General features: G+C 55.0%; 409 protein-coding genes, 4 tRNA genes, 1 other RNA gene, 6 pseudogenes and 1 riboswitch (2 of these 421 running past the window's edge). Of the genes and pseudogenes, 205 read left to right on the forward strand and 215 right to left on the reverse strand.

The window, feature by feature from the left end; translation table 11 throughout:
• The 5 genes from gspC to ACOCF6_RS09835 all read left to right on the forward strand — a co-directional run.
• A protein-coding gene (gene gspC, locus ACOCF6_RS09815) for a type II secretion system protein GspC (RefSeq protein ID WP_482460205.1) crosses the window boundary here: on the forward strand, positions 1-521 show its 3' portion. 355 nt of this gene lie to the left of the window's left edge; only the last 521 of its 876 coding nucleotides appear in the window; its start codon lies off the left edge, out of view; its stop codon occupies positions 519-521.
• Between the two features lie 13 nt (positions 522-534).
• Positions 535-2,430, forward strand: coding sequence for a type II secretion system secretin GspD (gspD, locus tag ACOCF6_RS09820; RefSeq protein WP_482460206.1), 1,896 nt, complete (start codon positions 535-537; stop codon positions 2,428-2,430).
• Positions 2,427-3,998 (forward strand): type II secretion system ATPase GspE, encoded by a 1,572-nt coding sequence (gene gspE / locus ACOCF6_RS09825; RefSeq protein ID WP_482460207.1) that lies wholly within the window; start codon positions 2,427-2,429, stop codon positions 3,996-3,998. Before gspD ends, gspE begins: the two co-directional genes overlap by 4 nt.
• Positions 3,979-5,190: a type II secretion system inner membrane protein GspF gene (gspF, locus tag ACOCF6_RS09830; RefSeq protein WP_482460208.1), complete on the forward strand. Its 1,212-nt coding sequence runs from the start codon at positions 3,979-3,981 to the stop codon at positions 5,188-5,190. Before gspE ends, gspF begins: the two co-directional genes overlap by 20 nt.
• Before the next feature lie 74 nt (positions 5,191-5,264).
• Positions 5,265-5,618, forward strand: a complete 354-nt coding sequence (locus ACOCF6_RS09835; protein ID WP_482460209.1) for a hypothetical protein — start codon at positions 5,265-5,267, stop codon at positions 5,616-5,618.
• Positions 5,619-5,818: 200 nt separating this feature from the next.
• Here ACOCF6_RS09835 and ACOCF6_RS09840 read toward each other — a convergent pair whose 3' ends face one another.
• Positions 5,819-6,907, reverse strand: a complete 1,089-nt coding sequence (locus ACOCF6_RS09840; protein ID WP_482459040.1) for an IS5 family transposase — start codon at positions 6,905-6,907, stop codon at positions 5,819-5,821.
• Positions 6,908-7,467: 560 nt separating this feature from the next.
• Between ACOCF6_RS09840 and ACOCF6_RS09845 the strand changes: the two genes are divergently transcribed.
• Positions 7,468-8,025, forward strand: a complete 558-nt coding sequence (locus ACOCF6_RS09845; protein WP_482460210.1) for a hypothetical protein — start codon at positions 7,468-7,470, stop codon at positions 8,023-8,025.
• A 271-nt stretch (positions 8,026-8,296) separates the two neighbouring features.
• A complete protein-coding gene (locus ACOCF6_RS09850; protein WP_482460211.1) occupies positions 8,297-8,491 on the forward strand; it encodes a hypothetical protein in 195 nt (64 codons plus the stop codon).
• A gap of 65 nt (positions 8,492-8,556) precedes the next feature.
• On the opposite strand, the gene ACOCF6_RS09855 is transcribed toward ACOCF6_RS09850, so the two are convergent.
• Positions 8,557-8,826, reverse strand: a complete 270-nt coding sequence (locus ACOCF6_RS09855; RefSeq protein ID WP_482460212.1) for a Txe/YoeB family addiction module toxin — start codon at positions 8,824-8,826, stop codon at positions 8,557-8,559.
• Positions 8,816-9,094 carry a type II toxin-antitoxin system Phd/YefM family antitoxin gene (locus ACOCF6_RS09860; protein ID WP_482460213.1) on the reverse strand — a complete coding sequence of 93 codons (279 nt, stop codon included), beginning with the start codon at positions 9,092-9,094 and terminating at the stop codon, positions 8,816-8,818. The genes ACOCF6_RS09855 and ACOCF6_RS09860 overlap by 11 nt, the downstream gene beginning before the upstream one ends.
• Before the next feature lie 148 nt (positions 9,095-9,242).
• On the opposite strand from ACOCF6_RS09860, the gene ACOCF6_RS09865 reads away from it, so the two are divergent.
• Positions 9,243-9,620: a VOC family protein gene (locus ACOCF6_RS09865; protein ID WP_482460214.1), complete on the forward strand. Its 378-nt coding sequence runs from the start codon at positions 9,243-9,245 to the stop codon at positions 9,618-9,620.
• Between the two features lie 170 nt (positions 9,621-9,790).
• Positions 9,791-10,567 (forward strand): bestrophin-like domain, encoded by a 777-nt coding sequence (locus tag ACOCF6_RS09870; protein WP_482460215.1) that lies wholly within the window; start codon positions 9,791-9,793, stop codon positions 10,565-10,567.
• A gap of 145 nt (positions 10,568-10,712) precedes the next feature.
• Here ACOCF6_RS09870 and ACOCF6_RS09875 read toward each other — a convergent pair.
• Positions 10,713-11,303, reverse strand: a pseudogene (locus ACOCF6_RS09875) (type II toxin-antitoxin system HicB family antitoxin).
• A 139-nt stretch (positions 11,304-11,442) separates the two neighbouring features.
• On the opposite strand from ACOCF6_RS09875, the gene ACOCF6_RS09880 reads away from it, so the two are divergent.
• The 3 genes from ACOCF6_RS09880 to ACOCF6_RS09890 all read left to right on the forward strand — a co-directional run bounded on the left by ACOCF6_RS09880 (position 11,443) and on the right by ACOCF6_RS09890 (position 16,238).
• Positions 11,443-12,840 (forward strand): hypothetical protein, encoded by a 1,398-nt coding sequence (locus ACOCF6_RS09880; protein ID WP_482460216.1) that lies wholly within the window; start codon positions 11,443-11,445, stop codon positions 12,838-12,840.
• Positions 12,841-12,933: 93 nt separating this feature from the next.
• The gene (gene tsaA, locus ACOCF6_RS09885) at positions 12,934-13,458 is read left to right on the forward strand and encodes a tRNA (N6-threonylcarbamoyladenosine(37)-N6)-methyltransferase TrmO (RefSeq protein WP_482460217.1); all 525 of its coding nucleotides are present in this window, start codon (positions 12,934-12,936) and stop codon (positions 13,456-13,458) included.
• A 215-nt stretch (positions 13,459-13,673) separates the two neighbouring features.
• Complete coding sequence (locus ACOCF6_RS09890; protein ID WP_482460218.1) at positions 13,674-16,238, forward strand: glycosyltransferase family 1 protein; 2,565 nt, start codon at positions 13,674-13,676, stop codon at positions 16,236-16,238.
• A gap of 161 nt (positions 16,239-16,399) precedes the next feature.
• Here ACOCF6_RS09890 and ACOCF6_RS09895 read toward each other — a convergent pair whose 3' ends face one another.
• A complete protein-coding gene (locus ACOCF6_RS09895; protein ID WP_482460219.1) occupies positions 16,400-17,746 on the reverse strand; it encodes an IS5 family transposase in 1,347 nt (448 codons plus the stop codon).
• A 161-nt stretch (positions 17,747-17,907) separates the two neighbouring features.
• Between ACOCF6_RS09895 and fliK the strand changes: the two genes are divergently transcribed.
• Positions 17,908-20,106: a flagellar hook-length control protein FliK gene (gene fliK / locus ACOCF6_RS09900; RefSeq protein WP_482460220.1), complete on the forward strand. Its 2,199-nt coding sequence runs from the start codon at positions 17,908-17,910 to the stop codon at positions 20,104-20,106.
• Complete coding sequence (locus ACOCF6_RS09905) at positions 20,093-20,365, forward strand: EscU/YscU/HrcU family type III secretion system export apparatus switch protein (RefSeq protein WP_482460221.1); 273 nt, start codon at positions 20,093-20,095, stop codon at positions 20,363-20,365. The genes fliK and ACOCF6_RS09905 overlap by 14 nt, the downstream gene beginning before the upstream one ends.
• Positions 20,366-20,539: 174 nt before the next feature.
• Here ACOCF6_RS09905 and ACOCF6_RS09910 read toward each other — a convergent pair whose 3' ends face one another.
• Together ACOCF6_RS09910 and ACOCF6_RS09915 are read right to left on the reverse strand one after the other, a co-directional pair.
• A complete protein-coding gene (locus ACOCF6_RS09910) occupies positions 20,540-21,808 on the reverse strand; it encodes an ABC-F family ATP-binding cassette domain-containing protein (RefSeq protein WP_482463320.1) in 1,269 nt (422 codons plus the stop codon).
• A gap of 102 nt (positions 21,809-21,910) precedes the next feature.
• Positions 21,911-22,438, reverse strand: a pseudogene (locus ACOCF6_RS09915) (ATP-binding cassette domain-containing protein); the annotation flags it as partial.
• Between the two features lie 252 nt (positions 22,439-22,690).
• On the opposite strand from ACOCF6_RS09915, the gene ACOCF6_RS09920 reads away from it, so the two are divergent.
• Positions 22,691-23,422 carry a carbonic anhydrase gene (locus tag ACOCF6_RS09920; RefSeq protein ID WP_482460222.1) on the forward strand — a complete coding sequence of 244 codons (732 nt, stop codon included), beginning with the start codon at positions 22,691-22,693 and terminating at the stop codon, positions 23,420-23,422.
• Between the two features lie 251 nt (positions 23,423-23,673).
• On the opposite strand, the gene ACOCF6_RS09925 is transcribed toward ACOCF6_RS09920, so the two are convergent.
• Together ACOCF6_RS09925 and ACOCF6_RS09930 are read right to left on the reverse strand one after the other, a co-directional pair.
• Positions 23,674-24,750, reverse strand: a complete 1,077-nt coding sequence (locus ACOCF6_RS09925; protein WP_482460223.1) for an IS110 family RNA-guided transposase — start codon at positions 24,748-24,750, stop codon at positions 23,674-23,676.
• A gap of 152 nt (positions 24,751-24,902) precedes the next feature.
• Complete coding sequence (locus tag ACOCF6_RS09930; RefSeq protein WP_482460224.1) at positions 24,903-25,418, reverse strand: O-acetyl-ADP-ribose deacetylase; 516 nt, start codon at positions 25,416-25,418, stop codon at positions 24,903-24,905.
• Positions 25,419-25,440: 22 nt separating this feature from the next.
• Between ACOCF6_RS09930 and ACOCF6_RS09935 the strand changes: the two genes are divergently transcribed.
• From ACOCF6_RS09935 to ACOCF6_RS09970, 8 genes are all read left to right on the forward strand, one after another.
• The gene (locus ACOCF6_RS09935) at positions 25,441-26,268 is read left to right on the forward strand and encodes an SCO family protein (protein ID WP_482460225.1); all 828 of its coding nucleotides are present in this window, start codon (positions 25,441-25,443) and stop codon (positions 26,266-26,268) included.
• The gene (gene ctaD / locus ACOCF6_RS09940; protein WP_482460226.1) at positions 26,265-27,881 is read left to right on the forward strand and encodes a cytochrome c oxidase subunit I; all 1,617 of its coding nucleotides are present in this window, start codon (positions 26,265-26,267) and stop codon (positions 27,879-27,881) included. Before ACOCF6_RS09935 ends, ctaD begins: the two co-directional genes overlap by 4 nt.
• On the forward strand, positions 27,878-28,480 hold the full coding sequence (locus ACOCF6_RS09945) for a cytochrome c oxidase subunit 3 family protein (protein ID WP_482460227.1): 603 nt from the start codon (positions 27,878-27,880) through the stop codon (positions 28,478-28,480). The genes ctaD and ACOCF6_RS09945 overlap by 4 nt, the downstream gene beginning before the upstream one ends.
• Before the next feature lie 10 nt (positions 28,481-28,490).
• The gene (locus ACOCF6_RS09950; RefSeq protein ID WP_482460228.1) at positions 28,491-28,775 is read left to right on the forward strand and encodes a cytochrome C oxidase subunit IV family protein; all 285 of its coding nucleotides are present in this window, start codon (positions 28,491-28,493) and stop codon (positions 28,773-28,775) included.
• A gap of 27 nt (positions 28,776-28,802) precedes the next feature.
• Complete coding sequence (gene coxB / locus ACOCF6_RS09955; protein ID WP_482460229.1) at positions 28,803-29,708, forward strand: cytochrome c oxidase subunit II; 906 nt, start codon at positions 28,803-28,805, stop codon at positions 29,706-29,708.
• On the forward strand, positions 29,705-30,523 hold the full coding sequence (locus ACOCF6_RS09960) for a UbiA family prenyltransferase (protein WP_482460230.1): 819 nt from the start codon (positions 29,705-29,707) through the stop codon (positions 30,521-30,523). The genes coxB and ACOCF6_RS09960 overlap by 4 nt, the downstream gene beginning before the upstream one ends.
• A gap of 408 nt (positions 30,524-30,931) precedes the next feature.
• Positions 30,932-32,578, forward strand: coding sequence for a methyl-accepting chemotaxis protein (locus ACOCF6_RS09965; RefSeq protein WP_482460231.1), 1,647 nt, complete (start codon positions 30,932-30,934; stop codon positions 32,576-32,578).
• 57 nt (positions 32,579-32,635) lie between these two features.
• Entirely contained in the window at positions 32,636-32,941 is a 306-nt protein-coding gene (locus ACOCF6_RS09970; protein ID WP_482460232.1) for a YkgJ family cysteine cluster protein, read from the forward strand.
• Positions 32,942-33,253: 312 nt separating this feature from the next.
• On the opposite strand, the gene ACOCF6_RS09975 is transcribed toward ACOCF6_RS09970, so the two are convergent.
• Together ACOCF6_RS09975 and ACOCF6_RS09980 are read right to left on the reverse strand one after the other, a co-directional pair.
• Positions 33,254-34,009 (reverse strand): ATP-binding protein, encoded by a 756-nt coding sequence (locus ACOCF6_RS09975; RefSeq protein WP_482460233.1) that lies wholly within the window; start codon positions 34,007-34,009, stop codon positions 33,254-33,256.
• Between the two features lie 62 nt (positions 34,010-34,071).
• On the reverse strand, positions 34,072-34,416 hold the full coding sequence (locus ACOCF6_RS09980) for a nitrous oxide-stimulated promoter family protein (protein ID WP_482460234.1): 345 nt from the start codon (positions 34,414-34,416) through the stop codon (positions 34,072-34,074).
• Between the two features lie 133 nt (positions 34,417-34,549).
• Here ACOCF6_RS09980 and mobB point away from each other — a divergent pair, with 133 nt between their 5' ends.
• From mobB to ACOCF6_RS09995, 3 genes are read left to right on the forward strand one after another with little or no spacing between them, the layout of a single operon-like run.
• A complete protein-coding gene (mobB, locus tag ACOCF6_RS09985; RefSeq protein ID WP_482460235.1) occupies positions 34,550-35,062 on the forward strand; it encodes a molybdopterin-guanine dinucleotide biosynthesis protein B in 513 nt (170 codons plus the stop codon).
• On the forward strand, positions 35,049-36,029 hold the full coding sequence (moaA, locus tag ACOCF6_RS09990) for a GTP 3',8-cyclase MoaA (protein ID WP_482460236.1): 981 nt from the start codon (positions 35,049-35,051) through the stop codon (positions 36,027-36,029). The genes mobB and moaA overlap by 14 nt, the downstream gene beginning before the upstream one ends.
• A gap of 4 nt (positions 36,030-36,033) precedes the next feature.
• Complete coding sequence (locus ACOCF6_RS09995; RefSeq protein ID WP_482460237.1) at positions 36,034-36,462, forward strand: MOSC domain-containing protein; 429 nt, start codon at positions 36,034-36,036, stop codon at positions 36,460-36,462.
• 15 nt (positions 36,463-36,477) lie between these two features.
• Here the strand turns inward: ACOCF6_RS09995 and ACOCF6_RS10000 are convergent, their stop codons facing one another.
• Positions 36,478-36,795: a hypothetical protein gene (locus ACOCF6_RS10000; RefSeq protein WP_482460238.1), complete on the reverse strand. Its 318-nt coding sequence runs from the start codon at positions 36,793-36,795 to the stop codon at positions 36,478-36,480.
• Positions 36,796-37,510: 715 nt separating this feature from the next.
• Between ACOCF6_RS10000 and ACOCF6_RS10005 the strand changes: the two genes are divergently transcribed.
• The 13 genes from ACOCF6_RS10005 to ACOCF6_RS10065 all read left to right on the forward strand — a co-directional run bounded on the left by ACOCF6_RS10005 (position 37,511) and on the right by ACOCF6_RS10065 (position 48,431).
• Complete coding sequence (locus ACOCF6_RS10005; RefSeq protein ID WP_482460239.1) at positions 37,511-37,954, forward strand: AlbA family DNA-binding domain-containing protein; 444 nt, start codon at positions 37,511-37,513, stop codon at positions 37,952-37,954.
• Positions 37,955-37,984: 30 nt separating this feature from the next.
• The gene (locus ACOCF6_RS10010; RefSeq protein WP_482460240.1) at positions 37,985-38,920 is read left to right on the forward strand and encodes an ATP-binding protein; all 936 of its coding nucleotides are present in this window, start codon (positions 37,985-37,987) and stop codon (positions 38,918-38,920) included.
• Positions 38,921-39,055: 135 nt separating this feature from the next.
• Complete coding sequence (locus tag ACOCF6_RS10015) at positions 39,056-39,172, forward strand: type I restriction enzyme endonuclease domain-containing protein (RefSeq protein WP_482463322.1); 117 nt, start codon at positions 39,056-39,058, stop codon at positions 39,170-39,172.
• A gap of 139 nt (positions 39,173-39,311) precedes the next feature.
• Positions 39,312-41,666 (forward strand): DNA translocase FtsK, encoded by a 2,355-nt coding sequence (locus ACOCF6_RS10020; RefSeq protein ID WP_482460241.1) that lies wholly within the window; start codon positions 39,312-39,314, stop codon positions 41,664-41,666.
• A 10-nt stretch (positions 41,667-41,676) separates the two neighbouring features.
• Entirely contained in the window at positions 41,677-42,453 is a 777-nt protein-coding gene (locus ACOCF6_RS10025) for a carbon-nitrogen family hydrolase (RefSeq protein ID WP_482460242.1), read from the forward strand.
• Positions 42,454-42,523: 70 nt separating this feature from the next.
• Positions 42,524-43,195: a protein TolQ gene (gene tolQ, locus ACOCF6_RS10030; protein ID WP_482460243.1), complete on the forward strand. Its 672-nt coding sequence runs from the start codon at positions 42,524-42,526 to the stop codon at positions 43,193-43,195.
• Between the two features lie 2 nt (positions 43,196-43,197).
• Positions 43,198-43,611: a protein TolR gene (gene tolR, locus ACOCF6_RS10035; RefSeq protein WP_482460244.1), complete on the forward strand. Its 414-nt coding sequence runs from the start codon at positions 43,198-43,200 to the stop codon at positions 43,609-43,611.
• Positions 43,611-44,387, forward strand: coding sequence for an energy transducer TonB (locus ACOCF6_RS10040; RefSeq protein WP_482460245.1), 777 nt, complete (start codon positions 43,611-43,613; stop codon positions 44,385-44,387). Before tolR ends, ACOCF6_RS10040 begins: the two co-directional genes overlap by 1 nt.
• Before the next feature lie 20 nt (positions 44,388-44,407).
• Positions 44,408-45,697: a Tol-Pal system beta propeller repeat protein TolB gene (gene tolB, locus ACOCF6_RS10045; RefSeq protein WP_482460246.1), complete on the forward strand. Its 1,290-nt coding sequence runs from the start codon at positions 44,408-44,410 to the stop codon at positions 45,695-45,697.
• A 143-nt stretch (positions 45,698-45,840) separates the two neighbouring features.
• Positions 45,841-46,425, forward strand: a complete 585-nt coding sequence (gene pal, locus ACOCF6_RS10050) for a peptidoglycan-associated lipoprotein Pal (protein ID WP_482460247.1) — start codon at positions 45,841-45,843, stop codon at positions 46,423-46,425.
• A 211-nt stretch (positions 46,426-46,636) separates the two neighbouring features.
• On the forward strand, positions 46,637-46,945 hold the full coding sequence (locus ACOCF6_RS10055; protein ID WP_482460248.1) for a DUF2845 domain-containing protein: 309 nt from the start codon (positions 46,637-46,639) through the stop codon (positions 46,943-46,945).
• Positions 46,946-47,042: 97 nt separating this feature from the next.
• The gene (locus tag ACOCF6_RS10060) at positions 47,043-47,468 is read left to right on the forward strand and encodes a C-GCAxxG-C-C family protein (protein WP_482460249.1); all 426 of its coding nucleotides are present in this window, start codon (positions 47,043-47,045) and stop codon (positions 47,466-47,468) included.
• 129 nt (positions 47,469-47,597) lie between these two features.
• Positions 47,598-48,431, forward strand: coding sequence for an MBL fold metallo-hydrolase (locus ACOCF6_RS10065; protein WP_482460250.1), 834 nt, complete (start codon positions 47,598-47,600; stop codon positions 48,429-48,431).
• A 33-nt stretch (positions 48,432-48,464) separates the two neighbouring features.
• Here ACOCF6_RS10065 and ACOCF6_RS10070 read toward each other — a convergent pair whose 3' ends face one another.
• Positions 48,465-49,361, reverse strand: a complete 897-nt coding sequence (locus tag ACOCF6_RS10070) for a DUF6268 family outer membrane beta-barrel protein (protein ID WP_482460251.1) — start codon at positions 49,359-49,361, stop codon at positions 48,465-48,467.
• A gap of 240 nt (positions 49,362-49,601) precedes the next feature.
• Here ACOCF6_RS10070 and ACOCF6_RS10075 point away from each other — a divergent pair, with 240 nt between their 5' ends.
• Positions 49,602-51,440, forward strand: coding sequence for a phosphoenolpyruvate carboxykinase (GTP) (locus ACOCF6_RS10075; protein ID WP_482460252.1), 1,839 nt, complete (start codon positions 49,602-49,604; stop codon positions 51,438-51,440).
• A gap of 59 nt (positions 51,441-51,499) precedes the next feature.
• Here the strand turns inward: ACOCF6_RS10075 and hypA are convergent, their stop codons facing one another.
• From hypA to ACOCF6_RS10095, 4 genes are all read right to left on the reverse strand, one after another.
• A complete protein-coding gene (hypA, locus tag ACOCF6_RS10080) occupies positions 51,500-51,835 on the reverse strand; it encodes a hydrogenase maturation nickel metallochaperone HypA (protein WP_482460253.1) in 336 nt (111 codons plus the stop codon).
• Positions 51,836-51,920: 85 nt separating this feature from the next.
• A complete protein-coding gene (locus ACOCF6_RS10085) occupies positions 51,921-52,133 on the reverse strand; it encodes a hypothetical protein (RefSeq protein ID WP_482460254.1) in 213 nt (70 codons plus the stop codon).
• Positions 52,134-52,276: 143 nt separating this feature from the next.
• Positions 52,277-52,609 carry a cytochrome C gene (locus ACOCF6_RS10090; protein ID WP_482460255.1) on the reverse strand — a complete coding sequence of 111 codons (333 nt, stop codon included), beginning with the start codon at positions 52,607-52,609 and terminating at the stop codon, positions 52,277-52,279.
• Positions 52,610-52,679: 70 nt separating this feature from the next.
• Positions 52,680-53,468, reverse strand: a complete 789-nt coding sequence (locus tag ACOCF6_RS10095; protein WP_482460256.1) for a TatD family hydrolase — start codon at positions 53,466-53,468, stop codon at positions 52,680-52,682.
• Positions 53,469-53,500: 32 nt separating this feature from the next.
• Between ACOCF6_RS10095 and ACOCF6_RS10100 the strand changes: the two genes are divergently transcribed.
• Positions 53,501-54,574, forward strand: a complete 1,074-nt coding sequence (locus ACOCF6_RS10100; RefSeq protein ID WP_482460257.1) for a TIGR04283 family arsenosugar biosynthesis glycosyltransferase — start codon at positions 53,501-53,503, stop codon at positions 54,572-54,574.
• A gap of 20 nt (positions 54,575-54,594) precedes the next feature.
• Here the strand turns inward: ACOCF6_RS10100 and cls are convergent, their stop codons facing one another.
• From cls to rpmH, 27 genes are all read right to left on the reverse strand, one after another.
• On the reverse strand, positions 54,595-55,791 hold the full coding sequence (cls, locus tag ACOCF6_RS10105) for a cardiolipin synthase (RefSeq protein ID WP_482460258.1): 1,197 nt from the start codon (positions 55,789-55,791) through the stop codon (positions 54,595-54,597).
• A gap of 14 nt (positions 55,792-55,805) precedes the next feature.
• Entirely contained in the window at positions 55,806-56,462 is a 657-nt protein-coding gene (locus tag ACOCF6_RS10110) for a fumarylacetoacetate hydrolase family protein (protein WP_482460259.1), read from the reverse strand.
• Between the two features lie 211 nt (positions 56,463-56,673).
• Positions 56,674-58,206 (reverse strand): 2,3-bisphosphoglycerate-independent phosphoglycerate mutase, encoded by a 1,533-nt coding sequence (gene gpmI, locus ACOCF6_RS10115; protein WP_482460260.1) that lies wholly within the window; start codon positions 58,204-58,206, stop codon positions 56,674-56,676.
• A gap of 17 nt (positions 58,207-58,223) precedes the next feature.
• Positions 58,224-58,682: a 23S rRNA (pseudouridine(1915)-N(3))-methyltransferase RlmH gene (locus tag ACOCF6_RS10120; RefSeq protein ID WP_482460261.1), complete on the reverse strand. Its 459-nt coding sequence runs from the start codon at positions 58,680-58,682 to the stop codon at positions 58,224-58,226.
• Complete coding sequence (rsfS, locus tag ACOCF6_RS10125) at positions 58,679-59,098, reverse strand: ribosome silencing factor (RefSeq protein ID WP_482460262.1); 420 nt, start codon at positions 59,096-59,098, stop codon at positions 58,679-58,681. Before rsfS ends, ACOCF6_RS10120 begins: the two co-directional genes overlap by 4 nt.
• Positions 59,089-59,739 (reverse strand): nicotinate-nucleotide adenylyltransferase, encoded by a 651-nt coding sequence (nadD, locus tag ACOCF6_RS10130; RefSeq protein ID WP_482460263.1) that lies wholly within the window; start codon positions 59,737-59,739, stop codon positions 59,089-59,091. The genes rsfS and nadD overlap by 10 nt, the downstream gene beginning before the upstream one ends.
• Positions 59,736-60,860 carry a GspE/PulE/PilB domain-containing protein gene (locus ACOCF6_RS10135; RefSeq protein ID WP_482460264.1) on the reverse strand — a complete coding sequence of 375 codons (1,125 nt, stop codon included), beginning with the start codon at positions 60,858-60,860 and terminating at the stop codon, positions 59,736-59,738. The genes nadD and ACOCF6_RS10135 overlap by 4 nt, the downstream gene beginning before the upstream one ends.
• Positions 60,861-61,100: 240 nt before the next feature.
• A complete protein-coding gene (gspN, locus tag ACOCF6_RS10140) occupies positions 61,101-61,901 on the reverse strand; it encodes a type II secretion system protein GspN (RefSeq protein WP_482460265.1) in 801 nt (266 codons plus the stop codon).
• Positions 61,902-61,930: 29 nt separating this feature from the next.
• Positions 61,931-62,479 (reverse strand): hypothetical protein, encoded by a 549-nt coding sequence (locus ACOCF6_RS10145; protein WP_482460266.1) that lies wholly within the window; start codon positions 62,477-62,479, stop codon positions 61,931-61,933.
• Positions 62,476-63,789 carry a type II secretion system protein GspL gene (gspL, locus tag ACOCF6_RS10150; RefSeq protein ID WP_482460267.1) on the reverse strand — a complete coding sequence of 438 codons (1,314 nt, stop codon included), beginning with the start codon at positions 63,787-63,789 and terminating at the stop codon, positions 62,476-62,478. Before gspL ends, ACOCF6_RS10145 begins: the two co-directional genes overlap by 4 nt.
• Positions 63,790-63,810: 21 nt before the next feature.
• Positions 63,811-64,743 carry a type II secretion system minor pseudopilin GspK gene (gspK, locus tag ACOCF6_RS10155; protein WP_482460268.1) on the reverse strand — a complete coding sequence of 311 codons (933 nt, stop codon included), beginning with the start codon at positions 64,741-64,743 and terminating at the stop codon, positions 63,811-63,813.
• Positions 64,740-65,357: a GspJ family type II secretion system protein gene (locus tag ACOCF6_RS10160; protein WP_482460269.1), complete on the reverse strand. Its 618-nt coding sequence runs from the start codon at positions 65,355-65,357 to the stop codon at positions 64,740-64,742. Before ACOCF6_RS10160 ends, gspK begins: the two co-directional genes overlap by 4 nt.
• Positions 65,335-65,676: a type II secretion system minor pseudopilin GspI gene (gspI, locus tag ACOCF6_RS10165; protein WP_482460270.1), complete on the reverse strand. Its 342-nt coding sequence runs from the start codon at positions 65,674-65,676 to the stop codon at positions 65,335-65,337. Before gspI ends, ACOCF6_RS10160 begins: the two co-directional genes overlap by 23 nt.
• Entirely contained in the window at positions 65,673-66,173 is a 501-nt protein-coding gene (locus ACOCF6_RS10170; RefSeq protein ID WP_482460271.1) for a pilus assembly FimT family protein, read from the reverse strand. The genes gspI and ACOCF6_RS10170 overlap by 4 nt, the downstream gene beginning before the upstream one ends.
• Positions 66,174-66,176: 3 nt before the next feature.
• On the reverse strand, positions 66,177-67,217 hold the full coding sequence (locus tag ACOCF6_RS10175) for a bifunctional UDP-4-keto-pentose/UDP-xylose synthase (protein ID WP_482460272.1): 1,041 nt from the start codon (positions 67,215-67,217) through the stop codon (positions 66,177-66,179).
• Positions 67,214-68,137, reverse strand: a complete 924-nt coding sequence (locus ACOCF6_RS10180; protein WP_482460273.1) for a formyltransferase — start codon at positions 68,135-68,137, stop codon at positions 67,214-67,216. Before ACOCF6_RS10180 ends, ACOCF6_RS10175 begins: the two co-directional genes overlap by 4 nt.
• The gene (locus tag ACOCF6_RS10185) at positions 68,127-69,062 is read right to left on the reverse strand and encodes a glycosyltransferase (RefSeq protein ID WP_482460274.1); all 936 of its coding nucleotides are present in this window, start codon (positions 69,060-69,062) and stop codon (positions 68,127-68,129) included. The genes ACOCF6_RS10180 and ACOCF6_RS10185 overlap by 11 nt, the downstream gene beginning before the upstream one ends.
• 15 nt (positions 69,063-69,077) lie before the next feature.
• Positions 69,078-70,220 carry a ribonuclease D gene (locus tag ACOCF6_RS10190; RefSeq protein ID WP_482460275.1) on the reverse strand — a complete coding sequence of 381 codons (1,143 nt, stop codon included), beginning with the start codon at positions 70,218-70,220 and terminating at the stop codon, positions 69,078-69,080.
• Positions 70,217-71,293: a cyclic dehypoxanthinyl futalosine synthase gene (mqnC, locus tag ACOCF6_RS10195; protein WP_482460276.1), complete on the reverse strand. Its 1,077-nt coding sequence runs from the start codon at positions 71,291-71,293 to the stop codon at positions 70,217-70,219. Before mqnC ends, ACOCF6_RS10190 begins: the two co-directional genes overlap by 4 nt.
• Positions 71,294-71,383: 90 nt before the next feature.
• Entirely contained in the window at positions 71,384-72,109 is a 726-nt protein-coding gene (locus ACOCF6_RS10200; protein ID WP_482460277.1) for a glycine zipper family protein, read from the reverse strand.
• A gap of 227 nt (positions 72,110-72,336) precedes the next feature.
• The gene (gene rsmG / locus ACOCF6_RS10205; RefSeq protein ID WP_482460278.1) at positions 72,337-72,993 is read right to left on the reverse strand and encodes a 16S rRNA (guanine(527)-N(7))-methyltransferase RsmG; all 657 of its coding nucleotides are present in this window, start codon (positions 72,991-72,993) and stop codon (positions 72,337-72,339) included.
• On the reverse strand, positions 72,990-74,885 hold the full coding sequence (gene mnmG, locus ACOCF6_RS10210; protein ID WP_482460279.1) for a tRNA uridine-5-carboxymethylaminomethyl(34) synthesis enzyme MnmG: 1,896 nt from the start codon (positions 74,883-74,885) through the stop codon (positions 72,990-72,992). Before mnmG ends, rsmG begins: the two co-directional genes overlap by 4 nt.
• 32 nt (positions 74,886-74,917) lie before the next feature.
• The gene (mnmE, locus tag ACOCF6_RS10215) at positions 74,918-76,288 is read right to left on the reverse strand and encodes a tRNA uridine-5-carboxymethylaminomethyl(34) synthesis GTPase MnmE (RefSeq protein ID WP_482460280.1); all 1,371 of its coding nucleotides are present in this window, start codon (positions 76,286-76,288) and stop codon (positions 74,918-74,920) included.
• Between the two features lies 1 nt (position 76,289).
• The gene (gene yidC / locus ACOCF6_RS10220) at positions 76,290-77,882 is read right to left on the reverse strand and encodes a membrane protein insertase YidC (RefSeq protein ID WP_482460281.1); all 1,593 of its coding nucleotides are present in this window, start codon (positions 77,880-77,882) and stop codon (positions 76,290-76,292) included.
• 24 nt (positions 77,883-77,906) lie between these two features.
• The gene (gene yidD / locus ACOCF6_RS10225; RefSeq protein ID WP_482460282.1) at positions 77,907-78,119 is read right to left on the reverse strand and encodes a membrane protein insertion efficiency factor YidD; all 213 of its coding nucleotides are present in this window, start codon (positions 78,117-78,119) and stop codon (positions 77,907-77,909) included.
• Positions 78,095-78,466, reverse strand: a complete 372-nt coding sequence (gene rnpA, locus ACOCF6_RS10230) for a ribonuclease P protein component (protein ID WP_482463324.1) — start codon at positions 78,464-78,466, stop codon at positions 78,095-78,097. Before rnpA ends, yidD begins: the two co-directional genes overlap by 25 nt.
• A gap of 18 nt (positions 78,467-78,484) precedes the next feature.
• Complete coding sequence (rpmH, locus tag ACOCF6_RS10235) at positions 78,485-78,634, reverse strand: 50S ribosomal protein L34 (protein ID WP_482460283.1); 150 nt, start codon at positions 78,632-78,634, stop codon at positions 78,485-78,487.
• Between the two features lie 351 nt (positions 78,635-78,985).
• Here rpmH and dnaA point away from each other — a divergent pair, with 351 nt between their 5' ends.
• From dnaA to istB (ACOCF6_RS10265), 6 genes are all read left to right on the forward strand, one after another.
• Positions 78,986-80,338 carry a chromosomal replication initiator protein DnaA gene (gene dnaA / locus ACOCF6_RS10240; protein WP_482460284.1) on the forward strand — a complete coding sequence of 451 codons (1,353 nt, stop codon included), beginning with the start codon at positions 78,986-78,988 and terminating at the stop codon, positions 80,336-80,338.
• Positions 80,339-80,546: 208 nt separating this feature from the next.
• The gene (gene dnaN / locus ACOCF6_RS10245; RefSeq protein ID WP_482460285.1) at positions 80,547-81,668 is read left to right on the forward strand and encodes a DNA polymerase III subunit beta; all 1,122 of its coding nucleotides are present in this window, start codon (positions 80,547-80,549) and stop codon (positions 81,666-81,668) included.
• Between the two features lie 9 nt (positions 81,669-81,677).
• Positions 81,678-82,790, forward strand: a complete 1,113-nt coding sequence (gene recF, locus ACOCF6_RS10250; protein ID WP_482460286.1) for a DNA replication/repair protein RecF — start codon at positions 81,678-81,680, stop codon at positions 82,788-82,790.
• On the forward strand, positions 82,783-85,185 hold the full coding sequence (gene gyrB, locus ACOCF6_RS10255) for a DNA topoisomerase (ATP-hydrolyzing) subunit B (RefSeq protein ID WP_482460287.1): 2,403 nt from the start codon (positions 82,783-82,785) through the stop codon (positions 85,183-85,185). Before recF ends, gyrB begins: the two co-directional genes overlap by 8 nt.
• Positions 85,186-86,065: 880 nt before the next feature.
• Positions 86,066-87,583, forward strand: coding sequence for an IS21 family transposase (istA, locus tag ACOCF6_RS10260; protein ID WP_482458892.1), 1,518 nt, complete (start codon positions 86,066-86,068; stop codon positions 87,581-87,583).
• Positions 87,570-88,307 carry an IS21-like element helper ATPase IstB gene (istB, locus tag ACOCF6_RS10265; protein WP_482458893.1) on the forward strand — a complete coding sequence of 246 codons (738 nt, stop codon included), beginning with the start codon at positions 87,570-87,572 and terminating at the stop codon, positions 88,305-88,307. The genes istA (ACOCF6_RS10260) and istB (ACOCF6_RS10265) overlap by 14 nt, the downstream gene beginning before the upstream one ends.
• 99 nt (positions 88,308-88,406) lie before the next feature.
• On the opposite strand, the gene ACOCF6_RS10270 is transcribed toward istB (ACOCF6_RS10265), so the two are convergent.
• The 3 genes from ACOCF6_RS10270 to ACOCF6_RS10280 all read right to left on the reverse strand — a co-directional run bounded on the left by ACOCF6_RS10270 (position 88,407) and on the right by ACOCF6_RS10280 (position 89,315).
• The gene (locus ACOCF6_RS10270) at positions 88,407-88,634 is read right to left on the reverse strand and encodes a hypothetical protein (RefSeq protein WP_482460288.1); all 228 of its coding nucleotides are present in this window, start codon (positions 88,632-88,634) and stop codon (positions 88,407-88,409) included.
• An 83-nt stretch (positions 88,635-88,717) separates the two neighbouring features.
• Positions 88,718-89,113 carry a type II toxin-antitoxin system VapC family toxin gene (gene vapC / locus ACOCF6_RS10275; RefSeq protein WP_482460289.1) on the reverse strand — a complete coding sequence of 132 codons (396 nt, stop codon included), beginning with the start codon at positions 89,111-89,113 and terminating at the stop codon, positions 88,718-88,720.
• Positions 89,106-89,315 carry a DUF2191 domain-containing protein gene (locus ACOCF6_RS10280; RefSeq protein ID WP_482460290.1) on the reverse strand — a complete coding sequence of 70 codons (210 nt, stop codon included), beginning with the start codon at positions 89,313-89,315 and terminating at the stop codon, positions 89,106-89,108. The genes vapC and ACOCF6_RS10280 overlap by 8 nt, the downstream gene beginning before the upstream one ends.
• A 359-nt stretch (positions 89,316-89,674) precedes the next feature.
• Here ACOCF6_RS10280 and ACOCF6_RS10285 point away from each other — a divergent pair, with 359 nt between their 5' ends.
• The 4 genes from ACOCF6_RS10285 to ACOCF6_RS10300 all read left to right on the forward strand — a co-directional run bounded on the left by ACOCF6_RS10285 (position 89,675) and on the right by ACOCF6_RS10300 (position 92,824).
• Complete coding sequence (locus ACOCF6_RS10285) at positions 89,675-90,379, forward strand: ABC transporter ATP-binding protein (protein WP_482460291.1); 705 nt, start codon at positions 89,675-89,677, stop codon at positions 90,377-90,379.
• Position 90,380: 1 nt separating this feature from the next.
• Positions 90,381-91,229 (forward strand): ABC transporter permease subunit, encoded by an 849-nt coding sequence (locus ACOCF6_RS10290; protein WP_482460292.1) that lies wholly within the window; start codon positions 90,381-90,383, stop codon positions 91,227-91,229.
• Between the two features lie 80 nt (positions 91,230-91,309).
• On the forward strand, positions 91,310-91,891 hold the full coding sequence (locus tag ACOCF6_RS10295) for a DJ-1/PfpI family protein (protein WP_482460293.1): 582 nt from the start codon (positions 91,310-91,312) through the stop codon (positions 91,889-91,891).
• A 432-nt stretch (positions 91,892-92,323) separates the two neighbouring features.
• Positions 92,324-92,824 carry an SET domain-containing protein-lysine N-methyltransferase gene (locus ACOCF6_RS10300; RefSeq protein WP_482460294.1) on the forward strand — a complete coding sequence of 167 codons (501 nt, stop codon included), beginning with the start codon at positions 92,324-92,326 and terminating at the stop codon, positions 92,822-92,824.
• Between the two features lie 68 nt (positions 92,825-92,892).
• Here ACOCF6_RS10300 and ACOCF6_RS10305 read toward each other — a convergent pair whose 3' ends face one another.
• Positions 92,893-93,720, reverse strand: a complete 828-nt coding sequence (locus tag ACOCF6_RS10305; protein ID WP_482460295.1) for a tetratricopeptide repeat protein — start codon at positions 93,718-93,720, stop codon at positions 92,893-92,895.
• A 218-nt stretch (positions 93,721-93,938) separates the two neighbouring features.
• On the opposite strand from ACOCF6_RS10305, the gene ACOCF6_RS10310 reads away from it, so the two are divergent.
• Positions 93,939-95,198 carry an MFS transporter gene (locus ACOCF6_RS10310; protein WP_482460296.1) on the forward strand — a complete coding sequence of 420 codons (1,260 nt, stop codon included), beginning with the start codon at positions 93,939-93,941 and terminating at the stop codon, positions 95,196-95,198.
• Between the two features lie 202 nt (positions 95,199-95,400).
• On the opposite strand, the gene ACOCF6_RS10315 is transcribed toward ACOCF6_RS10310, so the two are convergent.
• From ACOCF6_RS10315 to ACOCF6_RS10345, 7 genes are all read right to left on the reverse strand, one after another.
• Entirely contained in the window at positions 95,401-97,176 is a 1,776-nt protein-coding gene (locus ACOCF6_RS10315) for an MBG domain-containing protein (RefSeq protein ID WP_482460297.1), read from the reverse strand.
• Positions 97,163-98,095, reverse strand: a complete 933-nt coding sequence (locus ACOCF6_RS10320) for a dockerin type I domain-containing protein (protein ID WP_482460298.1) — start codon at positions 98,093-98,095, stop codon at positions 97,163-97,165. The genes ACOCF6_RS10315 and ACOCF6_RS10320 overlap by 14 nt, the downstream gene beginning before the upstream one ends.
• Positions 98,096-98,247: 152 nt before the next feature.
• Positions 98,248-99,777 (reverse strand): hypothetical protein, encoded by a 1,530-nt coding sequence (locus ACOCF6_RS10325; RefSeq protein WP_482460299.1) that lies wholly within the window; start codon positions 99,775-99,777, stop codon positions 98,248-98,250.
• A 52-nt stretch (positions 99,778-99,829) separates the two neighbouring features.
• Positions 99,830-104,134: a beta strand repeat-containing protein gene (locus tag ACOCF6_RS10330; protein ID WP_482460300.1), complete on the reverse strand. Its 4,305-nt coding sequence runs from the start codon at positions 104,132-104,134 to the stop codon at positions 99,830-99,832.
• Complete coding sequence (locus ACOCF6_RS10335; RefSeq protein ID WP_482460301.1) at positions 104,110-104,823, reverse strand: rhodanese-like domain-containing protein; 714 nt, start codon at positions 104,821-104,823, stop codon at positions 104,110-104,112. Before ACOCF6_RS10335 ends, ACOCF6_RS10330 begins: the two co-directional genes overlap by 25 nt.
• A 13-nt stretch (positions 104,824-104,836) precedes the next feature.
• A complete protein-coding gene (locus ACOCF6_RS10340; RefSeq protein WP_482460302.1) occupies positions 104,837-108,265 on the reverse strand; it encodes an OmpL47-type beta-barrel domain-containing protein in 3,429 nt (1,142 codons plus the stop codon).
• On the reverse strand, positions 108,262-114,891 hold the full coding sequence (locus tag ACOCF6_RS10345) for an Ig-like domain-containing protein (RefSeq protein ID WP_482460303.1): 6,630 nt from the start codon (positions 114,889-114,891) through the stop codon (positions 108,262-108,264). Before ACOCF6_RS10345 ends, ACOCF6_RS10340 begins: the two co-directional genes overlap by 4 nt.
• A 433-nt stretch (positions 114,892-115,324) precedes the next feature.
• On the opposite strand from ACOCF6_RS10345, the gene ACOCF6_RS10350 reads away from it, so the two are divergent.
• The 4 genes from ACOCF6_RS10350 to ACOCF6_RS10365 are packed head-to-tail and all read left to right on the forward strand — an operon-like array spanning position 115,325 to position 116,737.
• Positions 115,325-115,684, forward strand: coding sequence for a hypothetical protein (locus ACOCF6_RS10350; protein WP_482460304.1), 360 nt, complete (start codon positions 115,325-115,327; stop codon positions 115,682-115,684).
• A gap of 30 nt (positions 115,685-115,714) precedes the next feature.
• Positions 115,715-116,092: a fluoride efflux transporter CrcB gene (crcB, locus tag ACOCF6_RS10355; protein ID WP_482460305.1), complete on the forward strand. Its 378-nt coding sequence runs from the start codon at positions 115,715-115,717 to the stop codon at positions 116,090-116,092.
• An 11-nt stretch (positions 116,093-116,103) separates the two neighbouring features.
• Complete coding sequence (locus ACOCF6_RS10360) at positions 116,104-116,451, forward strand: DUF190 domain-containing protein (RefSeq protein WP_482460306.1); 348 nt, start codon at positions 116,104-116,106, stop codon at positions 116,449-116,451.
• A 25-nt stretch (positions 116,452-116,476) separates the two neighbouring features.
• On the forward strand, positions 116,477-116,737 hold the full coding sequence (locus tag ACOCF6_RS10365) for a hypothetical protein (protein WP_482460307.1): 261 nt from the start codon (positions 116,477-116,479) through the stop codon (positions 116,735-116,737).
• 8 nt (positions 116,738-116,745) lie between these two features.
• Here ACOCF6_RS10365 and ACOCF6_RS10370 read toward each other — a convergent pair whose 3' ends face one another.
• From ACOCF6_RS10370 to ACOCF6_RS10425, 12 genes are all read right to left on the reverse strand, one after another.
• Entirely contained in the window at positions 116,746-118,716 is a 1,971-nt protein-coding gene (locus ACOCF6_RS10370) for a (Fe-S)-binding protein (RefSeq protein WP_482460308.1), read from the reverse strand.
• Positions 118,717-118,726: 10 nt separating this feature from the next.
• Positions 118,727-120,052, reverse strand: a complete 1,326-nt coding sequence (locus ACOCF6_RS10375; RefSeq protein ID WP_482460309.1) for an FAD-binding protein — start codon at positions 120,050-120,052, stop codon at positions 118,727-118,729.
• The gene (locus ACOCF6_RS10380) at positions 120,049-120,864 is read right to left on the reverse strand and encodes an electron transfer flavoprotein subunit beta/FixA family protein (RefSeq protein ID WP_482460310.1); all 816 of its coding nucleotides are present in this window, start codon (positions 120,862-120,864) and stop codon (positions 120,049-120,051) included. Before ACOCF6_RS10380 ends, ACOCF6_RS10375 begins: the two co-directional genes overlap by 4 nt.
• 122 nt (positions 120,865-120,986) lie before the next feature.
• Complete coding sequence (locus tag ACOCF6_RS10385) at positions 120,987-121,163, reverse strand: ribbon-helix-helix domain-containing protein (protein ID WP_482460311.1); 177 nt, start codon at positions 121,161-121,163, stop codon at positions 120,987-120,989.
• Positions 121,164-121,348: 185 nt separating this feature from the next.
• Positions 121,349-123,310, reverse strand: a complete 1,962-nt coding sequence (locus ACOCF6_RS10390) for a solute symporter family protein (protein ID WP_482460312.1) — start codon at positions 123,308-123,310, stop codon at positions 121,349-121,351.
• Positions 123,311-123,323: 13 nt separating this feature from the next.
• Positions 123,324-123,629: a DUF485 domain-containing protein gene (locus ACOCF6_RS10395; protein WP_482460313.1), complete on the reverse strand. Its 306-nt coding sequence runs from the start codon at positions 123,627-123,629 to the stop codon at positions 123,324-123,326.
• Between the two features lie 43 nt (positions 123,630-123,672).
• On the reverse strand, positions 123,673-125,019 hold the full coding sequence (locus ACOCF6_RS10400) for an acetyl-CoA hydrolase/transferase family protein (RefSeq protein ID WP_482460314.1): 1,347 nt from the start codon (positions 125,017-125,019) through the stop codon (positions 123,673-123,675).
• Positions 125,020-125,072: 53 nt separating this feature from the next.
• Positions 125,073-125,981, reverse strand: coding sequence for an electron transfer flavoprotein subunit alpha/FixB family protein (locus tag ACOCF6_RS10405; RefSeq protein WP_482460315.1), 909 nt, complete (start codon positions 125,979-125,981; stop codon positions 125,073-125,075).
• A 9-nt stretch (positions 125,982-125,990) separates the two neighbouring features.
• On the reverse strand, positions 125,991-126,767 hold the full coding sequence (locus ACOCF6_RS10410) for an electron transfer flavoprotein subunit beta/FixA family protein (RefSeq protein ID WP_482460316.1): 777 nt from the start codon (positions 126,765-126,767) through the stop codon (positions 125,991-125,993).
• 10 nt (positions 126,768-126,777) lie between these two features.
• Complete coding sequence (locus ACOCF6_RS10415) at positions 126,778-127,917, reverse strand: acyl-CoA dehydrogenase (RefSeq protein WP_482460317.1); 1,140 nt, start codon at positions 127,915-127,917, stop codon at positions 126,778-126,780.
• 281 nt (positions 127,918-128,198) lie between these two features.
• Positions 128,199-130,190 carry a sigma 54-interacting transcriptional regulator gene (locus tag ACOCF6_RS10420; RefSeq protein ID WP_482460318.1) on the reverse strand — a complete coding sequence of 664 codons (1,992 nt, stop codon included), beginning with the start codon at positions 130,188-130,190 and terminating at the stop codon, positions 128,199-128,201.
• 53 nt (positions 130,191-130,243) lie between these two features.
• Positions 130,244-131,101 carry a class I SAM-dependent methyltransferase gene (locus tag ACOCF6_RS10425; RefSeq protein ID WP_482460319.1) on the reverse strand — a complete coding sequence of 286 codons (858 nt, stop codon included), beginning with the start codon at positions 131,099-131,101 and terminating at the stop codon, positions 130,244-130,246.
• A 565-nt stretch (positions 131,102-131,666) separates the two neighbouring features.
• Here ACOCF6_RS10425 and ACOCF6_RS10430 point away from each other — a divergent pair.
• The 3 genes from ACOCF6_RS10430 to ACOCF6_RS10440 all read left to right on the forward strand — a co-directional run bounded on the left by ACOCF6_RS10430 (position 131,667) and on the right by ACOCF6_RS10440 (position 134,107).
• Positions 131,667-133,433, forward strand: coding sequence for a diphosphate--fructose-6-phosphate 1-phosphotransferase (locus tag ACOCF6_RS10430; protein WP_482460320.1), 1,767 nt, complete (start codon positions 131,667-131,669; stop codon positions 133,431-133,433).
• Positions 133,434-133,492: 59 nt separating this feature from the next.
• Positions 133,493-133,651, forward strand: a complete 159-nt coding sequence (locus ACOCF6_RS10435) for a hypothetical protein (protein WP_482460321.1) — start codon at positions 133,493-133,495, stop codon at positions 133,649-133,651.
• A gap of 75 nt (positions 133,652-133,726) precedes the next feature.
• Complete coding sequence (locus tag ACOCF6_RS10440) at positions 133,727-134,107, forward strand: hypothetical protein (RefSeq protein ID WP_482460322.1); 381 nt, start codon at positions 133,727-133,729, stop codon at positions 134,105-134,107.
• A gap of 43 nt (positions 134,108-134,150) precedes the next feature.
• Here the strand turns inward: ACOCF6_RS10440 and ACOCF6_RS10445 are convergent, their stop codons facing one another.
• Positions 134,151-134,540, reverse strand: coding sequence for a GSU3473 family protein (locus ACOCF6_RS10445; protein ID WP_482460323.1), 390 nt, complete (start codon positions 134,538-134,540; stop codon positions 134,151-134,153).
• A gap of 142 nt (positions 134,541-134,682) precedes the next feature.
• Here ACOCF6_RS10445 and ACOCF6_RS10450 point away from each other — a divergent pair, with 142 nt between their 5' ends.
• The 3 genes from ACOCF6_RS10450 to ACOCF6_RS10460 all read left to right on the forward strand — a co-directional run bounded on the left by ACOCF6_RS10450 (position 134,683) and on the right by ACOCF6_RS10460 (position 135,740).
• Positions 134,683-135,120 (forward strand): FxLYD domain-containing protein, encoded by a 438-nt coding sequence (locus ACOCF6_RS10450; protein ID WP_482460324.1) that lies wholly within the window; start codon positions 134,683-134,685, stop codon positions 135,118-135,120.
• A 272-nt stretch (positions 135,121-135,392) separates the two neighbouring features.
• Positions 135,393-135,653 (forward strand): hypothetical protein, encoded by a 261-nt coding sequence (locus tag ACOCF6_RS10455; protein WP_482460325.1) that lies wholly within the window; start codon positions 135,393-135,395, stop codon positions 135,651-135,653.
• An 11-nt stretch (positions 135,654-135,664) separates the two neighbouring features.
• A tRNA-Ala gene (locus ACOCF6_RS10460) sits at positions 135,665-135,740 on the forward strand.
• Between the two features lie 137 nt (positions 135,741-135,877).
• Here the strand turns inward: ACOCF6_RS10460 and ahcY are convergent.
• Genes ahcY through ACOCF6_RS10475 form a run of 3 tightly spaced genes read right to left on the reverse strand, consistent with a single transcriptional unit; the run spans position 135,878 to position 139,655 of the window.
• Positions 135,878-137,272, reverse strand: a complete 1,395-nt coding sequence (ahcY, locus tag ACOCF6_RS10465) for an adenosylhomocysteinase (protein WP_482460326.1) — start codon at positions 137,270-137,272, stop codon at positions 135,878-135,880.
• A 31-nt stretch (positions 137,273-137,303) separates the two neighbouring features.
• Positions 137,304-138,719 (reverse strand): glycosyltransferase family 39 protein, encoded by a 1,416-nt coding sequence (locus ACOCF6_RS10470; RefSeq protein WP_482460327.1) that lies wholly within the window; start codon positions 138,717-138,719, stop codon positions 137,304-137,306.
• A 3-nt stretch (positions 138,720-138,722) separates the two neighbouring features.
• On the reverse strand, positions 138,723-139,655 hold the full coding sequence (locus ACOCF6_RS10475; RefSeq protein ID WP_482460328.1) for an ArsR/SmtB family transcription factor: 933 nt from the start codon (positions 139,653-139,655) through the stop codon (positions 138,723-138,725).
• Positions 139,656-139,914: 259 nt separating this feature from the next.
• Here ACOCF6_RS10475 and ACOCF6_RS10480 point away from each other — a divergent pair, with 259 nt between their 5' ends.
• Positions 139,915-142,977: an Ig-like domain repeat protein gene (locus ACOCF6_RS10480; RefSeq protein WP_482460329.1), complete on the forward strand. Its 3,063-nt coding sequence runs from the start codon at positions 139,915-139,917 to the stop codon at positions 142,975-142,977.
• A 53-nt stretch (positions 142,978-143,030) separates the two neighbouring features.
• On the opposite strand, the gene ACOCF6_RS10485 is transcribed toward ACOCF6_RS10480, so the two are convergent.
• The 5 genes from ACOCF6_RS10485 to ACOCF6_RS10505 all read right to left on the reverse strand — a co-directional run bounded on the left by ACOCF6_RS10485 (position 143,031) and on the right by ACOCF6_RS10505 (position 147,432).
• Positions 143,031-144,692 carry a fatty acid--CoA ligase gene (locus ACOCF6_RS10485; RefSeq protein WP_482460330.1) on the reverse strand — a complete coding sequence of 554 codons (1,662 nt, stop codon included), beginning with the start codon at positions 144,690-144,692 and terminating at the stop codon, positions 143,031-143,033.
• Positions 144,693-144,828: 136 nt separating this feature from the next.
• A complete protein-coding gene (locus ACOCF6_RS10490; RefSeq protein ID WP_482460331.1) occupies positions 144,829-145,461 on the reverse strand; it encodes a uracil-DNA glycosylase in 633 nt (210 codons plus the stop codon).
• Positions 145,462-145,528: 67 nt separating this feature from the next.
• Positions 145,529-145,936 carry a PIN domain-containing protein gene (locus ACOCF6_RS10495; protein WP_482460332.1) on the reverse strand — a complete coding sequence of 136 codons (408 nt, stop codon included), beginning with the start codon at positions 145,934-145,936 and terminating at the stop codon, positions 145,529-145,531.
• Complete coding sequence (locus ACOCF6_RS10500) at positions 145,927-146,208, reverse strand: type II toxin-antitoxin system Phd/YefM family antitoxin (protein WP_482460333.1); 282 nt, start codon at positions 146,206-146,208, stop codon at positions 145,927-145,929. Before ACOCF6_RS10500 ends, ACOCF6_RS10495 begins: the two co-directional genes overlap by 10 nt.
• 138 nt (positions 146,209-146,346) lie before the next feature.
• Positions 146,347-147,432, reverse strand: a complete 1,086-nt coding sequence (locus ACOCF6_RS10505) for an NAD(P)H-dependent flavin oxidoreductase (protein ID WP_482460334.1) — start codon at positions 147,430-147,432, stop codon at positions 146,347-146,349.
• Positions 147,433-147,793: 361 nt separating this feature from the next.
• On the opposite strand from ACOCF6_RS10505, the gene ACOCF6_RS10510 reads away from it, so the two are divergent.
• From ACOCF6_RS10510 to ACOCF6_RS10555, 10 genes are all read left to right on the forward strand, one after another.
• Entirely contained in the window at positions 147,794-148,783 is a 990-nt protein-coding gene (locus tag ACOCF6_RS10510) for a chromate resistance protein ChrB domain-containing protein (RefSeq protein ID WP_482460335.1), read from the forward strand.
• A gap of 130 nt (positions 148,784-148,913) precedes the next feature.
• Positions 148,914-150,056 (forward strand): hypothetical protein, encoded by a 1,143-nt coding sequence (locus tag ACOCF6_RS10515; protein WP_482460336.1) that lies wholly within the window; start codon positions 148,914-148,916, stop codon positions 150,054-150,056.
• A gap of 67 nt (positions 150,057-150,123) precedes the next feature.
• A complete protein-coding gene (locus tag ACOCF6_RS10520; protein ID WP_482460337.1) occupies positions 150,124-151,164 on the forward strand; it encodes a DMT family transporter in 1,041 nt (346 codons plus the stop codon).
• A 27-nt stretch (positions 151,165-151,191) separates the two neighbouring features.
• Positions 151,192-152,364 carry a chromate efflux transporter gene (gene chrA / locus ACOCF6_RS10525; protein WP_482460338.1) on the forward strand — a complete coding sequence of 391 codons (1,173 nt, stop codon included), beginning with the start codon at positions 151,192-151,194 and terminating at the stop codon, positions 152,362-152,364.
• A gap of 38 nt (positions 152,365-152,402) precedes the next feature.
• Entirely contained in the window at positions 152,403-153,050 is a 648-nt protein-coding gene (locus ACOCF6_RS10530; RefSeq protein WP_482460339.1) for a 3-keto-alpha-glucoside-1,2-lyase-like domain-containing protein, read from the forward strand.
• 462 nt (positions 153,051-153,512) lie between these two features.
• Entirely contained in the window at positions 153,513-155,582 is a 2,070-nt protein-coding gene (locus ACOCF6_RS10535) for a protease pro-enzyme activation domain-containing protein (RefSeq protein ID WP_482460340.1), read from the forward strand.
• A gap of 69 nt (positions 155,583-155,651) precedes the next feature.
• Complete coding sequence (locus tag ACOCF6_RS10540) at positions 155,652-156,671, forward strand: serine hydrolase (RefSeq protein ID WP_482460341.1); 1,020 nt, start codon at positions 155,652-155,654, stop codon at positions 156,669-156,671.
• 127 nt (positions 156,672-156,798) lie between these two features.
• Complete coding sequence (locus ACOCF6_RS10545) at positions 156,799-158,223, forward strand: hypothetical protein (RefSeq protein ID WP_482460342.1); 1,425 nt, start codon at positions 156,799-156,801, stop codon at positions 158,221-158,223.
• Between the two features lie 93 nt (positions 158,224-158,316).
• Positions 158,317-159,156 carry a BRO-N domain-containing protein gene (locus ACOCF6_RS10550; protein ID WP_482460343.1) on the forward strand — a complete coding sequence of 280 codons (840 nt, stop codon included), beginning with the start codon at positions 158,317-158,319 and terminating at the stop codon, positions 159,154-159,156.
• Positions 159,157-159,159: 3 nt separating this feature from the next.
• Entirely contained in the window at positions 159,160-159,936 is a 777-nt protein-coding gene (locus ACOCF6_RS10555; RefSeq protein ID WP_482460344.1) for an MlaE family ABC transporter permease, read from the forward strand.
• Between the two features lie 15 nt (positions 159,937-159,951).
• Here ACOCF6_RS10555 and ACOCF6_RS10560 read toward each other — a convergent pair whose 3' ends face one another.
• The 16 genes from ACOCF6_RS10560 to ACOCF6_RS10635 all read right to left on the reverse strand — a co-directional run bounded on the left by ACOCF6_RS10560 (position 159,952) and on the right by ACOCF6_RS10635 (position 171,245).
• Positions 159,952-160,554 (reverse strand): hypothetical protein, encoded by a 603-nt coding sequence (locus ACOCF6_RS10560; protein WP_482460345.1) that lies wholly within the window; start codon positions 160,552-160,554, stop codon positions 159,952-159,954.
• Entirely contained in the window at positions 160,526-161,341 is an 816-nt protein-coding gene (locus tag ACOCF6_RS10565; RefSeq protein WP_482460346.1) for a ParA family protein, read from the reverse strand. The genes ACOCF6_RS10560 and ACOCF6_RS10565 overlap by 29 nt, the downstream gene beginning before the upstream one ends.
• A 19-nt stretch (positions 161,342-161,360) precedes the next feature.
• On the reverse strand, positions 161,361-162,260 hold the full coding sequence (locus ACOCF6_RS10570) for a roadblock/LC7 domain-containing protein (RefSeq protein ID WP_482460347.1): 900 nt from the start codon (positions 162,258-162,260) through the stop codon (positions 161,361-161,363).
• A gap of 17 nt (positions 162,261-162,277) precedes the next feature.
• Positions 162,278-162,871, reverse strand: coding sequence for a hypothetical protein (locus ACOCF6_RS10575; protein WP_482460348.1), 594 nt, complete (start codon positions 162,869-162,871; stop codon positions 162,278-162,280).
• 18 nt (positions 162,872-162,889) lie between these two features.
• Positions 162,890-163,405, reverse strand: a complete 516-nt coding sequence (locus ACOCF6_RS10580) for a hypothetical protein (RefSeq protein WP_482460349.1) — start codon at positions 163,403-163,405, stop codon at positions 162,890-162,892.
• 213 nt (positions 163,406-163,618) lie between these two features.
• Positions 163,619-164,401 carry a DUF4388 domain-containing protein gene (locus ACOCF6_RS10585; protein WP_482460350.1) on the reverse strand — a complete coding sequence of 261 codons (783 nt, stop codon included), beginning with the start codon at positions 164,399-164,401 and terminating at the stop codon, positions 163,619-163,621.
• 42 nt (positions 164,402-164,443) lie between these two features.
• Positions 164,444-165,838 (reverse strand): FIST signal transduction protein, encoded by a 1,395-nt coding sequence (locus ACOCF6_RS10590; protein WP_482460351.1) that lies wholly within the window; start codon positions 165,836-165,838, stop codon positions 164,444-164,446.
• A gap of 313 nt (positions 165,839-166,151) precedes the next feature.
• Positions 166,152-167,225, reverse strand: coding sequence for an alpha/beta fold hydrolase (locus ACOCF6_RS10595; RefSeq protein WP_482460352.1), 1,074 nt, complete (start codon positions 167,223-167,225; stop codon positions 166,152-166,154).
• A 56-nt stretch (positions 167,226-167,281) separates the two neighbouring features.
• A complete protein-coding gene (locus ACOCF6_RS10600) occupies positions 167,282-167,674 on the reverse strand; it encodes a DUF1801 domain-containing protein (RefSeq protein ID WP_482460353.1) in 393 nt (130 codons plus the stop codon).
• 80 nt (positions 167,675-167,754) lie between these two features.
• Positions 167,755-168,240, reverse strand: a complete 486-nt coding sequence (locus ACOCF6_RS10605; RefSeq protein WP_482460354.1) for a VOC family protein — start codon at positions 168,238-168,240, stop codon at positions 167,755-167,757.
• Positions 168,241-168,369: 129 nt separating this feature from the next.
• Positions 168,370-168,711, reverse strand: a complete 342-nt coding sequence (locus tag ACOCF6_RS10610; RefSeq protein ID WP_482460355.1) for a YciI family protein — start codon at positions 168,709-168,711, stop codon at positions 168,370-168,372.
• 17 nt (positions 168,712-168,728) lie between these two features.
• Positions 168,729-169,307: a dihydrofolate reductase family protein gene (locus ACOCF6_RS10615; RefSeq protein WP_482460356.1), complete on the reverse strand. Its 579-nt coding sequence runs from the start codon at positions 169,305-169,307 to the stop codon at positions 168,729-168,731.
• Between the two features lie 23 nt (positions 169,308-169,330).
• A complete protein-coding gene (locus tag ACOCF6_RS10620) occupies positions 169,331-169,795 on the reverse strand; it encodes an SRPBCC family protein (RefSeq protein WP_482460357.1) in 465 nt (154 codons plus the stop codon).
• 33 nt (positions 169,796-169,828) lie between these two features.
• Positions 169,829-170,353 (reverse strand): SRPBCC family protein, encoded by a 525-nt coding sequence (locus ACOCF6_RS10625; protein WP_482460358.1) that lies wholly within the window; start codon positions 170,351-170,353, stop codon positions 169,829-169,831.
• Positions 170,354-170,369: 16 nt separating this feature from the next.
• A complete protein-coding gene (locus ACOCF6_RS10630) occupies positions 170,370-170,837 on the reverse strand; it encodes an SRPBCC family protein (RefSeq protein ID WP_482460359.1) in 468 nt (155 codons plus the stop codon).
• Positions 170,838-170,903: 66 nt separating this feature from the next.
• Positions 170,904-171,245, reverse strand: a complete 342-nt coding sequence (locus ACOCF6_RS10635) for an iron chaperone (protein ID WP_482460360.1) — start codon at positions 171,243-171,245, stop codon at positions 170,904-170,906.
• 152 nt (positions 171,246-171,397) lie between these two features.
• Here ACOCF6_RS10635 and ACOCF6_RS10640 point away from each other — a divergent pair, with 152 nt between their 5' ends.
• Positions 171,398-172,024: a TetR/AcrR family transcriptional regulator gene (locus ACOCF6_RS10640; RefSeq protein ID WP_482460361.1), complete on the forward strand. Its 627-nt coding sequence runs from the start codon at positions 171,398-171,400 to the stop codon at positions 172,022-172,024.
• Between the two features lie 193 nt (positions 172,025-172,217).
• Here ACOCF6_RS10640 and ACOCF6_RS10645 read toward each other — a convergent pair whose 3' ends face one another.
• From ACOCF6_RS10645 to ACOCF6_RS10670, 6 genes are all read right to left on the reverse strand, one after another.
• Entirely contained in the window at positions 172,218-173,348 is a 1,131-nt protein-coding gene (locus ACOCF6_RS10645) for an ABC transporter permease (protein ID WP_482460362.1), read from the reverse strand.
• A gap of 20 nt (positions 173,349-173,368) precedes the next feature.
• Positions 173,369-174,502, reverse strand: coding sequence for an ABC transporter permease (locus tag ACOCF6_RS10650; RefSeq protein ID WP_482460363.1), 1,134 nt, complete (start codon positions 174,500-174,502; stop codon positions 173,369-173,371).
• Complete coding sequence (locus tag ACOCF6_RS10655; RefSeq protein ID WP_482460364.1) at positions 174,499-176,037, reverse strand: ATP-binding cassette domain-containing protein; 1,539 nt, start codon at positions 176,035-176,037, stop codon at positions 174,499-174,501. Before ACOCF6_RS10655 ends, ACOCF6_RS10650 begins: the two co-directional genes overlap by 4 nt.
• Before the next feature lie 148 nt (positions 176,038-176,185).
• The gene (locus ACOCF6_RS10660; RefSeq protein WP_482460365.1) at positions 176,186-177,178 is read right to left on the reverse strand and encodes an HlyD family secretion protein; all 993 of its coding nucleotides are present in this window, start codon (positions 177,176-177,178) and stop codon (positions 176,186-176,188) included.
• A 241-nt stretch (positions 177,179-177,419) separates the two neighbouring features.
• A complete protein-coding gene (locus tag ACOCF6_RS10665; protein ID WP_482460366.1) occupies positions 177,420-177,797 on the reverse strand; it encodes a VOC family protein in 378 nt (125 codons plus the stop codon).
• 87 nt (positions 177,798-177,884) lie between these two features.
• Positions 177,885-178,202: a hypothetical protein gene (locus tag ACOCF6_RS10670; RefSeq protein ID WP_482460367.1), complete on the reverse strand. Its 318-nt coding sequence runs from the start codon at positions 178,200-178,202 to the stop codon at positions 177,885-177,887.
• Positions 178,203-178,354: 152 nt separating this feature from the next.
• On the opposite strand from ACOCF6_RS10670, the gene ACOCF6_RS10675 reads away from it, so the two are divergent.
• Positions 178,355-178,936: a TetR/AcrR family transcriptional regulator gene (locus ACOCF6_RS10675; RefSeq protein ID WP_482460368.1), complete on the forward strand. Its 582-nt coding sequence runs from the start codon at positions 178,355-178,357 to the stop codon at positions 178,934-178,936.
• 178 nt (positions 178,937-179,114) lie between these two features.
• Here the strand turns inward: ACOCF6_RS10675 and nifH are convergent, their stop codons facing one another.
• Positions 179,115-179,978, reverse strand: coding sequence for a nitrogenase iron protein (gene nifH, locus ACOCF6_RS10680; protein ID WP_482460369.1), 864 nt, complete (start codon positions 179,976-179,978; stop codon positions 179,115-179,117).
• Positions 179,979-180,654: 676 nt separating this feature from the next.
• Between nifH and ACOCF6_RS10685 the strand changes: the two genes are divergently transcribed.
• Complete coding sequence (locus ACOCF6_RS10685) at positions 180,655-180,921, forward strand: DUF3553 domain-containing protein (RefSeq protein WP_482460370.1); 267 nt, start codon at positions 180,655-180,657, stop codon at positions 180,919-180,921.
• Between the two features lie 129 nt (positions 180,922-181,050).
• Here ACOCF6_RS10685 and ACOCF6_RS10690 read toward each other — a convergent pair whose 3' ends face one another.
• The 3 genes from ACOCF6_RS10690 to ACOCF6_RS10700 all read right to left on the reverse strand — a co-directional run bounded on the left by ACOCF6_RS10690 (position 181,051) and on the right by ACOCF6_RS10700 (position 183,764).
• Positions 181,051-181,914, reverse strand: a complete 864-nt coding sequence (locus ACOCF6_RS10690; protein ID WP_482460371.1) for a class I SAM-dependent methyltransferase — start codon at positions 181,912-181,914, stop codon at positions 181,051-181,053.
• 171 nt (positions 181,915-182,085) lie between these two features.
• The gene (locus ACOCF6_RS10695) at positions 182,086-182,967 is read right to left on the reverse strand and encodes an NlpC/P60 family protein (protein ID WP_482460372.1); all 882 of its coding nucleotides are present in this window, start codon (positions 182,965-182,967) and stop codon (positions 182,086-182,088) included.
• Complete coding sequence (locus ACOCF6_RS10700; RefSeq protein WP_482460373.1) at positions 182,964-183,764, reverse strand: hypothetical protein; 801 nt, start codon at positions 183,762-183,764, stop codon at positions 182,964-182,966. Before ACOCF6_RS10700 ends, ACOCF6_RS10695 begins: the two co-directional genes overlap by 4 nt.
• A 191-nt stretch (positions 183,765-183,955) precedes the next feature.
• Between ACOCF6_RS10700 and ACOCF6_RS10705 the strand changes: the two genes are divergently transcribed.
• The 10 genes from ACOCF6_RS10705 (at position 183,956) to ACOCF6_RS10750 (ending at position 195,145) form a co-directional block, all read left to right on the forward strand.
• Entirely contained in the window at positions 183,956-184,882 is a 927-nt protein-coding gene (locus ACOCF6_RS10705) for a CheR family methyltransferase (protein ID WP_482460374.1), read from the forward strand.
• A 43-nt stretch (positions 184,883-184,925) separates the two neighbouring features.
• Positions 184,926-186,206, forward strand: a complete 1,281-nt coding sequence (locus tag ACOCF6_RS10710; protein ID WP_482460375.1) for a methyl-accepting chemotaxis protein — start codon at positions 184,926-184,928, stop codon at positions 186,204-186,206.
• Positions 186,203-186,628: a chemotaxis protein CheW gene (locus tag ACOCF6_RS10715; protein WP_482460376.1), complete on the forward strand. Its 426-nt coding sequence runs from the start codon at positions 186,203-186,205 to the stop codon at positions 186,626-186,628. The genes ACOCF6_RS10710 and ACOCF6_RS10715 overlap by 4 nt, the downstream gene beginning before the upstream one ends.
• Positions 186,629-186,741: 113 nt before the next feature.
• Entirely contained in the window at positions 186,742-187,122 is a 381-nt protein-coding gene (locus tag ACOCF6_RS10720; protein WP_482460377.1) for a hypothetical protein, read from the forward strand.
• Between the two features lie 97 nt (positions 187,123-187,219).
• On the forward strand, positions 187,220-188,506 hold the full coding sequence (locus ACOCF6_RS10725; RefSeq protein WP_482460378.1) for a TolC family protein: 1,287 nt from the start codon (positions 187,220-187,222) through the stop codon (positions 188,504-188,506).
• A complete protein-coding gene (locus tag ACOCF6_RS10730) occupies positions 188,503-189,771 on the forward strand; it encodes an efflux RND transporter periplasmic adaptor subunit (protein ID WP_482460379.1) in 1,269 nt (422 codons plus the stop codon). The genes ACOCF6_RS10725 and ACOCF6_RS10730 overlap by 4 nt, the downstream gene beginning before the upstream one ends.
• Positions 189,771-192,872 carry an efflux RND transporter permease subunit gene (locus ACOCF6_RS10735; RefSeq protein ID WP_482460380.1) on the forward strand — a complete coding sequence of 1,034 codons (3,102 nt, stop codon included), beginning with the start codon at positions 189,771-189,773 and terminating at the stop codon, positions 192,870-192,872. The genes ACOCF6_RS10730 and ACOCF6_RS10735 overlap by 1 nt, the downstream gene beginning before the upstream one ends.
• Positions 192,873-192,916: 44 nt before the next feature.
• Positions 192,917-193,258: a P-II family nitrogen regulator gene (locus ACOCF6_RS10740; protein WP_482460381.1), complete on the forward strand. Its 342-nt coding sequence runs from the start codon at positions 192,917-192,919 to the stop codon at positions 193,256-193,258.
• Positions 193,259-193,298: 40 nt separating this feature from the next.
• Positions 193,299-193,841, forward strand: a complete 543-nt coding sequence (locus ACOCF6_RS10745; RefSeq protein WP_482460382.1) for a hypothetical protein — start codon at positions 193,299-193,301, stop codon at positions 193,839-193,841.
• A 134-nt stretch (positions 193,842-193,975) separates the two neighbouring features.
• Entirely contained in the window at positions 193,976-195,145 is a 1,170-nt protein-coding gene (locus ACOCF6_RS10750; protein ID WP_482460383.1) for an ABC transporter substrate-binding protein, read from the forward strand.
• A gap of 116 nt (positions 195,146-195,261) precedes the next feature.
• Here ACOCF6_RS10750 and ACOCF6_RS10755 read toward each other — a convergent pair whose 3' ends face one another.
• Complete coding sequence (locus tag ACOCF6_RS10755; RefSeq protein ID WP_482460384.1) at positions 195,262-196,053, reverse strand: transporter; 792 nt, start codon at positions 196,051-196,053, stop codon at positions 195,262-195,264.
• 260 nt (positions 196,054-196,313) lie between these two features.
• Between ACOCF6_RS10755 and pruA the strand changes: the two genes are divergently transcribed.
• From pruA to ACOCF6_RS10780, 5 genes are all read left to right on the forward strand, one after another.
• A complete protein-coding gene (gene pruA, locus ACOCF6_RS10760) occupies positions 196,314-199,319 on the forward strand; it encodes an L-glutamate gamma-semialdehyde dehydrogenase (protein ID WP_482460385.1) in 3,006 nt (1,001 codons plus the stop codon).
• A 137-nt stretch (positions 199,320-199,456) separates the two neighbouring features.
• Complete coding sequence (locus tag ACOCF6_RS10765; RefSeq protein ID WP_482460386.1) at positions 199,457-200,332, forward strand: branched-chain amino acid ABC transporter permease; 876 nt, start codon at positions 199,457-199,459, stop codon at positions 200,330-200,332.
• 2 nt (positions 200,333-200,334) lie between these two features.
• Positions 200,335-201,249 (forward strand): branched-chain amino acid ABC transporter permease, encoded by a 915-nt coding sequence (locus ACOCF6_RS10770; RefSeq protein ID WP_482460387.1) that lies wholly within the window; start codon positions 200,335-200,337, stop codon positions 201,247-201,249.
• On the forward strand, positions 201,246-202,016 hold the full coding sequence (locus tag ACOCF6_RS10775) for an ABC transporter ATP-binding protein (protein ID WP_482460388.1): 771 nt from the start codon (positions 201,246-201,248) through the stop codon (positions 202,014-202,016). The genes ACOCF6_RS10770 and ACOCF6_RS10775 overlap by 4 nt, the downstream gene beginning before the upstream one ends.
• Positions 202,016-202,720 carry an ABC transporter ATP-binding protein gene (locus ACOCF6_RS10780; RefSeq protein ID WP_482460389.1) on the forward strand — a complete coding sequence of 235 codons (705 nt, stop codon included), beginning with the start codon at positions 202,016-202,018 and terminating at the stop codon, positions 202,718-202,720. The genes ACOCF6_RS10775 and ACOCF6_RS10780 overlap by 1 nt, the downstream gene beginning before the upstream one ends.
• Positions 202,721-202,797: 77 nt before the next feature.
• Here ACOCF6_RS10780 and ACOCF6_RS10785 read toward each other — a convergent pair whose 3' ends face one another.
• Complete coding sequence (locus tag ACOCF6_RS10785) at positions 202,798-203,037, reverse strand: hypothetical protein (RefSeq protein WP_482460390.1); 240 nt, start codon at positions 203,035-203,037, stop codon at positions 202,798-202,800.
• 287 nt (positions 203,038-203,324) lie between these two features.
• Here ACOCF6_RS10785 and ACOCF6_RS10790 point away from each other — a divergent pair, with 287 nt between their 5' ends.
• Positions 203,325-204,533, forward strand: coding sequence for a class I SAM-dependent rRNA methyltransferase (locus ACOCF6_RS10790; protein WP_482460391.1), 1,209 nt, complete (start codon positions 203,325-203,327; stop codon positions 204,531-204,533).
• An 86-nt stretch (positions 204,534-204,619) separates the two neighbouring features.
• Here the strand turns inward: ACOCF6_RS10790 and asd are convergent, their stop codons facing one another.
• The 3 genes from asd to metK form a co-directional block, all read right to left on the reverse strand.
• Entirely contained in the window at positions 204,620-205,717 is a 1,098-nt protein-coding gene (asd, locus tag ACOCF6_RS10795) for an aspartate-semialdehyde dehydrogenase (protein WP_482460392.1), read from the reverse strand.
• 161 nt (positions 205,718-205,878) lie between these two features.
• Entirely contained in the window at positions 205,879-206,967 is a 1,089-nt protein-coding gene (gene leuB, locus ACOCF6_RS10800) for a 3-isopropylmalate dehydrogenase (RefSeq protein WP_482460393.1), read from the reverse strand.
• Positions 206,968-207,134: 167 nt separating this feature from the next.
• Positions 207,135-208,304: a methionine adenosyltransferase gene (metK, locus tag ACOCF6_RS10805; RefSeq protein WP_482463326.1), complete on the reverse strand. Its 1,170-nt coding sequence runs from the start codon at positions 208,302-208,304 to the stop codon at positions 207,135-207,137.
• 275 nt (positions 208,305-208,579) lie between these two features.
• Here metK and mtnP point away from each other — a divergent pair, with 275 nt between their 5' ends.
• The 10 genes from mtnP (at position 208,580) to ACOCF6_RS10855 (ending at position 217,680) form a co-directional block, all read left to right on the forward strand.
• Entirely contained in the window at positions 208,580-209,443 is an 864-nt protein-coding gene (mtnP, locus tag ACOCF6_RS10810; RefSeq protein WP_482460394.1) for an S-methyl-5'-thioadenosine phosphorylase, read from the forward strand.
• A 22-nt stretch (positions 209,444-209,465) separates the two neighbouring features.
• Positions 209,466-210,383, forward strand: coding sequence for a carbohydrate kinase family protein (locus ACOCF6_RS10815; protein ID WP_482460395.1), 918 nt, complete (start codon positions 209,466-209,468; stop codon positions 210,381-210,383).
• Between the two features lie 94 nt (positions 210,384-210,477).
• The gene (locus ACOCF6_RS10820; protein ID WP_482460396.1) at positions 210,478-211,227 is read left to right on the forward strand and encodes a tetratricopeptide repeat protein; all 750 of its coding nucleotides are present in this window, start codon (positions 210,478-210,480) and stop codon (positions 211,225-211,227) included.
• A gap of 11 nt (positions 211,228-211,238) precedes the next feature.
• Entirely contained in the window at positions 211,239-212,102 is an 864-nt protein-coding gene (locus tag ACOCF6_RS10825; protein ID WP_482460397.1) for a helix-turn-helix domain-containing protein, read from the forward strand.
• 172 nt (positions 212,103-212,274) lie between these two features.
• On the forward strand, positions 212,275-212,637 hold the full coding sequence (locus tag ACOCF6_RS10830; RefSeq protein ID WP_482460398.1) for a response regulator: 363 nt from the start codon (positions 212,275-212,277) through the stop codon (positions 212,635-212,637).
• 28 nt (positions 212,638-212,665) lie between these two features.
• Positions 212,666-213,118 (forward strand): universal stress protein, encoded by a 453-nt coding sequence (locus tag ACOCF6_RS10835; RefSeq protein WP_482460399.1) that lies wholly within the window; start codon positions 212,666-212,668, stop codon positions 213,116-213,118.
• Positions 213,119-213,154: 36 nt separating this feature from the next.
• On the forward strand, positions 213,155-214,342 hold the full coding sequence (locus ACOCF6_RS10840; RefSeq protein WP_482460400.1) for a sensor histidine kinase: 1,188 nt from the start codon (positions 213,155-213,157) through the stop codon (positions 214,340-214,342).
• Positions 214,343-214,547: 205 nt separating this feature from the next.
• Positions 214,548-214,946: a response regulator gene (locus tag ACOCF6_RS10845; protein WP_482460401.1), complete on the forward strand. Its 399-nt coding sequence runs from the start codon at positions 214,548-214,550 to the stop codon at positions 214,944-214,946.
• A 7-nt stretch (positions 214,947-214,953) separates the two neighbouring features.
• Positions 214,954-216,549 (forward strand): NAD(P)/FAD-dependent oxidoreductase, encoded by a 1,596-nt coding sequence (locus tag ACOCF6_RS10850; protein WP_482460402.1) that lies wholly within the window; start codon positions 214,954-214,956, stop codon positions 216,547-216,549.
• 30 nt (positions 216,550-216,579) lie between these two features.
• Positions 216,580-217,680, forward strand: a complete 1,101-nt coding sequence (locus ACOCF6_RS10855; RefSeq protein WP_482460403.1) for a 3'-5' exoribonuclease YhaM family protein — start codon at positions 216,580-216,582, stop codon at positions 217,678-217,680.
• Positions 217,681-217,735: 55 nt separating this feature from the next.
• Here the strand turns inward: ACOCF6_RS10855 and ACOCF6_RS10860 are convergent, their stop codons facing one another.
• From ACOCF6_RS10860 to ACOCF6_RS10870, 3 genes are read right to left on the reverse strand one after another with little or no spacing between them, the layout of a single operon-like run.
• Positions 217,736-218,587 (reverse strand): deoxyribonuclease IV, encoded by an 852-nt coding sequence (locus tag ACOCF6_RS10860; protein WP_482460404.1) that lies wholly within the window; start codon positions 218,585-218,587, stop codon positions 217,736-217,738.
• Complete coding sequence (locus ACOCF6_RS10865; RefSeq protein WP_482460405.1) at positions 218,580-221,102, reverse strand: PAS domain-containing hybrid sensor histidine kinase/response regulator; 2,523 nt, start codon at positions 221,100-221,102, stop codon at positions 218,580-218,582. The genes ACOCF6_RS10860 and ACOCF6_RS10865 overlap by 8 nt, the downstream gene beginning before the upstream one ends.
• A gap of 18 nt (positions 221,103-221,120) precedes the next feature.
• The gene (locus tag ACOCF6_RS10870; protein WP_482460406.1) at positions 221,121-222,335 is read right to left on the reverse strand and encodes a molybdopterin molybdotransferase MoeA; all 1,215 of its coding nucleotides are present in this window, start codon (positions 222,333-222,335) and stop codon (positions 221,121-221,123) included.
• A gap of 126 nt (positions 222,336-222,461) precedes the next feature.
• On the opposite strand from ACOCF6_RS10870, the gene ACOCF6_RS10875 reads away from it, so the two are divergent.
• From ACOCF6_RS10875 to ACOCF6_RS10900, 6 genes are all read left to right on the forward strand, one after another.
• Positions 222,462-223,511, forward strand: coding sequence for an MlaD family protein (locus ACOCF6_RS10875; RefSeq protein ID WP_482460407.1), 1,050 nt, complete (start codon positions 222,462-222,464; stop codon positions 223,509-223,511).
• On the forward strand, positions 223,511-223,936 hold the full coding sequence (locus ACOCF6_RS10880; protein WP_482460408.1) for a (deoxy)nucleoside triphosphate pyrophosphohydrolase: 426 nt from the start codon (positions 223,511-223,513) through the stop codon (positions 223,934-223,936). Before ACOCF6_RS10875 ends, ACOCF6_RS10880 begins: the two co-directional genes overlap by 1 nt.
• On the forward strand, positions 223,937-224,713 hold the full coding sequence (locus ACOCF6_RS10885) for an amidohydrolase family protein (RefSeq protein ID WP_482460409.1): 777 nt from the start codon (positions 223,937-223,939) through the stop codon (positions 224,711-224,713). It begins immediately after the preceding gene.
• Between the two features lie 72 nt (positions 224,714-224,785).
• Entirely contained in the window at positions 224,786-225,076 is a 291-nt protein-coding gene (locus ACOCF6_RS10890; RefSeq protein ID WP_482460410.1) for a Fic family protein, read from the forward strand.
• Between the two features lie 616 nt (positions 225,077-225,692).
• The gene (locus tag ACOCF6_RS10895; protein WP_482460411.1) at positions 225,693-226,976 is read left to right on the forward strand and encodes an O-acetylhomoserine aminocarboxypropyltransferase/cysteine synthase family protein; all 1,284 of its coding nucleotides are present in this window, start codon (positions 225,693-225,695) and stop codon (positions 226,974-226,976) included.
• 152 nt (positions 226,977-227,128) lie between these two features.
• On the forward strand, positions 227,129-228,004 hold the full coding sequence (locus ACOCF6_RS10900) for a carotenoid biosynthesis protein (protein ID WP_482463328.1): 876 nt from the start codon (positions 227,129-227,131) through the stop codon (positions 228,002-228,004).
• Here ACOCF6_RS10900 and ACOCF6_RS10905 read toward each other — a convergent pair.
• Complete coding sequence (locus ACOCF6_RS10905; protein ID WP_482460412.1) at positions 227,969-228,715, reverse strand: phosphorylase family protein; 747 nt, start codon at positions 228,713-228,715, stop codon at positions 227,969-227,971. The genes ACOCF6_RS10900 and ACOCF6_RS10905 overlap by 36 nt on opposite strands.
• Positions 228,716-228,828: 113 nt before the next feature.
• Here ACOCF6_RS10905 and ACOCF6_RS10910 point away from each other — a divergent pair.
• The 24 genes from ACOCF6_RS10910 to ACOCF6_RS11025 all read left to right on the forward strand — a co-directional run bounded on the left by ACOCF6_RS10910 (position 228,829) and on the right by ACOCF6_RS11025 (position 256,834).
• Positions 228,829-228,919, forward strand: a tRNA-Ser gene (locus ACOCF6_RS10910).
• 176 nt (positions 228,920-229,095) lie between these two features.
• The gene (locus tag ACOCF6_RS10915) at positions 229,096-230,358 is read left to right on the forward strand and encodes a tyrosine-type recombinase/integrase (RefSeq protein WP_482460413.1); all 1,263 of its coding nucleotides are present in this window, start codon (positions 229,096-229,098) and stop codon (positions 230,356-230,358) included.
• A gap of 631 nt (positions 230,359-230,989) precedes the next feature.
• A complete protein-coding gene (locus ACOCF6_RS10920; RefSeq protein WP_482460414.1) occupies positions 230,990-233,356 on the forward strand; it encodes a DUF3631 domain-containing protein in 2,367 nt (788 codons plus the stop codon).
• The gene (locus ACOCF6_RS10925; protein ID WP_482460415.1) at positions 233,353-233,808 is read left to right on the forward strand and encodes a hypothetical protein; all 456 of its coding nucleotides are present in this window, start codon (positions 233,353-233,355) and stop codon (positions 233,806-233,808) included. The genes ACOCF6_RS10920 and ACOCF6_RS10925 overlap by 4 nt, the downstream gene beginning before the upstream one ends.
• A 160-nt stretch (positions 233,809-233,968) precedes the next feature.
• Positions 233,969-234,265, forward strand: coding sequence for a hypothetical protein (locus ACOCF6_RS10930; RefSeq protein WP_482460416.1), 297 nt, complete (start codon positions 233,969-233,971; stop codon positions 234,263-234,265).
• On the forward strand, positions 234,265-235,155 hold the full coding sequence (locus ACOCF6_RS10935) for a site-specific integrase (protein ID WP_482460417.1): 891 nt from the start codon (positions 234,265-234,267) through the stop codon (positions 235,153-235,155). The genes ACOCF6_RS10930 and ACOCF6_RS10935 overlap by 1 nt, the downstream gene beginning before the upstream one ends.
• The gene (locus ACOCF6_RS10940; RefSeq protein ID WP_482460418.1) at positions 235,152-235,808 is read left to right on the forward strand and encodes a hypothetical protein; all 657 of its coding nucleotides are present in this window, start codon (positions 235,152-235,154) and stop codon (positions 235,806-235,808) included. Before ACOCF6_RS10935 ends, ACOCF6_RS10940 begins: the two co-directional genes overlap by 4 nt.
• A 345-nt stretch (positions 235,809-236,153) precedes the next feature.
• Positions 236,154-236,489, forward strand: coding sequence for a hypothetical protein (locus ACOCF6_RS10945; RefSeq protein WP_482460419.1), 336 nt, complete (start codon positions 236,154-236,156; stop codon positions 236,487-236,489).
• Positions 236,490-236,524: 35 nt separating this feature from the next.
• Positions 236,525-237,739: a Fic family protein gene (locus ACOCF6_RS10950; protein WP_482460420.1), complete on the forward strand. Its 1,215-nt coding sequence runs from the start codon at positions 236,525-236,527 to the stop codon at positions 237,737-237,739.
• 139 nt (positions 237,740-237,878) lie between these two features.
• Entirely contained in the window at positions 237,879-238,148 is a 270-nt protein-coding gene (locus ACOCF6_RS10955; RefSeq protein WP_482463330.1) for a DUF234 domain-containing protein, read from the forward strand.
• A 112-nt stretch (positions 238,149-238,260) separates the two neighbouring features.
• Positions 238,261-239,133 carry a DNA damage-inducible protein D gene (gene dinD, locus ACOCF6_RS10960; protein WP_482460421.1) on the forward strand — a complete coding sequence of 291 codons (873 nt, stop codon included), beginning with the start codon at positions 238,261-238,263 and terminating at the stop codon, positions 239,131-239,133.
• A gap of 138 nt (positions 239,134-239,271) precedes the next feature.
• The gene (locus tag ACOCF6_RS10965) at positions 239,272-239,802 is read left to right on the forward strand and encodes a very short patch repair endonuclease (RefSeq protein ID WP_482460422.1); all 531 of its coding nucleotides are present in this window, start codon (positions 239,272-239,274) and stop codon (positions 239,800-239,802) included.
• Positions 239,786-241,381, forward strand: coding sequence for a DNA cytosine methyltransferase (locus ACOCF6_RS10970; protein ID WP_482460423.1), 1,596 nt, complete (start codon positions 239,786-239,788; stop codon positions 241,379-241,381). Before ACOCF6_RS10965 ends, ACOCF6_RS10970 begins: the two co-directional genes overlap by 17 nt.
• 52 nt (positions 241,382-241,433) lie before the next feature.
• Positions 241,434-243,290, forward strand: coding sequence for an McrB family protein (locus tag ACOCF6_RS10975; RefSeq protein WP_482460424.1), 1,857 nt, complete (start codon positions 241,434-241,436; stop codon positions 243,288-243,290).
• Between the two features lies 1 nt (position 243,291).
• Positions 243,292-245,787 carry a DUF2357 domain-containing protein gene (locus ACOCF6_RS10980; RefSeq protein ID WP_482460425.1) on the forward strand — a complete coding sequence of 832 codons (2,496 nt, stop codon included), beginning with the start codon at positions 243,292-243,294 and terminating at the stop codon, positions 245,785-245,787.
• Positions 245,788-245,916: 129 nt separating this feature from the next.
• The gene (locus ACOCF6_RS10985; protein ID WP_482460426.1) at positions 245,917-247,134 is read left to right on the forward strand and encodes a hypothetical protein; all 1,218 of its coding nucleotides are present in this window, start codon (positions 245,917-245,919) and stop codon (positions 247,132-247,134) included.
• Positions 247,131-247,676, forward strand: coding sequence for a condensin complex protein MksE (locus tag ACOCF6_RS10990; RefSeq protein ID WP_482460427.1), 546 nt, complete (start codon positions 247,131-247,133; stop codon positions 247,674-247,676). Before ACOCF6_RS10985 ends, ACOCF6_RS10990 begins: the two co-directional genes overlap by 4 nt.
• The gene (locus ACOCF6_RS10995) at positions 247,673-250,387 is read left to right on the forward strand and encodes a hypothetical protein (protein WP_482460428.1); all 2,715 of its coding nucleotides are present in this window, start codon (positions 247,673-247,675) and stop codon (positions 250,385-250,387) included. The genes ACOCF6_RS10990 and ACOCF6_RS10995 overlap by 4 nt, the downstream gene beginning before the upstream one ends.
• The gene (locus ACOCF6_RS11000) at positions 250,368-251,228 is read left to right on the forward strand and encodes a hypothetical protein (RefSeq protein WP_482460429.1); all 861 of its coding nucleotides are present in this window, start codon (positions 250,368-250,370) and stop codon (positions 251,226-251,228) included. The genes ACOCF6_RS10995 and ACOCF6_RS11000 overlap by 20 nt, the downstream gene beginning before the upstream one ends.
• A gap of 108 nt (positions 251,229-251,336) precedes the next feature.
• Positions 251,337-252,923, forward strand: coding sequence for a sigma-54-dependent transcriptional regulator (locus ACOCF6_RS11005; RefSeq protein ID WP_482460430.1), 1,587 nt, complete (start codon positions 251,337-251,339; stop codon positions 252,921-252,923).
• Positions 252,924-253,540: 617 nt separating this feature from the next.
• The gene (locus ACOCF6_RS11010) at positions 253,541-254,662 is read left to right on the forward strand and encodes an HAD family hydrolase (protein ID WP_482460431.1); all 1,122 of its coding nucleotides are present in this window, start codon (positions 253,541-253,543) and stop codon (positions 254,660-254,662) included.
• Between the two features lie 3 nt (positions 254,663-254,665).
• Positions 254,666-255,268 (forward strand): hypothetical protein, encoded by a 603-nt coding sequence (locus tag ACOCF6_RS11015; protein WP_482460432.1) that lies wholly within the window; start codon positions 254,666-254,668, stop codon positions 255,266-255,268.
• 58 nt (positions 255,269-255,326) lie between these two features.
• Complete coding sequence (locus ACOCF6_RS11020; protein WP_482460433.1) at positions 255,327-256,283, forward strand: IS1595 family transposase; 957 nt, start codon at positions 255,327-255,329, stop codon at positions 256,281-256,283.
• Positions 256,277-256,834 carry a hypothetical protein gene (locus ACOCF6_RS11025; protein WP_482460434.1) on the forward strand — a complete coding sequence of 186 codons (558 nt, stop codon included), beginning with the start codon at positions 256,277-256,279 and terminating at the stop codon, positions 256,832-256,834. The genes ACOCF6_RS11020 and ACOCF6_RS11025 overlap by 7 nt, the downstream gene beginning before the upstream one ends.
• A 211-nt stretch (positions 256,835-257,045) precedes the next feature.
• Here ACOCF6_RS11025 and rbr read toward each other — a convergent pair whose 3' ends face one another.
• The 5 genes and pseudogenes from rbr to istA (ACOCF6_RS11050) all read right to left on the reverse strand — a co-directional run.
• Positions 257,046-257,582: a rubrerythrin gene (gene rbr / locus ACOCF6_RS11030; RefSeq protein ID WP_482458390.1), complete on the reverse strand. Its 537-nt coding sequence runs from the start codon at positions 257,580-257,582 to the stop codon at positions 257,046-257,048.
• A gap of 97 nt (positions 257,583-257,679) precedes the next feature.
• A complete protein-coding gene (gene katG / locus ACOCF6_RS11035; RefSeq protein WP_482458389.1) occupies positions 257,680-259,875 on the reverse strand; it encodes a catalase/peroxidase HPI in 2,196 nt (731 codons plus the stop codon).
• A 41-nt stretch (positions 259,876-259,916) separates the two neighbouring features.
• Complete coding sequence (locus ACOCF6_RS11040; RefSeq protein WP_482458388.1) at positions 259,917-260,354, reverse strand: Fur family transcriptional regulator; 438 nt, start codon at positions 260,352-260,354, stop codon at positions 259,917-259,919.
• Positions 260,355-260,440: 86 nt separating this feature from the next.
• Complete coding sequence (istB, locus tag ACOCF6_RS11045; RefSeq protein ID WP_482458387.1) at positions 260,441-261,169, reverse strand: IS21-like element helper ATPase IstB; 729 nt, start codon at positions 261,167-261,169, stop codon at positions 260,441-260,443.
• 16 nt (positions 261,170-261,185) lie between these two features.
• Positions 261,186-262,703, reverse strand: a pseudogene (gene istA, locus ACOCF6_RS11050) (IS21 family transposase); the annotation flags it as partial.
• Positions 262,704-263,088: 385 nt separating this feature from the next.
• On the opposite strand from istA (ACOCF6_RS11050), the gene cdd reads away from it, so the two are divergent.
• Complete coding sequence (gene cdd, locus ACOCF6_RS11055; RefSeq protein WP_214173941.1) at positions 263,089-263,520, forward strand: cytidine deaminase; 432 nt, start codon at positions 263,089-263,091, stop codon at positions 263,518-263,520.
• A gap of 262 nt (positions 263,521-263,782) precedes the next feature.
• Here the strand turns inward: cdd and ACOCF6_RS11060 are convergent, their stop codons facing one another.
• The 5 genes from ACOCF6_RS11060 to ACOCF6_RS11080 form a co-directional block, all read right to left on the reverse strand.
• Complete coding sequence (locus tag ACOCF6_RS11060) at positions 263,783-264,676, reverse strand: plasmid partitioning protein RepB C-terminal domain-containing protein (RefSeq protein WP_482460435.1); 894 nt, start codon at positions 264,674-264,676, stop codon at positions 263,783-263,785.
• 5 nt (positions 264,677-264,681) lie between these two features.
• A complete protein-coding gene (locus tag ACOCF6_RS11065; protein WP_482463332.1) occupies positions 264,682-265,215 on the reverse strand; it encodes a plasmid partitioning protein RepB C-terminal domain-containing protein in 534 nt (177 codons plus the stop codon).
• A gap of 3 nt (positions 265,216-265,218) precedes the next feature.
• Entirely contained in the window at positions 265,219-265,548 is a 330-nt protein-coding gene (locus ACOCF6_RS11070) for a ParB N-terminal domain-containing protein (RefSeq protein ID WP_482460436.1), read from the reverse strand.
• Positions 265,514-267,118, reverse strand: coding sequence for a recombinase family protein (locus tag ACOCF6_RS11075; RefSeq protein WP_482460437.1), 1,605 nt, complete (start codon positions 267,116-267,118; stop codon positions 265,514-265,516). Before ACOCF6_RS11075 ends, ACOCF6_RS11070 begins: the two co-directional genes overlap by 35 nt.
• Before the next feature lie 345 nt (positions 267,119-267,463).
• Complete coding sequence (locus ACOCF6_RS11080) at positions 267,464-267,811, reverse strand: hypothetical protein (protein WP_482460438.1); 348 nt, start codon at positions 267,809-267,811, stop codon at positions 267,464-267,466.
• A 353-nt stretch (positions 267,812-268,164) separates the two neighbouring features.
• Here ACOCF6_RS11080 and ffs point away from each other — a divergent pair.
• From ffs to ACOCF6_RS11150, 14 genes are all read left to right on the forward strand, one after another.
• An RNA gene (gene ffs / locus ACOCF6_RS11085) (signal recognition particle sRNA small type) lies at positions 268,165-268,263 on the forward strand.
• Between the two features lie 118 nt (positions 268,264-268,381).
• Positions 268,382-270,088, forward strand: coding sequence for a DNA polymerase III subunit gamma/tau (gene dnaX, locus ACOCF6_RS11090; RefSeq protein ID WP_482460439.1), 1,707 nt, complete (start codon positions 268,382-268,384; stop codon positions 270,086-270,088).
• Positions 270,089-270,208: 120 nt separating this feature from the next.
• Positions 270,209-270,523: a YbaB/EbfC family nucleoid-associated protein gene (locus ACOCF6_RS11095; RefSeq protein WP_482460440.1), complete on the forward strand. Its 315-nt coding sequence runs from the start codon at positions 270,209-270,211 to the stop codon at positions 270,521-270,523.
• 251 nt (positions 270,524-270,774) lie between these two features.
• Entirely contained in the window at positions 270,775-271,368 is a 594-nt protein-coding gene (recR, locus tag ACOCF6_RS11100; RefSeq protein WP_482460441.1) for a recombination mediator RecR, read from the forward strand.
• Between the two features lie 59 nt (positions 271,369-271,427).
• Positions 271,428-274,997, forward strand: coding sequence for a pyruvate:ferredoxin (flavodoxin) oxidoreductase (nifJ, locus tag ACOCF6_RS11105; RefSeq protein WP_482460442.1), 3,570 nt, complete (start codon positions 271,428-271,430; stop codon positions 274,995-274,997).
• Positions 274,998-275,068: 71 nt separating this feature from the next.
• A complete protein-coding gene (locus tag ACOCF6_RS11110) occupies positions 275,069-275,950 on the forward strand; it encodes an SDR family oxidoreductase (protein ID WP_482460443.1) in 882 nt (293 codons plus the stop codon).
• A 20-nt stretch (positions 275,951-275,970) separates the two neighbouring features.
• Positions 275,971-276,615 carry an endonuclease III domain-containing protein gene (locus ACOCF6_RS11115; protein ID WP_482460444.1) on the forward strand — a complete coding sequence of 215 codons (645 nt, stop codon included), beginning with the start codon at positions 275,971-275,973 and terminating at the stop codon, positions 276,613-276,615.
• 156 nt (positions 276,616-276,771) lie between these two features.
• Positions 276,772-277,284 (forward strand): 2-amino-4-hydroxy-6-hydroxymethyldihydropteridine diphosphokinase, encoded by a 513-nt coding sequence (folK, locus tag ACOCF6_RS11120; protein WP_482460445.1) that lies wholly within the window; start codon positions 276,772-276,774, stop codon positions 277,282-277,284.
• A 10-nt stretch (positions 277,285-277,294) separates the two neighbouring features.
• Complete coding sequence (locus ACOCF6_RS11125) at positions 277,295-277,558, forward strand: YHS domain-containing protein (protein ID WP_482460446.1); 264 nt, start codon at positions 277,295-277,297, stop codon at positions 277,556-277,558.
• 32 nt (positions 277,559-277,590) lie between these two features.
• Positions 277,591-278,235 (forward strand): fructose-6-phosphate aldolase, encoded by a 645-nt coding sequence (gene fsa / locus ACOCF6_RS11130; RefSeq protein WP_482460447.1) that lies wholly within the window; start codon positions 277,591-277,593, stop codon positions 278,233-278,235.
• A gap of 138 nt (positions 278,236-278,373) precedes the next feature.
• Positions 278,374-279,888: a glycogen synthase gene (locus ACOCF6_RS11135; protein ID WP_482460448.1), complete on the forward strand. Its 1,515-nt coding sequence runs from the start codon at positions 278,374-278,376 to the stop codon at positions 279,886-279,888.
• Positions 279,889-279,899: 11 nt separating this feature from the next.
• Entirely contained in the window at positions 279,900-281,288 is a 1,389-nt protein-coding gene (locus ACOCF6_RS11140; RefSeq protein ID WP_482460449.1) for a UbiD family decarboxylase, read from the forward strand.
• 3 nt (positions 281,289-281,291) lie between these two features.
• On the forward strand, positions 281,292-282,173 hold the full coding sequence (locus ACOCF6_RS11145; RefSeq protein WP_482460450.1) for a UbiA-like polyprenyltransferase: 882 nt from the start codon (positions 281,292-281,294) through the stop codon (positions 282,171-282,173).
• A 2-nt stretch (positions 282,174-282,175) separates the two neighbouring features.
• The gene (locus tag ACOCF6_RS11150; RefSeq protein ID WP_482460451.1) at positions 282,176-282,778 is read left to right on the forward strand and encodes a UbiX family flavin prenyltransferase; all 603 of its coding nucleotides are present in this window, start codon (positions 282,176-282,178) and stop codon (positions 282,776-282,778) included.
• 58 nt (positions 282,779-282,836) lie between these two features.
• On the opposite strand, the gene ACOCF6_RS11155 is transcribed toward ACOCF6_RS11150, so the two are convergent.
• Positions 282,837-284,030 carry an FprA family A-type flavoprotein gene (locus tag ACOCF6_RS11155; protein WP_482460452.1) on the reverse strand — a complete coding sequence of 398 codons (1,194 nt, stop codon included), beginning with the start codon at positions 284,028-284,030 and terminating at the stop codon, positions 282,837-282,839.
• A 169-nt stretch (positions 284,031-284,199) separates the two neighbouring features.
• On the opposite strand from ACOCF6_RS11155, the gene ACOCF6_RS11160 reads away from it, so the two are divergent.
• Positions 284,200-284,778 (forward strand): HEAT repeat domain-containing protein, encoded by a 579-nt coding sequence (locus ACOCF6_RS11160; RefSeq protein WP_482460453.1) that lies wholly within the window; start codon positions 284,200-284,202, stop codon positions 284,776-284,778.
• Between the two features lie 98 nt (positions 284,779-284,876).
• Here the strand turns inward: ACOCF6_RS11160 and ACOCF6_RS11165 are convergent, their stop codons facing one another.
• Positions 284,877-286,274 (reverse strand): HD-GYP domain-containing protein, encoded by a 1,398-nt coding sequence (locus ACOCF6_RS11165; protein ID WP_482460454.1) that lies wholly within the window; start codon positions 286,272-286,274, stop codon positions 284,877-284,879.
• A complete protein-coding gene (locus ACOCF6_RS11170) occupies positions 286,261-287,871 on the reverse strand; it encodes a HEAT repeat domain-containing protein (RefSeq protein WP_482460455.1) in 1,611 nt (536 codons plus the stop codon). Before ACOCF6_RS11170 ends, ACOCF6_RS11165 begins: the two co-directional genes overlap by 14 nt.
• Before the next feature lie 148 nt (positions 287,872-288,019).
• Here ACOCF6_RS11170 and radA point away from each other — a divergent pair, with 148 nt between their 5' ends.
• The 5 genes from radA (at position 288,020) to ACOCF6_RS11195 (ending at position 292,294) form a co-directional block, all read left to right on the forward strand.
• Positions 288,020-289,372 (forward strand): DNA repair protein RadA, encoded by a 1,353-nt coding sequence (radA, locus tag ACOCF6_RS11175; RefSeq protein WP_482460456.1) that lies wholly within the window; start codon positions 288,020-288,022, stop codon positions 289,370-289,372.
• Between the two features lie 79 nt (positions 289,373-289,451).
• Positions 289,452-289,808 (forward strand): RNA polymerase-binding protein DksA, encoded by a 357-nt coding sequence (gene dksA, locus ACOCF6_RS11180; RefSeq protein WP_482460457.1) that lies wholly within the window; start codon positions 289,452-289,454, stop codon positions 289,806-289,808.
• 41 nt (positions 289,809-289,849) lie between these two features.
• Positions 289,850-291,229, forward strand: a complete 1,380-nt coding sequence (locus ACOCF6_RS11185; RefSeq protein ID WP_482460458.1) for an ATP-binding protein — start codon at positions 289,850-289,852, stop codon at positions 291,227-291,229.
• Positions 291,230-291,260: 31 nt separating this feature from the next.
• Positions 291,261-291,965 carry a zf-TFIIB domain-containing protein gene (locus ACOCF6_RS11190; RefSeq protein WP_482460459.1) on the forward strand — a complete coding sequence of 235 codons (705 nt, stop codon included), beginning with the start codon at positions 291,261-291,263 and terminating at the stop codon, positions 291,963-291,965.
• Between the two features lie 20 nt (positions 291,966-291,985).
• The gene (locus ACOCF6_RS11195) at positions 291,986-292,294 is read left to right on the forward strand and encodes an MTH1187 family thiamine-binding protein (protein WP_482460460.1); all 309 of its coding nucleotides are present in this window, start codon (positions 291,986-291,988) and stop codon (positions 292,292-292,294) included.
• A 78-nt stretch (positions 292,295-292,372) separates the two neighbouring features.
• Here ACOCF6_RS11195 and ACOCF6_RS11200 read toward each other — a convergent pair whose 3' ends face one another.
• Together ACOCF6_RS11200 and ACOCF6_RS11205 are read right to left on the reverse strand one after the other, a co-directional pair.
• Positions 292,373-292,753 carry a type II toxin-antitoxin system PemK/MazF family toxin gene (locus ACOCF6_RS11200; RefSeq protein ID WP_482460461.1) on the reverse strand — a complete coding sequence of 127 codons (381 nt, stop codon included), beginning with the start codon at positions 292,751-292,753 and terminating at the stop codon, positions 292,373-292,375.
• Entirely contained in the window at positions 292,746-292,982 is a 237-nt protein-coding gene (locus ACOCF6_RS11205; protein WP_482460462.1) for an antitoxin, read from the reverse strand. Before ACOCF6_RS11205 ends, ACOCF6_RS11200 begins: the two co-directional genes overlap by 8 nt.
• Positions 292,983-293,146: 164 nt before the next feature.
• On the opposite strand from ACOCF6_RS11205, the gene ACOCF6_RS11210 reads away from it, so the two are divergent.
• The 6 genes from ACOCF6_RS11210 (at position 293,147) to ACOCF6_RS11235 (ending at position 299,176) form a co-directional block, all read left to right on the forward strand.
• Entirely contained in the window at positions 293,147-293,734 is a 588-nt protein-coding gene (locus ACOCF6_RS11210) for an OmpA family protein (RefSeq protein ID WP_482460463.1), read from the forward strand.
• A 7-nt stretch (positions 293,735-293,741) separates the two neighbouring features.
• A complete protein-coding gene (locus tag ACOCF6_RS11215; RefSeq protein WP_482463334.1) occupies positions 293,742-294,623 on the forward strand; it encodes an ATP-binding protein in 882 nt (293 codons plus the stop codon).
• 74 nt (positions 294,624-294,697) lie between these two features.
• A complete protein-coding gene (locus ACOCF6_RS11220) occupies positions 294,698-296,143 on the forward strand; it encodes a glyceraldehyde-3-phosphate dehydrogenase (protein WP_482460464.1) in 1,446 nt (481 codons plus the stop codon).
• 9 nt (positions 296,144-296,152) lie between these two features.
• Positions 296,153-296,446: a hypothetical protein gene (locus tag ACOCF6_RS11225; protein ID WP_482460465.1), complete on the forward strand. Its 294-nt coding sequence runs from the start codon at positions 296,153-296,155 to the stop codon at positions 296,444-296,446.
• 82 nt (positions 296,447-296,528) lie between these two features.
• A complete protein-coding gene (locus tag ACOCF6_RS11230) occupies positions 296,529-296,801 on the forward strand; it encodes a cytochrome c7 (RefSeq protein ID WP_482460466.1) in 273 nt (90 codons plus the stop codon).
• Between the two features lie 239 nt (positions 296,802-297,040).
• Positions 297,041-299,176, forward strand: coding sequence for a putative bifunctional diguanylate cyclase/phosphodiesterase (locus tag ACOCF6_RS11235; RefSeq protein ID WP_482460467.1), 2,136 nt, complete (start codon positions 297,041-297,043; stop codon positions 299,174-299,176).
• 47 nt (positions 299,177-299,223) lie between these two features.
• Here the strand turns inward: ACOCF6_RS11235 and ACOCF6_RS11240 are convergent, their stop codons facing one another.
• Positions 299,224-299,466, reverse strand: coding sequence for a hypothetical protein (locus ACOCF6_RS11240; protein ID WP_482460468.1), 243 nt, complete (start codon positions 299,464-299,466; stop codon positions 299,224-299,226).
• A gap of 365 nt (positions 299,467-299,831) precedes the next feature.
• Between ACOCF6_RS11240 and ACOCF6_RS11245 the strand changes: the two genes are divergently transcribed.
• Positions 299,832-301,040 carry a fibronectin type III domain-containing protein gene (locus ACOCF6_RS11245; RefSeq protein ID WP_482460469.1) on the forward strand — a complete coding sequence of 403 codons (1,209 nt, stop codon included), beginning with the start codon at positions 299,832-299,834 and terminating at the stop codon, positions 301,038-301,040.
• 86 nt (positions 301,041-301,126) lie between these two features.
• On the opposite strand, the gene ACOCF6_RS11250 is transcribed toward ACOCF6_RS11245, so the two are convergent.
• The 15 genes from ACOCF6_RS11250 to ACOCF6_RS11320 form a co-directional block, all read right to left on the reverse strand.
• Positions 301,127-303,943: a GPMC system transcriptional regulator gene (locus ACOCF6_RS11250; RefSeq protein ID WP_482460470.1), complete on the reverse strand. Its 2,817-nt coding sequence runs from the start codon at positions 303,941-303,943 to the stop codon at positions 301,127-301,129.
• A 199-nt stretch (positions 303,944-304,142) separates the two neighbouring features.
• Positions 304,143-305,984 carry a TIGR04442 family protein gene (locus ACOCF6_RS11255; protein ID WP_482460471.1) on the reverse strand — a complete coding sequence of 614 codons (1,842 nt, stop codon included), beginning with the start codon at positions 305,982-305,984 and terminating at the stop codon, positions 304,143-304,145.
• On the reverse strand, positions 305,977-306,768 hold the full coding sequence (locus ACOCF6_RS11260) for a GPMC system MBL fold metallohydrolase (RefSeq protein ID WP_482460472.1): 792 nt from the start codon (positions 306,766-306,768) through the stop codon (positions 305,977-305,979). The genes ACOCF6_RS11255 and ACOCF6_RS11260 overlap by 8 nt, the downstream gene beginning before the upstream one ends.
• A gap of 120 nt (positions 306,769-306,888) precedes the next feature.
• On the reverse strand, positions 306,889-308,145 hold the full coding sequence (locus tag ACOCF6_RS11265; RefSeq protein ID WP_482460473.1) for an Nramp family divalent metal transporter: 1,257 nt from the start codon (positions 308,143-308,145) through the stop codon (positions 306,889-306,891).
• Between the two features lie 15 nt (positions 308,146-308,160).
• The gene (locus ACOCF6_RS11270) at positions 308,161-308,691 is read right to left on the reverse strand and encodes a gamma carbonic anhydrase family protein (RefSeq protein WP_482460474.1); all 531 of its coding nucleotides are present in this window, start codon (positions 308,689-308,691) and stop codon (positions 308,161-308,163) included.
• Positions 308,692-308,704: 13 nt separating this feature from the next.
• The gene (locus ACOCF6_RS11275; RefSeq protein ID WP_482460475.1) at positions 308,705-309,718 is read right to left on the reverse strand and encodes an NAD(P)H-dependent glycerol-3-phosphate dehydrogenase; all 1,014 of its coding nucleotides are present in this window, start codon (positions 309,716-309,718) and stop codon (positions 308,705-308,707) included.
• Complete coding sequence (locus ACOCF6_RS11280; protein ID WP_482460476.1) at positions 309,708-311,294, reverse strand: HEAT repeat domain-containing protein; 1,587 nt, start codon at positions 311,292-311,294, stop codon at positions 309,708-309,710. The genes ACOCF6_RS11275 and ACOCF6_RS11280 overlap by 11 nt, the downstream gene beginning before the upstream one ends.
• A gap of 29 nt (positions 311,295-311,323) precedes the next feature.
• A complete protein-coding gene (gene gyrA, locus ACOCF6_RS11285) occupies positions 311,324-313,897 on the reverse strand; it encodes a DNA gyrase subunit A (protein WP_482460477.1) in 2,574 nt (857 codons plus the stop codon).
• Positions 313,898-314,194: 297 nt separating this feature from the next.
• Positions 314,195-314,866 (reverse strand): phosphate signaling complex protein PhoU, encoded by a 672-nt coding sequence (gene phoU, locus ACOCF6_RS11290; RefSeq protein ID WP_482460478.1) that lies wholly within the window; start codon positions 314,864-314,866, stop codon positions 314,195-314,197.
• Between the two features lie 85 nt (positions 314,867-314,951).
• Positions 314,952-315,734 carry a phosphate ABC transporter ATP-binding protein PstB gene (gene pstB / locus ACOCF6_RS11295; protein WP_482460479.1) on the reverse strand — a complete coding sequence of 261 codons (783 nt, stop codon included), beginning with the start codon at positions 315,732-315,734 and terminating at the stop codon, positions 314,952-314,954.
• A 187-nt stretch (positions 315,735-315,921) separates the two neighbouring features.
• Complete coding sequence (pstA, locus tag ACOCF6_RS11300) at positions 315,922-317,517, reverse strand: phosphate ABC transporter permease PstA (protein ID WP_482460480.1); 1,596 nt, start codon at positions 317,515-317,517, stop codon at positions 315,922-315,924.
• 13 nt (positions 317,518-317,530) lie between these two features.
• A complete protein-coding gene (locus tag ACOCF6_RS11305; protein WP_482460481.1) occupies positions 317,531-319,759 on the reverse strand; it encodes an ABC transporter permease subunit in 2,229 nt (742 codons plus the stop codon).
• Between the two features lie 74 nt (positions 319,760-319,833).
• Positions 319,834-320,799: a PstS family phosphate ABC transporter substrate-binding protein gene (locus ACOCF6_RS11310; protein WP_482460482.1), complete on the reverse strand. Its 966-nt coding sequence runs from the start codon at positions 320,797-320,799 to the stop codon at positions 319,834-319,836.
• 93 nt (positions 320,800-320,892) lie between these two features.
• On the reverse strand, positions 320,893-322,668 hold the full coding sequence (locus tag ACOCF6_RS11315; protein WP_482460483.1) for an ATP-binding protein: 1,776 nt from the start codon (positions 322,666-322,668) through the stop codon (positions 320,893-320,895).
• Between the two features lie 2 nt (positions 322,669-322,670).
• Positions 322,671-323,354: a response regulator gene (locus tag ACOCF6_RS11320; protein WP_482460484.1), complete on the reverse strand. Its 684-nt coding sequence runs from the start codon at positions 323,352-323,354 to the stop codon at positions 322,671-322,673.
• Positions 323,355-323,582: 228 nt separating this feature from the next.
• On the opposite strand from ACOCF6_RS11320, the gene ACOCF6_RS11325 reads away from it, so the two are divergent.
• Complete coding sequence (locus tag ACOCF6_RS11325) at positions 323,583-323,765, forward strand: hypothetical protein (RefSeq protein ID WP_482460485.1); 183 nt, start codon at positions 323,583-323,585, stop codon at positions 323,763-323,765.
• A gap of 162 nt (positions 323,766-323,927) precedes the next feature.
• On the opposite strand, the gene ACOCF6_RS11330 is transcribed toward ACOCF6_RS11325, so the two are convergent.
• The 4 genes from ACOCF6_RS11330 to ACOCF6_RS11345 form a co-directional block, all read right to left on the reverse strand.
• The gene (locus ACOCF6_RS11330; protein WP_482460486.1) at positions 323,928-324,152 is read right to left on the reverse strand and encodes a hypothetical protein; all 225 of its coding nucleotides are present in this window, start codon (positions 324,150-324,152) and stop codon (positions 323,928-323,930) included.
• 61 nt (positions 324,153-324,213) lie between these two features.
• The gene (locus ACOCF6_RS11335; RefSeq protein ID WP_482460487.1) at positions 324,214-325,167 is read right to left on the reverse strand and encodes a TIGR04442 family protein; all 954 of its coding nucleotides are present in this window, start codon (positions 325,165-325,167) and stop codon (positions 324,214-324,216) included.
• Positions 325,168-325,169: 2 nt separating this feature from the next.
• Positions 325,170-327,386, reverse strand: coding sequence for a substrate-binding domain-containing protein (locus tag ACOCF6_RS11340; protein WP_482460488.1), 2,217 nt, complete (start codon positions 327,384-327,386; stop codon positions 325,170-325,172).
• A gap of 361 nt (positions 327,387-327,747) precedes the next feature.
• Positions 327,748-328,998, reverse strand: a complete 1,251-nt coding sequence (locus tag ACOCF6_RS11345) for a metallophosphoesterase (RefSeq protein ID WP_482460489.1) — start codon at positions 328,996-328,998, stop codon at positions 327,748-327,750.
• Between the two features lie 286 nt (positions 328,999-329,284).
• Between ACOCF6_RS11345 and ACOCF6_RS11350 the strand changes: the two genes are divergently transcribed.
• Positions 329,285-331,456: a hypothetical protein gene (locus tag ACOCF6_RS11350; RefSeq protein WP_482460490.1), complete on the forward strand. Its 2,172-nt coding sequence runs from the start codon at positions 329,285-329,287 to the stop codon at positions 331,454-331,456.
• Positions 331,457-331,779: 323 nt separating this feature from the next.
• Here the strand turns inward: ACOCF6_RS11350 and ACOCF6_RS11355 are convergent, their stop codons facing one another.
• Together ACOCF6_RS11355 and ACOCF6_RS11360 are read right to left on the reverse strand one after the other, a co-directional pair.
• Positions 331,780-332,478: a hypothetical protein gene (locus tag ACOCF6_RS11355; RefSeq protein ID WP_482460491.1), complete on the reverse strand. Its 699-nt coding sequence runs from the start codon at positions 332,476-332,478 to the stop codon at positions 331,780-331,782.
• Between the two features lie 35 nt (positions 332,479-332,513).
• Positions 332,514-332,951: a phosphate-starvation-inducible PsiE family protein gene (locus tag ACOCF6_RS11360; RefSeq protein WP_482460492.1), complete on the reverse strand. Its 438-nt coding sequence runs from the start codon at positions 332,949-332,951 to the stop codon at positions 332,514-332,516.
• A 338-nt stretch (positions 332,952-333,289) separates the two neighbouring features.
• Here ACOCF6_RS11360 and ACOCF6_RS11365 point away from each other — a divergent pair, with 338 nt between their 5' ends.
• Positions 333,290-333,442: a hypothetical protein gene (locus ACOCF6_RS11365; RefSeq protein WP_482460493.1), complete on the forward strand. Its 153-nt coding sequence runs from the start codon at positions 333,290-333,292 to the stop codon at positions 333,440-333,442.
• A 106-nt stretch (positions 333,443-333,548) separates the two neighbouring features.
• On the opposite strand, the gene ACOCF6_RS11370 is transcribed toward ACOCF6_RS11365, so the two are convergent.
• Positions 333,549-335,162 carry a methyl-accepting chemotaxis protein gene (locus tag ACOCF6_RS11370; protein WP_482460494.1) on the reverse strand — a complete coding sequence of 538 codons (1,614 nt, stop codon included), beginning with the start codon at positions 335,160-335,162 and terminating at the stop codon, positions 333,549-333,551.
• A gap of 208 nt (positions 335,163-335,370) precedes the next feature.
• On the opposite strand from ACOCF6_RS11370, the gene ACOCF6_RS11375 reads away from it, so the two are divergent.
• Positions 335,371-337,818, forward strand: coding sequence for a glycosyltransferase (locus ACOCF6_RS11375; RefSeq protein WP_482460495.1), 2,448 nt, complete (start codon positions 335,371-335,373; stop codon positions 337,816-337,818).
• 59 nt (positions 337,819-337,877) lie between these two features.
• On the opposite strand, the gene ACOCF6_RS11380 is transcribed toward ACOCF6_RS11375, so the two are convergent.
• From ACOCF6_RS11380 to ACOCF6_RS11405, 6 genes are all read right to left on the reverse strand, one after another.
• Positions 337,878-340,556 carry an EAL domain-containing protein gene (locus ACOCF6_RS11380; RefSeq protein ID WP_482460496.1) on the reverse strand — a complete coding sequence of 893 codons (2,679 nt, stop codon included), beginning with the start codon at positions 340,554-340,556 and terminating at the stop codon, positions 337,878-337,880.
• 157 nt (positions 340,557-340,713) lie between these two features.
• Positions 340,714-342,294 carry a GH3 family acyl-acid amido synthetase gene (locus ACOCF6_RS11385; RefSeq protein ID WP_482460497.1) on the reverse strand — a complete coding sequence of 527 codons (1,581 nt, stop codon included), beginning with the start codon at positions 342,292-342,294 and terminating at the stop codon, positions 340,714-340,716.
• On the reverse strand, positions 342,295-343,371 hold the full coding sequence (locus ACOCF6_RS11390; RefSeq protein ID WP_482460498.1) for an alpha/beta hydrolase: 1,077 nt from the start codon (positions 343,369-343,371) through the stop codon (positions 342,295-342,297).
• Between the two features lie 225 nt (positions 343,372-343,596).
• Entirely contained in the window at positions 343,597-346,293 is a 2,697-nt protein-coding gene (locus tag ACOCF6_RS11395; protein ID WP_482460499.1) for an alkaline phosphatase, read from the reverse strand.
• 133 nt (positions 346,294-346,426) lie between these two features.
• A complete protein-coding gene (gene sixA, locus ACOCF6_RS11400) occupies positions 346,427-346,939 on the reverse strand; it encodes a phosphohistidine phosphatase SixA (protein WP_482460500.1) in 513 nt (170 codons plus the stop codon).
• A gap of 95 nt (positions 346,940-347,034) precedes the next feature.
• The gene (locus ACOCF6_RS11405; protein WP_482460501.1) at positions 347,035-347,295 is read right to left on the reverse strand and encodes a cytochrome c3 family protein; all 261 of its coding nucleotides are present in this window, start codon (positions 347,293-347,295) and stop codon (positions 347,035-347,037) included.
• Positions 347,296-347,373: 78 nt separating this feature from the next.
• A riboswitch (cyclic di-GMP riboswitch) is annotated at positions 347,374-347,450 on the reverse strand.
• A 353-nt stretch (positions 347,451-347,803) separates the two neighbouring features.
• Here ACOCF6_RS11405 and ACOCF6_RS11410 point away from each other — a divergent pair.
• Positions 347,804-348,067 carry a PilZ domain-containing protein gene (locus ACOCF6_RS11410; protein ID WP_482460502.1) on the forward strand — a complete coding sequence of 88 codons (264 nt, stop codon included), beginning with the start codon at positions 347,804-347,806 and terminating at the stop codon, positions 348,065-348,067.
• Between the two features lie 499 nt (positions 348,068-348,566).
• Here ACOCF6_RS11410 and ACOCF6_RS11415 read toward each other — a convergent pair whose 3' ends face one another.
• Both ACOCF6_RS11415 and ACOCF6_RS11420 read right to left on the reverse strand, forming a co-directional pair.
• Positions 348,567-349,412: a DUF6538 domain-containing protein gene (locus tag ACOCF6_RS11415; protein ID WP_482460503.1), complete on the reverse strand. Its 846-nt coding sequence runs from the start codon at positions 349,410-349,412 to the stop codon at positions 348,567-348,569.
• 93 nt (positions 349,413-349,505) lie between these two features.
• Positions 349,506-349,633: transfer RNA gene (locus tag ACOCF6_RS11420), tRNA-Ser, on the reverse strand.
• 78 nt (positions 349,634-349,711) lie between these two features.
• Between ACOCF6_RS11420 and ACOCF6_RS11425 the strand changes: the two genes are divergently transcribed.
• Positions 349,712-351,010 carry a tyrosine-type recombinase/integrase gene (locus ACOCF6_RS11425; protein ID WP_482460504.1) on the forward strand — a complete coding sequence of 433 codons (1,299 nt, stop codon included), beginning with the start codon at positions 349,712-349,714 and terminating at the stop codon, positions 351,008-351,010.
• A 259-nt stretch (positions 351,011-351,269) separates the two neighbouring features.
• Here the strand turns inward: ACOCF6_RS11425 and ACOCF6_RS11430 are convergent, their stop codons facing one another.
• From ACOCF6_RS11430 to ACOCF6_RS11450, 5 genes are all read right to left on the reverse strand, one after another.
• Positions 351,270-352,967 carry an acyl-CoA dehydrogenase family protein gene (locus tag ACOCF6_RS11430; RefSeq protein WP_482460505.1) on the reverse strand — a complete coding sequence of 566 codons (1,698 nt, stop codon included), beginning with the start codon at positions 352,965-352,967 and terminating at the stop codon, positions 351,270-351,272.
• Between the two features lie 3 nt (positions 352,968-352,970).
• Positions 352,971-354,179 (reverse strand): hypothetical protein, encoded by a 1,209-nt coding sequence (locus tag ACOCF6_RS11435; protein WP_482460506.1) that lies wholly within the window; start codon positions 354,177-354,179, stop codon positions 352,971-352,973.
• A gap of 81 nt (positions 354,180-354,260) precedes the next feature.
• Positions 354,261-355,343 carry a phosphotransferase family protein gene (locus ACOCF6_RS11440; RefSeq protein WP_482460507.1) on the reverse strand — a complete coding sequence of 361 codons (1,083 nt, stop codon included), beginning with the start codon at positions 355,341-355,343 and terminating at the stop codon, positions 354,261-354,263.
• On the reverse strand, positions 355,340-356,044 hold the full coding sequence (locus tag ACOCF6_RS11445; RefSeq protein WP_482460508.1) for a TetR/AcrR family transcriptional regulator: 705 nt from the start codon (positions 356,042-356,044) through the stop codon (positions 355,340-355,342). The genes ACOCF6_RS11440 and ACOCF6_RS11445 overlap by 4 nt, the downstream gene beginning before the upstream one ends.
• Before the next feature lie 19 nt (positions 356,045-356,063).
• Positions 356,064-357,257, reverse strand: coding sequence for an acyl-CoA dehydrogenase family protein (locus tag ACOCF6_RS11450; RefSeq protein ID WP_482460509.1), 1,194 nt, complete (start codon positions 357,255-357,257; stop codon positions 356,064-356,066).
• A 160-nt stretch (positions 357,258-357,417) separates the two neighbouring features.
• Here ACOCF6_RS11450 and ACOCF6_RS11455 point away from each other — a divergent pair, with 160 nt between their 5' ends.
• From ACOCF6_RS11455 to ACOCF6_RS11490, 8 genes are read left to right on the forward strand one after another with little or no spacing between them, the layout of a single operon-like run.
• The gene (locus ACOCF6_RS11455; protein WP_482460510.1) at positions 357,418-358,191 is read left to right on the forward strand and encodes an electron transfer flavoprotein subunit beta/FixA family protein; all 774 of its coding nucleotides are present in this window, start codon (positions 357,418-357,420) and stop codon (positions 358,189-358,191) included.
• A 17-nt stretch (positions 358,192-358,208) separates the two neighbouring features.
• Positions 358,209-359,210 (forward strand): electron transfer flavoprotein subunit alpha/FixB family protein, encoded by a 1,002-nt coding sequence (locus ACOCF6_RS11460; RefSeq protein WP_482460511.1) that lies wholly within the window; start codon positions 358,209-358,211, stop codon positions 359,208-359,210.
• Positions 359,211-359,228: 18 nt separating this feature from the next.
• The gene (locus ACOCF6_RS11465; protein ID WP_482460512.1) at positions 359,229-359,930 is read left to right on the forward strand and encodes a histidine phosphatase family protein; all 702 of its coding nucleotides are present in this window, start codon (positions 359,229-359,231) and stop codon (positions 359,928-359,930) included.
• A 45-nt stretch (positions 359,931-359,975) separates the two neighbouring features.
• Positions 359,976-360,746, forward strand: coding sequence for an SDR family oxidoreductase (locus ACOCF6_RS11470; RefSeq protein WP_482460513.1), 771 nt, complete (start codon positions 359,976-359,978; stop codon positions 360,744-360,746).
• A 13-nt stretch (positions 360,747-360,759) separates the two neighbouring features.
• A complete protein-coding gene (locus ACOCF6_RS11475) occupies positions 360,760-361,602 on the forward strand; it encodes an SDR family NAD(P)-dependent oxidoreductase (protein WP_482460514.1) in 843 nt (280 codons plus the stop codon).
• Between the two features lie 19 nt (positions 361,603-361,621).
• A complete protein-coding gene (locus tag ACOCF6_RS11480) occupies positions 361,622-362,641 on the forward strand; it encodes an NADP-dependent oxidoreductase (RefSeq protein ID WP_482460515.1) in 1,020 nt (339 codons plus the stop codon).
• Between the two features lie 45 nt (positions 362,642-362,686).
• On the forward strand, positions 362,687-363,667 hold the full coding sequence (locus ACOCF6_RS11485) for an NADPH:quinone oxidoreductase family protein (RefSeq protein WP_482460516.1): 981 nt from the start codon (positions 362,687-362,689) through the stop codon (positions 363,665-363,667).
• 40 nt (positions 363,668-363,707) lie between these two features.
• Entirely contained in the window at positions 363,708-364,163 is a 456-nt protein-coding gene (locus ACOCF6_RS11490; protein ID WP_482460517.1) for a DUF4442 domain-containing protein, read from the forward strand.
• Between the two features lie 25 nt (positions 364,164-364,188).
• Here the strand turns inward: ACOCF6_RS11490 and ACOCF6_RS11495 are convergent, their stop codons facing one another.
• The 8 genes from ACOCF6_RS11495 to ACOCF6_RS11530 all read right to left on the reverse strand — a co-directional run bounded on the left by ACOCF6_RS11495 (position 364,189) and on the right by ACOCF6_RS11530 (position 376,184).
• Positions 364,189-364,974, reverse strand: coding sequence for an enoyl-CoA hydratase (locus tag ACOCF6_RS11495; protein WP_482460518.1), 786 nt, complete (start codon positions 364,972-364,974; stop codon positions 364,189-364,191).
• A 345-nt stretch (positions 364,975-365,319) separates the two neighbouring features.
• On the reverse strand, positions 365,320-365,874 hold the full coding sequence (locus tag ACOCF6_RS11500; protein WP_482460519.1) for a chalcone isomerase family protein: 555 nt from the start codon (positions 365,872-365,874) through the stop codon (positions 365,320-365,322).
• Between the two features lie 23 nt (positions 365,875-365,897).
• Entirely contained in the window at positions 365,898-367,901 is a 2,004-nt protein-coding gene (locus ACOCF6_RS11505; RefSeq protein WP_482460520.1) for an oxidoreductase, read from the reverse strand.
• Positions 367,898-368,848 (reverse strand): MBL fold metallo-hydrolase, encoded by a 951-nt coding sequence (locus ACOCF6_RS11510; RefSeq protein ID WP_482460521.1) that lies wholly within the window; start codon positions 368,846-368,848, stop codon positions 367,898-367,900. The genes ACOCF6_RS11505 and ACOCF6_RS11510 overlap by 4 nt, the downstream gene beginning before the upstream one ends.
• Positions 368,849-368,891: 43 nt before the next feature.
• A complete protein-coding gene (locus ACOCF6_RS11515) occupies positions 368,892-370,670 on the reverse strand; it encodes an acyl-CoA dehydrogenase family protein (RefSeq protein WP_482460522.1) in 1,779 nt (592 codons plus the stop codon).
• A gap of 74 nt (positions 370,671-370,744) precedes the next feature.
• Positions 370,745-371,917 (reverse strand): thiolase family protein, encoded by a 1,173-nt coding sequence (locus ACOCF6_RS11520; protein ID WP_482460523.1) that lies wholly within the window; start codon positions 371,915-371,917, stop codon positions 370,745-370,747.
• Positions 371,918-371,949: 32 nt separating this feature from the next.
• Entirely contained in the window at positions 371,950-374,337 is a 2,388-nt protein-coding gene (locus ACOCF6_RS11525) for a 3-hydroxyacyl-CoA dehydrogenase/enoyl-CoA hydratase family protein (RefSeq protein ID WP_482460524.1), read from the reverse strand.
• Positions 374,338-374,372: 35 nt separating this feature from the next.
• Positions 374,373-376,184, reverse strand: a complete 1,812-nt coding sequence (locus tag ACOCF6_RS11530; protein WP_482460525.1) for an AMP-dependent synthetase/ligase — start codon at positions 376,182-376,184, stop codon at positions 374,373-374,375.
• A 662-nt stretch (positions 376,185-376,846) separates the two neighbouring features.
• Between ACOCF6_RS11530 and ACOCF6_RS11535 the strand changes: the two genes are divergently transcribed.
• Together ACOCF6_RS11535 and ACOCF6_RS11540 are read left to right on the forward strand one after the other, a co-directional pair.
• The gene (locus ACOCF6_RS11535) at positions 376,847-378,142 is read left to right on the forward strand and encodes an OmpP1/FadL family transporter (protein ID WP_482460526.1); all 1,296 of its coding nucleotides are present in this window, start codon (positions 376,847-376,849) and stop codon (positions 378,140-378,142) included.
• A gap of 96 nt (positions 378,143-378,238) precedes the next feature.
• Positions 378,239-378,544 (forward strand): hypothetical protein, encoded by a 306-nt coding sequence (locus ACOCF6_RS11540; RefSeq protein ID WP_482460527.1) that lies wholly within the window; start codon positions 378,239-378,241, stop codon positions 378,542-378,544.
• A gap of 103 nt (positions 378,545-378,647) precedes the next feature.
• Here the strand turns inward: ACOCF6_RS11540 and ACOCF6_RS11545 are convergent, their stop codons facing one another.
• The 15 genes and pseudogenes from ACOCF6_RS11545 to ACOCF6_RS11615 form a co-directional block, all read right to left on the reverse strand.
• Positions 378,648-380,504 carry an AMP-dependent synthetase/ligase gene (locus tag ACOCF6_RS11545; protein WP_482460528.1) on the reverse strand — a complete coding sequence of 619 codons (1,857 nt, stop codon included), beginning with the start codon at positions 380,502-380,504 and terminating at the stop codon, positions 378,648-378,650.
• A 314-nt stretch (positions 380,505-380,818) separates the two neighbouring features.
• Positions 380,819-381,958 (reverse strand): acyl-CoA dehydrogenase, encoded by a 1,140-nt coding sequence (locus ACOCF6_RS11550; RefSeq protein WP_482460529.1) that lies wholly within the window; start codon positions 381,956-381,958, stop codon positions 380,819-380,821.
• 20 nt (positions 381,959-381,978) lie between these two features.
• Complete coding sequence (locus ACOCF6_RS11555; RefSeq protein WP_482460530.1) at positions 381,979-382,761, reverse strand: enoyl-CoA hydratase/isomerase family protein; 783 nt, start codon at positions 382,759-382,761, stop codon at positions 381,979-381,981.
• A gap of 11 nt (positions 382,762-382,772) precedes the next feature.
• A pseudogene (locus ACOCF6_RS11560) lies at positions 382,773-383,024 on the reverse strand (3-hydroxyacyl-CoA dehydrogenase family protein); the annotation flags it as partial.
• A 46-nt stretch (positions 383,025-383,070) separates the two neighbouring features.
• On the reverse strand, positions 383,071-384,249 hold the full coding sequence (locus ACOCF6_RS11565) for a thiolase family protein (protein WP_482460531.1): 1,179 nt from the start codon (positions 384,247-384,249) through the stop codon (positions 383,071-383,073).
• A 73-nt stretch (positions 384,250-384,322) separates the two neighbouring features.
• A complete protein-coding gene (locus tag ACOCF6_RS11570; protein WP_482460532.1) occupies positions 384,323-385,528 on the reverse strand; it encodes a bifunctional 3,4-dihydroxy-2-butanone-4-phosphate synthase/GTP cyclohydrolase II in 1,206 nt (401 codons plus the stop codon).
• A gap of 37 nt (positions 385,529-385,565) precedes the next feature.
• Entirely contained in the window at positions 385,566-387,548 is a 1,983-nt protein-coding gene (locus ACOCF6_RS11575; RefSeq protein WP_482460533.1) for a (Fe-S)-binding protein, read from the reverse strand.
• Positions 387,549-387,587: 39 nt separating this feature from the next.
• Complete coding sequence (locus ACOCF6_RS11580; RefSeq protein ID WP_482460534.1) at positions 387,588-388,937, reverse strand: FAD-binding protein; 1,350 nt, start codon at positions 388,935-388,937, stop codon at positions 387,588-387,590.
• 88 nt (positions 388,938-389,025) lie between these two features.
• Positions 389,026-389,838 carry an electron transfer flavoprotein subunit beta/FixA family protein gene (locus ACOCF6_RS11585; RefSeq protein ID WP_482460535.1) on the reverse strand — a complete coding sequence of 271 codons (813 nt, stop codon included), beginning with the start codon at positions 389,836-389,838 and terminating at the stop codon, positions 389,026-389,028.
• 172 nt (positions 389,839-390,010) lie between these two features.
• On the reverse strand, positions 390,011-390,187 hold the full coding sequence (locus ACOCF6_RS11590; protein WP_482460536.1) for a ribbon-helix-helix domain-containing protein: 177 nt from the start codon (positions 390,185-390,187) through the stop codon (positions 390,011-390,013).
• A 78-nt stretch (positions 390,188-390,265) separates the two neighbouring features.
• The gene (sucD, locus tag ACOCF6_RS11595; protein WP_482460537.1) at positions 390,266-391,138 is read right to left on the reverse strand and encodes a succinate--CoA ligase subunit alpha; all 873 of its coding nucleotides are present in this window, start codon (positions 391,136-391,138) and stop codon (positions 390,266-390,268) included.
• Positions 391,138-392,307 (reverse strand): ADP-forming succinate--CoA ligase subunit beta, encoded by a 1,170-nt coding sequence (gene sucC, locus ACOCF6_RS11600; RefSeq protein WP_482460538.1) that lies wholly within the window; start codon positions 392,305-392,307, stop codon positions 391,138-391,140. The genes sucD and sucC overlap by 1 nt, the downstream gene beginning before the upstream one ends.
• 173 nt (positions 392,308-392,480) lie before the next feature.
• Entirely contained in the window at positions 392,481-393,392 is a 912-nt protein-coding gene (locus ACOCF6_RS11605; protein ID WP_482460539.1) for an electron transfer flavoprotein subunit alpha/FixB family protein, read from the reverse strand.
• Positions 393,393-393,401: 9 nt separating this feature from the next.
• Entirely contained in the window at positions 393,402-394,178 is a 777-nt protein-coding gene (locus ACOCF6_RS11610) for an electron transfer flavoprotein subunit beta/FixA family protein (protein ID WP_482460540.1), read from the reverse strand.
• 35 nt (positions 394,179-394,213) lie between these two features.
• Entirely contained in the window at positions 394,214-396,199 is a 1,986-nt protein-coding gene (locus ACOCF6_RS11615) for a heterodisulfide reductase-related iron-sulfur binding cluster (protein WP_482460541.1), read from the reverse strand.
• Positions 396,200-396,335: 136 nt separating this feature from the next.
• Between ACOCF6_RS11615 and ACOCF6_RS11620 the strand changes: the two genes are divergently transcribed.
• The 5 genes from ACOCF6_RS11620 (at position 396,336) to ACOCF6_RS11640 (ending at position 400,900) form a co-directional block, all read left to right on the forward strand.
• Positions 396,336-396,734 (forward strand): MerR family transcriptional regulator, encoded by a 399-nt coding sequence (locus tag ACOCF6_RS11620; protein WP_482460542.1) that lies wholly within the window; start codon positions 396,336-396,338, stop codon positions 396,732-396,734.
• A 238-nt stretch (positions 396,735-396,972) separates the two neighbouring features.
• Positions 396,973-397,155 carry a hypothetical protein gene (locus ACOCF6_RS11625; protein WP_482460543.1) on the forward strand — a complete coding sequence of 61 codons (183 nt, stop codon included), beginning with the start codon at positions 396,973-396,975 and terminating at the stop codon, positions 397,153-397,155.
• 35 nt (positions 397,156-397,190) lie between these two features.
• Entirely contained in the window at positions 397,191-397,907 is a 717-nt protein-coding gene (locus tag ACOCF6_RS11630) for a DUF6577 family protein (RefSeq protein ID WP_482460544.1), read from the forward strand.
• 41 nt (positions 397,908-397,948) lie between these two features.
• Positions 397,949-399,031, forward strand: coding sequence for a nucleotidyl transferase AbiEii/AbiGii toxin family protein (locus ACOCF6_RS11635; RefSeq protein ID WP_482460545.1), 1,083 nt, complete (start codon positions 397,949-397,951; stop codon positions 399,029-399,031).
• Positions 399,032-399,727: 696 nt separating this feature from the next.
• Positions 399,728-400,900, forward strand: coding sequence for an IS4 family transposase (locus ACOCF6_RS11640; RefSeq protein ID WP_482460546.1), 1,173 nt, complete (start codon positions 399,728-399,730; stop codon positions 400,898-400,900).
• 124 nt (positions 400,901-401,024) lie between these two features.
• Here ACOCF6_RS11640 and ACOCF6_RS11645 read toward each other — a convergent pair whose 3' ends face one another.
• From ACOCF6_RS11645 to ACOCF6_RS11675, 7 genes are all read right to left on the reverse strand, one after another.
• The gene (locus ACOCF6_RS11645; protein WP_482460547.1) at positions 401,025-401,366 is read right to left on the reverse strand and encodes a hypothetical protein; all 342 of its coding nucleotides are present in this window, start codon (positions 401,364-401,366) and stop codon (positions 401,025-401,027) included.
• A gap of 28 nt (positions 401,367-401,394) precedes the next feature.
• A complete protein-coding gene (locus tag ACOCF6_RS11650; protein ID WP_482460548.1) occupies positions 401,395-402,054 on the reverse strand; it encodes a hypothetical protein in 660 nt (219 codons plus the stop codon).
• The gene (locus ACOCF6_RS11655; protein WP_482460549.1) at positions 402,051-402,521 is read right to left on the reverse strand and encodes a hypothetical protein; all 471 of its coding nucleotides are present in this window, start codon (positions 402,519-402,521) and stop codon (positions 402,051-402,053) included. The genes ACOCF6_RS11650 and ACOCF6_RS11655 overlap by 4 nt, the downstream gene beginning before the upstream one ends.
• A complete protein-coding gene (locus ACOCF6_RS11660) occupies positions 402,514-403,002 on the reverse strand; it encodes a hypothetical protein (RefSeq protein ID WP_482460550.1) in 489 nt (162 codons plus the stop codon). Before ACOCF6_RS11660 ends, ACOCF6_RS11655 begins: the two co-directional genes overlap by 8 nt.
• 1 nt (position 403,003) lies before the next feature.
• Positions 403,004-403,969: a hypothetical protein gene (locus ACOCF6_RS11665; protein WP_482460551.1), complete on the reverse strand. Its 966-nt coding sequence runs from the start codon at positions 403,967-403,969 to the stop codon at positions 403,004-403,006.
• 592 nt (positions 403,970-404,561) lie between these two features.
• Positions 404,562-405,680, reverse strand: a complete 1,119-nt coding sequence (locus ACOCF6_RS11670) for a hypothetical protein (RefSeq protein ID WP_482460552.1) — start codon at positions 405,678-405,680, stop codon at positions 404,562-404,564.
• A 9-nt stretch (positions 405,681-405,689) separates the two neighbouring features.
• Positions 405,690-405,950, reverse strand: a complete 261-nt coding sequence (locus ACOCF6_RS11675; RefSeq protein WP_482460553.1) for a helix-turn-helix transcriptional regulator — start codon at positions 405,948-405,950, stop codon at positions 405,690-405,692.
• Positions 405,951-406,058: 108 nt separating this feature from the next.
• Between ACOCF6_RS11675 and ACOCF6_RS11680 the strand changes: the two genes are divergently transcribed.
• Entirely contained in the window at positions 406,059-406,946 is an 888-nt protein-coding gene (locus ACOCF6_RS11680) for a helix-turn-helix domain-containing protein (protein ID WP_482460554.1), read from the forward strand.
• A gap of 89 nt (positions 406,947-407,035) precedes the next feature.
• On the opposite strand, the gene ACOCF6_RS11685 is transcribed toward ACOCF6_RS11680, so the two are convergent.
• A tRNA-Pro gene (locus tag ACOCF6_RS11685) sits at positions 407,036-407,112 on the reverse strand.
• 278 nt (positions 407,113-407,390) lie between these two features.
• Between ACOCF6_RS11685 and ACOCF6_RS11690 the strand changes: the two genes are divergently transcribed.
• From ACOCF6_RS11690 to ACOCF6_RS11720, 7 genes are all read left to right on the forward strand, one after another.
• Positions 407,391-407,681, forward strand: coding sequence for a hypothetical protein (locus ACOCF6_RS11690; protein ID WP_482460555.1), 291 nt, complete (start codon positions 407,391-407,393; stop codon positions 407,679-407,681).
• Positions 407,611-408,159: a hemerythrin domain-containing protein gene (locus tag ACOCF6_RS11695; protein WP_482460556.1), complete on the forward strand. Its 549-nt coding sequence runs from the start codon at positions 407,611-407,613 to the stop codon at positions 408,157-408,159. Before ACOCF6_RS11690 ends, ACOCF6_RS11695 begins: the two co-directional genes overlap by 71 nt.
• A gap of 22 nt (positions 408,160-408,181) precedes the next feature.
• Entirely contained in the window at positions 408,182-408,352 is a 171-nt protein-coding gene (locus tag ACOCF6_RS11700) for a hypothetical protein (RefSeq protein ID WP_482460557.1), read from the forward strand.
• A gap of 117 nt (positions 408,353-408,469) precedes the next feature.
• A complete protein-coding gene (locus tag ACOCF6_RS11705) occupies positions 408,470-409,909 on the forward strand; it encodes a TldD/PmbA family protein (RefSeq protein WP_482460558.1) in 1,440 nt (479 codons plus the stop codon).
• Entirely contained in the window at positions 409,906-411,261 is a 1,356-nt protein-coding gene (locus tag ACOCF6_RS11710) for a TldD/PmbA family protein (RefSeq protein ID WP_482460559.1), read from the forward strand. Before ACOCF6_RS11705 ends, ACOCF6_RS11710 begins: the two co-directional genes overlap by 4 nt.
• 121 nt (positions 411,262-411,382) lie before the next feature.
• Positions 411,383-412,840, forward strand: coding sequence for an RtcB family protein (locus tag ACOCF6_RS11715; protein WP_482460560.1), 1,458 nt, complete (start codon positions 411,383-411,385; stop codon positions 412,838-412,840).
• Positions 412,841-412,857: 17 nt separating this feature from the next.
• Entirely contained in the window at positions 412,858-413,289 is a 432-nt protein-coding gene (locus ACOCF6_RS11720) for an archease (RefSeq protein WP_482460561.1), read from the forward strand.
• Between the two features lie 11 nt (positions 413,290-413,300).
• On the opposite strand, the gene thpR is transcribed toward ACOCF6_RS11720, so the two are convergent.
• On the reverse strand, positions 413,301-413,858 hold the full coding sequence (gene thpR / locus ACOCF6_RS11725; protein WP_482460562.1) for an RNA 2',3'-cyclic phosphodiesterase: 558 nt from the start codon (positions 413,856-413,858) through the stop codon (positions 413,301-413,303).
• Positions 413,859-414,096: 238 nt separating this feature from the next.
• Between thpR and ACOCF6_RS11730 the strand changes: the two genes are divergently transcribed.
• The 5 genes from ACOCF6_RS11730 to nadA all read left to right on the forward strand — a co-directional run bounded on the left by ACOCF6_RS11730 (position 414,097) and on the right by nadA (position 417,993).
• On the forward strand, positions 414,097-414,447 hold the full coding sequence (locus ACOCF6_RS11730; protein ID WP_482460563.1) for a hypothetical protein: 351 nt from the start codon (positions 414,097-414,099) through the stop codon (positions 414,445-414,447).
• A 130-nt stretch (positions 414,448-414,577) separates the two neighbouring features.
• Positions 414,578-414,736, forward strand: a complete 159-nt coding sequence (locus ACOCF6_RS11735; protein WP_482460564.1) for a hypothetical protein — start codon at positions 414,578-414,580, stop codon at positions 414,734-414,736.
• 80 nt (positions 414,737-414,816) lie between these two features.
• Positions 414,817-415,497, forward strand: a complete 681-nt coding sequence (locus tag ACOCF6_RS11740) for a hypothetical protein (RefSeq protein WP_482460565.1) — start codon at positions 414,817-414,819, stop codon at positions 415,495-415,497.
• A 220-nt stretch (positions 415,498-415,717) separates the two neighbouring features.
• Positions 415,718-416,920, forward strand: coding sequence for an MFS transporter (locus tag ACOCF6_RS11745; protein WP_482460566.1), 1,203 nt, complete (start codon positions 415,718-415,720; stop codon positions 416,918-416,920).
• A gap of 158 nt (positions 416,921-417,078) precedes the next feature.
• Positions 417,079-417,993, forward strand: a complete 915-nt coding sequence (gene nadA, locus ACOCF6_RS11750; RefSeq protein ID WP_482460567.1) for a quinolinate synthase NadA — start codon at positions 417,079-417,081, stop codon at positions 417,991-417,993.
• A gap of 380 nt (positions 417,994-418,373) precedes the next feature.
• Here the strand turns inward: nadA and ACOCF6_RS11755 are convergent.
• From ACOCF6_RS11755 to ACOCF6_RS11765, 3 genes and pseudogenes are all read right to left on the reverse strand, one after another.
• A pseudogene (locus tag ACOCF6_RS11755) lies at positions 418,374-419,455 on the reverse strand (IS5 family transposase).
• A gap of 415 nt (positions 419,456-419,870) precedes the next feature.
• Positions 419,871-421,076: a hypothetical protein gene (locus tag ACOCF6_RS11760; protein ID WP_482460568.1), complete on the reverse strand. Its 1,206-nt coding sequence runs from the start codon at positions 421,074-421,076 to the stop codon at positions 419,871-419,873.
• Positions 421,077-421,814: 738 nt separating this feature from the next.
• Positions 421,815-422,600: a uracil-DNA glycosylase gene (locus ACOCF6_RS11765; protein WP_482460569.1), complete on the reverse strand. Its 786-nt coding sequence runs from the start codon at positions 422,598-422,600 to the stop codon at positions 421,815-421,817.
• Between the two features lie 99 nt (positions 422,601-422,699).
• Between ACOCF6_RS11765 and ACOCF6_RS11770 the strand changes: the two genes are divergently transcribed.
• A complete protein-coding gene (locus ACOCF6_RS11770; protein ID WP_482460570.1) occupies positions 422,700-423,608 on the forward strand; it encodes a zinc dependent phospholipase C family protein in 909 nt (302 codons plus the stop codon).
• 95 nt (positions 423,609-423,703) lie between these two features.
• Here ACOCF6_RS11770 and coaBC read toward each other — a convergent pair whose 3' ends face one another.
• Entirely contained in the window at positions 423,704-424,906 is a 1,203-nt protein-coding gene (gene coaBC / locus ACOCF6_RS11775; RefSeq protein WP_482460571.1) for a bifunctional phosphopantothenoylcysteine decarboxylase/phosphopantothenate--cysteine ligase CoaBC, read from the reverse strand.
• A gap of 36 nt (positions 424,907-424,942) precedes the next feature.
• Positions 424,943-425,566, reverse strand: coding sequence for an MBL fold metallo-hydrolase (locus ACOCF6_RS11780; RefSeq protein WP_482460572.1), 624 nt, complete (start codon positions 425,564-425,566; stop codon positions 424,943-424,945).
• 73 nt (positions 425,567-425,639) lie between these two features.
• On the opposite strand from ACOCF6_RS11780, the gene ACOCF6_RS11785 reads away from it, so the two are divergent.
• On the forward strand, positions 425,640-425,828 hold the full coding sequence (locus ACOCF6_RS11785) for a ferredoxin (RefSeq protein WP_482460573.1): 189 nt from the start codon (positions 425,640-425,642) through the stop codon (positions 425,826-425,828).
• A gap of 23 nt (positions 425,829-425,851) precedes the next feature.
• Positions 425,852-426,010, forward strand: coding sequence for a rubredoxin (gene rd / locus ACOCF6_RS11790; protein WP_482460574.1), 159 nt, complete (start codon positions 425,852-425,854; stop codon positions 426,008-426,010).
• Between the two features lie 32 nt (positions 426,011-426,042).
• On the opposite strand, the gene ACOCF6_RS11795 is transcribed toward rd, so the two are convergent.
• Together ACOCF6_RS11795 and ACOCF6_RS11800 are read right to left on the reverse strand one after the other, a co-directional pair.
• Positions 426,043-426,222: a hypothetical protein gene (locus ACOCF6_RS11795; protein WP_482460575.1), complete on the reverse strand. Its 180-nt coding sequence runs from the start codon at positions 426,220-426,222 to the stop codon at positions 426,043-426,045.
• A 55-nt stretch (positions 426,223-426,277) separates the two neighbouring features.
• On the reverse strand, positions 426,278-427,351 hold the full coding sequence (locus tag ACOCF6_RS11800) for a pyridoxal-phosphate-dependent aminotransferase family protein (protein ID WP_482460576.1): 1,074 nt from the start codon (positions 427,349-427,351) through the stop codon (positions 426,278-426,280).
• A gap of 360 nt (positions 427,352-427,711) precedes the next feature.
• Here ACOCF6_RS11800 and ACOCF6_RS11805 point away from each other — a divergent pair, with 360 nt between their 5' ends.
• Complete coding sequence (locus ACOCF6_RS11805; protein ID WP_482460577.1) at positions 427,712-429,601, forward strand: cytochrome c3 family protein; 1,890 nt, start codon at positions 427,712-427,714, stop codon at positions 429,599-429,601.
• A 252-nt stretch (positions 429,602-429,853) separates the two neighbouring features.
• Here the strand turns inward: ACOCF6_RS11805 and ACOCF6_RS11810 are convergent, their stop codons facing one another.
• The 5 genes from ACOCF6_RS11810 to ACOCF6_RS11830 form a co-directional block, all read right to left on the reverse strand.
• Positions 429,854-430,930 (reverse strand): IS110 family RNA-guided transposase, encoded by a 1,077-nt coding sequence (locus ACOCF6_RS11810; RefSeq protein ID WP_482460223.1) that lies wholly within the window; start codon positions 430,928-430,930, stop codon positions 429,854-429,856.
• A 368-nt stretch (positions 430,931-431,298) separates the two neighbouring features.
• Positions 431,299-433,131, reverse strand: coding sequence for a hypothetical protein (locus ACOCF6_RS11815; protein ID WP_482460578.1), 1,833 nt, complete (start codon positions 433,129-433,131; stop codon positions 431,299-431,301).
• Positions 433,132-433,213: 82 nt separating this feature from the next.
• Positions 433,214-434,473, reverse strand: coding sequence for an NrfD/PsrC family molybdoenzyme membrane anchor subunit (gene nrfD, locus ACOCF6_RS11820; protein WP_482460579.1), 1,260 nt, complete (start codon positions 434,471-434,473; stop codon positions 433,214-433,216).
• Between the two features lie 2 nt (positions 434,474-434,475).
• Positions 434,476-435,261: a 4Fe-4S dicluster domain-containing protein gene (locus ACOCF6_RS11825; protein ID WP_482460580.1), complete on the reverse strand. Its 786-nt coding sequence runs from the start codon at positions 435,259-435,261 to the stop codon at positions 434,476-434,478.
• A complete protein-coding gene (locus ACOCF6_RS11830; RefSeq protein ID WP_482460581.1) occupies positions 435,258-435,755 on the reverse strand; it encodes a cytochrome C in 498 nt (165 codons plus the stop codon). The genes ACOCF6_RS11825 and ACOCF6_RS11830 overlap by 4 nt, the downstream gene beginning before the upstream one ends.
• A 282-nt stretch (positions 435,756-436,037) precedes the next feature.
• Here ACOCF6_RS11830 and ACOCF6_RS11835 point away from each other — a divergent pair, with 282 nt between their 5' ends.
• Positions 436,038-437,600 (forward strand): NapC/NirT family cytochrome c, encoded by a 1,563-nt coding sequence (locus ACOCF6_RS11835; protein ID WP_482460582.1) that lies wholly within the window; start codon positions 436,038-436,040, stop codon positions 437,598-437,600.
• Between the two features lie 65 nt (positions 437,601-437,665).
• Here the strand turns inward: ACOCF6_RS11835 and ACOCF6_RS11840 are convergent, their stop codons facing one another.
• Positions 437,666-437,830 carry a hypothetical protein gene (locus ACOCF6_RS11840; protein WP_482460583.1) on the reverse strand — a complete coding sequence of 55 codons (165 nt, stop codon included), beginning with the start codon at positions 437,828-437,830 and terminating at the stop codon, positions 437,666-437,668.
• An 11-nt stretch (positions 437,831-437,841) separates the two neighbouring features.
• Positions 437,842-438,792 carry a thioredoxin-disulfide reductase gene (gene trxB / locus ACOCF6_RS11845; RefSeq protein WP_482460584.1) on the reverse strand — a complete coding sequence of 317 codons (951 nt, stop codon included), beginning with the start codon at positions 438,790-438,792 and terminating at the stop codon, positions 437,842-437,844.
• A 140-nt stretch (positions 438,793-438,932) separates the two neighbouring features.
• Here trxB and ilvA point away from each other — a divergent pair, with 140 nt between their 5' ends.
• Positions 438,933-440,138, forward strand: coding sequence for a threonine ammonia-lyase (gene ilvA / locus ACOCF6_RS11850; protein ID WP_482460585.1), 1,206 nt, complete (start codon positions 438,933-438,935; stop codon positions 440,136-440,138).
• Here the strand turns inward: ilvA and flaF are convergent, their stop codons facing one another.
• Together flaF and ACOCF6_RS11860 are read right to left on the reverse strand one after the other, a co-directional pair.
• Positions 440,139-440,525, reverse strand: coding sequence for a flagellar biosynthesis regulator FlaF (flaF, locus tag ACOCF6_RS11855; protein WP_482460586.1), 387 nt, complete (start codon positions 440,523-440,525; stop codon positions 440,139-440,141).
• A 131-nt stretch (positions 440,526-440,656) separates the two neighbouring features.
• Positions 440,657-441,838 carry a tetratricopeptide repeat protein gene (locus ACOCF6_RS11860; RefSeq protein WP_482460587.1) on the reverse strand — a complete coding sequence of 394 codons (1,182 nt, stop codon included), beginning with the start codon at positions 441,836-441,838 and terminating at the stop codon, positions 440,657-440,659.
• Positions 441,839-441,966: 128 nt separating this feature from the next.
• Here ACOCF6_RS11860 and ACOCF6_RS11865 point away from each other — a divergent pair.
• The 5 genes and pseudogenes from ACOCF6_RS11865 to ACOCF6_RS11885 form a co-directional block, all read left to right on the forward strand.
• Positions 441,967-442,299: pseudogene (locus ACOCF6_RS11865) on the forward strand (tetratricopeptide repeat protein); the annotation flags it as partial.
• Positions 442,300-443,025: 726 nt separating this feature from the next.
• Positions 443,026-447,450, forward strand: coding sequence for a tetratricopeptide repeat protein (locus tag ACOCF6_RS11870; RefSeq protein WP_482463336.1), 4,425 nt, complete (start codon positions 443,026-443,028; stop codon positions 447,448-447,450).
• A 122-nt stretch (positions 447,451-447,572) separates the two neighbouring features.
• Positions 447,573-448,385, forward strand: a complete 813-nt coding sequence (locus ACOCF6_RS11875; protein WP_482460588.1) for a flagellin N-terminal helical domain-containing protein — start codon at positions 447,573-447,575, stop codon at positions 448,383-448,385.
• 88 nt (positions 448,386-448,473) lie between these two features.
• Positions 448,474-449,106, forward strand: coding sequence for a hypothetical protein (locus ACOCF6_RS11880; protein ID WP_482460589.1), 633 nt, complete (start codon positions 448,474-448,476; stop codon positions 449,104-449,106).
• 2 nt (positions 449,107-449,108) lie between these two features.
• Positions 449,109-449,507 carry a flagellar biosynthesis repressor FlbT gene (locus ACOCF6_RS11885; protein WP_482460590.1) on the forward strand — a complete coding sequence of 133 codons (399 nt, stop codon included), beginning with the start codon at positions 449,109-449,111 and terminating at the stop codon, positions 449,505-449,507.
• A 39-nt stretch (positions 449,508-449,546) separates the two neighbouring features.
• Here the strand turns inward: ACOCF6_RS11885 and ACOCF6_RS11890 are convergent, their stop codons facing one another.
• The 5 genes from ACOCF6_RS11890 to ACOCF6_RS11910 form a co-directional block, all read right to left on the reverse strand.
• Positions 449,547-453,269, reverse strand: a complete 3,723-nt coding sequence (locus ACOCF6_RS11890) for a glycosyltransferase (RefSeq protein ID WP_482460591.1) — start codon at positions 453,267-453,269, stop codon at positions 449,547-449,549.
• The gene (locus ACOCF6_RS11895) at positions 453,266-454,345 is read right to left on the reverse strand and encodes a tetratricopeptide repeat protein (protein ID WP_482460592.1); all 1,080 of its coding nucleotides are present in this window, start codon (positions 454,343-454,345) and stop codon (positions 453,266-453,268) included. Before ACOCF6_RS11895 ends, ACOCF6_RS11890 begins: the two co-directional genes overlap by 4 nt.
• 45 nt (positions 454,346-454,390) lie before the next feature.
• Complete coding sequence (locus ACOCF6_RS11900) at positions 454,391-455,146, reverse strand: tetratricopeptide repeat protein (protein WP_482460593.1); 756 nt, start codon at positions 455,144-455,146, stop codon at positions 454,391-454,393.
• A gap of 28 nt (positions 455,147-455,174) precedes the next feature.
• Positions 455,175-460,091, reverse strand: a complete 4,917-nt coding sequence (locus ACOCF6_RS11905; protein ID WP_482463338.1) for a glycosyltransferase — start codon at positions 460,089-460,091, stop codon at positions 455,175-455,177.
• A gap of 165 nt (positions 460,092-460,256) precedes the next feature.
• Positions 460,257-461,373: the 3' end of a glycosyltransferase gene (locus tag ACOCF6_RS11910; RefSeq protein ID WP_482460594.1), read on the reverse strand. 1,829 nt of this gene lie beyond the right edge of the window; the window shows 1,117 of its 2,946 coding nt (coding positions 1,830-2,946); its start codon lies off the right edge, out of view; it ends in the stop codon at positions 460,257-460,259.

Consider the following 461,373-nt stretch of genomic DNA (forward strand, 5'->3'; position numbering starts at 1 on the left):
AGCAGGAGGAACGGGTCTTCCGCCTGGGTGATATGGTCTTTGACGCCGGAAGGCTGGTGCAGGTGACCCGTGAACAGGCCTACATCGTGGTGAACGGGAAAAAGGTTGAATTGCTGACCCCCATGATGCCATCGGCTGCGTCTTCCGGCCAGGCTCAACAACCCTCCACGAGGCCGGCGGGGGGTGTTGCAGCCACGGGAGCGGGAAGTTACGTCATCGATCAGCGCGCCCTGAACGCGGCCCTTGACAACATCGGCCAGGCCATGACCGATGCACGCCTGCTGCCCAGCCAGAAAGACGGCAAGGTGGAGGGTTTTAAAGCCTCGGAGGTCAAGCCCAATGGCGTGTTTGCCATGGTGGGCATAAAAAACGGCGATGTGCTGCAGCGCCTGAATGATTTCCCGATAGATTCCCCTGACAAGGCGCTGCAGTCGTTCATCGCCCTCAAGGGGCAGAGCCGGCTCAAACTGGACATGATCCGGGACGGCCGGCCGGTAACCTTTAATTACGACATTCGCTGAAGTGGAGGCGCACTTGACACGATACCTGCGACACATCTTTATAACACTGCTCCTGATGGGAACCATTTTCAGCTCCTCGGCCCTGGCCGCCGGCAAGGGGGTCGTGCTCAACTTCAATGAGGTGGATATTTCCACCATGGTGAAGTTCATCAGCGACCTGACCGGCAGGAATTTCGTACTGGACGACCGGGTCAAGGGCAAGATCTCGGTCTACTCCCCCTCCAAGCTCTCCACGGAAGAGGCCTACAATGTGTTCGTCTCGGTGCTGGAGCTGAAAGGCTTCAGGGTGGTGCAGAGCGGCAAGGTCGGCAAAATCGTCCCCTCGGCCAGCGCCAAGCAGGAGGGCTTTACCCTGCTCCCTGCCGGCCAGCAGGCACCCATCAACGAGAATTACGTCGCCCAGGTCAACAAGCTGGAAAACATAACCGCCCAGGAGGCACTGACGTTCCTGCAGCCGATGATCTCCAAGGACGGTCACATTTCGGCCTTCGGCCCCGGCAATCTGCTGCTGATGGTGGATTCGTCCCTCAATATCCGCAAGCTGCAGGGCATCCTGCAGTCCATCGACAGCGAGCGCACCCGTGAAGGGCTTGAGATCATCTACCTGAAATACGCCTCGGCCGAAAGTGCCGCTGCCACGGTCAAACAGTGGCTCTCCGGCAGCGACTCCAAGCAGGCCGCACAGCCGGCAGCTGCCGGGGGCAGCGCCACCGGAAGCGTGATTGCCGACGTGCGCCTGAACGCCCTGCTGGTCTTCGGCAATAACAATATCAAGACGGCGGTGCGGGAACTGGTGGCAAAACTGGATGTGCAGCCGCCCGAGGCCAGCAGCAAGGTCAATGTCTATTACCTGGAAAACACCGATGCCACCGAGATAGCCAAGGTGCTGGAGGGTGTCGTCAAGGGCATCACCGCCCAGGCAGCCGCGGGACAGCCGGGTGCCGCCGCAGCGCAGACATCGCCCTTTGAAAGCGGCAAGGTCACCGTCACTGCCGATAAAGGCTCCAATTCCCTCGTAATCATGGCCTCTCCCACCGACTATAACAACCTGATCCAGGTGATCAAAAAACTGGACCGCCGCAGCAAACAGGTCTTTGTGCAGGTGCTGATTGCAGAGGTTTCCCTGGACAAGTCACGGGAACTGGGCCTGCAGGGTGGTGTTATCGGCGCCGGGGTACTCAACAAGTATCTGACAGTGGCCGGCCTGTACGACCCGTTCGGAACCCTGACCACCATTGGACAGACAATTTCGGCGAACAGTAAACTGACTCCCGACATCAAGGCGAGTCCGGTCAATATTGCCGGGGTACTCAAGGCGCTGGACAAGAATGGCCTGGTGAACATCCTCTCGACCCCCAACATCCTGACCTCAGACAATAAAGAGGCCGAGATCAATGTCGGAGAGAATGTCCCCTTCCAGGGCTCAGCCACGCAGAGCACCTTCGGCACTACTCAATCCGTTGAGCGCAAGGATATCGGCATCAACCTCAAGATCAAGCCCCAGATCAGCGAGGGCAACTATATCCGTCTTGATATCAACCAGGAAATCTCGGCAGTGAAGAATGACAAAGGGCAGGCGGTCGACCTGGTCACCACCAAACGTTCGGCCAAGACCAGCATCGTTGTCAAGGACAAGGAAACGATCGTAATCGGCGGTCTGATCCAGGAATCCGACGATGTCAATGTTCAGAAGGTGCCTTTCCTGGGAGATATTCCCGGTCTGGGGTGGCTCTTCAAGACAACCACGAAGACACGCAAGAAAACCAATCTGATGATCCTGCTGACCCCGCATATCATCAAGGAGGCCTCCGACCTGACGAAGGTGACTGACGAACAGCGGGAGAAGTTCGGCGAATCGGCCAATAAGGTCGAAGCGGTTGACGTGCAGAAGGAGATTTCGGGGAAATGAGTGACGAGCTGATTCCGGAGGAACTTGAATCACTCGCGGGGCGGTTGGGGATTGCCTGCCTTTCCTCCATCAGCGCCGGGGATGTGAATGCCGAACTGCTGACCAGGGTGCCGCTCAGTTTTGCCCGCAGCAACACCATCCTGCCGCTGGCAGAGCAGGGGAGCACGGTCCGGGTAGCCATAGCCGGTCCGGCTGCCCTGCTGGCCCTGGATGAACTGCGGCTGACCTTCGGCAAACCGGTCGAGGCGGTACTGGTCCCGGCCTCCATCCTGGCCGATGCCATCAATCACGCCTACGCCGGCATGTCAGGAACGGCCCGCGAAGTGCTGCAGGAACTGGAAGGTGAAGACCTCTCCACCATCGCCACTGAATTCAATGACCCCAAAGACCTGCTGGACCTGGGTGATGAGGCCCCGGTTATCCGCCTGCTCAACTCGATCCTGTCCGAGGCGGTCAAGGAACGCTCCAGCGATATCCACATCGAGCCCTACGAACGCGATCTGCTGGTGCGCTTCCGCATCGACGGACTGCTCTACGAAAAGCTCTCACCCCCCAAGATCATCCAGGAGGCCCTGATCTCGCGGGTCAAGATCATGGCCGGCCTGAACATCGCCGAAAAGCGCCTGCCCCAGGATGGCCGCATCCGCGTCCGTGTCGCTGGTCGCGACGTGGATATCCGCGTCTCGATCATCCCGACCTTTTACGGCGAACGTGCCGTGCTGCGTCTTTTGGACAAAAAGAAGGGCATCCTCTCCCTGACGGACATCGGCCTGGGCGAGGGGGGCGTACAGGTCATGGAGCGCATGCTGGGCCGCACCAGCGGCATCATCCTGGTGACCGGCCCCACCGGCAGCGGCAAGTCCACCACGCTGTATGCCTCGCTCAACCGGGTCAACTCCAGCGAGAAGAACATCATCACCATCGAGGACCCGATCGAGTACCAGATCAAGGGCATCGGCCAGATCCAGGTCAATCCCAAGATCGAACTGACCTTTGCCGCCGGCCTGCGCTCGATCCTGCGCCAGGACCCGGACATCATCATGGTCGGTGAGATCCGCGATACCGAGACGGCCGAGATCGCCATCCAGGCCAGCCTGACCGGGCACCTGGTGCTCTCGACCCTGCACACCAACGATGCCGCCACCGCCGTCACCCGCCTGGTGGACATGGGCATCGAGCCCTTCATGATCGCCTCCTCCCTGTCGGCCGTACTGGCCCAGCGCCTGGTGCGGGTGATCTGCCCGCACTGCCGCGAAGAGTACAAGCCGGTCGAGAGCTACGCCGGCATCACCCTGCCGGCACTATTGTATCGCGGCCGCGGCTGCGACAAATGCTTCGGGCTGGGGACGCTCGGGCGGACCGCCATCTACGAAATCATGCCGATCGACCAGGAACTCTGCTCCATGATCATCAGGCGCTCCCATGCCGGCGAGATCAAGGAATATGCCGTTTCCCGGGGCATGAAAACCCTGCGGGATGACGGCCTGGCCCGGGCGGCTGCCGGCATTACCACCATTGAAGAGGTGCTGCGCGTGACCCAGGACGATTATGCCGACGTTCCACTATAAGGCCTATAATGCCAGCGGCGCATCGGTCATGGGCACCATCGAGGCCGATTCCGAACGCCAGGCCCTGGCCCAGCTGAAAGCCAAGGGGCTGCTGCCCCGCGAGGCACGTGAGGAAGGTGCGGCAGGTTCTGCCTCAACTTCCTTTTCGTTTCAGCGCGGCGTTTCCTCGGATGACCTGTCGCTTTTCACCCGCCAACTGGCCACGCTGGTCGCCTCATCCGTGCCGTTGTACGAGGCCATGGGATCGCTGCATGAGCAGCAGGAGGCCGGCGCGCTCAAGCAGGTTCTGGGACGGGTCAGCGCCCGCATCGCCGAGGGCGCCTCCCTGTCGCGGGCCTTCGCCGCCGAACCCAAGGTGTTCGGCGAAAGTTTCGTCAGCATGGTGGCCGCCGGCGAGGCCAGCGGCGCCCTGGATGCTGTGCTGGAACGACTAGCCGACTTTCTGGAGGAGCAGGACCAGGTCCGCAGCCGCGTCAGCTCGGCTCTGGCCTATCCGATCCTGATGGTGCTGGTGGGGGGCGGCGTGATGATGTTCCTGCTGACGATGGTCATCCCCAAGATCGTCGTGATTTTTGAGGACAGCAAGGCCGCCCTGCCGCTGATCACGATCGCCCTGATCAAGCTCTCCCATTTCCTACGCGGCTGGTGGTGGATGCCGGCCGGCCTAACCATCGCCGCGGTCCCGCTCTACCGCAAGGCCATGCTGCGCGACGACCTGCGCCTGAAGCGCGACGCCCTGCTGCTGCGGCTCCCTCTGGCGGGCGGCATGCTGCAGCGCCTGATCCTGTCGCGTTTTGCCCGCGTGCTGGGACTGCTGCTGGCCAGCGGCGTGCCGATCATCCGGGCCCTGGAGATTACCTCCGAGGTGCTGGTCAACCGGGTCTACCGCAGCTTCCTGCAGGAGGTCATGGAAGAGGTCGCCCAGGGGGGCAGCCTGTCCGGCAGTCTGCGCAAGAGCCCGCTCTTCCCGCCGCTGCTGGTGCATCTGGCCGGGGTGGGCGAAAAGGGAGGCGCCCTGGAAGAGATGCTGCTCAAGGCCGGGATCGCCTATGAACGGGAATTCAACACCCGCCTGACCCGACTGATGGGGCTGATGGAGCCGCTGCTGGTGCTGGCCATGGGGGTGGCGGTCGGAATTGTCGTCATGGCGGTCCTGCTGCCGATCTTCGAAATGAATCAGCTGGTCAAATAGCCCCATGCCCCTTCCGGAGCATGGGGTTTTTGCTGGTATAGGACAATATTCTACTCAGCAACTGAGGTGAGTCCATGCTGAAAGATATGAAAGCACATACCCATCTAAAACCGGGGCAAAAGGGGACCAGACGGCTGGTAGAGCAGTTCGGGGACAAGCTCCTTTGTGTCCGCTACCGTTACGATGAGATACGGCAGGTCAGGATGAAGACGGTCGAGATCGTTGTTGATGAAAGGCCGCTCAATCCAAACCTGCAGCATCGTGACAAGGATATGGTTGCGGTAATGGTTCCGTTCGCACTGGTTACCCTACGTGACAGGTTGAAAGCAGCTGGAGGACGATGGGACCCGGATGAGAAGATTTGGCGGGTGCGGTTCGGCGCCATCCGGAATGACACCGAGCTGGTTGAGAGAATCATGAAAGTGTAAATGACGACGAATTGGGTCCTGCGTTACCTATATCAGGTCTTTGAAAAACTCACCGATTCAAGTGATATATCCTGAACTTGAGTTTTCTCGGAGAGAATCAGCTTCATTTTTTCATTTATTCAACTATGTTATTGCTCTTTGAAGCCATTTTGGCCACTTAATCGGCCCGGATTTCGCCTTTTGGGCGGTTTCCTCCCGCTTTATGTGGCACAGATCCCCAAGTTTCGCATTCGGACCAGGTTGTAAGCCGTTACTGCCAGGGTAAAGTGCCAATCGATCTTCTTGATACCTCGATAGCGAGTCTTGCGGAACAGGCCAACAGTCTTCAGCCAGCCGAAGACCTCCTCAATGCGTTTGCGAAACTTCTGGCTCGCTGCATAGCTGATGTGGCGGGTGGTGCGGCCATCAATTGATGAACGACGTCCCTTCTTAGTGGTGTTTTGCGTAACATGAGGCGTTACGTTCAACTCTCGCATGGCTGCGACGAATCCACGAGTGTCGTAGTTCCTGTCGGCCGCTATGCTGATTCGTCGCTTTCGTGGAGCTACCTTGGCAACCATGGCCTTGGCGGTTTCACGCTCGGCAAAGCCATCAGCGATGGTAACAGCACTCGTCATGACCAGCCCATTCTGGTTCTCAGTCAAAAGATGGGCGGCAAACGACAACCTGGGTTCATGGTTGACACCTTTGCGGTAGAGCCTTGCTTCCGGGTCTGTGCTGGATGCGTGAGTATCGTTGGTCAGTTTCTCACCCTGGTAATCACGAGTCGGGTTCTTGCCGCTTGGGGGCTCATGCTCGTCGTTCTTTGGCTTGAAACTTTTGAGAGAAGCCCATGACTGGATCAGGGTGCCATCAACACTGAAATGATCCTTGGATAGCAGCTTGCCGCGCCTGGCCTGCTCAAGCACTTCCGCAAGGAACTTGGCGGCAATATCGGTCTGAATAAGACGATCCTGGTTCGTAGTGAAGCTGGAATTATCCCAGACCGGCTCATCGAGCCCCATCCCGAGGAACCAGCGGAACAGAAGACTGAAGTGGATCTGCTCAACAAGTTTGACGTTGCTGGGAATTGAGTACAAAACCTGAAGCAGCATGGCTTTAAGCAACCGCTCCGGCGGAATCGAAGGCCGACCGGTATGGGAATACATCTGGCAGAACACCGGTGAAAGATTCTCAAGTGCAGCATCTACCATCTGTCGGATAGGACGAAGTGGATGATCCTTGGGGACAAAGGACTCCGGTGAGAGATAAACGAACAATGCATCAGATGGTAGATCGAAACCGCGCATACTTATTCTCCTGAAATATCAGCAAGATATGCGCGAAATCTTAGCATAAATTGGTGCCAAAATCACCGTAAATACAACGAGTTTTTCAAAGACCTGATATAGGGAATAAGTTCCTTATATACGGAAACCCATGATGTACGAGTTCAACGTAAAAACACAATAAAAACAAACAAATAGAAGCAAAACCCAAAAAACACAAAAATGCACCGAATCCAATTTGTCGGAGGCTACACACAAAGATTAAAGGGCTTGAATAAAAACAAAATTCATGATACGAAGCGGCGAGCCGCGGCTCAACGCGGTTACGCGTTAGAGCAGACGGACACGCCGCTTCGCAGCAATTGTTTATTCCAGCCTTTACTGGCTGATGGTTTTTGGAGTATTTCAGATGCTAATGTTTGTCTTGCGCGGAGCGTGGGAGGCAGGACAATCCAACAAGCGCTCAGACCGTGAACGGGCATAAGGTCGACCGTCAGGTCAAGCGCGAAACCGTTACCGGAGAAAATTTGAACCTTCCATTAATTACATTTCTGTTGATATTAGTGCCAGGATTACTATCAATGTCAGCCTACTGGTTTTATCGTAAAACTTCTATTGGAGATGCACCAGAACTCGTCAAGTCCGAAAACATAGGCAGTTACGTAAAGCGGTTAGTCGGTACAATCATATTTGCAATACCTGCTGGCATCATTTTTATTGGAATTCTGCTATTTTCAAATGGTTATTTAAATCAAGGTGGTTTAGTTGCACCAAGCCAATCTCAACTGCAAGAAATAACCGGAACGATGAGCAAGATAACAATGGGTAAGAGTTGGGGAATAGCTGTAAACAATAAAATCAATGGGGAAAAATATACTAGTGAATTTTCGGTCTGTTATTATCCAACGATAGCAAATGATTTCGGTAAAGAGGTAAAAGCACTTATATTCAAAGAGAGTACATTCAATAAGATATACCAGCTCGAAATTGATGGAATAACGCGAGTGAATTACTACAATAGAGTTGCAAGGGACAAAGATCACCTCAGAAACGGAATAATATTTACTTCTATTGGATTACTTTTACTAATAATTATATCAGCAGGTTATTACAAGACAGGGTGGAGAAAGCAGAGCTGACCACTCAGCGGCAGGCGGTCGGCAAAAGACCGCCGCCACTGTGCCTCATTACCGTTAGCGAGATGAATAAGATGAACGATAAAATCTTTGAAGACTTCGGTATTGAGATTTTCAAACGCTATGATCGTTTTTTGTCCGATACGATGCTGAAGAGCTCGTTGCCAAAATGGTTGAGGTTGAAATCACAGTGAATGAATCTGATACACAAGGAAGATACACCTGACCAAAAGGCCGTCAGGTGATCTCCCACGACGTTGGATAAAGATAACTTATGAAGAAACGAGAACAAAAGTTCGCTAAAATTGATGAGTACTTGGAGCGTTTTCGGAAAACATCATCCGAGATCCTAGTGGACCGCTACAATAACGGCTATACCAAGATCAAGGAGGCTTCGATTGCAATACACAGAGTACTTGCGGAGCGCGGCGAGTTGGGCTTGCTGAATGGAGAAACAAAAAAAGAATGAGTCCGAATGCGAATAAAAATCTTTAGAATTTGTCCTTGAAAGTAAAATGGAACAAAGGGTAGTAATCAATAATGATACCTTGCCTGAAGAAAATCGATCCTGTCATCACGAACAAGATAGACCATTCTGTGTTCTTGTGTGAGGCGTCTAGACCAAGTGCCGGATGAAAGGTATTTGAGCGGCTCTGGCTTGCCGATACCAGTAAAGGGATCGCGCGTAATTGCTTCAATCAAATCAAAAGCCCGTAACGCGACTTTTCGGTCAGTCTCCACCCAGTGACGCAAGTCTTCACGGAATTCTGGTTGAAAAACAGTGTCCCGCTGTTTAGTCTTCAAGGCCAACCTCGGAACGAAGCGATTTTACTGAAGATGCTGTGCCAGCCCCCTTCAGTGCACGTTCCAGCGCGGAAAGCAATCTTTCGGCATTTTTGGGAGAACGCATGAGATGAGAACTTTCTACCAGACTCTGCAATTCTTCAGCAGCAATCATAGCGACATTGCCACCTTTACGACGACGGATGACAACGATTTCCCTGTTGTCGGCGACCTCGTCGCAAAGACCTGCAAAATGTGCCCTGGCATTGGTATAGGTTGTTTGTAGCATATCTGTGCCTCCTTTATACGTACAGCATTACTGTACAGTTTGATCTACTGTCAGTCAAGTCAAATACTAATGACGATTATCCAACCAGCGGCAAGACCCGCCGAGGGCGGGTCAGCCTCACTACCGTTATGCGAAAAAAGGAGACGATATGAACATCAATAGACTTGACCACTTGGTGCTAACGGTGAAAGACATCGAAATCACTGTCCAATTCTATGTTTCGGCTCTTGGAATGGAAAAAGTAGAATTTGGTGCCGGAAGATTGGCACTTAAATTCGGCAATCAGAAAATCAATCTTCATCAGGTAGGTAAAGAGTTTGAACCCAAAGCAGACAAACCAACCTCTGGTTCCGCTGATTTATGCTTCATTACTGAAGTCACACTGGATGAGGCGATGAATCATGTACGGAGCAAAGGGGTTGAAATTATAGAAGGCCCTGTTGCAAGAACTGGCGCTTCAGGACCAATTAATTCATTTTATTTCAGGGATCCAGATATGAATTTGATCGAAGTTTCAACCTATTGATATCGCATAACAAGGCCGTTAGATGAAAGTCACAATGAACAATACAGCATTGTTATTAATCGACTTGCAGCGAGATTTCCTTGAGACTAGTGGTCGGATGCCGATCAGTGCCAGAAATGCTGACATTGTGATTCGCTGCGCCTCGGCGTCGTTAAACTATAGGTAATTATATGGATTATGCGATCATAACAATAGTATCCGCTGTAGGTCTGTTTTTGGCCATGCTGCTCTGTATGGAGTTAGGTCGGCGACTCGGCCTTGCGAGTCTGAAACAGGATCCTGATGCTGCTCAAAAGGGAATTGGTGCGATTGAAGGCGCCGTTTTCGCGATCCTGGGGCTTTTAATCGCATTTACCTTTTCCGGTGCTGCGACGAGGTTCGAAGATCGCCGCCACCTTATCGGTCAGGAGGCCAACGCCATTGGAACGGCCTATCTCCGCATTGCAATATTACCGGAAGAAACACAGCAGGAATTGCGGGAACTATTCCGTCGATATGTCGACATGAGAGTGGATACGTACCGAAATGTTGAGGATAAACCGGAAACCAATGCGCGCCTGGCCAAACAGGCCGTAATACAGAACGAAATCTGGACCAGGTCGGTATCCGCCTGCCGCCACCCGGATGTTCCCGCCTCTGCTGCAATGTTGATGCTGCCGGCATTGAATGAAATGATCGACATAACTACGACGCGAGTTGTGGCAACGCAGAATCATCCTCCCGCCATCATTTTCATCATGCTGGGGGGATTGAGCCTCTTCAGTGGGCTTTTGGCTGGTTACGGGATGTCATGCCGAGGTCGGAGTTGGTTGCATGTGATAACGTATGCCGCTATTATTTCAATAACATTGTTCGTGATAATGGATCTTGAGTATCCGCGCCGCGGTCTGATTCGTATCGATACAGCAGACAGAATATTAATCGAACTCAAGCAAAGCATGAAGTAATCTTTCAACTCCCAACACGACACGCAGAAAGACCTGTGCCCTTTTCGCAGCCATGCACGCGCACCGCTTAAGCTTGGGGAGCAATAAGGGGACTGATTATTGAGGTTACCAAGTAGCAATGCAAGAAAAGTCGGTTCAGACTTGATTACGCTGCTTGTTTGCGGTGAATATATTGTCCTGCGGCTTGGGCCAATAGGCCGGAGCGAGTCATCTGGTGCTGCACGGCGTAACGGTCTATCTCATTCAGAAGATTTTCCGGCATGGTGATATTAACCCGCTTTGCTTTAACTTTAAGCTTGGCAAGATCAATATCTACCAAGAGCCATACCCCTCCTTGATATTCGGGGTTTACGGCCAATTTTTCTAGTGATGTTGGTGCTGGTACGGGTATATCTTCGCCTTCAAAATAGACTTATGCAGCCTCTTGGATCATGCGTGGTAAGTCTTCCCACTCGTCAGCGGCTGAGAAACAGCCGGGAAAGTCGGGAATAGTTACGCCATGGGCGTGTTGATCGTCACCAACATGAATATATGCGGGGTATAACATTTTATCTCCATTCCCAACCAACTTGCCGGTAAATGTTCCGCAAGGTTCCGGTTGCCATGTCTTTCCGTGATGTGGAACCACTACATGACCAGCTTTCGACGGGTGTTTGTACTTCTGGTGGTCACCTTTACCACCGACACAATGCAAACCCTCGTTTTCAAGTCGTTTGATGATCTCTTTACTGGTCATAAATTATTTATGCACACTGATACACACCATATCAAAGTAAAAGAATTAATGGGACAACTTCCACTCCCAGCTGCTAAAACCTGGAATATTGGGGCGCCTCGCACTAAAACCGGGGAGTGCTCCTGGTATAGGATTTTCAATGTCTCTACTTCATAATTCTACAAAAACACGTTTAACTTCCCGGAATACACCGACAGGCAACGGCGGGCCAACACGAAAACTGAGATGGCTCTTCATCATTGCCCTGACAGTCGTAATCCCCCTGGTTACCATCGTTCTGCTGGCCGGCCTTGCCCTGCAAAATGATCCTTTGGTCGTAAGGACATCGGTGCCGACGGTTGAATCTGCCCAACAGGTTAAATTTCTAGCGAAAACCATTCTGAGCGCTCTTGAAGACCAGCGGGAGATCACCGTGATTGCTGCGTCTGAAAGTGACCTGAATGCCGTTATGCTCCTGGGCGGACGCGGTGTCAGGCGTTTTTCAGGACAAGTCTTTGTGACACAGGGCGTTCTGCGTGTGAATATCAGCGTGCGGATGCCACGCAATCCACTGGGGCAATACCTGAACCTGCGCGGAGAGATTCTACCGGATGAACGGGGATTGAACCTGGATGGTGTTAGGATTGGCAAGCTGCCACTGCCCGGCTGGCTGGTCTGGTCTGTGTCGAAAAAGCTTCTCAACGTCGCCATGGGCAATCATGACGGATCTGTGCTGCTGGAGTCGATCAGATCTCTGGATATAACAAGAGGTACCGTTGTCGTGGAAATAGCCTCTCTGGCCAAGAACAAGGAGCGTCTCAAGCGTTTGCAGCAGCTTCTGACAAAGCTGGCACATATCGGCCAGAACGGGAAAAAACCGTGGGACACGGCAGTGATCACACAATACTATACCCGGCTGCTGGAAACTGAACGGCATTTTCAGCCATCTGCCAATCCATCCCTCGCCGATTACCTGGGGCCGCTGTTCCAACTGGCACGCGAGCGTTCGGCTGCGGGAGAACCGGTGACGGAAAACAATTCGGCACTGCTGGCGCTTGCAATCTACCTGGGTAATCCCCAGTTCGACAAACTTGCACATATCAATCTACCGGAAGAGCTGCTGAGCAGATCGGCACACCTTCAGAAAGTGCCGTTGGGAGGCAGGCAGGATCTGCGGCTCCATTTTATCGTTTCTGCCGGGCTCAAGCTGCTCTCCGATTATAGTATCAGCAGCGCGATTGGCGAGTTTAAAGAGTTGCTGGACGCCAACCGGGGAGGCAGCGGTTTCAGCTTTGTCGATCTTGCGGCCGATCGCGCCGGAATCCGTTTTGTCGAAGTTGCCACCGATCCATCCGGTGGGGCGCGGCGCCTTCAGGAACTCCTGGCCGTTCGCTCCGGGGAAGCCCTTTTTTTCCCGATTGTTGCCGATTTGCCGGAGGATATGCCACAAGGGGAGTTTGAGCAGCGTTACAAGGGGCTGGATAGTGCAGCATACCAGGGACTGGTACATGAGATTGATCGCCGCATCGATCAGTGTCCGGTGTATCTGGGGAGATAGCTAAGCAAATGAGTGTATCCGAGAGAATAAAAGGACAGGCACCTAATATGATTACAGAAGCGATGCTCAGAATCGGAACAAAAGTCACCTGACATGACCCAAGACTCCCCTTTTATCTATCGCCCCATTGGCATCCTGCGATCCCCCTATGCCCGACGCATTGATGCACCCCATCAAAGCACGGTGGTGGAAGGCACGGAAACCGGGGAATTTGCGATTGCCACCTTGGAACTCGCTGATTGGCTGGACGAGGAAGTTATTCAAGACCTGCACGGTTTCGATCGGCTGTGGCTGATCTTCGCCTTTCATCTGAGTGAAGGCTGGAAAAGCTGTGTCAAACCGCCTCGGGGTGGACCAAAGCGAGGCGTTTTGGCTACCCGCTCCCCTCATCGCCCCAATTCTATCGGCCTATCGGCTGTGGAATTAGTAAAGATTGAAGGCAGGACGCTACACCTTCGAGGTGTAGACCTCCTGGATGGCACACCGGTTCTGGATATCAAACCCTACGTGCCCTACGCGGATGCCTTTCCCGACGCCAAAGCCGGTTGGATTGACGAACTGGATGCAAAGCTGGGGCGTTATTATGCGCCAGGACCTCGAAAGCCTCGCGTAGGGTGAATCAATACATGCTCAGTCGGAGAGCCGGCCTTTTCCTATTCAGTCACATTTGGCTTATTCCACAAATGGGAGTACAATTTTTATCCGGCGGCTGGGATTATGAATCAGGATAAGGGGAGCGGCAGGCATAAAGCCGCGCCGCCGCTGAGCCACACTACCACAGAAGCAGGAAGATACTACGCCTTCCGCGCATAAAACCATACGAGGTGTTTGCCATGGACTTCACGAAAATGCTGCATAAATTCACCGTCGTTCCGTCGCTGACAAAAGAACTGGCCGCGTTGCAGCGCATCGCCTACAACCTGTGGTGGTGCTGGGAACCGGACGCCATCAACCTGTTCCGGCGCCTGGATACCGACCTGTGGCAATCCACCCGCCATAACCCGGTGGAGATGCTGGGCATCCTCCAGCAGACCACGCTGGAATCCCTCAAATCCGACGAGGGCTTCATGGCCCACCTCAAGATGGTCGATGAAAAGCTTTCCGAGTACCTGGGGGAAAAGACTTGGTTTCAGAAGAATGCCAACGGCAATTCCAAGATGCGGGTAGCCTACTTTTCCATGGAGTTCGGCCTGCACGAATCCCTGCCGATCTATTCCGGCGGCCTGGGCATCCTGGCCGGCGACCATCTCAAGTCGGCCAGCGATCTGGGTCTGCCTCTGGTGGGGGTGGGGCTGCTCTACCGCCAGGGCTATTTCCGCCAGTACCTCAACAACGAAGGGTGGCAGCAGGAGTACTATCCCGAGAACGACTTCTATAACCTGCCGCTGATCCTGGAGCGGGATGAGGCCGGTAATCCTTTGGAGATCGAACTGGAATTCGGCCTCCGGAAATTCCGCGTCCATATCTGGCGCGTCCAGGTCGGCAGGGTTCCGCTGTATCTGCTGGATACCAATCTGGAGTCCAACTCGCCCGAGGACCGCCTGATCACGGCCCAGCTCTATTTCGGCGACAAGGAAATGCGCATGATCCAGGAGATCCTGCTGGGCATCGGCGGGATTCGGGCCCTGCGCGCCCTGGGCATCATCCCCAATGTCTGCCACATGAACGAGGGACATGCCGCCTTCCTGGCACTGGAGCGCATCCGCCTGCTGATGGACAAGCGCGGCGTCAGTTTCTCCGAGGCCCGCGAGATCGTAAGTGCCGGCAACATCTTCACCACGCACACACCGGTGGAGGCGGGCATCGACCACTTTGCGGCCGAGCTGATCGAGAAGTATTTCAACCGCTACTACAAGCAACTGGGCCTGACACGGGACGAATTCATCGGACTGGGCCGGCAGGATGTCCGCAACCAGCTGGAGAACTTCTGCATGGCAGTACTGGCCATCAAGCTGGCCGGCCATGCCAATGGCGTCAGTCAGCTGCACGGCGAAGTCTCCCGTGAAATGTGGAAAAATGTCTGGCCGGAACTGCCGGTGGAACAGCTGCCGCTCAACTCCATCACCAACGGTGTCCACACCCGCACCTGGATGTCCAATCACATGGCCAGCCTGCTGGTGCGCTATCTGGGCACCCGCTGGATGGAGGATCCCACCGATCACAATGTCTGGCGGCGGATCTCCAAGATCCCCGATGCAGAACTGTGGCGCACCCAGCTGAGCTGCCGCGAAAAACTGGTCGATTTTGCCCGCAAGCGCCTGAAGGCCCAGCTGATCAAGGTCGGCGCCACCACCAAGGAGATCGCCACGGCCGAGGAGGTGCTCGACCCCGAGACACTGACGATCGGCTTTGCCCGGCGCTTTGCCACCTACAAGCGCGGCACCCTGCTGCTGCGCGACCTGGACCGGCTGTCCCGCATCCTCAACAACCCCGAAATGCCGGTGCAGATCATCTTTGCCGGCAAGGCCCATCCCCAGGACCAGGAAGGCAAGGAGCTAATCCGCCAGCTGGTGCAGGCCTCCCATCAGGAGCGTTTCCGCCACCGGATCGTCTTCATCGAGGATTATGACATGGAGGTGGCCCGCCACCTGGTCCAGGGTGTGGATGTCTGGCTCAACACCCCGCTGCGGCCGATGGAGGCCAGCGGCACCAGCGGCATGAAGGTGGCCTTCAACGGCGGCCTCAACATGAGCGTCCTGGATGGCTGGTGGTGCGAAGGCTACCAGGGCAACAACGGCTGGGCCATCGGCAAGGGGGAGGTCTACGAGGACGTGGAGTACCAGAACCAGGTCGAGAGCCGCGCCACCTATGACCTGCTGGAGAAGGAGGTTGTGCCGCACTTCTACGACCGGAGCGGCGACAACGTGCCCCGCGCCTGGGTAGCGACCATGAAGGCCTCCATGCAGAGCCTCTGCCCGGTATTCTCCACCGACCGCATGGTTCAGGAGTACGCCGAACTGTCCTACCTCCCCTCCTATCGCCAGTGGAGCCGTTTTGTGGCCGATGACCTGGAGCTGGCAAGAGACCTGGCCCGCTGGAAGTCACGGGTCTTCAAGGCCTGGCCACAGGTCAAAATTGAGCAGGCCGAGGCGCAGGTCTCCGACGCCGTGGCAGTCGGAAGCAGTGTCCCGGTCTTTTCCCGGGTGGCCCTGGGGGAAATCGCTCCCGATGAAGTCTCGGTAGAAGGCTATTTCGGTGTACTCGATTCCAAGGGCAACATCCAGGGAGGCGAGATCGTACAGCTCGAACACAGCGGGAACCTGGGCAACGGCATCCACCAGTTCAGCGGCCAGATGGAATGCCGCTTCTGCGGCCGGCACGGTTTCATGTTGCGGGTCATGCCGCGTCACAACACTCTGGGGAATATCTACGAATCCGGGTATCTCCTCTGGGGGTAATATTCCGGGAAAGACCACTGATCCCAACGACGGCCACAGAGGGCACAGAGTTCTCAGTGAAAAATCAATAACATATTGATATATTCTGACACCAACAACCTGACTCTGAAAAATAAATAATTGTACTAATTAGTCGTCCCTGAAAAAGTCTGAATTTGATTTCAGACGGGTTGTAATTGTTGCCCCAATAGCCGGTTCAGGGTTGTCCAGTCGGTTAGGATGCCCCTGAACCGCTCTTTGAAAAGCCACAAAAGGATAGCTCTGAGGAGCTTCTTGATGTTGAAACCGCATCCGGCCAGGATGGCGTTGATCATATCGCCCTCTTTGCCTTTGAGGAAGTTGCGGTCCAACCGGTTGTCGCTCTTTGTGTGGCCGATGATCGGTTCAATGGCGTTTCTTCGTTTGTACCAGCGCCATTCGCTTGGTTTCATGCTCTTCTTGCTCTTGTTGGCCAGGTGTACAACAAAATCGGTTACTTCTTTGTGTGCTCCCTTGTAGCCCTTGTCACAGTAGGCATGCTCCGGTGTCCAGCCAGTGATGCGGGTTGCCTGTTCCAGCGAACTCTTGAGGGTGTGGCCGTCATAGGGGTTGCCATGAACGGCCTGCATGCCGATGATCCAGTTGTCTCTTGATGAGCTGACAATTGAAACCTTGCAGCCGAACTCGTACTTCTTGTGGGTCTTTCCCTTGGCGATGCACTCGACCTCAGGAGCATGGATGCTGTAGACCTTGTTCGAGTCGTTCCGGGTCTGGCTGTAAATGCGCCTGGCAAGCTTGAGAAGATCAGCAAAACGGCTATCAGGTTCAGGATGTTTACGTTCGATATCACGGATGACCCGACCAAGGTAGTTGCGCAGCTTCTTCTGTTCACGCTTGGCACGCTTGATTTGACGGGCGTGGCCATAGCGACCGTTCATGACCAAGGCCTGCTTGCCGAGCCGCTCAAAGCTCTGGCGCAGTTCAATGCCGTGCTCCTTTGCCAGTCTCACCAGGGCTCTTCTGGCCTTGTGGTAAAGACGGGCATCGGTAGGGTAGGCAATGGCCTTCTCCTGGACGGTGGTATCGACGTTGACCCGCTCAATGTGTTTCTCGCTGACGTGGCCGTTACTCTTGGCTGTTTCGATGGTCCCTTGAAGAAGCTTCTCCATACCGGCAGGGCCAATGCGCTTACGCCAGCGCACCAAAGTGGTCGGGTCAATCGGCATCTGGTGTTGGAAGTACTCACAACCGCAAAAGTATTGCCAGTAAGGGTTTTCAAGGAATCGCTCAACAGCAGATTCGTCCGATTCGTTGTAGGCATGTTTCAGGTAGTGTAGCCCCACCAGCAAACGGATCGGAGCAGCAGGCCGTCCCATGCCGTCTGAGTACAATGGGCCGAACTCGGTTTCAAAGAAAGACCAGTCAATGGAATCAGCCAGACGATACAGTGGATGCGTCCGGTTGAGGATCTGGTCGAGTCGTGAGCGGTACAGGTCACCCTGATCACTCACTTGTGTTTTTGGTCTCATGAAATCACCAGAAAATTGATGTGTAACTCCAATTACTGGCGATTCTATCATACGGTAAACGCATAATAAACAAATAATATCAGTATGTTAAGCTTTTGCAGGGACGACTAATTACTCTGTGTTCTCTGTGGCTGACAGCCGTTTTAAAGGTGTATTTTTTAATGCCCATAAACTCCGACATCCAGCAGCAGGTCTTCGACCTGCTCTCCAAGGCATCCAACCTCTCCTTTGTCAGCAGCGACCAGGAGACCGGTGCACACACCGGCCTCAACCTTTCACCCGGTCAACGGGTAACAGCCGAAGTACTGTCGACGCTGCCCAACAACCGCGTGCAGGTCCAGATCGGCACGGAAAAGCTCAACATGGAGTTGCCGATGAAGGTCCGGCCGGGTCAGAACCTGGAGATGACCTTTGTCTCGGCCGCTCCGCGCTCGACCTTTGCCATTGCCCGCCAGGGGGTTGCCGCCCCGCCGGTCAGCCTGACCGACGCTTCACGATTGCTGGGATTGATGGTAGGGGACGAACAGAGCGTCGATCCCGATCTGCGGACATCACTGCAGAGTGTCAGCGACATGCTGCGACGCTCTTCCGGTGAAGCCGGAGTGCTGGCCAACCTGATGGACGAGGCGCTGACCTACAGCCCTTCAGGACAGTCCGCCAAGAGTGCCGCGGGTACACCACAACAGCAGCTTGCCCGGGCACTCACACCTGATCAGTCCCGCCTGGCCGCCTTCGAGTCAAATGCTTCCCAGATTCTCCAGCATATCGCCCGCTCCTCGCGCTTCATCCTGGCCGAAGCGGTCAACCAGCCGGTCGCACCCCTGCCGCTCATGCCCGGCCAGGAGGTGGAAGGGGCGGTCATCGGTACATTGCCGGGCAACCGGGCCTTTGTTTCTGTGGCCGGCACAACACTGGAGCTGATCATCCCCCGCAATGTCCAGGCCAGCGAAATCCTGCGCCTGACCTTCATTTCCTCGCAACCGAAACCCCTGTTCGCCATCGCCCGCAGCACGCCGGAGGTGGGACCCGGCACACTGAGCGAAGCCGGCCGCTGGCTGAGTGTACTGGAGCACAACCAGGGGGGTGTTTCGAATCAGCAGATGTTCGTGCTGGAACGCCTGAATACAGTGCTGAAGAGTCTGCCCCCCGATTCACCCGCATTCACCGTTATCAAGGATGAGGCTTTCACCTATCAGAATATCCTGCAGAACCGCCCAGCATCAGAGCTGTCAAACCAGGCGGGTGCCGCCGCGATTACAGCCGGGCACAACGTATTGCAGCAGGGTAACGGCATCATCCTCAACGACGATATGGCAAAGCTGCTTCAGGCGCTGATCAAGGGCAACCGCCTGGCGCTCCTGGAGGCCCTCAATCAACAATCCGCGCCGTCCGGCCTGTTGCCCGGACAGCAACTCAAGGGCGAGGTCATGGCGGCACTGGGCGGCGGCCGCTTCATGCTGCAGGTCGCCGGTCAGAACCTGGAATTCAGCATGCCGAAAGGGACATCGCGGGGGGATAAGGTCAACCTGTTCTTTATCTCGAATGATCCCCAACCGACCTTCCTGCTGGCACGTTTCGGCCGTGGAGGAGACGCCCGCGTGAGCGATACCGGCCGCTGGCTGAGCGGTTTCCTGGGGGCCACAAGCGAACAGCTGCCGGCCCAGGCCACCCTGGGCATCCTGCGCACGCTTCTGTCCGAACCACCAATTGACTCGACCCAGGTGGGACGGATGCTGCAGCAGGGCCTGCGGGAAAGCGGCCTGTTCTACGAGTCCCACCTGGCCCGCTGGTTCGGCGGCGAATTTCCGCTGGCAGATCTGCTGCGGGAACCGCAGGGAAAACTTTCCCGCCTCAATCAGCAGGCCACAGCTCCGCTTCCGACAGGGCCGCTGGCTGAGGACCTGGCCCGGGCCACGCTGAAAACCGGGTCGCTGGAGGTGATGGAGGCGATGCTGAAGAGGGCCGGCACCACCAATCCCCAGGACAGCCTTGTCGACCAGCGCTCCCTGTCGGTAGTGCAAGAACAGTTGACGGCCCTGCAGAACGGCCAGGTACTCTTTCGGGGTGATCTATTTCCGGGTCAGCGAATGGAATGGTCGGTGGGTGAGCGGGAGGCCCATCGCAATAAGGAAGGCGGCCAGGAGCGCAGCTGGGACACGTCACTGCAGATTACCCTGCCGAAACTGGGGGCCATCAGCGCCCGGCTGAAGGTTGACGGCAACCGGGTCAGCGTTGACATCCGCACGGGTGAGAATGCCTCGGCCATTGTGTTGGCCGCCGGACGGCCGAGGCTGGCAGAACAACTGGAGGCTGCCGGCTTGACGCCGGGAGAGATCGGAATACAGCATGACACGCCATAAGGATGACGAGCGCAAGGCCGCGGCGCTCTCCTACAAACAGGGCTACTATGCCCCGGTGGTCGTGGCCCGCGGCAAGGGTGTCATGGCCGAAGCGATCATCGCCTGTGCCCATGAAGCCGGGATCTACGTCCACGAATCACCCGAACTGGTCAACCTGTTGATGCAGGTGGATACGGACCAGCACATCCCGCCCGAACTGTACCGGGCCGTGGCAGAGATCCTGGTCTGGCTGTATGCCATGGAACATGATTATGTATAAAGTGTCAGACCCATTTAACCTAACAAAAGCATTTACCGCAGAGTACACGGAGGAACGCGGAGGACATTCAATAGCTTAAAATTCTAGTGCGTTACACCATTTTGAAGAAAGAGACTGTTATATAAACTATTTGTTTTCTCTGCGTCCTCTTCGGTTCAACGGCCGTTATCAGGTTTACCCCGACAACCCTTCCCACTCTCCATACAGCTCCTCCAGGCGGGCATTCAGGGCGGCATGACGCTCGCCACCGGCCTTGCCCCGCTCCAGATCGTCAAAGAACCCGGGCTGTCCCATCTCCTCTTCCAGACGGGCAACATCAGACTCCGTAGCAGCAATCTCCCTCTCGATCTCACCCAGCCGCTTCTTGAGCTTGTCGTCCTCGCGCTTGCGCTGTTTTTCTTCCTCACGGCTGCGCTTGCGCTCTTCCTTGGGCTGCTCAGGCAGCGCATCCGGAGCTGTTGTGCTGCGGGGCTCTTCGGTGTTTGGGCTGCCAGAAGCGCCTGCCAGACCCTCTTTTTTGGCGAGGAAATACTCGTAGTCGCCGTAATAGTTTTCCAGGCCGCCTCCCTCTACCTCGATGATGCGGGTGGCCAGGCCATTGACGAAATAGCGGTCATGGGAGACAAACACCACCGTACCCTCGAAGCTCTTCAGGGCATCCAGCAACACCTCTTTGCTGAACAGGTCCAGGTGGTTGGTCGGTTCATCCATCAGCAGCAGGTTGGATTGGCGCAGCAGCATCTTGGCCAGGGCCAGACGGTTACGTTCGCCTCCCGAGAGAACACCGACCTTTTTGTGGATGTCATCGCCGGCAAACAGGAAGGCCCCCAGGATGTCGCGCAGTTTGGGTACCATCTCGTAGGGAGCATCGGCGTAGAGCTCATCCCAGGCGCTGCGATCAAAATCCAGTACATTGGCCTGATCCTGGGCGAAATAGTCCATGGTCACATGGTGGCCGATGACCCGCTCGCCCCCCTGGAATTCAGTCCCCGCCAATACGGACATCAGGGTGGATTTACCGGCCCCGTTGTGTCCCACTAGGGCCACCCGCTCACCCTTTTCAATCGTCAGGTCGATATTGTTCAGCACCACGTGACTGCCGAATGCCTTGGTCAGACCCTTCAGTTCTATGACGATCTTGCCGCTTTTGGGGGCATCGGGGAATTGGAAACGGATGCGCTTGCGCTCCGGCGGGATGACGATGCGTTCAACCTTCTCCAGCTGCTTGATGCGCGACTGGACCAGGGAGGCCTTGTTGGCCTGGTAGCGGAAGCGGCGGATGAAATCCTCCGTCTTCTCCACCTCGTCATCCTGCAGGCGCTTGGCCTCGCGAAGGGCCGAGACCCGCTCCTCGCGCTGGACCAGATAGCGGGAATAGCTGCAGTGATAATCCGCAATGGTGTGGTTCCAGACCTCGGCGATGCGGCTGCAGACCTGGTCCATGAAGAAGCGGTCATGGGAGACCAGGATCACCGAGCCGGGGTAGGAGCAGAGGTACTCCTCCAGCCAGTTGCGCGCCTCGATATCCAGGTGGTTGGTCGGCTCATCCAGCAGCAGCACATCCGGCCGCTGCAGCAGCAGCCGCGCCAATGCGATGCGCATCTGCCAGCCGCCGGAAAACTCGCCGCAGTCCCGGTACCAGTCATCCTGCTGGAACCCCAGTCCCTTGAGCACCGTACCGATCTCGGCCTCCATGGTGTAGCCGCCGCCATGGCGGAACTGTTCCTGCAATTCGCCGTAGCGCTGCAGCATCTGCTCGTGGTCGGGAGAGTCGTGCGGCTGTTGCTCCAATTCCTGCCCCAGCGTGTGCAGCTCCTCCTCCATGGCCAGCAGATCGCCGAAAGCAGAGCGGGCCTCGTGGAACAGCAGGCAGCCGGTGGTAACGATGCCGTCCTGGGGCAGATAGGCAGCGCGGGCGCCGCGGGCAAACTGGATCTCGCCCGCGGTCGGTTCGGAAAGCCCGGCGATGATCTTCATCAGGGTGGATTTGCCGGCGCCGTTCTCGCCGACAAGGGCTACCCGTTCGCGCTTTTTCAGGTGCCAGGAAATATTCGTAAACAGCGGTTTTCCGGCGAAGTCTTTGGAGAGTTGTTTGAGATGGAGCATAAGGATGTTGTAGCACATCAGTCCTGTGGCAACAAGGGGTTGTAACATCGACTGATGTTTCGAAATTCAATTTAATTACATTTCAATAAGGAATGAAGCTTGACAAGCTGCACGCAAGTCTGATAAAACCGCTCGATTTTTATATACCGTAAACAAACAGAATTTAATCGGGCACCCGCCCTAATCCGCCGTCAGGCACCCCCAGGAGGAAGCATCGAAATGAAGAAAGTTTTGTTAACCGCAGCAGCATGTCTCATGTTCGCAGTACCCGCATTTGCCGCCGAACTCAATTGTACAACCGGTACCTACAATTTTGGTGGAGTTTGCGCCAAGCCGACCCCTGAGCAGGGTCTGGAGCTTCTGCTGAAAGGCAATGCCAAGTTTGTCAAAGGCGACCTGGAGCTACTGAAAAAATATGCTACACCGGCCGAGCGCGTTGAGGTTGCAGCTGGCCAGAAACCGTTTGCCGTCGTGCTGACCTGTTCTGACAGCCGTCTGCCTGCAGAAATTATTTTTGACAAAGGTCTGGGCGAAATCTTCGTTGTTCGCGTGGCCGGTAACATCGTCGCCCCCCACGAGTTGGGCTCCATTGAGTATGCCCTTGAGCACCTGGGCGCCAACCTGATCGTCGTTCTGGGCCATGAGCGTTGCGGTGCTGTCAGCGCAACCTACGGTGCATATCCGAACGCGGTTGAAGGCAACATCGGCAGCCTTGTTGAAGACATTACTCCGGCTGTCGCGGCTGTTCTGAATGGTCAGCCGAAAGCAGTTGGCACGACTGCTCAGGCAGCTCAGGTTGAAGAGTGCATCATTGAGAACATCAAGCTGGTTTCCGAGCATCTCGAAGCCAAGTCACCAATTATCAAAGAGTACGTTGAGTTGAAGAAGGCCAAGATCGTTCGCGCCAAGTACGACCTGGACAGCGGCTTGGTACAGGTTCTGGGCGAATAAGCGTTTCTTGAAATAGAGTCGTGTGAGGGCAGGGTTTTTATCCTGCCCTTTTCTTATGTGGCTATCTGTCAAGCTTATTTCAAAGAGCGTGTTTTGGTTTAGTCTTACCTTCTCCCTGGGCATCTACATATGTGGATGCCTTTTCTTATTCGCGCCGATTTCACGCCAAGTACCGATCCGGTACCAAGAGAAGGTTCGCCATTTTTTGTCCGCCACTGGTATGGCAAAAGGGCCGTCGCGACTTTACTGATTCAGGCCGTAGCCTGCCGATAACGGCGATGTTCGATACAAAGACGCCAGAGGATAATTGCCAGGCGTCGCGCTAAAGCTGCGATGGCTTTCTGGGCAATTCCGGTTTTGCCTAACAGACGCCGGTATATACTGTCGGCATAGTCATCTCTTGCCCTCCACATCCATGCGGCTTCAATCAACAAGCTGCGCAACCTGGTTTGGCCGACCGGAACCAACCGTCCGGAGGGTGTCTTGTTCCCGCTATGCCGTACGACAGGAGCTAGTCCGAGATAACTGGTTACTTCTTCAGGTCTCTTAAACCGATCAGGCCTGAACAACTCAAGTGCAAAAGTGGTTGCGACTGTCGGACCTACACCGGGAACTGACTGTAGGCATGCTATGCTGATGGCCACTTCTTGCGGTTTCGGCAGTGATTTCAGCTGGTGTTCGACCCTGCGCAGTTCTTCCTGGTTAAATATCAACTCGCGCAGGTAGCTTTCCAGTGTTTCCTGTGCAGATGGTTCGGTTGGCAGAGCACGCAGTGCAGTCTCTGCGCCCTGCTGCCAATGCTCCAATTCTTTCGGTTCGTTGATGCCAATGAAGAGAAGTAATCCTTTAATCCTCTGCTTGCAGCGTCTTACGGTATCGACTACCATATGGCGGCGGCGCAACAGTGTCCGACGGGCTTCTTCCTCAGGTGTTGGTATGGCGATCGACCTCAACATTCCCTTGGCAGCATATTCAGCCAGTTTCAGGCAATCGAGTCGATCACACTTGGCACTAGGAGTTACCGAACGGGGAATCTTGCTCGGTGCGGCAACGATCACCGGAATACTGGCATCATTGAGTGCTCTGGCGAGGGAAAAACCAGTAGGACCGGATTCATATGCAACAGCGCCGATCTGAATGCCCAAACCGGTAAGCAGGTCAACTACAGACTGGGGTGAGGCGGGAATCACCATAGATTGAGCGCGACCGTCAGACCGGCGAAGAGCAGCATGATAGCTGCGCTTGTGCACATCTATACCGACATAGAACAGGTCTTGTTCAAAACCGGTAACAAAACATTGCAAACCTGATAAACTGTTCCTTGCCATGTTGGCCTCCTTGTTTTTTGATTGGTGCTTTGACACTTCCAATCATACAAAACTTAGATAGCCAGCATGGTATTTTTTGTGTGCTTGCTGGATTGCCAGTCGAGAGGTGGATCAGTTCGTGTGATTCATTGAACAGAGGAAATACTGAATTATCAGATGCCGAGGCTGGCCGCCGCTTCGGTGTAGACCTGCTGGGTTGCGGCGTTGTACTGAACAAAGACAATCCGTTCGAAGCTGCCCGTTGCCTCAGCCTCTTTGGCCGTCGCAAGTGCGATGACCGCCCCTTGCCGCATGGGGTAGCCGTACACGCCACAGCTGATGGCCGGAAAGGCGATGCTTGTAACGCCATGCTCCCGTGCTACCTGGAAGCAGCGTTGGTAGGCGCTGCGTAAAAGTTCCGGTTCACCATGTGCACCATCCTTCCAGACCGGCCCGACAGTATGGATGACGTATCTGGCGGGCAGATTATAGCCCCCCGTGATCTTGGCATCTCCGGTCTCGCAGCCGCCCAGCCCGGCGCATTCCTGCAGCAGGCCCGGCCCGGCAGCGCGATGGATGGCGCCGTCAACCCCGCCACCGCCCAGTAGCGTGTTGTTGGCGGCATTGACAATGGCATCAACCGCCAGTGTGGTGATATCGGCCTGAATGATTTCAATGGTAGTTTTCATAGGTTTTTGATATCAGTTTTCCATGGATTTGCAAACTGTTTTACGAAAACTGTGGCGCCTGGGTTGCATTGTTCTGCTCATGTTCGGTATATTTTGCCCCGTACCGTCGCCTCTGCACGCCACCGCAGCCGTCCAGACAACGTCGACGGATGTTGTGGAACGCCTGGGTACCAAAATCCCTCTCGACATAACCTTTCGTGATGAGAGCGGCGCGACCGTTCACCTGGCTGACGTGGTGACCGGGCCGACCATCATCCTGCCGGTTTATTACAGTTGCCGTAACGTCTGCGCCTACCAGCAGGGAAGGATGGCTGGTACCCTGCAAACGCTTGAACGTCAGCCGATAAGGGATTATAAGGTTATTTCGATCAGCTTCGATGAGACTGAAACGCCGGAGATGGCCGCCCGGAGCAAACGCACCTACCTGACCGCCATCAGAACGCCTTTTCCTGCAGAGGGCTGGCGCTTTCTGACCGGGGACGCGGCCAGTATCGGCCGTTTTACCGAGGCCATCGGCTACCATTTTCAGCGCCAGGGGGATGACTTCATCCATCCGGTCGCCAGCGTGGTGGTCTCTGCTGACGGCACGATCATCCGCTATCTGTACGGCATCGCCGTCCTGCCCAAGGACCTGGCACTGGCAATTGCCGAAGCAAAAAGCGGCGTAGCCGGGGCATCGGTCCGCAAGCTGATGGACTACTGCTTTACCTTTGATCCGGAAGGCAAGACGTACGTGTTCAATCTGCTGCGGGTAAGCGCCACAGTTGTTATCCTGTGTGCAGGCGGCTTCCTGCTGTTTCTTCTGATGACCGGCAAGAAACGCAAACGCGCACAATCGGAGGATTCATGACATCGGCTGAACAGGTTGACGGAGGGTTCTGGAACGATACCGGCAGAACCGGCATCAGCTCCTGGATCTTCTCCATCGACCACAAACGGATCGGGCTGCTCTATTTCTATTCCACCTTCGGCTTCTTCCTGGTGGGGGTACTGCTGGGGCTGCTGATCCGGATCGAACTGATGGCACCCGGCCGCACGATCATGGGCGCCCAGTCCTATAACGCCCTCTTTACCGTGCATGGCGTGGTGATGATCTTCCTATTCATCATCCCCGGCTTTCAGGGATCCTTCGGCAACCTGGTCATGCCGATCCAGATCGGCGCCCGCGACGTCTCCTTTCCCCGCCTGAACCTGTTTTCCTGGTGGCTCTACATGATCGGCGCCACCATCATCCTGACCGCGCTCTTCACCGGTGGCGGTCCGCCCGACACCGGCTGGACCTTCTACGTCCCCTTCAGCGCCCGTACCGGCACCAACGTCTCCCTGGCTGTCTTCGGGGTCTTCATCGTCGGCTTTTCGTCAATCCTGACCGGCCTCAACTTCGTCACCACCATCCACCGCCTCAGGGCCCCCGGCATGACCTGGGGCCGGTTGCCGCTCTTCGCCTGGTCCCTGTATGCCACAGCCTGGGTGCAGATCCTGGCCACGCCGATCCTGGCCATCACCCTGGTGCTGGTCATGGCCGAGCGCATGCTGGGCACCGGCCTGTTTGACCCGGCCAAGGGTGGCGACCCGCTCATGTACCAGCACCTGTTCTGGATCTATTCCCACCCGGCGGTCTACATCATGATCCTGCCGGCCATGGGGGTGGTCTCGGACATCATCCCGGTCTTTTCGCGCAAGCCGATCTTCGGCTACAAGATGATCGCCTTCTCCAGCCTGGCCATTGCCGCCTTCGGCTCGCTGGTCTGGGGACACCACATGTTCACCAGCGGCATGAGCGACACCGCCGTGCTGGTCTTTTCGTTCCTGACCTTTATCGTGGCGATCCCCTCGGCCATCAAGGTCTTCAACTGGGTCTCGACCCTCTACAAGGGCTCCATCTCCCTGGAGGCCCCCATGCTGTTCGCCCTCTCCTTCATCCTGCTCTTCTCCATCGGCGGCCTGAGCGGACTGATCCTGGGGGCGGCCGCCACCGACATCCACGTGCACGACACCCATTTCGTGGTGGGACATTTCCATTACGTGATCTTTGGCGGCTCAGGTTTCGCCTTCTTTGCCGCCATGCACTACTGGCTGCCCAAGTTCTACGGCCGCCGCTATGCCGAGGGTCCGGCCATCGTAGCCTGGGCGCTGATGTTCACCGGCTTCAACATCCTCTACTTCACCATGCAGGTGCTCGGCATGCGGGGTATGCCGCGCCGCTACTACGACTATCTGCCCGAATTCGCCACCCTCAACCTGGTCGCCACGATCGGCAGCTGGATCCTGGCATTTGGTTTGATCATCATGCTGGTCAACCTGTTCCGCGGACTTTACCGGGGCGCACCCTTCGTGGGCAACCCCTGGGGCGGCGCCACCCTGGAGTGGAGTATCCCCACGCCGCCGCCCACGGAGAATTTTATTGAGGAACCGACCGTGACCCACGGGCCCTATGATTTTAACGGGATAGCAAAACCATGACGCACTCACAACACAAGGACTACGCCGGAGCCAAGCTGGGCATGTGGCTGTTCCTGTTCACCGAACTGCTGCTGTTCGGCGGCCTGTTCCTGCTGTATGCGGTCTATCTGAAACGCTACCCGCAGGAGTTCGCTGCCGGAGGCAAACAGCTGGACTGGGTCATGGGTACAGCCAACACAGTCATCCTGCTGACCAGCAGCCTGTCTGCCGCCATGGCGGTCAGTGCCGTGCAGCGCGCAGAGACCCGCCGGGCCGTGGGGCTGATCTGTGGTACCATGCTCTGCGCCGCCGGCTTCATGATTATCAAGTACATTGAATGGGGCACCAAGATCGGCCACGGCATCTACCCCGGATCCGCTCATCTCAAGGCCGGTGCGCCGGGGGAATCGGTATTCTTCAGCCTGTATTACATCACCACCGGCATCCACGGACTGCACGTGATCATCGGCGCGGCGCTGCTGGCCTGGATCGCCATCAAGGTCAAATCAGGCGCAGTCAATGGCAGTGACTTCATTCTGCTGGAAAACGGGGCACTGTACTGGCACCTGGTGGACCTGATCTGGATCTTCATCTTCCCGCTGTATTACCTGGTTCTGTAAAGGCTCTGCCATGAACGATCAATCGCACCACATCATAAGTTACCGAAAACTGACCGGCATCTGGCTGGCGCTCTTGGCACTGACCGCCCTGACCGTCGGCATCACCCGCCTGGACCTGGGCGGCTACAAGGTGCTGGGGGCATTGGCCATTGCCTGCCTCAAGGCCGGGCTGGTGATCGCGGTCTTCATGCACATGCAGTATGAGGAGCGGCTTCTGCGCTGGCTGCTGTTCCTGGCCCTGGCGACTCTGGCCATTTTTATCGGCCTCACCTTTTTTGATGTGCTCTACCGTTAATACTTTTTTCCGGGCTGAGGAACTACTGTGAATCCTGCACGTTTGATGTCTACAACCGAAGCGATCGACCCGGTCTTCATGTTTATCTTCGGGGCCTGCCTGCTGCTGCTGCTCGGCATCACTGCGGCCATGCTGTTTTTTGTCATACGCTACCACCGCTCACGATCACCGGAAGCGACCTCGCAAGCCGAGGGCAATCTCTGGCTGGAGATCGTCTGGATCGTGCTGCCGACCCTGCTGGTGCTGGCCATGTTTTACTACGGCTGGGCTGGCTACCTGTCCCTACGCAACGTCCCCCCGGGGGCACTGGAGGTGACCGCCACGGCCCGCCAGTGGTCGTGGAGCTTCAGCTATCCCAACGGCAGGACCAGTCCGAAATTGTATGTGCCGGTTGGCAAGCCGGTCAAGGTCAACCTGGTGTCGCAGGATGTCATCCACGGCTTCTTCCTGCCGGCCTTCCGTGTCAAGCGGGATGTGGTGCCGGGCATGAAGAACCATGCCTGGTTTGTAGCGTCAAAATCGGGCAGCTACGACCTGTTCTGTTCCCAATACTGCGGCACCGACCATTCAGCCATGATCACCACGGTCGAGGCGCTGCCCGAGGCAGCATTTACCGCCTGGCTGGAGAAGGGAGAGGGCGTTAATGAACACAGCGGACATGAGCTGCTGGAAAAGCATGGCTGCCTGGGGTGCCATTCGGAGGATGGTTCAACGAAGGTAGGCCCAAGCTTCAAGGGGATCTGGGGACGCAGCGTTACGGTTGTGACAGGCGGTGCGGTACGGGTTATCACGTCGGACGAAGCCTATCTGCGGCGCTCCATCCTTGAACCGGGTGCCGACATAGTCAAGGGCTTCCCGCCGATCATGCCCCCCTTCTCGCTCAAGGACGAGGAGCTCAAAGCAATTCTGGAATACCTGAAAGGGCTCAAATGATCCGCGACCTGGCCAGCCTGTTCCGCCTGCGCCTGGCATGCCTGAACGGTGTGGCGGCCCTGGGGGGTTATGGCCTCTTCCCGGCGCAGATCCGGGCGATGACACTGCTGGCCGCCTTCAGCGGAGTCACCCTGCTGGCCATGGGGGGCTCGGCCCTCAACCAGGTGCTGGAGCGTGACCTGGATGCCCTGATGACCCGCACCAGTCAGCGGCCGCTGCCTACGGGACGTCTGTCCGCAACTACCACTGTCCTGGCCGGATTCAGCTCCATTTTGGCTGGCCTTGCCCTGCTCGCCATGATCGGCGGGCTTCTGCCCCCCCTGCTCGGCATGACAGCCCTGGCGTGGTACCTGGCCGTCTATACCCCGCTCAAGTGTAAAACACCACTGACCCTGCTGCTGGGGGCACTGTGCGGGGCCTTCCCGCCTCTGATCGGCTGGTGCCTGGCCGGCGGCACACCGACCGATTTCCGCATCATCACCCTGGCCGGTCTGCTCTTCCTCTGGCAGATTCCGCACTTCTGGCTGCTGCAGGAACGCCATCAGGCCGATTATCGTCGGGCAGGAATTCCTGTTTTCGAAATAAACACCACGCCGGTCGGCCGAAACCTGCTCTTCTGGCTCTGGCTGATCGCCTTCATCGCGGGTGCCATGCTCCTGCCGGCCTTCGGCATGATCGGGCGGCCCATAGCCCTGTGGTATGTTGCCTTTCCCTTGCCGCTGATATTCCTTGCATCACTGCGTTCCAGGAGTTTTCTTTTCACCTACCTGAACCTCTTTCCCCTGCTGCTGACGCTGCTCCTTTTTTTTGCGTAACAAGACATGAATACTCACGGACAAAAGCCATATCTGATACCGCTCTTTCCAAGGCTGCCCCTGGCTCTGGTTCTGTTGGCAGTTGGTTGAATTTTTGTTTGCTCCATCTACCGGGAACATGGACATATTCGCAATTCTGCGCGTCAGATGCCGGCGCTGGTAGATACGGTGCGACTTTCAATCGCCCGGAGACATCGGACGACGTGTAACATCCGGCTACAGTGGAGAAAGGACGCTTCTGTCGCGAACTTAGCTGAAGGGATCAATTGCCTGTTGCAACGGGCATGAATTCAGTGTATCAATCCCCGACTATTGCAGGAATTCATACGTCATACCGAACGTACTAAAGTTTAATCATATTTATGGCACATATGATCACACGTCTACAAAACCTGGGAGATGCTTTGCATGAATTTCACCATTAAAACCAAAATCATGATCATACTGCTGGTGGGATGCATTTCGGTAACTGTCGCGGGGGTTCTCGGATTGGTCGGGATGAAGTCCAGCAACGATCAGATCGAAACGCTTTACAAGGAGAACCTGACGAGCGTCACTCAGCTCAGCCAGATCATGGGTCTGATGCGTGATAATCGTATCCAGCTGCTGCTTTCGCTCCAGCATGACCCCCGCAACCCGGATATCGTCAAGATGCACGATCACGGCCTGCCCTTCCATACCGATCAGGTCATGAAGAATATCGATGAGATTACGGCTATCTGGAAAGAGTACACCAGTGGTTCGATGAGCGCGGAAGAGAAACGATTGGCTGATGATTTTGCCGAAAAACGGGCTCTTTTCGTCAAAGAGGGTCTGCTGCCGACACGCGAAGCGATCCAGGCGGGAAAGTTCGAAGAGGCGGTAGCCCTGACCTTGAAGAAGATCAACCCGTACTTCAAGGCTGCCAACGATGCGGCCATCAAATTGTATGAAAACGAAAAATCCCTCGCAAAAAAATCACACGAGGAGGCTGTCAGCCACTATCATACAACCATGCTGCTCGTCACAGGAGCAATAGTTGTCTCCATAATTATCTCGCTAATTTTAGGCGTTTTTATCATCCGCTCCATCTCCTCTGCAGCCGCTTCCCTGATACGGGCCAGCGGTGCCATGGCCAAAGGAGACCTTTCACAACGGGTCCGACTGGCCAGCAGGGACGAATTTGGGACGATTGGCGACTCCTTTGACACCATGGCCGATTCGTTCTCTCAGGCGCTCCATAAGGTGGCGGAGAGTTCATCCCAGGTATCAGCGGCAGCATCCCAGGTGAACTCAACCGCCGAGCGCATCGCCACCGGCGCCGAGGAGGTTGCCTCCCAGGCTGCAACCGTGGCCACAGCCGGCGAAGAGATGTCGGCCACCTCCGGCGATATTGCCCAAAACTGCCAGTCAGCTGCCGAAGGGGCGCAGCGGGCCTCAAGAACGGCTCAGGCCGGGTTTGATGTGGTCAAGCACACCATCGACGGCATCAAGTTCAGAGGCGCCAAGACCCGCGAAAATGCCAGGATCGTCGAGTCGCTGGGCAAAAGATCCGACCAGATCGGGGACATCGTGGCCACCATCGAGGACATCGCCGACCAGACCAATCTTCTGGCCTTGAACGCAGCCATCGAGGCGGCCCGTGCCGGTGAACAGGGACGCGGCTTTGCGGTCGTTGCCGACGAGGTCCGGGCCCTGGCCGAACGCACCACCCGTGCCACCAAAGAGATCAGCGAGATGATCAAGGCAATCCAGTCGGAGACAAAACAGGCCATCACTTCGATGGAGGATGGGGTCAGAGGCACCGAGCAGGGAGCCGTTGAGGCCGCCCGGCTGGAAACATCGTTAAGCGACATCCTGCAGCAAATCAACGACGTGGCCATGCAGGTCAACCAGATCGCTACCGCCGCAGAGGAGCAGACCGCCACCACCAGTGAGATATCCAGCAACATGCATCAGATAACCGAAGTCGTGCAGCAGACCTCGCACGGAGCCCATGAATCCGCTACTGCGGCGGCGCAGCTAAGTGGCAATGCGGAAGAACTGCAAAGGCTGGTGCGACAGTTTAAACTGTGAAATAATATCAGGAGAAGCCGCAACTACCATGACACTTCCGGACAGGAGGTTACTGTCATGCCCCTCACCAACCGCTCCAGGACAAAACTCAGAGGCGTATTGCTTGACCAGCCGCACGACGGCAATGATCACTGCCAGGGGTGCGGCGGTGCCTGCTGCCGCTCCTTCTCGGATGTCGCCCTGACCTGGGATGAGTACAAGCGGCTCCAGGTGCTGGGCGCCACCCGTCTGCAGCTCAGCCTGATCGGCCCCCATCGCCTGGTGATCGACTATAACTGTGAATTTCTTGTCGCTGGCCGCTGTAGCATTTACGAAGACCGGCCGGAAATCTGCCGGCGCTTCAGCTGCGTCAATTTGACGTGAAACCTCAACCTATAAAAACATTTGAAACTGGGATGAATAGATAAACACAGATAATTAAATGCAAAAATTGTAAACCAAAGAGGTGATGGACTTATCGTTAGAATCTTTAGTAAGTTAGAAATTATTTTCTGCACTTTTTGGCAAGAAAATAATTTCGTTAACGCACTTATCCAGTTTATCTGGGCTAGGTTTTATCCGTGTTCATCCTATGTATCTGTGGTTACCTGCCGTTTTTAGGATCAAATAAAAAAGCTCCTGTCAGGGACTCGGAAGAGGCTGACAGGAGCTTTTTCATTTTCGAACAGCTCTGACCTACCCCTTGATATCGCCTTTGATACCGATCGTGATTTCCTTGTACGGGATCTGCTTGCCGCTGGCAGCAAGGGCCTGGCGGGCCGCAACAGCGATGCCGCCGCAGCAGGGCACTTCCATCTTCAGCACCGTAATGCTTTTGACATCCGACTTCGTAAACAGCTCGGTCAGCTTCTGCTGGTAAAAGTTGTTGTCATCCAGCTTGGGACATCCCATCACAACCGCTTTTCCCCGGAGGAAATCCTCGTGATAGCCGGCGTAGGCAACCGGCACGCAATCGGCCGTGATCAGCAGGTCGGTTCCCTGGAAATAGGGCGCAGTGGTGGACACCAGGCTGAGTTGGACCGGCCATTGACCAAGCTGGCTCTGGCGACTGCCGGCTGCAGCGGAAGTTGTTTCCTGGGATCCTGCATCTTTGCTCAGGTCAGGCCTGGCAAAACTCATGGCACGTGATCCGGGGCAACCGCCGCCATGGTGGGCAGCAGCTGGCGGGGTATGGGCCGGGGCAGGTTTACCTTGGGCTGTCAGGTGTTTTGCCACCGCGACCTCGTCAAACTCATCGGCCTCGCGCTCCTCAACGGTGATAGCGTCCATCGGGCACTCACCCAGGCAGGCGCCCAGTCCGTCGCACAGATTCTCGGCCGCCAGCACCGCCTTGCCGTTAACAATGGTGATGGCCCCTTCGGCGCAGGAAGGTACACAATCCCCGCAGCCGTTGCATTTGTCCGGATCAATTTTTACAATCTTTCGTAGCATGTGTAGCTCCTTTTTCTGTCCTTGTTTTGTTAGATATCGTTATTTCTCGGTATTGCGGAATTTCAAAAAAAATAATGCCAGACATAATCCAGCCGCCCCCGCAGCATCAATCTCCGCCCGGCATAGGACATGATCTCCCGCACCTTCTCGCGACGCGGTCCGTCATAACAGTGGATCCGGCAGTGCTTGCAGCTCGGCTTCTCTGCCTCCAGCGGGCATTTCAGGCGCTTGGTGAAAGCGTACTCCAGAAAGGCTGCACATTCCGGGCAGACCCGACGCTCACCCAGATCTGCCGGCAGCCGGAAGGCCGTACGTTCGGCCGCAGCATGTTTCCCGGCGCAGTACACCTCGACAAACTTTCCGATTAATCTGATATCGTTTTTCTGGTTTTTTGTCAGCGTGTTCATGGTTGTCATCCTGCCTCACATGGGTCCGATCTTACATGACACAGGTCAAGAAAATCAGCTTTTCCTTTGCAGCACCCATACCTTTGCGCTACATTCTAATCAGCATCTATATGAAACCAAGTGGAGACACCCCATGATCGCCAAAGCCGTCTCATTCGTCGCCAAGTCCAATACGGGCAAGACGACCCTGCTGGAGAAGGTCATCGCAGAACTCAAGGGTCGCGGCTACCGCGTAGGGGTCATCAAGCATGATGCCCACCGCTTTGACATCGACCATCCCGGCAAGGACAGCTACCGCCTGACCGCAGCCGGTGCCGACACCATGCTGATCTCGTCGCCGGAAAAACTGGCCATAGTGAAACGGCACACTGAATCGCCCCCCATCGAGAAACTGATCGCCACCTATTTCGGCGATGTGGACCTGATTCTGACCGAAGGCTTCAAGAAGAGCGGCCTGCCCAAGATCGAGGTGCACCGCGCCGAGCGGAGCCCGACTCTGCTCTGCCGCGGGGAACAGCACGACCCCAGCCTGATAGCGGTGGCCAGCGATGAGCCGCTGGAACTGGACGTGCCGCTGCTGGACCTCAACAACCCGGCCCAGGTGGCCGATTTTGTCGAAAAGCACATCATTCATGCAACTGACTGACTCCCACGGGAGAACCATCAACTACCTGCGCCTTTCGGTCACCGACCGCTGCAACATGCGCTGCTTCTACTGCATGCCCAAGGAAGGTATCGTCAATAAGGGGCACCATGCGGTTCTCAGCTACGAGGAACTGCTGCTGATAACCGAGACCGCCGTGGGGCTGGGGATCGAAAAGGTCCGCATTACCGGCGGCGAACCGCTGGTGCGGGCGGGCATCACCGGCTTTCTGGAAAAACTGGCGGCCATCCCCGGCCTGCAACACCTGGCCCTGACGACCAATGGTCTCCTGCTGGAAAAGCTGGCTGCCGACCTGTACCGGGCCGGGGTGCAGCGCCTGAACGTCAGCCTGGATTCGCTTGATCCCCGGACCTTCAGCGAGATTACCCGCGGCGGCAACCTGAAGACCGTTCTGGCCGGAGTGGATGCGGCCGAGCGGGTCGGGTTCCCGCCCCCCAAGATTAACTGCGTGATCATGCGAGGCGTCAATGACGCTGAAATCCTCGATTTTGTCGAAATGACCCGCACCAGGGGCAATTCGATCCGCTTCATCGAGTATATGCCGGCAATCAAGGAAGATGGCTGGCAGCGCTTCTGTATTTCCGGCGAGGAGATCCTGCAGCGCATTTCAGAGCACCACACCCTGGAAACAATCGACAAGGGCCCCTTTTCCGGCCCTTCCCGCGATTTCCGCATTCCCGGCGCACAGGGGAGCATCGGCATCATCACGGCCGTATCCGGCCATTTCTGCAGCGAATGCAACCGCATCCGGGTCACCTCCACCGGACAAGCCAAGGGGTGTCTCTTCAGCGATGAACGGACCGACCTGATGCCGTTTCTGCGGCCGCCGGACCGCGCAAGACTGGAGGAGGTGCTGAAGAAGATCGTCTCGGACAAACCTGAACGTCACGATATCTCTACGGATGGCTACACCCACAAAAATTTCACGATGTCACAGGTAGGAGGATAGTTAGATGGCTCACGTGCTGGCGGTCTGTATCAGCGAGAACAAGGGTGAACGCAAGAAGCCGGTGGCAGAGGCGGAGCTGCGCGAGAACCACGGCATTATCGGCGACGGCCATGCCGGTGACTGGCACCGCCAGGTCAGCCTGCTGGCGCAGGAAAGCATCGACAAGATGCGGGCCATGGGGCTGGATGTGAATGCGGGCGACTTTGCCGAAAACATCACCACAGTCGGCATCGATCTGGTCGTTCTGCCGATAGGCACACGGCTGCAGGTCGGGGGTACACTGCTGGAGGTGACCCAGATCGGCAAGGAATGCCACACCCGCTGCGCCATCTACTATCAGGCCGGCGACTGCGTCATGCCCAAGGAGGGGATCTTCGCCAGGGTCATCAGCGGCGGGGCCATCCGTCCGGGAGATGATATACGGGCGATGTGATCGCTGATCCCAGCGTTATTTTTTTCTGTCCGCGTTGATATGCAGCTGGCAGTGCAGGCATTTTCTCAGGTACAGCAGGGTCATACCATGCAGGTGAAAGTAATTGCCGCAGCGGGGGCAGCGGGTAATGGCCGACATGAGCGTGGCAACGAACAGAACAACAACCCAGGCCCCGATGGCGATGGCAATTGAAGAGTATTTCGGTGAGATTTTTTGAACTGCCCACATGGCGGGCATGTAAATGAGAATGGTGCCGAAGAAATACCGGCGCCGGCGCCGAATCAGGCTGAGCGCCGGTCCATAGTTTTCCTCCGGGGTCTGAACTTCATCCATACACAGTCTCCTGCATGCGAATTCCTGCGCTGAGGCATCCTTGATTCATCCTATAGCATAATTTATTGCTGCAGCAGCAAATAATCTAAAACAGATCCCAGATGTATCACCGGCCCTGCATGATTCCTCATTCAGGGCCGGTTTGCATTGGTAAGCTACAAATTATTTCTGAACATTTCTGGCACAAAAACCATTTGCTAACACACTTTTCTGTTTTTTGGGGTTTACCCCTCTTTTACTGGAGATAGCAGGGGTTTCATGCTATTTTCCGTGTCAGTACCAACTCTGGAGAAACTATCTAAGGCCATCAAGAGCGCGATGGAGTCAATTTAGCCTGAAAAAGCGAGAGTACCAACAGGGTCGCGTCTCAACCACGTACAAAATTTAAGTTGAGAATTAGAAATTAGTACCGTACTTGTGAAGGGCTACGGATTAATAACGGGACCATAAACGTCAAGGGGAGCGAGAGGTGAAAGATACTGCGTTGTGATTATAAAAACAAAAGGCCCCGGCGCATCCGCCGAAGCCTTAAGCCGACCGAGCATCCCCAGTCCCGACAATAGTAATAAATTTTTTGGTGGGTTTTGTCAACGTAAAGGGCCGTTTACTCTTCAGGAAAAATGGTATGTTTTCCTGAAAAAATATCTGAGTAAAACAATGCAATCTACTGTAAATAAAGTACGTTACAAAATATATGGTCACGGCAGGGTGTAGGATGAACGTCTCTCTAGTACAACTGGAACAATGGCTGCTTGCACCTTCCGAAGATGAGCATCTTGAGTTCAAGGAAGCAAAGAACGACTACGATTTTGAAAAGCTCGTAGGGTACTGCGTTGCCTTGGCCAACGAGGGTGGCGGCCATATGGTGCTTGGCGTTTCTGACAAACGGCCGCGCAAGGTTGTTGGTACCAAGGCTTTCGATATCCCGGCACGAACTGTGGCTGGAATCTACGAACGCCTGCACTTCAGGATAACTTCAACTGAGCTTGACCACCCGGATGGTCGGGTTCTGGTGTTTACCGTTCCATCCCGGCCAGCGGGCCAGCCCATAGAGTATAAAGGCCGTTATTTCATGCGGGCGGGTGAGGAACTGGTGCCGATGACGCCCGAGCAACTTAAGAAGATTTTTTCCGAGGGGCAACCCGGGTTTCTCGATTAAATTGCTGTAAGCCATCTTTCCGCTGATGAAGTGGTTGCCAAACTGGATGTTCAGACTTTTTTCGATTTGCTCAAACTCCCCCTGCCTTCAGACCGCGAAGGGATAATCTCCCGCCTACTCAGCGAAGATCTGGTCCGCCACAATGGTACTCAGCTTGCGATAACCAATCTCGGTGCGGTACTGCTGGCAAAGGACCTACGGCAGTTCGAGACGCTACGACGCAAGACGCCACGGGTGATTGTCTATAAGGGAAAGAACAAGCTTGATACAATTCGCGATCAAATGGGTGCGAAGGGGTATGCAGTTGGTTTTGAGGGCCTTATTTCGTACATAAGCAGTCAGTTGCCAGCTAACGAAGTGATTGGCAAGGCTCTGCGGGAAGAGACGCAAATGTATCCTGAGATTGCCATCCGTGAACTTGTGGCAAATGCGCTCATCCACCAGAATTTTGAAGAGACTGGCTCCTCTGTGCTGGTTGAAATCTACACTGATCGAATCGAAATTGCTAACCCCGGCAAACCGATGATCCCGACGGAACGATTCGTTGACGAGTACAAATCTCGCAACGAGAGATTGGCCGACTTGATGCGTCGCATGGGTATTTGCGAAGAAAAGAGCAGCGGCATCGATAAGGTTATTTTCAGTACCGAATATTATCAGCTGCCTGCCCCAGACTTTCGTGTCGGGACACACCATACGTCGATTGTGCTGTTTGCCCACAAGGATTTTACCGAGATGGACAGTAATGAACGGGTAAGAGCTTGCTATCTGCATTGCTGTCTCCGCTACGTCAACAATGAAAAAATGACAAATCAGAGCTTGCGCGAGCGGTTTCGTCTGCCCGATAACCGATCTGAAACTGTTTCACGCATAATTGCTGATGCACTTGACGCTGGAGTTGTGAAGCTTGATGATCCAGAAAATCGCTCCAAACGCTATACGCGGTACACCCCATTCTGGGCATAGCGGTTTTCATTTAGGCGTAACCCAATGTAAACACCGCTGCCAGGACAAAATTGCAATAAAAACAGAGTGTTGTTTATTTAGGCGTAAAACCGGCTGCTAACATCAAAGAACAGTACAGTCAAAATCACCGAAAAGCTGCGCAACTTGGTGCGGCGGACGCTACGCAAATGGAAGTATCCGCCGGATAAGCAGGAAGATGCGCTGGATCTGGTGCTGAAGCAAGCGGAAGTCTTGTGCGCGGGATGGTCTTGATCTGGTCAAGTCCCCCCGAGAAGTTCGTAGCGCGCTGCTGATGCGTATTCTGTCGCAACCACCGTTTTTTTCCTTTGCCTCCCCCCCTCGATTACAGGTAATATGACCACGTTTATCCACTTATAAGGAACCCCGCTACATGAGCACCAACGACCAGAAAAAAGAAAAACTCACCAAAGAACTGCAGGGCATGGCGCTGGGCACGGTCGGCAGTTTTATCCTGCTGGCGTTTTTGACCTTTAATACCGCCGATGTTTCCTGGAACAGCTATTCCAACGAGGGGGGCATCAACAACCTGGGAGGCCGCCTGGGCGCCCAGGTGGCCGACCTGTTTTTCAGCGGCTTCGGCCTGGCCTCCTACCTGATCCCGCTGGCGCTGCTCTACATGGCCTACACCCTGTTCCGCTTCAAGGAGATCCGCCTGCGCTCCTACAAGCTGCTGGCTTCGTTCGGCCTGATTTTCTCGCTCTCCACGCTGTTTGCCTTCTTCCGCGATACAACCACGCTGTTCGGCCAGCAGGTTGCCACCGGCGGGGCTGTGGGCAAACTGACCTGCACCCTCCTGAAAAACACCGTCGGCGCCACCGGCGCCATGCTGCTGCTGCTGCCGCTCCTGGCCGCCTCGATCATGATCCTGTCCAAGTTTTCCTTTGTGCTGTTTGCCGGCTGGTGGCTGGAGAACTTCAAGCAGAAGTGGGCGGCCTGGCAGGAGCGCCGGGCACTCAACCGCAAGGAACTCCAGCGCGAAAAGGCCAAGCAGGAAGGGATGCCGGCCGCGTCTCCAACAGGCCCGATTATCAAGCCGGCCGTACCTCCTCCGCCGATCCTCAACACCTTCCGGAAGGACAAGGAGAAGAAGAAGGAAGCCGTCAAGACCGCCGCGGTGCAGGAAACCTTTGCCTTCATCAAGGCCGAGGGTGATTTCAAGACGCCCCCCTTCTCGCTGCTGGACACCCCGCCGGCACAGGAGAAAAAGCTGGACCGTGACACCCTGACCATGAACGCCCGTTTGCTGGAGAAAAAGCTCAAGGACTACGGCATCGACGGCGAGGTGGTCGAGATCTGCCCCGGCCCGGTCATCACCATGTACGAGTTCTCACCGGCCCCCGGCATCAAGATCAGCCGCATCGCCGGCCTGTCCGATGACCTGACCATGGCGTTGCAGGCCATGTCGATCCGCATCGTGGCGCCGATCCCCGGCAAGGGTGTCGTCGGCATCGAGGTACCCAACCGCGACCGCGACATGGTATTCCTGAGCGAGATCTTCAACTGCGAGGAATTCCACCACAACAAGATGAAACTGCCGCTGGCCCTGGGCAAGGACATCGCCGGCATCCCGGTCGTCACCGACCTGGCCAAGGCACCGCACCTGCTGGTGGCCGGCTCCACCGGTTCGGGCAAGTCGGTCTCGATCAACACCATGATCCTGTCGCTGCTCTACATGTTCGAACCGCGCGATGTCCGCATGATCATGGTTGACCCCAAGATGCTGGAATTCTCCATGTACGAGGGCATCCCCCACCTGCTGCTGCCGGTGGTGACCGAACCCAAGAAAGCCTCCCTGGCCCTGAAATGGGCGGTCAACGAGATGGAGCGCCGCTACAAACTGCTCTCAGACAAGGGTGTCCGCAACATCGACTCCTACAACAAGAAACTGGCCGGCGAGGCCCTTGAGCTGGAAGAGATGAACAGCGCGCTCCCCGAGGACGAGCTCATCATGGAGCTGGAGGAGATCATCGAGGAGGAAGGGGGCGAGGTGCTGGATGACCCGATCCCCTTTGTGCTGGACGACACGGAGGTCCTGGAACACGCCCATCTGCCCTACATCGTGGTGATTGTAGACGAATTGGCCGACCTGATGATGGTGGCCGGTCGCGAGGTGGAGGAGCATATCGCCCGCCTGGCCCAGAAGGCCCGTGCCTCGGGCATCCACCTGATCCTGGCCACCCAGCGCCCCTCGGTGGATGTCATCACCGGCCTGATCAAGGCCAACCTGCCGTCGCGCATCTCCTTCCAGGTCACCTCCAAGGTCGATTCACGCACCATCCTGGACTGCAACGGTGCCGAAAGCCTGCTGGGTGCCGGCGACATGCTCTACATGCCCCCAGGTACCTCGCGTCTGCAGCGTATCCACGGCGCCTTTGTCTCGGATGCCGAGGTGCAGCGCGTAGTGGATTTCCTCAAGAAGCAGGGCAAACCGGTCTACGAAAAGTCGATCCTGGAGATGAAGGATACGGACGAGAAGGGCGGTTCCGGAGACGAGGAGGAGCAGGACGAACGTTGGGAGGATGCCCTGCGCATCGTGGCCGAGACCAAGCAGGCCAGTATCTCCATGGTCCAGCGCCGCCTGCGCATCGGCTACAACCGCGCCGCCCGGATCATCGAGATGATGGAGAGCGAAGGCATGGTAGCCCCCAGCGACGGCACCAGCAAGCCCCGCGAAATCCGCCTGGATATCATCAATGCCTATCTGAATTCCCAGCTGACAAAGTGAGGACATTGCAGTGAAAACTATACATGCCGCAGCAATCCAGTTTACCGTTACCCAGGGCGACGTGGACGCCAACCTGGCCTATGTCCGCGCAGCCCTCAAACGGGCTGCAGCTCAGGGCGCCAACCTGGCCGTTCTGCCGGAGATGTGGTCATCCGGCTTTGCCTACAGGAATCTGAATGAACTGGCCGGGCGCACCGCCGGAATTGTAGCGGAACTGCTGGAACTGTCGCGGGAACTGAAACTGGTGATAGTCGGCAGCATGCCCGAACCGCACGGAGACAAGGTCTTCAACACGGTCTATGTGGCCGATAACGGCACTCTGGCCGGGATCTACCGCAAACTGCACCTCTTCTCGCTGCTGGGCGAGGACAAGGCCTTCGACAGCGGTGACTCCTGGCTGCTGGCCGAGACCTCAATCGGCAAGGTCGGCGTGATCATCTGCTACGACCTGCGCTTCCCGGAGCTTTCCCGCCGTCTGGCCCTGGAAGGTGCCGCTGTGATCTGCGTGCCGGCCCAGTGGCCCAAGCCGCGCCAGGAACACTGGCGCACCCTGCTGCGGGCGCGGGCCATCGAGAACCAGCTCTTCGTGGTGGCCTGCAACGCCTGCGGACTGATCGGCAAACTGGACTTCTTCGGCATGAGCATGATCATCGACCCCAAGGGCGAGGTACTGGCCGAGGCGGGCGAAACAGAGTGTGAGATCACTGCACAGCTGGACCAGCAGACCATGGCCGACTGGAGAGCGCAGATACCCTGCTTCAACGACCGCCGGCCCGAGCTGTATTGATTTTAACTTGACTTGACCACCTGTTAGGACTACGTTTTTACTTTATTTTTATCCTTTGGAGGTGCTTTTCGTGGCCTTGTTACTTAGCGCCGGCATCATTGTCAAACTGGTCCTGTTCCTGCTGTTGTTCTTCTCGGTCGTCTCCTGGGCCATCATTCTCTTCAAACTCGTCCAAGTGCATCGCGCCAACGCTGAATCCGAGCGATTCATGGATTTCTTCTGGAAGTCAAAGCGCTTTGACACCATTGCCTCCCAGGTGGATCGCTTCGTCAATTCTCCCCTGACCGTACTGTTCAACGAAGGCTACGGTGAACTGAAAAAAGTTGTTGAAGCAGACAACAAAAGCGACAACAGTTCCATGAGTACCGACCTGGGCGGCATCGAAAACGTATCCCGTGCACTGCGACGCGCCACCAACTCGGAGATCACCCGCCTGGAGAAGTACCTGACCTTTCTGGCCACCACCGGTTCCACCTCGCCTTTTATCGGTCTGTTCGGCACGGTCTGGGGCATCATGACCGCTTTCGAAAGTATCGGCAAGACCGGTTCCGCCTCGCTGGCCGTGGTCGCCCCGGGCATTGCCGAGGCGCTGATTGCCACCGCCATCGGCCTGGTGGCCGCCATCCCGGCGGTTATGGCCTACAATCATTTCCAGCATAAAATACGCGTACTGATCAACGAAATGGACAGCTTTTCCACCGAGTTCCTCAATATCGTGCAGCGTAATATTTCGGGTAAATAGCCATGGCCATGGGCGGACGTAACGATAACCGGGGTATCATGGCAGAAATCAACGTCACGCCGCTGGTGGATGTCATGCTGGTGCTGCTGGTGATCTTCATGGTCACCGCGCCGATGATGCAGCAGGGTGTGCAGGTCAACCTGCCCAAGGCAGATACCAAGGCCATGACACCGCTGGAGGATACGGTTGTCGTGACCGTTGAAAAGAGTGGCAAGATTTTTATCAACAAGGAACAGGTCCCGGCTGTTGACCTGCGCGGCAAGCTCTCCACCATGTTCGCCACCCGTGAAAAGAAAGAGGTTTTCCTCAAGGCTGACGCCGGGGTTCCCTACGGCGAAGTGGTCAAGGCCATGGCTGATATCAAGGGCGCCGGCATCGAGCGCCTCGGTATGGTAACGGAACCAGCAGCTAAGTAATGAGCTCCCGTCCGCTAGCAAAAGACACCGGCATGGGTGTCAGTTTCATTGTTTCAGCCGTCATCCACCTGACGGTTTTTTTATTGGTGCTCTGGCGTGGCGGCCTTATGGCGCCCCTGAAGATCCAGGAAACCTATTACGTGGATATTGTCAACCTGCCGGTGGCCTCCCCGCAGGCCGGCAGCCCGAGCCAGAAGGGCAATGACACGCAGCCGGCACCGGTACCTCCCAAAGCCCCCGCAACTCCCATGGCCCTGCCGCAACCGCCCAAGACAGGTGCCAAAACTCCCGCCAAACCGCAGAAGGCACCCGCCAAGGGCAAGGATTCGGCGGTTGAATCTTCAGCCGAATTCGCCGAACGTATGGCCAAAATGGAGCGAGCGGCTGAAGCCAGGCAGGAAGAGGCTGCCTTGGCCCGCTTGCGGGAAAAGGTCAAAAACCAGGGCACCGGGCGCGCCGGCATGCCGAATGGTACCGGTAAGGAAGCCGGCAGCGACTACCTGGCCTACCTGCAATCACGCCTGAAGGACGCTTTTCGCGGCACCATCAGCTATACCAGTAAAAATCCCGAGATGACGGTCCGTCTCTTTATAGACACTGACGGCAAGCTGTCCCGCAAGAAGACCGAACGCAGCAGTGGTGACCGGGCCTTCGAGATTTCCGTATTGCGGGCCATCGATACGGCCAGTGAAAAATTCACCCCGCCACCTAATCGCAAGGTCTTCGAGGGTGTCTTTGTCTTCAAACCCGATGGAACTATTCAGAACAAAAAATGAATTCATTGAGAACAACTACTATGACTAAATTATTTATTGTCTTTCTCTTTCTCCTGTCACTCCCAAGCGGGTTATACGCCCAAAACGGGAGTCCCGAAGCCGTTGAAGTCACCGCACCCGGCAACAAGCAGCTGAAACTGGCCGTAGAATATCCACGCAACCTGAATCCGGCTACCGGCACGGTCGCTGCCACAGAGATGGGTGATGTGATCACCTTCGACATGAATATGTCCGGTGTCACCGTTGCTGAAACACGCCCGCAGACAACCCTGTCCGGCGGCAATCTGGCCGAGACCGCCTTCCTGCCGTGGATGACCGCCGGTTTTGACCTGCTCGTGCGTGGTGAATACAGCATCACGGGAGAGAATTTGACTGTCGAGTTTCGGCTGTTCGACCTGGTCAACCGCAAGCTGATGACCGCCAAACGCTACCTGGGCTCAACCAGGGATCTGCGTCGCTTTGCCCATGCCTTTTCCGATGAGATCATGCTGGTTGTGACCGGTGAAAAGGGGGCCTTTACCACTCACATTGCCTATGTTTCCAGTCAGACCGGGAACAAGGAGATCGTGATCATGGACTGGGACGGCCATAACCTGCTGCAGCTGACCAGAAACGGCTCCATCAACCTCAATCCCGACTTTTCACCCGATGGTCGCGAAATCATCTTCAGTTCCTACAAGCGCGGCAACCCCGATCTGTACCGGCGGGCACTCTCCAACACGGTCGAGGTTCCGCTCTCCAATCGCAAGGGACTGAATATAACCGGGGCATGGTCGCCCAACGGCACCAGAATCGCCCTGACGCTCAGCAAAGACGGGAATTCCGAGATCTACAGCATCGCCAGGGACGGCAGCAATCCGACCCGTCTGACGTCCAATCCCGCCATAGAAGTTTCACCGACCTGGTCACCTGACGGCAAACAACTGGCCTTTGTATCCGACCGACTGGGCAAACCGCAGATTTTTGTCATGAATGCCGATGGCAGCAATGTGCGCCGCCTGACCACCAGCGGCGGTTATAACGTCAACCCGCGCTGGTCGCCAAAAGGGGACAGAATTGCCTATGCCCGTATGCAGGGCGGCGCATTCCAGATCTATACCATCAATACCGACGGAACGGGAGACACCCAGCTGACAACAACCGGCAGCAGCGAGAACCCGACCTGGTCACCTGACGGTCGCCTGTTGGCTTTCAGCTCAAAACGGGGAGGGGTTGAGGCCATCTATGTCATGCGGGCCGACGGCAGCGGCCAGGTGCGGGTCAGCCAGGGCAAAGGCCGCAGCACCCAGCCGGCCTGGTCGCCGCGCTGATCATCTGTTTGTCAATGATTTCACGGAACTTTTTGAAATAATTCACGATTAGCAATTGCAAAACGACTTGCGTTATGTATAATTTCTTCATCTTTTTGACGACTCAGCGGTGAGCCGCATTTTCTTTTTAAAGGAGTTTTATCATGAAACGAGGGATGATCACACTGTTGGCGGGGATGTGCCTGGCAGCCATGGTGACTGGCGGCTGTGCAAACAAGGATGTAGTAAAAACCGAGGAACCGGCGGCCGTTACAGCCAAAACCGGAGCGGCCAAAGCAGAGACCGGGAAGGAAGCTGACAAGGCTGCGCAACAGCCTAGTGCCAAAACAGATGAAGTCAGGATTGCAGAAGCCAAACCTGCAGAGCCTGCTGCAGCGATAGCACCGGCCGCAGCCAGCCTGGAAACGGTCTACTTTGATTTCGACAAGTCCGACCTGCGACAGGATGCCCGAAATGTCCTCGCAAAGAACGCCGAGATCCTCTTGAAATCCAAGCAGGGTTCAAATCTCAAGATCGAGGGTCACTGCGATGAGCGCGGATCAGCAGAATACAACCTGGCTCTGGGAGAGCGCCGCGCCAAGTCGGCAATGCAGTACCTGCTTACTCTGGGAGTTCAACCGGAGCGTCTTTCAGTAATCAGCTTCGGCAAAGAAAAACCGGCCGTTCAGGGTAATGACGAAGAGGCCTGGGCCAAAAACAGAAGGGCTGAGTTCGTACTGGTCAAGTAGTTCTCTCCTTCACATTGTTCACACTCAAGCCGAAAAGTGCCCGTCACTTTTCGGCTTTTGTTTTTCAGATTCGATTATCAACGGATCCTGATCCGTTTGCCCGGGATACGTTGATGAGGCTTTTTGCTATAGTCACCTGGCAGGTTCCCCTTGACATTTTTCATGCCAGCACATATTGTTTTTCATATGTATTTCAAATCAGGAGTTGACTATGAAATTATTTTGGATCCTGGCGGCTATCCTGGTTTTCTCTGTACCTGAGTCCTTTGCCGACAACTTTCGCTGCCCCAACGGCAGCATCGTTTCCAGCGGCGATTCAATTTCAGAGGTCATGGTCAAATGTGATTCCCCCACCAACAAAATCAAGCGGACCGACAGCGAGGAAACCTATAAGGGCCGGGTTCGCTATATCGAGGTCGAGGAGTGGACCTACAATGAGGGTCCCCATACCCTGGTTCACTATCTCACGTTTAGAAACGGTGTACTGACAGAGGTAAAAACCGGGACCTTCGGGCGATAGTTTTCTGCGACGGGATCATACCGTCTGCCATCAACACGGTTCCCAAAGCCTCGCAGTCTACATACTAACGATATAACATTCACGCAGAGGAGTAGTAATGTTCTGGTCAAAAAAAGCAGAGCCATCATTGGAAGGCATGGAACTGGCCGAAATTTGTCGTCTGGAGGCTGAGACGCTCTACCGCGCCGGGACGCATCATTGCGCCGAGGCGGTCATGGAGGCCATCCGTAAACACTTTGCTCCGGGCGTGCCGGAGACCATTGTCGGCACCGTCTCCGGGTTTGGCGGCGGCTCCAGTGTTGGCTGCATCTGTGGTGCGGTGTCAGGAGGCACCGTTGCAATCGGTTTGGTGCTGCATGACAAAAAGGCGACCACCCACCTGACCAAGGAGCTGCATAGCTGGTTCAAGGAAAAGTACGGCGTGACCTGCTGCAAAACGATCCGTCAGACTCACAAGGGAGTCTGTCCGGTATTAACGGGTGAAGTTGCTGGCAAGATTGCAGAAATGCTGGATAGGAAATAACAACAAAGGGATTCTGATGAAAAAAGCATTCTGCATTGAGCAGATCGTGCGAATTGAAGCCGGGGGGGTTACGATGTTCAACATCCTGTTTCCAACGGGTGAGCAGCGTACCCCGAAGAGCGGCTGAATATGTCGTTTCGAATCACCATACTCTGTGAAAACTCCGTCGGTCCCATCTCCGGCACGCTGGGTGAGCACGGCTTTGCCGCTCTGATCGAGCCGTCCGTTGGCGAGCCGCTCCTGTTCGATACCGGCCAGGGAGCAACGCTCCTGCACAATGCCCGGCGCTTGAACAAGGATCTGTCACTCTGCAGCACGGTGGTTGTGTCACACGGCCACTACGACCATGCCGGGGGACTGCTGCCGCTGCTTACAGAGTGCGGCTCCAAAGATGTGTATGGTCATCCGGCCATATTCACTCCCCGCTTCCGGGTAAAGGACACCGGAGAGTGCCTGGCGATCGGCATGCCCCACAGCAGGAACGCGCTTGAAGAGGCCGGAGCCGGATTCAATCTGTCGGCAGTTTTTCGCGAGATCGCACCGGGCATGTTCCTGAGCGGAGAGGTACCACGTGTAACAGCATTCGAGATCGGTGACAGGGGGCTTTACTGCGACTGTAGCGGACAGAAAATCGACAGCACGCCTGACGACCAGACACTGATTCTGGATACGGACAGGGGCCTGGTACTGCTCATGGGCTGCTGCCATGCCGGTGTGGTCAACACGCTGGAGCATGTGGCACACTGCATGAACAGGCGCGATGTGTATGCAGTAATTGGCGGCACACATCTTGGGTTCTGCGGCAGGGAGCAACTTGAGACGACAATTTCCACCCTGAAAAACTGGCGTATAAGAAAAGTCGCACCCAGCCATTGTACCGGTTTTGCCGCTTCGGCATATCTGTCGATAAAAATGCCCAAGGAATTCCAGATTGCAAACGTTGGCTTTACCATGGAAGTCTGATCTCGTAGTCACTTCCACACCTGCACAGATATCCTACCAGCCCACCTCCAGTGATATCTTCAGAAACGGTGCATCGTCCACCCTCACATCAGGCCGGTTTCCGTCATAAAAAACAAATTTCCGTTCAAAGGCATAACCAACCGTCGTAGAAAGCTTGACGGCGGGAGCGGGCATATAATGGACCCCTGCCATGCCTTTGTAATCGCCGTATTTTATGGCCCGGGCCCCAATCGAGCGATCCTTCAGCTCATACTCGTCGCTGGCAAATTCTCCGGCCACAAATAGTTGAAGCCGGCGTGATGCGTTGTAGGTGACACTGGGGCGCGGGGCAATCAGGTCGATTTTCCAGTCCGGACCGGCCTGATAGCTGAATCCCAATGCAGGAATGAACTGGCTGGAGTGGTACCCGAATCGATAAATAAAACCACCAACCACAGAAAGCCCGTTTTCAAAGCTGTAGCCACCCAACGCCAAGCTCGGCATGCGCAGGGCATCACCGTCAACCTCCTTGAAATCACTATAGAGACCCGGATATAGCTTTAAACTGGCGAAAGACCTGTCATTGATGCGATACGTACCACCAACCTCCATGAAAATCGCGTGCAAATCCTCCGGCAATGCCGCCGAAGAAGTGCCATCAATGTGCTTTAGTCCATATCCGCCTCCCAGGGTCAGGGTTGTACGATCATCGGGCTTAATGTTGCGTGCTATTTTCAAGCGATAATCGCTGATAGCCAGATCGCCGGTAATACCCCGCAATTCGGATGAAGCATACTGTCCGATTGAAAGCTGGGCATTCCAATCCGAAGAAGATCCGCCGCTTCCCCAAACCGTTTTGGCAGACTCAGTTTCGGTTCCGGCTGCCAGGCAACTACCTGCAAAATTTCCAAGCAACAGCAGAAGCATTCCCAGCGAGTAACAGTTTTTCATGGCGCACCCCTTTACTTTGCCTAAAATTACATCTGATACTGTACCAGTAGCTGAACAGGCATCATAGTGAATAATCATGTCAATAGATACGACATCATTATCATTTTTTTTCCATCAAACGATAAAACGCTTTTGCATTTTGCCCCCCCCCGTGTTATTTAATGTCGGTAAACATTTCGGATTTGGATGCACCCGTTCTACGTTATTAAGAAGTTCACTATCGTGGGGAGGAAACAGCGTATGAGTTACGAAGTAAAGAACGTCCAACTGCTGAAGTGGGTTGGTGAAGTCGCAGCATTGTGTGAGCCTGAAAAGATCCATTGGTGTGATGGTTCACAGGAAGAGTATGATGAACTTTGCAATCAGCTGGTACAAAGCGGAACCTTCAAAAAACTGAACCCCGAAAAACGCCCCAACAGTTATCTGGCCTGTTCTGATCCGGGTGATGTGGCCCGCGTCGAAGATCGCACGTACATCTGCAGCATCTCCAAACAGGATGCCGGACCAACCAACAACTGGATGCATCCGAAAGAGATGAAGGAAACCCTGACAAAGCTCTTCAAGGGCTGCATGAAGGGCCGTACCATGTACGTGATCCCCTTCAGCATGGGCCCGCTCGGCTCTCCAATAGCAAAAATCGGCGTTGAGATTTCCGACTCCCCCTATGTTGCCGTCAATATGCGCATCATGACCCGCATGGGCAAGGCGGTTACCGATGTACTCGGCAATGGTGAATTCGTGCCCTGTCTGCATTCGGTAGGCGCCCCGCTTGCTGCCGGTCAAAAAGATGTGCCCTGGCCCTGCAACAAGGAAAAATACATCGTCCACTTCCCCGAGGAGCGTTCCATCTGGTCCTTCGGTAGCGGCTACGGCGGCAATGCCCTGCTCGGCAAAAAGTGCCTGGCCCTGCGCATCGCCTCAAAGATCGCCAAGGATGAAGGCTGGCTGGCAGAGCACATGCTGATCCTGGGCATTGAATCGCCCAAAGGCGAAAAAACCTATCTGGGCGCCGCATTCCCCAGCGCCTGCGGCAAGACCAATCTGGCCATGCTGGTACCACCCGAAAACTTCAACAAGAGCGGCTGGAAAATCACTACCGTCGGCGACGATATTGCCTGGATCAAACCCGGCCCGGATGGCCAGCTCTATGCCATCAACCCGGAGTATGGCTTCTTCGGCGTTGCCCCCGGCACATCCGCTAAAACAAATCCGAATGCCATGGCGTCCTGCGCTGCCAACTCGATTTTCACCAACGTTGCCCTGACCCCGGATGGAGATGTCTGGTGGGAAGGTATGACCGACGTGAAGCCACCGGTCCTGACCGACTGGCAGGGCAACAAATGGACACCGGACTGCGGCAGGAATGCTGCCCACCCCAATTCACGATTTACCTCTCCGGCCAGCCAATGCCCTTCCATCGATCCTGAATGGGAAAACCCCAAAGGCGTTCCGATGGCGGCCTTTATCTTTGGCGGTCGCCGCAACAGCGTCATTCCTTTGGTGTATCAGTCGTTCAACTGGAGCTTCGGCGTCTATCTGGCCGCCACCATGGGTTCCGAGACAACCGCTGCCGCCACCGGCGCAGTCGGCAATGTTCGCCGGGACCCGTTTGCCATGCTCCCATTCTGCGGCTATCATGTGGCCGATTATTTTGCCCACTGGCTGCAGGTCGGACGGACGACACCCAAGCCACCGCGCATCTTCAGCGTCAACTGGTTCCGCAAGGATGCCAACGGCAACTTCCTCTGGCCGGGTTATGGCGAAAACATGCGTATCCTGAAATGGATTGTAGAGCGTTGTAACGGCAACGCAGCCGCAGTTGAAAGCCCGCTGGGATGGATGCCGCGCTATGAAGACCTGGACTGGACCGGTCTGGACAATGTCACCCGCGAGCAGTTCTATGAACTGATGTCGGTTGACCGTGATGTCTGGAAGGAAGAGATCGTTTCCCACGAAGAGCTCTTCGTCAAGATGTATGACCGGCTGCCAAAGGAATTCCTGCACATCCGCCAACTGATCCTATCCGGGCTGTGGCGCTCACCGGAGCATTGGGAGCAGTTTAACCCGACCGTCGACTAATTCAGTACTTAGTGAAATAGTAGATCACAAGAAAGGGCGCCCGCAAGAGGCGCCCTTTCCTATTCGTCAACCTCTATCTCCCTGACCCGCATCTCCTCGCCGGTCACAATCCTGACCCGGTAGCTGCCGCAGCTCTGGCAGGCGCCGAACATGGCCGTAAGCGGCGTCTCAGCACCGCAATCCAAACAGAGGCCGCTCCCGGGGATGCGGATGATCGTAAGCCGTGCCCCCTGCAGCAGGGTATCCTGGCTGCAGGCTTCAAAACAGAAGGCAACCGCCTCGGGAACCACACTGCTCAGTTCGCCGATCTCAACATCCACCGACAACACCCGTCGACCCCCGGCGTGCCCTTCACAGATATCAATGATCCCCTGGGTAATCGACATCTCATGCATATCTCATGCTCCCCGGCCAATTGCTGGATAAAAAAAAGCCTGCGGATAAATCCGCAGGCTTTTCAGACCAACTCCGTTTCCGGTATTAGTGTTTTTCAGGAGCTTTAGGAGCTTCTGCAGGCTTGGCAGCATCAGCAGGAGCTGCGCCGGCTTTAGCAGACATAGGAGCCTGAACAGGCTTCGGTGCCTCAACAGCAGGAGCAGGTGCAGGAGCAGGAGCTTCTTCTTTTTTCTTGCAGCCGGCTGCAAAAACAGTAGCAAGTGCGAGTACCAGTGTCAGTGTGATCATCTTTTTCATTACGTCACCTCATGTTTTGAATTTACCATTTGAACGCTATGCGCATGGTTTTAAAAATCGATATCCAAATATACTCGGAACTTTTTTTCTGTCAAGTTTTTTTTCATTTAATTTTAATACGCGCTGGTATCTATAATTTGAAGTCAGTGATGAAATCGACCCTTTCGGTCGCGATGGGCCGGGGTCGGTTCCTTATGACATTCAAAGCACCGCAGTTCCTCAACCTTTTTCGTCTCAATCGGCGACTCCTGCTTCCCTTTAAGCGCAAGATTGTACTCCGGGGTCTGAAATGACTGACGGCCACGCTCATCTGCTACCGTTGCCGCCTGATAGGCAATCTGCCAGTTCGTGCTGATCGCAACGGTGTGGCACTGGTCGCATCCGCCGGGCGGGGGGATGCTCTTCCAGGCTCCAAACATGGCACACCCTTCAAGACCCATAAAAACCGTGAAAAGCACCAGAATGGCAAACTTCATGGCAAACTCCTGTGCACCTGAAATAAATTTAAAACGAATGCTAGCACAGCCCGCGGCAAAAATACAGCATTCAAGACTCCCGCATCCTCTCCAGAACCTTAAGGCTGACGGTACGACTGGATTGAGCGACTACAACCGGCTCAACCTTTTTGATCATGGCCACCTCACGAAGCGTTTCCAGGATGTAGGCCGGCTGGTTGAATAAACCCCGATAGCGCTGCGGCGTCAGGTCCGGGGCGTCGGTCTCCAAGACCATACTCTCCAACGGCAGTTCGCGGACGACCCTGAGCGGCCTGACAGCAGTAGCTCTGGTCAGCACGCCGGAAATGGAAATGACAAACCCGAGCCGGATGAACTCTCTGGCCATTTCAGGAGAGCCGGAAAAGGCGTGCATGATGCCCCCCACATGTTGAGCCCGTTCCTCCTGCAGAATCCGCAGCGTCCGCTGAAACACCCGGCGGCAGTGAACCAGCACCGGCAGCCCCAGTGATACTGCCATGCGTAATTGGGCTCGGAAGGCCTGCTCCTGTCGTTCCAGTGACACAGTATAAGCCGGATCAAGACCGATTTCACCGATGGCTACGCCGGCAGCTGCACGCTCCGCCAACTGCGACAGGATGTTGTCATCCACTATGGCAGCGTGCATGGGATGGATACCAAAGGCCGGAAAGATTTCATTATGCTGAGCTGACAAAGCAGCCATGCGCCCCCACCCGCCAGGATGAACTCCCGGGACCACAAACTGTTTCACTCCGGCTTGGCGTGCTTGGCAAAGCACATCCGGCAGGTTTGAACGCAGAGGTTCCAGGTCCAGATGGCAGTGGGTGTCGATCAGGCCGGGCCAATCTTCGGATTGCAATTCTACCTCATTGCGATACACTGTTGCCGCCCATGATCAATACTCCACCCGAAATGTCAATCATCGTGCCGCTCCTGAATGATGCCGCTGAACTGCGCGGTCTGCTTGAAAGCCTCGCCGAACAGGAAGGTGTCCGCTTCGAAGTGATCCTCTGCGACGGCGGCTCTACTGACAACATCCTGGATCTCGTCACAAAATGGCAATCTCGCCATTTTTTCACGTTACGACTGATCGAAACCCCTCGCGGCCGGGGAATCCAGATGAATACCGGTGCTGCCGTTGCTAGCGGAACCACCCTGCTGTTTTTGCATGCCGACTCCCGCTTTAGCCGCAACGATGCCCTTTTGACCGGAATTCAGGCTTATAAAAACCAGCAGAACAGCGTATCACCACCCTGTGCCGCCCGCTTCAGACTTCACTTCCGCCGTAGCGCAACCAGCCCTTCCCTGGCCTACTACTATCACGAGGCCAAAGCCCGCCTGAACCGGGGCGCCTGCATCCGCGGGGATCAGGGCTTTTTGATCAACCGCACAACCTTTGAACAGCTCGGCCGCTTCGACTGCTCGCTCCCGTTCCTGGAGGATGTACGACTGGCTGCACTGCTGGCCGACAAAGGCGAGTGGTTGCTGTTGCCGGCAAACATCTCCACCTCGGCCCGACGCTTCGAGCAGGAGGGCTTCTATGAGCGCCAGGTGGCCAACGTGATCATCGTCAATGCTGTCGAAACCGGCTGGAACGAGTTACTGACAGCTGTGCCGGGGCTCTACCGCTGCAGTGGCGTCAGCGGCCGGCTGTCCCTGTTTCCGCTCCTGGATGGTGTTCGCAGCATGATCGCCGGCCACGATCGGCGGTGGCGGATTGCCTTCTGGCAGGCCACCGGAGGTCATGTCGCCGCTAATGCCTGGCAGATCTTCTTCTGGCTGGATGTGCGCAAGGCTTTTCGCTCCGGGTGGTCTGTTGATGATGTTGTGCCTGGCTGGCTCAACGTTTTTGACCATCGCCTGAAACCCCTGTTCGAATCCCGTTTGGCGTCCGGTCTGGCAGAACTGCTCACCCGCCTCTGGCTCTGCTGGATGCTGCGCCGCACCAGAAAAATCACTTCATGAATGCTGCGGAGTTCCCCGCCTCACAGAAACCAGCTGAAAAGACGGACAACCCGCTCCATGAAGCGGATCAGCGGCCCGCGCCGCTCATGAGCATCCAGTTCAACTAAACGGGAGCCGTTTATCTCCTCCAGCAGCAGCTCCCGGATCTGCCCACCAAACTGAACGTTATCCACCAGGCAGTTGATCTCGAAATTGCGATGGAAGCTGCGCTGGTCAAGGTTGGCCGAACCGATGACCGTCCGCTCCCCGTCGATCAGCATGACCTTGGCGTGCAGGATCTCCCGCTCCATTTCAAATATTTCAACCCCACCCCTCAGCAGTGTCGCATATGAGCTTCTGCCGAGCAGCAGGACCAGCGGCACATCACTGCGCGCCGGCAGCAGCAGCCGCACCCGCACACCCCGGCGCACCGCCCGCAGCAGGGAGCGGATGATACGCGGGCCGGGTACAAAGTAGGGTGTCGCTATCAGGATTTCTTCAGCAGCAGAAGCAATATTGACCTGAAACGCTTCACGGATATAGGAGCGCCGCTGACGGGGACCGCCGCTGATGATATTGACCGCGGCATCCCCGATTTTCCGGCCGTGGTGTCTGGACCATTCTATCGCAACCCGTGCAGCAGTCTCGTCCCGTTCACTGTGCCAGGTATCGTTGAATATCGACACCAGTTCACCGACCGCCTCGCCCCGGACCGTGAAGCCCAGATCACGGAAGTTCTGTTTGTCTGCCACACAGCCGGCATACTCGTCACCGATATTGAAGCCCCCCAGAAAAGCCAGGGAACCGTCGACAATGGTCATCTTGCGGTGATCCCGCTTATCGAACCAGTATACGCCGCGCTTGAAGGAGGGCACATTGAAGGGGAGCAGTTCGATGCCCTGCTTGGAAAGGTTTTTGAAATAGGAGGCGGGCGTTTCAAGACAACCGATATAATCGTAGATCAGCTTGACCACGACACCGCGCCGGGCAGCAGCCGCCAGCTCATGGGCAAGTCCGCTGCCGATGTGATCATTGTGTATAAGATAGTATTCCAGCAGGATCGTATGCTCTGCGGAACGGATTGCGCTGAACAGCGCCTCAAAAAACTGTCTCCCGCCGTGAAAAAGCTCGACGCTGTTGTGGCGGTGGGTAACCGGCAGCTCCAATGGGCGCAGCCGTCGCAACAGGCGTACTATCCTGGAAAACCGCTTTTTATGTTTGAATTGATTTTTTCGCACGCGATTACAACACGCTACGCAACGGGAATCGTCAGGCGCCCGACTGTGCCGATCTCCGCCGTCATGACGTCGCCAGCCCGCACCTGACCGACTCCGGCCGGCGTTCCGGTCAAAATGACATCGCCCGGTTCCAGGGTGAAGATGGCCGAGATGTGGGCGATGATCTGGGGAATGCGGTTGATCATGTCGGAGGAGCAGCCATCCTGGCGGGCCTCGCCGTTGATCGCCAGTTTCAGGTTCAGGGTATGGGGATCGGGAACCGCAGCGGCCGGGACGAATGCAGACAGCGGGCAGGCGCTGTCAAAACCTTTGGCAATCTCCCAGGGCAGCCCCTTGGCTTTCAGCTGGTTCTGCACGTCGCGCAGGGTCATGTCGATGGCCACGCCGTAGCCGGCGACATGCTCCAGTGCCCTGTCAGCCGGCACCGCCCGGCACTGTTTCCCGATCAGGAGCGCCAGCTCGACTTCGTAATGACACTCCTGCGAATAGGGAGGGATCCGCACCTGATCGCCATCGCCAATGACCGACGAGGCCGGTTTCATGAACAGCACCGGCGCCGCCGGGGTTTCGTTGCCCAGCTCCCGGGCGTGTTCGGCATAGTTTCGTGCCAGGCAGACGATCTTGCCGATGGGAAATTCCTGGTTGGTAGCGGGGATTTTTGCGGTTTTCATGGCACCTCCATCTATTGATCATGTTCATTGCGCTAATTATGTAAGTTTATCGAACAGGTCCGTAATGAAGTCAACTGTTTTACAGCGGATACTGGCCCGGATCGCTCTTCCGTTGCCTCATCCATGGCATCTTTACAATCAAAAGCCGCCCAATCAGGATGGATCTGACCGGGCGGCTTGGATATTCACAATATATCGGGTTCTATCTACATCAAATCAGGCTCTCCCCGGTCATCTCCTGCGGTTGGGCAAGCCCCAGCATCCGCAGCATGGTCGGCGCAACATCGGCCAGACAGCCACCTTCCCGCAGCTTCGCACCCTTGCGGCTGTCATCCACCAGCACCAGCCAGACCGGGTTGATTGTATGGGCGGTGAACGGTTCTCCGTTTTCATCCTGCATCTGCTCGGCATTGCCATGATCGGCGGTGATCAGCAGCGCTCCCCCCTTTTCCCGCACCTTGGCTACAACCCTGCCAACACAGGTATCGACCGCCTCGACCGCTTTGACAGCCGCCGCTTCAATGCCAGTGTGCCCGACCATATCGCAGTTGGCGAAGTTGAGGATGATCACATCGTACTGATCCTGATCCAGCAGCTTGAGCAGCTTGTCCGTCACCTGGTAAGCACTCATCTCCGGCTTCTGGTCGTAGGTGGCGACCTCTTTCGGTGAAGGGATCAAGGCACGGTCCTCTCCCGGAAAAGGGGTTTCCACGCCGCCATTGAAGAAAAAGGTCACGTGGGCATATTTCTCGGTTTCGGCAATGCGCAGCTGTTTCAGCCCGGCATCGGCCAGCACACCACCCAGGATGTTGGTCAGCTCGGTGGAACCAAACGCAATCGGCAGGCTGAAGGTGGCGTCGTACTCGGTCAAACAGACATAATCGGCCAGTTTCGGCCAACCGGTGCGCTTGAAGCCGTCAAACCCATCCAGGGCAAGCGCCCGGGTAATCTCGCGGGCCCGGTCGGAACGGAAGTTGAAGAAGATGAAGCCATCGCCATCTTGCACCTGGCCGACAGGAGCGCCTTGCTCGCAGATTACGGCCGGAACGACAAATTCATCATAGATCTTGGAGGCGTAGCTCTGCATTATAGCCTCCTGCGAGGATACACACAGGTCACCCAGGCCGTGCACCATGGCGTTATAGGCCTTTTCCACCCGCTCCCAGCGGTTGTCACGGTCCATGGCATAATAGCGCCCCATCACGGTCGCTATTTTCCCGACGCCGATCCGCGTGATCTCCGCTTCCAGCTGAGCCAGATACTCGGCACCGCTTTGCGGAGGCGTGTCGCGGCCATCCAGCAGGCAGTGCACATAAACCTCCTGCAGACCTTCGCGCTTGGCCAGCTCCAGCAGGGCATACAGGTGGGTATTATGGGAATGCACCCCACCGTCCGACAGCAATCCGGACAGGTGCAGCCGACCGCCGGACGCCTTGATCTTGGCGATGCAGTCAAGAAGAACCGGATTGCTGAAGAAGTCCCCATCCAGAATGGATTTGGTCACGCGGGTCAGTTCCTGATACACCACCCGACCGGCCCCCAGATTCAGATGTCCGACCTCGGAGTTGCCCATCTGGCCATCCGGAAGGCCCACCGCCATGCCGGAGGTGCGAACCGGGACATGGGGGAATTCTCTCAGCAATCCGGTCAAATTGGGGGTTTTCGCCAGGGCAACGGCATTATGGGCCGGGTTGGGGTTGATCCCCCAGCCGTCAAGGATCATCAGGATCAGTGGTTTTTTCATGGGAATTACCTTTCGGTTCAATGATGATATGGTTCGCCATTCAAGATCGTAAACGCCCGGTACACCTGTTCCAGCAAAAACACACGCACCATCTGGTGGGTAAAGGTCATCTTTGACAACGCCAGCAGGCGCCCGCGGCGGCGGAACTCTTCTGAAAATCCATAGGCACCGCCGATGACGAAGACCATCTCGCCAGTGCCGCTGTCGCGCTGTTTGCCGATGAAAGCGGCCAGATCAGGTGATGTCATCTGGTCGCCGCGCTCATCCAGCAGGATCAGCACTGCACCGGCCGGAATCTGCTTCTCCAGCCGTTCGCACTCGCGTCGCCGCATCTCCTCAGCCTCGGCACCCTTTTCATCGCGCACTTCGCACACTTCCAGCGGTGCATAGTGCTTGAGACGGCCGGTGTATTCGGCAATGGCTTCTTTAACCCAGGCATCACGACTCTTGCCAACCAGCAGAATCCTGATTTTCAAAAATCGGATTCCTTGTGGGCCTCGCGGATCGCCTTGGGCAGTTCCAACTGCGGCGCCATGCTCCACAGACCATCCAGGTCATAGCGACGGCGCATTTCATCATGGAAAATATGGACCAGCACATCACCGTAATCCATGACGATCCACTTGCCTTCGTTGGCGCCCTCTATGTCGTTGACCTTGCCGTATTTCTTCAGGCCGATGCGGATACTGTCCGCAATAGCCTGATTTTGGCGATCAGAACTTCCGGAGATGATCACCAGAAAATCGGCGATTGACGAGACCTTGGAAATATCCAGGGCGCGGATGTCATAGGCCTTTTTGTCGAAGGCCAGTTCGGCACATTTCAGGGCGCGCTCCGGAGAACTCAGGGGTGCAAGTGCAGCTTCTGTTGTTTTTGTTTTCTTTACAGGCATTCGGTATAGATCCTTTGGGTGTTGATATATGCTTCCACGGTGGATGGGACAAGATAGGTAATCGAACGCTCGCTGGCCACCAGTTGGCGGATTTCCGTAGATGAAATATCCAGCGGGCAGCCCTTCAGAAAGTGCACAAACTGTCCGGATACATGCTGCAGCCGGTGCGTTTCAGGAATATAGTCAAACTCACCTCTGACAGCAAGCGGCAGCGCTGCCATTGGGTCCGTAACCGGACGGCCGGGACGTTCAATCACGATCAGATTGCATGCTCGAAAAATCTCCGCATAACGATGCCACATACCGATCTCAATAAACGAGTCGCTGCCGATGATAAAATACAGCTGGTCCCCGGGGAACTGCGCCTGGAAATAGCTGATCGTGTCAATGGAATACGACTTGCCTGGGCGCTGCCCTTCTATGTCGGACAGCTCAAAGGCCGGATTACCGGAAATGGCCAGCCTGACCATCTCGCAGCGTTGCGAGAAGGCGATCTCGCCAGCCAACGGCTTGTGGGGCGGATCTGCGGCCGGTATGAATACCACCCGCTGGAGTCCCAACAATTCCCGCGCCTCCTCCGCAATCCGCAGGTGGGCAAGATGTATTGGATTGAATGTACCGCCCATCAGGCCAATGTTCATGTCATCAGGATCTTGTTCTTGATGATCAGCATCTCAAAGGCCAGCGAAGCCTTGCGCACCAGCCTCTGCAACTCGGTCAGGCGACGACCGAGGGCTTCCATGTCGGCCGTTACCAGCACGACCGCCACGACCTTGTTAAGCATGATTACCGGCAGTACCAGCAGAGACGTTTCGGAGCGGAGCTGCAATTCCTTCAGAATCAGCCGGTTTTCAGGCGTATTGACAAGTGTCCCCATGGAAAACGTTCTGTTTTCAATCACATCATAAAGCACCGAAGGTTTGCTCAACAACAGGCTCACTTCGTCAAAACCGGGAACATTTTCACCATTACTGACCCCGCGCCAGCCTACTGCAGCGTTCGCACGAACAATAAACAGGGCTGCGGTGCTAAACTCCTGCCCCAGGTACTTGATAAAGACATTGGCCACATCATCGCGTGTACGGGCAGCCGCAAAATCCATTGAAACCCGGTCAACGGTATAGCGGCTCACATCTTCCGAAAGCATGTACACATTATCCGGCTCGTCGCCATGCATGCTGGCGAAACCCTCAAACTCGACCGGGATGGTGACATTCAGCAGCTCACCGGAATCGGTAAAGGCCGGCATGGTAATGGTCGCCGGCATGCCCACCTCACCGATTCCGCTTTTACGTCTCTGGTCCGCCAGCTGCTGGTAGCGGAATTCACAGCTTATGATCTGGTAATATTTGGCCAGAGCCCGTGAGATCTGGACATCCGGGGCAATGTACGGCTTAACCACGTTGCCGGTGACAAACCCGATTTCCTCAATGGCAGCAAAGTCAGTCGGGTCGATCATCGCCAGGCTCAGGCGATTGCCCTCCAATTTCAATGGCACCACATGGTACGCTTCGACCAGCTGGCGGGGGAATTTCATGAGCAGTTCCTTGGGGAGTGCCGCAAGTTCCTTGCGACCGACACAGGGAACCCCCAGTTTTTTGCTCAGCAGACCTGCCAGCACATCTTCGTCAATGTATCCCATCTCGACCAGACTGCTTCCCAGCCTGATGCCGTAAATCATCTGGATTTTGAGAGCTTCTTCCAGCTGATCCTTCGTAATCATTTTTTCGTTAAGCAGCAGCTCACCAAGTTTTAGCGCCATAGCTCTACCTCTCCACAATTGACAGGAACCAGCCCTGACAAACAGGATCGTGTACATTCCATTGTATATACTGCCAGAAAAAAGCAGAAAAGAATATGTAACTTACTACACCTAAATCGGGATAGTGCGTTCACGCACTAAGCCGTCGGAATAAAATAACTGTCACATATTCCATGGCAAAAACGGCATAAGGTGCCGTAACAAAACAACAAGAATGTAACGGTTATTTCGTAACGGCACCTAGATTATTTCAGGCTTCAACAACGTTCCCCTGATGGGTACCCGGTAAACCCCCGGCGACGACGAATACTTGGCCAGCACCAAAAAAACCAGTTTTTGCGAGTCCAAAAATTCCGGTTTGGGCATAATCTCAAGCACCAGGTTAAGCGGCGCATTGGCCGTCATGGGCAGATCGCCGGACAAGCGCATATAAATCCCGGCGCCCTGAAGGGTAAAGCTCTCCAAACGGGCCGTGCCGTCCGTAACCCGTACCATGCCCTGCGACGTCAGCTTTGAAACATCCGGCAGAGCAAAGGCGCCCAGTTTTACTCCAGACAACTCCAGTTGCTGTACTTCAAACTGAAATTCCCCATTCAAGCCTTTTGTATCCCGCATGACGCTGCCCGAACTCCGCAGAACGCCGCCGGCCCTGGCCTTCAGCACGGATTGAAAAAAGGGAATCTCTCCCAGCCCGATCCCATCCGCCTTGAGAATAAGCGCTTCACGTCCGGTCAGGCCGTAGTCCAGGTTGAGGTGGCCGGCGCCAATAGCAGCCTGGGAACGAAACACTGCCCGCCCCGTCAACAATCGCAGCAGCAACGGCCGTACATTCAGCCGGGTGAAACTGACCAGAGCACCCTGTTCGGAAGCCAGCGCAGCGTTGTCCCAGGCCAGTCCGGGCAGCATGGTTTTATGTGCCCCGGGGGCCAGACTCAGCCCCTGTGTCGAAAGAGCCCGGGCAACAGCTGTATTGATGCGGCTGGTAGGAAAGAATAGGTACACCAGAATCAGAAACAGGCCAAGCGCGGCCAAAAACAGCACTATCCCTCGCACCAATCGCGGGTAATTCCTCACCTGGCCGGGCTCGGCAACGGCTTGAGCAGGGCGATCGTCAATGCCAGATCAAAGCGCGACGGATCGTCAAAGCGCACCCGCATGTTGCTTTTCTTTATCGTTATGGGGCGACTCCCCTTTTCAAGTCGGTAGATCAGGTTGAGCATTTCGTTGGCCGTCACCCCCTCAATGCGCACATCGGCCGCATCCTCCACGAAACCTATGCGCTCCTCCCCCTTGAGCGGAGTAATTTTAACGCCTTTGCCCCTGATACCGATCTCTTCAATGATTTTGGCAGGGGTATCTTCCGGACGCAGCATGGCCATCCTTCCGGACAGCTGCTCAGCTGACATCCGGGCCGTGCGATACGCGAACTTGAGCGGCAGCAATTCCTTTAATACGTTTTCACGGGCCGCGCGCTTGCGTTCAAGTTCTGTTGTTTTCGCTGCCAGGAACGACCATCCCAGGATAACACCCAGCAGGGCGATCAGGGCATACCCCGACCACAGTCTGCTGCGCGCATCCAGGCTGCGCCACATATCAACAAGCGGGGCAAGACGTCTCATTTGCTGGTCTCCTTGAGCATGCCGGACAGAGAAAAGGTGACCGTGCCGTCAGGGCGGCTCTTGATCTCGCCCGATTCGACCGCTGACATCAGTCCCGCCAGGGCGGTCTTGAACTCGCTGACCGCCTGGGCAGAACGGGCATCGCCCTTTACCCGCAGCGTGCGCCCTTCCAACTCGGCTTCGTAGAGACCGTTAATGGTCGTCCCCTTGGCCTCGGCCAGCTTCTTGAAAACATCCAGCACAGCAGCGCTGCTTTCGCCGCCGGCCAGCTTCCTGAGCTCGCCCCGCACCTCGGCCAACTCATCCACCGCCTTGGTGCGGTTCGGGAATATCTCACGGTACAGAGTCGATATAGAGCTGTTCAAGGATGCGATATTTGCTTTGACAGCACGGTACTGCAAACCTTTGTAGACGAACAGGAGCACAACCGTAACAACCAGCAGCACAGCGGTCAGGACAAGTTTTTTGCGAAGTTTCTTGCTGCCGGCGGTCCAGGCCAGGTCACCCCGCCGAAAGTCCGGAAGGCCTCCGGCGTGGCAGGCACGCGCCACGGCATACAGCCCGGCCAGCTGTTGAAAAGCATCTTCAGTTCTGAACATGGACGCCAGGTCGTCCGGCAGTTCCAGCTGTTCAATCTCCAACGGGAGTCCGACCATGGCGGTCAACTGTTCGACCTGTTCGCCAAAAACCAGCAAACGGGTCGGCAGCCCACCGGCGGACAGCTCCAGAGCAGCCAGGGTTGCGGCAAGCTGTTTGCGGGGCTCGGCACCATCCAGCGCCCGCAGATATGCAAGCCGACCTTCCGCGATGACCGCCACGGCCGTACCGTCGCTCACCACGCAATCAGGCGGGATACCGGGCAGGTAGGCCCAGCCAAAGGCCTCTGCGCTGACAATCTGCGGTTCGCAGCCCGCTTCACGAAACAGATCGACAGCCAGGGCGATTTCGGTTCGCTTAGCCCATAATGCCAGGAACCTGCCATCGCTGGCCGGCAGCACATCAAAGACAGCCTCTTCAGCAGGCAGCGCAATCTCGCCCTGCAAATGGGCCGGCAGTATCTCACGCACCTTGCGCAGGTCAGTCAGCGGCAATTCCACGGTCCGCTGCGCGTACAGTGCCGGAGGGAGGCACACCACAACCCGGGGAGAACCGCTGATACCGGAGGCGATCTGCGCTGCAACCGCGGACAGGACCGTTTCATTGTCGAGAGCAAATTTCGCTGCGCCGCCCAGTGCAACCGACCGCCCGGAGATTGTAAACCGGGCAGCAGCAACATTGTCCTCTGTGATCCTGATTATCAGGTAGTCCATAGTGTTCCCATGTTCATTTGATCAATATTCCTGCCACGAGAGCAGTACAGGCGTCCCGCCGGACATCTGCAGCACAGCCTCTACTGTCCGGGCTGTCTCTTTTACCCGGGCAACTGAGGTTATTCTGAAAAGAGTGCCCTTGACGCTTGCGATTCGACCCAGTTTATTAGCAATTGTTTCACCACCAGCTATCCGCGAGAGCTCACCGAGGGTCTTGAATGGTTGCAGGCGTCGTTCTTCCAGGATACGTTCCGCCATACGGTCGTCAATTCCCGCATCCAGAGCTGAGAGCACTTCCTTGGAAGCCGTGTTGATGTTGACCTTGGCCATGGTACCAGGCATCCAATCCGGATCTGCACTGACGGTAACGAACGGCCGCAACTTGTCAACGATCTCCGGCGTGAACCCCTTGACCAGCGACAACTCGGCAATTGTCGCCAGCTTGGCATTGGCGGCAGCATAGGGCGGTTTCAGCGCCCGGTAATAGGGCGTCTCCGCGCTGTTGGTACGCGGCACGGAGTTGCTGTCCATCCAGTCCGCCAGGGCATTCCAGATGTTTTCCGGTAGCTGCAACCGCTTGCAGAGTCTTTGCAAGACAGCCAAAGTGTCCGGTTCATCGTCCCCAATAGGCGTAATCAAGCCGTTGAGACAGATCCTGCCGCTTTCCTCAGTAATGGATATTTCAATAGTACCGGTTTCATCATCCAGCTTGATGGGCGCGGCCCAGGCATCGGTCAGTGATGTGTACTCTTTTCCCTGCAGGGACACCTGGAGCAGCTTCGTGCCGCCGGTTACGCCTGACTCGGCCAGGAGCGAAGCCTGCTGACCATCACGGAAGCCGCGGCTGATGGAAACATCGACATAAATCTGATGAATCATTTCCACCAGAACCGCTACCATCAGGGCAGTCAAAACCAGGGTCATGACCAGGGCAAAACCCTTCTTTCCTTTCATTGGGCGCTCACCATGGAAGGCGCCAGGGCAGTGAACTCGACCTGTTGGCCGTCTTCTACAACCTGCACGGTAATGCGCAGCATCTTCGGCAGGGCACCGTTCAAAGCGGTGTCCCAACTCCTGACCCACTTCGAGCCGTCATAGCATTCCACCAGAAAACTGCTGATCCGCTCCATCTGCGGGTAACCCTTGGCATCAGGGGCTTCGAAAAAGATATCCTGCTCCCGTCTGGTCAGTATCCGTTGTTTGTCCAGGTCATCCATGCGGTAGCGGACAGCGATGATGCCCGATTCTTTCCGACCCTGGCCCGATGGTGGAGTCATGGTTGTCAATTCCAGGTTGGAGGCCGGCTTGCCAAAGTGATCCCGGTCCTCGACAACAAAGCGCAGGCGCTTATCAGTTCGACTGTAGGCAACAGCGGCAAATTCCCGCCTGATCAGGTCCAGGGTGCCGCCCAGCTCGCGACGGGCCTCCATCCCTTCGGAAGCACGTTCCCTGGCCCGCAGAACGGTAAAATAACTCCCGTACACGGCAGCGGTGAGTATCCCCAGCAATACGACGGCAACCAGAATTTCCAGCAGCGTGAAACCCTTATTTGAGGACGTAACGCACAAGCGCCACCTCCCGTTTATCACCACTGCGCTGAACCCTGACCACCAGCTTCTGCAACAAAGGGTACTGGGTTGCAACGAGCTCGGCCCGCCAGGTAACATCCGGATGAAGGGGGCTAAAGGTACCCTCACTCTTTTTCAGCGCGCCGGCTTGCTGTTCAAGTTCAATCAATCGGGTCCTGGCCAGGATGGTCAGCGTTGTACTGTCACGTTCTGCTGACAGTATGTCGAGATGGTAGTTGACCGATTCAAGCACGGTCAGAATAACAGCCGCCATGATGGCCAATGCTACCATCACTTCCAGCAGGGTGAAGCCCCTCACAGCGCCTCCTCCCGGTAACCGTCGTAGACCTTGACCTTGCCGCTCGCCGGGAACGCCATCACAGTCCAGAACCTGTTGTCAGGCGAACGCAGATGAATAACCACAAAATCCCGCAAACCGCCCGCTGCCACGTCCAAACGAACCTGGCCATCGTTGATTTTGCCCAGACGGGGGATGGTCACATCCGCTAGGATGATGCCTTCCTTGACCGGCCGCTTCTGAAGCAATGGATCGTCCGGCCGCTTTTCGCTGCCGTCTGCCGCCGCTTCCAACACCTTCACACTGTCCGTCCCCGGTTCCATGCGCAGGTAATAGGTCGCTCGGCCCGTGGCGGCCCGGTCCTGCATATAGCGCAGCGTTGAAGCCAGTGTTCTGGCGGATATTTTCAGATTCTCGCTATCGGACGACGGCAGGCGCGGTATCACCAGCATCAGCACCATGCCGATGATCGCCATCACCACGGCAATTTCTATCAGGGTGAAACCGCGTCTATTCATTTTTTACAGGAATTCCGACAGCTTCTCCCGCTCATCCACCAGGTAGAATTCCAGGGTCTTGCGCAGGGCATCATCGGCACTCGTCACCGGCTCCCACCCCAGACACTCCTTGGCTCGCCTGACCGATGGCACGCGGGTCAACATGTCCTGATAGCCCTTGCCGTAAAAGGTGTCCGAGCTGACCTCCTCAATGATGCACTTCTCGGCCTTCTCGCGGTAAAGCGGGAACTCCGCCACCATGTCACGCAGCTTGTGGGCCAGTTCCTTGACAGAAAGATCATTGGCCGGATTGCCGATATTAAAGATTTTCCCATCGGCACAACCGTTTTCGTTGGCGATGATCTTCATCAGGCAGTCAATTCCGTCCTCAATGTAGGTGAAGGAGCGGCGCTGGTTGCCGCCGTCCACCAACTGAATCGGTTCACCGGCCAGGATGTCGTAGAGGAACTGGGTCAGAACGCGGGAACTGCCTTCTTTGGCGGTGTGGATGCTGTCCAGCTTGGGTCCGATCCAGTTGAAGGGGCGAAAAAGGGTAAATTTCAGCCCTTCGTGATTGCCATAGGCATAAATGACACGATCAAGCATCTGCTTGGCACAGGAATAGATCCAGCGCTCCTTGGCGATCGGTCCCAGCATGAGCGGTGAGTCCTCTTCATCAAACTCGGTATCGGGCGACATGCCGTAAACTTCCGAGGTAGAAGGAAAGATGACCCGTTTGTTGTATTTGTGGCAGAGGCGGATGATTTTGAGGTTCTCTTCAAAATCCAGCTCAAAAACCCGCAGCGGGTCCTTGACGTAGGTCACCGGTGTCGCAATGGCAACCAGCGGCAGGATCACATCACACTTCTTGATGTTGTACTCGATCCATTCCTTGTTGATGGTGATGTCACCCTCCAGGAAGTGGAAGCGGGGATCACCCAGTGAACGATCCAGTTTGTCGCAGGCCATGTCCAGCCCGAAGACTTCCCAGTCTGTCGTAGTGAGGATGCGATGTGTAAGGGCATTGCCGATAAAACCGTTAACGCCGAGAATAAGGACTTTCATGAATTCTCCTCAAAAGATGTACTTGTTATTGAATGGTTCGAAATAAAATCTGCTGCACTGCATTCCTGTTCACCCTCGACCTGCAGGGATCGAATCTCCAGCAGCCCGTGACCGGTAGCGACCACCAGCGGGCTGCGCGACACAATCTGTCCCGGCAATCCACTTCCCTCCAGCGGCCAGGCCTGCCAGACGATGACCTTCCTGCCTTCAAGAAACGAAAAAGCACCCGGATACGGGTGAGTCACGCCCCGGACCAGGTTGTAAACCTGCACTGAGCTCCCAGTCCAGTCGATACGGCCATCGGCCGGTTTGCGGCCGCCGCAGTAGTTTCCTTCGGACAGATTCATCGGAGTTCGCGTGGCTGTGCCGTCACGCAGCAGCGGCCAGGCACGGGCAATAATCGATTCCGCAGCAGCAGTGACCTTGGCAAACACGTCGTGGGCGGTGTCGGTGAAGGCGATTGCTACCTTTTCCTGATCAACAATATCGCCGGCATCCGGCTTTTCCACCATGTAATGCAGCGTGGCCCCGGTCTCATTCTCGCCATTGATGACTGCCCAGTTTACCGGCACCCGCCCGCGATATTTCGGAAGATACGAGCCATGCAGGTTCAATGCTCCCTTGGAAGGGATGGCCAGGATCTCCGGTGAGATCATGTTGCGGTAGTAGAAGGAGAGGATGAAATCCGGCGCGATCTCCCGCAGCCGTTCCACGTTTCCCGGTTCATTGATGTCACTTGTCAGGTATGGAATGCCGTGCTGATCAGCCAGATCACGCACCGAGTCAAACCAGATCTCCTCAGTTGGTGAATCCTCGTGCGTAAAGATCAGGGCGATCTCGGACCCCTGACGCAGGAGCTCGCTGATACAGCGATATCCCACGTTGTGGTAGGCGCAGACGACTAATCGGTTATTGCTCAAAGCCGTAGGTCCTTCTGACCACAAACCGCGGCCGCTTGCGAACTTCCTGATAGATCCTGCCCACATACTCGCCAACGATACCGATCCCCATGATAATGATACCGATGAAGAAGAACAGTATCGCGAACAGGGTAAAGACCCCCTCAACTTCGGCGCCGACGATGAAGCGGCGCACCAGCAGAAAAAAGGCAAAGGCCAGGGACAGAACAGAGGTAATGATGCCGAACAGGGCAAACAGTTGCAGCGGCACCACGGAAAAACCTGTCATCAGATCGAAATTGAGCCGGATCAGATTGTACAGCGAATATTTGCTTTCGCCGGCGGCTCGCTCGGCGTGGGCAACCTCGATTTCCGTGGGGTTGGAAGCGAAGGTCTGTGCCAGTGCCGGGATAAAGGTGGTGGACTCGCCGCAACGGTTGATGTTTTCGATGATGTTGCGGTGATAGGCGCGCAGCATGCACCCGTAATCGTTCATCTTCATGCCGGTCATCTTGTTGGTCGTAATGTTGACAATCCGGGATGCCATTTTCCGAAACAGGCTGTCCTGTCGCTTCTGGCGGATGGTACCCACAACATCGTAGCCCTTCTCGATCTCTGCCACCAGACGCGGAATCTCCTCGGGCGGATTCTGCAGGTCGGCATCCAGAGTGATTATGATCTGCCCCTGAGACATCTCGAAGGCGGCCAGAATGGCCATGTGCTGGCCGAAATTCCCGTTGAACTCGATGACCTTGACCCCCGGATACCGGTCGACCATGCCACGCAGTATGTCCAGTGAACGGTCACGGGAGCCGTCATTGGTAAATAGTATCTCAAACGACTTGCCCGTAGCTACAGCCGCAGGATACAGTCGCTCCATCAGTGGAGCGAGATTGGATTCTTCGTTGTATACCGGTACGACGATGCTCAGGTAGAGTTGATCCATGTTCTACTCCCGTTATTATCCCGCTGCCAACTCTTGCAGCAGTTCCTGGCCATACAATCTTTTCTGCCAGTCACGCATCCCCGCAACGCCATCCAGCTCTGATACCAATACAGGATTTGCATCGGCGACCGTCTCCAGCAGCCAGTTGGGAGCCACCACTCCAGGCTCAAGACCCTGCGAGCTGCTATGCTGTTCACGCCAGATTTTCAGGCGCTTGATGCGATCTTTGGTGCCGTCAGTCGGCTCTTCCCGTCTCTGGCGGGGAAAGACCGGCAACCTGTTCTCCGGCAAAGCGAGGGCGGTTGCGACTGCAGATAGGATCCTGTCGCCGAAACGCTGAATCTGGCCGGGTGTCATGCCTTTGATACCGGTCAGATCACTTAAGGTGCGGGGTCGTTTTTCAGCGACCTCCAGCAGCGTCTCCGCCGAGAGGACTTTGAACGGTGGACGATCAAGCTCACAGGCCTGACGGTCACGCAACTGCAGCAACTCCTCAAGGATCGCAAGGGTGCGTCCCTTGAGCTTGCCGGCCCCCTTGCAGGAGAGAAATAATGGCCCTTCTTTTTCAGAGACCCGAGCCTGGCACAACAACCGACACTCTTCTTCAAGCCAGCTCAAGCGGCCTTTTTCAATCAACTCGGCACTGAGCTGGTCATACAGCGGGAGCAGATCGGATGTGTCCGCTGCAGCATAGGCACTCATTTCCGGGCTGAGCGGACGCTTGCTCCAATCGGCTTTTTGATATTTCTTGTTCAGTTCGATCCCAAAACGCGCCCTGAGAAGGGCCGCCAGTCCGAATTCAGAAATACCCAGAAACCGTGAGGCAAGCATGGTGTCAAACAGATTCTGCACTTCGATACCGAAATCACGATGAAGTGAACGGATGTCGTAGTCAGCACCGTGCATCACGACCAGAATACGGGGATCTCCCAAAGGCGCCGCCAAAGGGGATAAATCCTTTAATGCCAGCGGATCGATCAGCCAGCTCTCGCTGCGGGTTGAGACCTGAATCAGACAGACCTTCTCCTGGTAGTGGTGGAGCGAATCCATTTCAAGGTCAACCGCAAACTCGGACTGTTGGCACAGTATCGCTGCCACCTCGGACAATCGCTCAGCTTTGGTGATGATTTCACATTCATGTTTTGTAAAAGGCGTCAAACCGTAAACTCCCTGATTATGTTGTAAGTAGTGCTTCGCTGGGCCGGCACAAAACCGGCCCCCTTGATCAAGGCAACCATCTCGTCACTCGACATGCGGAAGCTGCATCCTGCAGCGGCTACCACGTTTTCTTCCAGCATGGTTCCGCCCAGGTCATTGGCGCCGAAAAAGAGAGCCACCTGTGCCATCTTGGCCCCCTGGGTTACCCAACTGGCCTGGATGTTCGCTATATTGTCCAGTACGATCCGCGACAGCGCCAGCACCTTGAGGTATTCGACGCCACTGGCGGTCGTGCCTCCCAGCTCGGTATTTCCAGGCTGATAGGTCCAGGGAATAAAGGCGGTAAAGGATCCGCCGGCATCCTGCAACTCGCGGATCCGGAAAAGATGCTCGACGATATCCTCGGGTTTCTCGCGGCTCCCGAACATCATTGTCGCTGTCGTGGGCATACCCAGTTCAGCAGCCTTGAGCATGACGTCGGCCCACTGGCGCCAACCGATTTTTTTCGGCGAGATACTGCCACGCACCTCGTCAACCAGAATCTCTGCACCGCCACCAGGGATTGAATCCAGCCCGGCAGCCTTGAGCCGCAAGATAGTTTCAACAAGGGTCAACCCTGAATGTGACGCAATGCAGACAACTTCGGCAGGCGAGAGAGAATGATTCTGCAAGGACGGATAGCGGGACTTTATCTTTCGGAACAGATCCTCAAAAAAATCAATTGTCAGATCAGGATTGAGGCCGCCCTGCATCAGCAACTGCGTGCCACCTTGACTAACCAATTCATCAATTTTATCGAAAATTTCTTCCTGCGGCAGTACGTATGCATCCACAGCCGACTTATCCCGGTAAAAGGCACAGAACGAACATTTCGTTTCACAAATATTGGTGTAATTCACATTACGATCAACAACAAACGTGACCCTGTTTTCAGGATGCAGAATGCGTCGTATTTCGTCGGCACGCGCAGCAAGGGCAAGCAGGTCATCACCCGCCAACAGCCGCAAACCCTCTTCACGTTCGATTCTGTAGCCCAATGATGCAGGTGGTTGTGTCTTAATTGAAGAAATCATTTGGGCTTCGTTCTTTCTATCCGGATACATGACTCGCCGAAAACCGCACCAGCGGCACAGCTATCTTCGCAGCAAATTCGGCGTGTCGGTCTAGCGAAGTTTCAGATTGAGGGTCTGGACCCTTCCGTCACCCCGGAATTTGATCTGTAATCGCAATTCTTTCGCTGAAGATACTTCTCCAGGGAAAAAGATAAAACCACTTGCCAAAGAATCTGACTGCATGATTTTGCCTTCCACTCCCTTGTCGCGAATATCGTCAGCTATTTTGTATTCCCGCTGGCGATCGTCGCCAGCCTTGTTGGCTCCCCCGATTACCGCTCCGCCCGCCCCGCCCAGAACACCGCCTTTAACTACAGCCGAACCAACTTCACGGCCGGATACGACACCAATCGCCAGACCCAGCAAAGCTCCTGCAGCAGCACCATAGGCTGCCCCTTTACCGGCTCCTGCGGCTATTGCTCCGGCATCAGTCGCTTTTTGCACCCTGTCCGCAGCTTCGCGATTTGTAAGGATCTTCCAGTAGCGGTTGGTCTCGTCAATCAGGAATGTCTGTCCGGAAACGACCTCAACGCCTTGACCGCTTTTGTTATCCAACACAACCTGGACCGGCAGAAGGCCGGCTGCGCGAATGTCAAAACCGAACGCCTGCTCAGCCTGTTTTGGGTCGGCAAAGGATTCAGCTCCGACCAGCAGACCGGAGGTGTTCTGATAATTCGCGTAATCCTGAGGTGGCCTGAATGATACGGATTTGCTCTCATATGTGGCACATGCCGAAAGGTGTGCAGCAATTATAAGAAGACAGATACTTTTTTTCATTGGATGGCTCCTCTCGCGAATTGCAATGCCTACAACCGTCACTTTAGTTCAGAATCCACTCACCTGCAACTTCATTCTATATCAAACACCCTGCCGTGACAGGATTTTCATGTGAAACGAATGAAATCGCCACAGAAGCCGCCAAAAGCCCAGAAGCTGGTCACAGTATTAACCGGGTTGAGAAACCGGCCCAAATCGAGCGTTTGGCGCCCGCTGGCGCAAAGGCCCTATTTATGGGCACTCACAGCGGATATGGTAACTAAACACCGGCTGCCTTTATTCATCGGCAACGTATAGCTCTGCACAGAATTTATTTCAAATCCCAAAGAGCACAAATCTCCCTTGGCCTCTTCTATTTCAGACTGCACATCCGGACCTTTCATCGCAATCAGCCGTCCTCCACATTTAAGCATTGGCGCAGCCAACGTAACAAAAGTATCCAGTTTCGAAAATGCACGTGAAGAAATTACATCAAAAAAACCGTCATAAGCAGTATGAAGAGTTTCCACTCTCGCATGCAGTGCTTCAAAACCTTCCAAACCAAGCAGCCGGACAATATGCCTTTGAAACATGATTTTTTTTCCAACTGCATCAACGGAAACAATTTTGGTTTCAGGCTTTACGATTTTAAGTGGAAGAGCAGGGATACCAGCGCCGGATCCAATATCCATGACATTCTCGTTTGAATGTATGCACGAAGCAAAAACAAGTGAATCAATCACATGCTTGACAGCTATGTCAGAATCGCTACAGATAGCCGTTAAATTAATTTTTTTATTCCATTTTATTAACTCACTGGCAAATCTCTCAAAGAATTGAATACAATCCTCAGAGAGACTCAAACTCATTTCGATCAATCCTTTTTCAAGGTCAGGACGAATCATTTTCCACTACCACCTTGTGGCTTCCAGGCATTAGCCTTTATCGCAATAGAAATAACCGAAATAGCTGCAGGGGTTACGCCGGAAATTCGAGATGCCTGACCAAGCGTGTCAGGTCGGAATTTAGACAGTTTTTCACGGACCTCGGTAGTCAAACCACTAATGCAGTTGTAATCAAGGTCATCTGGCAGGCGGGTAATCTCCATGCCTCTGGCGCGGTTAATCTGCTCAAGCTGGCGCTCAATATACCCATGATATTTTACCTGTATCTCCACCTGCTCCCGCACATCAGGGCGTGTTTCACGTGAAACATCATCGAATTTCGCGAGCTCTGCATAGGTTATTTCAGGGCGCCTGAGTAATTGCTCAAGCGAGGTCCCTTTCTGGATATCGGCAAGATGCTGCTCCTCAAGAAAGGCAACCTCATTATCGGTCATGCTTAAGCGGGTTGTTGAGATCCGATGGTGTTCAGCGGCTATCATATCCCGTTTTCGCAAAAAACCATTAAATAGATCTTCATGCACCAGTCCGATCGCGTGTCCTGTTTCCCTCAGACGCAGGTCGGCATTACCCTCACGCAGCAACAGTCGGTACTCAGCCCGCGAAGTGAACATACGGTACGGCTCTTTTGTGCCGAGCGTGATCAGGTCATCGATCATGACACCGATGTAGGCCTCGCTCCGACCAAGAACAAGCGCTTCCTTGCCCTGCACGCGGAGTGCTGCGTTGATACCCGCCATCAATCCTTGCCCCGCTGCCTCCTCATACCCTGAAGTGCCATTGATCTGACCGGCATGAAACAGATTCCGGATCAGCTTTGTTTCAAGTGACGCATGCAGTTGGATCGGGTCCACATAGTCATACTCGATGGCATAGGCTGGCCGCATGATTTCTACACGCTCCAACCCTTCTATGGATCTGTAAAACGGTATCTGAATGTCAATCGGCAGGGAAGTTGACATGCCGCTCGGATACACTTCTACAGTATCCAAGCCCTCCGGCTCCAAGAACGTTTGATGGCGTTCTTTATCAGGAAAACGTACGACCTTGTCTTCAATGGACGGGCAATATCGCGGACCAATACCTTCAATTACACCGGAATACAGAGGCGAGCGATCAAGGCCCGAGCGGATAATCTCATGCGAGCGCGGGTTGGTATATGCGATGTGGCAGGGAACCTGGCGCATCGTGATGCGGTCCGTCGAAAAAGACAAGGGTGCAGGCGGATCGTCGCCGTACTGAGCTTCCAAACGGGTAAAGTCAATAGTCCGGCTGTCCAGACGAGCAGGTGTCCCGGTCTTAAGACGCCCCACTTCGAAACCTAATGTTCGCAGCTGATCAGAGAGACCTACGGATGGTAAATCTCCGGCACGCCCCCCCGGATAGTGGGTCAAGCCGATATGAATCAGTCCTCTCATGAATGTGCCGGTTGTAATCACAACCGTTTTGCCAAGAAAACGGATTCCGGAACGGGTGTCTACGCCCTTTAATTCACTTCCCTCCATATACAGCCCGGTAACTTCACCCTGCTTGAGAAAAAGGTTTTCCTGTTGCTCCAGTACCCGCTTCATACGGAGTCTATACAGCTGCTTATCAGCCTGAGCCCGGGAGGCGCGTACAGCAGGACCTTTACGGGTATTGAGTATGCGGAATTGTATTCCGGTAGCGTCGATGTTCCTGGCCATCTCACCACCCAGGGCATCTATCTCCCTGACCAGATGCCCTTTGGCCAGTCCGCCGATAGCCGGATTGCAGGACATCAGCGCAATGGCATCAAGGTTGATCGTCAGCATCAATGTGCTGCACCCCATGCGGGCAGCAGCTAAGGCGGCTTCGCAACCCGCATGACCGGCGCCAATCACAATCACGTCATATGTGGTTTCGTAACTATGCATACATGCACCCATGTTTCACGTGAAACAATCGCCTACTTTCCAATGCAAAAGGAGGAGAATATGAGATCAAGGATAGCGTCCGGCGTTGTTTCTCCGGTTATTTCACCAATAGCTGCAAGGCTGTCGCGCAAATCGATAGCCAGCAATTCGCCAGACGCGCCAGTTCCCAACTGGCTACAGAATCTATCCAGGCCATCCAAAGCTCGCAGCACTATATCTCGTTGGCGAACTGTTGTTAAGGCGATATGGTCTTGTGATGACACCGCATGCCCATCTACAAAGGTAGTAAAGATGGCGGAGCGCAACTGATCAATGCCACTCCCATCCTTGCTGGAGATATGAACCACAGGCACTCCAACGGGAAGCTCCGCTTCATGTAACACAGGCGGCAAATCGGATTTGTTTATGACCGTAATGAAGCGCTTGCCGGAAATGGCCGACAGCAGATCTCGATCAAGGGTGTCAAACGGCTGAGAACCATCCACCATATACAAAACCAGATCTGCCAGGGCCAGCTTTTCAAGAGAACGGCGGATACCTTCCTGCTCGATTTCATCATGAGATTGCCGAATGCCTGCCGAGTCAATGATTCGAACAGGCAGGCCATCTATGCTGATGATCTCTTCAATCACGTCACGAGTCGTGCCGGGGATATGAGAAACAATAGCGCGCTGCTCCAGGGTAAGTGCATTCAGGAGACTGGATTTACCCACGTTCGGCTTGCCTGCCAGCAGTACGGAGATGCCATCGCGGATTACCTTGCCGTGATCAAAAGAGTTCAGCAAAGAGACCAGGCTGTTTCGGCCGCCATTGATTAACAACTCTATCTGGCTGAGAGCAGCAGCATCCAGATCCTCCTCCGGGAAATCGATAAAGGCTTCAATCAGTGCAAGGGCATTTCTGAACTGCCCTGTAACCTCAGATAGTCGGGCAGAAAGGACACCTTCTCTCTGACTCTGGGCAAATGCCAGTGACATCTCGGTACGACTGTTGATGATATCTATAATCGACTCGGCCTGGCAAAGATCGATGCGACCGTTCAAAAAAGCGCGGCGGGTAAACTCACCTGCTTCAGAAAGGCGTGCCCCGGCGCGCAGACAGGCATCCAAAATGCGCTGCACGAGCAGATAGCCTCCATGGCAATGGAGTTCCAGCACATCCTCGCGTGTATAGGAGCGCGGTGCCATCATCATCACTGCCATCCCCTCGTCAATCAGCGCTCCAGTGTTCGGGTCAACAATCCTCCCATAATAAAAACGGTGGCTGTCGAGGCCACCGTTTCCCTGCTTTATAAAAACACGTTCAGCAATTTTGGAGGCATCAGAACCGCTGACCCTGATGATACCTATGCCACCGCACCCCACCGGGGTTGCTATGGCCGCTATGGTGTCTTCTACGTACATTTCAATCCTTGACCAGTTTATTGATATACATCTGCTGACCGATGGTCAACACGTTGTTAACCAACCAGTAGAGCACGAGACCTGACGGGAAGCTGAGAAACATGAAGGTAAACACTACCGGCAAGGCCAGCATCATCTTCTGCTGAATCGGGTCCATCTGCGAGGGGGTCATCTTTTGCTGTACAAACATGGTGATGCCCATAATAACCGGAGTTACATAGTAGGGGTCTTTGTCTGCCAGGTCGGTAACCCACAGTAAAAAAGGCGCGTGGCGCAATTCAATAGAAAACATAAGGGCTTTATACAGTGCAAAGAAAACCGGAATCTGCACAACCATCGGCAGACACCCACCCAACGGATTGACCTTGTGTTCACGGTAAAGCTCCATTACCGCTTTATTCATGGCATCGCGGTCATCCTTGAACTTTTCTTTGAGCGCGGCCATTTTCGGCTGAATCTTCTGCATATCCTTCATGGATTTGTAACTCTTGTGAGTCAACGGGAAAAACAAGGCTTTCAGGATGATTGTAACAATAATAATTGCAATACCGTAGTTACCGACATAGCCATAAAAAAACTTGAGAGTATACAGCAGAGGCTTTGCAATAACCGTAAACCAACCCAAATCAAGAGACTGCACAAGAGAATTGCCTTGCGATTTGAGAATATCGATATCTTTGGGACCAACAAAAAGACGGTGTGTTACTGTTGCTGATTGGCCAGGATTAACGGTCATCTGTGGGGAGGAAACGATCGACTCCATGAAACCGGCTGTACTTTTTTTCAGCTCAGCAGAGACGATGCTGTTTTTCTCCGAAAGAATTGCACTTAAAAAGTATTTGTCGGCAAAACCGGCCCAGAGTACCCCTTTATCGTATTTCTTGGAAGAGCTGGATATATCCTTGAATTTGTCAGCATGCAGGGCATTATCAGCATATAGATAGGAACCGGCAGTATCAAAACGGTTATCTTTCACTTTAGGTTCTGCCGGATATGACATTACCTGTTGAACAGTCCCCACAATCGGTGCAGCAGAATTGTTGAACACCTGTGTGTCAAGCTTGATGCTGTACGAGTCGGCCCCGAAGGTATAGATTTTTCTGACGGTAAAGCCCTGCCCTGAAATGAAGTTATACGTCAGCTGCTTGGTTTCAGTGCCGCTGACCTTGACAGTTTCAGCATCAGAGATAAATAGCGAGCTGTCTGAAAGATTGAAGCCGGTTGCTCTGGTAGAAAATGTCAGCAGCGACGGGTCTGCATTGTTACCGAGAATAACAGGACTGGCAGCAGGACTGTTCTGCTCGCGATATTTCTTGAGGGTCATACTCTTAAGTGCGCCGCCACGTGAAGAAAAGACCGCTGTATAAAGATCGGTTTCGACCGTAACATCCTTTTGAAGGCCGGCAGCCGGCAAGGATTGCTGTGCGGAAGGTACTGCCGGTGCCGCTGGTGTCTGTATGGCAGAGTTAGAGCTTTGTTGTGGTACCTGTGGCACTGCCAAGGGTGCCTGTTTTTTATCCGGGCCCATCACCATTGAAAATAGATAGAAAACAACAATTGACAAAACTACCGCAAGAAATGCACGCTTTTCCATTATGACTCCAGTTGTACTCTTTTTTTAAGGTACAGGATCAAAACCACCCGGATGAAACGGGTGGCACTTGCTTAGTCTGATCAGGGTAAGCCACATCCCTTTGACAAACCCGTATCTGACAATTGAATTTCGTGAATACTCGGAACAGGAGGGATAAAAACGACAGGCTTGAGGCAGAAGAGGGGAAAGCATCTTCTGGTAGAACCTGATGATTAGGAGTGCGATACTCTTGAGCATGGGGATATGCCGATATAATTGAAGGCTTTTAAAAGCTCCTGCTGCATGTAGGAAAAATCCATTTTTGCAGATTCACTCCGCGCGATAACATTCAGATCGACTGCCGGAATCAACGTGCGGTTTTTTCTGAATGTTTCTCTCACGAAGCGCTTGACCCTGTTTCGAGTGACGGCACACCCAACTTTTTTGCTTACAGTAACCCCTAGGCGTGCATACGCAAGATGATTCTCCTGCCACACCACCAGAATTCCCCTGGAAGCAAATTTATGTGCAGAATCCTTCAGCTTGAGGTATTCTGCACGTTTCCGAAGCCTTAGCGACGACGGAAACGAATTGTCGGCACGCACCGCCTCAACAGTCAAAATTTATTTGGCTGCAATGCGAACGGCCAGGTTTTTTCTGCCTTTAGCTCTTCTGCGCTTGATAACGAGGCGGCCGTTTTTCGTTGCCATCCGTACCAGAAAACCGTGAGTTCTTTTACGCGAAACATTGCTTGGTTGAAATGTTCTTTTCATGTCGTATACCTCTGGAAATTTATTTCAAGAAATGGGTTTTTAATCATATCAGGCACCCTTTGTCAAGCTAATTATTATGAAGCGGCGCGGAGTGCGGAATGATTTGCCTTGAAAAATGGTGCCGGCTCTGATAACCTTCAGCGCCTGAAATATAGCATATATTATGGTTTGAATATACGTAACTGTCTGATATTTATAAAATTAAAGTTATCAACAGCTGTTGAAAACAATGTTGATAACTTTTAGTGATTCTTACCGGAATATTCTTGAAACATACCTGAATCGATTGGATATTTTCCCTGCTAATGGATCTGTTGATAACCTGCTGGGCATTAAAAAACTGTGATCAATATGCAAGCAATCTGGCAAAAAACAACTGAAAACCTGGAAAAAGTTCTTTCCGAACGGGATTTTGCAACCTGGATAAAACCGGTCAACTTCAACCATACGGAGAGTGATACGGTTTATCTGTCTGTTCCTACCTCGTTTTTTAAAGAATGGCTGGAAGATCACTATTTGACCGTGCTTTCAAGCGCATTATCAGTAGCTGCAGGTAAAAACCTAACCATAGAATTCATTATCAATGAAAGCAGCACCGACACTATTTCTCTTCTACCGGAAGAAATTATAACCAAAGGGCTTCCGGAATTAGGAGAAGCAAAAAACAGTTTACAGGATATCTCATTCACCCCGCTTAATCACAAATATACCTTTGATCTATTTGTGAGCGGCACGGGCAATCAATTTGCACATGCTGCCGCAATGGCCGTAGCTAACAACCCGGCTGATACCTATAATCCCCTCTTTATTTACGGCGGTGTCGGCTTGGGGAAAAGTCATCTGCTCAATGCCATCGGCCATACAATTCGTGCAACTGCCCCTGAACTGAATGTATGCTATTGCTCTGCAGAGAAATTCATGTATGAAATGGTCAATTCTCTCCGCCATAAAAGGATGGAGCTCTTTCGAGCCCGATTCAGAACTATCGACGTATTGCTGATTGATGACATTCAATTTATTTCCGGCAAGGTTGGTACTCAGGAAGAGTTTTTCCATACCTTCAATGCACTTTATGATATGCATAAACAGATAGTTATCACTTCAGATAAATTTCCACGAGAAATATCCGACCTTGAAGAACGCTTGCGGTCACGCTTTGAATGGGGGTTGATTGCAGATATTCAGCCTCCCGATGTGGAAACCAAGATTGCAATTCTGAAGAAAAAATCCGAGATAACCAAGATCCGTCTTCCCGATGACGTTACGTATTTTCTTGCATCCAGTGATACTAAGAACATTCGTGAACTCGAAGGCATGCTGATCAGATTGGGTGCATACAGCAGTCTGCAGAATATACCCATAACCCTCGATATGGCCCGGGAGAGTTTAAAAGATATACTCGGCGACCGGCGTAAAGATATTACGGTCGAGTTGATTCAAAAAGCCACGGCTGACTATTTTGGATTGAAGATCGCAGACTTGAAATCAGATAAACGCCTGAAAAATCTGGTTCAGGCACGACAAATAGCGATATGGATCTGTCGCGACCTGACGAAAGCCTCCTATCCGGATATCGGAATGCGGTTCGGCGGCAAGGATCATTCAACGGTTATTTATGCGACGAAAAAAATTGAAAAAACTTTAAAGGATGATGTTAAGTTGTTCCGGATAATTGAAGAAATAAAAAACATCCTCCTCAAATGAGGAATATCCTGTGGGAAGACCTGTGGATAATTGTTGAAAACTTTGCTGCTGTTGATAACAGGAATCTTTGAAAAAAATCATCCACAGCAATAATTATTGAATTATATAATAATTAAAGCCTGTTACAACGTTATCACCATTTTAACAGGACCTATAACAACAACTATCTTTTTAATTTATTTAAAATCAATTCTGTAAGGAGTGACACATGGAATTCATAATCGATAAGGAACTATTCCTTAAATCGCTACAGAAGATCCAAGGTATCGTAGAAAAACGGACCTCAATGCCTATCCTTTCAAACGTTCTGATAGAAGCAACTGAATCGTCAATTCACATTACGGCAACTGATCTCGAGGTCGGCATGAAAAGTTCCTATCCGGCTGAGGTAGCATCCACGGGAAAGATTACGGTTGCTGCAAAGAAACTGTATGAAATCGTAAAGGAACTGCCAAACCAGAAAATAACCTTTTCTACAAAAGACAATGACTGGGTGGAAATCAAGTGCGGTAAGGTCCAGTTTAATATTGTTGGCCTGTCTCCGGAAGAATTCCCCTATTTTCCCGCTGTGAAGGAAGAGAGCCTCTTTGAAATTGAAAGCTCACTGCTTAAAAGCATGATCGAGAAAACCTTCTACGCCATCTGTAATGACGAAACGAAATACAATCTGAATGGTCTGTTCACAAAGGTGGAAGTTACGCCGAACGGGGATCAGATTCTCAAGATGGTTGCAACAGACGGTCATCGTCTTTCAATTTCAAATGGCGCTTTCAAGGGCACAGCCGGTCCGGAACTTCTCAAAGGGGTCATCCTGCCTAAAAAAGGCATTTTTGAGATGAAGAAGATTGCCGAGGAAGAGGGCGGGATCCTGATGTTTGGGTTCATGGACAACAGCGCAGTCATCAAACGAGGCGATTCCTACATGGTCATGCGCCTGGTGGATGGTGATTTCCCTGACTACAACCGCGTCATTCCTACCTCAAACGACAGGGTGATAACGGTCAACAAAGAGGATTTCACCCATTCCGTACGCAGAATGGCGATCCTCTCCAGTGAAAAATTCAAAGGGATCATGCTGGAAATATCAGATTCAAGTATAAAAATTTCTTCCAGTAATCCGGAACTGGGTGATGCCCGGGAAGATATCGACGTTACCTATGGCGGAGAACCTATTTCGGTACGGTTTAATGCCCGTTATCTTTTGGATGTTCTTGCTGTAGCCGAGACAGAACAGGTTGATATGAAGTTCAGGGACGAACTTTCTCCCTCGATTATCGTACCGAATAATTCGGACAGTTTTCTGGCGGTCATCATGCCAATGAGGCTGTAATACAGATAGATGAGACTCAGACACCTGGTGGTATCGAGCTTCAGGAATATCGGGATGATCCGGGTACAGCCCGGCAAACGCTTCAACCTGCTGTACGGACTCAATGGCCAGGGAAAAACGAATTTCCTGGAAGCCATTTATCTGCTGGGCAACTCACGTTCATTCAGAAATGCACGTTTGCCGGAGTTTATCAGGCACGGAGAGACTCAGGCTGTTGTTTCCGGTGAAGTTGAAGCCTGCGGAACAGTCAGTGAAATCCGTTTGTCCCTGGAAACAGCCGGCCGGCGGGTGGAAATAGATCAGAAGGGCATCAAGCGCGCATCGGACCTGCATGGCAAATTGAATGCAGTGGTATTTTCCCCCGATGACACCGGCATGGTCAAATCGGGACCGGAAGCACGGCGGCGCTACCTGGACCGGGCGGTTTATACCGGGGACATCGGCTATCTGCACTGCTGGCATGATTACCACCGGATTCTCAAACAGCGCAATCATCTGTTGAAAAGCCCGGATAAGACCGGTATGGATGTCTGGACTGAAAAGCTGGCCATTGCCGGCGCCGAAGTAATTGAACGCCGTCAGCGCTACGTGACGCAGCTTGAAACCCAATTGCAGCAGCACTACGCTACAATTTCCGGGGGCGGCGAAACAGCCGGGATCAGCTATCAGCCCGAAGGTGTCCAGACCACGGACAGGGACAGCATCTGCCAGGAGCTGTTGCAGCTCTTCCAGCGCCACACAAAAAGTGATGAGCGCTACGGTACTACCACTGCCGGTCCGCATCGCGATGATCTGGCGTTCAGTCTGGATGGTCGCCAGCTCAAGGCCTTTGGTTCTCAAGGCCAGCAAAAAAGCTTCATCCTGGCTCTCAAGATGGCGGAGATGGAGAATCTGCGGATGGTCTTCGGTGAACCGCCACTGTTGCTGCTCGATGACATGAGCTCGGAACTGGATGCGCACAGGAACAGCAATCTTATGGAGTATCTCACCACCCGGGATATCCAGGTTTTTATTACCACAACACAACCATCATCGGCCTTAGTGGCTGCAACAGCACACTGCTCCGTATTCCGTGTGGAAAACGGCAATCTGACGTCTGAGGGAAACGAAACGCATGAGTGAACAGGAAAACACGACACACAACGTCGAAGAGTACGGCGCGGATAACATCAAGGTTCTGGAAGGGTTGGCCGCAGTTCGCAAACGGCCGGCCATGTATATCGGCTCCACCTCCAGCGCGGGTCTGCACCACCTGGTATACGAGATTGTCGATAACTCCATTGACGAAGCACTGGCAGGCCATTGCGACAATGTCAGCGTCACCATCAATACCGATGGCTCCGTGACGGTCGTGGATAACGGCCGCGGTATCCCGACCGACATCATGCCCAGCGAGGGGAAATCGGCTGCCGAGGTCGTCCTGACCGTGCTGCACGCCGGCGGCAAGTTCGACAACGACTCCTACAAAGTCTCCGGTGGTCTGCACGGCGTGGGGGTCTCGGTCGTCAACGCCCTCTCCAAGACTCTTGAGCTGGAGATCCGCCGCGACGGCAAAGTCTTCCGTCAGTCCTATCGCCGCGGAGACCCGGTTTCACCGCTGGAGATGGTGGGAGAGACCAAGAAACGCGGTACCAAGATCACCTTCATGCCGGACGAAGAGATCTTCGAGACGGTTGAAATATCCTTTGATGTGCTTTCCCAGCGTCTGCGCGAGATGGCCTTCCTCAACGCCGGTGTGCGCATCAAGATCAACGATGAGCGGGTGGACAACAAGTCCCATGAGTTCTACTACGAGGGTGGTATCAACTCATTCGTGGAATACCTCAACCGCAACAAGACCGCGCTGCACCCCAAACCGATCTACTTCAAGGGCGAAAAAGGGGGGGTGGAGACCGAGGTCTCCATGCAGTACAACGACTCCTACGACGAGAAGATCTTCTCCTTCGCCAACAACATCAACACCCATGAAGGCGGGACGCACCTGATCGGCTTCAAGGCCGCCCTGACCCGCACCATGAACAGTTATGCCACAGCCAACAACCTGCTCAAGAAGGAGAAGGTCTCCATCTCGGGCGATGACCTGCGCGAAGGTATTACCTGCGTCATCTCGGTCAAGATCCCCCAGCCCCAGTTCGAGGGGCAGACCAAGACCAAGCTGGGCAACTCCGAGGTTAAGGGCTATGTCGAAACCCTGATCAACGAAAAACTGGCCCAGTTCCTGGAAGAGAATCCCGCGGTTGCCAAACGCATCCTGGAAAAATCGATCGAGGCGGCCCGGGCCCGTGAAGCGGCCCGCAAGGCCCGTGAAACGGTTCGTCGTAAAGGTGCTCTGGATCTGGGAGGCCTGCCGGGCAAACTGGCCGATTGCCAGGAAAAGAACCCCGAGCTGTGCGAACTGTACCTGGTCGAAGGTGACTCCGCCGGCGGCTCGGCCAAACAGGGACGGGACCGCAAATTCCAGGCCATCCTGCCGCTCAAGGGCAAGATCCTCAACGTGGAGAAGGCCCGTTTCGACAAGATGATCGCTTCCCAGGAGATCCGCACCCTGATCACCGCCCTGGGCACCGGTATTGGCAAGGATGACTTCGACATCGCCAAACTGCGCTACGGCCGCATTATTGTCATGACCGATGCCGACGTGGACGGTTCCCACATCCTGACCCTGCTGCTGACCTTCTTCTACCGCAACATGCGTGAACTGGTCGAGCGCGGTCACCTCTACATCGCCCAGCCGCCGCTCTACAAGGTCAAACGCGGCAAGAAGGAGCAGTACCTGCGCAACGAAGCGGCCATGCAGAGCTTCCTGCTGGAAGAAGGCGCCGAAGACATGACCCTGCGTCTGGAGAAGGGTGACCGGGTCTATGCCGGCAAGCAGATCATCCCGCTGATCCGGCAGTTCATCGAAAACCGGACTATCTTTGACAAGGTCGTCAAAAAGGGGATCACCGCCGAACTGCTCTCCGTGGTTGTGCGCAGCAACGTGCCGGCCGGACTGGAGGAGCTTTCCCAGCTGGAGCCGTATCTGGAGTCCATGAAGGCACTGACCGCGGGCGGCGAATACCAGCTGGAGGAAGACCGGATCATCTTTTACACCGGCAACATCCGCGCCATCATCGATCATCAGATCCTGGGCGTGCTGTCTACCCACGAGTATGAGCTGCTGGTGGAGAACCACCAGCGGGTCGTTGAGACCATGGCCGACGGCCGGGCTACCGTTGAGCAGGAGGGGGGCAAGATCCTGCTGGAGACCGGCAACCACGAAGAGCTGCTGGCCTTCTTTCTGGAGAACGCCAAGAAGGGACTCGGCATCCAGCGTTACAAAGGTCTCGGTGAGATGAACCCGGAACAGCTTTGGGAAACCACCATGAACCCGGAAAATCGTGTCCTGTTGCAGGTCAAGATCGAGGATGCCGTCGAGTCGGACGAGATCTTCACCATCCTGATGGGAGATCAGGTCGAGCCGAGGCGCTTGTTCATTGAAACCAATGCGCTGAACGTGGTCAATCTGGATATCTAAAAAACTTGTAGGTTTGCCCAATTAAGCGTTTTTTGTACCCAATTAAACGGTTTTTCCTACAAAATATTAGAAAAGTTAATATCGGTTAATTTGAAGTTAGCCCATTTTTGAGTATGAAACCAAAACGCTGCGACGAAATGTTGCAGCGTTTTTTATTTCGCAAGTAGTACACAGTCGGTCAATTCATTCATAATTTTCCGTGGAATAAGTTTATTTCACATAAAAAATATGAGCTGTTCACTAAGCTTTAAGGATTACAGACGAAAACCCAAAGAACGAAAACCCAATGAATATACTGAACTGTTCTTTTTGGACGAGGCGACTGCTCTTGCCGCCGGTCATCGCCCATGTGGACAATGCCGTCACAAAGACTTCGACAGGTTTGTAGATAGCTGGGCTAAAGGGAACGGGAGTTCTGCAGAAACCTCTATAAAGGATATTGATACCAGGCTTCATGAAAACCGAGTGACCCGCTCACGTGATCAGATTACTTATCCTGCTCAGATCGATGATTTGCCCGATGGTGTACCCATTAGTTCACTGTCAAATACAGCAAATCCAGCCTCATCATACAATTGGATGATGACCAACTAAACGAACCATCCATGTTATCCGTTGGATTCTTGGGCAGTGCATCAATGTCCTTAATATTGCAGGTCCGAGAGAATCAAAATAGCTAGATGGAATCCACGCAGAAGCCTTCACCAATTTGGAAAAGGCATTCCAGTTGTTAAAGGTGTCTGAATAGATTAATTATCACTGTGAATCGGCATGCAATATTGACCCACTTAGGGGGATAATCGGCGTCCAAAATTGACCCACCTCAGCACCTTCCTCCATACTCTCTGGAACCAACCAGAGAGAGGAGTACCGAAAGGAGATGCTGAACGTGGAAACCATCCGCAAAGTCCGTCACGCCCACTACCGAGATGGCAAAGGCATCCGGGAGATAACCCGCGAATTCAACCTTGCCAGGAACACCGTCAGAACCATCCTCCGCACCGGCATGACCGACCAGAAGTACGTAAGGACTGAACAGCCACGTCCGAAGCTCGGCTCCTTTGAAGCCAGCCTTTCTGAATGGCTGGCTGAGGACAACAGCAAGCCTGTTCGCCATCGCAGAAGCTCTCAGATCCTGTTTGAGCAGCTACAGCGTGCAGGATACGAAGGAGGCTATGACAGCGTCCGCCGCTATGTGAGCAACTGGAAGAAAGCAGACGGCACGGCTGCTGTAAAGGCCTTCATACCCCTTGCCTATGACCCTGGTGACGCTTTCCAGTTCGACTGGAGTTACGAGAAGGTCGAACTCGGTGGTGTCCCCGTAGAGATAAAGATCGCCCACTTCCGCCTGTGTCACAGCCGCAAACCGTTCTGTGTCGCCTATACCCGTGAAACTCTTGAGATGGTCATGGATGCCCATGTCCGGGCCTTCGAGTTCTTTGGCGGTGTCTGCAGGCGAGGCATCTACGACAACCTGAAGACGGTAGTTACCAAGGTGCTGATGGGCAAAGACCGGGTGTTCAACCGTCGCTTCCAGAACCTGGCCTCCCACTACCTGTTTGAACCGGTAGCCTGTACGCCAGCCGCAGGTTGGGAGAAGGGACAGGTCGAGAACCAGGTCGGCGTAGTCAGGAAACGTTTCTTTGCCCAGCGTAGGCGGTTCAAGGACGTGGCTGAGTTGAACGAATGGCTACTGGACCAGTGCCGCAATCACGCCGCCACTTTCAAGCATCCCGAGCTCAGGACCAGAACCATTGACGAGGTGTTTGCCGAAGAGCGCAACCGTCTGCTGAGTATGCCGTCTCCGTTTGATGGTTATCAGGAAAGCGTTGCGCGTGTGTCGCCGCAGCTCCTGATCAGCTTCGACCGCAACCGTTACAGCGTCAATGCGATGGCTGTCGGTAAAACAGTCTCAGTACGTGCATACGCAAGCCGGGTGATCATCGTAATGAACGGCACAACGGTTGGAGTCCACGACCGTAACCTCAGTCGTGACAAGGTCATCTACGACCCCTGGCATTATATCGCCGTACTGGAGCAGAAACCGGGAGCCTTGCGAAACGGTGCCCCCTTCAAGGAATGGGATCTGCCGGAATCGATGGGTGAGGTCAGAAAGATACTGGCGGAACGCAGCGACGGAGATCGCCAGTTCGTGGGGATATTGAGCGTCGTCCGTCGTTATGGCTTGGAAGCCGTGGCAGAAGCGTGCGCCAAATCGATAGCCGACAAGACGGTCAGCAGCGATGTCATACTCACCATTCTGTCACGCACACACGATGAGCCGCAACCGGAACCGCTGCAGCCGTCAGCACAGTTGCCGCTGCTCAGGTTGGTCCCGGTGGTGGACTGTTACCGCTATGACCGCCTCCTCTCGGGAGGTGCCTATGGTACTGCGTGACCGACTGATGGAAGCCATCGGGACGCTCGGACTGTACGGAATGAAGTCCATCCTTGATGAGGTGCTGGCGGCAGGGATAAAGAGTCGGGCCACTCCGGACAAGATACTGTGCGACCTCCTGGAAGCGGAGATGGCGGAGAGGAAGTTAAGAAGCATCCGTTACCGCATGAGTCTGGCCAGGTTCCCGGTAGACAAGGATCTCGACCGGTTCGAGTTCGCAGCCACACCAGTCAATGAGATGCAAGTCAGAACCCTCTATGATGGCAGCTTCCTGTCCGATCACAGCAACATCATCATGGTCGGCGGTACCGGAACCGGCAAGACGCACCTTGCCATCTCCATAGCTCGGCAGAGTATCAGAAATGGCAGGAAAGCCAGGTTCTTCAACGTACTGGATCTGGTGAACCAGTTGGAGCAGGAGAAACTCGACAACCGGGGTGGCAAGCTGGCGGAACACCTGGCAAGGCATGACCTGGTTGTCCTTGACGAACTGGGTTACCTGCCATTCTCCAAGAACGGCGGCCAACTCCTGTTCCACCTGATCTCGAAGCTTTACGAGAGAACATCGCTGATCATAACAACCAACCTGACGTTCGGCGAATGGCCACAGGTATTCGGGGATGGAAAGATGACGACAGCCCTGCTGGACAGGATCACTCATCACTGCGAGATAGTGGAAACCGGAAATGAAAGCTGGAGAATCAGAACGAGGATAAACAACTAAAAACTACTGCTGGGGTGGGTCAAAATTGAACGCCTATAGCGGGTCAAAATTCAATGCCGATTGACACTTTGCAGCCGTACGAGCAGGAATAGACAGGAATTATCTGCCGATGAAGCGGTTGTTTGTTGATATTATCGGGAGGTCTTTGCCAACATCCACAGGATGTTTGAGGTCTTTGGATGGTGCCACAAACTTACCGGTTTTTGCACTTCTTGTGACACGAATACCCTCAATAGCAGATGAGGACACTACATTTCGAACAAGTGCATTATCGCGCTCAACCGGGTCTTTCAAGTAGGGATTGGTTTCAAGAAGTGACTTTTTCATGGGTGGATTATACCTCAAACTGAGCTGAAACGTGAGCAAAAAGCGACCACTAGACCCCCAGTCTAGTGCGCCAGTAACCTGATTCAATCAAACGGATAGAGAGTAATTCCCGCTGGCTTGCCAAGTACCTCGAAGTGGCTGTCCAGGGTGGCCACCTGAACCTTGACCGAAGCGGCGGCAGTAGCAATAAAGCAGTCGGACAGGCCGACCGTGATACCCTTGCGACGCAGTTTGCCTGACAATTTTCCGGCAGCAGCCCATAATTCGGGTGTTTCGGGAATGAAAGTGAAAACCTTCAGGAAGTCATCGAGAATGGCAAGCTCCTTGTCTGACTTCGCCCCCTGCATCAGTTCGGCAAGGATGATGCCGCCGCAGACGACCTGATCGTCGTCGATAAGCTTCGTTACCTTGCTGTGATACGGTTCGCGTTGACGGAAAAACTCGATCCAGACCGAGGTGTCTATTAGTACCCTAGCCAAGACGGTTGTCTCCATGGCGCAGTTCATCGGCAGTGCCGGTAAACTCCATCTTTCCGGCCATGGACTTGATGCGGCTCAGCTTGCGCTGGCGGATCTCGTCTTTGACTGCAGTAATGACAGCTTCGGTCTTGCTTCTGGCCCCGACCAGTGCCACTAATTCTGTCAGCAGGTCCTGGGGAAGTGTGACGGTTGCGCGTGACATATCTATCCTCCATGAGTTATATTGCACAGATAATGATACGTATATTGTGCTAAAGATCAACACAAAAATAAGCAATATAAATGAACATTACATCAAAACGAAACGAGAACCATACATGACCCCAGCCGCAATCGTACAAAAACTCTGGAACTACTGCAACGTCCTGCGCGACGACGGGATGAGCTACGGCGACTACGTTGTGGGAGAGAATCTTCGGCTGAACAATGCACATTGACCCACTTGCCATCAAGTTTGCTCTTGCACCATTTGCAGTATTCATTATCATCATGGGTATCTTCGTTTACCTGAAAAACAGAAAATGATAGGAATTCTCCTGAGATTTACTGCGAGTCCACAATATGATTGAATTGAAAAACGTTACCAAACGATACGATTCCCTAACGGCTGTTGACGATGTCTCCTTCTCTGTCACGACAGGTGAGTATTTTGCCCTGCTTGGGCCCAATGGTGCCGGGAAGACGACCATCGTTAAGATGCTGCTCGATTTTACACAACCGACATCGGGAAGTTTGTCATTTAGTGGCATTCCAAGCACGCATGCAGAATGCCGGGCATCCATCGGGTATCTTGCCGAGAACCACCAGATTCCACCATATCTTTCTGGGTGGCACTACCTGCTGCGCTGCGCTGAATTATTGGAGATAAGCCGGTCCGAGGCAACAGATCAATGCAGGCGCATTGTCGAGCTGATCGGCATGCAAGGCAGGGAGCATGCAAAGGTTGCTACATATTCAAAGGGCATGATTCAGCGCTTCGGATTAGGCGCTGCGCTCATGGGAAATCCCAAGCTGTTAATTCTGGATGAGCCTACCTCCGGTTTGGACCCCATCGGTATCAGGGAATTACGCCAGCTCCTGGAGTCGCTTAAAGGTCAAGGCATGACGGTCTTCCTGAATTCGCATCTACTGTCGGAAGTCGAAAAAATATGCGATACTGCGGCTATCATCAATCGTGGCAAGCTTTTGGTAAAAGACACGATCTCCGCCATTGTCAAGGACGGTGAGACGCTGGAAGATGTGTTTGTAAGATTGGTGAAAGGTTGACATGGAAACTTCGAAAGCACTTCCTCACATTACAAGGATTACCAAATACACGCTTATTGACGAGGTACAGCAGAGAAGTTTTGTTGTCATGTTCGTTATCTGCGCTATCTGCGTATTTCTCCTTCGTGGCTGTTATCAAGGCAACTACATGGTGAACGGACAATCTCTTGATGCCGTAACCATTGTCAAAATTTTAGCGAAGGTGACCTTCCACATCATTGGTGCCGGCGTGATGGTCATAGCGTCCTTGCTGTCGATGCGGATATTCAGGCGCGACCGGAACGAGGGCATGCAAGCGTGTATTTTGTCCAAACCGATAGCCCGTTGGCAGTATGTTACGGGGAAGATCCTTGGGTTATGGGTCTTATCGATACTATTCATGTTCATCTTGCATAGCATCGTGTTCTTGATCACATCCATCAATCTGAAGGTTTTCATGCCGGGGTACCTCGCTGCCTCGCTGCTCTGTTCGATCAACCTGCTCTTTGTGATTATTGCTGTGCTCCTTTTGTCGCTCCTGATGTCCGATATGATCGCATTTCTGTCTGTTCTGGGCATCGGTGCTGTTGGCTTTGTGGCTGACGGCATAGCTGCTGCCAGCCACAGTCAGATGGCGCAGGCGATGATGCAGCAACCGGTTAGCAGCCCACTGTCAGACGTGACATGGTGGAAAGTTGTTTATTTTTTATGGCCAAAGCTCTTAGGCGTTCAACAACTGGCAGCTTCATTGATAGAGAGCGGATCATTGCATGGATTCGGCACGGTATATCCACTCATCAATGTCGTTCTTTACTGCCTTATTCTTGGCGCATTGCTTTTCAAGCGTTTTAGGAAGGAAGATATTGTCTAGATTTTCGGGATGGTTAATCGCTGAGGTCAGGATTATTTCAGGGAAATTCAATTACTACAAGCAACAGAAAGGAGATCACGGTGAGCGTAAAAAAAATATTGATGTTGGTAGGCGATTACGTGGAGGATTATGAGGTCATGGTCCCCTTTCAGGCACTCTTGATGGTCGGGCACATAGTCCATGCTGTCTGTCCTGGCAAGAAATCAGGCGATACGGTGCGCACCGCGATACACGATTTCGAGGGAGACCAGACCTACAGCGAAAAGCCCGGTCATAACTTTGCACTGAATGCGACTTTTGCTGAGGTAAAAGCTGAAGAATATGACGCACTGGTTATCCCGGGTGGGCGGGCACCGGAATACATTCGTCTGAACGATACGGTGCTGAAGATTGTGCAACACTTTTCGAACGCCAACAAGCCCATTGCTTCCATCTGTCATGGTGCACAGTTGCTTGCCGCAGCCGGAGTCATTGAGGGAAAAACCTGCTCCGCCTATCCGGCAGTGGGACCGGATGTCACTCGCGCAGGCGGGACTTATATAGACATTCCCATGGACAAGGGCCACGTCGACGGTATGTTGGTTACTGCTCCGGCATGGCCTGCTCATCCTGACTGGCTTGCTAAATTCCTGCTTGTTCTGGGAACCAGGATTGAACCGTAGTACGAAAAACAATCAGATTGTGTGTAGGAAAGTCGCCGTAATTGGGAAAAGTTCACGCATTTTATGGGGCCAAGAAGTTTGCAACCTAATGCATTGAAACAATCAAATAAGACCTGTTTAGATTCTTTAGCCTGGTAATTTTCAAGAATTAATGAGACTATACGCCCAGACGGAATATAGAAAGAAAAGGGGTCGTACATGTGTAAATGTGGTGAAAAATCAGTTGAGAAAAGCTGTAACGGGACTACGGAAGCAGTTGAAGTAGAATCAGAGCAGAAGGCCAAAAGCGATTGCACCGGTGATCAGCATAAAAGCGGTGGCTGCTGTTCTACTAAGGCAGCTTAACCAGTTCTTCCTATTTGGATAGTGTAGCATGAGAAAAGCCGACCCAATGATGTGTCGGCTTTTCTCGTTATGAAAGAGGCCGACTATATGAAACACACTACCAGCTTTAAAAAGTATTCCAATTCTGATTCACACCACATCGATGCTGACGAACATGATTATCTATACATCAAGGAATCTCAAATACCTGAATCAGGTCGAGGACTTTTCACTGCAATTCCGATCTACAAGGACGAGGTCGTCTCCATATTCAAAGGCAGGATTCTGTCCGATACAGAGGCTCAACGCCGAACCGCACATGGTGACGATGCCTACTTCATCAACATGCCTGACGGTACTATTATGGATTCCAAGACCGTGAACTGTTTTGCCAAATATGCCAATGATGCTTCAGGCCTGATCCAATCCGCGTTCAAGAATAATTCCCGGATAACACTTGATGAGAACGGCAAGGTCTGCATCGTGGCAAACAAAAGGATTGCGGTCGGTGCAGAAATATTCTGCGGCTATGGCACTGGATACTGGAAGAATCTTCGTTTGAGCGCCCCTGATATCTGCAGGATTACAGGGCACGCCAACATCAGGTAGCCTACTGATAATATTGGCAAAACAGATCTGTATGTTTCTGGTTTTGCGTGTTGCAGATCGACCGTAACCTATCGGTCCACTTTTTCGATGTGGAGCGGCTGGAATCCATCATTACCATCCGGAATCACCTTGAAAACCGGGGGCTGGGCGGCCACGTCGATAAATGACGGCATTGGCGCCTGATGAGCTGTAAGGTGTGTATAGCCGGGAATGACGGGGAATCTGGAATCAATCACACGGGGTGGCCGGGGCAAGAGCTGGAACGGCTGCGGCGCCACCGGCTTGTTCTGTGCGGACTGGACCTGTTTCATCAGATCCTGGTACTGCTTCATGGCAAGCTCATTCTTCTTTTTCCACTCCCTGTATTCCGCCAGCATCTTGACCGCATTCTGATTCCCGGCCTTGGCCGCCTTATTGAGGAGCGCCTCACCCTTTTTCTCATCCTTTTTCACATCCCTGCCGGTCAGGTAGAGCCTGGCCAGGGCTATGTCGGCCTGGGTTTCATTCTTGGCTGATGCGGAGTTCAACAGGGCCACCCCCTTTTTTACATCCTTTTTGACCCCTTTGCCTTCCAGGTACAACAGCGCCAGGTTGGTGGCAGCCTGTGGTATTCCGGCATCTGCTGCGGCCTGGTACAATGCGGCGGCTTCCTTTAATTCACGGGCGGTCGGGTTTTTCCTGGTGTGGAGCGATACGGCCCGGTTGAACTGCTCCACATGGGCAGGTGCTTGACGGGGTTGCAGCGGGGCCATCACCGTCCCCGATTCGTTGTAGCGCCGCAGCTGCTCCCTGATTTCTTCAGGGGTGGGTGTCCGGGTTTCGGCTGCTTGCAGCGTTGTGCTGCAGGCCAGCATGATTACGACTGACAGCATCTGTGATCCGGCAATCTTTCGCATTGCTCAGCTCCTTCAAATCGAATGGCGTGTGCTTTGTGCAGATGAGGTGAGATCATAATAATAATTTTGATCTATTTCAACCGCCGCGAAGGCGTTGTCACCTTTTGGTCCCTGGAGATCTCCTGCGTTTGTGTGGCGTTAATAGCGTGATCCGGCCCATATCCCGTGATATAGTTTGCCAGCCGCCTGGTTGAGCATCTCGAAACGGGAGAATATGCATGGCGATCAAGCATTCTGCGCAGTACCGCTGGTACATCTTTGCGATGTGCTGCAGCACCTACATCATCTCCGGCTTCTGGCGCGTGTCCAATGCCGTCATCGCCGGCGACCTGAGTCGGGATCTGAGCCTTTCGCCCGAGATGCTGGGCTTGGTGGGGGGTGCTTTTTTCTACGCCTTCGGTCTGGCTCAACTTCCCATGGGACCGATGCTGGACCGGTTTGGTCCTCGTCTCATCATAACACTTCTGGCCTGTTTCGGAGCTGCGAGCGCCGTTGCCTTTGCCCTGGCGGAATCCGGGGGCATGGCGGTGCTGGCCCGGGCCGGGATCGGACTGGGCATGGCAGCAGTGCTGATGGGATCATTCAAGATGCTCACCACCTGGTTCTCTCCCCACGAATTTGCCACCCTGTCCGGCATATTGGTCGCTGTCGGCAATCTGGGGGGCGTTGGCGCCACCACACCCCTGGCCTGGATGAGTGAGGCAGTTGGCTGGCGCTGGGCGTGCGGATTGATGGCAGCAGTGACCCTGCTGCTTGCAGCTGGAATATATCTGATCGCCCGCGACCGTCCGCCGCTGCAGCCGGGCATGCAGCTTCACGCCCCGCCTTCGGTTGCCGACATGTGGAACGGATTGCGCACTGTCTTCGGCAATGGCCCCTTCTGGCGGATTGCGCCACTCGGCTTCGCATCCTATGGAGTACTTGTGACGGCCCAGGGCCTGTGGGGCGGCCCCTTTCTCATGCACACCTATGGCATGACCAAGGCCGCGGCAGGTAACATCCTCCTGGCAATTCCGATTGGTATCTTCTGCGGTGCGCCTTTCTGGGGATACTGGTCAGATCGCATCGGGCGGCGTAAACCTCTAGCCCTGGCGATCCATTGCGTCATGCTGCTGATCTTTTCCAGCCTGGCCGTTCATCTGCCGCTGGAGAGCTGGGGATTGGTGATTCAATTCTGGTTGCTGGGTTTTACCAGCGCGGCCATCTATCTGCTCTATGCACAGGCCAAGGAATCGTTCCCGCTCGTAATTGCGGGTACCGCGCTGACAGCCCTGAACTTTTTCGTTATGCTGGGGGCCGCCATTTTCCAGCAGATGACCGGGATCATCATGGGGCGCTGGCAATCTGCAACGAACAGTATCCTGCCGCTGGAGGCGTATCGCTGGGGATTCGGGATCTCTGCCTGCCTGCTGGGGCTGGCGCTGGTTGCATATGCCTTCTGTGTCGATACTTCCGGTGTGAACGAAAAAACAATTTAAGCCCCTGCTTACTTGAATAACATAAGCAAAGGCCGCTTCCCGTACGTTCGCAGTACGGTGAGCGGCCTTTCCTTTTCCAAGCATGGCAACGGAGAATACTCCGATGCATCTGCAGAAAGGGTCAGTATGAGTTCGCTGACGATCAGATTTCAGTTATCATTTAGCAGCATTCCTCTTTGTATCATGAGAAGTCCCCCAAACCTCACGGCCTCACCTTGACATTCTTCACAACAACCGTGCCCGCCTTCAGAACCATCTGACCCGGCAGGATGGTTTCAGCGTTCACCCCTGAATACGCGGCGTTATATCCGCCGCTGATCGTGATGCTGACAGCGCGATTGGCGGTCAGCGTGCCTGTCTGGCCGGACAGGCTGCCTTCCAGTAGCATGATTTCATCACCACTCCTGGCCTTGTCATAGGCCTCCTGCAACGAAGCGTAGCTGGTGGCAGCGATGCGGACGTAGGGCGCAGCCGTAAAGGTCGCGGTTACCGTGCGCGGATTGCTCATATTGACGTTGCAGGCTCCCATGCCGCTACAGGCACCCGACCAGCCACCGAATACGGAGCCGGTGTCGGCTTCCGCCGCAAGATCGACCCCCTGGGGGCTGTAGCTGAAGCTTGCGGAACAGCCATCAGGTGAAGCGCTGGAGCAGATGATTCCCGGCTGGGAACTCCGGACCGTGCCGGTACCGTTGCCGTTCGTGGTAACGGTCAGCGTTTGCGATGCCGCATACACGCCGAATGAGGCAACCGCAGAACCGACGTTGCCGGCCGCATCTTTGGCGTAGCCATACAGGGTCTTGTCGCCGAACGTGCCAAAGGTGTAGCTGGCGGGCGCTGATGTGAGCCATCCCGGATCAACTGCTATTGGGGGCAGCGGAGATTCGCTGAGCAGGTAACCGGTCACACCGACTGCGTCGCTGGCGCTGAAGGACACCTGCACCGTCAAGGCGGTGAGCGGCGGTAGTGCTGAAAGGGCAACAACCGGGGCGGTGATATCAGGTCCGGCGGATGCGGCCTTCACCCGGATCCCGTTCATGACCACTTTGCCGGCCCGCAGTGAAACCATGCCTTGAATCGCGGTGCTGCCTGACCGGTTCGGGCTGAAGAGGTCATCAAAGCCCCCCTTCAGGGTCACGCCAACACTCCGGTCGGCGATTAAATCCTCAGCAACCGTTCCCCCTTTGATCTCGATAACATCTGTGTCCTTGGCGTTCAGATAGGCTTCGGCCAGAGTCGGATAGTACAGAGGAGGTGTGCCGGCGATGCGGAAGGGGTGCGGAGCGGAAACAAACAGCGTCCCGCTGGCAGATCCCGCATATGCGGCATGGTTGACGGTTGCCACGACCGCATAACGCCCGATAGCGACCGGTGCGGCAACAGAACCGTCGTAGGTGATGCCTACCGGCAGATCGGGCGGCTCCGTGGTTACCGTGACGCTCCTGGGGGTCCCGTCGTAGACCTGGGTCAGTCCGGACAGAGTAATTGTGGCCAGCAACTTGCTAGTTATCAGGGTGCCATCAACGGTACCCTTTGTGGACGGGATTTCATCGCCGCCGTATGCTCCCAGCAGCTGGTTGGCAAAATTGACCGTGGCAGCACCGCTCGCCTTGACGGTGAATTCGAGCGTGGCCAGGGTAATATTGGTGCCTGAGACCGGGACGGCACTCACGCCATAGGCCGCGACCAGACCGCTGCCCGCTGCATTGTCGTAGCTGCCCCGCACCAGATGTTCGAAGGCCGGCGCGATGGTGATCTTCTTTACCTCCAGGGCCGTGGGTGTAAAGGTGAAGTCGAACTGGAATCCGGCCAGGGTTGTCGCACTGTCCACCTGGATTGCGAGCGCGACCACATCTCCAACGGTTGCGCTGACGGTCGCCGGGACCAGCCGGACCTCCGCTGCACGGGCCAGCGGAGACAGAAGCAAAAGCAGGGCGGCCATCAGCAGGGCCGCTATGGTTCCGTTACGGGGTCGCATCGAAGCCCCCTGACACGGCATCTGCATCCAGTTGGTTAACCGTGCCGTCGGCGTTAATGTCAAGATCGCTGTTGAAACAGGTGTCGCCCGTAGAGGTGCCGATGGCGCGGGCCACACGCAGGATATCCAGGATATTTACCTTGTTGTTGCAGTCAATGTCGAGCGGCCGGGCACAGCGCTCGAATGCGCTTCCCCGAGTAACCTCCAGATCCGTTGGCACCCTGCGGAAGCGCTCGATGGCAGCGCACCCCAGGTTGCCATGCCGCTCGGTCAGCCTGACCCGTTCACCCCCCGCTAGGTTGAGGCTCTGCCTGCTGACCGGGTCGAAGAGGTTGTTCATGTTGAACGAATTCCGTGTCGCATCAGCCGTCAGGAGCAGGGATAGTGGTGTGTCCGCCTTATTGTCGAGCAGCCGCAGAACGATCAGCATACCTGCCTGGTTGTGCAGCAGCGAGGGGATATAGGGGGGCGGAATCTGCAGCAGGTCATTGGCAAAGGGTACTGTTTTTCCTCCGGCCGGCATACCCCGGGTAATTGCCTTCTGCGTGATGACAGGAACAGGGCTGGTCGGATACACCAGGGTCTCGGAGCTGCTCTTTGAGGTGGTCACGGTCTGGTAGCAGTAGGTCGTATTGGGGGAGAGGTCAGCGGCCGTCACCCTGACGAAGCCGCTCTGGTCGTTTCCTTCGCTGGAGAGGAGCGGATTGGGAATCGGGGTGAGGCAGTCCCCCTGGAAAAGGTACAGTGCACCGCTGGCCGCTTCGCTGCTTTGCCAGGCAACCGCAAACGATCCGGGGGTGACGTCGCTCACCTCGATCCCGCTGACAAGCGGAGCACCCGCGCAGCATGGCCCGGCATGAACCACAAGCCAGATCACCAGCAACAGGACAGCTGATCCTGTTGCCCTGCGCGGTACCATTCCTAACCCTGAAAAACAGGATAAGTAAGTTATCAAGATTATTTTCTTGCCAAAAAGCGCAGAAAATAATTTGTAACTTACTAAACGGGTATTGTCAGACATGGCGTGCTCCTCACGTTTCATCTTCCGGCTCCCGGGTCAGACGGCCCGCATCAGGTCGCTGCCTTTTTCTGCTGCGCCGCTGCGGCCGGGTATTCCTTGCCGGAGGCGGTGATATAGATCGTCCTGGACTGTCCACCCATCTCGGTTTCGACCCTGATCCTGGCGACCGCTTCACCGTTGAAGCGCGGCAGCGAGGCCACGATCAGCTCGGTCACCGTGTAGGTCACCGCTGCCATGACCGTCGTATTCCCGGGCAGGAAGGTCACCGAGGGGGTCGGCGTTGCCGTGCTGGCTGCCAGGGTCCCGGCCAGGGCTGGGCTGGGCGTAACCTCGGAACGGGTGCCGTTTGTCCGTACCAGATAAATCTTGACCGACGTATCTACCGGCACATTGGTGGCATTGATAACCACCGGAACGGCAGCGGTCCCTTCCGCCAGCGTTATGTCCGCAACACCGGTCGGGTTGGCCGGAACAGCGATACCATTAACACTGGCGATGGTCAGGGTCGGGCTGTTGGGGACAAACAGTTTGGCCGTCGTTGCATTGGCCACAAACGTATAGTCCGGATCTGCATAGCCCTGATTCCAGCTCGGGCTGAAAGAGCCGCTAGCCGGCACTTCCAGGCGGATATAACCAACTCCGCCATTCGACGCTGAACTGGCACAGGAACCCGCCCCGCCGCCACCGCGGGCATACAGATAACCGGCGCCGCTGCGCACGAGCTGATCTGCCACCAGCCTGATACCGCCCCCAGCGCCGCCACCGCCACCGCCGCCGCAATTGGCACCCTGGCTTTCGGCGCCGGCGCCGCCATCAGCATAGATATAACCCGTCACATTTATGATCCCTGAAGACGCAATCAGGATCGCACCGCCACCACCGCCGCCGCCGCCGCCGGTAAAGGCTGTCCCGGCGCCGCCGCCACCACCGCCTGAACCACCAATCAAAGGCAGGAGAGTGGCCTGGCCGTAGGGTGTGCCGCTGGCAGCAGGGTAGTATCCACCGTTGGCAGCAGCGGCAAATGCCCCGCCGCCGCCGGACATGCCAATCAAACCTTGGTTACTCCAGCTTCCGATGCCTGTCTGGCCCCCGCCCGGCCCTTTTCCCGCTCCGCCGCCAACCAGGGCGGTACCGCCGAAGAGCGGGGACAGGCCGCCGGCGCCGCCGTCAAAACCACCCGGTCCGCCTATGCCGGGCTGTCCATCGTCACCCAGCAGGCCGCCATCGGCGGTCGATTGCCCTGAAGGGGTCGGATTTTTTGAATATCCAACCCATAGTGAGCCGGCAACCGTAACATTGCCCGAGGCCAGAATGGTGACCGGTGTATTGGCGGCGTTGCGCTTGAACGACACCGTTATACCTGCAGGGACGGTGAATGTAGAATAATGCAGTATGCCGTCGGGAGGCAGGTCGATGACGGTTGTGACCGTCGGGCTGAAGGCCCCCAGGCAGGAAGCTCCCACCGGTTCTGTTCCGCATTGGCTGCCGCTGTCGAACACCGCCAGTGCTGTTGTCGGCACCCCAAGCAGGGCCACTGTTGCCAGCACGTAACTCGAAAATCTGCTGAATCCTGTCTTCATAGTATGAACCTCCAGTATGTCTGTTATTCGATTTTTTTCTTCAGCGCTCAGCTCATACCCCAACGCCCGGCGGGGCGCGATACCCCCAGCCGATCATCGACAGGAACTGCGCAGAGGGGCGCAGGAATTTTTCACAAGCAGATATGCTGAAAGGTGACAACTGCTCAGGCCGAAGCAGAGATATGCTGTCTGTTGTGCGGTACGACAACGCCTTCCTGACTACGGGAATGGTATCCGGAGCACCCAGCAACAATGCCGTCAGACCTGCAGGGTCAGAGCTTCGGGCAAGCGGAACCGCTGCCCGTTTCGTTGGTCGTACCCCGGCCAGGTTTCGTGCCGGGGCCGGAGCCTGCACAACCGGCCGATAGACGGTAAAGGTATTATTGGAGCCGCTGACGGAGCCGGATGATCCGTAGGGCCCCTCAATGACCACAATCCGCTGGCCGCCCGCGGCCATACCGTCAATGAGCACCGTCACGGTCGCAATGTTGCCGCTGGCATTGATCACCGGCGGATTAAGCACGGTTATGCCGTCAGGCGGTTCGAAGCGGACCGTCGTGGCGCTATCCAGGTAATTTCCGTTCACCGTCAGCGTAAAGGCAACATCACCGGCACTCCGCAGACTCGGGGCGATCGAGGTGATTTCCGGCAACGCCCCCACATACAGGCGATTGGAGCCGGGCAGCGGGGTTGACACCTGCCCGGTTGCAGTTTTCAGAACTACAACCCGCGGCGCCCGAGCGGCACCGGCGGCAACCGTTACATCGACGGTCAGCGAACTGCCGTCCGGTGAGGCAGCGAACGCTCCGTTCGTCAGGCCGGTATTGGGCCAGATGTCCAGGGAGGTGACCGCATCCAGGGCTATTCCGCTGAAGGTCAGCGTCCTGGTTGTGCCCGGTACGATGGCAGCAGGGCTCATGGCGGTCATGACCGCCCCGACAGCGACACCCACCGGCCGGGCAACAATCGGCGTATAGGTGACATCATGCTGGGTTGCGGGCGGCGCAACCGGGATGGAGACCCCGACAGCAGTGGAGACGATCGCCCCGTAACTGACATCATGGCTGGTCGGTGGAGGGGTGGTCGGGATGCTGACGCCGACTGCGCGCGATATGACCGCGGCGTAGGTCGATTCCAGCACCGCCGGGTCGATTACCTCGAAGATATTGATGCCCGGGGCGGCGGAGGTTGTACCGCCCGGGGTGGTGATCGTGACCACCCGCTGGCCGATCGGTGCATTGGCGGCGATGATGACCGTTGCCTGGGCACTGGTACCGTCGCTCGCAACCGACAGCCCGGTTACAGTGATGCCGTCCGGCGGCGTCAAGGAGATCGCGGTTGCCCCGGTCAACAGGCGGCCGTTGACCGTTAGGGTAACGGTGGTGCCGGCCTTGCTGCGGTTCGGGAAGATGCTGGTCATTTCCGGCACCGGCAGGGTGACACGGAAGCGGTTCGCCTCTGCTGTTGCCGCGGGTATGGCGACCGCCCCCTGTTTCAGTACCACCACCCGCTGGGTCAGTGGGGCATCCGGTGCAATGGAAACCAGGGCCTCGGCCCAGCTCCCGTCCGGCGCAACCGGCGGTTCCGGTCGGGTGATGGTAAGACCGGTGTTCGGTTCGATGCTGAAGGAGTCTACTCCGCCGAGGCCATATCCGTTGACCCGCAGGCGCAGATCCGTTGTGCCGATCGCCCCGCTGATCGGCGCTACAGAGGTCACGACCGAGCCCACGGACACGCCCACGACCCTGGCTGTCACGGGGGTGTAGGTAACATCGCGGCTGGTCGTTGGTGGAGTCGTCTGAAGCATTACCCCTACGGATGACGAAACCAGCGGCGTATAGGTGGTGCCCGGATCGGCCAAGGTCAGTATCCTGAAGACATTGCCGGTCTGCTGAAGCTTGCTGGTACTGCCACCGGGCGTTGTAATCCAGACCACCCGCGTGCCGGGTGTCGCCTCAGCTGAGATATACACCGGTACGGACGTTGTCGTGCCGTCAGCACTGACCGTTATCGGGCTGCCGATCAGAATCCCCTGGGCCGGTTCAAAGGCGATCGCAGTCGCCCCCTGGAAGAACCTGCCGCTCAGCTGCAGGGTCATGGTCGTATTGACGACCGCTGTGTTGACGGGCAGCGACCAGAGTTCAGGTGCCGGCCAGGTGACCTTGAAGCGGTTGGCATCAGCTGTTGCAGCTGGGACGGTCTTGCCGTTGGAGGTGACGGTTACGAACCTGTCCATGACCTGGGCATCGGCCGCAATATCGATCCGGAACTCGACGTAACTGCCGTCTCCCGCTACCACGATCGGATCGCTGCGCAGGCTTACCCCGGACAGAGACGGCGATATGGCCACGGAACTGTCCGGGGCAAAGCCGCTGCCGTTGACCCGCACCAGCAGATTCTGGCTGCCGAAGGGAGCCCGGTCCGGCGCCAGACCGCTGATGATCGGACCGTAGGCGATGCCCACCGGCCGGGATAGCAGTGGTGTATAGGTGACAGTGGTGCTGTTGGTGGGCGGGGTTGTTGCGACCATGACCCCTACCAGCGGACTTACCAGCGGGGTGACATTGGTGGTCTGGACCGGCCTGACCGTCACCGTACAGGTGTCGCCGGCCGTAAAACCTGCCGCCGGGGCGCCGCTGATGGTTGTTGTCCCGATGCCCGTATTGCTGACGGTGACCTGCGCCTGGGTCGCACCCGCCGGCACGGTCACAGCAGCAGGCAGGGTCACAACCCCGCCTGGTGTCGCCGTTAACGTGACTACCAGGCCGCCGGCCGGGGCCGGATCGGTCAGGTTGACGCTCAGGAAGAAGGTAAAGCCCTGTCCCGCCAGGAGTGTCACCGGCGACAGGTTGGCCGTCGGCTCCGGACGGACTGTGACTGTGGCCTTGTTGCCGCTCCAGTTGTTCTGGTTGGCATGCACCTCAAGGGCCACATCATGGGTGTTGCTGGTATTGGGGGCACTGACATCAACGGGGATGGACGATGCGCCCTCCGGGATGGTTGCCGTAGCGGGGACTGTGGCAGCCACCGTGTTGGTGCTGACCAGGTTGGCGGTGATGCCGCCGGCCGGCGCCGTAAACGGGATTGTCAGGCTGAGCGTGCTGTTGGTCTCGCCCTGGCGCATGGTCAGGGTGGCGGGTGAGAAGCTGAACTGGGGCAGTTCGACCGTGAAGGGTATGATCGTAGAAACGATGAAACTGCCGGCCGAACGTGGATCAGGATTCTTCACCTGAAGCTGTGCCGCGTGGGCCAGGAGTTGGCTGGGCACCGTTGCCGTCAGGGAGGATGGGGAAACAAAGGTCGTGGCCAGTGCCGTACCATCCAGGTAGGCGACTGATTCCGCGGTGAAATTCTGCCCTGCAATCGCAACGGTTGCTGCCGGACGGTTGATGTACAGGCGATTGGGCGTTACCGATGCGATCAGCGGTGTCGGCGGAATCACCTGTATGGCCGACGGAAGGAAGACATCTCCGGCTGGTGTGGACACGGTGACGCCCAGCGCTCCCAGCGGTGCCGTTGCCGAGGCGCTGATCCTGACCGGCAGGGATGTGGCCGTGCCGCCGGCCTGGACCGCAGCGGTGACGGCGGGATCGGAAAAGACCACCTGGGTAGCACCGTTCAGGCGGGTGCCGAGCAGGGCTGCATCGATTGTGGCGGCTTGTTCGACAATAGCCGGGGTCATCCCGCTCAGCGTCGGCGCCAGCCCGACGTACACGGCCCCTTCCAGGAAATAGGGGATGCTGGTCAGGTCCCAGGCCCCGGAGAGCGTCATCACGCCGGCCGGGACCTTGATGGCATTGACCCCGTTACCAACAGCGCTGTTGCCGCTGCCATGGGGAAAGGATGTCAGATCGATCGCCAGTGCATAGTCGCTGTTATGCTCGAAGCGGCAGTTGTTAAATGTTGGTGAGGCTCCGTTCAGGGAGGTGGTGGAACCGTAACTGACCGTCAGGTATGAGATGATCGTGGCGGCATCGACGGTGCCGTCCAGAAACCGGAGTCCGGCCCAGTCGCCGGCTGCCGGGGTTCCGCCGGTGATGTTGCTGGCCGAGGTAAACAGAACCGGGGCCGCTGCAGTACCTGCGACGTTCAGACCGCCGCTTTGAACCGTCAGCCGGCGGGTGGCCTGGAAGCGGACTGTGACACCCGCTTCTACGGTCAGCAGCGCGCTGTTCTCGACCGAAACATCGGACGTCACCAGGTACGGCCCCTGGGCTGCAGACCAGGTTGTATCGGCAACAATGGCACCGCCAACCGTGGTCTCAGCATACGCAGAAGATGCGCCGATCAGCAGGGCAACTGCCAGCAGAGAGCAGAAGAGCCTGATGGTCGTTATGATGCGTTCTGTCTTTTCCACTCAGGGTACCCCCCATGCAAGAAGCGGATCAGCTTGAATCCTGCCCGGCGCAGCACTTCCGCCTGCTGTTCCGCTTCAGTATCACCACCATCAAAAAGGACTACGAGCTCATCTTTCGGCCAAGCGGCCGCTGCCCTGGCAAATGCCGCCCGCGGAGCACTCTGCGCCCCGGGGATGCTGCCGATCTGGAACAGCAGGGGTGCGCGCAGGTCCACCAGAGTCAGTGCGCCCTTGTCCAGCATTACCTGCTGTAATTCGGTCACGGTAATAGTCTCTATCAGTTTTGTACTGAGAACCCCCATAGGTGCTTCCAGGGGGAGTCCATTGGCTTCCCACCTGGCAAAGCCGCCCTCAAGGATGTAGACCTTGCTGTAGCCTTCGGCAGACAACCGCTCCGCAGCCATCCTTGCCTCTGTGGAACCGACGCCGCTGTCATACAGGACCAGGGTATCCGTTTTTGGGAGACCTTTTTTATGGACGACAAAGGCCGGGATGTTGACGGCACCCTGGAGGTGTTTTCGGGCAAAGGCCTGGCCCGAGCGGACATCCAGCAGGTAAAATGCGGTCCTGGCCTCCTGCCAGCGGCGCACCTCCGTAGTCGAGACCGACCCGGCTCCCAAGGCCGCGGAGGCGGCAAGCAGTTGCGCTACAAAAATCAGTCTGGCGATATATTTGTGCAAAAATTTCATATGGGTTTCTCCACTATGGTGTCCAACTGGTAATGTCGCCACTGGTGTAGACGAGATACCCTTCGCCGGGACGGAGCGGGAAGTCCTGGCCGGCGGTCGTGTTGCCCGAACGTGCCAGCCCCACCCATCTGGCGCTGGTCGTATCGAAACGGGAAATGCTGAGGGCAGAGCCCCCCAGGGAACTGAGCAGGTCGGATGCCTGGTAGTTGTCCGGCAGGCAGGGGAAGCTGACCATGTTGAAGCCGGTTGCTAGGGAGATCGTGCCACAGGTCAGGATCTCTCCCAGGTTCAGGTCGGCCCTGCTGTCTGCATACACGAACAGTGCGCTGTTTGCGGCCAGCGGGAAATCCGTTCCTAGCGCTTGGCCGCTGTTGTCCAGCTCGCCCCTGACCAGTGCCGCGGCCGCATGGTCGTAGGATTCGATCCCCTTGAGGGTGACCTTCACTTTCCAGTCATTCAGGAGCGGGAAGGCGCTGCTGAATTGGGTCTGCATGGCGCCGGTAACAGCGGTCAGGTTGAAGCCGATGGTCGTTGAGTACGTGGCAATTGTCGGCGGCAGGGAAATCTCGCTGAAATAGATCTGCCAGACTCCGGAACGGTTGTCCTGCCAGACCAGCCGGTTGCCTTCCAGGCGGGGCTGTTCCTGTTTATGTGGCTCGGAGATCAGGCGCATGCTCCGTTTGGTCGTCAGATTGATGATCGAGAGGTTGGGATCGCCACTGCCCGAGGCATAGTCCACAAAGACCGCGCTGGTGCCGCTCAGGTACGGTTGGGCCTCATCGCTGGCCGAATAGGTGATCCGGGTGGTCTGGCCGCTGGCCAGGCTGTAGTGGTAGAGTTCCCGGTTGCCGTCACGCTGATCGACCCACAGCACGCTGTCGTTCAGAACCGTCGGATGGGTCTGGCTGTCGATATTGCTGGTGATCCGGGTCTCCGTTTGCGTCGTCAGGTCATAGGCGTAGATGTCGGCCAGACCGTTGCGGTAATCCTCCCACACCAGTTTGCTGCCGCTGATGGCGGGATTGATCTGATCGCGCGGATCGCTGGTGATGCGCGTGGTCGCCTTGGTTGTGATGTTGTAGAGGTAGATGTCCCGGCCGCCGGCCGGACCGCTCTGGTAGGCAACCCAGTTCCCGCTTACCACGGGATTGGTTTCGTCGGCCAGGGTGGCGGCGATGACCGTGGGCGTTGAGCTGCCCAGGTCGTACAGGACGATATCCCAGCTGCCGGAACTGCGGTCCTGCCAGACAACGTATGGGCCGCTGATGGCGGGGTTGATCTGGTCGGCCAGGGTTCCGCTGGTCAGGTTCTGCACCGTGTTGCCCACCAGGTCCAGCAGGTAGATATCCCACTTGCCGTCACGGTAATCCTGCCAGACGACCGTTGTTCCGGACAGGGCCGGGTTGATCTGGTCGGCAGCTGTTGCGGCCACTGCCCGTACCGTCAGGAACTCGTTGACCGTCACGGTCGTATAGGCGCTGGCCGGATGACCGAGCTGATCCGTTGCAGTCATCCTGATCGTGTAGACCCCGGCCGGCACAAAGTTGCCCGCATCCGTGCGGCCGTTCCAGGTGACCGTGGCCGCAGCCCCGCTGAGGAGCGTGCTTGTCATGGTACGCACCACCGTCAGGAGGGCAAAATCCGTATCATTGGCCGCGGTCCCGGCTGCCACATCGTAGCGGGCCGTGATCTGGGCGATGGCATCGGTCGCCCGCACCGTCAGGAGTGTCTGGCGGGGGAGGACCGAAGAACTCGGTGCGGACGGCGTTATAACCGCCGGCGTGGCTGTGATCGGATCGATCAGCGGAGGCGCATCGTCCACCACGACCGTGATGGTTTTGGGGCTTTCACTGTTACCTGATCGATCGGTGCTGTAGTAGCTGATCGTGTGCGGTCCGGCCAGGGCCTCCGGCGTGATGAGCAGCCGCTTCAGGGTAAACGGCAAGCCGGGCTGGTAGGGACCCGCATCCAGACTGAAGACCATGGCGGAGACGCCGCTGATATCATCGCTGGCGGTAAACAGGAAATTGGTATCCTGGGTGACATAGACCGGGGCGCCGCCATATTTCGGCTCGCCGACTACAATGGTGGTGACCGGCGGGGTGGTGTCGATTGGCGGGGTTTCATAGGTGACCAGATAGCTGCCGGTGGTCTCAAAATCGATGACATGAAGATAGAAGGCCGATGGATCGGATTGCTTGCCGGTCGGCTTCTCCTCGGTCAGCCAGACATTGAGCAGATTGATGGTTTTACCGTCGGAGCGGGTCACGCTTTTGAGTTTCAGCTTGCCTTCGGCCGGGTCCGTGACCTTGGCGTATGACCAGCCGCTGATAACGGTTGTCGTCAGGGTCACCGTCGGGTTCCCGGAGTTTGGGATGCCGGTGATTGATCCGGGCGTGGGATTGACCGGCAGCTTCTGGCAATCGGAGGTGTAGATCGTGTCGGGCATCCGGTCGCCGGTCGGGCTGTCATAGGCCAGGAAATCGTGGATCGCATCGCTGCCCGGGGTATCCACCAGCATCTCATGGGTCAGAAAATGGGCCTTGACCTGCTTCATGAGCGAGGTCAGTGTGCCCCCCAGTTCGCTGGCATGGGTAAAGCTGGCATTGAAGTCGATGAATTTCCCGGACAGGGTCGTGACCATCTCCCAGCGACCGGTCGCGCAGCTGCCGGGTTGGATCGTTCCCAGCAGCAGGTTGAGGGTCGGGGTGACACTCTGGTCGTTGACGGCACTCCCCAGCAGCCGGAAATCGATCAGCAGTCCCTGCTTGTTTTCAACGATCTTTGGCTGCCCGGAGGCGATCGTCAGGTTGGTGGCGGGACCGTAGCCGACATTGTTCGTCCGCACTCCCAGGTAAAAGGGGATCGGCGCCTCGACCGGGTCGGTGAAGGGGTCATCGGCCCAGACCTCACGCGGGAGGAAATAATCCAGTTCCAGCTCCGGCTGCGGTTTGACCGTTATCATGGCCGGCATGAGGGACACATTCTGCAGGGCCCCGGTCACAGTATAATTGACTTCGCCTCCCACAAAATAACGTTTGCCGAGCTGACTGGTCCCGCCGGCCCCGGGCGAGGGGATCAGCATCCAGTGGACCTCTGCCGCCACCCCCGCCGGAATGCTGCCGGTGCCATCCACGGCACTGATCTTGTCCAGACTGAGCACCTTGACGTAAAAGAGCGGTCCCATATCTGTCCCGGCTTCATCCATGACCTGGACGTTGACGCTGACATTCTCCAGGGTCTGGTCCGGGGTACTGTTGGTGATGACCAGCCGGGCATCAAAGGCCAGCCGCTCAAAGGCCAGCTGCTGGAGGATCTCGATCTTCACCCGGGCGCAGACCGGTGCAGCGGCCCCCTGGGCCGGCAGGATGACCAGCAGGGTCAGCAGGGCCAGTAAAAGACTGAAGATTGACCGCTTACTTGTTCTCTGTGTGGAGATCATCGGCATCCCCCCGAACCGCTGAATCCTACAGCAGCGCCGCCGACACTTCCCATGCCGCCATAGCTGCCGCCGCCGTAACCACCCGTTGCCGTTGTAGCAGGGCTGGAGGGTATGGACGGCAGCAATTCCAGTACGCACAGCAGGCAACTGGCGATATTCTTGGCCATATCCAGGGCCGCCTTGGCCTGGCCGATGCCCGGTATCAAGGAAATGATCTTATCCTTGATCGCATCCGTTGCCGCACTAAGGGCGGCTTCCGCCAGGCAGGTCACCGGGTCATCGGCGGATGCGCAGCCGCACGCAGTTGCCATGCCGTCTCCGACTATACCCAGGCATGTACAGGCGTCCCTGGTCTTGATGCAGTTACAGATGGCTTGGGCCGGGCCGGGAACGCACTTGCACCAGTCACACTTCACATCGCAGAGTCCCAGCGGATCATAGGTATTGCGGGGGATAATGGTCCGGGTGCCGACCACGCCACCCCCCGTAGTTACACCTGCAGCGCAGGTATATGAGCCCATCACATTGACCGTCATGGGGATCGTGCTGCATCCCGGAGGACCAGGTTCGGCATTGGCAGGCGCGGGCAGGGACGAAGGCGCTCCGTTCTGCCTGGGGGATGTCCCGGGGGCCGGGGTCGCCTGCTGTAATGCAGAGGAAAGGACCGTGATCCGGTAGGGGATGATCACCGTTTCCATGGCGCCGATGCGCGGGAGCTCTGTCACCAGTCCCTCGACCCGCAGTCCTGGGCCGCTGCCCATAGTGATCTTGACATCATCCAGGGCCACCAGACCATGGTTGGTCACCCGGTATTCACCCACGTAGGTGGAGCCGATCTCCAGCTCCAGCTTCTCATAGGCCGGATCGATAGTGAGGACCGGGGCCGGTACCTGGGTCTCAAAGGTCGCTTCCAGCTTGATGTCGTATTTATCGGTCAGGGTCATGGGGACAACGCTCCAGTCAAAAGTCACGAAGACGTTGTTCATGAAGACCTCCAGCGGCGTCACCGCACCCGGTACGATTTCAAAGGTACCGACCACGACTTCGTGCCCGGGGGCCTGCACCTTGTAGTTGTACATCCCTTCCACGATGTCGCTGAAGGAGACTTCGCCGTTGACATCGGCGGTGCCGGTCAGGTAGACGCTGCCCAGTTGCTGGTGGCTGATGACCACGCTGGCGCCAACGACCTTTTTGGCCAGGGAATCGGTCACCAGCAGATGGACGCTCCCCTTGTTGGTCGAGATGACGGTCGGGAACAGGTTGAGGGTGTAGGGTACGTGGTTGCCGCTGCTGATCACCAGCTTGTCGGCGTGGGGTCCCTGGGCGACAGCATCGGTCGGGCGGAAGTTGACGCTGATATCGACGCTGGAGCCGGGCGCCAGATTCGGCAGGGTCGTACCGGACAGCAGGCCGATCCAGGGCAGGGTCGGGGATTGGATGACGATATTTTCCAGGGGTGCATAGCCGACGTTTTTCAACCTGAAGGTGGCCACCTTGGAGCTGCCCCGGTTGACGCCGACCTCGATGAAGGCCGGATCGGTGCTGATGGTCGGCAGGGCGGTCAGCAGGGCGATGTTCACCTCCAGGGTGCGGGTGATCCCTTCACTGGTCGTAACCGTCAGTGTGGCCGAACTGGCATCGGGCGCCGTCAGTGCAGCGTCCAGGGTCAGCTTGATCGTGGTGCTTGAACCACCGGTCAGGGTGGTTGCGCTGCCGGTCAGGTCGATATTGCCGCTGATGCCGGCGCCGCTGGCCAGACTGAACTGCAGGCCGGTCAGGTCCGCTTCACCCAGGTTCCTGAGCGTGATCGGCATGGAGAAGCTGGAGTTTTTCGACATGCGCAGGTTGACGGCCCGCGGATCGAAACCGAGACCATAGATGGTGAATCCGGCCTGGATCGGCTTGTCGGCGACCGCGGGATGGGTTGCCCAGAGCGAGTAGTTGCCCGCCTCGCCCACCAGCGGCACAAAGGAGGTGCTGTAGTGGCCGGTGGCATCGGTGGTTGCCAGCAGGTAACGGGAGAAGCCCTTGACGCCGATCCCGATCCGAACCGGGACATTGGCAGCCGGTGCGCCATCAACCGTGGAAAAGGCGTTGCCGCTCAGGATGATGGTCGGGGTGCTCTGATCAGTGGTCAATCTCTGGTCATAGGCCGGCTGGTCGGAGGCGATCGTAGCCGAGTAGGGCGGCAGACCGGCAACGACCGTGGCAAAGCCGCTGAAATCACCGGCAGTGAGCTGTTCCGGTTTGTTGTAGTGATAATAGACCTTCTTCACATAGGCATACAGGTTGAGCGTATCGGGGGCGTTGGACGGTACGATGACCTCCAGCGGCGCCGTCAGGAACGAGCCGCCTGGCGGCACTTCGGCCAGGGCGTAGTTGCCGCCGTAGTTGATGACGCCTGACCCCTCCTGGTTGAGGCTGCCCTTGACCAGCACATTGCCGTCCTGATCCTTCAGCAGGATATAGATGTCCTCAGTCGGCTTGTGGGCCGAGGAGGTCAGGAGTTCGATCGGCGCCGAGCCGTGGTTGAAGATCTTCAGCCGGACCCTGGCCGTGGCCCCCTTGATGATCGGTTCATTGAATATCTCGATCTTTCTGCCGGGGTCAAAGGCTTCCAGGGTAAAGCTGGCCACCCGCTTGACAAAGACATTCGGCCCGGCCGGCAGGGCCAGGGTCACTGTATAGGTGCGGTAGTCAACGACGGCATTACCGGCCGGCAGGATCTTTTCGCTGCCAATTGTGGCGCCGGCCGCCAGGAGCGTCGGGACGCTCTGGACCGTTTCGGCCACCTGGCCCAGGTTATCCAGGAGCGCGTAGGTGACCGGGCCGACGGAGATGGCGGAGCCGGAGCCGTTGACCAGGTCGGTCCTGATGCTTTCAATATACTGCTTGCTGAGGACGAAACCGCTGCCGTTGACCCGGCCATACCCCTTCAGCACGACCTGCACCGGCTGCACATCCGCCACCAGCCCTACCCCTTCGTGGCCGGTTGCATCCACGGCAGTGACGCTGTAACTCTGCAGAGTATTGCCGCTGAAGCCCGCATCCGTATAGGTCAGGGCGCTTTGGGGAGCGTTCGTCAGCTTGACCCCGTTCCTGTAGACCAGGTAACCGGCAAGGTCGTTGGCCGTTGCAGCGCCCCAGGTCAGAACGGCACTCCCGCCCTGGGTGGCCGTTACGGAGAGGGTCGCCGGGGGCGGGGGCGCCGTATCGACGGTAAAATTGACTGTCACGACTCTGCTGCGGCCGGCCAGGTCCAGGGCTTCGACCCGCAGGGCCTTCGCGCCGTCGGTCGTGATCGGGCTACCGGGCTGGTAGGCGGCGCCATTGATGGTAGCGATCGTCCGGTCCAGGTTGAGGTCACTGGCCGTGATCAGCGGGGTCAGCGCGGTTTCATACAGGGTGCCCTCAACAACATTGGAGATCGTCACGACCGGGTCGGTCAGGTCGATGGTGAAGGCCACCTCCTTGACCGTGGTCCGGGCGGAGGCATCGGTCGCCTCGATGTGCAGCAGGTGAGGCCCTTCGCCAGCGACGAGCGTACCGGAGGTAAACGGCGCGTTGTCCAGGGTAACGGTCTGGGTGGTGGAGCTGGCGCTCGTGACCGTCACAATCGGGGTAACCGGGCCGGCGCTGTACTGCTGATGGCTGATTCCGCCCACTATGATCACCGGGGGCGACAGGTTGTAGAGCAGGTCAGGATAGGACGCGTGGATGCTTTCGTTGCCGGCTGCATCCAGGGCCGTGACTGCGTAATAATAGGTGGCATCCGCAGCAGGGGTGTCCGTGGTGGTTACCGTTGGGGAGAGAATGGTTTTCAGCGGTGTCAGGCCGCTCAGCGACGTAATCGCGGCAGTTGCCCGGTAGATGCGGTAGAAGGTGGCCGACCCGTCTGCCGGGGCGCTCCAGGCCAGTTGAACCGCTTTACTGGCCAGGATCTGTATCTGACCGATTCCGGGGGCGCCAGGGGCGACCCGGTCGGAGGTCGCAGCAATATCATTCGACAGTGTGCTTTCGTTGCCGGCCGCATCCAGGGCTGTGACCACGTAATGGTAGGCGCCATCTGTGGCAGGGGTATCCGTGGCAGAGGCGCTGGTGACGGTCTTCAAGGGCGTAAGGCCGCTCAGTGACGTGATCGCTGTTGCTGCCCGGTACACCCGGTACGCGGCGGCATCAGCCACTGTGTTCCAGGTCAGTCTCAGGGTACCGCCGGGTGCGGCCACGGCTGCCAGGCCGGCCGGGGGAAGCGGCGGCGTCACATCCAGGGTGATAGTACTGCCCGAACCCAGGCTGCTGCCGCTGTTGCCAAACCCATCAACAACGCTCATAGCGAAACGTCCGCTGCCGTCCCCCATGCCGGTGGTAATGGCCAGGGTGCCGTTCCAGGTCGTGCCGCTGCCGGTCAGGGCAAGCGGCACGACAGGGCCGGAGGGGGGCGTGAACTGCAGGTCCGGTGCCTGGGCGGCAGGTTCGTCCAGGGTCAGGGTCAGCGCGACATCACCCGGCTTGAATACTGTGGCCGATGGGTTGAATTGCAATGCGCCGACGGGACCGCGCGTATCAATGGCAAAGGAGGAGCCGGCTGTCATCTGGGTACCCTTGTTGCCGGTCAGGTCCTTGCCGGAAAAGAGCAGCGTGGCACTGCCGTGGGGTGTGGCAGTGGTCACGCTATAACTCCCCGTCCATACGGTTTCGGAAACCATCGTCAGCGGAACCACGCCCGGCAGGTTGCCGGCCGGGGCGATCCCCAGGTAGGGGGGCGTGGCCAGCGGTTCGGAGAGGGTCAGCGTGATGGTAACGGCACCGCTGTTGGGTCCGTAGGGTGGGGGCTGCGAGAAGGCAACCGCGGCACTCGGTGGGGTGCGATCAGAAGTGACACTCACGACCGGCGATAGGGCGCTCTCGTTGCCGGCGGCATCAAGTGCCGTCAGACCGTAGTAGTACAGGCCGTCAATCGGTGGCAGGTCGGTGTACGAGGTTGTGGTAATCGTACTGTTTACCAGCGTTGCCCCGGCCCTGGTCGTGAACGGAGCCATTGCCCGGTACAGATTGTAATGCGCCGGCACTTCGCCCATGTCCGGTGCCCAGCTGAGCTTGATGCTGCCACCCGGAGCGGCAACATAGCTGTAAAAGGCAGGATTCACCGGCGGGCCGGTATCGACCTGGACCAGGACCGTGGCGGATTTCGGGCTGGAGCCCAGGCTGTCGGAGGCAGCGGCCGAGAGGCTGTTTGCGCCTTCAAGCAGCGGGACTGCCGGGAACTGGAAGACGCCCTGGGCGCTGGCATTGGACTGGCGGGAAAAAACGCCGTTGATATACAGCGATACGGAAATGTTCGCTTCGGCGGTGCCGGATACGTCTACGCTCTTGGTCGTCAGGCTAACGGAACCGGGAGCGGTTATGACCGGGGCGGCCGGAGGGGCTTTGCTGACGGTCACGGTCCTGGTATCGGTGGTGCTATGCCCGAGCACGTCATAGGCAATGGTCGTGAGTTCGTGACCGCCATCCGTAGCAGCAAGGACGTTCCAGGAGAAGCTGTAACTGCTGGTCGTATCCGTGTAGACGAGGGCATTGTCGATATAGAATTCAACCCGGGCCACACCGGCCGGGTCACTGGCCGCTGCAGCTATGGTGATCGGCCGGCTGACAACACTTCCGGCCTGGGGGTTGGAAACCGTGAGAGCAGGACCGGCCGTATCGAGCCGTATGCTGGCGGATGCATCGCCTCCCGCGTTGCCGGTGCTGGCCCGGAACCGCACATAGACCGTCTTGGAGCCGTCAGCGGCGGAAAGGGTAAAGGGGGCCTGCTGTGCAAAGGGCTGGAACACCGCGCTGCTGAAGGCAGGGGATTCGCTGGCCATGAATTCCGTACAGGTTCGGCAGGAAAGGTTCAGGGTAATGGCAGGGGATTCGGTCAGACTCCCCTGGGCGATGGCAAAGGAGGTGCCCAGGAGCGGGACAACGCTTGACCAGGGCGAATAGGTCACCCCGTCGCTGACCGGACTGCCCAGTCCGGTCGGATTAGTGGTGGTGTTCAGGGGGCCGCTGGGATGCCCCCACCAGTTGACGGTGGCGTTGATGTTCTGGTTCTGGTCGAGGTTTTGCAGCGCTATGCCGTTGCCGGCCAGGAACGAGTTATGCAGCGACGGATGCGCCCCGCCACTCGTCTCGATCCCGATGCTGTTGCCGGAGATAATGGCGTTGCTTATGGCTGGCGCCGCTCCGTCGCTCAGTTTTATCCCGGTGCTGCTGTTTTTTATATCGACACCGCTGACAGAGGGCGAAGCCCCCCGAATCTGCAGAGCCCCGCCGCTGCCGGCATATTCAATTACGGTTCCGTTGAATGCTGTTCCGTTGGCCGAACCGAGCACCAGCAGCCCGAGCCAGTCGCCGGGTGCCGGCGTGGCAGTGCCGCTGGTCAGGGTGGATTTTGACGCAATCAGGGTATCCCTGATAACGAGTTGACCGGCGGCGCCGGCCTGGACCGTGACACCATCAGGAATGGTCAGAGTGGAACATACAGCGATACGGGGGGCGACAAGGGACAGGCACAGGGATATTCCACAGGCAGCAGCTGCAAAGAAAGGGTAGGCGTTGTTCCTGACAGTTTGCATCTGCCGCATAAACCTACCCTCCAGTCAGCCGAGACTGCATTGTAATAATATAACCGTATTTTATCTATCTGATATGGATAAAGCAACAACTTTTGCAAACGAATCCGATCAACAAACTTGAATGTAGAATCAGGTTACATTTCAGCACAGAGAGATATCCTGGTGACCGGATTGCCCGGTTATCAGAGATTTTCGGCATGACTGTGCACAGAGCCGGCACGCGAGGGTACCCTGGGGGAAGGTCAGAACCTGCATGCATGTTCTGACGGTTGTTGACAGGATATTTTTTGATACGAATTCATGTAAATATGGGCATAATGGACCCGATGGGGATCAGTGAGACAGGAAGGTGGGCGGAAAAAACATATGACCTTTTCGCACAACTATGGCATCGTTCATCCCGCTGCACACATGTTCTGCTTTTATTGCCTGGAGACACTGAATGCTGGACGATAAGCTTGTACGACTATTACACCGTTTCAGCGCGGCCGCCACGGCACATCTCGAGGCCCTGGAAGCCATGGACGAGGAGCGGGCCAATGCCCATGCCCGGATGATTGCCGGTTTGTACGCTGCCTTGCTCCGTGAGGGAGTTGCGGGCCGGGCAGGCCTGCTGAACCTGCTTGACAGCGGCTCCCCGGCAGTAGCAGGCATGGCGGCCGTGTATGCGATGGATGCTGCCCCGGATCTGTGCCTGGCTGTTCTGCGCAAACTGGCACGCGACCCCGGGCTGCTAGGTTTTCGGGCCAGTGTGGTTATTGAGCGCTGGGAAGAGGGCACCTGGGAACATCCGGGTACATGACCCGCTGATTTTGAGAGGAGATCCGTACCGATGAAGACTGCTGCTGCAATTGCCTTTTTCTGTGCCGGCGGGGGACTTACCCGCTACTACCTTTCGGGGTGGGTGTACAGCTTGCTGGGGCGCTCCTTCCCCTATGGCACCTTTGTTGTCAACATCATCGGCGCCTATTTCATCGGGCTGATCATGGAGCTGGCCCTGCGCAGCACCGCCATCCCCGACACCCTGCGCCTGGGATTGACGGTCGGCTTTCTGGGCGGACTGACGACCTTCTCCACCTTCAGTTACGAAACCTTCACGCTGCTTGAAGATGGGCAGTTTAGCGTGGCCTTCGCCAATGTATTCGCCAGCGTGGCGGTCTGCCTGCTGTTCACCTGGCTGGGAATCATTACCGTCCGTACGATTTCATAAAGGAGCATGCTATGAGCAAACTGATTGGCGAGAATACACTGATGCGGATCTTCATCGGAGAGCATGACCGCTACCAGCACCAGCCGCTGTATGAGGCGCTGGTGGAGCTGTTCCGCAAGGAAGGCCTGGCCGGCGCCACGGTCCTGCGCGGGCTGAGCGGTTTCGGTGCCCACAGCGTCTACCACACCCAGAAGCTGTTGGACCTGTCTGCCGATCTGCCGCTGATCGTCGAGGTGGTTGACAGCCAGGAAAAGATCGATGCCATCATGCCCCGGGTGGATGAGATGATGGGGGGAGGAATGATTACCCTGGAGAAGACCACCGTTATCCGCTACAGCCACGACCCGAAGAAGGTTTAACCGCACAGCATCCAGGGGGGGCGCCATGAAAGCGGAGATTTATTCCATAACCTACCGGATTCCCCTGTCGGATGCCCAGCAGGCCAGGCTCGACCGGAAGTGGCCGGACGGCGAGCCGTTCATCTCCTATGAGAAGATCGAAGCCCTGTTGGCGCCGCTGCGGGTCGAAAACCTGGACTGGTCGCACCACTCGGGACAGTATCTGTATGTTACCGTGTACGGGGATGACCGGGAAGGCACTCTGGCCCAGGTCATCGAACGCCTTGAAGGAAAGCTGGGGCGCTGATTACTATCCTACCGCAGCACCGCTTCCGCCAGTACCTCGGCAATATCCTTCACCCGCACCTGATCGGCCTTCAGGTCCTTGACCCCGTCATCCAGCATGGTCAGACAGTAGGGGCAGGCGGTACAGATCGTATCCGGCTGCAGCTCCAGGGCCTCGGCTGCCCGTACCCGGTTGATGCGCTCGCCGCTGAACTCCTCCAGCCACATCCGGCCGCCGCCGGCACCACAGCAGAAGCCGTCCTCGCGGTTGCGCGGCATCTCCAGCGGCGCGCGCCCCGTCGCCAGGGTGATCAGACCGCGCGGGTCGTCATAGATGCTGTTATGGCGCCCCAGGTAGCAGGAATCGTGGTAGACCAGTTTCCCGAATCCATTGGCCAGATGTGGCAGCTGTAAACGATTGTCCTGCAGCAGCTGCAGCAGCAGTTGGCTGTGGTGGATCATCTCCAGCTCCAGGCCGTACTGGCGGTAATCGTTCTTCAGCGTCGTCAGGCAGTGGGGGCACTGCACTATCACCTTGCTGATGCCACGCTCGCGGAACAGGGCAACATTTTCCCGGGCCAGCCTGTCAAAGACATACTCGTTGCCCAGTCGCCGCAGCGAATCCCCGCAGCATTTCTCCTCCTTGCCCAGGATGCCCCAGCTGACCCCGGCCTTATCCAGCAGCTGCGCCAGGGCCAGGGTGACCTGCTTGGCCCGCGCATCAAAGGAACCGGCGCAGCCCACATACAGCAGGTACTCGGTCTTTCCGGCCTCATACGGCCGTTCACCCAGCAGGGTGGCCCACTTGCCCCGCTCTGTGGGGGCGATCCCCCAGGGGTTGCTGCGCCCCTCCATGTTTTCGAACAGGTTGAGCAGCTCCTCGGGGAAGCGCGTTTCCATCTCCACCAGGTGTCGCCGCAAGGGGATCAGCTTGGGCATCTGTTCGATAAAGACCGGGCAGGCCTGCAGGCAGGCGCCGCAGGTGGTACAGGCCCAGATCGCCTCTTCCGAAATGGAATCCTTGCCCTCGCCGATCAGCGGAATTGCCGGCGCCTGGCCCTGCTTCAGCAATGGACCGTTGTGCATCAGGTTCTGTTTCAGGGCGGCAATCACCCCCCGCGGATTGAGTGTTTTGCCGGTCTGGTCCGCCGGACAGGCATTCTGGCAGCGGCCGCACTCGGTACAGGAAAAGGTGTCCAGCAGCTCTTTCCAGGTGTAGTCATCGACCCGGGCGATGCCGAAGCTGTTGCCGGCTGTGAACTCTTCGCGCTCCGGCAGGGCGGGATGCTCGCGCCGCCGCAGAAAGATGTTGGGGATGGCGGTGATAATATGGAAATGCTTGCTCAAGGGGAGCAGGTTCATGAACAGCAGCAGCACCAGGGCGTGGCTCCACCAGGACAGGTCATGGACCAGCCTGCCCTGCCCGTTGGGGACATACGGCGCAAACCAGCTTGAGACCGGCATGATCTGGCGGGCCTGCTCCAGCATGCCTCCCTGAAAACGGGAGATCTTGGCGGCATTGACCCCGAAACCGGCCAGCATCAGGGTGGCGATCAGCAGCAGGATAAAGAAGGCTTCGAAGCTGCGGGCCTCCGGAAAAGGGGGCGCCAGCGCCCGCCGCACCGCAGCGGCAACGACCGCCAGCAGGGTGACCAGGGAAACGCAATCGATGATCTGCATCAGCGGCACGAAGAGGTTGTCCGGCAGCCGGGTGAAGTTGACAGGCGGGAACAGACCATGCAGCAGAAACTCCGTATTGGCCAGCATCAGCACCAGGAAACACCAGAAGATGGCGACATGGATCAGACCGGCAGGTTTGGCCAGGACCCGCTTCTGGGCAAGTGCATAGCGCAGGGTGTCGCTGATCCGTTGGCCGATATTGTCCAGCCGTTCTTCAGTACGGCCCAGGGCGGTCAGGGAGAGCCGTTTCCAGCAGCTCCAGGCAAAAACAGCTATGGCTGCGATCAGCAGCGGTGCGAATATGGTCGGGGTGGGTGTCATGGCTGCCTCTCTAGCTGTGCTTCTGTTTCATTTCACGGATCTTGCGTGTCAGGAGCGGGACGACCTGGAACAGGTCGCCGACGATGCCGTAATGGGCCACCTCGAAGATGGGGGCATCCTGGTCGCGGTTGATGGCGATAACCAGGTCCGAATCCTGCATCCCCACCAGGTGCTGGATGGCGCCGGAGATGCCGCAGGCAATGTAAATCTTGGGTCGCACCGTTTTGCCGGTCTGGCCGACCTGGCGGTCATGGGGCATCCAGCCGGCATCCACGGCCGAGCGCGACGCGCCGACAACGCCGTTCAGTTCACGGGCCAGCTCTTCCAGCAGGGGGAAGTTCTCCGGCCCCATCATGCCGCGTCCACCGGAGACGATAAACTCGGCCCCGCCCAGATCCACCTTGTGCGTGCCGTCATTGTCGCGGATGATCTCCAGCACCTTGGCCAGCACCTGATCCTCCGGCAGTGTGAACGTCTCCCGGATGATCCGGACCACAGCAGCCGGTTTCGGCTCCGGCATCTGCATGACGTGCGGCCGCACGGTGGACATCTGGGGACGGTATTTGTCGCACATGATGGTGGCCATGATGTTGCCGCCAAAGGCGGGGCGGGTCTGCATCAGGTTGCGCTTGTCGTCAATATCCAGACCGGTGCAGTCAGCGGTCAGTCCGGTGCCGACCCGGGTAGCCACGGCCCCGGCCAGGTCGCGACCCATGCCGGTGGCGCCCATCAGAATGACTTCCGGCTTGTAGCGCTGTATCAGGTGACACATGGCCTCCAGATAGGACTGGGTGCGGTAGTCAGCGTACACCGGCGCATCCAGCAGATAGGCCGTTTCTGCACCATAGGTGAAGGACAGGTTGCAGAGCCCTTCAACCCGGTGGCCGATCACGACCGCCGAGAGCTCCACCCCCAGCTTGTCGGCCAGCTCCCGCCCCTTGCCCAGCAGTTCCCACGATACCTTGGCAACCTCGCCGTCGCTCTGCTCCACAAAGACCCAGACCCCGCGGTAAGCGGCCAGTTTCTCTGCCAGGGCAGCCGCCTCCGGATCGGCCTCTTCAGCGGCAGCAGTCACGCCGCTGGCGGCCAGCTGTTCCATGATGCGCTGCTCCTCCGGGGTAAAGGCCGTTTCCAGGGCCTGGGCCGGGCAGATCCGGATGCACTTGAGGCAGCCGATACATTTTTCAGCAACTATAAGCGGCTCACCGGCTGCGTTCATGCCGATGCAGTTGACCGGACAGGAGCTCTCGCAGCGGGCGCCGCAGGCGATGCAGCGCCCCTCCAGCAAACGGGCGCGGCCGCGGGGTTTCTTGATCTTGGCAGTGGTATCAGTCATAGCGGCAGCAGGTCCTTTTCCATCAGTTTAGCCAGCAGCAGATCAATCGTCCCCCCCGGGTCGGCATACCCGTCTCCGACGATCTCTCCCTTGTCACGCTGGGGCGAGAAGATTCGGGAGACCCAGGTGGGCGAGCCCTTCAGGCCAATGGTGTCCACATCCAGCTGCAGCACTGCGTTGTTCCATACCTCGACGACGGCCGTGTCGGCTGTCAGGCGCTGCGGCACACTGGGATAACGCGGACGGTTCAGCTCCCGCACCACGGTCAGCAGCGCCGGCAGGGGCGCCTGGACCCGCTCGTGGCGCCCTTCCAGTTTACGGCTGACCACCAGCCGCCCGGCTGCCGGGTCAAGCTCCTCCACCCGGTCCACCAGGGTCAGCTGCTGGTAGCCCAGACGGACGGCAATGCCGGGGCCGACCTGGGCGGTATCGCCGTCAATGGTCTGCTTGCCGCAGATCACCAGCCCGACCGGTTCCTCCGCGCTGCTGAGCTTGCGGATGGCCGCCGCCAGAACATTGCTGGTAGCCAGTGTATCGGCCCCGCCAAAGACCCGGTCCGACAGCAGGATAGCCCGGTCCACGCCGATTGACAGCGCCTTGCGCAGGGTCGCCTCGGCATTGGGTGGTCCCATGGACAGCACCGCCACCCGGCAGCCAAACTGGTCTTTCAGCTGCAGGGCCGCCTCCATGGCATGGGTGTCATAGGGGTTGACGATAAAGGGGATCCCTTCCCGGATCAGGGTATTGGTGACCGGATCGATCTTGACCTGGGTGGTGTCCGGTACTTGTTTGATACAGGCGACAATCAGCATGTATTTCCTCGTGTGTATAGTAACTGCAGCGTTGATTTAATAGGCCGGGGGAGGTACATACCCCCGGCCATGAAAGGAGCACACATGGCAATGTGCTCGTCCAACACCTGTACAGCGCAGCTTCAGCGCGGCATGTTTCTTGTTTCCAATTGCGGTGCATACAGCTGAATTGCCTGCCGCATCAGCCGGGAGACACTCGTGTTGCACTGCTGCGTCAGCTCCTCCAGGGCCAGTTTCTCCGCGTCGTTGACCCGCATGGAGACGACATTGTATTTCGGCTTTTTCTTGTAGTTTCCCATGTCACGGTCACCATTGATTCTTGTCTTGTTAGGGGTTGCGGATGTCCATGCAAGAGACTCCGCTGCTGATACATACGGGGGCATAATTTACGTTGCCGTTTACGTACATGTCAAGCAAATTTCAAAAAACCCCCCTCCGTTTGGGGGAGGGGGAAGTTACCGTCAGGACTGCAGAGACTTCCTGCTCAGTGATCCGTCGCCTTGGCGATGCCGATGCCGGTATTCTGGCGCACGTAGACCTCGTTGAACATCTCTTCGGAACGGCGTTCGCGGAACAGCAGACAACCGAAGATCGCGGCCAGAAAGCCGATCGGTATGGATACGATGCCGGGGTTTTTGAGCGTGAAGAGCGGGGCATCAAGACCGAGCATGGAGGTGCCGTCCTTATTCTTTTCATAATCCGAGCGGGACTTGTCCAGCATCTTCAGGTCCTTCTCCCCCAGCACAACCCCTTCCGCCTGCTTCTTCTCCAGCGTCGCTACAATCTTTTTGGCGTCTCCGGCGATTTTCTTGGGATAGGTCATGTTTGGTGAGACCATCACCAGGCCGATGGCGGTGATGGCGCCGATTGTCAGGCCGGATATGATGCCGGCGGTGTTGAAGCGCTTCCAGAAGAGCGACAGCAGGATGACCGGGAAGTTGCCGGAGGCGGCCACGGCAAAGGCCAGGGCCACCAGGTGCACGATATTCTCTTTCTCGGCCGCGATCCCCAGTATGATGGCGATGATGCCGACCACCAGCGAGGTGACCCGGGCCACCCTGACCTGGTCACGCTGGTCGGCCTGGCCGTTCTTGATGATGTTGACATACACGTCGTGGGAAATGGCGGCCGAGGAGGCCAGCACCAGGCCGGAAACCACCGCCAGGATGGTCGTGAACGCCACCGCGCAGACAAAGGCCAGGAACAGGTCGCCGCCGATGGAACCGGCCCCGCCCCCCAGGAACTGGGCCAGCAGGAGCGCCGACATATTGCCCCCCTTATCCACAGCGGTCAGGGTCTGCGGTGTCAGGTAGATGGCCGCCCCGAAGCCGAGGATCGTGGTCATGATGAAGAAGAAGCCGATCAGGAACATGGCGACGATGACGCTTTTGCGGGCAGCCTTGGCATTGGGCACGGTGAAGAAGCGCATCATGATGTGGGGCAGGCCGGCGGCGCCGAAGAGCCAGGCCATGCCGAGCGAGACCTGGTCAATCGGGTTCTTGAGAAACAGGCCCGGCTCCAGGAAACGCTGGCCGTAATCAAAGCCCGGCTCCACCAGCGGATGCTTCAGCAGCATCCTGACATGGTCCTGAATCGGGACGCTGGAGGCGATCTCGGCAAAAAAGCGCAGCGGATTCATGCCCATCTTTACGAAGATGATGGCGGACATGAGCACCCCGCTGGCCATGAGCAGCCCGGCCTTGATGATCTGGACCCAGGTGGTGGCCTTCATGCCGCCGAAGCCGACATACACGATGATCAGCAGACCAACGCCGATGACCGAGGTCTTGAAAGGGATTCCCAGCAGGACCTGCATCAGCTTGCCGGCGCCGACCATCTGGGCCAGCAGGTAGAAGATCGACACGGTGACGGTCGAGAAGGCGGCAAAACCGCGCACAACCTTGGGAGAGGAACGGTAGGAAAGGATATCGCCCATGGTGTACTTGCCCATGTTGCGGCACGGTTCAGCGATCACCAGCAGGATGGTGACAAAGGTGACCATCGGGCCGACCGCGTACATGAAGCCGTCAATCCCGGCAATGGAGATCAGGCCGGTGATGCCGAGGAAGGTGGCCGCCGACAGGTAGTCTCCGGCAATGGCCCAGCCGTTCTGGAAGCCGGTGATGCCGCCGCCGGCCGCATAGAAGTCGGCGGCAGAGGTGGTCTGGCGGGCGGCCCAGACCACGATCCCCATGGTGATGCCGATAATGAACAGGAACATGCCGATGGTGATCACCCGGTTGGTCTTGAGCGCCGGGGCCGCCTTGGGCGTAGCGGCAGGTGCCGCAGGGGGCGTTGTGGCAACAGCCGCAGCAGGCGACTGGGCCGCTGCTGTTTGGGCGGCGGGTGCGGCGACCGCCGGAGCGGCCTTGCCGGCCGGCTCAACAGCCAGGGCTGTTGTGCCGAGCGCCAGGACCAGCAGTATGGAAAGCAGCATATATTTCATTGTAATTCCCCCCTTATCCAAGTTCATGTACCAGTTCTTCCGTAAGCCGGTCGAATTCCTTGTTGGCCACATGGGCATAATAGATGGCGATTCCCCAGGAGGATATAAACTGGAGCAGCGCAACGACATAGCAGACATTGATGTTGCCGATCACCTTGATCCGGAAGAGACCGGGGGCATAACCGGCTCCCAGCAGGAGCAGCAGGTAAAAAACCGATGCAAAGGCCCACCAGCCAAAGAGAAAGGTGGTTTTCCTCCGATGCAGCTCCCGAAATTTCGGGCTTTCCGCGATTGCGTCCCAGTCGTATTCCTTTGCCATACGTGACTCCTCCTCTGAGTAAGTGTGAAGCTTAATGCACCGGTCAGCTGATCTTGTTGCTGCGGCGCCAGATATTCAGCTCCTGCGCCTGCGCGATCAGCTCATCCCGGAATGCGGGGTGGGCGATGTTGATGAGTGCCTCGGCCCGCTGCCAAGTGGACTTCCCTTTCAGCTGGGCATAGCCGAACTCCGTTACCACGTAGTGAACAATCGAGCGCGGACAGGTGACAATCGTCCCGGGTGAGAGCGTGGGCACGATCCGGGAGCCGATTGTCCCGTCTTTCTTCTTGAAGGTGGAACTGATGCAGATCAGCCCCTTGCCACCTTCGGATTTGAAGGCGCCGAAGATGAAGTCCAGCTGTCCGCCGGTTCCGGAAATCTGGCGTGAGCCGCTGGATTCGGATGCCACCTGGGAAAACAGGTCCACCTCCAGGGCGTTGTTGATGGCGATGACCTTGTCATTCTTGCAGATATTGTCCGGGTCATTGGTGTAGTTCACCGGATGAGAGGCGCACATGGGGTTGTTGTCCAGGAAGTCGTACAGCTTCCGCGACCCCATGGCAAAGGTGTAGACCATCTTGCCCCGGTCGATATTCTTGCGCTTGCCGGTAACCCGGCCGGCTTCATACATGTCCACATAGGAGTCGGCCAGCATCTCGGTGTGTACGCCGATATCCTTGAGATCGCTCTGGGCAATCAATGAACCGACCACATTCGGCAGGCCGCCGATGCCGAGCTGGATGGTGGCACCGTCCTCCATCAGTTCCATGACGTGGGCGGCGATCCCCTTGTCGGCTTCGCTTGCCGCGGCAGCCGGGAGCTCCAAGAGCGGGTTGTTGGGCCCCTCGACCACAACATCAACCTCGGAGATATGAATCCCCTCACTGTTGCCCCCCAGGCAGCGGGGGCAGTTTGTGTTGACCTCAACGATGACAATTTTTGCTTTATGACAGTAGGCAGGTGTCAGGGAACAGGAGGTGGAGAAATTGAAGAAGCCTTTATCATCCATCGGCGCCACCTGTACAAAGGCCACATCAACCTTGTTGTACTTGGTGACCGCCCCCGGCCCCTGATGGTAGGTGAAGGGGATGTAGTTGGCCAGTCCCTGCTCGGAATACTTCCTCCCCACACCCGAAAAATGCCAGTCGCTCCAGGAAAAGACCTCACGTTTCGGGTCGCTATCCACGCATTTCAGCGGTCTGGTTCTGGTGGTGGTTTCCAGGATGATGTCCGTCAGTTCGTGCTTTCTTCCGGCCAGGGCTGCATCCAGCACCTCGATATTCTGGGCGAATTCCCCCATGAAGATGACATCCCCGGATTTCACGATTCTGACGGCGTCATCGGCACTGCGCAGTTTTGTCTGATACTGTTTTTTCCAGATAGCTGACATCGAATGATCCCTCCCTGTTATGTCGCGACAATCCCGCTGCGTTTACCGGGTAATTACGCCAGCGCCGTTGTCAATGCCGGTGCAAACTGCAGCACATCGGCCACCACCAGTACATCGGCGATCTCCCCGATGGGTGCGTCCTTGTCCTTGTTGATGGCGATGATGAAGTCGGATTTCTTCATGCCGGCCAGGTGCTGGATGGCGCCGGAGATGCCGCAGGCCACGTACAGCTTGGGCGATACGGTCTGGCCGGTGGTGCCGACCTGGTGGTCATGGCTCACCCATTCGGCGTCGACGACCGGCCGGCTGGCGCCCAGTTCCCCGCCCAGGGCCTTGGCCAGGGCGGCGATGACCGGGATGTTGTCCTTTTTGCCCACCCCGCGGCCGGCGCTGACGATAATGTCGGCCTTGGCCAGATCGATCTCTTTCTTCTCGGCCGGCTCGTATCCGCTGAAGACCAGTGCTGAGGCGGTGTCCCCTGCGATCTTCTGCAGCTGCGGTGTGCCGTTCGGCTGGAGGACCGGAAAGGCGCCGGCCTGGATGGTGAGTACGGCCCTCCCGCCGGCAGGTTTGACGGTGCGGCGCATCTTGCCGTTGCAGCAGCTGGTTTCATAGCCGCCAGGGGCGATGGCGACGATCTCCGATACCTGGCCGACTTTGAGGCTGACGGCGACCCGCGGGGCCAGGTCCCAGCCGTAGGAGGAGTGCAGGAAGACGATTGTGTCCGGCTGCTCTGTTTCGATCACCTGCAGGATCAGCTTTTTGTGGACTTCCGGGTTGTATTCGCCGTAGGTGGCAACATCCGCCAGGTACAGCCGGCCGCCGTAGGCGGGCAGCTGCCCTTCGCTGCCGACCAGCAGCATGGCACTCTCGCCCCCCAGCTGGTCGGCAAAGCCGAGCAGTTCGTAGGTGGCTTCCAGCAGTTTTCCTTCGCGATATTCGCCGATCAGTAGTGTTTTCATGGTTGTCTCCTATCTCAGGACCGTGGTTTTTTCCTTGAGTATGCCCATCACCTTCGCGACCAGATCGCCCACGTCCCCTTCCAGTACGATGCCGCCCCCTTTTTTCGCCGGGGGCTGGAAGCTGGCGGTCTGCACCAGTGCTTCTTCCGTGAGCAGGTCGGCTACGGCCAGCGGGGTGATCTCCTTCTTTTTGGCCTTCATGATGTTGGGCAGGGTCGGGTAGCGCGGTACGTTGAGTCCCAGCTGGCAGGTGACCAGGGCCGGCAGGGGCAGTTTTGCCACCCCTTTGATGCCCCCTTCCAGTTCGCGCTTGGCGGTGATGCTGCCGTTGTCATAGGCAAAGCCGACCAGGGTGGTGGCGCAGGCATAACCGAGCAGTTCGGCGACGGTGACGCCGACCTGGGCCGAGCCGCGGTCCTGGGACTGCATGCCGGTGAAGATCAGGTCGAAGCCCTGTGCTTTGGCATAGGCGGCGATGATTGATGCCACCTGCCAGGGGTCCTTTTCGTGGATGGCAGGGTCCTGGATATGCACGGCGTTGTCGCACCCCATGGCCAGGGATTTCTTGATGGCTTCGACGACCCGGTCCGGACCGATGGAGAGCACGGTCAGCTCGGCAGAGTCGCCCAGCTGTTCACGCAGCTGCACGGCCTGTTCCACGGCGTATTCATCGTATTCGTTCATGCGCCAGGCCAGATCGCTGTCGCTGTACCAGGTGCCGGCGCTGTTGGCTTTGAAGCGTGATTCCATGTCAGGAACCTGTTTGATGCAGACCAGTAGTTTCATAGATGCCTCCCTACGACAGCAACATTTTTGAAATAACAACCCGCTGTACCTCGTTGGTACCTTCGTAGATCTCGGTGATCTTGGCGTCGCGGTACATGCGCTCGACCTCGTAGTCGGCGATGTAGCCGTAGCCGCCGTGAATCTGCACCGCCTCCTTGGTGACAAAGGTGGCGGTTTCCGAGGCGTGCATCTTGCACATGGCCGATTCCATGGTGTAGCTCTTCTTGGCATCTTTCAGGCAGGCCGCCCGGTACGTCAGGAGTTTGCTGGTTTCGATGCTGGTCCACATATCGGCCAGCTTGAACTGGATGGCCTGAAAGTCGCAGATGGGCTGATCGAACTGTTTGCGCTCCTTGGAATAGGCCAGGGCCCGCTCAAAGGCGCCTTCGGCAATACCGAGGGCCTGGGAGGCGATCCCGATCCGGCCGCCGTTGAGGGTATCCATGGCAACGTTGAAGCCCTTGCCCTCCTGCCCCAGCAGGTTTTCAACCGGGACGCGCAGATTGTCGAAGGCAAAGGCGGTGGTGTAGCTGCCGCGGATACCCATCTTGTTCTCGTTTTTGAGGATGGTGACACCGGGTGACTGCAGGTCGACAATGAAGGCGCTGATGCCCTTGTGCTTCAGGCTGCGGTCAAAGGAGGCCAGCAGCACACCGGTCCCCAGGTAGCCGCCGTTGGTGATGAAGGTCTTGCCGCCGTTGATGACGAATTCATCCCCTTCACGCTTGTAGGTGGTGGCGGTCCCCCCGGCGTCGCTGCCGGCATTGGGTTCGGTCAGCAGGAAACAGCCGATTTTCTTGCCGGTGTTGAGGTCCGGCAGCCATTTCTTCTTCTGCTCTTCGGTGCCGAAGGTGTAGATCGGGCCGCTGCAGAGCGACGTATGGGCCGAGATCAGGACGCCGCTGGAGCCGCAGGCCTTGGAGACCTCTTCGACCACGATGGCGTAGGAGAGCATGTCCAGTCCGGCACCGCCGTACTCTTCCGGCAGATAGCTGCCCAGGAAGCCCATCTCAGCCATCTTCTTCACCAGCGAATCGGGGATGGCATGATCCTCGTCAATCTTTATGGCGATCGGCTTGATTTCTTTCTCGACGAAATCGCGTACAGCGGATTGCAACACCTTGTGGTCCTGGCTCAGTTCGAAATTCATGCTTTTCCCCTGGTAATTGATTTTTGGATTTTACAAACATGGTTTTGCACTTGCCATGCCAACACAAAAACAATACATGCCGCAACCTCAACACGCCTAAATTACAGCACTAATTTGTATAATAAAATTATATTGTTCGCCACAGCAACTAGCAATACACGATATATCGTGTATTGCTATATTGACGGCAGAGGGGGGTAAGGAAAACTTCGTTATGCGGGGAGGGTTTGTGGACTAATTATGGCAAGAATACAGCTATCAACGATATATCGTGCTGAACACTAAATATCGTGGATAACTGTTTTGCGTTTGATTCCCAATTTTTTCATTTTTGACTCAAGCGTAGAAGGAGGGACTTCGAGGAGTGCGGCTGCACCGTTTTTTCCTCTCACACGCCAGCCGGTTTTGTCCAGAGTCGAGATGATATGCGTTCGTTCGACGCTTGCCAGTGAATATGAAGGCAAGGCCACTCCAGCAAAACTGTTGGGGAGCTCTACAACCAGGTTCGGGCCGTTGTTCAGGATCATGGCCCGCTCAATGGTGTTTCTCAATTCCCTGATGTTGCCTGGCCAGGCATAGCATTCCAGGGCGTCCATATTTTTCTTCGGAATGCTCTCGATGGACTTGCCGAACACCTTTCCCAATTCCTTGACCATGGCCCAGATCAGCAGGGGGATATCCTCTTTTCTATCCCTGAGCGGCGGCAGGGAGATCGGGAACACGTTCAAGCGGTAGTAGAGGTCTTCGCGGAAGCGCCCATCCTTGACAAGCCGGGCCAGGTCGCGATTGGTTGCGGTAATGACCCGCACGTCGACCGTAACCGGATCGTTGCTGCCCAGTCTTTCGAACTGTCCCTCCTGCAGAACCCGGAGCAGCTTGGACTGAAGCTCCAGAGGGAGTTCGCCGATTTCATCGAGAAATATGGTCGAACCGTTGGCTGCTTCGAAACGACCGATCTGACGCGTGGTGGCACCGGTATAGGCCCCTTTTTCCCTGCCGAACAGTTCGGCCTCGATCAGGGTCGCCGGCAGGGCCGCGCAGTTCAGCTTGATCATCGGCCGGTCCCGGCAGCCGCTCTGACTGTGAATGGCGCGCGCCAGCAGCTCCTTGCCGGTGCCGGTTTCACCCAGGATAAGCACTGTTGAGCCGGTGCCGGCGACCTGCCTGGCCTGGAGCAGGACCTTCCTGATCGCCTCCGACTCACCGATGATCTCTTCGTGCTTGAGTTCGATGTCGATCTGGTCACGGAGGAAGTGGTTTTCGGCCTGCAGCCGGTCGCGCAGCTGTTCGATCTCTGCGAAGGCCTGCTGCATCTTCTGGTCGATGCGCTTTCTCTCCAGGGCATTGGCAAAGATCTCCCCCAACAGGCGCAGCCGCTGGACGAAGACTTCTATCCATTGTCGCTTGCGGCGGTAGGAAACGACCGACATGAGCCCGTGCATCTCGGCTCCGACCCTGAGCGGGATAAAGAACATGGATTTGATGCCGCCCTGATCCTTGGCGTATTTTTTTTCGCGCCAGAATTTGTCCGGCAGGTCCTCCACGTCGTCGACCATGAACATTTCGCCCTGACGGGCCATATTGACCCATACCGGTATGATTTCGTCGATAACCGGGGGGGGCTGTTTAATGTCCTGCTGGGAATGGGAGTGGGTCAGATAGCAGCGTCCGTCAAGCGGGGAAAACTGCCAGAGAGTAACCCGGTCGTATCCCAGAAAATCGTGGATCCGCTTCAGCCCCTGCACAACCCTGGCATCTACTTCACTGACATCCATATTGATGAACTCGGCCGACAGGGCCGAAAGCAGCGCCTCGAACTTCAAGCGCTCTTCCTGAGCCATCTCCCGCAGCTTTTGTTCGGTGATGTCCCGGATCACCAGGCAGGCACCCTGGATTCCGCAGTCAGCGCTCTGCAAAGGGTAGCTGTCGACAAGCCAGTAACGGGCCTTGGCATCATCCTCTTCATGCTCGCCGCACAACCTGGTTTCCACCCCTTTAAGCGCTTTGCCTTCCTCGACGGCGTAACGGGAAATAGGCTCGATCACGGCTGCGACGTGAGAATTGACCTCGTGCTGAGACCTGCCGCTGTGCGCAGCGATCGGGTGACCATTGATTGCCGCCATTGCCTCGTTAAGAACGACATAGCGAAGCTCACGGTCAAGTATCGCCAGACCAAAGGGGGTCTCACTGCAGATCTGCATAAACCGGACAAACTCCGACTGGAAAAAATCTGCCGAAGGAGCGGTTGCTCTGTTGTTTGCTTTATTGCTCATGTCAACTCTCGCCTGTGGAGATGATCAAAAAATTAAAAAAGTTCCAGAGTTCATTATCTTACTGCCGTCACCTGACAGAGAGCAATACGATTCTCATCAAGATTGCGCAGCTGGTTTTTGGTCATGTGCTGAAAGCCATCTCCCATCAGGAGATTAAGCCCCAACAGGCGCGGCCCGGCCTCCCCGGAAGGGTGTGTCACCTGCCGGAACCAGTTGCGGGCCGAATCAGTTGAATCTACCCAGGTGCTGACAGCAAATCCGGCCGCTTCGAGTAGTTTCCGCATCTCATCCGGTGTGACCAGGAAACTCGTTTCCGGCCCCTGCGACCACGGGACTGGAAAATGAACCGGGCTGACCGGGCCGGCCAGGATATCGTAGATCGCCAGGGTGCCTCCCGGCTTCAGAACGCGGTACATTTCCCCATACAGTGCATCCTTGCCCGGAATATTCATGGCCGTGTGCTGGGTCCAGACGACATCAAAAGATCCGTCGCTGAACGGCATCTGCTGGGCATCTCCTTGCCGGAATGCAACCAGATGGGAGAGGCCGACCTTGTCTGTCAGCATTTCTGCGACACGACAGTAGTCCCCGGTCAGGTCGATACCGGTTACCCGACAGCCGAACTCAGCAGCGAGGCAGCGCGCCGGCCCGCCAATACCGCTGCCGACATCCAGCACATGCATGCTGGGTCCGAGACCCGCAGCGCCTGCAAGTTCCATGGTGGCCTTGCGACCGCGCACATGAAACTCGTCAACCGGGGCCAGGTCGGACGGCTTCAGGTTGCGCAGATCCTTTCCGGCTGCTTCCAGCGCTGCCAGAATCCGCCCGCCCAGATCCTGGCTCGCATAGTGCTGCTGAACACTGGCTTCCAGCAGATTCGGTTCTGGCACGCTCACCTCGTAAACTTGCATCAAGGGACTCCTGAAAGCACAATGCCGGCCATCCTAGCAGAGAGTCGTGAAAGACACTAACGCATTTCTGGCGGTACTACATTCCGGATGTAATGATTGCCGGCCCCGCTGCTGAACGAGTCGATGTAGCAAGTATAAATTCCCTCGAATCCACTTGAGTGCTATAATCAAAAATCAGCAAGCACTCCGTGTAGCGCCGATGAAAAAAAGGAGCATATATCATGAGCAAAGGCCAGGACAGCAAGAAAGCGACTAAAAAGGATCCGGCTAAAACCCCGAAGGAAAAAAAGGCCGACAAAAAGATCAAGAAGGATGAAAAGAAGAGATAGTCAAGGTGGTCAGGTGCTGAAGATGGCGCCTTCCTGGAATTTTCGTGCCATTCTGGCAGGCCCTCATCCTGGAATCCGGATTAGTTTTTGGGGATAATCTGGTATAACTGCAACGCAGCGTATCGTGAGACCGTCACACGATACGCGGGTTGCGCTGAAAGATTCGGATATGAAGGGTCTGTTCATCCCGCCCGGCGTTTTCCCGCTGTTACGACACTACTAGATAAAGGCTGAATATGAATAAAGTCATCGCCAGTATGAACATAGAACCTGTACCAGATTCCGTCCTGGCTGCTTCGTTACAAAAGATGGAACATGGGCACTCACCATTTGAAACTGCCATCAGGGCGATGGATGTGCCGCTTTGTGATGCCTTCAGAACATCAGGAGCGGTGGTGCCGATTACGTTTACCGCCGGGACAAGGGCTCTGGAACCGGGCCGGGAGATCGCCGTATCATTCCCGTATTCCATCGCAGCATCAAAAAACCGCCTGTTATCAGCCGGGGACGCCATGACTGCTCAGGTATCCGGCAAAAGGGTCGCCGTGATGTTTTCCGGTGGCCCGGCGGCCGGCGGACATAATGTGGTGGCAGGTCTCAAACGGATGTTGGGGGCAGAAAACACCCTGCTGGGAATCAAGGCCGGCCCCAAAGGGTTACTGAAGGGAAATCTCTTTGAGATAACGGATTTCCATGTTCACCAGATCATGAATACCGGCGGATTTAACTTCATGGGGACCGATCGCACAAAAATCGAAAAACCGGAAGACATTGAAAAGGTGAAAACCGTCTGCCGGGAGCAGAATATTGATGCCATAGTCGTTATCGGCGGTGATGACTCCAACACCAACGCCGCTTTCCTGGCCGAAGAACTGTTTACCGGTGTAAAAGAAAACGGCAGCGGCGTGCAGGTGATCGGTGTACCGAAAACCATTGACGGCGATCTGCAGCGTGGCGACGAACTGCCGATCTCTTTCGGATTCGATACTGCCACCAAGATTTATGCCGAGGAAGTCGGCAACCTACTGCGCGATTCAGCCTCTTCGCTGAAGTATTGGCATTTTATTCGCCTGATGGGGCGCTCTGCCTCGCATGTAACCCTGGAGGTGGCCCTGCAGACACATCCAACGATTGCCCTGATCTCCGAAGAGGTCCGGGAACGCACCATAACCCTGTCTGAGATAGTGGATTCTATCGCCGAGATTGCTATCGGGCGCGCCAGGAAGGGTCTGAATTATGGCGTTGTCCTTGTGCCGGAAGGTTTGATCGAATTTATCCCCGGCTTTACCACCATGATTGACGATTTGAACGATAAGATGGCGCAATTCAAAGACGAGCTGACCGGCAGGAACATCAGGGAGCAGCTGCTGTTCATGTATTCGAAATTGACGCAAAGCCATGGGGAATTGCTGGAATCCCTGCCTGACTCCATCAAATACAAACTCATGGCAGACCGTGATGAACATGGCAATCTGCCGGTTTCACTGATTGAAACCGAAACCATGTTAAGCGGTGCCGTCAAAGCGAGAATTGCCGAGTTGGATAGCAGCGTGAAATTCAATACGCTGAATCACTTTTTCGGCTATGAGGCCCGTTGCGGTGCCTCTACGCTCTTCGATGCGGCCTACACCTATAATCTGGGGGCAACCGCCGGCTCATTGATCCTGGATGGCCGTACCGGGTATATGGCCAGCCTTACGGATCTGGATCAGGGCGCCAAACCTTTGGGCATCCCGATTACCAGCCTGCTGGATATTGAGATCCGCAAAGGAAAACCTGCCAAAGTCATTGAAAAGGCCCTGGTCAAGCTGGATTCTCCGGCTTTTATCTACTTTGAGTCCCGCAGGGGTCTCTGGGCGGAGAATGACCTTTCCAATTCTCCCGGCCCGATTCAGCTTTGGGGCCCAACCTCCCGGCACATGCCCAAAACGGTCGCCCTCAACAGGGAATATCATTCATTGGACTTCAGGTTTTCTACTATTCAGGAGCAGGAACTCGCATAACAGCCCACCCTCGCCGGTTGGCTGCAATGCCCACTACATATCCAGGAAAGTGACAGCACATGACAGAGACACTAACAAAAGAAGATGCTTTTCCCATGGAAGAGATTGTCGTTTCTCACGCCTATGAAATTATGGCCCTGGTTTCAGTTCTGGAAAAGAAGGGGATCGTAACCCGGCAGGAAATACTGGATGAAATCACACGCATGCGGGAAAAATGACGAGCAATCATATCGTTGACCAACCCAGGCATGTTCGGATATTTCAATGATAACTATCAAGGTATTGGAGGACAAATGACGGGTGATGAAATCAGGAAAAAGGTGTTCAAGCTGGCGGTTGTACTGGTGATAACCGTGGTTGTTCTCTGCACGGGTTATGTCATGATTGTGCTCAACTGGAGCTATTCCAAAGGCGAGAGAATCGGGTACATTCAAAAGTTTTCGGAAAAAGGGTGGCTCTGTAAAACCTGGGAAGGGGAGCTGCAAATGCTGCCGGTACCGGGTGCCTTGCCGGAAAAATTCCTTTTTTCAGTGCGGGACAAGAACGTGATCAGCAAGCTCAACGGGAGCATGGGGAAAAAGGTTTCGCTCTCCTACGAACAGCACAAGGGCATTCCTACAAGCTGCTTTGGCGAATCGGAGTATTTTGCAACAGCAACCAGGATACTGGAATGATTTCAACGGGGCACGTGCAGTGAGAAACTTGGGTTTTTACAAGTCATTGCACTGCCCGTTTTTTCATTTCATTCGGATACCGAAAGGTATGCTGGCGGTTAGGTTTGCGTAACGGGTCAACACCAATCGTCACCCAGCCGGTTATGCGCTTGAATTTGACAATCTGGTTTGATTCCAGCAGGGTATCCAGCTTGTCCTCTGTTACATAATCATACCGGTTGTCGGTATATTCGACGCGGACGATGTTTTTCACTTCAGCCGCCGGCTTATGGTTGAAATTACGCTGGAATTGCCGCAGCGGGTCAACTCCGACGGTCACCCAGCCGGAAGAACGCCGGAATCCTGTTATGGTCCTTGATTCAATCAGCCGGTGCAACACAGTATCTTTCACATAATCGAAACGGTTGTCAGGATAACGTACCTGTATCAGCATGTTACACACCTCTTTTATCACACAATACCTTACTATCACTTTTATAGTCAACCTGTGAAAACCGGCACCCCTGCAGGCCCGCTTACCGTTGTGCATACGTGGCCTACTATGCTATTACTATTACAGAAAGGTGGTGATCGACATGCTGCGGACTTCACTGTGGTGCGTTGTAATTCTGGCGCTTCTGAGCGGGTGTGCGACCTATCCCACTGTCAATCAGGAGCGCATGCAAGCACTTCCCCAGCAGTACAGGGAGTTTGATGCACAGCTTGCCTGGGAGGTCAAATCGCTTGGCGATTCAACGGTAATTGATGGAGTCATAAGGAATATCCGCTACTACGAGATGGACGATGTGGAGATCTGGGTTTCTTTGCAGAATGCTGACGGAAAGGAAGCCCAGCGGGCAGTTGATTTCGTACACATGCTGAAGGAAAATGAATCAGCTGCGTTTAAACTGAAAATCCCGAAGGTTGCATCAGGGACCAAACTCCATTTCATGTATAAATATATCGCCCAGGAGGGTGGCGACACCGGCGATTCGATGTCGTGGAGGCAAACCTTTGACTCTGTAGTTCCATAGTCGGGATAGTGTTGCGATAGGAATGGATGGCACTGGCTGGAATAAACGTACAGTCCGCCAGTCTTTGCATGGAGGCCTATGTTTACTGTTACGTCCAACGTTAAGAGCTGTATGTGCCTTCAGGTATCTACGTTAGCCGGCAATCTCTTGGTAGATAATCGCTATAGGTACAACGGGATCACAATTGAAATGAATTTTCAGTCTATTGGATTTTATGGTATCGGTGTATAGTTGCACCTCGAAAGCCAACATTCTTACTGAAGGAGAAGATAATGATCAGGAAGACAGCAGCCAGCATTGTTATGGTTTTTGCAGCAGCGAGTTTTGCTTCAGCAGCAGTAGGCGTTGACGTTGCAACTCCCAACGTACGGGTGCAGGTCGGTACCCCGCAGCCACCGCCCCCGCCACAGGTGCGGGTAATCGAGCGGGAGCGGGTGATTGTAAGGGAACATGAGTATGAGGGAAAAAAGGATAATGGCAAACACAAGGGCCATTACAAAAAACACAAAAAAGAAAAAAAACATGACCATTAATTCCTGAACTCGGGGCTGTAGCTCAGCTGGGAGAGCGATGCGTTCGCAACGCATAGGTCGTGAGTTCGATCCTCATCAGCTCCACCAATAAATAAAGGCACTTGCATATAATATTGCAGGTGCCTTTTATTTTTTGTGCTTTGCCACCCTACCCCCGGTAAACAAAATGGGCGGATCTTGTTTGATCCGCCCCGATTCATGCCAACTACCTTCCGGGGTGTTCCCTAGTAGCGGTACTGCTCGGATTTATATGGCCCTGCCACCGGCACGCCGATATAGGCAGCCTGCTCGGCGGTCAGTTCCGACAGCTGGGCATTCAGCTTTTTCAGCTGCAGACGGGCAACCTTCTCGTCCAGGTGCTTGGGCAGGACATACACGCCGACCGGGTATTTCTCCGGATTGCAGAACAGCTCGATCTGGGCGATGGTCTGGTTGGCAAAGGAAGAGGACATGACATAGCTGGGATGGCCGGTGCCGCAGCCCAGGTTGACCAGGCGCCCTTTTGCCAGCAGGATGATGCGCTTGCCGTCCGGGAAGATGATGTGGTCTACCTGGGGCTTGATCTCCTCCCACTGGTACTTCTCCAGGGCCGCTACCTCGATTTCGTTGTCGAAGTGGCCGATGTTGCAGACAATGGCCTGGTCCTTCATCTTGATCATGTGGTCATGGGTGATGACATGGTAGTTGCCGGTGCAGGTCACGAAGATGTCGGCCTTGTCGGCGGCATACTCCATGGTCACGACGCGGTAGCCTTCCATGGCGGCCTGCAGGGCGCAGATCGGATCGACTTCCGTCACCCAGACCTGGGCCGAGAGGGCGCGCATGGCCTGGGCCGAGCCCTTGCCCACGTCGCCGTAGCCGCAGATCAGGGCGACCTTGCCGGCGATCATGACGTCGGTGGCGCGCTTGATGCCGTCCACCAGGGATTCGCGGCAGCCGTACAGGTTGTCGAACTTGGACTTGGTGACCGAGTCATTGACGTTGATGGCCGGGAATTTCAGGTCTCCGCGCTCGTGCATCTGGTACAGGCGGTGCACGCCGGTGGTGGTCTCCTCGGTCACGCCCTTGATCTGCACCAGTCGGGTGGAGTACCAGGTCGGGGCAACGGCCAGCTTGGCCTTGATGGCGGCGAACAGGATCGTTTCTTCCTCGGAGCCCGGATTGGACAGCACGGAGAGGTCCTTTTCAGCCTTGGCTCCCAGATGCAGCAGCAGGGTGGCGTCGCCGCCGTCGTCCAGGATCATGTTGGAATATCCGCCGTCACTCCATTCAAAGATGCGGTGGGTGTAGTCCCAGTACTGCTCCAGGGTCTCACCCTTGACGGCGAAGACCGGCACTCCCTGGGCGGCGATGGCGGCTGCGGCGTGGTCCTGGGTCGAGAAGATGTTGCAGGAGGCCCAACGTACCTGGGCACCCAGGGCGGTCAGGGTCTCGATCAGCACGGCGGTCTGGATGGTCATGTGCAGTGAGCCGGTGATGCGGGCGCCTTTCAGCGGCTGGCTGGCGGCAAACTCCTCGCGGATGGCCATCAGTCCGGGCATCTCGGTCTCGGCGATCCGGATCTCTTTGCGGCCCCAATCGGCCAGTTTCAGGTCTGCTACGATGAAATCTTGTGACATGTGTTTCTCCTTTGTGTGATTTTATTTCAAATCATTGGGCAATGGTCATTGGCCAAGGTTCGGATATCTGGATCCAATTGATTTTAGTGGGCCCCTCCCAAAATACGTTAATCAGAAAGGCACGATCGCCCGGCTTGCACCGGAAGCTTTGCGGATCCATAATCCAGGTAATGGACGGGGTTCGGTAATAGGCCCGCATGGACTGTTGAACATAGGCCCGTCCTGTCGGTGGGTTGTCTACATATACATACGAGTTGGGCGGGAACGACGGCATAAAGTTGCGTAGCGTTGAAAGATACAGTGCAATCGGAGCGGCTTCTGATTTCCATTGCTGGCCGCGCTGCTGGACATTCTCATAGTTGATCCAACCAAAGGTTGCAATGATCAGCACAGCAACAAGGCAAAAGGTCTTTCTGTTAAGCCTCTCCTTCAGATCTGCCAACAGGGCCGCATACATCAAGGCCGGCCCGATAGAGACGATATAGAGGTAGCGGCCGATGGAATTGGCCAGGTATTTGGGTTCAAATTGCCCCAGTGAGGACAGGCTTTGAGGTATAAATGTAAAAATGACCCAACCTAATACCAACAGCAGCAGCTTTTTGTCTTTAACCAGAAACAGGCTGGCAGGAACAGCTATGCCGGCAAACCAGGCCAGTGGATTGATGTCGCGCAACACCCCTGAGGGAGAAAGGAAAAACGCACAGAAACCACCCACGAGAGAATAGAGAGGTCTGATCTGGTACAGTTTTGCCAGTTCGGCCGGCGCCAAGGCCAGCCAGCTGAACACCACCTTGTTCAGCAGCAGATAGGTAACAATAATCCCGCAAAACGGGAGTATCCGCATCCAGACGTTTCTGTTTAATAATCCGCCGGACAAAAACAGGAATTCCAGCATCAGGATGATTGCCGGTAGCGAGGCGGCCTCTTCTTTGCTGAACATGGCTAAACAGTAGCTAACCAGTGACAGCAGCAGGAATTTCCGGTTGCCGCTTTCGCGAAAACGTACATAAGTGATCAGCGTCAGCAGATAAAAACAGAGGCACAGCAGCGAATTGATGACGCATTTCCAGAAGATGACATCAGACCCGACAGCGCTCAAGACAAAAAAGAGGCCACTAAAAAATGCCACGGTTCTGTTCTTGAATACAACCTGGATGAAGTAAAAGACCAGCACGGCATTAAGCGCGTACAGCGTAATGTTAACCAGGGTGTAGCCGACGGGATTGAATCCGAATAGACTGTACATCGGTGCCCAGACGACGTTGCTTACCACTCTGAGCGCATTGTAGCCGAGCAGAATGCGGACAAGATCATGGAAGTTGTTTTCTATATAACGGAAATCATCGTAACAGAAAAAATTATCGATAAACCTGGCAAACAGCAGAAATGAAATCCCCAGAGCCAGGAAGGGGAAGACCGGTATGTTCTTGAAACTGGGCGTTTTCATGTATTAAACTCGTTGTTGTATCGTATTGGCGGCCTTTACCAAAAACACCGTCTCCTGACCGTTCGCACCCTCAATCCGCTCACAACGGATATCCCCGAACCCGGCCGCAGTCAGCCAGATGGACAGTTCACCCTCATCAAACCCCAGCCACTGGTCGGCCAATTGCTCCCGGGCGGCCTCGCGCTCGTGATGAGCCAGGTCTGCCAGGAGCAGCACACCGCCCGCTACCAATACCCGCCGGATTTCTGCCAGAACAGCAGCCGGATCGGCGGCATGGTGCAGCACCATGTTGGCCACCACGCATTCTACCGCGGCATCGGGCAGCGGCAGATGGGCCATCTCACCCAGACGTAGTTCGACTCCACTCACCCCACGATCCACCAACCTGCGGCGGGCTTCCTCCAGCATGGCCGGGGAATGGTCAACGCCGATCACCTGTGACGCCCGTGTTGACAGTTCCGCCAACAGACCGCCGGTGCCGACGCCGATCTCCAGCACAATGACACCCTTTGGCACAAGTTCCAGCAGGCGCTGGCGATATTCCGGGACCGGCAGAAGCGTTCTGGCCAGATCGTCCCACTGACGGGCATGGCGGTCAAAGAATTCCTGGCTGCGCCGCCGCCGATCCTCCAGTACCTGCGCCACTGCGGACAGATCCAGGCTGCGCGCGGCCAGTTTTTCGATTTCACGCTCAAAGGCCGGGCGGATGGTGGCAAAGAAGCCGTTTGACTCACCTGCCCGGTAATAGCTCCAGGTACCCTGGTGCTTGACGGTCAGCACGCCGGCCTCGGTCAGTATCTTGAGGTGCCGCGAGATGCGCGACTGCCCCATGCCCATGATGCGGGTCAGTTCCTGCACGGTGAATTCACCGGCCAGCAGTACCGCAGTCAGGCGCAGGCGGCAGGGGTCGGCCAGTGCTTTGAGGGTGTCGAGCATGATATATCAGATATCCCGATTTTTATAAATCAACTTTTCTTGATATATCATGGGCCGTAGTTCAAATGCAAGTCAATATATTCGGAACCTCCATTGTGGCCCGCAATTGGGATATCTCGGAATTTGACCGTAATTATTTGTATTTGATTGACAAATTTAAACGCGTTATAGTGTATACGCCAAACTCGGCACCTAGCACATCCGCCGGATATGTAATGAAGTACGATGTATGTCAGGCTCCACAAAGGAGGAGATTACCATGCGGAGAATGTTCTTTCTGTTCCTGCTGTTCTGCCAGTTCCTTATCACCACCGCAGCCCTTGGCCAGCTCTGTCCCCCAGTAAATCAATCCGACGTCTGCGTAACGCTTACTTCTAACCACAGTCCATCGGCCTTTAATCAGGCCGTCACTTTTACGGTCTCGTGGATTGATGGATGGGGGGGCACACCGAATGCAACGGTAACGCTGATTGACCGGTTCAATGGCCAGGACACAACCATTGCCTCCGGGTATGAGAACAATGGCAGCGTGGCCTATAGCACATCATCACTGGCAATCGGCACCCATGAGATAACCGCCTATGTTCAGACCTCCCTTGCCGGCACCCCCACCAGCACTTCCATTGTGCAAACCGTTACCAAAGCCACTCCAGTTGTTGCGCTCTCTGCGGGCCCTGCCACTGTTGCCACCAGAGCAAACATTATTCTGACCGCCACGGTGTCGCCCAACACGGCAACCGGCACGGTTACGTTCCGCGACGGGACTGCGCCTCTGGGAACCGCTGAGGTGGTTAATGGCATCGCCACCCTTACCACATCGTTTATGACCGCAGGCAGCCGCACCCTGTATGGCGACTACAGCGGCGACGACTTCTACACGACAAATAGCGGCAGCAGCAATCTCTCGGTACTTGATCCGTACTTCACCTGGGCAGTCGCACCACAGGCCGGTCAGGCCATACTTTCAGCGCAGTCCGATGTTCCGGTGACCGGGCATTTCACCCTGCACAAGGGAACAGATGTGCCCTGCGGAAGCGCGGTGCAGGTGGCTGCCGGCCAGACAGCTTCAGGTGCGTCCGCCCTGCAGCATGGTTCACTGGCTCTGGTCACGGCTGTGAATACAAGCTACGCCGTGCGCAATCTGACACATAACAGCGCATACACCGCCTGCTTCACCACCGCCAGCCTGACTGCGCCACAGTCGCGCAATTTCTCCACAGCTGCCGAGGCAGGTGTCGCCAGCACCTGGATTAATCAGGGCAACCCGAGTCCTGAAGGTGCGGCGGCTAGATATACCAAGCTGGCCTTTGCCCCGGATGGCGCCCCTTGGGTGGCATATGTGGATGGAAGTTCGTGCATCAACGGAACCACCACCAGAGATATTGTTACGAATTATGCTACCGTACAATGGTTTGATGGCAACTCCTGGGTAACAGCCGGAGTCTGCGGCTTTGGCAATTTAGGGGAGGTTTACTCAGGCGACCCGGCGAGATTAGTTCTTGACGGCATGGATCAAATATCTCTGGCATTCTCACCCGCCGGCACTCCCTATGTGGCGCTAACCTTAAAACAGCATGTAAAACCATTCTCCTGTAGACCAGATGATGCGACTTGTAATCCTACGGTTGCTCCCGGCAGGGTTACCAGGGTGCTGCGCTTTGACGGGTCAGGGTGGGTGACGGTGGGCAATTACTGGCCGGATGGGGCGTCTCCCTCCCTGGCCTTTGCTCCCGACGGCACCCCCTGGGTGGCGTATTCCTCGGAAGATGACGGCAACAGGGTCAAGGTCAGGCGACTTGACGGAACAGGCTGGGTCATGGCCACACCGGGGCAGTTTCCGATCAGCAACGCGCAGGGGGTGTCCCTGGCCTTTGCACCCAACGGCGCACCGAACGTGGTGTTCAGCGATGCCAATAACGGCGGCAAGGCAACTTTCATGACGCTGGCCAATGGCAGTTGGTCCCTGTCAACGGCATCCACCGGCGGGGCCGACAATCTGTCGCTGGCTATTGACAGCAATAACGTCCCGTACCTGGCCTATCGCGCGCTTGACGGCACCAACAAGGCCATGGTGGCAAAGCTGTCCGGAGACCAGTCGGGCTGGCAGGCCGACCCCGCGTCCGGTTCCTCGGACAACCTGGCATTGGCAGTTTCCCCCGGCGGCGCTCCCTACCTTGCCTATCAGGACATGATATCCGGAAAGTTGAAGGTTACAACGTTTGATGGCACTGTCTGGCGCCTCAAGGGCGACAACGGCGTTTCTGCAGGCCAAACTGCCTATGCTTCGCTGGCCTTTACACCCAACGGGCAACTCTACACAGCCTACAGTGACGCTACCCTCACAAATGCTGCAATAGTCATGAAGGCCACGTTTCATACAACACTAACCGTCTCTTCCACGGTTAACCCCATGTATGCCGGCGACCAGAGCGGCACAATCAATGCCCAGATCTCCTGCAACACGGCAGCCGCGGGACAGGGTGATTTCAGCGGTTCCATAGCCTTCAAGGATGGCTCAGCGGTACTGGGGAGCGAGAACTTTTACGTTGGATCTTTCGGCACTGTATCTTTCGGCACCGTATCTCACGACATCTCAAGCCTTGGCGCCGGCAGCCACACCATCACTGCGGAGTATGCCGGCAATGGCCTGTGCGGTCCCGCCACGTCGTCATCCCTCGTACAGGTTGTCAACAAAAGGCCTTCCATCACAACTATTTCTTCCAACACCAATCCCGCCTATGCCGGCGACCTCATCACCATCTCAGCGACAACGGATTGTGACATCACCTCAACAATATTGAGCTACTTTCAGGGTACGATCAGTTTCCAGGAAGGGGATTACACTCTGGGGACAGGAACGTTTAACCCATTTAATGTTGAGCATCCCAAAGCCGAGTTTACGACCTCGTTACTAAGTCTTGGCAGCCACCCCATCAGCGCCGTCTTTGCCGGCGACGACTGGTGCGGCGCTTCCAGCGTCACCATGCAGCAGACCATCATCCAACCTCCGCTCGCCAGGAACAAGACCAAAGGGGTTTCCTACGAGACACTCACCGAGGCGTTGTCCGCCGCGAACCCGACGATCCCCGACGAGCTGCTATTGCTTGGCAGTTCCTACATAGACGCGGTGGTACTGAGCAAGGGAGTACTGCTCAATGGTGGCTGGAACCCGTACTATGACAAGCTGAACGGCCGGCCGACCACGCTGAATAACGGCCTGATGGTGGATGGAGGCAATTCGGTACTGAGGCTGTTTGATATTATCGGCACACTGACGATCAAGAGTGGTAGTCTGCGGGCCAATGGTGTCAGGGTTAAGTAGCGTGTGAGTTTTGTAAGACGGATTTGCCCATCAGTGCGTCGGTGCCGCCTAAATCACCTGGTGGCACGTGTGTCCTGGCCATACTTCTCCCGCAAGGTCACCTTGCTGACCTTGCCGACACTGGTCTTGTCGATGGCCTCAACAAATCTTACCTTCAGCAGCACCACCTGCTTGTTGACCAGCCCCTTGTCGGCGTACTGCTTCATGTGATGGGTAATATCCTTTTCCGTGACACGGCTGTCAGCTTTCGGAACCACCAGCGCCAGCGGCCGCTCACCCCATTTCTCGTCGAAGACCCCGATCACAGCGACCTCGCTGACAGACGGGTGGTGGGCAATCATGTCCTCCAGCTCCAGCGAAGAGACCCACTCGCCGGCGACCTTGATGACATCCTTGGTCCGGTCGGTGATGCGCAGATAGCCGAGTTCGTCCCGCACCGCCACATCGCCGGTATGCAGGTAACCGCCCTCCCACAGCTTTTCCGAGGCCTTGTGGTCCTTCAGATACCCCTGGGTCAGCCAGGGTGCCCGCACCACGATCTCGCCGGTGCTGGCATTGTCACTGGGCTGCTCGTGCAGTTCGCCGTCAACCAGCCGCAGATCCACCAGCGGCAGAGCACGGCCGGTCTTGCAGCGGATAATCGACTGCTCTTCCGGGGACAATTCCAGCATCTCCGGGGTCAGATGGGCCAGGGTCAGGATCGGACAAGTCTCGGACATGCCGTAGCCGGTGAAGACATCGATGCCGCGCCCCATGGCTTCCAGGCAGAGGCTGCGGGACATGGCGGCACCGCCGATGATCACCTTCCAGCCGGTCAGGTCCATACGCTGGGCATGGGGATGTTTGAGCAGCATGTGCATGATGGTCGGCACACAGTGGGAGAAGGTGACGCCCTCCTTTTCGATCAGATCCAGCAGCAGGTCAGGCACGTAGCGGCCGGGATAGACCTGCTTGACCCCCAGCATGGTGGCAACATAGGGCACGCCCCAGGCATGGACGTGAAACATGGGGGTGATCGGCATGTAGACATCCTGGCGGTGGAAACGGCCATGGCCCAGTGCCGAACCGAGGACACCCAGCACACCCATGGTGTGGAGCACCAGCTGGCGGTGGCTGAAGTAGACCCCCTTGGGCATGCCGGTGGTGCCGGTGGTGTAGAAGGTCGTGGCGCGGGTATTTTCGTCGAAATCAGGGAATGCGAATTCGGGGGAAGCCGCCGCCAGCAGCAGCTCGTACTCGCCGCAGAACGGGATGGTGGTCACTGGCGGCGCAGGCTCGTCATTCAGCAGCACAAACCCCTTAACCGTGTCCATACGCCCGCGGATCTGCTCCAGAATCGGCAGAAACTCGCTGTTGACCAGCAGGATATCGTCTTCGGCATGGTCGATGGTGTAGAGGATCTGCTCCGGCGAAAGGCGCACATTGATGGTATGCAGCACCGCACCGATCATCGGCACGGCAAAGAAACACTCCAGATAGCGATGGGAGTCCCAGTCCATGACCGCCACCGTATCGCCCGGCTTGACCCCCTGTGCAACCAGCGCATTGGCCAGTCGCTGTACCCGCTGGCGCAGATCGCGATAGGTGTAGCGGAACGTGCCGCGGTACACGATTTCCTGATCCGGGGCATCGACCACCGGACAGAAGAGCAGATTCTTGATCAACAGCTGATAGTCATAGGCGGAAGGTGTTCGCGGGATATGGGGATTGGGCACGGTGTGACCTCCAATAATTGTCAGTATCTCCAGTGAGGCATCCTATGTAGCACGATCTGCCCCTACTTCCAACACGGAAAAAGCCGCCCCGGTTGCCCGGGGCGGCTCTAACAGTATCGGAAAATTTCAGGCCGCCCTATTGCAACGCCTCCATGCCGGCCGCGAATGCCGTAGCCCCGCCATTGGCCGGATGCCGCACATAGGCCGAAGCAATGACGCCCATGGACATCATCAGCTGTTCCGCTTTCTTGCCGACGGCAACAACCTGAGCCGCAGGGAACGCGGCGATCAGGGCATGCAGGGCGGGCGCCCCCAAAGCCAGTTCAGCAGGGGTGGGGGTGCGGTTGGACCAGAGATTATCGCTGCGATGGGGATGGAGCTGCAGAGCGTTCCAGAGGATTGTGCTCTCGGCGATGCCCAGGGTGTTGAGTGTCTTCCAGACAATGGTGGCCGAAGGTTCGGAAAACGGCAGGTGACGTGTTGAGAGACGCTGCGATACTGCCGGGATGCGCGGAATGGCGCCTTCCATCAGCAAACGTTCGCTGGTGAAGGCGATGCCGCTGTAGCGGCAGCCCTGGTAGCCGGGCGCCTCACCCACCAGGATGAAGGCGGGATCACAATCCAGATGACAGGCCAAACGCTCCAGGCGCGCGTCCGGCCCATTATCGGCACATTCATGGGGACAGTGGTCGCGCCACGGGTTGAACAACCCCGGCACGCCGGACGGCAGGGATTCTATGAGGCGGGTGGCGAGGGAGAGAGTTGACATTAATGAGCAGTTCCTTGTGTGTATATACGAACATTTATCCGAGCATGCGAATACGTGTCGGACCTGATTATACCTGCCGCACTTCCAGCCGTAATCCCTCGATCTTCTCAAAATCACGCCGGTTAGCCGTAATCACCGTGTAATCCAGGGAAATGGCCGTCGCGGCAATGATCAGGTCATGCGCTCCTACCGTAAAACCCCGCTGGACCAGAGATGCCCATATTCTGGCATAGATGCGGGCAACTCCACTATCAAACGGAAAAACCGGGATCATCTCGATCACTTTTTCCACGAAGGCCTGGCGTCGGATTTTCCGGGTTTCTGTGTCAGCCCGCTCGACCCCATGGAGTAGTTCGGCCATTGTTACCACGCTGATGCCGAACGGTTCATCTTCGCGACCAGCCACCAGACTCTCGACTGAGCCACGGCTTCTTTCAAGCGCGATGATCTCACTGGAATCAAGTATCACTCCCATGGCAAGGCCTTCGGCATGGGAGGTTGCGAACTGGACGCAGCTATCACATCGGCCTCAAAGGTGGTGTCATTGCTGTCAAGATGGGGAAGGGATTGCACAATAGCACGCAGGTCTGCCAGGGTAACGCCAATGCGGGCCGGTTCTACCGGAATCAGGGATGCGGCCGGTTTCCCGCCACGGATAACGGTGTACCTGTCTCCACGGTATTTGATGTTGTTGAGCAGTTCCGAGAAATTTCTGACCGCCTCGGTTGAACTGATTGCTGTTTGCATGGCAGCCTCCGTAAAATATGATAATCATATTTTACATTAAACCTTGTTTCTTACAATGTATTTTCGCACTTCATGGGCAAAAAAAGGCCCGCGGTGTGAACCGACGGGCCTTTCAACAAGAAATGTACAAATTTACCGCTAAGCGGCGTCCTTCAATTCCACATCATCTCCGAACAGTTCGTCAAAAATGGCCTGGACCGTGGTGATGTGGTCGGATTTCCAGGCGTTGGTGCCGCAGAAGACCAGACCGGTCTCCACGTCCCCGCGTTGAGCCCGGTCCAGTGACGTCACGATGCAGAAACGCTCGCCCGATTCCTTGTAGGAGCATTTTTTCAGACATCCCAGGCGACAGGGGGTAGCATTGTCCAGATCGTACTGGCGGATCTGGTCCTGGTTGCTGAGGATGGCGCGGCCCGGCAGGCCGGCCGGACTCATGATCAGGCCGATATCCTCCGGCTTGCAGTCGATATACTTCTGCTTGAAGGCGTCATCGGCATCACACTCTTCCGTGCAGACAAAGCGGGTGGCCATCTGCACGCCGTCGGCGCCTTCGGCCAGGGCATGATCCAGTTCAGCACGCCCCCAGATGCCGCCGGCCGCGATCACCGGTACATGGACGCCGTATTCGCTGATGAAAAATTCTTTGACCTGGCGGACAGTGGCGTACTGATCGTAATCGCCTTTTCCGATGTTCTCCAGCTTCTCTCCCAGGTGGCCACCAGCTGTATCCGGGTCTTCCACCACGACCGCATCGGGCAGGCGATGAAACGACTTGTACCATTTCTTGGCAATCAACTGGGCGGCCCGCAGCGAGGACACGATCGGCACCAGGGCCACATCCGGGGCGTGGGCGGTAATTTCCGGCAGGCTCATCGGCAACCCGGCACCGCAGACGATGACCTTGGCCCCCCCCTCGATGGCGGCCTTTACCAGCTGTTCGTAGTCGGACAGGGCAACCATGACATTGACGCCGATAATGCCGTCCGGAGCAATTTCATAGGCCTTGCGCAGTTCAGCCTTGAAGGCCTCGGCATCGGCCTGGAAGTAATTTTTACCATTATAATACGGGCTGTTGAGGCAGATGCCGGGAGCAGCAACCAGTCCTACGCCGCCGCATTTGGCCACATGCCCGGCCAGATTCCCGGCAGAGATACGTACCCCCATACCACCCTGAATGACGGGATAGCGGGCGATATGTTTTCCGATTCGCAATGAGTGAGGCATGGCAGCGTCTCCTGAAAGATAAATTGAGTTTTGCATCTTATCAATCATCTGTCCCGTGCTGTGTAATAGTTTTGTAAAAGGTCGCAGGTGGAAAGGGTATGCATTGTGAAATGCCAATAAATGTTGTCTCTCAATCTGAGGAGGTGATCGCAGTGAAGCACTTTCACATTCGACACGCCCCCTGTCAATTTACCAATAAATCAATAAGACTCTTTTTGTTGACATCCGTGTAGCATGCGTTACATGATGTAGTAGATGCTACATGAATCGTGGTCGTGGATCGCTGCTAGCAAAACCGCCCCGGCGCCTCTGACAGGCGTCCTACAAGATGCAATCTGACGGTAGACATATGGTGCTCTCTGTGAAAAACGATAAAACAAGGAAACAGGAGTGGCTACTCTTTTTTTACAGCATACCGTCTAAACCGGTCAGTAACCGGATGAAGATATGGCGGATGCTGGTAAAGGCAGGAGCCGTTCAATTCAAAGGGTCGGTGTACATCCTGCCCGCCAGTGACGACCATTACGAACTGTTCCAGTGGCTGGTATCAAGTGCTGCCGGCATGAAGGGTGAAGCAGCTTTTGTCAGGGTGTCAGAAATCGAGACCATGAAGGATGCAGAAATAGTCAGTCTCTTTGACCAGCAAAGGGACAAGGATTATCTGGATATAGGAATGAGGCTTGATGAGCTCGAGAACAAGATTGATAGCATTAAAAAAGGTGCGGACGCGAAGAGCTACAAGAAAATTAAGGATGATTTGGGCAGAATTGCCAAGGATTTTCAAGATATCGCCAAGATAGATTTCTTCGTCTCCAAGGTGCAAAAAGAACTGGAGCGCCGGTTGAAAACCATCGCTTCGGAGATTGCCGGCATGACTCAGGGTGATTCTGTTAAACCGGCACTTGAGGTTATCAAGAGGCATGTTGCAGACTACCAGGGCAAAACGTGGGTCACCAGGAAAAAACCATTCATCGACCGGATTGCGTCAGCATGGCTGATAAAGAGGTTTATCGACAAGAAAGCCGCATTCGGTTTTATCGACGAAATGGAAATCGATGGCGTGGACAAGGATTCGATTACATTCGACATGGTCGGCGCAGAATTCACCCATGTCGGGGATATGTGCACCTTCGAGGTGCTCCTCAAGTCGTTTGGGCTGAAAGACAAGGCACTCGGCATTTTGGCCGAGATAGTTCACCAGCTTGACTTGCAGGATGATAAATACCGGCAGGCGGCGGCAGAAGGTCTGAGATATATTCTCGACGGTATCAGAAGGACGGTCAACGACGACCGCGAGGCTTTGGACAAGGGGATGACTATTTTTGAGATGCTCTATGCTGCGAACAGGTGACTATCCATGGAGCAAAAAAGACAACCACGAAAGGAACTCTATGATAAGTAAAAATACAACAAGCGCCTTATCAATCACGGCAGCAGCGCTGGTAACGTTCACGTTTTCAGCCATAACAGGGGCGGAGGCAATGTCGTTTCCGCAGGGAACAGCCACCCCATCAGAAGCCTGTGGCACTTGCCACAAGGCAATCTACAACGAGTTTGCCCATGGTTTTGGTGCGGACATCCACTACAAGGACATTACCCTGAAGTCTGCCACCGACGGCAAGCTCAAGCTGCCGGCCGGAGTCTCCGATAGCGCAACTGCACATGCTTTTGCCGGTGTAGACCCGTTCCCTGTCCATGCACGGGACGTTGAGGAAGCGGGTAGGTCATGCAATGTCTGTCACTATCCCGAAGCCTTCGCCATACCAGACATAAATGAGCCGGAGATGACCAAACCGAAGGCTCGCCCCAAGACTCAGGAACAGGGCGGCTTGACCTGCGCCAGCTGCCATCTGACCCCGGAAGGCAAGATTCGTGCTGCTCATGACGTCAAGGCGCCGCATGAAACCGTCGCCGACCCCGCCATACAGACAGCAGCCATGTGTGCCTACTGCCACAGCATGGGGAAACGCATACCCGGCAAGCAGACACAGACATTCCTTGAGTGGCGTGACGATTTCTTCAAGAAGGGACTCGGCAAGCAGCATTGTCAGGACTGCCACATGCCACGAACTGAAAGAAAGGTCGCTGAGAACAGTGATGCTCCCGCGAGAGCTGTTGCCCGTCATCTGTGGACTGGCGGACGTTCCTTGCAGCGCCTGCAGAGTGCATTGAGTCTGGTTGCCGTCCAGCCTGAGCAGGGCAAGTCCAATCTTGAGCTGCATGTTATCAATATCGGTGCCGGTCATTCTGTGCCTACCGGCTCGAACCGGCGTGGAATCTACCTGATCTCGGACGTGGTTGATAAAGCCGGCAAGACGGTAGCTTCCAAAGAATGGCTGTTTGCTCCATGGTATGGCAATCGCCCGGATGACAAGTCATTCCTCGACGAAGACAAGAAGCGCCCTGATGCCGGAGCTGCCGCTCAGGCAGATGCCCAAGGACCACACGAGACAATAATCAGGGCTGGAGAAGAGCGGGTGCTCTCGTGGGTGCCGGAGCTCAAAGCCGGCGAGTACACGGTAACGTCCCGGTTGGTGTATGACCTCAACCGGTACAATGACCGGGGCTTCACTGACGACCGGACAGAGTTCAACAGAACGAGTCTGACCATCAAGGTAAAATGAGTACCCAAGGGGGCTGTTAACGCAGCCCCCTTGATTACGTGGTATATTCCTAAGGGAGTATGAACAGATGTTATCCGGCCAGTTCCTTGCAATTCTTTCCGCAGCACTTTTCGGCATTTCTCCGGTGCTCTGCAAACTGGTGATTGGGGACATGTCGCCAGCCCTGCTGGCCGGTCTTCTCTATCTCGGCTCGGGAATCGGCTTGCAAATCCTGTTGTTATCCCAAGGTAAAAACTCTGTTGAGGAATTAAGGAAACTGCCATCCAAGCATCGACTTGCATTGTTGGGTTCGGTGATATCCGGTGGCATAGTCGCGCCGCTGTTACTTGCCTATGGCATTAAATTCGGCACTGCTTCCGAGGTGTCTCTCCTCCTGAATTTTGAAACGGTTGCGACCACTCTCATTGCATGGTTGTTGTTTAAGGAACAGGTAGGGGGTGGCGTCTGGAGTGGCAAGGCTTTCATTATTCTTGGGTCATTTGTGGTGGTTCTCAAGACCGAAGGCGCTTTTTCCTTTTCCGTAGCCGGGTTGCTGGTAATTCTGGCCTGCGTCTTCTGGGGAATCGACAACAATCTGACCCGAGACATTGAAGACATGCCGGCAACGGTGCTTGCAAGCATCAAGGGGTTGTTCGCGGGAACATTCAATATTGTGCTGGCGTCCATATTCTTCACCGGAACGGCGACAACTGTCCAAGTCACAGGCGCTCTCCTGGTCGGTGCAGTTAGTTATGGTTTGAGTTTGGTGTGTTTTATCGAGGCGCTCCGCAGGATAGGTTCTTCAAGGACGAGTACTTACTTTGCTGTAGGCCCCTTCATCGGAACGTTGCTCGCGTTCATCGTGCTTGGCGAACGTCCTCCAATGATATTCTGGGTGGCGGCTTTATGCATGTTTGCGGGAATACTGTTCCTCTACCGCGAGATGCACAGCCATCTTCATAAGCATGCAATGCTTTCTCACGGACATACTCATATCCATGATGAACATCATCAGCATGATCATGTGGGTATAAGCATAGCAGAGCCACACGAGCACCAGCATATTCACGAACATATCATCCATTCCCACGTTCACTGGCCCGATATCCATCATCGGCATCAACATTAAGTCCAACTCCAAAAAGGGGGGATGGACATGCAGGAAAGACAGGCAGACAACTCAGAAACGACTTCCCTGAAACAGTTAGGGCTTTGGGGGCTTGTCGGCTACTTCCTGCGCCTGGGTTCATCTGGCTTTGGCGGCCCGATTGCGCTTGCCGGATACATGCAGCGGGACTTGATCCCTCGCGGTTGGATTACCGAGGACGAGTACATGGAGGGGCTGGCATTCTCGCAGATGATGCCCGGCCCCCTTGCCGCTCAGCTTGCCATGTGGATTGGGTATATCAGGCATGGGGCGCTGGGTGCGTCCCTGGTCGGCATGGTTTTTATCCTTCCTGCTTTTCTGATTGTGCTCGGCATTTCTTTTCTTTACGTGGCCTATCAGGGCATGGCCGTTGTTCAGGCTTTGTTCTACGGCATCGGTCCGGCAGTCATCGCCATTGTAGCTAGCTCCGCTTTTCGCCTGGCAAAGGCTACGGTGAAGACAGACCGCCGCATGTGGCTGGTTTTTGCTACGGTAGCTGTAATCACTGTCGTGTCGCGCACCGAGATAGCCATCCTGTTTGTGATAGCCGGTCTCATCGGGATACTGCTCTACTCTCCACCAAGTAGCTGGAGAAAGCCTCAAAGCATGTTGCCAAGCCTGCTGACTCCCTTTGTAGGAGCAGTAACGACGATAGCGGCGCCGATTATCTGGCAGTTGGGTGCCTTTTTCGTTATGGCAGGTGCATTCACGTTCGGTAGCGGGCTTGCCATCGTACCATTCCTGCATCAAGGGGTTGTGCTTCAGAATCACTGGCTGAGCGAACGTCAGTTTCTCGATGCCGTTGCAGTCGGTATCATTACGCCGGGTCCAGTAGTAATCACTGCGGCGTTTGTAGGGTATCTGGTCGCCGGCTTCTGGGGTGCAGTCGTCGCGGCTGCCGGGGTCTTCATGCCGGTCTATCTGTTTGTCCTGCTCATCGGTCGCTATATCATCAGGTACAGGGAGCATCCAGCCCTGAAAGGGTTTGTCAAAGGGGCAACTGCCGCTGCATCCGGCGCTATTGCCGGCGCAACCGTCATCCTCGGGCAAGGCTCCATAATCGACATCACAACCATATTCATTGGTATCAGCAGTCTGGTTGTGCTCTGGCGCTGGAAGCCGCCAGAACCATTACTCGTCGCCGTGGCGGCGATTATCGGAGTCCTCCTGTACAGAAGGTGATTCCAGCGGTATCGTAGCAGATGACGCAAGGAGGCAGTATGAACAGAATAATCATTTTCGCAGGTGCGCTCATCATGATGATGAGCATCGGACTTTGTTATGCTCAAGATAAGCCCGTCATGAAAGACAACGCAAGCAATCCGGCTCAGTGGACTTTTGATGCCACTCAAAGCGGTAAGCTGCCGGCTGGCGTACAGGTATTCACAGGAATGTGGGCTGTACGGGCTGAACAGGGTGCGCCATCAGCACCCAATGCCCTCTGCCAGAACGGTATAGCCGATTATCCCGCCATTGTTCTCGGCACCAGAGCCTACTCAGATGTTACGGTTTCAACCAGCTTCAAGCCCATCTCAGGCAAAGAAGACCAGGCAGCCGGCATCATCTTCCGGGTTCAGGACAAGGACAACTATTACATCCTGAGGGCCAATGCCCTGGAGGATAATGTTATCCTCTTCAAGTATGTCAAGGGAAGAAGAAGCTCAATAAAGGAAGGCAATATCAAGGTTGCCAAGGGGGTCTGGCAGGAGCTCCGTGTTGATGTCAAGGGCTCGCATATTCGCGGCTACCTGAACGGCGCATTGGTTGTTGATGTCACTGACAATACGTTCAAGTCTGGTAAGGTTGGCTTGTGGACAAAAACAGATTCTCAGACATGTTTTGATAATGTGATTGTAAATACGTTTTGATAGATAAGATTGCGACTTCGCATTTCGCATAAGCGTATATGGAACTGGATGGCAGTTCTCACTTTTAACTAGCTGCTTTTAGGTACATAAATACGGTTCTCCCCCACATGTGGGGGTGAGCCGTATTTATTTGTGAGGATGATACTTGTTCTCAAATCGAACAACGTTGCTCTCTTCAAGGCCCAAAATAAATTGGCATTTTGCCACATGCTATCGTGCTGTTTTATTAATAAACCAGGGAGAAAACTTTTATTGGCATTTCACAGTATGTATAGAGCAATAAGATTAAAACGCGATGGCGTTGCCCCGGCATCAGGAGTAATATTATAAATACCGAGGGTTAAAATCATGAGTGCGTCGTCAGTGAACATGTTTAAAGTAGTTATAGCTTTATTGCTTGCTCTCACTGTTATATTTGCTGGAGCGACACCTCCGTGCTACTCCGCCCCGATCTCCCCTCAGGTGAGACTTCGTGGTCATGTACCCTCCAGGACTTTGGCCGACTCGCGGTTGCTGGGCAGGTTTGCCTCTGACACACCGCTTAACGTGGCTTTTGTTTTGCCGCTGCGCAATCAGAGCGATCTCCAGGAGCTGCTGAGAGGCATGTATGATCCGGCTGATCCGCGATTTGGCCGCTATCTCGAGACTCAGGAGTTTACGGCCAGATTTGCTCCGACCCAGGCAGACTATGATGCCGTTGCCGCCTATGCGCGCAGCCTTGGACTTGCTGTCACCAAAACTCATCCCAACAGACTGATATTGAACGCATCCGGTTTGGCCGGGACATTCGAATCCGCCTTTAACTTCCATTTTCAGCGTTATAAGACACCGGAGGGACGGGAGATATATTCCCCGGATGATGACCCGGAAGTCCCCGTATCGACCGCTTCACGTATTGCAGGTGTAGCCGGCCTGGATAATGCTGCCGTATGGCATTCGCATAACCGTTTCGTGTCGTCGGCAGAGAATGCGAAGTACTCACCATTTCAGATCGGCACAGGCCCGGGTGGCGGCTTGACTCCAAACGACGTACTGACAGCATACAATCTTAAGGGTGTGCCGGCTGACGGAACCGGTCAGATTCTTGGGCTGTTTGAACTCGACGGGTACACGCCGGGCGATGTGGCAAATTATGTAAATTTTTACTCCCTGCCCCCTGTCCCGCTGCAGAACGTCCTGATTGACGGCTTTTCCGGCAGCGCAGGGAGCGGGGCATCCGAGGTAACCCTCGATATCGAACTTCAGATCGCGCTCGCACCGGGCGCAAGCAGGATCATTATTTACGAAGGCCCGAATACGGTAACAGGGGTTATTGACACGTACAACAGGATTGCTTCGGACAATCTGGCAAAACAGGTCAGTACGTCCTGGGGGATAAGCGAGGGGCAAAACAGCGCTGCTGCCATCAGCAGCCAGAATGCCGCCTTCATGCAGATGGCGGCGCAGGGGCAGTCGATCTATGCGGCCTCCGGTGATAGCGGAGCTTTTGATAACGGCACAACTCTCAGCGTAGACGATCCAGCCTCCCAGCCTTATGTCGTCGCAGTGGGGGGCACCCAGCTCACTGTCAATGCAGGTGAGGTCTACAATCACGAAACTACCTGGAACATCAACAACACCGTGGCCGGCGGGGCAGGCGGTGGCGGTGTCAGCTCACTGTGGGGCATCCCCTCCTGGCAACAGGGGATTTCGTCAACCGTTTCGACAACCATGCGTAATGTTCCGGACGTCTCACTCAACGCGAGCCAAAACTCCGGCTATTCAATCTTCTACAATGGCGGCTGGACGATCTTTGGAGGTACAAGCTGTGCTGCTCCGCTCTGGGCGGCCTTTACCGCGCGGGTCAACCAGCAGCGCTCTGCCAACGGAGACGCTCCGCTCGGATTTGCCAATCCTGCGATCTATGGGATTGGGAAGGGGACACGTTATGGGTCTGATTTTCATGACATCACACTGGGAACAAACCTTTTCTACTCTGCAGCCGCAGGCTATGATAACGCCACCGGATGGGGCTCTTTCAACGGCGCCAATCTTCTGTCTGACCTGGCGCCCCCACGAATCTACACATTAACGTACACCGCCGGTGAAAACGGTACTATAATCGGCACCACACCGCAGAGTGTGAGCTCGGGCGGAAGCGGCACCCAGGTAATTGCCGTTGCCAGTGCCGGATATCACTTTGTTTCATGGAGCGATGGCGCAGCTACCGCCGCCCGAACCGACACACATGTGACCGCCAGCATCAACGTTACGGCAACCTTTGCCAGTGATCCATATGCCCAGATTGCCGGGTCTCCGCAAATATACTACGGACTTCTTCAGTTGGCATATAACAGTGCTGCAACCGGTGCTGTCATCAAGGCACAGGGAATAGCTTTTTCCGAGAATGTCACCATAGACAAATCGACGTCTGTCACTCTCAGCGGGGGATGGGACTCAGCCTTTTCAATTCAGAGTGGTTACACGGTATTACAGGGGAGCCTTATAATCAGCCAGGGGCTATTGGTGGTAGACCACTTAATCATAAAGTAATACATATAATCGGTGACAACATTTCATGCCGTTCAACAGCATGAAGGTTGTTCTTTACAAGGAATGTCCATGGCAATGAAGAAACTGTCCATTACATATGTGCTTTTGTGTGCAGCGACCGCTGTTTTATCGGCCCTGTGCGGCTGGTACCTTCACAGCTGGTACCACGAAACGTATGTTCACCACGCGCCTCAACGTGTTCATGCTGAAGGTTTCCGATTTACCAGTCCGTTGCTGGATGTGGAACTTCCTGAGGGTGTGGGTAGTAATGATGAACCTATGCCATTAAAAAATATGGTTGAAAAATACGTGAATACGCAAAAAAACCGCGGCCAGGCAATGGAAGTGTCCGTATATTACCGCGACCTGCTTGAGGGGCCCTGGTTTGGTATTGATGAGAAAAAAGAGTTTAATCCTGCAAGCATGCTGAAAGTACCTGTGATGGTTGCCTGGCTGAAACGTGCCGAGAAGGATCCGCAATTGCTTAAGCGGGTGATGACCAATCATTATACGGATGACATGCGGGCAGCGCAGAACATCAAACCTGCCCGTTCGGCCGAGCAGGGCCGCAGTTATACGGTTGCAGAATTGTTGCACCTTATGATGAACTATTCGGATAACAATGCTACCAGAGTGCTCTACGATCCAATATCGACAGAAGAGATCAATAATGTGATGCGAGAGATGGGTGTCGATACCCGGAATAGCAGTGCTAATTCTTTAACGGTTCATGGCTATTCCGGTTTTTTTAGAATTTTATACAACGCATCCTACCTCAACCGGGAGATGTCAGAAAAGGCACTGCAGCTTCTGAGCCTGGAAGACTTCCCGCAGGGCATGAGCAGCGGTGTGCCCAAAGGGACAGTCATTGCATCAAAATTCGGTGAATCTACCGAAGGGCCTTCTGATACGATTAAGTTCCTGCACGAGTTTGGGATTGTGTATCATGCGAAACATCCCTACATTTTGGGTGTTATGACAAAGGGACGCGATTTTGGCCAACTTGCGAATGTAATCCAAGGCGTTTCCCGGTTGGTATATTCGGAGGTGGATACCGGAATGGCTATTGCAGGACAGGGAACGCATTAAGCAATGAACAATATACATCAACGCTAGTATCCGTCGTAATGATCAATAGTAATTGTCATTACACAAGCAATTGACTCTCCAGCTTCGGTAATGAATAATGACGCATCTGAATGGCTTGGGAGGCTGGATGAAGAGATGTCTCGTAATCAGCTGGTGCATATTGCTGTGTGCCGCTACGGTTTCAACAGCGGCTGAGGAAAGGGAAGGGGCGATCATCACCCTCTGGCCGCTGTTCGATTACCGCTCCAGCCCTGCCACCGGCTACAGCAACCTCTCCATCCTGGGCCCGCTGTTCAAACGGGAGACCTCCGGCACTACGACCAAAACAGCACTTCGTCCCCTGTTTTTCAGCACTACTTCACCTGAAACCGCAGACACCGACATCCTCTACCCGATCGCATCCACCGGCAGCAGTAGCGGGGATTCGGACACCCAGATCCTCAAGCTCTACCAGAAACATGTCAGCCACAGCAACACGCCCGATGAAAAACGGGAGACCATGCTGTTTCCCTTCTATATCAGCGGCAGGTCGGAGAAATACGGCCCCTATACCTCGTTCTTTCCTGTCCATGGCGATATCTACGAACGTTTCTGGAGGGATGAGTACCACTACACCCTGTTCCCGCTCTATGGCCGTACGGTCAAGAAGGGTACGGTCTCGACCAATTACCTGTATCCCTTTTTCAACACAGTCTCCGGCGAAGGTGAGAGCGGCTTCCAGTTCTGGCCGCTCTACGGGCAGGCGGCTAAAGCGGGGGTCTACGAAAAGCGTTTCATCCTCTGGCCGTTCTTCAGCAGCGAGACCCTGGCCAGGGATACGGCCAATCCGGTCGAAAACACCAACCTGCTCCCCTTCTATGCCGCATCACGCTCACCGCAACGCAGCGCGACCTACGCCCCCTGGCCGCTGTGCGGCGTCGTGCGGGATGGCAGCGGGCAGGTCATTGAGCGGGATTTCCTCTGGCCCTTCTGGATGATCGCCGTTGGCAAGGAGTCCCGTACCGAACGCTACCTGCCGTTCTATGCCGATGCGCGAGTCAAGGACTCCCGCAGCCGCTGGATCATGTGGCCGCTGTACCGGGAACAGACCATCGACTCGCCCGGATTCCGCCAGGACAAAACCAGCCTGCTGTATTTCCTGTTCAGCCGCTCGGACGAATCCTGGCCCCAGGCCGGCCGGGAACGCGCCAGCAGCAGCTTCTGGCCGCTGTATGCCTGGAAGCGGGACGAGGACGGCCTGAGCACCCTGAGCATGCCCGCCCTGGTGGAGCCGGTGGCCTGGAGTGACGGGGTGGAGCGCAACTGGGCACCGCTCTGGCGAATTTTTATCACAAAATGGGATGACAAGGGCGATGGCGCCACCTCCCTGCTCTGGAACCTGTTCTGGCGGGAGAAGCGCGGTGCTGAGAGCGCCTGGGAGCTGTCACCGCTGGTGTCATACCGCACGACCCAGCAAGGGAGCGACTTCAGGCTGCTCAAGGGTATATTCGGCTTTAGCTCGGAAAAGGACAGAACCACGCTGAGGCTGTTATGGATCCCGTTCGGGATTTGACCGGCAACGGGTTTGAGGAAATAACTTAAAAACGACGTATCGTGTCACGGCCGTATGATATATGTTAGCGTACCTGCTGCAAGGAGGCCTGACATGACCAAAGAAACCGCTGTCAAATTATTTGAACATAGACAGGTACGCACTAAATGGGATGAAGAAAAGCAAAAGTGGTATTTCTCCATTGCTGACGTAATTGCTGTCCTGACTGACAGCCCAAATCCGCAAGTGTACTGGCGTGTACTAAAAAAACGGTTGATTTCAGAAGGAAATGAAACCGTTACAAATTGTAACGGTTTGAAAATGACTGCCCCGGACGGCAAAATGCGGCTTACCGACGTTGCCGATACGGAACAGCTTTTGCGCCTTGTCCAATCAATTCCCTCACCCAAAGCTGAACCCTTCAAACAATGGCTGGCTCAGGTCGGGTATGAGCGAATACAGGAGATCGAAAACCCCGAGCTGGCTCAGGAACGGATGAAGCAGCTCTATGAGCAGAAGGGGTATCCGAAGGAGTGGATCGACAAGCGCCTGCGGGGCATCGCCATCCGCCAGAACCTGACCGATGAATGGCAGGAACGGGGCATTACGGCGGAGCGGGACTTCAGTATCCTGACTGCCGAAATTGCCAAAGCGACCTTCGGCATTACGCCTTCAGAACACAAGGATCTGAAAGGGCTGACCCGAAAAAACGAGAACCTGCGCGACCATATGACCGATTTGGAATTGATCTTTACCATGCTGGGCGAAAAGGTGACGACCGAGATATCGCAGACAGAAAAACCGGATACCTTTGAGAAGAACAAAAAGGTCGCCAAACGAGGCGGCAATGTGGCAGGTACGGCACGCAGGGAAACCGAAAAGGAGTTGGGCAGAAGTATTGTCAGCAAGGGGAATTATCTGCCAAAAGAACTACCGGGAGCCAAAAAGAAATAAACCATGACGATATTTTTCGAATTCATAGGCCGCAAGCTGCTGTATGCCTTCCGCATCATCGGCGAGGTGCTGATCCTGCTCAAGCGGACCCTGTTCTTCTTCCGCGAGGCCCCGCGCAACCTGCCCGCCATCTTCACCCAGATGGCCATCATCGGCTACGAGACCGTGCCGATCGCCTCGGTGATGGCCTTTTTTGTCGGCATGGTCCTGGCGCTGCAGACCGGGGTGGAGCTGTACAAGTACGGTACCCAGGACATCATCGGCAGCATCGTCGGCCTCTCCATGGTCCGTGAGCTGGGGCCGGTCATGACCAGTTTCCTGGTGGCCGGGCGGGCCGGATCGGCCATGGCGGCCGAGATCGGCGTCATGAAGGTCTATGAAGAGATCGACGCCTTGAAGACCCTCGATATCGATCCGATCCGCTATCTGGCCATGCCGCGCCTGATCGCGGCCCTGATCTGCGTGCCGATCCTGACGATCTACGCCGACTGCGTCGGCATCGCCGGCGGAGCAATCATGAGCCACCTGCACCCGAAACTGTTCATCTCCTACAGCACCTACACCGACTCGCTGCGCCAGGCCCTGCTCTTTAGGGAAGTTGCCGTCGGGCTGACCAAATCCTTCGTCTTTGGCGGCATCATTGCCGTGATCAGCTGCTACGTGGGCTTCAATACCTCGGGCGGGGCGCGTGGGATCGGCGTTTCCACCACCCGCTCGGTGGTGCTCTCCTTTATGCTGATCCTGATCGCCGATTACTTCCTGACCCGGCTCTTGATGTAACTTCTTCGCAGCCGACTAATCCAGATTGGGCAGGTTTTCGAGGAGATTACGGGTGATGATCTGTTTGTGGGAATAAAAGGATGAAGAATCCGGCGCGATCAGCCCCACCACGTAATACTCCGCATCCACCGGGGGGGTAATGAAGCCGACTACCCGGGCAGTATCGTACACCAGATCGAGCCATACCAGTCTGCCCGCATCAGGGGCAACCCGCTCCAGCTGCTCTACCGAACAGATCATTTCCGCTCCGGTACCTTCGAAACCCTGCGCGGGAATTCGACCCCTGCTGGCAATGACAAATCCTTGTGAATCCGCTACGAATACCGCTTCCGCCCGTGTCAGGTTCATGCACCAGGCTACGCACTCATCCCAGCTGGAAAGCTGCTGGTGCAGCATCGTGCCCGTCGCAGCAGCCTCTTTCGGCGGGGGAGTGGCTGCGGGAGCAGCCGTTGGCCGTGACAGCATGCGGGTGGTAAATGCCTTCGACAGCCGTAGATAGTGCGGCGCATCAACCGGACCCAGCTCCTCCTGGGTGGCGCCGGCTGTTGTCGGGAAGAAGGAATTGAGGATCTGCTGCGCCTGTTTCAGGTCATAGGAGTTCGCGCTGCGCTCTTTCATCTGTTTCTCCTGTGACACCACCCAGCCCCTGGATGATGCCCTTGATCTCTGTGACCAGCAACTGGAACCTGGCTGCTTCCGGTGAGAATTGCCCCGGCAGGAAGGCCACGGGCAAGCCCTTCTCACTGGCGATGCTGAAGACGTCCGCCCGCGGGATGTACGTTTCCAGTACACCGCTCAAAGATTCCCACACCGTCGCAATAATATTGAACGACACATCCTTGTTCATCTGGACCATGGTGGCAAGAATACCCAGCAGCTCCAGACCCGGATTCTCATGTTCCTTGACGTGCGCCAGTACCCGCAGGGTTTGCGAGATTGAGCGCAGGGCCAGGGCTTCGGCCTGCAGCGGCAGCAGGACGAAGTTGCTGACGGCCAGGACCGCCCGGGTGACCATCCCCAGGCCGGAGGGGGTATCGATAATGATGTAGCGGTATCTGTCCTCCACTGCAGCAATCAGATCGCCCAGTGCCGTCGACGCGTGGAGCAGTTCTTCATAGTCAACCACATCAAGCGGGTCCAGGCGCCCCCGCGGCAGGAGCGAAAGGGTCGGGAGTTTTGTCGGCATGATGACTGCGTCGATGGACTGGTTGTCCATCATGCATTCTGCCAGCCCCCTCCAGGCGGTATCGCTCTGGGCGAGGGAAAAGCCGATCGCGCCCAGAGGATCAACATCGATCAGCAGGGTGTTGTCTCCCCCTTCCGCCAGTGCGACGGCCAGGTTCAACGCTACCGTGGTCTTGCCGGCCCCTCCCTTTGAACTGACAATGGAAAGAATATGTGCCATGCCGCCTCTCCCATCTGATTTAAATATCTTCCGTGAATCTCCGCAGTGCCGGAATGAGATCGGAAATCTTGTGTTTGATCACCCCCAGCTTGCCGGCCGAACTGAAGGATACCGCTACGAAAAACCGTTTGCGTTCGTCGGTCATCTGGGCAAACAGGGATCCCGCATCCCCCTGCAGAAAAGCGGAATCCACCAGGCCCATCTCCGTTTCCTCCGAGATCGTGCAGGCCGCCGAAAGCCAGGTGATGGTCTTCGGGATGTTATGGTCCACCTGTACCTGGACTTCATCGGCCCTATGACTTGCCAGCAGCCTTCCTTCCATTCCCGCAATAAACGAGTAGCGATACCCCGGCAGGAGGGCCAGTCCCTTCAGGAGTTCAGTCTCAACGGGCGATTCCCCGCCGGGTGCTGCTGAAAGGGAGTCAAGCGCGGGTTCACCTGCTTTCGCGGTGCCGGGAAGTACTTCGTTGAGGTGGAACAACAGGCTGGCATCTACCGAAAGCCGTTCATCTTCAGGATGCAGGGAAAGCAGCGGGGTCTTCATCAGGGAAGCAAGGGCGGCACTCACCTGGGTCCTGAAGCAGGTCCGAAGAACGGAGGGGGAGATCAGGCATTCCTCCATCAGCAGGGCTCCGAGGCTCATGGTTTTCCCCAGGGAGCGATGGATTTGCAGTGCGTGATTGGCGGCAGCAAGCTTTTCCCGGGAAACCAGGCCGATCCGCTCCAGGACCGAGCTGAAATCCTCGGCCAGACCGTTGCTGACCGCCCAGGCCACATGACCGTCGTGCATGACGACTACCCCGACCTGCTGATCGGCCCGTTTTGCGCGCAGCATGCCGCTCCACTTCGACTGTTCCGCCTTTTTCAGGGACTCGATGATTGAAAACTTGATATTGGAGTTCAATATTTCGTTTCTCATTGGCGTCAGTCTGTTCATCAAAGCGCTACCGGTTTCCTGGTCACGACAAATTCACCGTGCGGGTCGCCAGCCTCGATCCCCTTGAGCTGCTGGCAGATATAGGTATCCATCCCGTCGGGATACGGGTCGGCATAGGTCAGGTCAAAGAAGGCCTGGCACAGCCCCCGCAGCATATAGGCGCGCAGCCCTTCTCCGCCGCTGTCGGCCTCATAGTAATCATTGGCGCGGATAACCATCTTTTCACGTTCCTTGAGCTGCACGATGCCCGATTTGGCCCAGCCCCAGGCGGTGAAGGCCGCAAAGGCACCGCGCAGAATATCCTTTTCCCCCTCGGTGACCATGGGGAGGACGACATCGTTGAAGGCATCCGAGGTAATGATGCCGCAGCCGGTATGGTAGCCGCATTCATAAGCGGCCCTGACGAGTCCGTCGGCAACCTTGGCCTTCCTGTCAGCCGGCGCTGCCGCCATGATCCGTTCGGAAAAGGTGTTCAACAGGGAGGCGGGCAGCAGATTCACCAGAACGTCGTACTCCGGTATCAAGCCGTTTTCATCCCCCTGGATGGTGATTTTGGCCAGCGACTTTACGACAGTGTCGCGCATAACGGTCATTGCAGTGTTCCTCCCAATTCATGATAACGAAACGATAAAGGTTCCTTCGGTGCCATTGACGGCCATGCTTTGCGTTTCAACCACTGTATAGCTTCCGGCCGGCTTGTTGAACGCAACCGCGAACAGGGCGGCAATGTAGCCGCAGGTAACGTGATTGACCGGTTTGCTGTGGCGGCCCCATTTATCAATCCAGCCCTCATCGATATGCGAGCGGACCAGGCAGACCTCACCGCCGCTTACGGTACCGCCTACCTTCATTTTCCCCAGGCCGTAGACCGAATAATACTCCCGGCCGGCCGTGCACCGCTGCAGGGGAGTGGTCAGGCCGTTCTGGGTGACGTAGTCGTTGAGAACCGTCCACATGCTTTCTTCCACAACATCCCTGAGCAGCCGTGGTCCTCCCAGGTCTCCCATGTCTTCCGCCAATTTTGTAATCAGCGCCAGATAGTGATGGGAATGCATCACCACGGCATGACCGTTCAGATAGTGGCGGAAGGATTCCGGGTCTAAACTGAAGTCCAATGTTAATGACATTTACGGCAACCCCCTAAGCCCTGATAAACAGGATACGTGTGTTTATTAAACCTATAAAAAACATTTGAAACTGGGATGAATGGGATAAACACAGATAAATCAGATAATTAAATGCAACATATTGAAAACCAAAAAGGTAAAGGACTTTTGTTAGAATCTTTAGGTTTTATCCGTGTCCATCCAATGTATCTGTGGTTAACTGCCTTTTTAAGGTTAAAATAACAGGCCAAGCTCTTCGAAATATTTTTTGGTTTTGTGTCTGATGATACCGAGTTTCGATGCATCCGGTGCAATGATCGCCGCGATGGCATCGCCAACCGGACGGCACATGATGACCGCCTTGCCGTATTCGATAAACAGGTCCTGAAACAGGCTGACCTTCAACTCGCTGCCCATCTCCTCGACGGCATTGGTGGCATGGGCCAGGGACGCCCCCAGTTCATCTATGTTTACCCGGTTGCTGTTGCCGGCGGTTTCAATGACGAAGCCGTCCCTTCCGACCACAACAACAGCGTCTATCCCCGGTATCAGCAATAAATCGTGCAGTACCGCCGTTGAATCACGTTGATCAGTCTCCATTTCAATGCTCCTTTCAGCTGAATTGGCATTCGTAGCTGCGCTCGTATTTTTGGTATCCGTGCTGCGGTGGTCGAACAGTACGGCGGCCTCGATAATGGCGTGCTGTACCGAAAGGCCGACGTTCTTTTCTATTGACGTAACATCCGGATTGAAATGAAATTCACCCTGGTTCCAGTTTAGAATCTCTGAAAGGGCATCCAGGCCTGCCAGCGTATCCGTGGCAACGTTGGTGATCGTTCCACCCAGGAAAAAGATCTTGCCTTCGACCGCCTCGGGTTGCTTGGTCAGATGGATCATGCCGCTTTTGTAGCTTGAGGCCAGAAACTGGACCAGATCGGTAATGTTCGTCAGGGAAAGGCTGCCCTTCAAAAAATGGGTCGGGTCGCTGATCTGTAAGAGTTCTGCTCTGTTCGGCATGGCATCCTCCTTCGTTTGTGTTTGTCGTTGCGTGACGTGGTACTACTTGAAGACCAGCATGGTAGCGGTCTGATTGATATGGCCGATGTATTGCTCTCCATAGGTGCTGAAGCCGACCGTCGGAGCTGAAAAGAACAGGTCGCCATACTCCCTGGTCAGATTCTTCTGCTTCAGTTCCAGTGTCCGCAGGATGCAATTGAAATTGATGATCCCGTACATCTTTCCGGTCTCGCCCCTGGCCTGGTTGATGGCCGCGCGGGTATCTTCAATGATGTCGGCCGATTCGAGCAGGGACAGCTCCATCCCCTCCCGCACCCCGCAATAAAAGGCCATGGAGCCGTTATTCTTGATCTGCTGGGGACTGCGCACAAAGGGCTCATCGTCGATCAACAGCCCGACCGGGTTGTGCATGAAGTGATTGGAGGCATCCGCGACCGTGGAGCGGACCGCCTCGGCATAGGCCACTGCCGCGGGTTGGCCGTTGAATTCCATGACGACCCGGCTGGCCTCGTCGGCTTTAGTTACCTCAAGGCGTATGTCCAGATCACGGAAACTCTGGGTCTTGATAAAGGTGAAATCGCAGCCGGGCTTGAGCAGCGCCAGGATGGCCCCATTGGCATAGGTTTTCCCGTTGGCGTACAGGTGGGTGGAGCTGAATTTCAAATCATCGCCGGCTGACCCGCCGATAAAAACGACATTGGTCATGTCACCGATGGTTTCGATCAGCCGCTCCTCGGCGCCGCTCAAGCCATCGACCAGAAGCAGTCCCACGTATTCACGGGAGGCCATTTCGGCCACCGGAACCCCGAAGTGGTCGGCAAAGGCATCGAAGGCCCTCTTCACCCCCGCCTGGTCCGCAAGATCCTCGATGATCTCAACCTTGCAATCCGGAAGAGACGCCTCGTTGAATCCCATGACAACAACAGAGTCATCCAGCATCCGGCCGGTGACGATTTCACCGGCGGTCGAACAGCCGATCACCACAGCCGACGGGCACAGCTCCTGCATTTTCCGGCTGATTTCATCAGCTGCAAAACGTGAAGAGGCAAAGAACAGCAGCAGTTTCGTATCGAACAGCACCAATTGCTCGCCAAGATCCTGCACGATCTCATCCACCGTGACCTTTGTCGAATAGGCGGTAACAATGTCCATGCTGTGGATCCTGGCTGCCGGTTTGCAGCCCGTTGATGCAGTTGTGCTGCCGGAGAGCTGCGCGGTTTCAGGAATCGAGGCTTCGCGGCAGAGATAGCCGAGCTCCATGGCCATCCCTTCAAGCATCTGCAGCACCGCCGGATCATCGTCGGAGTCCTGTGTATATTTTCCCGGGTTGATGCCCTTGAGAATCATTTTGGTTTTGATGATCTTTTCCAGCATCGGGTTGCCGGCAGCCCGCTGTTTGAGAACAAAATCAATCTGCTCCCTGATTTTACCCGCCATATTCCCCCCTTTGATTCAAGCCGCTGTATCGGCCACAAAAGTCATTCCGTTAATCACCTGCGGTATAAAAAAACCACAGTATAACTACAGCATGCATGTAACAATTCTGTATCATTGGCGTTTTTACAGCCAGATGCTCAAGCGGGTAAGTGCAAAGCAACTTGGATGCCAATTTTAGAACAATGTTTATATCGTGGGGGCGCTCTAATAATGCTCGCGATTGATTTTGCAAGGGGCTGAAAAACCGGCTTTTTAATGAAGAAGGGGGGGGTGGCGCTGCTGTTTATCGAACTGCCAGGGGTGCAGAGAAAGGCTACAACGCGGAGATTGTCCCCACCACACAGTGCTGCAACGGGGGTAGAAATCGGAACTTGTTCTTGATGGAAGATTGCAGGATGCCGACAACCGTTGCATTGAACAACGCAGGCTCCTCGAACGGTATGTTGTGTGCCGAGTTCTCAAACCAGATCAGCCGTTTGAGCGGTGCGTGCAAGGTCTCGAAATAGCTGGCTGCCAGTGTCGCATCCACATGCCGGTCAAAACGGCCGAGCAAAAAATAGACCGGAACGTCGACACCCGGCACACGCTGCGCAAGGTCAAGCCCGAGGAGCTCTTCATTCATTGCCTCAAGCGACAGGTTGTTGGCGCGAATGTAGCTTGGTATCTCCCATGGCGTAACCAGGCCGGCAAGGATGCCTTTGACCATGGTCCATATTTGGTTGGGCCTACGGTGAAAGACGCCGCCATAGCGGTCTGCCAGGGACTCCATCGCCAGCACCTGGGATGCTGACCTGTGTGGAGGAGGTCCGATTGTTCCCAGACGCGCCAGCACGTCGTCGTCCTTCAGGCGAATAGCCTCTGCCTGGACAAACCCGTATTGGGCCTGCTGTGCCCCTTGCGTGGACACCACCTGTGCCACCCCGATGAAGGCCGCTACCTTGTCGGGATGGGCTTGTGCGTACAGCAGTCCGAGCGCCGAGCCCCAGGAATGACCAATCAGGACAATCTTGGCCTGGCCGAATTCCTGTCTCAGATGATCGACGACCAGGTTCAGGTCGGCGAGGTGCTGTGCGATTGTCAGGCGCTGCGGGTCGGCCCGCGGATCGAATGAACGTCCCGCACCGCGCTGATCCCAATAGGCCACTACAAAATGGTGCTCCAGATCACTGTTGAACAAGCGGAGCAGCGGCCGCTCCGCCCCGCCCGGTCCGCCGTGCAGCCAGAGCAGCAGGGGTGCCCGCGTGTCAGCGCCGCGTGTCAGCAGGTAGAGCTTCGCACCATCCACCGGCAGGTATTCGGACCGGTCGACAGGAACCGTTGCCCCGATAGTTGCTGAACGGGCTGTCGCGCACCCCGTAAAAAGGGCACACAGTATGATCGTCTGCACGATCCTCAACATCCATATGCAGTAATGCGATACAATTGGTGTCAGTACCTTAGGCACTATGTTAGCCTCTCCAGCCGCCCCTTACGCCGGACTATATTCTTATAATCCCATTGGATCTCTTGTGCTTTCTTAAGCCATCTCAGCAAATCCGATGTAGTTATTTCTGAGGCGTCATTATAGAAAACCGATGCATCCTTGAACTTCTTTCCTAGGATGTTAAGCCCTCCTTCTTCGAAATCTGCCCCGCTCCAGAACATCAGTCGTATACCTGGTTTCTGTTTGCTGTATCCGACAGTTGGATTGCCGTCCAAAAACCAGACCGGATGTGCGTGCCATATCTTATTTTCAGCTTCAGGCAGGTTTCTGTCGATTTCACGGGCCAATACGTCACATACTTTCTTGTGATCTGGTTCCTGCTGCTCGTTGTACTTCAGGGTCTCTGGATGCATCTCATTCCTCCATTGTCGTCGTGGGTTTGAGAACTTCGTCCTGTCTGCGCTTCCGAGATGCCGCTTCGAAGCGTACAACCTCAACCGCGGCGTGCCGCCTCTATTGCAGCGATGTCGATCTTTTTCATCTCCATCATCGCATCGAAAGCACGCTTGGCGGCGGCGGGGTCGGGATCGGTTATCGCCTGGATTAGAGCAATCGGCGTAATCTGCCAGGACAAGCCCCATTTGTCCTGGCACCAGCCGCACTCACTCTCTTTGCCACCGTTGCCGACGATTGCATTCCAGTAACGATCGGTTTCGGCCTGGTCAACGGTTGCGACCTGAAATGAGAATGCCCAGTTGTGCTTGACCTCGGGTCCGCCATTGAGCCCGAGGCAGGGAATTCCCATCACGGTAAACTCGACCGTCAGCACATCCCCTTTTTTCCCGGACGGAAAGTCTCCCGGCGCGAGGTACACCGCGCCAACGGATGAATCGGGAAAGGTCTTGGCATAAAATCGCGCCGCGTCCTCGGCGTCGCCATCGTACCAAAGGCAAATCGTATTCTTTGCCTGTTTATTCATGTTACACCTCCTGATCTAGCTGGAACCAACACCTGCACCGCAAGCAGAGTGACAGGCACTCGCGCTCGCTCCAGCGCCTGTGTCGGTAGTTTAATTTTGGGTTACGGGTTAGTCACCTTGAGTCCTCCATCAGTGAAACGGGCGCACCTCTACCGGTGCCCGACAGGCGATGGCGGCCTTGCGCCCCCACATCAGCGCCTCGTCCAGGTCAGCGGCTTCCAGCACCCAAAAACCGCCGACGTGCTCAGTGGTCTCCAGATATGGTCCGTCGGTGATGAGCACCTGACCATCAGGCTGCCTCCGCAGGGACTTCGCGCTGCTTGCCGGGTGCAGGCCGCCTACGAAAACCCTGACACCAGCAGCCTTCATTTCATCGTTGAGCACGTCGATATCGCGGGACATCGCTTCGTCCTCAGCGACGGACGGGTCGTAGCCGTCAGGGTGGTGAATAGCAACCAGATACTGTGTCATGACTTCACCTCTAACTATCAGTTCGGCACGCTGTACGTCAGGCCGACCATGCCGGATTTCAACGACTTGGAGCCGAGCAGCGTCAACGCGTGCCGCTTGTTAACATCCTTGAACAGCGCCTTTCCTCCACCCAGAACAACCGGATTGACGACCAGTCGGAGCTCATCGATCAAGCCTGCATTCATCAGGCTGGAGACCAGTGTTGCGCCGCCGACAGCAAAGATGTCCTTGCCATCCTGCCGTTTCAGGTTTCGAATTTCTTCAATGTCTCGCGCAATTCGCGTGGTCTTCCAGTTAACGTTATCCAGCGTTCGGGACAGAACAATGTGAGGCGTTTTGTCGGCAAAACGGGCATACGCGATTTCGTCTTTCGTCGCGACCTTTCCTGTGGACAAGATGCCTCCGGGGTTTGCCAGGATCGAAAGCCAGTAATTCTCGTAGCCTGGATACATGCCGCGACCCAGGATACATGTGTCAATCTGGGTGAACAGGCCGTCATAGGGATTATCCCACGATTCTATCCAGTCCACCTCTCCGTTTGGCCCCTCAATGAAGCCATCCACTGACATCGTCAGTGCAGCGATGATCTTTCTCATGTTGCACTCCTTTCAAATGTATCTCAAAGACCGTCCGGAAAACGGTCCGCGACGAGATTCAGGGCTATATTGTGCTCAAGAAAGGCCTTTGCCCCGGCAAGCAGCAGGGCAAATCCTTCCGTTGAATCGAGCGCCTGCCGCACCAGCTCGTCGCCATCCCCGCTAAAGCCCGAGTTCGTGATAGCGACAAAGGTGCTGTTATCCGCTCGAGGTGTGAAAACCCATTCCACTGTTGTGAATGTGCCATCCGCACCCCACTCGATAACGATACGCCGGTTCTCTTCAATCTCTTTCACGCTGACCTGCTCGGAATGATGGTACATTTCCCACTCCCAGCGGATCTGTGCGCCCTCCTGCAGCCTGCCGCTTCCTTTGGTGAACCAGAACCGGGACGTGATCTCGGGGTTCACAAAGGCCTCGAATACCTTTGAGACCGGTTTGCGAATAAGCATGCCTGTCTCTGCAATGGGTGCATGCTGGATCTTCATAAACACCTCCCCTGACCTGTTATGGCAATCCGCTTATTTCTCCGCGAATCTCTTCAAACCCGCCAGACCTGTCTCAAAATCCTTGCCGACCATCCTGTCCATATTGATGAACAGCCCCATCAGCTTGCTGACATAGTTACTGTTGCCGCTCATGGCCCACCTGACAGTGGTGGCATCGACTGTGGGCGTCAGGGTAAATTCCACGCGATTGCGGCAGTTGAAGGGCTTGACCATCTGCAGGTCCATGACGATTTTTGATGGCGGGACAGACTCGCTGATCGTAATGCTACCCTGGCCGACTTCCCGGTTCCCCACCCATGCGGAACTGGCGCCAACACCGCTGGGAGCGCCGCTGTAGGTCTTCTTCATCTCGCGGTCTTTGTTGTACGGCGTCCAGGCCTCCCACTGGTGGAAGTCGTTGATCAGCGGGAATATTTTTTCCGGGGCGGCTTTGATGACGACCGAGCGCTCTACGCTGAATACGTCGGGCCGGGTCGTGACAAAAACAAGAATGGCTGCGATCAGAACAACTACTGCTATGGCAATTTTCTTGTACATACTGCACCTCGTTTCTTTACTGAAGGCTTTCAGCAAGTTTGTCGAAGGATTGATTCCACCCTTCCGCGCACTCCTTTATCATGTCCGGCGGAAAGCCTGCGTGCCGGAGCGTCATCATGGTTTTGCCGTCAACGTCCTCAAGTGTAACCGTCACCTGCAACTCCAGCGGGAAATCATCTCCCATGCCGTAGTAGGAGGCTGGAACCACATTGCCCTCGGCATCGGCAAAGCTGTCGCTGCAGACCAGGCGCTCCGGCGCGACGAGCTCCTTGTACACGCCGGTGCTCCAGAAATCCTGCCCTTCCGGTGAGCGCATGCAGTTCAGATATCGGCCACCTACCCGAAGATCGATGCTGCAGGACGGTGCTGTGAATCCCTTTGGACCCCACCAGCGCATCGCGTGCTCCGGTTCGGTCCAGGCCTGCCACACCAGGTCGCGGGGGGCGTCAAACATGCGAGTAATGACTAAATCTTGAGTTTTCATCTGGATTTCCTCTTTCGAACTCTGCTGTTGTTTTTTCTTTTTCTTAGCGTCTTCCCTTTCCAGGTTCTATCTCACCCGTGCCTTCACAATCCTGCTGATCAAGGGATACGGAATGGGCTTGTCGAGTGGAAATCGCAAGTTGCCCTTTTCCCCGGCATAGATCGATGTCTCTGTCATGAGTTTCTCGTCCCTGATCGGAGGGTAGAAGCCGATATGCTTCCTGAAGGCGCCGAAACAGACCAAAAGGCCTTTGAGAGTGAAGGTCGGCATTTGATAGCTGATCTTCTCCACCGCGTCAGGAGCCTTCCTGATTGTTGACCGTATGCTTTCCAGAATAGATCTGACCTCCGGCGGGAATGCGGCGATGTATTCGTCGACGGTCGTGGGTGTTTTGTGATCGGCTTCCATGTTCCCTCCTTTGATTTTGGTCAGACTTTTTTTTGATATGGTTTATTTTTACATACCATTTAGTATGCTGTCAACGACAAATAATAGAACAATATTAGGCATAAAGATAAAAATATGTTTGTTTTACATACTGATTGATATATTATGATCTCATGAAAACAGAACAGTCAAAACGGACACGCGACCCGGAAAAGACCCGCGCCCACATCCTGGAGATTGCCTTCCGTGAGATCTATCATCACGGGTTCCAGGGCATCAGCATTGATCAGATCGTCAGGAAGACGAATGTGACCAAGGGAGCGTTTTTTCACTATTTTGCCAGCAAAAATGATCTGGGCTACGCCATTGTGGATGAGATTCTGCGGGAAATGATTCTGGATCGCTGGATCCGGCCCCTGGCAGCCTACAAAAACCCGCTCCAGGGGATCCTGAAGCGCTTCAGGACATTGACTGATGCCATGGCGGACGCAGATCTGGTGCGGGGCTGCCCACTGAACAACCTGGCACAGGAGATGTCGGCGGTTGATCCGGTCTTCCGGGGGAAGATCAAGGCGGTGATGACGGTCTGGATTGACGAGACGGAGCGCTACCTGAAAAAGGCCCAGGATGCCGGTTTTTTGAAGAAGAGTGCTGACCCCCGCCAGATAGCGCTATTCGTTGTTATGGTACAGGAGGGGTCGTTCGGGTTGGTCAAGAGTCTGGCAGACAGGAAGGTCTTCGATGCGCTGTATGGTTCACTGAAGGAGTACCTGCATGCGCAGGCAGAGGTAAAGGAATAAACTAAATCGGCAGTTCAATAAAAAAGTCCCCCCTCCCCTTGCGGGAGGGGGTTAGGGGGTGGGGGAATTTGCCATATTTGATGCTGACGGCAGCTTCACCCACCCCTCGATCCCCTCCCGTCAAGGGAGGGGAAGTTTAATACAAAGACCAAATCGGACACTGCTGATTTGGATTGTAACTTTCAGATTTTACTCAGGCCAGGGTCTTGCTGAATCTCCCGATGGCAATCGACAGCACAACCACCCCGATCACCGTCAGGGCGACCAGCTGTTCCCAGAGGGCCGCCAACCCCACCCCCTTCAAAAAGATCCCCCGGATCACCACCATGTAGTAGCGCAGCGGGTTGAGCAGGGTCAGCCACTGCACCGGTTCGGGCATGTTCTCGATCGGGAAGGCAAACCCTGACAGCAGCATGGCCGGAAAGATGATGAAGAAGGCGGTCATCATGGCCTGCTGCTGGGTCTGGCTGACGGTGGAGATCAAAAGCCCGATCCCCAGGGAGCTCATCAGGAAGAGGGTCGTGGCCAGAAACAGCAGCCACAGGCTGCCGCGCACCGGTACATCAAACACCAGGGTGCCCACGATGCTGATCAGGGCCACGTCGATATAGCCGATTAGTACGAAGGGCAGCGTCTTGCCCAGGATGAATTCCCGCTTGCGGATGGGGGTGACGATGACCTGCTCGATGGTGCCGATCTCTTTTTCTCTAACAATGGCCAGGGAGGAGAGCAGCATGGTGATGATGAACAGGATGTTGGTGATCACCGCCGGGACGTAGAAGGGGGGGCTGGCCAGATTGTCGTTGAACCAGGCCCGGCTGACCAGCTGTACCTGGCCGACGCGGGGTGGTGATCCCATGTGTCGGGCGGCGTATGCGTTCTGCAGCCTGGTATTGTAGTCGAGCGCCAGCCGGGCCAGATAGCCCAGGATGATCCCGGCGGTGTTGGAGTCACTGCCGTCCAGCAGCACCTGCAGCTGGGCGGCGTCACCCCTGCGCAGCTGCGCGCTGAAGCCGTGCTGTATGTTCAGCACAACACGCACCGTCCCCCGGTCCAGCAGCCGGCGGGTGTCCGCATCCTCGCTGATGCGCTCCGCGACCCTGAAGTAGCCCGACGAGGCCATGATCGCCACAAGCTCCCGGCTCTCCGTGCTGTTGTCCCGGTCGAGGACCGCGGTCGGGATGTTTTTCACATCCATGTTGACGGCATAGCTGAAGATCACGGTCTGGATGATCGGAATGACAAACAGCACGATCCGCATGCGCGGGTCGCGGAAAACCTGGATGAACTCCTTGATCAGCATGGCTTTCAAGCGATCGAACATAGCTAAAACCTCAAATGTAGCTACAGAATTTTTTTCCTGAACTTCCGCACCGCCACCGTCATGACGATCACCGCGAACAGCACCAGAAACAGCGCCTGGGGCCAGAGCACCGCCAGCCCCACGTCCTTGAGATAGATGCCCCGCAGGATGGTCACGAAATAACGGGCCGTGACGATGCGTGTTACGGTCTGGATCGGCAACGGCATGTTTTCGATCGGGAAGATGAAGCCGGACAGCAGGAAGGCCGGCAGCACGGTGGTGACGATAGCCAGCTGGCTGGCCAGGAGCTGACTCTTGGTGATGATGCTCAGCAGCATGCCGAAGGAGAGGGCGCTGAAGAGAAAGACCAGCGCCAGGGGCGCCAGCAGCCAGAGGCTGCCCCTGAGCGGTACATCGAAAACGAATTCCCCCACTCCGATGCAGAGGCACAGGTCCAGCACTCCGATAACAAAATAGGGGGCCAGCTTGCCTACAATCAGTTCACCACTCGTGAGCGGGGTGGCCACAAGCTGTTCCATGGTGCCGGTCTCCCACTCGCGGGCCATGGAGAGCGAGGTCAGGATGGCGGCCATGATCATCATCACCACCGCGATCAGGCCGGGAAAGATGAAGTTGCGCGAAACCATGTCAGTGTTGAACCAGACCCGCGGTTTCAGCTCCAGGGACGGGATGCGGGGCAATGGGCCGGCACGGAGCAGCTGTTTGATAGCCACCTGGCGCGAGTAGCCTTGGGCCGTGGCCTCGGCATATCCCAGGGCGATGGTGGCGGTGTTGGGGTCGCTGCCGTCCAGGATCGTCTGGACCGGGGCGACCTCCCCCTGGGAGAGCAGGCGGTCGAATGCGGGCGGGATCACCAGGGCGATCAGTGCTTCACGGCGGTCGATGGCCAGTTCGATCTCCCGGTAGCTGTTGGCATGTACCCGCAGGTCGAAGTAGCGCGAACCGGAGAAGCGGCTGATAAATTCGCGGCTCTCGACACTCTGCGCCTGGTCCCACACCGCCAGCGGCACCCGGTCCACATCCAGGGTCAGGGCATAGCCGAACAGGAACAGCAGCATGATCGGCATGCCGATCCCCATCATCAGGGAGCGGGGGTCACGCAGGACGTGCAGGAATTCCTTTCTGGCAACGGCTTTCAGTCGGCGGATATTCATGGTGAATCACGTTCCTCGATCAAACCGATAAACACATCCTCCAGGCTCGGCAGCACACCATCGAGCGCCCGTTCCTGCTTCAACTCCAGCGGCGTCCCCACCGCCACCAGTTCTCCGCGGTAGATCAGCGCCAGCCGGTCGCAGTACTCGGCCTCGTCCATGTAGTGGGTTGTGACGAAGACTGTCACACCGACTATTGCCATCGAGCGGATCAGCTCCCAGAAGGAGCGGCGCGACAGGGGATCGACCCCGGAGGTCGGCTCATCCAGGAAGACAATGGCCGGTTCGTGCAGGATGGCGCACCCCAGTGCCAGGCGCTGGCGCCAGCCGCCGGAGAGCTCGCCCGCCAGGGAGGAGCGGCGTTCCGTCAGCCCGGCCATGCGGATCACCCACTCGGTGCGCTCTTTCAGGCGTTGGGTGGGGATGCGGTAGACACCACCGTAAAAGGCGATGTTCTCCTCTACGGTCAGATCCTCGTAGAGCGAGAAGCGCTGGCTCATGTAGCCGATGTTTTCCTTGATGCGCTCCGGCTGGCTGGCGATGTTATAACCGGCCACGGTGCCGCTGCCCGAGGTAGGTGCCAGGATGCCGCACAGCATGCGGATGGTGGTGGATTTGCCGGCGCCGTTGGGGCCCAGGAAGCCGAAGATCTGTCCCTTGGGAACAGTCAGGGAGATGGCATCCACAGCGGTGAAGGCGTCGAAACGCTTGGTGAGGTGGTCGAGTATTACGGCTGGTGGCTCTCCGCTACCTTCTAGGGGCAAGTGAGCTAACTGTGAGCTTTCTATACCTCCCCCTTCAAGGGGAGGAAGCGGATCAGATGGGCATGAAATAGAGGCGATCACCAGATCCTCCAGCGATACGGCACCATTTCCGGTCAGCACGGCCGGGGTATCGCAGGCGATCAGCCGGCCGCCATGGATCAGCCCGACCCGGTCGCAGCGCCCGGCCTCGTCCAGATAGGCGGTGGCCACCACGATCGTTACCCCCTCACCATGCAGCTCCCGCAGGATGCGCCAGAAGTCGCGCCGCGAGACCGGATCGACACCGTTGGTCGGCTCGTCCAGCAGCAGCAGCCGTGGCTTGTGGATCAGGGCGCAACAGAGCCCCAGCTTCTGTTTCATGCCGCCCGAGAGCCGGCCGGCCTGACGCTTGGTAAAATTAGCCAGGCCGCTGAAGCCCAGCAACCGCTCCGTCCGTTCGCGCCGCTCTCCACCGGTAACGCCGAAGATATCGGCATAGAACGAGATGTTCTCAGCCACGGTCAGGTCGGGATACAGGCCGAAGCGCTGGCTCATGTAGCCGATATGGTCGTGAACCTTTTCGACCTGCGACGGGTAATGATAACCGAGGACAGAAAGCTCCCCGCCACTCGGGTCGAGGATGCCGGCCAGCATGCGCAGTGTGGTGGTCTTGCCGGCCCCGTCCGAGCCGATCAGCCCGAACAACTCACCTTCCGGGATGTGGAGGGAGAGGGATTCCACGGCGGTTAGTTCGCCGAAACGGCGGGTGAGGTTGTGTACTACAACTGCCATAGGATCGCCTTAAACCTTTGCCACAAAGAGCACAGAGCTCACAGAGGAAACACACAAAAGTTCGCTGATAAATTCAATAATTCAGGGAATAGTTGTCATCGAGTAGCTGATTATTTGTTTTACTCTGTGCTCTCTGTGTCCTCTGTGGCTAACGATGTAACTTACCTGTTTCAATCACCGCATCGGCCGGCATACCCGGTTTCAGGACCATGTCCGGGTTGGGCACCGTCACCTTGACCCGGTAGACCAGGCGAACCCGCTCCTTTTCGGTCTGAACGTTCTTGGGGGTGAACTCGGCCTCCTGGGCGATGAAGTCCAGACGTCCCTCGAAGACCTTGCCCTTCAGGCCATCCACCGTCACCCGTGCTCTCTGCCCCAGCCTGATGCGCGGCAGCTGGTCCTCGGGCACATATCCCCGGATCCAGACCTCTTCCAGGTTGCCAATCGTTATCACCGGGGTCCCCGGGGCCACCTGTTCGCCCGCCTCGATGTTTTTGGAGAGCACGATGCCGGCCGAGGGGGCAACCAGCGTGCTCTCCGCCAGTCGGGTCCGGGCGAGGCTGACCAGGGCTTCGGCGCCCTTCAGCCGGGCGACAGCCTGCTGGCGGGTCTCGCTGCGGGCACCGGCCCTGACCTGGCGCAGACGCTCGGAGGCTTCCCGCTGCGCTGCGGCCGAGGCATCCCGTGCGGCCACGGCCTGGTCAAGATCCCGCCTGGCAATCACTTCCCGCTTGAAGAGCTGCTCGGAGCGCAGGTACTCATCCCCGGCCCGGCGTGATTCAGCCTTGAGGCGCCCTACGGCGGCCTCGGCCTGGGCGATCTCCTCGACCCGCGATCCGGCCTGCAGTTCGGCCAGGGCCGCCTGGGCCCCTGCCAGCTCAGCTTCCCGTCCGGCCAGCTCCTGGCGAACCTGATCATCCTCCAGGCGGGCCACGGTCTGGCCGGCGGCAACCTTCTGTCCTTCGTCCACCAGGCGTTCGCGCACCCGGCCGGGCTGTTTGAACGAGAGCGCCGTCAGCGTGGCTTCGATGGTGCCGGATACCTTGACATCTCCGGTTTCCTTTGGTGTGCGTCGCAAGACCATTACCACGACAAGGGCTGCCATAATAACGACAGCGCCAATCACAAGCATTTTACGCATCAGTTTTCCTCCATGCTGCTGCCGGTCGGGGAACATCAATATCTTTTACTGTGCTAGTGTAGCACAGGCCTTCAGGATAACATGGGGTTTATCGCATACTGCAGGGGTAAATGGCAAGGCGGGCAGGCAGGAAAATAATATCGCCGGAGACAGTCAGCACCTGTCTCCGGCGATGCATGGACGACACGAGCGGTGCCGGAGCGGAGCAGTGCTTTGGATCGTCAAGGTTTGACCCTGTAACCTATTTCAACGAATGCAGACCGATCATATTGCCTTCGCTGTCGACCGCCAATGCAATGAATCCATATTCTCCGATAGACCATTTTTCGCGATGGATCTTTCCGCCGGCTGCAATGATGCGCGCCTGTTCGACGGCGCAGTCTTCACAACTGAAGTAAACTATGGTGCTGTTGCCGCCTGAAGACATACCCTCCATCTTGACCAACGCACCACCAGCCCCCCATGTGCCCATCTCCATCGGAAAGGCCCACAACTCGACCTCCGGATTATTCAGGCGCTCCAGGGTGACCTGGAAGACGGATTCGTAAAATGCCTTGGCACGATCAAGATCCTGCACGTAGATTTCAAACCAGCATCCGATATTGGTTTTATTCATCATACACCTCCACTCCATGTCAGCACTGCTGCAAAGGATTCCACCGATGCAGCAGTGCTTTTGACCTATAGCGATGTTTCTGCAGCGATTTCAGATGACAACAGGCGGGAACTGGTTATTGAAAATCTTCTGCTCTCTCGTGGCATCCATGAGCTCGCGTTCAAGCTTATTCAATTCTTCACCCGTGTAGACAGACGCCCCTTTTGAAATTTCCCGCTCGATCCTCTCAACCCTGGCATTGATGGAGTCAACACTGCAATTCCTGGCTACAATCAGGCACTCATCCTTGTTAGCTCCTGTTGCTGAATCGGTTTTCTGTCCCATGGTTCCCTCCGCTCCAAGGACCGGCAGGGAACTTATCATCAGGGCAGCCGCAATAACCGGTACTATTCTTGTCAACGATTTCATGGCTGGTCTCCTTTTCTATTTGTTGCTTGCTACAACTTGATAGTACGTGTCTTCGAAAATAATTGCAAATGAAAATCAACATCATTGCGATCGTTCGGCTGCAAGCCCTTATTTGTATTGCCTGATATGGATTATGCATGTAATCTTAAATCATGAGATACCCGGATACACATAAAGCGGAAACCCGCGAAAGAATCATCGGCATGGCAGCAACAGTCTTCCGTGAAAAGGGGAATTTTGGTCAGGGCATCGCCGGACTGATGAGCAATCTTGGTCTCACCATCGGCGGGTTCTATAAACACTTTTCAAGCAAGGATGAATTGTACGTCGAGGCGCTCACCCGGGGATTCGAAGAAACGGCCAGGCGGGCGGCAGCGGTGGCGGCATCCGCACCTGATGGTCTGAAACTGCAGGCAATCATCAAGTGGTACCTGAGTTCCGGGCATCTGAATAACACCGGCAACGGCTGTGTGCTTGCCGCTCTGGGGCCGGAGATCGGCCGTCTGCAGCCGGAGCTGCAGGGTAAGATCAATCGCTCCATGCAGTGTTATGTTGACTCTCTGCTGCCGTATATGCCCGGGAACAGCCCGGACGAGCAACGCAGGAATTTCTTTATCCTGATTCCCGGAATGGCCGGGTCGTTGATGACGGCCAGGGCGATTGCCGCCCCCCGGATGAGAACGAAAATTCTCCGGGCGGCCCGGGAGTTTTATCTGCATGCCTTTGCCGGGTAGAAGGTCCTGTAAATCTTTCCCTTATTGGTCTGATATCCAGGCACAAGGGGCTCATTCCCGGTTATGTTGTTACAAAAATAGAGCCGCGCTGCCCGGTCCGGGCAGCGCGGCTCTATAATCAAATTCCCAGGCTTTTGCAGCGCCTGTCCGGAACCGTCACACAGGCCGGAGAGGTGTGTCAGGCGGCCTCTGCCACGCCAACGTTGGCTTCGTCTTCGGCCTCCATGATGCCGAATTTCATCAACAGGTCTTCCAGTTCTTCCATCTCCAGTGGTGTAGGAATGACCAGCAGCTTGTTGTCGTTGATCTTCTGCGCCAGGGTGCGGTACTCCTGGGCCTGGGGATGTTCCGGCGAGTATTCGATGACGGTCATGCGGCGCATCTCGGCTCGCTGTACCTGGTTGTCACGGGGTACGAAATGGATCATCTGGGTACCGAGCTTTTCGGCCAGGGCCGAGACCAGTTCAAACTCCTTGTCGGTCTTGCGGGCGTTGCAGATCAGGCCCGCCAGACGGACCTTGCCGGAGGTGGCGTACTTGAGGATGCCCTTGGAAATGTTATTGGCGGCATACATGGCCATCATCTCGCCGGAACAGACGATATAGATCTCCTCGGCCTTGCCTTCGCGGATCGGCATGGCAAACCCGCCGCAGACGACATCGCCCAGAACATCGTAGAAGACAAAGTCCAGATCAGGGGTATAGGCGCCGTTCTCCTCCAGGAAATTGATGGCGGTGATGACACCGCGGCCGGCGCAGCCGACACCCGGTTCCGGACCGCCGGACTCGACGCACTTGACACCGCCGTAGCCGACCTTCATGACGTTTTCGATTTCCAGGTCCTCGACCGTTCCCAGTTCGCGCACCAGGTCCATGACCGTGTTCTGTGCCTTGGCATGCAGGATCAGGCGGGTGGAGTCGGCCTTGGGATCGCAGCCGACGATCATGATCTTCTTGCCCATTGCCGCAAGTCCGGCCACCAGATTCTGGGTTGTCGTTGACTTGCCGATGCCGCCTTTTCCATAAATCGCAATCTGTCTCATATGAGTCTCCCTCGTCTGTCGCTGTGGACGCCGGTCTGTATCGGGGTGGCAAATTGAGGCGCCTCAGGGCGGCTACGCTGTCGCAATGATCCCCGGCCTTTTGAGCCGCGTGCTCCATTCATGTCAGATAAACAACCGGTTAGATAAAAAAACGCCCCGCATCTCATGGCTGAGAGCGGGGCGTGGGTGCCGGGTCGACAGAGTTTGATGGTTGTTGTGGCGACCATTGCTCAGGTCACCCTGATACAGAGGTTACACTATCCATGCCAAGCGATGATGAAATCAGTAAACCCGCTATTCAAGGGGATTCAGACGTTTTATTGCCTGCGGCGCGAAAACGGGTTTCCCGGGAATATGATCATGTTCTATACAGGGTGACTGGTAATCGTGCACGAGATATGGTCCAGTTCCGCACTGACGGATTAATCCTATCTATTAATCTGATAACGGCGTATAGTTAACTTATTGACCTTTCACCTGAAATCATGTCTCTTAGCCGTTTTGAGTCCCCATCTTTTCTCGGTCATCTCCGTACACCTCCCGGTCACACCCTCTGGAACTGTCTGTACTGTTTTTTTCGCACGGTCATGTTACGTGAAACAGGTGAAATGCGTGTTCAGTCAGTTCCTGGCAGTAAGAAGTAAGTGTTGTTAACCCTGTCGGATAAGGAGAGCACATGATTATCAAAAGAGGTATTGTAGTGAGCCATTCTGGTGCAATTGAATGGGGAGTCGGAAAGGTGGTCGAGGTGACTGCCCTGAGGGCAACGATCCAGTTCAGCGATGGCATCATACGAAAGATTGCCTCTTCCCATTACACGACCCTTCAGCCGGCCGATTCGGCATTATTTGTGTCGCCTGACGGCAATTTGCCGGTGCCGAAAGTTCGTGCCGCCGCAAAAAGAGTAAAAAAGGTAAAAGAGGTTAAAGAGGCGGTTGCCTGAGTTTCTTCAAAAGCGTCCGGACGTGCCTGATCCGGTTGTTTGAATGTCAGAGCTGATACATACATGAAAAGGTACCTGCAACGTGTTTGCAGGTACCTTTTTTGTTTAAAGCAGACGACTGCCAAAGGGCTATAAATTGCAACAAAATTTCGGGTCAACCTGGCGCTCCTGGCATCCCTCCGTAAAAAACCGCCCTTGCATCTCTTCCAATCCCAATGACTGCAGTACCTCATTCAACCTCTCAGTCGGCCGATGGCGCGGCAGGTCCTTGTAGCGGGCGATGATCAGTTCGTTCTTCAGGGAGTGTTCCCAGCCTACCAGTTCGGTCACGCTGACCTGGTAGCCGTGTGCCTCCAGTTGGAGACAGCGCAATACATTGGTAACCATACTGCCGAATTCCCTGGTATGCAGGGGATGGCGCCAGATCTCTGTCAGACCGCTCTGCCCCAAAGCCTTCCCCTTGTTTTTATTGAGTACTGCAGCAACTTCCGCCTGGCAGCAAGGCACCAGCACAATGAAGCGGGCCTGTTTTTTCAGGGCAAAGCGGATGGCATCATCGGTGGCCGTGTTGCAGGCGTGCAGTGCCGTGACAATGTCGATCGCTTCCGGCAAGGCGTCAGTCTCGATCGACTCGGCCACCGAGAGATTGAGGAAACGCATCCCCCGGAAGCCAAGCCTGTCCGCCAACGATCGGGATTTCATCACCAGTTCGTCTCTAGTCTCGATACCGAAGATCCGTGCTGCCGGGGCTTGCTCCTTGAAGAACAGGTCGTACAGGATAAAGCCCAGGTAGGATTTGCCGGCCCCATGATCTACCAGGGTGATCTCGGGATGATCCTGCAGTATCTCCTTCAGCAGCGGCTCGATAAACTGAAAGAGATGATTGACCTGCTTGATCTTGCGGCGGCTGTCCTGGTTCATCTTGCCGTCGCGGGTCAGGATGTGCAGTTCTTTCAATAACTCGATCGATTGGCCAGGTTGTACTTCGTGCATGGTGCCCTCTTTGTTCCGAATATGTTTACTGATAATTTGGTTTCATTGTCTTGCTCCTAGGGGTGCTTCATCAGGCAAAAAGGTTTGATAAAGGATCGTGTCTACATTTTTCACATGGTGAGTCTTGTAGACGCGACTCAATTAATAGTTCTGCCAATTGCTCTTTTGCCTTCAGTGAGCAAACCATCTCCGCACCACAAAGACATCTCCATGCTTCCCGGCGGCCGGCCACTGATCCACCGGTCGCCGGGTCCGCAGGATCTGGGCCAAGCGCTTTTGCAACGAAGTTGTCACCACACCACCGTTACCCTTCTTACCGCACACCAAGCGGCTCTCGATGGTCGTATCCCGGTCCAGCACAATGACCACATGCCCGTTCCAGACGATCAGGTCCAACGGTTCCAGACTCCCGACTATCTCTTCCAGCGACTTTCCGGCCACTGCTACCGCATTTCCATATGAGATCAACTGCGAGGTATTGCGGGGCGTCCAGCCACCGGTGGCCTGATAGAGCAACCCCGAGCAGTCCAGTCCCGCCAGGGTCAGGGTTCCTCTTGCAGCCTCCGGTACATTGCCACCGTAAAACAGCTCTGTCAATTCACCAACGCCGCCCTGCATATTTCCACCCCACACGTAGGGAACGCCGATTGCGGCCTTCAGTGCGGCAATGATGGCCGTTTGCGCCGGCAGGGTTCGGGATCGCGGCGGTGGCTCCACCTCCCGAAGCTCCACAAAACGGCTGTCCACATACAGTGCCCTATCAGCCGGCGTGGGATACTCATCCGTATCAACACGGTAGATCGTACTGTTGCCGTCCCTCCCCTCCGCCCGGATGAAAAAAAACGTTCCGGGCAGGGCAATAAACTCCAGCGCACGCACCTGTCCGCAACGGTCGGTTTTGAGTTTCTTCCCATCAGCCCCGCCGAAGACTGCACTGAAGGCGGGTGTGTTCAGGACCGGGGTCGTGCTACGGGCAACGGCGTAGAAGGCGGCATGGCAGCAAACGGCATGGCAGCAGATAAACCAGAGTGCAAATGGTATGAGTTTTTTCATGTTTTGAGCCGACCACCACCCAGGGCCTGGCGCAGCAGCTCTTTCTGGGCAGACGTCAGGCGCGGAACCGAGAGCAGTTCCTTGATGGTGCTCTGGGGCAGGCCCGGCAGGAACACCGTAAACCAGACCGCGGGGGTGCGCGGATTTTTGAGGATCGCCAGGCGGATGTTGGGGCGCCCTTTCCAGCGGCCGCTGCGGGCCACCATCGAGATGGTCTCTGCCGTGGATGTGGATGCGGTGATGAACTGGTGCACTGAACCTTCCTTCAGGTGCGGATTGTCGAGACAGGCCTCCACCAGCGGCGGCAGCCCTTCCCGCAGGAGTGACTCGACCACGGCCGATGTTCCTCGCCGGGCCAGGGTCATCTTGTTTCCCAGTGGTTGACTGGGGAGGCGCTGGATGATGCTGCGCTCGGCGGCCATGCGATGATCGGGGCTGATCCCGGCGATCAGGCAGATCTTCGCCAGATCGAATATGTTGAGCTGAGTCAGCAGGGTTGCGGCTATGTGCGCGGGTGTTTCCGGATGGCTTACCAGGGCGAACTTGATCGGATTGCTTTCTAACAGGCGCTTGTTGGCATAAAGCGCACTGAAAATCTCCTCCGGCAGGCCGCGCTGTTTCAGTAGGACCAACAGATGATGCTCATCAAGTGCCGGGTTGCGCAGGACCGCGTGCAGCACTTCTACCGGTTGGCCCTGCAGCAGCTGGAACAGCTCGTCTTTGCCTGCTGTCAGGGCCTGATGCAGACGAAGTGACAGATTTTGATCAATCCTTGCAATTTTTGCAGTAGTATCCATACGGTTCCGGAGGTTGGCTCCAACGCGGCAGATGCCTGCGATATCCAGTTTCAGCTGTCTCTTGGAGGCTTGGAATAGATGCCTTGTTTCCGAATCTGCAAACACCCTGCCAGCGTGTCGGCATCCGGGCAATTCCATTCTGGCTGTTGCACCGTTGCCGGCTTCGTGGTAGAGATACTAGGCTGTCTGCAATGGCCCACGCAAAGCCGCTGCGGAAGATGGACAGTCAGCAAACCTGGCTCCTGGTACTCCATGTAAGGACTACGGCAGTGACAACTGTATCTTCTGACAACCTGGCCCATGCCGAGATCACTGACGAAGAGCTCACCGAAATCGGCATGATCCTGAATATGTATCGCAATTTCAACTTGTCTGTCTACAAGGATAAGTGCATGAAGCGGCGCGTCTCCATCCGTATGCGCTCCACGCGCAGCCGCGATGCTGCCGAATATTGCAATCTGCTGCGCCAGAGCCAGCTGGAGCTTGATCTGCTCCAGAAGGCGCTCACCATCCATGTCAGCCAGTTTTTCAGAAACCCCTCCATGTATGAAAAACTGCGGCTCGAAGTCATACCCGGACTCTTCAGTGCCTGCATGACAAACGGCACCGATACGCTGCGGGTCTGGTGCCTGGGATGCGCAGGCGGCGAGGAACCTTTCAGTCTGGCAATCCTGTTTCGGGAATACTTCAGCAAGGAGATGCGCACGGTACCGGTCGTCATCCAGGGCACCGACATTGACGTACATACCATCCAGTACGCACAGCAGGCCGAATTCATGGAGGACCGCCTCAAAGAGGTCTCGGCAGAGATGAGGGAGCACTATTTTCGCCCAAACGGCCCCCGTTTTCGTCTGGTGCCCGAGATACGCCAGATGGTGACATTTCTTCAGGGCGATATCACCGACACTGCAGAGTATCTTCCCAGCGATCTGGTGTTGTGCCGCAACACGCTGATCTACTTCAATCGCCCTGATCAGGAACGGATCCTGAACGGGATTGCAGAAATCCTGCCGGCCGGTGGTATACTTGTGCTGGGAAAATCCGAGACCCTGGTCGGCGACGTACGACGACGCTTTGAAGCGGTCTGCCCCGTGGAGCGGATTTACCGGCGTACATAACACTCACGTTACCAATTATACAGAAATTATGCGGAGGGGTAGCATGCGGATTCCCATAGGTTATAAATTCATCATCGGATTTGTCGTAGTCATCGCCGTTGTTGCCTCCAGCCCCGTCCTCGTCACGCTGCTTGGCTACTCCAGTGACATGTCCGGCAGTCTGGGGATTGCCCTTGCACTGGCTTTTGGCATGATTCTGGGGGGGCTCTTTTCGAGGAGCTTTACCGCCAATATCGGCAAACTGACCGAATCAGCGGAATCCATCAGCCGCGGTGACCTGACCCGCAATGTCACCCTCAGGTCATCGCATTTTCCTGATGAAACCCACGAACTGGCCGGGCTGATCAATGTCATGATGCAAAACCTGCGCGACCTGGTAGGACACATCAAGAAGACCTCGGGACAGTTGTCCTCATCGGCGCGAGAAATCAACTCTACCGCGCTTGAGATCAATGCCTCCACCGAGGAGGTGGCCCAGGCCATCGAGTCCATCTCGCGCGGGGCCGAGACCCAGGCCGAGATGGTGGAGAAGAGCTCCCGGACTATCCGTGAGATGGCCATCTCCATCGACTTGGTAGCTGCGCGAGCACGCGAGACCGCCAAGGCCGCCCGAGAAACCAGCCTGACCGCCCAGCAGGGCAACAAGCTGGCCAGCGACTCCCTGGAGCGGATGAAGGATTTTTTCGAGAACCAGGAGATGATCGCCAAACAGTTCGCCCTCTTCAACAGCAAACTGCAGAAGGTGGGTAAAATTGCCGATTTCATCGGGGATGTGGCCCGCCAGACCAACCTGCTGGCGTTGAATGCGTCCATCGAGGCGGCTCGCGCCGGCGAGTACGGCAAAGGCTTTGCGGTCGTGGCCGAGGAGGTGCGCAAACTGGCCGACGGCTCGGCCAAATCCGCTTCCGACATCAATGAAATGATCGAAAATCTGCGGGAGGAGAGCCATCAGGTCCATCAGGTTATCCTGGAGAGCACCCGCTCCATCAAGGAAGGCAAAAAAAATATCGACATAACCGCCAGCTCCTTCCAGGAGATTCTCAAAACCGTTGTGGAGACGGAGCGCAAGGCCTCCAGTATCGCCGACCTCTCCCAGATGCAGCTGGAAGGATCAGAGAAAATGGTCCAGGCCGTCGATGAGATTGCCAAGGTGGCCGACGACAATGCCGCCTCCACGGAGCAGGTTTCTGCCGCAACGGAACAGCAGCTGGCCGCCATGCAGGATATGGCCCTTGCCACCAAAGAGCTGACGCAGCTGGCGGAAGAGCTCCTGACCGTAGTCGAACGTTTCCAGGTCACTTCAGGTGAACAGCGTCAGGCATGACAAACGACGCACGCAAATATCTGATTTTTACACTGGCAGGCCGGCTTTTCGCCTTTGATCTGGCCCAGGTGGCAGAGGTAGAAGAGCAGCCGGCCACCTGGCCGATACCCATGTCCCCCCCCTGCTACCCGGGCGCAATGAGCTTTCATGGCACCATCGTAGCCGTTATGGATCTGGCCATGTTTCTCGGCCTCCCCGGCAACCACGCAGCTGAGAAGGTGATCGTCCTGGATACCCGCATCGCGTCACTGGCCTTTCTGGTAGAGCGGGTTATCAGGATCGCATCTGTCGATCAGGGAGACATCCGGGAAGAAACGGACGGGGCTTTTGTCGCCGCGCAGATACTCCTGCCGGATGGCGAAGCCGTTCTGCTGGATGCGGTGGCCATTGCAGAGCGGGCTGGTGACACCATTAATGACTGAGGGAAAACATGTTGTTGCCCCTCTGAGTACAAGAGGGGTTGCCACGTAACACAAAAGATTTACGATAAAAATAGTATTGTAAAAGAAGTGCCGACTTGTTAGGATTGCCGGCAATGAACTTTAATTCCCGACGCATATGTGCCCTGCTGCTCCTGTTTGCGACCATTTCCGGCCTCGTAATATCGTTCGGCGAACATGTGTCATGCGCCGGAGAATTGCCAGGCATTCATGACACGGCCAGCGCTCAGCATGAACATGACCTGTCTCAGATTCACGAAAGCGACTGCCCCTGTTCCCCCTCACCATCAAACACACCCTTCGACCATTGTTGTAGCGGCGACTGCGGTTGTCCATGTCAGGCGCCGTTGTCCTCATCAGCCCTGACATTTATCCATTCACGCTCATTCACCTATCTGTACCCCTCTGAAATCACCCGACACATCCCGGAAGTATTTCTTTCCCTCTTCGTTCCACCCGATTCAGCCGCCGAATAACCATCTGTTTCCCGCAATAACCCAATTGTAACTCTTTCAACAAACGGCCTTCGTGTCCCCGCACGCAGCCGCTATACATCTATCCGGAGGTTTATCCGTGGCACGCTCAACACTGGCGCGCGGAATTGTCCTCGCTCTGTTGCTGTCGGCATGTATGTGCCTGCAGGTACAGGCCGAGCCCGTTCCCCGCAGTATCAATGACATCATCACACTGGCGCTGAAACACAGTGCCGAACTGGCCGCATTGGATAAGGACGTGCTGGCACAACAGTCGCTTGCTCGTCAATCAGGCATAATCAGCAATCCGACCCTGGAACTGCAGGGCTCCACCGGCAGCCTGACAGGCAGCCCTGACGAGCACTCCATTTCGATCGGCATCAACCAGGAGCTGCCCATGTACGGCAAACTGCGCCTGCGCCGCGAAGCCGGGCAGTGGGAAGCCGAAGCCCTGCAACGACAGCGCGATAACAGCGTGCGGCTGCTGAAGGACGAAGCTGCCACCCTGGCGCTGGACTACTTCCTGACTGTCAAACGCCAGGAGCTAGCGGCAAACCTGCTACAACTCAATCGCGACCTGGTGGCCATCGCCGGAGAGCGTTTCACGGCAGGCGATATCCCCGAACTTGACCTGAATCTTGCCAAGGTCGAACTGGCCCGGGCAGAAAGCCGCCTGCTGGAGGTTGAACGGGAACGGATTCCGCTGCGCATAAAAATCGCATCGCTGACCGGGTTGAACGAACATGAGATCAATCTGTCAGGTAATTTTTCTGCGCAGACAGCAGCTCCTGCTGCCCAGGAACTCGTAAAACAGGCCCTGGCCTCACGCCCTGACCTGCTGGCGCTTGCACGTGAACATGACAAGGCTGAAACTGAGCATCGTCTGGCTAAAGTCGAGGCACTGCCCAATCTCACGGCCGGGCTCTTTGCCCAATGGCAGCGGAGCTCGACCGAGGTGGGCGGCATGTTTTCAACCAGCAACGACACCCAGCTGGGATTGCGCCTGTCCATGCCGATCCCGCTCTTTGACCGCAACCAGGGCGGTCGGGCGGCAGCCCGATACAAACTGGATGCCGCAGATTCCCGGCGAGAGGCGTTGGAACGGACGGTCACCGCCGAGGTTGAAGCCGCTCTCTCACGATTCTCAGCGTCGGAACGGATCCTCACTCTGTTTGAGCAGGGTATCATCCCGCGAATGACAGAGAACCTGAAGCTGACCCAGGAAGCCTACCGTCTGGGTGAGGTGGGGATGCTCTCCGTGATCGATGAGCAGAAGAAGTTCTTTGAGGTCAACGATGGTTATTTGTCAGCGGTGCACGACAGACGTGTGGCATTACGTAAACTGGAAACAGCAGCAGCAATCGATCTTAGCGGAGGTATGCGGTGAATAGGAAAGCAATCATAATCGGACTTGTCCTGGCTCTGGCTCTGGGGGGCGGACTTTACTACCGCTTTACCCAGCAGACCAGCGGCGGCGAACAGGCAGAAAAGCAGGAGGCCGGCCACAAGGAGGAAAAGGCGGGCGGCCATGCTGAGGGCAAAGAAGGGCATACAGAAGAAAAAACAGGCCATGAAGGTCACGACGAGCATGAAGGGGAAGGCAGGGTTACGATGACTGCCGAGGCGCAGAAACAGAACGGCGTGGTCGTTGCTCCCGCAAAACGGCAGCGGCTGGCCGGCATTATCAGTGCCACCGGCAAGGTAGAGGCCAATGCCGACCGGATTGCCCATGTCTCGCCGCGCATCTCGGGAAAGATCGTTGCCGTCAGGGCTTCTCTGGGTGACAGCGTTTCCGCCGGACAGGCCCTGGCGACCCTGGACAGCGTCGAGCTGGGCGAAGCCCTGGGCCGTTATCACCAGTCAAAAACAAAGCTGGCCCTGGCCCAGTCCAGCATGGATCGGATCAAGGGACTGGTGGAGAAGAAGATTGCGGCCCGCAAGGACATCCTTCTGGCGGAGACCGACTTCAAGACCGCCCAGACCGAACTGCATACCGACGAAGAGCGCCTGGCCCTGTATGGCGTTTCCGCGTCAGACCTCAAGGGTGATAACCACAAACGGCCGCTCCTGCCGGTCCGGTCGCCCATCGGCGGCACCATCACCGAGAAGCACGCCATCGTCGGCGAGCTCTCCGATCCCTCCAAAAGCCTCTACACCGTGGCCGACCTTTCCTACGTCTGGGTGATGGTGGACATCATTGAAAAGGATCTGGCCAAGGTGCGCAAGGGTCAGACAGCGGTCGTCACCGTCGGCGCCTTTCCCGACCTGAGACTGAAGGGGCGCATCACCTACATTGCCGACCAGGTCAATGAAGCCACCCGCACGGTCAAGGCGCGGATCGAGGTTGCCAACCCGGGGCGCAAGCTGAAGCCGGAGATGTTTGCCACGGCCGAACTGGCGCTGGCTGCCGATGCGCCGCCTGTCCTGGCGGTGCCCGAGGATGCCGTGCAGGAGCTGGACGGCAGGAAGCTGCTGTTCGTCACGGAAAGCGGTACGGAGTTCGAAAAGCGTCCGGTCGCGCTGGGTCGTGCCGCAGCCGGTATGGTTGAAATAACCGGCGGCCTCAAGGAGGGGGAACGCTATGCCGTCAAAGGCGGCTTCGTGTTGAAGTCAGAGGCCAAAAAAGGCGCGCTGGAGGGGCATAACCACTAATGTTAGAGAAAATAATAGCCTATTCACTGAAGCAGAAGGGCATGGTGGTCTTTCTCTCCCTTCTTATCGTCGCCTTCGGGACGTATTCCTATCTGAAACTGCCGATTGACGCCTATCCGGATGTGACCAACATCCAGGTCGAGGTTGTCAGTCACGCGGACGGGCTGTCCGCCATCGAGATCGAGCGCAATGTCACCTACCCGATCGAGATGTCCATGCGCGGTCTGCCGGACATTGAGCAGATGCGCTCGGTCACGAAATTCGGCCTGTCCATCGTCACCATCGTCTTCAAGGACAAGGTGGATATCTATTTTGCGCGGCAGCTGGTCTTCGAGCGCCTGGCCGAAGCGAAAGAGAAGGTTCCCAAAGGGGTTGAAGTGGCCATGGGACCGATCGGCACGGCCATGGGGGAAGTCTATCAGTACACCCTGGAAGGACGGATGCCGGATGATCCCCAGCAGAAGATTGCCTACCTGACCAACCTGCGCACGGTTCAGGAGTGGATCGTTACCCCGCAGTTGAAGGGTGTTGTCGGGGTGAATGAGATCAATTCCTATGGCGGCTACTTCAAACAGTACCAGGTGGTCGTCTTCCCCGAAAAACTCCTGAAATACGGCTTAACCGTTGATGATGTCTACTCGGCCATCGGCAGAAATAATGAAAACGTCGGCGGCAATGTGCTCGAACGGGGTACGGACCAGTACATCGTGCGCGGTGTCGGCTTGATCAAGGATATCAGTGACATTGAAACCATCGTCCTGAAATCCTCCGGTGGCACGCCAACCTATATCCGGGATGTGGCCCAGGTAAAGGTCGGCGAAGCGGTGCGCATGGGTGCATCGATCAAGAACGGCACGGAATGTGTCGGCGGCATCGCCATGATGCTGCGCGGCGAAAACAGCCGCGACGTCGTGCGCCGGATAAAGGAGAAGGTTGCTGAGATCAACGGCAACAATATGCTGCCGGACGGCATTAAAATTGTGCCCTATTACGACCGCAGCGATATTGTCAATGCCAGCGTCGGCACGGTCAACCGGGCGCTGATCGAAGGCTCCATTTTTGTGCTGATCGTGCTGTACCTGCTGCTGAACAGCATCCGGGGCAGCCTGGTGGTGCTGATTGCCCTGCCGCTGTCGCTGCTGGCCACGTTCATCGTGATGAAGCTGGCCGGCATCAGCGCCAACCTGATGTCGCTGGGCGGCCTGGCCATCTCCATCGGCATGATCATCGATACCACCATCATCCAGGTGGAAAACGTCCAGCGTCATCTGAGCGAGGAGGGGGGCAGGCACCCCAAACTGTTTACGGTGCTGAAGGCGGTCATGGAGGTCAGGAAGCCGAGCATCTTCGGCGAACTGATCATCGCCATCACCTTTATTCCGATCCTGTCGCTGGAAGGGATCGAAGGCAAGATGTTCGGGCCGCTGGCGATCACCGTTGCCATTGCCCTGCTGGCATCGCTGTTCCTCTCCATCTTTGTTATTCCGGTGCTCTGCATCCTCTTCCTGAAACCGCATCCGGAAAAGGAAAGCTTCATCATGAAGCATGCCACGCGCGGGTATCTGCCGCTGCTGGAATATGCCATGAACAGTAAAAAAACCATTCTGGGGATCGCCGGTCTGTTTCTGATCGCGTCCCTGTTTCTGGTGACAAAACTGGGCACCGAGTTTATCCCCGCTATGGACGAAGGCTCGTTTGATATGGACATCGCCATGCTGCCGGGCGTTTCCCTGGCAAAGGCGCTGGAGGTGAATCAGCAGGCGGCGGCACGACTGAAAAAATTCGACGAGCTGGATACGATTGTCGGGCGCATCGGCCAGACCGGTGTTGCCATGGATACCAGGGGAGTCGACAAGACCGGCTATGTCGGTATTTTCAAGCCGCGGGATCAATGGAAGCGGGACATCTCCAAGGAAGAGCTGGTTAACGAGATGCGCACATCGCTGGAATCAGTGGCAGGGATCAGTTTCGGGTTCAGTCAGCCGATCCAGTGCCGCATTGACGAACTGGTGGCCGGCACCCGCGCCGGGCTGATTGTCAAACTGTTTGGCGAAGATATTGATGTGCTCAGTCAAAAATCGACCGAGATCGCCAAGGTGCTTTCCACCGTCCGGGGGGGAACCGACCTCAATGCGGAAAAGGTCTCCGGGCAGCCCTACCTGACGATCAACATCGACCGGAGCAGGATCGCCCGCTATGGCCTGAATATCAGCGATGTGCAGAAGGTAATTGAAATCGCGGTGGCCGGCAAGTCGGCCTCCCAGTTCTATGAACTGAACCGGAATTTCGACATCACCGTGCGCCTGCCGGAAGAAAAACGCAACTCGCTGGAAGCGATCAGGAATCTGCTGATCACCACCAAAACCGGTATCAACGTACCGCTCGAACAGTTGGCGGACGTCAAGATGATCGAGGGGCCGGTGCAGATCAGCCGCCAGGATGGCATCCGCAGAATCGGCGTTGAGATGAACGTCAGCGGCCGGGATATCGGCAGTTTTGTCGCCGAAGCCAGACAGAAGATAGGGGAGAAGGTCAAGCTGCCCCCCGGTTATTATCTCACCTGGGGCGGCCAGTTTGAAAACCAGCAGCGGGCCATGAGCAAGCTGATGATCATCGGCCCGGTAGCGGTCGCCCTGATCCTGCTCTTGCTCTACACGACCTTCCGCTCCATTCGCCTGGCGCTGCTGGTGATTTCCAACCTGCCCTTTGCCTTGATCGGCGGCGTCTTCGCACTCTTCCTCTCGGGCCAGTACCTGTCCGTTCCGGCTTCGGTCGGCTTTGTGGTCCTGTTCGGTGTGGCCGTATTGAACGGCCTGGTACTGGTGTCGCGCATTGCGCAGCTGCGCGAGGAAGGACTGGAACTGCCGGAGGCCATCAGAAAAGGTAGCCTCGACCGGTTGCGCCCGGTGCTGATGACCGCTTCCATATCAATATTCAGCCTGATCCCGATGCTGTTTGCCGGCGGGGCCGGTTCGGAAATTCAGAAGCCGCTGGCAACCGTTGTCGTGGGAGGCCTGGTAACATCGACCCTGCTGACGTTGCTGATCATTCCGTCCGTGTACAGCTGGTTTGAGAAGAGAGAAGACGATGCAGAGATGTAGCATGTGGGAGTGACCTCAACATTAGTCGTAACAGGGAGAACTATATGAAAGAGATAAAAGCAATCATCAGACCAGCAAAGTTATTGGAAGTAACCGAAGAACTCCACCAGATTGAGGGCCTGCCGGGAGTGACAATCTGCGAGATCAAAGGCTTCGGCAAAAGCAGGGCAAAAAACGCTGCGGATAAAATTGTGTATGAGATGGTGGAGTTCATTCCGCGGATCCAGCTGGAGGTTGTTGTTCATGATGAAATGGTTGATCAGGTCGTCGATGTCATCCAGAAATACGCCCATACCGGCAATACGGGTGATGGAAAGATCTTTGTCTCTACGGTTGACGATATCGTATTGATACGAACAAATGAAAGGGGCAGAGATGCGATTTAGTGAAACAAAACATATGATAATGATGCTTGCAGCCTCACTGATGTTTATCTCAGCTGCACTGACTGGTTGTGCCTGCAACCATGAAGCGGTACTGAAGGCATCGGTTAAAACCCGGCAGGATGTCTTCCGGGTAGTCCAGGATACTCCGGGCGTCCCGGGGAAGGCCTTGCTGGAGATAGAATTCCCGGTAAAAACGTTCCGGGCTCGAATCGTCAACACCTATATTAAGCATAGTGATCCAGACTATACAGTACTTGTCAATATCGACGGCCAACCGTTGGAACTGCTAGCCGAACCTGTTTTGGAGGATCTGCACGGAGACTTCAGGGATAATCCTGAAGCGGGAACCGGATGGAAATACGTGTTCAAGAAAACGCTGCTGCTTGAACCGGGTACTCACCGGATTGCGATAGCTGTTCCACAGGCGGGGGTTGTAGTTACTAGGGAACTGACGCTTGCAGCAGGGGAAAACCTGTTAAAGATTGCACCCGCCTATAACGCCTCTGTTACGCGGCACCAGAAGTACCCGCGGTTTTCACATGGGTTGCAAGGGCTGACGATCCAGGTTGATTCCCGCATATAGTAGGGAGTTGGCTGCAGAACTATTGCGGGTAGATCGATACGACCTGCATTCGTATATACCACGCTAAAAAAGTATTACAAATGCGCAATCTATGGTATTAACACCCTAAAATCGCTCAGCTAAGGGAGAGAACGATGAACATCAACAAAATTGCGGCACTGCTGCTGGCAGGAACAGTGGCCCTGGCGCTTAATGCCGGCTGCAAAAAGGAAGAAACCCCCAAGACGGCCAGTGACACCGTCAAGATAGGCTTTATGGGCGCCCTGACCGGTGATGTGGCCATGTTCGGCAAACCGACTCTGGAAGGGATGAAAATGGCTGCCGATGAGATCAATGCCGCCGGAGGCATTAACGGCAGGAAAATCGAGATCATCGAAACCGACAACCGCGGCGACAAGCAGGAAGGCGCAGCCGTTGCCCAGAAGCTGATCAGCCGCGACAAGGTCGTCGCCATCCTGGGTGATCCGACCACCGGCATCTCCAAGGTTGTGGCGCCCATCGCCCAGAAGGCGGGAGTGGTCATGCTCTCTGCCGGCGCTACCGGCCCCGGCCTGATCGAGACCGGGGATTTCATCTTCCGCAACACCCTGCTGGACAGCGTCTCCATCCCGGCCTGCATAAATTACTTTGCCAACGATCTCAAATACAGGAAGGTGGCGATCATCACCTCCGATAACAATGACTACAGTGTCGGCTTTTCCCAGACCTTCCGCGATGCCGCCAAAGGCAAAGGCATCGAGATCGTTGCCGATGAAAAGGTCAAAGACGGCGACAAGGACTTCTCGGCCCAGGTCACCAACATCAAGGCAAAAAAGCCGGACGTCATCTTCTTCTCCGGCTACTATACCGAAGGTGCCCTGATCATGAAGGAAGCCCGCAAACAAGGGCTCAAGGTCAACATGTTCGGCGGCGATGGCCTGTTTTCCCCCGAATTCATCAAGCTGGGGGGCGACGCTGTTGAAGGTTCCATGTCGGCCCTCGGGTTCTCTGCCGAGCAAGCCACCCCTGAGACCGCCAGATTTATCGATACCTTCAAGAAAAAGTTCAATGGCGCCCTCCCCGGACTCTTTGATGCGCAGGGTTACGATGGTCTGATGATGTTGGCCGATGCAATCAAGCGCGCCAACAGCACTGATCCGAAAGTCTTCAAGGCAGCCCTTGCCACAACCAGGGACTTCAAAGGTGTTTCCGGCACGATCACTATTCGCAACAACCGTGAACCGATCAAGTCGCCTCTGGCGCTGCTGGCGGTCAAAGGCGGCCAGTACGTGCTCAAGGCAAAAGTACCGGTCAAGATGGATTAAGCGTCACTCTGGGGGTTTAACATAAAAAGCGCCGTGCGACCATAACTGGATGCACGGCGCTTTCTATTGGAAGCGCAGATGCTTACAGCATTAATTGTCAATATAATCGAATATTGTTAAGGCAATCTGAAGGTGATGCCGGCCAAAAGCGCTAAATCGGTAGCAGGTCTACTCAAGCCACCCTTTGCGCCTAGTGACAGGTCCAGATTCTCAACAACGGAATAGATTACACCTCCCGTTATAAAGGATGTCCAGACGTTTATATTTTTGTCAGGAGTTGTGCCAGTACCAACTTCTGCTACAAGTTGCAAGCCCTTCATGACTTCAATAGAGCTTGCCAGAGAAAAGTTCCAGAGATGTTCTCGCGCACCATCCTTGTCGGCATCAGTGTACCGCTGATTCGTGTAGCCGACATTGGCATGGACGGCCACAGGCTTCAGATCATACGTCGAGATCAGGGTAGCACCATAAGCGGCCCGCCCGGCGCCAAGGTTTCTGTCGCGGTTGCCGGTGGGAACCGTAATTGAAGGCTTGATGGCAAAACTTGCCGGACCAAGTTCCAGAAAACGGTATTTAAATGCCAGAGACAGGTCATTGAAACCGCTGTTGTCTGTTTTGTTCCCGCCGGTATCCTCGATATGTTGCCAGGTATAGGGATAGCAAAGAACCAGATCAAGGGAATCGAGCACCCCGGCGGTCACAGCGACATTCAGATTCTGATAATCTGACGTTGTAGCTATGGCGTGTTCCGTTTCCTTATCCCAGCCAAATTCGGCGGTGGTCTCCACCTGAAACTTCAGAAAGCCCTGGGTGCCGGTGTCATCGGTTGCCAATGGGTGTCCGGCAAACACGGGCACCGAAACGGATACGCACATGGCAGCTAGTAATCCTGCAAGTATAGTTTTCACAGGTAATCCTCCGTAATGAATCATTTACATTAACCTCACATACAAACTGTTTCAGAAAGACCAGTCTATTACGTTAAATTCTGTTTAATAACAATAAAGTCAAATTCTGCTCTGTCAAGTCGATGATTGTAACTTAATCTGGTGTAATATAAATGCAGGTAAGCCATCTCTGAAATACGAGAGATCCGCTTTCAACTGTCTAAGAATTCATCTGCTGACTCCGTCAGCAAATAGCGACTCTACCACCAAGGAGCACGCACATGGAAAGCAGGGTTCTCAACGAACGAATCATATCCCGCGGCAAAGCGATTTTTGCAACCATTTCCGGTGCGAAACCGTCGCTCTTCAACAAGGGGAACTGGATCGGCAAGGTCATGGACTGGAGCATGCAGAACGAACAGTTCAAGATCCAGCTGTTTCGCTTCGTGGATGCCTTCCCGTCCCTGACCACGGGTAGACAGCTCACCGACCACATCCGCGAGTATTTTGGCGAAGAAAAAGATATGCCTCCGGTTCTGGCCCAGGGGGCAAAGATGGCCGGCATGCTCGGTTCCCTGGGCGGGAGCGTGCTCAATAAGTTTATTGCCGCCAATATCCAGGAGATGGCCCGGCAGTTCATTATCGGTGAAAACAGCAGGGAGGCGCTCAATAACATCGGAAAACTTCGCAAAGAGGGATTTGCCGCGGTGATCGATGTGCTGGGCGAGGCGACACTCTCGGTCGAAGAGGCCGAAGCATACGTCGCCACCTACCTGGAGCTGCTGGAGGGGCTTTCAAAGGAGCAGCGAAACTGGCAGGGACTGCCCGGAACCGACGGAAATCCGGGCCTGGACTGGGGATACGCCCCGCGGATACATGTTGCCGTAAAACCGACCGCACTCTTCGCCCTGGCCAGCCCGCTAAATTTCGAAGGCACTGTGCAGGCCATGCTGCAGCAGTTGCGCCGCATTGCCGCCAAGGTCGTCGAGCAGGGCGGCTTCCTCTGCATCGATATGGAATCGTACCGCCATAAGGCCATCATCCTCGAACTGTATAAGCGCCTGAAGCTGGAGTACCGTGATTATCCCCATATCGGCATCGCCCTGCAGTCCTACCTGAAGGACACGGACCGGGATCTGAGCGAGTTGTTGACCTGGGCCGGGGAACAGAACACGCAGATTGCGGTACGGCTGGTCAAAGGCGCCTACTGGGATTTTGAGTGCATCAAGGCCCGGCAGAACGGCTGGGAGATCCCGGTCTGGCAGATCAAGGCCGAGAGTGATGCCGCCTTTGAACGCCAGTCGCGGCTGATCCTTGAAAACCACCGGATCTGCCACTTTGCCTGCGGCTCCCATAATATCCGTTCGATCGCGGCGGTCATGGAACTGGCCCAGGCATTGAACGTACCCGCAGAGCGCTATGAATTCCAGATGCTGTACGGCATGGCCGAACCGGTCCGCAAGGGCATCCTCACGGTTGCCGGCCGCGTCCGGTTGTACTGTCCCTATGGCGAGATGGTCCCCGGCATGGGCTACCTGGTGCGCCGTTTGCTGGAGAACACTGCCAATGAGTCCTTCCTGCGCCTGAGCTTTGCCGGGGAGGCCCAGATTGAGCGGCTGCTGGAGGATCCGGGCGTTACCGCCCAGCGGGAGCGTGCTGCCCGCCCACAAACACCGCCGGAATCCGGAAGCGCACCCTCAGGGTTGCCGCGCTTTGCCAACGAACCGCAGGCAGACTTCACTCAGGCCGACCAGCGGGCCGCCTTCCCCCTGGCACTTGCCAACATACGCTCACAACTAGGCAGGACATACCCGCTCTATATCAATGGCCGGGAATACATCATGGACGACACGGTTGATTCGCTCAACCCCGCCAAACCGGGTGAGGTGTTGGGCAGGCTCTGCCAGGCCGGCACCGCTGAGGTCACTCAGGCGATTGCCGCAGCCCAAAAGGCCTTTCCGGCCTGGCGCGACACCCCGCCCCGCGACCGCGCCCACTATCTGCTGCAGGCTGCCGTAGCGGCCCGCAGGCGCATCTTTGAACTATCCGCCTGGCAGGTGCTGGAGATCGGCAAGCAGTGGGATCAGGCCTATGCCGATGTCAGCGAGGGCATCGACTTCCTGGAATATTACGCCCGCGAGATGATCCGTCTCGGCGAACCCCGCCGCAGCGGCCACGCACCGGGCGAGGTCAATCACTATTTCTACGAACCCCGGGGGGTGGCAGCGGTCATCGCACCATGGAACTTCCCCCTGGCCATCAGCCTGGGCATGGCCTCGGCCGCGATTGTGGCCGGCAACCCGGTGGTCTTCAAACCATCCACCCTGACCGGCATCGTCGGCTGGCGGCTGGTGGAGATCTTCCGGGAGGCCGGCCTGCCGGCAGGTGTTTTCAACTATCTCCCCGGCCAGGGTTCCGTCATCGGCGATTTCCTGGTCGATCACCCCGATGTCGCGCTGATCGCTTTCACCGGCTCACTGGAGGTCGGTCTGCGCATCATCGAACGGGCCGCCCGGGTGCACCCCGGTCAGACCAGCATCAAAAAGGTCGTCGTTGAAATGGGCGGCAAGAATGCCATCATCATCGACGACGATGCCGATCTGGACGAGGCGCTGCCCCATGTACTCTACTCGGCCTTCGGCTTCCAGGGGCAGAAATGTTCGGCCTGTTCCCGCGTGATCGTACTGGATGCGGTCTATGACAAATTTGTCGATCGTCTGGTCAAAGCGGCCAAGGTGTACCGGGTGGGACCGGCCGAGGACCCCGCCTACAGCATGGGGGCCGTAGCGGAGGCGGCTGCCCAGCGCAGGATTCTGGAATATATCGAAATCGGCAAAAAGGAGGGGCGCCTGCTCTATTCCAGCCCGATTCCGGATGGTGAGGGCTACTGGGTGCCATTGACAATCTTCGGCGACATTACCCCCGAACACCGCATCGCTCAGGAGGAGATCTTCGGGCCGCTGCTGGCGGTTATGCGTGCCAGAGACTTCGACCAGGCCATCGCCTGGGCCAATGCCAGCTGCTATGCCCTGACCGGCGGCATCTTCAGCCGCAGCCCGCAGCACATCGAGCGGGCGCGGCATGAATTCCGCGTCGGCAACCTGTATATCAACCGCAACAACACCGGGGCCCTGGTCGAGCGCCAGCCCTTTGGCGGTTCGCGCATGTCCGGCAGCGGCACCAAGGCCGGGGGGCCCGATTACATGCTGCACTTCATGGAGCCGCGGGTCGTTACCGAGAATACCATGCGGCGTGGATTCGCACCGCCTGAGGAGGAGGACGACTAGGCAGATCGACCTCACACAACACACAATTCGTTTGCGAATACGTTTGCCACTATGTTAAAAAGCAATGCGTTTTGCGTTGTTTTAATAGCCGAGTGCTGTACTTACTCTACCCATTTCGAGCATCTCCGGGCCGGCCCATGTTCCTGCAGCAGCTCATTAACGGCATCGCCCTCGGCAGCACCTACGCCCTGATCGCCCTGGGTTACACCATGGTCTACGGCATCATCTCCCTGATCAACTTCGCCCATGGCGAGATCTTCATGGTCGGGGCCTTTGTCGGGCTCCTGATGGTGGGCTACTTCAAGCTGAACCTCTTTCTGGCCATGGCCTGCTCCATGCTCTTCTGCATGGTCATGGGGGTGCTGATCGAGTACATCGCCTACCGCCCCCTGCGCAGCTCTTCACGACTCTCGGCGCTGATCTCGGCCATCGGCGTCTCCATCTTCCTCTCCTCGCTGGCCATGATGGTCTTCGGCGCCAATGCCAAGGGTTTTCCCGACAGCGCCTTTACCTCGCACCAGATCCACATCGGCGATGCCGACATCTCCACCCTGCAACTCCTGATCATAAGCGTCTCTGCCGCTCTGATGCTGGCCCTGGAGTACATTGTCCAGAAAACCAGGATCGGCAAGGCCATGCGCGCCACCTCCGAGGACTACAATACTGCCGCACTGATGGGCATCAACGTCAATTTTGTCATCTCGTTCACCTTTGCGCTCGGCTCGGCCCTGGCAGCTGCCGGCGGCGTGCTGGTGGGAGTGCTGTTTAACTCGGTCTCCTTCAACATGGGACTGATGGTCGGTCTGAAGGCCTTCGCCGCCGCTGTACTGGGCGGCATCGGTTCGATCCCCGGCGCCATGCTGGGCGGCCTGCTGCTGGGTGTGGCTGAAGTCTTCGGCGTGGCCGTCGGCTACTCTTCCTATCGCGATGCCATTGCCTTTGCCATCCTCGTGCTGGTCCTGCTGGTGCGCCCCAGCGGGCTCTTGGGCCGCAAGATCCAGAAGAAGGTCTGACCATGCTCCAGCATCTGATCAACACCATCGACCCCTATACCCTGCAGATTCTGGTCAATATCGGCATCGGCATCATCCTGGCGCTGGGCCTCAATATCATCACCGGACTGACCGGACAGCTCTCCCTGGGACATGCCGCTTTCATGAGTATCGGCGCCTTCAGCGGCGCCTTGCTGACGATCAAGACCGGCCTGCCCTTCTCCCTCACAATCCTGCTGAGCGGCCTGATTACGGCGGCCGCAGCCGCCGCCATCGGCTGGCCGATCCTGCGGCTGACCGGTGATTACCTGGCCATCTGCACCCTGGGTTTCGCCGAGATCGTCAAGGTGGTCTTCCTCAATCTGGATATCACCAACCGCGCCCTCGGACTGACCGTCCCGCCCCCCAGTAACAGCCTGCCCCTGCCGGTGATCGTGCTGATCGTCTGCTGCCTGACGATCATTGCCTCGGCCTTTATCCAGAATTCCCGCTTCGGCCGTGCGCTCAAGGCCATCCGCGACGACGAGATCGCCGCTGAATCCATGGGCATCAATATCGCCCGCTACAAGGTGCAGTCCTTTGCAATCAGCGCCTTCATGGCCGGTATCGGCGGCTGTCTGTACGGACATTTTCTGGGGTACATCAACCCATCCGACTTCGGGTTTCTCAAGTCAATCGACATGCTCAGCATGATCGTACTGGGCGGTCTGGGGAGCGTCCCCGGGGCGGTCTTGGGCGCCTCGATCCTGTCGGCGGCACCCGAGTTCCTGCGCTTCATGTCCCAGTACCGCATGCTGGTATACGGGGCGCTGCTGGTGTACCTGATGGTCTTCAGGCCCAACGGACTGCTGGGGGGGATCGACGTTGCAGCGCTGCTGCTGCGCAAGTTGGGGGTCAAACCTCGGGGCATGTCACACAAACAGGAGGGTCCAAGATGAGCCTCCTGAAACTGGACAACACCTCCATCCGTTTCGGCGGTCTGGTGGCGGTCAATGGCGTCAGCCTGGAGGTTGCAGAGGGGGAGATCATGGCCCTGATCGGCCCCAACGGCGCCGGCAAGAGCACGATCTTCAACCTGATCACCGGAATCTACCCACCCAGCGAGGGGGGGATCAGCTTCAAAGGTAAAGCCATTGCCGGATTACCACCCCATATCATCGCCGCCAGCGGCATCGGCCGCACCTTCCAGAACATCCGCCTGTTCGGCCAGCAGAGCGTGCTGGATAACGTCCTGATCGGTGCCCACACCCGCGGGAACTGGAACCTGGCCGGCGCGCTGCTGCAGTTCCTTCCGGCAGTGCGCAGGGAAGAGGGGCGCCTGCTGGAGTTGGCTGGCCATTGTCTCTCCCGGGTGGGACTGGCCCACAAGGCATATGAACTGGCCGGCAATCTGCCCTATGGCGAGCAGCGCCGCCTGGAGATAGCCCGGGCCCTGGCTGGGGAACCGACCCTGATCCTGCTGGACGAACCGGCCGCTGGCATGAATCCTCACGAGAAACAGACCCTGCTGGAGATGGTGCGTGCCATACGGGATGACGGGGTGACGGTCTTTCTGGTGGAGCACGATATGCGATTTGTCATGGGGCTCTCGGACCGGATCGCGGTGCTGGATTACGGGATCAAGATCGCTGAGGGAAGCCCGGCGGAGGTGCGGGCCAATCCGGCCGTGATCGAGGCCTATCTGGGAAAAGGAGCCACCACGTGATGCTGGCCATAGATAATCTTTCCGTCAACTATGGCGCCATCCGAGCCCTGCACCAGGTGTCCTGTTGCGTGAAGCGGGGAGAGATCGTGGCCCTGATCGGGGCCAATGGCGCCGGCAAGAGCACGATCCTCAACTCGGTTTCCGGTATCGTACCTTCCAGCAGCGGGAGCGTATCCTTCAAAGGCGAGGAGATCACCCGCATGCCCCCCCACCTGATCGTCCGCAAAGGCATCAGTCAGGTGCCGGAAGGCAGGCGGGTGTTCGGCCGCATGAGTGTGCTGGAAAACCTTGAAATGGGTGGCTTCGTCCTCTCTAGCAAACAGGAGGTAGCCCGGGGCATCGAGCGCGCCTTCACTCTCTTCCCGCGCCTGGCGGAACGGCGCACTCAGGGTGCACGGACCCTGTCCGGCGGCGAGCAACAGATGCTGGCCATTGGACGGGCACTCATGTCCAACCCGCGCCTGCTGCTGCTGGACGAACCCTCCATGGGGCTGGCCCCCATGCTGGTAGAGAAGATCTTTGAGATTGTTGCCGAGATTAACAGGGCCGGCACCACTATCATGCTGGTGGAGCAGAATGCCGCCATGGCCCTCTTGATCGCCCACCGGGCCTATGTACTGGAAACCGGCGAAGTAGTGCTCTCAGGTGATGCCGCAGAGCTCGCCGGAAATCCCGATGTCAGGAAGGCCTACTTGGGCGAGTAATCGGTTGCAGGTCGAAAAACGGATAAAAAAAGGCCGCATCCGAAGACGCGGCCTTTATTTGTTCTGTGAGAAAAGAATTACTTGGCGGCAGGAGCTGCAGCAGGTGCTTCTTCTTTCTTAACTTCTTTTTTGGCTTTCTTTGCTTTTTTGGCTTTTTTAGCAGGCTTAGCTTCTTCTTTTTTCTCTGCAGCAGGAGCAGCAGCTTCAGCAGGTGCAGCAGCAGGAGCAGCAGCTTTTTTTGCGTCTGCAGCGAAAACAACTGCGGAGAAGGATACTGCTACGAGGGTTGCGATGATGCTGGCGATGATTTTTTTCATGGGTCTTTCCTCCAAATGGGATGTAGTTGTTGATGGTAATTGCACTGCGTGTGCCAATTATCAAAACTTTGTTAACAACCTGAAATAACTATATAATTTAATACATGGTACTTCAAACAGCTCGTTGCACAACCGAATCATTACCTTATATAGGGTATGCGTTACCGCTTCAGAGGAATTCATGATGATTATTGCCACAACCGGCCCGGCTTTATGATTGCCAACACATCGAATTATCAGTACAACAGACCATATTCCCTATTTATACGGATCACAGGAGTAGCGCAATGGAACAGACCGGTAAATGGATCATCGGGCCAGAATCCGTCAGGATGCTGGAACTCGGTCACCCCTGGATCATAGCTGACAGTTACACGAAACGCTGGCAGGCCGGCAAACCGGGACAAATAGTTCCTTTAAGCGATGAAAAGGGCCGTTTTCTCGCATCGGCCCTGCTTGATCCACACGACCGGATCGTGGCACGGGTATTGTCGCGCCAGCGCATGCAGCTCGATCGCGCCTGGCTGACAAACCAGGTCCAGTCAGCCATCAAGCTGCGTCGCGATTATGCTGACCTCGGTGCCACAGATGCGTACCGGCTGGTGAACGGGGAGGGCGATGGCATGCCGGGCCTGACTGTCGATCGTTACGGTGACTATCTGATGGTTCAGCCCTACTGCAGCGGCTGGCAAGTGCACTTGAAGCTGGTAACACAGGTGCTGCAGGAACTTCTGGCGCCGACCGGAATCTATGAAAAGAGCCGTCCTCAGAAAACCCGCGAACTGGAAGCTGTCAGCGACAGCAAACAGTACGGCCGTCTGCTGGCAGGCACTCCGGCTCCGAATCTGCTGGAGGTGCAGGAAAACGGGCTGACGTTCCTGGTCAGTCTGGAGAAGGGGTTGAACACCGGCCTGTTTCTGGATCAACGCCGTAATCGTCGCGACCTGATGTCCCGCTCCAAGGGCAAACGGGTGCTGAACCTGTTCGCCTACACCGGTGCCTTCTCGGTTGCGGCCGCCGCCGCTGGCGCGAGCCAGGCAACAAGTGTGGATGCCTCGCCGAGCTATACCGAGTGGGCCAAAGCCAATTTCGCTGCCAACCGCCTCAATCCGAAGAAACATGAGTTCATCGTCGGGGATTGCCTGAAGGTGCTGGCTGACCTGGCTCGACAGAAGAAGACCTATGACATCATCCTGATGGACCCGCCTTCATTCTCCACAACCGCCAAGAGCCGTTTTACTACCCGTGGCGGCACCTCCGATATCGTGGCGGCTGCGCTTCCGCTCCTGGCAAACGGCGGACTGATGATCACCTCTTCCAATCATCAGAAGGTAGATGTGGCTGACTATCTCAAGGAGGTGCGCCGCGGTGCATTGCAAGCCAACAGTGCCCTGAAGGTGATCTCCCTGTACGGCCAGCCGGAGGACTTTCCCTATCCGGTCACCTTTCCCGAGGGGCGCTACCTGAAATATGCGGTCTGCGTGAAATCGTCCTGACCTGCTGACCACCTGCTGAAGACACAAAAAATGCCCCTTGCGAAAGGGGCATTTTTTTGTACAACAGGAACAATTTTTCGGAGATTTTATTTGTCCGTCAGGATCCGCATCATGCGGCGCAGCGGCTCGGCCGCACCCCACAGCAGCTGGTCGCCACAGGTGAAGGCCGACAGGTACTGGGGTCCCATTTTCATCTTGCGCAGACGTCCGATCGGCACGGTCAAGGTGCCGGAGACGGCAGCCGGGGTCAGTCCGGCCAAAGTTTCCACCTTGGTGTTGGGGATCAGCTTGACCCACTGGTTGTCATTCTTGATCAAGTTTTCAATCTCGGCCATCGGCACGTCTTTATTCAGCTTGATGGTCAGGGCCTGGCTGTGGCAGCGCATGGCGCCGACACGGACGCAAATACCGTCCACCGGGATCGGTGAGGTTGTACCGAGGATCTTGTTGGTCTCGGCAAAGCCTTTCCACTCTTCGCGGCTCTGGCCGTCCTCCACCTCGCGGTCGATCCAGGGCAGCACATTTCCGGCCAGCGGGTGACCAAATTCCTTGGTCGGCATGGAACCGTCCCGCAGGGCCTCGGTCACTTTCTGATCGATCTCCAGGATGGCGGAACCGAGGGTCTTCAACTCTTCCGCCACGGTATGATTCAACACTCCCATCTGGGACAGCAGTTCGCGCATATTGGGGGCACCGGCACCGGAGGCGGCCTGATAGGTCATGGACGAGATCCATTCGATCAGACCGGCCCGGAACAGTCCGCCCAGAGCCATCAACATCAGGCTGACGGTGCAGTTGCCGCCGATGAAGTCCTTTTGTCCCTTGGCCAGAGCAGCATCAATGACATTGCGGTTGACCGGGTCAAGGATGATAACGGCGTTATTCTCCATGCGCAGGGTGCTGGCAGCATCGATCCAGTAGCCGTTCCAGCCCTGTTTGCGCAACTCGGGATGGATGGCCTTGGTGTAGTCGCCACCCTGGCAGGTCAGGATGATGTCCAGTTTTTTCAGTTCGTTAATGTCATCGGCACTTTTGAGGGTGCCGGCGTTCAGGGGGGCCGCCTGGCCGGCCTGGGAGGTGGAGAAGAACACCGGTTCAATACCGGCAAAATCGTTCTCCTCCAGCATCCGCTGAATGAGAACCGAGCCAACCATACCGCGCCATCCGACGATTCCGACTTTCATGGTGTCTGTTCCTTTTCCTAAGTTTGTTGTGATCTGGATTTTAATAGGTTGCGAATTTTGTGCAGGATCAAGGCTGTCAAGGGATTTGGCGGAGGCGTAGCAGCGCTACGCCGCACAACAAATCCCGAAGACTTACGCTGAGATTGCGCAAAAGTCGCGACCTACAGATTAGCAATGATTGCGTCGCCTATTTCCTTGGTATTGACCAGTTTTTCACCCGGCAGGTCCTGAAAGATGTCGCGAGTGCGGAAACCCTGGTCGAGCACCTTGGCCACAGCGGTGTCGATGGTCTCAGCCGCATCCAGCATCCCGAAGGAAAACTTGAGCATCATGGCGGCCGAGAGGATCTGGGCGATCGGGTTGGCAATGCCCTGGCCGGCAATATCAGGGGCCGATCCGCCGGAAGGTTCGTACATGCCGAAGCTGCCTTCCGCCAGTGAAGCGCTGGGCAGCATGCCCAGTGAGCCGGTCAGCATGGCGGCTTCGTCAGAGAGGATGTCGCCGAACATATTCTCGCACAGGATCACGTCGAACTGCTTGGGCCATTTGACCAGCTGCATGGCGGCGTTGTCCACGTACATGTGGGTCAGCTCCACATCCGGATACTCTTTGGCGATGCCGATGACGACCTCGCGCCACAACACCGATGTGGAAAGGACATTAGCCTTGTCGATGGAGCAGACCTTTTTCCCCCGCTTGCGGGCAGCCTGAAAGGCCACATGGGTGATGCGCTCGATCTCCGGTACGCTGTAGCGCATAGTGTCCACGCCGACCCGTTCACGACCAACGCCGTCGATGCCTTTGGGCTGGGAAAAGTAGATGCCGCCGGTCAGTTCACGGATCACCAGGATGTTGAAGCCTCCCGCAATCACCTCTTCCTTGAGCGAAGAAGCGCCGGTCAACGAGGGGAAGATGATGGCCGGACGCAGGTTGGCGTAGAGACCGAAGATCTTGCGCAGCGGCAGAAGCGCACCACGCTCGGGCTGCTCATCCGGCGGCAGGGTCTCCCACTTGGGTCCGCCCACGGAGCCGAACAGGATTGCATCGCTGGCTTTGCAGATGGAAACGGTGGTATCCGGCAAGGCCTTGCCCTCGTTGTCGATGCCTGCGCCACCGACATTGGCATGGGTACGCTCGAACGTCACGCCGTATTTCTTCTCGACAGCGTCCAGCACGCGCAGTGCCTCAGCCATCACTTCAGGCCCGATGCCGTCGCCCGGCAGAACCGCTACTTTGTATGTCTTTGACATGCTTCCTCCATCTGAAAGTTCACTGCTAAAGTTGTGTATACTAAATATTCCATCAACAATTTGTCAACAAAAAGGACAGGGGACTCAATGCAAAACGGGACGGTTTTTCAACCGCCCCGCCTTGTTCATCCGGTGAAAGATGCTGGTAAGCTGTGCGGCTAACGTCCCTAGATACCGGCCTTTGTCTTGAGAGTGGCGGCCTTGTCGGTCTTCTCCCAGGTGAATTCCGGCAGTTCGCGGCCGAAATGGCCGTAGGCGGCCGTTTTGCGATAGATCGGACGCAGCAGGTCGAGTTGCTCCGTGATGGCTGCCGGACGCATGTCGAAGGTTTCGCGCACCAGTTCGGCCAAACGGTCTTCGCTGACCTTGCCGGTACCAAAGCTGTTGACGTTGATTGAAACTGGCTGGGCCACACCGATGGCATAGGCCACCTGCACTTCGCAACGGTCACACAGACCGGCGGCTACCAGATTCTTTGCCACATAACGCCCCATATAGGCAGCCGAGCGGTCTACCTTTGATGGATCTTTGCCGGAAAAAGCGCCGCCGCCGTGACGTCCCATGCCGCCGTAAGTATCAACGATGATCTTGCGGCCTGTCAGGCCGCAGTCGCCCATCGGGCCGCCGACGACAAAGCGGCCGGTAGGATTGATATAGTAACGGGTGTTCTCATCCAGAAGATGAGCAGGGATGACAGCCTTGACAACCTTTTCAATAACATGCTTTTCAATTTCGGCGTGGGTTACATCCGGGGTATGCTGGGTGGAGATAACCACCGTATCAATACGCACCGGCTTGCCGTTGGCATATTCTACGGAAACCTGCGATTTGGAATCGGGACGCAGGAAGTGCAGTTCACCGGACTTGCGCACTGCGGAGAGCTTGGCTACCAGCTGGTGCGCAAGCTGAATCGGCATCGGCATCAATTCGGGGGTTTCATTGCAGGCGTAGCCGAACATCAGGCCCTGGTCGCCGGCGCCCTGCTCTTTGTGAAGGCCTTCTCCCTCGGAAACGCCCTGGGAGATGTCAGGAGACTGACGGTCTATGGAGACGAGCACGGCACAGGTATCTGCATCAAAGCCCATTTCAGAATCGGTATAGCCGATCTCTTTGATTGTGTTACGGGCTATTTCGGAGTAGTTGATGACCGCATTGGTGGTAATCTCACCGGCGATAACGGCCATACCGGTCGTTACCATGGTTTCGCAGGCCACGCGCGCCTTGGGATCCTGTGTCAGAATCGCATCCAGGATCGCATCGGAAATCTGGTCAGCGACCTTATCGGGATGACCTTCGGATACGGATTCTGATGTAAAGATAAATTTTTCTGCCATGATGCACTGCTCCTCTCGTGTTTGTATATACGATATTAAATACTAATTGCTCTGATTGAATTATTAAATTTATAGGCAGGTGGTTGTTTTGTCAAGCAAAGATAGCTTTTCGCAAAACAGCTGATCGATACGCCGACAATATCGCCTGAACCTGCTCAACAAGCCGATTTACACACCGCAACGGGGAAAATAACTATTGAAGTTTACGTTGTAAACCCGTAAAGTTGCCGCTACTTTCAGGACAACAACACCCAAAAAAACGGGGAGGATACGTACATATGTCGAACCAAGCAGCCATCGGTGTGATCGGTGGAAGCGGCCTGTATGATATGGAAGGACTTGAAGAGGTGCAGCGTATTCGCCTGACAACCCCTTTCGGCGATCCATCCGACGAATACGTTACCGGCGTACTGAACGGGGTGAAGATGGTCTTTCTTCCCCGTCACGGGCGCGGGCACCGCTACCTGCCTTCGGAAGTCAACTACCGCGCCAACATATACGGCATGAAGAAACTCGGCGTTGAACGGATTATTTCTGTGTCTGCCGTAGGAAGTCTGAAAGACGCCATAGCACCGGGACACATTGTCATCCCTGACCAGTTCTATGACCGAACTAAGGGCATCCGCAAGGACACCTTCTTCGGTGACGGTATTGTGGCGCATGCCGGCTTTGCAGATCCGGTCTGCCACCCGCTGTCGGATATCCTGTATTCAGCGGCATTGAAAGCGGGTGCCACAGTCCACAAGGGGGGCACGTATGTATGCATGGAGGGACCGGCTTTCTCGACCCGCGCCGAATCGTTCTCCTATCTGGGCCTGGGAGCCTCGGTCATCGGCATGACCAACCTGACCGAGGCCAAGCTGGCCCGCGAGGCCGAAATCTGTTACGGCATCATCGCCCTTTCGACCGATTACGACTGCTGGCACGAGCACCATGATGACGTAACCGTCGAGGCGATCATCCAGATCATCCACCAGAATGTTGCCATGGCTAAGAACATCATCCGCCATGCGGTGACAGACATCGGGGAGCGGAGCTGTGCCTGCGGCAGTGCCATGCAGTACGCCATCATAACCGATAAAGCTGTTATTCCGGCAGAGACGAAACTGAAGCTGGAGCCGATTGTCGGTAAATATCTTTAAACCTTCAGGAGAATAAAAACTTATGAGCATCGTAGTAGTCGGTACCGTGGCCTTTGACACGGTTGAAACCCCTTTCGGCAGGGGAGAAAACGTCCTGGGCGGCTCAGCCACCTATTTTTCCACCTCGGCCAGCTTCTTTACGGATGTTTCGCTGGTTGCCGTGGTTGGCGAAGACTTCCCGGAAGAACACGTCCAATTTCTGCAATCCCGTGACATCAATACCGACGGACTGCAGCGCATTCCCGGCAAGACCTTTCACTGGAGCGGCAAATACGGCTACGATCTGAACGAAGCCCAGACCTTGGACACGCAGCTTAATGTACTGATGGAGTTCAAACCGGACCTGCCCGACGCGTATCGTGACGCCGAGTATCTCTTCCTGGCCAACATCGACCCGGATCTGCAGATGGAAGTACTGGAGCAGGTACGCAGCCCGAAACTGGTGGCCTGTGATACCATGAACTTCTGGATTTCCTCCAAACCCGAATCGCTCCGCAAGGTACTGCAGAAGGTGGATATCGTTGTCATCAATGAGGGTGAGGCGCGCCAGTTTACCGGCGAAGCCAACCTGGTTAAAGCCGCCCGCCAGATTATCGCCCTGGGATGCAAGCGATTGGTGGTCAAGCGCGGCGAATACGGCGTCCTGATGTTCACGGCCGACTCGGTCTTTGCTGCCCCGGCCTACCCTCTGGAGGAGGTTTTCGATCCGACCGGTGCCGGAGACACCTTTGCCGGCGGCTTCATGGGCTATCTGGCCAATACGGGCGACCTGTCCGAAGAGGGCATCCGCCAGGCAATAGTTTTCGGTTCGGTGATGGCATCGTTCAATGTTGAGGACTTCAGTCTCAACCGCATGAAACGCCTGGATTACAAGGAAATTGAATCCCGCTACAAAAGCTTCAAGGCCCTGACCAGCTTCCGCGACATTGTCCAGCTCTAACCCTTCGTTTTATTGACTTTGTTCCACGGATTTGCTAGGTTTTGCCAGCAGCACAACCAGATTTCTCCCCGATCGGGATTTCAGGAACCCTCGCATGAAGCATATTTCCATACTCCTCCTGCTGCTGGTCATTACCGGCTGCGCCACCGGCAGCGACCAGCGCATGGGAAAAAGCAATCCTGGTGCGTACCATTACCAGATGGGTCTTGGTTACCTGGGAGAACGCAACTACACCGGTGCTCTGGTGGAATTGACCGAGGCCGAAAAATATGACCCCGATAACCCCGAACTGCTCTACAATCTCGGCCTGGCTTATATCGGGAAAAAACGCCCTGATCTGGCCGAGCAGAGGCTTCAGCGGGCACTGATTCTCAAGCCCAATTACACGACCGCCCGCAACGATCTGGGCATTGCCTTTCTGGAAATGAAACGCTGGGATAATGCCATTCAACAGTTCAAAATAGTCAAGGACGATATCTTCTACGAAAACAGCGAAAACGCAACCATCAACCTGGGGCTGGCCTACCTGGGGAAAGGCGACTACCCCAAGGCTCTGGAAGAGCTGCGGAGCGTTGCCGCCATGAATCCGCGCAGACTAGAAGCCCACCTTTCACTGGGACGTGTTTATTTTGCCATGGACAAGACCGAACAAGCCATTGTCGAGTATAAAAAGGCACTGGGAATTTATAAGGACTATGGCGATGCCCACTATTACATCGGCCTGGCCTATCTCAAGCTCAACAAGTCTGATGCTGCCCGGAGCTCTTTCAAGGAGACGATTCGCTTGATTCCCGAAACGGAACGCGGACGCTCTGCCCTGGAATACCTGGAACTACTGAAATAATCGAGGCCTACGTGTCAGAGATCGATACACATACAATCGATCCATCCGCCGCCTCCCCGGGGGCCATCCTCAAGCGGTGCCGTGAATATCACGAGATCTCGCTGGAAGAGGCCGAAGAAGCGACCAAGATCGGGGCAAACTATCTGCAGGCCCTTGAAGAAGACCAGATCGGGCAATTCGGGAGCCCGGCCTATCTCAAGGGTTTTTTGCGAATTTATACCACCTATCTCGGGCTCAATCCTGACGACATGATCCGGCAGTTCGATAAGCTGTACACCTCCGGCAGCACCCAGAGCAACCACAAGAAGAATGCCGACGGCAGCGCTGAACCTACTCCTCGAAAAAAATTCCCGCTCCAGAAACTGGTGATGCCGGCCATTCTCCTGGTGCTGATCCTTATCACCTCTGCTATCGTCAACCGTTCGCCATCATCCCCGATCCGCCAGAGTCAACCAGCACCGGTTGCTGCACCGATAACAACGCCCGCCGTACAGCCGGTCCGATCTTCGGCACAGCCCGCACCCCCGGCAAAAAAAGCGGAAGAGATCGTAGTCGAACTACAACGACCCGATCCGAACCCGGTTGCCCAGGCCAGAACCCAGCCCTCCCCGGTTGAAAGTACCAAAGGATTTATCGTACGCATGAAAGTCACCCAGAGTGGCACCCTGACCGTCACTATTGATGGAGCCGCATCTCAGGGCTATGACCTGGTCGTGGGTGACAGCATTGAATGGAAGGCCGACCGTAACATTACCCTGGAATTGTCCAACTCTGGCGGAGTCGAGGTAGATCTTAACGGCAGACAGCTCAAACCCCTGGGGCAGCCCGGCAAACCAGCCGTTGTTGTACTTGATGCCGAAGGGATCAGGCCCTAAACCGTCTGTTCTTCGATAGTCACCAAACCAGAATCTTTTCACCGTCAATCTCCCTGACAACGTGGCCTCTGCTACTTCGTGAATTAAAAAACTTCCGAGCCTTGACAGAGGTTCTCCCCGTGCTAGACTCGATTATATAGTCAAATGCAGGGAGCAGCCCGTGGCAGAAATAATGAAACGTATACTGGTAGTCGATGACGAAGAGAATGCCCGCATCGCTCTATCCAAAATACTGACCCGCGAAGGATATGATGTTGCTTCAGCCGGCAACGGCTACGAAGCGCTTAACTATCTGCGGGGCAAAGAAGTTGAACTGATCATCACCGATATCAACATGCCCGAAATGAACGGCATGACCTTCCTGCGCGAGCTGAACCGCAGTCATCCGGCCTGCAACGTGATCATGATCACGGCCTATGGAGAGGTGGAGTCATATATCGAAGCCATGAATCTGGGAGCTTTCGAGTATATAAACAAGCCGGTCAAACTCGAGGAGCTGAACAAGATCATCAACAAGATTTTCAAACCGGCTTGATCAAACACGGGACACCAGGAGATACTCCATGAAACCCTTTGAAAAGATTCTGATCGCTATAGATTTTTCTGAAAACTCAGAGCATGCCTTTGAATATGCACTGACACTGGCCACACAATTCCAGGCGGAATTGACGATCCTGCATGTCATCAATGAACCGGTCGATCTGCGTGGTTTCTATGTCCCCCATATCTCGTTTGAGCAGCTGGAGAAGGAGATTGAGGAGGGTGCTCAAAAGATGATGGAAAAATTCTGCCAGACCAAACTGGTCAATTTCACCAACTACAAGACCGCCATTGTCTCCGGCATTCCTTACGAGGAGATCATAAAAAAGGCGGAAGACATTGCTGCATCACTGATTGTGCTTGGCACGCATGGCCGTACCGGACTAGACCACATCATCTTCGGCAGCACAGCCGAACGGGTGGTCCGCAGCTCTTCCTGTCCCGTTCTCACAATCCGCTTACCCGTTGAACCCTAGGTCGCTGCTCATGCCATACCAGCGGCGTGCGCCACTATGACAGAATCCACCCTGCGCGATACCAAGGCAACCGTTGTTGTCATTGATGACGACATCCATATTCTTGAACTGGCGGAATTGATTCTTGCCAAACGCGGCTACCGGGTATTTACCGCACCGACGGCCCGTTACGGTATGGAAATAATTGCCGCACAGCTACCGGAACTGGTACTGCTCGACTACATGATGCCGGAGATGGACGGATTGACGGCATTGCGCGAAATCCACTCCCGCTTTCCGAACACCTATGTGGTCATCTTCACCGGCAAAGGCAACGAAGAGATCGCGGTCGAACTCATGAAGGGCGGGGCCTCCGAATACATTCTCAAGCCCTTCAACAACCGCGATCTGGTCGAACGGCTCGACAATGTCCTGCGTATCCGTGAAATAGAACTCCACAACAAGTCGCTCCAGCAGGAACACGTGCGGCTTCTTCAGGAAATCGACAACTGGAATCAGGATCTCCAGAGGCGGGTCCATGAAAAAACCGATGCGCTCCAGAAGGCACAGTCCGAGATCGCTCAATCCGAGAAACTGGCGGCCCTGGGATATCTTTCAGCAGGCATGGCCCACGAAATCCGCAATCCCCTCAACTCAATATCACTTTTCATCCAGCTCATGCGTCAGAATACGATTGATCCGGAGCAACTGGAGTACCAGGGCAAGATCCTCAAGGAAATTGACCGCATCGACGACATCATCCGCAAGCTGCTGGATGCCTCGCGACGCACCCGCACCATCACCAACGACGTCTCAATCGATCGGGTCATCGATAATGCCCTGGATGTCTTTTCACCTCAGATCGAAACCGGCAAGATCAGGGTTACCCGTTCCTACTGCGATTCCCCGCCTCTAATCAAGGCTGACCCGGCAGAATTGGAGCAGATTTTCACCAACCTGTTCCTCAATGCCCTGGAAGAAATGGGCATTGGCGGACATCTTGAGATCCAGATCCTCGAGGAGAACGGGCGGGTAGTGGTCAGGGTTGCTGACAGCGGTGGCGGCATCTCCGCCGAAACACTGCCCAATATATTCGATCCCTTCTTCAGTACCAAGACGCGTGGAACCGGAATGGGACTTCCGGTTGTCCAGCGAATCGCCCGCATCTATGAAGGGAACATAGCGGTTGAGAGCACCTCTCCGAACGGGACGGTTTTTCGCCTCGACTTTCCTGCCTGCAGATAACCCTGACCTGCGAAAATGCGTGCGTTCGTGAAGTACTTTACGCCTTCCCTTAAGAAAAGGATCAGCCCTATTACAACATCAATTCCGCAGGAACAATCACAGAGGATACGGACAAAACATCTTCTAACAAGCTACATTCGCATTACTCTTCCCTTTTGCTTCAGAATTGGTGTAGTATTTCTCCATTCCCGCTCACGAGACAGTCATGAATGTTCCACACGCTAAAATCCTGCTTATCGATGACGATCCTTTTTTTTTGAAGGTGCTCAGCGACACCTTCACAGAAAACGGTTTCACCGTATTCAATGCAAACGACGGCATCGAAGGCGTTAAAGTCTTCCTGGAAAAAACTCCCGATGCGGTCATATCCGATCTGGTCATGCCCCGCATGGGTGGCGTCAGCACCTGCATGGAGATCGGCCGACTGGCCGGTGACAATCCTCCGATCATCGCGCTGCTTACCTCCATGTTCCAGGAAGCGCCCCACGAACATGATGCCCCTGAAATGGGGGCCAAAGTTCATATCCCCAAATCCACAAAGCCGATGGATATCGTCATCATCATCGAACAGCTCCTGGATCGTAAAAGATACCAGCAGGGCTGACCCTCCCATGCCATTCATTTACCGCAATCTCGTCATTTCCCCGGACGACGGAGAAGAAAGTCTGCCATCTCTGCTGGCCGCACAGATCGGGCTGGCACCTGCGGCACTTTCCGATTTCCGCATTCTCCGTAAAGGTGTTGACGCCCGTCGCAAGCCGCGGGTCAAACTGATCTATACCGTATCATTCATGACAGCGGACCAGGCCACCCTCCGTTCCCGGCTCGCAACCATCCCCAACCTGGAATGGAAGCCGGAGCCTGCAGTGGACATCTTCAACCCCGTGCGCACACAGCAGCGAATTGTCATCGTCGGCAGCGGACCGGCCGGCCTGTTCACGGCCCTGCGCCTGGCCCGCTACGGCCTGACCGCTACAATCATCGAGCGGGGCCAGCCGGTTGAACAGCGCGCCCTGGATGTCCAGCAGTTCTGGCGGAATGGCCTGCTCGACCCGGAGAGCAATGTTCAGTTCGGCGAGGGGGGGGCCGGCACATTTTCCGATGGCAAACTGACCTGCCGTTCGAAAGATCCCCTGGTTCCCTGGGTACTGGAACAACTGGCCGCCTACGGTGCGCCTCCCGAGGTACGCTATCTGGCCAAGCCGCATATCGGCACGGATCGTTTGCGGCTCGTAGTAAGTGCCATCAGGAAGCATCTTCTGAATGTGGGTTTCACCATCCGCTTCGGTTGCTGCCTGACTGATCTGGTGATAGATGACGGCGCGGTTTCCTCCGTCATACTGAACAACCAGGAAGAACTTCCCTGCGACCGGCTGATCCTGGCAACCGGCCACAGTGCTCGAGATACCTACGAACTGCTGGAGCGGCGCAGCGTACCCCTGGAGCGCAAGCCCTTTGCCATGGGGCTGCGGGTGGAACACCCCCAGGAGCTGATCGACCGCATCCAGTACGGTTGTGCACGCCATCCGAACCTGTCGGCAGCCGATTATGCCGTCACATACAACAACACGGCGACAGGCCGCAGTGCCTATTCCTTCTGCATGTGTCCCGGCGGCATTGTCATCGGGGGGTCATCGGAAGCGGGCGGTGTCGTCACCAACGGCATGAGCGGCCAGCAGCGCAACTCGCCCTTTGCCAACAGTGCCCTGGTGGTGAATGTCACACCAAACGACTTCAACGGAACCGATCCGCTGGCAGGCGTCCGTTTTCAGCGCCACTGGGAACATCAGGCCTTCCTGACCGGCGGCGGAGGCTACCATGCCCCGGCCCAGAATCTGCTGGCATTCATGGGACTGAAGGGCAACGGGAAGACGAACAGCACCTATCGGCCCGGGATCTGCGAAACGGATCTGGAACCGGTACTGCCACCCTTCATCATAGCCACCCTGCGCGAAGGGATCAGCGACTTCAACCGGAGGCTGCGCGGCTTCGTCACAGCGGAAGCGACCCTGACCGGCATTGAATCACGCACATCAGCCCCGCTTCGGGTCCTGCGGGATGTGCACTACGAATCCATCGGAGTGCGGGGGCTGTATCCGACCGGCGAAGGGGCCGGTTATGCCGGCGGCATCATGAGTTCGGCGGTCGACGGCATCAAGGTTGCCGATACGATTGCGGCACAGCTGGGTGCGGAACAGACTCACTAGTTTACATTGAGGCAACTAAAGGAGCACCACGTGGCAAAACAGTTTGTAGCAGAGATCAAGGATCGCGATAACGTTCATGCCGTATTTCTGGTCAAGGACAAGATCATGGCCATGGCCAAGAACGGCAAACCCTACATGAACCTGCGCTTCATGGATAAAAGCGGCGAAATTGAGGGCAAGGTCTGGGACAACACGGATGTGCTGGACAAACTGTTTGATAAAGACGACTTTGTGCAGATCCGCGGCAAGGCCTCGGTCTATATGAACAAGATGCAGGTCGTCGTGGCCGAGATCTCCAAAGTACCCGAGGAGCAGGTCAATTTGGGCGACTTCCTGCCCGAATCCCCCCGCAATAACGACGAGATGCGGCAGGAAATGAAGGACGTGGTTGCCGCCCTGACCAATCCCTACCTGCGCTCTCTGATGGAATTATTTCTGGCCGATAAGGCCTTCATGGACCTGTACTGCATGGCCCCGGCCGCCAAGGGCATGCACCACGTCTATCTGGGGGGGTTGCTGGAACATTCCCTGGCACTGGTCAAGCTGGTCAAGACCATCGTGCCCCTGTACGGCGGCATCAACGAGGACCTGCTGACCGTGGGTGCCCTTTTGCACGATGTGGGCAAGGTCCACGAGATGAGCTACGAACGCTCAATCGATTACACCGATATCGGCAAGCTGCTGGGGCATATTACCATCGGCGTGGAACTGGTGGAGGAGAGGATCCGTCAGGTCGAAGGCTTCCCGCGGGAACTGGGCATACTGCTGAAACACATGCTGCTTTCCCACCACGGCCAGTACGAATACGGTTCGCCCAAACGCCCCAAGACCATCGAGGCTACAATCCTCAACTACCTGGATGACATGGATTCCAAGATCAACGGCATCCGCGCCCACATTGCCAAGGAAAGCGTCAGCACATCTCGTTGGACGGCCTATCACCGCCTGTACGACCGCTATTTCTTCAAGAGCAATGGCATGGAACAGGAAGTGGAGGTGGAGCGGGTGTGTGACGAGACCTGCGAACCGCCGCAGGCTGAAAAACCTGCCGAAGCGGCCACCGCAAAGCAGGATCGCAAGGCGTTTGACAACCAGCCCTTCAAGAAGCTGGAGAATCTGGATCTGTTTTAACTGCTCTGCTCAGACCTCCGAGGTTTCAAAAACCTCGGAGGTTTCTTCTTACGTCCTACCCCACCAACCCCCGCAGAATCCCCAGGTTGACCCCGTCCATCTCGTCATTGTCCCCCTTGGGGGTCTCCAGGATCTTGGGTATCGTTGCAAAACGCGGATCGTTGAGGATGAACCTGAACGGATTCAGCCCCAGCGTACCCTGGCCGATATGCTCGTGCCGGTCGACCCGCGAACCGAGACCCTTCTTGGAATCATTGAAGTGGAAGCATTGCAGCCGCTCCAGCCCGATCAATCGGTCAAACTGCTGCATGGTATCGGCGTAGCCCTCTGCTGTGGCGGTGTCGTAGCCGGCGGCAAAGGTGTGGCAGGTATCGAAGCAGACCCCGAATTTATGCGGGAATTTTGAGGTGCTGATAATGGCCTGCAGCTCCTCGAAGGTCCGTCCCAGATTGCTCCCCTGGCCGGCGGTCGTCTCGATCAGCACCCGGCCCTCAAACTGCGGCACCTCGCTGAACAACTGGTCAAAGGCCTCAACCACCCGCGCCAGTCCGGTCTCTGGCGCATCCGCCAGATGGGAGCCGGGATGCATGACAACCTTGGCGATGCCGAGCCGGGCACAGGTTTCCAGTTCGTCCCGGAAGGCGGCCAGGCTCTTGTCGCGGGTCTCGCCCGGCGGGGCTGCCAGGTTGATCAGGTAGATATCGTGGGAAACGATCTCGTGCAGCCCGGAAGCGGCAAATTTTTCGCGAAACAGGGCCGCATCGGCCTCACTGACCGGTTTGCCCTTCCACTGATTGGAGTTGCGCGTAAAGATCTGCAGCACGCCGCAGCCGGCGGCAACGGCTCGGTCTATGGCCAGGTGCAGGCCGCCGGCGATGGACATGTGAGCCCCGAGATAATCATTCATGGTGTGTCCTTTCTGTTCCGTTTATTGCCTCTTTCAACACAGTAGCAAGTTCCTCGGCGGAATACGGCTTGAACACCGCTCCGCAGAAACCGGATTTCCGGAAATCGGCCATGACCGGGTCCGTGGAGTAGCCGCTGGAAACGATCAGGCGGGCTGCAGGATCGATGTCGAAAATATACCGAGCAGCCTCTTTGCCCCCCATCCTGCCCGGAATGGTCAGGTCCATGATGACCGCCCGGAAGGGCACGCCGGCTGAAAATGCCGCGCGGTACAGGTCAATGGCCTCTTCTCCACTTGAACAGGTCGTGACCCGATAGCCCAGCTCATCCAGAATGGCTGCGGCCAGCTCGCGAATCATCTCCTCATCATCCATGATCAGCACGGAGTTTTCCCCGCTCACCGCACCAAGCGAAGCAGGAGCCTGAGCAGAAACTGCAGCCGCTTTTTCCAGGCTTTCCGGCAGGACAAGTTCGAAGGTGGTCCCCCGGCCTACGGCCGATCGGACGTTGATCTGCCCGCCGTGCTTGGTGATGATGGAATGGACCGAAGCCAGGCCCAGGCCGGTGCCGTGCGCCTTGGTCGTGAAATAGGGATCAAAGATGTTCTTCAGATTTTCCGGTGAGATGCCGCAGCCATGATCGCTGCAGGCAACCCGGACATATCGCCCAGGCGTGAGTGATAACAGATTCTTGCTGTCCACGATCATCTCCCCGGCAGTAATGGTTATGGTTCCGCCTCCCGGCATGGCCTGGACGGCATTGATGATCAGGTTGTTGAATACCTGGCTGATCTGCCCCGCGTCGGCCTGAATGGGGGGCAGATGTTCCGGCAACTCGACGGTGGCCGTAACATTCGAGCCCCGCAGAACCAGCGAAACCGACTCTTCGATTACCTGCCGCAGTGAGACGGCCCGGGTCACCGGCTCCCCGCCCCTGGCAAAGGTAAGTAGCTGCTGGGCCAGTTCGGCGGCCCGTTTTGCGGCCTTCTCAGCCTCCCCCAGCGGCTTGGACGATTTGTGCCCTTTCTCGATGAACATGGCGGCAAAGGATAAATTGCCCAGGATCCCGGTCAGGATGTTGTTGAAGTCGTGGGCAATACCCCCGGCCAGCACACCGATGGATTCCAGCTTCTGTTTCTTGATCAGCTCCTCCTGCCGGTTCTCCCGTTCGGTGATATCGGTGAATATGGCCAGAGTGCGATTAGGTGACAATTGCGAGCTGACGATGACGTGGCGGACCGTGCCGTCCTTGCAGGTGACCTTGACATCACGGGGCGGAACCGGCGTGCCGGAAGCGTGGTATTCGGCCAGGTGGGTATTCCACAAGGATACCACCTCTTCGCGATAGGCCGCATCCGGATGGGCCTTGAGAAACCATGCTTCGGCAGTGGGGATTTCAGCCAGCTCGTAGCCGAATCGTTCGACAAAATTCTGGTTGATGTATTCGGTTGTACCATTGCCGTCGGCACAGGCAACACCGACCGGCATCAGTTCCATCAGAGAACGCAGAGTCCTTTCGCTCTCCTTGAGTGCCAGCTCGGCCTGTTTCTGTTCGGTCTGGTCGATATTCATGCCGAGGACACCAAGGATTTCTCCCCTGCAATCCTTAATGGGTGTCAGGATTTCCAGCAGAAAACGTGTACGCCCGTCCTGCTCGTAGGAGGTCTCTTGTGCAATCACCTCACCGGCAAAGGCCCGCCGGTTGTTTTCTGTCCAGACCGCGATCAGCGCGGGATCAGCGGAGAGCTCTTCCGGACGTTTGCCGATAACGTCGCCCCAATGTCGCACTGTAGTCGCATTTTGCATGACGTACCGACCGTCGGTACCGATGGCGAAAAATTCAAAGGGGAGGCTTTCGATGGTGGCGCTGAGAAGCGCCTCATGCTCCTTCAGCCGGAGGTCGGCACTGATACGTTCGCTGATATCGCGCACCGAAGCGATGATGCGTTTTTCCCCGGCAATGGAAGCCGCACGCATGCTGACTTCAGTCCAGAAGAGAGAGCCATCACTGCGCCGGCAGTGCCATTTGAAGGTCTGGGGGGTGCCCTGGGCCGTTATCTGCAGCCAGGCCAGGGCCTCCGGCAGGGAATAGGGGGGGTCTCCCAGGCTGATGGCATTGACATCCAGCGCCAACAGTTCACCATGGCTGTAACCGAACATGTCACAGGCGGTCCGGTTGACATAAATAAAGCTGCCGGTGACAGCATCATGGATGAAGACGGCGTCGCTGACGCTGTTGAAGATGGTCTGGAAGCGCTCTTCACTGGCGGTGATCAGCCGGTTGGATTCGCCCAGGCGGAAGATGTAGCGGCCGATCAGATAGTAGAGCAGGGTAGCGGTGGTGACGATGAACAGCAGACCCTTGTAGGTGGCCATGCGGGTCATGAGATCCGGATCGCGCACCAGCAGGCCGAGGGCGGAATCAGACAGCCAGATCCACAACCCGCCGAACAGGGCGTAAATGGCGACGATCTTGACGACGATGCGGCGGTCCATTCGGGTAAGACGAAACGTCATAACGGCTCCGGGAGGTGTTTACTCCAGCTCAATGTAATTGCCGTAGAAATGCACGTCCACTTCGTCGCCGGCGGCAAAACGGGTGCTCCCGGCCGGCAGTACGGCAATGGCCTGGGCATCGACCATGGTCTTGAGGATTGCGGTCTGCTGATTACCGGCCGAGGTCGCATACCAGCGATCCCCTTCCTTCTCCAGCCGCAGACGCACGATCTGCACCTTGCCCGGTTTTTTCCTCTGCTCTTCACGCAGGATCGCCTTGAAGAGCGGCCGCAGCACGCGCTGGTGACCCTGCATCCTGAGCAGGGCCGGACGGACGAACTCCTCGAAGGTGATCATGGTCGAAACCGGATTGCCCGGCAGGGAAAAGACCGGCGTCGAGCCATACATGGCAAAGGCGGTCGGGCCGCCCGGCTTGATGCCGACCTTCCAGAACAGCTGTCTGGCACCCAGCTCTTCCAGAATTTCCCGCACCAGGTCACAGTCACCGGCCGAGACACCGGCCGAGGTAATCAGCACATCGGCTTGCAGTCCTTCACGCAGTTTCTCCAGGTGGCTTTCACGATTATCGCGGGCAATACCGACGATGCGGGCAATGCCGCCGGCCTCTTGCACAGCCGCAGCCAGTGAGAGGGTGTTGCTGTTGATGATCTCGCCCGCCCCGGGTGTCACCCCCAACTCCACCAACTCATCGCCGGTTGAGAGGATGGCCACGATCGGCCGCCGGTAGACCGGCACCAGGGCCATGCCGAAGCTGGCCAGCATATTGACCTCCGGCGGGCGGATGATCGCCCCGCCCCGGATAAAAACTGCACCAGCGGCCACATCCTCGCCGCACACCCGGATATGCTGCCCGCATTTGACCGGTTCATTCAGCTGGACCGCCTGCTGTCCGTCATCGGTCTCCTCCACCGGCACCACCGCATCGCAACCCGCAGGTGTCGGTGCCCCGGTCATGATCCGCACGGCACAGCCCGGCTCAACGGTCACGCCATCGGCACGGGCACCGGCCGGCAGAAATCCGGTCACCCGCAAACAACAGGGGGTGTTCCTGCAATCCTCCCAGCGGACCGCATAGCCATCCATGGCCGAATTATCCCAAAGCGGCAGATTCCAGGGTGCGCTCACGTCCCCGGCCAGCACGCGACCGGCAGCATCCAGCAGACTTATCCGCTCAATTCCCAGGGGTTGAATTGCATCCAGAATCAGACTTCGGGCCTCTTCAAACGAAACCATACGGTTACCTCCAGCAGAATTATCACACCATAACGGTAACATGCCAAAAATACAATATCGATTGCTAACCGTGTAGCGATGGGTATAATGACTTCCTCTGTCACGCCATCTGCAGGAGATGCCACCATGCGCCTGTCTCATGAAGCAAAAGTCGGCCTGTTCTTTGTCTGCGGTATTGCCCTGTTCGGCCTGATGCTGGAGGTGGGCAACCGCTGGAAACTGTTTGATCACGGCCTGCCCTATACCACCTACCTGACCTCCTCCACCGGCCTCAAGCAGGGTGACTCCGTCAAGCTGGCGGGCGTCGAAGTCGGTACAATCTCGCGCATAGCCGTGCTGGATGATCGCGTACGCGTCGATTTCGAGGTCAATCCCGGCACCCATATCAAGCGGGACAGCCTGGCCGGCATCCGCATGGCCAGCATGCTGGGCGGACAATTCCTGAGCCTCTCCTTCGGTACAGCAGGGGCGCCCGACCTCCCGGCCGGCAGCACGGTAAAAAGCGCCGAATCACAGGGCATCGATTCCCTCATGGACAACCTGAGTGTGCTGGCCAGGGATTCCCGGCAGCTGGTACTCGACCTGAACCGCAACCAGAACGAGGTCCTGGGCAAGATCACGGCCATCCTTGATGAGAACCGCGGCACGATTCGGGATTCGCTCACCGGCCTCTCCAGCATCACTGCCAAGATCGACCGGGGCGACGGCTCCCTGGCCATGCTGCTGAACGACAAAACCCTTTATCACAACGCCACGGCCATGACCGCCAGCCTGAACCGGGTCAGCGCAAAGCTGGAACGGGGCGAAGGTACCATGGGCAAGCTGCTGACGGATGAGGATCTCTACAACCAGGGCAGCGCCGCGGTCAAGGGGATGAACGACAGCATGAAGAACATAAACGAGATCGCCCAGCGCATCAACAAGGGTGAGGGCACTATGGGTAAACTGGTCAATGACCCGGCCCTGTATAATGAGTTCAAGGAGACAGTCGTCAACCTGAAGGAGATCACCCGCAAGATCAACGAAGGCCAGGGCACCATGGGTAAGCTGGTCAACGACGACAAGCTCTATCGCGACGCCCTCTCAACCCTCAAGAAAACCGAGAAGGCCATGGAGGGGCTGCAGGACACCGGGCCCATATCGGTCATCGGCAGTGCTGTCGGCACCCTTTTCTGATGAGCGCCGCCCGCCATATCCACGTAGCCTGTGCCGTCATCGAGCGCGACGGCCTCGTACTGGCTGCCCAGCGCAGCGCCGTCATGAGCCTGCCGCTGAAATGGGAATTCCCCGGCGGCAAGCTGGAGGCGGGCGAATCTGCTGCAGAGTGCTTGCAGCGAGAGATGATGGAGGAGATGGGGGTTTTTATCACCATTGGTCAGGCGCTGCCTCTTCACACCCACAGCTATGAGAACTTCACGGTTACGCTCTATCCGTTTGTCTGCACACTTGACTCCGACACCATCACCCTGCACGAACACGCCGAAATTGCCTGGCTGCCGCCGGAAAAACTGCACACCCTGGATTGGCTTGAAGCTGACAAACCGGTACTCGAAGCATATGCGCAGATTGTTCGAGGGCAATCCCTTCAAGGAGCCATCTGAATGCCCGATGCTTCAAAATTGAAGCGTTTCCCGCTCTTCGACAGTCATTTTCACATCATTGACCGCCGTTTTCCGCTCGTTCCCAATAACGGCTACCTGCCGGACGATCTGACCTGCAGCGACTACCGGGCACAGGTGGCGCAGTACGACCTGCGGGGCGGGGCAATCGTCTCCGGCTCGTTCCAGGCCTTTGACCAGCCCTACCTGCTGGATGCCCTGCACACCCTCGGCCCGCAGTTTGTCGGGGTCACCCAGCTGCCAGCCTCTGTCAAGGATCAGGAGATCCTGGACCTGGACAGCTCCGGCGTGCGGGCGGTGCGCTTCAACCTCAAGCGGGGCGGTTCCGAGGATGTGCGCCACCTGGAGGCCATGGCCAGGCGGGTGCATGACCTGGTCGGCTGGCACGTGGAGCTGTATGTGGATTCACGGGAGCTGGATGGTCTGTTCGATACGCTGGTCAGCTTGCCTTCTGTAAGTATCGATCATCTGGGACTGGCCCAGGAGGGTTTCGGGGCGTTGCTGAAGCTGGCCGAGCGGGGCGTGCGGGTCAAGGCCACCGGTTTCGGACGGGTGGACTTTGACGTTGCGACCGCACTGAGAGAGTTGTATGCCGCCAACCCCCAGGCCCTGATGTTTGGCACCGACCTGCCGTCCACCCGCGCGCCGCGACCTTACTCAGACGAGGATTTTCTGCTGGTGGTGGATACGCTGGGGGATGAGGCGGCCCGGAGGGTTTTTTATGATAATGCAGCGGAGTTTTATCGGGTGAAGCTTTGACCAGAACCGATCGCACCATCTTCTGGAATCGCGGCGACGCCGTCGACTGGCGTCGACATCAGCAAGGCCGGGATGTATTTTGAAGTAACGCTATTGGATAGCTCCGCACAAGTTGCCGCACAAGTTGCCGCACAAGTCGAAGCCCCTGTGGATGCCCCAGTCGAACTCTCCAATACTGATGAAGCAATTGAAAAAGAGCCGCTCGGACGCAGCTCTCTTTTGCAGCAATTGGGGTATAAGCAGAAAACAGGTAACTTCGAAAAATCGTTCGGGAAATTACTGGCGGCAGAGTTGATCGAAATGACCATTCCGGATAAACCAAATAGCCGCATGCAAAAATATCAGGTGACGGAAAAAGGATAGAAGATTTTGAATTGATGAAATGTTCCATTTGAGTAGATCAGCGGTTTATGCAATGCACACGTAAACCACTCAATAATACGTTATGAGGCTTTTATGAAACGCTCATTATTGTTTTTTGTAATATTTTCAATTATCGCATTTTGCTCATTTCTCAGTACTGTTGTGTATCCGTTTGAAGACTCGATGTTGTGTCGCTCCGATAGCTCTGTATCAGCAGGGTTATCGGGCATTATGTTCGTTGTTTTAGCTGGCAGCTCAACTCTCATTGGCGGAGCAATATACGCAATTTTTGTTGTGCGTGGGTCTTTTCAGAAACGACTCAGTCAGCCAAAGATACTACTACGTATTTTACTAGTATTACTCTTGTTCCCTTTCGCATGGTCAGTTATTATTGCTATCCATCTGTATATTTACTGTCCAGGCTTCGGTCGTTCGTTAACACCGGAGCAGGAGAATCACATCAAGCATGGGAGCATTTCTGATTATCAGAGGTTGGAAGCCTGGAGGGCCACACGAATATTAAGTTCCCAACTTGCGCCTGGACCGGCTCCCAAAGCTAGCCGGTCAACCTCGTAGCCGTTACAGAAATATCAACCTGGAAAAAGGAGCCACACACATGAACCCAAACTGGAAAATAGACACCATCGCCGTGCAGGGGGGCTACGAGCCCAAGTCCGGCGAGCCGCGCATCCTGCCCATCATCCAGAGTACGACCTTCAAGTACGACAGCGCCGAGCATGTCACCAAGCTGTTCGACCTGGAGGCGGCCGGATTCTTCTATACCCGCCTGGCCAACCCGACTACCGATGGTTTTGAACGCAAGATCGCCCAGATGGAGGGTGGCGTGGGCGCCATGGCAACCTCATCCGGCCAGGCCGCCACAACCCTGGCGATCCTGAACATCTGCCAGGCCGGCCAGCATATCGTCACTGCCAGCACCCTCTACGGCGGGACCTACAACCTGTTCGCCGTGACCCTGCCCAAGATGGGCATCGAGGTAACATTTATCGACCCCGAGGCATCGGCCGCGGAGATCAAGAAGGCCTTCAAACCCAACACCCGCTGCCTGTTTGCCGAGACCATCGGCAATCCGGTTCTGAACGTCCTTGATTTCGAGAAATTCGCATCAATAGCCAACGAGATGCAGGCGCCGCTGATCATCGACAACACCTTCGGTACCCCCTACCTGTGCCGCCCCTTTGAGCATGGCGCCCACATCGTCATCCACTCGGCCACCAAGTACATCGACGGCCACGCCACCAGCGTGGGCGGTGTGATCGTGGACGGTGGGACCTTCAACTGGGGCTGCGGCCGTTTTCCGGAAATGGTTGAACCGGATGAGAGCTACCACGGCCTAGAGTACGTCAAGACCTTCGGCCCGCTGGCCTACATCATCAAGGCCCGCGTCCAGCTGATGCGCGACCTGGGCACCACGCCCGCCCCGCTCAACTCGTTCCTCTTCAACCTGGGACTTGAGACGCTGCACCTGCGCATGCAGCGCCACAGCGACAACGCCCTGGCAGTCGCCAAATTTCTGAACACCCATCCGCTGGTCAGCTGGACCTGCTATCCAGGACTTTCCAGCCACCCGACCCACGACCGGGCACTCAAGTACCTGCCCAAGGGGTGCAGCGGCGTGCTGACCTTCGGCATCAAGGGGGGCGCCGAAGCCGGCCGCAAGTTCATGGAGGCCACCCGGCTGGTGGCGCTGGTGGTCCATGTCGGCGATGCCCGCAGCTGCGTGCTGCACCCGGCCAGCACAACCCATCGCCAGCTGTCGGAAGAACAGCAGAAGTCCAGCGGTGTCAAGCCGGACCTGATCCGGCTCTCCATCGGCATTGAGGACGCCGGCGACATCATCGCTGATATCGATCAGGCGCTGCAGGTGAGTCAGAAGTAATACCTGACAAGACCAAACAGTCCCCTCTCCCTGTGGGAGAGGGCTAGGGTGAGGGAGCAATGCGGGCTGATACTGCACTGCTCCCCCTCATCCGGCCTTCGGCCACCTTCTCCCACGGGGAGAAGGGATTTAATCTTTCAAAAGGCTTTCCCATGGACATCCTCATCGGCACCTTCACCATGCGTCCCTACGTGTTTGCCTTCTTCGCGGCCTTCCTGCTGGCCTGCGTCCCGCATGTCGGCTGGCGACGCACACTGACCTTTACCGGGTGCGGCTATGTGATCGCCTTTGCCTCGGAGTGGCTCTCGATCAACACCGGCTTCCCCTACGGCTGGTACTACTATATCGACACCACCAGCAGCCGCGAACTGTGGGTGGCCGGGGTGCCGTTCTTCGATTCATTGTCCTACGTCTTCCTGGCCTACTGCAGCTACGCCACCGCCCTGTTCATCCTCTCGCCGCTCCGGGCCTGGCGCGGGAATGTGGTTACCCTGGAGACCCGCCGCATCCGTCGTTCCCTGTCGGCCCTGATCCTGGGGGCCTTCCTGCAGACCTTTCTGGATATAGTCATTGACCCGGTGGCCCTGCAGGGACGGCGCTGGTTTCTGGGGCAGATCTACGGCTATAAAGAGCAAGGCATCCATTTCGGTGTGCCGCTCTCCAACTACTGGGGCTGGCTGCTGACCAGCCTCTTCCTGGTGGGGGCCTTTCAGCTGATCGATGCCCGCCGTCTGACGGATCCACCGCAGGGGGTCTGCAACCTCCCCTTCCGATCATTGATCGGGCCGGTGCTCTACCTGTCGGTGCTGCTGTTCAACTGGGGGGTGACACTCTGGATCGGGGAGCCGTTTATGGCACTGGAGGGGATGCTGATGTACACGCTGCCGATACTGATGACCGTTATGCTGGCACTGCGCCGGGTGAACCGTTATTCAAAGGAGGAGTTCGGCGAGCACATCAGGGATTACCCCTGGTCACCGGCAGGGAATACATCACAGAACGGAAAGAAACCGCTCGACGGCCTGTGACAGACTGGCAGCGGCGACGCGGCTGTTGCGGGCCAGGCGGATCAGCTGGGGGATGATGCGCGGCTTGCGGCAGATGGTCAGCAGCACCCTGGGTATGCGGATGCGCATCCGATCATCGCAGAATTCGTCCAGTGAAAATCCCAGCTCTTCGTCAGACGGGTCGCTGACAGCACGGATTCCGCAGAATGGGATACCGTTTTCAACCGCAATAATGGCTATGGCGGCGCTCTCCATTTCCACCACCGGGAAAGGGGCATCAGGAGGCAGCAGTGCCGCCAGTCGGCTCTTCTGCATAATAGCCGGCGTACTGGCGAACATACCACCGAACACACGGCGACCTTCGGCCGCCTGGCGGACTACAAAATTCCTGCAGGCTGACGGGATCTCTACCGGCACATGATCCAGATTTTTTTCAGAGACAATCGCCAGCCCCGTGGCCACCACGATATCCCCGACCAGAAGTTCCGCTGCGATCCCACCGCAAAATCCTGCCGATATAATCAGATCCGGACCTGCCTGCTGAAGAAGTTTTTCGGCCATTCGAGCAGCATTGTCGAAGCCCATGCCGGCCTCTGTGATCATGATATCATGTCCTGCCAGCGACCCCTTCTGCACGGCCATTTTGCCGAGTCGCACTCTGTGTGTGCCGCCGATTGCCCGGATGACAGCCTGGGTTTCTTCGGGCATGGCTGTGATGATTCCTATCTTCATGTCCTTCGTTTCTCCTGCCCGAAATGTACAACCTTCAGCGGCCGATTTCCAGGCATATTATGAAAAGCTGGACAAATGAATCCGCTTCGATTATATTTTCCTTTCGATTTTGTGGAGAGATGTCCGAGCGGTTGAAGGAGCACGCCTGGAAAGCGTGTGTACGTTAATAGCGTACCGAGGGTTCGAATCCCTCTCTCTCCGCCATTTAACAATCTGGCGATGTCCGATACAGTCCGAAAGCCTCTGAGAAATCAGGGGCTTTTGCTGTTTTTGCGTCCAAACACATCCAGCCTCGTCTTTTGACATCTGGTATTTTTTATGGTACTTTTTTACCCATAATACCATAAAAAAATTCGGATACCATAAAAACGAGGTGATTTATGCCGAAACGAGTAGTTCCGCTGACTGACGTGCAGGTAAAGAACGCAAAACCCAGAGACAAAGACTACAAGCTGGCTGACGGATACGGCCTGGTGCTTCTCGTAAAGAAGACAGGCGGGAAGCTTTGGCACTTCAACTATACCTTCGACGGGAAGCAACTGTTGCTCTCCCTTGGTACCTACCCTGAAATCTCACTCGCAGAAGCCCGCCAGCGCCGTGAGGATGCTCGCAAACTGCTTGCCCACGGAATAAGCCCGGGTGATGCCCGCAAAGCCGAAAAACAATCGCAGGCCCAGCAAACGGAAACTTTCGAGGCAATCGCCCTGGAATGGTACAACCGCCAGGTGCCGGTCTGGGCAGCAACCCACGCCGCAACGGTTATCAGCCGCCTGAAGCGCGACGTATTTCCTCATGTGGGAACACGAGCAATTTCAGAACTCAAAGCGACCGACATGCTGCAGGTATTTCGTAAGATCGAAGCGCGTGAAAAGATCGAGACCGCCCACCGGGTCAAATCGATCTGCGGGCAGGTTTTGCGGTATGCCGTCGCTACCGGACGGGCTGAGCGCGATTGCACTGCAGACTTGAGAGGCACGCTGACACCGGTCATCCCCAAACACCACGCAGCCCTTACCGACCCGAAAGATGTCGCCCCCTTCCTCCGCGCCATCGATGATTATAACGGCTCGTTCGTCGTCAAATGTGCCTTGCGCCTGTCGGCTCTCGTTTTCCTCCGACCGGGTGAATTGCGACTGGCGGAATGGACAGAATTTGATCTCGATGCGGGCGAATGGAACGTGCCGATCGAGCGTATGAAACTCAAGAAGCGCCTGAAGGAATCGCGTAAAGGTGAAAAGCACCTCGTCCCGCTGGCACAACAGGCCATAGGTGTCCTGAAAGAACTTCAAAAGGTAACCGGCAACGGAAAGTATCTTTTTCCGAGTCTGACGACCAACCTGAAACCGATCAGCGACGTTACGATCAATCAAGCGATCCGGCGCATGGGATATGAAAAAGGCGAGATGACCGCCCACGGTTTCAGGGCGATGGCTCGGACAATACTTGAAGAGGTTCTGCATGTTCAGCCTGAGATCATCGAACATCAACTGGCTCACGTAGTCAGGGATTCCCTTGGGCGCGCCTACAATCGCACAACTCACCTGGCGGCGCGAAAGAAGATGATGCAGACATGGGCTGACTATCTCGAAAACCTGAAGTCTGTTGCAAAAGTCATACAGCTATCTGAGCGGTCCGCAGGCTGACTAATTAATTGTTGTTTCTGGACGTTTCTGCTTGTAACATATTGTTTTATTTAACTATTTTTCAAAAATATCCTTGACGCAATCGGTTGAGACGGTATTATAACGTCTCAAATTGATTGATACGGTCCGGCATGGCGGGCCAACGGTCACGGCATAGACCCGGCAGCAGCAATATTCAAACTGCTGTCATAAGGATTGGGTCTCCCATGCATCAAAATGCAACGGCCATTTCCCCGAAACGGGGTAGTGGCCGTTTTTTGTTTTTCTGGCCGGACATTGAAGGAACCGGTGAATGGAATGCTGATGCACCTTCCCCCCAGGAAGATATTACAGATAGGACAGTGTTATCCAGACAAGTCCGCACATGTCCGTTAATGAGAGACCATGCCATGGAGGTTTTATGATCAGTGATTCCTTACCCGAAACCGGCTTTGTTCGGTTACCCGACATAATCGGCGATGCCAAGGCCGATCCTCCCATAAAAGCGCGATACCCTGTAAGCCGTTCGACTTGGTGGGAGGGTGTGAGGTCCGGGCGCTATCCCCAGCCGGTAAAGCTAGGCCCCAGAATAACAGCATGGCGGGTTGAGGATATTCGGGCACTGATCGAACGGCATTCAAGGGGGTAATTGATGAGTGTTGAACATTTTATCGATACCATCCGTAATGTAACCGGCGGTGCACCGGCATATGAATCACTCGTACCGTTGAAGATGATCAGATTTGCCACCATTGACCGGCGGGGAGATCTTTCCGGCTGGTGCAAACTCTTCGATGACTGCGAAAGCGGCGTCTTCGGCTGCTGGCGGCAGGGTATATCAGATAACTGGCAGTCCCGAAAGGACAGGTCACCGGAAGAGCAGGCCGTCTTCCTGGAGCGGGTAAAACAGGCAAAAGCCGAAGCCGTTAGCATTGAGGCAGAACTCAGAGCCAAGTGCCGGGAAAAATCAGCGGAACTCTGGGAGAAAGGTCGTGATGTCACGGCACGGCATCCGTACCTGGTGGCAAAGAAGATAACTCCTTATGGAATCAGACAATTGAGCCGTTCACTTATGGTTCCGGTGCGAGACATCAATGGTGTGCTTCACGGTCTGCAGTTCATCATGCCGGATGGTACCAAACGTTTCAAAAGCGGCACCGCCGTAACCGGTTGCTACCACGCGATCGGTAAGCCGAACGGGAAGATCCTGATTGCCGAAGGCTTTGCCACCGGAGCCACCCTGCACGAGATCACTGGCCATGCTGTAGCCTGCGCCTTCTCTGCCAGCAACCTGAAACCGATGTCCGTGGCTCTCAGGGAAAAGTATCCCGATACGGTTCTGGTCATTTGTGCCGATGATGATCATCTCACCGAAGGCAATCCCGGTTTGACCAAAGCCGCCGAAGCTGCGCGGGCAGTTGGTGGACTATTGGCTATTCCCCGTTTCCCCGCGACAAGGAAAGATGATGATACCGACTTCAATGATCTGGCTCGCCTGGCAGGCCCGGAAGCGTTAGCAGCCTGTATCGAAGCAGCATCAGTGCCTGCCGACCAGATACCGTCGTCCGCTGAGTCCAGTCCTCCCGACTACCAGTTTGATGCCGTCATCCAGAGACTATCGAGACTCTCCCCGTTACAGTATGACCAGGTTCGCAAGCAGGAAGCAAAGGCGCTCGGTGTCCGTCCCGTCACCCTGGATGCCGCTGTCCAGGATGCCCGCAAAGGACCGATAGCTGAAGAACTCCCCTTTACCGAGATTGAGCCATGGCCGGAAGCGGTCGACCCTGCGCAACTGCTGACCGAGATTGCCGCCACGGTCCGGCGGTTCATCGTCTGCGACCGGGATACCGCTCATGCCGTCGCCCTATGGGCCTCCATGACCTGGTTTATCGAGGTCGTACAGGTTGCCCCTCTGGCGGTCATTACCGCTCCCGAGAAGCGCTGCGGCAAGTCGCAGCTCCTTTTCCTGCTGGGAAGACTGTCGGCAAGGGCGATCACCACCAGCAGCATTTCCCCGGCGGCCTTGTACCGGACCATTGATGCCTGGTGTCCAACCCTGTTGATTGATGAGGCCGATGCCTTCATGCGCGACAACGAGGAGCTGCGGGGGATTCTCAACAGCGGCCATACCAGGGAGAGCGCCTATGTCATCCGTACTGTTGGTGACAGTTATACCCCGACCAAGTTCAACACCTGGGGAGCAAAGGCCCTGGCCGGCATCGGTCATGTCGCCGATACCCTCATGGATCGGGCCGTCATCCTTGAATTGCGGCGCAAACTCCCCCATGAAAAGGTTGAGCGTATTCGCTATGCCGAACCTGGCCTGTTTGATGATTTGCGTTCGAAACTGGCACGATTTGCCGAGGATTACAGCGATCAGGTACGACAGGCCCGGCCGCCACTCCCCCACAGTCTGAATGACCGGGCCCAGGACAACTGGGAACCGCTGCTGGCCATCGCCATGGCAGCGGGCATTGAATGGCTGCAGCTTGGCACTGCAGCAGCGCTGAAACTGTCCGGCAGCGACAGTGATACACAGACGGTAGGAACGGAACTGCTGACCGACATCCGCGAGATCTTGGGTAATGACCTGGACCGGATCACCACGGCAGAACTGATTCGGCTCTTATGCACCGACGGAGAGAAACCTTGGGCGACCTTCAACCGGGGCAATGCGATCACACCGCGACAGGTGGCGAAGCGTCTCAAGGAATACGGCATCCTCTCCCATACCATCCGCATCGGTATCGAGACCGCAAAAGGGTACACCGCTGATCAATTCAGAGAAGTTTTTTCACGTTATCTGTCCATTCCCCCCGAATTATCCGTAACAACGTCACAAACCAGTATTCATGCGGCTTTAGCTGTGACGGATAATCCGTCACGTCACCCTGACGAAATGCAAAACGTCACACGTAAACCCGCAGCCAGTGAGGGTTGTGACGTTGTTACGGATAAAAACCCCGAAACGGAAGCATTTGTTTTGACGGAAGCTGATTTACTGGAGATGTCACCATGAAGGCGCGGGTCATTGAATCGTTCCAAACGAAAAAAGGGCTGATCCCTGCGGGCAGGGTTATCGAGATTCCACTGGCGCTCCTGGAAAAGTTACAGGGAAAAGTCGAGAAGATTCAATCACTGGTAGCTGAACCTGAAGCATGGCTGACTGAATCCGGTGAACTGAGAACCCGGGGAGCGTTTGACAATCTGGCGGCAGAGATCGTCCGACTGACACCTGACAATCTGTCGCTACAACGTGAGCTGCTTACCCGGCACTGTCAGGCGTATGACCGGCGGCATATCGGTCGCCTCTGGGAAGAGTGGGAGGAACGTGCCGCCATCATGGAGCATGACGGCGGTCTGTCTCGCGAGGAAGCCGAGTACCAGGCAGCAAGCCGTTTGCATTTACTGGCGTTCATGGATATTCGCGCTGCCGCGCGAAGCGGAATCAGAGGGGTTATCAATACGTAACGGTTTCGGGGTTTGAAGTTGTTCGCAGTCAATGGTTTTGACTGGTTTTTGCCTTACCCCCTCTTTTTCCGCGCTGTGTCAGTATTCGCATACACAGCGCGGTGAGAGAACCGGAGCTGGTTTTCATACGTTAACGCATCACTACAGGGAGGACATCCACATGAATAAGAATCACGAGACATTTAATGCGCACATTGAGATTGAGAAAATCCGCGCACGACGCACCGAAGCGCGGCGCAAGCTGTACCGCAAGAGCCGACTCGACAAATATCGAGCCGAGTTGGTTGCCATGAAACAGGCCGGAGCATCCTGTGCCGACCTGGTGGAGTGGCTCAGAGTGAATCACCGCTGCAAAGTCAACCGCAGTTCCATTGACCGTTATCTGAAAAAACTGCCGGAGGTGCATGCGGCAACAGTTGACGAACATGAAGCGATTCAATCTGAGGAGGATAGCTGATGCCGAGCTTCCGATCACCGAAGGCACAGTCCGTTCACGCCGTATCGCAAAAGGTGGCCTTGGGGACTGGACGTCATGATCACCGGGACGACGGCAAGATACATAGTGTCGGTACGGCCCGGGGCTATGGGAATTCACTCAAGGGTAGCGCCAGGTACATGCAAGACAACCGGCTGGGAGATCTCCGCAACATGACCCGAGAGATTGCCATGCAGTATCTCACCTGCCGGGCCGCGATCGTTTCCCAGAAAACCCTGGATCTCGATCGGCAGGCGCTCCAGATGCATCTGGGCATAAAGCTCGATGTCATCAAAAGCGAGAAGGAAACCCACCTCTCCACCCGCAGCTACACGGCGGCTCAGATAGAACGCATTGCATCCGCCCAGTCGGAACGAAACAGTCTGGCAACACAAATTGCCCATTGTTCCGGCTTACGGGCACATGAACTGCTGACGATCAGGCCGACCAGCGAACAGAAGGCATCGACACACCGAGAGTGGAGTCCTGAGCGTTTCACTGGCCGGGAGGGTGAGCGCTACACGGTGGAGGGGAAAGGCGGTCTGGTCAGAGAGGTCCTGCTGTCGAAGGAGTTGGCAGCACGGCTGGAGGCAGCCAGTCTTGTCGAACCGCGACCGGTAATTGATCGGGGAGTGAACTACACCCAGCATTACGACATCGGCGGTGGCCGGGCATGGAGTCAAAGCTTTTCGGCAGCCAGTCAGCGGGAGTTGGGTTTTTCCACCGGGGCGCACGGCCTACGCCATAGCTATGCCCAGGAGCGGATGGAAGAATTGCAGAGAAACGGTATGAATTACGATGATGCAAAAGGAACTGTTGCCCAAGAGGTCGGTCATTTTGCATCGGATACTACGGAGGCATATTTACGATGAGTTTTCCTGATTATGAAAAAATGCAGGCTAAATCCAGGATGAACGTGGCACGGATACTGATTGCGATGGTGATGTTTATTCTGTTCTGCTGGCTGAACTGGTGGGTTATGCCGAACCTGGCGATAGTACGTCTCGATGAGAAGGGGGTCCAGATGCCGAAGACGTGCTATATACTCATGGGGCAGAAAGACAACAAGTTCCTCGGCTACAGAATAATCAAGGGAATGGAATACGGTTGGGACGGTGTCCCTGCCGCCTGGCCGTATATGGTGGCCGGCATTATCCCGGCTCTGGGCATCGGCTTCTGTATCGGTGAACTTGCCCGACGAAAATTCGCGATTGCAGAGGTTTCCCAGAAAGCACTTTTAGAAGCCAATCAGATCAAATTAGATGCCTGGAGAACGGACTTTGAGGCACAGGATATAATCCGTGAGGCCAAAAAATTGAATAGCGAGCTTTACAGTTTGAAAAATCGCCTTCACGAAGATTTGTTGATCTGTCGTGCTGTAACGGTAAATTCAGAAGAAAAAATCCGTAAGTGTGACGAGAAGCTTGGAGAAATACCAAAAGTCGAACGGGAACTGGAAAAGGCCAGGAATGCCCTTGCAAAATTCAATCGAAACAAGAAAGACGACAAGAAGGTCAACACTTGACGGTAGTGGGCTAAATTGGCTAAAATCACTCCATATACAACGCTCCGTGGCGTTCTGCCTCACTTGAGGCACACGGTGGCTTGCAGAGCCGGCCTTCAGGCAAATCTGCAGGTTCTATCCAGACCGGCCACTGTGCGAAGGATAGCAGCGGAGAACAGTCCCACGCTGAACAATCAGGGGGCGAATCGGGAAGGTGACTTCTCGCGGTGGCAAAAGGCCATCGGCCTCGGCAGCAATAGCTGACCGTATGGCAATCTAACGCGACGCATTTCCTGACATCACGGCATATTTTGAAATGAGGCTCCTTACCTGGAGCCTTTTTCGTTTTTGTTGCAGTCGTTCGGTATGGCGACTGTTTGGCATCCAATTTGGGAGCCTGTTTGGGATACCATTACGGGTAGTAATATGGTGGCTGTTTTGGATACCAATTTGGTACCTAAAATGGGGAGCTTTTTGCCACCTTCAGGCAATGGCGCATTTTTGGATACAAAAAAGGTACCTTCAATGCGGCATTGTTGCTTTGGTGGCATTTTAGTATCCAAAACAGGCACCAAAAATGCCGCAACGCTTGCACTGCCGGTCTTTACTTTACCCATCGGCACCGTAATCGGCAAATATATTCGGGTACAGGTGAGTTTTCTTGCAATTTATTCAATACAGCTGTACTGTTGCGCTCAGTAGTGACCGGCAGATAAATCGGCAATAAGGAACGCGCCATGCCCGACTCAATCAGTCAGATGACCCCACTGCTTCCGGAACGGGCCGATGATCTTCAGGATCTGGCCTTGGAGGTAGTTCAGCGCTCGGCCTCTCTCGGCACCAGGCAGCACCCGGTTACCCTGCGAACCCTGCGCGAACTGCTGCGCATCATCAACAGCTACTACTCCAATCTCATTGAAGGTCACAACACCCACCCCTACGACATCGTTAGAGCCATGCAGCAGCAGTACGACGCCGAACCGGCCAAGCGCAACCTGCAACTGGAAAGCGTCGCCCACATCACCGTACAGCGGCAGATGGAAGCGTGGTTACAGGGGGAAGCGCCGCCCAACATCGCCGAACAGGAGTTTCTCTGTTCGCTGCATCGGGAGTTTTTCAAGCTGCTGCCTGAAGAATTCCAGATTATGACGAATCCGGATACTGGCCGTGAAAGCCGGGTGATACCAGGTGAGCTGCGCACACAACCTGTCAAGGTCGGACAGCACCAACCACCAGGGCATGACAGCCTGGACGCATTCATGGTAAGGTTCGGCGAATCGTATGCTCCCGAAAAGCATCACGGCGCTGCCAAGCTGGTGGCGGCAGCAGCTGCCCATCACCGGCTGATGTGGATTCATCCGTTCCTGGACGGCAACGGCAGGGTGGCGCGCCTGTTCACAGAAGCGTATCTCCACCGGATTCCTGTGCATGGTTTCGGTCTCTGGTCGGTCAGCCGGGGGCTGGCCCGTCGGAATACGGACTACAAGTCGGCGCTCACCTGGGCCGATGCGCCGCGGCGGAATGATCTGGACGGCAGGGGAAATCTGTCCAACGAAGGGCTGGTGAAGTTCTGCCGGTTTTTCCTGGAGGTCTGCCTTGATCAGGTGGAGTACATGAATACCCTGTTGCAACTGGACGGCCTGGTGGAGCGGGTCAGAAGCTATGTGCAGTTGCGCGGCACCGCCATAATCCCCAATCCGCCCGGCATGGACAATCTCCGCCCGGAAGCTGGCAGAATGCTGCAAGAGGTCCTTCTACGGGGCGAAGCGCCACGGGGATCAGTCATCGAAGAATCCGGATTGAAAGAGCGGACCGGCAGAAACCTGCTGGCCCAACTGGTGGCCGAGGGGTTGCTGGTATCCGACACCCCCAAGGGTGAAGTCAGGATTGGCTTTCCGATTCATGCTGCCGGCTGGTTTTTTCCGGAGCTGTATCCGGTGCTGTCGCGGTAGAAGTAATCTGGAGGTTTGTCGTAAAAACCGTTTATACGACAGATAGAACCACCAATCTGTCCGATAAAGATTTTCGCTTCAGACATCAGATGCCTACCCATTCACGGTAAGTATTATAGTAACAGCCATTACAGTAACAATTGTTACATCAAAAAGAGACGGCGGTTACTGGGAGCGTGGTAACAAGAACGAGATCGACCTGGTTGCGGTGAACGACCTTCATAAAGAACTGGTGATTGCCGAGATCAAACGGAACAAATCCAGGATCAGCTTGCCGGCCCTGCAGCACAAGGCTGAACGGCTTTTGCAGGAATATCAGGGGTACCAGGTGGAGTATCGTGCTCTGGGGCTGGAAGATGCAGTGGAGTTTTTACCGTCGAAAGTGAACGGTACCTCTGAAATGACGTAGGCTGTCATACGCTTATGTTATTCTGATTTATCTGGCTGGTTCTGTGGTAAAGACACACGAATGAAAGCTGATAATAACAACGTTGCTGAATAACAGACAGGTGGTGTTAGACATGGTAAACAAATCATTGCCGGTAAGCGGATCGGTCACATTTGAAGAGCTGAAAAAGACGAACGAACATGGCGCTGAATACTGGAGTGCCCGGGAGCTTCAGCCGTTGCTGGGGTATGGTCAATGGCGGCGTTTTGAAGATGCAATCAACAGAGCTATGACTTCATGCGGACAGTCGGGAAATAATCCTGATTATCATTTTGCCGGCGCCGGCAAAATGATCGCAACCGGTAAAGGGGCTCTTCGAGAAGTTTCCGATTTCCACCTTTCGCGCTTTGCTTGTTACCTGATAGCCCAGAACGGCGATCCTCGTAAACCGGAAATTGCCGCAGCGCAGAAGTATTTCGCAATTCAGGCTCGTCGTCAGGAGATATCTGATGCCTTGGCGGCAGACCTAGAACGGCTGGAAATCAGAAAGCAGGCCAGCGAAGAATTCAAGGCGCTTTCCGGAGCAGCCCGTGAGGCGGGTGTACAGGACAGAATGTTCGGAATTTTTCACGATGCCGGTTACAAGGGTCTGTATAACGGACTCGGCAATGAAGGGATCAAGCAGCGCAAGGGGATTCCGAAAAAAGACAACCTGATGGATCGGATGGATACCACAGAACTTGCCGCTAATCAGTTCCGTATGACACAGACACGCGACAAGCTTGCCCGTACTCCGGCAAAGGACCAGCAGCAGGCAATCCGCACCCATGAAGCTGTTGGCCGGGAAGTTCGCGAGGCGATCAAGCGTATCGGTGGAGCCATGCCGGAAAATATTCCGCCTGCAGAGCATATCAGCCATGTTGAGAAGCGGATCAAGAACACGCCGCCGTTTCTTGAGCTTGATGGAAGCGATGCAAAAGGGTTGATTGGGACGGATGGGGAGTAAGGGGTTGCGGGGAAGAAGGACGGCGGCATCGTCCGTAAGGCGCGCCGGGATCTTAAGGGTAAAACCGGCAGAAATGTTGTTACGGGGGAGAATTTTCTGCCGCCGGGGAAGGAAAAGCTGATAGATGAGTAATGAGAAATGACAGATAGTCTCGCCCCGGAAAGGCGTTCCTGGAACATGAGCCGGATTCGTGGTAAGGATACGAAACCGGAACTTGCCGTAAGGAAAGCACTTCATGCGGCAGGGTACCGTTTCAGACTCCATGTGAAAGAACTGCCAGGAAAGCCGGATATAGTTTTGCCGAAATGGAAGACGGCTGTATTTGTTCACGGATGTTTCTGGCATAGTCATGACGGGTGTAAGGATGCAACAATCCCCAAAACCAAAACAGAATGGTGGGTCGAAAAATTATCGAAAAATAAAATACGAGACACCTTAAACTGTGAAGCGCTCGTAAGAGCTGGCTGGCACATCTTGATAGTTTGGGAATGTTCATTCAAGCAGTCTTCAGAATTTTCAGATATAGAGCTAAATCGATTCAAAGAGATAGCTTCCGGCTTTATTGTAAATGGTTCAGATGTATTTGAAATTTCATCCCATAACATGACTTCAAGTAACGTTTGTGTAATAAAAAAGCGAGATGAAAGAAGCTATGACTACAAAAAATAAGAAGAATCCCATTCCAATAAAAAAATCTATCTCAAAGAAAAGCGGACTGATTAACCGTGATGTCACTAATGATTCGCTTGAAAATATATCTGAAATTCAGGTCGTTCAAGAAACCGACAATGAAGCCAAATTGACAGCCAAACTTATCAAAAAGAAACTTGCGGCGGCTCGGAGTCGAGGGGAGTTCCGAACTGTCGATTTATTCGCCGGATGTGGTGGCCTCAGCCTCGGGTTCGACCGTGCAGGTTTCCGTTCAATATGTGCAGTTGAGTTAAATGATGATGCACGAAAATCTCACGAACTTAACTTTGGCAGCGGCCCTTTAGCTGAAACCTACAGATCCTTTGCAGATATCAAAAGTACTGAACCAGAAGATGCCGTTGCACATATCAGAAATTCTGTGAATTCAACTGAGTTAGCTGCTGATATCGTAATTGGCGGGCCACCATGTCAAGCGTTCTCCAGACTTGGCCGTGCTGCACTTTGGAGCCTGGCGGGTGAAAAATTTGCTCATGAACATGATGAACGGGCAACCATGTATCACTATTTTCTGCACTACGTTGCCACGTTGAAACCCCTGGCTTTTGTGATGGAAAATGTACGCGAAATCGGCAAACACGTTGGGAAAAATATTGCTGAAGAAATTGCTGTTACAGCAGAGGCATTAGGCTATACGACCAACTACACTCTTCTAAATGCAGTATGGTTCGGAGTGCCACAACTGCGCGAGAGGATGTTTATTATTGGTATTCACAAGTCGCTTAAAAAGCTGCCTGTTTTCCCATCAATTCAATTTGGATATGAACTGCCTGTTGGATATTCGACTTCACGAGCAGGTGAAGGTTCACCTGAGGTTTGCTTACCTTGTGATCACTATGTTGACCACTGCGAAAAAACAGCAGACCCGCTTCAAGCGACCTCTGTTTCAACAGCTTTTGCCGACCTGCCACCAATACTTCATCATCTTGACGGGCGAAGGGGGAAGGGACATCCAAGAAGTGTTTCAAATCAAGTTGAATACGAGAAAAAAAGTAATTGGTTTACCAAAGAAATGAGAACATGGCCTCGCTTTGAAAATAAATCAAAACATTTTACCGGTCATATTATTCGCTACACACCAAGGGACTACGAAATTTTCAGAAGAATGCCACATGACGGAATGTATCCGGAGGCATTAATAGTTGCAGAAAAAATATTTCAGGAACGGATACAATCGTACGAGCAGGAATCTGGAAAAACAATAAAACCGGGGAGTGAAGAGTGGGAATCCATAAGAAAAGCAGTTGTGCCACCCTATAAGGACGGACGGTACCCCAACAAGTTCAGAAAGATGTCGCCTGAACATCCTTCAAGGACCCTTCCTGCACACATAGGAAAAGACTCCTACTCACACATTCACTTTGATAGTGACCAAGCACGAGGCATATCGCTACGTGAGGCGGCAAGAATTCAATCGTTTCCGGATGCGTTCAATTTGGCAGGCAGTATGAATTCACAGTTAAAGCAAATTGGGAATGCGGTACCTCCCTTGCTTGCCTATGCTGTTGCACAAGAAGTGAGGAGAGTTCTAATAGACTGACAAAATGAGGTTTAGCAGATCATTTCAATACGAGAAGGTCGGGATAATCAAAATGGCTAAAACTGGAACCAATGCAGATTTTCGTCGTAGAACGCTAACATTAGCGACACCTTTACAAAACTCCGGCATCCGGGAGTGTTACGGGACCTCCAATTCTGCAAAGTTTGTAACAGGCGGTTTTCTTTGTGGCATTCCGAACCTTGACAATCTTGATGAATCGGTTGGAGCTCTTTGTGTGTTCTCTCGAATTCAGCTTGGCCCAGAATCGGAATTGCATACAGCTATCCTTGTCCGACAGGATCTCAATACGCTGCTGGTGCGATTAAATGCAATGATTTCAAATCCAGTTGGCGAAACATTCGGCGTCAGGAATCAAAACTGCGCAATTTTTCTTGCTACTGACGGTAAACTTTATCCGCATAATAAAGCTAAAGATACGTTTGCCCTTACAGATGAAGTACTCGCCCAACTTGGCCCAGGAGTGGTTCCAGACGCATTATACTGGTCCATTTACGGTAATGAGACCGAAGCAACTCGGGGGGCTATTTCTCAATTGGAAAAACTAATTGGACGTGAAAAACTTTCAAAGATTGAAAACTTGAATACTCTACTGCCTCCACCAGATCCAAACGCTTCGTTTGTTTTTAACAATTCAATTATAGAAGCAATTTTGCAATCTTTGGATGACGCAGCTCTTATTGTAGATGCAAATCTACTGAAACGATTTACTGCGTCATTGATAAGCAAACGCTTTCTTGTCCTTACGGGTCTCGCCGGTTCCGGAAAAACGAAAATCGCCCAGGCTTTCGCTCGCTGGATCACTCCCGATCCGGGCTGGATCGATGATGCCGATCATTCACAAGGTAAGAACCCCAACCATTATTACGCGCTTGTACCAGTCGGTGCTGATTGGACCGGCAACGAGAACATCATCGGCTACCCGAACGGCCTGGAAGCTGGAGTTTACATAACCAAGCCACCTCTTGAACTGATCCGCCACGCGCTTGACCCGGCAAACGCTGCTATCCCGCACTTCCTGATACTGGACGAAATGAATCTCTCCCATGTGGAGCGCTATTTTGCCGACATGCTTTCGGCGATAGAATCCGGCGAGGAAATACCGCTGTACGAGGGGACGGAGCGTATGGCTGACGGCGGGGCGGTGCCGCGCAAGCTGCGTTTGCCGGACAACCTGTTCATCATCGGCACGGTAAACGTGGATGAGACGACTTACATGTTCTCGCCCAAGGTCCTGGACCGCGCCAATGTAATCGAATTCAGGATGGAGCCTGCCGAGCTGGCAGCGTTTCTCGGTTCGCCCAAAGCCCCCAGGCTTGAGGAGCTGGACGGCAAAGGAACCGGTTTCGGCAGCGGATTTGTAGAGGCTGCCGGCGACAAAGGTCGGGAAGTCCCTGCAATTGTTAAAGCGGACTTTGAAGGCGAGATGTTGCTTTTCTTCAACCTGCTGCGCGAGCACAATGCCGAATTCGGTTATCGCACTAGCTATGAGACGGCACGCTTTATCCATTTTTACAATCAGCTTGGCGGTTATGCGGACGATAACAGCGACTGGTTCGACGGCGCCATGGATGCGGTCGTTGTCCAGAAGATTCTGCCCAAGCTGCATGGCTCACGGTCAAAATTGGAAGGTCTGTTGTGGGCGCTGGCCTGGGCCTGCGGGGCGGAGCGCATTGACCGGGACGGCAGAAATTTTACCGCACAGCTTCGTGAGGCAAGCCAGGCGCAGGATGAGGCGAAGTACGGGCCGGAGCTACTCTGGTCAACGCTTGCAGCAATCAATGCCGATGATCCGGCTGATGCGGCACGCTATCCGTTGAGCTTTGACAAGGTGATGCGGATGTGGCGGAAGCTGGTGCGCGATCAGTTTGTAACCTTCTCCGAGGCATAGCATGGCGGTTGCGGCGCGGCAGCGTGAATGGGTCGAGTGCAGGACCCCGGAGGGGCGTCTGCTGGCAACAGTCGAAATTGTGACGCTTGCCAGGACAGAACCTTCGTCCGTGGCGCAGAAATCGCTGGTGATGTTTTCTGCCGAGGAGGCGGGACGGAATAGTGAGGAACGCTTGCAGCTGCGGGAACGCGGCCGCTACGAATACCGCTTGAAACCTGCTGAAGGTGCATGGGACGACTTGGCGCTGCTGCCACATCGCGGAGTGCAGCCGAGCCCTGTTCTGGAAGAACAGGGAGACCGGGGTTTGATCGAACCACAGGATTACTGCGGTTTGCTGCCACTCACGGTAATCAGACGTAACTCTCCTGACATTCCTCTAGCTCGCGGCAGCGTTGAAGTACGTTCGGTCAAACTCGGCTACCGGGAGCACTACCGGGGAATGCTGTCATTCATTTCCGACAAGTGCGCCGGCCTGCTCATGGACTGCCGCGCACCCACCCGCCTGAAGCTCGATACCCTCTGGCAGAAAGACTCCCGCATCCTGGAGCAGCAGCTCGAATTTCTGCGGCATACCCTGGAATCATCTCCATTCCGCGCCGCTGTGGATGAGATCCTGCGCAATCCCCATCGGCGACTTGAGGACAACCGCGAAGAGCGCGATATCTCACGCCCTTTCAAGCCAGGCAGGGATTTTGCGCGGCAGGTTGCCACGGCTGCACGCCGCGTTTCAGTACCCGAATCCCATCCGCTTTATTCCGCCAACATTCGATCCCTCCCGGCCCGGGTCTCTGTTCAGTCGCGCACCGACTTTCTTGATACGGCAGAGAACCGCTTTATCAAGATGGTGCTGGCAGAATTCCGCGACTTTCTCGCCGATGTGGCATCACACCTGTCACGCAAACCTGCAGACCTCGAAAAACCGGAAACGCGCCGGCTGCTTGGTGATGCGAACCGGCTGCGCGGTATGCTGGAAACGCAGCTTGGCCGCGGCTTTCTTCCGGATGTCTCGGCGCCGGTTGTCGTCCCGATCGGCAGCCCTGTATTGCAGCGCAAGGCCGGCTATAGGGAGTTACTGCATTTCTGGCTGCAGTTTCATGCCGGGGCACAGCTGGTATGGGAAGGCTCTGCGGATGTTTTTCATGCCGGTGCCCGCAACGTGGCGACCCTGTATGAATACTGGCTGTTCTTTCAGTTGGAAAAACTGTTCCGGCAAAGGTTTACCTGCGAACAGCCGCTTCATTCAATAATTGTGGATAAGGACAAAGCACCACCGCAATTGATGCTCAAACGCGGCGTGGAGTTGCGGACGCCGGTTGCCGGCGTATGGTCAAACAAGGCGAGCCGTCGACTGAAAGCGGAGTTCCATTTTAACCGCAAATTTTCGCCACGGTCTGAACAAGGCAAAGCAGGCAGCTGGACGCGCGGTGTGCAGCCGGATTACACCATCAGCATCTGGCCGGCTGAGTACTCACGAGAAGAAGCTGAGCGAAACGAGCTGATGGCTCATGTCCATTTTGATGCGAAATACCGTGTCGACAACATTCGTGAACTGCTCGGCGACATAACAGACGATGAGGCATTCGAAAGAGATACGGAAGCCGTACAGGAAAACCGTACGGCGGCAAAGTATTCCGATCTGCTTAAAATGCATGCGTATCGGGATGCCGTCAGGCGTACCGCCGGAGCGTACGTCCTCTATCCCGGCAACCCGGGCGATAATATATCCCCTTACAACTGCTTTCATGAAATTTTGCCGGGACTTGGAGCCTTTGCCATCCGTCCGAATGCGGAAGGCGAGGCCAGCGGGATTGATTCAGTTGCCAAATTTCTCGACGACATCATCGAGCATCTCGCTAACCGCACCACAGCGCGGGAGCGTGTCACCTACCACCTGGCAGAAGCCTATACAGCGAATGAACAGCCGGTCAGCTATGGGTCGATGGCACTGCCGGAGTCGGACATTTACGGTCGGGATTACCGCGCTCTGCCGCCTGCAGAGGAGATGGTGCTGATCGCCTGGTATGAGAATTCTGCCCAGCTTGCGCTTGCCCGTGATGATAACGGATTCGTCTATGTGCGTCTTGGAAGGCGTCAAGGGGCACTGCATGTTCACCCCAACCTGGCTGGTGTCCGGCGAATTATCATGAGGACTCATGGCGGTGACGTGGCATCGGGGATGTTGAGCCTGCGCGAAAGCGGTTTCCGGATTTTCACGCGCTCACAGCTCCGGGTCGAATTGAAACAGCACGCGAAGGGACAGGGAGTTGCAGCCTGGGAAGCATTTGCCGGGCATGATGATGAAGAGCACATTTACGCCCTGTTCAAAACGGCCAGTGATCCTGCCTCAGAATCTCAAGGCTGGCGGGGCGAGATGCTGATGGACGAGATTGAATGTTTTGAATCGGACTTGAGAAACAAACCGGTTGTAAATGTCGGCAGAACGTCGCCCTATCCGCGCATTCTGCCACTTCGCGATGTGTTGAGGGCGAGATACTGATTACAGTTACGAAGTTATCAAAGGTAACTATCTGAAATAGTTTAAATCTGTCCTGTAGGGAATAGATGTTCCCGAAATATACTTCGGGAACATCGCAAATACCTTGTTGTCTTTAAGTGACTATGAACCATGGCTATTAATCCACAATCATTCTTCAACTTCGCCGCGCAGAATTACCCTCTTCTGCATGACATCTTCCGCAGAAGCGGCGGGATGAATGATGCTGAGCTGTCTGAACTGATACGTCGGCACCGCATTGGCCTGGAGTCCCCCGCTGCTCTTATCGATAAACTTATCAGCCTCAAGATAATCGAACCGCTGCCAGATGCCACTGCAAGCTACGAAATGACCAGAACACTTTCTGTTCTGTTCCGCTTCCTGCTGCAGGAACAGCGTCTCACCTCGACCAACGTAATCCAGGCTTACCTGGATGAACTGGAGCGTTCACAGGCAGACCTTGAGCACGCTATTCACGATGACAAGCACAGCCTGATCGAACGGGCGCTTGACGAGATAACCGAAACAATGGAGCGGATTCGCCAGGATTCACGGGCTAACCGCGAGGCGATCATTAACGAGGTGATGACCGTCAAGTCGAACCGGGACAAGCGGACTGTCTCCGAGAGATTCGAGAAAATCAATTATCTCTGGAACCATTATCTCGAACCCCTCAAAGACCTGATCGATGTCCGCAAAACCATGGACGCCTCGCTCGACGGCCTTGAGCGACTGCTGAAGCAGGGAATGGAACAGTTTCTGCTGGATGGCGCTCTGCACCGGGAATTTATCCGTTGCTCGGTTCGCCTTGTCAGGCTACGTCGCGACATGACAGCAGATTTCATGGAATCCATGCACGAAGTAGAGCCGCTCTATGTCTCCTTGAAACAGGACAGTTCACTTGCCAGGGGGGTAGCACGGGCTCTGGAACGGATTGGCCGTGAAGGAATCAGGAGCCTCAGTCTGCCAACGACACTGGCGATTCCGTCGGGGTGGCTGCGTGAAGGGTTGTTCAACAACACAGACATTGAGTCCTTTCTGCACAATGTCCGTGGCTACCAGCCACAAGAGCCACCAGTGATAGGTATTGGGGGAGAGACTCTTTCTCCACGGTTCATCCCCCCCGATGAGCTCATCGATACATTGCGGCAAGTGCTCCCTGTCGGTGATGTACTTCAGTGGCTTCTGGATCGCTATGATGGTTATCCATTCCCTGAGTTGCTGCGGGCGTATGGTCGTATCTTTGGTAGCGATGTATTTGAGGCCGGTTTTTCCAAAGAGGAAAAGTGTTACCAATTACCCGGGATAACGGTGCTCGCACGCCCGTTGGCAGTGGAGGCAATTGTATGATCGAAAATCCGTGCGATCTCCCATACCTGGATGAGATTTTCCAGCGGCTCTGCCGTGGCAGGCATATCTGTGCGGAGGATGGCAATTACTATCACGCCTTGTATGACAACTACGACCTTTACCAGCAACTGTTCGACCGCTTGGGATTCAGGCTTGAGTCGCACCCCCGGGATTTCTATTTTTTCCGGGGGGAAAAGAGCCTAAGTGACGCCAGTTCGCGAATGGCGCTGTTCATCTTCATTCTGATGGAGTTTCTCGAAGGCCAGGGGGAACCGGTAGCCGAAAGTATCCTCACCAAGGAGTTCTCGGTTGCCGATATGCCCCACTTTTCCACCGAGAGATATCGGCTCTATATGAAGGAAAGCGGTATAGCCGATCATGATGGCCTCGAAGGGGTGGTTAACAATCTGGAAAAATTCGGTTTTGCAGTGCGCAAAGGCGGCTCGTTTCGGTTCCGTTCCCCGGTGTACCGGTTTTTCGACATTTGCCATACGATCCTGCAGGCTGATCAAAGATCGTCTGAGAGCGAGGTCCCTTCATGAGCGTTGTGGGGCCCACCAGGCTGATCATCCTGAACTCAGGCAAATACGATTACGGTGAAGTGGAACTGGTTCGGCCACTCCACCTGGTCGGGCCGAACAACGTGGGAAAAACCTCCCTTATTGCAGCCTTGCAATTTCTCTATATCGATGATCAGCGATACATGCATTTCTCCCGGGATATGGATGACACCAGGCGTTACTATTTCCCTGATCCGAACAGTTACATTCTGTTCGAGTGTCTGACTCCCACCGGCTATCGGGTAGTCGGCGTCCAGGGGCTTGGCCCCCTCAAACGGTACGAATTCAGAAGATTCAGTTATCAGGGAAAGTTCGATATCACCGACTTTCTGGATGAGGCAAATAAGCTGCGCCAGGAAGACGAAATCCGGGGGCTCCTGGCCGATCGGGACTACCGGAAGCTGGAGCCTAATCAGTTGAAGGCCGCATTGACCGGCAGTGGCGACAACAACGGTGTTCATCTCGGTCTGGTGCCTACCCGCGATAGTGACGCCTATCGCCGGTTTCGCCGGGTGTTCAGCAACCTGCTCCGGTTGGCCCATTTGAGTCAGGAAGACCTAAAGCGTTTCCTGTACGAAATATACGAGTCCGAGTTCAAGCAAAAGAGCATCGATCTCGAAACCGGCTATTCAAGCCAGTTTGAAAAAGTGAAGCGACTGGCCGACGAGGTGCGTGGACTGCAGGCGGTGGCCGATGATATCCGGCGGGCACTTCTTTTGGCCGCCGAACGTGACGAGATCCGGGGGAATCTGCCGCTGCTGTTCACCCATATCGGCTGCGCCTGGGAAGTAATCCGGACCGAGCTTGTCGAGACGCGGGAAAAGCTGAATCTGCAAATGGAACAACTTGCCGGCAAGGAAAGTCAGGCAAAAGAAGAGTACCGGGAAACCGAGCAGTCAATGAGGTCGATCGACCAGCAATTGGGAGCGCTCAAGAGGGATCTTAAGAATATTGAACAGGAGAAAGCTGAATTCAGGGATTATCTGGCAGATATAGAGGATGCCAAGATTGCCAATCTTAAGACACAGATCGAGGAAATCGGCTACTTATTGAAAAATGCCGTGCAGGAGCCCGCCACCAGGGTAGCTGCACGTATAAGAATGCAAGAAAAGGATCTATCCGCCCAACGGGGTCTTCTGGAAGGGATCTCGCGAACAGTAGCAACAAAACTAAAGGGCTTGTGTGGAGAGACCGATCTGAAGAAGGCGTTCCGGCTCCTGAACCATAAGGTACTCAGCCTGCAGTTAGGTTCCGACGGTTTGCAGATCAATGATGAAGCCGGTCTGCAAGCTAGGGTCAAGGCCATCTCGGATAAAATCTACGATGATGTGTACCAAGACAGCGCCGTTACATTATCCCTTGGCGCACTTGACCCGCCGTGTCTCGAAGAATACACCGATCCGGCATTGATCGCCGAAAAAATAAAGGTGCTCGAAGAAGCGGTGACGCGAGATAGAAAGACGTTGCAGGCCGCGGAAGAGACTGAAAAACTTGCTCACCGGAAAAAGGCGTTGGAGCAGGAGTACGAAGAATTCAGGGAAAGATTCCGCCGTTTTTCAGTTTTCCAGGAGAACCTGACCAAAGCCAGGGAATGGCAAAAGGATCATGATCAGCTGGAAAAGAAGAGTTTCCACTATGTCGACCGGCTGAACCAATTGCGGGAAATGCAGCGAGAGATAGACAGAGACCGGTCCGGGATTCAGGTGCGCCTGGGTCAAGCAGCCGCGAAAGAAAAGAAATATTTGGAGGATATCCGTTCATTGCAGCGTCCGGATCAGTCATGGGCAACATGCGGAACTCTCCAACTCCCCACTTCGTTCGAAGAGATGCACGTCCTCTATCTGGAATTATCTGCCAAGCAGAAGACCCTTGATGTCGAACTGGGAAACAGACTGCTGGTGATTGACAGCCGGACGTACGGTCGCAGCAAAGGCGACTGTGAGGCGGAGACGTTGCGTATTCTGGGAGAGGAGTTGGATGCACTCGCCCAAAAAGAAGAAGCTGCAGAAAAACTATGGTCCGGACTTGCTGCCGGACTGCAGAGCTCCATCAAAAATATACTCGGCGATCTGGATAGACTGCGGGGAAAGGTCGAAGACCTCAACCGCCAGCTGAGCAAGGTTTCCGTTTCTAATCTCCAGAGACTGCGCTTGGAGCTTGATGAGAATGATCAATTGGTGCCATGGCTCAAGAAGGTCATCCGTCAGGAGGATTCTCCTCTTTTCGCCTCTACTCAGGACACAAGCGAGGCGTACGGCTGCATCGGAGAATTTTTGAAGAAATCGGGACGTATCGAATTGCGCCAGCTCTTCGAGCTCAAGTTCGTCGTGACTACGGCAGACGGTAAAGAACGAGAGTACCCGAAACTGGAAAGCATCGAGTCCAATGGCACTACCATAACCATCAAGGTACTCATTAATCTGATGCTGCTGCGAGGGCTTCTGGACAACCGCAAAGAGGTCAGTATCCCGTACTACCTCGACGAGGCATCAAGTCTTGACCAAGACAACGCCAGCGCCATTGTCCGGCAGTCGCGTATACTGGGTTTTACCCCGGTCCTCGCCAGCCCGGAAGCAATGGATGCCGCCGATAACCTCTATTTCCTCAAGGACAACGGCGGCAGGCTCATCCTTGATTCAAGCGCTTTGGTGCGAATACACCGGGAGGAGAACGATGAAGCCTGGCCCGGTTGATTCCCTGGCAAAACAGCTGACTATCCTTTCTGATAGTTATTCGTTGCCTGCCAGCAGCATCTCCGGAAGAGACCGGTTGCGACTGCAGAGCCTTTTTGATGCCGGCGTTATCGAAGAAGTACGGTCGGGGGCCGGACGGCGCCTAATCGTGACGAACCAGGCAGCACTGCAGGCTTTTATACAATCACTTTACCCGTCGGGACTGGAAGGGTTAAAGGGATATCTCCCGGCGAGAAGTAAGGCCGTTGCCGAGCGTAAGGACTCTAAGAAAGCATCTGGCAAAGCTCCGACAACGATCCTGATCCGCGGGTTTAATTTGTGTACTTTCTACAAAGACAGTTCACAGCTGCCAGTAGCTGAGTGGACCGAGAGTGCGGGTATTGCAGCTCTTTGCCTGGATTCGATGGAAGGTTGGCAATGCCAGGGGACATTGGGCCTGGTGGAGAATTTGGAAACCTTTTGGCATATCGAGAAAATAGCCCCGTTTGTCGATCTGGCAATTTATGCTGAGGGGAGAATAGGTACCGATGTTCTCGATTGGCTGAGCTCTCCGGGGATGGTTGCCACACAGGTTATTCACTTTCCTGATTATGATCCCGTGGGCATGGACGAGTTTTTGAGAATTAAAGGTGCCTGTCCGGAGAGATCGGAACTATACCGCCCACCTGATCTGGAGATGCTATTTGCACGCTATGGAAAGGCAAAATTGCTACAGGATAGCGTGGCTGTGTTGGCAAGATTGCGGAAGAGTACCGACGCTGATGTGCGTTATGTTGTTGGTTTGATGGATCAATATGGGGTTGGCTTAGAGCAGGAAGGGCTGTTGATAAATTGTCTTTGATGCGCTTGGATTGTTTGTGCAGTCGTAACGAATCATCTGGCATGTATATATTTTCATTTCCCCAATCCATATCGCGCTGAGTGATTGAGGAAGCCAAAGGACAGTAACATGTCTCATGCATACAAAAAAATATTGGTATCCTGGGTTGCACGCTCAAACGACCCGTATGAATGGGATGCGAAAAACGCCCGTGTTCCAGTTAATGAGGCTAACCATCCGATCTATGGTCCGACGCTAACATTGCTTCTTGATCAACAGTCCGAGTATCAAGATATACGCAAGGCATTTTTTTTCTATAGAACTGCATCAGATGCTGAAGCGCTAAACGGTATTCGCAGTGTCCTGAAAAAACAACGCCCAAATTTCCAGTTTGAAGCTCTTCCATGGGAAGGAAACGATCCGACAGATCACAAAGCACTTTTCAACTATATGCAACCGGAACTGAAACGAATACGGGAGCACCACCCGGATGATGAGCTTGTAATCAACGTTAGTCCAGGTACGCCTGCCATGCATACTGTTTGGGTGCTTCTTGCCGAAGTAGGATATATCCGGCAACCGGTAACGCTCGTCCAGTGCCATCGTTCACGAGAACGCAATGGTCGTCCACCAGTTGAGAGGATATCAATAGGGGTTGAAAACTATTTCAAACAATATCAGGACACCATGAGTTGCTTGAATGAACAGTCCGATTCGACTGTTTCATGGAATCCACTCGACTTCCGTTCGGAAAAGCTGAAAGCACTCGAACGTGAAGCCCGCAGGTTTGCTAAAGTTAAAACCCCTGTTCTGATACTGGGTGAGAGAGGAACAGGAAAAAGTACGTGGGCTGTTTGGATTCGTTCAAATAGCCCCTATAGACGACTGAAAAAAAATTGGGTGGGAGTTGCTTGTGGACAATTTACCTCCGACCTAATGCGTTCAGAATTGTTCGGGCATGTAAATGGTGCATTTACCGGAGCTGAAAAAGACAAGACCGGTTTATTAAAGCGGATGGACAATGATACCCTTTTTCTTGATGAAATCGGGGATATCGACGCTGATACACAGAGACTCTTGATAAAAGCTCTGGAGGAAAAAGAATTTCAGCCGTTAGGCAGCGAACATTCCGAGAAAAGCGATTTCAGGTTGATTACAGCGACCAATCGTCCTCTTGAATGTTTGTATAAGGAAATACACAGGGATTTCTTTGACCGGATAAGCCCATTAATTCTAACAATACCGCCGCTGAGAGAAACTCCTGAAGACATACCATGGATTTGGCGAGATGTTTATGCACATGCGCAATCACTTGCAGGCGTAGATCGCAGTAAAGCAGTATTCAGCAAAGTCGATCATGCAGGTATTGTTCGCTATCTGCAATGCCACTCCCTGCCTGGCAACTACCGCGATCTCTACCGCGTTGCATATCGCTTAATTGCATTTCTCAATGATTGTGATGCCAAAGAAAATCCTGAAGATGCGTTACACTACGCCTTGTCATCAATACAGTCGACTTCAAATGAACCATCAGCATTGTCCGGCGCTGCCCTGCCAACCTTGAATGAAGGTTTCTCGATTGAAGCGTACCTTTCAGATATTCGGCGCAATTTGATTCTTCATGCGTTGGAACAATCTTCCGGCAACCAACGAAAAGCAGCTGCTCTTCTCGCGATCTCTCCCCAAGCGATCAGTAAATTCAAAAAGTCACCGTGATGTTATCGATAGTCCAAGCGATAAACGTCATCGTCGCATACAGAATCAACTTAAGTTGTCATCATAAGTAGATTTATAACGAATTGCCGTGTTTTATCTTGTGACTTTGTTTAGTGTTTTTAGCCTGTTAACAGTTATTGTTCTGATTGGCACGCTCCTGGCTATAACGATATCAAACTTGTCAGGAGGCACTAATGGATACAAGATTTGACAAAATGATCAGGCGTGTGGGACAGGGATTCTATTTCAGCTACATTGGCACAGTAAGGGATGCTGTTGCTTGCGGTTCCCTTGAATCTCTGATTCGGAGGGTTAACAATAGCCGGAAAGACATTGTCACCGTTGAGTTCCGTCTCAGGGCAATGGCCTCGGCAGTCCGCCAAGGTTATGCACGATAGGAGGGGAACAAACATGACACCTACAGGACAGGAATACCAGCAGATTTATCCGGATCGTTTCAAGGATGGGAAAATATACTGTGCGTGCGGCTCAAGTAATATCCGTGCATTTTGTGCACCTGCCAATACTGGAGACATTTTCTATGCCTGTGCAAGTTGCAAGACGACACTATTCACTGGAACAATTTACGAAAAGTATCCGATAACGGGGGTGAGGTGGTGAAAAAGATCAAACTGGCAGTATTCGATATGGAGGGAACGCTTCTCAAGCGTTCATGTCGTTTCGATTTTATCAAGTACCGCTTCCCCCAAAACTGGAAGAATCTATGTCTCTGCCATGGGGAGGCCGTATTGGCGACAAAGCAGTTCAGCAGCGCATGGACACTTTTGTGTGATTTGCTTGGACCTGAAGCGAGCAAAAAGAATCAGGCAAACTGGGAAAGGTGGCGGGATGGCGGCTATCCCGGTTACAGCGAGTGGGTCATTGACACCATTAAGCTGCACAAAGAGTACAGGCTCACCAAGGAGTTGTTCGATGCCGTTATTCATGACTCAGCAGAATATTTTTCTGGCGTTTCAGAAACATTCCAGGCATTGCGAGCGCACGGTATCACCATCGCCCTGGTTTCCGGCGGACTGAAAGCAATGGCCGACCGGGTTTCACTTGATTTCAACCTTGAACATTGCTTCACATCTGCAGAATATTTCTGGAATCCTGACGGGACAATCCGCCACTGGAATTGTCAGCCAAGCGATTTCATCCACAAAAAGCATCTTGTGAAACTGCTGCTTCATGATCTGGGTTTTTCAAAGGAGGAGGCCGTATTCATAGGTGATGGCGGTAATGATCGTGAGGCTGCCCAGTATGTAGGACGCTCAATAGGATTCAACCCGAAACAGCACCATGAGTTTTTCTGGGATACTGTTGTAAGAGGTGATGACCTACAACAGGTGCTTGAACCACTTGGATTCCAAACAACTGAATCAGTCAGCAACAGCAAGCGTTCAAGATCTGATAACACCAGGCCTGATCAATCAACCAAAACAGCATTCAGAAAATTCTTGGTTGAGCATGGCGGTCTGACGGAAAACTCATCCCGCTCCTACATTACATATCTGAACAGTATCCTCATCAATATGCAGGGAGCTAAGGCCGAAACTTCTAGCAGTCGAACACCGCTCCAATTACTTGTTGAAGTTGCAAAAACGGCAAAATCAGAAGCCTCATTCATCAAGGCGCTATCAAAACCCTTGTCTGGTCCTGAAGGAAGAATTGGCGATCTTACATCAACGGCGAAACAATTTTACCGGTTTACTCATTCGCTCGTAACGGAAGGATAAAATATGGAAAACCGTGAAACCCTCCTTGCTCGGTATATGGTCGGTCGTTACCGCCTTGGGTATGAAAATCTAGCTTTCTACCTTGCCGGGGCTTTGTTTGAGAAAATAATCGATAATAAATTGTTAACCCAGGAAACATTGAGCGCTTATGAACTAAACAGGATAAGCTTAGAAGACAAAATCGATCGGTTAAGAGATGAGGTTCTCAGGAATGATGCTCTCTACAGTGATCAATGGAGAGATATTTTTTGCTGGTACATGGATACTGATCAAAGACCTGCACTTAGAAAGCCGCTTTCACAAAACACTGATGCCGTTAGAAAAAGATTGCATAATTTTAGATACTTAAGAAATTCGATTATGCACGGCAGTTTGGAGAGAATGCGAGATGATGAAGATAACAAAAAAGAGAATCTCATAACGTATGTCTGGCGTGAGTTGGCACCTAAATCATTTGAAATGGCATACCCGCATCGCCACGAACGAGGCGGCATTATCAGCTCTATGCAGGAACATACCGCTGATTACCTTGTGAGAGATATTGATGAGATTGATATAAAACCAAACCTGAGTAGTACTAATCTCCGGCTTTCCAGCCGGGCATGACATATTGTGACTTATGCCTGTAGTATCTTCACGGTATCCCAATTATTGGAGGTACACCGTGAAGATGAATCGAATCCAGTTGCAGCCAGGCATGAGTCTAAATCAACTCCTTGCCAAGTATGGCGATGAACAACAGTGCGAAGCAGCTCTTGAGGATGCTCGCTGGCCTGAAGGTTTTCGGTGTCCAAAGTGCAGCAGTGAAAACCACTACAGATACCGACGGAACGCTCAGCGGGTGTTTCAGTGTTGCAACTGCCGGACACAGACGTCGTTGACTGAGGGTACTATCTTTCACTCAACGAAACTTCCTCTGACTATTTGGTTCCAGGCCATGTACTTTCTGACTCAGAACAAGAACAACGTATCAACCCTTGAGCTCAGGCGTTTACTTGGCATCAGCTATCCGGCGGCCTGGAGAATGAAGCACAAGCTCATGCAGGTAATGTTTGAGCGAGAAAGCACAACCAGACTTTCAAACCGGGTCGAGGTTGATGATGCCTATCTCGGAGGAGAAAACCCCGGGGGAAAGACCGGGCGCGGCTCTGAAAACAAAGTACCTTTCATTGCCGCAGTCCAAACCAACAACCAGAACAACCCCTTGTACGCTGTCTTCTCTCGGGTCAAGGCGTTTACCCGTGAAGAAACAATTGCCTGGGCTGACAGATCGCTTGTTCCTTCAGCGACCGTAGTATCAGATGGCCTATGGTGTTTCCAGGCCGTTACAGAGAGTGGTTGTTCTCATCAGCGTGAAGTTGTTGGTCAAGGACGTAAAAGCACTGACTTGGAATGTTTTACCTGGGTCAATACCATCCTTGGAAACTTGAAGACCGCCATCAACGGAACCTACCATGCCTTTGACTTTGAAAAATACGCTCACCGGTATCTTGGTGAATATCAATATCGCTTCAACCGCCGCTTCGATCTGGCAAGGATGCTCACTCGTCTGGTCAGCGCAACAGTCAGGACAGGCAAGCGCCCAGAGGCTTGGTTGCGGTTAGCGGGAGATCAGTGCTAATCAGGAAACCAAAAGACAAAAAAGTTGCCTTCGCTAAAGATGAGCCCCTTAAAATCCTTAGTGAAGATTTTGAAAATTTATATAAATTGCGTCGTAAGTTAGTGCCTTTCAAAAACTTTCTCGAAAACTGGGTGAACCAGTTCGGTCTATTTACTGATATTCTCACAACAATTGATACGACAAGCGGCTATATCTGGTTACCGCTTACAAGAAAAGACCCCGCAACAAAGACCGGAATTTTGACATGTTCAGTCTCAATGCTTGCAACACCGCTTGATTTCAGGATTTATATGGATTTTGGTGGGCGAGCAAAAGAAGAGCGAAAATTGTATTACCGTTTTATAAATAGTGATGAATATCTCCAGTTTGTTGAACAGAACACACAATCCGATCTGAAAGTTTTTGATATAGATTGGTACAGCCACAAGTTCAATATTCGTAACGCTGATACGAATTGGATTGATAACAGACTGGCATCCATAGAATCAGCAACATCAAAGATTGACATGTTGCCTGATGCGTATTCCGGTGAATCCGACCAAAGAAACTGACGTGATGCCGACCGGTGTTCCGGTCTGATGCCGACCAGCGAACCACTGATGCCGACAAGTTGGTAGTAATATCGCGAGGCGTTTATTGTTTTGTCACAATTTATGTGAGCTCCCCACTATCCAGAGGGGAGCTCTTTCTCAAAATAACCACATCTCTTTGCACCAAATCATATTTGATTCAACCATGTCAAACCATATCGCTTCATGAGCATTAATAGTGATCTTCAATCAGCTCAAAATATGCCTGCGGATGCTTGCAGACTGGGCACATTTTTAACGCTTCCTTGCTTTCATGAATGTGACCGCAGTTGCGGCATTTCCATCTGGCAGTTTCACCCTTCACGAAGAATTCTCCGGTTTCAACCTCTTCCAGCAGTTTGAGGTAGCGCTCCTTGTGCGCTTTTTCGATCTTGCCGATAGCCTCAAAAACATAGGAAATGTCGTTAAAGCCCTCTTCCTTGGCTTCCTTGGCCATGCGCGGATACATTTCTGTATGTTCCTCAAATTCTCCCGCTGCCGCTGCTTTCAAGTTGTCTATTGTTGAGCCAATACCGTTAAGGTATTTAAAGTGCAGTTTGGCGTGCTCTTTCTCATTATCAGCAGTTTCTAAAAAATATTCCGCAATTTTTTCATACCCTTCCTTTTTGGCTACTGAAGCAAAGTACGTATACTTGTTTCGAGCCTGTGATTCCCCGGCAAAAGCCTCCATAAGATTTTTCTCTGTTTTGGTTCCTTTGATTTCTGGCATGTGGTATTCCTCCGGTAATTTTATTCCTTCATGGCGCGCATGATCAGGTTGAAGTATTCTTGAGTGCCAACAAACCCCTTGAGACGCTTATGTGCGATCAGACAAGGTCGAAACGGTCAAGGTTCATTACTTTGTCCCAAGCTGCCACAAAATCGTTCAGGAACTTTTCCTGAGAGTCCTGACATCCATAAACTTCTGCCAAAGCCCTGAGTTGGGAGTTTGAACCAAAGATGAGGTCAACACGGGTGCCGGTCCATTTGAGTTCACCAGTTGCGCGATCACGTCCCTCGAACAGGTCGTCGGCATCCGAAGCCGCCTTCCACGTGGTGCCCATATCAAGCAGATTCACGAAGAAGTCATTATTGAGCGTTTCTGGTTGCTTGGTGAAAAGTCCGTGTCGGGACTGTCCGAAATTGGTATTTAATACGCGCAAACCGCCAATGAGTACCGTCATCTCTGGAGCAGTCAGCGTCAGCAATTGTGCCCGATCAATCAACAGTTCCTCTGCCGATACGGCATATTTGGTTTTGAGGTAGTTACGGAATCCATCTGCAGTCGGCTCGAGTACGGCAAACGACTCTATGTCGGTTTGCTCCTGAAGTGCATCCGTGCGCCCCGGCGCAAAAGGAACGGTCACAGCGTAGCCGGCATTCTTCGCCGCTTGCTCGACGCCTGCGCATCCCCCAAGAACAATCAGGTCGGCGAGTGAAACCATCTTCCCGCCTGACTGCTCATTGTTGAACACATTCTGGATTCCTTCGAGGATCTGCAGCACTGTTCCCAGTTGGGCGGGTTGATTGACTTCCCAGTCCTTCTGCGGAGCGAGGCGCAAACGCGCTCCGTTCGCCCCGCCACGCTTGTCGGAGCCGCGGAACGTGGATGCTGATGCCCAGGCCGTCGATACCAGTTGATAAATGGACAGTCCCGAAGCGAGAACTTTGCCCTTGAGGTTGGCAATATCCCGCTCATCAATCAAATTGTGAGTGGCAGCGGGAACAGGGTCTTGCCAGATCAGTTCCTCCGCCGGAACCTCCGGGCCGAGGTAGCGCGAGCGGGGGCCCATGTCGCGGTGGGTCAGTTTGAACCACGCCCTGGCGAAGGCATCCGCGAATTGATCAGGGTTCTGCTGGTAGTTCCGCGCAATCGGTTCATAGATCGGGTCAAAGCGAAGCGAGAGATCTGCTGTGGTCATCATCGGCCGGTGCTTCTTTGAGGGGTCGTGTGCGTCATCTACCATATCCTCATCGGCCACGTCCTTGGCCAGCCACTGGTTCGCGCCGGCTGGACTCTTGACCAGTTCCCACTCGTATTTGAACAGCACATTCAGATAGCCCATGTCCCACTTGATAGGGTTCGGCTTCCAGGCACCCTCGATACCGCTGCTGATAGTATCGCCGCCTTTGCCGCTTCCAAAGTTACTGATCCAGCCGAGCCCCTGCTCTTCGATGGGGGCTCCTTCTGGTTCAGGACCCACATGCGTTGCAGGTCCGGCACCGTGACACTTGCCAAAGGTGTGACCTCCGGCGATAAGTGCAACTGTCTCTTCGTCGTTCATGGCCATGCGTGCAAAGGTTTCTCGAACGTCACGCCCCGATGCCACCGGATCCGGGTTGCCGTTCGGCCCTTCCGGGTTCACATAGATCAGCCCCATTTGTACAGCGGCAAGAGGAGTCTCGAGTTTCCGGTCACTGGCGTAGCGCTTGTCTCCAAGCCACGTATCCTCTGACCCCCAATAAATGTCTTCTTCGGGCTCCCAGACATCTTCACGTCCGCCACCGAAGCCAAATGTTTTAAAGCCCATCGACTCCAGAGCACAGTTGCCGGTCAGAATCATCAGGTCAGCCCAAGAGATTTTTTTGCCATATTTCTGCTTGATCGGCCAAAGCAAACGGCGTGCCTTGTCGAGGTTGACGTTGTCCGGCCAACTGTTGAGCGGTGCAAAACGCTGCGAACCGGAGGATGCGCCGCCGCGGCCATCGCCGGTGCGGTAGGTGCCTGCGCTGTGCCACGCCATACGGATGAAAAGCCCCCCGTAGTGACCGTAATCAGCAGGCCACCACTCCTGCGAGTCGGTCATCAGTGCATAGAGGTCCTTTTTAAGCGCCTCCAGATCAAGTTTTTTAAATTCTGCAGTGTAGTTAAACTCCTCGCCCATCGGGTTAATCATTGTGGAGTTCTGATGAAGAATCCTGAGGTTCAACTGGTTCGGCCACCAGTCCCGGTTCGAGGTGCCACCTCCGGCAACCTGTTTGCTGCTTCTGCCCGTGACCGGGCATTTGCTGTCTGTACTCATCTCCGTTCTCCTTTCACTGTTGTTGAAACATAATGTTACAGTTACTCATTCAAACAATCCTTACAGACACCGTAGATTACGACGTTTCTGGTATCAATCCGACCCCAGTCGTCAATGTTCTCGGGTAGAGGAGCGGTATCGACCTCTTGCCAGATGAAATCAATTATCTTGCTGCATGTTCTGCAAATCAGGTGATGGTGTTGATAGCGGGCTACCTCAAACCGGGCAAGGCTGTGAACGGTATCAACTTTTTTTGCGAATCCATGCTGCTCAAAAGTTGCAAGCGTCCGGTAGACGGTGTCCAGTGACATTGACGGAAAGGCTTCGTGTAGCCTCTGGTAAAGTGCTTCCGCAGTTGGATGGTCCGTTGACAAAGCTAACTCACGATATATTACAAAGCGCTGATTCGTGAACCGTATCCCTGCGTCCCGGCAGGTGCGCTTGAACTTTATAAGGAGGTTTTCTTCAGTGTCTGACATAATGGGTTTGTTACCAGTCTATTTAAGAATAATTCTTATAAAGATACTATCACAAAAAAAGGTTTCGTCAACTTTTTCCAGGCATATTATTGCTTTTTCCTTCTCATAGATTCACCCTTCAGTTCAAGCTTGTAGGCGTTGTGTACCAGCCTATCCAGAATGGCATCAGCCAAAGTAGGATCTTGCATACCATCATGCCAAGCCTTTACCGGTAACTGGCTGGTAATGACACACGCCTTCCGGTCATAGCGGTCCTCAACGATCTCCAGAAGCTCCCGTTGTTCTTCCCGAGTCATGGGAGAGATGAGGAAATCATCCAGGATCAGCACCTCGCACTTGACTATTGGCGCAATGAGTTTGCTGTATCGTCCGTCATGCCTGGATACCGCAATGTCCTGAAGAAGTCGCGGGATCCTCTGGTAGAGAACAGAGTGGCCATCACGGCAGGCCTTTTGTGCCAGTGCACAGGCCAGATAGCTCTTGCCAGCTCCGGTCGGGCCGGTGACAAGTATGTTGTGACGACTCTTCACCCACTGGTTTCCGGCAAGTGACATAACGGTTGAACGATCCATGCCTCGCCCCTGTCTGAAGTCCAAGTCCTCAATAGAGGCAGCAAGGCGGAGTTTTGCATTTTTGAGCCGGTTTTGCATTCGCCGGTTCTCCAAATCAGTCATCTGGTAATCCACGATCAGGCCGAAACGCTCCTCGAAGGTGAGCTGTGCCATGTCCGGGCAGTGCATCTGGTCTGCAAAGGCTTTAGCCATTGCGGCTAGCTTCATGGAGTACAACTTCTCGATAGTCGGTTGTGTCAGCATGCGGTTTCCTCTCATCATTGTAGTAGTCCGTGCCTCTGATATTCTCGTGGGCAACGGAAAGTAATTGTAGCTGTGCGGGTAATGGTTTTTTGTCCAGGTTGTTATCGAGTATCGACTTTATGCTTTTGTAGTTGACGCCTTTGATGTACAGCGCCCGCTCGCAGGCAGCTTCCAACCGCTCTTTGCTAAAGCGTTTTCCCAGAGAAATTATGCCCAGACAGGAATTGAAGCCATGCTCCGGAATCAGTTTTCTTGAGAGAATGGCTGACACAACCTGGGCTGTAGCCTTGCCGGTGCCGGCAGCCCAGGAGATCAAACGCTCCGGTGTCCATTCAGCGTACACCCGGTGAGACCTCGGCATATGCTCCGGGATGGTCGTATATCCTCCCTTTACTGATGACTTGGGATGGGATGTCACGCGGTTTCCCTTATGGAAGCATTCGACTGTTGTCTCGGTATAGCGGATCTCCAGTTGTTCCCGTACAAGGCGGTGAGGGGCGCTGTAAAAGTGATCGTCCAGCTCAAAGTGATAGTTTATGTTCAGTCGAACCTTCTTGAACTGGGAATATTGATAATGGCTGTCAGGTAACGGCAGCATTGCCGGCCGATCCAATTCTTGGAAACTACTCGTGCGGGTGCCCGGCAATTTCCTGAAGGGACGATTGTTTAGGAGAGCAAGGCGCTCTTTGATTGCGGCATTTGCCTCAGCCAGACTGAAGAAGGTTCGTTTGCGTAATCCGGCAAGGATGAAGCGCTGGACGATCTGAACCCCGACTTCGGCTTTTGATTTGTCTTTTGGTTTTCTGACACGGGCTGGAATGACAGCGACACCATAGTGGGCGGCCATGGCAGCGTAGGTTGGATTTATGTCAGGCTCGTAACGGCAGGTTTTGCTAACAGCAGAAAGCAAGTTGTCGGGAACAATGGTTTTTGGCAGACAGCCAAGGAAGGTAAATGTTCTGGCGTGTGACCCGGTCCAGTCAGGAAGTGACTGTGACCATGTTGCCTCGGCGTAGGTGTAGTTGCTGGCACCCATCACCGCCACAAATACCTGGGCATCCCGAATCTCTCCGGTTGATGCATCGACAATCGGTATAGTTTGCCCGCAGTAGTCAACGAACATCTTTTCGCCTGCCCGGTGTTCCTGGCGCATGGAAAGGTCGAGTTTCTTCTTCCATTTGCGGAACAGTTCGCAGAACTGGGAATACTGATAGCCAGAAGGGTTTTGCTCTTTGTACTCTTGCCATAGAAGCATGAGCGTGAGGTTTTTATGAGTAACAAATTCAGCGTTCAGGGCATGCCAGTCTGGCGGGATGCATTTACGGTGAGATGAACCGGGATTGATTGGGTAAAGAAGTGTCTCCAGTCCCTCATCATCCAGGGCAAATGGTAAGGGCCAGGAAAGATTGGCGGCTGAAGCTCTACAGAGGGTATCGGTGACGGTCGTCTTGCCGATACAGCAAGCGGTGGCAATTGATTGCCTACTCTGGTTACATGACCAGGCTAAACGGAGTATCTCTCGGATTTTTCGCATGGTAACTCTCTCTTGTGGCATCGTTTCCCCCTCAAATAGAATGAGGAAAGGATACCTGTTGAGTTACCTCGCGACTACATCACAAACAACCGGTCGGATTGCTCCGGAACAGCGGTCGGATTCCTAACGGAATACCGGTCGGCATCAAATCGGAACGGCGGTCGGCATCCCGCCGGAATCGCGGTCGGATTCATCCGGAATACGCACCTGAAAAATCTGATGACCCGCTAACATGGAATCGTATGCTTCATGGATACATTTTTCAAAAAGACGAATTTGGTGTGATTGAAACTATTACATTTAAGAAAATTGAGCCGAAACTCAGAAGCATTATTGACTATTACAAGACATTCAAAAAATTTGCCCATAAAGAAGGGGTTACAATATGAGCACAAAATCAATTAAGAACTGTATCGATGCATCTACTGAACAAGTTGAATGTTACCTTAAACTTCTTGCGGATGCCCACAAGGCAAAAGATAATGCTTATTGTCGCTATTCTAATTTCCAAGTGGGAGCTGCTGTCCTAGCAAAAGATGGAAACATCATTAAGGGATGTAACGTAGAAAATGCTTCCTATGGCCTGACTATGTGTGCGGAACGGACAGCTCTCTTCAAAGCTACGTCTGAAGGTTACAAGCCTGGAGATTTCGAAGCAATTGCGATTGCAGCCAGCGCGGATGACTTTTCTCCCTGTGGCGCCTGTCGTCAGGTTATCAACGAGTTTGGTGACGACATGGTTGTCATTTTCGAATTTGGTGGTGAAACGGTCATTAACACACTTGCCGGTATTTTGCCTTATAACTTCAAACTATGAGGAAATACCAAAGGCAATATCAGGTCGGATTACCATGATCAACGGAGTTAACCATGAGACCGAGAGATGATGAAGATGACGGACCGTTTCCGAAGCGTGTTTTTCCAACAAGCGTTTTCCCAAGGCGGATCTTCCCTTGGATGGGAGGCGACGATGATACGGAAGATAACATACCAGCGGCTTATGAATCAAGCCTGGGAAGGGAGGATCGGGGAAAGGAATAGAGACGCTTAGTTGGCGACAGAACGTCCGCATTAGCCCCTCACTCCATATTTTTCAGTCTGAAAAAGTCAAGTTCAGCGATATGCTTGAATTTGTCATAAGTTGGTCCATGTAATTCACGCAGATATTTTGCAACCGCGTCGTTGCCGAGCAGACTTTTCAGATATGCCTGCATGGATGTCATATCGATCATCGCTGTACCGTACTGCTCCTTCAATGAGCCTATTTCCCTGGACAGGGCAAGACTCTCTTCCTCAAGACGAGCCTGGCGAGCCAGTATTGCCGGCGTCTCCTTTTTCGGTTTGCCTTTATTGACAAGCTGATTTGCCGGTGTTGCATCCAGAAGCGCCTTGGCATAATTGCAGTTGAACTTGTTCTGGTCATTCATCAACATGGCAGCGTTAATCTGCCGGGGCGCTTTCATTTTTCTCAATACCCTGAACACCGGTTCCGGTACTACCTTGTCCTTTAGAAGTTCGACCGCCTCGGGGCAGATACCTTCAAGCAGATTCTTCTTATTTCTGATTGTTCCGATGTCAAGATTCAGGACACGGGCGAGCTTTTCCTCGGAGACTCCTGACTGTACAGCCTTCACGATCATGCGATGTTCCTGAATTGCAGAAAGCCGATTAATATATTTGTTGTAGGTATAGGTCTCGTCATCGGTGGAGATCAGACAGGCGACGCGCTCCACTCCCAATTCCTTCAAGGCCATTATCCGCAGATGGCCATCGAGCAGGAGATACCCTTTCCCTTTTTTCAAGGGTGCGACCACAGGGGCTTCGATAAGGCCCACTTCCCGAATGGAGGAAAGGACCTGAGCATACTTCCTGCACTTCCTGGCACAGATGGAAATGCTTTTGGTGGGGAGCAACTCCTCCACGACAAGTTCGACCAGTTTTTCCTGGAATCCCTGCTTTATTATGTTTGCCATGGCCGCTACCTTTTCAGAAGATCCGTTACATGCAGAGGTATTTCATTCATGCCGACGGCCTTCAGCTGATTGGTGAAATGAACATCATTCAATAACTGGCGCAAAGCCACGGCCATGTAGTCCAATACATCCTTGATATAGTTCGACTGAGCCAGCAGCCGTTTCTTCTCCCTGGCGCCATTTTCATAGGCTGCAATAAGATCTTCCGCGGAAACTTTGGCATTATTACGGTGTGGAGCTGAAAGCCCTTTGCCGTAATGTTTCCGCCGGGAGATGATTTTCTGCAAAACAACCAGCTTCTTCCCGGTCAAGGCCCCCGATTCATATGCTTCCGTCAAGGCCATCTGTACAGCGGTGTCGTCTTCCGCCGCGATGTTCAGCGCTTGGTATAACGGAATTCGCCCCTTTTCCACGGCGTTGACCAGGTATTCCTCCCCCTCTTCGAGCAGCCGGATGATGCCTCGAATATAGTCTTTTCCAAGGTTGGTCTTGGCAGCAATGGCATCGTCTGCGTACCCCTGGCCTTTCAGATACTTGATGCTCTACAGGAGTTCCAGGGCACTGCTGTTGCGCCGGGCGATATTCTCCACGAGGCTCATGAGATGTGCATCTTCTTCACTTACCTCGCGAACGATTGCGGGGATTTCAGTCACCCCGGCGGCAATGTAGGCTTCTATCCTCCCTTGCCCACACACAAGGTCATATTTCTTGCCGTTTTTCGAATCTTTTCTGGGAGCGACTGTTATGGGTCTTTTCAGGCCGACGCTCCGAATGTTCTGTCGGATTTCTTCGGCAATGATCTGATTGCGCACCCGTGGGTTCAGGATGTGAATATCTTCAATGGGAATAAGCGCTACGGCCCCATGCTCCATGTTCCACCGCCTTGTCGAGAGAAATGTTAACGCTCAGCTTCAGCAAATAATCCAGAGTGTCGGTACGAAAGCCGTCCAGAAATCCTGCGTTCTCCTCCGACAGCTTCAACTGACCATCAGAAAATTCCAGCGCGGGCAGGATGTAATAGTCCTGGATCGCTTCATTACGGATATCCATGCGTACCGCTACGGTTACGTCAGGACGGAAACCGCTGTCGAAACGGATTTTCCATCTCCGGATTCCGGCAGGAGTGGTGAAGCAGCGGCTGATGACAACTGAAATAAATAGATTGTGATTCAGTTCCAGCAGGCAGCTTTCCGGATCGATAGGAATCTTCCTGCCACATAGGTTTTCTATGGTGCGGACGACATCGGCAACGATCTCGGCATGGAGGGTGCGCAGCCTCTGGTTGATGGCAACATACTGATAGTCACGTTTCGGGGTATATCCGATCATCTGATAGACCCGCAGCAGTCCGCCAAAACGATTGCGGATCAGACTGCAGGGAGGTAAGAAATCTGCTTCGTCAATGATCAGCGCGGAAAGGCGTCCCTGCCTGGCGTATAAATCCCGTAACCCCTGCAGCAACTCTTCGTCAGTGGTCTTTTTGTTCCGCTCCCGGTAAATCCCCTGAACGGTGTAGAAACGCTCCATGTCCACTACGGGCTCGAAGGCGCGTTCCTTACGCACCCACTCGCTTTCCGGATTCGGTTTGGCTCTGCTCTTCATCTTGCCCGACGTGCGGTTGAACAAGTTGTTGCCGACATACTTCTCATTGGTCAGTACCTCACACACAGTCCCTCGTGACCATGGGCGACCAAAATGGGTTTGCACCCCTTGTGCGTTCAGCTGCGTTGCAATGTCAGTTTCGCTTATTCCGGCAATGAACTGGTCATAAATCCAGCTCACAATCCGAAGTTCGTCATCCGGTCCCGGCATCAGAATCACCCGTTCGGTGAGCAGGCTTTTCCGCTGCCCCATCGCGAGTTCCTGCTTGGGTCTACCGGCTTCATCCAATAGCATACGCCTCAGCCCAAAACCTGCCACACCTCCCTGCCGGTATCCTTTTGATACCAGATTGCATTGTCCCGCCCATACCTTCTGAGAGAGCTGGCGGCAGTAGTCGCTGGCGCTTTCGTCCCGCAGCAGAGTCATGATCCGGTCTGCAAGGTTGCTGGTCAGCGTCACCGGCTTTTCGCAGGATTGGCACACGACGTTTCTGCGTTCCAACCTCATCCGGTGATACTCAGCCTCTCGGCTGTCTACAAACCGTCCCCAGCGGCTTTCATCCAGGTACAGGACAATGTTGTATCCGTTCCGCCCCTGTTCCACATCATCTATCAAGGTCTGAAACTGTTCCCGCTTTTCCGTGTGGATCCCGCTGACACCCAGGTCAGCATAGGTCTTGACGATTTCAATGCCGTATTCAGCGGCATAGTTTCGTATTGCCCGCTCCTGATTTTCCGGTGACTCAACCTGCAACTCTGTGGACATGCGGATATACATCGCACCCTTCAGGCGCAGGCTCTTGATATCAGCCGCTGTATATGCCGTTCCCGCTTGGTGCATTTCCGGATATCTCCTTAATTACACATCAGAATATTCCGGTAATACTTTCAACCAACAAGGGGCGTATGTCTACAAAGAATCTGTGGCAGATTTGCCACAAAAAAGAACTCAACAATAGCGACCTAACGAGATATATTGTGAAGTTGCTGCAAGAGCATGAGATAAATATCAAGCAGGCTGCAAGCGACCTCGACATATCTGTCCACCGGGCTCATAACTGGTATTATAAGAATACAGGAATGACGGCTCTCGATCTGCTGAGGATTGTGGAGAAGTATGAGTTTGTGAGGCAGGCGGGTGAAAGTTAGTAGCCGGCTGAAATTCGCTGTACAGGGACAGGCTATACTACCAGTAGTACCAGCGCCAGTACCACCAGGGGACATAACATGGACGATAGTCCGTGCTGGAGAAGGCGTACGTGATCAGCGGCCAGAACGGCTTCCCCTTGATGTATCCATGATAGAGCCGCACTTGCACCCGATCCATCAGGATGTACGGGAGCGAGATGCAGGCGATGCCAATTGCCCAGTACCAGAATGTTCCCAAGAAACAGAGGCCAACCAGCAGGCCGGCAACCGCGCTGGTGAGCAGGGTAACGAATATGGCGACCACCACTGCCGGGAGCTTTGCCCGTTTTGGTTGTGTCTCTCTTAACCATTGTTGGGCGTCATAGTATTTGATGGTGTTTGACATATGAACCTCCCCGGATCTTGTCTGGTGTCAGCAGGTTAATCACACTCTGTCGGTCTGCGACATGGTAAATGACTGAATTGTGCTTGCCCAACAAGCCCTCCTTATGGTAAACAGAGTATTCAATTAAATGGCCACTGATTCTTTTGTGGTATTTTTTGTGGTAGCAACATTCAGGCGGCCTACCGGATCTTTTTGATATCAGTAGGTTGAGTCCGCAGTTCGATGGACTCTCTCGCCATTTTTAGTGCGTTAGAAATTCATTTCTGCGATTTTTGCAGAAGAGATTTCGTGAACGCACTTACCCCGTTTATCGGGGTTAAGTTTCAGTTCTTTTACTTGCAGGCGGAGATGATAGTCGGGCCTCGCGCAACGGCAGGCCGTGAACTCCGCCAGGTCCGGAAGGAAGCAACGGCAGCGGCCCCCGTCGTGTGCCGCGAGTAAACCCGGCTATCATCTGCGCCTGCAAGCATTACATTGACAGGCTCATCACCCCTTTCGTCCGATTTCCACGTTCTCCTCGGCCACATCCTCCCATGCGGGGGCACCAGATGACCTGCGAGGTTCAACCCTTTGTCCAACGGCACGTCGTATGAAGTTCTGGCCAGAAAATACCGCCCCCAATCATTTTCGGAGCTGACCGGGCAGGAGCATGTCAGCCGCACCCTGCAGAACGCCATCGATTCCGGCCGTGTCGCACACGCTTTCCTGTTCACCGGTGCCCGGGGCGTCGGCAAGACCAGTACGGCCCGCATCCTGGCCAAGACCCTCAACTGCGAACAGGGCGTTACCCACGAACCCTGCAACGTCTGCCCGCAGTGCATCGAAATCACCAAAGGCACCTCCACCGACGTCTTCGAGATCGACGGCGCCTCCAACAACGGCGTGGAGGATGTGCGCGAACTGCGTGACAGCATCAAGTACCTCCCCTCCCACAGCCGCTACAAGATCATCATCATCGACGAAGTCCACATGCTCTCCACCAACGCCTTCAACGCCCTGCTGAAGACTCTGGAAGAGCCGCCGGAACACGTCAAGTTCATCTTTGCCACCACCGAACCGCACAAACTCCCGATCACCATACTTTCCCGCTGCCAGCGCTTCGACTTCAAGCGGGTCCCGGTCGCCAAGATCATCACCCGCCTGCGAGAGATCGCCGGCAAGGAGCAGGTCATCATCAGCGATTCGGCCCTGGCCCTGATCGCCCGCAAGGGTGACGGCAGCATGCGCGACTCGCTGACCGCCTTCGACCAGGTGCTGGCCTTCTGCGACAGCTCCGTATCGGACGAGGACGTAGTCACCCTGATCGGCGCCGTGGACCCGCGCCTGCTGGCCGACATCTCGGCCGCGGTCTTCAGCGGAGACACCCAGGGAGTGCTGGCCGGCATCAAACGGGTTGACACTGTCGGCTACAACATGCGCCAGTTCTGCCAGGATCTGATCGAACATTTCCGCTACCTGCTGGTGATCCGTTCGGTCAAGAAACCGGAGGAGATCCTCGACCTGGCCGATGCCGAACTGGAAGAGCTGCGCCAGCAGGCAGCCGGCTTTTCGGCCGCGGACATCCAGCGGCGCCTGACGCTGCTGATTAAGGCCGACGGCGAGATGGCCTTCGCTTCGTTCCAGCGCCTGATCCTGGAGATGGCACTGCTCAAGGCGGCCACCCTTGTCCCAATCATCCCGATCAACGAGCTCATCGAAAAGATCAAGATGCTGGAGACCGGGGCGGTCCACACCCCAGCGCTGCCCTGGAATGCCGGCCGACCGCCGGTTTCTGGCGACATTACACCTAGCCGACCGGAACCTCAGCGGGTTGCAAGCCAACCAGACTCAGCTGCGCCGCAGGCTCCAAAGCCAACTGCGCAGAAACCGCACGCGCATGGTTCCCATTCGGATTGGGAACGCTTTGTAGCCTTCACTGTCGGGAAGCGGCCGGCCACCGGTTCGGTGCTGGAACACGGCAGTCCCCTGAAACTTGAGCCGGGACTGATGGAGATCGGCTTCCCATCCGGCAGCTACTACCTGACCTCGCTTCAGGACGCAGATTCAATCAAGGAAATCCAGGAACTGGCGGAAGAGTTCAGCGGCGCCGCAACAACCGTACGGATCAAGCCAATTATCCCGGAGACTGGTGATTCGCCACTGTCATTGGCAGAAAAAAAAAAGAGTGATCAGGAACAACGAATCGAGTCATTGAAGCAGGAGGTTGCGGCTCATCCGGTGATCAACGAAGCACTGCGTTTGTTCGGCGGCACGATCACCGATATTCGTGAAGATTAATACAGGAATGTCGTTGTACGTTGAAAAATACGGCATTTTTCAGAACATATTTTGTCAGCGCACGTAATCCTGTTTATCAGGGCAAATATTGATACTAATTTCCCACACGGAGGATGAAAAATGTCAAAAGGTTTAGCCAGCATCATGAAGCAGGCCCAGATGATCCAGCAGAAGATGGCCAAACTCCAGGAAGATGCCTCACTGAAGACGGCTGATGCAACATCCGGAGGCGGCGCGGTCGCGGTCACCGTCAATGGCAAAAACGAAATAACTTCACTCTCAATAAAAAAAGAAGCCGTGGATCCCAACGACGTCGAGATGCTTCAGGATCTTATCATTGCTGCCGTTAACGAGGCGCTGAAAAAGGTTCATGCCGAACTTTCCGACGAAATGTCAAAAATCACTGGCGGCATGAGCATTCCTGGTCTTTTTTAGCATTAACGGGCAGTTGCATACATTATTACGGAAATTACGTTCAACCTGTTTTTTAATTTGACTAAAAGTTTTAGTTCGGCTAATAGAGTTCGTGATACACCAGCGCGTCTCTCTGACACACTACAGGTACAAACTCTTGTTTTCATGCTCCTCCTTGGTTTTCGGATGCCATCTGGCCCGTCCACAACGGGGGAGCATCTTTTTTAACCTCGCTATAATACTAAAAAATTGTTTTATTTGCCCCGGGAATTATGCTAACTAAAGCTTCCTCGCTCTCGCGTCTGGTGGGAGAATTAAAGAAACTGCCCGGAGTGGGTGAGCGCACCGCCCTCAGACTTGCGTTTCATTTGCTCAAGTCACCCCAGAACCTGACTGCACTGGCAGAGGCCTTGACAACGGTAAAAGAGCGGATACGCACCTGCTCAACCTGCTTCACCATTACCGAAGACGACCCCTGTTCGATCTGCAGCGGCAGCCGCGATGCCAGTATTGTCTGCGTCGTGGAGAACTCCCAGGACCTGATGGCATTGGAACGAAGCAACGCCTACCATGGCGTGTACCATGTGCTGGAAGGTGCCATATCGCCCCTGGCGGGTATCGGTCCCGCAGCTCTGCATATCGAAGAACTGCTGGCACGGGTTGACCGGGGGGGGATCAGCGAAGTGGTGATCGCCACCAATTTCACGGTAGAGGGCGAAGCCACGGCCCTGTACCTGACGAAAGTGCTCAAACCAACGGGCGTCAAGGTGTCCCGACTGGCACATGGCATCCCGCTGGGCAGTGATATAGAGTTTGTAGATGCGGCCACGGTTCAGTGGGCGCTGCAGGGCAGGAACGAATTGTAGAACATTATCAGCCACTATTCGGACAACGAATTCAGGATAAACCCACACAGGAGGAACGCATGAGCAGAAAAATGGTAACGATCGACGGCAACACCGCCGCCGCCCACGTGGCCCACGCCACCAACGAAGTCATCGCCATCTACCCGATTACGCCGTCATCGGTCATGGGAGAGATCTCCGACGCCAAGAGCGCCGCCGGCGAGAAAAACATCTGGGGCACCATCCCGCTGGTAGCAGAACTGCAATCAGAAGGCGGCGCTGCCGGAACCGTGCACGGCGCCCTGCAGGCCGGCGCATTGACCACCACCTTCACCGCCAGCCAGGGTCTGCTGCTGATGATCCCCAACATGTACAAGATCGCGGGAGAGCTGACCTCCACCGTCTTCCACGTCTCGGCCCGTGCCATCTCGGCCGCCGCCCTGAACATCTTCGGCGACCACTCGGACGTCATGTCCTGCCGTTCCACCGGCTGGGCTATGTTCTGCTCCAACAACGTCCAGGAGGTCATGGACTTCGCCCTGATCGCCCAGTCCGCCACCCTGCGTTCACGGATTCCCTTCCTGCACTTCTTTGACGGCTTCCGCACCTCCCACGAAGTCCAGAAGGTTGAAGAACTGACCTTTGACGATATGCGCCACATGATGAGCGACGAACTGGTCAATGCCCATCGCCTGCGCGGCCTGTCCCCCGACCGTCCTGTCATGCGCGGCACCGCCCAGAACCCGGACGTCTACTTCCAGGGGCGTGAAACCGTCAACCAGTATTACGAACCCTGCATCAAGATCGTCCAGGAAGAGATGGACAAATTCGGCAAACTGACCGGCCGCAAGTATAAACTGGTCGACTACGCCGGCGCCAAAGACGCCGAGCGCGTTGTCGTCGTCATGGGCTCCGCCGCCGATACCGTCGAAGAGACCGTCAAAACCCTGATCAAAAAGGGTGAGAAGGTCGGCGTCGTCAAGGTCCACCTGTATCGTCCCTTCCCGCTGGACGCCTTCATCAAGGCCCTGCCCAAGACCGTCAAGAGCATCGCTGTCCTGGACCGCACCAAAGAGCCCGGCTCCCTGGGCGAGCCTCTGTACCTGGATGTCCGTACCGCCATCGGCGAAGCCATGGCAGCCGGCAAATTCAGCTTCAAGGGCTATCCGGTCATCGTGGGCGGCCGCTACGGCCTGGGCTCCAAGGAATTCACCCCGGCCATGGCCAAATCGGTCCTGGACAACCTGAAGAAAGCCAAGCCGAAAAACCACTTCGTTGTCGGCATCAAGGAAGACGTCACCAACTGCAGCCTGGAGTACACCCCCTCCTTCCGCAACGTCATGGACGGCACCTACGAAGCCATGTTCTTCGGTCTGGGATCCGACGGCACCGTCGGCGCCAACAAGAACACCATCAAGATCATCGGCGAGACCACCAAGAACTTTGCCCAGGCCTACTTCGTCTACGACTCCAAGAAGGCCGGCACCATCACCATCTCGCACCTGCGCTTCGGGAAAAAGGCCATCAACGCCCCCTACCTGATCGACCACGCCGACTTCATCGCCTGTCACAACTTCTCCTTCCTGGAGAAATACGACATGGTCAGCCAGGCCAAGCCGGGCGCGACCTTCCTGCTCTGTTCCCCCTTCGAGCATAATGAGGTCTGGGACAAGATGCCCAAAGAGGTCCAGCAGCAGATCATCGACAAGAAACTCAAATTCTACGTCATCAACGCCATAAAGCTGGGTGAAGAACTGGGACTGGGCGCCCGCATCAACGTCATCATGCAGACCGCCTTCTTCAAGATCTCCAACATCATCCCGCTGGCCACAGCCCTGAAAGAAATCAAAGGCGCCATCAAGAAGAGCTACGGTAAATCAGGCGACAAGGTCGTCGCCATGAACAACGCCGCCGTCGACGAAGCACTCAAGAATATCCATGAAGTCAAGGTCCCGGCCAAGGCCACCAGCAAGCTCAAAATGCCGCCGGCTGTCGCCAAGACCGCCCCCAAATTCGTCCAGGAGGTCACCGGCCGCATCATTGCCGGCTTCGGCGACGATCTGCCCGTATCCCTGATCCCGGCCGACGGCACCTTCCCGACCGGCACCTCCCAGTACGAGAAGCGCAACATCGCCGTCGACATCCCGGTCTGGGATGAAAGCATCTGCATCCAGTGCGGCATCTGCTCCTTCGTCTGCCCGCACGCCACCATCCGCATGAAGGCCTATGACGGCAAACTGCTGAAAGGTGCCCCCAAGACCTTCAAAGCGACCGACTGCAAACTGCCCGAGTTCAAGGGGATGAAATACACCCTGCAGGTCGCTCCGGAAGACTGCACCGGCTGCGGCGCCTGCGTGCATAACTGTCCGGCCAAGAGCAAGGAAGACGCCAATCACAAGGCCATCAACATGCAGTTCCAGGTGCCCCTGCGGGCCACTGAAGCCGCCAACTGGGACTTCTTCCTGTCCCTGCCCGACATGGACGCCACCAAGCTCAAACTGGACACCCTGCGCGGCAGCCAGCTGGTTCGCCCGACCTTCGAATTCTCCGGCGCCTGTGCCGGCTGCGGCGAGACCCCCTACCTGAAACTGCTGTCCCAGCTGTTCGGCGACCGGGCCATGATCGCCAACGCCACCGGCTGCACCTCCATTTACGGCGGCAACCTGCCGACCACACCGTGGGCCAAGCGGGCCGACGGCCGCGGACCGGCCTGGTCCAACTCACTGTTCGAGGACAATGCTGAATTCGGTTTCGGCATGCGTCTGGCGGTGGACAAATTCACCGAATCAGCCCGCGAACTGGCCGCAGAACTGGCTGCCGGCAAATCAGGCAAAACCTTCCAGCCGCTGGTCAAAGAACTCCTGTCCGCTGACCAGTCCGACCAGACCGGTATCGAGAAACAGCGCGAGCGGGTTGTAGACCTCAAAAAGGCCCTTAAGGGCAGCAAGGATAAAATTGCCCAGCAGCTCCTCCCCTTGGCAGACTATCTGGTCAAGAGGTCGGTCTGGTGCGTGGGTGGTGACGGCTGGGCCTATGACATCGGTTACGGCGGTCTCGACCACGTCATCGCCTCCGGCAAGAACGTCAACTTGCTGGTCCTGGATACGGAAGTCTACTCCAACACCGGCGGCCAGGCCTCCAAGGCCACCCCGACCGGCGCCGTGGCACAGTTCGCCGCCGGCGGCAAAGCCATGGCCAAGAAGGACCTGGGCATGATGGCCATGGCCTACGGCAATGTCTATGTCGCTAATGTCTCCCTGGCCAACCCTGGCCAGGTCGTCAAGGCCTTCATGGAAGCCGAAGCCTATGACGGACCATCCATCATCGTGGCTTACTCGCACTGCATCGCCCACGGCATCGACATGACCAAGGGTGTAGATGAGAACAAGCGGGCCGTATCCTGCGGTTACTGGCCGCTGTACCGCTACAATCCTGCCCTGGTAGCCGAAGGCAAAAACCCGCTGCAGTTGGACAGCAAATCGCCGACCACTTCATTCGAGGAGTACGCCTACGGCGAGAACCGCTACAAAGTGTTGCAGAAGACCAACCCGGAAGGGGCGGCCATCCTGATGAAAAAGGCCACCGCCTGGACCGCCAGCCGTTTCGAGTACTACGAAAAACTGGCAGCGCTGACCTATGAAAAGAAATAAGTTCGTAAGCGTTTAACTACAAGGCCCTGCGGCTATCCGCAGGGCCTTTTTTCATGCGGCGGGAGATATTCATGAAGAAAATTATCATTGCCGGCTGCGGCTATATCGGCTCGCGCGTCGCACGGATCGGTAAAGACTCGGGCGCTGCAGTCACCTGCCTGGTGCGCGCAGCGGAACATCAGGCAGCCCTCCAATCCGGGGGCTTCACCGCTCTGTCCTGCAGTTTTGATGAGCCACTCCGCATTCCGGCACTGGACGCTGAAGGCAGCAGCCTGTACTATTTTGTGCCGCCGCCGGGAGGAGGCATTACTGATTCCCGCGCCCGTCATTTCTGCTCAGCACTTTCCGGAGGCGCTCCACCGGCCAGGATCATCTACATGAGCGCCACCTCCGTATATAGCGAAGCTACCGGCGGCACCGTAACGGAGTTATCTGAAACCGCCCCGTCATCGGCCATGGGCAAGCGCCGCCTGGACGCGGAGGCCGCCTTCAGAGCATACGGCGCAACCAACAATGTTCCGATCATCATCCTGAGGGTCAGCGGCATCTATGGACCGGGCCGTTTGCCGCTGATGCAGATCAGCCAGGGCCAGCCGCTCCTGCGGGAAGAGGAATCCGGCCCGAGCAACCGCATCCAGGCCGATGATCTGGCACGTATCTGTTGGGCTGCGGCGGAACAGGGCAGGGATGGCGATATCTTCAATGTCAGTGACGGACACCCCTCCAGCATGACGACCTATTTCAACGCCTGCGCCGACGCCCTGGGCTATCCCCGCCAGCCCCAGGTGAGCAGGGAAGAGGCCCGGCAGGTCATGTCACCTCTCATGTTTTCCTACGTCAGCGATTCGCGGGTGATTGACAACAACCGTATGCTGGAGCGGCTTGGTGTCCAGCTGCAATACCCTACAATTGCCGAAGGCCTGCCCGTTTCAGTTGACAAAAAACTCCCGTGACGCCTTCAACGGAATGCCTCATGACTATCTACGATCGCATGTTCGAACGTTTCGGAGCGCTGCACTGGTGGCCGGCCGAGACACCCTTCGAGGTCTGCGTCGGAGCCATCCTCACCCAGAACACCGCCTGGACCAATGTGGAAAAGGCGATTTGCGCCCTCAAGCAGGCAGGGATCATGACCCCGATTGCGGTGCGGGATGTCGAACCGCAACTACTGGCCCAGTTGATACGTCCGGCCGGTTTTTTCAATATCAAGAGCCAGCGGTTGAAAGAATTTGTTACATGGCTGTTTCAGCAGCATGCGGGATCTCTGGAGCGTATGTTTTGTGGAGAATGGCACATGCTGCGGAAGGAGTTGCTCCAGGTCCACGGAATCGGACCGGAGACAGCCGACTCGATTCTGCTGTATGCCGGCAACAAACCGACCTTTGTGGTAGACGCCTATACCCGGCGCCTGTTTCACCGTCTGGGATTGCTGCCGGAAAAGGCCGGCTATGACCATACCCGGGACATGTTTATGGCTAACCTGCCGGCGGATGTGCAGCTCTTCAACAACTACCACGCCTTGATTGTGGAACAGTGCAAGCAGTTCTGCCGCAAAAAGCCTCGCTGCAGCGACTGCCCGCTGTTCGACTGTTGTTCATTTACCACAAGCGGATGTTGATTGCAGTTCACTCAACAATAATTTGCTTGCAACCCGCGTGACATTTTGGTATAAATAAGACATGAGAGGTCTTGTTAGACCTCATTTGCCCTGGCAGCTTCCCTCCTAGCTACCAGGGTGTTTTTTTGTTAAGCCTACTGCGCGGTTGACGCCATCATGTCATTATGCTTTAATCTTCCGATGCATACGGATGCGTACATAGCCCTCGGCTCCAATATGGGAGACCGTGAACTGAATCTGTTGCGTGCCGTGGCTGAGATCGGCCGGCTTCATGAGTGCAAGGTTACGGGATTGTCACCATTTTATGAGACCTCACCGGTAGGCGTCACCGATCAGCCCTCGTTCTACAATGCTGTCCTGCGGCTCCACACGGTCTATACCCCCCACGAGTTGCTGGAGCGGCTGCTCCACATCGAAACGGATGTCTTTGGTCGCACCCGCACAACCCACTGGGGTCCGCGCAGGATCGACCTGGACCTGCTGCTCCATGGCGACGCATGCATTGCTGATGAGGGCTTGACCGTGCCGCACCCGCACATGGCGGAACGGCGCTTTGTACTGCAGCCGTTGTGCGATATTGCACCTGAACTGGTACACCCGCTGCTGGGGACCACCATTGCAGAGCTGCTGTCCACGCTACAATCCAATGAAATCGTGACGCGAATATGACGGAGACTCCATGATTCGGCTGCTTGTCTGGCTGCTGCTCATCTATATCGGCTACCGGGTCATCAAGGCCATGGTCACGGCTAAAAAAACGGAAGCCGTCAGTCATGGCCGCAGCGCTGATGCCGCCGTGACGCACCGCGACCCGGTCTGCGGCATGTATGTATCGGAAGATGATGCCGTGGTGGGCAAACTTGACGGTCAGCGTCATTACTTCTGCTCCATGTCCTGCCTCGAAAAATACCGTGACCAGCTTGATCACTCTCAACAGCCATAATCAACGCATTATATCAAGTACCCGGAGGAAACATGAAATTTTTCATCGACACAGCAGATGTAAAGGAAATCCGTGAGGCTCACGATCTCGGCCTGGTAGACGGTGTCACGACCAATCCCTCGCTGATCGCCAAATCGGGGCGCAAATTCAAGGACGTCATCAAGGAAATCGTTTCCATCGTCGACGGTCCGATCTCGGCCGAAGTCATCTCCCTGGATGCAGCAGGCATGATCAAGGAAGGCAAGGAGCTGGCCAAGATCCACAAGAACATCGTCGTCAAACTGCCGATGACACCGGAAGGCCTCAAGGCCTGCAAAGCCCTCACCGACAAAGGGATCAAGACCAATGTCACCCTGATCTTTACCTCCATGCAGGCCCTGCTGGCTGCCAAGGCCGGCGCCACCTATGTCTCGCCCTTTGTCGGCCGCCTGGACGACATCTCCCAGGACGGCATGGGGATCATCGAAGAGATCCGCGCCATCTTCGACAACTACGGCTATACCAGCGAGATCATTGTTGCCAGTATCCGCAACCCGATCCACGTGCTCAATTCGGCCCTGATCGGCGCCGATATTGCCACCATCCCCTATTCGGTCATGATCCAGCTGGCCAAACACCCGCTGACCGATGCCGGCATCAAGAAATTCCTGGCTGACTGGGAAAATGTTCCCGCCTAATTCCAATTCCAGATCAAGGATGATATCAAGGCGGCAAGGATTGAGGCAGCGAGGCGTACATAACAGTACGTTGAGCTGCCGAAGACGAGCCAACGAAGATAGGGCCTTGATATGGAATTGGTAACCTTCGGAGTATGAATGAATCCCACTGAACACCTGTCGCTCCTGTTTGTCGCTTCCGAGGCCGCACCCTTTGCCAAGGAAGGCGGACTGGGCGACGTAGTCGGGGCACTGCCCAAATACTTGGCCCGCCTGGGCCATGATGTGCGGGTGGTCATCCCACGTTACTACAGCGTAAATCTTGAAAAATACAGCCTGCGCCTGCTGCCAGGTACGCTGGTGGTACCGATGGGTATCATCGGCTACATGTATTGCGGCGTGTACGAAGGACACCTGCCGGGCAGTGAGGTCCCGATCTACTTCCTGGAACACGAACAGTTCTACGGTCGTGCCGGTCTGTACCAGCAGGACGGCCAGGGCTACCTGGACAACGACAACCGCTTTGTATTTCTCTCCAAAGCGGCCCTGGAACTCTGCAAGATGCTGGCGTTCCGTCCCGACGTGATTCACTCCCACGACTGGCACACCGCCGTCATTCCCGCCCTGCTCAACACCACCTACCTGCATGATCGCTTCGTGGGAGATTCCGCCTCTTTGCTGACCCTGCACAACATGCAGCATCAGGGCAATTTTTATCCCGGCCTGATGGAGGTGCTCGGTATCGGCTGGAAGCACTTCAACTATCTCGACCTGGAAAAGGACGACCAGGTCAACCTGCTCAAGGGGGGCATCAACCACGCCAACCTGCTCAATACGGTCAGCGAGTGCTACGCCGCCGAAATCCAGACCGCGGAATACGGCTGGGGGCTGGAGGACGTGGTCCGTGAGCGGTCCGCCGACCTGTACGGCATCCTCAACGGCGTGGATTATGAGGAGTGGGATCCGGCCCATGACCCGTACATTGCCGCCAAATACTCCCCGCGCAACATGAAGGGCAAGGCGATCTGTAAGCAGGACCTGCAGGCTACCCTCGGTCTGCCGCAGCGGCCGGATGTTCCGCTGTTCGGGGTCGTATCCCGCATGGTGCAGCAAAAGGGCACCGACATTATCGCCGAGGCGATCCACCGCATCCTGGAAATGGACGTGCAGTTCGTCATGGTCGGCAACGGTGAACCCTGGGCCCACTTCTACTTCGGCGACATCGCCGCAGCCCATCCGGACAAATTCGCCTGCTACATCGGCTACAACGAGGCGTTGGCCCACAAGGTCGAGGCCGGGGCGGATTTCTTTGTCATGCCATCGTCCTTTGAACCGTGCGGCCTGAACCAGATGTACAGCCTGGCCTACGGCACCCCCCCCATCGTACGGGCCACCGGGGGGTTGGACGACAGTGTCGAGAATTTTGACGAGGTCGCGCTGACCGGCGACGGCCTCAAGTTCTGGCAGCACAGCGCAACAGCCCTGTTCGATACGATCGGCTGGGCGGCCTACACCTTCTTCAACAATCCCAAAGGCCTCAAGGCCCTGCGCAAAAACGGGATGAAAAAGCGCTTTACCTGGGAAGAAGCAGCCCTCAAATACGAAGGGCTCTATCGCCTGGCCATCCAGCGCCGGCGCGGCGCGGAGTACTATCGCAACCGCTTCGGGGAATAAACCGTCGCCCCATGTCCATACACGACCTGCAGCAGTTCATTTCCCTCCTCGAATCCCGCGATGAACTCACCCGCGTTACCGTCGAGACCGATCCCTGCCTGGAAATCGCCGCCATCACCAACCGGGTCTGCAAACAGCCCGGAGGTGGGCGGGCGCTGCTGTTCGAGAACCCGAAAGGTGCCCGTATTCCCGTGGCAACCAATCTGTTCGGCTCTCCCTCCCGGACCTGCCTGGCCCTGGGGGTTGACAATCTTAACGACCTGACAACCAGGATGGATGCCCTGCTGGGCCGGATCGCCGCACCGGAGCTGTCTCAGCTGGACCGGCAGATCGGGGCGCTGGTGGAGTTTTCACGATTTGCACCACTGCTGCTGCCTCCCAGCTGGAGCGAAGTCATGACCCGGCCCAACCTGACAGCCTTCCCCTTCCTGCAGAGCTGGCCGGGTGACGGTGCCGCCGGCGGGCACCCCCGCTACATCACCCTGCCGCAGGTCTACACCGCCGGGCCGGATGGCAGCGCCCCCAACTGTGGCATGTACCGGGCGCAACTGCTGGGGCCGGGGGAACTGGCGATTCGCTGGAAGGCCGGCAGTGGCGCCGCCGGTCACCTGGCGGAGTTTCAGCGTCTCGGCAAGCCGATGCCGGTGGCCATTGCCTTGGGCGGAGACCCGGCCTGCCTTTTCAGCGCCATGCTGCCCCTGCCGGGAGCGCTGGACGAGACCACCTTTGCCGGCTTCCTGCGCGGCGCACCGCTCGGAATGGCGGCCTGCCGGACCCAGCCGCTGCAGGTACCCAGCCGGGCCGATGTAGTGATCGAGGGGGTTGTTCACCCATCCGAAAGCGTAATGGAAGGCCCCTTCGGTAACCATACCGGCTACTATTCACCGGCCGGACCGGCTGCCCTGCTGCGGGTGTCCTCCATCAGCCTGCGTCCGGACGCCATCATCCCGGCCACGATTGTCGGGCCGCCCCCCATGGAGGACTGCTGGATGGCCAAGGCCTGGGAGCGGCTGCTGCTGTCATTTCTGCACAGGCTGGTGCCGTCAATCTACAATATCCACTTTCCTCTGGAATGGATCTTCCACCAGAGCGCCATCATTTCCCTTGAAAACCCGAAGCCCGGCGTGGTAAGGGAGATTGCCGCCCTTCTCTGGGGCACCCCCTGGTTTAGCGCTGCCCGTCTGCTGATTTTTGTCGATGCCGGTGCAGACCCGTCCGATCCGGCCGTGGTGGCCTGGCGCGCCATAAACTCCCCCGGGTTTACCCGGGCAATCTTCCACGACAGCGACCAGCAACGGACTGCGCTGGATGCCACGAACGACAGGTCACACCCGCCGCTCTCCAGCGACCCGCCAATGGAGCAGCAGGTGCAGCGTCGCTGGCAGGAATACGGGATATAATTCATGACTGAAACGACACCTGGCACCACTATATTTCAGAAGATCACGGTCTTTCTGGAGATGATCAAGTTTTCCCACACGATCTTTGCCCTGCCCTTCGCCCTCACCGGCGCACTGCTGGCGGCAGGCGGCCTACCTGGTGCAGCCCAGCTGTTCTGGATCATCATGGCCATGGCCGGAGCACGCACCGCTGCCATGGGACTCAACCGCCTGATCGATGCCGAGATCGACGCCCGCAATCCCCGCACCGCCGGACGGGCCATACCGGCCGGACTGATCGGGAAAGGCGTAACGCTGCTGTTCATCATGGTATCACTGGCCCTGTTGCTGGTGGCAGCGGCACAACTCAATCCGCTCTGCCTCAAACTGGCTCCTTTGGCAGTCTTTTTCCTGGTACTGTATTCGTACTGCAAGCGCTTCACCGCTCTGGCCCATGTTGTGCTGGGGATTTGCCTGGCTGCGGCCCCCATCGGGGCCTGGCTCGCCATCCGCGGCGCCATCGACCCGCCGGCGCTGATTTTGGGCGGTATTGTGCTCTTCTGGGTGGCCGGTTTCGATATCCTGTATGCCCTGCAGGACCTGGAATTCGACCGCACGGCCGGACTGCACTCCATCCCGGTTGTTCTTGGTGTGAACGGCTCGCTCTGGGCGGCGCGCCTGTTTCATCTGATCATGCTGCTGCTGCTGATATGGCTGTCCGCCAGCATGCACCTGGGGGGCATCTTCATTGCCGGCATCTGCGTGGTGACAGCCATGCTGCTCTATGAGCACTGGCTGCTGCGTTCGGGTGACCTGACGAAACTGGATGCGGCCTTTTTCAACATGAACGGCTACATCAGCGTCGCCATCCTGATGGTTACGGCGCTGGAAGTACTGGTGAGGTAAGTATGGCGGAAAAAAGGATTTTCGTGGCCCTGAGCGGGGCCTCCGGCACGGTCTACGGCCTGCGTCTGGTTGAGCAGCTCTGTCTGAACAGGATTGAAGTAACCTTCACGGCCAGCTGCAGCGGCACCCTGGTCTGCCGGGAAGAAACCGGTCTGGACCTTTCCGGCGACCTGACAAAGGCTACGCAGCGTCTCTACAATCATCTGGAAATTGATTCAGGGCTGGAGATGGTCCATCCCGACGACCTGTTCTGCCCGGCTGCCAGCGGATCGGCCGCGCCGGATGCCATGGTGGTTGTGCCGTGCAGCATGGGCACCCTGGCACGCATAGCCTGCGGCATCTCCGGCAACCTGATCGAGCGCTGTGCCGATGTCATGCTCAAGGAGCGCCGCCCCCTGCTGCTGGTTCCGCGGGAAACGCCGCTGTCCGAGATCCACCTGGAAAACATGCTCAAGCTCTCCCGCACCGGAGCTCAGATCATACCTGCCATGCCGGCCTTTTATCACAAACCGGATTCCGTGATCGAGATGGTTGATTTTGTGGTGGGCAAGATCCTGGATCAACTGGGAATTGAACATGAACTCTTCAAACGCTGGGGAGAATAAAGCAAAGGGCGACTGATTATCAGCCGCCCTCCGTTTACCTGCAGGAATTTCCATCTATTCAGTTCTTGTTTGCCACCTCTTCAGCAACAGCCCTGCCCAACCCTTCGCACTGTGCCAGCACCTCGTCGGTGGGTGAAAAGGTCGTGCGGACAGACTCTGCCACCAGCTTGAAACCAAGGCTTTTCAGACGCTCCTCTGCCATCTTGCAGGCTTCGCCGCTCCAGCCGTAACTGCCGAATATTCCCGCCAGGTTTGTCTTGAGTTTCACGGTGCTGAGGTAGGCCAACACCTCCCACATCGGTTTAGCGATGTCACGGTTGAAGGTAGGGATGCCGAAAATCATGGCACTGGCCTCTTCCATCAGGTTGCGCAGCTCGCCGGCGCTCAGACTATTGATATGGTAACTGATGACTTCGATGCCGTCGCGGGTGGCACCAGCAGCAACGGCGTGGGCCATCTTCTCGGTGCTGCCGTGAGGTGACAGAAACAGAATAACGATCTTTTTGTTCTGGGAAGTCGGTTTGCTCCAGTTTTCAAACTGCTGGATAACCTTCCAGGGGTCCTGGCGGATGATCGGACCGTGGCTTGGGCAGATCATGTCGATCACGTCGTGGCGGATCTTTTCTACCGCAGACAGCACCTTATCCTTGAAAGGGCGGAAGATGCAGTCAAAATAGAATTGGCGGGCCGAGGTGAAGTCTTCACATTCATCGTTGAAGATATGCCCGACCTTCCAGTAATGGGCTGCAAACGCATCGCAGGAAAACAGAATATTTTCCTCCTCCAAACGGGTAAAGATTGTGTCGGGCCAGTGCAGGAAGGGAGCGGAAATGAAACGCAGCGTGCGCCCTCCCAGGTCAAGCGTATCGCCATCTTTGACCGTCTGGCAGGTAAACGGCCGGTGCAGGATATTGCCGAGGAAGTTTTTTGCCGCGACACTGCAGTAAATGACGGCCTGGGGGGCCTGCTCCAGAAGATAGGCCAGTGAACCGGTGTGATCATGCTCGGTATGATTGACGATGATGTAGTCAATCGTAGCCGGATCAACCAGCGATTTGACCTTGTCCATATATTCGTCCACATTTTTGTGCTCAACGGTATCGATAAGGGCAATTTTATTGTTCCCCTTGAGCAGGTAGGCATTGTACGACGTACCATGTTCCGTAGGAAAAAGATCGTCAAAAACCCGCAAATCCGGGTCTTCAGACCCGATCCAGTATAATCCCTGCTTGATTTCTATTGCTCCCATCATTGTAAGTGATCTCCTTTTCGTCGTAGCTGCACATCTTCACGACGACGCTGTCGCGCGTTCAATTCATGACCAGTTTTGTCGTGTACTATAACAAACCGCAAAACGCTATTCAAGCCACAAATAATCATGGTTGTCTGAAATCAGACGATCTGCTACAAGTATATGTATCATGAAAGAATTGATCCGTCAGAGAATTGATCTGCTGAAACCGCTCTTGAAAGATGCCGACCCGGAGGTGCGTGCCGCCGCGGCCCGCTCCATAGAGCAGCTTGAGGTTTCCTGCGACATCAACGAGATCCTGCACGCGCTTAAAAGCGGTAACACGGGCACACGGATTTCGGCAATCCATGCGTTGGGAGAGATCGGCGATGAAAGGGTGATTGCACCGTTGGCCTACTGTGCCGGCCGCCCCGAAGCCGACATCCGCTCCGCTGCCGTGGAAACATTGGGACGATTGGCCAAACCCTCTACACTGCCGGTGCTGCTGGAACGTCTCGATGACCAGAATACGGCCATTCAGGCCAGGGCTATCACCGCCTTGGGCAATTTTCCGGCCTCAACCACACTGCGTGAGCGCCTGCGCCCTTTTCTGAAGGCATCCAATGGTGACCTGGAGGCAGAAGCCGCCCTGGCTCTGGCCCGACTGGGCGACCTTGCTTCAACGGACGACATCATCGCCCTTTTGTCTTCAGCTCACGCATCAACCCGCAAAGCCGCTGCTACTGCCCTGAACCTGCTGCCGTTCTAAGCCGTCTGAATATAATAACTGTTACATATTTCAAGGAAAAACGGCATAAGGAGCCGTAACGAAACAACAAGGATGTAACAGTTACTTCGTAACGGCTCCTAATAATTCCCGCTGGCGACAAACTTGCCTACATCAATATTTTTCAGCAGAGGATCAACAACCGCCACAACAGAGGCATAGCGCGAGCCACTCTGTTCAACCAGCGACTGTTCCCGGGGAACCCTGAGTCGTGATCCATCACCCTCGATCAGGATCCTGACCATCGGCGCCTCATCATCCAGCGGATTGGGACGATAGACAACCGCCACCTCATTGGTGTCCAGCCGGACCAGGGTCCCTACCGGATATTTTCCCATCATCTCGACAAATGTAGCCACCAGGTCACGATCCAGATAGGTGCCTGCAATTGTCTGCATTTCGGTCAAAGCCGCTCGGGGATTGACCGGGTGCTGATAGACCCGCAGGGTGGTAATGGCGTCATAGGTATCTGCAATGGCAACGATGTCGATCAGTTCGTTAAAGGGCAGCTTCTGGGCCCATTCCGGATAGCCGCTGCGGTTGTAGTGCAGATGATGCCCCAGCACAATCTGCGCAATATAGGGGTCCAGCCCCTCCATTTCTCGAATGATCTTGGCTCCCAGCTCAGGGTGCCGTTTCATCTCGTCAAACTCGGCACTGGACAGCTTGCCCGGCTTGTTGAGGATCAGCTTGGGAATCATGGTCTTGCCGATGTCGTGCAACTGGCCGGCAATACCCAGTGATTTTACGGACATGACATCCAGGCCGCGTGCGGCACCCAACGACATGGCCAGCACCCCCACATTGACGCAGTGGTTGAAGGTATAGTTGTCATAATCCTTGATCATCGTCAGACCCAGCAGGGTGGAGGGATCCTGCATGGTAATGCCGACCATCCGGTCAACGACCCGGAGAACCGGGGCGCTGTTGGGGATGCGTCCACGCTCGATGTCGCGGCAGATCCCCCGGATTGCGGTCAGCGCCTGGCCATAGGTGGCCAGGAAATCCCCGTTATCCTCAAAATCGTTCGCATTTTCATCCTGAGGACTATCGAAGACTTCCTCACCCTGCTGCACCAGCCGAATGTGGGTAATACCCTCCTGCAGCATCTGGTCGCGGAGTGCTCCGAAAGCGGTACCCTTGACCGAGAACAGCCGCACAAAACACTGCAGTTCATCAAAGGTAAAACCGGCCGTCATGACGACCCGGCCGACATCCTTCTCCAGCATGCGGTTTGTCAGGTCGGCAATTGCGGTCGAAGGGGTTATGAACAGGTGCTCATCGAAAAACATGACGCCATCGATGATCCCCCAGGAAACCTCCGACACCCGCCCGAGCGCGGCGCCCAGGATCTTGTCCAGCTCCAGCAACGGCTGATAAATAGCGGGATGCGAGGCGGGATAAAAGGCCATGCCCTTGACCGCACCGGAAAAGAGGGTGATCATCCTCAGGGCTCCCTGATTATCAAGCGACTCCATGCTGCTCCCCCCCTGCACGTTCTATGGTTTCAACCGCCTCTGCGCAGGCCCGGCCCAACTCCCCCGGGTCAGAGGCCCTGTTCTTCAGCACAGGCAGTGCCCGGCTGTCACCAAGCCGCGCCAGACAGCCGGCAATGGCGATCTTTAACTGTTTCCAGCGCCCGGGTACAACAATGTGCCCCTTTGAGAGGATATCGACCAGGATCGGCACCACCTGGCGATCACCGATCATGGCAATGGCGCCCAGAGCGTCAATCTTGAGCAACAGGTGCTTGAGAAAGAGATCATGGCTGCAGACAATCCGCATCAGATCCACCAGGGCATTCCTGCTCTTCAAGCCGCCCAGCGATGCGATCACCTGCGGAAACAGCGAAGGGTCATTTCCGCGCAGCACCTCAATGATAGCGGTTTCAGCGTCCCTTCCCCCTATTTTGGCCAGGCTGCGGATGGCCTCCTTACAGACACGCAGGTCGGAATGCAGCAGACACTTCTGCAGCGCAGGCACCGCTTCGTGCGTGCCGATGTCCCCCAGGATTGCTGACAGGTTGCGGACAATATACCAACGCGTGTCGCCCATCATCTCCAGCAGTGAGGGAACCGCCGGTTCTCCCAGGCATACCAGCAGGGTGCTGAGTGTTTTACGCACGGCCAGGTTATCGATTATCCCGATCTTTTCCACCATCAGAAAGACCGCCCGCGGTCCGGCTGCCGTCAGAATCGCCAGGGCAGCCTCGTGTGAAAGGGAATTGGCCTGATCCATGCCTTCTAGCAGAAACCCAAGAAATTCATCACCGGAGGCCAGTTGCTCCAGCCCGTAACGGGCGGTTTTCCGCAGGCCTTCCCCGCGACCGGGATCATTGGCCTGATCGGTCAGCAACTCCACCAACGGGAACAGGGCGGCCAGTTCATGGCGCGCCTTGAGCGCATCGGTACAATCGACCGCCTGGCGGACAAGCAACAGATACAGATCATCATCCGCCGCTGCGATCAATCTCCCGAGCAGCACTTGCAGCTGGTTAACGGGATTGTGCGCATCCTCGAATACAACCGTTTCTTCCGGATCAGCAACAGCTTCCAGACACGGACCGTTTTCTATTTCGTCCAGAGCCTGGGGGGAGTTTCCCGCGAACTCCACACCTCGCCGCCTGCCATGGATAACAGAGAGGTCGAATTCGTTGACCCAGATGGTCCGGATACCATGCTCCAGCATCAGTTTATCCATACCACCGGATTTCTGAACGACTTCGGGGGTGATCGTGAGAAGCCTCAGGAGATCAAGCAGATCCTCCTGACGCAGGTCATACAGAAAGGTGATGTTACGGACCCTGCGGATAAAAAGTTCGTAGGACAGGCTGGATGACATGCGGGTGGAGTCCTTGAGGACTTCGCCATCAGGAAAGCTGAAATCTGTCCGGCCGCTGTTCAGGGAAAGGTTGTTACCGTCCAGCAGGCTCAGCATGGCGACATGGGCCTGCTGGATGCTTGTCTTTCGGACGGGGTGCCCTTTGGGATAGAACTTCCACGCCCGCAATGCCCTGTTGATGCTACCAAGGGCATCCAGGGCCTCTTGGAGTGCGGGTGGACGATAGAAATCCATTGTCATTCCTTGTGCAATAAGAGTGCAAAGTGTAATAATATACAGAAAATCGTCTTTGTCAAACCTTAAGCCGGTCAACAACCGGCCAACAGCGGCCGCTCGGCGGCAATGACGCTTTCCATTCCACAGATTTCCGTCGGGAGCACTCGTGAAACATAAAACCATCTTCGCCTGCCAGAAATGCGGCAGCCAATCACCAAAATGGCTGGGTAAATGCCCGGATTGCGGCGCATGGAACAGCATGGCCGAGGAAGCCGTTGTCAAGGCGCTTCATGGTACCTCACCCGCTTCACACACCCGGCCGATTCCGATCTGCGATGTGCCGGCCCAGTCCGAAACCCGGGTTGTCAGCGGAATCGGCGAGCTCGACCGGGTGTTGGGGGGCGGCATCGTACCCGGCTCACTGGTACTGATCGGCGGCGACCCGGGCATCGGCAAATCAACCCTGCTGCTGCAGGCCATGCTCAACCTGGCGGCCAGTGTCGGGCCGGTGCTGTATGTTTCCGGCGAAGAATCGGCCTCCCAGACCCGTCTGCGCGGCGAACGCCTGGGGGTATCACACAAGGGATTGCTGGTTCTGGCGGAGAATTCGCTGGAGGCGATCCTGGCCCATGCCGCCTCATTAAAACCGGGGGTCATGGTCGTTGACTCGATCCAGACCGTCTGGACCTCGGCGCTGGAGTCTGCCCCCGGCAGTGTCAGCCAGGTCCGCGAGTCAGCCGGCAAGCTGATGCTGCTGGCCAAAGGGAGCAACATCCCGATCTTTATTGTCGGCCATGTCACCAAAGACGGCTCCATTGCCGGTCCGAGGGTCCTCGAACATATGGTCGATACGGTGCTCTATTTCGAAGGGGACGGTAGCCATCCCTTCCGCATCCTGCGGGCGGTCAAGAACCGTTTCGGCTCTACCAACGAAATCGGGGTCTTCGAGATGAAACAGGAAGGGCTGTGCGGTGTCGCCAACCCGTCGGAGCTGTTCCTGTCCGAGCGTCCCCTGGGGGTGTCAGGCTCGGTGGTTACCACCTCCCTGGAGGGGAGCCGCCCCCTGCTGGTAGAGCTGCAGGCACTGGTAACCTCCTCGTCCTACGGTGTTCCGCGACGCACGACCATCGGGGTGGACCATAACCGTTTGGCGCTGCTGGTGGCGGTCCTGGAAAAGAAGGTCGGTCTGCACCTGGCAGGCCAGGACATCTTCCTCAATGCTGCCGGCGGGGTGCGTCTCAACGAGCCGGCCGCCGACCTGGCCATGATCATGGCGGTGGCTTCCAGCCATCTGGACAAGGCCATTGACCCTCAAACCGTTGTGCTGGGTGAGGTCGGGCTGGCGGGCGAGGTGCGGGCCGTCACCCAACCGGAGCTGCGCATCGCCGAGGCTGAAAAACTGGGATTCAGTACCTGCATCATCCCGTCCGGGAGCATAAAGCGCCTCAAAAAGGGCGCCATCAAGGTTGAAGGAGTGGCCTCGGTTCAGGATGCCATGCAGCTGCTCTTTGATCGTTAATGTCCGAACTGGATTTTTTGCTGGACTTGCAGCAGCGTAACCTTTAAAATCTGAACATTTAATGACTCAGGAGCAGGTTATGGACGCTGAAAAACTTGAATATTTCAGGAATGTACTGGCTGAAGAGATGAAAACCCTCATCAGCGACGCGGGCAAAACCGTCACGGAAATGACTTCTGACTCATCCAATTTTCCCGACCCGACAGACCGCGCTACCCAGGAATCGGACCGCAATTTCGAATTGCGTATCCGCGACCGCGAACGCAAACTGATCAACAAGATCAAGGATGCCATCGAACGTATCGACAGCGGTGACTTCGGCATTTGCGAAGAATGCGGAGACGAAATCAGCGAGGCGCGACTCAAGGTGCGGCCGGTTACAACGCTCTGCATCAATTGCAAGATGGAAGAGGAACAGAAAGAACGACACCCCTGATGGTATAACATCCCACTCCACCGCGTTTCAGGTGCATGTCAATGGCAGACCCCATCCCCTCCGAAAATAACGCAACCAGCAAGCAACTTACTGAACTGACGCTGCTGTATCAGTTCAGTAACACCATGTTGTCCACCATTCACATCAACAAGCTGTCACACCTTATCCTGACCGCACTCACGTCCGGTCGTTCGCTGCTCTTCGGCCGGGCCATGCTGTTCCTGCGCAACGAAAAGTCGGGTGTGCTCCAGGGTATGCTCGGCGTTCAGCATGAATCAGCCAACGGTCTGCAAATCATCGGCGGCGATGACACGCTCAGCAGCCGGTGGGATATCAGCGAAGAGGTGATCACCCACCAGCGTTCCACTGAATTCTGTTCCCTGGTCAGATCCACCCGGATTGACATCGACAATGATTGCCCGGTGATCAAGAAGGTCATTATCGAGCAGCGACTGTGTCTCATAGAGGATGCGGGCTGCCATGAATGCAACACCTGTAGCTTTATCAAGCACCTCGGGGCGGTCTCCTTTGCAGCGGCACCGCTGGTTGCCAGGGAGCAATCGTTCGGCATCATCGTTGTGGACAACCCGCAATCCGGCCGGCCGATCAGCCGCGATGACCTCCATTTTTTACAGCTGTTTGCCAATCAGGCCGGCATGGCAATAGAAAATTCCATGCTCTACAACCGCATCGAGAATGCCCACTCCAACCTGCGGGACGCCCGCGAACGCCTGATTCATGGTGAACGCCTGGCTGCCATCGGCGAAATGGCAGCCAACGTGGCTCATGAGCTGAAAAACCCGCTCATCACCATCGGAGGTTTTGCCGGGCGTATTCTGAAAAGCCTGCCCGCTGCTACGCGTGAACATGGCTATGCCGATACGATCGTCAAAGAGGTCAGCCGCCTCGAAGCCATGTTGACCGACATCCTGGCGTTCTCCCGCAAACCGACCATCTGCTACAGCGCCTGTGATCTCGGCGAGATTCTGCGGGACTGTTTCATCTGCAGCGCCACAACCCTGGAAGACCAATGCATCCGACTCACTTCAAACCTGGCGGATGATCACTATCCTCTGTTAGGCGACCCCTACCAGCTCAAGCAGGTCTTTTTCAACCTGATACTGAATGCCAGCGAAGCCATGCCGAATGGTGGCAGTATCACTGTGCAGGTAGAGCGCCTGACATCAGGCAGACCAACGGTTCAGATCAGCGTCAGCGACTCGGGCGGCGGGATACCGGCAGAGATGCTGCCGCAGATATTCAATCCGTTTTTCACCACCAAACGCCATGGTACCGGGCTCGGCCTGGCTATCGTCAACCGCATTCTGCTGAATCACAACGGCTCTATCAAGGCGGCCAATGCCGGTTCCGGTGCGATCTTTACCGTGACCCTGCCACTGGCGGCGGAGACTGTCGCGTAATACATCAGACGCCTGAACCATAGGAGGCACCATGGCTAATTGCTCCAACTGTTCAGCACCCCTCCCTGCAAATTCGATCATCTGTGAATACTGCAAAACCCGAAACGATACCGATCTCAAAGGGGTTCACCACTACACAACCCACGAGATTGAGTCGGCCCGCACCTGCCCGCGATGTTCCATCAGCCTGAGAACCATTGATCTCAAGATAAACGGCAGATTTCTGATTGAACGCTGCGACCAATGCCTGGGACTCTTTTTTGACCCGGCAGAACTGGAAGCGCTGCTGGAGGCTACTGTCTCCAATGTTTTTGATATCAACAGAAGCAGGCTCGATGATATCAACAACCATCTGAGCCCTGCAAACAACCCTGTTACCTACATCAAATGCCCGGTCTGCTCCAAAATGATGAACCGTGTCAACTTCGGCACAAAAAGCGGTGTCATTGTTGACCGCTGCAGGGATCACGGCGTATGGCTGGATGGCGGTGAACTCCGCCACCTGTTTGAATGGATGAAGGCCGGGGGTAAACTCCTCAGCCAGGAGAGAGATGAGCAGCTGCGCAAAGAAAAAGAACGGGAGGTGGAGCGGGAGAAACGCGCAGCAGTTCCAAATGGGTGCGCACCGTCCGATTATTCCGGCTTCGAGGAATACGGCGGAACACTGAGAAATGCCGACCCGGATCTGTTCGAGACGGTATTCAAAGCCATTCGCTGGTTCGTCCGCACGATCTGAATGCTAGAGGAGAAGCGCATATGAAGGTACTGGTAGACCTGTGTATCGTCCCGATTGGAGTGGGCGTTTCGCTCTCGGCATATATTGCCGCCTGCGAAAAGGTATTGACGGCCGCGGGCCTGAAGACCGCCCTGCATTCCTACGGCACCAATATCGAGGGAGAATGGGAGACGGTGTTTGCGGCGATCAAGCGCTGCCATGAGGTTGTTCATGAAATGGGGGCGCCACGCATTACAACAACCATCAAGCTGGGCACACGGACTGACCGCAGCCAGACCATGGAAGACAAGGTAACCAGCGTAAGGAACAAGCTGCAGGGGGTGCTATGACCGACCCGATCAGAGGTTTTTCGCGGAAGACAAACGGCACTGCATGGACAAAGGCTGACCACCTGGGTTTTTCCTGCATTACTCCTCCTGCTTAACCGGGCTGAGGCCTCCCGGCATATCCTCGATTCCGAGCTGCAGGCAGAGCGCTTTATCGACCTGGCTCATGATTGATTTATTGATAAATCCAAGTCGGTCACCTGTCACGGTGGCCTTGTCGATCGTAATCAGGATATGAGAACTGATTTTGGCATCCTTGCCGAGTCCGTTGTCCGCAGCCGGCAGGAATGTCTCGAAATCATAGATCTTTTCCAGACTGGTAAAACTCAGGGGAATAATGGTAACTACCGGTGAATACTCGTTACTGATATTGTTGCTCACCACCAGGCAGGGACAAACTTCCGGCTCCAGCGCTTCGGCATGGGGCAGATTGACCGCATAGATACCGCCACGTTTAAACATCCCGTTTCTCCGTTACCGCAGATTCAAATTTTTTGAGCACCTCTTTCGTTTCCTGCGCAGTTGACTGATAGCCTTCAATCAGACCTTTATAGGCCTTCTTTTTGACCTCATCGAGTTTTTCCCGGGCCGCTTCCTCCAAGAACTGGCTCAAGCCCCGCTGTCCGTACAGGGCCTTGATATCATCGACAATCGGGGTGGGCAGCGTGATATTCAAGCGTGTATTCGGCATGTATAACTCCGGAGGATCTGGTATCTGTACAGAACTTATTTAGGTGCTTTATAATTTTATTGACGCAAACAACCTAATACCATATATCTTTCTCATGTGTTACTGTTATTAACAGCATATATTCATTTTATACCATTACTTTTACATCGAAAGGAGCTGAGAGCATGAAAACAACAACACCGATACATCTGCTGTTGATTGCTGTCGTGCTGTCTGTTACGGGCTGCGCACAGAATGCGGTTGTGAATAAAGGGGATGGCGGCGTTCAGGCCGATCCGCACAATAATGCCGCCCAGAGAAAAGATACGCCATCACCGTCCACAACAACCGCGACAATGACACCTTCCGGCTCGGAGGGAAGGACCATACAGCCGGCAGCAGCCGTTACCTCCTCAGAATTCCAGCAGAATACAGCCGCACAGAAATCGGCCCTTGCAAGCGTTTATTTTGGATTCGACTCCAATACCCTGACAACCGAATCCAGGGATATTCTGCAGGCAAATTACCATCTGCTTGGAAGCAAACCCGCCATCCAGATAGAAGGTCACTGTGATGAACGGGGATCCGCTGAATACAACCTGGCTCTCGGCGAACAAAGAGCCAAGGCAGCCCAGAACTATCTGGTGACCCTCGGGTATCCGGCCAGGAAAGTGACCACCATCAGCTACGGCAAGGAACGTCCGGCAGACCATGGTCATGACGAAGCCGCCTGGGCCAAAAACCGTCGCGATGAGTTCAAAATTGTCAAATAAGACCTGTATGGATCCGGCTCTGTGCGAGCAGTTGAAAAGCGTCCTTGACGCCGTTTCAATACTGCTGCCGCAACGGGTGAGCAAGATCTACTGGAGAGAGTGCCATGCCGCCAACTGGCGCAGACACTCCTTTGCCGGCTACCTGGACCCGGTGCCGGAAATCGAGGGGATCCACCTCGATGATCTGCTCGGCATTGAACAGCAGAAAAAACTGCTGGTGCAGAATACCGAGCAGTTCCTCAACAAATTTCCCGCCAACAATATCCTTCTCTGGGGTACTCGGGGCACCGGCAAATCCTCTGTCGTCCGTGCACTGCTCAATCGTTATGCACCGGAAGGGCTCAGGATTATCCAGGTCGACAAGGAAGACCTGGTTCACCTGCCAGCAATCGTTGATTCGATCAAGCATGAACCGTACCGCTTCATAATCTTTTCTGACGATGTCTCGTTTGAAGTCGGCGAACTGGGCTACAAGATGCTCAAAAGCGCTCTGGATGGATCCGTGTATGCCCCTCCTGAAAACACGAGAATCTATGTCACATCCAATCGCCGCCATCTCATGCCGGAGTACGAGACGGACAATCGGGGTGCGATGCTGGTCAACAACGAAATCCATCACGGAGAGGCGGTTGAAGAAAAGATCTCGCTTTCCGGCCGCTTCGGACTTTGGATCGGATTCCATCCCTTCTCACAGGAGCAGTATGTCGGGATTGTCCGGCAGTGGGTCATCAAACTCTCCGAGCAATTCAATGTTGCTCCCGAATGGAACGACAGCGCGGAAAAAGCCGCCATTGAGTGGGCCTACTGCAAAGGCGACAACAGTGGCCGCATCGCGTATCAGTTTGCCACGGACTGGGTCGGATCGGCCTTGATCCGGCAAAGGAGATGATGATTCGAAGTGCCGCATTACTCAGGAAAACAGTTAACTTATCAGGATGGTAAACATATAAGGAGAGAGCGATTATGAACTCGTCAAAACAGGATATTCATCTGAAGGAATGGCAGCACCAGGAGGAATTGGCTGAGCGCATGCTCCCCATGATCGGTCATCTGTACCGGGATAACAATGTTGTCACCACCGTTTATGGTCGATCACTGGTCCACAATACTGCCATCGATCTGCTCAAGGCACACCGTTTTGCACGTCAGATTCTTGATGCTGAGCTCTCCGTCAAGGAAACCTTTCCCCTGCTGGAAGCGATCAGCACACTCAATCTGGCGCCGGCCCGAATTGACCTGGGCAAGCTGACCAACCTGTACCAAACCAAGGGCACCGGCCGTTCCGTAACGGAGTTTGTGCAGCAGGAGCTTGCTACCTTTTTGACCGGGCGCGGTTCAGTGCTGACCGAACCACAGGATATTGTGCTCTACGGTTTCGGCCGGATCGGTCGTCTGCTGGCCCGTATCCTGATCGAAAAAGCCGGCAGCGGAGAAAAATTGCGGCTCAGGGCAGCCGTCGTGCGCAAGGGGGGTGCCGATGATCTGGTCAAGCGGGCCAGCCTGTTGCGCCGCGATTCCATCCATGGCCCCTTCGACGGCATTATTACCGTTGATGAAGAGGAAAATGCCATCATTGCCAACGGCAACATGATCCGCATCATCTATTCCGATGCGCCCGAGTCGGTCAATTACGAACAATACGGCATCCACAACGCCATTCTTATCGACAACACCGGCAAGTGGCGCGATCGTGACGGCCTGGGCCGTCATCTGAAATCCCCCGGAATCTCCAAGGTTATCCTGACCGCACCGGGCAAGGGGGATATCCCCAATGTTGTGGCCGGCGTCAACAATGAGTTGATAACGAAAACAGAGCAGATCTTTTCGGCAGCCAGCTGCACCACCAATGCCATTGTCCCGTTCATGAAGGCCATCAATGACCGTTTCGGCATCGTACACGGCCACATGGAGACCTGCCACTCCTACACCAACGACCAGAACCTGATCGACAATTATCACAAGGCCTCGCGGCGTGGGCGCAGCGCCCCGTTGAACATGGTCATTACAGAGACCGGCGCCGCCAAGGCAGTGGCCAAGGTCATCCCGGACCTGAACGGCAAACTGACCGGGAACGCCATCCGGGTGCCGACCCCCAACGTATCACTGGCAATTCTCAATCTGGAACTGGCACAACCGGTCTCGGTCGAGGAGATCAATAGCTATCTGCGGGGCATTTCACTGAATTCACCCTTGCAGAACCAGATCGATTACACCAACTCCCCTGAGGTGGTTTCCAGTGACTTTGTCGGTTCACGCCATGCCGGCATCGTTGATTCACTGGCCACCATTGCCGAAGGAAACCGCTGCGTGCTCTACGTCTGGTATGACAATGAATTCGGCTATAGCTGCCAGGTTGTCAGGATGGTGCAAAAAATGGCCGGTGTCGAGCTCCCTGTCCTGCCTGAATGAGGGGGGGCCATGAAGTATTACCTCGTAACAGATGACTCGATTACCTGTATCGATCAGTGTCATGTGCTTACCAGATTCCCCTTTGTCCACCCGGACGAAGGGGACCTGGACCGTACCAGTGAAGACGACCTTGAAATCTGGCGCTCTCTGGCCGCCGGCACGTCTGTTGTCGTTGCCGCCAACGATGCTGCAGAAGCGATCAGGTTGTCAGCGAAAAGCAGGGGTTCAAACCGCACACTCGAAAACATATACTGCATGAAGTGCGACTGCCATCACCGGGTCATCAGTTCTGCTGAATATTAATGTTGCTTTGACGTATGAATGTATAGAGTACGATTGGTTCAACACTGCCTGACAAGGCACAGCTCATCACAAGGAGACGACTATGAAGAAAACCGTTATTACCCTGCTTGCCCTGGTTGCCTTTTCCGGGACCGCACTTGCTGCCGACGTTATTGAACTGCCCGCATCCATGGGCAAGGTATCGTTTCCGCACAAGAAGCATCAGGAGATGCTGAAGGACTGCAAGAAATGCCATGAGAAAGGTCCGGGCAAGATCGCCGCACTGGGTAAAGAGTGGGCTCACAAAACCTGCAAGGGCTGTCATACCGACATGAAAAAAGGCCCCACCAGCTGCAAGGATTGCCATAAAAAGTAACCGGTTTATTACTCTCAAGCAACCCGTTGGATCTGCCCTCCGGGTACAACCGCCATGGAATCCGCAGATGAGATCGTACAAGAAGGGCGCTGGAAACAGCGCCCTTCGTTCGTCTTTGCCAATCGGCTAAAATTAGTGGTATTTATAAAAGCCTTCTGATAAAAACGATTTCACAGTGCCGATGCACTGATTGCCTGTTTTCTTTACAGATCATTTTATTTCGTCATGGGACTCAAATCATGCCAGAACCTGCGAAAGCTGCCGGAAACCCGGTTATCCTGATTGTCGACGATGACCTCCTGATGCGGGTCATGCTCCAGGACGCCCTCTCAACAGCCGGTTTTGAAACAATCCTGGCTGGGGACGGCGATTCAGCGCTGCGCAGTTTCACGACCACGCGACCGGATCTGGTTCTGCTCGATATGATCATGCCGGGTAAGGATGGTTGTGAGACCTGCCGCGACATTCGCTCCCTCCCTGATGGCGGGTATATCCCGATCATGATGGTCACCAGCCTGGACAATGCCGATGCAATTCATCGTGCCTTCAATGCCGGTGCCACCGATTTCATTGCCAAACCGCTCAATCCGGAACTTCTGGTGCATCGTGTGCGCTACATGCTGCGGGCCAGCCAGAACGTGATCAAGCTGGCCGAAAATCACGCGCGGCTTGAAATGCTCAAGGTAGCCGTCGATAACCTGCCAATCGGCATAACCTTCAGCAACGTGGACGGTATCATCATTTACTCCAACCCTGCTGAAGCCCGGATGCATGGGTTTGAGGTCCATGAACTTATCGGAAAAGAGGCCCGCAAATTCTCGACCAGTGACCGGAGCAGGCCTGTAACTGCCGAGCAACTGAAAGAACTGGGGGTCTGGAGTCGCGAAAGCGTCAATGTCAGGAAGAACGGCGAGGAGTTTCCGGCCCACCTGACATCAATTTCCGTACGTGACAGCGAGGCACACTATCTTGGGATCATCACCACCTGCGAGGATATCTCGTACCGGAAAGTCGCCGAGCAAAAGATCCACCAGCTGGCCTATTATGACATCGTAACAGGGTTGCCCAACCGCGGCATGTTTCTTGAGCGGCTGCACCAGTCCATGGCCCAGGCACAACGCGACCGGGACAAGGTCAACCTGATTTTCCTTGATCTGGACAATTTCAAGGATGTAAATGATACGCAGGGACATGATGTCGGCGACAAACTGCTTCGAGCCGTTGCCGAGCGTCTGGCGGCCTGTATGCGGGAATCGGATGTTCTGGCACGGCTCGGCGGGGATGAATTCGTGGTCGTGTGCCCCTCTGTGGCCACTCAGGATTGCGTGGCAACGGTTATCCAGCGGATTATGGCCATATTTACCGAGCCCTTCGAAATTGAAGGACTGCAGCTCTACACCAGTGCCAGTATCGGCATCTCAGTCTATCCGGATGACAGCCAGGATGCCTCAACCCTGTTTCGCTGCGCAGACACGGCCATGTATCAGGCCAAAAATGACGGGAGAGCCCAATTCCGGTTTTTCTCGGCAGAACTGAACCAGAAAATCGCCCAACGGGTCGCGCTTGAAAGCAGCCTGCGCAAGGGGCTTGAACGCCAGGAGTTCTTCCTGCATTATCAGCCGCTGTGGGATTTGAAGACTTCCAAAATGGCCGGCATTGAGGTGCTGTTGCGCTGGCAAAGCTCCGATTACGGCTTGATGCAGCCATCAACATTTATTTCACTGCTGGAGGATTCCGGCCTGATCAACAGTGTCGGTGAATGGGTGCTGCGCACCGCCTGCCTTCAGATGCGCGAATGGAACAGGGTCGAGCAGCATGCGCTGAAGATGGCGGTAAATATCTCAGGCAAGCAGCTGAAGCATCCCAAATTCCTTGAAATGCTGACAACGATTATCCAGGAGACGGGCATTGATCCTACGAACCTTGAACTGGAGTTCACCGAAAGCGTCATCATGGACAATGTGGAAAATACCGTCGAGATCTTCCGCAGGCTTAAAGAGATGGGGATTCAGCTCAGTATCGATGATTTCGGCACCGGCTACTCCTCACTTAATTATCTGAAGCATTTTCCGGTGGACCGGATCAAGATCGACCGATCGTTTGTAACCGATGTCAGCCATAACTCAAGCGATGCAGCGATCATTGAAGCCATCGTCTCCATGGCCCAAAGCCTGAGTCTGCGGGTGGTTGCCGAGGGTGTTGAAAACAGCGATCAGCTGCATAGTCTGGCCGAACTGGGGTGTGACGAGGTTCAGGGCTTTTATCTGGCCATGCCGATGCAGGCCGAGTCACTGGCTGAAAAACTGGGGACAAAACATGGGAAACAGACCGGGAAACTTGCGGTGACGGAATGGTTTGACAAGCGTACGGTGTAAAAGGACAACGAGCATTGGATGCCACCGCCTGTTCACAGCGTACCGCTTCAGATCGGCCAGGCTTCCTTCACCAAATCGATAAGGCCGGGATAGTCTTGCACAATGTCACTGAACATATTTGGTGATTCCTCCAGATATCCGGCAAATGAAGGGCCGTTTTCCAGGAACAGTTCGAACGTGCTGCATTTTCCTATGAACGTCCTTTTGCCGGGATATTCCACCAGCTTACCGAGAGCGCTATAGCGCCGGTAGAGGTCATTCTTGTTCATTTTCAATTCCGGGTATTTCATGCCGCCCCCCTGTGGTTCATCAAACATTCGAAATGCATTTCAGGCATACTGATCTCGCAGATATTTTGAAAGTTTCTTTCATAATACATTTATAAAATATATGCAATTTGCCATTTTATTATTCCGTTCAGCCCCGTCACAATTCACCATATGTAGCGGTTATGTTAGACTTGACGGATTCTGCTGACGGCTTTCCTTCCACGACGTCCGCCCTCGTCTTATTTTCCTCCGCACATCCAGACAGTTGCACGCGTTACACCTCCAGGCCTTCTCTGGCACGTTAGTTGCCCATTACCTCCTTGCTAAACTCACGCACAGTTCAATGTTCAACAACGAACATGGGACTACTTTTCAAAGGAGATGTAATGAAAAAACTGATCAACAGATCATGGGCCGCCGTAATTGTTCTTTCCCTGATGACGCTCGGACTTATGCTTGCCGGTTGCGGAGTTGATGAAAACATCCAAACAGCGCCCGCCACGACTGCTTCCGCCGCTCCCGCCGCTCCTGTAGCCAGCGCCGCAGGGGGGTTCAGCCAGGTGACAGTTTCCTGGAATGCCGTCAGTAATGCAACATCGTACAATATCTACTGGGGCACAAGCACTGGGGTAACTCCACTCACGGGGACCAGGATAAGCAATGCCGTTTCCCCATCCGTGCAGACTGGATTGAGTGTCACCCCCGCCAGCTATTTCTATGTTGTCACAGCGGTCAACAGCGTCGGTGAAAGCACACCCTCAGCGCAAGTCTCGGCAACCACGACAAGCGCTCCGGCCATCCCCGCCGCGCCGACCAGCGTCACTTCAGCCGGCGGCCTCAACCAGGTAACAGTTTCCTGGAATGCCGTCAGCGGGGCAACATCCTACAATATCTACTGGGCACCAGCTTCGGGAGTGACCACGATCTTAGGAACCAAAATTGCCAATGTCACTTCTGCATATGTTCATACGGGACGGACTGCTGCGACAACGTATTACTACATTGTCACGGCTGTTAACAGCGCTGGCGAAAGTGTTGCATCTGCGCAGGTTTCGGCAGCCGCGACCAGCGTACCGGTCGCACCGACCGCTCCAACCGGCGTTAGCGGCATCGGCGGCGCCAATCAGCTGAGCATCTCCTGGACAGCGGTTTCCGGCGCAGCCTCGTATAACGTATATTACTCAACGGTCAGTGGCGTCACAATAGGCAACGGCATCAAAATCACCAACACCAGCAATCCCGCAGTCCGGACCGGCCTTGCCGCTGGCACCACATACTACTTCATCGTCACGGCAGTAAACAGCGCCGGTGAGGGTGCCGCTTCAACCCAGGCCAGCGCCGCTACAAATCCAACAGCACCCCCTGCGTGCGGGAGCTGCCATGCCATTCCTCCTGCGACAGGCCAACATGATTTCCATGTGAATTCGCAAGGCATAAGTTGTTCATCATGCCACGGCACAGGCTACAGCGCCACGACAGTGAATGCGGCAACCCATAGTAACGGCGTCGTGAACGTGAATAGCACCATGGGGTGGAGCACGGCGACGAGAACCTGTGGATCGCCCGGCTGCCATGGAGGCGGCAGATCGTGGTAACGGTTTGATTCCCGGTAACACCGAATAATATCAGCAAAATAAAGGGACCCCAGCTAGCGGGGCCCCTTTTGTATTTTTCTGCTACCTCACAACTTCACGGTCTTGTATAAAAAATTCTTGAATTTGAACAACCTGCGCTGTTCCTCGTCGCTATCCACCCCATCACCAAGGGCCTTGAGGTAGCGGGCCACCGCGGGCATGGTCTTGCCGGCCTGCCCGCGGGCCTTCTCAATCACTGTCCGGACGGTCTCGCGTGAGATATTACTGTGTGAGAACGGTTCGTAAACCTCTTTCCAGAAATCACCTCCGGCCTGGATCCGCTCGATGATATCGCCAGCCAGCCGCTCATCCAGGTTGCGCACGGCCGGCAGCTGGGCGGCCGGCTCACCCGAGCCCGTACCGGCGATGGCCATGCGGATGGAATCGGCGTTGATGATGTTCTTGGTCCGGAAGAACAGCGCCCGCAGCAGAATGCTGCGCAGTTCGCGGATATTGCCCTTGTAGCTGTGCCGCATGAGCACATCCTTGGCCTCTGATGTCAGGGCCGGCGGTTTCTCGGCCGGTTCATCCTCGCCGCGATAGGTGCGATAGAGCTTGCCCAGGAAGTGCACCGAAAGATCGGGAATATCCTCGCGACGCTCGTTGAGCGACGGCAGGCGGATGGAGAGTTCTGACAAGCGGTGGTACAGGTCCTCACGGAAGCGTCCCGCGGCGATCTCCTCCTGCAGGTTCTTGTTGGTTGCTGCCACCAGCAGCACCCGGCTGTAGCGTTCCGTATTATCTCCCAGGCGCATGAAGCCGCCATTGTCAAGAAAGCGCAGCAGCTGCACCTGGGTTTTGGGGTCCGCGTCGCCAATCTCGTCCAGAAAAACGATCCCCCCGCGGGTCTCTTCCAGAATGCCGCGCCGGTCGCTGTAGGCCCCGGTAAAGGCCCCTTTCTTATGGCCGAACAGCTCGGAATAGGTCAGATCTCCGGCATAGGCGGCTATATTGCTCTTCTTGACCGGCAGTTCGCCGCCCGGGTTGATGTCCCGGCGATAGAACTCATTGAGCTTGTTGTAGAGGTTGTTGAAAAAGAACTCCTTGCCCGACCCGGTCTGGCCGGTCACAAGGATCGAGGGCAGCCCGATGGTGGCTTCCTGCAGGACACTGCGGCTCCAGTACACGATCCGGTTGAAGAGCGGCGGCGATACGGTGTTGATGAAATCGATCACTTCCTGTGATTTTGGGCTGTTGCCGATGATATTGCCCAAACGGTAGGAGGATATGTGGGGATCCTTGTAGGCGACATCGACCGTCAGCCGGTTGACCTCACCCTGCAGGCGTTCGATGCGCTGCAGGTCCGAGATGTGCCGGGCCGTCAGGGAGCCGATGATCTGCAGGATGCGGCGGTGTTCTTCACGAAAGTAGTCGTGGCGCAGGGAGTTGAGGCAGATCACGGCGATCACCTCATCGTCGCATACCACCGGCACGGCAATCTCGCTTTTCAGCAGCTCGCTCATGGAGCGATGGAAGCCGCCTGACTGCTGCTCCTCCTCGACCCGGGCAATGATCTTGGGCTGCTTGGTAGCGGCGACATAGCCGGTCAGGCTGCGCTCCTCCGGCAGCAGTTCCTCGCTGCCTACCGGAAAGGGGGGGATGTATTTCTTCAGCCATTCCTTGTTCTTGGCGCCGACAATCGTGCCGTTTTCGTCCTCCACCACCAGCCATTTCAGTCCGTCACGCTCCGTTACCATGGCAATACTGCCGGTATCGGCGCCGATCAGCTCCGTGGCCTTGGAAAGCACCTTGCTCAGAAACGGTTGCAGGCTCTCGGTACTCTCATTCAACAGCTCGGTGATCTCCGACAACACCCGGATCTCCAGGTGTTCCCCCGCTACCTCGCTGATCACCCGCTCAACCATCTCGGCATGGGTCTGCAGCAGACCCATCTCAAAATCGCTGAATCGGTACAGGTCACGGGAGAAATAATTGACCAGGCAGATAATCCTCCGCGTGGCCTGGTTATAGCGAGGGACGACATACAGCGACCGCAGGGCCATTGATTCCGTCAGGGCCCGTTTCTGCAGGCTGTGCTGGCTCAAATCCGATATAAACAGAGGCTTGAGCATGCGGTCGTCGGAAATAACCGCCTGGTCATTTATATAGCGGGAGATCAGCGAACTTCCCTTTTTCAGATCTATGGCCCCCTGCTGGTCATACAGTGACTTGAGATCCTCATCCTCGGAATAACTGGCCAGCACCTCCAGTTCACCGCCAGCGGCATCACGGGACTGGGTCGGAACAAGAACCGACGCCAGAGAGAGCTTTTCGATCAGCCCGACCGCCGATGCCACCATCATGCCGGCCGCCTCGCGGGCCTTGAGTTCTTCCAGGCGGCGGGCCAGCTGCACCTGCTGGTGGTAGATGCGCGCCTGGTCAAGCCGGTCGGCCACAAAGCCGGTAAAATCAGCCAGCAGCGATTTTCCCTGGGCGCTGATCGGCTCATCGTCCGGGTCATTGTCGATGCAGAGTACACCTATGGATTTGCCCAGACTGACCACCGGCATGATATAGCTGGCAAGGAAGCCGAAACGCTGTGCGAACTGGCTATCGGGCGTACCCGGCGCTGCGGCCGAGATCCTGAAATCAACCGGATACTGGCTGACAAATACACTGGAGACAACGGTTTCGGTGGAAATGATCGGGAAACTGACATCGCGAATCTCCTCGGCCATTGCTCCTGCAGCGTGGGCACAGGAAAGTACACCACGGGTAAGATCTTCCAGGTAGATGCGCACACGCCACCTGCCGGAGAGCAGACGGGCCCCCTCAGCCAGGGCATACAGCAACTCTTCCTGATTTTCCTTGCCGTAGGTGGCTATCTTGGTGCGAAGAACTGGGATGAGGGAATCGTTCAGCATAAATATACACTCCTGTGCAGTGTGTAGTTTTCTTACACAACAGGAGTGTAGCGGGGTAGCGGGCGGGTGTCAATGAGGGATGAAGGATGAGGGATGAATTTCATAATTCACCCTTCAACCTTCATAATTGTCAGCGAGGGATCGGTGGTGAAAGATAAGCGATGAGAGATGAAGCTACTCCCTCAACTCTCAACCGCCTTCAGCTCAGGCCTTTCCTGATCTGGTACAGCCCTTCAATATCCAGCTCGTTCTTCTCGAAGTAATCCCGCTCCAGCTCTTCGACGTAAAAGCGGTCAAGACCGGAGTTTTCGAGAAAATCCTCACGCAGCCCCACATTGCGCTCGGCGATGATCGAAGGGAGCAGTGAGTGCAGATACATGGCCTCGGTCTTGATCGTAAAGATGGCTTCATCGAAGAGATGAACAGGAATGTCGTTCTTGATGCGCTTCTTGGTTTTGAGTTCCTCGACGACTTCGTGACGAAGCGCTTCCTGGTCTGCTTTGGTGTTGAATTTGGAATAGAAGTTACGAATCCGGTCACGGACATGTTCCAGCAGGACGCTGAAGATACGCTCCTCCTGATCGATTTCCACCAGCTGGGCATTGAGTTCTTCGATGGTCCGGGTGCGGTTTTCGATAGCCACCAGACCATCCAGCAGGGTCTTCACCTTGCGTCGGCCGAAACGCCCCAGATAGGCATTCTCGAATAGTTCCCGGATGAACAGATCCACGAAACAGCCTTCCCTGAGATTGTCAAAGGCGGCCCGGTGTTCAAGCAGACCGCGCAGCATATCCTCCGTGATCCGCACGTTTTCCATGAAGGCCAGCTGGCTGATTAGGTTGGAAACGCTGTCGAAGCGGTCCAGATAGGTGATGATGTACGAGAACCCGTCCAGCAGGGCAGGATCGGCGCCGTCGCGGATCTTTTCGTCACATTCCTTGCTGGCATCCAGCAGGAGCTGGTCAAAGGAATGGTCGCGGTTCTCCATGGCCTTTTTCTTGGACCGGATCAGCGCCAGCATGTCATCGCGGTCGATCAGGCTCTCGATGTCCTTCTCGCGCAGGAAGATGCCTTGCAGGACTTCACGGGTGGCTGCGATATAATCCTGCTCGACCTGGCTGACCAGGTTACGCCCCTTTTTAAGCATCTCATCCAGGGTGTAAAACAGGGCGCCGGGGATTTTATTGCGCACCGAGAGGGTTTTCAGCCTCGTCAGGCGGGCGTTGTCCAGATGACTGATCTCGCTCTTGACATCGCAGGCCAGCAGGATGTTGCGGTACTCGTCCACAATGCGCTTGTTGGCTGGGTGGCGATACATGACATCTATCCGCATCCGCTCCTGCTGGTAGCGGTCGATATGGTTCTTTGCGGCCAGCTTCGTCAGGCTGGTAAAATCCTCATCAGCGATTTTCTTGTTGCGGAAATAGAGCTGGCGGAACAGGTCGCGGTATTCCCGGTGCTGGCGGTTGATCAGCTTGATCAGGAAAAACTGGGACTCTTGATCCTTGAGCAGCGGGAAAATCTCTGAAATCAGCTCGTCATCCCGTTCCTCGCCAACTGACTCGGTGCGTTTGATGATTTTGCCGAGGCAGCGGACCAGCTCTTCCTGCTGGTTTTTGAGTTTCCGGGAGAGCAGGTTGGAGTGAACGAAGAAGAAATAATTGCAGACCGCATTGCCTTCGAAAAAGATGTTCTGGTAGCTTTCACTGCCGGCGGTGCGGTCGCTGAAACGGACCGTGCCGGTGGATTCGTCGGCGCGGGCGCCGTACATGACCAGGCGGTTGATGATTTCCGGCTTGACCAGGTCGGAAGAGGGTTGATCCACGCCGAACATGTACTCGCAGAAATAGCCGCCATTGCCCTGGTATGAAATCCCCTCCGGCCCGATAATAAAATCGTTGCCCGGGGAGAAGATCCGCAGCTGGTCCTCATCCTGCACGATATTGAAGAAATAACGCTGGTAGGCCTCGGTGCCGGCCACCATGGCAAAATACTCGATCTGGCCGCCGGTCTGTCCATGAAGTCGGATGTCTTTATGCATTACTTCCCCCGGCTGACGCTTCTGTAACGATGGTGTCGAACGTCAACCCGTCACAGGCAAATTCATACCCCGGCGGCAGCCTGTCGCCATCGGAAAAGATCACATCATGCGTGAGATGGGTCAGCACCGTGCGCCCCGGCCGCAGGGGCGCTGTTGCTGCTATGACCGCTTCGATATTAAAATGGAACGGGTGCGGGTTCCAGCGCAATCCATCGATCACCAGCAGTTCAAGCCCCTCCAGCAGGGCCAGCGACGAGTCCGGTATTTCGCTGCAGTCGGTCAGGTAGGCAAAGTTCCCGATGCGGAAACCCAGGGCCTGCGTCAGCCCGTGCCGGAGCGGAACAGGTATGACCGTCAACCCGAACAGCTCGAACGGGCCGTCAACCTCCTGCGGATGCAGCAGCGGAGTATATCCGGAACCATCGTGTTCATGGAAAATATATCTGAACCCGGTCAGCAGGGTATCCAATGTTGTCCGGGAACCGAAACAGGGGATGATCTCCCTATGCAGGAAATGAAATCCGCGCAGATCATCGATCCCATTGACATGATCGGCGTGGGCATGGGTAAACAGGACCGCATCCACCCGCTGAATGCCTTCTCGCAGCGCCTGGAAGCGCAGATCCGTCGAGGCGTCGATCAGGATGTTGCGACCTGCGTGCTGTATCAGCAGGGAGGCCCGTGTACGTTTATCCCGCTCGTCATGTGAAGAGCAGCCCCGACAACTGCAGCCAACCATCGGAACACCGGTGGATGTCCCGCTCCCCAGAATTGTAACCTTCATCGCGTGCCTTTCCTGATGCGCGTCCATTATTACCAGAATTGCGAAGTGCAGGCAAGGCGGTTTTCTCTGCCAACAGTGGTCAAACGGCATACAACCGGACGTATTTTTAATGTTTCAGCGTTACAGCTTGAACATATCAAACAGCAGGGCGACATTCAGACCGATCACGACCAGACCCGTAATCCAGAGCACGGTCGCTCCGTAAGGCTTGTTGGCATAACCGCCCATAACCTTTTTCGAGGAGGTCAGCATGATCAGCGGGATGATGGTGAAGGGGAGCTGCAGGGAGAGGGCAATTTGGCTCCAGAGGATGCCCTGGAAGGGGTTGGAGAGCAGCATGATGGCACCCAGCGCACCGATCAGTGTGATCAGGATGCCGGTGCGGGAGTGGGGATCCGTGATGTCGAAGGGCTCGATGAAGATACCGGCAAAGACGCTGCCGCCGGCCATGGCAGCGGTGATGGAGGAGGAGAGCCCGGCAAAGAGCAGTCCCAGTGCGAACACGATTGCCGAGATTTTCCCGAAGAGCGGCTCAAGGGTGACGGAGACCTGGGGCAGCTCCGTAATGGTGATGCCCTTGGCATGAAACACGGCCGCCGCCATGATGATCATGGCGCTATTGATGGCCCAGCCGGCACCCATACCGGTCAGGGTGTCGAAAAACTCGTATTTGAGCTGTTTCTGGATAACGTCCGGACCTTGGGCGTTCCACTGGCGGCTCTGGATGACCTCGGAGTGCAGGAAGATGTTGTGCGGCATGACCACCGCCCCCAGGACACCCATGATGACCGGCATGGCACCGAGCGGAAAGCTTGGCGTCACCCAGCCGGCAAAGGTCTGGGTCCAGGAGACATCCGCAATCCAGATCTCGAAGACAAAGGCCAGTCCGATCAGGGAAACGAATCCCATGATCCATTTCTCCAGGCGTTGGTAGTTCTTGGAAAACAGCATCCAGATCGAGAAGCAGGCCGCCAGCAGGGACCCGGCGGGTAACGGCAGACCGGTCAGCATGTTCAGTCCGATGGCGGCTCCCAGCAGTTCGGCCAGAGCGGTGGCGACACAGGCGATCATGGCGCTTCCTAGCATCATGACCCGCAGCCAGGGCTTGAAGAATTTGGAGGCAGCTTCCGAGAGGCACAGACCGGTGACGATCCCCAGGTGGGCGGCGTTATGCTGGACGATGATCAGGATAATCGTGGAGAGGGTCACGACCCAGAGGAGTTTGTAGCCGAACTGGGAACCGGCTGCCACGTTGGTGACCCAGTTGCCCGGATCGATGAAGCCGACGGTGACAAAGAAACCGGGGCCGATATAGCGGAAGAGTTCCAGCGAGGCCAGGCGCGAGGCCTGACGGCCGATGTGGGAGAACCAGTTCATGACTGGATGGTGAAGCTATTTGTCATTAATGTATTGCAGGGCATATTTGACATAGTTGCCGGCTGATTTCTGCAGCCAGGCCACTTCGTCCGGCGTCAGGTCACGCTTGTACTTGGCCGGGGCGCCGACCCACAAGGTATGGGGGGGGACGATCGTGCCTTCGGTGACCAGGGCCCGGGCGCCCACCAGGGCGCCAGCGCCGACCACGGCCTTGTCCATGACCATGGCCTGCATGCCGATGAAACAGCCGTTTTCCAGAGTGCAGCCGTGCAGGGTGACACTGTGGCCGACCGTGACATCGTCGCCGATGATCAGCGGCGCGCCCGGGTCGTCGGCATGCTTCTTGTGGGTGACATGCAGCATGGAAAGGTCCTGCACATTGCTGCGGGCGCCGATACGGATGTGGTTGACATCGCCGCGGGCCACGCAGTTGTACCAGATGCTGGACTGGGGGCCCATCTCCACATCGCCGATGATCACGGCGGTTTCGGCCACAAAGGCGCTTTCATCAATCTTGGGCTGCATGCCCTGAAATGATCTGATCACAAGGACCCTCCTGTTACTGCTCCGACTTGAGATCCCGCGCCATCAGCTCCGTCACCGCTGCCCGGGCCGGCTTGTTCTCGTGCAGGATCTGGTAGGTCTTTTCAACGATTGGCATCTCCACCTGGAGGCTTCGGGCCAACTGATAGACCGATTCGGACGACTTGACCCCTTCAGCGACCATGCGCATCTCGGCCAGGATCTCAGCCAGCCCCATCCCCTGACCCAGCTTGAAACCCACGGTGCGATTACGGGACAGGTCGCCGGTGCAGGTCAGCACGAGATCGCCCATGCCGGCCAGACCGGCAAAGGTGGACGCCTCGGCCCCCATGGCACGACCCAGACGGTTCATCTCGGCCAGTCCGCGGGTAATCAGGGCTGCACGGGCGTTGTGGCCAAAGCCGAGCCCATCACAGATACCGGCCGCAATAGCGATGACGTTCTTGACGGCTCCGCCCAGTTCGACCCCGATCACATCCGTATTGGTATAGACCCGCAGGCAGGGGCAGCTGAAGGCCGCCTGCACGCGCCGGGCAGCAGCCTCATCAGCGGATGCGGCCACGATCAGCGACAACAGACCCTGGGCCACCTCACGGGCAAAGGTAGGTCCTGACAGGGCCACAAAGCGCCGGGTCAGCGCAGCCGGCAGCAGTTCGGTGCAGATCTGGGATACGGTCCGCAGGGTTTCCAGTTCAATGCCCTTGGAGGCGTTGGCGATAACCGCATCCGCGGCAATATGGGGGGCCATCTGCTGCAGCACGCCGCGCATAACCTGAACCGGAGTCACCAGCAGCAAAATACCGCGACCATTGACCGTTTCCTGAAGACTGTTGCTGCAGGTCAAGGCCGGGTGCAGGGCGATGCCGGGCAGAAAGGTGGAATTGGTATGTGACTTGTTTATTTCGCGGACCAGCTCTGCCTCGTAGGCCCACAAACGTACGTCGTGACCGTTTTCGGCCAGACGGTTGGCCAGCGCCGTACCCCAGCTGCCGCCGCCGATCACGGCTATCTGTTCGATCTTATTCTTCATAGTCATCATCATTGCCTTCATCAAGTCGCAGATCATATCCTTCGGAGAGTGCCTGGCGCGCCGCGTCAACGCTGTCCAACACCAACCTGCGGATAAAGGGGTGGCGGCTCTCGGGCAGAAAGCCCCCCACCAGGCTGAGTGCTGTGGCCAGGGTCTTTTGAACCGAACGCTCTTCGCTGTTGATCTGCTGCATATAATCAGCGGTCAGAAGCAGTCGTTTGACGATCTCTGCCCGGCGCGGAATAATCAATTCATCGCAGAAACGCGAAATCTCCGCTTCGAGTGCTTCAGCCGAGACACTGTCTGCACCCCGGTCACCCTCCAGGGCGATAAAGCGGTCGGCGGCGTCATAGACCGCAGGTTCCGACAAAATCCACCCCTCCAGACTGGGTTCATCCAGCAGTTCGTTGCTGCCGGTCACATAACCGGGAATCTTTTCGACGATGCCATCCAGATGTACCAGACTGAAACGGGGGATGTAGGCCTCGGGCTTGAGGGAATCGGCCCGGAACAGGCGCATGTCCACATAAAAGTCAGGCGGGAGGTAAAAACCCTGTTCCCGGCTGTGATGCAGCGCATCCCGCAGAATAGCCATGGCATAGACCGGATCGGCCGGCTGCAGCAGCTCACCGGCGATGACATCTTTCAGGACATGCGCATATTCCTTAGCGTCCCGCATACGGTAGCTGATGGCATTGAGCAGGCCATCCGATTCCCCCGTCAGCACCAGCATGCCCGCAATGGCAGCATCATCAAGCTTCCAGGAAAACCACAGAGAGCGGGCACCATAAAAATCGATCGGGCCGACGTACACATCGTGAAACGGCAGGGGCATGGTGAAAGACTGGGGAAGTTCCTGCGGCTCCCTGATCCCCATGAACGAGAGGCGGCGGATGCTGCGGCGGATCAGGGCGGCACTGTCACCTTCGTGACGATGGGCCGCCTGTTCAAGGACATTGAGGGCGCAGCCGTTCTTTATCCTGCCCAGTGCAAGAATGGCCTCCTTGACAACCTCCGGCTTTTCAAAGGAGAGCAGGATCTCCAGCAGGGCCACGGCATCCGGCGTACTGGCGTCAGACAGGCGGCGGATCATGCGGTCACGATATTCATCGGCTACATCCAGAAAGCTGTCGATGAACCTGACCAGTCCGCGCTCACCATCATGCAGACACTCGTCGATGAAACCATCCATCGAGGCGGCACCATAGCCGGTCATGCCGGCAAACGGCGGCGCAGTAACATCAATGCCGTTATCATGGAGCAGGTCCAGCAGGGCCAGTTTGCCATCCTCCTCAAGATCCTTGCGCTGCAGGGTGATTTTGACCAGCTGGTCCAGCCAGCCGGCGTCGTCAAAGAAATCCAGCATGCAGGTGTAGCGGTAGATGGCGGTGCCGTTCTGCTCCTGCCACAGCTTGCGCACCAGCGGAGAAAGCGCCCGTTTGCCCGATTTCTGCAGACGCCGGCCGATGCGCTCCATCTGTTCGCCGGTCAGGTCGTCCCGTTTGAGAAAATCCAGCAAACGGATGATGCGCCGCCGCTCACGCAGGGACTTGTCTATTTTGAAGGGTCTGGTCATAAAGGTCTTTTTTTCAGCAGGCAGACAACTTATTCGCCGGTATCATCCATGCCTTCGCCAATAGCATCCACACCTTCGCCATCCTCGTCCAGTTCATCCTCTTCCTTCTCGGCCAGCTTGGCCACAGCCACCACTTTTTCCTTCTCCTCGGTGGTGATCAGCTTGACTCCCTGGGTGTTGCGTCCGATGACCGAGAAACCGGAGACCGGCACCCGCAGGATCTTGCCGTTGTCGGTGATGACCATCAGGTCATTGTCGTCGGCCACCTGCATGACGTTGACCACGCTGCCGTTACGGTCGGTGGTCTTGATGGTGATGATGCCCTTGCCGCCGCGGCTCTGGTCGCGATACTCGTCCAGGTCGGTGCGCTTGCCGTAGCCGTTCTCGCAGACAGTGAAGATGGTCGAGCCGACCGCCTCGTTGTCCACGATCTCCATTCCGATCACATGGTCATCCTCATTCAGGTTCATGCCGCGCACACCGCGGGTGACACGTCCCATGGAACGGGCATCCTCCTCGTTGAAACGGATCGCCTTGCCGTTGCGGGAGGCCAGGAAGACGTCCTTCTTCCCGTCGGTCAGCGCCACGGAAATCAGCTTGTCGCCATCATCGAGCTTGACGGCGATGATCCCGCCGACGCGGACATTGGAGTATTCGATCAGCGGTGTCTTCTTGACCACGCCGTTCCTGGTGGCCATGAACAGGAAGGTGTCCTCGCTGAACTCCTTGACCGGCAGGATGGTGGTGATCTTCTCGTCCATGGCGACGTTGACCAGGTTGACCACCGCCTTGCCCTTGGTGGTGCGGCTGCCTTCAGGGATCTCGTAGACCTTGATCCAGTACATGCGCCCGGCATCGGTGAAGCAGAGCAGGTAATCCTTGGTGGAGGCGATGAAGAGCTGTTCGACGAAATCCTCTTCCTTGGTCTTCATGCCGGTCTTGCCCTTGCCGCCGCGGCGCTGGGAGCGGTAAAGATCCACGGCGCTGCGCTTGATGTAGCCGGTGTGGGAGATGGTCACGACCATCTCTTCGTCCTCGATGGTATCCTCCAGGGAGATGTCGGCGGTCTTGTCGGCGATCTCGGAGCGGCGCTTGTCGCCGAATTTGTCGCGGATCTCGGTCAGCTCGGCCACGATGATCTTGAGGATCTCGGTATCCGAAGCCAGGATCTCCCGCAGACGGGCGATCAGACGCATGATCTCTTCGTACTCGGAAACAATCTTGTCCCGCTCCAGACCGGTCAGGCGCTGCAGGCGCATCTCCAGAATGGCCTGGGCCTGGATATCGGACAGCTGGATCGAAGCACTGGCATCTGCCGGCATGGGCAGGTTGAGGCGTTTCAGGAACTCCGGATCGGCAAACTTGCCTTCCATCAGCCCCTGCTTGGCTTCAGGCGGGGTCTTGGATTCACGGATCATCTCGATGACAGCATCCAGCCAGTCCAGGGCGATCTTGAGGCCTTCCAGGATATGGGCGCGGGCCAGGGCCTTCTTCAGTTCGAAGTTAGTGCGGCGGGTAACCACCTCGCAGCGATGCTCGACAAAGCAGTCCATCATCTCGCGAAGGGTCATGACCTTGGGCCGGTTGTGGACGATGGCAAGCATAATGATGCCGAAGGAGGTCTGCAGCTGGGTCTGCTTGTAAAGCTGATTGAGCAGCACCTCGGCGTTCTCGTCCCGCTTGACCTCGATCACGATCCGCATCCCTTCGCGGTCGGACTCGTCGCGGATCTCGGTGATCCCTTCAACCTTCTTTTCCTTGACCAGCTCGGCAATCTTTTCGATCAAACGGGCCTTGTTGACCTGGTAGGGGAGTTCAGTCACGACGATCGACTGGCGCTCGGACTTCTTGGCCACTTCCACATGGGCCTTGGCACGGATCTGGATGATGCCGCGTCCGGTGGAATAGGCATCGTAGATCCCCTGGCGGCCGTAGATGGTGGCGCCGGTAGGAAAGTCAGGGCCGGGCACCAGCGCCAGCAGCTCGTCAAAGGTGAGCTCCGGGTTGTGGATGGTGGCGATGATGCCGTCGATGACCTCGGTCAGGTTGTGCGGCGGGATATTGGTGGCCATACCAACCGCGATGCCGGTCGAGCCGTTGACCAGGAGATTGGGGAACTTGGACGGCAGCACCGTCGGCTCCTGCATCTCTTCGTTGTAGTTGGGGACCATGATGACGGTCTCTTTTTCCAGGTCATCCAGCAGTTCATGGGAAAGCTGGCGCAGGCGGATCTCGGTGTAACGCATGGCAGCCGGCCGGTCGCCGTCCACGGAACCGAAGTTACCCTGACCGTCCACCAGCATGTAGCGCAGCGAAAAATCCTGGGCCATACGCACGATGGTGTCGTAGGCGGCCGTATCGCCGTGGGGGTGGTACTTACCGATGACATCACCGACAACACGGGCCGATTTCTTGTAGGGCTTGTTGTAGTCGTTGCTCATGTCGTACATGGCGTACAGGCAGCGCCGGTGCACCGGCTTGAGTCCGTCGCGCACATCCGGCAGGGCCCGGCCGATAATGACCGACATGGCGTAGTCCATGTAGGACCGTTTCATCTCGTCTTCGATATTTACAGCTATTTTGGCTAGCGGAGTGTTGATCATTGCTACCTCGTATATGCCTCTGATTTTTGTTGGCGTGTTCAATTACACCATAAGTATTGACGTGATTTTACCGGGTAATAGCCTATCAGCCTTTATTGTTCCGTTATTTCTGCACGCGAAATGCGGGAGCTGGCCCGGGATTTTTCAGCAAGGTTACCCTGGAAAAATAGACGAAGAGTTTATCATAATTTTTCGAACAAGAGAACCCTATTAATATTCCTGCTACATGAACAGCAGCACATAAAAAGGCCGTCCCTGGCAGACGGCCCTTTTTCATGCGGATTTCTATATGCCGGATCAGGCAATTGTATGGCGGATATCCTTGCCCTTGACCATGAAAATCACCATTTCGGCAACGTTAGTGGCGTGGTCGGCAATCCGTTCCAAGGATTTCGAGATGTAGTTGAGCTTCATGGCGCGCGAGATGCTCGTGGGATCTTCGATCATGTAGGTCAGGAGTTCGCGCTGGATCTGGATATTGAGATCGTCCACAAAACTGTCGTCCTTGCAGACCTTGACGGCCAGTTCGGCATCGCCGCGCACAAAGGCATCCAGGGCCTCCTTGACCATCACCTCGGCCCAGTGCGCCATGCGGGGGATATCGATATAGGGCTTCAGTGGCGGTTCTTCATTTAACTCACGCACCCGCTTGGCGATGTTGGCACACTGATCGCCCATGCGTTCCAGGTCGGTAACGATCTTGAGGGCTATTGTTATAAAACGCAGATCACGTGCGGCCGGCTGGCGCAGCGCCAGAAGCTCCAGGCAGCGCTCATCAATCAACACCTCGGCAGTATTGACTTCATGATCCAATGCAATGGTACGCTCGGCCAGGGGTGTATCCCGGTCGACCAGCGACTTGACCGAGTTGGCAATCATCAGCTCAACCTTGCCCCCCATGACCAGGATGCTTTGTCTCAATTCATTCAACTCGATGTCGAAGGCCGTACTGATGTGTTCGCGTTCCATGCTGTCTCCCGAACCCTATACAACGGGTAATTACGTTATCTATATCATAGTCTGCCAATAGAGCTTAGAAAACCACTCTATTTTGTTAACCGAACCGGCCGGTGATGTAATCTTCCGTCTGCTTCTTCTCCGGGTTGGTAAAAATCTTGCGGGTCCCTCCGACCTCTATCAGCTCTCCCAGGTAAAAGAAGGCGGTTACATCCGACACCCGCGCTGCCTGCTGCATGTTATGGGTAACGATGACAATTGTATACTCGTTTTTGAGCTCCTCGATCAACTCCTCAATCTTGAGGGTCGAGATCGGATCGAGTGCCGAGCAGGGTTCATCCATCAGGATGATCTCGGGGTTGACCGCTATGGCCCGGGCGATGCAGATGCGCTGGGCCTGACCGCCGGAAAGCCCCAGGGCCGAATCATTCAGCCGGTCCTTGACCTCGTTCCAGATAGCGGCGCTTTTCAGGCTGCGCTCGACCGCCTCGTCCAGGGTGGCCTTGTCATTGACACCGGCGATGCGCAGCCCATAGACAATGTTCTCATAGATCGACTTGGGGAAGGGATTGGACTGCTGGAAGACCATGCCGATCCTGCGCCGTAGCGAGATGACGTCGGTGGAGGGTTCGTTGACCTCAGCGCCGTTAAAGCGAATGCTCCCCTGTATCCGGGCGCTCTCCACCAGGTCGTTCATGCGGTTGAAACAGCGCAGCAGCGTAGACTTGCCGCAGCCCGACGGTCCGATAAAGGCGGTCACCTGGTGACGGGCCATCTCCAGGTTGATGCCTTTCAGGGCATGGGCTGCGCCATAGTGGAGGTTCAGGTCGGAGACCGAAAGAATAGGTGCGTTGCTGCTATGTTCCTGAGTTTGTGCCATGTTTAATCCTTAATAGTGCGTTAAAACTGATAAAAGCATTTACCGCAGAGTACGCAGAGGATCGCAGAGTAAAACTAAGAGATTGTGAAAAACAGGTTCTTACCTTTTTAGGTTTTGCAACTTATTGATGTAACCACGTTTTTTCGGTTTCCTCTGCGTCCTCTGCGGTTAACCTGCTCTTGATTCCTTAAAACGTCGACGTCGTGTATTTGCTGCGCATCCTGTTACGCAAGTAGATGGCGGTGCTGCTGGCGATGACGACGATCCCCAGCAGCAGCATGGTGGTGACGAAGACCATCGGTTTGGCCGCCTCGACATTGGGCGACTGAAAACCGACATCGTAGATATGGAAACCCAGGTGCATGAATTTTCGATCCATATGGAAGAACGGGAAATTCGTATCAAAGGGGAGTGTCGGCGCCAGCTTGACCACGCCGATAATCATCAGCGGCGCCACCTCTCCGGCGGCACGCGCCATGGAGAGGATCAGGCCGGTCATGATGCCGGGGGTTGCCATGGGGAGCAGGATCCTGGTCAGGGTCTGGAACTTGGTGGCGCCCAGTGCCAGCGACCCTTCACGAATCCCTTTCGGAATCGAGGCCAGCGACTCTTCGGTAGCGACGATCACCACCGGTACGGTCAACAGCGCCAGGGTCAGGCTCGACCAGAGGATGCCGCCGGTACCGAAAGTCGGGGTCGGCAGCCGCTCCGGAAAGAACAGGCTGTCGATGCTGCCGCCGATGCCGTAGACGAAGAATCCCAGACCGAAGACGCCATACACGATGGAGGGCACCCCGGCCAGGTTGTTGACGGCGATGCGCACCATGCGGGTCATCAGGCCGTCGCGGGCATATTCACGCAGATAGACTGCTGCGACCACACCAAAAGGGAGCGAGAAGATGCTCATCAGCAGGACCATCATGACCGTGCCGAAGATGGCCGGAAACAGCCCCCCTTCGGTGTTGGATTCACGCGGGTCATCCAGCAGCAGTTCGCGGATCCGCTCGAGGTACGCTCCGCACTTGGCAAAGAACGACATACTGTTGGGGCGCTGCAGGGCAACAATCTCCGTCAGGGAGATATCCTTGCTGCCACCGCTGGCATCGCTGAACTGGGCGGTGATCCGGCCGATATCGGCCTGGGTTGCGGTTAACTGCTCGTTCAGCAGGGTGAATTCGGCCATGGCCTTTTCACGGGCAGCGGTCAATTCCCCGATTTCAGCGGCATTCTTTTCCTTGTCACGATATTCAAGTTTCAGCACGTTAAGCCTGAGACGTTCAACCGTGTTGTTCAAGTCCGACATCTGCTTTTTAATCTTGCTGGTTGCATCCTGTTTGCCCGTAACCAGCGTGCGGGCCTGCTGCAGCTGATCATAGGGCGCTGTCGCGGTCAGAGTGAGCCCTTCCGCCGTAACCCCTTTCAAAAAGCCGAAAAAATTGCCGTTCTCACGGCGCTCCAGCAGCACCGCATCTGCCGGGAGAGAGCGGGATGCGATTTCCTTCTCGTCGACCCAACGGAAATCCTGGCCGAGGACATCACGGTTGGCGACCTTCAACTGCAGGCGGCGGTCACCGCTGATCGGGTTCTTCTCCTGCCGGGTGACCTGACCGAGCGCGAAGGTTCCATCCTTCAGTTCAAACCGGACGAGCTCCCGCGGCCAGAAGTAGCCCAGGCCATTGGTCATGACGGTCCCGACCAGTGCCAGGGACATGACCAGTATGATTGCCAGGGCGGCGCCGGTTGCCAGCACATAGGGCTCGCCTGTTTTCCAGAACAGTTTCATAAAACTAAACCTCTCAGTACCGTCCGTACTTCTTACGGAAGCGCTGCCGCAGCGCCTCGGCCACGGTGTTGATGATAAAGGTGAAGATGAACAGCAGCACCGCCGAAAGGAACAGGGTCCGGTACAGCGAACTGTTAAGCGGCGCTTCCGGTATCTCAACCGCGATATTGGCCGACAGGGAACGCAGGCCGTTAAACAGGCTCCAGTTCATGATGGGGGTATTGCCGGTGGCCATCAGCACGATCATGGTCTCGCCGATGGCGCGGCCAAAACCGATCATGACCGCCGAAAACACACCCGGCAGCGCCGAGGGGAGCACCACCCGCCAGGCGGTCTGCCAGCGGCTGGCACCCAAGGCCAGCGAGGCGGCGGTCAGGTTGCGCGGCACATTCGAGATGGCATCCTCGGCAATGGTAAAGATGATCGGGATCACGGCAAAACCGAGCGCGATGGCGATGATAATGCCGTTGCGCTGGTCGTAGCGGACGCCCAGCGAGCTGTAGAGCCACTGCTTGAAGTCGCCGGCAAACAGATTCACTTCGGCCAGTCCGCTGAGGAGAAATGCCAGGTAGACCCCCAGGATGACAACCGGGATCAGGAATATGAATTCCTGGCCGCGGGTTGCCCGCTGCATCAGGGATGCGGTCCGGATCCGTTTCCAGAAGAAGATCGTAACCAGCAGCATCACCGGTACGATAACGAGACTCAGGAATACCGTCAGGACACTCTTGTCGATCAACGGGGCCAGCCAGAGCCCGGCCAGGAAACCGATCACCACCGAGGGAATGGCAGCCATGATCTCTACAACCGGCTTGACGCGCCCCTTCAGCTTCGGTGACATGAACTGGCTGGTATAGAGAGCGGCCAGCAGGGCCAGCGGTACGGCAAAAATCATGGCAAACAGTGTGGCCTTGATCGTGCCGAATACCAGCGGCACAAGGCTCAGCTTGGGTTCAAAGTCGTCGTTGGCGGCCGAGGATTGCCAGGAATATTCCGGTTTGTCATAGCCTTCATACCAGACCTTGCCAAGCAGAGTGCCGAATGATATCTCGGGATGGGGGATATCCATCTTCCAGACCGTTAAGGTGCGATTGCTTTCCAGGGCCGTCAGGGTGTTGCCCTTGGGAGAAAGTGCCGCCTGGGTGATCGGCGTGGCGGTCTTGATTGTCAGCAGATTGCGCTCCGAGGTCATATGATCGACATGGATCTCAGCGGAATCTACTGAAAACAGGGTTTTGTCACGCGGTGAAGCAATGATGGATGTTACTGCACCGTGATTTGGACGCAGGGTGTGGATGCGGGTCAGACGCCGGTCTTCGCCACTGCCGGCCACCTTGACCGGGAACCAGGTTGTAAGCGCCCCCCTGGCATCGCCGACCGCCAGCGATACATCCCCCAGCACCAACGCCAGAGAAGTGATGGACAGCTTGTCCTCAGAGGCCGGTGCACTGTCCACGAGATGGATCTGTCCCGGTTCCGAAATATCCCAGCGCAGCAGCCAGCCGTTGTCGGTGCCGGCATACAGATAGTGCCCCTTCGTATCGACGGCCACGGCAGTCAGATGACCCGGCAACGCGTCGTTGACATCGGCGCTGGCACTGCTCCGTTTTTCATTGCCGAGCAGGTCCTTTTCCACCAGCTGGTGGGTTACCCGCAGGCGGTCACCGGCCAGACGATCGATCCGTACAGCACCCTTGCCTTCGATCAAACGGACAAACGATTGCACAATGCCGCTGGCATGTGAAAAAGAGAGCTCTTCCCGCGAGGTAACGTCCTGGCTGAGAGAGAAGCTGCCATCCGCTTCCTTGGCAGAAGCAAAGGCAACCGAGACCGAGGAAATTGCGCCGTTATCCCAGAGCAGGTTGTAGACCGATTTACCGACAGCTTCCGCGGAAACGACTCGAACAGCGCCCGCAGGAATAACCGGCACCTTGATGCTGGCGGAAAGGGTACCATCGGCAACCTTCATGAAATGAAAACTTCCGCTTTCCTCCAGGAGAAAAACTCCGCGCTGATTCTCTTCCGTCCCGATTGCCAGAACCTTGCCGGCCGGGATTGCGGCAGGCAGCTGCAGTGTGGCGGCAATCCTGGCAGAGGGAGGATAGAAAAGCGGCAGGGCTACCCGGGAGATCATCACCAGGATCCAGATAACCGAAACAATCACCAGGAGCCCGCCGATGCGAATCAGCACTTCGGCCAGACGGTCATTGCGCCGGGATTTGTCGACAAACGTTTTCGCCATGTTGACCTGAGTTTATACAAAAAAATCCCCTCCCCGGAGGGAGGGGTCTTATACGAAGCTGGAGCGGAAAAGGATTACTTGAGCGCCTTCAGTTGATCGTCAACCAGTTTGGCGGTCAACGGATCGTAGCCGTCCTTCACGACGATCTCCTGTCCTTCTTTGGAGAGTGCATAGCGCAGGAATTCTTCCACAACCTTGGGCAGCGGCTGGCCCGGTTTCTTGGCAACGTAGATGTAGAGCATGCGGCTCATGGGGTAGGAGCCGTTCAGCACGTTGTGATAGGTTGCTTCTGCGACCTTGCCCCCTTCCTTGGCGGAAAGCGGCACAGCACGCACGCCGGAGGTGGCATAGCCGATCCCGGAATAACCGATGGCGCCCATATCCCTGGCGACACCTTCCACCACGGAAGCGGAGCCCGGCTGTTCCTTGACGCTGTTTTTGAAGTCACCCTTGCTCAGGGCATGTTCCTTGAAGTAGCCATAGGTGCCGGAAGCGGAGTTACGACCATAGATGCTGATCGGCATGGCGGCCAGCTTACCGGTGACACCCAATTGCCCCCAGGTGGTCACATCGGCGCTGCCGCGTTTGTGGGTCTTGGAAAAGATGGCATCAACCTTGTCCAGTGAGAGGCTCTTGATCGGGTTGTCCTTGTTGACGAATACGGCCAGGGAATCCAGCGCCACGCCGATTTTGGTCGGTTTGTAGCCATATTTCTTTTCAAATGCCTCGATCTCGGAGCCCTTCATCTCGCGGGACATGGGGCCGAGCTGGGCGGTGCCGGCGATCAGGGCCGGAGGAGCGGTGCTGGAGCCCTTGCCTTCGATCTGGAGGTTAACATTGGGGTATTTCTTTTTGAAACCCTCGGCCCAGTAAGTCATCAGGTTGTTAAGGGAGTCTGATCCGATGCTGCCCAGGTTGCCGGCCACACCGGCAGCGGGGGTGTATTTCTTTATTTTGGCATCAACCGTTACTTTTTCGGCGTGAGCCGCTACTGCAGTGATCATCACGAGCAGCGCGGTCAGGATTGACTTCTTGAACATGAATTAATTCCTCCTCTAAAGTTTTGTTACAGAATGTAGTCGTATCATAGCAGACCAGAGTTACATTCATGTTACAGGATGGAAAACAGTCGGTTAAATCTTTGCTGACGGCTCTGCCTTTTTGAGCGAAAACGAAAACACCGACCCGCTGCCCGGTTCGCTTGTTACAGAAACAGCCCCACCGTGAAGCTGTATAATATGTTTCACAATAGCCAAACCGAGTCCGGTGCCCCCCTGCTCACGGGTCCGGGCCTCATCAACCCGGTAAAAGCGTTCAAATATGCGCGGCAGATCCTTGAAGGGGATGCCGATGCCGGTGTCGGCGACCGACACCCTGATGCAGGCATCTTCATCTTCGGTAAACAATCGGATTGAGCCTCCATCAGGAGTATATTTTATGGCGTTTTCCAGAAGATTGATCACGACCTGTTCCAGCCGCCCCTGGTCCGCCATCACGCGTGGTAGTGAACTACCAGAGGATTCGTTGACTATGGCAATATTCTTTTGAACGGCACGTTCCTGCAGCAGCATGCAGGCCTTGGCAATCGTCCCGGAGACATCCAGCGGGTTGAGTTCAAGCAGCGCTTCCTTTGATTCAAGACTTGAAAGCGTCAGGATATCGTTGATCAGGTTGGTCAAACGTTCCGAGTGGCTGGAGATGATCTCCACGAAACGCTTTGCATGGACCGGGTCGGATTCCAGGGCACCGTCCAGCAGCGTTTCGGCGTAGCCTTTGATGATCGTTACCGGAGTCCGCAGTTCATGGGAGACATTGGCGACAAAGTCCCTGCGCATGTTTTCGGCCTTTTTCAGATCGCTGATATCATGAAATACCGCAACAATTCCCTGCCTGACACCATCGACTTTCAGCGGAACCCAGTGCGTAAACAGTGTACAATCATTGGGCTGAATGGAGACCTCCCGCACCAGCTCGGCTACATCCGCTTTTCCCAGTTCGTTGAAGGATTCCAGCAGGTCGGGGTGGCGGGAGATTTCCACCAGCTTTTTGCCTTCAACCTCGCCGCTAATGGAAAAGAGACGGCGGAAGGCCGGATTAACCAGGGTGATGACACCATCGGGGTCAGTAACCATGACCCCTTCGCCCATGCTGCTCAGGATGGTGTCCAGTCGCTGTTTTTCAGTTGAAAGCCGCTGCACCTGATCTTCAATCCGCTCCGACATGTCATTCAGGACACCCGCCAGCTGACCTATCTCATCATGGGAATTGACCGGGATTTTGGCTTTACTGCCCCCATGACCGATGCGGGCGGCGGCGTCCGCCATGTCACGTAGCGGCCTGGTTGTCAGATTGGAGAGGATGTAGCTGAACAGGAGCGCGATCAGTATGGTGACAGCGGTTGCCCCGCCGACCACGCCGTGCAGGGTGTCCCGTGCCGAGGTCAGGTATTCCAGCGGCAAGGCCAGCCGAATGATGCCGTCTGTGGTTCCGCTGCCGTAGGTTGCGGCCGAGTAGAGCATCGAAGTCCGCAAGGTGTCTGAATAGCGCAGGGCACTTCCGCTGCCGTTCTTCAGTGCATCCCGCACCTCGGGGCGCTGCAGGTGATTTTCCAGTTGGGACAGGCGGGCCTGCCCCACATCCGAATCGCCGATAACCGTACCATCCGGTGCGATCAGGGTAACCCTGGCCTTGATGACAGTACCGATCGATTCAGCAAGTTGCTGTGGCCCTGTAACCCGTTTGTCACTCATCACCAGCAAACGGGCCAATTGAATCTGGCTGGCAAGGTTGGCCCGGCTCTCCTCGATCATCCCTTTTTGCAGGGTATGATTGAAATAGAGATAAAAACTTCCGGTGATCAGGGCGATCAGGAAGATGTAAGACAGCACCAGCTTGGTTCGGAATCCCATACTTACTCCTCGATCTTGTAACCGAAACCGCGCACGGTCTTGATAATGTCGCCGGGAGTCCCCAGTTTGCCGCGCAGCCGTGTTACATGGGTATCAACGGTTCTGGTGTCACCGGCATTGTTGTAGCTCCATACATTCTGCAGCAGCTTTTCACGGCTCTGTACACACCCTTTTTTTTCTGCCATGAAGAGCAGCAGTTTGAACTCGGTACTGGTCAGATCGATTTCCTGGCCGGCGCTCACAACGGTATGGCGCTGAGTATCGATGAGAATTTCACCGATCGAAAGGAGATCAGACGTCGTCTGTTGGACTTCATGCTCAAAGCGTCTCATGATGGCTTTGACCCGCAAAGTCACTTCCCGCATGGAGAACGGCTTGACAATGTAGTCATCGGCACCCACCTCAAATCCAACCACGCGGTCGATTTCATCACCTTTTGCCGTTATCATGATAATCGGGATATGGGCGGTGCGCTGATTTTTGCGGAGCGCCTTGCAGACCTCGGTTCCCAGCAATCCGGGCAACATCAGGTCCAGCAGGATCAGATCAGGCAGGTCTGTTTCGGCCCGTTCAAGTCCCAGCTTGCCATCATGAACACAGGTGGCCGTATACCCTTCTTTTTCAAGATTGAAAGCCAGCAACTCTGCCAAGTCTCTTTCATCCTCGATAATCAACACTCTCTTCATATCGTGCTCCTGCCCTTGATGTACAAACGTTAAAAAACACCTAACAACATTTACCTATATGTAACATACAATTGTTACAAACATGTTGCAGTAAGATAAAGATTTTGTAGAAATTGCAAACCTGTGCCGGCTGTATATCGAAGAATTAACAAAGATTTTATCTTACCTCCACATGATTGTAATAATGATCGTATATAATTTGATAAAAATAAACGGAGGAACACGACAATGAAGATCAGGCTTAATGAAGACTATTACTTTTGGAGTTGTGACTGGTGTGATTCTGAAAATCTGGTGCTCTGGGCTAAACTGCAGGATGGAACCTATTGCGGGGCCTGCCACCGGCCCATGAACCTGCCGGACGCAAATGGCGTCATCATTGACAGCACAATTGCAGCCGGGTTGTGCTAGCCGTGGGCAGGTGGTTGGCGAGTATGTCTGGATAGTACCGTGTGCTGGCAGGGGGGCAGAGCGTGACATGCATTTCGGTTAATGCTGCTCATGGCCACCTGCTTGCGAAACAGCAGCAGAACTTACTACACAGTCCTGTCCCAATGCAGCCGACCTGCGTTTCTATCGAACCCTGCCATGTGGCCGATTGAATACCGGGCAGCTGGGACAGTTCTGGCGCAGAATCGCCAGTTCGCGCACCCCAATCGTACGCAAACCGTCATCGCATGAAACACACAGTTTTTGTACGAGTTCTTCCCATTCGTAGCTCGAACCAGGCTTTTCCAGTGGAATTTCTCTCATTTTACGCCCGATTTCAACGTACTTAGTTCTATCCACAACCATCATGACCCTGTTCCTCCTTGTAATGCCTGACTTCCGTCAGTGGAATCAGCATCTGTAGATCCATTCAACATCTGCTGCGGATCGGGTCCAACCTCTCGCACGGTATCTTTTCACGGGCGCACCAGAATTCTTCCAACTCTTCCACAAGCAGCCTGTCCAGCCCCGAATCCCTGATGAACTCCTCCCTCAAACCGGCGTCACCTTGTGCGACAATAATGGGCAGCAGCGTATTCATGTACATCAGGGAGCTCTTGGCGAGACGCAGTCCGACATCAAACAGCTTGTCCGGGATTTCATCCCCCTTCATAAGGCGCTGGTGTCGTAGTTCAATCGAAACAATCCGCTTGATAGTGTCCCGTTCCCCGTCACCAGCCACCCTCCCATAACTGTTACCGATGGCCTCCTGGATGGTGGTCACCACCTTGACGATGAGCTGTTCTTCCTGTTCAACCCGTTCCATGCGCTGCTGGATATCCCGTATGGTACCGGTGCCCTGCGAAATGCAGTCAAGACCTTCCAGCAGATTGGTTAACCGTTTGCGACCCATCCTGCCGGGCAGGTCGCTGGCGAGAAGATCTTCAACCAGCAATTCCCTGAAAAGCCCCGCTCTGATGCTGTTCAGCTCGTTCCAGGTGGCAGAAAGCACCTTCAGAGTGTCGATATCGGGAATACCGCGGGCAAACAGGACCAGCTTGTTGATGCGTTTTGAGGCTTCCTCCATTCGCTGAAGCAGTCCAATCAGCCCAAGAAAGTTCTTGCGCCCGACTCCCCCGGCATCGGTGGCGTCATCAAGCCGCTCGTCGCAAAATGCTCCGATTTCAAGCATCATCTGCTCAAAATTCTGTGCGTTGGACTCTTTCCTTGCCAGAAGGATTGTCAGAATGACACTGTCCGGCATATCGACGCCATCGGCGGTGGAAAACATGAAATATCCTGCCAAAGCCTGGCGGGCATTCTCAAGGAGCGTTGAGGTCACTGTGCGTATCGGGAAATTGGAACCCGCTGCTATCATATGCATGTTTACCGCCTGGACAGCCATACTTCGACTCTGTTATTACGAAGCTTCCCATCTTTGGTGCCGCCTTGCGCCAGTGGCATGACGGATCCCAGTGCCACTGCCAGCGCCGGCTTGATGCCGCGTGCTGCCAGCTCTCCCGCCACCAGTCTTGTCCGCTGTTCGGCACTCTCTTTCGCTTTACTGCCCTCACTCGTATCGCTGAAACCGAACAGTATAACCTTGCGTCCCTGGAATTCCTTTCGCTCCAGGGCATGGATCAGACGGTCGAGATCGCGCCGGGAACGGTTGTCGAAACTGATCGTGTCGGGGCGGAACCTGAAGGAGAGCGACAACCGTTCCGCGCCGGCCACCATGGCTCTGAAATCTGCTGGCGTGCTGTCCGGCAACACCGGTGTCTCGGCCCGAATCGCCAGGGAAACAAATCCGCTCTTTTCGACGACCTCCTGTCCCTCATCCGAGAGTACAAATTCAATGAACTCCCTGACCAGAGGGTTATTGGTTTTGGATGGCACATACATATACAGGCGACGGGTAAGCGGATACTCTTCCCGCGCAACGGTGAAGGTATTCGGAAAGATCGCTCCCCCGGCATCACCCGCCGCAATGGCAAGGGCCTTGCTGCTTTTTATATACGGCAGTCCGATGAATCCGATACCGCCGGGATCGTTAGCGACATCGGAGGACAACCTGTTGCTGTCTTCATAGCGCCTGGCATTGCCGCTCAATTTCTTCTTGTCCAGAACCAGGCTCTTGAAGGTGTCAAAGGTCCCCGACTTGTCATCCCGCGCATAGAGCCCGATTGCTTTGTCACTGCCGCCGACATCCTTCCATGATCCTGTTTCTCCTGCAAAAATCCGGGCTATCGTATCCTTGCTGACCTTCGCGAAGGGGTTGGCGCTGTTGACGATAACCGCCAGGCCGTCAAGCCCGATGACATGTTCACAGCCGTAGCGGGTCATGTCGCCCAGGGCGGCCAGTTTAGCGGATTCCTCTTTCTTGATAGGGCGCGAAGCCATGCCGATATCGCATTGTGCATTTTCAAGACCCTCGAAGGCGGTTCCGGACCCATGTGACTTGATTTCCACTGCCCAGGCCCGGGTGCGCCCCATGCTGCCGACGATCCTGAGCTCTTCCTCATTTGCGCCTGTTTCACGCCGGACCTTGTTGGCACCTTTGCGTTTCAAAAACTCTTCCGCCAGGGCCGGGGTCAGTTTGGCGCCGATGGTATTGGAACCCTGCAGCCGGAGTACCGTTTCAATCCGTTCGGCAAAGAACATCTGCCACACACCCCAGGTCAGAATGACCAGCATGGCTGCGGCAGAGACACCGCGCAGCATGAATTTCCGTCTGCGCAGTTTATGTTCCGCCAGCTGTTGCAGCTCTGCCCGGGCGCGCTGTTCACGATGCTGATACTGTTCCAGGGCAGCAATAAACTCGTCGCAACTCTGGAAACGGTGATCAGGCGACCGGGAAAGGGCGCGCTGAATTATTCCCGCAAGTTCCTGATCCATCCGGGGAAGCTTCTCGCGTATGTCAGGGATATCCTCCTCCATCTGCCGCATCAGCTGGATGATGGTTGATCCCGTTTCGCGCGGAGCTGCACCGGTCAGCATCTGGTACATGAGCATGCCGACCGAGAAGATGTCAGAGCGCTGATCAATCGCCTTGGGGTTCATGATCTGTTCGGGGCTCATGTAGGCAGCCGCGGCAATGAAGCCGGCGCCGGAAGCCGTTTCTATCGGCATGGTGCTGGAAGCGCCGAATCCATCCAGTTTGACAACTCCGTTCCGGGCCACAAAACCGTTGGTTGAGCAGACTCCCCGATGGAGCACCCCGCGGCTATGGGCATATGAGAGCGCTTTCAGCACCTGCTTGATGACGTGCAGCGTAGGCAGCTCCTTGTTGCCGCCATGATGATTGATGATCTCATCCAGCCGATACGAGACAAAATGCTCCTGTACCAGGTAAAAGACCCCTTGCTCTTCGAAGAAATCGACTGCCTGGAGAATGTTGCCATGATTCAAATGGGCAAGTTTTTTGGCCTCTGTGTAAAAATAGTCCCGCATCCTGACTTCTTCACTGCCCTGTCCACCCTTAAAGGCCTTGATAAAAAACGACACACCCTTGGAAATATCCTCTGCCAGGTACAGCACGGTACCGTTTTCGAATGTGGCCAGTTCCTGCTTCAACAGGTACTTGTTAACAATCAGGTTGTTCATGTACGTTCCTTGCAAAATTGATTATGAAATGTAGATGCCCCAGGGATGATCCCGAGGAATACCGTAACAAAAGTAAGGTTACATGGGGGTGTCGAGTTGGTGAAATGTTAATTACAGACCTGAACCCGTGACGCCTCCATGCCTCCGCTTGTCCGGAAGGCCTCTGCCAACGCATTTCAGGAGATTACCGTCAGTCCGGCGGAGGACCAACGGAGTGAGCGGTCTGCTGCACCATGGCGACGTACAGGCCCCGGCTCTTCCGGCCACTACAGCATTCCGGCGTTACTGATTCAGGACAGAGTAAAAAGCCCGCGCTGTCTCCAGCGCGGGCTCGATGTGCAACTACGTGATAATCAAACGACTAGATGGTACGAGGGGCCAGCGATACCGTTTTGGAGGCGCCCCAGGTTTTCGTGTTCCAGAGATACTCGCGTACCGTCATGTTTTTCGCCCCGGAATCGATTGAGATCACCTGGAATGAGAGTTTGGTGGGATCGCCCTTGCCGTCGGCCGCATCTATGCCTGAAATGGTACCCTTCATGGGTGAATCAACCCGGAATATTTTCAGGCTGATGTCATTATCAGGACCTCTGTAGGTGTAGAATTCATTGGAGTTGGTATTGCCATGGAAGTAGGCGACGATGTTCTTGTGTGTCTTGAGCCAGGCAACAAAGGCCCTTTGTTCAACGTCAGTTAAAAGTCCGGGGGTAACGCCGGTCTGCGCATCGGCATATACGTCTGAAAGCAGGTTCTCGTACTTGTTCGTGGCGTTGATGTCAAATGGAGCATTCGGGTTGGTGAAATGTTTGGATTCCGAGGTCGGTTCATCGTGGGTGAACAGAATGACCGGGGTCGTTGCCGAAACTTTTGCCAGTTCGGCATCAATCAACGGGCGGTTTAGCGAGTCGGGCCACATCCCGACGAAAACGTACAGAACACCGTTCACCAGCCGTGATGTGACGACCCGTTTGCCGGCATAGCTGGCAGCGGCTGCTGCAACGGAAGGTGCACCGATGAATGCAGCATTGGTCAGTGCGGGCTTGTTCGTCATCATCAGGTTGTAAATCGCCACATACGACGTGGCGTCAAGACCGGCCGCAGAATCCTGCGGAGCCTTGTAGTAGCCGATTGCATTGGAGACATCGTGGTTGCCGGGGGTCATGTATAAGGGAGCCTTGTTGCCGCTCCGGTCCTTCACATTGAGCGCGGTCAAATAGTCGGCGGCAAACTGTGGCCAGGTGGCTGAAGCAGGTGCCTTGGCAAATGGGTAGACCGTTTTTTCAGAACGGTTGACGGCATCGCCGGTCTCTACGACAAAGTCAACAGCACCCACTGTCTGCCCGGCGTTGATCCCGCCATCACTCGGCAATGATATCGTCGGCATTGTGTTCATAACCCCGACCAGCGCTCCATTGACCTGCTGGGCGCTGCTCAAATTGCCGAAAGTGCTATTAGCGACAACTGACCGTTTGATGCCGTAATGTGCATCTGATGTGTACATAATCGTAGTCACAGGTGATGAGCTATCAGTACCGCACCCTGCGATAAGACTTGAAAATACAGCAACCGCTGCCAGCGAGGCACATACGAACCTCTTCTTCAAATTATTCATTCTTTCTTCTCCCCTCAGAATGGTTAAAAAATATTGACGATTTTCTAACACAAACAAAATTACGATTGGGTTCCAACTTGGATAATTTTTTGTAACCAAAACGTTGCTGAATTGGTATGTTACAGCGTTGCAGAATCTGCTATTGTTCGTGGATTAATGAGGGAATTTTTTAAAATTCAGCAGGATATTCCGGTGGATAGTGCCAGTGCGGATTGCGGCTGAAAATAATTTCATAAACGCTTGCATCCCGTGTATCACGTCCGGCTTTTGCTGCACCCTTTACCGGTTGCTCAGGCTGCCAGCCGCTGCAGGTATACTGACGGCAGTATTATTCGTCGTTCCTGCACACTCATCCAACCTCAGAGTCACCATCCTGGCTCCAGCAAAGCTGCTCACGTCGCCGGTTGCCCAAACCGCCATTGAAGACACCAGGACGTTGTTGCAGCAGGCCATGCCATCGTCCGAGATCAGCATCAACAAAACAACCGGGGCACACGTCGTCATCGTCCTGCCGGATATCAACATATCAACGAACAAGCCGCATCCCGTTTCTTTACCGGCCTCGAACATACAGCGACTGCCGTCCCCCGACCGCTCATATCGCTGGAAGTCCTGTTCCGCAGCAGGCCAGACAATCCTCAGGCTTCAGGCCGGCTCACCTCAAGGGGTATCCTGCGGACTGTATGGTCTGCTGCAAGCCAAAATGGGATTCCGCTTCCATCACCCGCGGGAGTCTGTCATCCCGGAGTACCGCCGATGGCCGCTTCCTGCGCACTTCACCTTCTCCGGCCGACCACGTTTTGAAAAAAACGGTTTTCATCTGCACACCATGCACCCGATCGAACTGGCTGAACAGCTGCTCAACCCGGATTATCCCAACGCCTTCGAGGATGTGGCGCGATACATCGATTGGCTGGCGCGCAATGGCCAGAACACCATGCAGTTTGTGCTGCTGCGCGGCATAGACCGCAAGCGTTGGCCCCGACATGCCGCCCGGATTGCCGAATACGCCCATAAGCGCGGTGTGTTGTGCGGAGTTCAGATCTCGCTGAGCATGCTGCAGCAGCAGGCGTTCCAATCCATCACCCTGCTGCGCCCGTATCCCGGCTATCGACGACAGGTGGATGACACCTTGGCCTGGCTGTTCCAGGCTCCGTGGGACTTTGTTGCTCTGGAGCCGACCATGGGCGAACATCTGCCGTTCCTGAACAGCCTTGTTCCTGACATCCAGGCCCATCTCGAACGACAGGTGGCAGAGCGTTACCATACGCTGCTGCTGTTCGGCACCCATGTCATCGGAGGCGCAGATGCAGCACGTGAACCGCAGCTTGCCGGCAGCGGCATCCTGGTGCACTCGGTGATGTGCTATTCCGTATCAGAGGCGACCGCTCCGGTCTATGGCAACCAAAACCAGTGTTTCATGCTGCAGACGGCTCAGAAGGAACTGCTGCGCCGCGAGACCTGGTACTGGCCGGAATCATCCTACTGGGTGGGATTTGACACGCCGGTCCCGTTGCTGTTGCTGCCCTACCTGGATGCCCGTTGCCAGGACATCGAGACAATGGCCGGACTGGGCGTCAACGGGCACCTGACATTTACCTCGGGCTGGGAATGGGGCTACTGGCTGATCGACTGGAGTATTGTCCGCTGGACATGGGAGTATCGTGATGCGCAGGCTGTCCGGAAAAGCAGTTCCCTGGCCCCGCTGATGGAGATACTGCCTGATTCGCGCCTGCGACCGCTGTGGAAAGAAGCCCTGCGCCTCCAGAATTACTTCCTGAAAGAACGGGGTCTCATGCGTTATATGGCTGCCGCGACCCCTTTTTCCGAGCTGCCGCACCCCTTTGACAAACCGTTTCAGCCGGCGCCGGATTTCCATTACTCCCAGCTGCTCCGGTCGGCCACCACACAGGAGGCACACCAACAGCTCGCCGGCCCGATCAACGACCTGGAGGAGTACGCCCGCACAATGGGAAACCTCTCAAAGCACATGGAAGCACTACTCGCCAGGGCCGACAAAACAGGAAGCCCTGCCGCTTTCATGCGGCAAAAGCTGGCTCGTGAGTTGACCTGTGCCCTGGCAGTCAGCGCACTCAGGGCGCGCCATCGGGCTTTCACCCTGCGAGCGCTGTCAGCCAGGGTCAGTGAACGGACAGGTGAGAGCGGTCGTGACAGAAGCACTTCATCACAATTGCTGACAAACGCCCGCCTGATTCGCTACAAGGCCCTGGCACTGGTCAAGCAGCAGGAATCAGGCTACCGCTACCCGCTGGCATTGCTGACCAGCCAACGCGAAAGCAAGACCGCCTATCCTTTCGGTTACCTGTATCCTGCCGGCCGGCTGTTTTTCTGGGAGCGAGAAGAGGAACAGGTTGCACACGGTCGCTTCGATCCCCTGTTCATGAACCTGTGGGATGTTTCCCGTACGCTGGGGGTGGGGAGTTTGTTTTTTAAATAGGGAGGAGGAGCTGTTATGAAGAAGGCCGGTCGATTGCATGAAGAATTTATTCTGAGTCTTCCGCTGTCAAGCTGCCGGAGTCAGTATCACGCTCTTTTTCGCATACCGGGCAGACGTAAAACGTTGCCGGAAGATTCATGCCACAGCATGTCCATTCCGAAGATCTGCCTAGCTTCCTGGAAGCGTCCCACGGATACGGGTCTCGCTCATAATTGTGTCCGATTTTTTTAGACATTTTGTAGCTCCTTGATCGTCAATCTATCATAATTCCAGGGTGGAATCACGTGTTCAGGCGGTGTAACTCCGCTGCGTGATGTACCTGACTACAGCACCTTGGCCACCGAGACCGCCTGAACAGAGTAGGAGTTCTCTCCTCCTCGGCTGTCTTGACGGTACATCACTACCGCCGACCCGTCCCAACTGATCCAGCGCCGGGCCTTTTTGTTCAGGTCCGTATAATCCACCACCCGACAGGGGTATACCTTTCCTGCTACAATATAGTCCTCATTGCGGACAAGGCGATACTCCCGCTTGACTACCATCAAATTTTCCACATCCAGAATTTTCAGAGTGATCTGCGGTTTGTCCGTAAAATCCAGCTGCGCTTCCGGGCACTCCATGGTCGTGTAGTCGTAGCTCTTGCGAGGTACGACAATAGAGCGCATCGCCCCCTGCTCACGCACAGCAAAACGGAATGAAGAATTTTCCAGCCGTCCCTCAACATCGATTGTGGCCCCGTTATCCCGCCCCTTGCGAGAATAACTGACCAGCTCTTTCTTCAGGAGGGTACCCTTCTCGATTGTATCCAGATGGTACCCCATCCACAAAAACGATGCCGTGACCGCTGTTCTGGTTTCGAAGTGGACAGTGGCTACACCGTTTTCTTCCGTTCTGCGCTGGGTGGTTGTAATCTCGCCGATAGAAAAACCCCTGGAGGAAACGTTATAGAGAGCAACCGTTTTTTCGGAATTGCGGGCCGAAAACAGCAATCCCGGCATCAGGAAGAGTGTCACGAATAACATCAAACAGCTGCATCTATGAAAGATGCCGCTCATTGTCACAACTCTTCTCTGAAACGACGGGGAGAAAACCTGACGGCAATGATCCTGATGCAGGCCAGGGAAAGCACCAACAGAATAATCATGGCAACCTCCTGCCACTCCATCTCCTTGTACCAAAAGGCCATCACCTCTGTTAACACCGTCACGATCACCGTATCGATGATATAGGTGACCTTGACCCGCCCTTCCGTAAAATAGGCCAGTGCGGTACGCAGCACCTCAACAATGGCAAGCACCGTCAGCATATCCACCATGATTGTTTTGAAGGCCGCATGAAAACTTTGCTGGAAAACAAGCCTCATGTCGTAAAACGTACCACCGATTCCTAACAGGATTGTCAAAAGAATAGCTACTATCAACAACGACAGGACAACTCGGGCAGACATCTCGAAAAAGCGGCTTACACTCAGGTCAATAACATCTTCTTTCCACATGATACATTTCTCCTTATTTCGTTAACGCACCCATACAGCCAATCAACGTCATGATCCATGGGCATCAGTCTATCAGGATTGCGTTGAGATCAGGCTGTGGCCTGGTTACGATTGCGAAAACTCTGGGGAATTGCATGCGAAACAGCAGCACTTTTTACAACAAAATAACCTCTCCGCCACCGGGATGTAACACGCGCATGCTAAGGTGACGACTCATCGGGAACGGGTATTCGAAAATTTTGGCGACCGAATCTGATCCGCACGCCCGGAGCGGCCGGCTTACGCAGGCGTGATGCGTTGAGCCTCAATTGCACAGATGGATTACAGGAGATACTAACATGGGAACCATCGCAACAATCAAATTTGGTCTGGGTTTCGCAGCTGTCATATTGGGTGCTCTTTTTGTCGCGTTTCTGGCCTACATGTCGACTGTGGGGAGGAACTCATCGCTTCGTCAGAAAAAAATTGCGGAGCCGAACGAATCAATATGAGGATAGACCAGCATTGAACCAGTCATGGCTCTATCAAACAAACGGGGCCTGCACCATGAGGTGAAGCCCCGTTTGTTACGAGATCGCTGTCAGCAGCGTGCGGGATCTACAGCTTAAACTGCCCTACCAAGCGTTGCAGCTCTTCCGCCTGACGCGACAGATCTGCCGAAGCCGATGCCGTTTCGGAGGCGCCTCGCGCCGTGGCGTGGACAACATCGGTAATCTGGGAGATGTTCGTGGTGATCTCGCTGGTCGTTGCAGTCTGCTCCTCGGCTGCCGTGGCAATCTGGTTGACCTGCATGGTGACATCGTTGATCTGGTTGAGGATCATCTCCAGGGCCTCGCCCGACTGCACCGATGATTCCGTACCCCTCTCAACCTCAGCAACACCTTCATCCATGGCAGCGACTGCTCCCTTGGTTTCGCTCTGGATGGCCTTGATCATCTCTCCGATTTCGCGGGTAGCGCGGGTGGTGCGCTCGGCCAGGGCGCGGACCTCATCGGCTACGACTGCAAAGCCGCGACCCTGCTCACCGGCACGGGCGGCCTCGATGGCGGCATTGAGGGCCAGCAGGTTGGTCTGGTCGGCGATATCCTCAATGGTACCCACGATTTCACCAATCTGGTCGGAACGGGCCCCCAGACTCTCAACCGTCGTTGCGGCACTCTTTACCCGTGCTGCAATACGCTCCATCCCTACAATTGTCTGACGAACCACATCTGATCCAGAACGGGCGGTTTCACTGGCCCGGTTCGAGTTGTCTGCGGCATTCAGGCAGTTGTGGGCAATATCACCCGATGTGGCAGCCATTTCCTCGCTGGCCGTTGCCACGGTCCCGGTCTGGGAGGCGACCTCTTCGGCGCCCGTCGCGATCTGCTCGGCGGTGGAATGCAGCTGGTTGGAGGCCGAGGCCACCTGAACAGCGGTCTGGGCTACCTGGGCGATGATGCCGCGCAGCTTCTCGATGAACAGGTTGAAGTAGCTGCTGATTTCCGCCAGTTCGTCCTTGCTCGTAGCGTCCAGCCGCTTGGTCAGATCGCCTTCGCCCTGTGAGATGTCCTGCAACATCGAACGCAGGGCATTGACAGGACGCATGATGGTCGTCAGCAGCCAGCCGGCCAGGCCGGCCTGCAGCAGGATACCGATCAGCCCGATGACGAGCGATTGCGTGATCATCCCGCGGATGTTTGAATCAAATTCCTCGTCGTATGTCTTCATTTCCTTTTCAAACAGAGCCGTCACCTTGTCCATATCCGCTTCTATCCTGGAAACCTGGGCATCAAGTTTGTCATCAAGTTCCCGAATCTCCGGCGTGATTCCGTCGCTGGACTTGAGGGCCGGGAGCATTTTCCCTTCAAAAATATTCACGATCTCCTGGGCCGCGGTTTTAACCCCCTCAGCCAGCTTCTTCTCTTCCGGCGTATCGGCCTCCTTGAGCACCTTGTCGATATTCTTGAGGACCTCAGCCTTCTTTTCAGACCAGGCCTTTTCGGTCTTTTTCAGATCCCGGTTGATCTCGGCGTCGGCAATGATCTGGTATAGCGCCATCCCGCCCATAGAGGCCTCTTTGACATCCAGTGAATCGCGAGAACGCTGAGCCCCGACATCCTGCATCTTCTGCAGAATCTTCAGGTCATAGTAATTCAGACTGACGATGCCGATGATAGTCAACAGAATGATGACGACATTAATGATGATCTTTGATTTGATGGTAGCCATGCTTCCCTCCTTCATGCATTGTTTACTAATTTGGTCACTATAAATTACTTTTAAAATAAATACATTATGTATGTCAAATGTAACAAGATTGTAACATTTGCCATGAATCAACAGATGAGCAGCACGCTTACATTTACCACCGTAAGTTTTCGAAACAATTACACAACCTCAATAATTCTGTAACATTGGCATGCTACTATCCCATAGCATGAACTCATACAAAGCCGACCTGCACGTCCACTCCAGCCATTCCAACAAACCGACCTATTGGGCCATGCGCAAGTTCAATGTCCCCGAGAGCTATACCTCACCCCGGCACCTGTACCGGGTCGCCCGTGAACGCGGCATGCATTTCGTCACCATCACCGATCACAATGCCATCAACGGTGCCCTGGAGATCGCTCACCTGCCGGACACCTTCGTCAGCTCCGAGATTACGGCCCATTTCCCGGAGAACGGCTGCAAGGTGCATGTGGTGGTGCTGCATATCTGTGAAGCGCAATTCCGGATCATCCTGGAACTGCGCAAAAATGTGTACGAGCTGGTGGCCTACCTTCATACTGAAAAGATTGCCCACTTTCTGGCGCATCCGCTCTATGCCCAGAACGACAAGCTGAATCTGGAGATTATCGAGCGCTCGCTGCTGCTCTTCACCACCTTCGAAATCAAAAACGGCTGCCGTGCCCACCGCTTCAACGACTTTACCAAGCGGCTGGTCTCCTCCCTCAACGAAGCGGTCATCGAACGCCTGTCCAACAGATATGATCTGAAGCCCTACGGCGATACCCCCTGGATCAAGGGTATTGTCGGCGGTTCTGATGACCACGGCGGCCTGTTCATTGCCCGGGCCCACACGACTGTCTATGATACCCCCACCGTTGACGGCTTCATCGCCGCCGTCAGGGATGGAGAAAGCTGGGCCGACGGCGAGGACGGCGGGCCGCTGACCATGGCCCACAGCCTGTACGGCATTGCCCACAGCTTCTACCGGGAACGCCTGGGCCAGCGGCGGCGCGGCGCAACACCCTTTGTCAGCGCCCTGCTGGACCGCTTTTTCAACATCGGGGCCGACAAGGGTTCCTTCGTCGAAAAGATCCGGCTCTTCATCCTCAAAAACCTGCCGGCTTCCCGCAACCATGCGGGGAAAACCTTTGAAGAGATTCTCGACTCCGAGGCACGAACGCTGCTGGGTGATGCCGGGTTTCTGGCCGGCATCCGCGATGCTGACAGCAACCGCAAGATATTCGCCGTCACCAGCCGACTGGCCAATCGCCTGATATTTCACTACACGAACCGCCTGATGACACTGCCGCTGAACGCCGGCTTCTTCGACTACCTCAATACAATCGGCACCATCGGCCTGGTGCATACCCTGATTTCCCCCTACTACCTGGCGTTTCACCACCAGCACAAGGGCAAAGATCTGATCCGGGACATTACGAATGCGCTGCCTGAAATGCATCACACTGCGCCCCCCGAAAAAATCGCCCTGTTCACCGACACCCTGGATGAGATCAACGGTGTTGCCATCACCATCAAGCGCCTGATCAGCACCGCCCGCAGCCTTGGTGTCGAGCTGACGGTCATCACCGCCGGCGACAAAGAAGAAGACGCGATTGAAGGGGTAAAAAAGTTCCTGTCAGTGGGTGATTTTGTGCTGCCCGAATATCCTGAACTCAAACTCAACTTCCCGCCGATTCTGGATGTGATGGATTTTATCGAGCGTGAAGGTTTTACCCGCATCCATGTCAGCACCCCCGGTACCGTCGGGCTGCTGGGCCTCCTGATCGCCCGCATGATGAATATCCCGCTGGCCGGCACCTACCACACCGATATCCCCCAGTATGTGCGCAGCCTGACCAATGACGAGTTCCTGGAACAGGCCGCCTGGAACTACATGATCTGGTTCTACAGCCAGATGGAAGAGGTCATGGTGCCGTCGGTCGGCACCCGCGAACAGCTGGTATCCCGCGGCCTGCCGCCGGAACGGATGAAACCGCTGCCCCGCTGGGTGGATACTGAAAGCTACTCCCCGGACATGCGCAATCCCGGCTTCTGGAAGGGTCGCGGATTGGGTCTCGGCAGATTTGTGCTGCTGTATGTCGGGCGCGTCTCCCGCGAAAAGGGGCTGGGAATGCTGGTGGATGCCTTCAGGGAACTGGTGGACTCCGGCGCGGCAATCGCCCTTGCGGTAATCGGCGATGGTCCCTATCGGGAAGAGATGGAGACAGCACTTTCAGGGTATCCGGCCCTGTTTACCGGCTATTTGGCAGGGGAACAGCTGCAGCGGGGCTATGCCTCGGCCGACCTGTTCGTGTTCCCGAGTGCCACCGACACCTTCGGGAACGTGGTGCTTGAAGCGCAGGCCTCCGGTCTGCCGGTCATCGTATCCGATGAAGGCGGCCCGCGGGAACTGATGATCCCGGGAGAGACCGGCTTTGTGTTTCGTGCCGGCAGTAGCGACGACTTGGTCGGCGCCATCAGCTCGATGGTCTCCGACCCGCAGCGGATGACCGCCATGGGCTCCAATGCACGACAATTCACGCTGGACAAGGCACCCGACAGCACTCAAACCTACAGCACCATACTGCACCTTGATGCGCAGCAGAATGCTGTTGAAGGAGTTTGCGCAGTTGCCGGCGCCGAAACACAATAGCCGACACAAGTCCTTCGACCTTGTCGGCAGCCTGCTCCCCAGTTATATTCCTGACCTGTTCAGCATTCCGTATCCATCCTGCGATTGATAACCACAGATGATCCAGGCAGTTTCTTGGCTGCCCTTTTGACCTCGGTAGAGATCGAAGCCAGTTGGGCGTATGAGCTGACCGGCGTCAAGCGGGTATTGACGATGCCGATGGAAATCGAAATCAGCCCGAAGGTTTCCTGCTCTCCCTTGCGGTTTACCGCACTGTAGCATCCGGCGGAAAAATCCTGTGCCCCGTGGAACACCGGCAAATGTTCTTCAAGGGCTTCGATGACCAGTGCCGAGATGTACTCGGCATGGTGTGCCCCGCTGATGATGATGAAGTCGTCCCCGCCGATATGCCCGCAAAAGCAGGAGAATTCAGCGCCTGACGAATGTGTCACCTCAGAGATAATCTCTCCCAGTGCCTTTATGACCACATCCCCCCGCTGGAATCCGTAGTAGTCGTTAAACGGCTTGAAGTTATCGATGTCGATATAGGCGATATCGAAACCGTTTCCGGCCTGAATCCGCTCGGTTATCTCGCGCTGGATGCTCTCGTTACCCGGCAGGCCGGTAAGGGGGTTGGCGCTTTTGGCCAGCGTCAGGTTGATATCGGTAATGGCGTTGATGAAGCGGTTGACATCCACGACCCCGTGATAGACCCCGTTGCGGCTGACACAGATGTTGTCTACCCGTACGTCCAATCCCTGCGACTGGATGGCCTGGGCAACATCCTTGATGCTGACATTCGCTTCGAATCCCAACGTGACCGGAGCCATCAGGTCGCGCATCTTCCTGGAGTGGTTGATATGGAAGGCGAAGCCATTCATACCGATGACATGTTCTTCCAGAAAGGTGGAGCGGTTGATAATACCGACGGCACGGCCGTCATCCACCACCGGCAGTACCACCAGGGCCGGATCGCTCTGAAAACGCTTGAGGACTGCAGCCAGGTTATCTCCGGGATGTGCCGGCACAACCGCTATGGAAATCACTCCAATATCCTCCACCGCAACAGACCCGGCAACCGGGATGCTGACGGATTCCGGATGAAGGGGTTTTCCCGAACCGGCGGATGCGGCCATGCCGATTGGTGCGAACGTCACATCCGGCGTGGAAACCGACAGATCGCCAACCGGCATGCCCTGGGCAATAAAGGCTTCAAACTGCTGGCTGTCAAGCGGCCGGGCAAAATAGTAGCCCTGAGCCTGCTGGCATTCACGCTGCCGCAGAAATTCAAGTTGTTCGAGGGTTTCGACCCCTTCGGCAATCACATTCAGGTTAAGTGCGTGTGCCATGGCAACAATCGCGTCCACGATGGCCGCATCATCCGGGTCATTGACGATATCGCGCACAAACGACCGGTCAACCTTGATCGTATCGATCGGCAGGTGCTTGAGATACGAGAGCGAAGAGTAGCCGGTACCAAAGTCATCTACCGAGATGCTGATGCCCAGTTCCTTCAGGCGCAGGAGTTTACCGATTGTATCGCCTGAATCACCCATCAAAGCGCTTTCGGTCAGTTCCAGTTCGAGATCGTGGGGGTCCAGTCCGGTTTCAGCCAGAATCTGCATGACCAGCGGCAGGAAGGCGTTGTCACGCAGCTGACGGGCGGAGAGGTTGACGGCGACCTTGAGCTTGGGCATACCGGCATCCTGCCAGGCCTTGTTCTGGCGGCAGGCTTCCTGCAGCACCCATGTTCCCAGCCGCACGATCAGGCCATTCTCTTCCGCCACCGGTATGAACTTGTCCGGCGGGATAACACCCTGGCCGGGTCGCTGCCAGCGCACCAGCGCCTCCATGCCGATGATGTCCGTGCCGTTGATGTCCATTTTGGGCTGATAGCACAGGAAAAATTCGCCATCCTCGATCGCCCGCAGCAGCCGGGTCTCAATACTGTGGCGCTCGACAGCCTTCTGATTGAGGGCTTCGGAATAATACTGGAACGACACGCCATTCTGGCGGGCCTGATTCATGGCGATATGGGCATGCTGCAGCAGCACTTCACTGGTTACGCCGTCTGCCGGAAAACAGGCAACACCGAAACAGGCCGGAATGATGGTTTCATCCGCCCCCAGCTGGAGCGGTTCCGAGAAAATTGCCTGCAGCTTGTGCAAAATCATGGCAATGTCGCCTTCCTGCAGAGTTCCACCCAGGACGAGCCCGAATTCATCGCGATGGATACGGGCGACCGTGTCATATTGCCGTAACGTCGATACCAGCCGTTCGGCAATGACACGCACCGCTTCGCACCCGCCGCTATGGCCCCGTACATCGACAACAGCCTTGTAGCCGGTCAGACTGATATAGATGACAGCCGTGTTATTGCGCTTGCGGCTGTTGAAGGCAATGACCTGATTCAAGCGGTCAAGCAGCAGGTTGTGGTTGGGCAGGCCGGTCTCCCGGTCGTAATAGGCCAGTTTTTTTATCTCCTGCTCGGCCAGGTGAAAGGTTTCCTGCGATGAACTGAGTTGCCGGGCATAATTGCGGATCAACAGATGCAACAATCCGGCAGTTATGATGATGAAGGCAATCCCCTTCAGGATAGCAACATGTTCAAGCTGGTGTCGGTCCGTTACAAACCGGGCGGTCGCGGTATCTGAAAACAATATCCAGCCGGTCCCGATACAGAGGTATAACAGCCCGATTCTGGTCGGTGAGAGGATAGTAAAAGGCGGGGGAAAGAAACGTTTGGTTGTTACAGACATAAGGCAGGGCCTCCTCCGTTATCGCAGCGCATCAAGAGTACGCAGGCATCACATTGAGTACAGGCGCGATTTTACACTTATTTAATGAAGGGCGGCGTTACAAGTACGCAAAGAGGTTGTGACAGTTTGATGGTGAGGTTTAGATGACGTTGATTGCCTATGGATTGGCACTATACCTGACGAGGCTCTGAATCATGGATGAATCCGGAGTCGGATCGATGTGCGGGATCTTGGTTTGTCCACCCAGTTTGCCGCGTTCCGCCTGCGACCATCGGTAAATACCGTCTTCCGGCACCAGCAGTACATCAGGAGCATTGATGCGCCCCTGGCTCCTGAAGGCGGCATAGTCGGCATTCAGGCCGCACAGGGTCGTGTCCAATACGTTACCTGCATCTTCATTATCCAGATCCCCATCCTGCACAGCCAGCACCCACTGGTGCCGACGGGTCGAAATATCGGCACCCACCATGAACTCGCGTATATTCCAGCGACCGTTCTGGTTGAGCTTGGCAATTGCCTGCTCGACCTCGCCCTGGGTGACCTTCTCCTCCAGTTTGTCCAGAAAACGGTCCCGGCCGGTGAACTCGATAAAATGCGGGGATGTGGCGGTGAAGCGGATCGTGTCGCCGATGTGGTAGCGCCACAGCCCGGAGCAGGTGCTGAGGATGACGGCATAGCGCTGCCCGGTTTCGACCTGTTCCAGCGGGATTGCGTCGGCATAAGGCGCCGGTTTGCCATGCTCGTCCAGCTCTTCAAAACGGACGAACTCGAAGAAGACGCCGTAATACGGGGTCAGGCGCATCTGCGCTTCGCCTGGCTGCTGGAAGGCCATGAAGGCCTCTGATGAGGGGAGCAGTTCCAGCAGATTGGGGAGGCGGTCATGGAACAGATGCTCGAATTCGTTTCGATAGGGCGCTATGCTGGTGCCGCCGTGAATAATCAGCTCAAGATTCGGCAGCAGCTCCCGCAGCGGCCGGCCGCCGATCTCCAGACAGCGCTTCAGCAGCAGGATGATCCAGGGGGGCACGCCGGAGATAACGCGGATATCTGAATCGCGCAGCAACAGTTCTGCCATGGCCTGCAGCTTCTCCTCCCAGGGCAGAGCCGAGATCTCCGCTCCCGGTTCCACAAAAGGGGTCAGGTACCAGGGACGGAAACGGAGTGTCAGGGCGCTCATGTCACCGGACCAGACCCCGCGCCTGACCGTGCTCAAGCTGGTGGAGCCGGACATGTAGAGGATTTTGCCATTGAGGATCTGCGACTGTGGGTTGGCGGCCAGATAGCAGGCGACCATGTCGAGGGCGGCCCGGCGGTTTTCTGCAAACATCCGCTCAGAAAAGGGGATGAATTTGGTCGGAGCTGTTGTGCCGGATGTTTCGCAGAACATTGAGATGGTGCCGGGCCAGGTGGCGTTATCCAGGATCGGGGCCGAACGTCCGTTGGATGAAACCGGCTGATCCGGGTAAAAATAATCTGTCATGAAATCCTGATACGAACGGATCGGCACGCTGGCTTTGTAGAACTGGTAGGCATCGCCAAACGATCTGTTGTTCAACCGGGCAAAGCCATGGTCACTGCCAAACCGTGTCGCTGCGGCTGTTTCAACCAGTTCCCTGAAGATCTGCCGCTGGACTGCCAACGGATCCCGCCGGTTGCAGCGTTCGGCCCGTTGTACGGCCTGTGAATGCAGCAGGCACTGCAGCGCTCCGGAACGTTGTATCCTGGTCAGCAACGTCATTTAGACCGCCAGCTGAAAACGCGGATAGAGCAGCTTGTCATACCAGCTTTCCAGCAGCATGTTGTAGGCCTCATGGTGGAAGATCAGTGAAGCGTGGGCGACCCCGTCCCCGGCTACATGGGACTTTACCATCTTGACGCGACAGGATGGAAATATCCTGGAGTAGAGCGAAGGTTCGCTGAACAGCTTCAGCGTCGGCGAAGAGGGCACCAGAATATCGGATTCATTTTCAGCCAGAAGCACCAGCACCGGACCGGGAAAAAGCGTACGGGCAAGGGCCGGGAAGCTGAAATCCCGCAATGCCGTGACCCGTTCAAATCCGCCCCGTGAGGTGGTGTATTCGATAACATCGAAGATTTTCTTGCGGATGGCAAGGTGGCGGACACTCAGGGTGCGGTTCTCGGCCCCGGCATTGAACAGGGCTTGAAAACAGCGCCGCGAGCGCTCGACGTGTTTGGCGACATCCATGTCATTGGCCGGGTCGGCAGATATTATTTTTCTGAGATTGGTTTCCAGAATGCGTATGCCGTCACGTTTTGGTCCGGTCGGCCTGATCAGGTCGTCGGTCGTGATGACCGGGCTCACCAGAACGATGCCGCGGATGCTTTCCAGCACCTGTTCATCGGCATGTTTCAGGAAGTTGGCGAGCAGACCGCAGCCGAAGCTGATACCCATGATCAGAGGCTTTTGTCCTTTACGCACCAGAGATGTGATCAGATCGGTAAGCTGGGCGGAAACCATCTCCTGGCAGAATCCGATACGGGAATAGTTCACGTAGTAGATGGAACCATGCTGCCGCAGGAGTTTGCGCTGGAATTCCACCGTCTCGGTGGCATCCGGCACGAAGCCTCCCAGCACGATGGTGGGTGCAGTGCCGACACCTTTTTCCCGGTAGATCTGACAGCGCGTGCGGAGGGCATCCGGGTTCTGCACGTAAGCTGCAAACTCATGGTGACGGGATTTGGGGGCAAAGCGTTTGATCGAGATACCGCGCATGAAACCTGCAGCCGCAGTAACTGCGGACACCACCGGACGTATGTCCTTCACAACCTGAAGTTTTACCGACTTTTCGCTCATATACCCCCCTGTTGTTTAGTACGTTAGAAATTATTTCTGCGGTTTGCTGAAATAATTTCGTGAACGTACTTATCCCGTTTATCGGGGTTGGAAGGCATCGTAGCATTCTCAGGTTACATGCATATTGCGGGCTGGTGAATGTTTTGAAAATTTGTGTGTGGGGGCTGGTGTCACACCGAAATCTGGTGCTCTGGGCAAAAATGCAGGATGAAGGCTATTGCGGGATCACTTGCTGCGGGGTGCCAGAGAAACCGTGTGCGATGCGCCCCATCTCTTCTGCTGCCAGAGATACTCGCGCACCGTCATATTCTGCGCGGCAGCATCGATGGTTACCACGTTGTAGGACAGCCGGTCGGGATCACCCCTGCCATCAGCAGCATCCGCACCCGAAACAACCCCCTTCATCGGTGAATCTACCCGGAACACATTCAGCTTTATCTGGCCGCTGGTACCCGTCCAGGTGTACTTCTGGAAATAATTCTCATTGCCATGGAAGTAGGCGACGATATTCCTGTGTGTTGCCAACCAGTCCGCCAGCCCTTTCTGGGCGGTGGTTGCAGGGCTGCAGGTGGACAGGCTGCCGCTGCTGTCGGAATCTGCGACAACGTCGGACACCAGGTTTTCAAAGCCGCCGGCGAAATCCGCGGCGCCTTTGGGGCCGGTCAGATGTTTTGTTTCGATGTCGGGCTGATCATGGGTAAAGAGCACTACCGGCATTTCCGGATGGCCCATCCCGACAAGATCGGCATCGATCAGCGGCCGGACAGCACTGTCGGGCCACATGCCCAGGAACACGAAGTGGACACCGCCCATATCCCGGGAATAGACTATCGGCGGCCGGGTATGTTTGTAACCGCCTGCAGTCAAAGGAACGGCCGGGCTCATGTACATGTTGTAGAGGTTGAACATGACGGTGTCGTCGGTTGGCGGCTGCAGTGCCCTGGTGTAGGCGATGGCATTGGAGACGTCATGGTTGCCGGGTACCAGGTACAGCGGGGCTTTTTTGCCATTGCGGTCCAGCACGTTCAGGGTGCTGATATAATCGTGTGTAAACTGCTCCCAGGAAGCGGCTGCAGCTTGAATGCCATATCTCGATTCCTGACGGTTGGCGATGTCGCCGGTCATGGCAACAAAATCTATCGCCCCGACTGGCTGGCAGGCCTTGACGCCGTTATCGCCGCAGGGGAGTGTCTCATTGGGCATGCTGTTCATGGAACGGATCATCAGGCCGTTGACCTGTGCCGCAGTGCTGTAACTGCCGAACAGAGCCGATCGCTTGGTGCCGTAATGGGCATCGGAGGTGTACAGAAAGGTGGTCAGCCGGGGCCCTGAAACCCTGCTACGGTTCTCGTCAGTCAGCCCCGGGGCGGTCAGCATGACCCTGAAGATCTGGGTATTGTCAACGATGCGGGTACCCGGATACCAGAGCCCCTCAAAGCCCCTGAAACTGTCTGAAGCGGCGCCCCTGGCATACAGCGTGACCAGCTCGTTGGTGTGCGAATTACCACCCTTTTCAGCGAAACCGTAGGTCACTTGGCCGGGATCGTAGTAGTAGGCAACCGTTCGGTCGTATCCGGCCGGGGCACCCGGGCCGTTTCGGTGCTGAGCCGGCAGAATGCCTTTGGCCAGATCCTTCTTCAGCCGCAGGTACCCGTTGGCGTGGTCCGCTGTGACGATCACCAGGGTATTTTCCCAGCTGATATCATCACCCGGCTGGTCAATAAAGGCTTCTACGGCTTTGACCGCGTTGTTCAGGTCCCAGATGCCGCCGATCATGCCGGCATAGTCATTGGCATGGTTGGACCAGTCGATGTCCCCCTGTTCAACCAGCAGGAAGAAGCCGTTCCTGTTCCGGGACAGGACCTTGAGGGCAGCAGTGGAAGCATCGGCCAGGGTGGGGTTCTCGACGGAACCGCGAACAATACCGGCACTGCCGTCAGTGCTCGGCATATGAAACTCGAAGTTGCCCCCCGCGCCGCCGAACAGGCCGAACAGCTTCTTGTTGCCGGCCACCGCTACATCGGCTGCGGCCTGCAGCACACTGCCGCCATCGACGCCGACTTTGCGCTCTGCCAGGACATACTCGCGGGAATTTTTCAGGCTGTTGTATTCGGCGGCATCGATATAACTGTAGTCCGCCCGGCCTGAGGCAGAGTAGAAGGCCGGATGACCGCCGCCGATGACAACCTCCGGACGAACACCGGCGATGATCTCCTGTGCGATGGCCCTGTAGTTGTCGCGATGAACATTGTGGCTGACGAAGGCCGCCGGGGTGGCATGGGAGAAGGGAACCGTGCTGACCACGCCGATGGCTGCTTTTCTCTGGCGGCGGAACATCTCGGCGATGGTGGTGAGGCGCCCGTTGGCCGGGTCGCCGCTGCGCCAGGCAACGTTGCCGTCGTCGGTCTTGAAGCCGGTGGAAAGCGCTGTGGCGGCAGAGGCCGAATCAGTCGCCGGATAGGCTCCGTTGGCGGTTGCACCTGATTTCAGCCTGGTTCCGAAATAGGCGGTCTGCCCGGATGTATCCTGACGGTAGGGGAGTTTGCCGCCTTTGGAGGGATCATAGCCCAGCAGGGCAGTAAAACCGTTGGCCCGTTGCGGATCAAAGCAGCTGTCGCTGATCAAGGCCGCGCCGTACGTGTAGGCATAACGGTTATAGGTCGTTACATCCCAGGTGGAGGCAGATCCTTTATAAGGAAATTTTTGGTGCTCCAGCCCTGCTTCCGGGTTTCCGTACAGGTAATTGCTTGCGGCCCTCTCATGCTCCAGCTGCATGCCGTCTGCGATGATCAGAATAACATTCCTGGCTGAAGGCGCTGGTGTTGAGGCCGCTGTTGTTTTGCACAGCGAGAGTGTCACTATGAATTGAAGCAGTACGACCAGCGCAACGGCAGACTTGCTTCTTATGAAACCGTGCAGCATCAGCATGTTCTCCTCTGGATATTAAAGTGCGCTGAATGTTCCTTCAAACGAAATCGGGGCCTGCACCAGCAGGTGCAGCCCCGATTATAACAAAAGATATTTGCACGTGACGAAATAATTTACCGTCAGGCCGCTATTGTGGGAAGGCCTTCTTAAACGACATGACCCGTTTCCTGTCGGGAGCCAGGTACCAGAGAAAACCGGCCGGCTTGTCTGCCTTTTTCGTATCAAGCTCCAACGCCACACAGGCGCCTTTTTTCAGCGGGATCAATCTGTCCTCGCAGCCGAGCAATGTCGCGACCAGCAAACCAAGCTGAGGTTCGTGTCCAACCAGCATGACGCGTTTGGCAGCACTGCATCCCTGCAGGTGCGCAACCACCGCATTGATGTCAGCCCCCGGCAGAAGCAGTTCGCTGGCGACGACCACATCTTTGCGGCAGGCCTTTTCAGCCACGATCTCGGCGGTCTGTACGGCGCGGGTCAGGGGACTGGTAATGGTCAATCGCGGTTTGGGTCCGGTCCTGGCAATTGCCGAGCTCATTTTTTCAGCCGCTGACCTGCCTTTTTCAGTCAGATAGCGCCACTCGTCCTGCAAGCTGTCGCTCTTCTCAACCGCTTCTGCGTGCCGCATAATATATACAATCATGGCGCCTCCACTTGATGGCTCATCTGTCTCGATTATAGTCCACATCAAGTGCCTGGCAACATAATATCTGATTCGATTGAGCAGCCTGCATCTGCTTACGCCACCGAATGGCAGCCACTACAATGAGTCGGCCCTTCTTTGTAAAGGTCATGGCAATCTATGCAGTTCTTGTGCGCCCACCCTTTGCCGAAATGAGAAATCTTCCCGATCTGTTTCACATGGCATACCGCACAAATGCCAACCCGATCGGACTGATGCTTGACATGGTTAAACTCCACACCTTTTCTGAGAACCAGAATATCCCCGGCAAACGCACTCGTTGTTGCCATTAACATCAGCACAAGCAATGCCTTCATGTTGGACCTCCCAAGGTTTGATTGCTGCCCGAAAAACAAAAAAACCCTTCGTTAGCTGAAGGGTTTAGTGACCCTCATTCTGGTAACCCGACTATCCATTTGCAGGACTCGCGGCTTTGCGTCCCTGGGTTACCCCAGGTTTGCCAATTGTACAAGATGAGAAGAACTTATGTGGTTATTCCGATTATTGCATATCCTGTTCCCATTATTGAAAAAAAGTATTTTCACACGACCATATACCCGCGAAATAGCATGCTGAGTCTCTATTTATAAGGGTTAGCTTAAAGTAGATTGCCGGTCCACATGATGTTCCGTCACATCTTGTTCCCGGTTTCAAGAGAATATTCCGTGATTTGACCGGATATCACTTTGTTTACCTGCTTGATGCCATCTAAAGGGACCGGGTACATTCAACCGAATGGCGGAACAGATGGTATTGAGTGGTGGTTTATAGGTGATTGAGTGTGGTATTATTCATACGTAGTGACAGAAAGACGTGGTGATACCTATGTATGATAAAAAGCGCGGCGAGGAAAGAATCGCCTTTAAAACTACCTGTATTCTGGATATCAAGGACTCAAAATATTCATGCCTGGTCGATAACATCTCTTCTGCCGGTGCATTGATTGAGGTGAACACATCAGACCAGGGTTGCATTCAGATGGGGGACGTGGGGACATTGAAAGTTTTGCTTCTCTCCCCGGTTACCTATCTATGCAAGGTTATCAGAATACACTCCAACCAGATCGGGCTCCACTTCGTTGAGCAGTAATATCCGTGATATCAAAGGAACTGACTGACGAACTGTGTGGTTAATTTACATTTCATCTGGACGTCAATTACCGTCAGAATCCAAGCTGAAATCTACGCGGTCAGGTTCATCATAAACCCACACATCATGCACCAGCAGAAAAGGGCGGACAATTTCGCCGCCCCTCTTTTGCTCAATGCCCTTCCGAATCAAGCAGCATCTGTCTATACTATTCCAACATCCCCGGGATACCGCGTAACCTGTCGACTTTTTGAGAGACTCCTCTGGCTCTATCAGGAAACATATAGAGCTCGCTGTAGATAAAATTCTGACACAGGGTTGGAGTTCAGCAATCAGAGATGAGTTGTTGGTAGGAATTCAAAGCGCATATTCCCATGCTGCGGATGAAATAGAAGATCGTAAAAATGAAATTTGCGAAGAAGCATGTTTCCAAGACGCCATGTACCGTGCTCACAAAGGTGGGTAGCCCTTAGTACTGCGGTTCCTTCCAGTACCTTGGTTATTCGTCTATAGCCTCACTTATGTAGAATGGTGGCCGCTTGGTACGTGCTTGTGTATCATAGGGATTACTGTAGTTACCCTGAAGGCGCTGCATCTCGGTGCTGTATATGTCAATTCTGGACTGCAATAGCTTCCTGATAACCTTCAGGAAATCACCTTGCGGACGCTGGAACCAATCATCTGAATTCGGATCAACCCACTCCCTAGGTGGCAACTCAACATCCAGTTTATTATCGACAACAAAAGCAAGAGCTTCTGTTCTGGTGTCCAGATCGAACTCGTTAGTTCTCAGCTCTTTTCTCAAGGTTAGCAGTAGCGAGTTGTACACGTCTATCGCAGCATCAGGCCCGTTCTGTTCAGCCAGAGACTGCTTAATTAGCACGGCCCGCGCTTTATACTCAGGAGAGACATTATCAGCCAGCAGTATGGCATCGAGGTTGTTTATTATGTTGGAGTCCGTAGAACTATCACCGAAGAGGTTGACCAGCTGAGGGAGCATCTTATTAACATCCAGACAGGCAAGTGGTCGCTTGCTGAATACCTGATGCTCTAGTACGTCCATCACTGTAGCGCCGGTATCTCTCGCACCATCAATGCCCAGCAGGTAGCTGTCTTTATATCGCTGGAGTAGTTTGTGTAGCTGAATGTCGTCAAGCATATGTGTCCTCGTGAGCATGCCAAGCTTTTCGAGTTCGAGGATGTAGACCTTTACTGCTGCCTTAGCTGTGCGTAGATCAGAAGTCAGAAGGGATTTCTTTACCTCTGTTTTACCAAGGAGGGGAACAAGATCGAAGGGAACCCGAGCGTAAAAATAGTAGATTGTGCCAACGCGTTTAAGGTACATATAAACGAAATCCTCCGAAATGTAGCCTAGTTTGTAGGCCAACACTTGGAGGATTTCGTTTTCTGTAGATAAACTACAGAGTTAAGTGGCAAATGGTCGGGATGACTAGATTCGAACTAGCGACCCCCTGCTCCCGAAGCAGGCTAAAAAGGCTTTGCAGATATTTCGAAATAGTAATATGTGTTTGTGTAATCACCTTATTTTATTGACTCTATGGCCCGTTTTCCGTAATAATTGTTTCAGGTTTTTTCGAAGCATTAATTTGATTTCGGAAGCATGCAAGGTTCCATAGAGGTTCCATGAAATTTACCGATCGTTTTCTTCAGTCCATCAAGCCACCCGAGAAAGAGTACTGCATCCGTGAAGGTCACGGGTTCACATTACGCGTCCTTCCCTCCGGTGTCAAAACATTCCAGTACATTTATACCCTGAACGGCAAGCGTCACCGCATGAACCTTGGACAATATCCTGTGACAAAGCTTGCCGATGCCCGTGAAAAGTTCCGCGCGGCAGCCATCATGGTCGGAAAAGGTATGAGCCCGCTTGAGCAGCCGGTTGCATCAGAGCCCGAAGCTGCGTTGACCATCCAGAAACTGGTGGATGATTACAAAGTGTTTGTGGAACAACACATGGCAAAATCAACAGCCCGTGAAACGGTTCGCACCCTGGACAAGCATATCATTTTGGTCTGGAAGGAACGGAATGCTCAAGAAATCCGGCGTAAGGACGCTATCAGCCTGATCGACCCGATTGCAGCGACCGCTCCCGGCCAGGCTCGTGGCGTCATGAAAATTGCCCGGGCCATGTTCAACTACGCTCTCGACCGTGAATTGGTGGAAATCAACCCCTTCACACGCCTGCCAGCTGCCGTTCCCTCCATAAAACCGGTCAGTACTTCCAGAACCTTATCCGATGAAGAGATCAAATTGGTCTGGGACACCATCCATTCCTCGACCCCGCCTGGATCGGCTGAAACACGCAGGGCATTGCTAATGATCCTGATCACCGCTCAGCGTCCTGGAGAGGTTGCAGGCATGGCCTGGAATGAAATCGATGAAAAGTGGTGGTCGATCCCGCCGGAGCGAATCAAAACCCGCAATCATCGGCAGGAAAGCCACCGGGTGTTTCTCACGCCATTTGCCTTGAGCACCATCGGCAAGAACCCCGGTTACAGCGATTATGTATTCCCCGGCCCTGCTGTCATTAATCCGGATACGCTAAAAGCGGTCTTTCCGCCACTGCAGAGAAAGGCTCTGTCACATATGGTCTGTGACGAACGGGCAGGCGGACGACCGGCAGGTGATGGTAAAAAGACCGGAGCCATGGCAGAATACTTCGGCCTGCCCCGCTGGACTCCTCATGACCTGCGGCGAACAGCGGCCACCAAGTTATCTGAGCTGGGCTGTCCGGACGAGATCATTGATGCCATCCTGAACCATGCCAAGAAGGGTGTCATCGGTATCTACAATCGCAACAAATATGACAAGGAAAAACAGGCGTGGCTTACCAAATGGGCAGCTCACCTAGAGGGTCTTGTAACAATCAAATCCGACAGTGCAGAAACAGCAGAAAGCCAGGAAGATGTTCAGCGAAAATAATTATTCTTCAGTGATCGATCATAAAATAAACTGGTTAGCTAATCAGCTGACCAGTTTATTATTTTGTGGAGCACATATGGAGCACTTTGTGTTAAAAAGTAATCTTTTTTTCATCGCACTTGATTGATTGAGGTAATCCCAAACGTCCATGGGGTGTTCGATTTGTTAGCAATCGCTCTTCTTCTGGAAGAATGAGCCGCACCTCAGGATAAACAGGGGGATGCGCCATGTGCAAGTCACCACATCATTTTAATTTCTGCTATTCCACCATATTATAAGCACCATTCAAGCTGTACACATACAACCCCAAAACCCTCTGATAGCGCTTTTCGTCAACATTCGCCTTGCGCACCAGTATCATACAGCATGCCATCTGCTGCTCCGTGCTGGATGGTTTGCTGTAAAGCTGCAGCGCAAATTTCGACAGGTCGCGCACCATGAAGTCAAAGATCTGATCAACCACATCTCCATCGATCGCCAGCAGCGCGGCGTTTTCCAGAATCAGTTGACCGTAGACCACCAAGGTGAAAATCTCACCCACCGTAAGCAGAAAGTCTATGTCCTTCTGTTGAGTCGCATCGGGTGTTGCTTTGAGCAGGAACTCGCGAAAGACGGCAATCTGCTCCTTGAAAATCTGCACATTCGGAAGTGTACAGGCATCATAGGTTGGGAGGTAGTTGTGGAACTGGATCTTGCCGAGTCCCTTTGTTGCCCCCTGATTAAACAGATAATCGTCATTGACCGGGTCGAGACGGCGCGGCACCGGGGCATACTCCGCCGGATTAAAGAAGTAGTTCTGCATGAACTTGACGATCAGCGCGATGTTGACGTGGACCGTTCCCTCCAACTTCGGGAGCGCCCTGATGTCGCGGGCTGCCGTTTCGAAATACATATCCTTCTCGAATCCCTTGGCCGCGATCACATCCCAGAGCAGGTTGATCACTTCTTCCCCCTGGGTCGTCACCTTCATCTTGACCACCGGATTATAGAGCAAATAACGGCGGTCCTCAGCCGAGGCCGAGCGAAGGTAGTCCGCAGCCCGCAGGGCAAAGAGTTTCATCGCGACCAGCCGGACATAGGCATCGACGAACATCTGTTTCACATGCGGGAAGTTGGTGACATGCATGCCGTAGAGGCTCCGAGCTGAGGCATGGTTGATCGCCTCGTAGAAGGCGTGGGTGCAGATGCCGATACTGGCCCAACCCAGATTGTATTTGCCGATGTTGACGGTATTGAGCGTCGCATTCCATGCTTCATCCCCTTTTGACAGAATGTCGGCCTCGGTCAGCGGGTAGTCGTGCAGGACGTATTCAGCCACATAGGATTGAGTCGCGGTGATGTTTTTGACCAGTTCGTATTTTTCATGTTTGCTGTTGACGACAAAAAAAGCGTAACCGCCGCCATCTGGTTCGCGCCCGAACGTCGACACCATGGCAGCTTCATTGGCGTTGCCGATGTAGTATTTATCACCCTGCGCCAGATAGCTGCCGTTACCCTGCGGAATCAGCAGCATGTCGCTGGCGTAGATATCGGCACCATGCTCTTTTTCGGACAGACCGAAGGCGAAGATCGCACCGTCATCCAGCAGTTGAGCGGCCTTGCGCTTCAACTCCTCGTTGCTGCTCATCCAGATCGGCCCGAGCCCGAGAATCGTGACCTGCCAGGTATACCAGTAGCAGAGACCGTAAAAACCGAGCAATTCGTTGAAGGCGCAGAGGCGCGAGGTATCCCAGCGGCAATCCTTATCTCCATAGCTGGCAGGAGTCAGCAGGGTTGCAAAGATCCGCTCCCGCTTGACGAAGTCGAGAAAATCGGCATACCAGACCCGGTCGAAATCATCCTGTTTGAGTTGTTTTTTTCCTTTGGCTTCAAAAAAAGCGACGGTTTTACGTAGGATCTCATTCAGAGCTGGATCGGGATGAGTCGCAGACAGCTGGTTTGGATTGAGTAGGAACATGGGCTACTCCTTAATGATCTGTATGGTTTTATTGGTCGGCTTTTCCTTAAAGAGGTTCCGCATGCTTTTCTTGAAGCCGCTGACGACAAACGGTGTCAGGCGGCGCTTTTCCTTGAGGATCTGGATGTACAGATCCTTCCGTTTCAACGGCGGCATCACTCTGTCCACAACAGGGACCATCGAGAGCGCACTCCGCTTGCAGGCGCTGACACAGGCACCGCAACCGAGACAGATGTCGTTGGCAACCACTGCAAAGCGGTCGCTAGCCTGCTTAAATGTCACCCCTTCCGGCAGACCGATAGCCTTGACGTTGCAGGCGCGGAAGCAGACACCACAACAGTTACATCGTTCCGGATCTATAACGGCGCATAAGCCGGTTTTGCCGATCCCGTTATGGTATCCCATCTGCACACCGGCGAGCAGTTCGCAGCAGCAGCTGCAGCAATTGCAGATGAATGACGGCTTGTGACGGATGTTGTCGGTAATGTGAGTCAGGTTAAATTCTCTGGCGTGGTCAAGGACCGCCAACAGTTCGTCCACGCTCTTCTCCTCGGCGAAACCGCGGCGGGACATGAAGCGGGCGGCACTTCCCAAAGAGATGCAGATGCCGTTTACCGGCGCACCTTTGCCGCAGGTTTCATCCAGATGTTCCTTCTTGTGGCGGCAGTAGCACATCCCGACCGCACCGAAACCAGCCTCACGGATGATTTCACGGGCCCGGTCATAGCTGGTGACTTCCGAGGTTACCGGGATATGCTCTTCATAGATCAGAGACCGTGTCAGCGGCGTCTTGCTGCCGAAGAATTCGCCAGCCTGGCTCTCCTCCAGATATTCCTTCATAAGCAGGGCAAGACGCTCAAGCGGCAGATCCGTCCGATTCTTCATGAAGGTGAACTCGAAGAAGCCGATCAACCCCGGCAAGAGCAGGTAATAGACCTCGCCTCCGTAGGGCATATCCATCACCAGCCCTTTGTTGGCCATCCGGTCGAGCAGCGGCAGCAGCTCCCCGGCCGGGATCTTCGTCAGCCGCACCAGTTCCGGCAGGGTCGCTTCTTCAAGCGGAAAGCGCGAAGCAACGTAGGCCTCGCGCTCGTCAAAAAGGAGCGTCAGGATCTCGCGCAGCTTATCGCTGTCCACGAGACCGATCGGATATTTGTTCAGCCGGTCGATCAGCGGCACGATGCTGCTTTTGGAACCAAGATTGTGTCCCATGTGTCTCTCCTGTTCAGGGAATGCGAAGTGCAACGGCCATTGCTTTGCAAATCTGTAACTTCCGGCGTTTCACCAGCAAAACTACAGAGCTGATTTTCCGATAACCTGCAGGGCTGTCTGCTCCAACACTTTCACCGCTCCTATTAACGATTTGAAACGGGCGTCCCTGGTCTGTCCGTGGTAATATCGGTAGTAGATCTGTTGGGCGATCGCTGCGAGACGAAACAGCCCGAACGTATAATAATAGTCGTAATTATCAATTTTGATTCCCATTTTTTCCGCATACAGCGCAACCTGCTCATCTCTGGTCAACATACCGTCCAGATTTGTCGGCATCATGCGGATGGCCTGTAACCCCGGCGGATCATCCTTTTCTATCCAATACGCTAAAGACGAGCCAAGATCCATGAGAGGGTCGCCGATCGTAGTCATTTCCCAATCAAGAACACCGATAATTTCGGTTGGATGTTCCGGGTCCAGCACCACATTGTCAAAACGATAATCATTATGGATTACTGCCGCCACCGGGGAATCCAACGGCATTTTGTCCTGAAGCCAACGGATAACCGTCTCGAATCCTGATGCATCATCGGTTTTTGCATCAACATATCGCCTGCTCCACCCTTCCACCTGCCTCGTGACATAGCCTTGTGCCTTGCCCAGATCGTCAAGGCCTGCCTGGACGTAATCTATCGAATGCAGTCTGCATAATACCGACACGAGGTTTTCGCTCAAGGTCCGCGCCTGCTCTGCTGTATAGCTAATCTCCGCAGGAAGATTTTTCCGCAAAATAATCCCTTTGATTCGCTCCATAAGATAAAAGGGAGCACCAATGATGTTTTCATCCTCGGAGTAAACCAGCGGTTCTGGACAATAGGGAAACACCGGTTTCAACGAGCGTAATACCCGGTATTCACGCGCCATATCATGGGCTGTCTTAGCCTTTTTACCGAAGGGAGGACGGCGGAGAATCAGTTCACGCTCGCCAATTTTCACCAGATAGGTCAGATTGGAAAATCCGCCCGGAAACTGCCGTACTGTTATTTCGCCAGTGATTTCTGGGAATGATGAGGTGACAAATGCCTGTACCCGTGCTGCGTCCAGCTCTTCACCGGCGCGAATCGTTACCGGTTCGTCCAGGGTTTTATTTTGTTCTGACGTCATACCGATGCCCCCTTTTTCGATAAAATTACGGCTTCTATACTCTCCATAATAAAGGCGAGATACTGTTCAATTGATATTTTCCGTTTCGCATATTTCCACCGTTTCAGGTACCAGTCCTGTAACAGTGCTTTAATAAGCGCCGCAGTCAGCACGGTATCCCTTATGGTATAAATTCCGGCCGATCTCCCCTCTTCCAGGATGTCGACGATAACCTGCTCAGTAAACAGTTCACTTTCGGTCGGTATTTTCCGGTCTTCGTGTTTCAGATTCTTTGTTTCCATAAAAAAGAAATTAAACCACAGTTGCAAAACTTCACTCAGATAGAGATGGGTCCGTACAATATTCCGCAGCTTTTCATGGGCATCAGCCTTGTCTGCAACAGTTTCCGTCAGAATAGTTTTAACCGTTTGCATGCCGTAGGAATGAATAATTCGTAACAGGTCATCCTTGCTGCTGAAGTAGGCATACAGTGCCCCCATGCTGAGTCCCGATTCTCTGCTCAGATCCCGCAGACTCATAGTCTGAAATCCGATTTCACTACTCAACTTCAATGTGGTATTCAGAATAGTTACGAGATTTTTTACCACTACCGCTTCTTTTTTGATCTTAAGGGAACCCTGACTGTTGTTGAAAAAATCTCGGCAGATTGTTTCAACCGAAAGCTGGTTTTCTTTTTTGAATCGTTCAAAATCAGTAGTCATTACCGCCTCACCTGTTCCTTCAGACATATCGCTTGAGATACCGTTTCGCCAGCGAGGTTTTATGCACCTCGTCAGCTCCGTCATAAATCCTTGCTGCCCGTTCGTGGCGGAAGAAATACGCCAGCACCGTATCATCCGTCATGCCGAGGCCGCCATGTACCTGAAGCGCACGGTCGACGACATTCTGCATGGTATTTGCCACGAGGTATTTTATCATACTTACATCGTCCCTCGCTTCTTTTGCACCTACAGTATCGATTCTCCAGGCGGCGTAGAGGGTTGTGAGACGAGCCGCCTGAATCTCTGCGGCCGATTCAGCAACCCAGGCCTGAATGATCTGCTTTGACGCCAGCGTTTTACCATCCGGAGAGATAACCCTGCTGTTGGCCCGAGCGCACATGAGGTCAAAGGCCCGACTGCAGATTCCAAGCCAGCGCATACAGTGATGAATCCTGCCCGGTCCGAGCCGGTCCTGGGCCAGAACGAAACCCATGCCTTCCTTGCCAAGCAGATTTTTTTGCGGCACCCGGCACGACTGGAGGAGAACTTCCCCGTGACTGGCGTAATCGCTCCCCTCATGTCCCATGACCGGGATGTTCCGCACCAGATTGAAGCCGGGGGTGTCGGTCGGCACGATGATCATGCTGGCCCGGAGATGCACCGGTGCGTCCGGGTTGGTTACCGCCATGACAATACAGAACTGCGAACCGTCAGCACCGGTCGTATACCACTTATGACCGTTGATGATGTAGTCGCCCCCATCTTTGACTGCGGTCGTGGCTATCATTACCGGATTCGACCCTGGGCTATCCACCTCGGTCATGCCGAAACAGCTCCGGATATCACCCTGGGCGAGCGGTTCAAGATAGGTGTGATGCTGTTCTTCACTTCCATGGAGATGTAGTATCTCGATGTTGCCGGCATCAGGCGCCTGGCAGCCAAAAATGTAATGGCCGAGAGGCGTTCGCCCGAGCGCCTCGGAAACAAGTCCATGCTCAAGCATGGAAAGCCCCATCCCCCCCAGTTCCACCGGGTTGTTCGGACCCCACAGCTCCATCTGTTTTACCATCTGCCGCTTTTCGTGAAGAACGGGAAGCATCTCCCTGAAATCAGATGAAATAAATTCATGTTCGAGTGGTATCAGCTCCTTATCAACAAATTCGTTGATCATTCTCAGAATTGTTTTCATTTTGTCCGATATTACAAAATCCATCTCAAACCTCCTTGGCGTATTTTCTTCATTATATGCCTACTGTACTTATGCCTAATTCTACTGTCAATTAAAAAAACGAGCGAGCGCTCGCTTTTTTAATTGACTCTACCGGTCGTTTTTGCGAACATGGCTAAGCACACTTATTCTTGACAGGCGCCCCATGAAGATTCTCGTTTGCATCAAACAGGTCATAGACAGCAATTCGACACTGTACCCCTCTCCTCAAGCCGACTGGCTCCTGGAGGACAGCGACACTTCATACCGAATGAACAGCTATGACGAGTATGCCCTTGAAGAGGCCCTGCTTCTCAAGGAGAGAATTCCGGGCACAGTGATCCATGTTATCTCCGTAGGGCCGGAACGGGTCACTCAGATCATCAGGCGGGCGTTCTCCAAAGGTGCAGATTACGGTGTTCACATACATAGCGACAAAACACCGCTGTCAGCGTTGGAAACAGCTTCATGCATCGCCTGCTATGCCGTCGAAAACGCCTTTGATCTGATCCTCACCGGGGTCATGTCCGAGGATGCCATGCAGTGTCAAGTCGGGCCGCTACTGGCGGCACTGCTTTCCCTGCCGTGCGCGGTGTCGGTAGTTGCTGCCAGCCTGGCGGCAGGAGATAAATGCGTGACAGTGCATTCAGAACTGGAGGGGATGATGACGGAGAAGATCATTGTGTCGCTCCCCGCTGTTCTGACGATACAAACCGGGGGGAGCAGGCCGCGCTACCCTTCTCTATCCAATATCCTGCGGGCAAAAGAAAAGGTGATTGTCTCCCTGGAAGCGGAAGGGATTTCAGCAGTTGACCCGCGCGAAGAGTTCCTGCCGCTTGCATACCCGGCAGTTTCGGCCAAAGGTGTCGTCCTGGCGGGAACAAGAGAAGAAAAGGCCGAACAGCTACTAAATATTCTCCATGAAAGATCGTTACTGTGAACATCGGGAAGGACGCAATGAGTATGAAGTACGATACATTGCTGGTACTTGACACTATCGAAAACCGGCTGAGCGTTCAAAGCCTCGAACTGATCGCCTTTGCCGAGGCCTTCAACGGTGGCGACAATTCCCGCACAGTGCTGTTTCTTCCGGGCAGAGACGTCGAATGGCTTGGCAATGTACTCGCACAAAGGTACGGCCTGGCTGTTGTCGTCTGCGAACATGAGCATCTTTATTACCCAAATCCCGAATTGATGCGGCAGATGCTCCTGGGAACGATGGCCGAATTCGGTCCGAAGCTCATCTGTTTCCTCCATACAATGCAAAATTGCCAGACAGCTTCATCACTTTCAGTTGCGCTCGGTGCTACCTGCATAACTGCCGTGGAATCTTACATAGCTGCAGACGAGGACACAACCTTCCAGCGCAGGATTGCCAATGGAAAGTTCATTCAGAGCGTCCGGCCAACCACACATCATACAATTCTGACCATTCTTTCCGGATCATTTTGTGTGCCGGAGGAGCTGCGGGACGCGGCAGGACGCAACGTTTCACTCTTCCGGAGGTGCTATTCATGCACGACTGCTGCCTATATTCCGACTGAGGTCCGCAGGGAAACGGAGAGTGGCGCCAAACTCGAAGATGCGGATGTGGTCATTGCGGCAGGGAGGGGAATCGGCAAGAGAGAACATCTTTCCCTGCTGGAAGATGTTGCCCGCCTGTTTTCCAATGCCGCCATCGGTGCGTCCAGACCTCTCTGCGATGTGAAGTGGCTACCGTACTCCCGCCAGATCGGCGTATCCGGTAAGACTGTTACACCGAAGCTCTACATGGCGTGCGGCATTTCAGGTTCGCAGCAGCATCTGTCAGGGATGAAAGGGGCAGACTGTATTGTGGCAATCAATAGCGATCCGCATGCGGCAATTTTTTCAGCAGCGGACTATATCGTCATTGACGACCTGCACGCCTTTCTGCCTCTACTGGCAAGGAAATATCACGAAAGGATCAGCCATGAATAACGCAACAGCGAGGCAAACATGGGGGTAATATATCTCGTCCGACATGGCCAGGCCAGTTTTGGCGCAGACGATTATGATCAGCTCTCGCCCTTGGGACAGGTACAGGCCGGACATCTCGGGAAATGGATCAACGATTGCGGACTGAGCGTCGCAGCCATTGCCACGGGGACGCAGAAGCGCCACCGGCAAAGCGCCGCAGCTTGCAGCATGCTCTGCTCCACTCCGGCAGAGGAAAACTGGCAGGCGGATGCCGGTTTTAACGAATTTGACCACCACGAAGTTCTCGTTCGCCATCGGCCGGAATTCGCTGCACCCCAGGCTCTGAAACAATTTCTGGCCCAAGCCGGCAATCCTCGCCGGGAGTTCCAACAGATTTTCTCCCAGGCCGTCGCCCGCTGGATCAGCGGCCGGCACGACACAGATTACGCCGAATCCTTTGCCGCCTTCCGCGAACGGGTGACGACGGCACTCAAGCGGCTGATTGAGGCGACTGACACAGGGCAAGATGCCTGGATCTTCACCTCCGGCGGATCGATTACGGCAATTGTCCAGGGGCTGCTTGCCATTCCGGACGAACGAATTTTCGAACTGAACTGGACGCTGGTAAACACCGGTATAACCAAACTATTGCACCAGCCGGGGCGGATCAGCCTGAGCTACGTCAACAACCACGCGCACCTGGAGCGGTTGAAGCAACCGGAACTGATCACCTATCGCTGAGTTCCAGACACCAACAATCTGAAGCAACAAAAACAGGAGGCTTCCATGAGTACAACACATCCCTTTGACTTGAACGGCAAAATTGCGGTAGTTACCGGCGCCAGCCGGGGTATCGGTGAATCAATTGCCAAACTTCTCGCCACCCACGGCGCCCACGTCGTTGTTTCCAGCCGCAAGGCGGAAGATTGCCGCACGGTGGCTGATGCGATCATTGCGGCGGGCGGTACCGCTTCAGTAATCCCGTGCCACATCGGTGAACTGGAGCAGATTGATGCTCTTTTCGCCCAGGTTACCAGCCAGTACGGTCGACTCGACATCCTGGTAAACAATGCTGCAGCAAATCCATACTTCGGCCCAATCGTCGAGACCGATGCTGCTGCTTTCCAGAAGACCGTCGATGTCAACATCCGCGGGTATTTCTTCATGTGTTCGAACGGCGCCAGGCTGATGACCAAAAACGGCGGTGGATCAATCATTAACGTGGCCTCGGTCAATGGTGTCATACCCGGCCCAATGCAGGGAATATATTCCATCACCAAGGCGGCGGTCATCTCCATGACCAAGGCATTTGCCAAGGAGTGCGCACCGGACGGGGTGCGGGTCAACGCACTGTTGCCGGGAGCCACTGACACCAAATTTGCCGCCACCCTGGTGAAGAATCCGGTCATTCTCAAACAGGCACTGCAACATATTCCGATGAACCGGGTCGCCCAACCGGACGAAATGGCGGGTGCAGTTCTCTATCTGGCATCATCAGCGGCGAGTTACACAACCGGCAGCTGCATCCCGGTTGATGGCGGCTATCTACTTGCATAATAAGGAGAATACAATGCAAAATCTGCACAACAAAGTCGCCGTCATCACCGGCGCTGCCGATGGAATCGGCAAGGCCATCACCATGAAAGCTTCGGCAGAGGGGATGAAACTGGTACTGGCAGATATCGATACAGGCAAACTGGACCGGCTCGTCAACGAACTGACCGCTGGCGGAACTGCCGCCGTAGGCCTTAAAGTGGACGTTTCACAGGCAGACCAGGTCGAAGCTCTGGCTTCACTCGCTTTTGACACTTTCGGTGACGTCCACCTGCTCGTCAATAACGCAGGTGTAGCCATGGCTAAAAATGCCTGGGAAACGACACAGAATGACTGGGAGTGGGTAATGGGGGTCAACCTCTACGGGGTCACCAACGGCCTGCGTTCCTTCATCCCACGAATGCTGGAAAAGGGAGAGGAAGGGCATGTCATCAACACCGCTTCAATTGCCGGGATGTTGTCGGAGCCGTCCATGGCAGCCTACAACGTCAGCAAATTCGGGGTCGTGACCCTGTCGGAAGGACTGCATCACGACCTGACTCTGCGACAGGCCAAAATCAAGGTCTCGGTGCTATGCCCCGCCTGGGTCAAGACGCGCATTGCCGAAGCGGAGCGTCATCGCCCTGCCGATGAGAGGATCAATCTGGCAAAGCTCGACAAGGTGACGGCAGAGACCGGCATGTCCATGTTCAAGGCGGTACAGGCCGGCATGGAGCCGGGAGAGATTGCCGAAGCCGTGTTTGCAGCGATTCGGGACGAGAAGTTCTACATCATTACCCACCCGCAGACCAAGGCTGGTATCCGCACCAGGATGGACGACATCCTGCTGGATCGGCAACCAACGCTGCTACCAATTTAATAAACGAGGAGGCCAATTCATGTCCATCACCAACCGCCAATGGCTGCTTGCAGCCCGCCCCGAGGGTATGATTAGACCTTCGGATTTCACACTGGCAGTCGAGCACATTCCGGCTCTGGCTGACAACCAATTGCTGATCCGCATTGTCTATTTGTCTCTTGACCCCGCAATGCGCGGTTGGCTGATTGATCGTCCCTCGTACATTCCACCTGTTAAAATCGGCGAAACCATGCGCGGCTTGGCAATAGGCATTGTAGAAGAGTCTAAAAATGCCAAATTCGCCGTCGGCGACACAGTCCAGGGGATGCTGGGATGGCAGGAATACTTTGTATCCAGTGGTGACGGGATCACTCTTTTGCCGCCCAGCCCATTACCTCTCACCGCCAATCTGGGGCTTTTCGGGCTGGCGGGAATGACATCATATTTTGGCCTTCTGGAGATCGGTCAACCGAAGGAGGGCGAAACGTTGCTTGTATCGGGCGCCGCCGGATCAGTCGGTTCACTGGTGGGTCAAATCGGCAAAATCAAGGGTCTCCGCGTAGTCGGCATTGCCGGCTCCGCAGCCAAATGTGAGTGGCTGGTCAAGGAACTCGGTTTTGACGCCGCCATTAACCATACCAGCGGAGATCTACGCAAACAGCTGAAAGAAGCCTGCCCGCAAGGGGTCGACATCTACTTCGATAACGTCGGCGGCGACATCCTCGACACCACATTATCAGTAATGAACACCTTTGGGAGGGTGGTGGTCTGTGGCCTCATTTCTCAGTACAACGCTACAGAACCAGTGCCGGGACCATACAACTTTGCCATGGTAATATCAAAAAGACTAAAGATCCAGGGCTTCATCGCCACAGATTTTGGCAAGCGGGTAAAAGAAATGATCGGTGATTTTTCTAACTGGTACCGGGAAGGCAAGCTCACCTACCGCATCGACCTGGTACAGGGATTGGAAGAAGCGCCCATTGCGATCAACCGCCTATTCAATGGCACAAATAAAGGAAAACTCATAGTTCAGATTTCACCAGCTCCGGGAGAATAAGCGCTGGTCAGTCAGACATAACCGAAATTTCAAGGAGACAAACCAATGAAAGCCGTTCTCTGTAAATCTCACGGCCTTCCAGACACCCTCATGATCGAGGAGATCCCTTCGCCGCAACCGGGACCGAAAGAGGTATTGATCCGCGTTAAAGCATGCGGTGTTAATTTCCCCGATACTCTCATCATTCAGGGAAACTACCAGTTCAAGCCGGAGATGCCATTCTCGCCCGGAAGCGAACTGGCCGGCATCGTAACGGAGATAGGCGCTCAGGTCAGCCATGTGAAGCCGGGAGACCATGTCATTGCATTCACCGGCTGGGGTGGGTTTGCGGAAGAAGTGGTGACCGATGCCTACAAGGTCATCCCTATCCCTCCGGCACTCGACTTCACCATAGCCGCCTCGTTCGCCATGGCCTACGGCACCTCGTACCATGCACTCAACGACCGTGCCCAACTAAAGGCCGGTGAAACCCTGCTGGTCCTCGGCGCTGCCGGCGGTGTAGGCCTTGCGGCGGTCGAGATTGCCAAAATCATGGGAGCACGTGTCATTGCAGCGGCCTCAATTGATGTCAAACTGGATGTCTGCCGCAGCCATGGTGCCGACGAACTGATCAATTACCAGCATGATGACTGGCGTGACCAGATCAAGAAACTTACCGACAGCAAAGGGGTTGATGTCGTCTATGACCCGGTAGGCGGCGATTTTGCCGAACCGGCACTCAGACTTATGGCCTGGAATGGCCGTTACCTGGCTGTCGGCTTCGCTGCCGGCTCCATTCCAAAAGTCCCACTAAACCTGCCGCTTCTCAAAGGCTGCTCCATCTTCGGAGTCTTCTGGGGAGAGTTCGCTATGCGTCAGAAGCGGGAGAATCAGGCGAACATGCAACAGCTTTTTGCCTGGCTCATGGAGGGAAAACTAAAACCACACATATCGGCAGTATATCCGTTGGAGAATGCATCAGATGCGTTAAACGCACTGATGGCACGCCAGACAACCGGCAAGGTGGTGCTGGTGACTGGACAATGAACCACCACGCCTATGGCAAAGGGTGCCGGAGAAAAAATCAATGAAGATCTCACCATGGCTTGCCAAGTTTGCAATGAATATTTTCCCACCTTTTCTAGGCGCCGGCGTAAAAATCACGTATATACGAGAGGACTGGCGCGAGCTGCACGTTGCCATGCGCTTGAGTTGGTACAACAGAAATGCTGCTGGCACTCATTTTGGAGGGAGCCTGTATGCAATGACCGACCCGCACCTGATGCTGTTGCTGATGCAGCTGCTCGGCAAGGAGTATGTCATCTGGGACAAAGCGGCGACTATCGACTTCGTTAAACCGGGCAGGGGAACGGTGAAGGCAATCTTCACGATAAGCGAAGAAGAGCTGGCTGTCATCAGGGAGAGGATCGCCGACGGGAACAAGTATCTGCCGGAGTTTACCGTTAAGATAATAGATGAGCAGGGAGATCTGGTGGCTAACGTAAAGAAGGTGCTCTATATCAGGAGAAAAAGGCCCGACTAAGATCAGTCGGGCCGGGTTACCGTAACTACTCAAATTTCGTAAAATCCGGCTTGCGCCGCTCCATGAATGCCTGCAACGCCTCACGGGCTTCAGGAGAGTTAAGCCGCTCCAAAAAGCAGCGTATTTCAAACATCATAGTTTCCTGGATCTTCCCGGCATTCCCCCTTTTAAGGAGTGATTTGGTCAGGCGAACCGCAGCAGCAGGTTGCGCCGCCAGCTGAAGAGCCTTGGCTCGCGAGGTTTGAAGGAGATCCGCCTGCGGTAGCACCGCTGTGACAATTCCAAGCTGCTCGGCTCGTGGGGCTGTAAACAATTCACCGAGCAACAACAATTCAGAAGCACGCTGATGCCCCATCAACTGCGGCAGCAGCAGGGTCGATCCCGCTTCGGGACATAGCCCTAGAGCGACAAACGGCATCTGAAAAACTGCCGTATCGGCGGCATACACCAGATCGCAATGCAGCAGCAGGGTCGTTCCAACCCCTACGGCAGAGCCGCTGACAGCGGCAATGATCGGTTTTACCGCCAGTGTGATGGCATTTAGAAAGCGGAGAACCGGGCTGTCCGGCCCGCTCGGCGGAAAGTTGACAAAATCGGCGATATCATTGCCGCTGGTAAAACAGTCATCGCAACCGCAGAGCAGAACAACCCGAATAGCCGGATCTTCATCGGCACGCTCCAGTGCATCTGCAAGAGCTCCATACATGGCAACATTCAGTGCATTCTTTTTCTCTGGACGATTTATTTTTACGGTTAAAACCCCATCCTGAAGGTCTGTTTGAATCAGATCGTTTGCGCTGGCACTGCTCATTAATTATTCTCCTCTATATTACATCTCAGGCTAATTTACTGATGCATTCAGGCATTGGAATGGTGACTTTCTTCACATTATCGAAGCAGACCACTGTTGTGCGGGCAGTTGCATAGGTTTTCTTTGCGCCGTCGTGGAGCCAATATTCTAAATTAAAGTGGATGAACCAATTCTGGCCAGTACGAACCGATTCAAGATTGGTAAAACAGACAACACTGTTCACATATTCGTAGATATTGATGTCAGTTGACGGATCTCTATGGGTATTGATAAAGTTTGTGCCATAGAAAAAAAAACTGAAGTTTCTTACGACTTGATTCGTTAAACGCAAAGTACTTTTTGTGATTATTTACCTAACATCCCTTTTTTCAATGAGTCGTCAGCCGGTTTTTCGCCCAGATAGATGGCAAGAACCCCTTTCGCCAGCTTGGTAGATGCCACTGTTCCCAATGTCTTGCCGTTGTGGCTTGCCGTTACGCTGCCATCTGCGGAAAGTGCCAGGTCAACAACATCCCCTTTAATAAAATCTGCCGTAAAAAGAGCCAAAAACCTCTTGACTTCGGGAGAAGCGATGAGGTCCGGTGAATTGTTGGCAAAACCCTCTCTGAAGGCTTCAGTGATTTTTTCTTTATCAACTTTTGAGTGAAGGAAATTCATCCTGATCAGTTTATCTCCGCCGTCACTCAGTGCAGCCGCCGCACTGGAAAGCTGCCTGGCTGAATAGAGTGACCCGATATAAATCTTCAAGAATAATTTTTTTCTGATGCCAGCCCCGTTCAATTTCAGTTGCTGACTATTTACGATCACGGTCTGGTCCAGCTTTACTCCGGCTACTTCCAGAGCGAAAGACGGAGTGGCAAAAAAGGCTGTCATAATAATTGCTGCGAATATATTTCTCATAATAATTCCCCTTTGTCGTAAGTTCAGCAGATCTCGCGACCGGCTGTAAAGCCTTGATGAACTGCGTCAAAAACCATGGCGGGCTGCTGGGCGTCTCCAACGACACGAAACGGAATGCCGCTGGCAACTGCCAGTTCCTGGAGCGGATTGTGTGCGCGTGTACCGACAGCCAGCACAACCGAATCGGCCGAAATATCTTCGAGCTGACCTTCGCACTCTATCCTGACGCAATCAGCTGTGATCTCAATTACTTTGGCCGTGGCGCGGGTCTTGACACCATAGCGCTCCACATCCTGCATCATGCCCCATCGAGTACTCTTGCCGAAGTTTTTGCCCAGTTCATCCAGCATTTCGATTATGGTGACAGCCTTGCTGCCATGGGTTGCCAGTCCGTACAGCTCTTCGACCGGTTCGGCAGCATGGACCAGCAGAAACTTGAGTGCCTCTCCGGAAAGAGTGCCTTTCTCCGCCAGCAGCAGCGCGGTTTCAATACCGACCGCACCGCCACCGATCACGACCACCCGTCTGCCGGTCATAACTTCCCCAGCCAACACATCCCAGGCCTGGACAACGTGCGGCAGATCTACACCCGGAATAGATGGGGTTATCGATCGGCCACCGGTAGCGAGAATCACCGCATCCGGACGGGCATCTTTCAGCAACTGCCCGTCAACTCTGGAGTTGAATACTACTGTCGCGCCGGATAACTCTACCTGCCGTTCCAGATCAGCGGCCAGCTCCAGAAACTCTTCCCGTCCCGGGGGAGCGCCAGCCAGCAGCAACTGTCCTCCGAGCCGGTCGCCAGCCTCGTGAAGCGTCACGCGGTGACCAAGTTCGGCAGCGGCAATGGCCGCGCTCATGCCGGCCGCTCCTCCACCGGCAACGACAACGGCCAGAGGTTTATCGGCCTTGACAATCGCCCGTGAACGTTCGTATCCTGCCCGCGGATTGCAGAGGCATTCCACCGCCTTCATCTTGAAAAGGTTGTCAAAACAGCCCTGGCCACAGGCCACGCAATGGACAATGTCCGCTTCATGGCCGCTGCGGGCCTTTTCCGGGAAGTAGGGATCGGCTATCAAAGCCCGTCCGACCGCCACCATGTCGCAGTAGCCATCAGCGATCATCTCACGTGCCAGATCCGGATCGTTGATGCGGTGGCTGGCGATAACCGGTATACTGACCCGCTCTTTTATCCCTCGCGCCAGATAACCGAAGACGCCGCGCGGCACTTCTGTGACGATTTGAGGTACCTGTGCTTCATGCCAGCCGACGTTGATACAGAGGGCATCGACTCCGGCTGCCGCCAGTCGCACAGCGTACTCCTGAAGTTCCGCGCGATTAGACCCACCCTTCATGAATTCATTGCCGTTCATCCTGACCAGCAGCGGAAACTCGGCGCCTACGTTGGAGCGGACGGCCTTGATAACTTCGAGTCCGAAACGGATACGGTTGTCAAAGTCGCCGCCGTACAGGTCGGTGCGCTTATTGGTGAGCGGAGAGAGAAATTCGCTGATCAGGTAGCCGGTACCGGAGAGGATCTCGACGGCATCGAATCCGGACTCCTTGACACGTCCTGCTGCCTGGGCAAATCGGCTGATGATCTCCTCTATTTCTTCAATATCCAGCTCATGTGGTGTTTCGCGGGTCAAGCGTGACGCGATTGCCGAAGGCGCCACCGGCTGTTTGCCACCCATCAGCATCGAGTGGTTATAGCGTCCGGCATGGTTCAACTGGACTGAGGAACGGGCGCCATTGTCGCGGATAGCGGTTGCCAGGCGAGTTAACCCCGGAATATAGATATCCTTGTGGGCACCGATGTTGCCGGGGTTGCCGGAAAGTTCATCTACCGTTGCGTACCCTACCGTGATCATCCCTGCCCCGCCGCGGGCCCGTTCGGCGTAGAAATCAACCAGACGGTCGCTGACAGCATAATTCCCGGCCATGTTCATGTGCATGGCCGGCATGAAAATGCGGTTCTTGACCTCCATGTGGTTGATGCTAATTGGTTCAAAAAGCGGATCAATCATAGTTCTCTCCGTTTCGCAACTGCCTCATACAGTGTACTGACCGTATCAAACAGACCGATCTGTTCTAGTGATGCCTTGAGCAGTTCAGGGTTCTCGAGAAAATCCAGCATGAAGACAATTTCCGAAACCTTCAGATAGATGAAAAACGGCTCGATCAGCCTCCCCTTGAAGATCTTCTCGATAATTTTGTTGATGGCCAGGCCCCTGAAGGGGAGCACCTGTTCAGCTCGCTCCAATAGAGTCTTAACGTAGAAGAGGATTACTTCATCAACTCCTTCGACGTACTGGCGATGCCCCGGCATGATGCGCATTCCGCGCAGTTTAATCAGGTTGAGTAGTGAGCTGCAGTAGGCATCAAAGTTTCTGTAGCGACCTGCAAAGCTTTCCAGATCAGTATCGAGAAGAGGGGCTTGAAAGATGTTTCTGAGAAGAATGTCACCGGTCACGGCATAGTCACCGACCAGATAAACCAGATCACTCTGGGAGTGTCCCGGACATGCAAGATAGCTGATTCCGAGTTTAGCCAGTTCATCCGACTCCTCTACAATCCGGAATCGCTCTGGTATGGCAGGGAAAATTTTGTTCCGTTCAAAAGATTCTCTCAATTGAACGGAAAAATCCCCTCCAAAACCGTATCCATTCAACAGTTCACCCATCCGCTCCATCCGTTCGGCGTGGCGTTGAAACTTGATGGCGTCACTGCGCGGAATGAATACCTCTGCATCGCTATGCTGAAGTATAAAGTTGGCTTGTCCGTAGTGATCCACATGGCAATGGGTAATGAACAGGTATTTCAGGCGTTTGAGATCGACGTTCTTCAACAGGCATGCTTCCCCTTCCGGCGTGGGAGGGGCGGTGTCGAACAGCACAAGGCCACCGTCAAGCTCGGTGCTGTAAAGATGTACCTCCCCCACGACGTAGGGGGTTTGGACAGTGTGCTGCAGCATGATGCTCCGAGGTGGGGCGACCGCAATGGCCGCCCCTGTTTTTTTAGAAAATAAATTTATCTGCTTCAATAGAAGCGGCTGCCAGCTGGCGTTTTGCCTTGAGCAGTCCGGTAGCATCATACTTGGTAAATCTGCGGATACCTGCCAGCAGCATGGTCAGGGTATCCCCTTCCTCGATGTAGTAAGCGGCCCGACGTGCGGCGGAAGCCGCCTTTTCGTTGCCGTTGAAAGTGAATACTTTCACGGCGGCGCTTACCGAGGCCTTTTTGCTCTCGCTCAATTTAGGCAGGATCTTTTCGGCGCGCAATACGGCGCTTTCGATGGCAAAGATATTGATCGCCAGATCGGCTACGGCCAGTAGGATCTCCTGCTCATCCTTAATCGTATCCATGAATTTTTGCACCCCGCTGCCGGCCAGCACCAGGAAAGCCTGTTTCAGGCTGGCTACCAGGGCCTTTTCTGTCGCAAAGGGAACAGAATCATCCAACTCGTCAAACGATGGCGACATCAGGGATTCAAAGGCTTTCATGGCCTCCTTCTGCAGCGGGATTTCCCCCTTCATGGCTCGACGGAGGATAATGCCAGGGATCAACAGACGGTTGATCTCGTTGGTACCCTCCCAGATGCGGTTGATGCGTTCGTCGCGATAGTAGCCTTCAGCGGCGTATTCCTGAATGAAACCGTAACCGCCATGAATCTGAAGTACCGAATCTACGACTTCTGCTAACACCTCGCTACAGAAAACCTTCGCGATAGCGCACTCGACGGAATATTCTTCGATTCCCTGCTGATAGGCTTCATAATAGTCAGCAGTATCTTTCGGGACTGTGGCAAGTCGATCATCGATCAGACCTGCCAGGCGGTAGACAACCGATTCCGACGCAAAAATGGCAGCGCTCATGTCGGCAATCTTTTCCTGAATAGCCCCGAAGCTTCCGATAGTTACACCGAATGCCTTGCGTTCGTTGGCATACTTGATCCCGGTGGTTAGTGCCGTCTTTGCTGCACCGGTTGCGCCGGCGCCCAGCTTGAAGCGCCCAACATTCAAGACGTTGAAGGCGATCTTGTGCCCCTTGCCGATCTCCCCCAGCAGGTTTTCAACCGGTACCTTGGCGTCCTGGAGGATGATCTGGGTAGTGGATGAACCCCTGACCCCCATCTTGTTCTCTTCCGGCCCTACGCTTAGGCCTTCGGTACTCCGCTCGACCAGGAAGCCAGTGAAGTGCTGTTTGTCAATTTTGGCAAATACGGTGTAAATATTTGCTATGCCACCGTTGGTGATGAACTGTTTGGTGCCGTTGAGGATATAGTGCTTCCCGTCTGCGGAGAGAGTGGCGGTTGCCGCCGCCCCCAGCGCATCACTACCAGAGCCCGGCTCGGTGAGGCAGTAGGCCGCAATCCACTCACCGGAAATCATTTTGTCGAGATACTTCTCTTTCTGCGCTTTGGTGCCGTAATAAACCAGCGGGAGTGTTCCGATGCCGGTATGGGCGGAGTAGGTTACCGAAAACGATCCGGCCTGAGACAGTTTTTCTGCCGCCAGCATGCTGGTGGCCTTGTCCAGTTCCAGTCCGCCGTATTCCTCGGGGGCATCGATCATCAGTAGCCCCAGTTCACCGCACTTTTTCATCAATTCTACCGTCAGCGTCAGATCGTGATGTTCTATCGCTTCGCGATGCGGGATAACCTCATTCAGTACGAACTGCTCGGTTGTGTCGCCTATCTGTCGCTGCTCGTCGGTAAAATCCTCCGGAGTAAAGACATCGTTCTTATCAGCTTCGGTTATCAGATATTCAGCGCCTTTGAATAGTTTTGCGGACATGGTATCACCTCGGTATTTTTTGTAAGTTTTACTTTTTTTTGTCTCCCCCTTTATAAAAAGGGGGATTAAGGGGGTTATACCTTCTCAAAAATCCCCGCCGCACCCATGCCGCCGCCGATACACATCGAAACTATGCCGTAGCGGGTATCCGTGCGCTGCATTTCCTGAAGTATGCTGGCAGTCAGCTTGGCACCAGTGCACCCCAGAGGATGCCCCAGGGCAATCGCCCCGCCGTTCACATTAACTCTGGCAGGATCAATACCCAGTTCCTTGACGCAGGCCAGGGACTGGGCCGCAAAGGCCTCGTTCAGTTCGATCAGGCCGATGTCGTCCAGCGTTAATCCGGCCATTTTCAGCGCTGCCGGAATGGCGGCCACCGGGCCGATGCCCATCAGTTCAGGCGGCACCCCTTTGACGGCAAATGCCACGAAGCGGGCCAGAGCCTTTTTGCCGATCTTTTTGAGATAATCCTCAGAGACAACCAGCACTGCAGCGGCGCCATCGGTCATCTGGGAGGTGTTCCCTGCGGTAACCGTGCCGGTCGCCTTGAAAGCCGGTTTCAGCTTGCTCAGGCCGGCGACAGTCGTATCGCCGCGCACACCGTCATCCGTATCGACCAGTTCTCTGCTTCGTTTCATTTTCCCATTAATCAAGGCACAGTTTTCTACTTCAACAGGGATGATCTCATCCTTAAATTTCCCGGCTGCGATGGCGGAGGCGGCCTTGGCATGGCTGGCAACAGCAAAAACATCCTGCTCTTCGCGACTGATGCCGTACTTGTCGGCCACCAGTTCGGCAGTAATCCCCATTGAGGCAAAGGCCTCCGGCCAGCTGGCCATCAATGAAGGATTAGCGCTGTACTTAGAGCCCCCCATAGGAATCATGCTCATACTCTCGGCGCCGCCGGCAATAATGCAGTCGGCAAATCCGGCCATGATCCGCTCCGCAGCGGTCGCGATCGTCTGCAGACCGGAAGAGCAAAAACGGTTGACCGTCTGGGCCGGAACTTCGACCGGTACGCCGGCCTTCATTGCCGCCACGCGGGCGAAGTTCATCCCCTGCTCCCCTTCGGGGAAGGCGCAGCCGATAATGATGTCTTCAACGTCATTCGGGTCTATGCCGGTTCTCTCCAGCAGCCCCTTGATGGCCGCCGCAGCCAGATCATCCGGGCGGACATCCTTCAGCTTTCCTTTTTTTGCGCGGCAGCCGGGGGTGCGGTAGGCGGCCAGAATATATGCGTTTCTCATGTATAACCTCCATAAGTGTGGTGTGTGTATTATTAGTTGCGCAACGGTTTCCCTGTTTTGAGCATATGCTGGATGCGCTCCAGAGTCTTCTTCTGACCGCAAAACTTTACGAATGCTTCACGTTCGAGCTCCAGTAGATATTCTTCCGTGATCAGGGTGCCGGCAGGGACATCGCCGCCGGTGATGACTTCGGCTATGGTGCCGGCCAGGTACTGGTCGTACTCGGAGATGAATCCCCCCTGCTGCATATTCCAGAGCTGGGACTTGATCGAGGCGGCTACGCTGCGACCGGGTGCCTTCAGGCCGTTCAACGGTTTTCCAGGCCGGTAATTGGCGGCAAGCGCAATGGTTTTCAGTTTGGCGTCATATATACGTTTATCAATATTCATCGTGATGGCATCACCCTGGCGCATGAAACCCATGCCGTAGAGTTCGGCAGCAGACATGCTGACCTTGGCCATGGCAATGTTCTGGAAGTTCTTTATGATGAACGGCGTAACATCGGCATCGTTTTCTTCCGCCAGTTTGATGGCCCGAATCGCCATCTCCTTGGTTCCGCCTCCACCGGGGAGCAGACCGACACCTATTTCAACCAGCCCCATATAGGTTTCCGCATGGGGAATAATTGCATCCGCATGGAGACATGTCTCGCAGCCGCCGCCCATAACAAGGTTGTGTGGAGCAGCAACCACCGGTATTTTAGAATATTTTATTGCCATCATCGCTTTCTGGAAGGCTTTTACCGAGAGGGAAATATCGTCAAAAGCCCCTTCGGCAACCGCCATCGCCAGCATCATCAAGTTGGCGCCGGCAGAAAACATGCTCCCTTCGTTGGCGATAACAAGACCAAGCCCTTCTTCTTCCGTCCGTTTGATTGCCTTATGAATCATGGCAAGGATCTCGGAACCGATGGCGTTCATCTTGGTGTGATATTCGAGACAGAATACGCCGTCTCCAAGGTCAATCAGGGAGGCGCCGCTGTTCTTCTCCAGCACCTTATTGTTGCGCTTCAGCATCGAGAGACTGATTGCGGTGGCCGGCCTCGTGACTTCCCGGTACTCGTTATCCATGATGCTGAAATAGTAGCTCTTGCCATTTTCAATCTTGTAGAACTGCTTTGCCTGCTTCAGGCAGGCGGGAATTGCCAGGCCGTCTTTTTCAGCACGGGCAACAAAAGCCTCGACCCCCAATGCATCAATCATTTCAAACGGACCGAGCTCCCAGTTGTAGCCCCACTTCATGGCGTTATCAATATTGACGATATCGTCAGATATCTCCGGTATCCGTTTTGCAGTATAGATCAAAGTGTCGCGCACGGTTCTCCAGGCAAACTCGGCAGCATTGTCCGTACCGTTAACTAGCGTTTTTAATCGCTGCCCCGGGTCGTCAAGCTGCTTGGTGGCGAGCACCGAGACAAATTTCGGCGACTGGGTCGGTTTATATTCGCCACTCAGATAATCGTAGTAAAACTTCACATCCTTGCCTTCGACCTTCTCCCGCTTGTAGAAACCCTTTTTCACCTTCTTGCCGGTGATGCCGTCCTCCACCATCTTCACCATGAAATCGGCCACCTTGAACATCTCCCGCTCGTCATCGTTGACCAGGATTTCATAGGTGTTGGCGCCGATGCGCACGGCGGTGTCGATGCCGACCAGATCCCAGAGGGCAAAGGTTGCCGTTTTCGGCCGCGCCATGGCGGTTCCGGAGATGGCATCAACCTCTTCGACGGTGAGCCCCATGTCAATCATGTGCTTGCCCGCATTGCTTCCGGCATAGACACCGATGCGGTTGGCAATGAAGTTGGGCGTGTCCTTGCCATAGACAATCCCTTTGCCAAGGCGGGTGCTGAGAAATTCAGCCATGAAAGCAAATATTGCCGGATCGGTGTCAACGCACGGCACCATTTCCATCAACCGCATATAACGGGGCGGATTGAAAAAGTGGGTGACAAAGAAGTTTTTACGGACGTTTTCCGGAAGCGCCTTAGCCATCTCGTTCACCGACAGACCGCTGGTATTGGTGGTGAGAATCGCCCCGTCCCTGAGATTGGGCACGACCTTATCGGTGTAAAGGCCTTTTTTGATTGCCATGTTCTCAAGAACGACCTCAATGACCCAGTCACATTCCCTGATTCTCTTCATGTCATCCTCGAAGTTACCAACTTCGAGATATGAGGCGTAACTCGGTATGAGGAATGGGGCCGGCTTCATCTTCAAAAGCCCTTCCAGGCCAGTGGCCGCTATCCTGTTACGCACCTTGAGGTCACTGACCGTGAGGCCCGCCGCTTTTTCAATATCGTTCGTTTCTCCAGGTACGATATCGAGCAGAAGTACTTGAACACCAGCATTAGCGAGATGGGCGGCGATGGTCGCTCCCATAACCCCCGCCCCAAGAACAGCCACCTTATTGATTTGTTTCATTGTTTTCCTCCCTGTCTGTAATAATCTGCTTAGTTTCAGTTGCTGTGATCCGCGTACATGTCCTCTATCTTCTGCTTATATTTCTCATAAATGGGCTTGCGCCTGAGCTTCAGCGTCGGGGTCAACTCGCCACCTTCGATTGAAAAATCATTGGCCAGAAGCACGAATTTCTTGATCGTTTCATACGGGGCAAGACGATTGTTGATATCGGCAAGTCGCTGCTCGAGCAATTTATGAACCTGCTCATTCATGACGAGATCCTCCATTTCAAAATAATTGAGATGCTGCTCTTTGGCGAATTCCAGCATCCTTTCCATGTTAAGCACAAGCAGTGCGGTAAGATACGGTTTGCGATCGCCGTACACAAAAGCCGAGGAAACATATTTAATCATCTTCAATTCATTCTCTATCGGTTGCGGGGCGATGTTTTTACCGCCAGCGGTAATAATAAGCTCTTTCTTACGGTCGGTAATATAAACAAACCCGTCTTCAATATGCCCGATATCACCAGTTTTGAACCAGCCATCCTGAAACGCTTCAGCCGTGGCCTCCGGATTGTTGTAATAACCAAGCATGACCTGCGGCCCCTTCACCAGTATTTCGCCATCCTCAGCAATTTTAAACTCTGTTTGCTTCAGCGGGACTCCGATAGAACCGAAACGGATGTGTTCAAAACTATTGAAGCTTAGTGCCGGGCTTGTTTCGGTCAATCCATATCCTTCCAGAATCGGAATGCCAATCACCCAGAAAAATTCATTGATCGACTTGTCCAGGGGGGCGCCGCCACAGCAGAACAGTTTCATATTTCCGCCAAACCTGTCTCTGACTTTGCTGAATATCAAGCGATCTGCGAGTGAGTATTTAAAATTAAGCAGTTGGGATGGTTGTTTGTCGATATAGGTTGCGGCAACATATTTTTTTCCGATAGCAACAGCCCAGTGGAACAACGCCCTTTTTGCAGCAGGCATCTGATGCGCATTCTCAAAGATCCGGTGATATATCTTTTCAAACAGGCGCGGCACACTCACCATTATGGTCGGCCGTATCTCCATCATATTTTCCGGAACTTTCTCAATACTGTCGGCAAACGCCATCAGGCAACCATTGCGGATGGTCATGTAGTAGCCGGCGGTTCTTTCAAGAATGTGGCTTAGCGGTAGAAAACTAAGCAGAACATCATTCTCATCGATCACCTTGCTCTGTTCAGATAGAAGCTGGGTGTTGGTCAGTATGTTATTGTGTGACAGCATGACCCCTTTTGGAACCCCTGTTGTGCCTGATGTATAAATAAGCGTCAGCAAATCACTAGGTTTAATCCGGTCAATTCCTGCCTCAATCTCTTTTTTATCTTCCGGGGTGATGGGGGAATCTATCTCAGAGAGCTGGTAGAAAGTTGTAACCGGCAGGCTCGGATCCCCCAGAAACCGTTCGAATGAAACAACCAATTCCAGTCCCGGAATCGCTTCTCTGACCTTCAGGAGTTTGCTGTACTGGAACTTTCCAGACACAAAAATAATTTTGGCTCCCGAGTGGTTGACCATGTATTCGATCTGTTCCGGGGTGTTGGTCGGATAGATCGGCACGGTAACGCCACCAGCACACAAAACCCCCATGTCGGCGATAACCCAACCTGCACGGTTTTCAGAGAGGATAGCAATCCGGTTGCCTGGCTTGACACCCATCTTGACGAGTCCTCTGGCGACCATCAGCACACGCTCGTAGTACGCGGCATATGACAGTGATACAAAGACTTCCTGTTTGCGGTATTTGAGGGCCAGGCGCCCTTTATATTTTGAGGCGTTCGACCGCAGCATGTCGGGAATTGACTTGAAAGCAACTTTATTCATTGACTACCACCTGAGCAAATATATTTTACACAACGCTACATAACCTTAACATGCATGTCAAGTTGTATTTATAATTATTTTCTATTTTTAGCACCAATCCGCCACGACCTTCTCTCTACAAACTTTTTATCACCATCCTTTCTGGGCCTAACATACAGCAGTAACGATACCCTGCGCAGGCTTGGGGGTAATTAAAATCACCACAAATACGCACTAGACACACATCGTTTAATTTATTTTACTTCAACAAACCTTCCAGTCCCAAACGCTCTAACACATAATATTCTTATTTTATTTATTTATTTATTTATTTTCTGTAGTCCCAATTTGATACTAGCAAGCTGCCTGAATCGCTTACCGCTCCGCAATTTTAAACAATTTGCCAAACATTGTTATTTTACATCTTGACATCGACGTGAAGGTGAAATACTGTACCGAAAACATAGTTCTAAAACATAGCGGAAAGGCTGAAGTAAAAACATGGACCCACGTTCAAAACGTCTGCGAAATCACATACTGTCAATGAGAGTCAACGATAATGAACGGGGGGTGATTCAAGACTGCGCACAACAAAATGACGCACGCGTGTCAGATGTCATGAGGGATGCATTGAGAATGTACATACAACACAGGACAGAACACCCACGGAAAGGAGTATTGAAATGAGAAAAAAACTGGTGACAACGTGTATTACGGCTGCAGTGATGGGAACGGCAACCATGTCGTTTGGAGCGGGATTCAAGATCGCAGAACAGGGTGCCAAGGCGATGGCCATGGGCAACGCTTTTGCCGCCCAGGCAGACGATGCCTCTGCACTGGCTTACAACCCGGCCGGTATAGCCTTCCAGAAAGGAAATCAGCTGCAGGTCGGCAGCACAACCGTTCTTGTGCCGCAAACACAATTTGACGGCACAACAAAACTCAGTGGCACCACAATCGTTTCCGATAAAGCCAACCGTGACATTTTTTTGGCACCAACCGTCTACGCGACCACTTCACTGGAATCAGTCCCTCTTTCGTTTGGCCTGGGCATCAACTCGTTTCATCCACTGGCAAAACGTTGGGACGCCAGCAGTGAATTCCGAGACAGTATTCAGGAGATATCAATCAAGCCGATCAACTTTCAGCCGACCGTAGCTTATCGTCATGATGACTGGAACCTGTCGGTGGCCGGCGGCCTGGACATAACCTATGCCCAGGTTTCAATGCAGAAGATGGCTTATAAACAGTTGCCGGTCAGTCCCACACTAGGACCACTTTCTGGTACATACCAGGAACTGGGTAGCTTGGGGGCCGATGCTACTGCTGTTGGTTATGGCTATAACTTTGGTATTCTGTGGAAACCGCTCTCAAACCTCAGCTTCGGAGCGGCATATCGGAGCGAAATCAAGCTTGACCTGGAAGGCGATGCCAATTTCCTCCGAACAGGACCAAACGCCGCCGCTTTGGGATTAGTTACATCCAAACTTAAGGCATCCGCCTCAACCAGCATTACGCTTCCGGATGCCATTACACTTGGTGTTGCATGGAAACCGATCAACCAACTAACCCTGGAGTTTGATGCCGAGCGTACCGGCTGGAGCAGTTACAACAAGCTCGAACTCGAATTCAAGGCTCCAATGACATCCTTCAATAAAAATCCGGATGCCAAGAACTGGAAAGATGTCTGGGCCTACCGCTTTGGCGCACAGTATGCCGTAACGCCCAAAATGGATCTGCGAGCCGGCTATGCCTATGACAACAGCCCTGCCCCGGACTCAACCCTCGGCCCCGAATTGCCGGACGCCGATCGACATAACTTCAGCATCGGTTCCGGTCTGCATAATGAATTAGGTTCCATTGACATGGCTTACATGTGGGTGCATTGGGTCGACCGCACCGTAGCAAACGCCAAAGAGGCGGGTACATTCAAAAGTGACGCATACCTGTTCGCATTATCAGTTACCTACAAGTTTTAATAGCATTTCAGAACACCGGGTTTCACGTGGGGGCCGTCGGCCCCCACTTTCATTTAAAGAACAACCGTTTTCAAACAAGCTTACAGGAGCGCAGATATGTCAGAGTCTATTTTCAATACCCTGCAGGATAGTTATCAGAAGGGTGTTTTCAGCGTACCAACAACTTTTTATTTCTCTATCGATGACATCAAGAAGACGGTGACGCTGGGCGGGGAAGGCTGTACAGTCGAGGAGGGAAAGACGGTCGAAGATGCCGACTGCGTATGCAAAACAAATGCTGCTATGTTCGACAGAATCTGGAACGACGGCTACCGCCCAGGGATCATGGATTTCATGGGGGGCAAGATCAAATCAAATGCTCCGCAACTCTTGCAGCAGTTTCTGCAGGCATTCGGCAAGTAAGTAAGTAAGCATCCCCTGGCAAAGCCGGGGGATTACTCAGAGGAATTTACCCGCCTGCATGTATGTTCAACTGTGTATTCTCGTTTCTCTTACCACCTCAATGTCAAGTTGAGATAATGGCTTCCACGGCAAAGCGCTTGATTTTGCGGGTGGTTGTCTTGGGAAACTCATCTTCACGAATCGTAAATTTGCGGACCCTCTTGTAATCAGCAAGGCCATTGCAGGCTTTTTGAACCTCAACCCGCAGCAGGGCCTCTACATCGGCCTCACTCATCGGGCAGTTACCATCAATGCGGCACTGGTTGTCAAGCGCCTCCTGCTCCGGATAGATAATAGCATGAATCTCTTCAGAAGCAGTGCCGACCCGGTGGCCATATACCATTACTTCCGCAATGAACGGGCTTTTGAGAAGTTCGTTTTCCACCTCTTCCGGATACACATTCTTGCCGTTGGGGGTTACTATCAGGTTCTTGACCCGGCCGCTGATTGTCAAAAAACCATCATTACTAAAAACGCCGAGGTCACCAGTCCGGTACCAACCGTCAGATAGCACTTCCTCCGCAGCCTGGGGATTTTTGTAATATCCCTGCATGACATTCGGCCCTTTTACAACAATCTCACCCACACCTTCATCGTTTGGCTCATCAATCCGCACTTCAACACGTTCCAGCAGCCGCCCGATGGTGCCGAGCCGTTTGGCTCCCGGCTGTTCCGCGCTGATAATCGGCGCTGTTTCTGTAATGCCGTATCCTTGATAGATTGACAGGCCGAATTTTGTCATCCCCTCGGCAATGGCCGGGTCAAGTGCCGCTCCGCCGCTGATGAAGATGGTGCCGGACCCGAAGGTTTGCCGCACTTTCGAGGTTACGATCGGCCGTGTCAGAGGTACTGAGAAGAGGAACTGCGAGAGTTTTTTGGAGTTTATATTTTTCATGATCCGATCAAGAATCATTCGGTACACAGCCGGAACAGCGAGGAAAAAGGTTGGTTTGACCTCGGCCAGATTTTCACCCAGCTTTTTGAGTGATTCACAAAAAGAAATCTGTCCGCCAAGCGAGAGTGGCAGCAGAACACCGCAGACCTGCTCGAAAACGTGATTAATCGGCAGGAACGACAGGGTGTGCATGGAGCTGTCGAGCCGGAAATGTGCGGCCGCCCCTTTGATGTTGGAGACGATATTGGCATGGCTGAGCATGGCGCCCTTGGAGCGTCCCGTTGTTCCGGATGTGTACAGAATCAGGGCTGTATCGGTTTCTTTACGTGGTTTTTGGGGAAGAGGCGCCGTGTGACAGAGAGAGCTGAGCGACAGGAATTTTCCTTCATGGCTGAGCTTGTTGCGGAGCCTTTCCGCCGGATCAAAAGGATCTGTCGATCCTGTTGCAGAGTCAGCTTCAGAACCGGACGGCAATAGCAGGCGGTATGCCTGGCGAGCGAGCAGTTCCAGGGCCGTACGTCGCTCTACCGGCACATCCACGGCTGCAACGAGTGCCCACCACTCCTCAATCAAGACATTCAGTACCTGCACAGCCTGCGAACTTGCGGCGTCAGCTGGTGCTGGCGTGAGTGTTACAATATATTCCAACAGCGGAATATCCGGAAAAATTTCCAGGACCAGATCAAGGCAGGGTGGCGCACTGAAGACAAAACGGGCATCGCAATCGGCCAGGATGTGTCGCAATTCTGCGGATTTCAGCTCCTTGTCGATCGGGACCACCACTCCGCCCGCCTTAAGAATCCCGAGATATGTTGCAACCCATTGGGGTGATGACGGTGCCAGCAGAGCGGCATGATCTCCTGCATTGAAACCGTATTTTATCATGCCGGCCGCGATGCGATCTGACAGTTCCCACAAGGCGCCATACGTCATTTTTTGCCATGTACCGGCCAGTTTGTAACGCAGTGCCGGTTGGTCACTATATTTTTGACAACTCTCCCTGATCAAGGAATCTATGGTCTGCATACCAAACCTCCAAACGCTGTTTGGGGGACATAGTAGCATGGAAATGCCGTAGCTTGTCAAATTTAAGAGCTGTTACTGAGGCCATAAAATGCTTTTTGGGATCCACCGGAATTCGTTTGCAAGTGCCACTCATGAGACGACTGTTGATTTGTTCCAGTCAAAAGTAAATCCCCCTAACCCTCCTTTCTGAAAGGGGGATTTAGGGGGACTTGCCTTTATAGCAGGCGGAATTACAGAAATATGTTCTTAAACGTATAGTTTTGCCGGCTCCACGTATGGATTAGACATATAATCCCGAAGATCAATGCTGTATCCTATGACAGCAGCATCTTCGAAATCACCACTCGCTGTACTTCATTGGTCCCCTCGTAGATCTCGGTGATCTTGGCGTCGCGGTACATCCGCTCTACTTCGTAATCGACGATATACCCATAACCGCCGTGGATCTGGATCGCTTCCTTGGTGACATAGGTGGCTGTTTCCGAGGCGTGCATCTTGCACATGGCGGATTCCATGGTGTAGCTCTTCTTGGCGTCCTTGAGGCAGGCGGCCCGGTAGGTGAGCAGCTTGCTGGTCTCGATACTGGTCCACATATCGGCGAGCTTGAACTGAATCGCCTGGAATTCGCTGATCGCCTGACCAAACTGCTTGCGCTCTTTCGAATAAGCCAGCGCTCTTTCAAAAGCTCCTTCGGCGATGCCGAGCGCCTGTGAGGCGATGCCGATCCGGCCGCCGTTCAAGGTATCCATGGCAACATTGAACCCTTTCCCCTCCTGCCCCAGCATGTTTTCCACCGGCACGCGCAGGTTGTCGAAGGCGAAGGCGGTGGTGTAACTGCCGCGAATGCCCATCTTGTTTTCGTTTTTGAGGATGGTGACGCCGGGGGAACTCAGATCGACGATAAAGGCGGTGATCCCTTTGTGCTTCAGGCTGCGGTCATAGGAGGCGAGCAGGACGCCGGTGCCGAGATAGCCGCCGTTGGTGATGAAGGTCTTGCTGCCGTTGATGATATAATGATCGCCGTCACGGGTATAGGTGGTGGCGGTGCCGCCGGCGTCGCTCCCTGCGTCAGGTTCGGTCAGGAGGAAGCAGCCGATCTTCTCGCCGCTGTTGAGCGCCGGGAGCCATTTCTTTTTCTGCTCTTCGGTGCCGAAGGTGTAGATCGGTCCGCTGCAGAGCGAGGTGTGCGCCGAGATCAGAACGCCGCTGGAGCCGCACGCTTTGGAAACTTCTTCGACGACAATGGAATAGGAAAGCATATCAAGCCCTGCTCCGCCGTACTCTTCCGGAAGGTAGCTGCCGAGAAAACCCATTTCACTCATCTTCCTGACCAGTTCGTCAGGAATGGCATGATCTTCATCAATCTTCATGGCGATCGGCTTGATTTCCTTCTCGACGAAATCACGCACCGCAGACTGCAATACCTTGTGATCCTGGCTCAGTTCGAAATTCATAGTTCCCCCCGTATTATATTTTATTTTCCTTTGAATTCAGCGGCGCGCTTTTCGAGAAACGCCCCCATCCCTTCACGCTGGTCGCCGGTGGCAAAGAGCACGCCGAAAAGGGACGCCTCATGGCGAAAACCATCTTCTTTCGTCATATTGAGGCCGCTGGCGATGGCATCCTTGGCATAGGCCACGGATAGCGGACCTTTGGCGGCGATTTCCCGCGCGGTTTCCAAAGCCTTTGGCAGTAGCTCTTCCGGGGCGAATGTTTCGTTGATTATTCCCCAGGCGAGGGCTTTTGCTGCGCTTATGACACGTCCGGAAAAGACCAGTTCATTGGCCCTGTTCGGGCCGATCAGACGCGCCAGGTTCTGGGTGCCGCCGAAGCCGGGAATTACGCCGAGGCCGACCTCCGGAAAGCCGAATTTCGCCTTTTCCGAGGCATAGATAAAGTCGCAGGCCAGCGCCAGCTCCAACCCTCCACCGAGAGCGTAGCCGTTGACGGCGGCGATGACCGGTTTGCGTATCTTGTTGATCATCAGCATCAGACGCTGCCCGCGGCGGGCAAATTCATGCGCTTCAAATGCGGACAATCCGGACATCTCCTTGATATCAGCGCCGGCAACAAAAGCTTTTTCACCCGCCCCGGTCAGGACAATCGCCTTGACCGTCGTATCAAGGTCGAGCTCAAAGAGGGCGCATTCCAGCTCTGCTATCACGGCGCTGTTAAGAGAGTTAAGCGCCTCACGGCGATTGATCGTCAGGGTCGTGATGCCGTCTATGGTTTCAACCAGCAGATTTTTGTATTCCATTGTTCTCTCCACTAATAGGTATAGAAGCCGCGACCCGATTTGCGCCCCAAGTGACCGGCGTTGACCATCTTGACCAGCAGCTGACAGGGGCGGTACTTGGGATCCTTGAAGCCGTCATAGAGAACATTGGCAATTGCCAGCTCCGTATCAAGCCCGATAAAATCGGCCAGAGTCAGCGGCCGCATCGGTTGGTTGGTGCCGAGCCTCATCCCCTTGTCAATATCCTCGGCGGTTGCAATCCCTTCGTAGAGCGCAAAGGCCGCTAACGAAGTATTTTTTTGCAAAAAATGCAGAAACACTTCCAGCTTATTAAACTCTTTCAAATATTACCGCTACCGCTTCGCCGCCACCGATGCAGAGTGTGGCCAGACCGTAGCGCAGGTTGCGCTTATGCAGTTCACGTACAACCGTCAGCGCCAGACGGGCGCCACTGGCACCGATCGGGTGGCCTATGGCGCAGGCGCCGCCGTTGACGTTGACCCTGGCAGGATCAAGCTTTAAATCCTTTATGGCGATCAGCGTTACCGAGGCGAACGCTTCGTTGATCTCAAACAGATCGATATCCTCGACTTTCAGTCCCGCCTTGAGGCAGGCGGCCTGAATCGCAGAAACCGGCGCTTCCGGAAAGTAATCCGGATGCAGGCTGCTGGTTGCTGAGGCCACTATGCGGGCTTTGGCAGTAAGATTGTATTTTTTTACCGCGGCGGCGCCTGCCATCAGCAGTATGGCAGCGCCATCGTTTATGGTGGAGGCATTGCCGGCGGTGATACTGCCGTCTTTCTTGAAAACCGGCTTCAGTTTGGCAATTTTATCAACATCACCCTTGAACGGCTCTTCGTCATCAGAAACCACGCTGTCAACACCGCGAACGCTCTTGACTACCGGGGCTATTTCGTCCTTGAAAATTCCACCCGTCACCGCTGCCTGCGCCAGCCGGTAGGAGCGGACAGCCAGGTCATCCTGTACTTCGCGGGTCAGGCCGTTGCGCTCGACACTGGCTTCACCGATTATACCCATGTGAACGCCGGTGTAGGGGTCGGTTAAGCCGTCATGAATCATCATATCGAATATTTCACCGTTGCCCATGCGGAAGCCGTTGCGGGCTTTTTTCAGGAAGTATGGCGCCATGGACATGTTTTCCATGCCGCCGGCCAGTACCATATCGGCATTGCCAAGCTGTATGGAATCACTCCCGAGCATTACCGCCTTGAGTCCGCTGCCGCAGACTTTATTGATCGTCAGTGCTGGGATGTTATCCGGCAGACCGGCGCTGCGCATCGCCTGACGGGCCGGAGCCTGGCCGCAGCCGCCGCTTAAAACCTGACCGATTATCACTTCGCCGACAGCCTCGGCAGGCAGTGCATTCCGGTTCAAGAGCGCCTTGATAACCGTGGCGGCTAATTGAGGCGCGGCAACATCCGACAAAACGCCCCCGAAAGAGCCAAACGGCGTTCTCATGCCGTCGATAATATATACTTCTTCTTTCATATTAACGCCTCCGGGTCTGCTTGACGTGCAAAACAGTTTAAATTATAAGTTGCTGTAGATCCGATGTTTTTGTTCAAGCCAATGCCAGCAGATGTCCCAGCTTCTCCCGTTTGGTATTCAGGTAGTGAATATTGTTCTGACAGGGAGCAATTTCAAGGGGAACGCGTTCGGCTATGTTAATGCCATACCCTTGTAATCCGATAACTTTTCTAGGGTTATTGGTCATAAGCCGAATGTTCTTCACGCCAAGGTTGACAAGAATCTGGGCGCCGATACCGTAATCACGCAGATCCGCCTGAAAACCCAAAGCATTGTTAGCCTCAACCGTATCATGACCTTCATCCTGAAGTGCATAGGCCTTCATCTTGTTGACGAGACCAATGCCGCGACCTTCCTGACGCATATAGAGGACAACTCCCCGCCCGTGTGCGCCGATCATTGACATGGATTTGTGCAGCTGATCTGCACAGTCGCAGCGATTGCTCCCGAATACATCTCCGGTAAGACATTCAGAGTGAACCCTGACCAGTACCGGCTCTTCTCCGCTGATATCCCCTTTCACCAATGCTACATGTTCCAGACGATCAATGTCATTTTCGAAGACGATTGCACGGAAATCACCACCAAATCCGGCCGGGAGCCGTGCCTCTGCCGCGCGCCGAACAAGTGTCTCGTGCTTCAGGCGGTATGCAACCAGATCGGCAACAGTACAAATTTTCAGACCATGTTCAAGGGCAAACTTTTTGAGTTGAGTCATGCGGGACATCGTACCATCGTCATTCATGATCTCGCAGATCACACCTGCCGGCTTAAGGCCTGCCAGTCGGGCCAGATCAACCGAACCTTCAGTCTGGCCGGCCCTGACAAGTACACCACCACGTTTAGCGCGCAGCGGGAAAATATGGCCCGGTTTGACGAGGTCGTTTGCCTGGGCGCCATCAGCCACAGCTGCAAGGATTGTACAGGCACGATCTGCTGCTGAAATCCCGGTAGTTACACCGCAGCGCGCCTCGATGGAAACGGTAAAGCCTGTGCCAAAAGGGGAGCTGTTGTGAGCGGCCATCATCGGGAGTTGGAGGTGGTCGCACTGTTCTCCGGTCATGGTCAGGCAGACGAGTCCGCGGCCGAAGCGGGCCATGAAATTAACCGCTTCCGGTGTCACTTTTTCTGCCGCCATACAGAGATCACCTTCGTTTTCCCGGTCTTCATCATCAACGAGAATCACCATCTTGCCTTGCTGTAAGTCCACAAGAACATCTTCAATTTTTGCGATTGCCACGTTTTACTCCTTGTGCCGCTTCGGATTGTTATAATGATTATCGCAGCGCCTCAGCCACGACCTCTGCAACATCCTTTACTCTGCATTTATCAGCCACACCCAGATCTTTGAGCCCGTCTTCCATCATCGTCATACAGTAGGGGCAGCTGACACAGAGCGTATCCGGCTGCTGCTGCATCGCCTCCTTGACCCGCTCAAGGTTGATCCTGCTCCCGGTCTGCTCTTCCATCCACATCCTGCCTCCGCCGCCGCCGCAGCAGAAGCCTTTTTCATGGCTGCGTCCGAATTCGCCCGGCGCTGTTCCGGTCGCGGCAGTCAGTACATTCCTCGGCGCCTCATAGGTGTCGTTGTGACGACCGAGATAGCAGGAGTCGTGAAAGATTACTTTCCCCTGGCCGGACTGTGCGGGAAGCTTGAGCCTGCCGCTCTTGACCAGGTCGGCGATCAGCACGGAATGGTGAATGACCTCGATCTCCAGTCCGTACTGCCTGTAGTCGTTCTTGAGGGTACTGAAGCAGTGCGGGCACTGGGTGACGATTTTGGTGATTTTCTTCTCCTTGAACAGCGCCACATTCTCCTTGGCCATCTTGTCGAAGACGAATTCATTGCCGAGACGCCTGACGCTATCGCCGCAACAGAGTTCTTCCTTGCCTAACAGCCCCCAGGAGACACCGGCAGCGTCCATGATGGTCGCCAGAGCGACGGTAACGTGTTTATTGCGGCTATCGAAGGCACCGGCACAACCGACGAAGAACAGGTACTCGGTTTCACCCGGCTTGAAGCTGCGGTCGCCCAGCTGGCTGCTCCACTTGGTTCGCTCAGACGGTGCGAGTCCCCAGGGGTTGCTGCGCTGCTCCATGTTCTCAAACAGGTTCAGCAGTTCCTCCGGAAACTGTGTCTTCTCCTGCACCAGATGGCGGCGCAGCTTGACAATTTTCGGCATCTGTTCGATCAGCACCGGGCAGACCGAGGTACAGGCGCCGCAGGTGGTGCAGGACCAGATCGCTTCTTCGCAAATAGTTCCTTCGCTCTCCTCCCCGATCAGCGGTGTATCACCCTTATAACTGGCACTCATTGTGGGGCCGTTCTTGAGCAGGTTTACCTTGATATCATGAACTATTTTGCGCGGATTAAGAGGCTTACCGGTGTTATGCGCCGGGCAGAGATCCTGGCAGCGACCACACTCAGTACAGGTCATGGAATCCAACAGGTCTTTCCAGCTGTATTGATCGACGCTACTGACGCCATAGCGTTCCCCCTTGGCAAAGGTTTCCCGCGGCTGGATGTTCGGCTTTTCCAGGCTACGGAAGTAGCAGTTAGGAATGGCGGTCAGGATATGCATATGTTTGCTGCGGGGGAGGAAGTTCATGAACAGCAGCAGCACTAGGGCGTGAGCCCACCACGATACCTGTACCGTTGCGGCAAGGACTGGACCGGGCAGACCCTTCAGCAGGGAGGCAATCACCGTTGATACCGGTCGCCATGCGTTCGGCTGACTCAGGGCGATGTGGCCGGCATTAAGGAGGAAGAAGGCGGCCATCAGGGTGGCGATCATCGCCAAAATCAGCAGAGCTTCACCACTGGCCGGCTTGGTGTAGTCGTTGCCAAGATAGTCGGGGGGAAAGAAGAGGCGTCGGGCGAATGCCACCAACACGGAGAGCAGCGCCAGCAGCGAGACGATGTCGAACAGCAGCAGCAGGATATTGTACGGAGCAGCCGGCAGAACCTTTTCAAGGTTCGCGCCCGGAATCAGTCCTTCCAGAATGAACTCGCCATTGGCAACCAGCAGGAGCATAAAGGCCCAGAAGAGCAGGAAGTGGTTGACTCCGTACGGACGCGCCAGAACCCGTTTCTGGGCGAATGCGTAGGTAAACATGCCGGACAGACGGGCAAGCGGGTTATCGGTCCGGTTCTCATCAGCACCTATGGCTACCAGTTGAAATCGGCGGTAGCAGCTGAACATGAAGGAAAGTACGGATACCGCAAATACAGCTGTAAAAATAGATTGATGCAAAGACATGTTGAACCTCGTAAATAACTTCGCTGGTTAGACATTAAATCACGCAGCGGCCCTTTCGGGCTCGTAGCTGCCATTGTTAAGCTTGAGTTTTCGAACCCTGTTGATGAGTTCCGGTACGACCTGAAACAGGTCCCCAACCACCCCGTAGGTGGCGACCTGAAAAATGGGCGCCTCGGGATCGCGGTTGATGGCGATGATGACATCGGAATCCTGCATGCCGACCATATGCTGGATCGCGCCCGAGATGCCGCAGGCAATGTAGATCTTGGGGCGGACGGTCTTGCCGGTCTGGCCGACCTGGCGGCTGTGGGAGATCCAGCCGGCATCGACAGCGCTACGCGATGCTCCCACCACTCCCCCCAGTTCATCAGCCAGCTCCTGCAGCAGGGCAAAGTTATCCTTGTTCATCAGGCCGCGCCCGCCGGATACGATGATTTCGGCGGCGGCCACATCGACCTGGTCCTTGCCGTCCCGGTCGCTTAGTACTTCCAGTACCTTGACCAGCACATCCTTCTCCAACGGCGCAAACGCCTCGCGGATGCTCTCCCCTTTTCTGCCCGGCTTGAGTTCTGGCATATGCATGACGTGGGGACGCACGGTGGCCATCTGCGGACGGAATTTGTCACACATGATGGTGGCCATGATGTTGCCGCCAAAGGCGGGGCGGGTCTGCATCAGGTTGCGTTTATCGTCGATGCCGAGGCCGGTGCAGTCGGCGGTCAGCCCGGTCCTGACTACGGTAGCCACGGCCCCGGCCAAGTCACGCCCCTGTGCGGTGGCCCCCATCAGGATCACTTCCGGTTTGTGCTTCCCGATCAGATGGCAGATGGCGTCAGTGAAAGGCTGGGTGCGGTAGTTCCGGTATACCGGAGCATCCAGGACAATAGCCCGGTCGGCGCCATGTTCAAAGGCCTCGTTGCAGAGATGCCCGACATCCTGACCGAGGATGACCGCGCTGAGCTGCACACCCAGGGTCTTGGCCAGGTCGGACCCGGTTCCCAGAAGCTCCCACGAGACCTTGGCGGTAACCCCTTCGAACTGCTCGATAACGACCCAGACGCCGCGGTATTCGGCCAGCATCTTCTGAAGCCGCTGCCCATCCTCGTCCAATTCCTCTTCCACTGCGCCACCGACAAGCTGGGCCAACTCGGCCAGGACCTTCTGCTCTTCGGGGGTGAAGTACATCTCCAGGGCCTCGGCCGGGCAGACCTTGACGCATTTGACGCAGCCGATGCATTTTGCGGTTTCGATGATCGGGTCGCCAGAGTCAGTCATTTCGATACAGTTGACCGGGCAGGAACTCTGGCAGCGGGCGCCGCAGGCGATGCACTTGCCTGCGATCAGGCTGGCGACGCCGCGCGGTTTCTTCGGTTTCTTTATCTCAGTCATGGTGCACCCTTCTATAATTATGAATTATGAAGGATGAAGTATGAAAAGATGGGGCCAATTCATAATTCATACTTCATCCTTTGCATTTCTAAACCGTCAGCAGATCCTTGCTGAGCAGTTTGTCGATCAGCAGATTGGCTGTCCCGACCGGGTCGCCCAAGCCGTCACCGATGATTTCACCCTGCTCCCGTTCCGGCGAAAAGATCTTACTGACCCAGGTCGGTGAGCCTTTGAGACCCACCGTATCGACGTCAAGTTCAAGTACCGAGTTGTCCCAGACCTTGATCTCCTTCTCCTCCGACTCGATGCGCATCGGCACACTCGGGTAGCGGGGACGGTTGAGTTCCCTGACGACCGTGATCATGACCGGCAGCGGCGCTTCCACGATCTCGTGGCGTCCCTCCAGCTTGCGGCGCACTCTGATCGTCTTGCGCAGGAAATCGATCGATTCGATCCGGTCGACCAGGGTCAGCTGGCTGAACCCCAGACGGGAGGCGATGCCGGGGCCGACCTGGGCGGTGTCGCCGTCGATGGTCTGTTTGCCGCAGAAGACGATGCCGACCGTCTCGGCTTTGTCGAGCCGCTCGATGGCGGCCGAGAGCACCTTGCTGGTGGCCAGCGTATCAGCGCCGCCGAAGCAGCGGTCGGAGAGCAGGATCGCCTCATCAACGCCGATGGCGTACGCTTTTTTCAGGGTCGCTACGGTATTTGGGGGTCCCATCGAGAGGGCGACGGCACGCATGCCGTAGCGGTCTTTGAGCCTGAGGCTCTCTTCGAGGGCATGCGAGTCGTAGGGGTTGATGATAAAGGGGATACCGTCCCGGATCAGGGTGTTGGTGACCGGGTCGATCTTGACCTGGGTGGTGTCCGGAACCTGTTTGATGCAGGAAATAACAAGCATATACGCTACTCCTAGCTTTTCTGGTAAAGCACTCGTGCAGGCAGCTGTTCAGTTAGCACTCTGCAGCGACATTTTTGTTCTGTTTATTTAGCCGGGAGGACTGTTCCCCTCCCGGCTATGAAAGGAGCACAAATGGCAGTATGTGCTCGTCCAACACTTGCAATCCCTTCTGTTATCTCTGACTGGCTGCCCTTTCCAACTGCGGGGCATACAGTTGAATCGCCTCGCGCATTAGCCGGGAGACACTCTTTTTGTACTGTTGTGTCATTGCTTCCAGGGTCGACTTTTCTGTATCGTTCACCCGCATCGAAATAACATGGTACTTCGGTTTTTCCTTGTATCTTCCCATTGCTGCACCTTCCGATATTATCTTAGGTTGTTAGGCTGAAGGCTGTTAGGAAAAAAACTATTCTACCTTCAGTCTGTATTACGGCTTATAAATCTTCAACAATGCCTGTGCCATTTCGGCCGGGCTGATCGCCACGCTGATACCGCATTCCTGTAGTACCGACACCTTCTCGGCCGCCGTACCCTTGCCGCCGGAGATGATGGCACCGGCATGGCCCATACGCTTGCCGGGCGGGGCGGTGATGCCGGCGATGTAGGCTGCCACCGGCTTGGTCATATGGTCGCGGACGAAGTAGGCGCCCTCTTCTTCCGAGGTACCGCCGATCTCGCCGATCATGATGACGGCGTCGGTGTCCGGATCGGCCTCAAACAGTCGCAGTACGTCCAGGTGGTTGGTGCCGTTGACCGGGTCGCCGCCGATGCCGACGCAGGTGGACTGGCCCAGACCGAGGCAGGTCAGCTGCCAGACCGCTTCGTAGGTTAAGGTGCCGGATCTTGAAACGACGCCGACCCGGCCCGGTTTGTGGATGTAGCCGGGCATGATGCCGATCTTGCACTCGCCGGGGGTAATCACGCCGGGACAGTTGGGACCAACCAGTCTGGTCTTCTTGCCCTTCATGTACTGCTTGACCTTGACCATGTCCAGGACCGGGATGCCTTCGGTGATACAGCAGACCAGTTCGATACCGGCGTCGATGGCTTCCATGATGGAGTCGGCGGCAAAGGGGGGCGGGACGTAGATGACGCTAGCGGTGGCGCCGGTCTGTTTTACGGCTTCTACGACGGTGTCATAGACCGGAAAGCCGTCGATGATTGTGCCGCCTTTGCCGGGGGTGACGCCGCCGACCATCAATGTGCCGTATTCTCTTGCGCCCTGGGCGTGAAAGAGGCCGGTGGAGCCGGTGATGCCTTGTGTTATGACTTTGGTGTTTTTATTGATCAGGATACTCATTAGTTGGCCTCCTTTACTGCTGCTACGATTTTCTGGGCGGCGTCGGCCATGCCGTCGGCGGCTACGATGTTGAGGCCGCTTTCGGCCAGGATCTCTTTGCCGCGGGCGACGTTGGTGCCTTCGAGACGGACGACGAGTGGGACCTGCAGGGAGACCTGCTTGGCGGCTTCGACGACGCCGGTGGCGATGATGTCGCATTTCATGATGCCGCCGAAGATGTTGACCAGGATCCCTTTGACGTTCTTGTCGGAGAGGATGATCTTGAAGGCTTCGGTGACGCGTTCGATGGTGGCTCCGCCGCCGACATCCAGGAAGTTGGCCGGGTCGCCGCTGTAATGCTTGATGATGTCCATGGTGGCCATGGCCAGTCCGGCGCCGTTGACCAGGCAGCCGATGTTGCCGGTCAGGGAGACGTAGGACAGGTCGTGCTGGGAGGCTTCGATCTCGTTGGCGTCTTCTTCGTCGTAGTCGCGCATGTCGCTCAGTTTGGGGTGGCGGAAGACGGCATTGTCGTCAAAGCCGAATTTGGCGTCCAGGCAGATCAGGCTGTCCTCGGCGGTGATGACCAGCGGGTTGATCTCCAGCATGGAGCAGTCACAGGCGATAAAGACTTTGTAGAGCCCCTGCAGTACGGCGACGGCCTTGTTGACCAGCTTGCCGCCCAGGCCCAGGGAGAAGGCGATCTTGCGACACTGGAAGGCGGTCAGGCCGACCAGCGGGTCGACGGTTTCGGTGAAGATCTTCTCGGGGGTTTTGGCGGCGACTTCTTCGATGTCCATGCCGCCTTCGGTGGAGGCCATGACGGTGACCCTGGAGGTGCCGCGGTCAACGACCAGGCTGATGTACAGTTCAGAGGCGATGTTGCAGCCGTTTTCAACGAGTACGCGGGTGACCAGTTTGCCTTCCGGGCCGGTCTGATGGGTACGCAGGATCATGCCGAGCATGTCGCGGGCGATGTTACGCACCTCGTCGGCGCTGCGGGCCAGTTTGACGCCGCCGCCTTTGCCGCGTCCACCGGCGTGGATCTGAGCCTTGACAACCCAGGGCCCTTCGCCCAGGCGCTTGGCCCACTCGCGTGCGCCGGCGCCGTTGTAACAGACGTGACCGTCAGGGACCGGTACGCCGAATTCTCGCAGGATTGCTTTGGCTTGGTACTCATGGATGTTCATGTGATTCCTCGCTTCTGTATGGTTGAATTTACTTTGAGCCTATTATCACTGTCGGCAATTACCGAATTATTGTTTTAATTATTCATCTTTCTTGTATAAAAAAATCGGGGCAGGAGGCACCCTGCCCCTTTAAAGGCAACTTGCAGAATTAAAGCAATTGCCAGATCAAATCATTATTTAGACAGTTTAGCCGTCAAAGCGGGTACGAACTGCATGACATCGGCCACAACCAGCACATCGGCAATTTCCCCGATCGGTGCATCCTTGTCCTTGTTGATGGCGATGATAAAATCCGACTTCTTCATGCCGGCCAGGTGCTGAATGGCACCGGAGATGCCGCAGGCGACATACAGCTTGGGCGAAACTGTCTGGCCTGTGGTGCCGACCTGATGGCTGTGCTCGACCCAGCCGGCATCAACAACCGGACGACTGGCTCCCAGTTCGCCGCCAAGGGCTTTTGCCAGGGCCTGGATGACCGGAACGTTGTCCTTCTTGCCGATTCCGCGCCCGGCGGATACGATGATCTCCGCCTTACCCAGATCCACATCCTTTTTTTCGGCCGGTTCGTAGCCGACAAATTCCAAAGCGCCGCCACCAGCTGCAGCCAACTTCTGGATAATTGGAGTGCCACCCGGCTGCATGGCTGGGAAGGCGCCAGCCTGAATCGTCAGGACCGCTATTGCTGTTGCCGGTTTAACCGTTCGACGCATCTTGGCGTTACAGCAGCCGACTTCAAAGCCGCCGTCCACAATAGCAATCACCTCTGATATCTGTGCCGTCTTGAGGGCCGCCGCAACCCGGGGGGCCAGATCCCAGCCGTATGATGAATGTACAAAGACGATGTAGTCCGGGTTCTCTTTCTGCACCGCATCCAGGATCAGCTTTTTGTGCAAGCCAGGGTTATATTCACCGCACGCCATTGCATCAGCCAGATAGAGGGTGCCGCCGTACGCAGGGAGCTGCGATTCGCTTCCCACCAATAGCATGGCGGTTTCAGCACCGAGCTGTCCGGCAAAGCCGAGCAGTTCGTAGGTGGATTCGAGCAATTTTCCTTCGCGGTATTCGCCTATAAGTAGTGTTTTCATGGTTGTCTCCTATCTCAGTACCGCGGTTTTGTCTTTGAGTAGCGCTATTACTTTCTCCACCAGATCCGCCACATCTCCTTCGAGGACGATGCCACCACCTTTTTTTGCAGGAGAATGGAAACTGGCGGTGGTTGCCAGGGATTCTTCCTTCAGCAGGTCAGCGACCGGAATGACGGTGATCTCTTTCTTTTTGGCCTTCATGATGTTGGGGAGGGTCGGATAGCGCGGCACATTGAGTCCCAGCTGGCAAGTAACCAGAGCTGGAATTTTCAGTTTAACAACTCCCTTGATGCCGCCTTCCAGTTCACGCTTGGCGGTGATCGTGCCGTTGTCGTAGTCGAAGCCGACTATTGTTGTCGTACAGGCAAGACCGAGCTGTTCGGCGACTGTAACACCGACCTGGGCCGAGCCGCGATCCTGGGACTGCATACCGGTAAAGATGATGTCAAAACCCTTGTCTTTGGCGTAAGCAGCAATGATCGAGGCGATCTGCCAGGGGTCTTTTCCCGATGTAGCCGGGTCCTGAATATGGGCAGCGTTGTCGCATCCCATGGCCAGAGCTTTTTTGATCGCTTCGACAACGCGGTCCGGGCCGACCGAGAGAACAGTCAGTTCGGTGCCTTCCCCCAGTTTTTCCCGTAGCTGAACCGCCTGCTCCACCGCAAATTCGTCATATTCGTTCATACGGAAGGCCAGGTCGGTTTCGCTGAACCAGGCGCCTTCGGCGTTTGGCTTGAAGCGGGATTCCAGGTCAGGGACCTGTTTGATACAGACAAGCAGTTTCATAATATTTCCTCCTGTAAATTTGCTGGTTAACCTATTTATGCCGTTATCCGTTCTGCCACGATTTCGGCCAGATCCCTGACCTGCAACTGTCCTTCCGCTCCGCCGGTCTTGATGCCGTCTTCGAACATCGTAAGACAGAAGGGACAGTTGGAGACCAGCAGCGGTGCACCGGTATCGGTCGCCATTTTAACCCTGACTTCACTGATTTTGCTTCCCAGCTTCTCTTCGGCAATAATACGGCCGCCGCCGCCGCTGCAGCAGAAGCTGTCGTAGCCGTTCTTATCCATTTCAGTAATTGATCCGCCAGCCAGACTAAGGATGGCTCGTGGCTGTTCGATGATGTCCATATAGCGACCAAGATAGCAGGAGTCGTGATAGGTAAAATTGAATGGTTCCGGCGTCAGCTTGAGGTTGCCACTATTCAGCAGGGTATTGATATAGGTGCTGTAGTGTTCCACCGGAACGTCCAAGCCAAGATCTTTATAATCGCGGGCCAACGTGTTGAAGCAGTGCGGACAGGTAGTGACTATTTTTTTCACATCGTATGCTTTGAACAGTTCGATGTTTTCGTTTGCGGTCATCTGGTAAAGGTATTCATTACCCAATTTTCTGACCGGTTCACCGCAGCACTTTTCTTCTTTGCCGAGGATACCGACTTTTATACCTGCGGCTTTGCAGATCGTGATGAAGTTCCGGGCAATCGCCTGATTGCGTTTGTCAAAGGAGGCGTAGCAACCGACGAAGTAGAGGATATCAACGTCGCTATCCTGTTCCATGGTCTTGAGGTCAAGCCCTTCCGCCCAGTCTCCACGTGCGGCGTAGGCAAGGCCGAAAGGATTGCTGTTGACTTCAATGTTGCTGACGGCGGTGCGGACTTCGTCACCAGGGAATGCACCTTCCATGAGGGTCAGATTGCGGCGCATTTCAAGGATTTTATTGACGTGCTCAATGTTAGCCGGACAGATATCCTGACAGGCGCGACAGGTTGTACATGCCCAAAGGGCATCCTGGCTGACAGTTTCGATCAGACTACCGGACGGATTGCCTTCGGCCAGTTCCCCGATCTGTTTTACGATCTTCATCGGCGAGAGCGGTTTGTCGGTGGTGTGGGCCGGGCAGCGATCCTGACAGCGCTTGCAGGAGGTGCAGGCGTCGGCGTCGAAAATATCTTTCCAGCTGAGGTCGCTGACTGTGGCGGCACCAAATTGCTCGATTGTATCATCTTCCATGTTGATGGTGGCTATGGCACCTTTTGCTTCAAAAGGTGCCAGAAAGGCGTTGGCGCTGGTGGTAAAGATATGACGCAGCTTGGTGTAGGGGATGGCGCAGAAGAAGCCAAGCACCAGGACGAAGTGCAGCCACCATAATATTTTGTGGGTGACGAGCAGGGTGCCGGCGCTCATGGTGGCGAAGAGTTCCCCAATCAGCAGACCGCCGGGTGAGAAACGGGCCAGCCCGGGATTCTGCTGCAGCTCGGTTGCGGCCATGCGGGCACCTTCGATCAGAAACCCCGTGATAAGGATAGCAAACAGCAACTGCAGTACGATGTAGTCATCCCTGACGATCTCCAGCCCTTTAGGTTGGATGACAAAGCGGCGGATGAAGAGTCCAGCAAGCATGACAATGGCAAGGATGCCGGCAACATCCAAGACCAGCGAGAAGGCCTTGTAGAATTCGCCTGAGAGTAGGTTGAACTGCAGCAGCGGGGTAAAGAAGTCGGCCTGAAACATGACCAGCAGCGTGCCAACAAAGAGGACCAGGAAGCTCCAGAAAAAGATGGAATGGAATATACCGCCATCAGTGACCCGGTAGATTTTAATCTGACTGAACACTTCGGTAAGCATCCGCCTGATCCTTTCATCATATCGATCAAAGCGGTCAAGTTTCTTACCCTGGCGCCAGATCGGCAGGCGTTGCCAGAATCCCCAGACCATAATGCCAAAGGCTGCAAAGGCAAGAATATACATTGGGATGACAACGCCGTGGCCGATGTTCCAGTATATCTCGCGGGTAGCTTCCATAAGTGACCTCAAGCCTAAAGTAATGAACAGTAACACGGTTATACTTTAACTTGACGTTCATGTCAAGTAGAAAACAATCTTGACAATTAGCTTCAGCTCGACATATAAATACGTTAAGTTAACATTTAGGAGAAGTATGAGATTAAGCAATGAAGAACATATGCAGATCAGTGAGTTGGCGGAGAAACTGGGGATCACAACCAGAACAATTCGACTTTATGAAAAAATGGGGCTTGTAGAACCTCCCAAGCGAACAGATGGAAAGGTGAGGTACTATGAAAAGGGAGATATAAAGCGTTTCAAATTCGTACTAAAGGTGAAGGAGCTTGGGCTTACCCTTGAAGAAATGAAGGAACTGGCCGACCTCTTTGACAAAGAACAAAAGGTTCCTGAAAAGATCATGCCACGACTGATCGAACTGCTTAGCACCCATTTAAGCAGCATCAAACAGAAAATTGCAACGCTCCAATCCCTTGAAAAGCATATCACTACATATCGCGAAAGAATAGTCGATGAGTTCAACCTGATCAAGTAGTCTCACCAACAGCAATTCTGTATTCTATCCCGCCATTTCTTAAACTCAATTCTGACGGTAAAAGCTTTTTTGTATCTGGCTGTCTGATATAATGTTCTACGCTTTCAACTGATCAACTATTTGCCATCATATCCAGTATGGTACAGCAATGATAGACATGACATCTATAGGCGTAGCGTATAGACGCATATAGCACATTAGTAACTGACTGTATTTGAGAAATTAAGGAGCTTGAGTTATGGCAATGACAGTTGAAATCAAAGGCAACAAGCTCTGCATCGAAATTGACCTGGAGAAACCAACTCCATCGGCTTCAGGTAAGACATTGGTGGTTGCCAGTACACGGGGCAATGCTGTCACCACGGCTGAAGTCGATGGAAAGCCTATTACTATCGGGCTGAATGCCTATATAAAACCGTGATACAAGAGTCCTGGTTAGACGATCGGGAGGGTTGTGTGATTAAAAACTCGAAAAAATCGGTGCTCTTCAACCATATTCTTCCAACACAAAAGGAGCTGTGCGCTTACTTCTCCCTTAACGCCGTCAAACAAGCATTGAAAGCTTTTGATGTGGAACTTGCTGACGACACCCTCCGAAAATACATGAGCGAATCTATGGCAGCCGGAATCGTATCCGACGCCGGACGGGGCTGGTACAGCCGGCACACAAAGCCGGTGAGCCTCGACCACAAGCCGGTCGCAAAGATCATCCGGGAAGTGAAGAAAGCGTTCCCGCTGCTGGATTTCTGCTGCTGGTCCACGGTTCAGTTCAATTCCTTTGCCCACCACCTCATTGCCCAGCCAACGATTCTATTGTACGCCGAAAGCGATACCCTTGAAATTGTGGCTGACCACTTGCATGATGCAGGCTGGAAGTCCTGGGCCAATCCCGGCAAAGCTGACGTGGAACGTTTTGTCCGGCCAGGAGAAGGAACTGTTGTTCTCCGGCCAGCCAAAATCGGTCAGCCCGAAGCCAAGGATCATGTTGCTCCCATCGAAAAGGCTCTGGTTGATCTGATAGTCGAAGCCAATAAGTTGCACCTGATGGACTCTGCGGAAGTGCAGCGGATTATTGATACTGTTCTCGGCTCTGGATTGCTGCAACTGACCATTTTGAATGGATATGCAGAGGATTTGAAGAAAAAAATAGAGAGCAAGGAGTTGACCCATTAACTCCACATTTTTAAAAAATGTGGAGTTAATGGGCTTAAAATATGATCGCTGAAATTTGTTTCACTGCCGATTGGCTAGAAAAAAAGAGGAAAGAGCTGAGAGGAGTCGATCCCGGCTTGCTTGAACGGGCGCTTCATGCCTTTGCTCTCTTGGGTCACCTGGCCGAGAGCGACCTGAAGTTTGTTTTCAAGGGAGGTACGAGCCTCCTGCTCCACGTTCCTGTTATCCGCCGTTTGTCCATCGATATCGATATCCTCTGTTCGGCCCCGACGGCAGAACAGGACCGGGTTCTGGTAGAAGTGTCGAAAGTGCCGCCGTTCATCGGCTACGAAGAAGATGAGCGTGGTTCCCGTGGTCTTCCGGAGAGACGTCACTTCAAGTTTTTCTACACACCCCTTGTTGCCGGCAACCCGGCTCCTTACGTCTTTCTGGATGTCGTGGAAGAACCCCATGTGCCACATGAGGTGATCGTCAAACCGATTACACCTGAGATTCTGGAGATCAGGCGGGAGATCCTTGTCACGGTTCCGACGGTGGAAAGCCTGCTGGCGGACAAACTCACCGCTTTTGCACCTCGATCCATCGGCGTACCGTTTGTTCCGGCCAACGGCACGCCACCTGATACCATGCAGATTGTCAAGCAACTATTCGATGTCGGGGAGTTGTTCAATCTGGCAGAAGACCTGGCGGCAGTTCGGCGGGTCTATCAGAGAGTCTTTGTTCTTGAAAACGAGTACCGGGGCGGAGGATTTTCTCCGGCTGATACATTGAACGACACATTACAAGCATCGCTCCTGCTGTGCCTCCACGGATTAAAAGGGGTGAAAGAGCCAATACCGGAAGCATTGATGATCTTGGACGGTGCTTCAAAGCTCAGAGGGCATTTGGCGAATCACAGTTTTAATCCGATTATGGTCAAGCTGGCAGCTTCAAAAGCCGCCCTGATGGCACAATTGATAAGAAATGAAGGGTCTGATGTAACGATGGCGACAATCAGGGCAACACCTCCCGCAGACGAGCTTCGTCGCTTGGAAATTACGGGAGAGTGGGAACGCCTCAATCGCTTGAAATTGGTCAGTGAAGACGCTTTCTGGTTCTGGTATCAGGCGAGTAAGTTGGTCTGAGAAGTGATGACTATTTGTTCGTGCTATGTTCTTCTCGACCGGGTTGCTCAACGGCGTTTATTACTTATGGGACACATATGTGACATATGGGACATGGTTCTGATAGGGACAAAATAGAGACAATAGGGACATTTTCGATTGAAGCCATAAATACGCCAAATGCGCCAAATGGCTTATGATCAAACTGGATACGAACTGGATATATAAGGGCCGTAAAGGTGCCAAACGGGCCAGAAGGGGAGAATGAAGAGTCTTAATCGACATTCGTGCCATAATCCTGCAAATCGTGCCAATGACTCGGAAATTGGACAAACAGGACATTAAACGGGCCGTAAAGGGGCCAAACGACCCAAGCATGTTGAACCCGTCATAAACCCGACAAACCCACCAGATTCAGGGGGTCAAGGGATACTTCATTGAATGTGGCATCAAAGGGGCAAAAGGGGCAATAGGAATCTCTGCTTAAGAACATGGTGGCATTCTTGGTACCTAATTTGGGTACAAAACTGCCACCTAAGAAGCAATGCCGCATTGAAGGTACCATTTTTGTCAGTGTCTTCCGGTTTGGTCTTTGCATGGTTCTTTGAGAATGTAAAAACGTCATAATATCAGCGTGATGCCGCATTTAATGCTTGACATTGAGTAAAAAATTGGCGGGACGCGTTCGTAACTATCCAGTTTAACAGGAGTTACGATATGCGACCATTCAAGCGACTGAAACAGCGCCGGAAATCACGTGCTTTCAAATTGCTTCTTGCCCCGATATTTGAGAGATTCAAGTCTGATAACGAACTTGAATCCAGGGGGTACCGCCCGTTGCAAATGACTTTTGATGATCAGCTCAAGGCCCTAATTTTCTATCACCTAGAAGAATACTCTTCAGGGAGTGAACTTCTCCAGGCGCTTGAACAGGACGATTTTGCCAAAGAATGTGTTGCTTCCCCAAAGGGGATTAAAAAGAGCGCCTTCTTTGAAGCAATCAATAACCGTGGCCTTGAACAGCTGAGCGAGGTGTTCACGCATCTTGTCAAGCAAGCAGGTACTGCACTTCCCGCTGAATATGCTCACCTTGGCAACCTGGTATCCATAGACGGCTCACTGATAGATGCTGTTCTGTCCATGGAATGGGCCGATTACCGTAGCGGCTCAAAGAAGGCCAAGGCCCATATCGGCTTCGATATCAACCGAGGCATACCAAGGAAGATATTCCTGACCGATGGCAAAGAAGGTGAGCGCCCCTTTGTTGATAAGATCATCGACAAAGGGGAAACCGGTGTCATGGACCGTGGATATCAGTCTCATGGCCATTTCGACCAGTGGCAGGAAGCCGAGAAGTTTTTTGTCTGCCGTATCAGGGAAAATACACACAAAACCGTCGTTCGAGAGAATGCCGTCAATCCTGACAGTATTGTCTTCTATGACCAGATAGTGCTTCTCGGCACCAAAGGTATAAACCAGACTAAGAAAGAGCTGCGCCTTGTTGGCTACCGCATTGACGGCAAAGACTTCTGGGTAGCAACCAACCGATACGATCTCACGGCTGAAGAAATAGCCGAGGTTTATAAGCTGCGCTGGAACATAGAGACCTTCTTCGGTTGGTGGAAGCGCCACTTAAAGGTGTATCACCTGATCGCCAGAAGCGAATACGGTTTCATGGTTCAAATTCTTGGTGGTCTCATCACCTATCTGTTGCTTGCCATCTATTGCCGGGAGCAGCACCAGGAGCCTGTCAGCATTAGCAGGGTCCGCGAACTACGTTATCAGATAGCAAATGAAGCCTCAGAATCGCAGAGCCAGCGAACAAAAAAACAAGGTAACTCAAACAAGATTAGAAAGTTGAAACGCAAAAAGCGCCGTGCAAAAACCTAACCGGAAGACACTGCATTTTTGTACCCAAAAATGCGGCATTGACGGAAGGTGGCGAAAACGGCGCCATATTGGGTGCCATATTGGCATCCAAAACGGCCACCCTTTTGGGATACTAAATATTCCCCTACCACCAGTAGTACCAGCGCCAGTACCACCATGGGACGTAACAGGGGCGGTAATCCGTGCTGGAGTAGGCATATTTGATCAGTGTCCAGAATGGTTTCCCCTTCACGTAGCCATGATAAAGCCGCACCTGCACCCGGTCCATCAGAATATACGGCAACGATATACAGGCGATTCCGATGGCCCAGTACCAGAATGTCCCGAGGAAACAGAGCCCGACCAGCAGACCGGCAAACGCGCTGGTGAGCAGGGTAACGAATATTGCAACCAGTACTGCCGGGAATTTTGCCCGTTTCGGCTGCGTTTCTCTGAGCCATTGTTGTGCGTCATAGTATTTGATCATCGGAAACCTCCCTTTGTGGCTCAGTAGGTCATAACCGCGCGTATCCCGGTTTGTACAGGCAGGTGAGCTTTGTCCCGCTGTTCAGATAATCTGTGATTTTTCCCTGCAGCTGTTCAATTTCTTCGGTTGTGAAGTTGACAGGATCGGCGACGTGCCACTCCGGGAGCATCTTCAATTCAAAAACAGTCAGATCGAACTTTTCCAGAATCCTTTTCTTGAAGAACTTCATCCACCATATTGGATGGGTTACCTCGATGCCGAGTCTGCCTGCCGTCTCTTTATAAAGTTCCGACTTGGTTGTCAGAAACATGTGGCAGTCAATCAGGCAGGTCTCTCTGGTCTGGATATTATCGAGGAAGTATTCATCAATTGCCGCGCGGATCTTCAGTACATACTCTTTTCCATTCAGTATTACCGGCCATGTCTCGTAATTGCAGATGTAATTGAGCACCAGCTCGTGGGCAATCCCTTTGGAGTTCTTGCCATACCCCGCCATGCAGCTGTTCGTGGGGTAGGCGAAGGTGGAGGCCGCTCCCCGGTCAATCGGCATCAAGTACCTCAGCAGGATAAGATCGTAAAAATATCGTCTTCCCCATTCTTCCGGATTCTGCCGCTGCAGCCTCAGAGCTTCATGCACGGTGATGATCGGACTGGAATGATCAGGATACATGTGCGCCAACAGTTTCATAGACCCCCCTTGATAATTTTGTAGTCAGGAGACAGCAGATTGATGGACTTGCCGATGGCAATATCCAGCATGATCACCTCCTGGGCGCTCAGATAGACCTCTCCTGCAGGTCTGCCGTCGTTAGTCACACTGACTTCCAGGGACTGAATGTTGTTTTTCTGCCGGGCAATCATATTGAGTGCCTGCGAATTGAAATCATCATCATGAAAAAGTGCCGTTGCCAGTTCGATCTTGCTGCCCGCCTTGCTGCTCCGCTTCCAGTAGGCCTGCATGAAGTAGCTCAGGGTGGACTTCACCATGGCCAGCTCATACAGGTCATTGACGATGACAAAATCCCAGAATCCAACGGTAACCACCATGTTCCGGTTAAACCGTGTCTGACCACGATTACCGGAATCCTTGTAGTCAAACCGTTCCAACTCGCCCGTGGCGTTCACGCGTATTCCTTTGAATTCGAAATCAACCATTTCCTTCCATCTCCTTCCAAATTTTGCTGAGATATGTTGCTGACACCTTCAGTTTACGTTTGCTGTGGAGATAACCGGCGATGACTCGAAAACCCATGCCATCAGCCTGCAACGCCTTGACTTCACCCCAGTAGGCCAGAATCTGACGTCGCAAGAGCGGCTTCCTCCCCCTGCTGATCAGGATGGCGGCACTGGCCTTGCGCAGATGGGTGAAGTCGTCATACTGCTCCTTCTCTGCCACCCGGTACCCTTTACCCTTGATCGTGTCCCAACCTCCCTTGCGGGCTGCCATGACAAAGGCGCAGTACTTGGTGATCCGGCCAGACAGGTCTGGACGCTCACCTTTGAGCTGGAAAGACTTCTTCACTCCCTCCTGGAAAATTTCGATGATCATTTCCTCCGGGAGCGACGCCAGCCAGGAAAAGAGCTTCTTCCGCTCATGTTCCGTCAGGCCTGTTATCAGGTTCAGTTGCTCGGTCATGTCATCCTCTCGTGTAGGTCAGGGTTTCCTGCAGCCGGAAGTGGGAGGTTTCCAGGGATGTCTGCTGCAGGGCCTGTTCGTGTGTCAGGCCGTGGTTGATACATTCCAGATAACGTTCTTGGGCGAAGTTGTGCTTGAGACCGTGACTGCCGCGGCCCGGCGTATACTGGCCGGTCTCTCGTGCCGCTAGGTTGATTGCCGCCACATATTCGGAGTAGTCACTTTCCAGCCTGCCGAATTCTTTAAGGTATTGCTCCAGGCGCCGATAGGTTAGGAAAGAAACGTAATGTTCAGTTTCTTTTCCGCCTTTTTCCACGGAAGCAACGATACCAATCGGCTTGCGGGTGACCGGATCGGTGCTGATGCCGCGCAGGCCAGTTGCCGTGAGGGGATTCTTTAATCTGCGGTTACTCGGTGCGCCCACCCCTTCAGTCCGTAAACCCCCTTCATACTGCAGCGAAGCCTGGAGTTGGAATGTCTTGTTCCGGATGGTCGCTATGAGCTGTACCGGGTCGGGATAGGCCCGGTTATCGAAGACCTTGCTCGATTTTCGCAACACTCTTCGGCTCCGGGCATAGTACTCAAACCGGAGTGCTTCCGTCTCCAGTAACGGGTCGTCGAGGCAATGCTGACGGATGTAACGGTTCAGGGCATACTCGAACTTTCCCAATGCCGAGAGCAAAGTCTCCATGGTCTGGCGGGAGCGTTTCTTTTCGTCATAGTAGGCCAGCATATGCGCCAGATACTCCGCCATGTCGTTGTGCACCGACCGGGTGTCCAGCAGGCTGGTCCGGCCTTTGCCGATCATGAAGTCGACAAAGCGATGGGCATGGCTTCTGTAAGAATCCCAGGAGCCGAAGGAGCGTAATCCGAATGGATTGGTCTTTTTCATTTCCCGGATCGAACGAATGCCATGAAATATTGCTTCCGTCTGCGAATGTGGTGATTGTGGCCACCGATGTTTCATGTTTTGGTTCCTCTGGCCTTTGATGGCCCGCGTGTTGAGATGACATGCTCTTTTTCCGGCATCGCCATGCCGACGGTAGCAGCTCCGCCTTCCTGCTTTACGTAGTGTCCCTTGTATGTAGACCTGGCAAGGATTCCTGCCAATTGTCCTGCTGTCTGTCGTGAACCGGGACGCTACCGGTGGTTCACATCAAACAGGTCCTCGATTGTGCCTGTCAGAAAATGCCTTTCCAGGGCGCTGGACTTCGGGGGTATTCCCGGTCCTTCCTCAGATTCCGGATCAACAGTTACATATCGTTGAGCGGAAACGCCTTTCCAGGGGCGCCGTTACCGGGGGTATTCCGGCCGTCTTCGGATTTCTGACTGCGTACGGTCATGCGAGGTGGAGGTGCGTGTACCTCGACATGAAAGGGCTCTGCTTAGGTTGGCCAATCCCGTGGGTGGTGTCCGACCGGGCCATAAGGCTCACCAGCTCTGGGTACACCGGGCAATGATGCTGCGAAAAATCTCTCCTATCTGAAAAGTTGTAACTGTTTTGTTTGTTTCCTATATGGCTGCAACATGCTTATTTGCTTTACTTTTATCCGGTTAATCTACGCGCTGCTGACAGCATTAGTGCACATTTGTGGACACGTATCGAGTCCATGTTGGCTGTCCAGGAGACCGTCATTCAGCAATAACTGACGCTGTCGATTGAGTCTGTCTCTCTGGACACGTTCCCGCGATTCCCGGTCTTCTTCCGACAGCATTGATTCCGGCAGCGGCTTGAACAAGTGCAGAAACTGTCTGCCTTCTTCGCTGGCGCACCACTCACGGGCCGCTTGCGACTGTTCCTCTTCCCCTACGGTACGCTGGTGATCAATGGCCTCTTTATTGGCGAGGTTTTTCTGCTGGATTGCTTCCTGGTCCATCACCTGTTTACGTTGATCAGCCGCATAATCCTGGCGTACCGCACTGCGTATCAACCCGCCGGTGAGATCCTTCCGTGAGGCCATCAACAGGAAATTGCTGACAATAATCTCATCACCGGCCTCTGCCTCCTCAAGGGCGATCTGACAGGCGTCACGCTGAAGGGCTGGGGGAAGGGCTGTGATTGCTTCACGGACGGCCTGTGATGTGATCTGTTTTACAGAAAATCGAGATTTACCGGCAGCAGCCCTGCTTCTGCTTTTCTGGGTTATCTTCTGGGTAATCTCTGTATTTGTATCCCTCTGTAGACCCATAGCTATAGTACTGGAGTCGGATAGCTCTCCCTCTGCAGAGGTATAGCTATGGGTCTGCAGTACCATAGGGGTCGATATTTCACGTAATATCATAGTGTTAAGGCCGATATACATGGTGTTGGACATGCGCTGCCCCTTGACGACGATGGTTCTCAATTCCGTCCAGATCACTCCAATACGTTTCAATGCCTCCAGAGCAGCGTCCACATCATTCATGGACATGCCGAAATAGGCGGCCAGCGATCTTCGGCTCTGCTGCCACAGATCCGCTTCGAATTTTTGGGCACGTCCGATTACCAACTGGTTTCTCGGGTCAAGGACATCAACCGGTCGGTACATGTAGGTGATCCGTCCCAGGAGCAGTATGGCTTGATAGTAAGGTTTGTTCTTGCGCCTGACGTGGCTGAACCAGCTGTGATCGATCAGATCTCCCGTGGGGGCCCATCCCGCCAGGTCCAAAACAGCCTGACTTTTGATCTGGTAACTCATACCGCGAAACTATTGGGCATCAGCCGGCTCTGCCGTGACCATCTCATCAAACCAGGCTTCGATATCCGAGCGTCGATAGAAACGCCGGCGGCCAATGGTGAGCGACTTCGGCAGTTTCCCTTGCTTGCGCCAGTGCCACCAGGTCACGTTGGAGACCCCAAAGATCTTTTCCCGTAACGTCTTGTCTGCAATCAGTGGATCAACGATGCATCCTTGTGGTTTGTTCTTGGCAATGTGTTCAAGTGCCTGCTCAGCGGCTGCCAGATACATAAATTACCTCCGTAAAAATAGCTTGCTATCAATATATATCCTAACGTTAGAAAATCAAGCAAAAAAGTAATGCATCAAAAATAATTTTAGTGTATGAAATAAGACACTATGGAACGAAATGAACGACTGACAACAATCAGGATACTGAATGGCCTTACACAGGATCTGCTTTCGACTAGGAGCGGACTGCCCCGTGGGTCGATCAGTATCTGGGAGAAGGGCAACAACGCCCCTTCCCATGATGCGGTTCCGAAGCTTTCTGCCGCGCTGAACGTGCCGTCCGGCTATCTGATGTATGGCAGCCCGCCACTGGATGCGGCGGTCTGGCAACCTATGGTACCCGCACCGCGGCATTTACCCACGCTTGCCAAAGAGTTGGCCAACAACATGGCAGGCTTTTGCGAGGAAAACCAGATTACCCGGTTCGCCTGGTACCAGGGTGAAGATGGGCGGGTTATTTTTCTGGGGAAGGCGGACAGGCCATTCAGTTTTCTATTGCTACAGAAGCCGGAATTGGATCGATGTATATCAAAGGCCTTGGCGTCGCTGGAAGGTCACGAAATAAAAGGTCTTTATTTTTATCCACCTATTGATATTGGCTTTTTGGAGGAGATGGATGTTGAGCATCTGATGCGGTTTGTGCGTTTGGCTCAGAACAGCAACTTTGAGGTAGATGGCGATAGTATTACGACGGAGTTTTTGAAGACCAAGCAGAACCTGGGCCTTACCTCTGATTCAGAGTATAAAAGCTTCGCGACTAATGCGTACATTCATATGCGTACGGTTCTTGAAGAATTGCAAAAACCCTCGAAATGGCGTCCTGGCACACTTAATCCCCGATATCCCACGCTGATTGAAAATGAGTCGGCCATATTCGAAAGTCTTTTCGAGGTGTGTGAGCAGAAATCGTTTATCTGGACAGGCGAGTTGAATGAAGAGTTGGCTGATATGGTGAGGAAGTTTTTAAAGGCTCACGGGTACAAAGAGAAGAAGTAAAAATGTGTAAAAACACAACAGAGGTTCCACGAGAGGTTCCATAGAAGCAAAAAGGGGTTGCGCCGGTTGGCGTAACCCCTTGATTTGTATGGTCGGGATGACTAGATTCGAACTAGCGACCCCCTGCTCCCGAAGCAGGTGCGCTACCAGGCTGCGCTACATCCCGAAGAGTGTTTTTTCTAGCCCGTTCGAACCATTTTGTCAAGGGGAAAGACGGGGAATGCAGGCGGGTGTGGCCCTTGGAGAACCGAAGAGACAAAATAGCCGCACCCACCTGTATCAGATGTGCTGAACCCTCATAATCACGCCCTCCCATCCATTTCACCTGTGCAGATCCCCCTCCGAAATAGAAATCAAAATAGAAATCACTTTGTTGATCCACATCAAACTCCTGCGGCGATTATCGGACTAAGCTGGAATCATAACAGAGCGAGGAGGTCTTCAATGAATTTCAGCAATGGACTTGGCGAGAAAGCGATACAGGATGTGATGCAGGACTACCCCGAAATCGGCGAGATCCTCGCTCGTTTCGACATCGGCTGCACCACCTGCAAGGTGGGGATCTGCCTGCTGAAGGATGTGGTCTCCATTCACGGATTATCCACAGAAGATGAAGCGAAGATCGAACAGGAAATAAACGACAGCTTGGTAACAGGAGAAACTGATGAAAGCCGATATTTCCAGCACCCTGGTGGGCGAGCACCGTCTGATTCTGCGGATGATCGCTCTGCTTGAGAAGAATGCCCCCCAAACTGCGCAAGGAAACTACCTCAACTGGCAGTTCTATCTCGATGGAATTGACTTCATCCGTCAATATGCCGATCGCTTTCACCACGCCAAGGAAGAAGATGTCCTCTTCAAGGCCCTGATCGATAACGGCATGCCGAGAGAGCACAGTCCGGTGGCTGCCATGTTGATGGAGCATGATCAGGGGCGCAGTTTTGTCCGTTCCCTGGAATCAGCCGTTCACGGAGCGCAGGCCGGCCGCACGGACACCTGCCAGGCCATTGCAGACAACGCCCTGGGCTACGCTGCCCTGCTGCGTGAGCATATCAGCAAGGAGGATGACATCCTTTACCCGTTGGCGGAACGGGTCATTCCCGAAACCATGCGTGCCGGCATCCTGCAGGGGTATCAGAACGCCGAAGCCCAGGTAGCCCCGGAGTTTGGCGCGCGTTATGACGCCATTGTCACACGGTACGAGCAGGAATAGGCGTGATACGGGAGGACAGGATATGCTCACCACCAGCGAACTGGCAGTTACGGTGACCATCTGGGCCCTGACGGCCGGCGGCGGATTCTTTGGTACGCGTGCACGCCTGCGCAAAAAGAAATTGAAGTGTGAAGAGATAAAAATCGGGGAACAGGCCGGCAGGGTATTGGAAAAAGCAGACGTGCACCGGTAGCGCCGTTTAGTTATAATGTAGGCAATGTTGCCGTATTACAGTATCATCATCCCCTGGTCGAACCTTCTCCCGGAAACTCTCCAGAGGATAACACGCGGTGAAAACAAAGGGGAAACAATGTCACCTGATTTGAAACGCCTGCTGGAAGTCGCGCTTCCTGACTCCGTGGAGTGGGCTGGTCTGCGCTGGGTCCGTACCGCAGTGCGGGGCTACCGGGCCAAGGACGGTAAATTCGATTCGGCCTTCGATTCGCTGGATGAAGGCTGCATGATCGAAGTATTGCACCAGGGCCAATTCGGCTACGCCGCCCTGTCATCCCTGGATCCCGTCCAGCTGCGGGCCGCTGCAGAGCGCGCCCTGCAGCTGGCCAAAGCCGCAGCCCCCCGTGCCCTGTTCCGTTTCGACCTCGCGGTCAGACCGGCTACCATTACCCGCTATGCATCGCCCCAAATCCAGCATCCCGAATTAGGGGCCGACCTGCTCTCCAGGCAGGCCATCAAATACACGGAAGCCATGCAGATCTCGGATAAGATCGTTCAGGCCCTGGCCGAGGTCGACTCACGGGAGATACAGACCGAATTCGTCTCCACCTCCGGTGCCTCCACCAGTCAGCAGGTCCGGATCATCGGCTTCAGCATGCAGGCCATCGCCCGTGACGGCGGCCACACCCAGCTGCGCTCCCTGAACGGCCCCTCCAGCCGCATCATGCAGGGGGGCTGGGAACTCCTGGATTGTGCCGGGGGAGAAGTCGAGGCGTGCCGGATTGCCGAACAGGCCCTGGAGCTGCTCTCGGCCCCTGAATGCCCGACCATGACAGCCGACCTGGTGCTGGCCCCTGACCAGATGATGCTGCAGATCCACGAGTCCGTGGGCCATCCCCTGGAGCTGGACCGCATGCTGGGCGACGAGCGCAACTACGCCGGCTCGACCTTCGTCAAGCCCTCGGATATCGGCTCCCTGCGCTATGGATCCGACCTGATGAACATCACCTTCGATCCCACGCTTCCCGGTGAGGCCGCTTCCTACGGGGCCGACGACATCGGCAATCCGGCAACCAAGGAGTACCTCATCAAGGACGGCATACTCGTGCGCGGACTGGGTTCCCTGGAAAGCCAGCTGCGCTCCGGAAAACCGGGCGTTGCCAACCAGCGGGCCCAGGACTGGTTCCGGGCGCCCATCGACCGCATTGCCAACCTCAACCTGGAGCCGGGGCAGGACTCCTTTGAAGCGATCATCGCCTCGATCGAAAAGGGTGTCTTCATGGAGGCCAATCGCTCCTGGTCGATCGACGACTGCCGCAACAAGTTCCAGTTCGGCTGCGAATACGCCCGTCTGATTGAGAACGGCCAGCTGACGCAAACCGTCCGCAACCCCAACTACCGCGGCATATCCGCCACTTTCTGGCGCAACCTGTTCAGGGTGGGTGATGCCTCCAACTTTGCGGTCTTCGGCACTCCCAACTGCGGCAAGGGCGAGCCCAACCAGGTCGTCACGGTAGGCCACGCCAGCCCGGTCTGCGCCTTCCGCGCAGTGGAAATCTTCGGAGGTGAGGCATGAGCGCCCTGCATGATCTGGAAGCACGCTTCAACAGGCTCTGCGAGCTCCTGTTCCGGGAGCTGCGCAGTGGAGAGGCCCTGGCCATGGAGTTTGCGGGCGAGTCCAGCGAGTTCCTGCGCTTCAACAACGGCAAGGTCCGCCAGATCGGCCATGTCTACCAGGCAGAAGCACAGATCAAGTACTTCTGCAATGGCCGCACGATCTCTTCTGCATTCGAGACGACCGGGGATGATGCTCGCGATACCCGATTGGCCGCTGATGCCCTGAACGCGGCCCGGCGTGAGTCGGCCCTGCTGCCGGAAGACCCCTACCAGACCCTGCCAGCTGCAACCGACAGCTCCCGTGAAGTCTTCACCGGGCGTTTGCCTGATCCCGGCCTGATCCCGGACGAGATCCTGGGGCCGGCTGAGGCGATCACCCTGGCTGGTGCAGATTTTGTCGGCATGTATGCCCAGGGCGTCATCTGTCGTGGCGCGGCTACCAGTGCCGGGGCGCGGCACTGGTTCGCCACCGAGACCTTTAGCGTGGACTATTCGGCCTATCTGCCCGACGGAAATGCCCTCAAATCGTGCTACGCCGGCCGCGTATGGGACGGAGCGGAATACAGGCGGCGGTTGTCCGCCGCCCTCCCCAAACTGCAAGCCCTGGGCCGGCCGGAGCGGATCATCGCCCCCGGCGGCTACCGGGTCTACCTGGCCCCGGATGCCGTGAACGAATTAGTCCCGTTCTTCTCGTGGCACGGGCTCGGCGAGCGCGGCCTGCGGGAAGGGGAAAGCTCGTACCTGGCCCTCAGGGACGGACGTAAACGCCTGTCACCCCTCTTCCAGCTGACCCAGGACTTCAGCCTGGGTGTCGAACCCGCTTTCAATGACCTGGGGGAAGTAGCTCCCGCAAAGCTGCTGCTGATCGATGGGGGCACGCTGGCCAGCACCCTCGTCTCTGCCCGTTCGGCCAGGCAGTACGGTGTGCCTTCCAACGCGGCCCCCCCGGGAGAAGAGCTCCGCTCTGCAGTCATCGGCGCAGGTGAGCTGGACGAGGAGCAGGCCCTGGACGCTCTCGGCAGCGGTCTGTACATCTCCAACCTGCACTATCTGAACTGGAGCGACAACGACTCGGGCCGCATTACCGGCATGACCCGCTTTGCCTGCTTCTGGGTTGAAAACGGTCAGATCATGGCCCCCATCCGGGACATGCGCTTTGACGAAAGCATCTATCACCTCTTCGGCGACAAGCTGCTGGGCCTCACCCGCCAGCGTTCCCTGATCCCGGCCACCGGGAGCTACTACAGGCGCGACTTGGGGGGCGCGCTGCTGCCGGGCATGCTTGTGGATGATTTTACCTTCACGCTGTGAGGGAGTGCCCCCTGCTCTGACGCCGCTGATGCGCGGCACTGGTTACACCCCTCCCGAATCTGATATACTTTCTTGCAGGGAGTGACCCCTCGCCAGCCGCAACCGGCAGGAGGAAAAGATCATGTCATTGCCTCCGCAACTGCGTAAGATATCACCCAATCTATGGGAACTCCCGGTCACCTACAAAGAGGGCATGCGGGTCCCGGCCCGGATTGTCGCCTCGGAAGCGCTCCTGACGGGCATGGAGGCCGGCGTCTTCGACCAGGCCGCCAACGTGGCCTGTCTGCCCGGTATCCTCAACTATTCCTGGTGCATGCCGGATGGACACTGGGGCTACGGCTTTCCCATCGGCGGCGTGGCGGCTTTTGATCCGGAGACGGGCGTGATCTCGCCAGGCGGCATCGGTTTCGACATCAACTGCGGCATGCGCCTGGTGTTGACGACCCTGACCGAGGCCGAGGTGCGGCCGCGCATCCGTGAACTGGTGGACCAGCTCTTCAACGCCATCCCGACCGGGGTCGGCTGCAGCGGGTTCGTGCGCTGCTCACGCAGCAAATTCCGCCAGGTGATCGAGAACGGCTCCCGCTGGTGCCTGCAGAACGGCTATGCCCTGCCGGAGGACCTGGAGATGACCGAGGAGGGGGGCTGCTTTACGGGGGCCGATGCCGACGCCTGCAGCGACAAGGCTGTCGAGCGCGGCATCGACCAGATCGGTACCCTCGGTGGGGGCAACCACTACTGCGAGATCCAGGTGGCGCGGCCGGAGAACATCTTTGACGCAGCGACCGCCCGGGCCTTCGGCATTACCATCCCCAACCAGATCGTGATCATGTTCCACTGCGGCAGCCGCGGCTTCGGTCATCAGGTGGCCACCGATTATCTCCAGTCCTTTCTGCGGGTCATGACGGTCAAATACGGCATCAAGCTCTACGACCGGGAGCTGGCCTGCGCCCCCTTCCGTTCCCCCGAGGGGCAGGCCTACTTTGCGGCCATGAAATGCGCGGCCAACATGGGCTTCGCCAACCGTCAGGTGATCCTGCACCGCATCCGCGAGGTCTTCTCCCGGCTCTTCCACCGCTCGCCCGAGGATCTGGGGATGGGCATGGTCTACGATGTGGCCCACAACACCGCCAAACTGGAGCGACACCTGATTGACGGAGCAGAGCGGCAGGTGCTGGTGCACCGCAAGGGCGCCACCCGCTCCTTCGGGCCGGGCATGCCCGGCCTGCCCGCATGTTACCGGGAGACCGGCCAGCCGGTCATCATCGGCGGCAGCATGGAAACCGGATCCTACCTGCTGGCCGGACAGGCCAGTGCCGCCCCGACCTTCTGCACCACCGCCCACGGCAGCGGCCGGACCATGAGCCGGCACCAGGCCAAAAAGATGGTCAAAGGCCGCACGCTGCTGGAGGATATGGAGCAGCGCGGGATCCACGTGCGCACCGCTTCGTTCGGCGGTCTGGCCGAGGAGGCCGGTCTGGCCTACAAGGACATCGATCTGGTGGCACGGGTAACCGAAGAGGCCGGGTTGAGCAGAAGGGTCGTGAAACTGGTGCCGATCGGCAATATCAAGGGTTGATTCTAATGGAGTAATCCATGCCGTACCGCTTTACAGATGAAATCTCCACCGCCGATGTTGCTTTCGAGGCCTGGGGTGAGTCAGTGGAAGAGCTGTTCATCGCCTGCGCGAGCGCATTGCTGCGAACCATGACCGCCGCACCGGAGCAGATCGCCCGTTGCCAGGAGCTCTTGGTCCGGGTTGAGCACGAGGAGTTGGACCTGCTGCTGTTTGCCTTCCTGCAGGAACTGATCTTTTACAAGGATGCCCGCCGACTCCTTTTGCATGCCGATCGGGTGCGAATAGAGAAGCATGATGGTGCTTTCCGGCTGGAGGCGCATGTCAGCGGCGAACAGATCGATGCCGGGCGGCATCGCCTGCTGGTGGATGTCAAGGCGGTCACGCTGCACCGCTTTCAGGTTGTGTGCGTGGACAATCTCTGGCAGGCGGTTGTGGTGCTGGATGTTTAGTATGGTAGAAATCAGTGCGGGGGGTCACCGCCCGCAGCTGCCAGCGGAAAACCCCTGAGGAGGGTATGCTGGGCGCCCTGGGGGGTCAAGCGGCTCTGGAACAGGCTGAACTCCTGCACAAAAAAGCTCGGGAGTTTCAGTTTCTGCTGCTGATCAAGGAATGTGTCAGCCGCTCGCGGGAGCGCCATTTTGAGCCGGGCCAGGGTGATATGCGGGGAAAACGGGCGCTCCTCCTGGGGGATGCCGCAGGCCAGCAGCGCTGCACGGACCTTGGCGGCCAGCTGCTGCAGGTGCGCTTCCGGCTGCAGTCCGATCCACAACACACGCGGTCTCCTGCGGTCGGGAAAGCCGCCGGTTCCGGAAAAACGGAGCCGGAATGCAGGTGAGTGAATCCGCGCGAGTTCCACAATCAACGGCCCAAGCATGTCCTCTTCCACTTCACCCAAAAAGGCCAGGGTCAGGTGAATCTGCTCCGGCGGCACCCAGCGGGCGCCGGGAATATCCACCCGCAGGCGCCCCGTAGCGCTCTTGAGTTCCGCGGGCAGTTCTATGGCAATAAAGAGTCGCACACGCCCCTCCTTGATCCATACCTCTCTCCATACAAACATGTTACTACAGATTCATTGTCCTGAATAACGCAGTTTTCTCGGGGTCGTACGTGCCCCGATGAGCCCGATACGGATTCTCAAGCCCACGCCGTTTCCGGCACGTGTTGATCCGGGTAATTAATTGCAGTCATGATCCGGCGGCTTAATTAGATTGTATTTTTACCAACTGTTCGCTAATGTAAATAGACAGCAGTGATATATGAAGAGAGAAGGTAATGAAATGAGAACGTTTGATAAGACCATGATTACTCCCGATGACGTTCACAAGAGATTGAGGATCCACCTTGACGACCATCGCTTTTTTCTGCGCGATACAAGCCCGGGAAGCAGTCAAGGCAGCTCTTTTGACCTCACGGAGCAGGTCAAGGAAATGGTTGATTATCACCAGGACAATGGCAAGGTTGCATTCTCGGATTGGGTATGGTGTGATGTTAAAAAGATTGCCAGCAGTAAAACTACCTGGATGCCGGATATCCAAAACGAAACGGGTGCTTTCGGGGCCTATCGTCAGACGTTCAACCGCTCGGATATTGCCGTGGTTTTGACCTAGATTATATTGATAGTGTGTAGTTCGGAGTACAACATTTTGAGAAGATTTATCGTAGTGATGCATGTTGATATTTAGTTACAAGCTGCGCTTCTGGTTACTGGCACGGCAACTGTTTTGTGATAATTGTTCAATGACCCAGCTGGTATTGACCTGCCAGCTGGGAAAAAAAGCCTACGGTGCCAGTGTCAAGGATATGCCCGGCAGCATTCAGGATAAAATCCAGCTGGTTATACAGGAAATTAATCGCCGCATCATGCGTAATGAACGCTGGGCAGAGGTTGAATACTGATCGCGATCGCCATCAGTTCCATCAGGTAATGAAGGTCCCACCAACGGCTTGTCCTGCTGATCAACCAAAGGACACAAGCAATGACAGAGCAGGAATTTGCACATAACCAGGCCGGCGCTGAATGCTTCCGGCGTTACTCAAGCCAGCCTGATATTTCGTACTGGGAAGGCTATGAGCGTGGACTCCGGCGGAACCATCACGGCGAAAAATCCGGAACCGAGGAAGAACATTCGCTCTGGATGGTTCTGGTGAGTGAAACCGGGGATGAACTGCGCCGTTTCCGCGGTATCGGCTACCGGGCCGGCTTTGAAGGCCTGCCGGTTGCGGAAGCAATCAAACATCTACAGGTCACTGTAGCAAAGCGCCTTGCCGCTGTTGCGGCCGGATCCGTCCGCTCCGCGGCCAAAGCCGCAGCAGCCAGGGAGAACGCCAAACGGCCGCGCCCGAATGCCCAGGGGAAAAAGAAACCGCGGGCACCCAAGGAGGCGTCTTTGAATACCGCTTTACGGATGGGTGAACATCTCGGTGTCGGCACGGGGGTGTATCTCGGAGAATTCCACGGCTGGGGTCCGGTGCTGATTGATACCGATACGTGGGTGATCTATTCGAAAGAGTCATATTCCAACCTGTCAGAATTGGCCGCAACCACCAGGCCAGCTCTCCCCAAATCCACATCGGCCCTCAGCTGGTGTCGATGGGCAAAAAAGGTATTGTCCGGTGTGGTCTGTATCGGGACCTTCAAGGAAAACCCGCTAAACTGACCGTTCGCATGAAACAACCATGGTATTCGGCAATATCATTGAATTGCGTGCAGGGAATATGCAATTATTTGGGTAAGCCTGCAAAACATCTGCAGGTGCAAGATGCTCTTAACCTGGTTGGGTCCAGCAAGATCAGCATGTATGGTGGATAATTGAAAAAGGGCTTAACCGCACGGTTAAACCCTTTTTTTGATTGACTCGGCAGATGAGGGGCACGGAGATGGAACAGGAAAATAAATACTTCGGTCTCGGCAAAAACGTCTTCTTCACGGGGCTGGTCAGTTTTTTCATGGACGTCAGCTCCGAAATGATCTATCCGCTGGTGCCGCTTTTTCTGGCCAATGTGCTGGGGGTCAACAAGTCCATGATTGGTCTGATCGAGGGGATCGCCGAGTCAACGGCCAGCCTGCTCAAGGTCTTTTCCGGCTGGCTTTCCGACCGCAACGGCCAGCGCAAGAACCTGATGCTGGCCGGCTATGCCATTTCGACCCTGAGCCGTCCGATCATTGCCGTTGCCGGTGTCTGGCAGCAGGTACTGGCGGCGCGCTTTATTGACCGGGTAGGCAAAGGCATCCGCACCGCACCACGGGACGCCATCATTGCCGAATCCGCCGAGACAACCCATCTGGCCCGCGCCTTCAGTTTTCACCGTTCCATGGACACCATGGGGGCGGTGGTCGGTCCCGCCCTTGCACTCATACTGCTCCAGCTTTACAACAACAACTACCAGATGGTCTTCTGGCTCTCGATGATACCGGGGACCCTGGCTGTGCTGACGATTATTGCCTTCATCCGGGATAAAAAAAGGACTGCCGTGGCCCCGGCGGATCGTCCCCGACTCACTCTCAAGCATTTCGACTGGAAGGTTAAATTCTTCATCGTGATAGCGACCCTGTTTGCCTTGGGGAACTCCAGCGATGCGTTTCTGATTCTACGGGCGGAACAGGTCGGCATCCCGATGGTGATGATTCCGGCCGTGTACCTGCTGTTCAATCTGGTCTACTCGCTTTCAGCGATTCCAGTGGGTATCGTAGCGGACAAATACGGCAAGAAACGGCTGATCCTGCTGGGGTTTGTGCTGTTTGCCGCCCTCTACTATGGTTTTGCTGTTGCCAGGAGCAGCACCTCAATCTGGCTGCTGTTCGGCGCCTACGGCCTGTTCATGGGGCTTACGGAGGGGATTCAGAAGGCCTTTCTGGCGACCATTATTCCGCCGGATTTCAAGGCCACCGCCTTCGGTGTCTACGCCACTGCCGTCGGGCTGGCCACGCTGCCCGCCAGCCTGATCGGCGGCCTGCTCTGGGACCGCGTGTCTCCGGCGGCCACCTTTTACTTTGGTGCGACCACAGCGGCCCTGTCGGCGATCCTCTTCATGGTGCTGATCGTGTCAATCAGGGTTTCACAGCGTTCGAGCGTGTCATAATCCATGTACGAAGCACGCCTGAGCAACAGGCAAAAACAAAACAGCATATTGCAATGACTGCGATGGGCCGGTATTGTCTTTTCAGGGACATTCGCGTATGATTCGACCTCCGGTGAATCCGGACATGAACAAAGGAAGCGGCAGGAGGAACGGCAGGCATGAGCGACGCAATCAAACAACAGATCAGGGACCTTCTCAAACAGCACAACGCCGTGTTGTTGGCCCACAACTATATGCGTGACGAGGTGCAGGAGATCGCCGACATCACCGGTGACTCCCTGGGGCTCTCCATGGAGGCCGCCAAGACCGGTGCGGATGTGATCGTCTTCTGCGGCGTACACTTCATGGCCGAATCGGCCGCCATTCTGTCACCAAACAAAACGGTGCTGCTGCCCCGCCCCGATGCCGGCTGCCCCATGGCCGACATGGTCACGGCACCTGAGTTGGAGGCGCTCAAGGCCAAGCACCCCGGCGTGCCGGTGGTGACCTACGTCAACTCTTCGGCCGAAGTGAAGGCCTATTCCGATATCTGCTGCACCTCGGCCAACGCCATCAAGGTGGTAAAATCCCTGAAGGAAGACAAACTGATCTTTGTGCCGGACCGCAACCTGGGGCGCTGGGTGGCGAAATTCGTGCCGGAGAAGGAGTTCATCTTCTGGGAAGGGTTCTGCCCGACCCACGAGCGCATGACCGTGGAAGCCGTGTTGCAGAAAAAGGCGCAGCACCCCGATGCCCTTTTCATCTGCCACCCCGAGAGCGCGCCCGAGGTCACGGTCCTGGCCGACCACGCCTGTTCCACCAGCGGCATGTACGACTACTGCCGCACCAGTCCGGCCACCAAGTTCATCATCGGCACCGAGGCCGGCATCCTCTACAAGCTGCGGCTGGAGAACCCGGGCAAGGAGTTCATCCTGGCTTCGCCGGCCCTGTTCTGCCCCAACATGAAACTGACCTCCCTGGAGGACGTGCTCTACTCGCTCCAGACCCTGTCACCGGTGGTTACCGTGCCGGAGGCAATCCGGGTCAAGGCCCAGGCCGCCCTGGACCGGATGCTGGCGGTTCCGCGCGACTGATCCCGATCCCCATGCCCCGGTCTGGCCGCTTTTGTAGCAGAAGGTTTCCAGGCCGGGGCGCGACTTTCCTCGCTGCGCCTCAGGGACGTTGTTAATTTTGTAAATCAGACAAAACATTCTGTTATGCTGGTGTTAACATGTATGTCTCTTCACCTCTTCGTGCAGCGAAGCTGACTCCGGCACGACTGACATTCAGAACTCTTGCAACCGATGCTCCACTAACAGGTCGTTGAAATTCGACCCTATTTGATTCCTATTCTATCTTCAGATCGTTTTTTCGAGTTTATTTCGTTATTCAGGTCGTTGTGATTTCGGTTGATCTGCTCTTTTTTAACTTATTTTGTTGATTTTCCTGGCTCCCTGGGGGCAGTTTCCCGCTATCAGGTGACACCAATGCCCAGGTTTTTCATTCGTACCAGGTTGTAGGCCGCTGCGTGAAGGTTGAGCTGCCAGCCAATCTTCTCAATGCCGCGGTACATGGTCTTGCGTATTCTGCCGACTGTCTTCATCCAGCCGAAGCCTTCTTCGATCCGTTTTCTGATTCTCTGGCTGACGGCGTAGTTTGGATGATTGGTTGTTCTGCCATCAATAGCCGATTTCCGGTTGGTGTCATTCTGGGCCACATGCGGCGTGATTTTGAGACTGCGTAGTTCCTTGACGAATTCAGTGGTGTCATAGCCTTTGTCGCCGCCCAAAGTGATTCGCCGAGTTGTGCGAGGCAGCTTCTTTACCATTGACTTCGCTGCTTCACGCTCACCGGTACCAGATGCCGTGGTAACCTCGTCTTGACGATCAAACCGCTGCGATTCTCCATCAGGGTATGTCCTTGGTAACAGAGCTTGGATTCTTTGGTCTTGCCCTTGCGGTAGAGCCGGGCATCAGGATCAGTGACAGATGCATGGGTGTCGTTTTTGAGTTTCTTACTCTTGAAGTCCACGGTTTCGTTCTTACCACCACCTGCTGATGGTGGGCCATCCTTGGGTTTGAAGCTCTTGATGGAAGCCCACGCCTCGATCAAGGTGCCGTCAAGGGTGAAGTGCTCACGGGAAAGTAGATGTTTCCGCTCGGCCTGGGCAAGGACACGTGAAAGAAACTCGGCGGCAACGTCTGAACCGATCAGTCGTTCCTGATTCGTGGAGAAACTGGAATGGTCCCAGACCTTTTCTTCCAGGCCCATAACGAGGAACCAGCGATACAGAAAGTTGTACAGGATCTGCTCAACCAACTGACGATTGCTGCGGATGGAATACAGGATCATCAGCAGCTGGGCTTTCAGAAGCTTCTCCGGTGGAATCGAATATCTGCCGGTAGAGGCGTACATGCTATCAAAGAGCTTATCCATCCCTTTCAGAGCTTCATCTGCCATGGCTCGTATGGCACGCAAGGGATGTGTCTTGGGAACAAAGGATTCAGGTGTCACATAGGCAAATATTGCTTCTGTTTGACTATCATATTCGCGCATAACTTTCCTCAATGATTACGGTGAATTATGCGCAGAAATGTACCATGAATCAGTAAAAACAGCTAGTTGAATTTCAACAACCTGTTAATAAATGAAACAGATAGTTACAAATGTGTAAAGTTTCTTTGCAAGTTCGGGTAAACGATAAATTTGACCTGTGAACTCAGTGGGTTACGAAAATGTAAAGTTACTTTACACATCCCGAAAAAGTCTTGTCCTGAAAAAAAGCCCGCCGAAGCGGGCCGTTCAATGCAGTTACTGATTGGGAATCAAATTGATGTTTTCATCTACAATATTAACCAGCTTGACATTGCCCAGATTGCCAAAGCTCCCATTGTTGCCCCCTGTTCTCCGGCTGTTATTCAATCAATTCCTTAAACATCAAGTAAGTTCCAGCGTCTCGTACCTTTTGCAACTATTGGTTTACTGGCGGGGTGCTGCCGCTCACGTCGTAAATCGATATGTTCTTGCTGAAATTTGCATCGTAGTTGCCAACCAGGGCGCATTGCGCACCTGAAGAGTTGATGATGGCAGTGCCGTTGTGGTTTATGATCTGGGTATTGGCAACTCTCGTGGTCCCTGAGTAGGTGTAAACGCCTTCGCCGGACTCAAGGATCGAGTTGGCGATATTCAACCTGGTTCCATAGTTGCTGTGAATGACCTTGTCATCAAGGCTGCCCAGGGATACCACTTTTGAATGGTTAAGATTCAAGGTAGATGCATACTCCACGAGTGCAAACCAGTTTGCACTGCCGCCGCTGCCGTTGAATCGGCTGTCTGCAATGTTTGCCGTACTGGCGCCATTTAACCAGAGGCCGAGTACGAACGGCACTTGAGTCGCACTGCTCGAGTTTACGGTGACATTGTCCAGGTCAATGGTGGCGTTGGCAGTTACCGACAGTGCATAAATCTGGTTTGTTCCCCCGCTTGCCTTGAGAGTGACCTTGAAACACTTCATTGCCGCACCGGACAGGGACAGTGCCACGGCAACCTGGCCGCCACCCGTGTTTTCCGCCGTGAGGAAGCGCAGTTCGCTGTTTGCAGCGCCGGCTATAACACCATTCAGCGTATCGTTGCTGCCGACAATCCTGGTGGTGCCCTCACCGGAGCCTTCGATATCCACAAAACTTTTCAGCATCAAGGTATTCTGTCCGATATTGTAGGCTCCGGGCATGATCTTAAGGAGTACCGGATTCCCCTCGTCAGCGCTAATGGCAGCCATTGCAGCCACCGGGTCCGTGAAGTCGCCGCCGTTTTTCGCAACGACAACGATATTGGCGTATTTTTGTTGAAATATCCCCGGTGCGATTTTTGATGCCGCGATCGGACCGCTGATCTTGGCGTCGGTTATGGAACCGTTGACAATCTTAGCGCTGGTCACAGCTTCGTCGGCAAGCTTGGTTGATGTTACGGCTCCATGTGCCAACTGGGTTGCCGAGATGGTGCTATCTGCGATCTTGGCGGCCGTTACAGCCCTGTTGGCAATGTCTGCTGTTGCAACTGCTCCATCGACAATTGCTGCTGAATTTACCGTGTTAGTCCCCGCCATCGCAGCAACACCGAGCGTAGGGACAGCCATCAACATGAATGCTGCGAGAACTCCACCTAATTTCTTGATCATGTTTCTCTCCTTGATGTAGTTAAAAAATATGAACCAATTCCCCACATTGAATGTTCACATTGATGAGATCGCTGCATAAACCGGCATTGTTCTCAGGCAATCTGCCTAGTTGACATAAATCTGTTCCAGCGCACTTTCACATATGAAGACGTCTACATCCGTTTCTTGTATTTTCCTGCGTGCGTTACCTCCGGAACGCACCTAGGAAGGGTATGATTTTGCTGAGTACGCGTTTGATCATCGTAAGCTCGGCAACACGGTCAATTGCGTGAATGGGATTGTGCTGCCCAGCCTATTTTGGGGATGGCTTCACGTGCTCCCCTATTACACGGAGTGTACCAAAAGGAGGCATTGCTTCCGTATTGCCTGTAACATGCTGACATTGCGGATTATTGTGTTTAACGTGATATGTAGATTGAGGGGAAAAGTGCTGTAGGGAGGCTTTGAGAGGATAATGTTATTGTAAAGTTACTTTACATTGCTGTGAAATTCAGAGTTTGCTGAATAACTTCAGCTGGTTATGAAAGTGCAAAGTTTCTTTGCAAAATCGAAAAGACAGGCTAATTAGCCTGTAATATTGGCAGGATATAAAAAAGTAAAGTTTCTTTACACGTTGCTGGAATCCGGATGAGGGTCTTCCGATTACAGTCTTGTAGGGTTGTTCTTGAACAGTGAGTTTGGAACCGCTGGACCTGGCGTGTCCTTAACGGACTGAGTTCCTAATCGGCCTTTATGTAATCAACCCGTTTTCCTGCTCTTATCAGGTACCGGCAGCTTGAGCAACTGCAGTACCTGGACCATATCGCCCCAGACATCCCAGAACGAATCCGAATTTCCTCCGCTGCGGAGAAGATAGGAGGGGTGATAGGTCGGCATGAGCGGGATGCCGTGGAAGTCCCGGAATTTTCCCCTCATTTTTGAAATCGGTTCTTTTGTTCCCAGGAGTGTCTGCGAGGCAAACTTGCCCAGTGCTACGATCACCTCCGGCTCGATCGATTGTACCTGACGCAGCAGGAATGGTGAGCAGGCGCTGATTTCATCCGACTCGGGGTCACGGTTGCCCGGCGGGCGGCACTTGACCACGTTGCAGATGTAGACCTCCTCACGCTTGAGACCCATGGCCGTTATGATGCGATTGAGTATCTTGCCGGCGTCGCCTACAAAGGGTTCGCCCTGTGCGTCCTCGTCCGCACCCGGACCTTCCCCGACAAAAACCAGCCGCGCACCGGGGTTGCCTATCCCAAAGACCAGGTTTTTCCTGGTCTTGCCCAGTTTGCAGCGTTGGCAGTCACCCAGATTTTTCCGGATTTTATCAAGGCTTTCATGCTGTTCAACAGCATTGCTTTCCGGCTCGGCAGTTGCTGAAGTCTGACTGGCGCTTACGGGACTTGCAGGCCGAGCCACGGTCTGAGGTACGACTTTCGTGTCCGCTGCAGGGAACCCTTCAATCCCGCTTTCAGCGAGTTCTTCCAGATAAGCGCTCAGAGACGCCCTGAGTATGGCTGAATCAGTATGGGGTGACACGATGCATTGCTCCTGTTGAATCATTATACGAACTGGAGTACCATTACAGCGAGGACTCTAGCAGTAAGAGCCTTAAACTGTCAAAATGAAAGAAGCACTATGACCATACATGCCTTACTAGCAATACTGTTAACCCTGATAATCCCCGAACAGTCCTACGCCTGGGGCGGAGGTATTCATCTGCAGCTCGGGACATCGGTGCTGGGGAACCTTCCGGCCCTCTCGACCAATCTGGCAGCCCTGCTGGCCGCCCACCCGCGTGATTTTCTGTACGGCTGCATATCCGCCGATATCACGCTCGGGAAAAAGTTTACGCACTCCATGCTGCATTGTCACCGCTGGCGGATTGGGCAGAAAGTGCTGCAGGCGGCCGGTACGGACAGCCAGCGGGCCTGCGCCTATGGTTATCTCTGCCATCTGGCTGCGGATGTCATTGCCCACAACTATTATGTGCCTTACAAGATCATGCGGTCATTTTCCTCGGTGACCATGAAGCATGCCTATTGGGAGATGCGTTTTGAAACCTTTGTTTCCAAGGATATCTGGGAGACCGCTCAAAATGTCTGTCGAGCCGACCATCATGCCAATGATGCGCTCCTGCGGGGAGTGCTGGCAAATACCATTTTTTCATTCAGTACGAACAAACGCATCTTCAATTCGATCATGCTGCTGTCACGTCTGGAGAAATGGCAGAAGGTTATGAAGACACTGTCTGATAATTCCCGCTACCAGTTGGCGGAAAGCGATCGGGATGAATATCTGAAATTGACCGAGGAGGCTGTCTACGGTTTTCTGCAGCATCCCCGGGACGCGGAGATTCTCATGGCTGATCCGACCGGCGAGAGGGCACTGGCCATGGCAGAGGCGGTACGAAAAAATCTGCGGCTTCTGTACAGGAGCGGCAAGTTGTCCAAGGCTGAAGGGCTGGAACAGGTTGAGCTGCTCAGGATGAAACTGCGACAGGCCCTGCATGCTCCGGAGTTGCTGGATGAATTGCATAACGGCTAATCAGGAACACACTCCGTCTGCCGTTATACAGGATGGCTGGTGGGTCAGAGAACTGCAGGTAGAGGACTCGGCTGCCTGATTGACTGTAGAAGTTGTCAGTTCTTTTGCGAACGTAATTCAGTTTCGATCTGGTCAAGGATCGCATCGGCCAGATTATCTTTGGACATCAAGGCGTATTCCACATCCCGCCCATCCCGGAAAAACAGTCTGACCCGATTTGTATCCACATTGAAGCCCGCGTCGGTCTGGCTGACATCATTGGCAACGATGATATCCACTTTTTTGTCGTGCAGCTTCCTGGTGGCGTATTCTGCAAGATTACCGGTCTCGGCCGCAAAGCCCACCAGGAACGGTTTTTTTGGCAATGCTCCCAGTTCGGCAAGGATGTCTGGTGTTCTAACGAGTTGTAACGATATCTCGGTACTTTTTTTCTTGATTTTCGCCTTGTCCCGCTCTGCTGGACGATAATCAGCGACCGCTGCCGCCTTGATTATCGCCGTACACTCACCGGCCCGCTCCATGACCTCCCTTTGCATCTCGACGGCACTTACAACCGGTATCAACTCCACGCCAAAGGGCGGTGAAAGACTCACCGGTCCGCTGACAAGAATCACGCGTGCTCCGCGGTGTTGTGCGGCCCGTGCCAGGGCATAGCCCATCTTGCCCGATGAATGGTTACTGATAAAACGAACCGGGTCAAGTTCTTCACGGGTAGGACCGGCGGTGATCATGATGGTCTGACCGAGGAAATCGTGACGCGAAAGTACGGTCAACGCCGCTTCCAGGATCGATTCCGGTGCAGCCAGCTTTCCTTCTCCCTCCCAGCCGCAGGCCAGTGCGCCCCTTTCCGGGGGCACAAACAGGTAGCCGTAGCGCCGCAGTTTGTCCTCATTGTCTTTATAGATGGCGTTGGTGTACATGTTGACGTTCATGGCCGGCGCAATTAAAACGGGTGCCTTGGTGGCCATAACCGTAGTTGTGAGCATATCGTCGGCAATTCCGGCGGAGATCTTGCCGATGAAGTTGGCTGTGGCCGGGGCGACAATAAAGAGGTCAGCCTTGTCGGCCAAGGCGATATGGCCGATTTCGCGTTCAGCGATCAGGTTAAAGAGCTCGGTGTGGACCGGGTTGGAAGAGAGTGTTTGAAACGTGAGTGGTGCAACAAACTCCTGAGCGGCACGCGTCATGATGACATGAACCGTTGCGCCGGCCTTGGTCAGTAGTCGCAGCAATTCAATGGCCTTGTAGGCGGCAATGCCTCCGGTTACCCCGAGGACGATCTGTTTATTCTTGAGCATGCGGCCCGGTTCCTAACCCTGGTAAACAGGAATTATTTAAAAATAAGGGTTACAGCGTTTTTCATGTCCAATGGTTGTATCCGGGCCATGTCCCGGATAGGACGTCACATCGTCCGGCAGGGTAAACAGAGAGGTGCGGATCGAAGAGAGTAGCTGTTCGTGAGACCCGCCAGGCAGGTCGGTCCGTCCGATAGAATCGGCGAAGAGCGTATCACCGGTAATAACTTTGTGCTCTGCTTCGAGATACAGGCAGCAGCCACCCTGAGTATGCCCCGGAGTGTGTAATACCTTTATGCGATGGGTGCCGAAGGTCAGAACCATGCCGTCAGTCAGGTACTCATCCGGTTCTGGAGAGTTTTCACCCTGCATGCCGTACCTGCCGGCTACCTCGGCAACCCGGCCAAGCATGTCTGCATCGTTTTTATGAATCAGGAGTGGTGCACCGAACGCTTTGACGGCTTTGAGATTGCCCCCGACATGATCAAAATGGCCGTGGGTATTTATGATGTAGCGGATTTTCAGGCCATGGCGCTTGACCGCCTCGATAATACGATCCACGTCCCCACCCGGATCGATCACTACACCTTCACGAGACGTCGTACACCCGAGTACAAAACAGTTGACGCCCAGTGGGCCGACTTCCATTTTCTCTAAAATCATTGGATTCTCCGCCTTATTGACATCTATTTCAAAGCTGTTAGAATAGGCAACCACAGCCAGCAAGGAGGCAAGCATGAGCAAAACACCTGTTGTTGACCAAGAAAGTTGCATCAGCTGTGGTCTCTGCATATCCACCTGTCCCGGAGTATTCCGATTCAACAATGCCGGGAAGTCGGAATGTTTCGACCCGTCAGGTGCCTCGGAACAGGAGATTCAGCAGGCGATTGATGGCTGTCCGGTTCAGTGTATCCGCTGGGAATAAATTTACTAGAAAAGGAGCAACACATGGAGCGTTGGATTTGTACCATTTGCCAGTATGTTTACGACCCCGCAACAGGCGATCCGGATAAGGGGATTCCGGCCGGGACACCTTTTGAGTCGCTGCCGGATGACTGGACCTGCCCCTTGTGCGGTGCCGGCAAGGATGTTTTCGAAAAGGAATAAAATCCCTGCAGCCCCCGTTTTCGGGGGCTTTTTTATTTTACGGTATTGGCTGGTTTGATGATATCGAGCTTTGTTTCTCCGCCCTCGATTTTAACCCGCCAGACCAAACCGCAGTCGCCGCACTCTTTTACCGGAGACTCATCGGATGTAAAGCCATCTGAATGCATATCCAAGTCTACCGATGTTCTGTTCCCACAATTCGGGCATTTCATGATTGTTCCTCCTGGTACGTATCTTTATCCATAAATTTATTATAGCACTGATCTCTCAGGCCAGTTCGGGCATACTTTCAATGATTGCTGCAAACAGACCGTCCAGGTCGCTGCGGGTCATATCTCCCATGTGGGCGATCCGGAAGGTTGTACCTTTTATTTTGCCATAGCCGTCGTCAAAGGCGAAGCCACGCTCGGCCAGTTTCTTTTTCAGTCCGGCCAGATCTATTCCACGTGTATTTCTGGTGCAGGTCAGGGTCTGCGAACAGTAGGCAGGTTCCGGGAATAGCTCAAATCCGCGTGACGTAACCCAGCTGCGTACATGGTCGGCCAGGTCTTTATGCCGGGCCCAGCGGGTTTCCAGGCCCTCGGCAAACATTCTGTCCAGTTGTTTGTCCATGGCAAATATCTGGGAGATGCAGGGGGTTGAGGGCGTGTTGTTCTTGTCATCGTTGGCGGCAAACTCCAGATAGTCAAAGTAGTAGCCGCGTCCCTCCATGCCGGCCGCACGCTGGAGCGCCTTTTCACTGGCGGTGAAGACCGTCAGTCCCGGCGGCAGGGCAAAGGCCTTCTGCACGCCGAAGATGCAGCTGTCAATACCCAGTTCTGCGACGGGAATTTTGATGGCGCTCATGGACGAAACCGTATCCACAATGAACATGACATCCGGAAACCTTTTCATGACCTCGGCTATTTCGGCAAGAGGAGACATGACCCCCGTGGATGTTTCGTTGTGGATCATGGTCATGCTGTCGTATTTTCCAGTGGCCAGGGTCTTTTCGACCGCCTCAGGTGTTACCGGTGTGCCCCAGTCGAACCGGATGGCATCCGCCTGCTTGGCGCAGCGCAGAGTGACATCGTGCCATTTATCGGAGAATGCCCCGTTGCAGAAGTTTGCGCAGCGAGTGCCGACCAGATTTCTGATGGCCCCTTCCATGACACCGAAGGCGCTGGAGGTAGCCAGAAAAACCCGCTCATTCGTCAGCATCAACTGTTTCAGGCGCGAGGTCACACGGCCGTGCAATTCCGCATATTCCTTCATGCGGTGGCCGATCATGGGGGTCGCCATGGCCGCAAGGATCTGGGGATCAATCTCCACCGGGCCGGGGATGAATAGTTTTTTGTGCATGTAAGCTCCAGAATGTCGGGAGAATCCTGCCCTCTGAATGCATTCAGGGACAGCCTTCACAACGTAACAAATCGATCTGCTAAAGTCAACTGCACAGCTACTGCATAAAATCCGTGAATTCGGATGGTTAGCTAGTGTTGTCATGCCGGTCCAGAACGTACACGATTCGCACATGTATCTATAAACTGGAGCGATTTCATAAAGAATGGATCTGCGCACACCGTGTGCAAGTGCTGAATTAATTCATTGATTTTGTTATTTCGGTAGTGTATAGAGAATCCGTTTAGTGTATACACTTTTTATACAGGTTGCGTAAGCATTTCAGCATATTCATATATTACTGCATGGAGGATTTCATTGATGTTGAACAGAATTTGTCGTCTCATTCCGTTATTGTTGCTGCTTCTAGCAGTTGCTTTGCCGGCCGCCGCCGAGCAGGGAATGGCTATTGACCCGGCTACCTGCCTGGGTTGTCACAGCAACAAGATGTCTGCCCATGATTTTGCCGTTTCGGTGCATGGCAAGAATGCCTGTACCAGCTGCCACATCGATATTACCGATCTCGCCAAGCACATGCGAAAAGAGATCAAGGTCGACAAGGTACACTGCGAGCGCTGTCATAAAAAACAGAATTCCGAGCACTATGCCAGTGTACATGCTGAGAAAGGGGTATCGTGCGCCGATTGTCACACGGACATCCATACCCATAACTACTGGAAAAATGACAAACGCATTGCTGTTGCGAAGTGCGTCCAGTGCCATGACAAGGAAGCGGTCTACCAGAAGTCGATTCACGGCAAAGGCGTTGCCGCCGGCAATATGGACTCCGCAGCCTGCCACGACTGCCATAATCTTCATGCCATCGATAAACTGGCCGGTGCAAAGGATTTCAAAGGGCGCGAATTCCATACAAAAGTCTGCATGAAGTGTCACAGTGACGAGAAATTGATGGCCAAAAACAAGGTCACCAATGTTGCGGTGAAATCATACATGGAGAGCTACCACGGCAAGAACTACCGTCTCGGGTTCCCTGAGAAAGTAGCCGGTTGCGCAGATTGCCATACCGCTCACTCTGTTTTACCGAAATCTGATCCACAATCGAGTGTTAACCCGTCAAATATGGTTAAGCAATGTGCTCCGTGCCATCCCAAGGCAACCCCGCTCTTTGCAAAGTTTTACGCACATGGCGAGATGACCGATCGCCACAAGTACCCGATCCTGTTTTATACCTTTATTGCCATGACCGGACTGCTGCTTTCCACGTTTGCCGTGTTCTGGGTGCACACACTGCTGTGGATGTTCCGCGGCTTTGTTGAAAACCGTGAGAAGGCTGAAAAATTGGCCGCAGGCACACATCATCATGTTCACGTGACAGAGGCAGGCACACATATTCACGTTATTCCCGATGCTCACAAACAGTATCGTCGCTTCAACCGCCTGCACATCTTCCTGCATATTCTGGTTATCACCAGCTTCCTGCTGCTGTCATTGACCGGTCTGCCGCTCAAGTTCAGCACCCAGCCGTGGGCAATAGCCATGATGAAAATGTATGGCGGCTCGGCAAATGCCGGTCTTCTGCATCGTCTTGGTGCTGTTATTACCTTCGTCTACTTCGGATCGGCCCTGGCCATGAGTATCAATTTCCTCTTTATCAGGAAAGATATCAAAGGTAATCCGATTCAGCGCCTGTTCGGCCCGGATTCACTCTGCTTCAACCTGCGTGATATCAAGGATGTGTATCATATGGTCAGATGGTTCGTTTTCAAAGGACCGAAGCCGACCTTCGAACGTTGGACATACTGGGAGAAATTCGACTTTGTGGCCGTCTTCTGGGGTATGTTCGCAATCGGCGGATCCGGCCTGATGCTCTGGTTTCCCGAGTTTTTCGGACTGTTCCTTCCAGGCTGGGCCTTCAACGTAGCGACAATCGTCCATTCTGACGAAGCGCTGCTGGCTACCGGCTTCATCTTCTCGGTCCACTTCTTCAATACCCACGGGCGTCCCGAGAAGTTCCCGATGGACTTCGTCATCTTCAATGGTCAGATCGCCAAGGAAGAAATGATCGAAGAGCGTGGCGATCAGTGGAAGCGCTACGAAGAAGAGGGCATCACCGAACAGTTCGCCTGCAAACGCACCAGTGGCGTGGTATATGACTTCCTGGTCAAGGGTTTTGGTTTTACCGCCCTCTTCATCGGGCTTGGTCTGCTGCTGTTGATGATCCTGGCCTTCCTGGGTGGCGGCGGGCACTGATAAGAATAATTGAGTAACATGTTTTATGGGGGGCTGACATCAGCCCCCCTTTTCTTATGTGGCTATCTGTCAAGCTTATTTCAAAGAGCGTGTTTTGGTTTAGTCTTACCTTCTCCCTGGGCATCTACATATGTGGATGCCTTTTCTTATTCGCGCCGATTTCACGCCAAGTACCGATCCGGTACCAAGAGAAGGTTCGCCATTTTTTGTCCGCCACTGGTATGGCAAAAGGGCCGTCGCGACTTTACTGATTCAGGCCGTAGCCTGCCGATAACGGCGATGTTCGATACAAAGACGCCAGAGGATAATTGCCAGGCGTCGCGCTAAAGCTGCGATGGCTTTCTGGGCAATTCCGGTTTTGCCTAACAGACGCCGGTATATACTGTCGGCATAGTCATCTCTTGCCCTCCACATCCATGCGGCTTCAATCAACAAGCTGCGCAACCTGGTTTGGCCGACCGGAACCAACCGTCCGGAGGGTGTCTTGTTCCCGCTATGCCGTACGACAGGAGCTAGTCCGAGATAACTGGTTACTTCTTCAGGTCTCTTAAACCGATCAGGCCTGAACAACTCAAGTGCAAAAGTGGTTGCGACTGTCGGACCTACACCGGGAACTGACTGTAGGCATGCTATGCTGATGGCCACTTCTTGCGGTTTCGGCAGTGATTTCAGCTGGTGTTCGACCCTGCGCAGTTCTTCCTGGTTAAATATCAACTCGCGCAGGTAGCTTTCCAGTGTTTCCTGTGCAGATGGTTCGGTTGGCAGAGCACGCAGTGCAGTCTCTGCGCCCTGCTGCCAATGCTCCAATTCTTTCGGTTCGTTGATGCCAATGAAGAGAAGTAATCCTTTAATCCTCTGCTTGCAGCGTCTTACGGTATCGACTACCATATGGCGGCGGCGCAACAGTGTCCGACGGGCTTCTTCCTCAGGTGTTGGTATGGCGATCGACCTCAACATTCCCTTGGCAGCATATTCAGCCAGTTTCAGGCAATCGAGTCGATCACACTTGGCACTAGGAGTTACCGAACGGGGAATCTTGCTCGGTGCGGCAACGATCACCGGAATACTGGCATCATTGAGTGCTCTGGCGAGGGAAAAACCAGTAGGACCGGATTCATATGCAACAGCGCCGATCTGAATGCCCAAACCGGTAAGCAGGTCAACTACAGACTGGGGTGAGGCGGGAATCACCATAGATTGAGCGCGACCGTCAGACCGGCGAAGAGCAGCATGATAGCTGCGCTTGTGCACATCTATACCGACATAGAACAGGTCTTGTTCAAAACCGGTAACAAAACATTGCAAACCTGATAAACTGTTCCTTGCCATGTTGGCCTCCTTGTTTTTTGATTGGTGCTTTGACACTTCCAATCATACAAAACTTAGATAGCCAGCATGGTATTTTTTGTTCAACAGGGAACGCTGATGAATGTTCATCGCAGGTGAACGTTGACAGGGATGTGCCTGTTACATGAACCTGATGGTTGGGAACGGAGGCAAAAAGTGAGGAACTCTGGAGTTCTGGTCGTTAGCGGTAGAAACACGGAGGAAGTTCTGTCTATGAATTCGCACTTCATGTGATGTGGGGTGCGGGGTGGATTTGTCGTCCGGCGACTATGCAACATCGGTCTGCGGGCAACATACAGTCAATACGGTCAGTCAATGTAAATCGATCATATCAAAATGTGCTTCAGAGCTTACGTGCTGCCGTCTGCGCTACTCTGTTGCCGGTCGTCCGGCTGTTTCTGCCACTTACCCAAGGCCAGGGATTCAACGGCAGCTGCCGTGCCGAATGAAAATACGCTGAACACTAGCGGCAAACCATGGGTTCCGAGCAAATCGTACAAAAATACCTTTATTGCGCCAACCACTGTGACAAGTATGGCCACATTGCGTAGTTCCTTGTTCTGCCGCATAAACGCAAACAGGATGAGAACAATAGCTGCAACATTGATGAGGACCGATTGACTGCAACGGAAGGTGTCGCGCTGCATTTCCGCCGGAATAAACTGTAGTGCCTGGAAAATACCGATCCTGATCATGAAGAAGCCGCTTGCCAGTCCGCCCAGTAGCAGCAGGATGGAACTCCGGTCGTTGCGGTCAAAGGCATCGAAAAGGGCCGAATTTGCCGGGACTGGCCACCATCGGCACCACTGGTAATGATAGATTGAAATTACGGCCAGAAGGCCGGCCGGCAGCATGTTGACAGGATCGGTTGCTCCTGCTCCTTCATCGCGCAAAACGAGGACGAGTGCTACACAGGAGTAGATATTCATCAGGTAGGTCGTGCCGCGTACGCCCCCGTTTTCCCACACACGTGAGACAATTGCCATGGTTATGGCTACAAGAGAAATCACCGGCAAGGACATGACAAACGCGCCGGTCGCAGCCGGCAACGCCAGAGCTAGCAGGGCACCCCCGGCGAACGCGAAGGTATTGGTACCGGGTGCTCCGTTGACGTTGCGTTTGGCACACCAGTACGTCATGCCGAAGAGTAACACGGAGCCAAGCAGACCGCTTATGCCCAAAACGCTTACACTCATGTGCCAGGCTTCGACTACGTGTCGGGCCAATAAAAAGGCCCAGATCACGTTGAGGGTGGGCAGACTGAAATCAAATCGGGAGATTTTCCTGTCTCCTGCTTTGACGATGCCGAACAGGGACAGGCAGATAAAGGTCAGAAAGAAAACAGCCAGTACCGGCAGGTACCAGGAGGGCGCCAGTTCGGGAGGAATCTCCTCCCCTTTGCGCAGCAAAATGCCCAACCTGACACCCCAGAGCTGCAGCATGATCATGGTAACAATCAGAACAGACCAGCGCAGCCAGGAGCAGCGTTTCAGCTGAGCTGCAACGTAGCCAAGGACATTGGCTGTGAGGAGTACCAGGGAAAGATAGGGGAAGTAGGGGTGAGGATAGTCGATCGCTGCACCGGCAAAGCACATACCGAGTACACCGACTGAAATAGGTACGAAGGCGGCGAAGCGGCGGCTCATAAGTGCCATGCCGAATCCGGTGGCCATCAGCGTGAGGTAGGCCGGTACCAACGGCAGCGATTGGAAGTGCATATGTGTTTCAACAACAATCGTTGACATGAGCACGACGCCGCAGGCAGCGAAGACCGGAGCCAATGGACTTTCCTTGGCGTACTTGTACCAGCCGAAGGCCATCAGGGCGGCCGCATAGCCCATGCCGATGCCTGAACCAAGCAGCTTGTTGACGAGCCCGCTGTCGGTGATTGTCCGCAGGATGAGTGCTATCACCATCAGGAAGCAGACTGCGGCGAGTCGTGGCAGAACCGCATTCCGGCTGGCCCAGCCCAGTACCTCCTCCGTAAGCTCAGGCATATCATCGTCGGGTATGACCTTTACCTGTTGGGGAGTTGGCCGGGAAGCCGCTGCCGCGGCACTTGGAGCAGCTGAGCCATCATCGACGATGTGCGCGGACAGACGGTCAAGCTGCTTCTCAAGCATCTGTATGCGGTTCTCAAGTTCCTTTTCCCGCTTCTCAAGAGTCTCATCTGATGATGACATCCGCACACCTCCCACTCGACTTATATCAGCAATACCGAAGTGCAACCGGCAGTATCACGCAGCGGGCAAACAACTGGGTGCATCAGTGCGAGTCCTTGACCCCGAACACCGGCAGCACTCTTGTGACCAGGAAGAAGAGTACGAAGGGTGTGGTGATGACCGTGAGTGCCCCGAAGAATCCTTCTTTGTACAATTCCAGAGTACTCGGCCAGATGGGGAGCTTATAATCCATGAAGCCGGAGAAGGAGGCGGAGAAGGCCTGGCCTCCGATAACCACGTTCCAGCGCATCATGAATACGCCCATCAGAACTAGAAGGGTGCCGACAAGAGCACGCCGGATCGTCAGTCCCGGTCGCAGGAAGATGATGAAGGGCACAAGATTCCCCAACCCGTACTGAAGGATGAAAATTTTGAAAAAGTCTCTTTCGTAGATGACGCTGCGCAGAATATCCCACGATTTGACTGCCGTGTAGGTGCGGAAGATCAGGTCCAGCAACTCCAGGGTAATGGCCAGCACCAGGAACATAACCAGGTATTTGACGGTGATTGTTACAACATGGATTTCCGCGCTTTTGAGCTCCTCCACCGACGGAAGCTTCATATAGCTTTTCTTGTTCCTTTTCCAGGTGGAGAGCAGTTTGCGAATCTCCATGGTGATGATGTAGGTGACAATACAGAGTGCGATACCCGATACGACCGCCGAGCAGATGAAGATGACCGGCATGAGCGGCGTCATCCAGAGGGCATTGGCCTTGACCGAGCCGAAAATAAAACCGGCATAGCCGTGCAGAAAGCAGGCAACCGGTATGCCGATCCCGGCCAGAATACTCACTGCCCGTTCATCCTTGTGAAGCGCCTCCGGACTGAGATCCATGGCACCCATGGAGAGCAGTGAATACAGGATCAGCTGGGCCGACTCAATAGCATTGCGTTGCTGTTTGGCACGCAGTTCCAGAACAGTCTCCACGATGAACTGGCGGTAGACGAACCAGATCTCCGAGGCAACAATCAGGCCGTAGGTTGTAAAGACAATGCCGAAGGCTGCAATGGCCGAGGTGAAGTGCGGGGTCATCATGACATAGATCCCCCTCTGCGGCTGCTGCAGATGCAGCATAAGCGGCATCATGGCAACTGGTAGCAGGGCCAGGGAAAATACCAGTGAAAAACGGGCAATATCCTTCAGCTGCTTGACTCCAAAGACGTGGTAGAGGGAGGAAAGCACGAAGGCGCCGGCCACAAGACCGGTCATGAAGGGATACATGACGATCTGAATTGACCAGTAGATGTATTCATTGGGATAGACAAAAAATTCCTTCAGGGTCCAGGCTTCACCGTGTACCATGGCTATTTTACCTCCATTGAAGATCCCAGGTAAAATACCTGAGGTTTGGTGCCGAATTCTTCCTTCAGCACGTTAACCTGCTCAGTCGTGATAATCTTGGTGACCGGATCCTCGGGGTCCCTGATGTTGCCCACCCTGCGGGCGCCGAACGGACAGGCGTCCACGCAGGCGGTCTTCATGCCTTGACTCAGACGGTGATAACAGAGAGTGCACTTTTCAGCAACGTGCAGTTGGGGGTGGAAGTAACGGACTCCATAGGGGCAGCCCATGACACAATAGCCGCAGCCGATGCACCAGGTACGGTCAACCAGCACCACCCCGTCCTGGGTCTGGTAGGTGGCCCCGACCGGACAGACCTGGACGCAGGGAGGGTTCTCGCAATGGTTGCAGAGTTTGGGGACAAAAAACCCCTTGGAAATCTCCTCCGGTTTAACCTCTTTGAGTCCCATATGGGCCTGGTCGATCTTCTGGTTGGTGAAGCCGTCACGGGCTCCTTTGGGAGAATCGATCAGTGTCTGGCCGTCCTTTGTGACTACATATCGTTCCACCCAGGTTCGGGTCACGTTTGCATCCCAGCTCACATCGTTCTCGATCTTGCAGGCCTTGACACAGAAGCCGCAGCCGACGCACTTGTGAACATCTACCAGAAATACCCAGCGCACCTTGCCTTTGTCATTTTTCTCGGCATGCAGTCTTTTGGGGTTGAAGACTTCCAGTGCGCTGAGCGGTATAATAAGGCCGCCGGCTACAATCATGGTTTTTTTGCAGAATTCACGGCGGTTCATCATGACTTCACCTCCGGTTTCTGATGTTTCGGATTTGATCTGGTCGGGTCGTGGGGATAGTGGCACATGATGCACTCTGCTTGAGGATAATGTTTCTCAGGGTCGATGCCGGGGATCTTTGCACGTGCGCTGTCTTTGTAGGGGAGATAGGCATGACAGCGGATACACAGGCCGCGGCTTCGATCAATATTCAGTCCGATCGGATCTTTTGGATGATCATAGTTGGGACCATGGCAGTTTTCACAACTGATGGAGCCATGGGGTGAGTCCTTGATGTCGTTGTACTTGTCCTTGTGACATTCCCTGCAGGCCGCGGCTGTCTTGTATTTTACAGGGAACTTCTTCCATTCTGCTTCATTTGACTTGCGGTGCCAGCCATACATGTAGCCCCGTTCGTGGATGCCAAAATCGCTCGGTACTAACAGTGTTCTAGTTATCAGGATTCCCCCCACTATTGCCAGAACAATGAACAATGGTCGCCAGACATGGTTTTTCAAGTTATGCACCTCCTGGATTTGGGTCGTGCAGAGGAGATTGCCCAATGCGTTGATAAATCTTCAATTCTATAACAATGTTTCAAATCTAAAGGTCTTGACCAAACTTGTCAATAAATGTTTCCCAGGGTTGTGTATACGAAAAAATCAAACTAAAACGGCATGAGTAATGGGCTGAAGAACAAAAAAACTTTGACAAATCATGCTGATGCAAGGTAGAAGAGATACTCTTTTAGGCAGCAACCATCATAGTGCTACAGTGTACCACGCTCAAGGAGATGTTCAATGGCTATACGCAAAACAGCAGGTTATGCTTGGAACCTGATCAGTCTAATCGGAATGATACTGGCGATGACCGCAGCCGGCCTCATTGTAGTTTTCTTCGCTTTTGAAACAATTACCGGTGTTGAACACGCCTATCTGGGGCTCATGACCTACTTCATGTTCCCCGGCATGCTGATATTTGGTTTGATTCTGGTTCCGTTTGGAGCATGGCGGGTACGCAACGAGCGGCGAAAAGCAGCAATTGAGGGAATGGCGTCACTTGAAGAGGAAATTCCTCAGTTCCCGCGCCTTGACCTGAATGATCCCGGCAAGCGTCGTTTGTTCATCTTCTTCATCCTGGCTACAGTGGTTTTTGTTGTGATTGTGGCTATTGCTTCTATCAAGGGATTTGAGTTCACTGAATCAACCGTCTTTTGTGGTGAAGTGTGTCACGTGGTTATGGAACCCGAACACACCGCCTGGAGTAATTCACCGCATGCCAAGGTAAAGTGCGTTGAATGTCATGTGGGACCTGGTGCCGCCTGGTACGTAAAAGCAAAAATTTCCGGTATGCGTCAGTTGTACGCAGTGGCATTCCACACCTATCCGGAGACGATCGAAACCCCCATTGAAAACCTCCGCCCGGCGCGGGAAACCTGTGAACATTGCCACTGGCCGGAGAAATTTTACGTCGGCCGCCAGAAGATCTTTAATCATTACGCCCCCAACGAGGAAAATTCACCGCGTAATATCGATATGCTGATTCACATCGGCGGAAACCCCAAGGCGCCAAACACCAGTGGTATTCATTGGCACATTGGTAAAGAAGTTACCTTTATAGCCCGTGACAAGAAAAGACTTGATATTCCCTACGTAGCTGTCAAGGACAAGGACGGCAAGATGACTGAGTACTCGAATATTGAGAACCCGCTCACCAAGGACGAGATAGCCAAAGGGAACAAACGCTTGATGGATTGTACCGATTGCCATAACCGTCCTACCCATATCTATCACTCACCGGGCGAAGAAATGGACTTGAATTTTGTCTCAAACCGAATTGATCGCTCTCTTCCGTACGTAAAAAAAGTTGCTGTTGAAATACTCGAACGTCCATACAAGACTAAAGAAGAGGCCATTGCGACAATCGACAAAGAGATACCGGCCTACTATGCCAAAAACTACCCTAACGTTGCGAAAGAAAAGGGTGCCGCCATCAACCAGGCTGTTGACCGTGTGAAGGACATTTACGGCCGCAACTACTTCCCGAAAATGAAAGTCAAGTGGAACACATACCCGAACTACATCGGTCACTTCTATACGCCCGGCTGTTTCCGCTGCCACGACAACAAACACAAGACCGCTGATGGTAGAATTATTTCCAAGGATTGCAAGATCTGCCACGATATCCTTGGACAAACCCAGGAAAATATCCCGACCGGCAAGCAGGTGAATTCATTTGTTCACCCGGTTGACATTGGTGATGAAATCTACAAAACCAATTGCAGTGAATGTCACTCCGCCGGTGGCCATGATGTTCCCGGCGAGGGGGCTCAAGGAAAGCCGGAGACTAAAAAGAAACACTGACCACGCAAAAGGCCCCCGAAGAAGTTCTCCGGGGGCCTTTTAATATGTATCATACTTGAACTCTACTACAGTTCTTCAAACTCGTCTTCACTTACCGCAACCTCAGGTTCTTCTTCTGAATCAACTTCAATTTCTTCATCCAAAAGTTTATCCAGAAACTGCTTGTTGTCGGTGATGGTCTTGCGGACTTCCGTTAGGAGCGTTTCGAGATCGTCAGGTTCTGTTGACATATCGTGCCCTCTTATTTTTTGCATGTTTCCAGATAGCGTTCCGCATCAAGGGCAGCCATGCAACCGGTCCCGGCGGATGTGATCGCCTGGCGGTAGATGTAGTCCTGGACATCACCGGCAGCAAAGACCCCATTGACACTTGTGGCGGTCCTGTTCCCATCCAGGCTGCACATGGTCCTGATGTAGCCGTTATCCATGTCCAGCTGCCCTTCAAACATGCTTGTATTAGGTGCGTGACCGATGGCTATGAACGTGCCGTGTACCGGGATTTCTTTGGTGGATCCGCTCCGGTGACGGATTCTGATGCCGGTTACGCCGCTGGCATCACCCAACACCTCATCGAGAGTATGGTTCCACTCAATGGTAACATTGCCGCCCCTGGTTTTTTCAATCAGGCGATTGGCGAGAATCTTTTCCGAACGGAATGTTTCGCGGCGGTGGACGACGGTTACATGTCGGGCAATATTTGACAGGTAGAGCGCCTCTTCGACCGCTGTGTTGCCGCCTCCGATGACAGCAACATCCTTGCCGCGATAGAAGAAACCGTCGCAGGTAGCACAGGCCGATACCCCTTTGCCCTTGAATGCTTCTTCGGATGGCAGCCCCAGGTATTTGGCTGAGGCCCCTGTGGCAATGATCAGGGCGTCACAGCTGTAGTGGGCGGAATCACCCGCAAGCACAAAGGGGTATTGTTTCAGATTGGCACTCTTGATGAAATCGTTGATCATCAGGGTATTGAAGCGTTCGGCATGCAGTCTCATGCGCTCCATCAGGTCAGGACCTTGAACCCCCTCGTGATCGCCGGGCCAGTTGTCGACCTCGGTGGTAGTGGTCAGCTGACCTCCAGGCTGCAACCCGGTGATGATCACGGGATTGAGGTTGGCCCGTGCAGCGTAGATAGCTGCGGTGTAGCCGGCCGGCCCTGCGCCCAGAATGATGAGCTGATGATGTACTGTTTCCATGTAACCTCCGACATTTGAGAATGATGCAAATGTAGCAGTAATCCGGAGGATTGCCAAGGGTCAAACCGCCTTGATCGCCATTTGACCAGGCACCGCTGCTCTGATACTATGAATTACCTTATTCAGGAGAATCACTTCCCATGCCCATCAACGAACTTATACTCGAAGCCTACGATCGGCTCAGGAAGAGGGTGCGACGCACTGAACTGATCTATTCCCATTATTACACTGAGAAGCTGGATGTTCCGCTGTATTTCAAGTGTGAAAATCTGCAGCGCACCGGATCCTTCAAGATCCGAGGGGCACTGAATTTCATGACAGCCCAGTCACGAGAAGCTCTGGTAAATGGAGTAATCACTGCTTCGGCCGGAAATCATGCCCAAGGTGTTGCATTCGCAGCAGATCTGCTGGGGGTTAAGGCAACAGTCTATATGCCCGAGATCACGCCGCCACAAAAGGTACAGTCGACGCGAGACTATGGGGCAGAGGTGGTTCTGGTCGGCAGGAACTTCGATGAGGCCTGCGAGGCAGCCTTGAAGGCACAGCATCTATCCGGCGCTTTGTTTGTGCATCCCTTCGACGATCAACTCGTCATGGCTGGTCAAGGTACAATTGCCCTTGAGATCCTTGAGGAACTTCCGGATATACAAAATCTGCTGGTTCCGGTCGGAGGCGGCGGTTTGATTGCAGGAATGGCTTCAATTGTGAGGGAGATCGCTCCCCATGTGCGAATTATCGGAGTTGAGTCCATGGCGGCCCACTCAATGTCGGATTCTTTTGTTGCCGGCACGGCCAGCGAGTCAGCAGTATCGGTAACCCTGGCAGACGGCATTGCCGTAAAAAAACCCGGCAAGCAGACTTTCCCGGTGATTCGCAGCTGTGTAGATGAGATCGTCATGGTCGAGGAGGAGGAAATCGCTTTAGCGATCGTATCCCTGCTGGAGCGCACCAAGCTGCTGGTGGAGGGGGCTGGAGCCGTATCACTGGCTGCCGTGCTGCATAAAAGGGTGCGTGACCTGAAAGGCAAAACCGTTTGCCTGCTGTCGGGAGGAAATATTGATGTCAAGACCATTGCACAGGTCGTCGAAAGGGGGCTTCTGGCAGCTGGCCGCTATCTGAAATTGACCATCGAGTTGGACGATCTGCCTGGCTCATTGGCGAAATTGTCCACAGACATTGCTGCAACGCGGGCAAATATCTTCCTGATCAGTCACGATCGGCGCTCAACAGCGCTGGCACTCGGTAAAACGGATGTGTCACTGGAATTGGAAACTCGCGGCTACGAACATATCCGCGAGATTATCGGTTATCTGGAAGGTAAAGGCTACAGTCTGACTGTCAAATAATTATTGTTCACCGGAAGGGTTGGTGCGCAGGCCGGCGGCAATGTTAAAATTGATATCAATTATAATAGAAATCTTTTCTGGGCTGGGAAACGCCATAACCTCAAACAGGCGCTTGTCGATGAAGAGGCTCAGATTGAGAATGTCCTGACGCAAATGTTGAGGAAGCGGATTCTCGGGATCGGAAAGTTCAGCCTGAAAGAAGCTCCAGACCTTCTGATTGAATTTTATTGCTTCAAGCAACCTTGACTCACGATCGGGTGTATTCCAGTTTTCCTGCACGTTTTTTAGCATCAATCCAGCTCTAGACAGTACTGATGCCTCAAGCTCCCTGCCGTTGAGTGTTTCTTTCTGCATATTTGTGTAGGCATTCACTGAATTGTTGGTCATTGTTTTTCCTTGTTAAGCGAATTTAAACTGATCAGGTGAGTTGCAACAACTTGGTATAGGATACCCCGACTTCTGCCGCATTTCAAGTTCCCTGCCGCAGATTATTTGAAGGTCAACGTTGAACGGTCGGGTCAGAATGTGCCGCCGGCAAAGCCATTATACTGGTCGGCTGTGGGGTCCATGGACTTGCCTGAGGCATCTTTTCCCTGAAACTTGAAGGTCAGGTGAGAGGTGTCAATCGTGCCACTTGCATCGTCGTTCTGATAGAGCGGGAAGTAGACTGTCGCCTCCTGCGTGGTGGGATTGTAGGTCACCCGATTCGGCATGAATGTAAGGTTAGAGCGATCGCTGGAACTATAGGTGCCATTGTCGTACAGGCCGGCTGTACCGCCAGCGGAGCGTCCGATCTTCCAGTTGCTGGTGTTGGTTACCGAAGCGGCATCCATCTGAGAATCAAACTGGAAGGTCATGCTGAACTCCTTGACGCTTCCGGGTTGAATAAAGGTAGCCGAATCAAGCGCAAGCAGGGTCGTTGCGCCGTAGGCGGTATTGAAGGTACTCTGGGTCCTGTTGACACCGGTCATTTTCGGTTTGCGGATCAACTCGCCCAAATCCGAGGCAAAGCCGTCTGCCTGTGATGTCTGAAGGGCATTAAGCTTGTCAATCTGTTCCTGGACCTTGTCTGTTTGTCCCAAGGCGTTATAGGAAGTACCCAATTCGGCGATGGCCGGTGCAAAATCCCTTTTCAGCTCGACAGCCTTTTGCAGCTGTATAACCGCCTCGTCGGTTTTGCCTTCCTTGTTCAAGGCCAGTCCGAGCCCGTAATAGGCATTTCCGTCACGAGGTGCGAGGCGCACTGCCTGCCTGAACGCTGTTTCAGCCTCAGCAGGTTTTTCCATTTGCAGCAGCAGGTGTCCAAGGGTATATTGAGGGAGAGCATTTGTCGGGTTTGCGTAACTTGCTGCCTTCAACTCTTTCTGGGCGTCAACGAATTTCTTCTGGTCGATATAGATGTTGGCCAGATTGATATGCACCTCTTCCTGGCTGCGATCCAATTTGAGGGAAATCGTATATGCCTGGGCAGCCTCTGTGCTTTTGCCCTGTTTGAGATAGGCGTTCGCGAGCATATTGTAGGCATCAACATAGTCGGGCTTGAGGGCTGTAGCCTGCCTGAAGGCCGCTTCCGCTGCCTTGTAGTTTTTATTCTGCAGCAGGTTGAGTCCGTTAGATACAGCGGTGTTGGCGACACTTTCGCGCAGGTTCTGCTGCGACAATAACGCTGAAAACACCATATCAACCGAGTTTTGTGCCATGGCCCCTCCAATAACCAACTTCTACTGTTTACTATATCGGATTTTTTAATGTTTTTCTTGAATAAATTCGCGTAATGGAGTTTTTTCTGAATACAGCGTCATTTCAAAAGATGCAAGCCGGTGCAATCATGTTTGACAATGGAAATTTGAACGGAGCAGAATCGGTGTTCCGTGATGCCTTGTCGTCCTCTCCGCATTCACCGGAGATACTTAACAGCCTCGGAGCGGTGCTTGAACGAACGGGCCGTGAAAAAGAGGCAATATCACTGTTCCGACGCGCAATCGAGCTGAATCCTGTTTTTTATCTAGCACAGTCAAACCTGGGAAATTGCCTTTTCAAGATTGATAAAACGGATGAAGCCGCTGCGGTTTTTTTTCAGGTTCTTGAACAATCCCCAGATAATCCACAAGCCCTTTTTGGCCTTGCCGTCACTAGATACGCTCAGGGATACCCCGAAGAAGCTGTTGATTTCTACGACAGGTTCCTTGCGATATTTCCAGATCACTTTCAGGCGCGACATAACCGTTGTTCTGCGCTGAATGAGGCTGGCCGATTTCAAGAGGCATACTTCTCATATCAGAATCTATTGGCACAACACCCTGATGCTGTCACAACCCGAAACAACTTTGGCCATCTCAAGCTGTTACTGGGTGATTTCTCGGGTCTTGTCGAGTATGAGTCTCGTTTCATTGCTGAGGGTGGAGTCCAACGAAGGCATGCCACTATTCCCGAATGGGACGGAATGCCTTATCACGGGAAAACTCTATTGATACACGCTGAACAGGGCAGTGGAGATGCCATTCAGATTGCGCGCTTTCTTCCTCTGGTTGCTGAGTTGGGTGGAACACTCGTACTGGAATTGCCGTCATCGCTTGCCCCTCTGTTTAATAATATTCCAGGCGTTTCAAAGGTAATTACCCTCTGCGATAGAATCTCGCATGCGGATTTTCAACTTCCTGCGATGAGTCTTTTACGTGTACTCGGTGTCAGAGTTGAGACAATTCCATCAGATACCCCCTACCTTCATCCGGACGTGAATCTGGTTGAAAAGTGGAAATCGGAGCTGGGTAATGACACAGCCCCCAGGATTGGTCTCGTATGGAGAGGTAACAGTTCACATATCAATGACTCAAGGCGTTCCTGCCCAGCAGAGAAATTTCTGGAGATCGTACCCGATTTGCCCGCTATGAAATTTTTCAGCATTCAGCTACAACCCACACCTAAAGAAAAACAGCTAATTGAGCAGATGAATATCGTTGACCCGACTAGTGATCTCAACAGTTTTGCTGATACTGCAGCTCTGATTCAGAATCTTGATCTCGTAATCACCGTGGATACAGCAGTGGCTCACCTGACAGGGGCACTAGGGAAACAGGTATGGACGCTTCTTCCATTTGTTCCTGACTGGCGCTGGATGCTCGATCGTAGGGATACCCCCTGGTATCCGACCATGCGCTTATTCCGACAGCACCAACTGCGTGACTGGGTAAATGTTCTTGCTGAAGTCACAGCGTTTCTACGTAGATCATTTCTTAAATCTGAAAATCCCGACTCGCCATCCAGCACGGTCCCGGTGCTTGGATGCCAGTCCATTAATGATTACCTGCAACGTGCCAATAGTTGCCATCTGTCCGGCGCGTTTCACGAGGCACTCGCGTTATATGACGAGGCGCTTGGGAATCGTCTGGAATGCGGTGCATTATACCATAATCGGGGCAACACTCTTCTTGCATTGGGACGCTATGATGAGGCGATAGAGGCATATCATCATGCGCTACACCATATGCCGGAATACTCTGAATCACACGTTACTATTGCATCTGCGCTTCTAGAACTTGGTAGGATCGAAGATGCGCTTGCTTCGTGCAATACCGCGCTGGAGTTGGACCCGGATAATGCTGAGGCACATTGGAATCGCTCCTTGATTCTGCTTCAACTTGGTCGCTTTCGCGAGGGGTGGCAGGAGCATGAATGGAGATGGCAAAAACGCGGATTCACCTCACCCAGACGCCATTTCGACCTTCCGCTTTGGGATGGTACATTATTTAAGGGCAAGACGATCCTGCTCCACGCCGAACAGGGCTTTGGAGATGCCATCCAGTTCGTCCGCTACGCCCGGCTGATCGCTGATCAGGGGGCAGATGTCATCATTGAATGCCACCCACCGCTGGTCTCACTATTCAAGAGCATAAATGGTATCCGGTCTGTAGTGTCGTTCGATGCGCCCATTCCGGCCTGTGACTATCAGGCTCCGCTTCTCTCTCTGCCAAGACTTATCAGAACCACCCTGGATACTATTCCAGCAAACTGCCCGTACCTGGCGGCATCAGCAGAACGCCTGCAGAAATGGAAGCTCCTTACCGCCCCTTATCATGGCCTGAAGGTCGGCATCGTCTGGGCCGGCAGCAGCATCCACTGTAATGATCGCCTCCGTTCACTGCCGCTATCTCTTCTTGGGCCGCTGGCCGGGTTGGATGACATCAGCATTTTTTCTCTGCAGATAGGTGACGCGAGGATTCAACTTGAACAATCCCCGTTGTCGGCACAGGTCATCGACCTTTGTGACCAGATCGCTGATTTTGATGATACCGCAGCACTGATCGAGCAGATTGATCTGGTCATTACGGTTGACACTGCGATAGCGCATCTGGCAGGTGCCCTGGCCAAACCGGTCTGGCTGCTGCTCCCTTTTGCCCCGGATTGGCGTTGGCTGCTTGATCGTGACGATTCCCCCTGGTACCCGACCATGCGGATCTTCCGGCAGGGAAAGGAATGCAACTGGAAGCCTGTTGTTGAAGCCGTCTGTTCCACGTTGTCAGAGATGCTTGAAAGTCACAGGAGGGAAATCGATACGAAGCTTTCGAATGTGCCTATTGAAGATTTCCGGCCAACAATTCCGCCGATACGAATATTCTGTTACCGGCCTGATACCGATTACCTGCTGACACATGCCAACCGTTACCATACGCGTGTCCCGCTCATAAAAATGCTTGAAGATGGATGTGGAGCACTTGTGTTGGTTGACTCGCCTGCGGATGCTGATTTCATACTGTTCCCCGAGTATCTCGACGCGTTGTTTGATCAGGTCGGGCTGGAAGGTACGAGGCGGTTTCTGCGCGAGCTGCCCTTCATTAATGATTATGAAGAGCGCCATCTCTTTTTTTCCAACCATGACAACTCTGTTCCGCTGGGATTTAGGTCGGTCTTCTTCCAGGTGAGTGTCAATCGCTTCAGCCGGGATCCCCATGCAATCGTTCTTCCGTATCCACCCGAATGGACAAATGACGAACTATTGCATTTCGATCTCTCTCGAATCCGCTATCTCACATCGTTCAACGGCAACATCGCTTCATCGCTGATACGGAGTGAACTGGTTCTGGCTGTTCTCCAGGAACAACGACTATCAGTGTACGCCGATCCTTTACCCGGATTTCACTGCCATCAGAGCAGCGAAGTAAGAGAGGCCCGCAGAATCAGCTATCTCCAGACTCTGGCTGACTCTCTGACGGTCCTCTGCCCGCGGGGAGAGGGGTTGAACAGTATCCGTTTTTTCGAAACTATGGCCATGGGACGCATCCCGGTACTGGTGTCCGAGAGCTGTCTGTTGCCGTTTGAAGATGAAATAACGTATAGCGATTGTTCATTCAGGATTGCCGAAAGCGACATCCCACGTGCCGGAACAATTCTGGCTGACTGGATTACGGCATCGGGTGAGAAGCGATTACTGGAGATGTGTCGGCAGGCCAGAGCTGTCTGGGAGAAGCATTTTTCAACAGAAGGAATACAGGCGCATATTATCGATCATTTGCGTGGGCTTCTTCAGGAAAGGTGTACGACAGCCGGAGAGACTGATCTGGATCCGGACATTGAAGATGTGTTGCGCAAGATCCGTGGTCATTACGAAGCCGGCGACGTTACGACAGTATGCAAAATGTGCGATCATCTGCTTCAACTTGAATGCCTGCACGCCGAGATATACCATTTGCGGGGCATGGCAACTCTTGACAACGGTGCACCTGCTGAAGCATTTCCGTATCTTCTGAAGGCTGCAGAACTGAAACCGCTGAATTCTGAATATAGCGTAAGCCTGGCACGGGCACTGCTCCTGGCAGGGCACACCACCGATGCCGAAACGCTCCTGCGCGCCCTGCTCGAAGGCCAACCCGAGGTCAATGAAGCATGGCTTATGTTCGGGACGATTCTCTTTGGTCAGGAGAAACGTGAAGAGGCTCTCTTCTGCTTTCGACGGGCAGAATCACTGGCCACGTATGATTATCGGGCACCTCTCAACGCTGGAAATGTGTACCTGGCAATGGGTGAATATGAGAATGCTGAACGGTTCTATATCCGTACCCAGATCCTCAACCCGGACTGCGAAGTTGTCGAGCTGGAACTGGAGCGGTTAAGGAACATTCGCGCAGGCAACCGTACTGACTTCCCGGGAGATAACCCTGACGATCAATCGGGTGCTGCCACACAACATCTGCTCACTGCAGCAGACGGCTTCAGGGAAAACGAGGAGTGGGACAAGGCCCTTAAGTGTTATCAACAGGTACTGACGCTCATCCCTGACCACCCCGAGTCATTGCTGGGTGCCGGTGGCACACTCTATTTCCTGAGACGCTTCCGGGAGTCGGCTGCTCACTACCGCCGGTTGTTGCAATTTGACAATGAAAATGTCAAGGCCCACGTGAACCTTGGCATGAGCCTGCTCGCCTCGGGGGATTATGCTCAAGGCTGTAGCGAGTTCGAGTGGCGCATCAAGCCCTTGCTCGCCCAGCTTCCCCCCATCCCGTTCCTTACCCAGGCAAATTGTCGTGGCAACAGCCTGGTTGGTAAAAGTGTGCTACTGCATACGGAACAAGGCTATGGTGATGCCATCCAGTTTGTACGCTACGCAACGCTGCTGGCACAGGCGGGGGCCGTGCCCGTTATTACCGCCCAGTCCGAACTGGTGCGGCTGCTGCAAACATGCCCCGGTGCCGGACAGGTCATTCCACACGGGGAACTGCTGCCGGCAGCAGATTATCAGGCCCTGATCCACAGTCTTCCCCATCTCTTTGCAACGGAACTGCACTCAGTGCCGGCCACGGTTCCCTATCTGTTCCCGGATGCAGCCCTTGTGGAGTCTTGGAGAAGAAAGACCTGCGCTGCTACCGGCATGAAGGTCGGAATCTGCTGGCATGGGCGCCAAATGGGCAAGAGCGGCTATAACCGCTCTGTGCCGCCCGGAATCCTGGCTCCGCTCTTGGAGATGGACTCGGTCACTTTCTTCAACCTGACCAAGGATCCGGGCGTCGATGCCCTGCCAAGCACTGGCAACAGCGGGTATATCGACCTGACCGGCGCTATCTCGGATTTCGCTGACACCGCCGCGCTCATCGTTGCTATGGATCTGATAATTAGTATTGATACCGCTGTTGCACACCTGGCTGGTGCACTGGGAAAGCCGGTCTGGACCCTGCTCCTGCATTCCGCAGATTGGCGCTGGCTCGACAAGCGTGAAGATTCTCCCTGGTATCCGACCATGCGGCTCTTCAGGCAGCCGCTTCCCGGCCAGTGGACGGCAGTAATCACTCAGGTTTCAAAGGCGCTCAAGGCCCTCGCCTAAAGTTATTTTCATATCCCAAAAATAATCCTCAAGTTATCCGACACGGCTCCGATAATTAAACTAACGTACAGTTACTACATCGGCAAGAATGCCGAGTACAAACCCCAGAAAGGAGCATTATCATGGCAATCAACGACATTTCATTAACCGCCGGCATGAGGAACAACCTGCTTTCACTGCAAGGAACCGCCAAAAGCATCGACCGGACTCAGGAGCGTCTCTCCTCCGGTAAACGCGTCAACAGCGCCCTTGACAACCCGACCAACTTCTTCGCAGCCCAGGGTCACCTGGAAAAAGCAACCGACTTGGCAACCCGTAAGGACGGCATGGCCGAAGCTGTTCAGCTGGTCAAAGCCGCTGATGCCGGCATCAAGGCCATCACCTCGCTGATCGAATCCGCCAAAGGTGTTGCCCAGGCCGCTCTGGCAACGTCCAGCACAACAGACCGCTCCAACTACCAGGCCACCTTCGACACACTGACCACCCAGATCAGCCAACTGGCCAGTGATGCTACCTACCGCGGCACAAACCTGCTGACCTCCGGCAGCCTGACGGTCGAGTTCGGCGCTTCAACCGGCGTGTCCACCCTTGGCGTAACCGGTTTTAACGGTTCTGCCGCCGGCTTGGGACTTACTTCACAGTCTCTTGCTTCCACCACCAGCATCGGAACTGCATCGACCGCTCTGGAAAGCGCCCTGAACACCCTCAGGACTCAGTCTTCCAAGCTCTCTTCCAACCTGAGTGTCGTCACGACCCGCCAGGACTTCACCAACAGCCTGATCAGCACCCTGCAGACCGGTGCCGATAACCTGACTCTGGCCGACACCAACGAGGAAGGCGCCAACATGCTGATGCTGCAGACCCGTCAGAACCTGGGCATCACATCACTCTCCATGGCTTCCCAGGCCGCCCAGGCCGTTTTGAGACTCTTCTAATAGAGTATCAAGCGATCACGTAATGTGCAAAATGGGGAGAGGGCTGATGCCTTCTCCCCATTTTTAGATTATTGCGGAGGAAAAACGTATGGATGCCACCAAAATCGGGGGACTAACGCCCTTACCAGACTACCAGCAGATGAAAGCCTATGGACAGGTCGCTCCCGCAGCAACTCACAAGGGTGACACGAAAAAGGAATCTGATTCTGCCATAGCGGCGGCGGCAGATGCTAAAGACCGTGTCAATACAACCTCATCGGTAACCCTTCGGAACCTGGATACGGTCAAGGCCATTGAGTCTCTGCATACCAGAATGAATCAGCTGATTAAGGGCGTACGTGAGACCAACGAATCCCTTGATCACGTTGCGGAACGTATCGACGCCATGAAAGGTGCGCTGAGCACCATCCTCAAAAATTTCCCGCCGTTCCCCGTAGACAGCAAGGAGCGTCAGCAGCTCTTGATGAGTGTCAGCAGTCTGAGAAACGAGATTATGAAAATGACCTTCCCGCCTCCACCGCAACCTGTCTATGAAAAGGTCAAGGGGCAGTGGACAGATCTTGTTACGCCCACCGGTCAGATTCAGTCCAATTCACTGACAGAACTGAATGTTGCCAGCAGTGACAAAGAGGTTGCCGCCGCCTATACGACGATCTCCAGCACCGGGAGTGGAATTGCCTCGTTGAGTTCCGGTATCACTCAGGCGTTGGTTCAACCGTAGCCATGGCTCTTAAACTTACTCTCAAGGCGAATGAAAAGCTGATTGTCGGGCGGGCGGTTCTGCGCAATGGTTCTAAACCGGCCGAGATTTTTATCGAAAACAATATCCCTATCTTGCGCGAACGCGACATCCTGAAGGAAGAGGAGGCCACCTCCCTCTGCCGCAGAATATATTTTGTTGTTCAACTGATGTATGTGGATGAAACGAACCTGCCGGAGTATCACAAGGCCTACTGGGACATGATCAGGGAACTGTTGCCGGCTGTGCCCAGCACCAAACAATACATCGAGGATATCTCTGTACGGGTGGCTCAGGCCGACTATTATCACGCCCTGAAGACCGCCCGCAAGCTGATCGACTACGAGGATGAACTTATTCGCTCAGCCTCTTCTGCAACATAAGCGACATGCATCTCATTTGCGCATACCCGGCAACAGTAATTATAGTCCGAACTCCCGTGTGATTGATTCCGTTTCGCCATCAACAACGCCGGCCTGGCGAACCGTACCCAACAAACGCATGGCCCGCTCCTTGAGACCTGCCTGAGAAAGCTTTCGCAGTAATTCATTCATAAAATCATTGATCCGCAGCCCTTTTTTGCTGAATTCAACGATAGCCCGCATACCCTCCGCAACCTTTCCCTCACAGACCAAAAGCACTGCCAGCATGAGTTCTATATTCGGCTTATCTGTCCCTATTGCTGAAAACCGCTCCAGCAGGCAACGGACTTCACTGTCGCGCTCCAGGCAGAGAGCTGCCACGGCAGCGTTGAGGGCTGCCTCGACATGCGTCGGCTGTGATGAAAGTGCCCGCATTGATGAATCATAGGCCTCGGAGAAACGTCCGGTCTGCAAAAAGGCAAATCCCAGGTTGAAATGGGCCAAGGGGAAATCAGGGTTGATCATCAAGGCTTTTCCCCATAATTCGATCGCCTCCTGATACTTGCCAAGCTCTCCGGCCTGAATGGCCAGCTCCGAGAGCGCCTTCAGGTTGTTACTGCCGTCTTCAGCCAGCTTCTGGAGCCCCAGTTGATAATACCGTTCGCGCTTGTGACGCAGTCGGTCCTTATCCAGATAGCCATAATGATGGATCGGGATCGGAAATTCTACAATCGGTATGCCCTGATTCTTGACCGCATAATCCACCAGCTCATGGACCGGTTTTTCAAAGAATATTCCCCGGTGATTGGGAAACATACGAATCTTGCTGCTCGGCACCCAGCCGCCGCTTGCTTCATGTGCCGGGTATTCACCGGCATTCGGCACCCATTTTTCCAGACTGACATTATCATTGTAGTTGCGGGTGATCATTTCAAACGCAAACGCGCCTTGTGCTTCAGCTAAAATGCGTCGGAAGGATGCATGGTCCTGTGGTGCAATGACTTCGTCGGCATCCATCACGAGAATCCAGTCCCCTTTGGCCCGTTGGACCGATTCGTTGCGGGCCGCTGAAAAATCACCGGTCCAAGGGAAAAATGCAACGTGGGCTCCAAAAACGGTTGCAATATCCACTGTACGGTCAGTTGAGCCGGTGTCTACAACGACAATTTCATCCACGATCGGTGTGAGGCTGGCGAGACAGCGCGCCAGATTCTGCTGTTCATTCTTGGTTATCAGGCAGAGCGATACCGTATTGCTCCGTCCGGGCTGGATTTGAATCGGACCCAGTTTACGGCGGATCTCCAGGGCCGCATCCAGCATGGCATCATTGGTGCCGAACTGCACCAGCGAGCGTTCGATCTCCGAGACGGCAGCCTCGAAATCAGTGGCGTGTATCAGAAAATCTATCAGAAAAAAACTGAGACCCTTTGATTCCGGGAAGAATCTGATCGCTTCGCGCAAAACGGTTGCAGCTCGCGAGAAATCGCCCGTCTCGTTGATGATGGTATGATAGGCGCTGCGGGTCAACTGGCGGGTTGGCGTCAGCATGACGGCCTGTTCCAGAAGCTTCAACCCCTCTTGATGCTGCCCGTCCTGCCACAGTAGCGCTCCGAGCTGGGCATAGGCAACACCGTCGCCCGGATCGGCACTGATCGCGCGGCTAAAGAATTCAGCTGCCGCTGTAGCATCGCCCATGCCCAGGGCGGCCTCACCTTTGAGGTTCAAGGCGGGGGCATATCCGGGATCCAGCACAAGGGCGTGGTCCGCGCGTGCAGCGGCTTCTTGATACTCGCCACGTGCGGAGTTGCATAAGCCCAGCAGCACGTGCCCCCGTGCATCTTCAGCTCCAGCGGGCAAAGCCTTGAGAACATCCGCAGCATCGGAGGGCTTTCCAGAATCGAGCAGGATATCCGCCAAGGCATAATAGAACTTACGCTCATCATGCAACAGCCGGATTCCTTCCTGCAGCAGTACCTCTACTGCCTCCTCAACCTCGAACCGCTGATGGAGCGTCGCGGCCTTTTCAAGCGCCTTGAGCGTAATGATCTTGCGGGCCATGTCTTCATCGGTCACTGGACGGCACCATTTTTCCTGATAAAGCTTCATGTTGCCGGAGATGCTTGATGAATAGTCGAGCTTGTTCCCATCGAAGCTGGCGCTTCCGAAATGATGGATAAATACATCTCCGGCGATCATGTTGCTGAAGCCCTCCAGTGCGGCCCGGACACAGTAATCGTCATCCTCGAAATTACCGGTGCCGAATGAGATGTCCATCAGCCCGACCTGTTCCATCAGTTCGCGCCGAAACAGCATGCAGAACCCGACTATCCTGCGGCAGGGGATGCGGCGGTGGCGATAACGCTCACGATATGCAGCGGCAAACGGCTCCAATCCGGTCAGCGCGTCATACCCCACCTGATCGACCTTCTGAACACCGCTGATATTGTTAGTCATCGGCCCGACGATGCCGATATCGGCGTGTGCATGAAGGCATTCCAGAAGCCCGGACAGCCAATTCCTGGTCACCACCACGTCATTGTTCAGGAGCAAGATACACTCTCCCGCTGCAGCCTGCATCCCCTGGTTGCAGCCGGCTGCAAAGCCACGGTTCTCGCTATTCTCGATCAAGCGGCAGTTGTCATGTGTGGCCACAACATCGCGAAGCCATGTAACGGTCCCGTCTGTCGAGCCATTGTCAACGAAGACAATTTCATGGGATTCCGGGGTGTTTTGCCGGATACTGGCAAGGCATTGCCGGGTGTAATCCAGCTGATTCCAGGTCAGGATGATGATGGATACCATCCTCTGGTTCCGGTCGTTTCCGCCGGGCTTTGAACAGAGATCTTCTTCGAACGGGCGGCCAAGAAGGCGGCGCAACTCAGGTGCATAGCGGGGTATATCGGGATCCGTTGCAAATCCGTCGGACAGATAATAGCGATAATCATCCCGCCTGACCCGATCGCCCCACTTGCTGAAAAAGAGAGTCCGGTTCCGCTCGAAACGTTCCTTCTGGGTCTGCATTATTTTCTCAGGTTCTGTCTGGTCAGTCGGCTGCAGTCGTTCCAGGCTCAATGTTTTGCTCTGGTGATGAATCACCGTACTTTCAGCGCAATACCAGGCCGTCTGCCCGCGATCATGATACACGTAGCACAGGTCGTCGTCTTCCCAACCGTTTTCGTAGCGCTCGTCAAATCCGCCAGCTGCGGAAAATTCCTTCTGTCTGACGAGGATGCAGGCGCCGGTGATGATGTTAAAGGCCCTGCTTTTTGTCACACAGGCAGCATCAGCCGGCATACGATAATAGATATGATGGGCGGATGCATTGGGAACATCCAGATCCTTCCAGACCTTGCCGCAATGCTGGATGGTGCCGTCAGGAAAGATCAGTTTGGGCGTAACGATGCCTACCTCGGGACGGGATGCGAGTACGCTGTGCAAGGGCTCCCACCAGTCCGACAGCAGTTCGGTATCATTATTCAGAAACAGCAGGTAGTCTCCGCGGGCGCTGGCTGCGCCCCGGTTGCAGGTGGCTGCAAAGCCGAGATTGCTGTGATTGCGCAGGAACGAAAGTGAATCAAAGCGGCTCGTATATTCAGCAAGGCATTGATTGAGCAGGGTTTCTGAGGCATCATCGACGATGATGATCTCAAAGCGGGTTTTCGGGGGGAAAGAAAGCAGGGAATTAAGACAGACCGCCGTAACATCCGCCTGATTACGGGCGGGTATTATGATGGAAAGTTCGGGGAGGGATACTTCATCATCCCCCCTCGGGGGTGCTGTCAACGGCTCAAAAAAAAATCCCTGTTGGCCGGATCCTGGAGTTTCATAACCAAAGAGCGGGCATCCTGATTCCATGGTTCAAAATCGAGGATGCGGCGCAGAAAGATCAGCGCTTCGTCCGGTTGCCCAACCTGCAGGCAGAGTTGCGCCAGACCGGCCAGGAGTTCCACATCGCGGGGATACTGCTTCAGTGCTCCGGTCAACAGTTCTATGGCCTTGTCGATGCGCTCTTCACTGCAGGCGCAGACCCCGGCATAGTTTTTGAGAAAGAGCAGGTTATCCGGTGCATAGCGGTGGGCCAGTTCGTGGTGGGAAAGTGCTAGCTCAAGTTCTCCATTTTCGGACAGAAGCACACCCAGGTCATTATGCAGCAGTGCATTGGTCGGTTGATCCCTGAGCTGGGATTCAAGTGTTGTGATCCTGGCGTCCCGGACTGGCGGCACTGCCTGCTGGACTGGAACGGACATGGCAGCGATTGGGCGGGTTGGGGGAGCCAGGCCGGCAATAGACTGTTTCAGTTCGGCCAGCAGGGCATCTACATCATTGTGCACAGGTCCGGGAGGTACGGCCGATAGCGAAACCTTATCAGCCTGCAAGGGAACGTTGTTCGATGACAGGTCTGCCAGGGCGCTCAACGCCCCCTGGTTCCAGGGCTCCAGCGCCAGGATCTTCTGCAGGAAGATTCTGGCCTGTTCCGGTTGTTCGGAACGCAGACTGATCAGGGCCAGGGCGCCCAGTACTTCGGTATCATTGGGATCTTCCTTGAGCAGGTCGGTATACATGAAGATGGCATCATCCGACCAGCCGAGTTCCACAAAGTAAAAGCTTGCCAGATTCTTGCGATAGGTCCGATTGCGCGGGTCAAGCCGAACCGAGCGCTCATAGCGGCCCAGGGCCTGCAGCCGGTCTCCAAGTTGATACCACAGCACCCCCAGGTCATTGTGGGCCTGGGCATAGTCCGGAAAATCCGCCAGAAATTTCCCGATCCGGGCAAGCGCCTCTTCAGGAGGTACGTTGGATAATGTCCGTTCCAACTGAGAATAGCTTTGCGTGGCCTGTATGTCATGGAATGAGTTCATGATTCACCTGTCAGTTCAGATTTTCGATACAGTAACAACTACCGCTCAGAATTGCAACAGAGCAGACTCATTTCCCGGGTTCCGTCCGATAAAGGCGGCCCGCACCTCCTGTGCCTCTGCTTCCCGCCCGAGCTTGCGCAGGACAGACACCAGATCTGCAACGGTACGCGGGTTGTCGGGTGCGGATTTGAACGCAGCAACTGCGCTTCGAAGCAGTTCTGCAGCAGTGACCGGGATTGAAGGGGAGACGGAAGCAGCACCTTCCAGTGCCTGTATGTCGCCGGAGATGTCACTGTCTTCGGGATGACGCTTCAGATACTTGCGCAGGAGCGGCAGCACCTCCTCGGTCCTGTTCAGTGTGGCACCAACTTCTGACAGAGTCTGCAATGCCGTCTTCTGGTCTGTATCCTGCGCAAGTGACTGCTTCAATGTCTCAAATGCCTCCTGCAAACGGCCGGCACCTTTCTGGGCAATCCCAAGGCCGCAAAGCGCCTTGGCATTGCCTGGCTCCAGATGCAGTACATTGCCAAAAGCGACTTCTGCTGCAGCATACTCACCGGCCAGCAGATAGACGATCCCCATGCCGGCGTTGGCACGCATGTCGGCTGAGTTGGCCTCCAGTACCTCCTCAAACAAGACCCGCCCTTCGTCGAGCTGGCCCAGGCTGGTCAGGCACTCTCCCATCTCGCACAACAGAGCCAGACGGGCCTGGGCAAACGCCTCCAGCGCCTTCTCAAAATTCCCTTTTCCGCGGTAATGGGCGCCGGCTTTCAGCCAGTCATGCATTTCATGGGTCTTCATGGTATATCCTTTCAAGCTGGGTTGTAGTTCAATCCTCTGCTGTATAACGCAGAAGCACACTCTTCAGGCGCTGTGAGCTGGTGATTCTTTGCAGGATGGATGCGGATGAATGCGCCACCAGCGGAATCAGGGGATAGCGCGTACCAGTCACTGACCGGTCAGGTTCCGGGGCAGGGGGGGCTGAATGTGGTGGATGGTAGGGCCCCACCCGACCCTCTGCCACAGCCGGGCCGATCTGCACAGTGCCGTCGGGCTGGATGATCGCATCAACCTTGCTTTTGCCCTGCCAACGATCATGCAAGCGACGGATGTTATCGCTGGCCCGTCGGAAGCGTTCCGTACCGGAACGGGACTCGTGGTGAATAACGGCACTGGCTGGCTGGTACACCAGCATTCCTCCCCGTTGCGCCAGATTCAGGCAGAGATCGACATCCTCGTAGCCGTTCCAGTACCCCTCGTCAAATCCGCCAGCTGACTCGAATGCATCGCGGCGCACCATCATACAGGCCGCGGTCAGAGCCTGTACCCGCCGGAGAATGTTTGCCGGAGGATGAGCCGCCGGAAAACCGACAAACTGGTTTTTAGCCAGCAAGGGATCACCGGCTTGCCGGTCATCGATGAGCGTCACACCGGCATGCTGGATCGTTCCATCGGGATAGAGCAGCTTGCTGCCGACCGCAGAAACCAGAACATCCTGGTCCAGGGTAGTAACCAGCGGCTCAAGCCATCCGGGCGTAACCTCGGTATCGTTGTTCAGAAACAGCAGGTATTTCCCTTTGGCGGAACGTGCACCCTGGTTGCAGGCGGTTGCAAAGCCGAGATTGCGGACGTTGCGAACGAGCGTGGCCCTTCCCTCCCACTGTGCCAGCAGTCCGGCGGTCCCGTCGCTGGAGCCGTTGTCTACCAGCACCAGTTCATACCTGTATCCGGCTGTATTCTTCTCCAGTGCGGCCAGACAGAGGTGTGTCAGTTCAACCTGATTGTAGAGCGGGATGATGATCGATACAGCCGGTACTGCTGCTGTAGAGGAAACAACCATCCGGCCGCCGGACTCCAGCCTGCCTGACAGCCCGAATCGGGCGTACAGTCCCTGATCGTCTGAACGGACTTTGCCCTGCCAGCGGCCGAAAAAACGCTGCATATTGGGAATGTCATGCGCCTTGCGCCCGGTGCTCTGTTCTGCGTAGTGGGTAACAACGCTCTGCGGTACGTAGAGGACCCGCTTACCCGTCTCGCCGGCCCTCAGACAGAGGTCCACGTCCTCAAAACCGTTGCGGAATCCTTCGTCAAAACCGCCCAGCTCCTGGAACAGGGTTTTTCGCAGCAGCAGGCATGCTCCGGTCACGGCCTGCATATAGCGCCGTTCCATGACGGGTGCTGCATCAGCGGGAAAATTGGCAAAGATATGATAGCCCAGACCCCGCTCATCAAAGGCAATTCCTGCATGCTGACAGCGTCCATCCGGGTAGAGCAGCCGCGCGCCACAGATGTCGGCCTCGCCGTCGACGATCGGTGATATCAATGCCTCAAGCCAGCCTGTCTTGGGAATGGTATCGTTATTGAGGAACAGAACCAGTTCGCCGCGAGCATGTCGCGCCCCCAGATTGCAGGCAGCCGCGAAACCCAGATTATCGTGGTTCGTAATGACGGTTATCCGCTCGGCTTGGCGTGCCAGATACTCTGTTGTCCCGTCGCTGGAGGCGTTATCCACCACAATGATCTCGACCGGTATCGCTGCAGGCTGAGTGGTAAAAAGTGTTTCCAGGCACTGTCGAGTGAGGTCTACCTGGTTGAATACAGGAATGACGATGGAGATCTTAACGGGGGCGCTTGGAGCCGTTGGCAGCGTGCCTTTTGAGCGACTGTGCTGCCCGATAATCTCGCGATAGGCATCAAGATACTGGTGTGCCTTGGCGCGAACCGTATAATGGTTCATTATAACAGCACGCGCATTTTGAGCTATTTCGTGTCGTAGCTCCGGGCGTTCAATCAGAAGTGAAATAGCCTGAAACCATTTTTCCGGATCATTATCTACAAGAACTCCGGTGGCTCCCTGTTTGATACAACTGTTATAAGGGGTCAGATCTGAATAGATACCCGCGACACCACAGATGGAATATTCCAGCCATTTGATATTGCTCTTGCAGCGATTGAATGCATTATCCAGTAACGGGATCAGGGCAATATCAAAGCCGGCCTGCCCCAACGTTCGGGCATATGATCGATAGTCCACCGCAAAAGGAATAAAAACATAACCAGGCAGCGTAGACAGGCTCTCGTAGCTATCTCCCATAAATCTGAAGGCCACGCGATTTCCATACTTCCGGGCAATTTTGAAGAGTGCCGGCTCAATAGCCTTCAGGTCGGCCCGATGTGTTGCAGTACCTGCAAACCCGATCACAACAGGTTCGTTAGCTGTTTTTACTTCAGAAACCTGCCAGAGGGTCTCATCTATCAGATTCGGTAAAACATAGACGGATGGATTGTATTTTTTAAAAGCTTCGGCTAACAAATGTGTGGACACGGTGACAGCACTGCAGCGAGACAGCACTTCCGGCAAGAGCCGGGAGGTCTCCTCCACCCAGGGCTTAAGGTGGTTGTCGTCTGGCAATGCCGTTATTAGGTCGTCAACCTCATAGATGACCGGTTTCCCTGTGGCAAATAGCTTCTCAATGTATGGGAGTGACCCCTGACGAGGGTAGAATCTTTGGATAACGATCAGATCCGCCGCATCAATCACATCCAGTTTTGTAGTACAAGTTGTTCCGTCGGACGTTGCGCCCCAGAGGAGCTGCACCGATTTATCCCAAAAGGTCAATGGTGAAATCAGTCTGATTTGAGGGCAGGCACACTCCTGTCTGTCGAGGGAAAAAAACGCGACCTTTATTTTGTCCGGCATCACGCGAGTTGAAATATTGCTAGCGGGTCTGAACATTTGCTCAATCGCCGCAAGGTCTTTTTTAATTTTCGGAGCGCCAGAAGGAGATATACAGGAAGCGTACTGTTCAATAAGGAAACTCGCATCCTCAGCAATTGTCATAACAGGAATAGCGTGCCCATTCAGTTTTTGCAACATGCCGGGGTTTGAGATGATTTGTTGGAGCAGACAAGTCAGTTCTGCCTTATCAAAAGGGTCAAACAATATTCCATTGACTCCTTCGCGTACAATTTCCGGGATGCCCCCTACTCGTGCCGCCAGAACAGGGATACCGGCACTCAGAGCCTCTCGTACCGTAAGACAATAGCTTTCTATGAATGATGGAACAATCAGAACATCAATATTAGAAAGTATTTCTGGTAATTGATCGGGAGTATAGCTGCCATGGTAGGCAATCCTTACATCAGAGATGCCTTTTTTAAGTTCCTCGATCCAGTGGGGTTCGCCACCGCCAAATATATCTAACCTGGACTGACCATATGTTGCAGCAAAAGCACTGACAAGGGGAAAAATATTTTTAAGTGGATGGATTGTACCCATGTAACCAAATCTTATGCCAGCGCCCATTGGGGAACGCGTAACAGAAAACTTCCCGATGCCGATAGGGGCGACCGTGATTTTGTTAACACCAAAAGCGAACCGATTGAAAACATCGGCGACGAAACCTGACGGTGAGAAAAGCAGGTCAACATTCAACAATTGTTCGCGTACATATGCCTGGCGAAATGCAATCGCCTGTTCCACAGCGGTCGGAGATATATTGGAGTGATGTCCTGTTCGAAAAAAACAATCCGTGCATTTGGTCTCGCTTTCAGGTCCTGAACAGACAGTTCCGCTTTCCTCAATGAAGAGATGTGTGCGGAGACAGATAAACCAGAAATCGTGGAGGGTAAGGGCAACGGGTACTCCATGCTCTTTTGCACTGGCAATCATCGATATGGATAAATGGGCATTTATATGGTGAAAATGAACTAGATCAAAAACATGGGACTCAAGAAAGCGGCCAAAGGCCCGGTCAATATCTTGTGAGATGATTGCAGAAACCCAATTTCCGATTGGGACATTGAATTTTGCCAGTGTCAGGCCGTCAACAGCATCTAAAGTGATCGAGTAATCGGGTCCGGACATATCTGTGGCCGGATAAAGGACCGTTACATTAATTCCCCGTGAACTCATTTCATTGGCAAGGTTACGGGTATAAACCTCGACACCGCCGACAGCATTCGGCGGAAAACCGTGTACGACGAACAGCACGGCAGATAAGGTGCCAGTCACATTTTTTTTCTGGTAGCGTTTGCGGTATTCTGCTTGGATCATGGCCGCCTCGCGAAGCGGACGGTCACCCTTGCGGGAAACCGTTCCTTCATTCAACCAGTAGAGCCCCAAAAGCTCCGGAAGATGGACAAAATCGTAGCGTTCCGCCGCACGAAGCCAGAATTCGTAATCAGCGGCACACTGGTATCGCTCGTCAAAATAACCTATCTCGTCATGCAGAGAACGACGCCAGACCGGATGCGGGCCTACAAAACAGAAATCCAGCAGCTTTGATCGCTCAAAATCGGGCCAGCGCAGATAATCGTGCGGTGTGCAATCAGCGAATGTTTCATTTTCATGCAAGGTGACAATCGAGTCGCCATAGGCTAGCGCCTTATCAGGATGGCACTGAAGTGCATGAGTCAATACCTCGATAGCATCACTTCTCAGCCGGTCGTCGGTATTTGCATTGGTGATGAACTCTCCCCGGGCCGCCCTAATGCCGCGGTTCCAGGCCTGATAGACTGTTTCGCGCTCAACGGTTCTAATATATTTTATACTCGAATAACGCGACTGAAACTCTTTAACGATGCTCCCCTCATTCTGCGGGGAGGCACTATCCACCACAATGATTTCCAACTGCCCTCTTTTGTATAATGTCTGGTCTACCAAGCCTTCAAGGCAACCCCTGATAAAAAATTCGGAGTTGTACGTGGAAACAATTGCGGATACACGAATGTCCGGTAAAACCATTGAAAACGGCCTGTCTATTTGTGTTAAAAAGTCACGCGGGAGTGACATCGATATACTCCTACTGTTTCAAAACAAAGTGATTGAGTTGTAACGTAACCGCTTTTTGAAAAGCCACAAAATAAAGATCAGGAGTAGCCCCCTTACATTCTGACAGAAACAAACTTTTCAAAAAACTGGTATGACGGAAACAGAGCCAGTCGCGAACCATTCGCTAACATCTTTCCAGTGAGGTTCGCCAACGGTGGGACTCCACGTTGAAGCATCTTGTATGAATACACGAGGTTTATCGGATGATGCCGCAATAGTTTGACGAATCGCTTTCTCTATTACTGACGAATTAACAGATCGAATGCAATGCACCCGCATGTACCTGCATTTCCAATTGCAGCCGTAACATTCCAATGGGAGACAGGCTACTGATGTAAGATGTGAGTACGGCATAAAACGCCCAAAGTGTCCACCGCCAAGCAGTACCACATTGGGAGTTCCCACAGCACAGGCGAGGTGGGCAAGTCCTGTCTCCGCTCCCACCACCAGTAAACAGCGGCTCAAAAGAGCAGCGCTCTGGCGTAGTGTAGTAGCACCACTCAAATTGATCGAGCCTGCAGCGGCGATATCATTAAGGTTCCGCTGGTTAATATCATAGTCGCCTGCAGATCCAAGAGCTACGACAGAATAACCATTCTCACTGCAAATGCCCGCGAGAGCCGCCCCGTATTTTTCATAAATGCGAACACCTTGTTGGGCGCCTGCGAAAAGTGCAATAGTTTTTCCTGGATCAAGCCCTTGATCTTCAAAAAAACGATCGCTAAATGCCAAATCATCAGACCTTAATCTCAGGGTAGGTTCAATTTTCACATCAGTAATCCCAATTCCAGAAAGAAAATCCTGATGTCGCTCAAGCTCGGATTTTCTATCACCAGAACTAGAAATAACTGATGTGTATAAACGATTGTTGTTTATTTGATCTTCTAGCGACATATTGCAGCAATCTCCTTGAAGCGCAATCCGTTCACGTGCACCACAGTTAACTGCAAAAAAATCGGTGAGTGGTTCACGCGAATATACTGCATTGAGGCAGATGTCGGCACGGAGTTCTTGCAGTTGCTGTAGAATGCTTGTTCGATATTCTTCCTCATTAATAGCTCGTAGCCTGTTGAAGGTTATTACCCGTTCCACATCTGGATTTGCATCGTATAGTTCAGCGATGTGCTCCTGGCATAAAACGGTAATTTTTGCATCAGGACGACGCGATTTCAGGTGTGGGAGAATTGACATGGCA

This window comes from Geobacter psychrophilus, from assembly GCF_056821595.1.

Bases quoted from the DNA above. Each gene is read 5' to 3' on its own strand.
- gspE (WP_482460207.1), top strand. From the start codon at position 2,427: ATGAGTGACGAGCTGATTCCGGAGGAACTTGAATCACTCGCGGGGCGG.
- gspF (WP_482460208.1), top strand. From the start codon at position 3,979: ATGCCGACGTTCCACTATAAGGCCTATAATGCCAGCGGCGCATCGGTC.
- ACOCF6_RS09835 (WP_482460209.1), top strand. From the start codon at position 5,265: ATGCTGAAAGATATGAAAGCACATACCCATCTAAAACCGGGGCAAAAG.
- ACOCF6_RS09840 (WP_482459040.1), bottom strand. From the start codon at position 6,907: ATGCGCGGTTTCGATCTACCATCTGATGCATTGTTCGTTTATCTCTCA.
- ACOCF6_RS09845 (WP_482460210.1), top strand. From the start codon at position 7,468: ATGTCAGCCTACTGGTTTTATCGTAAAACTTCTATTGGAGATGCACCA.
- ACOCF6_RS09850 (WP_482460211.1), top strand. From the start codon at position 8,297: ATGAAGAAACGAGAACAAAAGTTCGCTAAAATTGATGAGTACTTGGAG.
- ACOCF6_RS09860 (WP_482460213.1), bottom strand. From the start codon at position 9,094: ATGCTACAAACAACCTATACCAATGCCAGGGCACATTTTGCAGGTCTT.
- ACOCF6_RS09865 (WP_482460214.1), top strand. From the start codon at position 9,243: ATGAACATCAATAGACTTGACCACTTGGTGCTAACGGTGAAAGACATC.
- ACOCF6_RS09870 (WP_482460215.1), top strand. From the start codon at position 9,791: ATGGATTATGCGATCATAACAATAGTATCCGCTGTAGGTCTGTTTTTG.
- ACOCF6_RS09880 (WP_482460216.1), top strand. From the start codon at position 11,443: ATGTCTCTACTTCATAATTCTACAAAAACACGTTTAACTTCCCGGAAT.
- tsaA (WP_482460217.1), top strand. From the start codon at position 12,934: ATGACCCAAGACTCCCCTTTTATCTATCGCCCCATTGGCATCCTGCGA.
- ACOCF6_RS09890 (WP_482460218.1), top strand. From the start codon at position 13,674: ATGGACTTCACGAAAATGCTGCATAAATTCACCGTCGTTCCGTCGCTG.
- ACOCF6_RS09895 (WP_482460219.1), bottom strand. From the start codon at position 17,746: ATGAGACCAAAAACACAAGTGAGTGATCAGGGTGACCTGTACCGCTCA.
- fliK (WP_482460220.1), top strand. From the start codon at position 17,908: ATGCCCATAAACTCCGACATCCAGCAGCAGGTCTTCGACCTGCTCTCC.
- ACOCF6_RS09905 (WP_482460221.1), top strand. From the start codon at position 20,093: ATGACACGCCATAAGGATGACGAGCGCAAGGCCGCGGCGCTCTCCTAC.
- ACOCF6_RS09910 (WP_482463320.1), bottom strand. From the start codon at position 21,808: ATGGACCAGGTCTGCAGCCGCATCGCCGAGGTCTGGAACCACACCATT.
- ACOCF6_RS09920 (WP_482460222.1), top strand. From the start codon at position 22,691: ATGAAGAAAGTTTTGTTAACCGCAGCAGCATGTCTCATGTTCGCAGTA.
- ACOCF6_RS09925 (WP_482460223.1), bottom strand. From the start codon at position 24,750: ATGGCAAGGAACAGTTTATCAGGTTTGCAATGTTTTGTTACCGGTTTT.
- ACOCF6_RS09930 (WP_482460224.1), bottom strand. From the start codon at position 25,418: ATGAAAACTACCATTGAAATCATTCAGGCCGATATCACCACACTGGCG.
- ACOCF6_RS09935 (WP_482460225.1), top strand. From the start codon at position 25,441: ATGGATTTGCAAACTGTTTTACGAAAACTGTGGCGCCTGGGTTGCATT.
- ctaD (WP_482460226.1), top strand. From the start codon at position 26,265: ATGACATCGGCTGAACAGGTTGACGGAGGGTTCTGGAACGATACCGGC.
- ACOCF6_RS09945 (WP_482460227.1), top strand. From the start codon at position 27,878: ATGACGCACTCACAACACAAGGACTACGCCGGAGCCAAGCTGGGCATG.
- ACOCF6_RS09950 (WP_482460228.1), top strand. From the start codon at position 28,491: ATGAACGATCAATCGCACCACATCATAAGTTACCGAAAACTGACCGGC.
- ACOCF6_RS09960 (WP_482460230.1), top strand. From the start codon at position 29,705: ATGATCCGCGACCTGGCCAGCCTGTTCCGCCTGCGCCTGGCATGCCTG.
- ACOCF6_RS09965 (WP_482460231.1), top strand. From the start codon at position 30,932: ATGAATTTCACCATTAAAACCAAAATCATGATCATACTGCTGGTGGGA.
- ACOCF6_RS09970 (WP_482460232.1), top strand. From the start codon at position 32,636: ATGCCCCTCACCAACCGCTCCAGGACAAAACTCAGAGGCGTATTGCTT.
- ACOCF6_RS09975 (WP_482460233.1), bottom strand. From the start codon at position 34,009: ATGCTACGAAAGATTGTAAAAATTGATCCGGACAAATGCAACGGCTGC.
- ACOCF6_RS09980 (WP_482460234.1), bottom strand. From the start codon at position 34,416: ATGAACACGCTGACAAAAAACCAGAAAAACGATATCAGATTAATCGGA.
- mobB (WP_482460235.1), top strand. From the start codon at position 34,550: ATGATCGCCAAAGCCGTCTCATTCGTCGCCAAGTCCAATACGGGCAAG.
- moaA (WP_482460236.1), top strand. From the start codon at position 35,049: ATGCAACTGACTGACTCCCACGGGAGAACCATCAACTACCTGCGCCTT.
- ACOCF6_RS09995 (WP_482460237.1), top strand. From the start codon at position 36,034: ATGGCTCACGTGCTGGCGGTCTGTATCAGCGAGAACAAGGGTGAACGC.
- ACOCF6_RS10000 (WP_482460238.1), bottom strand. From the start codon at position 36,795: ATGGATGAAGTTCAGACCCCGGAGGAAAACTATGGACCGGCGCTCAGC.
- ACOCF6_RS10005 (WP_482460239.1), top strand. From the start codon at position 37,511: ATGAACGTCTCTCTAGTACAACTGGAACAATGGCTGCTTGCACCTTCC.
- ACOCF6_RS10020 (WP_482460241.1), top strand. From the start codon at position 39,312: ATGAGCACCAACGACCAGAAAAAAGAAAAACTCACCAAAGAACTGCAG.
- tolR (WP_482460244.1), top strand. From the start codon at position 43,198: ATGGCCATGGGCGGACGTAACGATAACCGGGGTATCATGGCAGAAATC.
- ACOCF6_RS10040 (WP_482460245.1), top strand. From the start codon at position 43,611: ATGAGCTCCCGTCCGCTAGCAAAAGACACCGGCATGGGTGTCAGTTTC.
- tolB (WP_482460246.1), top strand. From the start codon at position 44,408: ATGACTAAATTATTTATTGTCTTTCTCTTTCTCCTGTCACTCCCAAGC.
- pal (WP_482460247.1), top strand. From the start codon at position 45,841: ATGAAACGAGGGATGATCACACTGTTGGCGGGGATGTGCCTGGCAGCC.
- ACOCF6_RS10055 (WP_482460248.1), top strand. From the start codon at position 46,637: ATGAAATTATTTTGGATCCTGGCGGCTATCCTGGTTTTCTCTGTACCT.
- ACOCF6_RS10060 (WP_482460249.1), top strand. From the start codon at position 47,043: ATGTTCTGGTCAAAAAAAGCAGAGCCATCATTGGAAGGCATGGAACTG.
- ACOCF6_RS10065 (WP_482460250.1), top strand. From the start codon at position 47,598: ATGTCGTTTCGAATCACCATACTCTGTGAAAACTCCGTCGGTCCCATC.
- ACOCF6_RS10070 (WP_482460251.1), bottom strand. From the start codon at position 49,361: ATGAAAAACTGTTACTCGCTGGGAATGCTTCTGCTGTTGCTTGGAAAT.
- ACOCF6_RS10075 (WP_482460252.1), top strand. From the start codon at position 49,602: ATGAGTTACGAAGTAAAGAACGTCCAACTGCTGAAGTGGGTTGGTGAA.
- hypA (WP_482460253.1), bottom strand. From the start codon at position 51,835: ATGCATGAGATGTCGATTACCCAGGGGATCATTGATATCTGTGAAGGG.
- ACOCF6_RS10085 (WP_482460254.1), bottom strand. From the start codon at position 52,133: ATGAAAAAGATGATCACACTGACACTGGTACTCGCACTTGCTACTGTT.
- ACOCF6_RS10090 (WP_482460255.1), bottom strand. From the start codon at position 52,609: ATGAAGTTTGCCATTCTGGTGCTTTTCACGGTTTTTATGGGTCTTGAA.
- ACOCF6_RS10100 (WP_482460257.1), top strand. From the start codon at position 53,501: ATGATCAATACTCCACCCGAAATGTCAATCATCGTGCCGCTCCTGAAT.
- ACOCF6_RS10110 (WP_482460259.1), bottom strand. From the start codon at position 56,462: ATGAAAACCGCAAAAATCCCCGCTACCAACCAGGAATTTCCCATCGGC.
- gpmI (WP_482460260.1), bottom strand. From the start codon at position 58,206: ATGAAAAAACCACTGATCCTGATGATCCTTGACGGCTGGGGGATCAAC.
- rsfS (WP_482460262.1), bottom strand. From the start codon at position 59,098: ATGCCTGTAAAGAAAACAAAAACAACAGAAGCTGCACTTGCACCCCTG.
- nadD (WP_482460263.1), bottom strand. From the start codon at position 59,739: ATGAACATTGGCCTGATGGGCGGTACATTCAATCCAATACATCTTGCC.
- ACOCF6_RS10135 (WP_482460264.1), bottom strand. From the start codon at position 60,860: ATGGCGCTAAAACTTGGTGAGCTGCTGCTTAACGAAAAAATGATTACG.
- ACOCF6_RS10145 (WP_482460266.1), bottom strand. From the start codon at position 62,479: ATGAGACGTCTTGCCCCGCTTGTTGATATGTGGCGCAGCCTGGATGCG.
- gspL (WP_482460267.1), bottom strand. From the start codon at position 63,789: ATGGACTACCTGATAATCAGGATCACAGAGGACAATGTTGCTGCTGCC.
- gspK (WP_482460268.1), bottom strand. From the start codon at position 64,743: ATGAAAGGAAAGAAGGGTTTTGCCCTGGTCATGACCCTGGTTTTGACT.
- ACOCF6_RS10170 (WP_482460271.1), bottom strand. From the start codon at position 66,173: ATGAATAGACGCGGTTTCACCCTGATAGAAATTGCCGTGGTGATGGCG.
- ACOCF6_RS10175 (WP_482460272.1), bottom strand. From the start codon at position 67,217: ATGAAAGTCCTTATTCTCGGCGTTAACGGTTTTATCGGCAATGCCCTT.
- ACOCF6_RS10185 (WP_482460274.1), bottom strand. From the start codon at position 69,062: ATGGATCAACTCTACCTGAGCATCGTCGTACCGGTATACAACGAAGAA.
- mqnC (WP_482460276.1), bottom strand. From the start codon at position 71,293: ATGATTTCTTCAATTAAGACACAACCACCTGCATCATTGGGCTACAGA.
- ACOCF6_RS10200 (WP_482460277.1), bottom strand. From the start codon at position 72,109: ATGAAAAAAAGTATCTGTCTTCTTATAATTGCTGCACACCTTTCGGCA.
- rsmG (WP_482460278.1), bottom strand. From the start codon at position 72,993: ATGATTCGTCCTGACCTTGAAAAAGGATTGATCGAAATGAGTTTGAGT.
- mnmG (WP_482460279.1), bottom strand. From the start codon at position 74,885: ATGCATAGTTACGAAACCACATATGACGTGATTGTGATTGGCGCCGGT.
- mnmE (WP_482460280.1), bottom strand. From the start codon at position 76,288: ATGTACGTAGAAGACACCATAGCGGCCATAGCAACCCCGGTGGGGTGC.
- yidC (WP_482460281.1), bottom strand. From the start codon at position 77,882: ATGGAAAAGCGTGCATTTCTTGCGGTAGTTTTGTCAATTGTTGTTTTC.
- yidD (WP_482460282.1), bottom strand. From the start codon at position 78,119: ATGCTCAAGAGTATCGCACTCCTAATCATCAGGTTCTACCAGAAGATG.
- rpmH (WP_482460283.1), bottom strand. From the start codon at position 78,634: ATGAAAAGAACATTTCAACCAAGCAATGTTTCGCGTAAAAGAACTCAC.
- dnaA (WP_482460284.1), top strand. From the start codon at position 78,986: ATGCAAGCAATCTGGCAAAAAACAACTGAAAACCTGGAAAAAGTTCTT.
- dnaN (WP_482460285.1), top strand. From the start codon at position 80,547: ATGGAATTCATAATCGATAAGGAACTATTCCTTAAATCGCTACAGAAG.
- recF (WP_482460286.1), top strand. From the start codon at position 81,678: ATGAGACTCAGACACCTGGTGGTATCGAGCTTCAGGAATATCGGGATG.
- gyrB (WP_482460287.1), top strand. From the start codon at position 82,783: ATGAGTGAACAGGAAAACACGACACACAACGTCGAAGAGTACGGCGCG.
- istA (WP_482458892.1), top strand. From the start codon at position 86,066: ATGCTGAACGTGGAAACCATCCGCAAAGTCCGTCACGCCCACTACCGA.
- istB (WP_482458893.1), top strand. From the start codon at position 87,570: ATGGTACTGCGTGACCGACTGATGGAAGCCATCGGGACGCTCGGACTG.
- ACOCF6_RS10270 (WP_482460288.1), bottom strand. From the start codon at position 88,634: ATGAAAAAGTCACTTCTTGAAACCAATCCCTACTTGAAAGACCCGGTT.
- ACOCF6_RS10280 (WP_482460290.1), bottom strand. From the start codon at position 89,315: ATGTCACGCGCAACCGTCACACTTCCCCAGGACCTGCTGACAGAATTA.
- ACOCF6_RS10285 (WP_482460291.1), top strand. From the start codon at position 89,675: ATGATTGAATTGAAAAACGTTACCAAACGATACGATTCCCTAACGGCT.
- ACOCF6_RS10290 (WP_482460292.1), top strand. From the start codon at position 90,381: ATGGAAACTTCGAAAGCACTTCCTCACATTACAAGGATTACCAAATAC.
- ACOCF6_RS10300 (WP_482460294.1), top strand. From the start codon at position 92,324: ATGAAACACACTACCAGCTTTAAAAAGTATTCCAATTCTGATTCACAC.
- ACOCF6_RS10305 (WP_482460295.1), bottom strand. From the start codon at position 93,720: ATGCGAAAGATTGCCGGATCACAGATGCTGTCAGTCGTAATCATGCTG.
- ACOCF6_RS10310 (WP_482460296.1), top strand. From the start codon at position 93,939: ATGGCGATCAAGCATTCTGCGCAGTACCGCTGGTACATCTTTGCGATG.
- ACOCF6_RS10315 (WP_482460297.1), bottom strand. From the start codon at position 97,176: ATGCGACCCCGTAACGGAACCATAGCGGCCCTGCTGATGGCCGCCCTG.
- ACOCF6_RS10320 (WP_482460298.1), bottom strand. From the start codon at position 98,095: ATGGTACCGCGCAGGGCAACAGGATCAGCTGTCCTGTTGCTGGTGATC.
- ACOCF6_RS10325 (WP_482460299.1), bottom strand. From the start codon at position 99,777: ATGAAGACAGGATTCAGCAGATTTTCGAGTTACGTGCTGGCAACAGTG.
- ACOCF6_RS10335 (WP_482460301.1), bottom strand. From the start codon at position 104,823: ATGAAATTTTTGCACAAATATATCGCCAGACTGATTTTTGTAGCGCAA.
- ACOCF6_RS10340 (WP_482460302.1), bottom strand. From the start codon at position 108,265: ATGATCTCCACACAGAGAACAAGTAAGCGGTCAATCTTCAGTCTTTTA.
- ACOCF6_RS10345 (WP_482460303.1), bottom strand. From the start codon at position 114,891: ATGCGGCAGATGCAAACTGTCAGGAACAACGCCTACCCTTTCTTTGCA.
- ACOCF6_RS10350 (WP_482460304.1), top strand. From the start codon at position 115,325: ATGCTGGACGATAAGCTTGTACGACTATTACACCGTTTCAGCGCGGCC.
- crcB (WP_482460305.1), top strand. From the start codon at position 115,715: ATGAAGACTGCTGCTGCAATTGCCTTTTTCTGTGCCGGCGGGGGACTT.
- ACOCF6_RS10360 (WP_482460306.1), top strand. From the start codon at position 116,104: ATGAGCAAACTGATTGGCGAGAATACACTGATGCGGATCTTCATCGGA.
- ACOCF6_RS10365 (WP_482460307.1), top strand. From the start codon at position 116,477: ATGAAAGCGGAGATTTATTCCATAACCTACCGGATTCCCCTGTCGGAT.
- ACOCF6_RS10370 (WP_482460308.1), bottom strand. From the start codon at position 118,716: ATGACACCCACCCCGACCATATTCGCACCGCTGCTGATCGCAGCCATA.
- ACOCF6_RS10375 (WP_482460309.1), bottom strand. From the start codon at position 120,052: ATGACTGATACCACTGCCAAGATCAAGAAACCCCGCGGCCGCGCCCGT.
- ACOCF6_RS10380 (WP_482460310.1), bottom strand. From the start codon at position 120,864: ATGCTGATTGTCGCCTGTATCAAACAAGTACCGGACACCACCCAGGTC.
- ACOCF6_RS10385 (WP_482460311.1), bottom strand. From the start codon at position 121,163: ATGGGAAACTACAAGAAAAAGCCGAAATACAATGTCGTCTCCATGCGG.
- ACOCF6_RS10390 (WP_482460312.1), bottom strand. From the start codon at position 123,310: ATGAAATATATGCTGCTTTCCATACTGCTGGTCCTGGCGCTCGGCACA.
- ACOCF6_RS10395 (WP_482460313.1), bottom strand. From the start codon at position 123,629: ATGGCAAAGGAATACGACTGGGACGCAATCGCGGAAAGCCCGAAATTT.
- ACOCF6_RS10400 (WP_482460314.1), bottom strand. From the start codon at position 125,019: ATGTCAGCTATCTGGAAAAAACAGTATCAGACAAAACTGCGCAGTGCC.
- ACOCF6_RS10405 (WP_482460315.1), bottom strand. From the start codon at position 125,981: ATGAAAACACTACTGATCGGCGAATATCGCGAAGGAAAACTGCTGGAA.
- ACOCF6_RS10410 (WP_482460316.1), bottom strand. From the start codon at position 126,767: ATGAAACTACTGGTCTGCATCAAACAGGTTCCTGACATGGAATCACGC.
- ACOCF6_RS10415 (WP_482460317.1), bottom strand. From the start codon at position 127,917: ATGAATTTCGAACTGAGCCAGGACCACAAGGTGTTGCAATCCGCTGTA.
- ACOCF6_RS10420 (WP_482460318.1), bottom strand. From the start codon at position 130,190: ATGAGCAATAAAGCAAACAACAGAGCAACCGCTCCTTCGGCAGATTTT.
- ACOCF6_RS10425 (WP_482460319.1), bottom strand. From the start codon at position 131,101: ATGCAAGTTTACGAGGTGAGCGTGCCAGAACCGAATCTGCTGGAAGCC.
- ACOCF6_RS10430 (WP_482460320.1), top strand. From the start codon at position 131,667: ATGAATAAAGTCATCGCCAGTATGAACATAGAACCTGTACCAGATTCC.
- ACOCF6_RS10435 (WP_482460321.1), top strand. From the start codon at position 133,493: ATGACAGAGACACTAACAAAAGAAGATGCTTTTCCCATGGAAGAGATT.
- ACOCF6_RS10440 (WP_482460322.1), top strand. From the start codon at position 133,727: ATGACGGGTGATGAAATCAGGAAAAAGGTGTTCAAGCTGGCGGTTGTA.
- ACOCF6_RS10445 (WP_482460323.1), bottom strand. From the start codon at position 134,540: ATGCTGATACAGGTACGTTATCCTGACAACCGTTTCGATTATGTGAAA.
- ACOCF6_RS10450 (WP_482460324.1), top strand. From the start codon at position 134,683: ATGCTGCGGACTTCACTGTGGTGCGTTGTAATTCTGGCGCTTCTGAGC.
- ACOCF6_RS10455 (WP_482460325.1), top strand. From the start codon at position 135,393: ATGATCAGGAAGACAGCAGCCAGCATTGTTATGGTTTTTGCAGCAGCG.
- ahcY (WP_482460326.1), bottom strand. From the start codon at position 137,272: ATGTCACAAGATTTCATCGTAGCAGACCTGAAACTGGCCGATTGGGGC.
- ACOCF6_RS10470 (WP_482460327.1), bottom strand. From the start codon at position 138,719: ATGAAAACGCCCAGTTTCAAGAACATACCGGTCTTCCCCTTCCTGGCT.
- ACOCF6_RS10475 (WP_482460328.1), bottom strand. From the start codon at position 139,655: ATGCTCGACACCCTCAAAGCACTGGCCGACCCCTGCCGCCTGCGCCTG.
- ACOCF6_RS10480 (WP_482460329.1), top strand. From the start codon at position 139,915: ATGCGGAGAATGTTCTTTCTGTTCCTGCTGTTCTGCCAGTTCCTTATC.
- ACOCF6_RS10490 (WP_482460331.1), bottom strand. From the start codon at position 145,461: ATGTCAACTCTCTCCCTCGCCACCCGCCTCATAGAATCCCTGCCGTCC.
- ACOCF6_RS10495 (WP_482460332.1), bottom strand. From the start codon at position 145,936: ATGGGAGTGATACTTGATTCCAGTGAGATCATCGCGCTTGAAAGAAGC.
- ACOCF6_RS10500 (WP_482460333.1), bottom strand. From the start codon at position 146,208: ATGCAAACAGCAATCAGTTCAACCGAGGCGGTCAGAAATTTCTCGGAA.
- ACOCF6_RS10505 (WP_482460334.1), bottom strand. From the start codon at position 147,432: ATGCCTCACTCATTGCGAATCGGAAAACATATCGCCCGCTATCCCGTC.
- ACOCF6_RS10515 (WP_482460336.1), top strand. From the start codon at position 148,914: ATGTCGTTTCCGCAGGGAACAGCCACCCCATCAGAAGCCTGTGGCACT.
- ACOCF6_RS10520 (WP_482460337.1), top strand. From the start codon at position 150,124: ATGTTATCCGGCCAGTTCCTTGCAATTCTTTCCGCAGCACTTTTCGGC.
- chrA (WP_482460338.1), top strand. From the start codon at position 151,192: ATGCAGGAAAGACAGGCAGACAACTCAGAAACGACTTCCCTGAAACAG.
- ACOCF6_RS10530 (WP_482460339.1), top strand. From the start codon at position 152,403: ATGAACAGAATAATCATTTTCGCAGGTGCGCTCATCATGATGATGAGC.
- ACOCF6_RS10540 (WP_482460341.1), top strand. From the start codon at position 155,652: ATGGCAATGAAGAAACTGTCCATTACATATGTGCTTTTGTGTGCAGCG.
- ACOCF6_RS10545 (WP_482460342.1), top strand. From the start codon at position 156,799: ATGAAGAGATGTCTCGTAATCAGCTGGTGCATATTGCTGTGTGCCGCT.
- ACOCF6_RS10550 (WP_482460343.1), top strand. From the start codon at position 158,317: ATGACCAAAGAAACCGCTGTCAAATTATTTGAACATAGACAGGTACGC.
- ACOCF6_RS10555 (WP_482460344.1), top strand. From the start codon at position 159,160: ATGACGATATTTTTCGAATTCATAGGCCGCAAGCTGCTGTATGCCTTC.
- ACOCF6_RS10560 (WP_482460345.1), bottom strand. From the start codon at position 160,554: ATGAAAGAGCGCAGCGCGAACTCCTATGACCTGAAACAGGCGCAGCAG.
- ACOCF6_RS10565 (WP_482460346.1), bottom strand. From the start codon at position 161,341: ATGGCACATATTCTTTCCATTGTCAGTTCAAAGGGAGGGGCCGGCAAG.
- ACOCF6_RS10570 (WP_482460347.1), bottom strand. From the start codon at position 162,260: ATGAGAAACGAAATATTGAACTCCAATATCAAGTTTTCAATCATCGAG.
- ACOCF6_RS10575 (WP_482460348.1), bottom strand. From the start codon at position 162,871: ATGACCGTTATGCGCGACACTGTCGTAAAGTCGCTGGCCAAAATCACC.
- ACOCF6_RS10580 (WP_482460349.1), bottom strand. From the start codon at position 163,405: ATGTCATTAACATTGGACTTCAGTTTAGACCCGGAATCCTTCCGCCAC.
- ACOCF6_RS10585 (WP_482460350.1), bottom strand. From the start codon at position 164,401: ATGCCGAACAGAGCAGAACTCTTACAGATCAGCGACCCGACCCATTTT.
- ACOCF6_RS10590 (WP_482460351.1), bottom strand. From the start codon at position 165,838: ATGGCGGGTAAAATCAGGGAGCAGATTGATTTTGTTCTCAAACAGCGG.
- ACOCF6_RS10600 (WP_482460353.1), bottom strand. From the start codon at position 167,674: ATGCATCCAGAGACCCTGAAGTACAACGAGCAGCAGGAACCAGATCAC.
- ACOCF6_RS10605 (WP_482460354.1), bottom strand. From the start codon at position 168,240: ATGAATAAACAGGCAAAGAATACGATTTGCCTTTGGTACGATGGCGAC.
- ACOCF6_RS10610 (WP_482460355.1), bottom strand. From the start codon at position 168,711: ATGACACAGTATCTGGTTGCTATTCACCACCCTGACGGCTACGACCCG.
- ACOCF6_RS10615 (WP_482460356.1), bottom strand. From the start codon at position 169,307: ATGAGAAAGATCATCGCTGCACTGACGATGTCAGTGGATGGCTTCATT.
- ACOCF6_RS10620 (WP_482460357.1), bottom strand. From the start codon at position 169,795: ATGAAGATCCAGCATGCACCCATTGCAGAGACAGGCATGCTTATTCGC.
- ACOCF6_RS10625 (WP_482460358.1), bottom strand. From the start codon at position 170,353: ATGTACAAGAAAATTGCCATAGCAGTAGTTGTTCTGATCGCAGCCATT.
- ACOCF6_RS10630 (WP_482460359.1), bottom strand. From the start codon at position 170,837: ATGAAAACTCAAGATTTAGTCATTACTCGCATGTTTGACGCCCCCCGC.
- ACOCF6_RS10635 (WP_482460360.1), bottom strand. From the start codon at position 171,245: ATGGAAGCCGATCACAAAACACCCACGACCGTCGACGAATACATCGCC.
- ACOCF6_RS10640 (WP_482460361.1), top strand. From the start codon at position 171,398: ATGAAAACAGAACAGTCAAAACGGACACGCGACCCGGAAAAGACCCGC.
- ACOCF6_RS10645 (WP_482460362.1), bottom strand. From the start codon at position 173,348: ATGTTCGATCGCTTGAAAGCCATGCTGATCAAGGAGTTCATCCAGGTT.
- ACOCF6_RS10650 (WP_482460363.1), bottom strand. From the start codon at position 174,502: ATGAATATCCGCCGACTGAAAGCCGTTGCCAGAAAGGAATTCCTGCAC.
- ACOCF6_RS10655 (WP_482460364.1), bottom strand. From the start codon at position 176,037: ATGGCAGTTGTAGTACACAACCTCACCCGCCGTTTCGGCGAACTAACC.
- ACOCF6_RS10660 (WP_482460365.1), bottom strand. From the start codon at position 177,178: ATGCGTAAAATGCTTGTGATTGGCGCTGTCGTTATTATGGCAGCCCTT.
- ACOCF6_RS10665 (WP_482460366.1), bottom strand. From the start codon at position 177,797: ATGATGAATAAAACCAATATCGGATGCTGGTTTGAAATCTACGTGCAG.
- ACOCF6_RS10670 (WP_482460367.1), bottom strand. From the start codon at position 178,202: ATGAAATCGTTGACAAGAATAGTACCGGTTATTGCGGCTGCCCTGATG.
- ACOCF6_RS10675 (WP_482460368.1), top strand. From the start codon at position 178,355: ATGAGATACCCGGATACACATAAAGCGGAAACCCGCGAAAGAATCATC.
- nifH (WP_482460369.1), bottom strand. From the start codon at position 179,978: ATGAGACAGATTGCGATTTATGGAAAAGGCGGCATCGGCAAGTCAACG.
- ACOCF6_RS10685 (WP_482460370.1), top strand. From the start codon at position 180,655: ATGATTATCAAAAGAGGTATTGTAGTGAGCCATTCTGGTGCAATTGAA.
- ACOCF6_RS10690 (WP_482460371.1), bottom strand. From the start codon at position 181,914: ATGCACGAAGTACAACCTGGCCAATCGATCGAGTTATTGAAAGAACTG.
- ACOCF6_RS10695 (WP_482460372.1), bottom strand. From the start codon at position 182,967: ATGAAAAAACTCATACCATTTGCACTCTGGTTTATCTGCTGCCATGCC.
- ACOCF6_RS10700 (WP_482460373.1), bottom strand. From the start codon at position 183,764: ATGGATACTACTGCAAAAATTGCAAGGATTGATCAAAATCTGTCACTT.
- ACOCF6_RS10705 (WP_482460374.1), top strand. From the start codon at position 183,956: ATGGCCCACGCAAAGCCGCTGCGGAAGATGGACAGTCAGCAAACCTGG.
- ACOCF6_RS10710 (WP_482460375.1), top strand. From the start codon at position 184,926: ATGCGGATTCCCATAGGTTATAAATTCATCATCGGATTTGTCGTAGTC.
- ACOCF6_RS10715 (WP_482460376.1), top strand. From the start codon at position 186,203: ATGACAAACGACGCACGCAAATATCTGATTTTTACACTGGCAGGCCGG.
- ACOCF6_RS10720 (WP_482460377.1), top strand. From the start codon at position 186,742: ATGAACTTTAATTCCCGACGCATATGTGCCCTGCTGCTCCTGTTTGCG.
- ACOCF6_RS10735 (WP_482460380.1), top strand. From the start codon at position 189,771: ATGTTAGAGAAAATAATAGCCTATTCACTGAAGCAGAAGGGCATGGTG.
- ACOCF6_RS10740 (WP_482460381.1), top strand. From the start codon at position 192,917: ATGAAAGAGATAAAAGCAATCATCAGACCAGCAAAGTTATTGGAAGTA.
- ACOCF6_RS10745 (WP_482460382.1), top strand. From the start codon at position 193,299: ATGTTTATCTCAGCTGCACTGACTGGTTGTGCCTGCAACCATGAAGCG.
- ACOCF6_RS10750 (WP_482460383.1), top strand. From the start codon at position 193,976: ATGAACATCAACAAAATTGCGGCACTGCTGCTGGCAGGAACAGTGGCC.
- pruA (WP_482460385.1), top strand. From the start codon at position 196,314: ATGGAAAGCAGGGTTCTCAACGAACGAATCATATCCCGCGGCAAAGCG.
- ACOCF6_RS10765 (WP_482460386.1), top strand. From the start codon at position 199,457: ATGTTCCTGCAGCAGCTCATTAACGGCATCGCCCTCGGCAGCACCTAC.
- ACOCF6_RS10770 (WP_482460387.1), top strand. From the start codon at position 200,335: ATGCTCCAGCATCTGATCAACACCATCGACCCCTATACCCTGCAGATT.
- ACOCF6_RS10775 (WP_482460388.1), top strand. From the start codon at position 201,246: ATGAGCCTCCTGAAACTGGACAACACCTCCATCCGTTTCGGCGGTCTG.
- ACOCF6_RS10780 (WP_482460389.1), top strand. From the start codon at position 202,016: ATGCTGGCCATAGATAATCTTTCCGTCAACTATGGCGCCATCCGAGCC.
- ACOCF6_RS10785 (WP_482460390.1), bottom strand. From the start codon at position 203,037: ATGAAAAAAATCATCGCCAGCATCATCGCAACCCTCGTAGCAGTATCC.
- ACOCF6_RS10790 (WP_482460391.1), top strand. From the start codon at position 203,325: ATGGAACAGACCGGTAAATGGATCATCGGGCCAGAATCCGTCAGGATG.
- asd (WP_482460392.1), bottom strand. From the start codon at position 205,717: ATGAAAGTCGGAATCGTCGGATGGCGCGGTATGGTTGGCTCGGTTCTC.
- leuB (WP_482460393.1), bottom strand. From the start codon at position 206,967: ATGTCAAAGACATACAAAGTAGCGGTTCTGCCGGGCGACGGCATCGGG.
- mtnP (WP_482460394.1), top strand. From the start codon at position 208,580: ATGTCGAACCAAGCAGCCATCGGTGTGATCGGTGGAAGCGGCCTGTAT.
- ACOCF6_RS10815 (WP_482460395.1), top strand. From the start codon at position 209,466: ATGAGCATCGTAGTAGTCGGTACCGTGGCCTTTGACACGGTTGAAACC.
- ACOCF6_RS10820 (WP_482460396.1), top strand. From the start codon at position 210,478: ATGAAGCATATTTCCATACTCCTCCTGCTGCTGGTCATTACCGGCTGC.
- ACOCF6_RS10830 (WP_482460398.1), top strand. From the start codon at position 212,275: ATGAAACGTATACTGGTAGTCGATGACGAAGAGAATGCCCGCATCGCT.
- ACOCF6_RS10835 (WP_482460399.1), top strand. From the start codon at position 212,666: ATGAAACCCTTTGAAAAGATTCTGATCGCTATAGATTTTTCTGAAAAC.
- ACOCF6_RS10840 (WP_482460400.1), top strand. From the start codon at position 213,155: ATGACAGAATCCACCCTGCGCGATACCAAGGCAACCGTTGTTGTCATT.
- ACOCF6_RS10845 (WP_482460401.1), top strand. From the start codon at position 214,548: ATGAATGTTCCACACGCTAAAATCCTGCTTATCGATGACGATCCTTTT.
- ACOCF6_RS10850 (WP_482460402.1), top strand. From the start codon at position 214,954: ATGCCATTCATTTACCGCAATCTCGTCATTTCCCCGGACGACGGAGAA.
- ACOCF6_RS10860 (WP_482460404.1), bottom strand. From the start codon at position 218,587: ATGAATGATTATCTCGGGGCTCACATGTCCATCGCCGGCGGCCTGCAC.
- ACOCF6_RS10865 (WP_482460405.1), bottom strand. From the start codon at position 221,102: ATGACGTTTCGTCTTACCCGAATGGACCGCCGCATCGTCGTCAAGATC.
- ACOCF6_RS10870 (WP_482460406.1), bottom strand. From the start codon at position 222,335: ATGGTTTCGTTTGAAGAGGCCCGAAGTCTGATTCTGGATGCAATTCAA.
- ACOCF6_RS10875 (WP_482460407.1), top strand. From the start codon at position 222,462: ATGCGCCTGTCTCATGAAGCAAAAGTCGGCCTGTTCTTTGTCTGCGGT.
- ACOCF6_RS10880 (WP_482460408.1), top strand. From the start codon at position 223,511: ATGAGCGCCGCCCGCCATATCCACGTAGCCTGTGCCGTCATCGAGCGC.
- ACOCF6_RS10885 (WP_482460409.1), top strand. From the start codon at position 223,937: ATGCCCGATGCTTCAAAATTGAAGCGTTTCCCGCTCTTCGACAGTCAT.
- ACOCF6_RS10890 (WP_482460410.1), top strand. From the start codon at position 224,786: ATGTATTTTGAAGTAACGCTATTGGATAGCTCCGCACAAGTTGCCGCA.
- ACOCF6_RS10895 (WP_482460411.1), top strand. From the start codon at position 225,693: ATGAACCCAAACTGGAAAATAGACACCATCGCCGTGCAGGGGGGCTAC.
- ACOCF6_RS10900 (WP_482463328.1), top strand. From the start codon at position 227,129: ATGGACATCCTCATCGGCACCTTCACCATGCGTCCCTACGTGTTTGCC.
- ACOCF6_RS10905 (WP_482460412.1), bottom strand. From the start codon at position 228,715: ATGAAGATAGGAATCATCACAGCCATGCCCGAAGAAACCCAGGCTGTC.
- ACOCF6_RS10915 (WP_482460413.1), top strand. From the start codon at position 229,096: ATGCCGAAACGAGTAGTTCCGCTGACTGACGTGCAGGTAAAGAACGCA.
- ACOCF6_RS10920 (WP_482460414.1), top strand. From the start codon at position 230,990: ATGAGTGTTGAACATTTTATCGATACCATCCGTAATGTAACCGGCGGT.
- ACOCF6_RS10925 (WP_482460415.1), top strand. From the start codon at position 233,353: ATGAAGGCGCGGGTCATTGAATCGTTCCAAACGAAAAAAGGGCTGATC.
- ACOCF6_RS10930 (WP_482460416.1), top strand. From the start codon at position 233,969: ATGAATAAGAATCACGAGACATTTAATGCGCACATTGAGATTGAGAAA.
- ACOCF6_RS10935 (WP_482460417.1), top strand. From the start codon at position 234,265: ATGCCGAGCTTCCGATCACCGAAGGCACAGTCCGTTCACGCCGTATCG.
- ACOCF6_RS10940 (WP_482460418.1), top strand. From the start codon at position 235,152: ATGAGTTTTCCTGATTATGAAAAAATGCAGGCTAAATCCAGGATGAAC.
- ACOCF6_RS10945 (WP_482460419.1), top strand. From the start codon at position 236,154: ATGGCGACTGTTTGGCATCCAATTTGGGAGCCTGTTTGGGATACCATT.
- ACOCF6_RS10950 (WP_482460420.1), top strand. From the start codon at position 236,525: ATGCCCGACTCAATCAGTCAGATGACCCCACTGCTTCCGGAACGGGCC.
- dinD (WP_482460421.1), top strand. From the start codon at position 238,261: ATGGTAAACAAATCATTGCCGGTAAGCGGATCGGTCACATTTGAAGAG.
- ACOCF6_RS10965 (WP_482460422.1), top strand. From the start codon at position 239,272: ATGACAGATAGTCTCGCCCCGGAAAGGCGTTCCTGGAACATGAGCCGG.
- ACOCF6_RS10970 (WP_482460423.1), top strand. From the start codon at position 239,786: ATGACTACAAAAAATAAGAAGAATCCCATTCCAATAAAAAAATCTATC.
- ACOCF6_RS10975 (WP_482460424.1), top strand. From the start codon at position 241,434: ATGGCTAAAACTGGAACCAATGCAGATTTTCGTCGTAGAACGCTAACA.
- ACOCF6_RS10980 (WP_482460425.1), top strand. From the start codon at position 243,292: ATGGCGGTTGCGGCGCGGCAGCGTGAATGGGTCGAGTGCAGGACCCCG.
- ACOCF6_RS10985 (WP_482460426.1), top strand. From the start codon at position 245,917: ATGGCTATTAATCCACAATCATTCTTCAACTTCGCCGCGCAGAATTAC.
- ACOCF6_RS10990 (WP_482460427.1), top strand. From the start codon at position 247,131: ATGATCGAAAATCCGTGCGATCTCCCATACCTGGATGAGATTTTCCAG.
- ACOCF6_RS10995 (WP_482460428.1), top strand. From the start codon at position 247,673: ATGAGCGTTGTGGGGCCCACCAGGCTGATCATCCTGAACTCAGGCAAA.
- ACOCF6_RS11000 (WP_482460429.1), top strand. From the start codon at position 250,368: ATGAAGCCTGGCCCGGTTGATTCCCTGGCAAAACAGCTGACTATCCTT.
- ACOCF6_RS11005 (WP_482460430.1), top strand. From the start codon at position 251,337: ATGTCTCATGCATACAAAAAAATATTGGTATCCTGGGTTGCACGCTCA.
- ACOCF6_RS11015 (WP_482460432.1), top strand. From the start codon at position 254,666: ATGGAAAACCGTGAAACCCTCCTTGCTCGGTATATGGTCGGTCGTTAC.
- rbr (WP_482458390.1), bottom strand. From the start codon at position 257,582: ATGCCAGAAATCAAAGGAACCAAAACAGAGAAAAATCTTATGGAGGCT.
- katG (WP_482458389.1), bottom strand. From the start codon at position 259,875: ATGAGTACAGACAGCAAATGCCCGGTCACGGGCAGAAGCAGCAAACAG.
- ACOCF6_RS11040 (WP_482458388.1), bottom strand. From the start codon at position 260,354: ATGTCAGACACTGAAGAAAACCTCCTTATAAAGTTCAAGCGCACCTGC.
- istB (WP_482458387.1), bottom strand. From the start codon at position 261,169: ATGCTGACACAACCGACTATCGAGAAGTTGTACTCCATGAAGCTAGCC.
- cdd (WP_214173941.1), top strand. From the start codon at position 263,089: ATGAGCACAAAATCAATTAAGAACTGTATCGATGCATCTACTGAACAA.
- ACOCF6_RS11060 (WP_482460435.1), bottom strand. From the start codon at position 264,676: ATGGCAAACATAATAAAGCAGGGATTCCAGGAAAAACTGGTCGAACTT.
- ACOCF6_RS11070 (WP_482460436.1), bottom strand. From the start codon at position 265,548: ATGGAGCATGGGGCCGTAGCGCTTATTCCCATTGAAGATATTCACATC.
- ACOCF6_RS11075 (WP_482460437.1), bottom strand. From the start codon at position 267,118: ATGCACCAAGCGGGAACGGCATATACAGCGGCTGATATCAAGAGCCTG.
- ACOCF6_RS11080 (WP_482460438.1), bottom strand. From the start codon at position 267,811: ATGTCAAACACCATCAAATACTATGACGCCCAACAATGGTTAAGAGAG.
- ACOCF6_RS11095 (WP_482460440.1), top strand. From the start codon at position 270,209: ATGTCAAAAGGTTTAGCCAGCATCATGAAGCAGGCCCAGATGATCCAG.
- recR (WP_482460441.1), top strand. From the start codon at position 270,775: ATGCTAACTAAAGCTTCCTCGCTCTCGCGTCTGGTGGGAGAATTAAAG.
- nifJ (WP_482460442.1), top strand. From the start codon at position 271,428: ATGAGCAGAAAAATGGTAACGATCGACGGCAACACCGCCGCCGCCCAC.
- ACOCF6_RS11110 (WP_482460443.1), top strand. From the start codon at position 275,069: ATGAAGAAAATTATCATTGCCGGCTGCGGCTATATCGGCTCGCGCGTC.
- ACOCF6_RS11115 (WP_482460444.1), top strand. From the start codon at position 275,971: ATGACTATCTACGATCGCATGTTCGAACGTTTCGGAGCGCTGCACTGG.
- folK (WP_482460445.1), top strand. From the start codon at position 276,772: ATGTCATTATGCTTTAATCTTCCGATGCATACGGATGCGTACATAGCC.
- ACOCF6_RS11125 (WP_482460446.1), top strand. From the start codon at position 277,295: ATGATTCGGCTGCTTGTCTGGCTGCTGCTCATCTATATCGGCTACCGG.
- fsa (WP_482460447.1), top strand. From the start codon at position 277,591: ATGAAATTTTTCATCGACACAGCAGATGTAAAGGAAATCCGTGAGGCT.
- ACOCF6_RS11135 (WP_482460448.1), top strand. From the start codon at position 278,374: ATGAATCCCACTGAACACCTGTCGCTCCTGTTTGTCGCTTCCGAGGCC.
- ACOCF6_RS11140 (WP_482460449.1), top strand. From the start codon at position 279,900: ATGTCCATACACGACCTGCAGCAGTTCATTTCCCTCCTCGAATCCCGC.
- ACOCF6_RS11145 (WP_482460450.1), top strand. From the start codon at position 281,292: ATGACTGAAACGACACCTGGCACCACTATATTTCAGAAGATCACGGTC.
- ACOCF6_RS11150 (WP_482460451.1), top strand. From the start codon at position 282,176: ATGGCGGAAAAAAGGATTTTCGTGGCCCTGAGCGGGGCCTCCGGCACG.
- ACOCF6_RS11155 (WP_482460452.1), bottom strand. From the start codon at position 284,030: ATGATGGGAGCAATAGAAATCAAGCAGGGATTATACTGGATCGGGTCT.
- ACOCF6_RS11160 (WP_482460453.1), top strand. From the start codon at position 284,200: ATGAAAGAATTGATCCGTCAGAGAATTGATCTGCTGAAACCGCTCTTG.
- ACOCF6_RS11165 (WP_482460454.1), bottom strand. From the start codon at position 286,274: ATGGAGTCGCTTGATAATCAGGGAGCCCTGAGGATGATCACCCTCTTT.
- ACOCF6_RS11170 (WP_482460455.1), bottom strand. From the start codon at position 287,871: ATGGATTTCTATCGTCCACCCGCACTCCAAGAGGCCCTGGATGCCCTT.
- dksA (WP_482460457.1), top strand. From the start codon at position 289,452: ATGGACGCTGAAAAACTTGAATATTTCAGGAATGTACTGGCTGAAGAG.
- ACOCF6_RS11185 (WP_482460458.1), top strand. From the start codon at position 289,850: ATGGCAGACCCCATCCCCTCCGAAAATAACGCAACCAGCAAGCAACTT.
- ACOCF6_RS11190 (WP_482460459.1), top strand. From the start codon at position 291,261: ATGGCTAATTGCTCCAACTGTTCAGCACCCCTCCCTGCAAATTCGATC.
- ACOCF6_RS11195 (WP_482460460.1), top strand. From the start codon at position 291,986: ATGAAGGTACTGGTAGACCTGTGTATCGTCCCGATTGGAGTGGGCGTT.
- ACOCF6_RS11200 (WP_482460461.1), bottom strand. From the start codon at position 292,753: ATGTTTAAACGTGGCGGTATCTATGCGGTCAATCTGCCCCATGCCGAA.
- ACOCF6_RS11205 (WP_482460462.1), bottom strand. From the start codon at position 292,982: ATGCCGAATACACGCTTGAATATCACGCTGCCCACCCCGATTGTCGAT.
- ACOCF6_RS11210 (WP_482460463.1), top strand. From the start codon at position 293,147: ATGAAAACAACAACACCGATACATCTGCTGTTGATTGCTGTCGTGCTG.
- ACOCF6_RS11215 (WP_482463334.1), top strand. From the start codon at position 293,742: ATGGATCCGGCTCTGTGCGAGCAGTTGAAAAGCGTCCTTGACGCCGTT.
- ACOCF6_RS11220 (WP_482460464.1), top strand. From the start codon at position 294,698: ATGAACTCGTCAAAACAGGATATTCATCTGAAGGAATGGCAGCACCAG.
- ACOCF6_RS11225 (WP_482460465.1), top strand. From the start codon at position 296,153: ATGAAGTATTACCTCGTAACAGATGACTCGATTACCTGTATCGATCAG.
- ACOCF6_RS11230 (WP_482460466.1), top strand. From the start codon at position 296,529: ATGAAGAAAACCGTTATTACCCTGCTTGCCCTGGTTGCCTTTTCCGGG.
- ACOCF6_RS11235 (WP_482460467.1), top strand. From the start codon at position 297,041: ATGCCAGAACCTGCGAAAGCTGCCGGAAACCCGGTTATCCTGATTGTC.
- ACOCF6_RS11240 (WP_482460468.1), bottom strand. From the start codon at position 299,466: ATGAAATACCCGGAATTGAAAATGAACAAGAATGACCTCTACCGGCGC.
- ACOCF6_RS11245 (WP_482460469.1), top strand. From the start codon at position 299,832: ATGAAAAAACTGATCAACAGATCATGGGCCGCCGTAATTGTTCTTTCC.
- ACOCF6_RS11250 (WP_482460470.1), bottom strand. From the start codon at position 303,943: ATGCTGAACGATTCCCTCATCCCAGTTCTTCGCACCAAGATAGCCACC.
- ACOCF6_RS11255 (WP_482460471.1), bottom strand. From the start codon at position 305,984: ATGCATAAAGACATCCGACTTCATGGACAGACCGGCGGCCAGATCGAG.
- ACOCF6_RS11260 (WP_482460472.1), bottom strand. From the start codon at position 306,768: ATGAAGGTTACAATTCTGGGGAGCGGGACATCCACCGGTGTTCCGATG.
- ACOCF6_RS11265 (WP_482460473.1), bottom strand. From the start codon at position 308,145: ATGAACTGGTTCTCCCACATCGGCCGTCAGGCCTCGCGCCTGGCCTCG.
- ACOCF6_RS11275 (WP_482460475.1), bottom strand. From the start codon at position 309,718: ATGAAGAATAAGATCGAACAGATAGCCGTGATCGGCGGCGGCAGCTGG.
- ACOCF6_RS11280 (WP_482460476.1), bottom strand. From the start codon at position 311,294: ATGACCAGACCCTTCAAAATAGACAAGTCCCTGCGTGAGCGGCGGCGC.
- gyrA (WP_482460477.1), bottom strand. From the start codon at position 313,897: ATGATCAACACTCCGCTAGCCAAAATAGCTGTAAATATCGAAGACGAG.
- phoU (WP_482460478.1), bottom strand. From the start codon at position 314,866: ATGGAACGCGAACACATCAGTACGGCCTTCGACATCGAGTTGAATGAA.
- pstB (WP_482460479.1), bottom strand. From the start codon at position 315,734: ATGGCACAAACTCAGGAACATAGCAGCAACGCACCTATTCTTTCGGTC.
- pstA (WP_482460480.1), bottom strand. From the start codon at position 317,517: ATGAAACTGTTCTGGAAAACAGGCGAGCCCTATGTGCTGGCAACCGGC.
- ACOCF6_RS11305 (WP_482460481.1), bottom strand. From the start codon at position 319,759: ATGGCGAAAACGTTTGTCGACAAATCCCGGCGCAATGACCGTCTGGCC.
- ACOCF6_RS11310 (WP_482460482.1), bottom strand. From the start codon at position 320,799: ATGTTCAAGAAGTCAATCCTGACCGCGCTGCTCGTGATGATCACTGCA.
- ACOCF6_RS11315 (WP_482460483.1), bottom strand. From the start codon at position 322,668: ATGGGATTCCGAACCAAGCTGGTGCTGTCTTACATCTTCCTGATCGCC.
- ACOCF6_RS11320 (WP_482460484.1), bottom strand. From the start codon at position 323,354: ATGAAGAGAGTGTTGATTATCGAGGATGAAAGAGACTTGGCAGAGTTG.
- ACOCF6_RS11325 (WP_482460485.1), top strand. From the start codon at position 323,583: ATGAAGATCAGGCTTAATGAAGACTATTACTTTTGGAGTTGTGACTGG.
- ACOCF6_RS11330 (WP_482460486.1), bottom strand. From the start codon at position 324,152: ATGATGGTTGTGGATAGAACTAAGTACGTTGAAATCGGGCGTAAAATG.
- ACOCF6_RS11335 (WP_482460487.1), bottom strand. From the start codon at position 325,167: ATGCATATGATAGCAGCGGGTTCCAATTTCCCGATACGCACAGTGACC.
- ACOCF6_RS11340 (WP_482460488.1), bottom strand. From the start codon at position 327,386: ATGAACAACCTGATTGTTAACAAGTACCTGTTGAAGCAGGAACTGGCC.
- ACOCF6_RS11345 (WP_482460489.1), bottom strand. From the start codon at position 328,998: ATGAATAATTTGAAGAAGAGGTTCGTATGTGCCTCGCTGGCAGCGGTT.
- ACOCF6_RS11355 (WP_482460491.1), bottom strand. From the start codon at position 332,478: ATGTTATTCGTGACACTCTTCCTGATGCCGGGATTGCTGTTTTCGGCC.
- ACOCF6_RS11360 (WP_482460492.1), bottom strand. From the start codon at position 332,951: ATGTGGAAAGAAGATGTTATTGACCTGAGTGTAAGCCGCTTTTTCGAG.
- ACOCF6_RS11365 (WP_482460493.1), top strand. From the start codon at position 333,290: ATGGGAACCATCGCAACAATCAAATTTGGTCTGGGTTTCGCAGCTGTC.
- ACOCF6_RS11370 (WP_482460494.1), bottom strand. From the start codon at position 335,162: ATGGCTACCATCAAATCAAAGATCATCATTAATGTCGTCATCATTCTG.
- ACOCF6_RS11375 (WP_482460495.1), top strand. From the start codon at position 335,371: ATGAACTCATACAAAGCCGACCTGCACGTCCACTCCAGCCATTCCAAC.
- ACOCF6_RS11380 (WP_482460496.1), bottom strand. From the start codon at position 340,556: ATGTCTGTAACAACCAAACGTTTCTTTCCCCCGCCTTTTACTATCCTC.
- ACOCF6_RS11385 (WP_482460497.1), bottom strand. From the start codon at position 342,294: ATGACGTTGCTGACCAGGATACAACGTTCCGGAGCGCTGCAGTGCCTG.
- ACOCF6_RS11390 (WP_482460498.1), bottom strand. From the start codon at position 343,371: ATGAGCGAAAAGTCGGTAAAACTTCAGGTTGTGAAGGACATACGTCCG.
- ACOCF6_RS11395 (WP_482460499.1), bottom strand. From the start codon at position 346,293: ATGCTGCACGGTTTCATAAGAAGCAAGTCTGCCGTTGCGCTGGTCGTA.
- sixA (WP_482460500.1), bottom strand. From the start codon at position 346,939: ATGATTGTATATATTATGCGGCACGCAGAAGCGGTTGAGAAGAGCGAC.
- ACOCF6_RS11405 (WP_482460501.1), bottom strand. From the start codon at position 347,295: ATGAAGGCATTGCTTGTGCTGATGTTAATGGCAACAACGAGTGCGTTT.
- ACOCF6_RS11410 (WP_482460502.1), top strand. From the start codon at position 347,804: ATGTATGATAAAAAGCGCGGCGAGGAAAGAATCGCCTTTAAAACTACC.
- ACOCF6_RS11415 (WP_482460503.1), bottom strand. From the start codon at position 349,412: ATGTACCTTAAACGCGTTGGCACAATCTACTATTTTTACGCTCGGGTT.
- ACOCF6_RS11425 (WP_482460504.1), top strand. From the start codon at position 349,712: ATGAAATTTACCGATCGTTTTCTTCAGTCCATCAAGCCACCCGAGAAA.
- ACOCF6_RS11430 (WP_482460505.1), bottom strand. From the start codon at position 352,967: ATGTTCCTACTCAATCCAAACCAGCTGTCTGCGACTCATCCCGATCCA.
- ACOCF6_RS11435 (WP_482460506.1), bottom strand. From the start codon at position 354,179: ATGGGACACAATCTTGGTTCCAAAAGCAGCATCGTGCCGCTGATCGAC.
- ACOCF6_RS11440 (WP_482460507.1), bottom strand. From the start codon at position 355,343: ATGACGTCAGAACAAAATAAAACCCTGGACGAACCGGTAACGATTCGC.
- ACOCF6_RS11445 (WP_482460508.1), bottom strand. From the start codon at position 356,044: ATGACTACTGATTTTGAACGATTCAAAAAAGAAAACCAGCTTTCGGTT.
- ACOCF6_RS11450 (WP_482460509.1), bottom strand. From the start codon at position 357,257: ATGGATTTTGTAATATCGGACAAAATGAAAACAATTCTGAGAATGATC.
- ACOCF6_RS11455 (WP_482460510.1), top strand. From the start codon at position 357,418: ATGAAGATTCTCGTTTGCATCAAACAGGTCATAGACAGCAATTCGACA.
- ACOCF6_RS11460 (WP_482460511.1), top strand. From the start codon at position 358,209: ATGAGTATGAAGTACGATACATTGCTGGTACTTGACACTATCGAAAAC.
- ACOCF6_RS11465 (WP_482460512.1), top strand. From the start codon at position 359,229: ATGGGGGTAATATATCTCGTCCGACATGGCCAGGCCAGTTTTGGCGCA.
- ACOCF6_RS11470 (WP_482460513.1), top strand. From the start codon at position 359,976: ATGAGTACAACACATCCCTTTGACTTGAACGGCAAAATTGCGGTAGTT.
- ACOCF6_RS11475 (WP_482460514.1), top strand. From the start codon at position 360,760: ATGCAAAATCTGCACAACAAAGTCGCCGTCATCACCGGCGCTGCCGAT.
- ACOCF6_RS11480 (WP_482460515.1), top strand. From the start codon at position 361,622: ATGTCCATCACCAACCGCCAATGGCTGCTTGCAGCCCGCCCCGAGGGT.
- ACOCF6_RS11485 (WP_482460516.1), top strand. From the start codon at position 362,687: ATGAAAGCCGTTCTCTGTAAATCTCACGGCCTTCCAGACACCCTCATG.
- ACOCF6_RS11490 (WP_482460517.1), top strand. From the start codon at position 363,708: ATGAAGATCTCACCATGGCTTGCCAAGTTTGCAATGAATATTTTCCCA.
- ACOCF6_RS11495 (WP_482460518.1), bottom strand. From the start codon at position 364,974: ATGAGCAGTGCCAGCGCAAACGATCTGATTCAAACAGACCTTCAGGAT.
- ACOCF6_RS11500 (WP_482460519.1), bottom strand. From the start codon at position 365,874: ATGAGAAATATATTCGCAGCAATTATTATGACAGCCTTTTTTGCCACT.
- ACOCF6_RS11505 (WP_482460520.1), bottom strand. From the start codon at position 367,901: ATGATTGATCCGCTTTTTGAACCAATTAGCATCAACCACATGGAGGTC.
- ACOCF6_RS11510 (WP_482460521.1), bottom strand. From the start codon at position 368,848: ATGCTGCAGCACACTGTCCAAACCCCCTACGTCGTGGGGGAGGTACAT.
- ACOCF6_RS11515 (WP_482460522.1), bottom strand. From the start codon at position 370,670: ATGTCCGCAAAACTATTCAAAGGCGCTGAATATCTGATAACCGAAGCT.
- ACOCF6_RS11520 (WP_482460523.1), bottom strand. From the start codon at position 371,917: ATGAGAAACGCATATATTCTGGCCGCCTACCGCACCCCCGGCTGCCGC.
- ACOCF6_RS11525 (WP_482460524.1), bottom strand. From the start codon at position 374,337: ATGAAACAAATCAATAAGGTGGCTGTTCTTGGGGCGGGGGTTATGGGA.
- ACOCF6_RS11530 (WP_482460525.1), bottom strand. From the start codon at position 376,184: ATGAATAAAGTTGCTTTCAAGTCAATTCCCGACATGCTGCGGTCGAAC.
- ACOCF6_RS11535 (WP_482460526.1), top strand. From the start codon at position 376,847: ATGAGAAAAAAACTGGTGACAACGTGTATTACGGCTGCAGTGATGGGA.
- ACOCF6_RS11540 (WP_482460527.1), top strand. From the start codon at position 378,239: ATGTCAGAGTCTATTTTCAATACCCTGCAGGATAGTTATCAGAAGGGT.
- ACOCF6_RS11545 (WP_482460528.1), bottom strand. From the start codon at position 380,504: ATGCAGACCATAGATTCCTTGATCAGGGAGAGTTGTCAAAAATATAGT.
- ACOCF6_RS11550 (WP_482460529.1), bottom strand. From the start codon at position 381,958: ATGAATTTCGAACTGAGCCAGGATCACAAGGTATTGCAGTCTGCGGTG.
- ACOCF6_RS11555 (WP_482460530.1), bottom strand. From the start codon at position 382,761: ATGGAATACAAAAATCTGCTGGTTGAAACCATAGACGGCATCACGACC.
- ACOCF6_RS11565 (WP_482460531.1), bottom strand. From the start codon at position 384,249: ATGAAAGAAGAAGTATATATTATCGACGGCATGAGAACGCCGTTTGGC.
- ACOCF6_RS11575 (WP_482460533.1), bottom strand. From the start codon at position 387,548: ATGTCTTTGCATCAATCTATTTTTACAGCTGTATTTGCGGTATCCGTA.
- ACOCF6_RS11580 (WP_482460534.1), bottom strand. From the start codon at position 388,937: ATGACTGAGATAAAGAAACCGAAGAAACCGCGCGGCGTCGCCAGCCTG.
- ACOCF6_RS11585 (WP_482460535.1), bottom strand. From the start codon at position 389,838: ATGCTTGTTATTTCCTGCATCAAACAGGTTCCGGACACCACCCAGGTC.
- ACOCF6_RS11590 (WP_482460536.1), bottom strand. From the start codon at position 390,187: ATGGGAAGATACAAGGAAAAACCGAAGTACCATGTTATTTCGATGCGG.
- sucD (WP_482460537.1), bottom strand. From the start codon at position 391,138: ATGAGTATCCTGATCAATAAAAACACCAAAGTCATAACACAAGGCATC.
- sucC (WP_482460538.1), bottom strand. From the start codon at position 392,307: ATGAACATCCATGAGTACCAAGCCAAAGCAATCCTGCGAGAATTCGGC.
- ACOCF6_RS11605 (WP_482460539.1), bottom strand. From the start codon at position 393,392: ATGAAAACACTACTTATAGGCGAATACCGCGAAGGAAAATTGCTCGAA.
- ACOCF6_RS11610 (WP_482460540.1), bottom strand. From the start codon at position 394,178: ATGAAACTGCTTGTCTGTATCAAACAGGTCCCTGACCTGGAATCCCGC.
- ACOCF6_RS11615 (WP_482460541.1), bottom strand. From the start codon at position 396,199: ATGGAAGCTACCCGCGAGATATACTGGAACATCGGCCACGGCGTTGTC.
- ACOCF6_RS11620 (WP_482460542.1), top strand. From the start codon at position 396,336: ATGAGATTAAGCAATGAAGAACATATGCAGATCAGTGAGTTGGCGGAG.
- ACOCF6_RS11625 (WP_482460543.1), top strand. From the start codon at position 396,973: ATGGCAATGACAGTTGAAATCAAAGGCAACAAGCTCTGCATCGAAATT.
- ACOCF6_RS11635 (WP_482460545.1), top strand. From the start codon at position 397,949: ATGATCGCTGAAATTTGTTTCACTGCCGATTGGCTAGAAAAAAAGAGG.
- ACOCF6_RS11640 (WP_482460546.1), top strand. From the start codon at position 399,728: ATGCGACCATTCAAGCGACTGAAACAGCGCCGGAAATCACGTGCTTTC.
- ACOCF6_RS11645 (WP_482460547.1), bottom strand. From the start codon at position 401,366: ATGATCAAATACTATGACGCACAACAATGGCTCAGAGAAACGCAGCCG.
- ACOCF6_RS11650 (WP_482460548.1), bottom strand. From the start codon at position 402,054: ATGAAACTGTTGGCGCACATGTATCCTGATCATTCCAGTCCGATCATC.
- ACOCF6_RS11655 (WP_482460549.1), bottom strand. From the start codon at position 402,521: ATGGTTGATTTCGAATTCAAAGGAATACGCGTGAACGCCACGGGCGAG.
- ACOCF6_RS11660 (WP_482460550.1), bottom strand. From the start codon at position 403,002: ATGACCGAGCAACTGAACCTGATAACAGGCCTGACGGAACATGAGCGG.
- ACOCF6_RS11665 (WP_482460551.1), bottom strand. From the start codon at position 403,969: ATGAAACATCGGTGGCCACAATCACCACATTCGCAGACGGAAGCAATA.
- ACOCF6_RS11670 (WP_482460552.1), bottom strand. From the start codon at position 405,680: ATGAGTTACCAGATCAAAAGTCAGGCTGTTTTGGACCTGGCGGGATGG.
- ACOCF6_RS11675 (WP_482460553.1), bottom strand. From the start codon at position 405,950: ATGTATCTGGCAGCCGCTGAGCAGGCACTTGAACACATTGCCAAGAAC.
- ACOCF6_RS11680 (WP_482460554.1), top strand. From the start codon at position 406,059: ATGGAACGAAATGAACGACTGACAACAATCAGGATACTGAATGGCCTT.
- ACOCF6_RS11690 (WP_482460555.1), top strand. From the start codon at position 407,391: ATGAATTTCAGCAATGGACTTGGCGAGAAAGCGATACAGGATGTGATG.
- ACOCF6_RS11695 (WP_482460556.1), top strand. From the start codon at position 407,611: ATGAAAGCCGATATTTCCAGCACCCTGGTGGGCGAGCACCGTCTGATT.
- ACOCF6_RS11700 (WP_482460557.1), top strand. From the start codon at position 408,182: ATGCTCACCACCAGCGAACTGGCAGTTACGGTGACCATCTGGGCCCTG.
- ACOCF6_RS11705 (WP_482460558.1), top strand. From the start codon at position 408,470: ATGTCACCTGATTTGAAACGCCTGCTGGAAGTCGCGCTTCCTGACTCC.
- ACOCF6_RS11710 (WP_482460559.1), top strand. From the start codon at position 409,906: ATGAGCGCCCTGCATGATCTGGAAGCACGCTTCAACAGGCTCTGCGAG.
- ACOCF6_RS11715 (WP_482460560.1), top strand. From the start codon at position 411,383: ATGTCATTGCCTCCGCAACTGCGTAAGATATCACCCAATCTATGGGAA.
- ACOCF6_RS11720 (WP_482460561.1), top strand. From the start codon at position 412,858: ATGCCGTACCGCTTTACAGATGAAATCTCCACCGCCGATGTTGCTTTC.
- ACOCF6_RS11730 (WP_482460563.1), top strand. From the start codon at position 414,097: ATGAAGAGAGAAGGTAATGAAATGAGAACGTTTGATAAGACCATGATT.
- ACOCF6_RS11735 (WP_482460564.1), top strand. From the start codon at position 414,578: ATGACCCAGCTGGTATTGACCTGCCAGCTGGGAAAAAAAGCCTACGGT.
- ACOCF6_RS11740 (WP_482460565.1), top strand. From the start codon at position 414,817: ATGACAGAGCAGGAATTTGCACATAACCAGGCCGGCGCTGAATGCTTC.
- ACOCF6_RS11745 (WP_482460566.1), top strand. From the start codon at position 415,718: ATGGAACAGGAAAATAAATACTTCGGTCTCGGCAAAAACGTCTTCTTC.
- nadA (WP_482460567.1), top strand. From the start codon at position 417,079: ATGAGCGACGCAATCAAACAACAGATCAGGGACCTTCTCAAACAGCAC.
- ACOCF6_RS11760 (WP_482460568.1), bottom strand. From the start codon at position 421,076: ATGATCAAGAAATTAGGTGGAGTTCTCGCAGCATTCATGTTGATGGCT.
- ACOCF6_RS11770 (WP_482460570.1), top strand. From the start codon at position 422,700: ATGACCATACATGCCTTACTAGCAATACTGTTAACCCTGATAATCCCC.
- coaBC (WP_482460571.1), bottom strand. From the start codon at position 424,906: ATGCTCAAGAATAAACAGATCGTCCTCGGGGTAACCGGAGGCATTGCC.
- ACOCF6_RS11780 (WP_482460572.1), bottom strand. From the start codon at position 425,566: ATGATTTTAGAGAAAATGGAAGTCGGCCCACTGGGCGTCAACTGTTTT.
- ACOCF6_RS11785 (WP_482460573.1), top strand. From the start codon at position 425,640: ATGAGCAAAACACCTGTTGTTGACCAAGAAAGTTGCATCAGCTGTGGT.
- rd (WP_482460574.1), top strand. From the start codon at position 425,852: ATGGAGCGTTGGATTTGTACCATTTGCCAGTATGTTTACGACCCCGCA.
- ACOCF6_RS11795 (WP_482460575.1), bottom strand. From the start codon at position 426,222: ATGAAATGCCCGAATTGTGGGAACAGAACATCGGTAGACTTGGATATG.
- ACOCF6_RS11800 (WP_482460576.1), bottom strand. From the start codon at position 427,351: ATGCACAAAAAACTATTCATCCCCGGCCCGGTGGAGATTGATCCCCAG.
- ACOCF6_RS11805 (WP_482460577.1), top strand. From the start codon at position 427,712: ATGTTGAACAGAATTTGTCGTCTCATTCCGTTATTGTTGCTGCTTCTA.
- ACOCF6_RS11810 (WP_482460223.1), bottom strand. From the start codon at position 430,930: ATGGCAAGGAACAGTTTATCAGGTTTGCAATGTTTTGTTACCGGTTTT.
- ACOCF6_RS11815 (WP_482460578.1), bottom strand. From the start codon at position 433,131: ATGTCATCATCAGATGAGACTCTTGAGAAGCGGGAAAAGGAACTTGAG.
- nrfD (WP_482460579.1), bottom strand. From the start codon at position 434,473: ATGGTACACGGTGAAGCCTGGACCCTGAAGGAATTTTTTGTCTATCCC.
- ACOCF6_RS11825 (WP_482460580.1), bottom strand. From the start codon at position 435,261: ATGATGAACCGCCGTGAATTCTGCAAAAAAACCATGATTGTAGCCGGC.
- ACOCF6_RS11835 (WP_482460582.1), top strand. From the start codon at position 436,038: ATGGCTATACGCAAAACAGCAGGTTATGCTTGGAACCTGATCAGTCTA.
- ACOCF6_RS11840 (WP_482460583.1), bottom strand. From the start codon at position 437,830: ATGTCAACAGAACCTGACGATCTCGAAACGCTCCTAACGGAAGTCCGC.
- trxB (WP_482460584.1), bottom strand. From the start codon at position 438,792: ATGGAAACAGTACATCATCAGCTCATCATTCTGGGCGCAGGGCCGGCC.
- ilvA (WP_482460585.1), top strand. From the start codon at position 438,933: ATGCCCATCAACGAACTTATACTCGAAGCCTACGATCGGCTCAGGAAG.
- flaF (WP_482460586.1), bottom strand. From the start codon at position 440,525: ATGACCAACAATTCAGTGAATGCCTACACAAATATGCAGAAAGAAACA.
- ACOCF6_RS11860 (WP_482460587.1), bottom strand. From the start codon at position 441,838: ATGGCACAAAACTCGGTTGATATGGTGTTTTCAGCGTTATTGTCGCAG.
- ACOCF6_RS11870 (WP_482463336.1), top strand. From the start codon at position 443,026: ATGAAATTTTTCAGCATTCAGCTACAACCCACACCTAAAGAAAAACAG.
- ACOCF6_RS11875 (WP_482460588.1), top strand. From the start codon at position 447,573: ATGGCAATCAACGACATTTCATTAACCGCCGGCATGAGGAACAACCTG.
- ACOCF6_RS11880 (WP_482460589.1), top strand. From the start codon at position 448,474: ATGGATGCCACCAAAATCGGGGGACTAACGCCCTTACCAGACTACCAG.
- ACOCF6_RS11885 (WP_482460590.1), top strand. From the start codon at position 449,109: ATGGCTCTTAAACTTACTCTCAAGGCGAATGAAAAGCTGATTGTCGGG.
- ACOCF6_RS11895 (WP_482460592.1), bottom strand. From the start codon at position 454,345: ATGAACTCATTCCATGACATACAGGCCACGCAAAGCTATTCTCAGTTG.
- ACOCF6_RS11900 (WP_482460593.1), bottom strand. From the start codon at position 455,146: ATGAAGACCCATGAAATGCATGACTGGCTGAAAGCCGGCGCCCATTAC.
- ACOCF6_RS11905 (WP_482463338.1), bottom strand. From the start codon at position 460,091: ATGGTTTTACCGGACATTCGTGTATCCGCAATTGTTTCCACGTACAAC.